The 459,806-nt window shown below is 70.7% G+C and carries 407 protein-coding genes, 7 tRNA genes, 3 rRNA genes, 15 pseudogenes and 3 riboswitches (2 of these 435 cut by a window edge); of the genes and pseudogenes, 264 read left to right on the top strand and 168 right to left on the bottom strand.

The window, feature by feature from the left end; genetic code table 11:
* The 4 genes in view from atzF to QF027_RS10165 are tightly spaced (at most 43 nt apart) and all read right to left on the bottom strand, a layout consistent with a single transcriptional unit that may run on beyond the window.
* Positions 1-754: the 5' end (the start) of an allophanate hydrolase gene (gene atzF, locus QF027_RS10180; RefSeq protein ID WP_306983973.1), read on the bottom strand. The gene continues 893 nt to the left of window position 1, outside the view; the window shows 754 of its 1,647 coding nt (coding positions 1-754); it begins with the start codon at positions 752-754; its stop codon lies beyond the left edge, outside the window.
* Positions 755-797: 43 nt separating this feature from the next.
* On the bottom strand, positions 798-4,394 hold the full coding sequence (locus QF027_RS10175) for a 5-oxoprolinase/urea amidolyase family protein (RefSeq protein WP_307074046.1): 3,597 nt from the start codon (positions 4,392-4,394) through the stop codon (positions 798-800).
* Positions 4,391-5,029 carry an urea amidolyase associated protein UAAP2 gene (locus QF027_RS10170; RefSeq protein WP_306983977.1) on the bottom strand — a complete coding sequence of 213 codons (639 nt, stop codon included), beginning with the start codon at positions 5,027-5,029 and terminating at the stop codon, positions 4,391-4,393. Before QF027_RS10170 ends, QF027_RS10175 begins: the two co-directional genes overlap by 4 nt.
* Complete coding sequence (locus QF027_RS10165; RefSeq protein WP_307074044.1) at positions 5,026-5,850, bottom strand: urea amidolyase associated protein UAAP1; 825 nt, start codon at positions 5,848-5,850, stop codon at positions 5,026-5,028. Before QF027_RS10165 ends, QF027_RS10170 begins: the two co-directional genes overlap by 4 nt.
* A gap of 587 nt (positions 5,851-6,437) precedes the next feature.
* On the opposite strand from QF027_RS10165, the gene QF027_RS10160 reads away from it, so the two are divergent.
* The 6 genes from QF027_RS10160 to QF027_RS10135 all read left to right on the top strand — a co-directional run bounded on the left by QF027_RS10160 (position 6,438) and on the right by QF027_RS10135 (position 11,989).
* Positions 6,438-7,079: a TetR/AcrR family transcriptional regulator gene (locus QF027_RS10160; protein WP_307074042.1), complete on the top strand. Its 642-nt coding sequence runs from the start codon at positions 6,438-6,440 to the stop codon at positions 7,077-7,079.
* A gap of 273 nt (positions 7,080-7,352) precedes the next feature.
* Positions 7,353-8,942 (top strand): ATP-binding protein, encoded by a 1,590-nt coding sequence (locus QF027_RS10155; protein WP_307074040.1) that lies wholly within the window; start codon positions 7,353-7,355, stop codon positions 8,940-8,942.
* On the top strand, positions 8,939-9,346 hold the full coding sequence (locus QF027_RS10150; protein ID WP_306983983.1) for a roadblock/LC7 domain-containing protein: 408 nt from the start codon (positions 8,939-8,941) through the stop codon (positions 9,344-9,346). The genes QF027_RS10155 and QF027_RS10150 overlap by 4 nt, the downstream gene beginning before the upstream one ends.
* Positions 9,343-9,765, top strand: coding sequence for a DUF742 domain-containing protein (locus tag QF027_RS10145; RefSeq protein WP_266526280.1), 423 nt, complete (start codon positions 9,343-9,345; stop codon positions 9,763-9,765). Before QF027_RS10150 ends, QF027_RS10145 begins: the two co-directional genes overlap by 4 nt.
* Positions 9,746-10,366: a GTP-binding protein gene (locus QF027_RS10140; protein WP_306983987.1), complete on the top strand. Its 621-nt coding sequence runs from the start codon at positions 9,746-9,748 to the stop codon at positions 10,364-10,366. The genes QF027_RS10145 and QF027_RS10140 overlap by 20 nt, the downstream gene beginning before the upstream one ends.
* Positions 10,367-10,495: 129 nt before the next feature.
* Positions 10,496-11,989 (top strand): cytochrome P450, encoded by a 1,494-nt coding sequence (locus QF027_RS10135; RefSeq protein ID WP_307074038.1) that lies wholly within the window; start codon positions 10,496-10,498, stop codon positions 11,987-11,989.
* Positions 11,990-12,007: 18 nt separating this feature from the next.
* On the opposite strand, the gene QF027_RS10130 is transcribed toward QF027_RS10135, so the two are convergent.
* Together QF027_RS10130 and QF027_RS10125 are read right to left on the bottom strand one after the other, a co-directional pair.
* Entirely contained in the window at positions 12,008-12,952 is a 945-nt protein-coding gene (locus QF027_RS10130) for an RluA family pseudouridine synthase (protein WP_306983991.1), read from the bottom strand.
* A gap of 143 nt (positions 12,953-13,095) precedes the next feature.
* A complete protein-coding gene (locus QF027_RS10125) occupies positions 13,096-14,121 on the bottom strand; it encodes a terpene synthase family protein (protein ID WP_306983993.1) in 1,026 nt (341 codons plus the stop codon).
* A 1,305-nt stretch (positions 14,122-15,426) separates the two neighbouring features.
* Here QF027_RS10125 and QF027_RS10120 point away from each other — a divergent pair.
* Positions 15,427-16,008 carry a GNAT family N-acetyltransferase gene (locus tag QF027_RS10120; protein ID WP_307074036.1) on the top strand — a complete coding sequence of 194 codons (582 nt, stop codon included), beginning with the start codon at positions 15,427-15,429 and terminating at the stop codon, positions 16,006-16,008.
* 45 nt (positions 16,009-16,053) lie between these two features.
* Here QF027_RS10120 and QF027_RS10115 read toward each other — a convergent pair whose 3' ends face one another.
* Complete coding sequence (locus QF027_RS10115) at positions 16,054-17,580, bottom strand: amino acid permease (RefSeq protein WP_306983997.1); 1,527 nt, start codon at positions 17,578-17,580, stop codon at positions 16,054-16,056.
* A 256-nt stretch (positions 17,581-17,836) separates the two neighbouring features.
* Between QF027_RS10115 and QF027_RS10110 the strand changes: the two genes are divergently transcribed.
* The 3 genes from QF027_RS10110 to QF027_RS10100 all read left to right on the top strand — a co-directional run bounded on the left by QF027_RS10110 (position 17,837) and on the right by QF027_RS10100 (position 20,376).
* Positions 17,837-18,427: a PadR family transcriptional regulator gene (locus QF027_RS10110; RefSeq protein ID WP_306983999.1), complete on the top strand. Its 591-nt coding sequence runs from the start codon at positions 17,837-17,839 to the stop codon at positions 18,425-18,427.
* A 186-nt stretch (positions 18,428-18,613) separates the two neighbouring features.
* The gene (locus tag QF027_RS10105) at positions 18,614-19,603 is read left to right on the top strand and encodes an ATP-binding cassette domain-containing protein (RefSeq protein WP_306984000.1); all 990 of its coding nucleotides are present in this window, start codon (positions 18,614-18,616) and stop codon (positions 19,601-19,603) included.
* Positions 19,600-20,376 carry an ABC transporter permease gene (locus QF027_RS10100; RefSeq protein WP_307074034.1) on the top strand — a complete coding sequence of 259 codons (777 nt, stop codon included), beginning with the start codon at positions 19,600-19,602 and terminating at the stop codon, positions 20,374-20,376. Before QF027_RS10105 ends, QF027_RS10100 begins: the two co-directional genes overlap by 4 nt.
* Before the next feature lie 181 nt (positions 20,377-20,557).
* On the opposite strand, the gene QF027_RS10095 is transcribed toward QF027_RS10100, so the two are convergent.
* Both QF027_RS10095 and QF027_RS10090 read right to left on the bottom strand, forming a co-directional pair.
* Positions 20,558-21,403 carry a siderophore-interacting protein gene (locus tag QF027_RS10095; RefSeq protein WP_306984005.1) on the bottom strand — a complete coding sequence of 282 codons (846 nt, stop codon included), beginning with the start codon at positions 21,401-21,403 and terminating at the stop codon, positions 20,558-20,560.
* A gap of 93 nt (positions 21,404-21,496) precedes the next feature.
* The gene (locus QF027_RS10090; protein WP_307082338.1) at positions 21,497-22,426 is read right to left on the bottom strand and encodes a 5'-3' exonuclease; all 930 of its coding nucleotides are present in this window, start codon (positions 22,424-22,426) and stop codon (positions 21,497-21,499) included.
* Between the two features lie 194 nt (positions 22,427-22,620).
* Here QF027_RS10090 and QF027_RS10085 point away from each other — a divergent pair, with 194 nt between their 5' ends.
* From QF027_RS10085 to QF027_RS10070, 4 genes are all read left to right on the top strand, one after another.
* Positions 22,621-23,670 carry a quaternary amine ABC transporter ATP-binding protein gene (locus tag QF027_RS10085; protein WP_306984007.1) on the top strand — a complete coding sequence of 350 codons (1,050 nt, stop codon included), beginning with the start codon at positions 22,621-22,623 and terminating at the stop codon, positions 23,668-23,670.
* Positions 23,663-26,275: an ABC transporter permease/substrate binding protein gene (locus tag QF027_RS10080; RefSeq protein WP_306984009.1), complete on the top strand. Its 2,613-nt coding sequence runs from the start codon at positions 23,663-23,665 to the stop codon at positions 26,273-26,275. The genes QF027_RS10085 and QF027_RS10080 overlap by 8 nt, the downstream gene beginning before the upstream one ends.
* 294 nt (positions 26,276-26,569) lie before the next feature.
* On the top strand, positions 26,570-27,139 hold the full coding sequence (locus QF027_RS10075) for a helix-turn-helix domain-containing protein (RefSeq protein WP_306984011.1): 570 nt from the start codon (positions 26,570-26,572) through the stop codon (positions 27,137-27,139).
* Positions 27,136-27,852: a helical backbone metal receptor gene (locus QF027_RS10070; protein WP_307074032.1), complete on the top strand. Its 717-nt coding sequence runs from the start codon at positions 27,136-27,138 to the stop codon at positions 27,850-27,852. The genes QF027_RS10075 and QF027_RS10070 overlap by 4 nt, the downstream gene beginning before the upstream one ends.
* Here QF027_RS10070 and QF027_RS10065 read toward each other — a convergent pair.
* On the bottom strand, positions 27,764-28,888 hold the full coding sequence (locus QF027_RS10065) for a TDT family transporter (protein ID WP_307074030.1): 1,125 nt from the start codon (positions 28,886-28,888) through the stop codon (positions 27,764-27,766). The two genes, QF027_RS10070 and QF027_RS10065, sit on opposite strands and share 89 nt — an antisense overlap.
* 70 nt (positions 28,889-28,958) lie before the next feature.
* Between QF027_RS10065 and QF027_RS10060 the strand changes: the two genes are divergently transcribed.
* Together QF027_RS10060 and QF027_RS10055 are read left to right on the top strand one after the other, a co-directional pair.
* Entirely contained in the window at positions 28,959-29,885 is a 927-nt protein-coding gene (locus QF027_RS10060; protein ID WP_306984018.1) for a LysR family transcriptional regulator, read from the top strand.
* 65 nt (positions 29,886-29,950) lie between these two features.
* On the top strand, positions 29,951-30,913 hold the full coding sequence (locus tag QF027_RS10055) for an aminoglycoside phosphotransferase family protein (protein WP_306984021.1): 963 nt from the start codon (positions 29,951-29,953) through the stop codon (positions 30,911-30,913).
* Here QF027_RS10055 and QF027_RS10050 read toward each other — a convergent pair.
* On the bottom strand, positions 30,900-31,589 hold the full coding sequence (locus QF027_RS10050; protein WP_306984023.1) for a gamma-glutamyl-gamma-aminobutyrate hydrolase family protein: 690 nt from the start codon (positions 31,587-31,589) through the stop codon (positions 30,900-30,902). The genes QF027_RS10055 and QF027_RS10050 overlap by 14 nt on opposite strands.
* A 67-nt stretch (positions 31,590-31,656) precedes the next feature.
* The gene (locus QF027_RS10045) at positions 31,657-32,394 is read right to left on the bottom strand and encodes a FadR/GntR family transcriptional regulator (protein ID WP_266526248.1); all 738 of its coding nucleotides are present in this window, start codon (positions 32,392-32,394) and stop codon (positions 31,657-31,659) included.
* A 95-nt stretch (positions 32,395-32,489) separates the two neighbouring features.
* Between QF027_RS10045 and QF027_RS10040 the strand changes: the two genes are divergently transcribed.
* The 4 genes from QF027_RS10040 (at position 32,490) to QF027_RS10025 (ending at position 36,274) form a co-directional block, all read left to right on the top strand.
* The gene (locus QF027_RS10040; protein ID WP_307074028.1) at positions 32,490-33,848 is read left to right on the top strand and encodes a glutamine synthetase family protein; all 1,359 of its coding nucleotides are present in this window, start codon (positions 32,490-32,492) and stop codon (positions 33,846-33,848) included.
* Positions 33,849-33,859: 11 nt separating this feature from the next.
* On the top strand, positions 33,860-35,242 hold the full coding sequence (locus tag QF027_RS10035; protein ID WP_307074026.1) for an aldehyde dehydrogenase family protein: 1,383 nt from the start codon (positions 33,860-33,862) through the stop codon (positions 35,240-35,242).
* Positions 35,239-36,021 (top strand): 3-oxoacyl-ACP reductase, encoded by a 783-nt coding sequence (locus QF027_RS10030; RefSeq protein ID WP_306984029.1) that lies wholly within the window; start codon positions 35,239-35,241, stop codon positions 36,019-36,021. Before QF027_RS10035 ends, QF027_RS10030 begins: the two co-directional genes overlap by 4 nt.
* A 73-nt stretch (positions 36,022-36,094) precedes the next feature.
* Positions 36,095-36,274, top strand: a complete 180-nt coding sequence (locus QF027_RS10025; RefSeq protein ID WP_307082336.1) for a DUF2510 domain-containing protein — start codon at positions 36,095-36,097, stop codon at positions 36,272-36,274.
* A gap of 1 nt (position 36,275) precedes the next feature.
* On the opposite strand, the gene QF027_RS10020 is transcribed toward QF027_RS10025, so the two are convergent.
* Both QF027_RS10020 and QF027_RS10015 read right to left on the bottom strand, forming a co-directional pair.
* On the bottom strand, positions 36,276-37,478 hold the full coding sequence (locus QF027_RS10020) for an amino acid deaminase/aldolase (protein ID WP_306984032.1): 1,203 nt from the start codon (positions 37,476-37,478) through the stop codon (positions 36,276-36,278).
* Between the two features lie 1,070 nt (positions 37,479-38,548).
* Positions 38,549-38,707 (bottom strand): hypothetical protein, encoded by a 159-nt coding sequence (locus QF027_RS10015; protein WP_307074024.1) that lies wholly within the window; start codon positions 38,705-38,707, stop codon positions 38,549-38,551.
* A 412-nt stretch (positions 38,708-39,119) separates the two neighbouring features.
* On the opposite strand from QF027_RS10015, the gene QF027_RS10010 reads away from it, so the two are divergent.
* Positions 39,120-39,923, top strand: coding sequence for a hypothetical protein (locus QF027_RS10010; protein WP_373432111.1), 804 nt, complete (start codon positions 39,120-39,122; stop codon positions 39,921-39,923).
* Complete coding sequence (mycP, locus tag QF027_RS10005; RefSeq protein ID WP_306984037.1) at positions 39,920-41,104, top strand: type VII secretion-associated serine protease mycosin; 1,185 nt, start codon at positions 39,920-39,922, stop codon at positions 41,102-41,104. Before QF027_RS10010 ends, mycP begins: the two co-directional genes overlap by 4 nt.
* Before the next feature lie 13 nt (positions 41,105-41,117).
* Here mycP and QF027_RS10000 read toward each other — a convergent pair whose 3' ends face one another.
* Complete coding sequence (locus QF027_RS10000) at positions 41,118-42,116, bottom strand: serine hydrolase (RefSeq protein WP_307074019.1); 999 nt, start codon at positions 42,114-42,116, stop codon at positions 41,118-41,120.
* 150 nt (positions 42,117-42,266) lie between these two features.
* On the opposite strand from QF027_RS10000, the gene QF027_RS09995 reads away from it, so the two are divergent.
* Positions 42,267-42,998, top strand: a complete 732-nt coding sequence (locus QF027_RS09995; RefSeq protein ID WP_306984040.1) for an SseB family protein — start codon at positions 42,267-42,269, stop codon at positions 42,996-42,998.
* Between the two features lie 15 nt (positions 42,999-43,013).
* Here QF027_RS09995 and QF027_RS09990 read toward each other — a convergent pair whose 3' ends face one another.
* Complete coding sequence (locus tag QF027_RS09990; protein WP_307074017.1) at positions 43,014-43,379, bottom strand: DUF1844 domain-containing protein; 366 nt, start codon at positions 43,377-43,379, stop codon at positions 43,014-43,016.
* Between the two features lie 333 nt (positions 43,380-43,712).
* On the opposite strand from QF027_RS09990, the pseudogene infC reads away from it, so the two are divergent.
* The 10 genes and pseudogenes from infC (at position 43,713) to QF027_RS09940 (ending at position 54,481) form a co-directional block, all read left to right on the top strand.
* Positions 43,713-44,409 (top strand): annotated as a pseudogene (gene infC / locus QF027_RS09985) (translation initiation factor IF-3).
* A gap of 110 nt (positions 44,410-44,519) precedes the next feature.
* Positions 44,520-44,714 carry a 50S ribosomal protein L35 gene (gene rpmI, locus QF027_RS09980; RefSeq protein ID WP_057614273.1) on the top strand — a complete coding sequence of 65 codons (195 nt, stop codon included), beginning with the start codon at positions 44,520-44,522 and terminating at the stop codon, positions 44,712-44,714.
* Positions 44,715-44,815: 101 nt separating this feature from the next.
* Positions 44,816-45,199 (top strand): 50S ribosomal protein L20, encoded by a 384-nt coding sequence (gene rplT / locus QF027_RS09975; RefSeq protein WP_020132316.1) that lies wholly within the window; start codon positions 44,816-44,818, stop codon positions 45,197-45,199.
* Positions 45,200-45,296: 97 nt separating this feature from the next.
* Positions 45,297-46,142 (top strand): TrmH family RNA methyltransferase, encoded by an 846-nt coding sequence (locus QF027_RS09970; RefSeq protein WP_307074015.1) that lies wholly within the window; start codon positions 45,297-45,299, stop codon positions 46,140-46,142.
* Between the two features lie 48 nt (positions 46,143-46,190).
* Complete coding sequence (locus QF027_RS09965) at positions 46,191-47,309, top strand: sensor histidine kinase (RefSeq protein WP_306984048.1); 1,119 nt, start codon at positions 46,191-46,193, stop codon at positions 47,307-47,309.
* A 151-nt stretch (positions 47,310-47,460) separates the two neighbouring features.
* Entirely contained in the window at positions 47,461-48,582 is a 1,122-nt protein-coding gene (pheS, locus tag QF027_RS09960) for a phenylalanine--tRNA ligase subunit alpha (protein WP_307074013.1), read from the top strand.
* A complete protein-coding gene (gene pheT / locus QF027_RS09955; RefSeq protein WP_307074011.1) occupies positions 48,582-51,092 on the top strand; it encodes a phenylalanine--tRNA ligase subunit beta in 2,511 nt (836 codons plus the stop codon). The genes pheS and pheT overlap by 1 nt, the downstream gene beginning before the upstream one ends.
* A gap of 146 nt (positions 51,093-51,238) precedes the next feature.
* Positions 51,239-52,321, top strand: a complete 1,083-nt coding sequence (locus QF027_RS09950) for a PP2C family protein-serine/threonine phosphatase (protein WP_373432411.1) — start codon at positions 51,239-51,241, stop codon at positions 52,319-52,321.
* A gap of 205 nt (positions 52,322-52,526) precedes the next feature.
* The gene (locus QF027_RS09945; RefSeq protein ID WP_306984057.1) at positions 52,527-53,867 is read left to right on the top strand and encodes a transcriptional regulator; all 1,341 of its coding nucleotides are present in this window, start codon (positions 52,527-52,529) and stop codon (positions 53,865-53,867) included.
* A 74-nt stretch (positions 53,868-53,941) separates the two neighbouring features.
* Positions 53,942-54,481: an NUDIX hydrolase gene (locus tag QF027_RS09940; RefSeq protein ID WP_306984059.1), complete on the top strand. Its 540-nt coding sequence runs from the start codon at positions 53,942-53,944 to the stop codon at positions 54,479-54,481.
* A 122-nt stretch (positions 54,482-54,603) separates the two neighbouring features.
* On the opposite strand, the gene QF027_RS09935 is transcribed toward QF027_RS09940, so the two are convergent.
* Entirely contained in the window at positions 54,604-54,861 is a 258-nt protein-coding gene (locus QF027_RS09935) for a hypothetical protein (protein ID WP_057614266.1), read from the bottom strand.
* Positions 54,862-55,071: 210 nt separating this feature from the next.
* On the bottom strand, positions 55,072-55,971 hold the full coding sequence (locus tag QF027_RS09930; protein WP_306984062.1) for a 3-hydroxybutyryl-CoA dehydrogenase: 900 nt from the start codon (positions 55,969-55,971) through the stop codon (positions 55,072-55,074).
* Between the two features lie 158 nt (positions 55,972-56,129).
* On the opposite strand from QF027_RS09930, the gene QF027_RS09925 reads away from it, so the two are divergent.
* Positions 56,130-57,395, top strand: a complete 1,266-nt coding sequence (locus QF027_RS09925; protein ID WP_307074007.1) for a glycoside hydrolase family 10 protein — start codon at positions 56,130-56,132, stop codon at positions 57,393-57,395.
* Here the strand turns inward: QF027_RS09925 and QF027_RS09920 are convergent.
* Both QF027_RS09920 and QF027_RS09915 read right to left on the bottom strand, forming a co-directional pair.
* Complete coding sequence (locus QF027_RS09920; RefSeq protein WP_307074004.1) at positions 57,364-57,564, bottom strand: DUF1918 domain-containing protein; 201 nt, start codon at positions 57,562-57,564, stop codon at positions 57,364-57,366. The two genes, QF027_RS09925 and QF027_RS09920, sit on opposite strands and share 32 nt — an antisense overlap.
* 93 nt (positions 57,565-57,657) lie before the next feature.
* Complete coding sequence (locus QF027_RS09915; protein ID WP_307074003.1) at positions 57,658-58,569, bottom strand: DMT family transporter; 912 nt, start codon at positions 58,567-58,569, stop codon at positions 57,658-57,660.
* Here QF027_RS09915 and QF027_RS09910 point away from each other — a divergent pair.
* The 3 genes from QF027_RS09910 (at position 58,568) to QF027_RS09900 (ending at position 61,156) form a co-directional block, all read left to right on the top strand.
* A complete protein-coding gene (locus QF027_RS09910; protein WP_306984068.1) occupies positions 58,568-60,031 on the top strand; it encodes an aminotransferase-like domain-containing protein in 1,464 nt (487 codons plus the stop codon). The two genes, QF027_RS09915 and QF027_RS09910, sit on opposite strands and share 2 nt — an antisense overlap.
* Before the next feature lie 17 nt (positions 60,032-60,048).
* Positions 60,049-60,489, top strand: a complete 441-nt coding sequence (locus tag QF027_RS09905; RefSeq protein WP_307074000.1) for a GNAT family N-acetyltransferase — start codon at positions 60,049-60,051, stop codon at positions 60,487-60,489.
* 73 nt (positions 60,490-60,562) lie between these two features.
* A complete protein-coding gene (locus tag QF027_RS09900) occupies positions 60,563-61,156 on the top strand; it encodes a histidine phosphatase family protein (RefSeq protein WP_306984073.1) in 594 nt (197 codons plus the stop codon).
* On the opposite strand, the gene QF027_RS09895 is transcribed toward QF027_RS09900, so the two are convergent.
* Entirely contained in the window at positions 61,138-61,581 is a 444-nt protein-coding gene (locus tag QF027_RS09895; protein WP_307073998.1) for a DUF6314 family protein, read from the bottom strand. The genes QF027_RS09900 and QF027_RS09895 overlap by 19 nt on opposite strands.
* Before the next feature lie 138 nt (positions 61,582-61,719).
* Here QF027_RS09895 and QF027_RS09890 point away from each other — a divergent pair, with 138 nt between their 5' ends.
* Complete coding sequence (locus tag QF027_RS09890) at positions 61,720-64,197, top strand: alpha-L-arabinofuranosidase C-terminal domain-containing protein (RefSeq protein ID WP_307073996.1); 2,478 nt, start codon at positions 61,720-61,722, stop codon at positions 64,195-64,197.
* Here QF027_RS09890 and QF027_RS09885 read toward each other — a convergent pair.
* Positions 64,184-64,621, bottom strand: coding sequence for a carboxymuconolactone decarboxylase family protein (locus QF027_RS09885; RefSeq protein WP_031056191.1), 438 nt, complete (start codon positions 64,619-64,621; stop codon positions 64,184-64,186). The genes QF027_RS09890 and QF027_RS09885 overlap by 14 nt on opposite strands.
* Positions 64,622-64,804: 183 nt before the next feature.
* Between QF027_RS09885 and QF027_RS09880 the strand changes: the two genes are divergently transcribed.
* From QF027_RS09880 to QF027_RS09855, 6 genes are all read left to right on the top strand, one after another.
* Positions 64,805-67,387: a YfhO family protein gene (locus QF027_RS09880; RefSeq protein ID WP_307073994.1), complete on the top strand. Its 2,583-nt coding sequence runs from the start codon at positions 64,805-64,807 to the stop codon at positions 67,385-67,387.
* Between the two features lie 65 nt (positions 67,388-67,452).
* A complete protein-coding gene (argC, locus tag QF027_RS09875; protein WP_306984082.1) occupies positions 67,453-68,481 on the top strand; it encodes an N-acetyl-gamma-glutamyl-phosphate reductase in 1,029 nt (342 codons plus the stop codon).
* Positions 68,478-69,629: a bifunctional glutamate N-acetyltransferase/amino-acid acetyltransferase ArgJ gene (gene argJ / locus QF027_RS09870; protein ID WP_307073992.1), complete on the top strand. Its 1,152-nt coding sequence runs from the start codon at positions 68,478-68,480 to the stop codon at positions 69,627-69,629. Before argC ends, argJ begins: the two co-directional genes overlap by 4 nt.
* A complete protein-coding gene (gene argB, locus QF027_RS09865) occupies positions 69,626-70,534 on the top strand; it encodes an acetylglutamate kinase (RefSeq protein ID WP_306984086.1) in 909 nt (302 codons plus the stop codon). The genes argJ and argB overlap by 4 nt, the downstream gene beginning before the upstream one ends.
* Positions 70,531-71,718, top strand: a complete 1,188-nt coding sequence (locus tag QF027_RS09860) for an acetylornithine transaminase (protein WP_307073990.1) — start codon at positions 70,531-70,533, stop codon at positions 71,716-71,718. Before argB ends, QF027_RS09860 begins: the two co-directional genes overlap by 4 nt.
* Positions 71,719-71,737: 19 nt before the next feature.
* Complete coding sequence (locus QF027_RS09855; protein WP_306984089.1) at positions 71,738-72,283, top strand: arginine repressor; 546 nt, start codon at positions 71,738-71,740, stop codon at positions 72,281-72,283.
* A gap of 90 nt (positions 72,284-72,373) precedes the next feature.
* On the opposite strand, the gene QF027_RS09850 is transcribed toward QF027_RS09855, so the two are convergent.
* From QF027_RS09850 to QF027_RS09830, 5 genes are all read right to left on the bottom strand, one after another.
* Positions 72,374-73,174, bottom strand: a complete 801-nt coding sequence (locus tag QF027_RS09850; protein WP_373432410.1) for an FAD:protein FMN transferase — start codon at positions 73,172-73,174, stop codon at positions 72,374-72,376.
* Entirely contained in the window at positions 73,167-73,958 is a 792-nt protein-coding gene (locus QF027_RS09845) for an FMN-binding protein (protein ID WP_307073987.1), read from the bottom strand. The genes QF027_RS09850 and QF027_RS09845 overlap by 8 nt, the downstream gene beginning before the upstream one ends.
* A 28-nt stretch (positions 73,959-73,986) precedes the next feature.
* Entirely contained in the window at positions 73,987-75,369 is a 1,383-nt protein-coding gene (locus QF027_RS09840; RefSeq protein WP_307073985.1) for a ferredoxin reductase family protein, read from the bottom strand.
* A gap of 77 nt (positions 75,370-75,446) precedes the next feature.
* Positions 75,447-75,902: an FMN-binding protein gene (locus tag QF027_RS09835; protein WP_307073983.1), complete on the bottom strand. Its 456-nt coding sequence runs from the start codon at positions 75,900-75,902 to the stop codon at positions 75,447-75,449.
* 19 nt (positions 75,903-75,921) lie between these two features.
* Entirely contained in the window at positions 75,922-77,274 is a 1,353-nt protein-coding gene (locus QF027_RS09830) for a ferredoxin reductase family protein (RefSeq protein ID WP_307073981.1), read from the bottom strand.
* 150 nt (positions 77,275-77,424) lie between these two features.
* Here QF027_RS09830 and QF027_RS09825 point away from each other — a divergent pair, with 150 nt between their 5' ends.
* Both QF027_RS09825 and QF027_RS09820 read left to right on the top strand, forming a co-directional pair.
* The gene (locus QF027_RS09825; RefSeq protein ID WP_307073979.1) at positions 77,425-78,165 is read left to right on the top strand and encodes a response regulator transcription factor; all 741 of its coding nucleotides are present in this window, start codon (positions 77,425-77,427) and stop codon (positions 78,163-78,165) included.
* The gene (locus QF027_RS09820) at positions 78,162-79,604 is read left to right on the top strand and encodes a sensor histidine kinase (RefSeq protein ID WP_306984101.1); all 1,443 of its coding nucleotides are present in this window, start codon (positions 78,162-78,164) and stop codon (positions 79,602-79,604) included. Before QF027_RS09825 ends, QF027_RS09820 begins: the two co-directional genes overlap by 4 nt.
* Before the next feature lies 1 nt (position 79,605).
* Here the strand turns inward: QF027_RS09820 and QF027_RS09815 are convergent, their stop codons facing one another.
* Together QF027_RS09815 and QF027_RS09810 are read right to left on the bottom strand one after the other, a co-directional pair.
* Positions 79,606-80,193 (bottom strand): pyridoxamine 5'-phosphate oxidase family protein, encoded by a 588-nt coding sequence (locus QF027_RS09815; protein ID WP_306984103.1) that lies wholly within the window; start codon positions 80,191-80,193, stop codon positions 79,606-79,608.
* A 120-nt stretch (positions 80,194-80,313) separates the two neighbouring features.
* Positions 80,314-81,213: a hypothetical protein gene (locus QF027_RS09810; protein ID WP_307073977.1), complete on the bottom strand. Its 900-nt coding sequence runs from the start codon at positions 81,211-81,213 to the stop codon at positions 80,314-80,316.
* Between the two features lie 198 nt (positions 81,214-81,411).
* Between QF027_RS09810 and argH the strand changes: the two genes are divergently transcribed.
* The 4 genes from argH to QF027_RS09790 all read left to right on the top strand — a co-directional run bounded on the left by argH (position 81,412) and on the right by QF027_RS09790 (position 86,164).
* Positions 81,412-82,842, top strand: a complete 1,431-nt coding sequence (argH, locus tag QF027_RS09805) for an argininosuccinate lyase (RefSeq protein ID WP_306984107.1) — start codon at positions 81,412-81,414, stop codon at positions 82,840-82,842.
* A gap of 174 nt (positions 82,843-83,016) precedes the next feature.
* The gene (locus QF027_RS09800) at positions 83,017-83,994 is read left to right on the top strand and encodes an aldo/keto reductase (protein ID WP_307073975.1); all 978 of its coding nucleotides are present in this window, start codon (positions 83,017-83,019) and stop codon (positions 83,992-83,994) included.
* A gap of 83 nt (positions 83,995-84,077) precedes the next feature.
* Positions 84,078-84,644 carry a TetR/AcrR family transcriptional regulator gene (locus QF027_RS09795; protein WP_306984111.1) on the top strand — a complete coding sequence of 189 codons (567 nt, stop codon included), beginning with the start codon at positions 84,078-84,080 and terminating at the stop codon, positions 84,642-84,644.
* The gene (locus QF027_RS09790) at positions 84,641-86,164 is read left to right on the top strand and encodes an MFS transporter (RefSeq protein WP_307073973.1); all 1,524 of its coding nucleotides are present in this window, start codon (positions 84,641-84,643) and stop codon (positions 86,162-86,164) included. Before QF027_RS09795 ends, QF027_RS09790 begins: the two co-directional genes overlap by 4 nt.
* 37 nt (positions 86,165-86,201) lie before the next feature.
* Here QF027_RS09790 and QF027_RS09785 read toward each other — a convergent pair whose 3' ends face one another.
* Entirely contained in the window at positions 86,202-86,873 is a 672-nt protein-coding gene (locus QF027_RS09785) for a lysophospholipid acyltransferase family protein (RefSeq protein ID WP_306984115.1), read from the bottom strand.
* A 371-nt stretch (positions 86,874-87,244) separates the two neighbouring features.
* Between QF027_RS09785 and QF027_RS09780 the strand changes: the two genes are divergently transcribed.
* From QF027_RS09780 to QF027_RS09770, 3 genes are all read left to right on the top strand, one after another.
* Entirely contained in the window at positions 87,245-88,411 is a 1,167-nt protein-coding gene (locus QF027_RS09780) for a glycerophosphodiester phosphodiesterase (protein ID WP_307073971.1), read from the top strand.
* 75 nt (positions 88,412-88,486) lie between these two features.
* Complete coding sequence (locus QF027_RS09775) at positions 88,487-88,993, top strand: sigma-70 family RNA polymerase sigma factor (RefSeq protein WP_307073969.1); 507 nt, start codon at positions 88,487-88,489, stop codon at positions 88,991-88,993.
* A 45-nt stretch (positions 88,994-89,038) separates the two neighbouring features.
* Positions 89,039-89,536: a GNAT family N-acetyltransferase gene (locus tag QF027_RS09770; protein WP_306984122.1), complete on the top strand. Its 498-nt coding sequence runs from the start codon at positions 89,039-89,041 to the stop codon at positions 89,534-89,536.
* Between the two features lie 87 nt (positions 89,537-89,623).
* Here QF027_RS09770 and QF027_RS09765 read toward each other — a convergent pair whose 3' ends face one another.
* Both QF027_RS09765 and QF027_RS09760 read right to left on the bottom strand, forming a co-directional pair.
* A complete protein-coding gene (locus QF027_RS09765) occupies positions 89,624-90,058 on the bottom strand; it encodes a hypothetical protein (protein WP_306984127.1) in 435 nt (144 codons plus the stop codon).
* Positions 90,039-90,398 carry a hypothetical protein gene (locus QF027_RS09760; protein WP_306984128.1) on the bottom strand — a complete coding sequence of 120 codons (360 nt, stop codon included), beginning with the start codon at positions 90,396-90,398 and terminating at the stop codon, positions 90,039-90,041. The genes QF027_RS09765 and QF027_RS09760 overlap by 20 nt, the downstream gene beginning before the upstream one ends.
* A 69-nt stretch (positions 90,399-90,467) precedes the next feature.
* On the opposite strand from QF027_RS09760, the gene QF027_RS09755 reads away from it, so the two are divergent.
* The 9 genes from QF027_RS09755 to QF027_RS09715 all read left to right on the top strand — a co-directional run bounded on the left by QF027_RS09755 (position 90,468) and on the right by QF027_RS09715 (position 102,829).
* The gene (locus QF027_RS09755) at positions 90,468-91,118 is read left to right on the top strand and encodes an HAD family hydrolase (RefSeq protein WP_307073967.1); all 651 of its coding nucleotides are present in this window, start codon (positions 90,468-90,470) and stop codon (positions 91,116-91,118) included.
* Positions 91,119-91,437: 319 nt separating this feature from the next.
* Complete coding sequence (locus QF027_RS09750; RefSeq protein WP_306984130.1) at positions 91,438-92,469, top strand: methionine ABC transporter ATP-binding protein; 1,032 nt, start codon at positions 91,438-91,440, stop codon at positions 92,467-92,469.
* A complete protein-coding gene (locus QF027_RS09745; protein WP_306984133.1) occupies positions 92,466-93,191 on the top strand; it encodes a methionine ABC transporter permease in 726 nt (241 codons plus the stop codon). Before QF027_RS09750 ends, QF027_RS09745 begins: the two co-directional genes overlap by 4 nt.
* 68 nt (positions 93,192-93,259) lie before the next feature.
* Entirely contained in the window at positions 93,260-94,090 is an 831-nt protein-coding gene (locus QF027_RS09740; RefSeq protein WP_306984135.1) for a MetQ/NlpA family ABC transporter substrate-binding protein, read from the top strand.
* 156 nt (positions 94,091-94,246) lie between these two features.
* Positions 94,247-94,885, top strand: coding sequence for a GNAT family N-acetyltransferase (locus tag QF027_RS09735; RefSeq protein ID WP_306984137.1), 639 nt, complete (start codon positions 94,247-94,249; stop codon positions 94,883-94,885).
* Positions 94,886-95,004: 119 nt separating this feature from the next.
* The gene (gene cbiE, locus QF027_RS09730) at positions 95,005-96,216 is read left to right on the top strand and encodes a precorrin-6y C5,15-methyltransferase (decarboxylating) subunit CbiE (protein WP_306984139.1); all 1,212 of its coding nucleotides are present in this window, start codon (positions 95,005-95,007) and stop codon (positions 96,214-96,216) included.
* 377 nt (positions 96,217-96,593) lie between these two features.
* Positions 96,594-100,538: a nicotinate-nucleotide--dimethylbenzimidazole phosphoribosyltransferase gene (cobT, locus tag QF027_RS09725; RefSeq protein ID WP_307073966.1), complete on the top strand. Its 3,945-nt coding sequence runs from the start codon at positions 96,594-96,596 to the stop codon at positions 100,536-100,538.
* Positions 100,539-100,704: 166 nt separating this feature from the next.
* A complete protein-coding gene (cobA, locus tag QF027_RS09720) occupies positions 100,705-101,946 on the top strand; it encodes a uroporphyrinogen-III C-methyltransferase (protein ID WP_307073964.1) in 1,242 nt (413 codons plus the stop codon).
* A gap of 64 nt (positions 101,947-102,010) precedes the next feature.
* Positions 102,011-102,829, top strand: coding sequence for a TrmH family RNA methyltransferase (locus QF027_RS09715; RefSeq protein WP_307073962.1), 819 nt, complete (start codon positions 102,011-102,013; stop codon positions 102,827-102,829).
* A 62-nt stretch (positions 102,830-102,891) separates the two neighbouring features.
* On the opposite strand, the gene QF027_RS09710 is transcribed toward QF027_RS09715, so the two are convergent.
* Positions 102,892-104,304: a serine/threonine-protein kinase gene (locus QF027_RS09710; protein WP_306986758.1), complete on the bottom strand. Its 1,413-nt coding sequence runs from the start codon at positions 104,302-104,304 to the stop codon at positions 102,892-102,894.
* A 196-nt stretch (positions 104,305-104,500) separates the two neighbouring features.
* On the opposite strand from QF027_RS09710, the gene QF027_RS09705 reads away from it, so the two are divergent.
* The 4 genes from QF027_RS09705 to QF027_RS09690 all read left to right on the top strand — a co-directional run bounded on the left by QF027_RS09705 (position 104,501) and on the right by QF027_RS09690 (position 107,282).
* Positions 104,501-104,776, top strand: coding sequence for a hypothetical protein (locus QF027_RS09705; protein ID WP_307073959.1), 276 nt, complete (start codon positions 104,501-104,503; stop codon positions 104,774-104,776).
* A 196-nt stretch (positions 104,777-104,972) separates the two neighbouring features.
* Complete coding sequence (locus QF027_RS09700) at positions 104,973-105,155, top strand: hypothetical protein (RefSeq protein WP_069761409.1); 183 nt, start codon at positions 104,973-104,975, stop codon at positions 105,153-105,155.
* Between the two features lie 796 nt (positions 105,156-105,951).
* Positions 105,952-106,890, top strand: coding sequence for an aminoglycoside phosphotransferase family protein (locus QF027_RS09695; protein ID WP_307073957.1), 939 nt, complete (start codon positions 105,952-105,954; stop codon positions 106,888-106,890).
* Positions 106,891-106,970: 80 nt separating this feature from the next.
* Positions 106,971-107,282, top strand: a complete 312-nt coding sequence (locus QF027_RS09690; protein ID WP_306984152.1) for a TFIIB-type zinc ribbon-containing protein — start codon at positions 106,971-106,973, stop codon at positions 107,280-107,282.
* Positions 107,283-107,330: 48 nt separating this feature from the next.
* On the opposite strand, the gene QF027_RS09685 is transcribed toward QF027_RS09690, so the two are convergent.
* The 5 genes from QF027_RS09685 to QF027_RS09665 form a co-directional block, all read right to left on the bottom strand.
* Positions 107,331-107,402: transfer RNA gene (locus QF027_RS09685), tRNA-Val, on the bottom strand.
* Positions 107,403-107,433: 31 nt separating this feature from the next.
* Positions 107,434-107,505, bottom strand: a tRNA-Val gene (locus tag QF027_RS09680).
* A gap of 34 nt (positions 107,506-107,539) precedes the next feature.
* Positions 107,540-107,611, bottom strand: a tRNA-Val gene (locus QF027_RS09675).
* A gap of 1 nt (position 107,612) precedes the next feature.
* Positions 107,613-107,686, bottom strand: a tRNA-Cys gene (locus QF027_RS09670).
* 39 nt (positions 107,687-107,725) lie between these two features.
* Positions 107,726-107,798: transfer RNA gene (locus tag QF027_RS09665), tRNA-Gly, on the bottom strand.
* A gap of 178 nt (positions 107,799-107,976) precedes the next feature.
* On the opposite strand from QF027_RS09665, the gene QF027_RS09660 reads away from it, so the two are divergent.
* Genes QF027_RS09660 through QF027_RS09650 form a run of 3 tightly spaced genes read left to right on the top strand, consistent with a single transcriptional unit; the run spans position 107,977 to position 110,715 of the window.
* Positions 107,977-109,020, top strand: coding sequence for a chorismate-binding protein (locus tag QF027_RS09660; protein WP_307073954.1), 1,044 nt, complete (start codon positions 107,977-107,979; stop codon positions 109,018-109,020).
* Positions 109,017-109,838: an aminotransferase class IV gene (locus QF027_RS09655; protein WP_307073952.1), complete on the top strand. Its 822-nt coding sequence runs from the start codon at positions 109,017-109,019 to the stop codon at positions 109,836-109,838. The genes QF027_RS09660 and QF027_RS09655 overlap by 4 nt, the downstream gene beginning before the upstream one ends.
* A gap of 49 nt (positions 109,839-109,887) precedes the next feature.
* Positions 109,888-110,715, top strand: a complete 828-nt coding sequence (locus QF027_RS09650) for a GNAT family N-acetyltransferase (RefSeq protein WP_307073950.1) — start codon at positions 109,888-109,890, stop codon at positions 110,713-110,715.
* 7 nt (positions 110,716-110,722) lie between these two features.
* Here QF027_RS09650 and QF027_RS09645 read toward each other — a convergent pair whose 3' ends face one another.
* A complete protein-coding gene (locus QF027_RS09645) occupies positions 110,723-111,244 on the bottom strand; it encodes a DsbA family protein (RefSeq protein WP_307073948.1) in 522 nt (173 codons plus the stop codon).
* Between the two features lie 224 nt (positions 111,245-111,468).
* Between QF027_RS09645 and QF027_RS09640 the strand changes: the two genes are divergently transcribed.
* The gene (locus QF027_RS09640) at positions 111,469-111,918 is read left to right on the top strand and encodes a hypothetical protein (RefSeq protein ID WP_306986759.1); all 450 of its coding nucleotides are present in this window, start codon (positions 111,469-111,471) and stop codon (positions 111,916-111,918) included.
* A gap of 157 nt (positions 111,919-112,075) precedes the next feature.
* Complete coding sequence (locus tag QF027_RS09635; RefSeq protein ID WP_306984164.1) at positions 112,076-112,228, top strand: hypothetical protein; 153 nt, start codon at positions 112,076-112,078, stop codon at positions 112,226-112,228.
* Between the two features lie 80 nt (positions 112,229-112,308).
* Here the strand turns inward: QF027_RS09635 and QF027_RS09630 are convergent, their stop codons facing one another.
* Together QF027_RS09630 and QF027_RS09625 are read right to left on the bottom strand one after the other, a co-directional pair.
* Positions 112,309-112,869, bottom strand: a complete 561-nt coding sequence (locus QF027_RS09630) for a CGNR zinc finger domain-containing protein (protein WP_307073946.1) — start codon at positions 112,867-112,869, stop codon at positions 112,309-112,311.
* A 210-nt stretch (positions 112,870-113,079) separates the two neighbouring features.
* The gene (locus tag QF027_RS09625) at positions 113,080-113,493 is read right to left on the bottom strand and encodes an SsgA family sporulation/cell division regulator (protein ID WP_004002642.1); all 414 of its coding nucleotides are present in this window, start codon (positions 113,491-113,493) and stop codon (positions 113,080-113,082) included.
* A 191-nt stretch (positions 113,494-113,684) separates the two neighbouring features.
* On the opposite strand from QF027_RS09625, the gene QF027_RS09620 reads away from it, so the two are divergent.
* From QF027_RS09620 to QF027_RS09590, 7 genes are all read left to right on the top strand, one after another.
* Positions 113,685-114,146 (top strand): TIGR02611 family protein, encoded by a 462-nt coding sequence (locus tag QF027_RS09620; RefSeq protein ID WP_306984168.1) that lies wholly within the window; start codon positions 113,685-113,687, stop codon positions 114,144-114,146.
* A gap of 74 nt (positions 114,147-114,220) precedes the next feature.
* A tRNA-Val gene (locus QF027_RS09615) sits at positions 114,221-114,292 on the top strand.
* A gap of 363 nt (positions 114,293-114,655) precedes the next feature.
* Positions 114,656-115,945, top strand: coding sequence for an extracellular solute-binding protein (locus QF027_RS09610; RefSeq protein WP_307073944.1), 1,290 nt, complete (start codon positions 114,656-114,658; stop codon positions 115,943-115,945).
* A 14-nt stretch (positions 115,946-115,959) separates the two neighbouring features.
* Complete coding sequence (locus tag QF027_RS09605; RefSeq protein WP_306984172.1) at positions 115,960-116,916, top strand: carbohydrate ABC transporter permease; 957 nt, start codon at positions 115,960-115,962, stop codon at positions 116,914-116,916.
* A complete protein-coding gene (locus QF027_RS09600; protein WP_307073942.1) occupies positions 116,913-117,785 on the top strand; it encodes a carbohydrate ABC transporter permease in 873 nt (290 codons plus the stop codon). The genes QF027_RS09605 and QF027_RS09600 overlap by 4 nt, the downstream gene beginning before the upstream one ends.
* 10 nt (positions 117,786-117,795) lie before the next feature.
* Positions 117,796-118,392 (top strand): hypothetical protein, encoded by a 597-nt coding sequence (locus QF027_RS09595; protein WP_307073940.1) that lies wholly within the window; start codon positions 117,796-117,798, stop codon positions 118,390-118,392.
* 89 nt (positions 118,393-118,481) lie between these two features.
* Positions 118,482-121,217: an exo-rhamnogalacturonan lyase family protein gene (locus QF027_RS09590; protein WP_307073938.1), complete on the top strand. Its 2,736-nt coding sequence runs from the start codon at positions 118,482-118,484 to the stop codon at positions 121,215-121,217.
* A gap of 95 nt (positions 121,218-121,312) precedes the next feature.
* Here the strand turns inward: QF027_RS09590 and QF027_RS09585 are convergent, their stop codons facing one another.
* A complete protein-coding gene (locus tag QF027_RS09585) occupies positions 121,313-123,793 on the bottom strand; it encodes an SCO7613 C-terminal domain-containing membrane protein (protein ID WP_444876087.1) in 2,481 nt (826 codons plus the stop codon).
* A gap of 48 nt (positions 123,794-123,841) precedes the next feature.
* On the opposite strand from QF027_RS09585, the gene QF027_RS09580 reads away from it, so the two are divergent.
* Together QF027_RS09580 and QF027_RS09575 are read left to right on the top strand one after the other, a co-directional pair.
* The gene (locus QF027_RS09580; RefSeq protein WP_306984183.1) at positions 123,842-124,288 is read left to right on the top strand and encodes an SRPBCC family protein; all 447 of its coding nucleotides are present in this window, start codon (positions 123,842-123,844) and stop codon (positions 124,286-124,288) included.
* 39 nt (positions 124,289-124,327) lie between these two features.
* Positions 124,328-124,399, top strand: a tRNA-Val gene (locus tag QF027_RS09575).
* A gap of 289 nt (positions 124,400-124,688) precedes the next feature.
* Here the strand turns inward: QF027_RS09575 and QF027_RS09570 are convergent.
* Positions 124,689-125,414: a 3'-5' exonuclease gene (locus QF027_RS09570; protein ID WP_306984184.1), complete on the bottom strand. Its 726-nt coding sequence runs from the start codon at positions 125,412-125,414 to the stop codon at positions 124,689-124,691.
* Between the two features lie 191 nt (positions 125,415-125,605).
* On the opposite strand from QF027_RS09570, the gene QF027_RS09565 reads away from it, so the two are divergent.
* From QF027_RS09565 to thrS, 3 genes are all read left to right on the top strand, one after another.
* Positions 125,606-126,172, top strand: a complete 567-nt coding sequence (locus tag QF027_RS09565) for a DUF4365 domain-containing protein (RefSeq protein WP_306984185.1) — start codon at positions 125,606-125,608, stop codon at positions 126,170-126,172.
* Positions 126,169-127,383, top strand: a complete 1,215-nt coding sequence (locus tag QF027_RS09560; RefSeq protein ID WP_307073933.1) for a hypothetical protein — start codon at positions 126,169-126,171, stop codon at positions 127,381-127,383. Before QF027_RS09565 ends, QF027_RS09560 begins: the two co-directional genes overlap by 4 nt.
* A gap of 102 nt (positions 127,384-127,485) precedes the next feature.
* Positions 127,486-129,462, top strand: a complete 1,977-nt coding sequence (gene thrS / locus QF027_RS09555; protein ID WP_306984189.1) for a threonine--tRNA ligase — start codon at positions 127,486-127,488, stop codon at positions 129,460-129,462.
* A 30-nt stretch (positions 129,463-129,492) separates the two neighbouring features.
* On the opposite strand, the gene QF027_RS09550 is transcribed toward thrS, so the two are convergent.
* The gene (locus QF027_RS09550; protein ID WP_306986760.1) at positions 129,493-130,080 is read right to left on the bottom strand and encodes a potassium channel family protein; all 588 of its coding nucleotides are present in this window, start codon (positions 130,078-130,080) and stop codon (positions 129,493-129,495) included.
* Positions 130,081-130,453: 373 nt separating this feature from the next.
* Here QF027_RS09550 and QF027_RS09545 point away from each other — a divergent pair, with 373 nt between their 5' ends.
* Complete coding sequence (locus QF027_RS09545; protein ID WP_306984191.1) at positions 130,454-131,014, top strand: HIT family protein; 561 nt, start codon at positions 130,454-130,456, stop codon at positions 131,012-131,014.
* Between the two features lie 39 nt (positions 131,015-131,053).
* On the opposite strand, the gene QF027_RS09540 is transcribed toward QF027_RS09545, so the two are convergent.
* Positions 131,054-132,715, bottom strand: coding sequence for a hypothetical protein (locus QF027_RS09540; protein ID WP_306984193.1), 1,662 nt, complete (start codon positions 132,713-132,715; stop codon positions 131,054-131,056).
* A gap of 440 nt (positions 132,716-133,155) precedes the next feature.
* Positions 133,156-135,354 (bottom strand): elongation factor G-like protein EF-G2, encoded by a 2,199-nt coding sequence (locus tag QF027_RS09535; protein WP_306984195.1) that lies wholly within the window; start codon positions 135,352-135,354, stop codon positions 133,156-133,158.
* Positions 135,355-135,626: 272 nt separating this feature from the next.
* Here QF027_RS09535 and pgsA point away from each other — a divergent pair, with 272 nt between their 5' ends.
* The 15 genes from pgsA (at position 135,627) to QF027_RS09460 (ending at position 151,904) form a co-directional block, all read left to right on the top strand.
* Positions 135,627-136,430, top strand: coding sequence for a phosphatidylinositol phosphate synthase (pgsA, locus tag QF027_RS09530; protein ID WP_306984197.1), 804 nt, complete (start codon positions 135,627-135,629; stop codon positions 136,428-136,430).
* Entirely contained in the window at positions 136,427-137,344 is a 918-nt protein-coding gene (locus QF027_RS09525) for a phosphatidylinositol mannoside acyltransferase (RefSeq protein WP_307073931.1), read from the top strand. The genes pgsA and QF027_RS09525 overlap by 4 nt, the downstream gene beginning before the upstream one ends.
* Positions 137,341-138,510 carry a glycosyltransferase family 4 protein gene (locus QF027_RS09520; RefSeq protein WP_306984201.1) on the top strand — a complete coding sequence of 390 codons (1,170 nt, stop codon included), beginning with the start codon at positions 137,341-137,343 and terminating at the stop codon, positions 138,508-138,510. The genes QF027_RS09525 and QF027_RS09520 overlap by 4 nt, the downstream gene beginning before the upstream one ends.
* A gap of 659 nt (positions 138,511-139,169) precedes the next feature.
* Positions 139,170-139,712 (top strand): hypothetical protein, encoded by a 543-nt coding sequence (locus QF027_RS09515; RefSeq protein WP_306984202.1) that lies wholly within the window; start codon positions 139,170-139,172, stop codon positions 139,710-139,712.
* 179 nt (positions 139,713-139,891) lie between these two features.
* Entirely contained in the window at positions 139,892-140,797 is a 906-nt protein-coding gene (pdxS, locus tag QF027_RS09510; RefSeq protein WP_306984204.1) for a pyridoxal 5'-phosphate synthase lyase subunit PdxS, read from the top strand.
* A 6-nt stretch (positions 140,798-140,803) separates the two neighbouring features.
* Positions 140,804-141,406: a pyridoxal 5'-phosphate synthase glutaminase subunit PdxT gene (pdxT, locus tag QF027_RS09505; protein WP_306984206.1), complete on the top strand. Its 603-nt coding sequence runs from the start codon at positions 140,804-140,806 to the stop codon at positions 141,404-141,406.
* Positions 141,407-141,457: 51 nt separating this feature from the next.
* Positions 141,458-142,210, top strand: a complete 753-nt coding sequence (locus QF027_RS09500) for a YebC/PmpR family DNA-binding transcriptional regulator (RefSeq protein WP_306984208.1) — start codon at positions 141,458-141,460, stop codon at positions 142,208-142,210.
* Positions 142,211-142,341: 131 nt separating this feature from the next.
* Positions 142,342-142,881 carry a crossover junction endodeoxyribonuclease RuvC gene (ruvC, locus tag QF027_RS09495; protein ID WP_306984211.1) on the top strand — a complete coding sequence of 180 codons (540 nt, stop codon included), beginning with the start codon at positions 142,342-142,344 and terminating at the stop codon, positions 142,879-142,881.
* A complete protein-coding gene (gene ruvA, locus QF027_RS09490) occupies positions 142,878-143,483 on the top strand; it encodes a Holliday junction branch migration protein RuvA (protein WP_306984213.1) in 606 nt (201 codons plus the stop codon). Before ruvC ends, ruvA begins: the two co-directional genes overlap by 4 nt.
* A gap of 25 nt (positions 143,484-143,508) precedes the next feature.
* On the top strand, positions 143,509-144,579 hold the full coding sequence (ruvB, locus tag QF027_RS09485; protein ID WP_306984216.1) for a Holliday junction branch migration DNA helicase RuvB: 1,071 nt from the start codon (positions 143,509-143,511) through the stop codon (positions 144,577-144,579).
* Between the two features lie 174 nt (positions 144,580-144,753).
* Positions 144,754-145,287, top strand: a complete 534-nt coding sequence (yajC, locus tag QF027_RS09480; RefSeq protein ID WP_306984218.1) for a preprotein translocase subunit YajC — start codon at positions 144,754-144,756, stop codon at positions 145,285-145,287.
* A 131-nt stretch (positions 145,288-145,418) separates the two neighbouring features.
* A complete protein-coding gene (gene secD, locus QF027_RS09475) occupies positions 145,419-147,182 on the top strand; it encodes a protein translocase subunit SecD (protein WP_307073929.1) in 1,764 nt (587 codons plus the stop codon).
* 2 nt (positions 147,183-147,184) lie between these two features.
* Positions 147,185-148,291: a protein translocase subunit SecF gene (gene secF, locus QF027_RS09470; RefSeq protein WP_306984222.1), complete on the top strand. Its 1,107-nt coding sequence runs from the start codon at positions 147,185-147,187 to the stop codon at positions 148,289-148,291.
* Positions 148,288-148,836, top strand: coding sequence for an adenine phosphoribosyltransferase (locus QF027_RS09465; RefSeq protein ID WP_306984224.1), 549 nt, complete (start codon positions 148,288-148,290; stop codon positions 148,834-148,836). The genes secF and QF027_RS09465 overlap by 4 nt, the downstream gene beginning before the upstream one ends.
* A gap of 503 nt (positions 148,837-149,339) precedes the next feature.
* A complete protein-coding gene (locus QF027_RS09460) occupies positions 149,340-151,904 on the top strand; it encodes a RelA/SpoT family protein (RefSeq protein WP_373431017.1) in 2,565 nt (854 codons plus the stop codon).
* 54 nt (positions 151,905-151,958) lie between these two features.
* Here QF027_RS09460 and QF027_RS09455 read toward each other — a convergent pair whose 3' ends face one another.
* Entirely contained in the window at positions 151,959-153,188 is a 1,230-nt protein-coding gene (locus QF027_RS09455; protein ID WP_062045071.1) for a DUF349 domain-containing protein, read from the bottom strand.
* A 132-nt stretch (positions 153,189-153,320) separates the two neighbouring features.
* The gene (locus QF027_RS09450) at positions 153,321-154,139 is read right to left on the bottom strand and encodes a peptidylprolyl isomerase (protein ID WP_306984227.1); all 819 of its coding nucleotides are present in this window, start codon (positions 154,137-154,139) and stop codon (positions 153,321-153,323) included.
* 180 nt (positions 154,140-154,319) lie between these two features.
* Here QF027_RS09450 and QF027_RS09445 point away from each other — a divergent pair, with 180 nt between their 5' ends.
* Positions 154,320-155,033 carry an MBL fold metallo-hydrolase gene (locus tag QF027_RS09445; protein WP_306984229.1) on the top strand — a complete coding sequence of 238 codons (714 nt, stop codon included), beginning with the start codon at positions 154,320-154,322 and terminating at the stop codon, positions 155,031-155,033.
* Between the two features lie 12 nt (positions 155,034-155,045).
* The gene (gene hisS / locus QF027_RS09440; protein ID WP_306984232.1) at positions 155,046-156,308 is read left to right on the top strand and encodes a histidine--tRNA ligase; all 1,263 of its coding nucleotides are present in this window, start codon (positions 155,046-155,048) and stop codon (positions 156,306-156,308) included.
* 47 nt (positions 156,309-156,355) lie between these two features.
* Here the strand turns inward: hisS and QF027_RS09435 are convergent, their stop codons facing one another.
* The 4 genes from QF027_RS09435 to QF027_RS09420 are packed head-to-tail and all read right to left on the bottom strand — an operon-like array spanning position 156,356 to position 159,883.
* A complete protein-coding gene (locus tag QF027_RS09435; RefSeq protein WP_306984235.1) occupies positions 156,356-156,982 on the bottom strand; it encodes a response regulator in 627 nt (208 codons plus the stop codon).
* Positions 156,979-158,178 carry a sensor histidine kinase gene (locus tag QF027_RS09430; protein WP_307073927.1) on the bottom strand — a complete coding sequence of 400 codons (1,200 nt, stop codon included), beginning with the start codon at positions 158,176-158,178 and terminating at the stop codon, positions 156,979-156,981. Before QF027_RS09430 ends, QF027_RS09435 begins: the two co-directional genes overlap by 4 nt.
* The gene (locus tag QF027_RS09425; RefSeq protein ID WP_307073925.1) at positions 158,175-159,020 is read right to left on the bottom strand and encodes an ABC transporter permease; all 846 of its coding nucleotides are present in this window, start codon (positions 159,018-159,020) and stop codon (positions 158,175-158,177) included. The genes QF027_RS09430 and QF027_RS09425 overlap by 4 nt, the downstream gene beginning before the upstream one ends.
* On the bottom strand, positions 159,017-159,883 hold the full coding sequence (locus tag QF027_RS09420; RefSeq protein ID WP_306984241.1) for an ABC transporter ATP-binding protein: 867 nt from the start codon (positions 159,881-159,883) through the stop codon (positions 159,017-159,019). The genes QF027_RS09425 and QF027_RS09420 overlap by 4 nt, the downstream gene beginning before the upstream one ends.
* A 144-nt stretch (positions 159,884-160,027) precedes the next feature.
* On the opposite strand from QF027_RS09420, the gene QF027_RS09415 reads away from it, so the two are divergent.
* From QF027_RS09415 to rpsD, 3 genes are all read left to right on the top strand, one after another.
* Positions 160,028-160,690: a vitamin K epoxide reductase family protein gene (locus QF027_RS09415; RefSeq protein WP_306984243.1), complete on the top strand. Its 663-nt coding sequence runs from the start codon at positions 160,028-160,030 to the stop codon at positions 160,688-160,690.
* A 46-nt stretch (positions 160,691-160,736) separates the two neighbouring features.
* Entirely contained in the window at positions 160,737-162,092 is a 1,356-nt protein-coding gene (locus tag QF027_RS09410; RefSeq protein WP_306984245.1) for a replication-associated recombination protein A, read from the top strand.
* 282 nt (positions 162,093-162,374) lie between these two features.
* Positions 162,375-162,989, top strand: a complete 615-nt coding sequence (gene rpsD, locus QF027_RS09405; protein ID WP_037714931.1) for a 30S ribosomal protein S4 — start codon at positions 162,375-162,377, stop codon at positions 162,987-162,989.
* A 30-nt stretch (positions 162,990-163,019) separates the two neighbouring features.
* Here the strand turns inward: rpsD and QF027_RS49575 are convergent.
* Positions 163,020-163,375 (bottom strand): annotated as a pseudogene (locus QF027_RS49575) (regulator); the annotation flags it as partial.
* A gap of 345 nt (positions 163,376-163,720) precedes the next feature.
* Between QF027_RS49575 and QF027_RS09400 the strand changes: the two are divergent.
* The 13 genes from QF027_RS09400 to nusB all read left to right on the top strand — a co-directional run bounded on the left by QF027_RS09400 (position 163,721) and on the right by nusB (position 176,773).
* Positions 163,721-164,146 carry a DUF948 domain-containing protein gene (locus tag QF027_RS09400; protein ID WP_307073923.1) on the top strand — a complete coding sequence of 142 codons (426 nt, stop codon included), beginning with the start codon at positions 163,721-163,723 and terminating at the stop codon, positions 164,144-164,146.
* Between the two features lie 10 nt (positions 164,147-164,156).
* Entirely contained in the window at positions 164,157-164,483 is a 327-nt protein-coding gene (locus tag QF027_RS09395) for a hypothetical protein (RefSeq protein ID WP_306984249.1), read from the top strand.
* Positions 164,483-167,155 (top strand): alanine--tRNA ligase, encoded by a 2,673-nt coding sequence (gene alaS / locus QF027_RS09390; RefSeq protein ID WP_307073921.1) that lies wholly within the window; start codon positions 164,483-164,485, stop codon positions 167,153-167,155. Before QF027_RS09395 ends, alaS begins: the two co-directional genes overlap by 1 nt.
* On the top strand, positions 167,155-167,619 hold the full coding sequence (ruvX, locus tag QF027_RS09385) for a Holliday junction resolvase RuvX (RefSeq protein ID WP_306984253.1): 465 nt from the start codon (positions 167,155-167,157) through the stop codon (positions 167,617-167,619). The genes alaS and ruvX overlap by 1 nt, the downstream gene beginning before the upstream one ends.
* 122 nt (positions 167,620-167,741) lie before the next feature.
* Positions 167,742-169,466: an endolytic transglycosylase MltG gene (gene mltG, locus QF027_RS09380; RefSeq protein ID WP_307073919.1), complete on the top strand. Its 1,725-nt coding sequence runs from the start codon at positions 167,742-167,744 to the stop codon at positions 169,464-169,466.
* Complete coding sequence (locus QF027_RS09375) at positions 169,447-170,286, top strand: shikimate dehydrogenase (RefSeq protein WP_307073917.1); 840 nt, start codon at positions 169,447-169,449, stop codon at positions 170,284-170,286. Before mltG ends, QF027_RS09375 begins: the two co-directional genes overlap by 20 nt.
* 242 nt (positions 170,287-170,528) lie before the next feature.
* On the top strand, positions 170,529-171,713 hold the full coding sequence (gene aroC / locus QF027_RS09370; protein ID WP_306984261.1) for a chorismate synthase: 1,185 nt from the start codon (positions 170,529-170,531) through the stop codon (positions 171,711-171,713).
* Positions 171,710-172,225: a shikimate kinase gene (locus QF027_RS09365; protein WP_306984263.1), complete on the top strand. Its 516-nt coding sequence runs from the start codon at positions 171,710-171,712 to the stop codon at positions 172,223-172,225. The genes aroC and QF027_RS09365 overlap by 4 nt, the downstream gene beginning before the upstream one ends.
* Positions 172,222-173,313: a 3-dehydroquinate synthase gene (gene aroB, locus QF027_RS09360; RefSeq protein WP_306984265.1), complete on the top strand. Its 1,092-nt coding sequence runs from the start codon at positions 172,222-172,224 to the stop codon at positions 173,311-173,313. The genes QF027_RS09365 and aroB overlap by 4 nt, the downstream gene beginning before the upstream one ends.
* Positions 173,314-173,603: 290 nt before the next feature.
* On the top strand, positions 173,604-174,482 hold the full coding sequence (locus QF027_RS09355) for a Pro-rich N-terminal domain-containing protein (RefSeq protein WP_306984267.1): 879 nt from the start codon (positions 173,604-173,606) through the stop codon (positions 174,480-174,482).
* Positions 174,483-174,615: 133 nt separating this feature from the next.
* Positions 174,616-175,719: an aminopeptidase P family protein gene (locus tag QF027_RS09350; RefSeq protein WP_306984269.1), complete on the top strand. Its 1,104-nt coding sequence runs from the start codon at positions 174,616-174,618 to the stop codon at positions 175,717-175,719.
* Positions 175,720-175,769: 50 nt separating this feature from the next.
* The gene (gene efp, locus QF027_RS09345) at positions 175,770-176,336 is read left to right on the top strand and encodes an elongation factor P (protein WP_057614159.1); all 567 of its coding nucleotides are present in this window, start codon (positions 175,770-175,772) and stop codon (positions 176,334-176,336) included.
* Positions 176,337-176,338: 2 nt separating this feature from the next.
* Complete coding sequence (gene nusB / locus QF027_RS09340; RefSeq protein WP_306984273.1) at positions 176,339-176,773, top strand: transcription antitermination factor NusB; 435 nt, start codon at positions 176,339-176,341, stop codon at positions 176,771-176,773.
* 185 nt (positions 176,774-176,958) lie between these two features.
* Here nusB and bldD read toward each other — a convergent pair whose 3' ends face one another.
* The gene (gene bldD / locus QF027_RS09335) at positions 176,959-177,459 is read right to left on the bottom strand and encodes a transcriptional regulator BldD (RefSeq protein WP_003956405.1); all 501 of its coding nucleotides are present in this window, start codon (positions 177,457-177,459) and stop codon (positions 176,959-176,961) included.
* Positions 177,460-177,712: 253 nt separating this feature from the next.
* Here bldD and pyrR point away from each other — a divergent pair, with 253 nt between their 5' ends.
* The 14 genes from pyrR to QF027_RS09265 all read left to right on the top strand — a co-directional run bounded on the left by pyrR (position 177,713) and on the right by QF027_RS09265 (position 194,377).
* Positions 177,713-178,285, top strand: coding sequence for a bifunctional pyr operon transcriptional regulator/uracil phosphoribosyltransferase PyrR (gene pyrR / locus QF027_RS09330; protein WP_057614157.1), 573 nt, complete (start codon positions 177,713-177,715; stop codon positions 178,283-178,285).
* 87 nt (positions 178,286-178,372) lie between these two features.
* Positions 178,373-179,350, top strand: coding sequence for an aspartate carbamoyltransferase catalytic subunit (locus tag QF027_RS09325; protein ID WP_307073915.1), 978 nt, complete (start codon positions 178,373-178,375; stop codon positions 179,348-179,350).
* Positions 179,351-179,355: 5 nt separating this feature from the next.
* Positions 179,356-180,651 carry a dihydroorotase gene (locus QF027_RS09320; protein ID WP_307073913.1) on the top strand — a complete coding sequence of 432 codons (1,296 nt, stop codon included), beginning with the start codon at positions 179,356-179,358 and terminating at the stop codon, positions 180,649-180,651.
* Positions 180,648-181,238, top strand: a complete 591-nt coding sequence (locus tag QF027_RS09315; protein WP_306984285.1) for a PH-like domain-containing protein — start codon at positions 180,648-180,650, stop codon at positions 181,236-181,238. Before QF027_RS09320 ends, QF027_RS09315 begins: the two co-directional genes overlap by 4 nt.
* On the top strand, positions 181,235-182,377 hold the full coding sequence (gene carA, locus QF027_RS09310) for a glutamine-hydrolyzing carbamoyl-phosphate synthase small subunit (RefSeq protein WP_307073911.1): 1,143 nt from the start codon (positions 181,235-181,237) through the stop codon (positions 182,375-182,377). The genes QF027_RS09315 and carA overlap by 4 nt, the downstream gene beginning before the upstream one ends.
* Positions 182,370-185,678, top strand: coding sequence for a carbamoyl-phosphate synthase large subunit (gene carB / locus QF027_RS09305; protein ID WP_306984288.1), 3,309 nt, complete (start codon positions 182,370-182,372; stop codon positions 185,676-185,678). Before carA ends, carB begins: the two co-directional genes overlap by 8 nt.
* 51 nt (positions 185,679-185,729) lie before the next feature.
* Complete coding sequence (locus QF027_RS09300; protein WP_306984290.1) at positions 185,730-186,836, top strand: quinone-dependent dihydroorotate dehydrogenase; 1,107 nt, start codon at positions 185,730-185,732, stop codon at positions 186,834-186,836.
* Positions 186,833-187,672 (top strand): orotidine-5'-phosphate decarboxylase, encoded by an 840-nt coding sequence (pyrF, locus tag QF027_RS09295; RefSeq protein WP_306984292.1) that lies wholly within the window; start codon positions 186,833-186,835, stop codon positions 187,670-187,672. Before QF027_RS09300 ends, pyrF begins: the two co-directional genes overlap by 4 nt.
* A gap of 324 nt (positions 187,673-187,996) precedes the next feature.
* Entirely contained in the window at positions 187,997-188,320 is a 324-nt protein-coding gene (locus tag QF027_RS09290) for an integration host factor (protein WP_003977346.1), read from the top strand.
* 59 nt (positions 188,321-188,379) lie between these two features.
* Positions 188,380-188,937 (top strand): guanylate kinase, encoded by a 558-nt coding sequence (gene gmk / locus QF027_RS09285; protein WP_057614149.1) that lies wholly within the window; start codon positions 188,380-188,382, stop codon positions 188,935-188,937.
* A 65-nt stretch (positions 188,938-189,002) separates the two neighbouring features.
* Positions 189,003-189,275 carry a DNA-directed RNA polymerase subunit omega gene (rpoZ, locus tag QF027_RS09280; RefSeq protein WP_003988945.1) on the top strand — a complete coding sequence of 91 codons (273 nt, stop codon included), beginning with the start codon at positions 189,003-189,005 and terminating at the stop codon, positions 189,273-189,275.
* 116 nt (positions 189,276-189,391) lie between these two features.
* Positions 189,392-190,594 (top strand): bifunctional phosphopantothenoylcysteine decarboxylase/phosphopantothenate--cysteine ligase CoaBC, encoded by a 1,203-nt coding sequence (gene coaBC / locus QF027_RS09275; protein WP_307073909.1) that lies wholly within the window; start codon positions 189,392-189,394, stop codon positions 190,592-190,594.
* Positions 190,595-190,834: 240 nt separating this feature from the next.
* Positions 190,835-192,043 (top strand): methionine adenosyltransferase, encoded by a 1,209-nt coding sequence (gene metK, locus QF027_RS09270; protein ID WP_306984297.1) that lies wholly within the window; start codon positions 190,835-190,837, stop codon positions 192,041-192,043.
* Positions 192,044-192,217: 174 nt separating this feature from the next.
* Complete coding sequence (locus tag QF027_RS09265) at positions 192,218-194,377, top strand: primosomal protein N' (protein WP_306984299.1); 2,160 nt, start codon at positions 192,218-192,220, stop codon at positions 194,375-194,377.
* Positions 194,378-194,598: 221 nt separating this feature from the next.
* Here QF027_RS09265 and QF027_RS09260 read toward each other — a convergent pair whose 3' ends face one another.
* The gene (locus QF027_RS09260; protein ID WP_306984300.1) at positions 194,599-195,150 is read right to left on the bottom strand and encodes a hypothetical protein; all 552 of its coding nucleotides are present in this window, start codon (positions 195,148-195,150) and stop codon (positions 194,599-194,601) included.
* A 281-nt stretch (positions 195,151-195,431) separates the two neighbouring features.
* On the opposite strand from QF027_RS09260, the gene fmt reads away from it, so the two are divergent.
* Together fmt and QF027_RS09250 are read left to right on the top strand one after the other, a co-directional pair.
* Positions 195,432-196,364: a methionyl-tRNA formyltransferase gene (gene fmt, locus QF027_RS09255; protein WP_307073907.1), complete on the top strand. Its 933-nt coding sequence runs from the start codon at positions 195,432-195,434 to the stop codon at positions 196,362-196,364.
* A 658-nt stretch (positions 196,365-197,022) separates the two neighbouring features.
* Positions 197,023-198,441, top strand: coding sequence for an RsmB/NOP family class I SAM-dependent RNA methyltransferase (locus tag QF027_RS09250; protein WP_306984304.1), 1,419 nt, complete (start codon positions 197,023-197,025; stop codon positions 198,439-198,441).
* Position 198,442: 1 nt separating this feature from the next.
* Here QF027_RS09250 and QF027_RS09245 read toward each other — a convergent pair whose 3' ends face one another.
* Entirely contained in the window at positions 198,443-200,599 is a 2,157-nt protein-coding gene (locus QF027_RS09245; RefSeq protein WP_307073904.1) for an MMPL family transporter, read from the bottom strand.
* A gap of 134 nt (positions 200,600-200,733) precedes the next feature.
* Between QF027_RS09245 and rpe the strand changes: the two genes are divergently transcribed.
* From rpe to QF027_RS09200, 9 genes are all read left to right on the top strand, one after another.
* Entirely contained in the window at positions 200,734-201,420 is a 687-nt protein-coding gene (rpe, locus tag QF027_RS09240; protein WP_062045012.1) for a ribulose-phosphate 3-epimerase, read from the top strand.
* Between the two features lie 78 nt (positions 201,421-201,498).
* The gene (locus tag QF027_RS09235) at positions 201,499-202,542 is read left to right on the top strand and encodes a sugar-binding transcriptional regulator (protein ID WP_306984308.1); all 1,044 of its coding nucleotides are present in this window, start codon (positions 201,499-201,501) and stop codon (positions 202,540-202,542) included.
* A gap of 39 nt (positions 202,543-202,581) precedes the next feature.
* Complete coding sequence (locus QF027_RS09230) at positions 202,582-202,947, top strand: ribonuclease domain-containing protein (RefSeq protein WP_307082332.1); 366 nt, start codon at positions 202,582-202,584, stop codon at positions 202,945-202,947.
* A complete protein-coding gene (locus QF027_RS09225; RefSeq protein ID WP_307073902.1) occupies positions 202,944-203,258 on the top strand; it encodes a barstar family protein in 315 nt (104 codons plus the stop codon). The genes QF027_RS09230 and QF027_RS09225 overlap by 4 nt, the downstream gene beginning before the upstream one ends.
* Positions 203,259-203,389: 131 nt before the next feature.
* Positions 203,390-204,832, top strand: a complete 1,443-nt coding sequence (locus tag QF027_RS09220) for a GuaB1 family IMP dehydrogenase-related protein (protein WP_306986764.1) — start codon at positions 203,390-203,392, stop codon at positions 204,830-204,832.
* 71 nt (positions 204,833-204,903) lie between these two features.
* Positions 204,904-205,419, top strand: coding sequence for a GNAT family N-acetyltransferase (locus tag QF027_RS09215; protein WP_307073900.1), 516 nt, complete (start codon positions 204,904-204,906; stop codon positions 205,417-205,419).
* Between the two features lie 15 nt (positions 205,420-205,434).
* On the top strand, positions 205,435-205,815 hold the full coding sequence (locus tag QF027_RS09210) for a hypothetical protein (protein ID WP_306984313.1): 381 nt from the start codon (positions 205,435-205,437) through the stop codon (positions 205,813-205,815).
* Positions 205,816-205,982: 167 nt separating this feature from the next.
* Entirely contained in the window at positions 205,983-207,449 is a 1,467-nt protein-coding gene (locus QF027_RS09205) for an amino acid permease (protein WP_307073899.1), read from the top strand.
* A 10-nt stretch (positions 207,450-207,459) separates the two neighbouring features.
* Entirely contained in the window at positions 207,460-207,912 is a 453-nt protein-coding gene (locus QF027_RS09200; protein ID WP_007380661.1) for an Lrp/AsnC family transcriptional regulator, read from the top strand.
* On the opposite strand, the gene QF027_RS09195 is transcribed toward QF027_RS09200, so the two are convergent.
* Together QF027_RS09195 and QF027_RS09190 are read right to left on the bottom strand one after the other, a co-directional pair.
* Positions 207,905-208,363 (bottom strand): hypothetical protein, encoded by a 459-nt coding sequence (locus QF027_RS09195; protein ID WP_307073897.1) that lies wholly within the window; start codon positions 208,361-208,363, stop codon positions 207,905-207,907. The two genes, QF027_RS09200 and QF027_RS09195, sit on opposite strands and share 8 nt — an antisense overlap.
* Positions 208,364-208,373: 10 nt before the next feature.
* On the bottom strand, positions 208,374-209,156 hold the full coding sequence (locus QF027_RS09190) for a GntR family transcriptional regulator (RefSeq protein ID WP_306984322.1): 783 nt from the start codon (positions 209,154-209,156) through the stop codon (positions 208,374-208,376).
* Between the two features lie 214 nt (positions 209,157-209,370).
* Here QF027_RS09190 and QF027_RS09185 point away from each other — a divergent pair, with 214 nt between their 5' ends.
* The 8 genes from QF027_RS09185 to QF027_RS09150 all read left to right on the top strand — a co-directional run bounded on the left by QF027_RS09185 (position 209,371) and on the right by QF027_RS09150 (position 218,684).
* Positions 209,371-210,516: an ABC transporter substrate-binding protein gene (locus tag QF027_RS09185; RefSeq protein ID WP_307073895.1), complete on the top strand. Its 1,146-nt coding sequence runs from the start codon at positions 209,371-209,373 to the stop codon at positions 210,514-210,516.
* The gene (locus QF027_RS09180; RefSeq protein ID WP_307073893.1) at positions 210,513-211,409 is read left to right on the top strand and encodes an ABC transporter permease; all 897 of its coding nucleotides are present in this window, start codon (positions 210,513-210,515) and stop codon (positions 211,407-211,409) included. Before QF027_RS09185 ends, QF027_RS09180 begins: the two co-directional genes overlap by 4 nt.
* Positions 211,397-212,209 carry an ABC transporter permease gene (locus QF027_RS09175; protein ID WP_306984328.1) on the top strand — a complete coding sequence of 271 codons (813 nt, stop codon included), beginning with the start codon at positions 211,397-211,399 and terminating at the stop codon, positions 212,207-212,209. Before QF027_RS09180 ends, QF027_RS09175 begins: the two co-directional genes overlap by 13 nt.
* 3 nt (positions 212,210-212,212) lie before the next feature.
* Positions 212,213-213,262 (top strand): ABC transporter ATP-binding protein, encoded by a 1,050-nt coding sequence (locus tag QF027_RS09170; RefSeq protein WP_306984330.1) that lies wholly within the window; start codon positions 212,213-212,215, stop codon positions 213,260-213,262.
* A gap of 20 nt (positions 213,263-213,282) precedes the next feature.
* Entirely contained in the window at positions 213,283-214,689 is a 1,407-nt protein-coding gene (locus QF027_RS09165; RefSeq protein WP_307073891.1) for an HAD-IA family hydrolase, read from the top strand.
* A gap of 105 nt (positions 214,690-214,794) precedes the next feature.
* The gene (locus QF027_RS09160; RefSeq protein ID WP_307073889.1) at positions 214,795-216,015 is read left to right on the top strand and encodes an MFS transporter; all 1,221 of its coding nucleotides are present in this window, start codon (positions 214,795-214,797) and stop codon (positions 216,013-216,015) included.
* Positions 216,016-216,132: 117 nt separating this feature from the next.
* Positions 216,133-216,921, top strand: a complete 789-nt coding sequence (locus tag QF027_RS09155) for a carbon-nitrogen hydrolase family protein (protein WP_306984336.1) — start codon at positions 216,133-216,135, stop codon at positions 216,919-216,921.
* 47 nt (positions 216,922-216,968) lie between these two features.
* Entirely contained in the window at positions 216,969-218,684 is a 1,716-nt protein-coding gene (locus QF027_RS09150; RefSeq protein WP_307073887.1) for a flavin monoamine oxidase family protein, read from the top strand.
* A 184-nt stretch (positions 218,685-218,868) separates the two neighbouring features.
* Here QF027_RS09150 and QF027_RS09145 read toward each other — a convergent pair.
* A pseudogene (locus QF027_RS09145) lies at positions 218,869-219,733 on the bottom strand (TIGR03619 family F420-dependent LLM class oxidoreductase).
* Between the two features lie 45 nt (positions 219,734-219,778).
* A complete protein-coding gene (locus QF027_RS09140; RefSeq protein ID WP_307073885.1) occupies positions 219,779-220,465 on the bottom strand; it encodes a DUF5995 family protein in 687 nt (228 codons plus the stop codon).
* 172 nt (positions 220,466-220,637) lie between these two features.
* Between QF027_RS09140 and QF027_RS09135 the strand changes: the two genes are divergently transcribed.
* Positions 220,638-221,768 (top strand): glycoside hydrolase family 6 protein, encoded by a 1,131-nt coding sequence (locus QF027_RS09135; protein ID WP_307082330.1) that lies wholly within the window; start codon positions 220,638-220,640, stop codon positions 221,766-221,768.
* Between the two features lie 44 nt (positions 221,769-221,812).
* Here QF027_RS09135 and QF027_RS09130 read toward each other — a convergent pair whose 3' ends face one another.
* A complete protein-coding gene (locus tag QF027_RS09130) occupies positions 221,813-223,024 on the bottom strand; it encodes an MFS transporter (protein WP_307073883.1) in 1,212 nt (403 codons plus the stop codon).
* A gap of 114 nt (positions 223,025-223,138) precedes the next feature.
* On the opposite strand from QF027_RS09130, the gene QF027_RS09125 reads away from it, so the two are divergent.
* From QF027_RS09125 to QF027_RS09080, 10 genes and pseudogenes are all read left to right on the top strand, one after another.
* On the top strand, positions 223,139-224,311 hold the full coding sequence (locus QF027_RS09125) for an ROK family transcriptional regulator (RefSeq protein WP_306984344.1): 1,173 nt from the start codon (positions 223,139-223,141) through the stop codon (positions 224,309-224,311).
* A gap of 394 nt (positions 224,312-224,705) precedes the next feature.
* Positions 224,706-224,836: riboswitch (FMN riboswitch) on the top strand.
* A gap of 145 nt (positions 224,837-224,981) precedes the next feature.
* Positions 224,982-225,587 (top strand): riboflavin synthase, encoded by a 606-nt coding sequence (locus QF027_RS09120; protein ID WP_307073881.1) that lies wholly within the window; start codon positions 224,982-224,984, stop codon positions 225,585-225,587.
* Entirely contained in the window at positions 225,584-226,225 is a 642-nt protein-coding gene (locus QF027_RS09115) for a nicotinamide mononucleotide transporter family protein (RefSeq protein ID WP_307073879.1), read from the top strand. The genes QF027_RS09120 and QF027_RS09115 overlap by 4 nt, the downstream gene beginning before the upstream one ends.
* Positions 226,222-227,512, top strand: a pseudogene (locus QF027_RS09110) (bifunctional 3,4-dihydroxy-2-butanone-4-phosphate synthase/GTP cyclohydrolase II). Before QF027_RS09115 ends, QF027_RS09110 begins: the two are co-directional and overlap by 4 nt.
* A gap of 28 nt (positions 227,513-227,540) precedes the next feature.
* Complete coding sequence (gene ribH / locus QF027_RS09105; protein ID WP_306984350.1) at positions 227,541-228,026, top strand: 6,7-dimethyl-8-ribityllumazine synthase; 486 nt, start codon at positions 227,541-227,543, stop codon at positions 228,024-228,026.
* A 34-nt stretch (positions 228,027-228,060) separates the two neighbouring features.
* Positions 228,061-228,333, top strand: coding sequence for a phosphoribosyl-ATP diphosphatase (locus tag QF027_RS09100; protein WP_020117406.1), 273 nt, complete (start codon positions 228,061-228,063; stop codon positions 228,331-228,333).
* A 44-nt stretch (positions 228,334-228,377) separates the two neighbouring features.
* Complete coding sequence (hisG, locus tag QF027_RS09095) at positions 228,378-229,235, top strand: ATP phosphoribosyltransferase (RefSeq protein WP_280856368.1); 858 nt, start codon at positions 228,378-228,380, stop codon at positions 229,233-229,235.
* A 14-nt stretch (positions 229,236-229,249) separates the two neighbouring features.
* Positions 229,250-229,708, top strand: a complete 459-nt coding sequence (locus QF027_RS09090; protein WP_307073878.1) for a PH domain-containing protein — start codon at positions 229,250-229,252, stop codon at positions 229,706-229,708.
* Between the two features lie 179 nt (positions 229,709-229,887).
* Positions 229,888-231,222, top strand: coding sequence for a hemolysin family protein (locus QF027_RS09085; RefSeq protein WP_307073876.1), 1,335 nt, complete (start codon positions 229,888-229,890; stop codon positions 231,220-231,222).
* Positions 231,219-232,295, top strand: coding sequence for a hemolysin family protein (locus tag QF027_RS09080; protein ID WP_307073875.1), 1,077 nt, complete (start codon positions 231,219-231,221; stop codon positions 232,293-232,295). The genes QF027_RS09085 and QF027_RS09080 overlap by 4 nt, the downstream gene beginning before the upstream one ends.
* A gap of 69 nt (positions 232,296-232,364) precedes the next feature.
* On the opposite strand, the gene QF027_RS09075 is transcribed toward QF027_RS09080, so the two are convergent.
* Together QF027_RS09075 and QF027_RS09070 are read right to left on the bottom strand one after the other, a co-directional pair.
* On the bottom strand, positions 232,365-234,227 hold the full coding sequence (locus QF027_RS09075) for an AAA family ATPase (RefSeq protein ID WP_306984360.1): 1,863 nt from the start codon (positions 234,225-234,227) through the stop codon (positions 232,365-232,367).
* Between the two features lie 432 nt (positions 234,228-234,659).
* Positions 234,660-235,280 (bottom strand): uridine kinase family protein, encoded by a 621-nt coding sequence (locus tag QF027_RS09070; protein WP_307082328.1) that lies wholly within the window; start codon positions 235,278-235,280, stop codon positions 234,660-234,662.
* A gap of 233 nt (positions 235,281-235,513) precedes the next feature.
* Between QF027_RS09070 and QF027_RS09065 the strand changes: the two genes are divergently transcribed.
* From QF027_RS09065 to QF027_RS09055, 3 genes are all read left to right on the top strand, one after another.
* A complete protein-coding gene (locus QF027_RS09065) occupies positions 235,514-236,875 on the top strand; it encodes a peptidase C39 family protein (protein WP_307073873.1) in 1,362 nt (453 codons plus the stop codon).
* 140 nt (positions 236,876-237,015) lie between these two features.
* Entirely contained in the window at positions 237,016-237,156 is a 141-nt protein-coding gene (locus QF027_RS09060; RefSeq protein WP_307073871.1) for an SCO1431 family membrane protein, read from the top strand.
* Between the two features lie 64 nt (positions 237,157-237,220).
* Positions 237,221-237,880: a TetR/AcrR family transcriptional regulator gene (locus QF027_RS09055; protein ID WP_306984367.1), complete on the top strand. Its 660-nt coding sequence runs from the start codon at positions 237,221-237,223 to the stop codon at positions 237,878-237,880.
* Positions 237,881-237,936: 56 nt separating this feature from the next.
* Here QF027_RS09055 and QF027_RS09050 read toward each other — a convergent pair whose 3' ends face one another.
* The gene (locus QF027_RS09050) at positions 237,937-239,169 is read right to left on the bottom strand and encodes a glycoside hydrolase family 18 protein (RefSeq protein ID WP_307073869.1); all 1,233 of its coding nucleotides are present in this window, start codon (positions 239,167-239,169) and stop codon (positions 237,937-237,939) included.
* Positions 239,170-239,512: 343 nt separating this feature from the next.
* Between QF027_RS09050 and QF027_RS09045 the strand changes: the two genes are divergently transcribed.
* The 3 genes and pseudogenes from QF027_RS09045 to QF027_RS49570 all read left to right on the top strand — a co-directional run.
* Positions 239,513-240,685 (top strand): acyl-CoA dehydrogenase, encoded by a 1,173-nt coding sequence (locus QF027_RS09045; RefSeq protein ID WP_306984372.1) that lies wholly within the window; start codon positions 239,513-239,515, stop codon positions 240,683-240,685.
* A 337-nt stretch (positions 240,686-241,022) separates the two neighbouring features.
* Positions 241,023-242,156, top strand: a pseudogene (locus tag QF027_RS09030) (hypothetical protein).
* Positions 242,157-242,186: 30 nt separating this feature from the next.
* Positions 242,187-242,887 (top strand): annotated as a pseudogene (locus QF027_RS49570) (phosphotransferase family protein); the annotation flags it as partial.
* Here the strand turns inward: QF027_RS49570 and QF027_RS49565 are convergent.
* A pseudogene (locus tag QF027_RS49565) lies at positions 242,887-243,018 on the bottom strand (FAD-binding protein); the annotation flags it as partial. The pseudogenes QF027_RS49570 and QF027_RS49565 overlap by 1 nt on opposite strands.
* Positions 243,019-243,030: 12 nt before the next feature.
* Between QF027_RS49565 and QF027_RS09020 the strand changes: the two are divergent.
* Entirely contained in the window at positions 243,031-243,198 is a 168-nt protein-coding gene (locus QF027_RS09020) for a hypothetical protein (protein WP_306984380.1), read from the top strand.
* A 10-nt stretch (positions 243,199-243,208) separates the two neighbouring features.
* Here the strand turns inward: QF027_RS09020 and QF027_RS09015 are convergent, their stop codons facing one another.
* A complete protein-coding gene (locus QF027_RS09015; protein WP_306984381.1) occupies positions 243,209-243,643 on the bottom strand; it encodes a hypothetical protein in 435 nt (144 codons plus the stop codon).
* A 269-nt stretch (positions 243,644-243,912) separates the two neighbouring features.
* Between QF027_RS09015 and QF027_RS09010 the strand changes: the two genes are divergently transcribed.
* The 4 genes from QF027_RS09010 to fxsA all read left to right on the top strand — a co-directional run bounded on the left by QF027_RS09010 (position 243,913) and on the right by fxsA (position 248,069).
* Positions 243,913-244,353, top strand: a complete 441-nt coding sequence (locus QF027_RS09010; RefSeq protein WP_004002750.1) for an Lrp/AsnC family transcriptional regulator — start codon at positions 243,913-243,915, stop codon at positions 244,351-244,353.
* 145 nt (positions 244,354-244,498) lie between these two features.
* Entirely contained in the window at positions 244,499-246,085 is a 1,587-nt protein-coding gene (locus tag QF027_RS09005; protein WP_307073865.1) for an amidohydrolase, read from the top strand.
* 550 nt (positions 246,086-246,635) lie between these two features.
* On the top strand, positions 246,636-247,430 hold the full coding sequence (locus QF027_RS09000; protein WP_306984386.1) for a polyprenol monophosphomannose synthase: 795 nt from the start codon (positions 246,636-246,638) through the stop codon (positions 247,428-247,430).
* Positions 247,431-247,502: 72 nt separating this feature from the next.
* Positions 247,503-248,069, top strand: coding sequence for an FxsA family membrane protein (gene fxsA, locus QF027_RS08995; RefSeq protein WP_307073864.1), 567 nt, complete (start codon positions 247,503-247,505; stop codon positions 248,067-248,069).
* A gap of 95 nt (positions 248,070-248,164) precedes the next feature.
* Here fxsA and QF027_RS08990 read toward each other — a convergent pair whose 3' ends face one another.
* The 4 genes from QF027_RS08990 to yczE all read right to left on the bottom strand — a co-directional run bounded on the left by QF027_RS08990 (position 248,165) and on the right by yczE (position 251,670).
* Positions 248,165-248,539, bottom strand: a complete 375-nt coding sequence (locus QF027_RS08990) for an RNA polymerase-binding protein RbpA (RefSeq protein ID WP_003977404.1) — start codon at positions 248,537-248,539, stop codon at positions 248,165-248,167.
* A 267-nt stretch (positions 248,540-248,806) separates the two neighbouring features.
* Positions 248,807-250,162: an MFS transporter gene (locus tag QF027_RS08985; RefSeq protein WP_307073862.1), complete on the bottom strand. Its 1,356-nt coding sequence runs from the start codon at positions 250,160-250,162 to the stop codon at positions 248,807-248,809.
* A 54-nt stretch (positions 250,163-250,216) separates the two neighbouring features.
* Positions 250,217-250,984 (bottom strand): glycerophosphodiester phosphodiesterase, encoded by a 768-nt coding sequence (locus tag QF027_RS08980; protein ID WP_307073860.1) that lies wholly within the window; start codon positions 250,982-250,984, stop codon positions 250,217-250,219.
* Positions 250,981-251,670 carry a membrane protein YczE gene (gene yczE, locus QF027_RS08975; protein WP_306984394.1) on the bottom strand — a complete coding sequence of 230 codons (690 nt, stop codon included), beginning with the start codon at positions 251,668-251,670 and terminating at the stop codon, positions 250,981-250,983. Before yczE ends, QF027_RS08980 begins: the two co-directional genes overlap by 4 nt.
* A 64-nt stretch (positions 251,671-251,734) precedes the next feature.
* Here yczE and QF027_RS08970 point away from each other — a divergent pair, with 64 nt between their 5' ends.
* Complete coding sequence (locus tag QF027_RS08970) at positions 251,735-253,234, top strand: SCO1417 family MocR-like transcription factor (protein WP_307073858.1); 1,500 nt, start codon at positions 251,735-251,737, stop codon at positions 253,232-253,234.
* Between the two features lie 103 nt (positions 253,235-253,337).
* Here the strand turns inward: QF027_RS08970 and QF027_RS08965 are convergent, their stop codons facing one another.
* Entirely contained in the window at positions 253,338-255,014 is a 1,677-nt protein-coding gene (locus tag QF027_RS08965) for an ATP-binding cassette domain-containing protein (RefSeq protein ID WP_307073856.1), read from the bottom strand.
* 40 nt (positions 255,015-255,054) lie between these two features.
* On the bottom strand, positions 255,055-255,249 hold the full coding sequence (locus tag QF027_RS08960) for a hypothetical protein (protein ID WP_067025805.1): 195 nt from the start codon (positions 255,247-255,249) through the stop codon (positions 255,055-255,057).
* 215 nt (positions 255,250-255,464) lie between these two features.
* On the opposite strand from QF027_RS08960, the gene QF027_RS08955 reads away from it, so the two are divergent.
* From QF027_RS08955 to QF027_RS08945, 3 genes and pseudogenes are all read left to right on the top strand, one after another.
* Positions 255,465-255,857, top strand: coding sequence for an ankyrin repeat domain-containing protein (locus tag QF027_RS08955; protein WP_306984400.1), 393 nt, complete (start codon positions 255,465-255,467; stop codon positions 255,855-255,857).
* Between the two features lie 301 nt (positions 255,858-256,158).
* Positions 256,159-257,577 (top strand): HEAT repeat domain-containing protein, encoded by a 1,419-nt coding sequence (locus QF027_RS08950; protein ID WP_307073854.1) that lies wholly within the window; start codon positions 256,159-256,161, stop codon positions 257,575-257,577.
* A gap of 188 nt (positions 257,578-257,765) precedes the next feature.
* Positions 257,766-258,538, top strand: a pseudogene (locus tag QF027_RS08945) (glycosyltransferase).
* On the opposite strand, the gene QF027_RS08940 reads toward QF027_RS08945, so the two are convergent.
* The 5 genes from QF027_RS08940 to QF027_RS08920 are packed head-to-tail and all read right to left on the bottom strand — an operon-like array spanning position 258,430 to position 262,805.
* On the bottom strand, positions 258,430-259,308 hold the full coding sequence (locus QF027_RS08940) for a 5-oxoprolinase subunit C family protein (RefSeq protein ID WP_307073852.1): 879 nt from the start codon (positions 259,306-259,308) through the stop codon (positions 258,430-258,432). The pseudogene QF027_RS08945 and the gene QF027_RS08940 overlap by 109 nt on opposite strands.
* On the bottom strand, positions 259,305-259,916 hold the full coding sequence (gene pxpB, locus QF027_RS08935; RefSeq protein ID WP_307073849.1) for a 5-oxoprolinase subunit PxpB: 612 nt from the start codon (positions 259,914-259,916) through the stop codon (positions 259,305-259,307). The genes QF027_RS08940 and pxpB overlap by 4 nt, the downstream gene beginning before the upstream one ends.
* Entirely contained in the window at positions 259,913-260,671 is a 759-nt protein-coding gene (locus tag QF027_RS08930; RefSeq protein WP_307073848.1) for a LamB/YcsF family protein, read from the bottom strand. Before QF027_RS08930 ends, pxpB begins: the two co-directional genes overlap by 4 nt.
* A 20-nt stretch (positions 260,672-260,691) precedes the next feature.
* Positions 260,692-261,513, bottom strand: a complete 822-nt coding sequence (locus QF027_RS08925; protein ID WP_307073845.1) for a putative hydro-lyase — start codon at positions 261,511-261,513, stop codon at positions 260,692-260,694.
* Positions 261,510-262,805 carry an MFS transporter gene (locus QF027_RS08920; RefSeq protein ID WP_307073844.1) on the bottom strand — a complete coding sequence of 432 codons (1,296 nt, stop codon included), beginning with the start codon at positions 262,803-262,805 and terminating at the stop codon, positions 261,510-261,512. Before QF027_RS08920 ends, QF027_RS08925 begins: the two co-directional genes overlap by 4 nt.
* Before the next feature lie 130 nt (positions 262,806-262,935).
* On the opposite strand from QF027_RS08920, the gene QF027_RS08915 reads away from it, so the two are divergent.
* The 4 genes from QF027_RS08915 to QF027_RS08900 all read left to right on the top strand — a co-directional run bounded on the left by QF027_RS08915 (position 262,936) and on the right by QF027_RS08900 (position 270,934).
* Positions 262,936-263,631, top strand: coding sequence for a GntR family transcriptional regulator (locus tag QF027_RS08915; RefSeq protein ID WP_307073842.1), 696 nt, complete (start codon positions 262,936-262,938; stop codon positions 263,629-263,631).
* Positions 263,632-263,762: 131 nt separating this feature from the next.
* On the top strand, positions 263,763-265,292 hold the full coding sequence (locus tag QF027_RS08910) for a hypothetical protein (protein ID WP_306984414.1): 1,530 nt from the start codon (positions 263,763-263,765) through the stop codon (positions 265,290-265,292).
* 31 nt (positions 265,293-265,323) lie between these two features.
* Positions 265,324-266,202, top strand: coding sequence for a hypothetical protein (locus QF027_RS08905; protein WP_306984416.1), 879 nt, complete (start codon positions 265,324-265,326; stop codon positions 266,200-266,202).
* Between the two features lie 37 nt (positions 266,203-266,239).
* A complete protein-coding gene (locus QF027_RS08900) occupies positions 266,240-270,934 on the top strand; it encodes a hypothetical protein (RefSeq protein WP_307073840.1) in 4,695 nt (1,564 codons plus the stop codon).
* Between the two features lie 14 nt (positions 270,935-270,948).
* On the opposite strand, the gene QF027_RS08895 is transcribed toward QF027_RS08900, so the two are convergent.
* Positions 270,949-271,485, bottom strand: a complete 537-nt coding sequence (locus QF027_RS08895; protein WP_306986767.1) for a hypothetical protein — start codon at positions 271,483-271,485, stop codon at positions 270,949-270,951.
* Positions 271,486-271,915: 430 nt separating this feature from the next.
* Between QF027_RS08895 and QF027_RS08890 the strand changes: the two genes are divergently transcribed.
* The 5 genes from QF027_RS08890 (at position 271,916) to QF027_RS08870 (ending at position 280,267) form a co-directional block, all read left to right on the top strand.
* Positions 271,916-274,945: a nitrate- and nitrite sensing domain-containing protein gene (locus QF027_RS08890; RefSeq protein ID WP_307073838.1), complete on the top strand. Its 3,030-nt coding sequence runs from the start codon at positions 271,916-271,918 to the stop codon at positions 274,943-274,945.
* A complete protein-coding gene (locus tag QF027_RS08885) occupies positions 274,942-275,364 on the top strand; it encodes a roadblock/LC7 domain-containing protein (RefSeq protein ID WP_057614086.1) in 423 nt (140 codons plus the stop codon). Before QF027_RS08890 ends, QF027_RS08885 begins: the two co-directional genes overlap by 4 nt.
* A gap of 9 nt (positions 275,365-275,373) precedes the next feature.
* Positions 275,374-275,769 (top strand): DUF742 domain-containing protein, encoded by a 396-nt coding sequence (locus QF027_RS08880; protein ID WP_266567445.1) that lies wholly within the window; start codon positions 275,374-275,376, stop codon positions 275,767-275,769.
* 276 nt (positions 275,770-276,045) lie between these two features.
* Positions 276,046-279,681, top strand: a complete 3,636-nt coding sequence (locus QF027_RS08875) for a hydantoinase B/oxoprolinase family protein (protein WP_307073835.1) — start codon at positions 276,046-276,048, stop codon at positions 279,679-279,681.
* Positions 279,662-280,267, top strand: coding sequence for a GTP-binding protein (locus tag QF027_RS08870; protein ID WP_266525905.1), 606 nt, complete (start codon positions 279,662-279,664; stop codon positions 280,265-280,267). The genes QF027_RS08875 and QF027_RS08870 overlap by 20 nt, the downstream gene beginning before the upstream one ends.
* A gap of 71 nt (positions 280,268-280,338) precedes the next feature.
* Here the strand turns inward: QF027_RS08870 and glpK are convergent, their stop codons facing one another.
* The 5 genes and pseudogenes from glpK to QF027_RS08845 form a co-directional block, all read right to left on the bottom strand.
* Positions 280,339-281,850, bottom strand: coding sequence for a glycerol kinase GlpK (glpK, locus tag QF027_RS08865; RefSeq protein WP_307073833.1), 1,512 nt, complete (start codon positions 281,848-281,850; stop codon positions 280,339-280,341).
* A gap of 67 nt (positions 281,851-281,917) precedes the next feature.
* Positions 281,918-282,643, bottom strand: a complete 726-nt coding sequence (locus QF027_RS08860) for an MIP/aquaporin family protein (protein ID WP_306984428.1) — start codon at positions 282,641-282,643, stop codon at positions 281,918-281,920.
* A gap of 372 nt (positions 282,644-283,015) precedes the next feature.
* A pseudogene (locus QF027_RS08855) lies at positions 283,016-284,617 on the bottom strand (EAL domain-containing protein).
* Positions 284,618-284,723: 106 nt separating this feature from the next.
* On the bottom strand, positions 284,724-285,914 hold the full coding sequence (locus QF027_RS08850) for a lipid-transfer protein (RefSeq protein WP_307082327.1): 1,191 nt from the start codon (positions 285,912-285,914) through the stop codon (positions 284,724-284,726).
* Positions 285,911-286,336 carry a Zn-ribbon domain-containing OB-fold protein gene (locus QF027_RS08845; protein WP_306986768.1) on the bottom strand — a complete coding sequence of 142 codons (426 nt, stop codon included), beginning with the start codon at positions 286,334-286,336 and terminating at the stop codon, positions 285,911-285,913. The genes QF027_RS08850 and QF027_RS08845 overlap by 4 nt, the downstream gene beginning before the upstream one ends.
* Positions 286,337-286,470: 134 nt before the next feature.
* Between QF027_RS08845 and QF027_RS08840 the strand changes: the two genes are divergently transcribed.
* On the top strand, positions 286,471-287,007 hold the full coding sequence (locus tag QF027_RS08840) for an NUDIX domain-containing protein (protein WP_307073831.1): 537 nt from the start codon (positions 286,471-286,473) through the stop codon (positions 287,005-287,007).
* 3 nt (positions 287,008-287,010) lie between these two features.
* On the opposite strand, the gene QF027_RS08835 is transcribed toward QF027_RS08840, so the two are convergent.
* Positions 287,011-289,377, bottom strand: a complete 2,367-nt coding sequence (locus tag QF027_RS08835; RefSeq protein WP_307073829.1) for a glycoside hydrolase family 31 protein — start codon at positions 289,375-289,377, stop codon at positions 287,011-287,013.
* Between the two features lie 212 nt (positions 289,378-289,589).
* Here QF027_RS08835 and QF027_RS08830 point away from each other — a divergent pair, with 212 nt between their 5' ends.
* Positions 289,590-291,557 (top strand): acetoacetate--CoA ligase, encoded by a 1,968-nt coding sequence (locus QF027_RS08830; protein ID WP_307073827.1) that lies wholly within the window; start codon positions 289,590-289,592, stop codon positions 291,555-291,557.
* A gap of 9 nt (positions 291,558-291,566) precedes the next feature.
* On the opposite strand, the gene QF027_RS08825 is transcribed toward QF027_RS08830, so the two are convergent.
* On the bottom strand, positions 291,567-292,886 hold the full coding sequence (locus QF027_RS08825) for an aminotransferase class I/II-fold pyridoxal phosphate-dependent enzyme (RefSeq protein ID WP_307073824.1): 1,320 nt from the start codon (positions 292,884-292,886) through the stop codon (positions 291,567-291,569).
* A gap of 120 nt (positions 292,887-293,006) precedes the next feature.
* Here QF027_RS08825 and QF027_RS08820 point away from each other — a divergent pair, with 120 nt between their 5' ends.
* Together QF027_RS08820 and QF027_RS08815 are read left to right on the top strand one after the other, a co-directional pair.
* Complete coding sequence (locus QF027_RS08820) at positions 293,007-294,206, top strand: MFS transporter (protein WP_307073822.1); 1,200 nt, start codon at positions 293,007-293,009, stop codon at positions 294,204-294,206.
* A 33-nt stretch (positions 294,207-294,239) separates the two neighbouring features.
* Positions 294,240-295,133, top strand: a complete 894-nt coding sequence (locus tag QF027_RS08815; RefSeq protein WP_307073820.1) for a hypothetical protein — start codon at positions 294,240-294,242, stop codon at positions 295,131-295,133.
* 70 nt (positions 295,134-295,203) lie between these two features.
* Here QF027_RS08815 and ptsP read toward each other — a convergent pair whose 3' ends face one another.
* Both ptsP and QF027_RS08805 read right to left on the bottom strand, forming a co-directional pair.
* On the bottom strand, positions 295,204-296,874 hold the full coding sequence (gene ptsP / locus QF027_RS08810) for a phosphoenolpyruvate--protein phosphotransferase (protein ID WP_306984445.1): 1,671 nt from the start codon (positions 296,872-296,874) through the stop codon (positions 295,204-295,206).
* 82 nt (positions 296,875-296,956) lie between these two features.
* Entirely contained in the window at positions 296,957-297,406 is a 450-nt protein-coding gene (locus QF027_RS08805) for a PTS sugar transporter subunit IIA (protein ID WP_306984446.1), read from the bottom strand.
* A 557-nt stretch (positions 297,407-297,963) separates the two neighbouring features.
* On the opposite strand from QF027_RS08805, the gene QF027_RS08800 reads away from it, so the two are divergent.
* From QF027_RS08800 to QF027_RS08740, 13 genes are all read left to right on the top strand, one after another.
* Positions 297,964-299,489, top strand: a 16S ribosomal RNA gene (locus QF027_RS08800).
* Between the two features lie 313 nt (positions 299,490-299,802).
* Positions 299,803-302,923, top strand: a 23S ribosomal RNA gene (locus QF027_RS08795).
* Between the two features lie 70 nt (positions 302,924-302,993).
* Positions 302,994-303,110, top strand: a 5S ribosomal RNA gene (gene rrf / locus QF027_RS08790).
* Together the 16S, 23S and 5S rRNA genes form the textbook arrangement of a ribosomal RNA operon.
* Positions 303,111-303,219: 109 nt before the next feature.
* On the top strand, positions 303,220-303,828 hold the full coding sequence (locus QF027_RS08785) for a CDP-alcohol phosphatidyltransferase family protein (protein ID WP_266567473.1): 609 nt from the start codon (positions 303,220-303,222) through the stop codon (positions 303,826-303,828).
* 115 nt (positions 303,829-303,943) lie between these two features.
* Entirely contained in the window at positions 303,944-306,439 is a 2,496-nt protein-coding gene (locus QF027_RS08780; RefSeq protein WP_306984450.1) for a mannose-1-phosphate guanyltransferase, read from the top strand.
* A 95-nt stretch (positions 306,440-306,534) separates the two neighbouring features.
* Positions 306,535-307,431 (top strand): DUF881 domain-containing protein, encoded by an 897-nt coding sequence (locus tag QF027_RS08775; protein WP_307073818.1) that lies wholly within the window; start codon positions 306,535-306,537, stop codon positions 307,429-307,431.
* On the top strand, positions 307,428-307,760 hold the full coding sequence (locus QF027_RS08770; RefSeq protein WP_003988855.1) for a small basic family protein: 333 nt from the start codon (positions 307,428-307,430) through the stop codon (positions 307,758-307,760). The genes QF027_RS08775 and QF027_RS08770 overlap by 4 nt, the downstream gene beginning before the upstream one ends.
* Before the next feature lie 5 nt (positions 307,761-307,765).
* Entirely contained in the window at positions 307,766-308,596 is an 831-nt protein-coding gene (locus QF027_RS08765) for a DUF881 domain-containing protein (protein WP_306984454.1), read from the top strand.
* Positions 308,597-308,657: 61 nt separating this feature from the next.
* A complete protein-coding gene (locus QF027_RS08760; protein WP_307073816.1) occupies positions 308,658-309,563 on the top strand; it encodes an FHA domain-containing protein in 906 nt (301 codons plus the stop codon).
* Positions 309,564-309,581: 18 nt separating this feature from the next.
* Positions 309,582-310,319, top strand: a complete 738-nt coding sequence (gene ftsR / locus QF027_RS08755) for a transcriptional regulator FtsR (RefSeq protein WP_307073814.1) — start codon at positions 309,582-309,584, stop codon at positions 310,317-310,319.
* A 77-nt stretch (positions 310,320-310,396) separates the two neighbouring features.
* Positions 310,397-310,870 carry a bifunctional nuclease family protein gene (locus tag QF027_RS08750; RefSeq protein ID WP_004002801.1) on the top strand — a complete coding sequence of 158 codons (474 nt, stop codon included), beginning with the start codon at positions 310,397-310,399 and terminating at the stop codon, positions 310,868-310,870.
* Positions 310,871-311,133: 263 nt separating this feature from the next.
* The gene (locus QF027_RS08745; protein WP_306984475.1) at positions 311,134-311,832 is read left to right on the top strand and encodes a MerR family transcriptional regulator; all 699 of its coding nucleotides are present in this window, start codon (positions 311,134-311,136) and stop codon (positions 311,830-311,832) included.
* Positions 311,833-311,889: 57 nt separating this feature from the next.
* The gene (locus tag QF027_RS08740) at positions 311,890-313,353 is read left to right on the top strand and encodes a DNA polymerase IV (protein ID WP_307073812.1); all 1,464 of its coding nucleotides are present in this window, start codon (positions 311,890-311,892) and stop codon (positions 313,351-313,353) included.
* Here QF027_RS08740 and QF027_RS08735 read toward each other — a convergent pair.
* Entirely contained in the window at positions 313,269-313,646 is a 378-nt protein-coding gene (locus QF027_RS08735; protein ID WP_307073809.1) for a PRC-barrel domain-containing protein, read from the bottom strand. The two genes, QF027_RS08740 and QF027_RS08735, sit on opposite strands and share 85 nt — an antisense overlap.
* 123 nt (positions 313,647-313,769) lie before the next feature.
* A riboswitch (glycine riboswitch) is annotated at positions 313,770-313,865 on the top strand.
* Positions 313,866-314,041: 176 nt separating this feature from the next.
* Between QF027_RS08735 and gcvP the strand changes: the two genes are divergently transcribed.
* Entirely contained in the window at positions 314,042-316,927 is a 2,886-nt protein-coding gene (gene gcvP / locus QF027_RS08730; protein WP_307073807.1) for an aminomethyl-transferring glycine dehydrogenase, read from the top strand.
* 42 nt (positions 316,928-316,969) lie between these two features.
* Here gcvP and QF027_RS08725 read toward each other — a convergent pair whose 3' ends face one another.
* Together QF027_RS08725 and QF027_RS08720 are read right to left on the bottom strand one after the other, a co-directional pair.
* The gene (locus tag QF027_RS08725) at positions 316,970-317,389 is read right to left on the bottom strand and encodes a TOBE domain-containing protein (protein ID WP_306984483.1); all 420 of its coding nucleotides are present in this window, start codon (positions 317,387-317,389) and stop codon (positions 316,970-316,972) included.
* A 92-nt stretch (positions 317,390-317,481) separates the two neighbouring features.
* Positions 317,482-319,434 carry an amino acid transporter gene (locus tag QF027_RS08720; RefSeq protein WP_307073806.1) on the bottom strand — a complete coding sequence of 651 codons (1,953 nt, stop codon included), beginning with the start codon at positions 319,432-319,434 and terminating at the stop codon, positions 317,482-317,484.
* Positions 319,435-319,727: 293 nt separating this feature from the next.
* Between QF027_RS08720 and QF027_RS08715 the strand changes: the two are divergent.
* From QF027_RS08715 to QF027_RS08695, 5 genes and pseudogenes are all read left to right on the top strand, one after another.
* Positions 319,728-319,868 (top strand): annotated as a pseudogene (locus tag QF027_RS08715) (potassium-transporting ATPase subunit C); the annotation flags it as partial.
* Between the two features lie 904 nt (positions 319,869-320,772).
* The gene (locus QF027_RS08710; RefSeq protein ID WP_307073804.1) at positions 320,773-322,068 is read left to right on the top strand and encodes an extracellular solute-binding protein; all 1,296 of its coding nucleotides are present in this window, start codon (positions 320,773-320,775) and stop codon (positions 322,066-322,068) included.
* Positions 322,069-322,074: 6 nt separating this feature from the next.
* Positions 322,075-323,073 (top strand): carbohydrate ABC transporter permease, encoded by a 999-nt coding sequence (locus QF027_RS08705; RefSeq protein ID WP_307073802.1) that lies wholly within the window; start codon positions 322,075-322,077, stop codon positions 323,071-323,073.
* Positions 323,074-323,138: 65 nt separating this feature from the next.
* Positions 323,139-323,903 carry a carbohydrate ABC transporter permease gene (locus QF027_RS08700; RefSeq protein ID WP_280858945.1) on the top strand — a complete coding sequence of 255 codons (765 nt, stop codon included), beginning with the start codon at positions 323,139-323,141 and terminating at the stop codon, positions 323,901-323,903.
* 54 nt (positions 323,904-323,957) lie between these two features.
* The gene (locus tag QF027_RS08695; protein ID WP_307073798.1) at positions 323,958-324,992 is read left to right on the top strand and encodes an endo-1,4-beta-xylanase; all 1,035 of its coding nucleotides are present in this window, start codon (positions 323,958-323,960) and stop codon (positions 324,990-324,992) included.
* Between the two features lie 366 nt (positions 324,993-325,358).
* Here the strand turns inward: QF027_RS08695 and QF027_RS08690 are convergent, their stop codons facing one another.
* From QF027_RS08690 to QF027_RS08680, 3 genes are all read right to left on the bottom strand, one after another.
* Complete coding sequence (locus tag QF027_RS08690) at positions 325,359-326,396, bottom strand: LacI family DNA-binding transcriptional regulator (protein WP_307073796.1); 1,038 nt, start codon at positions 326,394-326,396, stop codon at positions 325,359-325,361.
* Between the two features lie 178 nt (positions 326,397-326,574).
* The gene (locus QF027_RS08685; protein WP_057610513.1) at positions 326,575-326,769 is read right to left on the bottom strand and encodes a DUF5999 family protein; all 195 of its coding nucleotides are present in this window, start codon (positions 326,767-326,769) and stop codon (positions 326,575-326,577) included.
* A 389-nt stretch (positions 326,770-327,158) separates the two neighbouring features.
* Complete coding sequence (locus QF027_RS08680; RefSeq protein ID WP_306984499.1) at positions 327,159-327,725, bottom strand: hypothetical protein; 567 nt, start codon at positions 327,723-327,725, stop codon at positions 327,159-327,161.
* A gap of 519 nt (positions 327,726-328,244) precedes the next feature.
* Here QF027_RS08680 and QF027_RS08675 point away from each other — a divergent pair.
* Positions 328,245-329,762 carry a glutamate-cysteine ligase family protein gene (locus QF027_RS08675; RefSeq protein WP_307073794.1) on the top strand — a complete coding sequence of 506 codons (1,518 nt, stop codon included), beginning with the start codon at positions 328,245-328,247 and terminating at the stop codon, positions 329,760-329,762.
* A 21-nt stretch (positions 329,763-329,783) separates the two neighbouring features.
* Here the strand turns inward: QF027_RS08675 and QF027_RS08670 are convergent, their stop codons facing one another.
* Positions 329,784-331,565 (bottom strand): substrate-binding and VWA domain-containing protein, encoded by a 1,782-nt coding sequence (locus QF027_RS08670; protein WP_307073792.1) that lies wholly within the window; start codon positions 331,563-331,565, stop codon positions 329,784-329,786.
* 187 nt (positions 331,566-331,752) lie between these two features.
* Between QF027_RS08670 and QF027_RS08665 the strand changes: the two genes are divergently transcribed.
* On the top strand, positions 331,753-332,553 hold the full coding sequence (locus QF027_RS08665) for a CPBP family intramembrane glutamic endopeptidase (protein ID WP_306984506.1): 801 nt from the start codon (positions 331,753-331,755) through the stop codon (positions 332,551-332,553).
* Here the strand turns inward: QF027_RS08665 and QF027_RS08660 are convergent, their stop codons facing one another.
* Positions 332,554-333,366, bottom strand: a complete 813-nt coding sequence (locus QF027_RS08660; RefSeq protein ID WP_307073790.1) for a PhzF family phenazine biosynthesis protein — start codon at positions 333,364-333,366, stop codon at positions 332,554-332,556.
* Between the two features lie 579 nt (positions 333,367-333,945).
* Here QF027_RS08660 and QF027_RS08655 point away from each other — a divergent pair.
* Complete coding sequence (locus tag QF027_RS08655; RefSeq protein WP_306984510.1) at positions 333,946-334,836, top strand: alpha/beta hydrolase; 891 nt, start codon at positions 333,946-333,948, stop codon at positions 334,834-334,836.
* Between the two features lie 14 nt (positions 334,837-334,850).
* Here the strand turns inward: QF027_RS08655 and QF027_RS08650 are convergent, their stop codons facing one another.
* Positions 334,851-335,276: a nuclear transport factor 2 family protein gene (locus tag QF027_RS08650; RefSeq protein WP_306984512.1), complete on the bottom strand. Its 426-nt coding sequence runs from the start codon at positions 335,274-335,276 to the stop codon at positions 334,851-334,853.
* A gap of 193 nt (positions 335,277-335,469) precedes the next feature.
* On the opposite strand from QF027_RS08650, the gene QF027_RS08645 reads away from it, so the two are divergent.
* Positions 335,470-335,841: a TetR/AcrR family transcriptional regulator gene (locus QF027_RS08645; protein ID WP_307073787.1), complete on the top strand. Its 372-nt coding sequence runs from the start codon at positions 335,470-335,472 to the stop codon at positions 335,839-335,841.
* A 226-nt stretch (positions 335,842-336,067) separates the two neighbouring features.
* A complete protein-coding gene (locus QF027_RS08640) occupies positions 336,068-336,691 on the top strand; it encodes a PadR family transcriptional regulator (RefSeq protein ID WP_306984516.1) in 624 nt (207 codons plus the stop codon).
* A 104-nt stretch (positions 336,692-336,795) separates the two neighbouring features.
* Here the strand turns inward: QF027_RS08640 and QF027_RS08635 are convergent, their stop codons facing one another.
* Both QF027_RS08635 and QF027_RS08630 read right to left on the bottom strand, forming a co-directional pair.
* Entirely contained in the window at positions 336,796-337,224 is a 429-nt protein-coding gene (locus QF027_RS08635; protein WP_306984518.1) for a type II toxin-antitoxin system Rv0910 family toxin, read from the bottom strand.
* Positions 337,225-337,323: 99 nt separating this feature from the next.
* Positions 337,324-337,512, bottom strand: a complete 189-nt coding sequence (locus QF027_RS08630) for a hypothetical protein (protein ID WP_307073784.1) — start codon at positions 337,510-337,512, stop codon at positions 337,324-337,326.
* Positions 337,513-337,635: 123 nt separating this feature from the next.
* Between QF027_RS08630 and QF027_RS08625 the strand changes: the two genes are divergently transcribed.
* From QF027_RS08625 to QF027_RS08615, 3 genes are all read left to right on the top strand, one after another.
* A complete protein-coding gene (locus QF027_RS08625; protein WP_306984521.1) occupies positions 337,636-338,202 on the top strand; it encodes a Clp protease N-terminal domain-containing protein in 567 nt (188 codons plus the stop codon).
* 52 nt (positions 338,203-338,254) lie between these two features.
* Positions 338,255-339,250, top strand: coding sequence for an EamA family transporter (locus QF027_RS08620; protein ID WP_306984523.1), 996 nt, complete (start codon positions 338,255-338,257; stop codon positions 339,248-339,250).
* Positions 339,251-339,441: 191 nt separating this feature from the next.
* The gene (locus QF027_RS08615; protein WP_306984525.1) at positions 339,442-340,353 is read left to right on the top strand and encodes a DMT family transporter; all 912 of its coding nucleotides are present in this window, start codon (positions 339,442-339,444) and stop codon (positions 340,351-340,353) included.
* 39 nt (positions 340,354-340,392) lie between these two features.
* Here QF027_RS08615 and QF027_RS08610 read toward each other — a convergent pair whose 3' ends face one another.
* On the bottom strand, positions 340,393-341,025 hold the full coding sequence (locus QF027_RS08610; RefSeq protein ID WP_306984527.1) for an FMN-binding negative transcriptional regulator: 633 nt from the start codon (positions 341,023-341,025) through the stop codon (positions 340,393-340,395).
* Positions 341,025-341,708, bottom strand: coding sequence for a pyridoxamine 5'-phosphate oxidase family protein (locus tag QF027_RS08605; RefSeq protein ID WP_306984530.1), 684 nt, complete (start codon positions 341,706-341,708; stop codon positions 341,025-341,027). Before QF027_RS08605 ends, QF027_RS08610 begins: the two co-directional genes overlap by 1 nt.
* 35 nt (positions 341,709-341,743) lie before the next feature.
* On the opposite strand from QF027_RS08605, the gene QF027_RS08600 reads away from it, so the two are divergent.
* Positions 341,744-343,075, top strand: coding sequence for an aminotransferase class I/II-fold pyridoxal phosphate-dependent enzyme (locus tag QF027_RS08600; RefSeq protein WP_307073782.1), 1,332 nt, complete (start codon positions 341,744-341,746; stop codon positions 343,073-343,075).
* 94 nt (positions 343,076-343,169) lie between these two features.
* On the opposite strand, the gene QF027_RS08595 is transcribed toward QF027_RS08600, so the two are convergent.
* Positions 343,170-344,093: a DMT family transporter gene (locus QF027_RS08595; RefSeq protein WP_306984537.1), complete on the bottom strand. Its 924-nt coding sequence runs from the start codon at positions 344,091-344,093 to the stop codon at positions 343,170-343,172.
* A gap of 74 nt (positions 344,094-344,167) precedes the next feature.
* On the opposite strand from QF027_RS08595, the gene QF027_RS08590 reads away from it, so the two are divergent.
* Complete coding sequence (locus QF027_RS08590) at positions 344,168-345,070, top strand: LysR family transcriptional regulator (protein WP_306984539.1); 903 nt, start codon at positions 344,168-344,170, stop codon at positions 345,068-345,070.
* A 101-nt stretch (positions 345,071-345,171) separates the two neighbouring features.
* Here the strand turns inward: QF027_RS08590 and QF027_RS08585 are convergent, their stop codons facing one another.
* A complete protein-coding gene (locus QF027_RS08585; RefSeq protein ID WP_306984541.1) occupies positions 345,172-345,639 on the bottom strand; it encodes a pyridoxamine 5'-phosphate oxidase family protein in 468 nt (155 codons plus the stop codon).
* 136 nt (positions 345,640-345,775) lie between these two features.
* On the opposite strand from QF027_RS08585, the gene QF027_RS08580 reads away from it, so the two are divergent.
* On the top strand, positions 345,776-346,426 hold the full coding sequence (locus tag QF027_RS08580; RefSeq protein WP_307073780.1) for a cysteine hydrolase family protein: 651 nt from the start codon (positions 345,776-345,778) through the stop codon (positions 346,424-346,426).
* A gap of 4 nt (positions 346,427-346,430) precedes the next feature.
* Here the strand turns inward: QF027_RS08580 and QF027_RS08575 are convergent, their stop codons facing one another.
* Entirely contained in the window at positions 346,431-346,862 is a 432-nt protein-coding gene (locus QF027_RS08575) for a Rieske (2Fe-2S) protein (protein WP_306984547.1), read from the bottom strand.
* 91 nt (positions 346,863-346,953) lie between these two features.
* Between QF027_RS08575 and QF027_RS08570 the strand changes: the two genes are divergently transcribed.
* The 7 genes from QF027_RS08570 to QF027_RS08540 all read left to right on the top strand — a co-directional run bounded on the left by QF027_RS08570 (position 346,954) and on the right by QF027_RS08540 (position 353,004).
* A complete protein-coding gene (locus tag QF027_RS08570; RefSeq protein ID WP_306984549.1) occupies positions 346,954-347,709 on the top strand; it encodes a HipA family kinase in 756 nt (251 codons plus the stop codon).
* A complete protein-coding gene (locus tag QF027_RS08565; RefSeq protein WP_306984551.1) occupies positions 347,706-348,122 on the top strand; it encodes a DUF3037 domain-containing protein in 417 nt (138 codons plus the stop codon). The genes QF027_RS08570 and QF027_RS08565 overlap by 4 nt, the downstream gene beginning before the upstream one ends.
* Before the next feature lie 154 nt (positions 348,123-348,276).
* Positions 348,277-349,038 (top strand): 3-oxoacyl-ACP reductase FabG, encoded by a 762-nt coding sequence (fabG, locus tag QF027_RS08560; RefSeq protein ID WP_306984553.1) that lies wholly within the window; start codon positions 348,277-348,279, stop codon positions 349,036-349,038.
* A gap of 12 nt (positions 349,039-349,050) precedes the next feature.
* On the top strand, positions 349,051-349,815 hold the full coding sequence (locus QF027_RS08555) for an SDR family oxidoreductase (RefSeq protein ID WP_306984555.1): 765 nt from the start codon (positions 349,051-349,053) through the stop codon (positions 349,813-349,815).
* Positions 349,816-350,005: 190 nt separating this feature from the next.
* Entirely contained in the window at positions 350,006-351,586 is a 1,581-nt protein-coding gene (locus QF027_RS08550) for an ABC transporter substrate-binding protein (protein WP_306984557.1), read from the top strand.
* Between the two features lie 90 nt (positions 351,587-351,676).
* Positions 351,677-352,360 carry a uracil-DNA glycosylase gene (gene ung / locus QF027_RS08545; RefSeq protein ID WP_306984559.1) on the top strand — a complete coding sequence of 228 codons (684 nt, stop codon included), beginning with the start codon at positions 351,677-351,679 and terminating at the stop codon, positions 352,358-352,360.
* A 122-nt stretch (positions 352,361-352,482) separates the two neighbouring features.
* The gene (locus QF027_RS08540) at positions 352,483-353,004 is read left to right on the top strand and encodes a hypothetical protein (protein ID WP_306984562.1); all 522 of its coding nucleotides are present in this window, start codon (positions 352,483-352,485) and stop codon (positions 353,002-353,004) included.
* A gap of 12 nt (positions 353,005-353,016) precedes the next feature.
* On the opposite strand, the gene QF027_RS08535 is transcribed toward QF027_RS08540, so the two are convergent.
* On the bottom strand, positions 353,017-353,559 hold the full coding sequence (locus tag QF027_RS08535; RefSeq protein WP_307073778.1) for a hypothetical protein: 543 nt from the start codon (positions 353,557-353,559) through the stop codon (positions 353,017-353,019).
* Positions 353,560-353,671: 112 nt separating this feature from the next.
* Positions 353,672-354,184: a DinB family protein gene (locus QF027_RS08530; RefSeq protein WP_307073776.1), complete on the bottom strand. Its 513-nt coding sequence runs from the start codon at positions 354,182-354,184 to the stop codon at positions 353,672-353,674.
* A gap of 121 nt (positions 354,185-354,305) precedes the next feature.
* On the opposite strand from QF027_RS08530, the gene QF027_RS08525 reads away from it, so the two are divergent.
* A complete protein-coding gene (locus QF027_RS08525; protein WP_307073774.1) occupies positions 354,306-355,211 on the top strand; it encodes a Gfo/Idh/MocA family protein in 906 nt (301 codons plus the stop codon).
* Here the strand turns inward: QF027_RS08525 and lnt are convergent.
* From lnt to QF027_RS08490, 7 genes are all read right to left on the bottom strand, one after another.
* Positions 355,135-356,694, bottom strand: a complete 1,560-nt coding sequence (lnt, locus tag QF027_RS08520) for an apolipoprotein N-acyltransferase (protein ID WP_307073772.1) — start codon at positions 356,692-356,694, stop codon at positions 355,135-355,137. The two genes, QF027_RS08525 and lnt, sit on opposite strands and share 77 nt — an antisense overlap.
* A 65-nt stretch (positions 356,695-356,759) precedes the next feature.
* The gene (locus QF027_RS08515; RefSeq protein WP_307073770.1) at positions 356,760-357,245 is read right to left on the bottom strand and encodes a nuclear transport factor 2 family protein; all 486 of its coding nucleotides are present in this window, start codon (positions 357,243-357,245) and stop codon (positions 356,760-356,762) included.
* Between the two features lie 108 nt (positions 357,246-357,353).
* The gene (locus QF027_RS08510) at positions 357,354-358,526 is read right to left on the bottom strand and encodes an FAD-dependent monooxygenase (protein ID WP_307073768.1); all 1,173 of its coding nucleotides are present in this window, start codon (positions 358,524-358,526) and stop codon (positions 357,354-357,356) included.
* A gap of 50 nt (positions 358,527-358,576) precedes the next feature.
* Positions 358,577-358,756, bottom strand: coding sequence for a hypothetical protein (locus tag QF027_RS08505; protein ID WP_307073767.1), 180 nt, complete (start codon positions 358,754-358,756; stop codon positions 358,577-358,579).
* Between the two features lie 109 nt (positions 358,757-358,865).
* A complete protein-coding gene (locus QF027_RS08500; protein ID WP_307073765.1) occupies positions 358,866-359,249 on the bottom strand; it encodes a DUF1877 domain-containing protein in 384 nt (127 codons plus the stop codon).
* A gap of 140 nt (positions 359,250-359,389) precedes the next feature.
* The gene (locus QF027_RS08495; RefSeq protein WP_307073763.1) at positions 359,390-360,265 is read right to left on the bottom strand and encodes an undecaprenyl-diphosphate phosphatase; all 876 of its coding nucleotides are present in this window, start codon (positions 360,263-360,265) and stop codon (positions 359,390-359,392) included.
* A gap of 166 nt (positions 360,266-360,431) precedes the next feature.
* Positions 360,432-360,902, bottom strand: a complete 471-nt coding sequence (locus QF027_RS08490; RefSeq protein ID WP_306984585.1) for a winged helix-turn-helix transcriptional regulator — start codon at positions 360,900-360,902, stop codon at positions 360,432-360,434.
* A gap of 125 nt (positions 360,903-361,027) precedes the next feature.
* Between QF027_RS08490 and QF027_RS08485 the strand changes: the two genes are divergently transcribed.
* Positions 361,028-362,197, top strand: a complete 1,170-nt coding sequence (locus tag QF027_RS08485) for a thiolase family protein (protein ID WP_306984587.1) — start codon at positions 361,028-361,030, stop codon at positions 362,195-362,197.
* A 44-nt stretch (positions 362,198-362,241) separates the two neighbouring features.
* Here the strand turns inward: QF027_RS08485 and QF027_RS08480 are convergent, their stop codons facing one another.
* Positions 362,242-363,009 (bottom strand): TVP38/TMEM64 family protein, encoded by a 768-nt coding sequence (locus QF027_RS08480; RefSeq protein WP_306984589.1) that lies wholly within the window; start codon positions 363,007-363,009, stop codon positions 362,242-362,244.
* Positions 363,010-363,324: 315 nt separating this feature from the next.
* On the opposite strand from QF027_RS08480, the gene tuf reads away from it, so the two are divergent.
* Together tuf and QF027_RS08470 are read left to right on the top strand one after the other, a co-directional pair.
* Positions 363,325-364,494 (top strand): elongation factor Tu, encoded by a 1,170-nt coding sequence (tuf, locus tag QF027_RS08475; RefSeq protein WP_059207667.1) that lies wholly within the window; start codon positions 363,325-363,327, stop codon positions 364,492-364,494.
* A 98-nt stretch (positions 364,495-364,592) separates the two neighbouring features.
* On the top strand, positions 364,593-365,438 hold the full coding sequence (locus QF027_RS08470) for a spermidine synthase (RefSeq protein ID WP_307073761.1): 846 nt from the start codon (positions 364,593-364,595) through the stop codon (positions 365,436-365,438).
* On the opposite strand, the gene QF027_RS08465 is transcribed toward QF027_RS08470, so the two are convergent.
* On the bottom strand, positions 365,400-366,701 hold the full coding sequence (locus tag QF027_RS08465; protein WP_307073758.1) for an MFS transporter: 1,302 nt from the start codon (positions 366,699-366,701) through the stop codon (positions 365,400-365,402). The genes QF027_RS08470 and QF027_RS08465 overlap by 39 nt on opposite strands.
* Before the next feature lie 200 nt (positions 366,702-366,901).
* Here QF027_RS08465 and QF027_RS08460 point away from each other — a divergent pair, with 200 nt between their 5' ends.
* Complete coding sequence (locus QF027_RS08460) at positions 366,902-367,339, top strand: DUF4442 domain-containing protein (RefSeq protein ID WP_307082325.1); 438 nt, start codon at positions 366,902-366,904, stop codon at positions 367,337-367,339.
* A 64-nt stretch (positions 367,340-367,403) separates the two neighbouring features.
* On the opposite strand, the gene galU is transcribed toward QF027_RS08460, so the two are convergent.
* On the bottom strand, positions 367,404-368,354 hold the full coding sequence (gene galU / locus QF027_RS08455) for a UTP--glucose-1-phosphate uridylyltransferase GalU (RefSeq protein ID WP_306986771.1): 951 nt from the start codon (positions 368,352-368,354) through the stop codon (positions 367,404-367,406).
* 469 nt (positions 368,355-368,823) lie between these two features.
* Between galU and QF027_RS08450 the strand changes: the two genes are divergently transcribed.
* Positions 368,824-370,599 (top strand): RICIN domain-containing protein, encoded by a 1,776-nt coding sequence (locus QF027_RS08450; RefSeq protein ID WP_373432409.1) that lies wholly within the window; start codon positions 368,824-368,826, stop codon positions 370,597-370,599.
* A 104-nt stretch (positions 370,600-370,703) separates the two neighbouring features.
* The gene (locus QF027_RS08445) at positions 370,704-371,354 is read left to right on the top strand and encodes a DedA family protein (protein ID WP_059207663.1); all 651 of its coding nucleotides are present in this window, start codon (positions 370,704-370,706) and stop codon (positions 371,352-371,354) included.
* A 3-nt stretch (positions 371,355-371,357) separates the two neighbouring features.
* On the opposite strand, the gene QF027_RS08440 is transcribed toward QF027_RS08445, so the two are convergent.
* Positions 371,358-371,891 (bottom strand): gamma carbonic anhydrase family protein, encoded by a 534-nt coding sequence (locus tag QF027_RS08440; protein ID WP_057610556.1) that lies wholly within the window; start codon positions 371,889-371,891, stop codon positions 371,358-371,360.
* A 105-nt stretch (positions 371,892-371,996) separates the two neighbouring features.
* Here QF027_RS08440 and QF027_RS08435 point away from each other — a divergent pair, with 105 nt between their 5' ends.
* Positions 371,997-372,785, top strand: a complete 789-nt coding sequence (locus tag QF027_RS08435) for an acyltransferase (RefSeq protein WP_306984599.1) — start codon at positions 371,997-371,999, stop codon at positions 372,783-372,785.
* A 503-nt stretch (positions 372,786-373,288) separates the two neighbouring features.
* Here QF027_RS08435 and QF027_RS08430 read toward each other — a convergent pair.
* Positions 373,289-374,146 (bottom strand): EamA family transporter, encoded by an 858-nt coding sequence (locus tag QF027_RS08430; RefSeq protein WP_306984601.1) that lies wholly within the window; start codon positions 374,144-374,146, stop codon positions 373,289-373,291.
* 93 nt (positions 374,147-374,239) lie between these two features.
* Here QF027_RS08430 and QF027_RS08425 point away from each other — a divergent pair, with 93 nt between their 5' ends.
* Positions 374,240-374,812 (top strand): helix-turn-helix domain-containing protein, encoded by a 573-nt coding sequence (locus QF027_RS08425; protein ID WP_306984603.1) that lies wholly within the window; start codon positions 374,240-374,242, stop codon positions 374,810-374,812.
* A 20-nt stretch (positions 374,813-374,832) separates the two neighbouring features.
* On the top strand, positions 374,833-375,390 hold the full coding sequence (locus tag QF027_RS08420) for a YbaK/EbsC family protein (RefSeq protein WP_057610559.1): 558 nt from the start codon (positions 374,833-374,835) through the stop codon (positions 375,388-375,390).
* Positions 375,391-375,963: 573 nt separating this feature from the next.
* On the opposite strand, the gene QF027_RS08415 is transcribed toward QF027_RS08420, so the two are convergent.
* Complete coding sequence (locus QF027_RS08415; protein WP_373432408.1) at positions 375,964-377,085, bottom strand: cation diffusion facilitator family transporter; 1,122 nt, start codon at positions 377,083-377,085, stop codon at positions 375,964-375,966.
* A gap of 17 nt (positions 377,086-377,102) precedes the next feature.
* Here QF027_RS08415 and QF027_RS08410 point away from each other — a divergent pair, with 17 nt between their 5' ends.
* Positions 377,103-377,462, top strand: a complete 360-nt coding sequence (locus QF027_RS08410) for an ArsR/SmtB family transcription factor (RefSeq protein WP_057610561.1) — start codon at positions 377,103-377,105, stop codon at positions 377,460-377,462.
* A 4-nt stretch (positions 377,463-377,466) separates the two neighbouring features.
* Here QF027_RS08410 and QF027_RS08405 read toward each other — a convergent pair whose 3' ends face one another.
* From QF027_RS08405 to QF027_RS08395, 3 genes are all read right to left on the bottom strand, one after another.
* On the bottom strand, positions 377,467-378,684 hold the full coding sequence (locus QF027_RS08405; protein WP_307073752.1) for a 4-hydroxybenzoate 3-monooxygenase: 1,218 nt from the start codon (positions 378,682-378,684) through the stop codon (positions 377,467-377,469).
* 87 nt (positions 378,685-378,771) lie between these two features.
* Positions 378,772-380,409 (bottom strand): APC family permease, encoded by a 1,638-nt coding sequence (locus QF027_RS08400; RefSeq protein ID WP_307073749.1) that lies wholly within the window; start codon positions 380,407-380,409, stop codon positions 378,772-378,774.
* Positions 380,410-380,560: 151 nt separating this feature from the next.
* Positions 380,561-380,968, bottom strand: coding sequence for a CoA-binding protein (locus tag QF027_RS08395; protein ID WP_307082321.1), 408 nt, complete (start codon positions 380,966-380,968; stop codon positions 380,561-380,563).
* A gap of 308 nt (positions 380,969-381,276) precedes the next feature.
* On the opposite strand from QF027_RS08395, the gene QF027_RS08390 reads away from it, so the two are divergent.
* From QF027_RS08390 to QF027_RS08380, 3 genes are read left to right on the top strand one after another with little or no spacing between them, the layout of a single operon-like run.
* The gene (locus QF027_RS08390) at positions 381,277-381,993 is read left to right on the top strand and encodes a hypothetical protein (protein WP_306984616.1); all 717 of its coding nucleotides are present in this window, start codon (positions 381,277-381,279) and stop codon (positions 381,991-381,993) included.
* Positions 381,990-382,532, top strand: coding sequence for a SixA phosphatase family protein (locus QF027_RS08385; protein WP_306984619.1), 543 nt, complete (start codon positions 381,990-381,992; stop codon positions 382,530-382,532). The genes QF027_RS08390 and QF027_RS08385 overlap by 4 nt, the downstream gene beginning before the upstream one ends.
* Positions 382,533-382,576: 44 nt before the next feature.
* Positions 382,577-383,203, top strand: a complete 627-nt coding sequence (locus QF027_RS08380) for a YigZ family protein (RefSeq protein ID WP_307073747.1) — start codon at positions 382,577-382,579, stop codon at positions 383,201-383,203.
* Position 383,204: 1 nt separating this feature from the next.
* Here the strand turns inward: QF027_RS08380 and QF027_RS08375 are convergent, their stop codons facing one another.
* The 8 genes from QF027_RS08375 to QF027_RS08340 all read right to left on the bottom strand — a co-directional run bounded on the left by QF027_RS08375 (position 383,205) and on the right by QF027_RS08340 (position 392,757).
* Entirely contained in the window at positions 383,205-384,374 is a 1,170-nt protein-coding gene (locus tag QF027_RS08375; RefSeq protein ID WP_307073745.1) for a hypothetical protein, read from the bottom strand.
* 84 nt (positions 384,375-384,458) lie between these two features.
* Positions 384,459-384,935 carry a hypothetical protein gene (locus tag QF027_RS08370; RefSeq protein ID WP_307073742.1) on the bottom strand — a complete coding sequence of 159 codons (477 nt, stop codon included), beginning with the start codon at positions 384,933-384,935 and terminating at the stop codon, positions 384,459-384,461.
* Positions 384,935-385,639, bottom strand: a complete 705-nt coding sequence (locus tag QF027_RS08365) for a vWA domain-containing protein (protein WP_307073740.1) — start codon at positions 385,637-385,639, stop codon at positions 384,935-384,937. Before QF027_RS08365 ends, QF027_RS08370 begins: the two co-directional genes overlap by 1 nt.
* Positions 385,640-385,694: 55 nt before the next feature.
* Positions 385,695-386,909 (bottom strand): protein kinase domain-containing protein, encoded by a 1,215-nt coding sequence (locus QF027_RS08360; RefSeq protein WP_307073738.1) that lies wholly within the window; start codon positions 386,907-386,909, stop codon positions 385,695-385,697.
* Positions 386,906-388,183 carry a PP2C family protein-serine/threonine phosphatase gene (locus tag QF027_RS08355; RefSeq protein WP_307073737.1) on the bottom strand — a complete coding sequence of 426 codons (1,278 nt, stop codon included), beginning with the start codon at positions 388,181-388,183 and terminating at the stop codon, positions 386,906-386,908. Before QF027_RS08355 ends, QF027_RS08360 begins: the two co-directional genes overlap by 4 nt.
* Complete coding sequence (locus QF027_RS08350) at positions 388,180-389,784, bottom strand: hypothetical protein (protein ID WP_307073735.1); 1,605 nt, start codon at positions 389,782-389,784, stop codon at positions 388,180-388,182. The genes QF027_RS08355 and QF027_RS08350 overlap by 4 nt, the downstream gene beginning before the upstream one ends.
* 52 nt (positions 389,785-389,836) lie before the next feature.
* Entirely contained in the window at positions 389,837-392,191 is a 2,355-nt protein-coding gene (locus QF027_RS08345) for a hypothetical protein (RefSeq protein WP_307073733.1), read from the bottom strand.
* Positions 392,192-392,358: 167 nt separating this feature from the next.
* A complete protein-coding gene (locus QF027_RS08340; RefSeq protein ID WP_306984637.1) occupies positions 392,359-392,757 on the bottom strand; it encodes a hypothetical protein in 399 nt (132 codons plus the stop codon).
* A gap of 256 nt (positions 392,758-393,013) precedes the next feature.
* On the opposite strand from QF027_RS08340, the gene QF027_RS08335 reads away from it, so the two are divergent.
* Positions 393,014-394,177 carry an exonuclease SbcCD subunit D gene (locus tag QF027_RS08335; RefSeq protein WP_307073731.1) on the top strand — a complete coding sequence of 388 codons (1,164 nt, stop codon included), beginning with the start codon at positions 393,014-393,016 and terminating at the stop codon, positions 394,175-394,177.
* Positions 394,174-397,167, top strand: coding sequence for an AAA family ATPase (locus QF027_RS08330; protein ID WP_307073729.1), 2,994 nt, complete (start codon positions 394,174-394,176; stop codon positions 397,165-397,167). Before QF027_RS08335 ends, QF027_RS08330 begins: the two co-directional genes overlap by 4 nt.
* Positions 397,168-397,169: 2 nt before the next feature.
* Here the strand turns inward: QF027_RS08330 and QF027_RS08325 are convergent, their stop codons facing one another.
* Positions 397,170-397,616 carry an Lrp/AsnC family transcriptional regulator gene (locus tag QF027_RS08325; protein WP_306984643.1) on the bottom strand — a complete coding sequence of 149 codons (447 nt, stop codon included), beginning with the start codon at positions 397,614-397,616 and terminating at the stop codon, positions 397,170-397,172.
* Between the two features lie 94 nt (positions 397,617-397,710).
* On the opposite strand from QF027_RS08325, the gene QF027_RS08320 reads away from it, so the two are divergent.
* Positions 397,711-398,196 carry a rhodanese-like domain-containing protein gene (locus QF027_RS08320; protein WP_306984645.1) on the top strand — a complete coding sequence of 162 codons (486 nt, stop codon included), beginning with the start codon at positions 397,711-397,713 and terminating at the stop codon, positions 398,194-398,196.
* A gap of 474 nt (positions 398,197-398,670) precedes the next feature.
* The gene (locus QF027_RS08315; protein ID WP_307073726.1) at positions 398,671-399,186 is read left to right on the top strand and encodes an immunity 21 family protein; all 516 of its coding nucleotides are present in this window, start codon (positions 398,671-398,673) and stop codon (positions 399,184-399,186) included.
* 93 nt (positions 399,187-399,279) lie between these two features.
* Here the strand turns inward: QF027_RS08315 and QF027_RS08310 are convergent, their stop codons facing one another.
* Both QF027_RS08310 and QF027_RS08305 read right to left on the bottom strand, forming a co-directional pair.
* Positions 399,280-400,971, bottom strand: coding sequence for a DUF885 domain-containing protein (locus QF027_RS08310; RefSeq protein ID WP_307073724.1), 1,692 nt, complete (start codon positions 400,969-400,971; stop codon positions 399,280-399,282).
* Positions 400,972-401,004: 33 nt separating this feature from the next.
* Positions 401,005-401,499, bottom strand: coding sequence for an Lrp/AsnC family transcriptional regulator (locus tag QF027_RS08305; RefSeq protein WP_057610572.1), 495 nt, complete (start codon positions 401,497-401,499; stop codon positions 401,005-401,007).
* A gap of 60 nt (positions 401,500-401,559) precedes the next feature.
* Between QF027_RS08305 and QF027_RS08300 the strand changes: the two genes are divergently transcribed.
* Positions 401,560-402,738: a trans-sulfuration enzyme family protein gene (locus tag QF027_RS08300; protein WP_307073721.1), complete on the top strand. Its 1,179-nt coding sequence runs from the start codon at positions 401,560-401,562 to the stop codon at positions 402,736-402,738.
* Here the strand turns inward: QF027_RS08300 and QF027_RS08295 are convergent.
* The 3 genes from QF027_RS08295 to pdxR all read right to left on the bottom strand — a co-directional run bounded on the left by QF027_RS08295 (position 402,716) and on the right by pdxR (position 407,458).
* Positions 402,716-404,146 (bottom strand): GNAT family N-acetyltransferase, encoded by a 1,431-nt coding sequence (locus tag QF027_RS08295; protein ID WP_307073718.1) that lies wholly within the window; start codon positions 404,144-404,146, stop codon positions 402,716-402,718. The genes QF027_RS08300 and QF027_RS08295 overlap by 23 nt on opposite strands.
* A gap of 135 nt (positions 404,147-404,281) precedes the next feature.
* Positions 404,282-405,868 (bottom strand): alkaline phosphatase D family protein, encoded by a 1,587-nt coding sequence (locus tag QF027_RS08290; protein WP_307073717.1) that lies wholly within the window; start codon positions 405,866-405,868, stop codon positions 404,282-404,284.
* Positions 405,869-406,000: 132 nt separating this feature from the next.
* Positions 406,001-407,458, bottom strand: coding sequence for a MocR-like pyridoxine biosynthesis transcription factor PdxR (gene pdxR / locus QF027_RS08285; protein ID WP_307073715.1), 1,458 nt, complete (start codon positions 407,456-407,458; stop codon positions 406,001-406,003).
* Here pdxR and QF027_RS50020 point away from each other — a divergent pair.
* A pseudogene (locus QF027_RS50020) lies at positions 407,449-407,859 on the top strand (EamA family transporter); the annotation flags it as partial. The gene pdxR and the pseudogene QF027_RS50020 sit on opposite strands and share 10 nt — an antisense overlap.
* A 525-nt stretch (positions 407,860-408,384) precedes the next feature.
* On the opposite strand, the gene QF027_RS08275 reads toward QF027_RS50020, so the two are convergent.
* Entirely contained in the window at positions 408,385-409,215 is an 831-nt protein-coding gene (locus QF027_RS08275; RefSeq protein ID WP_306984661.1) for an alpha/beta fold hydrolase, read from the bottom strand.
* Positions 409,216-409,381: 166 nt separating this feature from the next.
* On the opposite strand from QF027_RS08275, the gene QF027_RS08270 reads away from it, so the two are divergent.
* Together QF027_RS08270 and QF027_RS08265 are read left to right on the top strand one after the other, a co-directional pair.
* A complete protein-coding gene (locus QF027_RS08270; protein WP_306984663.1) occupies positions 409,382-410,266 on the top strand; it encodes an RNA polymerase sigma-70 factor in 885 nt (294 codons plus the stop codon).
* A gap of 167 nt (positions 410,267-410,433) precedes the next feature.
* Positions 410,434-411,195 (top strand): GntR family transcriptional regulator, encoded by a 762-nt coding sequence (locus tag QF027_RS08265; protein WP_306984665.1) that lies wholly within the window; start codon positions 410,434-410,436, stop codon positions 411,193-411,195.
* Positions 411,196-411,271: 76 nt separating this feature from the next.
* Here QF027_RS08265 and QF027_RS08260 read toward each other — a convergent pair whose 3' ends face one another.
* The 3 genes from QF027_RS08260 to QF027_RS08250 form a co-directional block, all read right to left on the bottom strand.
* Positions 411,272-412,429, bottom strand: a complete 1,158-nt coding sequence (locus QF027_RS08260) for an ROK family transcriptional regulator (protein ID WP_306984669.1) — start codon at positions 412,427-412,429, stop codon at positions 411,272-411,274.
* Positions 412,430-412,514: 85 nt separating this feature from the next.
* Entirely contained in the window at positions 412,515-413,177 is a 663-nt protein-coding gene (locus tag QF027_RS08255) for a response regulator (RefSeq protein ID WP_062046925.1), read from the bottom strand.
* Between the two features lie 14 nt (positions 413,178-413,191).
* Positions 413,192-414,361 (bottom strand): sensor histidine kinase, encoded by a 1,170-nt coding sequence (locus QF027_RS08250; RefSeq protein ID WP_306984675.1) that lies wholly within the window; start codon positions 414,359-414,361, stop codon positions 413,192-413,194.
* A 108-nt stretch (positions 414,362-414,469) separates the two neighbouring features.
* Between QF027_RS08250 and QF027_RS08245 the strand changes: the two genes are divergently transcribed.
* The 3 genes from QF027_RS08245 to QF027_RS08235 all read left to right on the top strand — a co-directional run bounded on the left by QF027_RS08245 (position 414,470) and on the right by QF027_RS08235 (position 417,018).
* Positions 414,470-415,390 carry an ABC transporter ATP-binding protein gene (locus QF027_RS08245; RefSeq protein WP_307073713.1) on the top strand — a complete coding sequence of 307 codons (921 nt, stop codon included), beginning with the start codon at positions 414,470-414,472 and terminating at the stop codon, positions 415,388-415,390.
* A gap of 1 nt (position 415,391) precedes the next feature.
* A complete protein-coding gene (locus tag QF027_RS08240; protein ID WP_307073711.1) occupies positions 415,392-416,141 on the top strand; it encodes an ABC transporter permease in 750 nt (249 codons plus the stop codon).
* Between the two features lie 430 nt (positions 416,142-416,571).
* Complete coding sequence (locus QF027_RS08235) at positions 416,572-417,018, top strand: hypothetical protein (protein WP_306984680.1); 447 nt, start codon at positions 416,572-416,574, stop codon at positions 417,016-417,018.
* A 4-nt stretch (positions 417,019-417,022) separates the two neighbouring features.
* On the opposite strand, the gene mug is transcribed toward QF027_RS08235, so the two are convergent.
* The 11 genes and pseudogenes from mug to QF027_RS08180 all read right to left on the bottom strand — a co-directional run bounded on the left by mug (position 417,023) and on the right by QF027_RS08180 (position 427,923).
* Complete coding sequence (gene mug, locus QF027_RS08230) at positions 417,023-417,568, bottom strand: G/U mismatch-specific DNA glycosylase (RefSeq protein ID WP_307073709.1); 546 nt, start codon at positions 417,566-417,568, stop codon at positions 417,023-417,025.
* A gap of 13 nt (positions 417,569-417,581) precedes the next feature.
* Positions 417,582-419,025 (bottom strand): annotated as a pseudogene (gene purB, locus QF027_RS08225) (adenylosuccinate lyase).
* A 59-nt stretch (positions 419,026-419,084) separates the two neighbouring features.
* The gene (locus QF027_RS08220) at positions 419,085-419,225 is read right to left on the bottom strand and encodes a DUF4326 domain-containing protein (RefSeq protein WP_307082319.1); all 141 of its coding nucleotides are present in this window, start codon (positions 419,223-419,225) and stop codon (positions 419,085-419,087) included.
* Positions 419,226-419,263: 38 nt separating this feature from the next.
* On the bottom strand, positions 419,264-420,037 hold the full coding sequence (locus QF027_RS08215; RefSeq protein WP_307073707.1) for an SGNH/GDSL hydrolase family protein: 774 nt from the start codon (positions 420,035-420,037) through the stop codon (positions 419,264-419,266).
* A gap of 94 nt (positions 420,038-420,131) precedes the next feature.
* Positions 420,132-421,145, bottom strand: coding sequence for a hemolysin family protein (locus QF027_RS08210; RefSeq protein ID WP_307073705.1), 1,014 nt, complete (start codon positions 421,143-421,145; stop codon positions 420,132-420,134).
* Positions 421,142-421,744, bottom strand: coding sequence for a hypothetical protein (locus tag QF027_RS08205; RefSeq protein WP_307073703.1), 603 nt, complete (start codon positions 421,742-421,744; stop codon positions 421,142-421,144). Before QF027_RS08205 ends, QF027_RS08210 begins: the two co-directional genes overlap by 4 nt.
* Positions 421,741-423,066, bottom strand: a complete 1,326-nt coding sequence (locus QF027_RS08200; RefSeq protein ID WP_306984689.1) for a hemolysin family protein — start codon at positions 423,064-423,066, stop codon at positions 421,741-421,743. Before QF027_RS08200 ends, QF027_RS08205 begins: the two co-directional genes overlap by 4 nt.
* Positions 423,067-423,115: 49 nt before the next feature.
* Positions 423,116-423,541 (bottom strand): GNAT family N-acetyltransferase, encoded by a 426-nt coding sequence (locus tag QF027_RS08195; protein WP_307073701.1) that lies wholly within the window; start codon positions 423,539-423,541, stop codon positions 423,116-423,118.
* Between the two features lie 57 nt (positions 423,542-423,598).
* Complete coding sequence (locus QF027_RS08190) at positions 423,599-424,489, bottom strand: LLM class F420-dependent oxidoreductase (RefSeq protein ID WP_307073699.1); 891 nt, start codon at positions 424,487-424,489, stop codon at positions 423,599-423,601.
* A 49-nt stretch (positions 424,490-424,538) separates the two neighbouring features.
* Positions 424,539-427,106 (bottom strand): ABC transporter permease, encoded by a 2,568-nt coding sequence (locus QF027_RS08185; RefSeq protein WP_307073697.1) that lies wholly within the window; start codon positions 427,104-427,106, stop codon positions 424,539-424,541.
* A 4-nt stretch (positions 427,107-427,110) separates the two neighbouring features.
* Positions 427,111-427,923, bottom strand: a complete 813-nt coding sequence (locus QF027_RS08180) for an ABC transporter ATP-binding protein (RefSeq protein WP_307073695.1) — start codon at positions 427,921-427,923, stop codon at positions 427,111-427,113.
* Positions 427,924-428,132: 209 nt separating this feature from the next.
* Here QF027_RS08180 and QF027_RS08175 point away from each other — a divergent pair, with 209 nt between their 5' ends.
* Both QF027_RS08175 and QF027_RS08170 read left to right on the top strand, forming a co-directional pair.
* On the top strand, positions 428,133-428,357 hold the full coding sequence (locus QF027_RS08175; protein ID WP_007380443.1) for a hypothetical protein: 225 nt from the start codon (positions 428,133-428,135) through the stop codon (positions 428,355-428,357).
* The gene (locus QF027_RS08170; RefSeq protein WP_057610595.1) at positions 428,354-428,728 is read left to right on the top strand and encodes a hypothetical protein; all 375 of its coding nucleotides are present in this window, start codon (positions 428,354-428,356) and stop codon (positions 428,726-428,728) included. Before QF027_RS08175 ends, QF027_RS08170 begins: the two co-directional genes overlap by 4 nt.
* Here the strand turns inward: QF027_RS08170 and QF027_RS08165 are convergent, their stop codons facing one another.
* The 4 genes from QF027_RS08165 to bioB all read right to left on the bottom strand — a co-directional run bounded on the left by QF027_RS08165 (position 428,729) and on the right by bioB (position 432,755).
* Positions 428,729-429,418, bottom strand: coding sequence for a class I SAM-dependent methyltransferase (locus QF027_RS08165; protein WP_307073693.1), 690 nt, complete (start codon positions 429,416-429,418; stop codon positions 428,729-428,731).
* Positions 429,419-429,594: 176 nt separating this feature from the next.
* A complete protein-coding gene (gene bioD, locus QF027_RS08160) occupies positions 429,595-430,311 on the bottom strand; it encodes a dethiobiotin synthase (RefSeq protein WP_307073691.1) in 717 nt (238 codons plus the stop codon).
* A 1-nt stretch (position 430,312) separates the two neighbouring features.
* Positions 430,313-431,599 (bottom strand): adenosylmethionine--8-amino-7-oxononanoate transaminase, encoded by a 1,287-nt coding sequence (locus QF027_RS08155; RefSeq protein ID WP_307073688.1) that lies wholly within the window; start codon positions 431,597-431,599, stop codon positions 430,313-430,315.
* Positions 431,592-432,755 (bottom strand): biotin synthase BioB, encoded by a 1,164-nt coding sequence (bioB, locus tag QF027_RS08150; RefSeq protein ID WP_306984708.1) that lies wholly within the window; start codon positions 432,753-432,755, stop codon positions 431,592-431,594. Before bioB ends, QF027_RS08155 begins: the two co-directional genes overlap by 8 nt.
* Positions 432,756-432,903: 148 nt before the next feature.
* Here bioB and QF027_RS08145 point away from each other — a divergent pair, with 148 nt between their 5' ends.
* Positions 432,904-434,031 (top strand): 8-amino-7-oxononanoate synthase, encoded by a 1,128-nt coding sequence (locus QF027_RS08145; RefSeq protein WP_307073685.1) that lies wholly within the window; start codon positions 432,904-432,906, stop codon positions 434,029-434,031.
* A 38-nt stretch (positions 434,032-434,069) separates the two neighbouring features.
* Here the strand turns inward: QF027_RS08145 and QF027_RS08140 are convergent, their stop codons facing one another.
* Together QF027_RS08140 and QF027_RS08135 are read right to left on the bottom strand one after the other, a co-directional pair.
* Complete coding sequence (locus QF027_RS08140; protein ID WP_059207621.1) at positions 434,070-434,291, bottom strand: DUF397 domain-containing protein; 222 nt, start codon at positions 434,289-434,291, stop codon at positions 434,070-434,072.
* A 9-nt stretch (positions 434,292-434,300) separates the two neighbouring features.
* Positions 434,301-435,161, bottom strand: a complete 861-nt coding sequence (locus QF027_RS08135) for a helix-turn-helix domain-containing protein (RefSeq protein WP_307073683.1) — start codon at positions 435,159-435,161, stop codon at positions 434,301-434,303.
* A gap of 214 nt (positions 435,162-435,375) precedes the next feature.
* On the opposite strand from QF027_RS08135, the gene QF027_RS08130 reads away from it, so the two are divergent.
* On the top strand, positions 435,376-435,834 hold the full coding sequence (locus tag QF027_RS08130) for an ATP-binding protein (RefSeq protein WP_306984717.1): 459 nt from the start codon (positions 435,376-435,378) through the stop codon (positions 435,832-435,834).
* Positions 435,835-435,840: 6 nt separating this feature from the next.
* On the opposite strand, the gene QF027_RS08125 is transcribed toward QF027_RS08130, so the two are convergent.
* On the bottom strand, positions 435,841-436,755 hold the full coding sequence (locus QF027_RS08125) for a LysR family transcriptional regulator (protein ID WP_306984719.1): 915 nt from the start codon (positions 436,753-436,755) through the stop codon (positions 435,841-435,843).
* An 87-nt stretch (positions 436,756-436,842) separates the two neighbouring features.
* Here QF027_RS08125 and QF027_RS08120 point away from each other — a divergent pair, with 87 nt between their 5' ends.
* Positions 436,843-437,463, top strand: a complete 621-nt coding sequence (locus tag QF027_RS08120) for a LysE family translocator (protein WP_307073681.1) — start codon at positions 436,843-436,845, stop codon at positions 437,461-437,463.
* Here the strand turns inward: QF027_RS08120 and QF027_RS08115 are convergent.
* The 4 genes from QF027_RS08115 to QF027_RS08100 all read right to left on the bottom strand — a co-directional run bounded on the left by QF027_RS08115 (position 437,399) and on the right by QF027_RS08100 (position 440,069).
* Positions 437,399-438,001: a DUF6328 family protein gene (locus tag QF027_RS08115; RefSeq protein WP_307073679.1), complete on the bottom strand. Its 603-nt coding sequence runs from the start codon at positions 437,999-438,001 to the stop codon at positions 437,399-437,401. The two genes, QF027_RS08120 and QF027_RS08115, sit on opposite strands and share 65 nt — an antisense overlap.
* Positions 438,002-438,095: 94 nt before the next feature.
* Positions 438,096-438,569 (bottom strand): C40 family peptidase, encoded by a 474-nt coding sequence (locus QF027_RS08110; RefSeq protein WP_306984724.1) that lies wholly within the window; start codon positions 438,567-438,569, stop codon positions 438,096-438,098.
* Positions 438,570-438,572: 3 nt separating this feature from the next.
* Positions 438,573-438,706, bottom strand: a riboswitch (cyclic di-AMP (ydaO/yuaA leader).
* A 414-nt stretch (positions 438,707-439,120) separates the two neighbouring features.
* Positions 439,121-439,426 (bottom strand): hypothetical protein, encoded by a 306-nt coding sequence (locus tag QF027_RS08105; RefSeq protein WP_306984726.1) that lies wholly within the window; start codon positions 439,424-439,426, stop codon positions 439,121-439,123.
* Between the two features lie 7 nt (positions 439,427-439,433).
* On the bottom strand, positions 439,434-440,069 hold the full coding sequence (locus QF027_RS08100) for an ATP-dependent Clp protease proteolytic subunit (protein WP_307073677.1): 636 nt from the start codon (positions 440,067-440,069) through the stop codon (positions 439,434-439,436).
* 599 nt (positions 440,070-440,668) lie between these two features.
* On the opposite strand from QF027_RS08100, the gene QF027_RS08095 reads away from it, so the two are divergent.
* Positions 440,669-441,040 (top strand): hypothetical protein, encoded by a 372-nt coding sequence (locus QF027_RS08095; RefSeq protein WP_307073675.1) that lies wholly within the window; start codon positions 440,669-440,671, stop codon positions 441,038-441,040.
* 31 nt (positions 441,041-441,071) lie between these two features.
* On the top strand, positions 441,072-441,278 hold the full coding sequence (locus QF027_RS08090; RefSeq protein ID WP_306984730.1) for a hypothetical protein: 207 nt from the start codon (positions 441,072-441,074) through the stop codon (positions 441,276-441,278).
* 144 nt (positions 441,279-441,422) lie between these two features.
* Here QF027_RS08090 and QF027_RS08085 read toward each other — a convergent pair whose 3' ends face one another.
* The 4 genes and pseudogenes from QF027_RS08085 to QF027_RS08070 form a co-directional block, all read right to left on the bottom strand.
* On the bottom strand, positions 441,423-441,842 hold the full coding sequence (locus QF027_RS08085; protein WP_307073673.1) for a hypothetical protein: 420 nt from the start codon (positions 441,840-441,842) through the stop codon (positions 441,423-441,425).
* A 906-nt stretch (positions 441,843-442,748) separates the two neighbouring features.
* Positions 442,749-443,414: pseudogene (locus QF027_RS08080) on the bottom strand (response regulator).
* Positions 443,411-444,607, bottom strand: a complete 1,197-nt coding sequence (locus QF027_RS08075; protein WP_307073671.1) for a sensor histidine kinase — start codon at positions 444,605-444,607, stop codon at positions 443,411-443,413. Before QF027_RS08075 ends, QF027_RS08080 begins: the two are co-directional and overlap by 4 nt.
* 112 nt (positions 444,608-444,719) lie before the next feature.
* Complete coding sequence (locus QF027_RS08070) at positions 444,720-445,865, bottom strand: ABC transporter substrate-binding protein (protein ID WP_307073670.1); 1,146 nt, start codon at positions 445,863-445,865, stop codon at positions 444,720-444,722.
* A 218-nt stretch (positions 445,866-446,083) separates the two neighbouring features.
* Here QF027_RS08070 and QF027_RS50015 point away from each other — a divergent pair.
* The 3 genes and pseudogenes from QF027_RS50015 to QF027_RS49560 form a co-directional block, all read left to right on the top strand.
* Positions 446,084-446,223 (top strand): annotated as a pseudogene (locus QF027_RS50015) (IS256 family transposase); the annotation flags it as partial.
* 68 nt (positions 446,224-446,291) lie between these two features.
* Complete coding sequence (locus tag QF027_RS08065; RefSeq protein WP_307073668.1) at positions 446,292-446,600, top strand: acyl carrier protein; 309 nt, start codon at positions 446,292-446,294, stop codon at positions 446,598-446,600.
* A 94-nt stretch (positions 446,601-446,694) separates the two neighbouring features.
* A pseudogene (locus QF027_RS49560) lies at positions 446,695-446,865 on the top strand (FAD-dependent oxidoreductase); the annotation flags it as partial.
* A 363-nt stretch (positions 446,866-447,228) separates the two neighbouring features.
* On the opposite strand, the gene QF027_RS08055 reads toward QF027_RS49560, so the two are convergent.
* Entirely contained in the window at positions 447,229-448,719 is a 1,491-nt protein-coding gene (locus QF027_RS08055) for an MFS transporter (RefSeq protein WP_307073666.1), read from the bottom strand.
* 158 nt (positions 448,720-448,877) lie between these two features.
* Between QF027_RS08055 and QF027_RS08050 the strand changes: the two genes are divergently transcribed.
* Positions 448,878-449,447 (top strand): TetR/AcrR family transcriptional regulator, encoded by a 570-nt coding sequence (locus tag QF027_RS08050; protein WP_306984746.1) that lies wholly within the window; start codon positions 448,878-448,880, stop codon positions 449,445-449,447.
* 914 nt (positions 449,448-450,361) lie between these two features.
* On the opposite strand, the gene QF027_RS08045 is transcribed toward QF027_RS08050, so the two are convergent.
* Positions 450,362-450,727, bottom strand: a complete 366-nt coding sequence (locus QF027_RS08045) for a VOC family protein (RefSeq protein ID WP_306984748.1) — start codon at positions 450,725-450,727, stop codon at positions 450,362-450,364.
* 323 nt (positions 450,728-451,050) lie between these two features.
* On the opposite strand from QF027_RS08045, the gene QF027_RS08040 reads away from it, so the two are divergent.
* Together QF027_RS08040 and QF027_RS08035 are read left to right on the top strand one after the other, a co-directional pair.
* Positions 451,051-458,085 (top strand): non-ribosomal peptide synthetase, encoded by a 7,035-nt coding sequence (locus QF027_RS08040; RefSeq protein ID WP_307073664.1) that lies wholly within the window; start codon positions 451,051-451,053, stop codon positions 458,083-458,085.
* Positions 458,082-458,996 (top strand): polyketide synthase dehydratase domain-containing protein, encoded by a 915-nt coding sequence (locus QF027_RS08035; RefSeq protein WP_306984752.1) that lies wholly within the window; start codon positions 458,082-458,084, stop codon positions 458,994-458,996. Before QF027_RS08040 ends, QF027_RS08035 begins: the two co-directional genes overlap by 4 nt.
* Positions 458,997-459,007: 11 nt before the next feature.
* Here the strand turns inward: QF027_RS08035 and QF027_RS08030 are convergent, their stop codons facing one another.
* Positions 459,008-459,806, bottom strand: partial view of an MFS transporter gene (locus QF027_RS08030; protein WP_306984754.1) — the 3' portion only. Its footprint extends 716 nt past the window's final position; 799 of the gene's 1,515 nt are visible here — the last part of the coding sequence; the start codon falls outside the window, past its right edge; it ends in the stop codon at positions 459,008-459,010.

Genomic DNA, 459,806 nt, shown 5'->3' with positions numbered 1-459,806 from the left:
CCACCGCTGCCTCGTACGCCTGAGCCCAGCCCTCGTCGAGTTCACCGAGCTGCTCGCGCGCGGGAACAGCGATCCGCCAGGGGCCGGGGCGGCGTCCGGGGAGGGGCGGGGCCGTGCCGGTCGCCATGTGGGACAAGGCCTGCTCGGCCTCGGGCAGGGTGCGGGCGAACACCGTCACGCAGTCGATCGAGGCGCAGGCCGGGACGACTCCGGCCGTGGGGACCAGACCGCGGGTGGGTTTGAGGCCGACGATGCCGTTGAAGGCGGCCGGGACCCGGCCCGAGCCCGCTGTGTCGGTGCCGAGGGCGAAGTCGACGATGCCCAGGGCCACCGCGACGGCCGAGCCGGAGCTGGAGCCGCCGCTCACCCTGGCCGGGTCGTACGCGTTGCGGACCGCGCCGTGCGGGGAACGGGTGCCCACCAGGCCCGTCGCGAACTGGTCCAGATTCGTGGTGCCGAGCACGATCGCGCCCGCCGCCCGGAGACCGGCGACGACCGGGGCATCGGCCTCCGGATGGTAGGCGTACGACGGACAGCCCGCCGTGGTGGGCAGGCCCGCCACGTCGATGTTGCCCTTGGCTGCGAACAGGCGTCCCGCGAGGGGGAGCCGTTCGCCCTTCGCGAGCCGTTCGTCGATCGTCAGGGCTTCCCGCTCGACCTCCTCCCGGGGGCGCAGGTCGATCCAGATCTCGGGGCGGTCCACGGCCTCGACGCGGTCGTAGGCGGCACGGACCCGGGTGACGGTGGTGGACATGGCTCGCTCCTCTTTCACTGTGCGGCCGGGGCCAGGACGAGTTTCACCGTGCGGGCGGGGCCAGGACGAGCAGTGCCGTCCCCGCCTCCACCTGGTCGCCCGGCCTGGCCAGGATCTGCGCGACCACGCCGTCCGTCGGCGCGTGCACCCTGGACTCCATCTTCATCGCCTCCAGGGCGAGGAGCGGCTGACCGGCAGCCACCTCGTCGCCCGGCTCGACGTTCAACTGCCATACGGAGGCGGCGAATTCGGCCTCGATGAGATGTCCGCCCGGGGGGACCGCCACCTCGGCGGAGGGGAGGGCCGGTACGGACGTCTCCGCCGCCCGCGCGAACTCGCCCGCCGCCTCCCACGCGTCCCGCTCCGCGGAGAAGGCCGTCTGCTGATGTGACCTGAACTCCGCTATGGACTCGGCGTGTTCGGCGAGGAAGGACTGGTACGCGGCGAGCGAGAAGGTGCCCTCCTCGATGCGGGGAACGAAGCGGCCTGACGTGATGTCGGCCCGCAGCTCCAGGAGTTCGTCCGCGTCCACCGGATACCACCTGATGCGGTCGAAGAAGCGCAGCAGCCAGGGCGAGCCCGGCTCGAACGCGCCGCGCTGCTGCCAGGGAGACCACACCTGGGTCGTACGGCCCACGAACTGGTAGCCGCCGGGGCCCTCCATGCCGTAGATGCAGAGATACGCTCCGCCGATCCCGACCGAGTTCTCGGCCGTCCAGGTGCGCGCCGGGTTGTACTTCGTGGTCACCAGGCGGTGGCGCGGGTCGAGCGGGGTGGCGACCGGGGCGCCCAGGTAGACGTCGCCCAGGCCCAGGACGAGGTACTCCGCGTCGAAGACGGTGCGGTAGACGTCGTCCACCGACTCCAGGCCGTTGACGCGGCGGATGAACTCGATGTTCCAGGGGCACCAGGGCGCGTCGTCCCGAACGCCCGCCATGTAGCGGGCGATCGCCTCGCGGGTGGCGGGGTCGTCCCAGGAAAGGGGTAGGTGGACCGTGCGGGAGCGGACGACCAGCTGGTCGGACGGGGGGAGGGATGCGGTGATCTCCCGTACGGCGGCCAGGAGTTCGCGCTGAGGGAGGCGGCCGGGGTCCGTCTGGATCTGGAGGGAGCGGATGCCGGGGGTGAGGTCGGTGACGCCGTCGAGGCCCTGCTCGGCCACCGCGTCCATCAGCGCGTGAACACGCATGCGGAGCGCCAGGTCCAGTTGCATGGGCCCGAATTCGACCAGCAGGTTGTCGTCGCCGCTGCGGCGGTACGTCACATCACCGTCGCGGGCGAGGACTCCGCCGTCCACGATCGCCGGACGGGGCTCGCCCGAGGCGTCCACCGGCATGAAGCGCACGGTGTCGCCAGGGCGCAGCTGGCCCAGCTTCCAGCGCTCGGTGCTGATGACGGTCGCCGGGCACACGAACCCGCCGAGGGAGGGTCCGTCCGGGCCCAGCAGCACCGGCATGTCGCCCGTGTAGTCGACCGCACCGACCGAGTAGGGGGTGTCGTGGATGTTGGAGGGGTGCAGGCCGGCCTCGCCGCCGTCGCTGCGGGCCCAGCGGGGTTTGGGGCCGACCAGGCGGACACCGGTGCGGGCCGAGTTGAAGTGGACCTTCCAGTCGGCGGCGTAGAAGTCGCGGATGTCGTCCTCGGTGAAGAACTCCGGGGCGGCGTGCGGGCCTTCCACGGCGGCGATGTGCCAGGTGGAGGTGTAGGAGGGACGGTCCTCGACCGGTGTTCCTTCGGCCGGTGTCTCTCCCACCGGCGTCGCCTGGGCCGGAGTCTCTGCGAGCGGCATCCCCACGGCCGGAGTCTCCGCGCCCGGGGTCCCTTCGGCCCGGCGGCCTCCGTGCAGTACGTCACCCGTCCGCAGGGCCCGGCCGCCGTGTCCGCCGAAGCGGCCCAGCGTGAAGGTGCTCGCACTGCCGAGGAAGGCCGGGACGTCGAGGCCGCCCGCGAAGAGGACGTACGTCCGCAGACCGTGCTCGGCGGGTGTGCCGACCTCCAGGACACCGCCCGCGGGCACGGTCACCGGCTCCCACTGGGCGACCGGTTTGCCGTCGACGGCGACCGGGGCCGGGGCGCCCGTCACACAGACGGTCGTGGCGTGCGTGAACCTCAACGACGGGCCCTGCAAGGTGCATTCGAGGCCGGGAGCACTTTGCGGGTTGCCCAGCGCCGTGTTGCCGAGCCGGAAGGAACGGTCGTCCATCGGGCCGCACGGGGGTACGCCGACCTGCCAGTAGCCGGTACGGCCCGGCCAGTCCTGCACGGTGGTGAGGGTGCCGGCGGCCATGACCTCGATGCGCGGGGTCGGGTCCTGAACCTGGGAGAGCGTCGCCGTCGAGTGGGTCGCCCTGGCGAGGCGCTGGTCCGCGAGCGCCGCCCGGACCAGGCCCAGGTTGGTCTCGATGCCGTCGACGCGGGTGCGCTCCAGGGCTTCGTCCAGCCGTCGCAGGGCGTGGGCGCGGTCGGGGCCGTACGCGATGACCTTCGCGAGCATCGGATCGTACGACGTCGTCACCTCGGTGCCGGTCTCCACCCAGCCGTCGACCCGGACCCCGGTGGGGAACTCGACCCGCGTCAACAGCCCGGCGCTGGGCCGGTGTTCACGCGAGGGGTCCTCGGCGTAGATGCGTGCCTCGACGGCGTGGCCGTGCGGCGGGTCCGGTTCGCGGACGACGTCCCGCTCGCCGCGGGCCAGTCGGAGCATCCAGGCGACCAGGTCGACGCCGTAGATCTCCTCGGTGACCGGATGCTCCACCTGGAGGCGGGTGTTGACCTCCAGGAAGTACGCCTCCTCGCGGGCGGCGTCGTAGACGAACTCGACGGTTCCCGCGGAGCGGTAGCCGACCGCGGCGCACAACTCGCGGGCGCTGTCGGCGAGCCGGGTGCGGACATGTGAGGGGAGACCCGGTGCCGGAGCCTCCTCCAGGACTTTCTGGTTGCGGCGCTGGAGGGAGCAGTCGCGGTCGCCGAAGGTGACGACCCTGCCCTCGCCGTCGCCGAAGACCTGCACCTCGACATGGCGGGCGTGCTCCACGAGCCGCTCCAGGAAGACGCCGGCGGAGGAGAAGGAGGCGGCGGCGACGCGCTGCACCCGGTCCCAGGCGTCGGTCAGTTCGTCGGCGGAGTGGCAGGCCGACATGCCGATGCCGCCGCCACCGCCGGTGGCCTTGAGCATGACGGGATAGCCGACGGCCGCCGCGGATTCGAGGGCGTCTTCGAGAGAGGGAAGCAGTCCCGTGCCCGGTGCCAGCGGCACCCCGGCCGCCTCCGCCGCCGCCCGTGCCGTGTGCTTCGCGCCGAAGAGCTCCAACTGCTCGGGCGTGGGACCCACGAACACGATCCCCGCGTCCTCGCAGCGGCGGGCGAAGGCGGCGTCCTCGGACAGGAAGCCGTAACCGGGATGGATCGCGCCCGCGCCCGAGTCCTTGGCCGCCTTCAGTACCAGGTCGGTGTCGAGGTACGACTCCTTCGCGGGTGCGGGGCCGAGGCGTACGGCCTGGTCGGCGAGGCGGACGTGAGGTGCGGCTCGGTCGGCGTCGGAGTACACCGCCACCGTCCGCAGGCCCAACTCACGGGCCGTGCGGATGATCCGGACCGCTATCTCGCCCCGGTTGGCGACGAGGAGGGTGTCGAAGGTCATCGTGCGGCCCCGATCGTCGTCTCAGCGGTTCCGATCGTCGTCTCCGCGGCCCCGATCGTCATCTCCACGGGAGTCGGGTCGAAGCCGTTGCAGGGGTTGTTGATCTGGGGGCAGTTGGAGACCAGGACGAGGACATCGCGCTCGGCGCGCAGGGTGAGCGAGAGGCCGGGGGCGGAGATGCCGTCGACGATGCCGAGGGTGCCGTCCTTCTCGACCGGCACGTTCATGTACCAGTTGATGTTGGACACGAGGTCACGCTTGCCGAGACCGTGCTTCGCGCCCTCGGCGAGGAAGTTGTCCACGCAGGCGTGCTGCGACCAGGTGTGATGGCCGTAGCGCAGGGTGTTCGACTCCTTGGAGCAGGCGCCGCCGACGGTGTCGTGGCGGCCCACGTCGTCGGCGGTGACCGTCATCAGCGGGGTGTGCTCGCTGGACATCAGCACGCTGCCCGTGGTGAGGAAGATGCCGCCCTGTGCCTGGATGGTGTCGGGGGCGCTGTAGCGGACCGCCGTGTCGTGGGCGTCGTAGACGAGGAAGTCGACGGCCTGGTTGCCGTGCAGGTCGGTGATGGTGAGCGTCTCGCCCTCGCGGATGACGCGGGACCAGGCGGCGCGGGCCGGAACCACGGTCTTCATGCGCTTCCCTTCGAGGCCAGGAATTCGGCGGTGTTGAGGAAGGCGCGGCGGCCTTCGGGGGTGGCGTCCCAGAGGGCGCCCCCGGCGCGGGTGGGTTCGGCGCGCCAGGCGAGGACTTCCAGGGGGGTGCTGACGTAGTCGGGCCGTGGGTCGGCGGGGTGCGGGACGTTCGCGATCAGTACCGTCACGTCCTGTTCGGCGCGAAGGGTGACGCTGCCGCCGGGGCCCGCCGAGCCGGTGAAGTCGACGGTGCCGTCCTCGCGGATCCGGACGCCCTGGAAGAAGGAGAGGGACGGGGGGAGATCGCGGGGTTCGAGGCCGTTCTTCGCGGCTGCCAGCTTGAAGAGCTCACGACCGGCGGGGGAGGGGCTCTGGGCGGTGCCGTCGCCGTAGCGCTCGGTGTTGCTGACCAGGGTGGAGGTTCCGCACAGAGCGTCATGGCGGCCGGAGGTGTCGGCGACGACGCTCGCGAGGACACGGCCCTGGTCGGACAGGAGCAGTTGGCCCTCGCCGAGGTAGGCGTTCCACTGGACCTTGACCGTGTCGGCGACGTTCAGACGCTCCCAGGGGCGGCCCTCCGCGTACAGGAGGAGATGGGCGCAGGCGTCTCCGTGCGGGTCGGTGAGGCGCAGTTCGGTGCCACGGGCGAGGACGCGGTGGGTGTAGTTGCCGCCCGCGACGGTCTCCGCCCACACCAGGTGGCCCGCCTCGCAGGGTGGGTCCGGCCAGTCGCCGGCCGGGACGACGGGCATGGCCTCGGCGCGGGTGCCCTCCTGGGCACGGGCGTGGTCTCGGGCTCCGTACGTGGTCTGCGTGGCCATGGCGGGACCTCCGGCTCCGGGGGTGATTTCTGTCGCTCGACAGAAATTAGGGGCGATGCGGGTCGGAGGGATTGCTCGGGCGTTGCCAGGGGGTTACCGGGGGCTCACAGGGGGGCGTCGGGGGCGGGCGGTGAGGGTTGGGTGCGTCGTCGGGGGCTGGTGATGGGGGTTGGGTGCGTCGTCGGATGTGGGGTGGTGGGGGTTGGGTGTGTCGTCGGATGTGGGCCGGCGGGGGTTGGCCGCGGCCGCGTGGCGGAGCCGCGAGTCGATACAGCGCTGCGCACCCGGGGAGGTTGGGGCGTGCGGCTGTCGGCGGCCGGTCGGTGTCTGTGGGTCATTGGGGGGGGGATCTCGGCGCGCCTGGGAGGTTGGAGCGTGTGCGGGTGTCGGCGGCCGGTCGGTGTCTGTGGGTCATGGTGAGACCCCCCGCGCTCCTGGGGGGGAGCGTGCCGGGGTGTCGGTGTCTGTGGGTGACGGGGAGATCCCAGCGCTCCTGGGGACGCTGGAGCGCGCCGGGTGTCTGCGGCCGCCTGGCGCCTGTGGATCACCCGCAGATCCCCGCGCCCCCGTGTGCGAGGATCGAACGCATGGGTACGACAGGCGGTGCGGCGGAGTCCGGGCGACGGGTCGGCAGGCCGCGGGCCGCTCGGCGGCCGGACAGTGGGCTGGCGCCTCGTGACGAACTCCTCGTCGCCGCCGCCGAGTTGTTCACCTCCCTTGGCTACGCCGCCACCAGCACCCGGGCGGTCGCCGAGCGCGCGGGCATGCGGCAGGCGTCCATGTACCACTACGTCTCCGGCAAGGAGGAGCTCCTCGCCGAACTCCTGGAGTCCACCGTCACGCCCTCGTTGGCGTACGCCCGCGAGCTCCTCGCCGACGACACGGTCCCGGCCGAGAACCGGCTGTGGGAGCTGTGCCGCGCGGACACCGAGGTGCTGTGCGAGGGGCCGCACAATCTCGGCGGCCTCTATCTGCTGCCTGAGGTGCGCGCCGAGAGGTTCGCAGGTTTCCATGCCGTGCGCGCCGAACTGAAGGACGCCTACCGGCAGTTGCTCGCCGCCACACAAGCGGGCGGTGCCCTCGCCAAGAGTGAGCTCGATCTCCGCACGGACCTGTTGTTCGGCCTGATCGAGAGCGTGATCCTCATCCACCGCTCCGACCCCGAGCGCCCCGTCTCGGTCTTCGCGGAGGCCACTGCGGACGCGGCCCTGCGCATCGCCGGGATCTGAGTCCGGCACCCGACCGCAAGTCGATCTTCACCCGTCGCGGTGAGTGGGTCTCGTACGGCTGTACGCCCTAACTGGTCGTGTTCGAATGATGTCAGAGCGTGTAAATGGGCCGAGGGTACTCCAGTCGCAATGCCCGTTTCAGTTGCTTGCTGAATATGACATGGCGATGATCCGGTCGGACTAAGCTCGCCCGCAGCGCACCGAGTTGATGTGTATTCGTGCGCTTGTTCCCCATATGTGCGACTCCCCGCCGATACGTCTCAGAGGGCCCACATGGTGAGTGTTCAATCCCCCCCAGGACGCCGTGAACTGCCGTATGCGCGCGTGCTGTTGCTCCCCGCCATAGTCATGGCCGCGGCGACCGGGGCCGCCGTCGCGGCAGTGCAGCAGCCCGCCCGGGCCGCTGTCGGCTGGTGCGGTGCCATCGCCACGCTGCTGGTGATCGCGGTGGCGGCCGAAGCCGTCCGGCGCGGTCGTGAACTGCGGGACCAGCGTCTCGAGCACGTCCGTCACACCGCGGATCTGAAGCGGCGCATCGCCGACCAGGACCAGGACCTGAACCGGTTCGCGAAGGAGATCGCGCCCACCGCGCTGGACTGGCTGCGCCGCGGAAGTTCACCCGGAGAGGTGATTCGCCAACTCGGCGACGTCGACCCCGCGTGGGCAGACCTTCCCGAGGCGCAGATCCGCCTGCTCAAGACGGTGCTCAACATCGTCGACACCGAGGAGATCATGCGTGACGCCGCGCAGCGCTCCTTCGTGAACATCGCGCGTCGCGTCCAGGCCATCGTCCACCAACAGGCCAACGAACTGCGGGAGATGGAGGAGGACCACGGCCGCAACCCCGAGGTCTTCGACGACCTCCTGCGCATCGACCACGGCACCGCGCTGATCGGCCGTCTCGCCGACTCCATCTCCGTCCTCGGCGGCGGCCGCCCCGGACGCCAGTGGCCGGAGCCCGTCGCGCTGTACAGCGTGCTGCGCGGCGCCATGTCCCGGATCCTGGAGTACCGGCGCATCGACCTGTCCTCGATCGCCAAGGTCAACGTCAAGGGCACCGCCGTCGAGCCGGTCATCCACGCCGCGGCCGAACTCCTCGACAACGCCACGCGGTACTCCCCGCCGCAGAGCAAGGTGCACGTCACCGCCACCGAGGTGCAGACCGGCGTCTGCATCGAGATCGAGGACGCCGGCGTCAGCCTCAGCGAGGAGGCCCGCCTGAGGGCCGAGGGCATGCTGGAGCGGGCCAAGGCCGGTGTGGACTTCCAGGATCTGGGCGAGTCGCCGCGTCTCGGCCTCGCTGTCGTGGGCCGGCTCTGCCAGGCGTACGACATGCAGGTCTCCCTGCGTGCCTCCGCGTACGGCGGCGTGCGCGCCATCCTCGTCGTGCCCAGCGACATGCTCACCGACGAGCCCGGCGTCGGACTCGCCCACGGCATCGGCGCCACCGCCGTGCCCAAGGCCGAACTGGGTGCCCTGCCCGGTCCCAAGCGCACGATCAAGAAGCGCCGCCCCACCAGTCCCAAGTTCACGACACCGGTCTCCATGGAGGACGTCGTCCCGGAGGTCACCGAGTGGACGGCCAACGGGCTGCCGCAGCGCCGCAGCCGGGTCAAGACCTCGCTCACCCAGCGCTACGCCGAGCAGGCCGAGATCGAACGGGCTGAGCGGGAAGGCCGGCCGACGATCTGGTCGACGGCCCAGCGCGAGCCGGAGCCGGAGCACAAGCCGGACGACACCCCGCCCGGCCTGTGGGTCCAGGCGTTCATGGACGGCCTCAAGCGGCCCACCTCTTCCACAGTCACCCAGCCGACCGACGAACCGGCCCGTACCGAGGCCGAAGACGAGGGGAACCTCAAGTGATCCAGCAGCGAGGCAACTTCGACTGGATGCTCCAGGACCTCGCCAAAGGCGTACCGGGCATCCAGATGATCGTGGTGCTCTCCGCCGACGGCCTGCGCATCGCCCGGCACGGCGGAGACCCGGACACCGCCGACCGCGTCGCCGCCGCCTGTGCGGGCCTGCAGAGCCTGGCGGGCGCCGTCGCCCAGGAGATCCCCGGCAGCGACGGCAAGATGAAGATGGTCCTGATCGAGATCCACGGGGGCTACTTCTATCTGATGGCCGCCGGCCCCAACGCCTATCTCGCGGTGCTCTCCGACATCATCACCGAACCCGGCCACATGAGCGCCCGCATGAGCGACCTGGTCGTCCGCATCGGCGCGCACCTCACGAGTCCGCCCCGGCGCAACGGGCAGACCGTATGACTCCTCCACAACGCCGACGGCGATTCCCCAAGGCCGGTCCGGAACCGACGCCGCAACCCCCGCAGGAGGGCCAGGACCCACCCGAGGGACCGAAGAAGAACCCCGAACGGCTGTACGTCATCACCGGCCCCGACGGAGCCGAGCGCTCGGAACTCGACCTGGTCACCTTAATCGTGGCGCACGCCGACCCGCCGCCCTCCGCCACGCCTGAGCAGGCGGCGCTGCTCAGGCTCTGCACGGCCCCCCTGTCCGTGGCCGAGCTGTCCGCCTATCTCAGCCTGCCGTTCAGCGTGGTGACCGTCCTGCTCACCGAGCTGCTGACGGCCGAACTGGTGACGGCCCGCGCCCCGGTCATCCGCCAGGCGCTGGCCGACCGTTCCCTCCTCGAAGCGGTGATGCATGGACTTCAAAGGCTCTGACACCATCCCCGGTCCGCGCACAGAGGACCACCTTCCCCAAACCGCCGAAACCGCGGTGAAGATCGTCATCGTGGGCGGCTTCGGCGTGGGCAAGACGACCATGGTCGGCTCGGTCAGTGAGATCAAACCGCTGACCACCGAGGAGACCATGACCCAGGCGGGCATCGGGGTCGACGACAACTACGGCTCCGAGACCAAGACGGCCACCACCGTGGCCATGGACTTCGGCCGCATCAGCATCACCGACCAGCTGGTCCTCTACCTCTTCGGTACCCCGGGCCAGGAGCGCTTCTGGTTCCTGTGGAACGGCCTGTTCGAAGGCGCACTCGGCGCGGTGGTCCTGGTGGACACCCGACGCCTCGAAGTCAGCTTCGACGTCATGGACCGCCTGGAGGAGCGCGGCGTGCCCTTCGTCGTCGCCGTCAACACCTTCCCCGACGGCCCTCGCCACCCGCTCGACGACCTCCGCGCCGCGCTCGACCTCAGCGAGGACATCCCCATCGTCGAGTGCGACGCGCGACGGCGGGCGTCCAGCCGGGACGTGCTGATGACGTTGTTGCGGTTCCTGCATTCGCTGGCTCTGGAGAAGGCTCCTGTGTGAGGGACGGCGCGGCAGCGCCGTACCGCAGCCGGCCCGCTCCCACGCTCCCGGCTTCGCTCGAACCACTCGGACCGGGGCAGCCCATCACTTCCTGTACACCAGATCGATCTCAGCTTCGGAGTGACCATCGTGACGCCTGAATCCCTTTCCCCGGCCGGTACGGACGTCCCCCCGGCCGCCCCTCCCCCCGGCTGCCCCGCGCACGGCATCGGCGTCGGCGTCGGCGGACTGCGTCGGCTGTACGGCCCTGGGGCGGAGGACCTGGAGGACGTGTACGAGAAGCTCCGCGCCGAGTACGGAACTGTGGCTCCTGCGTTGCTTCACGATGACGTGCCGATCTGGGTGGTGCTCGGTCACTCCGAGAACCTGCACATGGTGCGCAACCCCTCGCAGTTCTGCCGAAACACTCGATTGTGGTCAGCCCTGCAGGACGGTACGGTCAAGCCCGATCACCCGCTCATGCCGCACTTCGCCTGGCAACCCATCTGCAGTCACGCCGAGGGCGACGAGCATCTGCGGTTGCGCGGTGCGGTCACCGGTGCCATGTCGACCATCGATCACCGAGGCATCCGCCGTTACATCAACCGAGCGACCCAGCAACTCGTCAACAAGTTCTGCCGGGAGGGCAGGGCCGACCTGGTCGGCCAGTTCGCCGAGCACCTGCCGATGGTGGTGATGTGCGAGATCCTCGGTATGCCCGAGGAGTACAACGACCAGATCGTGCAGGCCGCTCGTGACATGCCCAAGGGCAGCGAGACCGCGATCGCCAGCAACGCATACCTCATGGACGTCCTGATGCGGCTCACCGCCCGCCGCCGGGCCGAACCCAGGGACGACTTCACCAGCCACCTGATCAACCACCCGGCGAATCTCACCGACGACGAGGTCGGCCAGCACCTGCGCATCATCCTGGTCGCAGCCTACGAGGCCACCGCCAACCTCATCGCCAACGTGATGCGTGTGGTGCTGACCGACCCGCGGTTCCGTGCGCAACTCAACGGCGGCCAGATGACGGTGCCCCAAGCGGTCGAGCAGTCCCTGTGGGACGAGCCGCCGTTCAGCACCGTCCTTCCCTACATCGCCAAGCAGGACACGGAGCTGGGTGGCCAGCGCATTCGTAAGGGTGACGCCCTGATCCTCGGCATCGCGCCGGGCAATGTAGACCCACGAGTCCGGCCCGACCCCAAGGCCCACATGCAGGGCAACCGCTCCCACCTGGCCTTCGGTGGCGGCCCTCATGAGTGCCCGGGTCAGGACATCGGCCGTGTGATTGCCGAGGTCGGCGTGGACGCGCTGCTGACCCGCCTGCCTGACGTCCAACTCGCCTGCGACGAGGACGAGCTGGGCTGGTGGGCGTCCATCTCGAACCGGCACTTGGTGGAACTGCCGGTGAAGTTCGAGGCCAAGCCCCAGCAGGACGTCATGGCGCGGCCCGCGCACCCGCTGGCGTTGCAGCGTTCCAGCAACTGGCTGGTCAGCACGCCCCCGTCGAAGACGGCGCCTTTGGAAGCTACCTCTCCGACCACCTCTCCGACCACCGCTCCGACGCCGCCGCCGACGCCCGAACCAGCTGGCCGGCCTGGTGTGTTCCGGCGCCTCCTGCGCTGGTGGCGCGGCGAGTGAGCTAAACCGGCCCTGGGACTATCCCGCAGCCCATTCGTCGTACGACGACCACGCCCGCAGCACGCGAGGGCTGACGAACCGGTGCTCGCGTCCCGTGACCGGATCCGTGAACTCCAGCACCCGTGCCAGCAGTTGGAGCGGACGCCGGAAGTCGCCGAATGCAATGGGGTCGGTGACCATCGGATAGAGGGGGTCGCCGAGGATCGGCACGCCCAGAGCGCTCATGTGCACCCGCAACTGGTGCGTCTGCCCGGTACTCGGCGTCAGCCGGTACCGGGCGCGCTCGCCCCGGTGCTCCAGCAACTCGACCCGGCTGATGGCGTTGGGCTCGCCCTCGATCTCCCGGGCCGCCAGGACTCCGCGTTCCTTGAGGATCCGGCTGCGCACGGTGCGCGGCAGGGCCAGCGTCGGGTCGTACGGGGCCACGGCTTCGTACTCCTTCGCCACCCGTTTGTCCCGGAACAGCGACTGATAGGCGCCGCGCTCATCGGGCCGCACGGTGCACATCACCAGGCCGGCCGTCAGTCGGTCCAGCCGGTGTGCGGCGCTCAGCGTGGGGATGTCCAGCTGCCGGCGCAGCCGTGCCAGGGCCGTCTCGGCGACATGGCTGCCGCGCGGGGTGGTGGCCAGGAAGTGCGGCTTGTCGGCCACCACCACGTGTTCGTCCCGGTAGAGGACGTCGATCGGGAAGGGGACCCGCTCCTCGTCGGGCAGCTCCCGGTGGAACCACACGAACATCCCCGGCACGTACGCCATGTCGCGGGTCACCGGATGCCCGGCGGCATCCACGATCCGCCCCGCCTCCAGCAGCCCGTCGATCACCTCGGCCCCGGCCGCGAGCCGCGCCACGAGATGATCCCGCACGGTCGGCCAAACGTCACCGATCGGCAAACGCACCCGCACCGGATCGACCCCGTCGCGCTGCGGCAGGGGAGAGGGCGGGGGCGGAGTACGGCGTCTCATCAGGACCAAGCCTACGAGGGGCCGCCGTCGGCACCCTCGCCCAGCATCCGCAACGGCCGAGGGCAGGGCGTACCCGATCCGCACGTGTCCGACGGGCGCTGCTTCGAAGATCGCCGGGAACCGCGATTGCGGGTAATGGGAAGTTATCGAGACACCGTTGTGAGGTTTGCGGGGTGAAGCTGGCCGGTCATATTCGGGCTCAAAGCGCTGGCCGTGCGTTGGGAATAACGGCCATTGCTGCGGCTCCAGTCGTAGCTGCCGCGTATCCATGTGAGCAAGGCGGTCGCATAACGTTGGACCCTCTCGGCATCCGAGCTCTTGAGCCCGAGTCGGGCGCATAACAAAGGGACCAATTTTATCTGCTCAAGGAGCTGACTGACTGTTTTCTGGGCGAGGGTGATGGCCAGCTTGATGGCTTCCTCCCGGGAGCAATTGTGTTGCCGCATGAGGCAGCGCACCAGGTTGGGATCGCCTCGTGCGTCGTCGTTCTCGAGGGACATCACCTCGTTGATGAGTTTGACGGCATCGACAGATGCTCGTCGCATCGACTCCAGATGACTGCTATGCCAAATGATCTGTGAGATCTCGAAGTGGCCCACCCTTTCGGCCAGGTCGAGCGAGGGAATGAGCCCCAGGGTGCGGTGCCCGACTCTCATCCGGGTGGCGAAGTCCTCGGGGATCCATGTGCGACGATCGACTTCCTCGGTAAGATTTCCTGTCAGGTAATCCATCCAATTATGAGCGGCCCGTTGCTGCCATTCCTCGGACATCCCCATCCTGGCTCGACGCCAGAGGTCCGCGAAGGCGCTCACCAGAGGCTCTTCATGGTTGATTTCCCGCTGCGAGGGGTGGGTGACGAGTGTGATGAGTTGCTGGCACACGTCGACGGCCGCATCGGCTTTGCACCCTTCGGGCACATCAAACAGATCATCGAAAAGGAAGAACCAGCCCATAGTGTCAAAGGCCAGGTCGAGGTCATCACCTTCGGCATCCGGGTAGCTGTAGGCGGCCAAGTCTGCTACTGCCGAGAATATGTAGCGATGAGTGGCCCTACGTCCCAACACTAGTTTTTGCTGACGCATCCACTCCAGATTGCGTTCTCTGGCCGCTGCCAAGCCGATGTTCAGGCGGGGCGGAATGGGCAATTTAATGGTTACGTTCTGGGGCATTATTCTCTCCCAGTTTCTGCCTCGGCATGCTTATCGGTACGGACGATCGGGTGGTCGTCGACGCCTGGTACCTGCGGGCGTCGCTGCCTCAGGATCCTTGTCCAGAGCCAACCGAATTGATGTATCCGGCGAGCCGGACGAGGCGAAGGGCCTTAGGCGAGTCCAGTAGGGGCCCCGCGACCTCCGGCGCAGTCAGGGGGGCTGCCACGGCCCTGAGGGCCCCTTCTCCCGGTCGATCTCGCTGCTGGATCGATGCGGGTCGGCAGGTGGCGCCTTCGATCGGGCTGACCCGGTGGCTGCGAGCACGCCATGGTCCTGGTCGGGATCCGCCAGTGGGCGGATATGCCGGGCAGGGGCACGCGTACCACCTGAGGCGTGTACTCGATCGAGGGGGCGGACCGAGACGACTGGGCACGAGCGGAGTCCTTCATGATGCCCTCCGGGTGGCGGAGTCGACCAAGTTCATGAACTGTGCGTTGGGCTTCAGACGCTGCGATTGTGGCGTTGCTGACGTGCGCGGCCCGGGACTGCCGTCCGAATCGATCGAGCGGGGCCTCGTCAATCGCATGCCGGGCAGTTCGCTGACGTGACCTTCGAGGCGGCCGCGCGACGGCGCAGACAGTCTGTGGCCCCCACCACCGCCACGACAGCGTTGTCGCAGGCGAGGTCGTGGATCATCCCTACCTTCCAGTGCCGCCCGGGGTTTCGTCAACGGTGCGGGGCGAGTTGACGCTGGTGTGAGGCACCGTGGCGGGCCGCTGCGGGGGGCGTGTCGGGTGGAAGCCGGTTCGCTGTTCTCGGCGACATTCCGGACAGCGCGGTCGGCGGGAGGCAGGGGCTCGCCCCGGTTGGATTCGCACGAGTGTACGGCCGTGTCGACCGCGTCGGTGCGTCGCGCGGAGCACGCACCCGAGCCGCACCGCCGACCCTCGCAGGCATCCGGCCACCATCCTCACGGGCCCGGGTGCGACGCCGCTCATGCCGGCAATTCACCTGACAGCCCACCACTTCGCACCATGCGACGATTTCCGGCCGTGAGAAAGGGGGCGCAGCCCCGGCGCACGGAGCGGATCCCCCGGCCGCCGGATGCACGGCCGCGCATTCCAGCCTGCCGATGCGCCGCGGGTACCACCCTTGTTTGCGGCCGTTGGGAAGCAAGTTCGTCCGGGGAGGGGCCCTCCGACTCGAGCGCCCAGGACGGGACAACGGCTCCGCGCGAGGGTGGGACGGCGGGGCCGCATCCCCTCACAGTCAAGGGTAAAAACTCGTTGGGACGGATTCCCTGGGGTTGGCAGGATGCGGCTCATGCCCTACCTCACCCGCTCGGTCCTCGCACCAGGCACCCTCACCGGCACCGCCCAACCCACCCTCCCCACCGACGACGGCCTGCTCCTGCGCCCCTGGCGGGCCGAGGACGCGCCCGCGGTCCACGCCGCGTTCCAGGACCCGGTGATGCATCAGTGGCACGCCCGTGCCGCCGACTCCGTGGAGGAGGTCGGCGGCTGGATCGAGGAGTGGCGGGAGGCTTGGGCCCAGGAGAAGACCGCTCAGTGGGCCGTGGTGGACGCGGACACCGATCTGCTGCTCGGCCGGGTGGCGCTGCGAGAGATCAATCTCAACGACGGGCAGGCCGAGATGGCGTACTGGACGACCGCGGGGGCGCGTGGGCGGGGTGTCGCGGCGCGTGCCACGGTCGTCCTGTCTCGCTGGGCCCTCGACGACATCGGGTTCCACCGTCTTGAGCTCATGCACGCCGTCCGTAATGAGGCCTCGTGTCGTGTCGCGACCAAGACGGGCTTCGTTCTTGAAGGGACCAAGCGAAGCGCGGTCCTGCATCCGGACGGTTGGCATGACATGCATCTGCACGCGCGTGTCCGGGGCGACTGAGGGGCTGCCAAGGGGGTGCCACGGGGCCGCTGAGAGGCTGCGGCCCTATCCCCTCGGCGTACGCCCGCGAACTGCCCGCCACGCCACGCCCACTGCCAGCGTCGCGGCCAGGAACAGCACCGTGAACCACTGGAAGTACCAGTGCCCGCCCGCCGGGTCGTACACCTCTGCTCGGGGCCAGGCCAGGTTGACGGTCATCAGGAGGCCGTAGAGGAGGGCCAGGGCGTTGACCGGTACGCCCCAGCGGCCCAGGGAGAACAGGCGGGCGCCCGTCTCGTCCGTGCCTTCCGAGGTGAACTGCCCTCGCACGCGCCGGATCAGCAGCGGGCCCGTGACCATCGCGTACGCCAGGTAGAGCATCACGATGCAGGTCGTGCCGATCGCCAGGAACGCCTCCGGGGAAGCGAAGTTGAGGAGGAGAAGCGCGGCGGCCAGGACGCCGACGACCAGAGCGGGGGCGGTGGGCATGCCTGTGCGGGGGTTCACCCGCGCGAGGCGGCCCGCGAACGGCAGTTGGCCGTCGCGGGCCATGGAGAAGAGCATGCGGCAGGCCGCTGTCTGGATGGCGAGGGTGGCCACAGCGATCGCGACCACCACGTCGGCCAGCAGAGCCTTGCCGACGCCGTCGCCCAGGCTGCTGGTGAGGACGTAGCTGAGGCCGTCGACCGACAGGTGCCCGTCGGTGAGGCTGGGGGCGGCGAGCAGGCCGCCCAGGACGAGCAGGCCGCCGAGGACGCCGGCCGCGCCGAGCGCCGTGAGGATCGTGCGGGGCGCGGTGCGGCGCGGGGCATGTGTCTCCTCGCTCATCTCGCCCGCGCTGTCGAAGCCGATCATCACGTACGCCGCCGCGAACGAGCCCACCAACAGGGCCCCGAACAGGCCGCTCTGCGCGGCGCCCGTGGTGTGGAAGGTGATGCTCGGCGTGCGCTCGGAGTGGGTCAGCAGGAGCACGATGATCAGGACCGCGCCGATGATCTCGGCGGTCACGCCCACTCGGTTGATCAGGGACATCACACGGTTGTCGAGGACGTTCACGACGGTCGTCAGGACCAGCAGGATCACGCCGAGGAGTGCTGCGTTGGCCGCCCCGTCCGCTGACGTCGGCGCCGGGTCGGTGCCGACCAGCTGGAAGCCGGACCAGATCGCCGGGAGCACCATCTGCAGGGCGAGTGCCGCCGCCGCGACCACGACGATCTGCCCGATCACCATGATCCACCCGGCGAACCAGCCGAAGGCCGGGGTGGAGAGCCGGGACGACCACTGGTAGATCGCGCCGGACAGCGGGTAGCGCGCCGCCAGTTCCGCGAAGCAGGCCGCCACCAGCAGCTGCCCGATCAGTACCACCGGCCAGGCCCAGAAGAAGACGGGGCCGCCGAACGCGTACCCGAAGGCGAAGAACTGGAAGACGGTCGTCAGGACCGAGATGAAGGAGAACCCGGCCGCGAAGGACGCATACCGGCCCAGGCTCCGGTGCAGTTCCTGGTGGTAGCCGAACTCGGTGAGGGAGCGGTCGTCGGGGGCGGGGGAGTGCGGGGGATCGGGACGGACGTCGGAGGGGCTGGCTGTCGTCACGGCGGCACCTGCCTTCGGCGGCATGAGGGCGGAGAGCGGAACAGCGGTGCGGGAGCTGAATTCCTGTCGGGTGACAGAAATTAAGGAGGCGCTGTTTCGGGTGCGTGACGCAGGCGTGTCGAAGTGGCACCCAAGTGCTCACGCCCTTGTGTCGGACACTCAAACGCGATACATCGTGTCTATTGACCGTCCTCATGAGTCACGATATGTTCGGTCACGAATATTCGGGCACGAGGTGCGGATGGGAGGTGGAGTCATGGGGCGTCGCAAACTCCGCAACCCCCTGGCGCTCGCCGTGCTGGCGACGCTGTGGCAGAAGCCGATGCATCCCTACGAGATCGCCCAGACCCTGCGCCGCCAGGGCAAGGATGCCAGCACGAAGATCAACTACGGCTCGCTCTACACCGTCGTCCAGAGCCTTGAGAAACACGGGTTCGTCGAGGTCACGGACGTGGAGCGGCTGGGCAACAGGCCCGAACGGACCGTCTACGGCATCACCGCGGCCGGGCGCCAGGAGATGACCGAGTGGATGTCGGACCTGGTCGCCCTCCCGGCCAAGGAGTACCCGATCTTCGAGACCGCGCTCTCGCTGCTGGGCGTGCTGCACCCCGACGAGGTGGTGCCGCTGCTGGAGCAACGGCTCGACGCCCTGGAGGTGCAGATCGCGAGCGGCCGAGGCGCTCTGGAGAAGCTCTACGAGACGCTGCCCCGGCTCTTCCTCGTGGAGAACGAGTACCAGCTCCACATGGTCGAGGCGGAGGCGGCGTGGGTCCGCGGCTTCCTCGACGAACTCAGAAGGGGCACGCTGCCCGGCATCGACGAGTGGAAGGCGTTCCACGCACCATGACCTGACGAAAGCAGGCCCCGGCACGGCTGTTGCAGCAGCCCGCCGGGGCCTCGAACCCCGAACTGAATCCGCCCTGAGGCACATCCAGGCGATCGAGGTGCGGCATGCCCAGGATAGCCCGGTACTCCTCACGCGGATCAGTTGTCATCCCTTCACCGGATCCGCTCACGCAGGAGGACACCTGCCATGAACACCCGTGCGCCCGCGATCGAGGCGCGTCAACTGATCAAGACCTACGGCGGTGAGGTCACCGCCCTCGACGGCATCGACGTGGTCGTCGAGCGGGGCAGCGTCTTCGGCCTGCTCGGCCCGAACGGCGCCGGCAAGTCCACCACCGTCAAGATCCTCACCACCCTGGCCCGCCCCGACTCCGGCTCGGCCACCGTCGCGGGCCACGACGTGCTGCGCCACCCTGAACGGGTCCGCCGGGCCATCGGCGTGGTCGCCCAGGGCTCCGGCGCCGACCCGGTCGCCACCGGCCACGAGAACCTCCGACTCCAGGGCAGGCTCTACGGCTTGAGGGGCACCGCGCTCGAACGCCGGGTGGAGGAGCTCCTCGACCGCTTCACGCTCACCGACGCCGCCCGGCGCCCGGTCAAGGGCTACTCCGGTGGTATGCGACGCCGACTCGACGTCGCCCTCGGCCTGGTGCACCGCCCCGAGGTGCTCTTCCTCGACGAGCCGACCACCGGACTCGACCCCGAGGCCCGCAGCGCGATGTGGGACGAGATCGGCCGGCTCGCCGGTGAGGAGGGGCTGACGATCCTGCTCACCACGCACTACCTCGAAGAGGCGGACCGGCTCGCCGAGCGCGTCGCCGTCGTCGACCGGGGCCGGATCGTCGTCGAGGGCACTCCGGACGCGCTGAAGGGCGAACTGCGCGGTGACGCGGTGCACTTGGAGCTGCGCGAGCGGCTCGGCGACGCGGGCCGCACACTGCTGACCGGCGCCCTGCACGGGGTGCCGGGCGTGCACGAGGTGCTGGCCGACGGGCACCGCGTCAGCGTCCGCGCCGACGACGGGGCCGCCGCCGTACCCGCCCTGCTCGCCGCCCTGGAGCGGGCCGGGATCAAGGTGGCCACCGCGACCGTCGCCCGTCCCTCACTCGACGACGTCTATCTGCGCTACGCGGGCCGCCGTTACTCGGAGGTCGAAGACCTGGTGGGCGCCCGATGAGCATGACCGTCTCCCAGACCTGGTACATGACGCAGCGTCAACTCATGGTGTTCGTACGGCAGCCCGCGTACGCGATCATCACCCTGGTCCAGCCGGTGATCTGGCTGTTCCTGTTCGGCAGCCTCTTCAGGAAGGTCGTCGAGCTCGGCGGATTCGGCACCACGTCCTACCTGGACTATCTGGTCCCCGGTGTGGTCGTGATGAGCGCGCTCGGCTCCAACATGTGGGCGGGGATGACCACCCTGGACGAGATCCAGCGCGGCACCCTCAACCGCTTCCTGACCACTCCGGTCAGCCGGGCCGCGCTGATGAACGGCAACGTCGTCAACAACGGCCTGGTCACCGCCTTCCAGTCGGTGGTCATCGTGCTGCTCGGGCTGTTGGGCGGCGCCGACTACCCGGGCGGAATCGCCGGGATCGCCGTCCTGGTCCTCGCGTCGGTCCTGTTGGGCACCGTCTTCGGGGCGCTGTCCAACGCGCTCGGCATGCTGGTGCGGGAACGGGAGTCGATCATCGGGATCAACACCTTCCTGCTGCTCCCGCTCACCTTCCTGTCCAGCGCCTTCATGGCGCCCTCGCAGATGCCCTCCTGGATGCGGCACATCGCCGACTTCAACCCGTTGAACTGGGCGATGGTGGCGGGCCGTTCGGCCCTGTCCGCGGACCCCGACTGGGACGTGGTGCTGGGCCGCGGGGGAGCGCTGCTCGGGCTGGCGGTCGTGGCGGTGTGGCTGTCGATCCGGACGTTCCGGTCGTACCAGCGGTCGGTGTGAACGCGCGAAAGGGGCGGCACCTTCGAAGGTGCCGCCCCTTTCGCGGCCGAGCCCGAGCGGCCGTATGCCTCAGCGGGCCTGCCCTGAAGCAGCCGTACGGGAGAGCAGCCGAACGCCTGAAGCAGCCGCACGGGAGAGCAGCCGAACACCTGAGCAGTCGTACGGGAGAGCAGCCGTGCGCCTAAGCGGCCGACGCCGCCCCCTCCTGCTCCGCCTCGATGCGCGCGTTCCAGTCCCGCTTGGAGGCCTGCCAGCCGTCCTCGTTGTGGCCCAGGCGCCAGTAGCCGGAGATCGACAGGTCCTCGCGCGGGACGCCGCGCTCGACGCGCAGCAGATGGCGCAGCTGCTTCACGAAGTGCGCCTCGCCGTGCACGAACGCGCACAGCCGGCCCTCCGGGAACTCCAGCGCGCGCACGGCCTCGACCAGCGACTCCCCGACCGGGCGGGAGCCGCGGTGCAGCCACACGACCTCCACGTCGGAGTCGATCTTCTGCTCCTCCTCGGGCCCGGAAACCTCGATGAAGGCGTGTGCCCGGGCGCCGTCGGGCAGCGACTCCAGGGAACGGGCGATCGCGGGCAGCGCGCTCTCGTCACCGACGAGGAGATGCCAGTCGGCGTCCGGGTCGGGGGCGTAGGCGCCGCCCGGGCCCATGAAGCGCACGGTCTCGCCGGGCTGGACGCGCACCGCCCAGGGGCCGGCGAGGCCCTCGTCGCCGTGGATCACGAAGTCCAGGGTGAGTTCGCGGTGTTCGGCGTCCCAGTGGCGCACGGTGTAGGTGCGGGTCACGGGCCACTGCTCGCGCGGGAACTCCTCGCGGATCCGCTGCATGTCGAAGGGCTCGGGGTAGGTCGCGCCCTCGGCCGGAAAAAGGATCTTGACGTAGTGGTCGGTGCAGGTCTCCGCCGCGAAGTCGGCGAGTCCGTCGCCGCCGAGCACCACGCGCTGCATGTGCGGGGTGAGGCGTTCGGTGCGGACGACCTGTGCGGAGTGAGGTTTCCGCGGCTTGCGTCCCGGTCCTTCTGCCATGGCAGCCTCCCAGTTCCCTACGCTTAGGCTTACCTAAGTTAGCATCAAGCCTGCTGGTGATGGCATGCCACTCGTGGAAAGCGCGGGCAATATTTATGCGCTGAGCGTCGCCATCAGCCGCTGCAGTGATCCACCCAGCCCCCACCGGTCTGCCAGCCTCTCCAGTGCCGCGGGATCGCGCGGTGTGCGCGGAACCGCGGTCTCCACCTGCGGCAGCGGGACGTCACCGGCCACCAGCACCACCTTCGGTGCCACAGCGACGTACGGCCGCGACTCGTCCAACCGCCTGCGCTGCGACGGTGTGAGCTTCGCCTTCGGGTCGTCGACCGCGGCCATGATGCCGGCCAGGTCGCCGAACTCGGCCAGCAGCTTGGCAGCCGTCTTCTCGCCGATACCGGGGACGCCCGGCAGGCCGTCGCTCGGGTCGCCACGCAGCGTTGCCAGATCCGCGTACCCACGGCCGTCGACGCCATACTTCTCGCGCAGCCAGGCCTCGTCGGTCAGCTGGAGCGTGCCGACGCCCTTGAGGGGATACAGCACACGCACCTCGCGCTCGTCGTCCACCAGCTGGTACAGGTCGCGGTCGCCGGTGACGATGTCGACCGGGCCCGTCGCCCGCGCGGTGAACGTGCCGATCACGTCGTCCGCCTCATAACCGGCCACGCCCACGCGCGCGATGCCGAGCGCGTCCAGGACGGCCTCGATGACCGGCACCTGCGGGGAGAGCGTGTCCGGCACCTCCTCCTCGTCCGGGCCGCTCTCGTGCTCCTGCGCGACGCGGTGCGCCTTGTAGGAGGGGATGAGGTCGACCCGCCACTGGGGACGCCAGTCCGCGTCCATGCAGGCCACCAGCAGATCGGGACGGTGGTCCTTGACCAGGCGGTCGATGAATTCGAGGAGGCCGCGCACGGCGTTCACCGGCGTGCCGTCCGGTGCCTTCACCGACTCCGGCACGCCGAAGTAGGCACGGAAGTAGAGAGAGGCGGTGTCGAGGAGCATCAGTCGTCCGGTCACGCTTCGCATCATGCCGTACGGCACCGACACCGACCGTCGTCCTTTGCCTCGCCCGGCGGGTGTGAGCGTCCTGTGAACTGGACCACCGGTGCGTTTGGCCGAAAGGCATCGGGGCAGGCGCCGCCTCGGAGCGAGGCAGGTTGCACCTTCAACTGTCGCGGCCCTTCGTCTCCCCCCAGTGGTCGAAGAGACGAGAGGCACGCGTGTCATCAAGGCTTGAGGCAGAGCAGCTGTACAAGGTGTTCGGAAGACGGCCGGGCGAGGCCGTCGAGCGGCTCCGCGAGGGCGCCGACCGGGAGGGACTGCGCGCCGAGGGCACCACCGCCGCGGTGATCGACGCCTCCTTCACCGTGGAACCGGGCCAGATCTTCGTCGTCATGGGTCTGTCAGGATCCGGCAAGTCCACGCTGCTGCGGATGCTCAACGGCCTCCTGGAGCCGACCGCGGGCCATGTCCGCTTCGACGGCCAGGACCTCACCGCGCTCACCGACCGCGAACTGCGCGCCGTACGCGCGAAGAAGATCAGCATGGTCTTCCAGCACTTCGCGCTCTTCCCGCACCGCAGCGTCCTGGAGAACGCCGCCTACGGTCTCGCCGTCCAGGGCGTCCCCAAGGCCGAGCGCGTCGAGCGGGCCACCGAGGCCCTGGAGCTGTGCGGCCTCAAGGGCTGGGAGAAGTCCTGGCCCGACGAGCTGTCCGGCGGCATGCAGCAGCGCGTGGGCCTGGCCCGCGCCCTCGCCACCGACGCCGACCTGCTCCTCATGGACGAGTCCTTCAGCGCGCTCGACCCGCTGATCCGCCGGGACATGCAGGACCAGCTCCTGCAGCTCCAGCAGACCCTGAAGAAGACGATCGTCTTCATCACCCACGACCTCAACGAGGCCATGCGCCTGGGCGACCGGATCGCCGTCATGCGCGACGGCCGGATCGTCCAGATCGGCAGCGCGGAGGACATCCTCGTGCGGCCCGCCGACGACTACGTCGCCTCCTTCACCAAGGACGTCGACCGTTCCCGCGTCCTGACCGCGTCCGCCGTCATGGACACGGACGTGCGCGGCGACGAGGCCGACTGCGGCTGCGCGGGCGACTGTGAGACCGCGACGCCCGACACGCCCTTCACGGAGCTCTGCGCGATGAGCGCCCGGTCGACGCATCCGGTGGCCGTCCTCGACGAGCACCGCAAACTCGTCGGCGTGGTCCCGCAGCAGCGGCTGCTCGGCTTCCTCGGCGACGCGGAGGTGGCCCATGCCTAGGATCCCGCTCGGCGACTGGGTCAACGACACCGTCGACTGGCTGCTCGACCACGTGTCCTGGCTCTTCGACTTCCTCAAGACCGTCTTCACCGGCACCTACGACGGTATCGACGCCGTCCTCCAGGCGCCCCAGCCCCTGCTGCTCGCGGGCATCTTCGCCGTGATCGCGTTCTGGCTGCGCGGCACCCTGGCCGGCGTCCTCACCTTCGCGGGATTCGCCTTCATCGACTCCCTCGAACTGTGGGAGGACGCGATGACGACCCTCTCACTGGTCCTCGTCGCCACGATCATCGCGCTGGTCATAGCCGTGCCCGTGGGTATCTGGGCGGCCCGCTCGAACCGGGTCAGCGGACTCGTCCGCCCCGTCCTGGACTTCATGCAGACGCTGCCCGCGATGATCTACCTCATCCCGGCGATCCTGTTCTTCGGCACCGGCGCCTCCGCGGGCATCGTCGCCACCCTGATCTTCGCGCTCGCCCCCGGTGTCCGCATGACCGAGCTCGGCATCCGCCAGGTCGACAAGGAGCTCGTCGAGGCCGCCGAGGCGTTCGGCACCAGCCCCCGCGACACCCTCCTGCGCGTCCAGCTGCCGCTCGCGCTGCCCACCGTGATGGCGGGCGTCAACCAGGTCATCATGCTCGGCCTGTCGATGGCCGCGATCGCCGGCATGGTCGGCACCGGCGGCCTCGGCGGCGACGTCAACGAGGCGATCGGCCAGCTCAACGTGGGCCTCGGCTCCGAGGCCGGTGTCGCCATCGTGATCCTCGCGATCTACCTCGACCGCATGACCAGCGCGCTGGGCACCCAGGTCTCCCCGCTGGGCCGCCGCGCCGCCGCCAAGGCCCGCACCACCCAGGGGCTCAGGATCTGGTCCTACCGCCCCCGTCCGCAGATCGCCGTGATCGGCGTCGTCGTCCTCGCCCTCGTCGCGGGCGGCATGGGGATCTTCGGCGGCACCTCGGGCGAGGCCACGGCCGTCTCCGGCGGCAAGGACGTCGGCCAGGGCAAGAAGATCAGCATCGGTTACGTCCCCTGGGACGACGGCGTCGCCTCCACCTTCCTCTGGAAGGAGATCCTGGAGGAACGCGGCTACCAGGTGGACGCCAAGCAGTTCGACGCCGGGCCGCTCTACACCTCCCTCGCCTCCGGCAACGCCGACTTCATGACCGGCGCCTGGCTGCCGACGACCCACGAGCAGTACTGGAAGAAGTACGGCGACAAGCTCGACGACCTCGGCGCCTGGTACGACAAGACCTCCCTCGAGCTGAGCGTGCCGTCGTACATGAAGGACATCAACTCCCTGGCCGACCTCAAGGGCAAGGCCTCTCGGTTCGGCGGGAACATCACCGGCATCGAGTCGAGCGCCGGTGAGACGGCCCTGCTGAAGAGCAAGGTCCTGAAGGCGTACGGCCTCGACAAGGAGTACAAGGTCGTCGACAGCTCCACGCCCGCCATGCTGGCCGAGCTGAAGCGGGCGTACGCGCAGAAGGACCCGATCGTCGTCACGCTCTGGTCGCCGCACTGGGCGTACAACGACTACGACCTGAAGAAGCTCAAGGACCCCAAGGGTGCCTGGGGCTCGGGCGACGGCATCCACACGGTGGCCCGCAAGGGCTTCGCCGAGGAGAATCCGGTCGTCGGACAGTGGCTGAAGGGCTTCAAGCTGGACGAGAAGCAGCTCACCAGCCTGGAGGCCGAGATCAACAAGGCGGGCAAGGGCAAGCAGCAGGACGCCGTGCGCACCTGGCTGAAGCAGCACCCCGGCCTGGTCGACAAGCTGGCCCCCGTCAAGAACACCGGAACTCCCGCCGAGGCCGGGCGCCCGATCGACGTGGCCTGGTTCCCCTGGGACGAGGACATCGCCGTCACGTATCTCTGGAAGAACGTCCTGGAGGCCCGCGGCTACCGGCTCAACCTCAAGCAGATGGACGTGGGACCGGTCTACACGGGCCTGGCCTCCGGAGACCTGGACCTCAACTTCGACGCCTGGCTGCCGTACGCCCAGAAGAACTACTGGGACAAGAGCAAGGACCGACTCGCCGACCTCGGCACCTGGTACGAGCCGACCTCGCTGGAGGTCGCTGTGCCCTCGTACGTCAAGGGTGTGAAGTCCTACGAGGACCTGAAGGGCAAGGCCGCCCAGTTCGACGGGAAGATCATCGGCATCGAGCCCGGCACCGGCGAGATGAACCTCCTCAAGAACAAGGTCCTGCCCGGCTACGGCCTCGACAAGGAGTACGACGTCGTCGACGGCTCCACGCCCGCGATGCTGGCCGAGCTCAAGCGCGCCTACGCCAGGAAGCAGCCCGTCGCCGTCGTCCTGTGGTCCCCGCACTGGGCCTACAGCCAGTACCGCCTCACCAAGCTGAAGGACGACAAGAAGCTCTTCGGCGAGGGCAACACGATCCGCACCATCGCCAACGAGAAGTTCCCCTCGCAGTATCCGCAGCTCACCAAGTGGATCAAGGGCTTCCACATGAGCGAGAAAGAGCTCGGTACCCTGGAGAGCGAGATCAACAGGTACGGCCAGGGTCACGAGGAGCAGGCGGTCGCCGCCTGGCTGAAGGAGCATCCGGGGATGGTCGGGCGGATGACACCGTCATAACCGCTCCCGGAGCACGGTAAGGATCCGGCCAACCACATAGAGCTACGCCATTGCCTGAACTTCGCCGCCGACAAGGGGACTTGAGCAGCGGACGACGGGTCAGGGCCCGGCTTCCGGCCCCCTGGTGATCCACCGGGGGGCCGTTCGGCTGGCGTGAAGTGTGAGGTACGGTCGCACGCCGTGTGACATCGATGTGACGGCCGCATGAAACGGTTTGCCGAACATGCGTAGGGTGCAGACAACTCATCAGGGGACGTGTCACAGGACCGACGAGCGGAGGAGGGAGCCGGAGCCATGGGCGACCACAAAGAACAGCCCCTTCGGGTCGGCGCGGCCGTGCGCCGCAGGCGCCGCGCGCTGGAGCTCACTCTCGCCGTCGTGGCCGAGCGCAGCGGCCTGTCGGTCCCCTTCCTGAGCCAGATCGAGAACGAACGCGCCCGCCCCAGCCGCGGCTCCCTGGAGAAGGTCGCCGACGCCCTGCGCACCACGGCCGTCGAACTCCTCGCCGCCGCCGACCCGGCGTGCAGCGTCGACGTCGTGCACGCCGAGGGCCCGGAGGCGGACTACGAACCCCGGATGCGTTCCCTGGTGCGCGGTCACCACCAGATGCACGCCCAGGAGTTCACCGGCGATCATGACGCGGGGCGTGAATTCCAGTACCGCAACGACCAGTTGATGTACGTCGCGGACGGCGCGGTGGACGTCGAGGCGGAGGGGCGCGCCTACCGGCTGGGCCGCGGCGACACCCTGTACCTCACCGGCGGGGTGCGGCACCGCTGGCGGGCGACCGTGGCGGACACCCGCGTGGTCGTCGTCGCCGTGGCCGAACACATCGAGGCGGTCCGGGACCGGCCCCGGCGGTGAGAGTCGTCTCCCTGGTCCCCTCGCTCACCGAGGCGATCGCCCGCTCGGCACCGGGCGCCCTGGTCGGCGCCACCGACTGGTGCACGCATCCGGCGGACCTCGACGTCACCCGCGTCGGCGGCACCAAGAACCCGAAGCTCGACCGGATCACCGCCCTCGCCCCCGACCTGGTGATCGCGAACGAGGAGGAGAACCGGGAGCCCGATCTGGCCGCTCTGCGGGAGGCGGGCCTGGAGGTCCTGGTCACCGAGGTCCGGGACGTCCCGCAGGCCTTCCGGGAACTGGCCCGGGTGGTCGAGGCGTGTGGCGTCGTACGGCCGCGCTGGCTGGACGAGGCCGAGGAGTCCTGGTCGGCGCTCACGCCTCCTGTGCGGCGCAGGACGGCCGTCGTACCGATCTGGCGGAGGCCCTGGATGGTGCTGGGCCGGGACACGTTCGCGGGCGATGTGCTGTCCCGCCTGGGCGTGGACCACGTGTACGCCGGCCACGAGGACCGCTATCCCCGTGTGCCGCTGGAGGAGCTGCGGGCGGCGGCACCGGACCTGGTCGTCCTCCCCGACGAGCCGTACCGCTTCACCTCCGAGGACGGCCCGGAGGCCTTCCCCGGCCTGCCCTGCGCCCTCGTCAGCGGACGGCACCTGACGTGGTACGGACCCTCACTGGCAGAGGCGCCACGGGCGCTGGGCGAGGCCCTGCGAGCAGCGCGCCGCTGACGACTCCGCGCGCGGTGTGCAGGGCGGCGCCGGCCCACGCGGCGACGAGGGCGACGAAGAGACCTGTGGCGAGCCAGTCGTAGACGACGAGTCCCGTGTGCCGGGCCAGCGACTCGGCCCCCGTGACACAGGTGCCGACCGGGAAGGTGAAGGCCCACCAGGTCATCGCGAACCCCATCCCGTGCCGGCGCGCACGGACGACGTGCGCGGTGGCGAGCCCCAGCCACAGCAGCGCGAACCCCATGACGGGAACGCCGTACAGCACCGCGAGGGCGCCGAAACCCTGGCTGTAGGGGGCCGCCACGACACTGGGAGCCACGTCCGCGAACGTGCCGACGGCCGTGGTGGACTGGCCGAGCGGGCCGAGGACCAGGAAGAGGGTCGGGGTGAGGGCGAGGGGGAGCGGCCCGCCGGCGACGACCCGGGCGAAGACGAGCGGCAGCATGGCCAGGGTCGCGAGGAGGCTGAGCCCGAACATCGCGAAGCAGGCGAGGAGCAGGGTCTCGCGCGGCTGACCGGCCGGGAGATGCGGCACGAGGAGCGGCCCGAGCGCGGCGGACACCATGGGCGCGACGAGGGGGAGCAGCCACACGGGCGTGGCGTGCCGCAGCTCGGCTTTCTGCCGTACGGCCATGAGGTACGGCACGGTGATCGCGGCGGCGAGTCCCACGGCCGTACCGGCGGTGAACAGCACGGCGTCGAGGGCGACCGCGGCTGTCGTCCCGATCCGGTACCGGCCGACGGTGACGGCGCCGCCGCCGACGGCCAGCAGGGCCATGGCGAGGCAGCCGTAGAAGGGGGCCATGGCGGGGTCGAGAAGGTGGGCGCGGGCCTGGTCGCCGTGGTGGCGCCAGTGCAGGGCGCGGGCGCAGAGGAGGGCGAGCAGCAGGGCGAGGGACAGGAGCCATACGGCCGCGCAGATCGTGCGCAGGCCGGGGAGGTGCACGGGGAGCCCGGTGCCGGCGGTGGCGACGATCGCGGTGCCCATGACGGAGGCGTACCAGTTCGGCCCGAGGTGACGGACGGCGGTGACCATGCCTCCACGGTGTCGTTACGGACCGGCCGCGACCAGGGAGTATGGCTCTATGAGGGCATAAGCTGTCTTTATGAGCGGTGTGGATCAGCAAGGGGCAGCGGTGGGCGGTGGGCTGGCCCACCGGGTACCGGATCTCGGGGCGCTGGAGCTGCTGCTGGCCGTGGCGCGGCTCGGGAGCCTCGGCGGGGCGGCGCGGGAGGTCGGCATCACCCAGCCGGCGGCGAGCAGCCGGATCCGCTCGATGGAACGGCAGCTGGGAGTGGCCCTGGTCGACCGCTCGCCCCGCGGCTCCCGGCTCACGGACGCCGGGGCGCTGGTGACGGACTGGGCCCGGCGGATCGTGGCGGCGGCGGAGGCCTTCGACGTGGGGGCGCAGGCGCTGCGGGTCCGGCGCGACTCCCGGCTGCGGGTGGCGGCGAGCATGACGATTGCGGAGTATCTGCTGCCGGGGTGGCTGCTGGCGCTGCGTGCCGGGCGGCCGGACACGGCGGTGTCCCTGCACGCGGGGAACTCGGCCACGGTGGCGGAGCGGTTGCTGTCGGACGAGGCGGACCTTGGCTTCGTGGAGGGGCTGACGGTCCCTCCCGGCCTCGACTCGGTGGTGATAGCCCACGACCACCTCATCGTGGTGACCGCCCCGGGACACGCGTGGGCCCGCCGCCGACGCCCTTTGGCCGCCACCGAACTGGCGACGACACCGTTGATCCTCCGCGAGAAGGGCTCGGGCACGCGACAGGTGCTGGACGCGGCCCTGGGCGGCCTGGCCCGCCCGCTGATCGAACTCTCCTCCACCACGGCGGTGAAGGCGGCGGTGGTGAGCGGAGCGGGTCCGGCGGTCCTGAGCGAGCTGGCGGTGGGGGAGGAACTGGCGACGCGCCGCCTGGTGCGGGTGCCGGTCGAGGGGGTGTCGCTGGCACGGGACCTGCGGGCGGTGTGGCCCACGGGGCACCGCCCGGTGGGCCCGGCGAGGGACCTGCTGTCGCTGACGCGGGCGTAGGACGTCTCCTCACCGGGGCGAAAACCCTTGGCGAGCCGGCCCGGCGGACCCGCACCATGAACCGCATGACGGCCACCGCCCCACCCGCCACCGGCGTCCGCACCCCCTGGGAAGACCTCCCCAGGGCCCTACGAGACGCCGTCGCGGACGTGCTCGGCGGACGGGTCACCCACGCCACCACCCAACCCGGCGGATTCTCCCCGGGCGCCGCCACCCGCGTCCGCTCCGCCACCGGCCACCGGGCCTTCGTCAAGGCCGTCAGCGGCGACAACAACCCCGACAGCCCGCAACTGCACCGCACCGAGGCACGGAACGCCGCCGCGCTCCCCGTCACGGTCCCGGCGCCCCGCCTGCTCGGCACCTACGACGACGGCACCTGGGTGGCCCTCGTGTACGAGGACGTCCCCGGCCGCCAACCCCACATCCCGTGGCAGAAGGCCGAGTTGGCACGCGTCCTGGACGCGGTGGCGGAACTGAGCCACACCCTCACCCCGTCCCCGCTCGACGCCCCGCCCGCCGCCACGGCCCTCGCCCGCACCTTCGACGGCTGGCAGCGACTCCTGGACGGTGAGCACGAGGGCCTCGCGGAACACCTCGGCCCCTGGACCGCCGGCCATCTGTCCCGCCTCGCGGAACTGGCCGCCCCCTGGCCCGAGGCCGTCACCGGCGACACCCTCGCCCACGGGGACCTGCGGGCGGACAACATCCTGCTCACCGGCGCCGGCCGTACCGTGTTCGTCGACTGGCCGCACGCCCTGCGTGCCACCGCCTGGTTCGACCTGCTGGTGATGCTGCCGTGCGTCCGGGCCCAGGGCGGCCCGGACCCGGAGGAGCTGTTCACGGCACACCCGCTGGGCGCGGCCGCCGACCCGGACGCCGTCACCACCGCCCTCGCGGCCGTGACCGGCTACTTCCTGTACCACTCCCTGCTGCCCCCGCCGCCCGGCATTCCCACCGTCCGGGCCTTCCAGCGGGCACAGGGCGACACGGCCCTGGCCTGGCTCCGGCGCCGGCTCACCGGGCGCTAGCGGCCGCCACCAGCCCCCGCATCACCCGCAGGTCCGTGTCCATCTCCGGATGCCACTGCACACCCAGCACCCAGGGCGGGCCGGGGAGTTCGACGGCCTCCACCGTGCCGTCCGGCGCGTGCGCCGACGCCAGGAGGCCCGCCCCGAGGCGGTCCACCGCCTGGTGGTGGTAGGTCGGTACGGAGGTCTCCTCCGGGGCGAGGTCGCCGTACACCGTGCCCGGTACGGGCTTGACCGGGTGGTGGCCGAAGACTCCCGGCACCTGAGCGTGCCCGTCGATGTGCTGGACGAGGGTGCCGCCGAGAGCGACGTTCAGCAGTTGCATGCCGCGGCAGATGCCCAGGAGGGGAACGCCGGCCGCCAGCGCCGCCCTGATCAGGGCCAGCTCCCAGGTGTCCCGGGCGCGAGCGGGCGGGCCCGTGCGGGGGTCGGGGGCGGCGCCGTAATGGACCGGCTCGACGTCCGGGCCGCCCGCGACGACCAGACCGTCGAGACGGGCCACCGTCGCGGCCGCGTGCTCCGGTGCGTCCGGCGGGAGCATCGCGGCGAGACCGCCCGCGCGTTGGACGAGTCGCGGATACCCTGCCGGCAGCAGTACCGCCTCCAGCTCCCAGACGCCCCAGCGCGCGCCGGCCTCCAGATACGTGCTGACACCGATCAGCGGTCGTACGGTCACACGGCCCTCCCAGGCTTGCAATGGCCCACGCCCATACCTTTGCGCCTGGCGGTGTCAAGAATCAAGGTCACGCCAGGAAACCGCGCAGCAGCGCCGCCGTCCCCGCGCAGTGCTCCCGCATCATCTCCCGGGCCCCGTCGGCGTCCCCGTCCAGCACCGCCTCGACCAGTGCCGCGTGCTGCCGCTGGGAGTGCTCCAGGTTGCGCACCAGGAGCGGGATGCAGTCCAGGAGGTCGTTCACCGAGGCCCTTACCGCCGCGTACTGGGCGGTCAGCGTCGGCGAGCCGCACAGTTCCGCCAGCGTGAGGTGCAGCAGCGTGTCCAGGCGCCGGTAGTCCGCCAGCGGGGCCTCCTGGGTGGCGGCCAGGGCCTCGCGCAGCCGCTGCGCCTGCTGGTCCGTGAGGCCGTGCGTCGCGCACAGACCCGCCGCACCCACCTCGAGGACCTCCCGGAAGCGCAGCACGTCCTCGATGTCCGCCTCCGCGATCCGGCGCCGCAGCTCCTCCTCGCCGACCGCGTCCTGCGCACGGGGCAGGACGAACGTGCCGCCGTACCGCCCGCGCCGCGACTCCACCAGCCCCTGGTCCTGGAGCACCTTCAGCACCTCGCGCAGCGTCACGCGGCTGATCCCGAGCCGCTCCGCGAGCTCCCGCTCGGCCGGCAGCCGTCCGCCCCCCGGTACCAGGCCGAGCCGCACGACCTGGAGGATCTGCTCCAGCGCCTCCTCGAAGCCGTTGCCCGCCCTGACCGGCCGCAGCACCGGCGTCAACCGGTCGTCCGGGCCGCCGTCAGCGTCCACCGACATATGGCCGAGCCCCCTTCCCAAGCAATGGTTCAGAGCAATACCTTATGGCTCCCGGCCCGGTCGGAAAAACGCGCAGCAGCCGAAGGAGCTCTCCCGTGGCAGACCGCACACCCCCGCTCGGCGTCGAGGAGCTGCATGCCCTCGTCGCGAGCGGTGAGATCGACACCGTCGTCCTGGCCTTCCCCGACATGCAGGGCCGGCTCCAGGGCAAGCGGTTCGCCGCCCGCTTCTTCCTCGACGAGGTACTCCACCACGGCACCGAGGGCTGCAACTACCTCCTCGCCGTCGACACCGAGATGAACACCGTCGACGGCTACGCGATGTCGTCCTGGGACCGGGGGTACGGCGACTTCGCCATGCGCCCCGACCTGAGCACCCTGCGCCGCGTGCCGTGGAACGCCGGTACGGCCCTGCTGGTCGCCGATCTCGCCTGGGAGGACGGCTCCCCGGTCGTCGCCGCGCCCCGCCAGATCCTGCGCCGCCAGCTGGAGCGGCTCGCCGAGCTCGGCTACACCGCCCAGGTCGGCACCGAGCTGGAGTTCATCGTCTTCAAGGACACCTACGAGCAGGCCTGGGACGCGAACTACCGAGGCCTGACCCCGGCGAACCAGTACAACATCGACTACTCGGTGCTGGGCACGGGACGCATCGAGCCCCTGCTCCGCCGTATCCGCAACGAAATGGCGGCCGCCGGGCTCACCGTCGAGTCCGCCAAGGGCGAGTGCAACCCCGGCCAGCACGAGATCGCCTTCCGCTACGACGAGGCCGTGGTCACCTGCGACCAGCACGCCATCTACAAGACCGGCGCCAAGGAGATCGCCGCACAGGAGGGCGTGTCGCTCACCTTCATGGCCAAGTACAACGAGCGCGAGGGCAACTCCTGCCACATCCACCTCTCGCTCGCCGACGCCGCCGGCAACAACGCGATGGCCGGCCCGGACGGGATGTCGGACGTGATGCGGTACTTCCTCGCGGGGCAGCTGGCGGCCCTCAGGGACTTCTCGCTCCTCTACGCCCCCAACATCAACTCCTACAAGCGGTTCCAGCCGGGGTCCTTCGCCCCCACGGCCGCGGCGTGGGGCCACGACAACCGCACCTGCGCCCTCCGTGTCGTGGGCCACGGCCGCTCCCTGCGCTTCGAGAACCGGCTGCCCGGCGGTGACGTCAACCCGTACCTCGCGGTCGCCGGGCTGGTCGCGGCGGGGCTGTACGGCATCGAGCAGAAGCTGGAGCTGCCGGAGGCCTGTACCGGCAACGCCTACACCGCCGAGTACGCGCACGTCCCCACCACCCTGCGCGAGGCCGCCGAGCTCTGGGAGAACAGCCCCATCGCCAAGGCGGCCTTCGGCGACGAGGTCGTCGCGCACTACCGCAACATGGCCCGCGTCGAGCTCGAAGCCTTCGACGCGGCGGTCACCGACTGGGAGCTGCGCCGCTCCTTCGAACGTCTGTGAGAGGTACTTCGTTGTCCCCGTCGTCTTTCGAGCATGAGCTGACCGTCCTCAACCCGGCCACCGAGGAGGTCGTCGCCACCGTCCCCGCCGCCACCGCGGCCGACGTGGACGCGGCCGTCACCAGGGCCGCCAAGGCGCAGGCGAAGTGGGCCGCGCTCGCACCCGCCGACCGGGCCCGGCTGCTGCGCCGGTTCGCCGACGTCGTCGACCAACACATCGAGGAACTGGCCCGGTTGGAGGTCCGCGAGGCCGGTCACCTCCTCGGCAACGCCCGCTGGGAGGCGGGCAACGTCCGTGATCTGCTGGGTTATGCGGCCGGGGGAGTGGAGCGGTTGAACGGCCGCCAGATCCCGGTCCCCGGCGGACTCGACGTCACCATCCTCGAACCGCTCGGTGTCGTCGGGGTCATCGCGCCCTGGAACTTCCCCATGCCCATCGCGGCCTGGGGTACGGCCCCCGCGCTCGCCGCCGGCAACGCCGTCGTCCTCAAGCCCGCCGAAACGACCCCGCTCACCGCCCTGCGGCTCGCCGAACTCGCCCTGGAGGCAGGCCTCCCGGACGGCCTGTTCCAGGTGCTGCCGGGCCACGGCCCGGTCGCCGGCACCGCCCTCGTCGAACACCCCGGCGTCGCGAAGATCGTGTTCACCGGCTCCACCGCCACCGGCCGTGCCGTCATGGAGCGCTGCGCCCGCCAGGTCAAGCCGGTCACCCTCGAACTCGGCGGCAAGAGCCCCAACATCGTCTTCGCGGACGCGGACCTGCGCACGGCCGTCGACCCCTTCTCCTTCCTCGACAACTCCGGCCAGGACTGCTGCGCCCGCACCCGGATCCTGGTCCAGGAGTCGGTCTACGACGAGGTCCGCGAACTGCTCGCCGACGCGGTGCACGCCGTGGTCGTCGGCGACCCCGCCGACGAGAAGACCCAGATGGGCCCGCTGATCTCCCGCCGGCAGCTGGACCGCGTACGGGCACTGGTCCCCGCCGACGCCCCCGGCCTGCGCGGCAGCGCGCCCGACGGGCCCGGCTTCTGGTTCGCGCCCACCGTCCTCACCGGCGAGGCGCCCGACTCCGAGGCCGCCCGCGAGGAGATCTTCGGCCCGGTGGCGGTCCTGCTGCCCTTCACCGACGAGGAGGACGCGATCCGGCTCGCCAACGACACCCCGTACGGCCTCTCCGGTTCCCTCTGGACCCGGGACCTGGGCCGCGCGCTGCGCGTCTCCCGGGCGGTCAAGGCGGGCAACCTGTCCGTCAACTCCCACTCCAGCGTCCGCTACTGGACCCCCTTCGGCGGCTACAAGCAGTCCGGACTCGGCCGTGAGCTCGGCCCGGACGCCCTGACCGCCTTCACCGAAACCAAGAACGTCTTCATCAGCACGGAGGGCCCCGCACAGTGACCGATCAGATCGTGTGCCGTCGTCTCGTCGGCCGCACCGCCGTCATCACCGGAGCCGGCAGCGGCATCGGTCTCGCCACCGCCCGCCGACTCGCCTCCGAGGGCGCCCACGTCGTCTGCGCCGACGTCGACGAAACCCGCGGCAAGGCCGCCGCCGACGAGGTCGGCGGGCTCTTCGTCAAGGTCGACGTGACCGACCCGGAGCAGGTCGAGGCCCTGTTCAAGACGGCGTACGACACCTACGGCAGCGTCGACGTCGCGTTCAACAACGCGGGCATCTCCCCGCCCGACGACGACTCCATCCTGGAGACCGGTCTCGAGGCCTGGAAGCGCGTCCAGGAGGTCAACCTGACCTCCGTCTACCTGTGCTGCAAGGCCGCGATCCCCTACATGCGGCGCCAGGGCAAGGGCTCCATCATCAACACGGCGTCCTTCGTGGCCCGGATGGGCGCGGCGACCTCGCAGATCTCGTACACCGCCTCCAAGGGCGGCGTGCTCGCCATGTCCCGCGAACTGGGCGTGCAGTTCGCGAGGGAGGGCATCCGCGTGAACGCCCTCTGCCCGGGCCCGGTCAACACCCCGCTGCTCCAGGAGCTGTTCGCCAAGGACCCCGAGCGGGCCGCGCGCCGGCTCGTGCACATTCCGGTCGGCCGGTTCGCCGAGGCCGAGGAGATCGCCGCCGCCGTCGCCTTCCTGGCCAGCGACGACTCCTCCTTCGTCAACGCCAGCGACTTCCTCGTGGACGGCGGCATCTCGGGGGCGTACGTCACACCGCTGTAGGTCTCGTCCTGGAGCGCCTCAATGAGCAGTTCGCTTCCCGCCCGGCCGGTACCCGGACCCCAACGCTCCGCACCTGGAGCGCTGGTGGGACGGGACCGCCTGGACGGACAACCCTGACATGCCGCAGGTAGCCGACAGTTCCTGTGCCGGCCACCTGGTGCGCCGGCGGGTGAGGACGGCCCAGGGGCCCGGCGGTCACGTCCAGTCGCCGGCCTTCACTCCCGTCCGCGGCGGACCCCTGGACCCCCGTTGACCTAAAGGAAGGTGTGGCCTTCCCCGCGGTACGTCGGGACGGTTGCCGTGACGGCGTCCCCCTCGATCAGGTGCAGCCTCTCGAACCGCTCGCACAGCTCACCGGCCTTGGCGTGCCGGAACCACACCTTGTCGCCGAGCAGCAGATCGTCCGCGGGCGTGCCGAGCAGCGGGGTCTGCACCTCGCCGGGCCCCTCCTGCGGGTCGTACGTCAGCCCCTCCGGCAGATACGGCACCGGCAGCCGGTCGGGTCCCGCCGCGCCGGAGGCCGGGTAGCCACCGCCGAGGACGGTCACGACGCCGACCCCCGGCCTGCGCACGACGGGCTGGGCGAAGAGCGCGGCCGGACGTCCGCTGAACGACGTGTAGTTGTCGAACAGCCTCGGGACGTACAGCCCCGACCCGGCGCCGATCTCCGTGACGGCGTCCTCCGCGGCGGTGTGCTGCACACTGCCCGTGCCGCCGCCGTTGACGAACTCCAGGTCCGGCACGACGGCCCGTACCGCGCGCACCACCGCGGCGCGCCGCTCGGCGAGCTCCCGGCGGGCGGTGGCCTGCATCAGCCGGACGGCCCGGGAACGCAACGGCCGTCCGGCCACCGAGTCCCCGACACCGGCGATGTGCCCCTCGTAGGCCATGATTCCCACGACCTGGAACCCGGGCCGCCGGGCCACCGCGCGTGCCATGTCGGCGACCTCGGCGGGGGAGTGCAGGGGCGAACGCCGGGCACCGACCCGCACCCTGCCGCCGAGCAGCTTCAGTGAGGTGTCCAACTCCAGGCAGACCCGGATGACTTCGGTGCCGCCCGCACGCGCCCCGTCGATGAAGGCGAGCTGCGCCGGGTCGTCGACCATCACTGTCACCGCGGCGGCGAGCTTGGGATCGGCGGCGAGTTCGGCGTATCCGGCGCGGTCGGCGGAGGGGTAGGCGAGCAGGATGTCGTCGAAGCCGCCCCGGGCCAGCCACAGGGACTCCGCGAGCGTGAAGGACATGATGCCCGCGAATCCGTCCTTCGCCAGGACGCGTTCGAGCAGCGCCCGGCACCGCACGGACTTGCTGGCGACGCGGATGGGTTTCCCCGCCGCCCGGCGGACGAGATCGTCCGCGTTGGCGTCGAAGGCGTCCAGGTCCACGATCGCGAGGGGGGCGTCGAGATGGGCGGTGGCCCGGTCGTAACGGGCCCGGTCGGCGGCGCGCGCAGTCATGAACGAAGACTGCCAGACAGGATTACCGCAGGGTAGGGGGACGTTCCGGGCAGATGCCCCCGGCCTGGCGGACTGGTTCCCGTTCGCCCAGGAACAACCCGTAGAGTGACGCGCACGCACGCAGGGCTGTCCGCCCCCCGTCGCCGCCGCGCCGGGATGCCGGCCCTTCCGTGCGGGTATGCGTGCCCGGACGGCCGTCTTCTCTGCCGGCGACTCCGACGAGGGCCCGCGCACGACCGAACGGCCCGGACATGAGGAAACGGGGGGTGCATGAGCACCGAAGCACGTCGCGCCTCGATTCCTCCACGCCCGACGACCCCACCGAGGCCGGCCCAGCCGCCGGCGGTGGGCGAGGACGGGCCAGGTGCGGAGCCGTCCGAAGAGTCGGGGCGCAGGGAAGCCGTCGAGCCGGGCGGGCGGGAGATCGTCGAGCCGGGCGGGCGGATGAGCGAGGACACCGACTGGCAGGCGTTCGGCGAGCGGAGCCGACGAAGCCCGGGAGCGCGGGGCCGGGCGACGTTCGGCGGATTCGACTGGCAGGGGCCCGAGGAGGGCGGCGCACGGGTGTCCGGCGGTCCGGACACATCGGCTCGCCAGGCATCCGGTGACGCGGGCCGACAGGACACCGCCACTACGGCGCCCCGCGCGTTCGGCGACATGAACGCGCGGCGGGAGACCGGTGTGCCGGGTGGGGAGCGGTCCCAGGCATCGGGTGCCACCGGTCGGCCGCCGATACGAACGACCAACGACTCGGGAGCCGGCTCCACACCACGCAACGGTGAGGCATGGTCTGCGTCGGACGGCCGCGGGACCGAGGGCGCACCACTCCCCGCCGCCACCGCACCCCCGAACCCTCGTACGGGCACGGGGCGGCCCCAGGTCCCCTCCGACACCGACGCCCGATCCGGCCCCCGGAACTCGAGCACCCCGTTCCCCGGCAGCACCCCGCCTCCGCCTCCGGCCTCGGCCCGCTTCCCGGACACCCCTCCGGCGCCGGACCCGAACACCCCGGGGGTTCCCGCGCAGGGTTCGCCGTCGGCGTCCGGTGCCGTACCGCCCCCGCCCGGCTCTCAGCCCTCCGTGCCCCCGCGTCGTGCCGACGCCCCCGCCGAGAGCGCGTCCGAGACGACCTTCCGGATGCGGCCGGTGCCGGCGGGGCCGGCGGTGGGTGACGGGCGTACCGGCTCGGCGTCCGCGCCCTCCGCGTCGCGGGGGCCTTCGGGCGGCACCGTTGTACCGCCCGTGCCCGACGCCCGCCCGGGCTCCGGTTCCGGTCGCCCTGGAGCCGATCCACACCGTCCGGGTGCTGCCGCAGGGCCGCAGGCCGGTGCACGGCCGGGTGCGCCCGCCCGCCCCGGATTCCCGCCGCGCCCCACGCGTGAGGCGTCGGGCGCCGGTGCCCTGCGCACGCCCTCGGCGCCCGCGGGTCCGCCGACCATGCCACCGGCGCCCGCGGGCCCGCCGGCAACGCCCCCGGTGCCCACCGGCCGGCCTTCCACGCCCCCAGCACCTCCCGGCCGGCCCTCCACGCCTCCGACCCCCGCGGAATCGTCGGCCGCCTCCCTCGCACCCGACCCCGCCCTCTCCTGGAGCGCCCCCATGCCCCCGCATGCCGGAACGCCCGGCAACGGGCGGCCCGTTGTGTCGTTCGGGGAGCCCGAGGTCGGCTACAAGGGGCGGTCGTGGGGGGTGCGGATCCCTCCCCGGATCGCCGCCGTGGCCGCGTGCGCCGTGCTCGGGCTCGGGCTCATCGGCGGTGCCGTGACCGGGAGTTGGCTGATCGGGGACTCCGGGGACGAAGGCGGCGGCGACAGGTTCGCCCAGGCCGGTGAGCTGTGGCACAGCGTGCCCGTCGACCAGCTGTTCCCGCCGATCGTGGACGGCCAGGGTGCCGGGCCCGGCGGAGCCGACCGCACATGGACGCGGATCGCCGTCGCCCCCGACAGCGGCTGCACGAACGCCTTCGATCCGCTGCTGCGCAAGGCCCTCGCCCCCGTCGGCTGCGAACGCCTCCTGCGCGCCACCTACACGGACGCCACCCAGAGCTACGTCACCACTGTCGGCCTCCTCTTCACCGACGCCGACGCCACCGCCATGCGCGAGCTCGACACCCGCTTCACCCGCGAGGGCCTGGCCGACCGCACCGACCTGATGCCCCTCCCGTACGCCGCGAAGAACACCCTCGCCGCGGACTTCGGCGCGGCGCAGCGGGCCTCGTGGACGGTCTCCGTCCTCACCGACGCCCCCGTGGTCGCGTTCGCCGTCTCCGGCTGGGCGGACGGCCGTACGGTCGACACCCCGGAGCCCGCCGAGAAGGCGATGGAGTCCGGCGACACCACCCCCGCCGCCCAGGCAGGTCTCGGCAACGAGGCCCAGGGGCTGGCCGACCGTGTCGAACGCGCCCTGCGCAAGACCGTCACCTCGCCCCCGGAGCAGTCCTCATGAGCGTCACGACCCGCCGGGCAGGACTCCTGAGCGTCCTCCTGGCCGCCTCCGTCGCCCTCGTCCCGCCCACCGCCGCGCACGCCGACGGCATCCGCGCCAAACAGTGGGCCCTGGACGCCATGCACACCCAGGAGGCCTGGCAGACCACCAAGGGCGCGGGCGTCACCGTCGCCGTCCTGGACACCGGCGTCGAGAACGACCACCCCGACCTCGTCGGCAACGTCCTCACCGGCAAGGACATGATCGGATTCGGGGCCGTGCGAGGGCAGCGGCCCTGGGCGCGGCACGGCACCGCCATGGCCGGCATCATCGCCGGTCACGGACACGGCGTGGGCAACGGCGACGGTGTCATGGGCATCGCCCCCGAGGCCAAGATCCTCCCCGTTCGCGTGATCCTGGAGGACCGCGACCCGGCCCGCGCCAGGGCCCGCAACACCCGCGGCAACGCCCTGGCCGAGGGCATCCGCTGGGCCGCCGACCACGGCGCCGACGTCATCAACCTCTCCCTCGGCGACGACTCCGCCTCCGCGCACCCCGAGGCCGGTGAGGACGACGCCGTCCAGTACGCGCTCAAGAAGGGCGCCGTCGTCGTCGCCTCGGCGGGCAACGGCGGCGAGAAGGGCGACCACATCTCCTACCCGGCCGCCTACCCGGGCGTCATCGCCGCCACCGCCGTCGACAAGTTCGGCACCCGCGCCTCCTTCTCCACCCGCCGCTGGTACGCCACGGTCGCGGCCCCCGGTGACGACGTCGTCATCGCCGACCCCGACCACAAGTACTACGAGGGCTGGGGAACCAGCGCCGCCTCCGCGTTCGTCTCGGGCGCGGTCGCCCTCGTCAAGGCCGCCCACCCGAACCTGACGCCCGCACAGATCAAGAAGCTCCTGGAGGACACGGCCCGCAACGCCCCCTCAGGCGGCCGCGACGACTCCCGCGGCTTCGGCTTCGTCGACCCCGCGGCAGCCCTGAAGGCCGCGGCCCGCCTGAAGCCGCAGGGACTGCAGCCGGCGTCCTACGGCGAGAAGTATTTCGGCTCCGGCCCCGATGCCGCCAAGTCGGACAGCGACACGGCCAGTTGGGCGGCCCCGCTCGCGGGCGGCCTGGGCGTGGCCCTGCTGATCACCGGGGTGGTCCTGTGGCGCGGCCGCCGGGGCCCCCGCCGGTCCTACGAGGGCTTCTGAGGCGGGCGAAGCCTCAGCGGGCCGCTGCGCTCGTGGCGTTCGCCGACGAGGATGCCGACGCATCCCCTCCCGTGAACACCGACACCGCCGCCTTCGCCGCCGCCTCCACCAGCGAAATCCCCTTCGCCTGTGTGGAGCTCCCCTTCGAGAGCACGGCCACCAGATACGCGTGGCCGTCCACCGTCACCCGCCCGATGCTGTTGACGTCCCACAGCCCGGTCGTGCTGCGCGGCAGCCAGCCGTTCTTCAGCGCCCACCCGGAGTCGTCGGCCGCGGCCGACACCCCCCACTGCTGGTCGGCCTCTATCCGGCCCATGAGCCCCTGAAGGTACGACCGCGAGGCCTCGCTCAGCTCCGAGTCGTCCCCGAACACCTGCTGAAGCAGGGTGAGCTGGTCGGCCGCCGTGGTCTGGGTCAGCCCCCACAGCGCCCCGTCGCCGCCCTCCGTGCCGGTCAGCCCGAACCTCTTGTTGGCGGCGTCGAGCCCGGAGGCCTTCCCGATGACGTCCCACAGCGCCGACGCCGAGGTGTTGTCGCTGTTCTCGATCATCGTGGTGGCGTACGCCTTCTCCCGTGCGCCGAGCTGTGTGCCCGCCTGCTGGTGCCGGAGCAGCAGCGCCGCCAGGATGTCGACCTTCACGATGCTCGCCGTGTCGAAGGCACTGTCGCCGTAGACGGCGCTGTCGCCCGATTGCAGGTCGAGCACCGCCGCCGAGACCTTCTCGTCGCCCGTCAGGCTCACCGCCTTCATGGCGTCGGACAGCAGCTCGTCGAGATCCACCACCGGCTCGGTCACCGCCGTCGCCTCCTCAGTCGTGGCCGCCGGGGAGGACGAGAACGACGGCGTCGGCGCCGACGATACGGTGCCGCCCCCGGAGTGCGCCTGCGCCTTCACGTACACGGTCCCCCCGGCCGTGCCGCCGGCGATGGCGACACAGGCGAGCACGGCGTACATCAAAGGCCGCAGGGGGAACCTGCGGACGTGGCGTCTGGCGGCTCTGGAGGACTCCATGCCGCCGATCGTCGGGGCGCCGACTGTGCGGGCCGTTAGACGGACGTTAGAGCTGTGTCAGCGAACTCTGAGAAACCCGTGAAAGCGGTCACGGGCGGGTTTCCGGGCCCGCACAACCGCAGCAGCAAGCCCCCTATAGGGTCGGTGACCGTGGCGAACAAGAACATTCCCGACCCCGGCTTCTCCGACGACGACGGCTCCGCCGACCCCCGGCTGAGCGCGGCGCTCGCGGCCTGGGCCGAGGACCGCGCCGCCGTGGGCCCGGTCCTGGACGCCCTCAAGGGCGCCCGGCTGCTCGTCCCCGTGGTGGCGGTGCTCGGCGAGGTCGAGGAGGACGAGAACGGGCTGCGCCGCGAGAAGACCAGCGACATGGCCGTCCCCACCCTCAAGGCCGGATCCCGCACCGCCCTGCCGGCCTTCACCTCCACCGCGTCGCTGGCCCGCTGGGACCCCGAGGCCCGTCCCGTCGCCGTACCCCTGCACCAGGCGCTGCAGGCTGCCGCGCACGAGAGGGCCGACACGGTCGTACTGGACCTGGCGGGGCCGGTGCCCTTCGAGCTGACCGGCTCCGCGTTGCTCGCCCTTGCCGAGGGACGGACCACCACGGATCCGCTCGCCGACCCTGCGGTCGTGGACGCGGTGCGTGCCGTGGTCGCCGACGTGGGTGCGGTGCTGCGTGCCTATCTCGGTCCGGGCCGGGCCGACGGCACCCTCGCCCTGGTCTTCGAGCCGGCCGTGCCGCACGACGCCGGCGTCCACGCGGTCGCGCGGCGCCTGGCCGCCGACGAAACACTGAGGGCCCGCCTGGTACGGGGCCTCGACCTGGCAGTTCTGCCGGCCGGGGCCACACCTCCGGGCGAGCCCTTGTACGTACGAGGGTGAGCTAGTGCCCCGGCATCAGCCGTAGACCGGGCCCGTGTACTTCTCGCCCGGGCCCTGACCCGGCTCGTCCGGGACGAGGGAAGCCTCGCGGAAGGCCAGCTGGAGGGACTTCAGGCCGTCGCGGAGCGGGGCCGCGTGGAAGGAGCTGATCTCGGTCGCGCTCGCGTCCAGAAGGCCGGCCAGGGCCGCCACCAGCTTGCGGGCCTCGTCCAGGTCCTTGTACTTGTCGCCCTCCTCGGTCAAGCCGAGCTTCACCGCGGCGGCGCTCATCAGGTTGACGGCGACCGTCACGATCACCTCGACGGCGGGGACCTCGGCGATGTCGCGGGTCATGTCGTCGAAGTCGGGAGAGCCGGCAGACGCGGGAGGGGTGTCACTCATGGCCCCCACGATAGAGCCCGGCGCACGGCGGTTCGCACCACCCCCGGGTTGCTGCTAACCTTGTGTAACGACCGGCTGGACATTCGCGTGTCCGGCCCACAAGTGGAGGCTCCGATCTCCCACCCGGCCGTCCCCTGGGACGGCGGGTCACCCCGGTCAGGCGGCCACCATCGTTCCGTACGGACGATGGAGTCGCCCGAAAGTGCGCCCCGCGTCATCGCGGCGGTGCTCCGGCAGTGTTGGAGCCCCGTCTGTGATCCGCCGGGGCATTTTTTGTTCCTCGGTGCGGTTAGGTCTGACAAAAAGACATACGCGGCTGTCCGCCAGACCGCCGTGTGGTGCTAACCGAGGAGGATCCATCAGCGCCGAGCCCCGCATCAACGACCGGATTCGCGTTCCCGAGGTGCGACTTGTCGGTCCCAGTGGCGAGCAGGTGGGCATCGTCCCCCTGGCCAAGGCACTGGAGCTTGCGCAGGAGTACGACCTGGACCTGGTCGAGGTCGCGGCGAACGCCCGTCCGCCCGTGTGCAAGCTCATGGACTACGGGAAGTTCAAGTACGAGTCGGCCATGAAGGCCCGTGAGGCGCGCAAGAACCAGGCGCACACGGTCATCAAGGAGATGAAGCTCCGGCCGAAGATCGACCCGCACGACTATGACACCAAGAAGGGTCACGTCGTCCGGTTCCTCAAGCAGGGCGACAAGGTCAAGATCACGATCATGTTCCGTGGTCGCGAGCAGTCCCGGCCCGAGCTGGGCTACCGACTGCTGCAGCGTCTCGCGGAGGACGTCCAGGACCTCGGCTTCATCGAGTCGAACCCGAAGCAGGACGGCCGAAACATGATCATGGTTCTCGGTCCGCACAAGAAGAAGACCGAGGCGATGGCCGAGGCCCGCCAGGCGCAGGAAGCCCGCAAGGCAGACGCGAAGGCCAACCCCGGCAAGTCGCAGAACGCCGCGGAGGGCGACCACGTCGAGGACGAGGCCGAGGTCGAGGCCGAGGCCCCGGCAGAGGCTTCCGCCGAGGCGTGACCCCGGGGGACGCGAGTCCCCAGGACACAAACCGATACAAGAGCGACGCTCACCGTGCCCGGTTTCAGGACCGGGCACCGGAGCGCCACCGACGAGGAGAGAACGGCGCTATGCCGAAGAACAAGACGCACAGCGGTTCCAGCAAGCGCTTCAAGATCACCGGCTCCGGCAAGGTGCTCCGCGAGCGCGCCGGCAAGCGCCACTACCTCGAGCACAAGACGTCGCGCCTGACGCGTCGCCTCACCGGCAACGCCGAGATGGCCCCGGGCGACGCCAAGAAGATCAAGAAGCTTCTCGGCAAGTGACGTACGCGGCGCCTTCACCGAGCGCCGTACGTCTGGACCGGGACCCCATCGATACCGGGCCGTGTGAGTCCAACCACGGCCCCGCTACAAGGAGTTAACAAGTGGCACGCGTCAAGCGGGCAGTCAACGCCCACAAGAAGCGCCGGGCGATCCTCGAGGCGGCCTCCGGCTACCGCGGTCAGCGTTCGCGCCTGTACCGCAAGGCCAAGGAGCAGGTCACCCACTCGCTGGTCTACAACTACAACGACCGCAAGAAGCGCAAGGGCGACTTCCGGCGGCTGTGGATCCAGCGCATCAACGCCGCTGCCCGCGCCAACGGCATCACGTACAACCGCTTCATCCAGGGTCTGAACGCGGCGAACATCGAGGTCGACCGCAAGATCCTGGCCGAGCTGGCCGTCAACGACGCGACGGCGTTCGCCGCGCTCGTCGAGGTCGCGCAGAAGGCTCTGCCGGCGGACGTGAACGCGCCGAAGGCCGCGTGACGCTGCGCCGGCCCTAGGCCGACGTGACTGTGTGGACCCGCAGGCAGTGATGCCTGCGGGTCCGCTGTTTCCCGGAACACATCCAAAGGTGAAGAGCATGCCCCCCGTCACCCCCGAGCTGATCTCCCCCCGTTCCCCCCGGGTCTCCGCCGCGCGGCGGCTGGCCAAGCGGAACTTCCGGGGGAAGGAGCGGCTGTTCCTGGCCGAGGGGCCGCAGGCGGTGCGGGAGGCCTCCGGGCATGGACTGGTGGAGCTGTTCGCCACCGTGGAGGCGGCGGAACGGTACGCCGACATCATCGCAGCGGCCCGGGCCGTCGGAGCCCGTGTGCACCTCGCCGCCGAGGACGTCATCGCCGACATCTCGACGACCGTCACCCCGCAGGGCCTCGTCGGGATCTGCCGGTTCCTCGACACCCCCTTCGAGGAGATCCTCGCCGCCCGGCCCCGACTCGTCGCGGTGCTCGCGAACGTGCGGGACCCCGGGAACGCCGGCACCGTGCTGCGGTGCGCCGACGCGGCCGGTGCCGAGGCCGTCGTACTGACCGACGCGTCCGTCGATCTCTACAACCCCAAGGCCGTACGGGCCTCCGTGGGCTCCCTCTTCCACCTGCCCGTCGCCGTCGGTGTGCCCGTGGAGGAGGCCGTCGAGGGTCTCCGGCGGGCCGGTGTGCGGATCCTCGCCGCCGACGGGGCCGGGACGGACGACCTCGACGCCGAGCTCGACCAGGGCACCATGGGCGGGCCGACCGCCTGGGTGTTCGGCAACGAGGCCTGGGGGCTTCCGGAGGAGACCCGCGCACTCGCGGACGCCGTGGTGCGCGTTCCGATCCACGGGAAGGCCGAGAGCCTGAACCTCGCCACCGCGGCCGCCGTATGTCTCTATGCGTCAGCCCGTGCACAGCGCGCCCCCGGAGGGTGCCGCTCCGTCACCGAGAACCAGTAGGGTGACCAGCTCGGGGGCCCTGCGCCGTCGGAGAGGTGGGGTACGGGGATGAGTGTCGGCACGAGGAGCGCCCAGGACGTGTCCGGAGCCTGTGCCGGTGGTGCCGCCGAGCTCGGCATCGATCCCGACCAGCTGCCCGACGGTCTCGTCGTCGCGGACGAGCAGGGCCGCGTGATCTGCTTCAACGCAGCCGCGGCCCGGATCACCGCCCTCCCCGCCGAGGACGCCCTCGGACAGCGGCTGGAGAAGGCCCTCCCGTTAGAGGACCTCGAGGGACGGCGCTGGTGGCAGCTGACCGATCCGTACGGCGGCCTCGCCATCCGCAGGCGGCAGCCCGAACGGAATCTGCTGCTGCCGGGCGGCCGTGAGGTCCTCGTCTCCGCGCAGTACGTGCGCACCCGGCCGACCGGGCCCGTCCACCGTGTCGTCGTCGCCCTCCGGGACACCGAGGCCCGCCGCCGCACCGAGCGCAGCCACGCCGAGCTGATCGCCACCGTGGCCCACGAACTCAGGTCCCCGCTCACCTCCGTCAAGGGCTTCACCGCGACCCTCCTCGCCAAGTGGGAGAGGTTCACCGACGACCAGAAACGGCTGATGCTGGAGACCGTCGACGCCGACGCCGACCGGGTCACCCGGCTCATCGCCGAGCTCCTCGACATCTCCCGCATCGACTCCGGGCGCCTGGAGGTCAGGCGCCAGCCCGTCGACATCGGCGCCGCCGTCGGACGCCACATCCAGGCCTACGTCGCCGCGGGCCTCGCCGCCGACCGGTTCCTGCTCCGCCTCGAGCAGCCGCTGCCCGCCCTGTGGGCCGACCCCGACAAGATCGACCAGGTGCTCAGCAACCTGCTGGAAAATGCGGTGCGCCACGGCGAGGGAACCGTCACGATTGACATCACGCCCACGGAGTCGCCCCGCGAAGGGGAGGACACCGGCACGTCGGTCACGGTGAGCGACGAGGGTCCCGGCATCCCGGAGGAGTCCATGAACCGCGTCTTCACCCGCTTCTGGCGGGGCAGCAAGCGCGGTGGCACCGGCCTCGGGCTCTACATCGTCAAGGGCATCGTCGAAGCCCACGGCGGCACCATCACGGTCGGCCGCGCCCCCCAGGGCGGCGCCGAGTTCCGATTTACGTTGCCCGTGAGCGCTCCGGCCTACCTGACCTGAGACCGGCCTGAGCAGCCCGCGGGCGTATCCGTACACCTCCACCCCGTTAGACTCGGCCCTTGGCACCCATGTGTCCCATGGACGGCCCTCTGACCTCTGAGTGAGTCGGTGACGGGGACCTTCAGCCAGCCAATCGGAAGCACGGGAAGAGATGTCGGCACCGAACAAGTCGTACGACCCTGTAGAGGTCGAGGCCCTGAAACCGGAAGAGATCGAGCGCATGCGGGACGAGGCGCTCGCCGCCTTCGCCGCAGCGAGCTCCCTCGACGCGCTCCAGGAGGCCAAGGTCGCCCACACCGGGGGCACCTCCCCGCTGGCCCTCGCCAACCGCGAGATCGGCGCCCTGCCCCCGCACGCCAAGGCCGCCGCAGGCAAGCTCGTCGGCCAGGCCCGGGGCGCGGTGAACAAGGCCCTCGCCGGCCGTCAGGCCGAGCTGGAGGCCGAGCGCGACCAGCGCGTGCTGGTCGAGGAGGCGGTGGACGTCACGCTGCCGTACGACCGCGTACCGGCCGGCGCCCGCCACCCGCTCACCACGCTCTCCGAGCGCATCGAGGACGTCTTCGTGGCCATGGGCTACGAGGTCGCCGAGGGCCCGCAGGTCGAGGCCGAGTGGTTCAACTTCGACGCGCTCAACATCGGCCCGGACCACCCGGCCCGCGGCGAGCAGGACACCTTCTTCGTCGAGGGCCCCCAGGGCGGCACCGAGTCCGGTGTCGTGCTGCGCACCCACACCTCGCCCGTGCAGATCCGCTCGCTGCTCAGCCGTGAGCTGCCGGTGTACGTGATCTGCCCCGGTGTCGTCTACCGCACCGACGAGCTGGACGCCACGCACACCCCCGTCTTCCGCCAGGTCGAACTGCTGGCCGTCGACGAGGGCCTGACCATGGCCGACCTCAAGGGCACCATGGACCACATGGTCCAGGCCCTGTTCGGCGAGGGCATGAAGACCCGGCTGCGCCCGAACTTCTTCCCCTTCACCGAGCCGTCCGCCGAGATGGACATGGTGTGCTACGTCTGCCGCGGCGAGTCCGTCGGCAACCCCGACCGCCCCTGCCGCACCTGCTCCTCGGAGGGCTGGATCGAGCTGGGCGGCTGCGGAATGGTCAACCCCAAGGTGCTGACCGCCTGTGGCGTCGACCCGCAGAAGTACAGCGGCTTCGCCTTCGGGTTCGGCATCGAGCGGATGCTGATGTTCCGCCACAACGTCGAGGACATGCGAGACATGGTCGAGGGTGACGTCCGGTTCACCCGGCCGTTCGGGATGGAGATCTGATGCGGGTCCCGCTTTCTTGGCTGCGGGAGTACGTCGACCTGCCGGCGACCGAAACCGGCCGTGACGTCCAGGCCAAGCTCGTTTCCGCAGGGCTCGAGGTCGAGACCGTCGAGCACCTCGGCGCCGACCTCAAGGGCCCCCTGGTCGTCGGCCAGGTGCTGACCATCGAGGAGCTGGAGGGCTTCAAGAAGCCGATCCGCTTCTGCACGGTCGACGTCGGTCAGGCCAACGGCACGGGCGAGCCGCAGGAGATCGTCTGCGGCGCCCGGAACTTCGTCGTCGGCGACAAGGTCGTGGTCGTGCTCCCGGGTGCCACGCTGCCCGGCGGTTTCTCGATCTCGGCCCGCAAGACCTACGGCAAGACCTCCCACGGCATGATCTGCTCCGGCGACGAGCTGGGCATGGGCGACGACGGCAGCCACGGCATCATCGTGCTGCCGCCGGAGACCGAGGTCGGCAAGGACGCCATCGAGCTCCTGGAGCTGGTCGACGAGGTCCTGGACATCGCCGTCACCGCCAACCGCGGCGACTGCCTGTCCATCCGGGGCGTGGCCCGCGAGGCCGCGATCGCCTACGGTCTGCCGCTGCGCGACCCGGCCCTGCTCGACGTCCCGGGCCCGAACGCCTTCGGCTACCCGGTGCAGGTCTCCGACCCGTTCGGCTGCGACCGCTTCACGGCCCGTACGGTGACCGGTCTCAGCCCCGAGGCGCGCTCCCCGCTCTGGCTCCAGCGCCGTCTGCAGAAGGTCGGCATGCGCCCGATCTCGCTCGCCGTCGACGTCACCAACTACGTGATGATGGAGCTCGGCCAGCCGCTGCACGCCTACGACCGCACGCTGGTCCAGGGCACCATCGGCGTCCGCCGGGCCGCGGAGGGCGAGCAGATCAAGACCCTCGACGGCGTCGAGCGGAAGCTGCACGCCGAGGACCTGGTGATCACCGACGACCGTGGCCCCATCGGCCTCGCCGGCGTCATGGGCGGCGCCAACACGGAGATCGCGGACCACGCCGAGGGCGAAGGCACCACCGACGTGGTCATCGAGGCTGCCCACTTCGACGCGGTCTCCATCGCGCGTACGGCCCGGCGCCACAAGCTGTCCTCCGAGGCGTCCCGGCGCTTCGAGCGCGGCGTCGACCCGCAGGCCGCCGCCGCTGCCGCGCAGCGCACGGTCGACCTGCTGGTGCTGCTCGCGGGCGGCACCGCCGAGGCCGGTGTCACCGAGGTCGTCGCCCCGTCGGCCCCGCACACGATCAGCGTCCCGGCGAACCACCCGGACAAGGTCGCGGGTGTCTCCTACGGCCGCGAGACCGTCGTACGCCGTCTCCAGGAGGTCGGCTGCGACGTGTACGGGCAGGACGAGCTGATCGTCACGGTGCCGTCCTGGCGTCCCGACCTCCAGGAGATCAACGACCTGGCCGAAGAGGTCATCCGGCTGGAGGGCTACGAGAACCTGCCCTCCACGCTGCCCAGGCCGCCGGCCGGCCGTGGCCTGACCCACCGCCAGCGGCTGCACCGCCGGGCCGGGCGGGCGCTGGCGGGTGCCGGGTACGTCGAGGCGCCGAACTACCCCTTCGTCTCCGAGCAGGTCTTCGACCAGCTGGGCCTGGAGGCCGGCGACCCGGCTCGCCGTGTCGTCAGGCTGACCAACCCGCTGAACGACGAGGAGCCCGCACTGCGTACGTCGCTGCTGCCGGGGCTGCTCGGTGCCCTGCGGCGCAACGACGGGCGGGGTTCGCACGATCTGGCGCTGTTCGAGACCGGGCTGGTCTTCCTGCCGCGCTCGGAGCAGCGCGTCGCCGCGGTGCTGCCGGTGGACCGGCGTCCCACGGACGCGGAGATCGCCGAACTGGACGCCGCGCTGCCGGAACAGCCGCGGCACGTGGCCGTGGTGCTCGCCGGTGCGCGGGAGCAGGCCGGCTGGTGGGGCAAGGGCCGTCCGGCCGACTGGGCCGACGCGGTCGAGGCCGGGCGCCTGGTCGCGCGTGAGGCAGGCGCCGAGCTGGTCGTGCGGGGCGGTCAGTACGGGCCGTGGCACCCGGGCCGCTGTGCCGAGTTCGTGGTCGTCGTGGACGGGGCCGAGACGGTCGTCGGTCACGCCGGTGAGCTGCATCCGCGGGTGGTGAAGGCGTTCGGGCTGCCGACGCGCACCTCCGCGATGGAGCTGGACCTGGATGTCCTCGAGGCGGTCGGCGACGACACCCCGCAGGCGCCGGCCATCTCCACGTTCCCGGTGGCCACCCAGGATGTCGCCCTGGTCGTCGACAAGTTCGTGCCGCACGCCGAGGTCGAGACCGCGCTGCGTGAGGGCGCGGGTGAACTCCTCGAAGGGATCCGGCTGTTCGACGTGTACGAGAACGAGGAGCAGCTGGGGGACGGCAAGAAGTCCCTGGCCTATGCGCTGCGATTCCGTGCGGGGGATCGGACCCTGACCGTGGACGAGGCTTCCGCGGCCCGGGACGCGGCGGTCGCCCTCGCCGGGGAGCGTACGGGGGCTGTGCTCCGAGGTTGAGCGTGCGGGGAGTGCGGTCACCTCACTCGATAGGGTGAGTCCCCCCAGTGATCTGGCCCTTTTGGCCCATGTGGTCGACAGAATCGGACCGGCCTTTCGAGGTCGGTCCGATTGCGTGTGCAGGGCCTAGTTGGGGGGCCATCGGCATGAAGTGCTTGAGGGCTGCGGTGCCTCGTGTCGGGCGTGCCGTTCGCCTCGCCGTCCGCAGAGGTCACCGGAAGTCGCGCCGTGTGCTGACGTTCGGGCTGCCCACGGTGTGGGGCGCCGCCGCGATCACGTACAAGCTGACCTGCCCGCTCGCGCAGCAGAACGGCCTGGGCGCGCGGGTCGCCAGCAGCGCCGTGTTCTTCGCGGTGGGCACCGGACTGATCGTCCATGTCCGGCGCGCCCTGCTGCGGGAGCTCAGACAGGCCCGCCAGGTCGCGGGCGCCGCCCAGAGAGCGCTGCTGCGCCCGTTGCCCCCGCGCATCGGCGGGCTCACCGTGGCCGCGGCCCAGATGTCCGCCGACCGGGGCGCCACCATCGGCGGCGACCTGTACGAGGCCGTCGCCACGGAACACGGTGTACGGGTCGTCATGGGCGATGTCCGCGGCCACGGCCTCGCCGCCATCGGTACGGCCGCCGCGGTCCTCGGCAGCTTTCGTGAGGCCGTCCACGACGAGCCCGAACTCGCCGGGGTGCTGCGCAGACTGGACCGTGCGTTCGCCCGGCACCTGAGGGAGCGCACCGAACGTGACGGTACGGCCGCCGAGGAGTTCGTCACCGTACTGCTGCTCGAGATCGGTGGGGACGGTGAGCTGCGCGCACTGAACTGCGGTCATCCTTGGCCGTACTTGCTCAGTGGATCAAGGGTCGAATCACTTTCCTCTGCGGACCCCCTGCCACCCCTCGGCCCGTTCCCGCTGCCCTGCGACTTGTCGGGACTCCACCGCGGCCATCTGCTGCCGGACGAAACCCTGGTCCTGCACACGGACGGTGCCGAGGACGCCAGGGATGCTCATGGCCGGTTCTTTTCTTTGCCGGAGGTACTTCGTGAAGCATCGCGGAGCGCACCCAACGGTGTACTAGGTGCTGTTTTCGACTCCCTACGGCACCACACGGGCGGTACCCCAACGGACGACGTCGCCCTACTGGTGCTGAGAAACGAACGGCAACACCCGTCTACCTCAGGGGCGCGGGGAACCGCGCCACCAGCCACGATGCACCCGCAGCCGACAACGCACCTCTAGCGGCACGGTTCAGCCCACGGCCGGGCCACCGCACTGTACGAGGGGGAGCAGGCGGCCCGGCCGGCCTCTTACGAGGTATTTCAGTCAACCGGGTGGAAACTCTCCGCGACAGTGCGCACACCCTGCGGATTCGAGCACTCCGTTCACACCCCGTGTGAAGACGAACCCACTAATCTGTCGGCACCGAGCCACCCGGGGGGCACAGATGCAGCCCAACACTCTGCTCGACGCGATCCTCGACGAAGCCGGGATCTCGCACGCCGGGCTTGCCGCACATGTGAATCAGGCCGGGAGGGCACGCGGCCTCGCGCTCAGGTACGAACACACCGCCGTGGCGCGGTGGTTGAAGGGCCAGCGCCCGCGCGGTCAGGTGCCCGACCTGATCTGCGAGGTGCTCGCGGGCCGGCTCCAACGTCCCGTCACCCTCGACGACATCGGCCTCGGCGTGCCCGGCGAACCCTCGGCCCCGCACGGCACCTCGCTGTCCGGTTTCGTCGAGCGGGCCACCGCGCTGTGGCGCTCCGACGAACAGCAGCGCCCGCACATCCTGGGCGCCCCCGCGGTCACCGGCACGCCGGCCGTCATGCCCGTGTGGGAGTGGGAGAACCCGCCCGAGGACGTCGACGTCTCCCGAGGCGGCCGGCACCGGGTCACCCACTCCGACATCGCGATGCTCCGCGCGGCCCGCACCCACTACGAGCAGATGTACCGCAAGGCCGGCGGCATAGCGACCCGCACCCGGATCGTCGGCTTCCTCAACGCCGAGGCCGCCCCGCTGCTGCGCGGCAGCTACACCGACGAGACGGGCCGCCAACTGCACCGCGCCACCGGCGGGTTGGTCGCCGTCGCCGGGATCTGCGCCTACGACTCCGATGCCCACGGCCTCGCCCAGCGCTACTTCCACCAGGCCCTCAGGCTCGCCAAGGCCAGCGGCGACCGCGGACTCGGCGCGTATGTCATCGCGCTGCTGGTCAACCAGGCCCTGTTCATGCGGGAGTACCGCCAGGCCGTCGCCTTCGCGGAGGCCGCGCTGCGGGCCGCCGGCAAGCACATCACCCCGGCGCTCGCCTGTGATCTCTACGCGATGCAGGCCAAGGCGTACGCCCACCTCGGCGACGGTACGACCGCGCTGTCCTGCATCCGGCGGGCCGAGCAGGCCGCCGAACGCATCCGGCGGGGTTACGAGCCCGATGAGACCGGCTATGTCCAGCCGGGCCTCGTCAACGTCCAGGTGGCGGAGGCGCTCCTCAGCCTCGGCGAGCTCGCGGCGGCGGCCGCTCACGCCGCGGCCGCCGTCGACAACCCGGCCCATGACCGGGGCCGGGTGCACCGCCTCGCCATGCTCAGCACGATCGAACTGCGTCAGGGCAACGCCGACAAGGCGGTGGCCACCGCCGTACAGATGGCGGAACAGGCGCGGGGAATGGAGTCCCAGCGGCTGCGCGACAGACTCAGAGCGGTCCGCGAGCACCTGGTCCGCAGCGGCTGCGCGGGCACCGCCGAGGCAGCCGAACTGATCGACGGCGCACTGCGCGTACCGCTGTAGGAGGGCACGCGTACGCCGACAGCCACAGTCCCTGCTGCGATATTGCCACTTACTCGACGGAAGGTGGCAGAACTGTGCAGTGGACGAAACAGAACGAACAAACTGTGTATGAAAATCGCTGGTTCAGCGTCAATCTGGCCGATGTCGAGTTGCCGGACGGTCGGCATCTCGACCACTTCCTGATACGACTGCGGCCCGTCGCCGTCGCCACGGTGGTGAACGAGGCCAACGAGGTCCTCCTGCTGTGGCGTCACCGTTTCATCACCGACAGCTGGGGTTGGGAACTCGCCGCGGGTGTGGTCGAGGACGGCGAGGACATCGCCGTCGCGGCCGCCAGGGAACTCGAGGAAGAGACCGGCTGGCGACCGGGCCCGCTCCAGCACCTCATGAGCGTGGAGCCCTCCAACGGGCTCACCGACGCCCGGCACCACATCTACTGGGCCGACGAGGGCGAGTACGTCGGGCACCCCGTGGACGACTTCGAGTCGGACCGCCGGGAATGGGTCCCCCTGAAGCTCGTTCCCGACATGGTCGCCCGTGGGGAGGTCCCGGCCGCCAACATGGCGGCCGCGTTACTCCTGTTGCACCATCTGAGGCTCGGTCAGGACACTTAGGGCCTGTCCGGCGGATCATCCCGGCGTCGCGGGCTCGGCTCGGCCGGTCCGCACTGCTTTCAGCCGGCCTGATCCGCCGGACAGACCCTGGCCCTGATCCCCCACCCGAGCGTCCCGAAGCCTCAGTGACCGAGGGCCTGCCAGATCGCCACGACGAGCGCGCCCACGGCGGTGATCGCCGCAACCGCGGGAAGCGGCCAGCGGGCGTGCTCCAGGGCGATGATCCGTGCGCTCAGATCGTCGATCTCCTTGTCCGTCTCCTCCGTACGGTGACTGAGCAGTGCGAGGCCTCCCTCGACGCGGGCGTACGCGACATCGAGGCGGCGTCGTAACTCTGCGAGTTCTCCATGGATCACGGGATGCTCCGGTTCGGCGGTCACTGGTCCGCTCCTTTCCGTAGTCGTCACATCCCTTGCATGCGCATGAAGAGTCAACTCGCCTGGTGGGCGCGTGGGGAGAGTGTGCGACGGGCATATGCGGGCCCGGCGCGCACACGGTGTGTGAATGCCACGGGCCCGGCACTCGGAAGAGTGCCGGGCCCGCGTTCGTAGCACTGTGTCATCAGCACCCTGGAACGGACAGGGTGCGGGTCAGTCGTAGGTGTAGAAGCCGGAGCCGGACTTCCGGCCGAGCCGGCCGGCGTCGACCATGCGCTGGAGCAGCGGGGGAGCGGCGTACAGCGGCTCCTTGTACTCCTCGTACATCGAGAAGGCCACCGAGGCGACGGTGTCCAGGCCGATCAGGTCGGACAGCTTCAGCGGGCCCATCGGGTGGGCGCAGCCCAGCTCCATGCCGTTGTCGATGTCCTCGCGGCTCGCGATGCCCGACTCGAACATCCGGATCGCGGACAGGAGATACGGGATCAGCAGCGCGTTGACCACGAAGCCGGAGCGGTCCTGGGCGCGGATCGCGTGCTTGCCGAGCAGCTTCTCGGCGAACTGCTGGGCGCGGGCCAGCGTGCCCTCCGACGTCGTGAGCGCCGGGATCAGCTCGACGAGCTTCTGCACCGGGGCCGGGTTGAAGAAGTGGATGCCGACGACCTGGTCGGGCCGCGAGGTGGCGACCGCCAGCCTCACCAGCGGGATGGACGAGGTGTTGGAGGCCAGGATCGCGTCCGGGCGGGTCACCACCTGGTCGAGCACCTGGAAGATCTCGGTCTTGACCTGCTCGTTCTCCACGACGGCCTCGATGACCAGGTCGCGGTCGGCGAACTCGCCGAGGTCGGTGGTGAAGCTCAGACGTGCCTGCGTCGCCGCCAGCTCGTCTTCCGTGATCTTGCCCCGTTCGGCGGCCTTGGTCAGGGAGTTGAACAGCCGGGTGCGGCCGATCTCCAGGGCCTCGCCGGTGGTCTCGGCGACCTTCACGTCCAGGCCGGCGCGGGCGCACACCTCGGCGATGCCCGCCCCCATCTGGCCGCAGCCCACCACTCCGACGCGCGCGATGTCTCCCGCCGGGAAGTCCGTCACTTCGTCCCTTTCGCTGATCTTCACCTGGTGGCAGGTCGGCCGTTGTCCGGTTCCTGCTCCGTTCGTGCACGTTACTCTCAAGTATCGATGATCGATCGCCGGGGTCCGTCATCCGTCGGGCATTCTGGGGCGCGGAGACGATCCGTGACCGAGCGGATCCATGGTGTTGGGGGAGTGTGCACATGGGGCGTCTGTCGCGCCGGGCCTTCGCGTTGGCTGCGCTGTCGACCATGACCTCGGCCTCGGCCTCGGGAGCGGCGGCGGCACCGCGGCATCCGAGGCGGGCGGCGACCGGGATGCGGGGCGTGTGGCTCGCCACCGTGTCCAACCGGGACTGGCCGTCCAAGCCGGGGCTGACCGCCGCACAGCAGCGCGCGGAGCTGATCGCCCACCTCGACCGGGCGGCGGCGGACCGCCTGAACGCGGTGATGTTCCAGGTACGGCCCACCGCCGACGCCCTGTGGCCCTCGCCGTACGAGCCCTGGTCGCAGTACCTCACCGGGACCCAGGGCGAGAACCCCGGCTGGGACCCGCTCGGCACGGCCGTGGCCGAGGCGCACCGGCGGGGCCTGCAACTGCACGCCTGGTTCAACCCGTACCGCATCGCCAACCACGCGGACCCGACCCGGCTGGTCGCCTCCCACCCCGCCCGCCGGCACCCGGACTGGGTGGTGACGTACGGCGGGAAGCTCTACTACAACCCCGGGCTGCCCGAGGTCCGCGCCTTCGTCCAGGACGCGATCCTCGACGCGCTGCACAGGTACCCGGTGGACGCGGTCCACTTCGACGACTACTTCTACCCGTACCCGGTGGCCGGCCAGACCTTCGACGACGACGCGGCCTACGACGCGTACGGCGGCGCCTTCCCGAACCGGGCCGACTGGCGGCGGGACAACATCGACAAGCTGGTCCTGGAGACCGCGGCCCGCATCAAACGGATCCGGCCCACCGCACAGTTCGGCATCAGCCCCTTCGGGGTGTGGCGCAACGCCGCCACCGACCCGCTCGGCTCGGACACACGCGCGGGGGTGCAGTCGTACGACGACAACTTCGCGGACACCCGCAAGTGGGTGCGCGAGGGCTGGATCGACTACCTCGTGCCGCAGCTCTACTGGAACATCGGCTTCGCCGCCGCCGACTACGCGAAACTGGTGCCCTGGTGGGCGAAGCAGGCGCAGGGGAGCAGGACCAAGCTGTACCTGGGCGAGGCCCTCTACAAGGCGGGGGACCCGGCGCAGCCCGCGGCCTGGCAGGACCCCGCGGAACTGTCCCGGCACCTCACGCTCGCGCGCGACTGCAAGCAGGTGCGCGGGCATGTCTTCTTCGCCGCGCGGGAGCTCGCCTCGGACCCGATCGGGGCGATGGCGCGGGTGGTCGCCGACCACTACCAGGCGCCGGCGGCTCCCCCGCGCCGTGTCACCGGCCGGTCTGCTGGAACCGGTGCCTGATCTCGGTGTCGGGGCCGGGTGAGCACACGCCCTCGTGCCCGTCCTCGAAGCGGACGCGGTACGGGGGGTTGCCCTCCTGACCCAGCACTTCGACGATCTCGCCGACCTTGTCCTGCTGTCCGACCACCCTGCCGTGCTGGACAAGCTGGTCGCCCACGGTTGCACGCATCGTCTGGGTCTCCTCACCAAGTGCGGGAGCAGCGGTCCGTGGCCCCGATTTTACGGCGCGGGAGCCCGATTGAGACCGGCGCGTGCGCGCCGCTCAGCCCCGCGCCCGCTGGGTGACGGCGATGCACACGAGCACCGCCGCGGCCGTCAGCGGGGCGGCCACCGTCAGGTGCTCGCCGAGCAGCAGCACCGACCACACCAGTGTGAGCAGGGGCTGGGCCAACTGCAACTGGCTGGCCTTGGGGATCCCGATCGCCGCCATGCCCCGGTACCAGACGACCAGGCCGAGGAACTGCGAGCCCGCCGCCACCCACAGCAGCCCGGCGACGCTGTGCACGGTGAGGTGCACCGGTTCGTACGACAGCGCGAGCGCCGCCGCCGGCACGCCGATCGGCAGGCACAGCACCAGCGCCCAGGCGATGACCTGCCAGCCGGGCATCACCCGGGCCAGCCGGCCGCCCTCGGTGTAGCCGGCGGCGCACACCAGGAGCGCGGCGAAGAGATACAGGTCGGCGGTGGTCAGGGCGCCCCCGCTCTGCTGCACCGTGAAGGCGACCACCGCGGCCGCGCCCGCGAGGGCGGCCGTCCAGAAGGTGCGCGAGGGGCGGGTGCCCATGCGCAGGGCCGACAGCAGCGCGGTCGTCAGGGGCAGCAGACCCACCACGACGGCGGCGTGCGCGGTGGTGGACGTCTGCAGGGCGAGCGTGGTCAGCAGCGGGAAGCCGACCACCACCCCGAGGGCGACGACCGCGAGTCCCGGCCGGTCACGGCGGCTCGGCATCGGGACCCGCAGCGCCGACAGACAGCCCGCGGCGATGAGGGCCGCGAGGACGCTGCGCACGGCGACGAGGGACCAGGGCCCGAAGCCCTCAAGACCCCACGCCGTGGCGGGGAAGGTGAGGGAGAAGGCGGCGACGCCGAGGGCGGCCTGGAGGGTGCCGAAGCTCTTGGTGGGAGCGGGGACCGCTATCCCGGTCGATGCGATAGCGCTACTCTGTACTCTCATGCAAGAGCGTAGCAGCGTCACCGACCTCGCAAAACAGCTGCGGCAAGAGCTTGACCGATACTCTCCTGGTGGAAAGCTCCCATCGAGCCGGGCCCTGGTCGACCGGTTCAGAGTCAGCCCGGTGACCGTCTCGCGTGCCCTCGCCCAGCTCGCCGCCGAGGGGCTTGTGGTCACCCGGCCGGGCGCGGGTGCCTACCGGGCGGCGGCGCGTACTTCCGCCGCTCCGGCCGGGGACACCTCCTGGCAGGAGGTCGCGCTCAGCGCGGACGGCGCCGCAGACCTCGTACCGCGCTCGGTGGACGCGTCCGGTGTCCTGGTCTCGCTGGCCGCCCCGCCGCCCGGAGTGGTCGAGTTCAACGGCGGCTATCTGCACCCCTCCCTGCAGCCGGAGCGCGCCATGTCCGCGGCCCTGGCGCGCGCCGGCCGCCGACCCGGAGCCTGGGGCCGACCGCCGACGGAGGGTCTGCCGGAACTGCGCGAGTGGTTCGCGCGGAACATCGGCGGTGCCGTCACGGCAGCGGAGGTGCTGATCACCGCGGGCGGCCAGTCGGCGCTCACGACGGCGTTGCGCGCGCTGGCCCCGCCCGGCGCACCCGTGCTCGTCGAGTCGCCCACCTATCCCGGCATGCTGGCGATCGCGCGCTCCGCCGGCCTTCGCCCCGTCCCCGTCCCGGTGGACGCGGACGGTGTGAAACCGGCCCTGCTCGCCGACGCCTTCCGGGCGACCGGCGCCCGGGTGTTCGTCTGCCAGCCGCTGTTCCAGAACCCGACCGGCGCTGTGCTGGCCCCCGAGCGCCGGGGCGAGGTGCTGCGCATCGCCCGCGAGGCCGGGGCCTTCGTCGTCGAGGACGATTTCGTACGACGGCTCGTGCACGAGGACGCCGGCCCGCTGCCGCGACCGCTGGCCGCCGACGATCCCGACGGGGTCGTCGTCCATGTCGGCTCCCTGACCAAGGCGACCTCGCCCAGCTTCCGGGTGAGCGCGCTCGCCGCTCGCGGCCCGGTGCTGGAGCGGCTCCGCGCGATCCAGATCGTCGACACCTTCTTCGTCCCCCGCCCGCTCCAGGAAGCGGCCCTGGAACTCGTCGGCTCCCCGGCCTGGCCCCGTCATCTGCGCACGATCTCGGCGGAGTTGAAGGCCCGCCGGGACGCCATGACCGCCACCCTCCGCCTCGAACTGCCCGAACTCGCCCTGCCGCACATCCCGTCGGGCGGCTACCACCTCTGGCTGCGCCTCCCGGACGGCACGGACGAGGCCGCCCTGACCACCGCGGCCCTGCGCGCGGGCGTCGCGATCACCCCCGGCCGCCCGTACTTCAGCGCGGAACCCCCGGCGGGCCATGTGAGGCTGAGCTTCGCGGCCGTGGCCGGGGTGGGGGAGATCGCGGAAGGGGTACGGCGCCTCCGCACGGCCTGTGACGAGGTGCTCCCGGCGAAAAACGCTCGACTCCGCCGTCCGTGACTGCCAACGTCACGTCCATGACCGACACCCCACCCCTCGCCGAGGGCTACGAGATCTCCACCGACCCCGACCGCATCGACGCCGGGCGGGTGCACCACTGGCTGTCGACCGACGCGTACTGGGCGATCGGCCGGCCGCGGGAGAAGCAGGACCGGGCGATCGCCGGGTCGCTCAACTTCGGCGTGTACGCGATGGAATCGGGGGATCAGGTGGCTTATGCCCGCGTGATCACCGACCTGGCCAGTTTCGCCTGGCTGTGCGACGTGTACGTGGACCGGTCCGTGCGGGGCGAGGGGATCGGTACGGCGTTGGTCGGTGCCGTGCGCGAGCACCTGCGGCCCTACGGCCTCAAACGCATTCTGCTCGCCACCCACGACGCCCACGGGGTGTACGAGAAGCTCGGCTTCGCGCCGCTCGCGAAGCCGGATCACTGGATGGCGCTCGTCTTCGGGCAGTGAGCCCCGGCGCACCCTGGATAACTCCCCGGTAACGCCTCTTGACCTGCGCACTTTCACAGCTCACGATCGCCGCATGCAACTACGGGTCACGTTCGTCGCCGCCGCGCGCAGCTCCTCACTGCTCGCGGAGCGGTTCGAGGACGACCGTCCGCTCGACCAGGCCGGCTGGGACGAGGTGCTGGGCGTGGCGCACGACCTGCTGCCGCTCGCGGCGGCCGAGTTGCGGTACTGCTCGCCCACTCCGCGCAGCCGTGCCACCGGGGACGCCCTCGGTTACTCCCCGCTGGTCCAACTCGCTCTGCGCGACTGCGACATGGGGCGCTGGCGCGGGCTGACCCTCGGCGAGGCGATGGCCCGCGAGCCGGAGTCCGTGGACGCCTGGCTCGCCGACCCGCGGGCGACCCCGCACGGCGGCGAGTCACTGCTCGACTTCATCACCCGCGTCGGCGGCTGGCTCGACACCCGGCCCGTCGGCGACGGCGGCCGTATCGTCGCCGTCGCCGAACCGGCCGTGATCCGCGCAGCCCTGGTCTACGCGCTGAAGGCCCCGCCGTCGACCTACTGGAACATCGACGTACGTCCGCTGTCGGCGACCACCGTGACCGGCAGGGCCGGCCGGTGGAATCTCCGTTTCGAGGGCGCCCCGGCTCAGCCCTCGCGCGTGTAGTCGGTCGTCAGGACCAGGTCCTTCGCCGGGCCGCCGACCCGCCACACCGTGCGCCAGTGGTCCACGTCCAGGACGCTGAAGTCGCCGCGGTAGAGGTCCGCCGCGCAGGGGTGGTCGGCGACATGGTGGCCGGACGTCAGGTCCAGGTCGTGGAAGGGGCGCCCGTCGGAGAAGCGGACGTCGGCCGTGCCCGGAGTCCTGCCCGGCAGGAAGCGGAGTGTGCGTTCCGCGGGGCGCGGGACGCCCTGCCAGACGAAGATGCCCGACTCCTGGGACACCAGTCCACCGGCTTCCACTCGGCCGAAAGCGGTCGTACCGGAGAACTCCCCTTCGTCTCCGTCGGCCAGATCCCGCACGGTTCGCTCGGTCCGCCAGTCCCCGGCCAGATACGTCAGCACATCCGTCACTGGCCAGAACTCGCTCATCCGTCCCTCACTTCCGACACTTTCGGTCTCGCGCGACCCGTTGACGCTCTCTTACACCCTCCCTATCTTGCCGTTCGAAGTGCTGATCATCGTTTGGTATTTCGAACGTCACTTTCGACAGAGAGCCGCGGAGTATTCATGTCACGCACCCGCTGGAGACTCGGTCTCGGCGCCACCGCCTTCCTGGTGGCCGCCGGTCTGGTCCCCGCCCCCGCCCATGCCGAGGACGTCACCGACTACGCGATCACCGTCGACCCGGCCGCCCGGGGCGCGAAGATCGACGACACGATGTACGGCGTCTTCTTCGAGGACATCAACCGGGCCGCCGACGGCGGTCTGTACGCCGAACTCGTGCAGAACCGGTCCTTCGAGTACTCCACCGCCGACAACTCCTCGTACACCCCGCTGACCTCGTGGACGGTCTCCGGCGCCGGCCAGGTGGTGAACGACGACGGACGGCTGGGCGAGCGCAACCGCAACTACCTCTTGCTGGGCGCCGGTTCGTCCGTCACCAACGCCGGATACAACACCGGCATCCACGTGGACGAGGGCAAGAAGTACGACTTCTCGGTGTGGGCCCGCGCAGAGGCCGGTACGGCTCTCGCGGTCTCCTTGCAGGACGCCGACGGGGCACTCGCCACCGCGCGCCAGGTGGCCGTGACGAAGAGCGGCTGGGCCCAGTACAAGGCAACCTTCACCGCGACCCGGACCAGCTCCGACGGCCGCCTCACCGTGGCCTCCTCCGCCGCGGCCGCCCTCGACATGGTGTCCCTCTTCCCGCGCGACACCTACCGCGGTGAACCCAACGGGCTGCGCAAGGACCTCGCCGAGAAGATCGCCGCCCTGCACCCGGGCTTCGTGCGCTTCCCCGGCGGCTGCCTGGTGAACACGGGGTCCATGGAGGACTACAGCACGGCCTCCGGCTGGCAGCGCAAGCGCTCGTACCAGTGGAAGGACACCATCGGCCCGGTCGAGCAGCGCGCGACCAACGCCAACTTCTGGGGCTACAACCAGAGTTACGGCCTCGGCTACTACGAGTACTTCCGCCTCTCCGAGGACATCGGCGCCATGCCGCTGCCCGTGGTCCCCGCGCTGGTGACCGGCTGCGGTCAGAACAAGGCCGTCGTCGACGAGGCACTGCTCAAGCGGCACATCCAGGACACCCTCGACCTCATCGAGTTCGCCAACGGCCCGGCGAGCTCCACGTGGGGCAAGGCGCGGGCGAAGATGGGCCACGCCAAGCCCTTCCACCTCACCCACATCGAGGTCGGCAACGAGGAGAACCTGCCGAACGAGTTCTTCGCCCGGTTCAAGGAGTTCCGCGCCGCCATCCAGGCGAAGTACCCGGACATCCAGGTGATCTCCAACTCCGGCCCGGACGACTCCGGTACGACCTTCGACACGGCCTGGCAGCTCAACAAGGACGCCAAGGTCGACATGGTCGACGAGCACTACTACAACAGCCCGCAGTGGTTCCTGCAGAACAACGACCGCTACGACTCCTACGACCACAGCGGCCCGAAGGTCTTCCTCGGCGAGTACGCCTCCCAGGGCAACACCTTCATGAACGCCCTGACCGAGGCGGCGTTCATGACGGGCCTGGAGCGCAACGCCGACGTCGTCAAACTCGCCTCCTACGCCCCGCTGTTCGCCAACGAGGACTACGTCCAGTGGCGCCCGGACCTGATCTGGTTCAACAACCACGCCTCCTGGAACTCCGCCAACTACGAGGTCCAGAAGCTGTTCATGACCAACGTCGGCGACCGCGTGGTGCCCTCGACGGCCACCGGAACGCCCTCACTGCTCGCCCCGATCACCGGAGCCGTGGGCCTTTCGACGTGGGCGACGACGGCGGCGTACGACGATGTGCGGGTCACCGGTGCCGACGGGAGCACCCTGCTCACCGACGACTTCAGCGGGGATGCCTCGCAGTGGACCCACACCGGTGGCGGCAGCTGGAGCGTCCAGGACGGGCAGTACGTACAGACGGACGTGAACGCAGAGAACACCATGGTCTCGGCCGGTGACCCGTCCTGGCACGACTACGACCTGAAGGCGAAGGCCACCAAGAAGGCCGGCAAGGAGGGCTTCCTCGTCGCCTTCGGCGTCAAGGACACCGGCAACTACTACTGGTGGAACATCGGCGGCTGGAACAACACCCAGAGCGCCGTCGAACAGGCCGTGGACGGCGGCAAGTCGACGCTGATCTCCAAGGCCGGATCGGTCGAGACCGGCCGTACCTACGACATCGACGTCAAGGTGCGCGGCCGTCAGGTGACCCTCTACCTCGACGGACAGGAGTGGGGCAGCTTCACCGACGACAAGCCGGCCGAGCCGTTCCGTCAGGTCGTCACCCACGACAAGAAGACCGGTGACCTGATCGTCAAGGTCGTCAACGCCCAGAACGCGGCCGCGCGTACGGCCATCGACCTGGGCGGCGCCAAGGTGGCCTCCAAGGCCCGGGTGACCACGCTCGCGGCCGGCCCGGACGCCGTGAACAGTGAGACGTCGACCGCGGTCGCCCCGGTGAAGTCCACCTTCGACGGGGTCGCCGGGAAGTTCTCGTACACCTTCCCGGCGAACTCGGTCACCTTCCTGAGGATCAGGCAGAGGTAGCCGACGGGTCGGCGGGCTGCTGTCCGACGGGCAGCAGCCCCCGCTCGCCGAACACCTTCTTCGCCACGGCCGTGGCGTTCAGGGCCCTGGGGAACCCGCAGTAGCCGGCCGACTGCAACAGTGCCTCGACGATCTGCTCGGGGGTGAGGCCCACGTTGAGGGCCGTGTTGATGTGCACCTCCAGCTGGGTCTCGCAGCCACCGAGCGCGGTGAGCATGCCCAGCGTGACCAACTGGCGGTCACGGGGCGCGAGTTGTGGTCGAGAGTAGATCTCGCCGAATCCCCAGGCGATGACCTGGTGGCCCATCTCCGGGCTGATGTCGGCGAGTGAGTCGACGACCAGCTGTCCCACCTCGGGATTGACGCTCCCCAGCATCTCCAGGCCGCGCGCGAAACGCTCCTCGCGGGTGGTGCTCTCGCTCATGTCGGCTCCCTCCGCCCGTACGTCCCCCTCGGCCGCCGTTGGCTTCCGGGTCGTACGGAGTTCACTTCACCGCCATCGGCGGTCGGACAACCAACCGTATGCACCCCTGGTCTAAATCGGCGTAGCAACAACGCACGGGGTGAACGCCCCGGACGGGGGCCTGAATTGACCAGTCAACAGGGTGTGCGACCGACCGTCCCGCCCGAACCGAAGACAGCGAACGACCGCACGGGGGAGCGGCCGCCGCCCGGACCGGGGCAGGCCGCTCTGCTGGCGGCGACCATCACCGCCGTCGTGCTCTGCGCGGCCGACGCCGTCGCGCGCAGCTACCCCTTCGGACCGCGCACCCGGAACGTCAACGACCTGGGAAACCAGTACGTGCCGTTCCACGCCCACCTGTGGGACCTGCTGCACGGGCGGGGCACCGGCGGGCTCCTGGTCAACTGGCAGTCGGGATTCGGCACCAGCTTCCTGCCCGACCTCGGCACCTACCTCACCAGCCCGTTCGCCCTGCTCGTGGCGGTGTTCCCGAGGGACGAGATCGATCTCGCGGTGTACGTGATCACCGTGCTGAAGATCGCGTGCGCCGGTGCCGCCATGGCCTGGCTGCTGCTGAGGCTGCGTCCCGGGCGCTGGTGGGCGGCCGGCCTGCTGGGCGCGTCCTACGCCCTGTGCGGATGGACCGTGGCGACCGCCTCGTACAACCTCATGTGGCTCGACGGGCTGATCGCCCTGCCGCTGCTGTGCCTGGTCGGCGAGTGGATCCTGAGCGGCAGGCGCCCGCTGGTCGGGGTGCTGGTCGTGACGGCCGCCTGGATCGCCAACTTCTACACCGCGTACATGGCCACCCTCGCCGCCGCTCTCGTGTTCCTGGTCCGGCTGTGGCTGGCCGACCTGCCCCGCCGACGCAGGCTCACCGCCGCGGGCCGGGCCGCCCTGACCTCCGCGCTGGGCATGGGCCTGGCCGCACCCCTGGTGACGGTCGTGTACTTCGGGAGCGCGCACGCCTCCGAGGGCCGGTTCACCCGGTTCGCTCCGGTGGGCGCGGACGACCTGCTGGCCCGGCTGCTGCCGACGACGTACAGCTTCGGCTCCCCGGCCCTCTTCGTCGGCACCACGGCCCTCCTGCTCGCCCTGGCCCTGCCCTTCCACCGCGCGGCACCCCGCCGGGTGCGCGCGGGGTGGACGCTGCTGGTGCTCGTCGTGACCCTGTCGATGCAGTGGGGCCCGACCCATCTGCTCTGGCACGCCTTCGCCGCGCCGCAGGGCAGTTCGTACCGGCAGACCTTCGTGGTGTGCGCGCTGCTGGTGATCGCCGCCTGGCACACGCTCTCCTACGGCCCCCTCGACCGGCGGGCCCTGGGCGCGGCGGCCGGACTGCTCGCGCTGATCGCGGTCGTCGCGAGCGGCAGTCAGCTGGTCCGTTCCTTCGCCTGGCCGGTTTTCGTGACGGCGTCGCTGGTCGCGCTGGCCGGGCTGATCCTGCTCGGCCGTGAGCGACCGGTACTGCGCATGGCCCCGGCGGCGCTCGCCGCCGTACTGCTCGTCGGAGCGCAGCTGGGCGAGGCCACCGCCACCGACGCCGTGGCCACCCGGATGCGGTTCGGGCACATGGACGACTACGCCCCCTGGGGCGCCCGGCAGCAGGACCAGGCCGACGCGGTCGCGCAGGCCGACGGCTGGCCCCGCTACCGCACCGACCCGGGCCGGGAACAGACCGTCGGCAACGACCCGCTGGAGGTCGGCGGGCAGGGCGCCCAGTACTACAGCAGCCACACCTCCGCCGTGCTCAGCAGCACGCTCACCGCCCTCGGCGGCGGCTGGACCTCCGGCGGCCGCAGCCTCCAGAGCCTGGACAACGCGGTGACGGACGTCCTCTTCTCCGTCGGCGCCCGGGTGCACTCCCCGCCGGACCCGCATCAGAACTGGTTCCCCCAGGACGGCACCGGGGAGACCGTGACCCGCGAGGACGTCCCGCCCCTGGTGACGGTACGGCCGTCCGCCGCGACCGGTGCCTTCGGGCCGTCGCCGTACCGCAACCAGGAGCTGCTGCTGGGCGCCCGCGTCTACACCCTGCCCCGCATCACCGTCCTCAACGGTGCCGGGAAGCGGCCGGACCGCAGTACCGACCGGCGGCAGGGGGTGCGCACAGGAGGGAAGGCGACGATCACCGCCAGGTGCGCCGCGGGGGACGAGGTCTACCTCTGGGCGCCGTACTTCGCGGGCACCGCACGGCTCGTCGGACCCTCGGCCCAGGGGCTGACCGGCCGGTTCCGGGCCGACTGGCGGCCCCTCACCAAGATCGCCGCCATGCAGCGGCTCGGCACGGTCCCGGACTCCGGGCGTCTCACGATCGAGCTGTCGCCGAACCGGATGGGCGTCGTGCCGGACCAGGCGGTCGGCTGCCTGGACACCGGCCGCCTGCACACCGCCGTACGACAGCTCAAGGCCACCGGCGCCACCGAGGTGACCGTCTCCGGCTCCGGCGGCACGATCCGGGCCCGGCTCCCTGCGGGCAGCAAGGGCGTCGCCGTCGTGGCCGCGCCCCGGATCGCCGGCTGGCGCTGCGCCGCCGGTGACGCGGCCGCCGTACCCGCGAAGGCGTACCACGGGCTGATCGCCGTGCCGCTCGACGGCACCTCGTCCAGTGTCACCTGCGGCTTCCGTCCGCCCGGTCTGCGGCTGGGGGCGGCGGTCGGAGGCGGTGCGCTGGTCGCTCTCGTCGGGTTCGGCGCGTTCGGGGCCCTGCGTCGGCGGAGGGCGTGAGTATGCATTCGGTTGCATAAACGTGCAGCGAAACGTATAGTCATGCCATCCAGGAGGAGGATGACATGGCGGTACGTGCGGCGGTGGCCGGAGCGAGCGGATACGCGGGCGGTGAGGTCCTGCGGCTGCTCCTGGCGCACCCCGAGGTCGAGATCGGCGCCCTGACCGGCAACTCCAACGCCGGACAGCGGCTCGGCACGCTGCAGCCGCATCTGCTGCCGCTGGCCGACCGGGTACTCCAGGAGACCACGGCCGACGTCCTCGCCGGACATGACGTCGTCTTCCTCGCCCTGCCCCACGGGCAGTCCGCCGCCGTCGCCGACCAGCTCGGCCCGGACGTCCTCGTCGTGGACATGGGCGCCGACTTCCGGCTCGAGGACGCGGCCGACTGGGAGAAGTTCTACGGCTCCGCGCACGCCGGCACCTGGCCCTACGGCCTTCCCGAACTGCCGGGTGCCCGCGCCCGGCTCACCGGGACCAGGCGCATCGCGGTGCCCGGTTGCTACCCGACCGCCGTCACGCTCGCCCTCTTCCCGGCCTACGCCGCCAAAATCGCCGAGGACGAGGCCGTGATCGTCGCCGCCTCCGGCACCTCCGGCGCGGGCAAGGCGCCCAAGCCGAACCTGCTGGGCAGCGAGGTCATGGGCTCCATGTCGCCGTACGGCGTCGGCGGCGGCCACCGGCACACGCCCGAGATCGTCCAGAACCTCAGCGCGGCGGCCGGTTCCAGGGTGAGTGTCTCCTTCACGCCGACCCTGGCGCCGATGCCTCGCGGCATCCTCGCCACGTGCAGCGCCAAGGCGAAGCCCGGCGTCACCGCCGAGTCCGTCCGCGCCGCGTACGAGAAGGCTTTCGCCGACGAGCCCTTCGTCCATCTGCTCCCCGAGGGCCAGTGGCCCGCCACGGCGTCCGTCTACGGTTCGAACGGCGTTCAGGTGCAGGTCGCCCTCGACGAGTCCGTGGGCCGCATCATCGCGATCAGCGCCATCGACAACCTGGCCAAGGGCACCGCGGGCGGTGCCGTCCAGAGCATGAACATCGCCCTCGGTCTCCCCGAGGAGCTCGGTCTTTCCACGATCGGAGTCGCACCGTGAGCGTCACGGCAGCCAAGGGATTCCAGGCGGCGGGCATCGCCGCCGGAATCAAGGAGAACGGCAACCCGGACCTGGCCCTCGTGGTCAACACCGGGCCCCGCCGCGCCGCCGCCGGCGTCTTCACCTCCAACCGTGTGAAGGCCGCGCCGGTGCTGTGGTCCGAGCAGGTCCTCAAGAGCGGCCAGCTGTCGGCCGTGGTCCTCAACTCCGGTGGCGCCAACGCCTGTACGGGCCCCAAGGGCTTCCAGGACACGCACGCCACCGCCGAGAAGGTCGCCGAGGTGCTGGACATCGGCGCGGGTGAGGTGGCCGTCGCCTCCACCGGGCTCATCGGCCTGCTGCTCCCGATGGACAAGCTCCTGCCGGGAGTCGAGGCCGCCGCGGCTCAACTGTCCGAGCACGGCGGTGAGAAGGCCGCCATCGCCATCAAGACCACCGACACCGTCCACAAGACGTCCGTCGTGACCAAGGACGGCTGGACCGTCGGCGGCATGGCCAAGGGCGCGGGCATGCTCGCCCCCGGCCTCGCCACCATGCTGGTCGTCCTCACCACCGACGCGGACCTGGAGAGCGAGGCCCTGGACAGGGCCCTGCGGGCCGCCACCCGGACCACCTTCGACCGTGTCGACTCCGACGGCTGCATGTCCACCAACGACACCGTGCTGCTGCTCGCCTCCGGCGCCTCCGACGTCACCCCGGAATACGCGGAGTTCGCCGAGGCGGTACGGACCGTCTGCGACGACCTAGGCCAGCAGCTGATCCGGGACGCCGAGGGCGCCAGCAAGGACATCAAGGTCGAGGTGGTGGGCGCCGCCAGCGAGGACGACGCGGTCGAGGTCGGCCGTTCCATCGCCCGCAACAACCTCCTCAAGTGCGCGATCCACGGCGAGGACCCCAACTGGGGCCGCGTCCTGAGTGCCATCGGCACCACGAAGGCCGCTTTCGAGCCCGACCGGCTCAACGTCGCCATCAACGGCGTCTGGGTCTGCAAGAACGGCGGCGTCGGGGAGGACCGCGACAAGGTCGACATGCGCTACCGCGAGGTGCACATCGTCGCCGACCTCGCGGCCGGCTCCGAGACCGCCACCATCTGGACCAACGACCTCACCGCCGACTACGTCCACGAGAACAGCGCCTACTCCTCATGAGCACCACGCGAAAGCACACCGCGCTCCCCAAGGCCCAGATCCTCATCGAGGCGCTGCCCTGGCTGGTCCGCCACAACGGCAAGACCGTCGTCATCAAGTTCGGCGGCAACGCCATGATCGACGAGGACCTGAAGGCCGCCTTCGCCCAGGACGTCGTCTTCCTGCACCACGCGGGGCTCAAGCCGGTCGTCGTGCACGGCGGCGGCCCGCAGATCAGCGCGGCCCTCGACAAGCACGGCATCGTCAGCGAGTTCAAGGCCGGCCTGCGGGTCACCACCGAGGATGCCATGGACGTCGTACGGATGGTGCTGGCCGGGCAGGTGCAGCGCGAGCTGGTCAATCTGCTCAACGAACACGGGCCGCTCGCCGTCGGACTGACCGGCGAGGACGCGCACACCATCACCGCCATCAAGCACCAGCCCGAGATCGACGGCGAGTTGGTCGACATCGGGCGGGTGGGCGAGATCACCGAGATCGACACGGGCGCGATCGAGGCACTGCTCGCCGACGGCCGGATCCCGGTCGTCTCGTCGATCGCCCGGAGCCAGGACGACCACCATGTCTACAACGTCAATGCTGATACGGCGGCTGCGGCACTCGCTGCTGCTCTTGACGCCGAAACCCTCATGGTCCTCACGGACGTCGAGGGCCTCTACGAGGACTGGCCGCACAGCGACGAGGTGATCAGCCGCCTCACGGCTTCCCAACTGGAGAAGCTGCTGCCGGAGTTGAGCTCCGGCATGGTCCCGAAGATGGAGGGCTGTCTGCATGCCGTGCGCAACGGCGTGACCACGGCCCGGGTCATCGACGGGCGGGTCCAGCACTCGATCCTGCTGGAGATCTTCACCGACGAGGGGATCGGCACGATGGTCGTGCCGGACGCGCAAGAGGGGGATGACGTATGACCGACAATCAGGAGCTGACCCAGCGGTGGCAGGGCTCGCTCATGAACAACTACGGCACCCCTCGCCTCCCGCTCGTCCGCGGTGCGGGACTCAAGGTCTGGGACGCCGAGGGCAAGGAGTACCTCGACTTCGTCGGCGGCATCGCCACCAACGCGCTCGGCCATGCCCACCCGGCGATCGTCGAGGCCGTCAGCAAGCAGATCGCCTCCCTCGGCCACATCTCCAACTTCTTCATGGCCGAGCCGACCGTCACCCTCGCCGAACGGCTGCTCCAGCTCTTCGGCCGGGACGGCAAGGTCTTCTTCTGCAACTCCGGCGCCGAGTCGGTCGAGGCGGCCTTCAAGATCGGCCGGCTGACCGGGCGCACCCACATGGTCGCGACCGAGGGCGGCTTCCACGGCCGGACCATGGGCGCCCTCGCGCTCACCGGCCAGCCCGCCAAGCGGGACCCCTTCCTGCCGCTGCCGGGTGACGTCACGCATGTGCCGTACGGCGACGCGCAGGCGCTGGCCGCCGCCGTCACTGAGGACACCGCTCTCGTCGTCATCGAGCCGATCCAGGGCGAGAACGGCGTCGTGGTACCGCCGGCCGGCTACCTCAAGGCGGCCCGGGCGATCACGGCGGCCAAGGGCGCGCTGCTGGTCCTCGACGAGGTGCAGACCGGCATCGGGCGTACCGGACACTGGTTCGAGTACCAGGCCCACGAGGGCGTCCTCCCGGACGTGGTCACCCTCGCCAAGCAGCTCGGCGGCGGACTGCCGCTCGGCGCGACCGTCGCCTTCGGGCGGGCCGCGGACCTGCTGCAGCCGGGGCAGCACGGGACGACGTTCGGCGGGAACCCGGTCGCGTGCGCCGCCGGTCTCGCCGTCCTCGACACCATCGCGAACGACGGGTTGCTGGAGAACGTCAAGCAGCAGAGCGAGAGGCTGCGGGACGGAATCGAGTCACTCGGACACCCCTTGATCTCCCAGGTCCGGGGTGCGGGGCTCCTGCTGGGTATCGTGCTCACCGAGCCGCTCGCGCCGAAGGTGCAGCAGGCGGCTCAGGAGGCCGGATTCCTGGTGAACGCGCCCGCCCCCGATGTCGTACGGCTGATGCCGCCGCTGAACCTCGGCGACAACGAAGTGGACGCGCTTGTTCAGGCTCTCCCCGGCATCCTGGGTGTCGCCGAGGGAGACGGATGATCCGGAGAATGAGACGACGATGAGTCATGCGCAGGATCACGAGCACAACGGGGCCGCGGGGCCTGCCGTGCCGCAGACGCGTACCGCGCGCCACCGCCGGATCGTGGACATCCTCAACCGGCAACCGGTGCGGTCACAGAGCCAGTTGGCCAAGCTGCTGTCCGACGACGGGCTGAGCGTCACACAGGCGACGCTCTCCCGGGACCTCGACGAGCTGAACGCGGTGAAGATCCGTAACACCGACGGGGATCTCATCTACGCGGTGCCCAGTGAGGGGGGTTTTCGGACCCCTCGGGCGCCGTTGGGGGAGTCCGCCAAGGAGGAGCGGATGCGGCGGCTCTCTCAGGAGCTGCTGATTTCTGCGGAGGCCTCGGCGAATCTCGTGGTGCTCCGGACCCCTCCGGGGGCTGCGCAGTTCCTCGCGTCGGCCATTGATCAGGCCGAGCTGCACGACATCCTGGGGACCATCGCCGGTGACGACACGCTGATGCTGATCAGCCGGAACCCTACGGGGGGTCAGGCGCTGGCCGAGCATCTGCTGCGGTTGGCTCAGAACGGGCACTAGTGGTCGTCTGTCGGGTGCGGCTTGGTGGGGGCTGGTCGCGCCCACGCGGCGGAGCGGCACATCGACACAGCCCCGCGCCCCTAAAAGCGCTTACCCGAGCCGGGCTGCCAAGCCCCCGGTACACCTGACCTCGTCGCCCGCCGTGATCAGCAGCGCCTCCACGTCCGGCAGGCTCTCCAGCCACGCCAGGCCCTCCCGCGACCCCATCGCGAACGCTGCCGTCGCCCAGCAGTCCGCCCAGGTCACCGTGGGGGCCACGACCGTCACCGCGACGAGGTCCGTGACCGCGGAGCGGCCGGTGCGGGGGTCGATGATGTGGGCGCCGCGTTCCGCCGTGCCGGACGTCGCCACGGCCAGCTCGGCCGCACCCGCCGCCGAGACCACCGCCGCCAGGCCGCCCGGGCGCAGGGGGTCCGAGACCCCTACCCGCCACGGGCGTTCCGGGCCCGGTACGCCCAGCAGCTGCACGTCGCCGCCGCCGTTGACGCTCACCCCGGTCGCCCCCGCGAGAGCCATCCGACGGGCCGCTCGTTCCACCGCCCAGCCCTTGACGATGCCGGTGGGGTCGAGACGGCCCCCGTAGCGCAGACTGAACCAGCCGTCGCTCAACCGCTCGGCCTCGGCGCCGAGTTCGAGTATCTCGGCCACCTCCGGGTCGCACTCGGCGACCGTCAGCTCGCCGCGGGCCAGGCGGGAGACCTGGCTGTCGTCGCGGTAGGTGCTGAACACCTCGTTAACACAGTGCAGTTGGGCCACCGCCTCCCGCAGTGCCGTCTGTACGGCAAGGGGTTCCCCGCCGCGGACGTCGAAGGAGAAGACCGTCCCCATGACCTCCTCTGCGTGACGCACCGCGGCGGGAGCTTGTGCCGGCTCGGCCACCGTGTCAGCCACCGGCCTGGTCCAGCGCCGACTGCAGCGACTTCTTGTAGCCCTCGCTGGTGTAGGTGGCTCCGGAGACCGAGTCGATGTCCGCGCTGCCGGCCGCCACGGCCTCCTGGTTGAGCTTCGGGATGGACTGCGCCGTCTTCTGGTCGCTCGTCCCGCCCTTCGGCGCCTGCACCGCCTCGGCGTTGGTGATCTTGCCGCCGCTGACCGTGATCCGGACCTGCACCGGGCCGTACTGGGTCTGCGACACGGCACCGGTCACCGTCTTGGCGGCCGTACCGGCGCTGCCGCCCGCCGTCTGGGACGGCTGAGCCGACGGCTGCGCCTGGGAGGCCGCCTCGTTCGCCTTGTCGATCGCCGACTGGAGCGCCTTCTTGTAGCCCTCGCTCGTGTAGGTCGCCCCGGAGACCGTGTCGACCTGCGAGGTCTGCTTGGCGAGCGTGTCCTGGGTGAGCTTCGGAATGGACAGAGCGGTCTTCGCGTCGCTCTCCCCGCCCTTGGGCGCCTGGACCGCCTCGGCCTTGGTGATCTTGTTGCCGCTGACGGTGATACGGACCTGGACGGGACCGTACTGGGTCTGGACCACGTCCCCGGTGACCGCGCCGCCGGCGGCCGCCCCGGTGCCGCCCTGGGCGGACTCCTGCGCCGCCGCCGTCTGCTGCGGGATCGTTCCGCCTGCCTGGGCGGACGCCGGGTCCGAGGACGGCTTCAGCGACAGCATCAGCACGACACCGGAGACGGTGGCGGCGGTCGCGAGCACGACTCGACGGACGGGGTGACTCTTCCTCATCGCTTCAACAGCTCCTGAATTCCCGTCGTCACATCTCGAACGACTCGTGATGGATGCGGCGGGCGGGCACACCCGCGCCGCGCAGTGCTTCGTACACGGACTGCGCGAAACCGTTCGGCCCGCACATGAACACGTCGTGCTTGTCGATGTCGGGGAGCTTGCGCTGGAGGGACTCCGCGGAGATGTCCGGGCGCTCCCCGTCCGGACTGTTGACCGCGTACATCAGCCGGGCGCCGCGCTCGTCCGCGATGGCGGCGAGCTCGTCCCACAGGGCCAGGTCCTGGGTGGTGTTGGCCCGGTACAGCAGGGTGATGTCACCGGCTGCGCCCGGCAGCGTCTCGAACAGGGCCCGCATCGGCGTGATGCCGACACCGCCGGCCACCAGCAGCACCTTGCCGCGGCTGCGGCGCTGGGCGGTCAGGGCGCCGTACGGCCCCTCGGCCCACACCTTGGTGCCGGGCACCAGCTCGCGCAGCCGCTCGCTGTGGTCGCCGATCGCCTTCACCGTGATCCGCAGCATGCCCGGTCGGGGCGCCGCGGACAGCGAGTACGGGTGGGAGCTGAACCGCATGCCCGGCGCGAGGAAGCGCCAGCGGAAGAACTGGCCCGCCTCCGCGCCCATCCGGTGCAGCTTGCGCCCGCCGATGAGCACCGACACGACGCCCGGCGTCTCCTCGACGACCGCCTCGACGTACATCCGGTGCCGCAGGTTCAGCCGGATCGGGGTGAGGATCCGGTACCAGAGCACCAGCGCGGTGACCGAGCCGTACAGCGCGTACCAGACGGTCTTGGCGACCGGCTCGACCGCGAAGTCGTTGCCGGTGGTCAGCTGGTGCCAGAAGGTCAGGAAGACCGCCGCGTACGTCAGCAGGTGCACGTGGTACCAGGTGTCGTACGGGATCCGGCGGCGCACCCCGCCGATCGACATCAGCCCGATGAGGAACAGCAGACCCGTGCCGATGGCCGCCTTGCCCATGTCCGGCAGCTGGTTGATGGAGTCCATCGTCTGCTGGACGATGTCGCCGAGCCCCTTGCCGGCCTGCAGGGCGTAACCCCACATGATCAGGAAGACGTGGGCGACGACCAGGCAGAGGGTGTAGCGGCCGGTCATCGCGTGCCAGCGGGCGACCCGGTCGGAGCCCACCCGGCGTTCCAGCGCGGGTACCCGGGCCATTTGCAGCACCACGAGCGCCATCAGATATCCGGCCAGCAGACCGGTGATCCGGCCCGCGTTGAGGATCTTGCTGTTGTCGTCGGCGACGGACGGTGTGTTGTGCCACCACAGCCACAGCACACCGGCCGCGCCCGCCCATACGGCGAGCAGCAGAACGGTCGCCGGGGAACGGCGCGGGCGGATGCGGCGCATCGTCTGGCGGCGGGCGGCGCGGCCGCCTGCGAGCGTCGTGGTCACGTTTCCTCCGGGGACGGGGGCAAGGGGGGTGGGCGTGGTCCCTTGGTCCTCAGATACGTGCCGTGACGCCGGTGTGTTCAGCTGCCCGCGGAGTCCAGTGCGGACTGGAGTGACTGGCGGTAACCGTCGCTCGTGTAGGTGGCTCCCGAGACCGTGTCGATCTCCGCGCTCTGGGCCTGGAGGGCCTCGCTCCGCAGCCGGGGGATCGCGTAGCTGTTGATCTCCTGGTCCCGGGGGTTGTCCGTCGGGTAGGTGACCGCCGTGACCTCGGTGAGCTTGCCGTCCTTGATGGTGATGCGGACCTGGACCGGGCCCCACCGCGTCTGCACGGTGTCGCCGGTGACGGTCTTCGTGCCGGTGGCGGCCGATCCGGTGCCGCCCGACGCGCTCGCGCTGCTGGAGGGCGCGGGCAGCGCCAGGGCGGCCTGCGACGCGTGCGGCTTCAGCGACAGCAGCATCACCATCCCGGAGACGGTGGCAGCGCTCGCCAGCACGATGCGGCGCAGCGGACGGTTCTTCTTCAACGCGTGCACGTGTGCGGCCTCACAGTTCTCAGAGCTCGAAGGATTCGTGGTGGATACGGCGGTCCGGTACCCCGGCGGCGCGCAGCTCCTCGTACAGCTCCCGGGCGAAGCCGTGAGGGCCGCAGAGGTAGACGTCGTGGCCGGCCAGGTCGGGGAAGGCCGACCGCAGCGACGCCGCGGTGATCCGCGGCCGTTGCCCCTGGGGCCCGTTGAGCAGGTAGTGCACCTTCGCTCCGCGCCACCGCGCGACGGCCTCCAACTCCCCGCCCAGCGCGAGGTCTTCGACCGTGCGCGCCCGGTAGAGGAGGGTGACCTCGCCCGGCAGGGTCTCGAACAGCGCCCGCAGCGGGGTGATACCGACTCCGCCCCCGATCAGCAGCGACTTGGACGAGGTCTGCCGGTCGCCGGTCAGCGATCCGTACGGCCCCTCAGCCCACACGCGCGTGCCGGGCCGCAGCAGCGCCACGGCCGCGCTGTGGCCGCCGAGCGCCTTGACCGTGATCCGCATGCGGTCGGGACGGGGCGGCGCCGACAGGGAGTACGGCGTCGAGGTCCACCGCAGGCCCTCGGCCAGGAACCGCCAGCGGAAGAACTGCCCCGCCCGCGCGCCCAGCCGATCCAGATCCCGTCCGCGCACGACGACGGACCACACGCCCGGCGCCTCCTGGTGCACCGACTCCACCCGCAGCCGGTGCCGCAGGTTCAGCCGCACCGGCGCGAGGATCCGGAACCACAGCACCAGGGCCGCCACGCCCAGGTACAGCGCGTACCAGGCGGCCGTGGCCCCCGCGTTTCCGCTCAGGTCGTTGCCGAGGGCGAGCTGGTGGCCGAAGGCGAGGAACACGGCCGCGTACGTGAGGAGATGGACGTAGTACCAGAACTCGTGGCCGGTGCGGCGGCGTACCGCGCGCGCCGAGGTGACGCCGACGGCGAGGAGGATCACCGTCCCCGCGGTCGCCTTGAGCATCTCCGGATAGTCCAGGACCACGGTGACGGTCTCGTGCCACAGCGAGGCACCGTCCTGGGCGGCGTACCCGGCGAGGATCAGCCCGATGTGCGCGAGCAGCAGGCAGACGGTGTAGCGGCCGGCCATCGCGTGCCAGCGCGCCACCCGGTCCGAGCCGACCCGTCGCTCCAGCAGCGGCACCCTCGCCATCAGCCCCACCAGCACCGCGCAGGCGTACCCGCACAGCAGCCCGGCGATCCGCCCGGCGCCGGTCAGCCACCCGGCCGTACCGACCACGGAACCGGTGTCCGCCCACCACAGGGCGATCACGGCCGCCGCCCCGGCCCACAGCAGGGCCAGCACGGCACCCGCGGGGGAGCGTCGCGCGGGCGGCGCCACGGCCGGTGCGGCCCGCTGCTCGTACACGGTGGTCATGGATGCGTCCTTTCGCCTGTCCGGGCCACCACTGTGCGAGGGGAACCTCTCAGGACCCTCTGAACGGCCACCCCGCAGAGCGCACTCAGAGGAAACTCAGAGCTTCCCGGGGCCCCCGCCGCCCCGGCCAGGGGTGATCCTGGAGAGGTCATGAACACCGCACGCTCCGGCCGCCCCGCCCTCACCCGCCCCGACGGCACCCCGCTGCGGGTCCTCGTCGTCGACGACGACCCGGACCTCGCCGAGGTCCTCTCCGGCGCCCTGCGCTACGAGGGCTGGCAGATCCGCACGGCCGGCGACGGCGCCTCGGCGGTGGCCGCGGCCCGGGAGCTGCTGCCCGACGCCGTCGTCCTGGACGTGATGCTCCCGGACACCGACGGCTTCGCCGTGCTGCGCGCCCTGCACACCGTGAAGTCGGACGTGTGCGTCCTCTTCCTGACCGCCCGGGACGCGGTCGAGGACCGCATCAAGGGCATCACGGCGGGCGGCGACGACTACGTCACCAAGCCCTTCAGCCTGGAGGAGGTCGTCGCCCGGCTGCGCGGACTGCTCCGCCGCGCGGGCATGGCCCGGCAGCTCGACGAGGGCCCCCGGCTGACCGTCGGCGACCTGGTCATGGACGAGGAGGCCCGCGAGGTCGCCCGTGGCGGCGAGCTGATCGAACTCTCCCCGACCGAGTTCGAGCTGCTGCGCTTCCTCATGCGCAACCCGCGCCGCGTGCTCAGCAAGGCGCAGATCCTCGACCGGGTGTGGTCCTACGACTTCGGCGGCCGCGCCCATGTCGTCGAGCTGTACATCTCCTACCTGCGCAAGAAGGTGGACGCGGGCCGCGAGCCGATGATCCACACCGTGCGCGGGGCCGGGTACGTGATCAAACCGGTGACGCCATGAGAAGCCTGCGGCCCCACACGCTGCGGGCCCGGCTCACCCTCGGCCTCCTGGTGCTCCTCGCGGTGAGCTGTGCCGCCGTCGGGCTGGCCGCCGTGGTGGAGCTGAACGGCTTTCTCACCAGCCGGCTCGACGAGCAGCTGACCGAGGCCGGGAACAGGTTCGCGGTGAGCCTGGAGCACAAGGGAGAGCCGCAGAAGGACGACCACGACGGTGACGAGCGCGCCGACACCCGCAGGCAGGCCACCGGCACCTTCGGAGCCCGGCTCATGAACGGCACGGTGACCAACGCCGCGGTGGTCCGCTCAGCCGGCACCCTGAACGTCGGCCTCACCGCGGACGACCGCAAGCGGCTCGCCGCGGTCCCGGCCGACGGCAGGGGCCACAGCATCGGCCTCTCCGCCCTGGACGACTACCGGGTGATCGCCACCCGGGGGCTGGACCGCGACGTCCTGATCACGGGGATGCCCCTGGAGCCCGTCGAAGCCGCCGTTCACCGCCTGGAGCTGGTCTCGGCGATCGTCTTCGGCGCCGCCCTCACCGCCGCCGGTGTCGCGGGCGCCCTGTGGGTGCGCTGGTCCCTGCGCCCGCTCAGCCGGGTCGCCGCCACCGCCACCCGGGTCAGCGAACTCCCGCTGGCCAGCGGCGAGGTGGCCCTTCCGCCCCGCGCCCCCGAGTCCGACCCGCGCGGTGAGGTGGGCCGGGTCGCCGGCGCCTTCAACCGCATGCTCGGCCATGTCGAGGACGCCCTGACCAAACGCCATGCCAGCGAGGAACGGCTGCGCAGCTTCGCCGCCGACGCCAGCCACGAACTGCGCACCCCGGTCGCCTCGGTACGCGGCCACGCCGAACTCGCCCTGCTGCACCCCGGCCCGCTGCCGCCGGAGATCACCCGGGCCCTGCAACGCATCGCCGCCGAGTCGACCCGCATGGGCGCGATGGTCGACGACCTGCTCCTGCTGGCCCGCCTGGACGCGGGCCGGCCCCTGGAAGCGGCTCCCGTCGACCTCACCCGCCTGGTCCTCGACGCCCTCACGGACGCGCGGGCCACGGGGTCCGGTCATCGCTGGGAACTGGACCTCCCCGAGGACCCGGTCACGGTGACGGGCGACGCACACCGCCTCCAGCAGGTCCTGGCCAACCTGCTGTCCAACGCCAGGCTGCACACCCCCGCCGGCACCAAGGTGACGGTGACCCTGGAGACCGACGGCAGCACAGCGTCGTTGAAGGTCCACGACGACGGCCCCGGCATCCCCGAGGACATCCAGCCGGGCGTCTTCGAACGCTTCACCCGCGCCGACCGCAGCACCAAGGCGGAGACCGGCGGCGCGGGCCTGGGACTGTCGATCGTGGCGGCGGTGGTGGAGGCGCACGGGGGCAGCGTGACGGTGGAGAGCGAGCCGGGTTCGACGACCTTCACCGTCCGGATCGGCAAGGCGTGAATCAGACCGCGGACGGCGGCAACGGCAACGGCAGCCCCGGCAGGCCGTCCAGGCTCGTGGCGATGTGCTCCTTCTTGGTGAAGTACGCGCTGAGCGAGGCGTCGTCCTCGCGCGCGAACCGCTTGCCGTGCAGCTCGCGGTCGCCCTCGTACGCCATGTACGGCACCGCGTAACCGCAGGAGTCGCGGACCAGTTCGGCCGTCACGACGACGATCGCCCGCAGTCCGTGCGCGGTCGGGTCGATGTCCGGGAAGCGGGCGAGCAGTTCCTTGAAGCGCGGGTCGTCCCGGAAGACCGGCTCACCGCGCCCGTGCACGCGGACGATGTTGGGCGGCCCCTGGAACGCGCACCACATGAGGGTGATCCGGCCGTTCTCCCGCAGATGCGCGACCGTCTCGGCGGTGGAACCGGCGAAGTCGAGGTAGGCCACGGTGAGTTCGTCGAGGACCGCGAAGGAGCCGCGCAGACCCTTGGGGGAGAGGTTGACCGTGCCGTCGCCTGACAGGGGCGCGGTCGCGGTGAAGAAGAGGGGCTGCGCCTCGATGAAGGAGCGGAGCCGGCCGTCTATGCGCTCAAAAGTCTTTCCCATGTCCACGCATTATGGGCGCAGATATTTCGTTCGTCTAACGAATACGGACATCCCTCGTGCCACGACGTCCGTGGCCGCCCCGGCCGGCGCTCACACGGGGCGGCCACAGCGCCTGTCACGTCACTTGGTGAGCGTGCAGGCGGCCAGGGAGTCGAGGCCCTGCGGCTTCTCCGCAGTACGGCCGATGGAGATGGCGATGCGGTCGATGGTCGACTTCCGCTTGTCGGCCAGCGGGCCGAGGATGGCGTTCTGGACGAAGTTGGGACCGCCCTGGCCGACGGTGTCGACGAGCCGCTTGTTGGCCTCGTCGATCTGGGTCTGGAGCAGGGTCAGGTTGCGGTCGACCTCGGCCTGCGCGGTGGCGGGGATCGCCGGCAGCTGCGAGGCCACGTCCGGGCAGGAGATGGCGCCGGTTCCGGCTGCCTCACCCGTGTCGCCCGCGCCCTCCGCGTTCCCGGTGTCCTCGGCGCCGCCGGCCGGCTCCGAGGCCGCCTCGCTCGGTGTCGCCCCCGCATCCGCGCCGGCTCCGGCCTCCGCACCCGCGCCCGCCTCCTCGCCCGTGCCGGCGGCACCGCCGGCGTTGAGGGTGCAGGGAGCCAGGGCGTCGAGGCCCTGCGGCTTGTCGGCCGTACGGCCGATGGCGGTGGCGATGCGGTTGACCGTGGCGATCCGCTTGTCCTCCAGCGGGCCGAGGATGGCGTTCTGGACGAAGTTGGGACCGCCCTGGCCGACGGTGTCGACGAGCCGCTTGTTGGCCTCGTCGATCTGGGTCTGGAGCAGGGTCAGGTTGCGGTCGACCTCGGCCTGCGCGGTGGCCGGGATCTCCGGCAGCTGGGAGGCCACGTCCGGGCACGTGATGCTGCCGACGTCGGCCAGTGTGCGGGCGGTGGGGGTGCCGCTCTTGGAGGTCTCCCCGGCGAGGGCGGTGCCGGCGACGATCGCCCCGGTCAGTGCCACGGCGGCGGCGCCGCCGATGATCGCCACGCGGCGCTTGTTGTACTTAGGAAGAGCCCTGGACATGCGGATGCCTCACTCGGGGTCGGGAGTGGTCTTCGTTGACAAACGCGGCGCCTGCGTTCGGCGGGAAGTACGGGCAAGCGGTTTCCCGTGTTCAAAGGGAGCGCAAATTCCTTGCCGCCCGGACCCCAGATTGACGAATCATGCAGGACTCTGCATAATCATGCATAACGTTGAGTGCAGCCGTGAGGAGCAACGCAAGTGAGCAGCAACAGCGGTGACGTCCGGCTCTGGGGCGGCCGTTTCGCCGACGGTCCCGCCGAGGCCCTGGCCAAGCTGTCCGCGTCCGTCCACTTCGACTGGCGGCTCGCGCCGTACGACATCGCCGGTTCGCGTGCCCACGCGCGCGTGCTGCACAACGCGGGACTGCTGACCGAGGACGAGCTCCAGCGCATGCACGCGGGGCTCGACCAGCTCGAAGCCGACGTGGCCGACGGTTCCTTCGTGGGCACGATCGCCGACGAGGACTGCCACACGGCCCTGGAGCGGGGCCTGCTGGAGCGGGTCGGCCCCGACCTCGGCGGCAAGCTGCGCGCCGGCCGCTCGCGCAACGACCAGATCGCGACCCTCTTCCGCATGTACCTGCGGGACCACGCCCGCATCATCGGCGGCCTGATCGCCGAACTCCAGGACGCGCTGATCGGCCTGGCCGAGGCCCACCCGGACGTGGCGATGCCCGGCCGCACCCACCTCCAGCACGCCCAGCCGGTCCTGTTCGCCCACCACGTCCTGGCCCACGTCCAGTCCCTGTCCCGGGACGCCGAGCGGCTGCGCCAGTGGGACGAGCGCACGGCCGTCTCGCCGTACGGCTCGGGCGCCCTGGCCGGTTCCTCCCTGGGTCTGGACCCGGAGGCGGTCGCGAAGGACCTCGGCTTCGAACACGGCAGCGTCGGCAACTCCATCGACGGCACGGCCTCCCGTGACTTCGTCGCCGAGTTCGCCTTCATCACCGCGATGATCGGCGTCAACCTCTCCCGGATCGCCGAGGAGATCATCATCTGGAACACGAAGGAGTTCTCCTTCGTGACCCTGCACGACGCGTTCTCCACCGGCTCGTCGATCATGCCGCAGAAGAAGAACCCGGACATCGCGGAGCTGGCGCGCGGCAAGTCCGGCCGCCTCATCGGCAACCTGACGGGTCTGATGGCCACGCTCAAGGCCCTGCCCCTCGCCTACAACCGCGACCTCCAGGAGGACAAGGAGCCGGTCTTCGACTCCTGCGACCAGCTGGAGGTCCTGCTCCCCGCCTTCACCGGCATGATGGCGACCCTCACGGTCAACCGTGAGCGCATGGAGGAACTGGCCCCGGCCGGCTTCTCCCTCGCCACCGACATCGCCGAGTGGCTGGTCAAGCAGGGCGTCCCCTTCCGTGTGGCCCACGAGGTGGCCGGCGAGTGCGTCAAGGCGGCGGAGGCCGAGGGCAAGGAACTGAGCGACCTGACGGACGACCAGTTCGCCAAGATCTCCGCCCACCTGACCCCGGAGGTCCGCACGGTCCTCAACGTCCCGGGCGCGCTCGCTTCCCGCAATGCCAGGGGCGGCACGGCTCCGAGCGCGGTGGCGGTCCAGCTGGCGGAAGTGAAGGCGGACGTGGCAGCACAGCACACGTGGGCCGAGGCGAAGCGCCGCTAGGGGAGCGGGGGTGTACTGATCTGCGGGTCCGCCGAGCGCGACAGGCCACGACGGCCCCGCACCCGCCGACAAGCCGGTACCCACCGAGCTCTTGGGCGCGCGGCTCTGTCACCGAAGGTCATCGCGGGTACGTTGGTCGGAAGCCGTACCGGACCCGACCGAACGGAGCCCGCGATGCCCTTCGCCCGACTGGCCGCAGCGACAACCCCCACCTGCCACATCGGACTCGGCCTCGCCGCCGTCGGACGCCCCGGCTACATCAACCTCGGCCGGGACCACGACCTGGGCCTCGCGGAGAACCGCAGCGTGGAAGCGCTCCGCGCCCGTACGCACGAACTCCTCGACGCCGCCTACTTCCAGGGCGTCCGTTACTTCGACGTGGCCCGCTCCTACGGCCGCTCCGAGGAGTTCCTCGCGGGCTGGCTCGACAAGAACCCCGGCATCGACGACGTGGTCGTCGGCAGCAAGTGGGGCTACACCTACACCGCCGACTGGACCACCGACGCCGAACACCACGAGGTCAAGGACCACAGCGTCCGGACGTACGACCGTCAGCGCGCCGAAACCGCCGAACTGCTGGGCGACCGCCTCGACCTCTACCAGATCCACTCGGTGACCCCGGACAGCCCCGCCCTCACCGACAAGGAACTCCACGCCAGGCTCGCCGAGGCGGCCGCCCAGGGCACCTCGATCGGCTTCTCCACCAGCGGCCCCGCCCAGGTGGACACCATCCGCGCCGCCCTCGCCGTGACGGTGGACGGCGAGCCGCTCTTCCGTACCGTCCAGTCGACGTACAACGCCCTGGAGACCTCGGCCGCCCCCGCCCTCGCCGAGGCCCACGACGCGGGCCTCACGGTGATCGTCAAGGAGGGCATGGCCAACGGCAGGCTCGCCGAGCCGCACGCCCCGGACGCCCTGAAGGCCGTAGCGGCGGAAACCTCCCTGGGCTGTGACGCCGTGGCCCTCGCGCTCGTCCTCCGTCAGCCCTGGGCCGGAGTCGTCCTCTCGGGGGCGGCCACCACCGTCCAGCTCGCGTCCAACCTGCACGCGGCGGTCGTGGACCTCGACGACGGGCAGCTGTCCCGGCTGGCAGGACTGGCGGAGGAGCCGGGCGCGTACTGGGAGCGCCGCCGCCGGTTGCCCTGGCACTGACGAGACCTCTGTTCAGCGGTCGCACATGAGACAGCTATGCCCGCTGTGAGACATTCATGTCTCATGTGGTCTATGGTTGTCTCATGGCTGTCGACCGTGACCACGTGCTGCGCAGTGCCGCGGCCCTGCTGACCCGCCGATCCACCGCGACCATGGACGAGGTCGCCAAGTCCGCCGGGATCAGCCGGGCCACGCTGCACCGCCAATTCGCCGGACGCGACGCGCTCGTACGGGCACTGGAGTCGCTGGGCATCGAGGAGTGCGAGAAGGCGCTCGACGCCGCCCGCCTGGACGAGGGGCCGGCGAGCGAAGCCGTGCGGCGCCTGGTCCGCGAGGCCGAACCCGCGGCCGGACTCCTCGCCTTCCTCTACACGGAGAACCAGCTCTTCGAGGGCGAGGAGCAGAACGACGGCTGGGCCCGGATCGACGCCCGCATCTCCGCACTGTTCCGGCGCGGCCAGCAGAGCGGCGAGTTCCGCATCGACCTCACGCCCGTCTGGCTCACCGAGGCCTTGTTCGGCCTGCTCGCCTCCGCCGTCTGGCTGCTCCAGAGCGGCAAGGGCGCCCCCAAGGACTTCCACCACATGACCGTCGAGCTGTTGCTCGGTGGCGCACTACGTCATTCCGTACGACCGATAGAGGAATCATGACCAGCACCCTGCAGCCGGCGACCGCGACCGAGGCGGTGAAGCGTTCCGGCCGTTGGCTCGCGCTGTCCGTCCTGGTGCTCGCCGTGCTGCTGGTGGCCGTCGACGCGACCGTCCTCGGCCTCGCGACCCCGTACATCAGCGAGGACCTCAAGCCGACCGGCACGCAGCTCCTGTGGATCGGTGACGTCTACTCGTTCGTCATCGCGGGCCTGCTGGTGTCGATGGGCAGCCTCGGCGACCGCATCGGCCGCAAGCGGATCCTGCTGCTGGGCGCGACGGCGTTCGGCGCGATATCGATCCTCAACGCCTATGCGACGACACCGGAGTTGTTGATCCTGGCGCGGGCGCTGCTCGGCGTCGCCGGCGCGACCCTGATGCCCGCCACCCTGGCCCTGATCCGCAACCTCTTCCACGAGCCGCGCGAACGCAGCCTCGCCGTCGGTATCTGGGGCGCGGCCGCCTCCGCCGGTACGGCGATCGGACCCATCGTCGGCGGCTTCCTGCTCGAACACTTCTGGTGGGGCTCGGTCTTCCTGATCAATCTGCCCGTGATGGCGGTCCTGGTCCTCGTCGGCATCAGGTTCCTGCCCGAGTCCCGCAACCCGAACCCGGGCCCCTGGGACATGAGCAGCGTCGCGCTGTCCCTGGTCGGCATGATCGGCGTGGTCTACGCCGTCAAGGAGACCGCCGCGCACGGCATCACATGGGAGCCGGTCGCCGCGGGAGTCCTCGGAGCGGCAGCCCTCTACGCCTTCGTCCGCCGCCAACTCACCCTCCCCGCGCCCCTGCTGGACATGCGCCTCTTCCGCAACGCCGGCTTCAGCGGGGCCGTCCTGGCCGACCTTCTGACCATCCTCGGCCTCTCCGGGCTGGTCTTCTTCCTCTCCCAGTACCTGCAACTCGTCCAGGGCAGAGGCCCGTTGGAGGCGGGCCTGGCCGAACTCCCGGCGGCGGTGGGCGCGGTGGCGGCGGGCCTCGTCGCGGGCACGGTGGCCCGCCGTTGCTCGGTGCGCGTGGTCGTCTCCGGGGGCCTGGCGGCCATCGGTGTGGCCCTGGCGGCCCTGACCCTGCTCGACCAGTCCACGGGCTACCCCCTGCTGGGCGCCGCCCTGCTGGTGGTCGGCGTGGGCGCGGGCTTCTCGTTCACGGTGACGGCGGACGTGATCCTTTCGAGCGTCCCGAAGGAACAGGCGGGTGCGGCGTCGGCGGTCTCGGAGACGGCGTACGAACTGGGCGCGGCCCTGGGTATCGCGGTACTGGGCTCGATCGTGACAGGCGTCTACCGGGACTTCGCGGCCCCCGCGGGCACGCCGGAAGGGGCGCACGAGTCCCTGGGTGGCGCGGTGGAGGCAGCGTCCGGTCTGCCGACGAACACGGCTCAGGACCTGCTGTCGTCAGCTCGAGAGGCTTTCGTGGACGGCCTCACCATCGCCGCGGGCGCGGGAGCGGCGGTCCTGCTCGCGACAGCGGCAGCGGCCTGGTTCATGCTGAGGAACCAGCGGCTCGACAGGGGTTTTTAGGGGCACGGACTGTGTCGGTGTGCGGCTCCGCCGTCCCCTACGCAGCCTTCGCCTTGGTGGCGTACATGTCCACGTACTCCTGCCCGGACAGCCGCATGACCTCGGTCATCACGGAGTCCGTGACGGCCCGCAGCACGTACCGGTCCCGGTCCATGCCCTCGTACCGCGAGAACTCCATCGCCTCACCGAAGCGAACCGTGACCCGACCCGGGCGGGGCATCCCCGCACCCCCCGGCTGCAACTTGTCCGTGCCGATCATCGCGAAGGGAACCACCGGCGCCCCCGTCATGAGCGTCAGACGGGCGATACCGGTGCGCCCCCGGTAGAGCCGGCCGTCGGGCGACCGCGTCCCCTCGGGGTAGATCCCGAAGACCTTGCCCTCTTCCAGCACCCGCCGGCCGGTCATCAGCGCGGCGACCCCGCCGCGCCCGCCGTCGCGGTCCACCGGGATCATGCCGACGCCGGTGAAGAACCAGGCCATGAGCCGGCCCTTGAGGGTCTTGCCGGTGACGTACTCGTCCTTGCCGATGAAGAACACCTGCCGGTCACACACCAGCGGAAGGATCATCGAGTCGATGAAGGTGAGGTGGTTGCCGGCCAGGATGACGGGACCGTCGCCCGGGATGTGCTCCACGCCCTCCACCTGTGGGCGGAACATCAGGCGCATGATCGGTCCGAGCACTGCCTTGATGAGCGCGAAGCGGGACAACGGGCCCTCCGGTGTCAAGAGAACGGCCAGGGAAACTGTATGAGTCTGTGCAGGTGAGGACATTACTCGCGGCTCGGGGGATCGTGCACATCGAGCGCCCGCGGTTCACCGAGGTCTTACGCACTGTTGACACTCGTTTACCTGCTGGTGGACCGCGTTGCCTCCCGGAAACCCGGGCGGAACGATGTGACGGAGGTCGCCCCGATCGACGCGTACCCCGGCCTCCGGTCCCGAAGCCGACGAGTCGTCAGACATCTGTTCCCATGCGACATCCCACGTCACCCGCGTGTTCCGCCGGAGGTCTCCCGTCCGTCATGGACGCGCACCTACGATCGGCCCGCATCGAAGAGGCGACGGCAGGAGGGGTCCACATGGGATCGCAGGACGAGCACACGGACGGCACCGGACGGCGGGCACTTCTCGGGGCCGCGATGTTCGGCGCCGGGGGAGCGGTCCTGGGGCTGTCCGGTACGGCGAGAGCCGCCGACGCCGGGTCCGCCGGGCACGGTGGCGGGTTGAAGAGCCTGCCCGTGCCGACGGTCATCGGCCACCGGGGCGCCAGCGGCTACCGCCCCGAGCACACCTTCGGCTCCTACCAGCTCGCCCTCGACCTGGGCGCCGACATCGTCGAGGCGGGCGACCTCGTCCCCACCAGGGACGGTCACCTGGTCTGCCGCCACGAGCCGGAGATCGGCGGCACCACGAACGTCGCCGACCACCCCGAGTTCGCCGGCCGCAGGACCACCAAGATCCTCGACGGCGTCACCACGACCGGCTGGTTCACCGAGGACTTCACGCTCGCCGAGCTCAAGACGCTCCGCGCGATCGAGCGCATCCCGGCCAACCGCCCGCACAACACGCTCTACAACGGCCGCTGGGACATCCCCACCTTCGAGGAAGTCCTGAAGTGGCAGGACGAGCAGACCCGCAAGCGCGGCAAGCAGGTCTGGATCTACCCCGAGACCAAGCACCCCACCTACTTCCGGGGGCTCGGCCTGGGCCTGGAGGAGCGGGTCGCGAAGCTCCTGCGCAAGCACGGCAAGGACAGGCGCAACTCCCCGATCATCCTCCAGTCCTTCGAGCCGACCAGCATCCAGCGTCTGAACAAGCTGGTCGACAACCCCCTCGTGGTGCTCCTGTCCGCGGCGAACACCCGGCCCTGGGACTTCGTCGAGAAGGGCGACCCGCGGACCGTCGCCGACCTGATCACGCCCAAGGGCCTCAGGGAGATCGCGGGCTACGCCCAGGGCATCGGCCCGACCCTCGACCTGGTCATCACGAAGAAGGCGGACGGCAGTCTCGACAAGGAGACGACCCTCGTCGCCGACGCCCACAAGGTCGGGCTGGTCCTGCACCCCTACACCATGCGCAACGAGAACCCCTTCCTGCCGGCGGAGTACCGCAGGGGCACGGACGCGGACGCCTACGGAGACGCCTTCGGCGCCTTCAAGAGGTACTTCGCCACCGGCATCGACGGCGTCTTCACCGACAACGCAGACACGGGCGTCCTCGCCCGCGCGGACTTCGTCAACGGCTGAGCCGCCGTGCCCCGTTCGGGGTGACTTGCCGCCGCCCGGGCAACCCAGAGCCCGGGCGGCCGTGTCGTACCGCATATGACGCACGACTTGGTCGCCACCCTGCGCCCGCTGCTGACCGCCGAGGCCTCCGCGGAGGCACATGCCACCGGTACCGAACCGGCCGACCTGGAGCAGGCGGTGTGGCTCCGCCTCCTGGAGCATCTCGAGACCCAGGGCCCGCCCCTCGACCCGCCCGGCTGGCTCCGCCGCGCCGTCCGTTCCGAGTCCCGCCGCAGCCGTCGTACGACCCGCCTGGAACGGCCGTACGACACCGAACCCGCGGCCGACGACGACCGCACCCCCGAACAGCTGACCCTCGCGGCGGCCCGCCATCGGGCCCTGCACGACGCGGTGCGCCGACTGCCCGGCCGCTGCCCCTCGCTCATGGCGGCCCTCCTCTCCCCGCGGGACCTGACCTATCGCGAGATCGCGGGGGAGTTGGGTATCTCACAGGGCAGTCTCGGTCCGGAACGTTCCAGATGCCTGGGATGTCTTCGCAGATTGCTCACACCGGAGGTTGCGACACGCCGGGGGCGGGGATAGGAGTGGGGGACAACAGGCGATCAGGTGAGCGGGAGGCGTGCGCACATGGGCATGAGCGTGACCATCTCTGCGGCGGCCGAGCAGGACGCGGAGCAGATCTTCAGGCTGCAGTACCTGTGCTTCCAGAGTGAGGCGGCGCTGTACGGCAACTACCGCATCGATCCGCTCGTCCAGAGCCTGGACTCGGTCCGCGCGGAGGTGGCCTCGGACTGCGTCTTCGTGGCCCGCCTGGGCGACGAGGTGGTCGGCTCGGTCCGCGGCCGCGTCACCGAGGACGGTTCGGCCGCCATCGGCAAACTCTGCGTCCACCCCCGCCTCCAGGGCCACGGCATCGGCGCCCGCCTTCTCCGGGCGGCCGAAGCCGCCCTGGCGGAGGAGCGCGGCGCCACCAGCTTCCGCCTCTTCACAGGCCACCGCAGCGAGGGCAACCTCCGCCTCTACCGCAAGGTCGGCTACCAGACGGTGGGCACGTCGGAGGGCGCGGACGGAGTACCGATGATCGTCCTGGAGAAGCCGGCGGGCACATACGCGGCCACGGCCTGATTTTTCAGGGGCGCGGGGCTGTGTTGATCTGCGGCTTCGCCGCGTGGGCGCGACCAGCTACAACGGACCGGATGCCGCCACACAACCTCAGGCGGCATCCCCGTCCGGCGCACCCTTCCGCAGCCAATAGATCGCCGACAACGGAAGCAACACGGGGATAAAGAGGTACCCGATCCCGAAGTCCGACCACACGGTCGCATCCGGAAACGCGGACGGTTCGACCAACGTCCACGTCCCCACCGTCAACACGCCCAGCAGCTCAACCACACAGCACACCAGCGCCGCCTTACGGGCCGTCTCACCACCCCGCACCAGCGAGTACGTGATGAAGCCGTACACGACACCCGCAACGGCAGACAGCGAATAGGCCAGCGGCGCCCGGTCGAACTCGGTGGAGATCTGCACGGCCGACCGCGACACCGCCCCGACCACCATCACGCCGTACAGCCACACCAGCAGCGTCCCCGGGCCGCTGGTCAGCCGCCGCCGGCTCGCGCTCACTTCAGCCTCCCCAGATGTCATAGAGCCGCACCTCCAGAACGGCCAGCACCACACCGCCGGCGGCAACCGTCACCGATCCCCACCGCGTCCGCTCCGTGAGCGACATGAGCCCCGCAGCCGGCACACACGCGAACGCCCCCAGCAGATAGGCGACGAAGATCGTCGTCCCCTGCTCCGGCTTCTCGCCCCGCGCGAGCTGCACGATCCCGATCACCAGCTGGACCAGCGCCAGCACCGACACCACGGCCATCCCGATGAAGTGCCAGTCCTTGGTCGGCTGATCACGGTACGCGGCCCAGCCGCACCAGGCGGCCAGCAGCAGCGCGGCGACGCCGGTCACCAGCGTCAGGGCATCAAACATGCGGCGAGCCTATTACGGTCCAAAAGGCCTGATGCGGCCACCCCCGCACGGCACCGTAGGGTCGACAGCATGAAGATCCCTGCCGAAGCCCTCCTGTTCGACAACGACGGAACCCTCGTCTCCTCTCTCGAATCCGTCCAACGCTGCTGGACGCGCTGGGCCGAGGAGTTCGGCATCACCGCCGAGGAGTTCGCCCGCGTCGAACTGCACGGGCGACCGGCCGTGGAGATAGCCGCCGACCTGCTCCCCGCCGACGTCGTGCCGCAGGCTCTCGCGCGGATCGAACAGCTGGAGGTGGAGGACGTACCCAACGGCGGTGTCCATCTGCTCCCCGGCACCAGGGCCTTCCTCGACGCCCTGCCCGCCGACCGCTGGGCCGTCGTCACCTCCGCCACCCGCCGGCTCGCCGAGGCCCGACTCGAAGCGGTCGGCATCCTCCCCAAGACGCTGGTCGCCGCCGACGACGTCACCCGCGGCAAGCCGGACCCCGAGCCCTACCTGCTCGCCGCTCGCGAACTCGGCGTCGACCCGGCCCGTTGTGTCGTCTTCGAGGACGCCCCCGCGGGACTGCGCGCCGGCCGGGCCGCCGGAATGACCACCGTGGCCTTGACCACAACTCATCAGGCCCACGAGCTCGACGCCGACTTGGTGGTCGAGAACCTGTCGGCATTGTCGGCACTGGTCACCGGCGGGAACGTGGAGATCTCCGTCCGGTCCTGAAACGTGTCCACCGTTGTCCGTCATTCGGACAACGGGTTCTTGGTCGCTCCCATACGTCTGCTTTACTGATCGCATGACCACGACGAGCTGCCGCACCCTTGCGACCGAGGCGACCATGACGCCCGGTGCTCGTTGTATGTGTCGAATGTGCGCCTGTTAGAGGGCCCCCGCACCACCCCCTGAGCCTCGCGCCCCGAAGCGAGCCGCCCCGGCACGTCCGTACGCCGTGAACGCCGTACGTGACCCATGTGCCCGCGCACGACTTCTCCCGTACCAGGGCACACCCACGCCCGCGTACTCGACAGTGACGGAAACCCCAGTGATCACGACAACAGGCCTCACCAAGGTCTACCGCTCACGCGGGCGAGAGATCACCGCCCTCGACGGCGTCGATCTCCACGTCCGCGAAGGCGAGGTGTACGGCGTCATCGGCCAGTCCGGCGCCGGCAAGTCCTCGCTCATCCGCTGCGTCAACCTGCTGGAGCGCCCCACCGCCGGCACGGTGACCGTCGCCGGACAGGACCTCACCGCCCTCGCGGGCCGCGGGCCCCGCGCCGGCAAGGAGCTGCGGCAGGCGCGCAGCCGTATCGGCATGGTCTTCCAGCACTTCAACCTGCTGTCCACACGGACGGTCCAGGACAACGTCGAGCTGCCGCTCGAGATCCTCGGCAAGTCGGGAAAGGAGCGCTCCCGCAAGGCACTTGAGCTGCTGGACCTCGTCGGACTCGCCGACAGGGCGGGCGCCTACCCGGCCCAGCTCTCCGGCGGCCAGAAGCAGCGCGTCGGCATCGCCCGTGCCCTGGCCGGCGACCCCAAGGTGCTCCTGTCCGACGAGGCCACCAGCGCCCTCGACCCGGAGACCACCCGCTCGATCCTCCAGCTGCTGCGCGACCTGAACCGGCAGCTGGGCCTCACCGTCCTGCTCATCACCCACGAGATGGACGTCGTGAAGTCGGTCTGCGACTCGGCCGCCCTGATGGAGAACGGTCGCATCGTCGAGTCCGGCACGGTCGGCGAGTTGCTCGCGACCCCCGGCTCCGAGCTGGCCGCCGCGCTCTTCCCCGTCGGGGGCGAGGCCACCGGCGAGGACCGGACCGTCATCGACGTCACCTTCCATGGCGAGGCCGCCACCCAGCCGGTCATCTCCCAGCTCTCCCGCACCTACAACATCGACATATCGATCCTCGGCGCCGCCATCGACACCGTCGGCGGCCTCCAGATCGGCCGGATGCGGATCGAACTGCCCGGCCGCTACGAGGACAACGTCGTGCCGGTCGGTTTCCTGCGCGAACAGGGTCTTCAGATCGACATCGTCGGTGCGCCCCAGCTGGTGAAGGAAGGTGCCAAGTGACCTGGTCCGAGATGCGGCCCCTGCTGGAGCAGGCGTGTTGGGACACCCTCTACATGGTCGGCTGGTCCACGCTCATCGCCGTCGTGGGCGGCCTTCCGCTCGGTGTCCTCCTGGTCCTCACCGACCGCGGCGGACTCCTCCAGAACGTCGTCGCGAACAAGGTCATCGGGCAGGTCGTGAACATCGCCCGCTCGATGCCGTTCATCATCCTGATGGTCGCTCTGATGGGCTTCACCCGCTCGATCACCGGGACGACCATCGGCCGCGAGGCCGCCATCGTGCCGCTCGCCATCGGCGCCATCCCCTTCTTCGCGCGCCTCGTCGAGACGGCTGTCCGCGAAGTGGACGGCGGGCTCGTGGAGGCCGTGCAGTCGATGGGCGGCAACACCTGGACGATCGTCCGCAAGGTTCTCGTCCCCGAGTCCCTGCCCTCGCTGATCGCCAGCACCACGACCACGATCGTCGCCCTCATCGGCTACTCCGCGATGGCCGGCACGGTCGGCGCCGGCGGCCTCGGCGACATCGCCATCCGCTACGGCTACCAGCGCTTCGAGACCCAGCTCATGTGGATCACCGTCGCGATCCTCGCCGTCGTCATCTCGGTCATCCAGTTCGCCGGCGACTACGCGGCCCGTTCGCTGCACCGCCGGGGCGGACGCTCCGGCCCGGCACCGAAACTGCGGCTGCTGAAGGCATCCACGGCGGACACCAAGACCGTCTGAGACACCCCCGATTTTCCCCGTGCACCCGTACGCGGGGTTCGCTGCACCCAAAAGGAAAGGCACTTTTCGTGCGTAACACCGCAAAGCTCACCACTGCCGTCCTCGCCGCCGGAGCCCTCACCTTCGGGCTCGGCGCCTGCGGGTCGTCCGGTTCGGACTCCGCCTCCGACACCAGCGGACCGCTGGTCGTCGCCGCGAGCCCCACCCCGCACGCCGAGATCCTGAACTACGTCAAGGAGAACCTGGCGAAGAAGGCGGGCCTCGACCTGGAGGTCAAGGAGTTCCAGGACTACATCGTGCCGAACACGGCGACCGAGGACGGCTCGGTGGACGCCAACTACTTCCAGAACCAGCCCTACCTCGACGACTTCAACAAGAAGCGCGGCACGCACATCGTGCCCGTCGTCACGGTGCATCTGGAACCGCTCGGCCTCTACTCCCACAAGGTGAAGAGCGCCGACGCCCTGAAGAGCGGCGCGACCGTCGCCGTCCCGAACGACGCCGTCAACGAGGCCCGCTCCCTCAAGCTGCTCGCCGCCAACGGGCTGATCACGCTCAAGGACGGCGCCGGCAGCGAAGCGACTCCGCAGGACATCGCCAAGAACCCGAAGAACCTCAAGTTCAAGGAGGTCGAGGCGGCCCAGACCGTGCGCTCCCTCGACGACGTGGACGCGGCGGTCGTCAACGGCAACTACGCCATCTCCGCCGACCTCAAGCCGGCCAAGGACGCCCTCGTCCTGGAGTCCGCGAAGAACAGCCCCTACGGCAACTTCCTCGCGGTCAAGGAGGGCAACGAGGACGACCCGCGCGTGAAGAAGCTCGCCAAGCTGCTCACCTCCGCCGAGGTCAAGAAGTTCATCCAGGACAAGTACGCCGGTTCCGTCATCGCGTCCTTCTGATCGGCGCAGGGCTACCGGCGCGTATACGACGTATCGCCACGCACGGGGTCCACTCCGTCACCAGGTGTGGGCCCCGTGATGCGGTTCGCTGCGTTCATGCTGCATGCTGGGCAGTTCAGCAGCCCTGCAGGTTTTCCGACGGTTACGGAGTGGCGCATGACTGGCACCTTCCCCAACATCTCCATCAGCACGGAGCGGTTGGTGCTGCGCCCTCTCGACGAGGACGACGTGCCCGCGCTGGCCGAGATGATGAACGACGAGCAGGTCGGGGCCTGGACCGACGTGCCCCAGCCCTACAGCGAGGAACAGGCGCGCGACTGGATCACGCAGTACGCGCCGACCGAACGGGAGACCGGCCGCGGGATCAACTTCGCCGTCACGGAGTTCCTCACCCAGCGCCTGGTCGGCATCGTCCAGCTCGCCAAGACCAACTGGCACGTGCGCTCCACGGAGTTGTCGTACATCATCGCTCCCTGGGCCCGCGGCGAGGGCTACGCCTCCGAGGCCGCGCTCGCCACCGCCCAGTGGCTGTTCACCGACCAGAAGTTCGAGCGGATCGAGCTACGCACGGCGGCCGACAACACCGCCTCCCAGCAGGTCGCCCAGAAGATCGGCTGTATCAGCGAGGGCGTCCTGAGAAACGCCTGCATAGCGCACGTCCGCGCCGAGGACGGCACCTGGAGCGACGTCCGCACCGACTTCATCGTGTGGAGCCTGCTGCCCGAGGACCTCGACGGAGCGGGCGACCAGCTGGCCGACACGGACGGCTTCACGACGTACTCCGACTGGAACTGACCGGATTCGAATCCAGGTCGGCGAAAGCGCTTCCGGGGCGCAGCGGGTACCCTCACGGAGCCGCCCGCGGGCCGCCCACCGACGACGCCTGCGCACACCCCCCTGGAGACTGAGAGACGATGGCCGACCGCGTCACGGTGATCGGCTGGGACGGCTCGCCGCTGACCGCCGCGGCACGCTCCGCCCTCAACGCCGCCACGCTGGTCGCGGGCGCCGCCCACCATCTGGCACTCCCCGAGGTGCCACCCGCCGCCGAACGCATCCGCCTCGGCAGCGTCGCCCTCGCCGCCCGCCGCATCACCGGCCACCGCGGCACCGCGGTCGTGCTCGCCGACGGCGATCCCGGATTCTTCGGAGTCGTACGCACCTTGCGCGCACCCGAGTTCGGCCTGGAGGTCGAGGTCGTCCCCGGCGTCTCCTCGGTCGCCGCCGCCTTCGCGCGCGCCGGTATGCCCTGGGACGACGCCCAGGTGGTCGTCGCCCACCGGCGCACCCTGCGACGCGCGGTGAACGTGTGCCGAGCCCACACCAAGGTCGCCGTCCTCACCTCGCCCGGCGCCGGCCCCGCCGAACTCGGCCTGCTGATGGAGGGCGTCCACCGCACCTTCGTCATCTGCGAGGAACTGGGCACCGACCGCGAACAGGTCACCGTCGTCACCTCCGACAAGGCCGCCGACCACACCTGGCGCGACCCGAACCTCGTCATCGTCATCGGCGGCACGGCCGCCGTGACGGAAGGCGGCGGATGGATCGCCGGCCGCGACCCGGCCGCCGCGCCGCGCGGCTGGACCCTGCCCGCCGAGGCCTACGGCGGCCTCATGGGCGAAGGCGAACTGGAACCGCTCCGCGCGGCCCAACTCGCCCGGCTGGGACCGCGCGTCGGCGACCTCGTGTGGGACATCGGCTGCGGCAGCGGCGCCTTCGCCATCGAGTCGGCCCGGGCCGGGGCGGCCGTCATCGCCGTCGACCGCGATCTCAGGGCCTGCGAGCGCACCGAGGCCAACGCGCGCGCCTTCGGACTCCAGGTCCAGATCGTCCCCGGCACCGCCCCGCACGTCCTGGAGAACCTGCCCGAACCGGACGTCGTCCGCGTCGGCGGCGGGGGAGTGGCCGTGGTCTCCGCCGTCGCCGACCGGCGTCCGCAGCGCATCGTCGCCCACGCGGCCACCCGCGACGAGGCCGAACTCGTCGGCCGGGACCTCACCGAACACGGCTACCGCGTCGAGTGTGCCCTCCTCCAGTCCGTCGAACTCGACACCCGGGCCTGGACGGAGACGGAACGCAGTGTCGCCTTCCTGCTCAGTGGGGTTCTCCCGGACCGTACGGTCTGACGCCGCCGGTCGCTGTTCCGCCGTCCCCGTGATCCTGTTGTCGTACTGCGCGCGGTAGGCTGGCCGACTGTTGTACCGCTCCTGGCTGCCCGGCATTCGTTCGTCAATGTCCGGAAAGCGCGCCCGTTTTGGGGTGGGTGTGGTACGGCAGAACCGGAGGACGCGCAACGTGGCGCAGTCCACAGCGGGCTGTCGCGGATCAACCTGTCGCGACGGGGAAACGGCCGGGACAATGCCAGTTAATGGCTTTGTCGTCTTTCTCGGCGGGCCGTTCGTGCCGCTGGGCACGCACGCTCGTTCTTCACTGCGGGGGCGGTCGGTGCGCCGTCCCCGGCGAGCTGGTCGTAGAAGCACTAACCGATGGGCGAGGGGTACGCATGACCGACACCGGCCAGGTCCCGGGCGAGGGGCTGCCGGAGAACGCAGGCATGGTGGAACAGCCGGGCGTCCCTGGTGCGTACACCTACCTCTCCGAGACCACCGCCGAGGACGAAGACCTGTTGCTGCTGCCGGGCGCCCAGAGCCCGTGGGGCAACGAGGTTGCCCCGCCCGCCCCGGAGCCCGTCGTCGAGACCGTCCACGAGCCGGGCCCGCACGAGATGTCCGGGCGCGACAGCGGAGCGCATGATCTGAGCGCCGTCCGCACGCCCCGGCCGCAGGCTCCCTCGATGCCGATCCCGCCCATCACGCCCCGTCGGCCGCTGCACCTCGGTCCGCCGATCCCCGACGCCTCCGCGAGCCCGGTCCGCTCCCTCGCCGACCGCGGCCCCGCGGGCGCACCGGTACGGCAGCCGGCCGCGGCCACGCCCGGCCCCGAGTACTTCGACGCGCCGCAGCCGCAGGGCGCGGTCCCGTGGGACGCCCCTGCCCAGGCCGCCGTCCAGACGCCGGTGAGCACGGTGGCCCCGGCTGCTGAAACGGTTGTTCCGGCCCAGGAGCCGGTGGGCGCCGCCCAGACCGCGGTGACCCCCCTCGCTTCCGAGTCGGAATCCGCGGGGCACGAAGCTCCCGAGGCCCCGGCGCCGGATGCCGTACCGGGCCCGGAGGCCGGGTACGTGCCGGAGCCGGCGCAGACTCCCGTCACCGAGACGGGTCAGATCCTGGCCGACGGTCCCGAGGCTGACGGAGTTCAGCCCGGGGGAGACGAGCCCGCATCCGTCGTACACGCCGACCTGGGCGGGGGGCAGATGCCGGGAGACGGCTCCCTGCCTGACGGTGTTGAGTTCGCTCCGGCTGCCGGTGCGGAGGTGCCCGCGGACCAGCTCCTGGCTGACGGGCCGGTGGCCGAGGCGGTCCCGGATTCCGGTGCCGCCGCCGAGCAGGCGCCGGACAGTGGCCCCGTCGTCGGTGCTCCGGAGGACGCGGTCGCCGTGCCGGACCCGGTCGACACCGCTGAGGCCGAGCCGACGCCTGCGCCCGAGGCCGTGCCTGCCGTGGAGACTTCCGCCGCGGCGGTTGCCGCCGACGCCACCACGCCGGTCGCCGGGGCCGAGTCCGGCACGGACGGACAGGACGCGGCAACCGCCGCCGCGCCGGAGGCCGTTGCCGTCCAGGAAGCGGTCGCTTCGGAAACGGTGACTGCCGAGGACGCCGAAACCGGCACGTCTCAGGAAACGGACGCGTCTCAGGAAACGGACGCCTCGCACGAAGCTGCCGTGGCTCCGGAAGCCGAAGCCGCCCTGGAGGAAGTCGCACCCCTCGTCGATGAAGCCGCCTCCGCGGCAACCCCGGAGACCGCCGAAGCCGTAACGCCCGAGGCACCCGTGGAGGCCGAGCAGGCCCCGCAGCCGGCGGATGCCGTCACCGCACCCGCCGAAGTCCTCTCCGCACCCGCGGCCGAGGCTCCCGAGCCAGTCGCCGTCGAGGAGGCAGTACCGGCGCCGGAGCGGATCCAGGAGCCCACCCCCGCTGCTCTGCCCGCCGAGACCCCGCAGGATCCCCACCTCGTCCCGCCGGCCCCGGACCTCGCCCAGTCCGCCCCACAGGGCCCCGTCGGAGGGCCGGCCGACGCCACCGCCCAGGAAGCGCCGGAGCCCCTCGTGGCGGACGTGGCCCACATCGACGTACAGACGATGGCCCCGGCGGCTCCGGCGGACGAGGTCCAGCCGTCGGACCCGGTCGCGCAGGAGGCGTTCCCGGCCGCCCCGGACCAGGCGCCGCAGGGCCCGCAGACGTCGGCGGCTCAGCCGCTCGCGGCGGAACTCGACGGTGCGCAGCCCCAGTTCGCGTACCCCAGCGCCGCAGAGGCCCCCGTCGTGCTGCCCGCCGGGGTCCCCTTGGAGCCCCGACCGGGCGAGCCCTTGGGCGAGTTCGTGCCGGTGGACGGCTCGGTGCCGACCACCCCGCACCTCGCGCCGACCCCGCCGCACCCGCTGTCGCTCCCCACGGACGACGCACAGCACCCCGTGGTCCCGGCCCCGCGTGAGGCGGGCGGAGACCCCGTACTCGCACAGCAGGCGGACGACCTGGACACCCGGGCGGCCGATCAGGAAGACCAAGAAGTCCAGCAAGTCCAGCAAACCCAGCAAGCCCAGCAAGCCCAGGAAGAAGTGAGCACGGCCGCCGTGGAAGAAGTACGACAGTCCACGGGCCCCGCCGCGCCCGCCTACGACGACGCCGAGCGCGAGGCCGTCCTCAAGGTCATGCGTGAGCGCCGCGACATCCGCAACGGCTTCCGCAGCGACCCGATCCCGCACGAGGTGCTGCTCCGTGTCCTGGAGGCCGCCCACACCGCGCCCTCCGTCGGCCACTCGCAGCCCTGGGACTTCGTCGTCATCCGCTCCGCCGAGACGCGCGCCGCGATGCAGGACCTGGCCCAGCGCCAGCGCGAGGCGTATGCCAAGTCGCTGCCCAAGGGCCGGGCCAAGCAGTTCAAGGAACTGAAGATCGAGGCCATCCTCGAGACCCCGGTGAACATCGTCGTCACCGCGGACCCGACCCGCGGCGGCCGCCACACCCTCGGCCGGCACACCCAGCCGCAGATGGCCCCGTACTCCGCGGCGCTCGCCGTGGAGAACCTGTGGCTCGCGGCCCGCGCCGAGGGGCTCGGCGTCGGCTGGGTCAGCTTCTTCGACGAGCGCGAGATGGTCCGCGTGCTCGGGCTCCCCGAGCACCTGGAGGTCATCGCCTACCTGTGCGTCGGGTACGTCGACGAGTTCCCGGACGAGCCCGAGCTGATGCAGGCCGGCTGGTCCAAGCGCCGCCCGCTGTCGTGGGTCGTGCACGAGGAGACGTACGGCCGCCGTGCCCTGCCCGGCGAGGAGCCGCACGACCTGCTCGGCGAGACCGTCGCCCAGATCCGCCCGCTGGACGCCAAGGCACTCGGCGAGGCCTGGGAGCGGCAGAAGCGGATGACCAAGCCGGCCGGCGCGCTCGGCATGCTGGAGATCATCTCCGCCCAGCTGGCCGGGCTTTCGCGGCAGTGCCCGCCGCCCATCCCGGAGCCCGCGGCTGTCGCGATCTTCGCCGGTGACCACGGCGTGCACGCCCAGGGCGTCACCCCCTGGCCGCAGGAGGTGACGGCCCAGATGGTCGCCAACTTCCTCGGCGGCGGCGCGGTCTGCAACGCCTTCGCCGCTCAGGTGGGCGCCGAGGTGTGTGTGGTGGACGTCGGCGTGGCGTCCGAACTCCCGGCCACTCCCGGCCTGTTGCCCCGCAAGGTCCGTGCCGGTACATCCGACATGACCACCGGTCCCGCGATGACCCGCGAGGAGGCCAAGCAGGCCATCGAAGTCGGCATCGAGACCGCGCGTGACCTGGTGGCCGCCGGCAACAAGGCGCTGCTCACGGGCGAGATGGGCATCGCGAACACCACCGCGTCCGCCGCCCTGATCTCGGTCTTCACGGGAACCGATCCCGCCGACGTGACCGGCCGCGGCACGGGCATCAACGACGAGACCCTGGCCCGCAAGACCGAGGTCGTGCGCCGCGCGATCGACCTCCACCAGCCGGACCCCGCGGACCCGATCGGCGTCCTGGCGGCGATCGGCGGCTTCGAACACGCGGCGATGGTGGGCCTGCTGCTGGGCGGCGCATCGCTCCGCACGCCGGTCATCCTGGACGGCGTCAGTGCGGGCGCCGCCGCCCTGGTGGCGCGCGCGATCGCCCCGGAGGTCCTCGCGGCCTGCATCGCGGGCCATCGCAGCGCGGAACCCGGCCACGTGGCCGCCCTGAACAAGCTCGGCCTGCGCCCCCTGGTCGACCTGGACCTCCGCCTCGGCGAGGGCACGGGCGCCCTGCTGGCCCTCCCGCTGGTCCAGAGCACGGCGCGGGCGATGCATGAGGTGGCGACCTTCGATTCCGCAGGGGTGACCGAGAAGTAGGCGCTGCGAGGGGGATCCGGGACGTGCTCCCCGGGTCCCCCTCGCACGTGGATCCGTGCCCGGCAACGACGCCCAGCCAACGGACACCTGAGCCGCCCACCCCGTCCACCCCGTAAAATCCGCACGTCAGGGCCACCGCACTGCCGTAAAGAGGAGCCGCACCCTCATGGCCGAAAACCCCGCCTACCCCGTAGGCCTCCGCCTCACCGGCCGCAAGGTCGTCGTCCTCGGCGGCGGCCAGGTGGCCCAGCGCCGTCTCCCGGCCCTGATCGCAGCGGGCGCGGACATCGTCCTGGTGTCCCCCTCGGCGACCCCCTCCGTGGAGGCGATGGCGGACACGGGCGAGATCACCTGGGCCCGGCGGCCTTACCAGGAAGGCGACCTGGAGGACGCCTGGTACGCCCTGATCGCCACCGGCGACACGGAGGCGAACACCCGTGCCTCGGCCGAAGCGGAGCGCCACCGCGTCTGGTGCGTCCGTTCCGACGACGCCGACGCCGCCACCGCCTGGACCCCGGCGACGGGCCACAGCGAGGGCGTCACGGTCGCCGTGCTCACGACGAACGCGAAGGGCCGGGACCCCCGGCACACGGCGGCCATCCGGGACGCGGTCGTCGAGGGCCTCCGCGACGGCACCCTCGTCGCCCCCCACCACCGCACCCGCACCCCCGGCGTCGCTCTCGTCGGCGGCGGTCCCGGCGACCCCGACCTGATCACGGTCCGCGGCCGCCGCCTCCTCGCCGAGGCCGACGTCGTCATCGCCGACCGCCTCGGCCCCCGCGACCTCCTCGCCGAGCTCCCGCCGCACGTCGAGGTCATCGACGCGGCGAAGATCCCGTACGGCCGTTTCATGGCCCAGGAGGCCATCAACAACGCCCTGATCGAGCACGCCAAGCAGGGCAGGTCGGTCGTACGGCTGAAGGGCGGGGACCCCTATGTCTTCGGCCGGGGCATGGAGGAGCTGCACGCCCTCGCCGAGGCCGGCATCCCCTGCACCGTCGTCCCCGGCATCTCCAGCTCGATCTCGGTCCCGGGCGCGGCCGGCATCCCGGTCACCCACCGGGGCGTGGCTCACGAATTCACGGTGGTCAGCGGCCATGTCGCCCCTGACGACGAGCGTTCCCTGGTCGACTGGCCCTCGCTCGCCAAGCTCACCGGCACCCTCGTGATCCTCATGGGCGTCGACAAGATCGGCCGGATCGCCGAGACCCTGGTGGCCCACGGCAAGTCGCCCGACACCCCGGTCGCCCTGGTCCAGGAGGGCACGACGGCCGCCCAGCGCCGGGTCGACGCCACTCTGGCAACGGTCGGTGAGGTGGTCGTCGCCGAGGAGGTGAAGCCTCCGGCCGTCATCGTCGTCGGCGAGGTCGTCACCGTAGGACCGCGGACGGCGGAGCCCTCGGAGTAACCCGGGGTAACACAACCTGTTCCCAGCCGTTGGCACCGCTCCCCGGACAAGGCAGTATCACCCTGTGGCCGATCTCATCACCGTCGAGGACCCCGACGACCCGCGCCTGCACGACTACACGGGCCTGACCGACGTCGAACTGCGGCGCAAACGCGAGCCGGCCGAGGGCCTGTTCATCGCCGAGGGCGAGAAGGTCATCCGCCGGGCGAAGGACGCGGGCTACGAGATGCGCTCCATGCTGCTCTCCGCGAAGTGGGTCGACGTCATGCGTGACGTCATCGACGAACTCCCGGCCCCGGTCTACGCCGTCAGCCCGGAGCTCGCCGAACAGGTCACCGGCTACCACGTGCACCGCGGCGCGCTCGCCTCCATGCAGCGCAAACCCCTGCCCACGGCGGCCGAGTTGCTCCAGACCGCCCGCCGCGTGGTGGTGATGGAGTCGGTCAACGACCACACCAACATCGGCGCGATCTTCCGCTCGGCGGCGGCGCTGGGCATGGACGCGGTGCTGCTGTCGCCCGACTGCGCCGACCCCCTGTACCGCCGCAGCGTCAAGGTCTCGATGGGCGCGGTCTTCTCCGTCCCCTACGCCCGCCTCGAGTCCTGGCCCAAGGGCCTGGACTCGGTCCGCGAGGCCGGCTTCACCCTCCTCGCCCTCACCCCCGACGCCAAGGCCAAGACCCTCGACGAGGCCGCCCCGCACAAGATGGACCGGGTCGCGCTGATGCTCGGCGCCGAGGGCGACGGCCTGACCACCCAGGCCCTGGTCGCCGCCGACGAATGGGTCCGCATCCCGATGGCCCACGGCGTCGATTCCCTCAACGTGGGCGCGGCGGCCGCGGTCGCCTTCTACGCGGTGGCCACGGGGCGCCCACAGGGCTGAGCCGCGGGTCGGGCCAGATCCGCCCAGGGCGCTTACCCCTGACGGCGATCCCGGCGAAGCACTCAGTCCGTCCCGCCGCCGACCAACTGCGGCGGTTCCTGGGGCGGCGGCGCGTGCACCTGTCCCTGCCGCTGTTCCCGTACGACACCGCTGTCGCCGCCGAGTCCGCGCGGCGGCCCCTGGCAGCCCTGGGCCGCGGCGATGCCCAGGGCCACGAGCAGCGTCACCACGACGAACACGAACAGTCGTTGACGCAGGAGACGGGGGTTGGCGGGCCGCAGTCCCGTCTTGGTGTTCCTGGGGGAGGGTCGACCGGTACCGCTGCGCTGACCGGGGCGGTTTCCGCTGCCGGACCGGGTCGTGTTCCGCGAGGAGGCCGGGGTGGACCGGGGGCCGGGGCGGGAGGAGGGCACGCCGTTGCCACGCGGGGTGCTGCCGCCGCGTGACGGAGTCCCGCCGCGCGCGGGAGCCTGGCCCCGGACCTGCCCGGAACCGCGGGCCGGAGGGGTTCCCTGAGAGCTGGGATTGCTCGGCGGACCCTGGGGGCGTCGTTGGGCGGCCCGCTCGGGGTAGGTGTCGGCGATGCGCCCGGTGGGCCGGTCCGCCTCGCCGGCGCGCGGGGCGGGCGGCCGTAGATCCGGCAGGCCCTGTGCCTCGCGGGCCGCGATCTCCTTGAGCCGCAGCGACAGTTGGAGCGTGCTCGGCCGCTCCTCGGGGTCCTTCGCCAGACAGGCGCGGATGAGGGGGGCCACCGCGTCGGGCACGCCGTGCAGCTGCGCCTCCTCGTGGACCACGCGGTACAGCATCACCTCGGAACTGCCGTGTCCGAAGGGCGAGTCACCCATCGAGGCGTACGCCAGGGTCGCGCCCAGGGAGAACACGTCGGTGGCCGGCGTCACCGCGGCGCCGCGCACCTGCTCGGGCGCGAGGAAGCCGGGGGAGCCGACGGCGGTGCCGACATGGGTGAGGGTGGAGGCTCCGGTCGCCCAGGCGATACCGAAGTCGATGATCCGCGGGCCCTTGGGCGACAGAAGGATGTTCGACGGCTTGAGGTCGCGGTGCACCACCCCCGCCTCGTGCACGGCGACGAGCCCCTCCGAGAGGGCGGCTCCGATGGCGGCGACCTCGGCCGCGCCCAGGGAACCCTCGTCGGCGACCTTGTCGTGGAGGGAGGGGCCGGGGACGTACTGGGTGGCGAACCACGGACGGTCTGCTTCCAGGTCCGCCGCCACGAGCCGGGCGGTGCAGCCGCCGCGGATCCGTCGCGCGGCGGAGACCTCGCGCGCGAAACGCGACCGGAACTCCTGATCCTCCGCGAGATCGGGCCGGATGACCTTCAGCGCGACCCGCTGCCCCTTGCGGTCGGAGCCCAGGTAGACGACGCCCATTCCGCCCGCGCCGAGCCGTCTGTGAAGTTTGAACGAGCCGACGACGCGCGGGTCCTCGCGCCTCAGGCGCATCATCGCCATGTTCATCCCCGCTGCCCGGTCCGTGTGACGAGCCACAGCTTACGTTTCCGCGGGCCGCCGCGCGCAGAGGCCGCGCCCTCTCGTCCCGATGGATTGTCAGTGCCGGGTGGGAGACTTGAGGAGTGGTCAGGGAGCCGGAGGGCGGGCGGACTTCGGCGCGGATGTGATCCCAACCACCCGTCGCAGAAGGGGGATTGAATCCGTGAAGGGTGATCGCGTGGAGATAGTCGTGGACGCAGGGGACACGACGCGCACATACGAGGTGGTGGCGAGCAGGGCGGGCCGCCGGGTGGAGACGGCGGTACGGCGAGGTGTCGTGGAAGTGAGCGAAGTCACGCGGAACGGATCGGTGGTGCGGACGGCCCGGTTCATGGCGACCCGGGTGCTCGCTCTGGTGGAGCAGCCGGTGCCGCGTGAGGACGGCTCGGAGAAAGCCGGACAGACCGGACGACCCCTCGGGGAAGACCCGGAGACCTAGGTCCCCGTCTCCACCCACGGGAGTACTCCGCTGGTCATGGCTCATCCTCGGGGAGGCCCGGCAATCGGTACGAGGGCATGACGTGCGGAGAGCCCCTGACGCCTAGATTTGAGGTCAAGCGGCGGGTGCAGCACTCGTCCCCCGAGGTCAGACACCCGCCGCTGCCAACCACAACAGAACGGTCAGGAGAGGGACCATGGCTCTTACGGCACCGCGGACACTGTCCCGCACATCCAAAACCCGCCGTACGGGCCGCCGTCACCCGCTGGTGGCGACGCTCATGGCCCTTCCTCTGGCGGTCCTGCTCCTCGTCGTCTTCGACGGCTGGGAGACAGTGACCACACAGGCGTCGTCCGTGGGAGTGATGCTGGGGCGCTGAGCGGCGACCCCAGGCCCGGAAGAGCGGTCCGGGCGGGGACATCAACCCATGAAACCCCGTGGGGACGGGGGTGCGGCGGACGGCAAAATGCCGGCGCAGCTGGGGAGCTGCGCCGGCATTGCTTTGCCCTCGGCGGTTGAACGGAATGCCTGTACGGGCTCGCGTACCGCCTGCGGCCGCGGGCGTATCCGTCCTCAGTCCGGCGGCTGTCCCTCCAGCGGACACCGACCACTGAGGGCGGACACCCTCACCCCGTTCCCCTTCACGCCGCACGGCCCGTCGTTGCGCGGGGCGCGATCCGTCCGACGCACGGGGCGGCGAACGGTCCGTCCTGGAGCGTGAGGTGGGGATGGGCCCATCGTGGCGCTGAGGTGGGGACCGGTCCGTCGTCGCGCGGTGCGGCGAACGGCCCGTCGTGGCGCGGGTGACTGCAACTCCCCAGGGGCGCGGGGAACTGCGCGACCAGCCCCCACCGGCCTGCAGACGCGCAAGGACCGGCGTGGCAATCCCGTAGCCGCCCGGTCCAGTTCCAGCGCAGCTGCCCGCGGGGAACTGTGCGACCAGCCACAACGCACCCGCACCCGCACCCGTCCAAGGCCCCATCGAGGCACCCCCACAGGCGCCCGGTCCAGGCCCAGCGCAGCTGCCCGCGGGGAACTGTGCGACCAGCCACAACGCACCCGCACCCGCACCCGTCCAAGGCCCCATCGAGGCACCCCCACAGGCGCCCGGCTCAAGCCCAGCGCAGCGGCCGCGTACGCTCGCGAACAGACCAGCCCGCCGCCCAGGGAGCCCCGTGACCACCCACCCCCTGCTCACCGAGCTCACCCTCAGAGCCAGAAACGAGGCCCACTCCCGCGAGCGGTCGGCGTGCCCCTGCGGAGCGACAACCCTCGCCGACCGCCCAGACGCCACAGTCGTCCGGCACGCGGACACCGTCGCGAAGGCCCACGCCCCCGACACCGCCCCCGCCGACCTGACCCCCCGCCTCGCCACAGCCGCCCACCTCCCCGGCATCCTCCTGCCCCCACTCGGCAGGACCCCCGTCGACCTGCACGGCAGACTCGTCACCTTCTGGCCGTACGGCGAACCCGTGGACCCGGAGAGCCCCGACGCCGCCCCCTGGGAAGCCGCCGCCACCCTCCTCGCCCGCCTCCACCGCACCCCCGCCCCACCCGGCCTGCCCTCCATGCGCGGCCCCGTCAAAGCAGCCCTCGCCGTGGCCCGCCTCCTCGCCTCCACCCGCCAAAGGCACGCCGTCCCCGTCCTCCGCGCCTGGCGCACCCTCCCCGCCTGGGCCCGCGCCGAGACCCCCATGTCCGACACGACGACCCTCTGCCACGGTGACCTCCACCTCGGTCAACTCGTCCGCCACCCCGCCCCCGACGGCCCCTGGCACCTCATCGACGTCGACGATCTCGGCGTAGGGGAACCCGCCTGGGACCTCGCCCGCCCCGCCGCCTGGTACGCCTGCGGCCTGCTGTCGCCCGACGACTGGTCCCGTTTCCTCGGCGCCTACCGAGCGGCAGGCGGCCCCGCGGTCCCCCCCGACGGCGACCCCTGGCCGGCCCTGGACGTCGCCGCCCGCGCGCTCACCGTGCAGACGGCGGCCCGGGCGATCGCCAAGGCGACCGAGGCGGACCGTGCGCTGGACGACGTGGAGCAGGCGGTCGTCGACGCCTGTGAGCGAATGGGTTCTGCCCCGCCGCAGTTGGCGGGCGGTTTCGCGAAGTAGGGTGCAACCGACCAGGGCCGGACGGAGTCTGTCCTGGCGTAACGCGAAGCAGGACCAACGGGCGAGGAGTTGAGCCGACGATGCAGTGTCCGAAGTGTCACGCACCGATGCACACCTACAACCGCAACGGTGTCCAGATCGAGCAGTGCAGCGGCTGCCGCGGGATCTTTCTCGACTACGGCGAGCTGGAGGCGCTGACCCGTATGGAGTCCCAGTGGGGCGGCGGCCCCGCCGTTCCACCGCCCCCGGCTGCTCCGCAGTACCCTGCCGCTCCCGGCGCTCCGGCCTGGGGCGCGCCGCAGCACGGAGGCGGTCACTACGGCGGCCACGGTGGTCAGCACGGCGGTCACCACCGCAACCGCGGCTTCGGCCACATGCTGTTCTCCAGCTGACCGGGCAACGAGGAAGCCCCCGGCCGCAGGGCCGGGGGCTTCGGTGTGTGCGCGATACTGGGATTGAACCAGTGACCTCTTCCGTGTCAGGGAAGCGCTCTCCCGCTGAGCTAATCGCGCGGGAACCACGATCAAGATCGTGAATACTGCGTGCGCGATACTGGGATTGAACCAGTGACCTCTTCCGTGTCAGGGAAGCGCTCTCCCGCTGAGCTAATCGCGCGGGTCAGACCTTCGATGATCTTCCGAAGATCCAGTGGACGATACTGGGATTGAACCAGTGACCTCTTCCGTGTCAGGGAAGCGCTCTCCCGCTGAGCTAATCGTCCTTGGAGGTGGAGACGGGATTTGAACCCGTGTAGACGGCTTTGCAGGCCGTTGCCTCGCCTCTCGGCCACTCCACCAGGAGTGCAGGGGCTCGGGAAGATCCCCTGTTTCCATCGAGCGGACGACGAGGCTCGAACTCGCGACCTCAACCTTGGCAAGGTTGCGCTCTACCAACTGAGCTACGTCCGCTTGTCGTTTCGTTCCGCTCGCGCGGCCCGGCGACGAGTTGAACTCTAGCGGATTCCGGGGCCAGTACAAAAACGCGTTTGCGCAGCGTGCTGCGGTGCGCATGTCGACGTACGTGGTCAGGGCGGCCTGAGGGACATGGCCAGGTCACCCGCAGGACACCCGCCATAGACTCGACAGCGTGCTCGACCTCGCTCCTCTCGCCCGTTTCGGCGACCGCGTCGCCACCGGTCTCCTCGATGTCACCAGCGATCCCGCGGCTCTGGACTCCACCGGCTTCTGGGCTGTCGCCGCGGACTTCGAGGGCGGTCTGACCTGCGCCCGCTTCGCCGACGTTCGCCAGGAGCCGGTGCCCGAGCCGCGGCCGGGAGCGTGGCGAGGGCCCCTGGGTGGTGACTGGACGTCATCGCTGGATCGCGCTGCGTACATGGAGGGTGTACGGCGGATACGTGCGCACATCGCCACCGGCGAGGTCTACCAGGCCAACCTCTGCCGTGTGCTCACCGCGCCCCTCGCACCCGGTGCCGACGTGGACGCGCTGACCGCGCTGCTGGCCCGCGGCAACCCGGCGCCCTATGCAGGAACGATCCGGCTGCCCGGACACGGGGTCGAGATCGCCACCGCCTCCCCCGAACTGTTCCTGCGTCGGGAGGGCCGGATCGTGGAGTCGGGGCCGATCAAGGGGACCGGGCGGACCGAGGACGATCTGCTGGCCAAGGACTACGCCGAGAACGTGATGATCGTGGACCTGGTCCGCAATGACCTCGGGCGGGTGTGTGCCACGGGCAGCGTCACCGTTCCCGATCTGTGCGCCGTGGAGAAGCACCCCGGTCTCGTCCACCTCGTGTCGACCGTGCGGGGCGAGCTGCGCGAGGGCGCCGGCTGGGCCGAGCTGCTCGACGCCGCCTTCCCGCCCGGCTCGGTCACCGGCGCGCCCAAGTCCAGCGCCCTGCGGATCATCGACGCCCTCGAGACCGCGCCCAGGGGGCCGTACTGCGGAGGCGTCGGCTGGGTCGACGCCGACCGGGGTACCGGGGAGCTGGCCGTCGGCATCCGCACCTTCTGGATCGACCGCGCCGAGGGAGTGCTGCGCTTCGGCACCGGCGCCGGCATCACCTGGGGGTCCGACCCCGAGGGGGAGTGGCGGGAGACCGAGCTGAAGGCGTCCCGGCTGCTCGCGGTAGCGTCGGGGACGTACGAGGTGACTGGAGGGACCCTTACGTGAAGATCTGGCTCGACGGCGGGCTGCAGGACACCGCGACCGCCCGCGTCTCCGTCTTCGATCACGGGCTGACCGTGGGCGACGGCATCTTCGAGACGCTGAAAGCGGTGGACGGCCGCCCCTTCGCCCTCACCCGGCATCTCGACCGGCTGACCCTGTCGGCGCGGGGCCTGGGGCTGCCCGACCCCGATCACGACGAGATCCGCCGCGCCTGTGCCGCCGTACTCGAAGCGAACCCCGTGCCGCTCGGGCGGCTGCGCATCACGTACACCGGTGGCCATGGTCCTCTTGGCTCCGACCGGGGAGAGCACGGGCCGACCCTGGTGGTCGCCCTCGGCGAGTCCGCCCCGCGACCCGACTCCACGGCCGTGATCACCGTCCCGTGGACCCGCAACGAGCGCGGCGCTCTCACCGGGCTCAAGACCACCTCGTACGCCGAGAACGTCGTCGCACTCGCACGCGCGCGTGCGGACGGCGCTTCCGAGGCGCTGTTCGCCAACACGGTCGGGCAGCTGTGCGAGGGCACCGGGTCGAACGTCTTCGTCGTGCTCGACGGTGAGATCCACACACCGCCGCTCGCCTCCGGCTGCCTCGCGGGCATCACGCGCGCGTTGACCGTGCAATGGACCGGAGCCAAGGAGACCGACCTGCCGCTCGACGTCCTGGAACGGGCTGACGAGGTCTTCCTCACCTCGACTCTGCGGGACGTCCAGGCCGTCCATCGCGTCGATGCGCGCGAACTGCCGGGCGCGCCCGGCCCGGTGACCGCGAAGGCCATGCGCATCTTCGAGGAGCGGGCCGGGCACGACCTCGATCCGTAAAGCCCCGGATATTGGGCTGACCGGGCGCGCGGCAGCGGGTAGAACTCCGGTGATGACCACCACCCTGCGGCCGACCGAGCCGCTTCAGCGCGGCTCCGACGGGGCGCTGTCCCGCCACTACACGGTGTGCGTGAACAGCCGTCCCGTCGGGGCGATACACCTCGCGACCCATCCGAGCTTCGGGCCGGCCGTGGCCCAGATCCGCGATCTGCGCATCGAGGAACCCGACCGCAGGCGCGGCCGGGGCACGGTCGCCGCGCTCGCCGCCGAGGAGGTGGCGCGGGGCTGGGGCTGCGGGCAGCTGGAGATCAGGGTCCCCGCCGACGCCGAGCCCGCGCTGCGGCTCGCCACCATGCTCGGATACGTCCATCGCAACCGCGGTATGGAAAAGCGGCTCGGCGCCGCCGCGCCCGAACTGCCCGCGGGCAGTCGCGGCAGACCCATGACGGAGGCCGAGTTCGGGTCGTGGGCGGAGCGCGGCGTCGCGGAGTACACCCGGGACTGGGCCGACCGCGGGGTGCCCGAGACCGAGGCGAGGGCGAGGTCGGAGAGGGACAACGAACAGTTGACGGAGCGCGGCCTCGCGACCGAGAACGCGCTGTTCAGCGTGCTGGAGCACGACGGGATCCGGGTCGGCGTCCTGTGGGTGGAGTTCATCGGCGACAAGGCGTTCGTCTACGACGTCGCGACCGAGGAGGCCTTCCGGGGCCGTGGGCACGGCCGTTCTCTGATGCTGCTGGCCGAGGCCCAGGTGATCGCCTCCGGCAGACGGGTCCTGGGCCTCAACGTCTTCGCGGGCAACGCACCGGCGGAGCGGCTGTACGAGTCGCTGGGCTACGAGACGGTGGGTTACTCGATGTACAAGAGCCTGTTCTGAGGCCGGCTCACTCCTGCCCGGCGAGCAGCCGGTCCGCGATCTGTTCGATCCGCTCGCGCAGCCCTTCCTGGCTCTTGCCGCCGTCGAGACGCTCGCCGTCGATGACATACGTCGGGGTCCCGCTCACGCCGATCGCCTTGCCCTCGGCCTGGTCGGCGTCCACGATCAGGATGTGCCGGCCGTCGATCAGCGCGGTGTCGAACTCCTCGGCGTCGAGCCCCAGTTCACGGGCGACCTCGACCAGGAAGGGTTCTCCCGCACGGTCCAGCTGCTCCACCCGCCCCAGCACGACCTCGACGAACTCCCAGCCGCTGCCCTGCTCCAGTGCCTCCTCGGCGGCCTGCGCGGCGGCGAAGGAGTGCTTGTTCTTCTCCAGCGGGAAGTGCCGCAGCCGCAGCTCCAGACGGTCGCCGTAACGGGCACGCAGGGCCCGGACATCGTCCAGCGCGGCACGGCAGTCCGGGCACTGCAGGTCGCACCAGACATCGAGAACGGGCACGGCCGGACGGACGGGGGAGGGGTCGCTCATGGGCCCAGTCTCCCAGCTCCGGGCCACCCGTCCGAATCGACCCCGGTCGTCCACGACGGCATCCGCCTGCTTCGTCGGTACGACCCCGACCGGCACCTCGGGAGGAGGTGACCCGGAGATGTCCCTGATGTCCTGCCGGGGCATGGCCCGGCGGGGGTCGGCAGGTGCAGGATGGATAGGGACGAAGCGGCACGTTGCCGATCGAGCACCGCCTGGAGGACCGGATGATTGCCGAGACCGTCTGTTCCGCCGTCGCCGCGGCCGGCCTGGGCATCGCGGCGGTCACCGCGTACCGGAAGCGTTTCCTCGCGGCCACCCGTATCGCCGCCTACTCCCTTGTCCCGCTCGGCCTGGTGATGACCGGCGTCGTCGACTGGATCGCGGACACCGCCTTCAGCCCGACGGCCTGGGCGGGCTTCTGTGTGCTCGGTCTGTCGTGGGTGCTGTTCTCGACCACGCGCGCGGTGGAGCGCCGCCGCGGCGGCACCCGCAAGGAGCGCAAGGCGGCCCGCGGCGCCCAGCAGGAGGCCGTGGCTCCCGCGGCCTCGGCACCCTCGCTCGGCCCGGCCGTCCGCACCCCGGCAGCCCGCCCCGCGGGCAAGCCCCGGGCCACCGAGTCCGCCACGGACGACTTCAGTGACATCGAGGCCATCCTGAAGAAGCACGGCATATGACGGTCGCGTGGGTGAACTGAAACGTTCGCAGGAGGATCCGCACCCGTCCAGAAGCGATCACGACTCGAAACGGACATCACGGAATCCGGCGAACTCCCGCGCATTCCGGGCGTGTTGATCGCGCCGGGGATGTCGACTGCGCCATCATCGCCGCGAGATGCTGGACACCGAACAGAGCGACCCCGCGCCGCCGCAGGACGAGCCGCGTGGATGCCTTTTCGCCCTTTCCCAGCCACCGCTGATGATCTTCCTTGCGGTGATCGGGTGTCTGCTGCTCATGGCTGCGCTGCACGACCTGCTGCTGCTCTGAGCCGTACCCGTGGGTCCCCGGCGCCACCCGCCGGGGACCACGTCGACCGCCCTGCCAGGGCCCAGCCCGGCCGCCCGGCCTCAGCCCGCGGCCTCCTTGCGCCGCGCCCGGTACGCGGCCACATGCAGACGGTTTCCGCAGGTCCGGCTGTCGCAGTAGCGCCGTGAGCGGTTGCGGGACAGGTCGACGAAGGCCCGTCGGCAGTCGGGCGCCTCACAGCGCCGCAGTCGCTCCTGTTCTCCGGCCACCACGAAGAACGCCAGCGCCATCCCGCAGTCGGCCGCCAGGTGGTCGGCGACGGAGGCGCCCGGCGCGAAGTAGTGCACATGCCAGTCGTAGCCGTCGTGATCCGTGAGCTGGGGAGTGGTGCCCGCGGCGGCGACCAGATCGTTGATCAGCGCGGCGGCGGTCCGGGCGTCCGGGGCGGCGAAGACCGAGGCGAACCGGCCGCGGATCTTGCGCACGGCGGACAGATCGAACTCCGAGAGCACCCCGACACCACTGATCTCGTGGTTTCGTACGAAATCCTCGAGCGCCGCGACGTCCGGCAGTCCCTCCGGCGCCGCGTCGTCCTCCGGTGCGGTGTTCACCAGATCGACCACGGTGTCGAGGGCGCACCGGGTGTCGTGGGTGATCAGCACGATTCGCTCCCTGGCCTGGGGGTCGGGCGAATGCCCGCCGATGCTGGCCGATGGTAGTGGCTCGCCGGGCCCCGGTGACGGGTAGCACGACAGGCGCCGTGGCTGCGGAGCGCTCCGCAGCCACGGCGCCAGTCGTTCCCTATCCGGTTGTACCTGCCCGAGCCGTCTCCCCGAGTGGACGGCGCCGGGCGGCTCTGTGGGACCTCGCCCCTAGCTTTCCGCCAGGATGTGCGAGAGCTCCTGATCCAGATCGAAGTGCCGGTGCTCCGTGCCCGGGGGCACGGCGGCGTCCGTCCGCTTCAGGAACGATTCCAGGGCCCGCGCCGGGGCCTCGAGCAGTGCCTCGCCTTCAGGGGAGCTCAGGGCGATGCAGACGACGCCCTGACCGTGACTGCGCGACGGCCAGACTCGGACGTCGCCGGTTCCGGTGGGCCGGTGGAGGCCCTCCGCGAGGAGGTCGCGGGCGAACACCCACTCGACGGTTTCCTCGGCTCCGGTGTGGAAGGTGGCGTGCACGGCGTAGGGGTCGGCCGTGTCGTACCGCAGGCCTGCGGGGACAGGCAGGGAGGACTCGCTCGACACAACGAGGCGCAGGTGCAGCTCGCAGCTGACCGTGGTGTTCATAAGCGCCAGGGCCTTTCGCTCAGTGTGCGCTCGGGGATTCGCACGTCGGCGAAATCGACATGCCACCTACGGTGCCGTTGTAAACCCCTCTGAGTGTTTTGCGTGCCTTTATGTAACTCTTCCGGCCGAGCGCGTCTTCGAGAGGTACGACCATTCCGGTGACTGGTTTCTCTCGGGTAGGGTTTGGCTGTATGAATACGGGGAGTGACGAGCCGGGCGAGGTCGCCGTGTCAGCGGACGAGGGGACCGGCGAGAAGACGGACGAGACGAAGGACGGGCAGGGGCTCGGCTCACGGGCGCCGGAGTTCGTCAAGGCGCGTCGCCTGTTGCATCTGAGCTGGCAGGTCCTCATCTTTGTCATCGGCCTGGCGGTCGTGGTGGCGGGCATCATCATGCTGCCGCTGCCCGGACCCGGGTGGGTCGTGATCTTCGGCGGCATGGCGATCTGGGCGACCGAGTTCGTCTGGGCCCAGCTCGTGCTCCGCTGGACCAAGCGCAAGGTGACCGAGGCGGCCCAGCGCGCCCTCGATCCCAAGGTGCGGCGGCGCAACATCATCCTGACGGCGATCGGCCTGGTGATCGTGGCCGCGATCCTGGCGGTCTACCTCTGGAAGTTCGGCTTCGAGATGCCCTGGAACATCAAGAACCAGTGAGCCGCCCGGGTGCCCAGGCTGTCACCGCTGGTCACGGGCACCCTCTGACATGGGGTAATCTTCTTCCTGCGTCCGGGCGATTAGCTCAGTGGGAGAGCGCTTCGTTCACACCGAAGAGGTCACTGGTTCGAACCCAGTATCGCCCACCCGGATCGACGGCCCGTCTGCGAGAACGCGGACGGGCCGTCGGCGCGTCCGGGGGCTGCCGGCTCCGCCCGCGTGACCGTCCGCAGCGACGCCTTCCCGCCGCCCTACTTTTTCGGCCGCCCGCCGATCTCGTACGGCGGCGTGCGCCCCGTTCGACAGGTCGATCCCATGTCTCTCACCTGGGCAGTCGTCAGTTCCCGGACGCCGCCCGACTGTTGGAGGCGCGCCGACCTCTCACCACAGTCAGAAGAAATTCCTGTCCGAATCATTGACGCACCCCCGGGCCCTCCGTAGCTTGTGCCAGCAAGCGCTTACTTGAAACGATTCATGCAGGCGGCGACGCTGCGGGGAGGGGCTCGACTGTGGGAACCGGCAGGAATGTTGAGAGGCGAACGATCCTGAAGGCGGCCGGGGCTACAGCGGCGACGCTGGGGCTGGCCGCGACGACGGGGTGCGGAGGTGACAGCGACAGTTCCGGAGACGGGACTGTGACACTCCGTTACGCGTGGTGGGGTGGCGAGCCGCGCACCATCGCCATCAAGAAGACGATCGCGCTCTTCGAGAAGAAGTACCCGAAGATCAAGATCAAGCCTGAATTCACCGACTACGAAGCGTTCTGGGAGAAGTTCCAGACCCAGGCCTCCGGCGGGAATCCGCCGGACGTTTTCCAGAACGCGGTCGGTTTCCTGCGCAAGTACGACAAGCGCGGTGTTCTGCTGGATCTCAAGTCGCAGGCGGACGCCGGGAATCTGAGCCTGGACAACTTCCGCAACGGCGTTCTGGCGAACGGTCAGGTCGACGGCAAGCAGATCGCCATTCCGGTCGGCGCCAACACCATGGCGCTCGTCATCGACCTCAAGGCATTCAAGAAGGCGGGCGTCGAAGCGAAGTTCGGCTGGACCTGGGATGAGTACTTCGCCGCGCTCCAGACGATCCAGGACAAGCTGAAGATCGCCGGTGACACCGGGTACTTCAGCATCATGTACCTCTACGACCTGTATCTGCGTCAGAACGGGAAGGCCTTCTTCACCGACTCCGATCTCGGTTTCACCGAGGACGACCTGACGCAGTGGTGGACGGACGGCTACAAGCGCGTGAAGTCCGGGCTCGTCGCCGACCCGAAGAAGATCGAGCAGGTCAAGCCCAAGTCCGGTCTCTCGGCGGGCCTCGCCGCGTCCGAGTTCACCTGGGACAACTTCTCCATCCGCTACGAGGGCGAGGGCGAGTCGGACTACGGGCTCGCGCCGATCCCCACCACGGACGGCAAGCAGACCGGCCAGTACCTCGGCTCGCTGATGCTCAGCGGCTTCTCCGGGACCAAGCACCCCAAGGAGGTCGCCCAGTTCATCAGCTTCATGGTCCACGACCCCGAGGTCGGCAAGATCATGGGCTACGACCGCGGCATCCTCGCCACCACCGAGCAGTACGACGCCTTCAAGCCGGCCGACGCCCAGAACAAGGGTGTCGCGGCCTACGAGGACGAGGTCGCCAAGGCGGGCGTGCTCGGAAAGATCACCCCGCACCCGTCCGGCGCCGACGTCATCGAGGCGGCGTTCCTGCGCCTCGGCGGTGAGGTCGCCCAGGGCAAGTCCAAGCCGGCCGACGCCGCCAAGGCGCTGTTCAGCGAGGCGAAGGCCGCGTTCGCGGGCTGAGGGGACGTACCACCATGACGCTCGTCAAGGAAGCGCCCGTGCGCCCGGCCGGGAAGCGGCCCGCCGCTCCCGCCGCCGGGCGGCGCGGGCGGCGCCGCGAGAACCTCGCCGGCTATCTCTTCATGTCGCCGTGGATCGCGGGTTTCCTGCTGCTCACGGCGGGGCCGATGATCGCGTCGCTGTACTACGCGTTCACCCGGTACAACCTGTTCACGCCGCCCGAGTGGGTGGGCTTCGACAACTTCACGACGATGTTCCACGACCCGCGCTGGCAGAAGTCGGTGGAGGTCACGCTCAAGTACGTGGTCGTTGCCACTCCGCTGAAGCTGCTGCTCGCGCTCGGCGTCGCGCTGCTGCTCGCGCAGAGCCGGCGCGGGCAGGGCCTGTACCGGGCCGCGTTCTACATGCCCTCCCTCATCGGCGCCAGCGTCTCGGTCGGCTTCGTGTGGCGGGCGCTGTTCTCCGACGACGCGATCGTGGACCGCACCCAGAAGATCTTCGGCGTCGACGTGGGCGGCTGGATCGGCAACCCCGACTACGTCCTCTACTCCCTGGTGGCCCTGAGCATCTGGCAGTTCGGTGCGCCGATGGTCATCTTCCTGGCCGGTCTCAAGCAGGTTCCGCGGGAGCTGTACGAGGCCGCCGAGGTGGACGGGGCCGGCCCCTTCCGCAGGTTCTGGAACATCACGCTGCCGATGATCTCCCCGGTGCTGTTCTTCAACGTGCTGCTGGAGTCCATCCACGCGTTCCAGGTGTTCGGCTCCGCCTACGTCGTCTCCGACACCCGGTGCGGGCCCGCCGACGCCACCCTCGTCTACACCTGTTACCTCTACCAGAAGGGCTTCAAGGAGGCCCAGATGGGCTTCGCCGCCGCGATGGCCTGGTCGCTGGTGGTCGCGGTGGCGCTGGTCACGGCGGTCCTGTTCTGGTCGCAGAAGAAGTGGGTGCACTACGAGGAGGCCGCCAAGTGACCACTGTCAGCACCCCTGTGGTGCGCACCACGAGTGAGCGGCGGCGCACCGGATCGATCGCCTGGCACGTGGGCGCGCTCGCCGTCCTCGCGGTCGTCCTGTACCCGGTGATCTGGGTCCTCGGTGCCTCGTTCAAGCCGAGCAAGGACATCATCGCCAGCATCGACCTGCTGCCGTCCAAGCCGGTCTGGGCGAACTTCTCCGGCCTCGCCGACGGCATCTCCGGCATCTCCATCGGCAGCTTCTTCACGAACTCGCTGATGTACGCGGGCCTCGCCGTGGCCGGTGTCGTGATCTCCAGCTCGCTGACCGCCTACGCCTTCGCCAAGATCCGCTTCGCCGGGCGGAACCTGCTGTTCACGCTGATGATCGGCACGCTGCTGCTGCCGTATCACGTGCTGCTCATCCCGCAGTACGTGATGTTCCGCAAGCTGGAACTCGTCGACACGCTGGTGCCACTCGTGGCCGGCAAGTTCCTGGCGACGGAGGCGTTCTTCGTCTTCCTGATGGTGCAGTTCATGCGCGGACTGCCGCGCGAGCTGGACGAGGCCGCCAAGCTCGACGGCTGCGGGCACCTGAGGACCTACTGGTCGATCGTGCTGCCGCTGTGCCGCCCCGCCCTCATCACCAGCGCCATCTTCACCTTCATCAACGCGTGGAACGACTTCATGGGGCCCTTGATCTACCTCAACACCCCCTCCAAGTACACCGTCTCGCTGGGCCTGATGATGTTCCGCGACCAGGAGGGCATCTCCAACTACGGCAGCATGATCGCGATGTCGCTGGTGGCGCTGGTGCCGGTCATCGCCTTCTTCATGGCCTTCCAGCGCTACCTCATCGACGGCATGGCGACGTCCGGACTGAAGTGAGGCGGTCAGCATGGCGCAAGCGCGTGTGAAGGCCCGTCGCAGGGCCTCCGTGTTCGGCGGCGAACGCTTCGCTCTCTTCGCCGAGACCCTGCTCACCGGCGTGTGGATCGCCGTGGCCTGTCTCGGACTCGTCACCTACCCGGCGGCCTTCGCCGCCGGGGCACGGCATCTGCGGCGTCGTACGGGCCATGAGGGCGGCGGCTGGCGGGAGTTCGTCGCGGACTTCCGTGCGGCCGCACGCCGCGGGTGGCTCGTCGGAATCGCCGGGTGGGTCGCGGCGGCCGCGGTCTGGGTGGACGTCCAGGCCGCGCGGGCCGGGATCCCCGGTGGCCCTCTCGTCGGGGCCGTCGGACTGTTCGCGCTGATCGGTCTCGCGGTGGCCGGGCTGCGCGCGACGGCGGTCTGGACTCCGGGCGCCTCCTGGCGGGCGCTGCTCGCGGACGCCGTACGCCGGACCCTGCGCGACCCCGCCGGGTCCTTCCTGATCGTCGCCGGACTGGCCGTCGTGGCCCTGTCCGCAGGGTTCATCGCACCGCTGGCGGTCCCGGTCCTCGGGGCCGTCGCGGCGGCGGCCGTAGCCGTGGAGGAGCGCTACCGGCGCCGCTGACGGGCGGCGCCCCCGATCCAGGTCGGCGCCCCGGGCGCCGTACCTCTCTCTGTCATGCCCCTGACCAGCCGCACATGGAAGGAATGGCCATGTCCCCCATCCCCCGCAGGTCCATCCTCAAAGCCGCCGCCGTCGCCGGTGCCGCCGCGCAGTTCAGCTGGGCGCTGGGAGCCAAGGAGGCGCAGGCCGCGCCGAGAGCCGCCGAGGCCCACGACTCTCCCGTGACCCTGGACTGGCTGGAGGACGGCGGCCTCGGTGCCGCGCCCGGCACCACCGTCGGTGTCCCCTGGCCGAAGGGCGTTTATCAGGAGGACCAGAAGTTCGCGGTCACGGACGCCGACGGCAAGGCCGTGCCGGTTCAGTCCTGGCCGATCGCCTACTGGCCCGACGGCTCGCTCAAGTGGACTGCCCACGCGGTCAGTTCGGGCAACGGCAAGCTGTCGTTGGGCGCCGGTGACGCCGCCGTACCCGACAAGAAGGTCACCGTCGACAAGAGCGGCGGCACGATCACGGTCTCCACCGGGGTCATCACCGCCAAGATCGGCAAGTCGGGCGCCACGCTCATCAAGTCGGTCACCCGCGGGTCGACGGAGATCGCCAGGAACGGGCGGCTCGTGCTGATCCGCCAGCCCGAGATCGAGGACGAGGACCAGGGCACGGTCAGGACCGAGCGCTTCGAGGGGGCCATCTCCGAGGTCACCGTCGAGCAGTCGGGCCCGGTCCGCGCCGTCGTCAAGATCGACGGCAAGCACCGCAAGGGCAGCCGGAGTTGGCTGCCGTTCTCGATCCGGCTCTACTTCTACGCGGGCGCCGACTCCTTCCGCATGGTGCACACCATCACCTACGACGGCACCCAGGAACCCGGCAAGGCGAGCGGCGACTTCATCCGCGGCCTCGGCGTCCGCTTCAGCGTGCCGATGCGCGACCAGCCCTACGACCGTCACATCCGCATCGGCGGGGAGGGGACCGGCCTGCTGCGCGAGGCCGTCAAGGGCATCACCGGTCTGCGCCGCGACCCCGGCGCCGCCGTCCAGGCCGCCCAGTACGCGGGCCAGAAGCTGCCCGACCCCGCCACCTGGGACCAGCGGGTCACCACCCGGCTCCAGTACATCCCGGAGTGGGGCGACTACACCCTCTCCCAGCTCTCGGCCGACGGCTTCACCCTGCGCAAGCGCACCAAGAAGGGACACGGCTGGGTCGGTGCCGGCGGTGGCAGGCGGGCCTCCGGCTTCGGTTACGTCGGTGGCGCGAGCGGCGGTTTCTCCTTCGGCCTCAGGGACTTCTGGGAGAAGCACCCCTCCCAGCTCGACATCCGTGACGCCCAGACCGACGAGGCCGAGGTCACCCTCTGGCTCTGGTCGCCCGAGGCCCAGCCCATGGACCTGCGCTTCTACCACGACGGCATGGGCCAGGACACCTTCGCGGAGCAGCTCGAAGGCCTCAACATCACCTACGAGGACTACGAACCGGAGTTCGGCACGCCCTACGGCATCGCCCGTACGTCGGAACTGCTGTTCTGGGCCAACGAGTCGACGCCGTCACCGGAGGCCCTGGCCCAACAGGTCGAGGCCGTCAGGGTGCTGCCACAGCTCGCCGCACCGCCCAAGCAGCTCATCAAGGCGAAGGTCTTCGGGCCGGGCCTCTACTCCGAGCCCGACCGCTCGACGCCGGCCAAGGCGAAGATCGAGGACCACCTCGACTTCCTCTTCACCTACTACAAGGACCAGGTGGAGCAGCGTCGTTGGTACGGCTTCTGGGACTACGGCGACATCATGCACACCTATGACACCGTCAGGCATCAGTGGCGGTACGACATCGGTGGCTATGCCTGGGACAACTCCGAGCTGTCGCCGGACCTCTGGCTCTGGTTCGCGTACATCAGGTCGGGTCGCGCGGACATCTTCCGGTTCGCCGAGGCCATGACGCGGCACACCGGTGAAGTGGACGTGTACCACCTGGGCCAGTGGGCCGGACTCGGTACCCGGCACGGTGTGCAGCACTACGCCGACAGCGCCAAGCAGCAGCGCATCGCCAACACGACGTACCGGCGCTACTACTACTTCCTCACCGCAGACGAGCGCGTCGGCGACCTCATGCACGCCAACGTCGACTCCGACGAGACGTTCCTCGTGCTCGACCCGCTGCGCAAGGTCCGCACCGACCCCTACACCCCCGACCGGCACGCCCTGTCCATCGGGTTCGGCACGGACTGGAGCGGGCTGGTCTCGGCCTGGCTGACCGAGTGGGAGCGCAAGGGCCCCAAGTGGGAGAAGGCCAAGGCCCGCGTGCTGTCGACGATGGAGGGCATCGCCGCCCAGCCCAACGGATTTGTGCAGGGAAGCGGACTGTACGACCTCGACACGGGCAAGTTCGCGGTGGCCTCGGCGCCCGTCGTCGGGGTCTCGCACCTCTCCGCCGTGTTCGGGCTCAACGAACTGTGCGCCGAGCTCATCGACCTCGTCGACATGCCGAAGTTCAACGAGGCGTACTTCGACTACTGCCGCTACTTCAACGCGACCAAGGCGGAGCAGGCGGCGCGTTACGGGTCCAACTTCGGGTCACTGCTGCTGTTCCAGGGGCACTCGCGGCTGGACGCCTACGCGGCCGTGCAGACCGGGGACGCGAAGCTGGCCACGCGCGCGTGGGAGAAGTTCTACAACTCCGACGGGTACAAGGAGTCCGCGCCCTGGAAGACGGAGGCGTTGAGCGGGCCGGTCTCGCTGGTGGCGGGTAGTGAGGCGGCCTGGGTGTCGACCAACGACACCGCGTTGTACGGGCTCGCCGCCATCGAGAACCTGGCGTTGCTCGGGGACAAGATGCCGTAGGGGCTTGTGCCTGGGGGACTGCGGGGCTGTTGTGGCTGGTCGCGCCCGCGCGGCGGAGCCGCATATTCGATACGGCCCCGCGCCCCTGGGCGGGTTCAGTGCATGGTGGTCAAGAAGTGGCGCATCCTTTTGGCGTCCCTGAGGCGGTGTTCGTAGGTGGCGCCCAGTGCGAGCAGGAGGAGGCCGGCCAGGGCCGGCGGCACCCAGCGGGGGAGGGCGTCGGTCACCTGGACGATGTACGGGGCCAGTTCGTGCAGGGCGTCCAGGAGCAGTACCGAACCGCCCAGCAGGAGCGGGGCCTGGAGGCGGTGGCGGGCGCCTGCCAGGGTGACCGACAGGGCCGCCACACCGAGCAGCAGGGGACGCGTCCAGTGAGGGTCGCCCCAGGCCGCGAACAGGCTCGGTACGAGAGTGGCGGCCAGGCCGGGGGCGTACGACGTCCAGGACGAGGTCTGCGGGTCGCGGCGGTGGCGCAGGGCACCGACCAGCAGCGCGGGGATCGTGACCGGGAGCGTGTAGGCCTCCGGGGTGTCCACCTCCCAGCCCGCCAGACGGACCCAGGTGGCCGCGAGGAACAGGGCCGCGGCCGCGTAGCCGACGGGGCGGCGGTCCGTACGGATCGCCGTGCCCGCGGTGATCACTCCGCACAGGGCCAGGACCGTGGCGAGCAGGGGCAGGTCGGTGGCTGCCAGCGCGATGGCGAGCAGCCCGGCCGCCGCTCCGGCCGCCTCCACCGGCACGGTGGCCCTCGAGTCGCCGAGTCGTCCGGCGAGCAGAGCCGCGGTCGCGGGGACCACCAGGACCAGCAGGGCGGTGTGCGCCGGTGACCAGTGCGCGGCGGCGCCGGTCGCGCAGGCCAGTGCGGCGCCGTGGACGAGGGCGGCCGGGGCCGTGAAGGAGGCGAGACGCCAGGAGGCCGCCGTGAAGAGGGCGATCAGGCCGGAGAGCACCACCAGGGTCGCGGTCTGGGAGGCGAGGGCGAGGAAGGCCAGACTCGCGGAGGTGACCAGTGCGAGGACGAGGGCCGTGACGTGCTGCCGTAGGTACATCGCTGCAGTCAGGGCCCCGGCGGTCGCGGCGCTCTGGATCAACAGGCCTGCGGAATAGGGGAGTTCCAGCACTGCCGGGAGGGTGAGTGCCGTGGCCCAGGCCAGGCCCGATGCCCCTGTCAGGGCCCTGGCGCGCCAGGCCGTGTCCCGTACCGCCAGGGCGAGCACGGCCGCGACGGCCGCCAGGACGAGCGGTGCCGCCTCCGCGTGCGGCGGCCAGGTCACGTCGACGGTCACCGCGGTACGGGAGTTCGACGGGGCGCCGTTCCACGCCCGCGAGGCCCAGGCGAGCGGGCCCAGCACGACGACGCCGACGACGGGCAGGGCCCACAGCAGGGACAGCGCCTGTACGGCTGCGGCGGCCCAGGCCAGACCCCGCCGTACCGCGTCCGGCAGCCGGTGGAGCCTGAGGGCCGCCAACAGGGCGATCCCGAAGGCCAGATGAGCCGGAACGGTCCACAACTCGGGCAGCAGGGACCGAGCCGTGCCGCCGAGCGCGACCACCGCGAGCAGTCCGGAGGCGACAGCGAGCCCGAGGGCCTGCCCGTTCGCCCGCGCCGTATGTCCGGTGCCGTCCGACGACTCGCCTGCCCGCGTGTCTTCCGCGGTGTCGGCCGCGTGCGCCGCCCTACGACCGCCCTGCCACGCGGCGGCCAGCGTGATCGCGCTCGCCAGGAGAAGGAGCGCCGCCGCACGGGCGGCGGCGCTCGGGCCGGAGGCTGTCCAGGTCAGCAAGCCGGCCGCCAGTGCGCCCCAGGCACCCCCTCCGTACGCGCCGATCGCGGCGACCACGCGTACGGACCCGGGCGTCGTCCGGAGCGCCACAACCGTGTCGAAACCGGCCGTCACCAGGAGCGCGGCCGTGAGACCGTAGGAACCCGCGTCGGCCGCGATCGCCCAGAAGAGCAGCGGGAGTTGGGCCGCGACCAGGGCGGCCGGGCGGGGCAGGCGCAGGCCGGTGGCGCCCGGCAGGAGGCCGTACGCCGTCCAGAGCGCCGCGAGGAGGGCCGAGGCGACCGCCGTGTACGGCGCCCCGGGTGTCTCAAGGAAGACGGCCCCGTGCAGCGCGACCGCGTCCAGGACCGTCAGTGCCAGCCCCAGTCCCGCCACGGACTCGGCCGTCGAGCGCAGCCCGCGCTTCAGCAGCGGGAGCGGTGCGGCGAGGGCGGCCACCGTGACCGCGCCGAGCACCAGGGTCCGGCCGGTGATGCCCAGGTGACCCCAGCTGACCAGGGTGAACACCATCGCCGCGATCGTGAGCAGGACACCGCCGAGCACCAGGAGCACGTTCTGCACGCTCGGTGCGCTCGCCTCGGGGCGAGGGGATGCGGCGGGCCTCGGCCCTGTCGGCTGCGGCGCCTGCCACTTCGGCTGGAGCGCCGCGACCAGCCAGGCGCGGCGGGCCAGCAACTGGGCCCGGCGAGCGTCCAGTTGCCACAGCTCGGCGTCGAGGAGGCGGAGCTCCTCGGCAGGGGGCGGGATGTGCGTCATGCCCTGAAGTGTGGGCTGGGTCACGCGGCGCGACATGAGTACGCGTACTCACAACCTACTCGGATCCGATGCCAGACTCTGTCCATGGACTGGACCCGATACCGCTTCCGCAGCCTGTGGTCCCTGCCCGCGAAGCCCGCCGTCGTCTACGACGTGCTGGAGCGCGCCGAGGAGTATCCGCGCTGGTGGCCCCAGGTGCGCGAGGTGCGACGGCTGGACGACACCAGCGGCGTGATCACGATCCGCGCCGTGCTGCCGTACGACCTGGTCTTCACCGCGCACGCGGTGCGGCGCGATCCGGAGGCCGGGGTGCTGGAGATCGCGATGGACGGCGATCTCGACGGCTGGGCGCGCTGGACGATCACCGCGGACGGGAACGGCAGCCTTGCCCGCTACGACCAGGTCACCGAGGTGAAAAAACCGCTGCTCCGGCGCTTCGCCGTGCCCGGACGCCCGGTCTTCCTGGCCAACCACCGATGGATGATGAGTGCCGGACGGCGGGGGCTCGTCGCCTACTTGAAAGCGGTTTGAAGGAAACCCGCGGGGACCTGTATTGTTCAGTGCGTTCCCGGGCGATTAGCTCAGTGGGAGAGCGCTTCGTTCACACCGAAGAGGTCACTGGTTCGAACCCAGTATCGCCCACCCGGAAAAAGACCGGTCTGCAGCCGCAGGCCGGTTTTTTGTGTCCAGTTGCCGTCATGGCCGTGACAGTGCTCGGCTTCGCCCTGGCGATCACCGGCGCACCCCGCGCGGCACCGCCCTGTGGCCGCCTGGGCGGTGGCTCTGGGCGTCGAGTCCGCCGGGGAGCAGGCCATCCGGCGCCGCCCCCTGTCCGCGGCCGGGGGTGAGGCTCGGGGAAGCCCGGAGCGGGACCCTGCCGCGTCGCGCAGGGTCCCGTGCCGCTCCCCCTCCTGTCCCGCCGCCGCTTCCGTCACGCCGCTGCCGGCAGATCCGGGCGCAGCGGCCACGCCGGGTCCACCGACTCCTCCGACCCGCTGCGCGCGAACCACGCCTGCAGGCCCCGCGCCTGGGCCGCGTGCCAGACCGCCTGCAGGTCGTGCAGCTCCGGCGGTGCCAGCCGCTCCAGCCGGGCGGCGAAACGGCGCCCCAGGGCCCGTACGAGATCCAGCGAGGCCTGCGCGTCGGCCGCCGCGTCGTGCGCGCCCGTCAGTTCGACGCCGTAGTGCGCGCACAGGTCGGTGAGGGTGCGGCGGCCCTTGCGGTAGCGGTCCAGATGCCTGTCGAGAACCCGCGGATCCAGCACCAGCAGCGGTGCGGAATCGAACCAGCGGTCCAGGGACGAGGCGCGGTGGCGGCGCAACTCACGGTCCAGCAGCGTCAGATCGAACGGAGCGTTCATCACGACCAGCGGACGGCCCGCCGCCGCCTGCTCGGCCAGCGTCTCGGCTATCTCGAACATCACCGGCGCCGGCCAGCGGCCGTTGAGCTGGAGATGTTCGTCCGTCAGCCCGTGCACCGCCGTCGCCCCTGCGGGCACCGGCACACCCGGATTGACCAGCCATCGGCTCACCCGTGGCCGGGTGCCCGCCGCGTCCTGGACGACGACGGCGGCCGACACGATCCGGTCGGTCTCGACGTCCACGCCCGTGGTCTCGGTGTCGAAAGCGGCCAGGGGCCCTTCGTACCAGCACGTCATAGCTACACAACCCCTCGTTCACCTACGGCAGCTGACGCCCCGTCTTCTGCCCGTTTGGTGATACCCGGGCTGTTTGCGCCGTACGCCGGAAGGACACAACAGGAGTACGGGTCTTTGCAGTTCAGCGACACGGCGCGAGATTCATGTGGCCCATGTGTGGGCATGTCACTTGGCTTGGAAGGCTGTTGGTCATGGCGATAGCGCAGCCCGAGCGGGGCGGGCTGCTGCCCGAACGCACGGGCCCTCTTCGCGGCACGCTCGCCACCACCGCCTGCATGGAGACACTGCAGGTGGGCTATCTGCACGCTGTCGCGGCGGCGGCCGGCTGCTCGTTGTCCCAACCCTTTCCGGACAACGGCATCGACTGGCACGTCAGTCACGGCTCGCCCGGACACACCGTCGACGACGAGGTCACCATCAAGGTGCAGCTCAAGTGCACCTACCAAGTCGCCCCCGACCCACCGGGCCGCTCCTTCTCCTTCACGCTCGACAACGACCATCTGCGCAAACTCGCCCGCACCCCGGTGTCGGTCCACAAGATCCTGGTGGTCATGCTCGTGCCGCGAACCCAGGACGACTGGCTGCGCGCCGGCCACGACCGCCTGGACCTCAGACACTGCTGCTACTGGGTCAACCTGGCCGGGCACGCGATCACCGGCCGGACCCGGACCACCGTGCGGATCCCCACCAACCGCATCTTCGACGACCGGGCGCTGTGCGAGATCATGACGCGGGTCGGGACGGGAGGCAGACCATGACCCACCGCCCGCTGGAGGAGCCACTGCGTGCGGTACGGCCCCACCCCGAGGCCCACTGGGACCGTTCGCCGACTCCCGAAGAGGTCGACCCGGCCGTCCTGAGCGCCCTGCTGCACCGGCACGGCTGGCAGCGGCGCGGCGGTGCCCCCGGCCGCTACGGCCGCTGGACGCCACCAGGGCCGGGTGCGAGCGGCACCAGCCTGCTCGTGCCCGAGAGCCGTGCCTTCCCCGACAGCGAGGACCTCCTCGGCGAGGCCCTCGTCGCCCTCTCCCGCAGCGGCACGCCCTCCGCGCGCGAGGTGCTCGTCGGCCTCGTCGTGCCCAGCGACGAGATCCGCTGGTGGCGGGACGTCCCGACCGGCCCCGCCGACGCCACGTCCTGGACCGTCGAGGAGCAGCTGCGCGCCGCCGCCCGCCAGACCCTGCTGGCCGGCGCGCTCGCCACACACGCGCGTGCCGGCTACTACGGCGCCCGTTATCGCCGTACGGCAGCCGCGTCCCTGGAAAACGTCCTGGTCGGCTCGGCCGCCGGTGGCCGCCGGCTCACCGCTTTCGTGCCCGTCGGCACCACCCGCCCCCTCGCCGTCCGCCTCCATCAGGCCCTCTACGCCACCCGCGAGGCCATCGACTACCAGCGGGCCACCGGTGGCATGGACGCCTTCGACGGCGCCGTCGAGGCAGGCGTCAGCCGTGAGCTCACCGAGGCGCTGATCGCCCTGGTACGCGGCACGGAGGGCGCGCGGATCGCCGTCGAGTGGGCGCCCGCGGCCGGGGTCCCCGAAGGATGCGCGGCGTCCTCCGAGGCCGTGGAGTTCTCGCCCGGCGACCTGCCCGCGCTGCGCGAGGCCGGGGCCCGCTTCCTGCGCGAGGAGCCCTCCGTCCCGGTGCGGATCACCGGCACGGTGGTGCGGATGCGCAGGTCGGGGCCGCGCGGGGACGGATCGGTACGGCTGCGGGTGATCGCCGGCGCCGAGATCCCGCACCTCCGGCTGACCCTGGACGAGGAGGCGTACCGGATCGCCGGGCACGCCCACCTCGTCGGGCTGCCGGTCCGGGTGCACGGCAGGCTGGAGAGCCGCGGCGGCTTCCGCCGGCTCACCGGGGCCACCGGGGTCGTGCCCGTACAGGTGGACGAGGCCGAGCGGGACCGGCTGATGAAGTCCCTCCAGGAGAATCTCGACTTCTTCGAGGAAGCCTGCGGAGGGGACTGAGACCGGGACTGATTTCGCGGAGGTGGGGGCGGGGTCGGTACGATCCCCTATTGCGCGCGCTCCCGGTATGGCGCCGCACCCACCTTCAGTCAGGAGAGACCGGTGTCAGACGTCCGTGTGATCATCCAACGCGATTCCGAGCGGGAAGAGCGCGTGGTGACGACGGGCACTACGGCCGCCGAGCTCTTCGCCGGCGAGCGCTCGATCATCGCCGCGCGCGTGGGCGGCGAGCTGAAGGACCTGTCGTACGTCCTGTCCGAGGGCGAGGAGGTCGAGGGCGTCGAGATCTCCTCCGAGGACGGGCTCAACATCCTGCGCCACTCCACCGCGCACGTCATGGCGCAGGCCGTGCAGGAGCTCTTCCCCGAGGCCAAGCTGGGCATCGGCCCGCCGGTCAAGGACGGCTTCTACTACGACTTCGACGTCGAGAAGCCGTTCACGCCCGAGGATCTCAAGGCCATCGAGAAGAAGATGCAGGAGATCCAGAAGCGGGGACAGAAGTTCTCCCGCCGGGTGGTGACCGACGAGTCCGCTCGCGAGGAACTGGCCGACGAGCCCTACAAGCTGGAGCTGATCGGCCTCAAGGGCTCCGCGTCCTCCGACGACGGCGCCGACGTCGAGGTCGGTGCCGGTGAGCTGACGATCTACGACAACCTGGACGCCAAGACCGGCGACCTGTGCTGGAAGGACCTCTGCCGTGGTCCCCACCTGCCCTCCACCCGGAACATCCCGGCGTTCAAGCTGATGCGCAACGCGGCCGCCTACTGGCGCGGCAGCGAGAAGAACCCGATGCTCCAGCGCATCTACGGCACCGCGTGGCCGACCAAGGACGAGCTGAAGGCGCACCTCGACTTCCTCGCCGAGGCCGAGAAGCGCGACCACCGCAAGCTGGGCTCCGAGCTCGACCTGTTCTCCATCCCGGAGCAGATCGGATCCGGCCTCGCCGTGTTCCACCCCAAGGGCGGCATCATCCGCCGCGTGATGGAGGACTACTCGCGCCGCCGCCACGAGGAGGAGGGCTACGAGTTCGTCTACACCCCGCACGCGACGAAGGGGAAGCTCTTCGAGCAGTCCGGGCACCTGGACTGGTACGCCGACGGCATGTACCCGCCCATGCAGCTCGACGAGGGCGTGGACTACTACCTCAAGCCCATGAACTGCCCGATGCACAACCTGATCTTCGACGCGCGCGGCCGCTCGTACCGCGAACTGCCGCTGCGCCTCTTCGAGTTCGGGACCGTGTACCGGTACGAGAAGTCGGGCGTCGTGCACGGCCTCACGCGCGCACGCGGTTTCACGCAGGACGACGCGCACATCTACTGCACCCGTGAGCAGATGTCGGAGGAGCTCGACAAGACGCTCACCTTCGTCCTCGGCCTGCTGCGCGACTACGGCCTGACCGACTTCTACCTGGAGCTGTCCACCAAGGATCCGGAGAAGTTCGTCGGCTCGGACGAGGTCTGGGAAGAGGCCACGGAGACGCTGCGCCAGGTCGCCGAGAAGCAGGGGCTGCCCCTGGTCCCGGACCCGGGTGGCGCCGCCTTCTACGGCCCGAAGATCTCCGTCCAGACCAAGGACGCCATCGGCCGCACCTGGCAGATGTCGACCATCCAGCTGGACTTCAACCTGCCGGAGCGCTTCGAGCTGGAGTACACCTCGCCGGACGGCTCCAAGCAGCGTCCGGTCATGATCCACCGCGCGCTGTTCGGCTCCATCGAGCGGTTCTTCGCCGTGCTCCTGGAGCACTACGCGGGCGCCTTCCCGGCGTGGCTGGCCCCGGTCCAGGCGGTCGGCATCCCGATCGGCGACGCGCACGTGGAGTACCTGGAGAAGTTCGCCGCGGCCGCCAAGAAGCAGGGTCTGCGGGTCGAGGTCGACTCCTCCTCGGACCGGATGCAGAAGAAGATCCGCAACGCCCAGAAGCAGAAGGTGCCCTTCATGGTCATCGCGGGCGACGAGGACATGTCGGGCGGCTCGGTGTCCTTCCGCTACCGCGACGGCTCGCAGGAGAACGGCATCCCGTTCGACGAGGCCATCGCGAAGATCGTCAAGGTCGTGGAGGAGCGGGCGCAGGTCTGACGCCAGTTGCACGCGACGCCCCCGGGAGGCTCAGCTTCCCGGGGGCCTTTCGTCGTCCTCCCGCGCGAACACCTGGAGCAGCCAGGAGGCGAAGGTTCCCGTCACCGCGCCGAGCAGGGCCAGCCCGATGGCCATCACACCGACCGCGATCAGGCGTCCGCGCGAGGTGACCGGAACCACGTCGCCGTAGCCGACGGTGGCGAGGGTGGCGCAGGTCCACCAGACGGCGTCCCCGAAGGTGCGGATGGTCGCACCGGGCGCGTCATGTTCCTGCTGGTAGACGGCGAGGGCACCGGTGAAGCCCAGCAGAAGGGCCGCCAGACCGGCGTACACGATCACGCGCGCGTGCAGGGCGAGCCGGGGCCGTCCGTGCCGGCGCTGCACGGTCTCGTACAGCTTCACGACCCTGAGCGGGCGCAGCAGCGGCAGGAACAGCACCACGGTGTCCAGCATGTGCGTCCGTACGAAGCGCAGGCGCTGCCCGCTCAGGTGCCAACGCACCGCGTAGTCGACGGCGAACAGCGCCCAGGCGGCCAGTGTCACCGCCAGGCAGAGATCGAGCGCGGCCTTGTGGAGAGGGGCCAGGACCTGGAGTGCGTACGCCGTGAGAAAGGCCAGGGAGGCGAGGGCGAGGGGGAACTCGGTGCGGGCTTCCCAGCGGGCCTGGCGGCTGTCGGGGTCGTGGAGGACGGGGGCGTGGGGCGTGTGGGTGTGGGCGCTGCCGGTCCTGTGGGCGTCGGTGGTGTTGGTTCTGTTGGGGCCGGCGTCGGCCTCGTGAGCGTCGGTGGTGGGAGGCACGCGAGGGGGCCTGTGAGCGTCGGTCGTGCGAGGCTCGCGGATGTCGGCGCCGTCCGTCTCGTAAGCCTCGGTGCCTTCGGTCCCGCCGGTGTCCGCGCTGTCGGCTCCGCAGCTTTCGTCGTCCACCCGTCCAGCTTGGCGCGGGCCGCTTTTCCCACAACCCCACCGACACGGCGCGAACGGGCGAAGCCATATGCTGCACTGCATGACGAGTGAGCCGGAGCAGCAGTTGGGAGTGGGGACGCAGGACGCGTTCCAGCGTCTGTGGACCCCCCACCGGATGGCCTACATCCAGGGCGAGAACAAGCCGACCGGCCCGGGTGCCGACGACGGCTGTCCCTTCTGCTCGATTCCGGCCAAATCCGACGAGGACGGCCTGGTCGTCCGGCGCGGCCGGCTGGTGTACGCGGTGCTCAACCTCTACCCCTACACCGGCGGCCATCTGATGGTCGTGCCCTACCGTCATGTGGCCGACTACACCGACCTCACCGATCCGGAGACCGCTGAGCTGGCCGGGCTGACCAAGCAGGCGATGACTGCCCTGCGGACGGCCTCCGGGGCGCACGGCTTCAACATCGGCATGAACCAGGGGACGGTCGCCGGGGCGGGCATCGCCGCCCACCTCCACCAGCACATCGTCCCGCGCTGGGGTGGCGACACGAACTTCATGCCGGTCGTCGGCCACACGAAGGTGCTGCCGCAGCTGCTGGGCGACACCCGCAAGATGCTGGCGGAGGCCTGGCCCAGCGAGTGACGCAAGGGGGCCGGCGAATGCGCGGCCCCCTCCTCGCACCTACGCGTCGTACACGTCCGCCTTTCGCGGTGACACGTCCTGGACCTGCGTGCTCAGGAAGCCCGCCCGCGTGCCGAACTGCTCCGTGTCCACGCCGTTGTCCGCCAGGACCCGGATCGCCGCGGAGTGCACGACCCGCAGTACCGGGGTCGCCGCGCGCAGCGCGTCGTCGGCCATGAAGCGGTGCCGCCACGGCCGGTCCGCCCAGGCGTGCCGCAGACCGAAGGGCTCGGGAAGGGTGAGCGAGCCGCCGAGCCAGTTGAGCAGCGGGGGGTAGCGGGTCAGGGGCGCCCGGGCGGTGAGGCGGACCACCTCGTCCGCGTCGACCAGCGGGAGCTTGATCTTCTTGGTCTCCCAGAACCTGAGCTGCTTGGCGACTTCCTTCTCCTTGGCCGCCGGCTTCGAGGTGAACAGCCCGTGCACGGGCCCCAGGGCGTGTCCGGTGACCTCGATGCGCAGCGTCTCGTGCAGCACGGTCACCGTGATGAGCATGGTGAGGACCAGCTGCCCCTCCCAGAGCGTCCACTGGACGCCCAGGTAGTGCCGGTCGCCGCCGCCGAACTGCTGTTTGTTGCAGATGTCCTGTATCGCGTGAGTCTTGACCTGGTACGCGTCCACGTCCGTGCCCTCGGGCCGTGACACCTCCTTCGCGCCCTCCGCGATGGGAGTGACGACCCAGTGGCGTACGGAGGCTTTCGGGAAGCCGCCGGTGTTGATCGTGTTGCGTTCCAGCATGCGCAGCTGATCGTGGATGGCGCGGATGACGTCCCAGCTGCGGAAGGGGTGGATCTCCCGGGTGGGGTCGGCGGACACCAGGTTCTCGGCCAGCTGCCAGCTGCCCCAGCGGGTGCCCATGCCGAGTATCCCCTTGGGACCGGCGTAGAAGACCGAGTTGGACTGCTGCTCGGCGCTGAGCTTCGCCAGGGACTGGCGCAGCTGCTCGGCCGCGGTCTCGCCGGGGCTGCTCGGCACCGCCTCGGGCACCTTGGCGCCGACGCTGCCGCCCGACAGCAGACTGTCCCAGCGGCCCCGCAGATCCTGCGCCGTGCGCTCGCAGATCTGCTTGGCCCAGAACCAGCCGACGACGGGGAGGGCCACGCACGCGCGTGCGTACCAGCCCCAGAACCCTCCGAACGGCATTTTGATCAGGAAGAGCACGGCGAGCGCGCCCATCGCGACGAGCAGCGCGGTGGCCAGCGCTCCGGCCTGCTTGTCCTCGCGCCTGGCGATGTTGGTGCGCAGCGTGAAGACCAGCAGCCAGACGAGCAGCCCCGGCAGGAAGAGCACCCCGCACAGCACCATCACGGCGGTCAGCCAGTTGTCCCGGTCCCGGCGGATGTTGTTCGCCGCGAGGCAGTGCTCGACCACGACCTGCGGCTCGGCGCCGAAGGACTGGATGAGGGGCTTGCGGCCCTTGCCGAGCATGCGGGTGATCACCGCCGTGGAGAAGGCCTCGCCCAGGTTGGGGCGGAAGATCTTCGCCCAGCTGCGGCCGCCCTTGACGGCCGACGCGTGCCACTCATTGTTGGCCTTGAGGATCTCCTCCACCGGATTGTCCCGATAGGCCGCCGAGGCCAGGGCGAACGTCGCCGTCTGCGCCTCGTCGCCCGTGCGCGGCACCTGCGGACCGAAGAAGTCCGCGTAACCGCTGTCAACGGTCATTCCCGCCCCCGATCGCCGCTGGTGTCACCCACTGCGGCCTTCCCGACTTCCTTGCTTCGCACACCTGTTGATCAGGTCATCAGCGTATCCGTAGGTGCTGACATTCGTCGGCGGACGACCGAAGCCGCCCGCCGATGCGGAGGAGAGCGCTCCACAAACGTCACTTGTGGGGCGCAGAACGCCATGTGCGCGGCCCCGGAGGCCACTTGTGCGGCGCCGGCGACCGCGTGTGCGGCGTGGACGGCCACTTGTCCGTGACCCGGTGCCAACCAGTGCATCCGCAGGCGACGTTCACCCCGTCGCGACGCCCGGCACGCCCCCTCACCGCACCGGCCGAAAGCCCAAGTACCTCCAGTACGAGGACTTCCGGCCGGCATGCCGGGATCACGCTCCCCCACGAGGTCGCTCCTCAACGGGCGAAAACGTTGCCTGCCGAGGCACTACGAGGCGTCGCGCGCCTCTTCACGGATCCTCTCTGCGATCTGCGGCGGCATGGGCTCGTGCCGCGCGTAGGACCGACTGAAGCGCGCGGTGCCGTGCGACAGGGACCTGAGGTCCACCGCATACCGCCCGATCTCGATCTCGGGCACCTCGGCCTTGACCAGCGTGCGCCCGCCGTTGGTCTGCTCGGTGCCGAGCACGCGGCCGCGCCGCCCCGACAGGTCGCTCATCACGGCACCCACGTAGTCGTCGCCGACCAGCACGGACACCTCGGCCACCGGCTCCAGCAGATGGATCCTCGCGTCGGCCGCGGCCTCCCTGAGGGCCAGTGCCCCGGCCGTCTGGAACGCGGCGTCCGAGGAGTCCACGGAGTGCGCCTTGCCGTCCAGCAGCGTCACCCGCACGTCGATGAGCTGATGGCCGGTGGCGACCCCCTTGGCCGCCTGTGCCCGTACGCCCTTCTCCACGGACGGGATGAACTGCCGTGGCACCGCGCCACCGACGACCTTGTCCACGAACTCGATACCCGAGCCGCCGGGCAGCGGCTCCACCTCGATCTCGCAGATGGCGAACTGCCCGTGCCCTCCGGACTGCTTCACATGGCGCCCGCGCCCGCTCGACTTGTCGGCGAACGTCTCGCGCAGGGAGACCCGGTGCGGTACGACGTCCACCTGCACGCCGTAGCGGCTGCGCAGTCGCTCCAGTGCCACGTCGGCGTGCGCCTCGCCCAGGCACCACAGGACGACCTGGTGGGTGTCCTGGTTCTGTTCGAGGCGCATGGTCGGGTCCTCGGCGACCAGCCGGGCGAGGCCCTGCGAGAGCTTGTCCTCGTCCGCCTTGCTGTGCGCCTGGATGGCGAGCGGCAACAGCGGGTCAGGCATCTCCCACGGCTCCATGAGCAGCGGGTCGTCCTTGGCCGAGAGGGTGTCGCCGGTCTCCGCGCGGCTCAGCTTCGCCACGCACGCGAGGTCGCCCGCGATGCAGTGCGTGAGGGAGCGCTGCTGTTTGCCGAAGGGGGCGGACAGCGCGCCGATGCGTTCGTCGACGTCGTGGTCCTCGTGACCGCGGTCGGCGAGCCCGTGACCGGAGACATGGACCGTCGCGTCCGGGCGCAGGGTGCCGGAGAAGACCCGCACCAGCGAGATCCGGCCGACGTACGGATCGGAGGCGGTCTTCACGACCTCCGCGACCAGCGGCCCCTCGGTGTCGCACGCCTTGATCTCGCGCGGCTTGCCGTCGATCGTCGTGACACCCGGCGTGGGATGCTCGAACGGCGTCGGGAAACCGCCGGTGACCAGCTCGAGGAGTTCGACCGTGCCGAGCCCCTGCCTGGCGCCCTCGGCCGCGGGGGCGGCGGCCAGGACAGGGTGGAACACCCCGCGTGCGACGGCCCGCTCCAGGTCCTCCACGAGCGTCTTGAAGTCGATCTCCTCGCCGCCGAGATAGCGGTCCATGAGGGTCTCGTCCTCGCTCTCCGAGATGATCCCCTCGATCAGCCGGTTGCGGGCCTCCTCGATGCCCGGCAGCAGGTCCTCGCCCGGCTCTGCCTCCTTGCGCTCCCCGGACGAGTAGTCGAACAGCTTCTGCGACAGCAGACCGGTCAGCCCGGTCACGGGCGCGTGCCCGTCGGGCCCCTGCGGGCCGTGCAGCGGCAGATAGAGCGGGAGTACGGCGTCGGGGTCGTCGCCGCCGAAGGCCTCCGCGCAGATCCGCGTCATCTCCTCGAAGTCCGCCCGGGCGGCCTCCAGATGCGTGACGACGATCGCCCGGGGCATGCCGACAGCCGCGCACTCCTCCCACACCATGCGTGTGGAACCGTCCACCCCGTCCGAGGCCGAGACGACGAAAAGGGCCGCGTCCGCCGCTCGCAGACCGGCCCTGAGTTCCCCGACGAAGTCGGCGTATCCGGGGGTGTCCAGAAGATTGATCTTGTACCCGTCCCATTCGACGGGCACCAGGGAGAGCTGCACCGAGCGTTGCTGCCGGTGCTCGATCTCGTCGTAGTCGGAGACGGTGCCGCCGTCCTCCACGCGGCCCGCCCGGTTCACTGCCCCCGCTGTCAGCGCGAGAGCTTCCACCAATGTCGTCTTGCCCGAACCGGAGTGGCCGACCAGCACCACATTCCGTACGGACGCGGGGTGGTCGGCCGCTGTTGCCCTGCCGGCGGCTCCGGGGTGTGCGTTCGCCTTGTCGCCCATGGCCTTGCCTCCCGTGCACGGTGAGGTCTCTGTGGGCGCGGACATGCGGACCCGCGTGCGGTGCGGCTCCGGTGACGCCCGCGGTCCTTCGAGCTTTCCACTCCCGTCACGGTGCGTCCATACGAAGGACGTGATCGCGCCGTGACCCGGATGGCACGGCCCGTGACACGGGCTCCGGGTGCCCGGCCGTCGCCCACGCGCGCGCGTGGCTACGATGGGCCAGCCGGTGGCCAGCAGGGGCCGAGCCGGCCACACCGACCGTCGGGAAGGCCATGCTGAACAAGTACGCGCGTGCATTCTTCACGCGTGTTCTCACGCCGTTCGCCACATTTCTGATCAGAAGGGGCGTCAGCCCCGACACGGTCACGCTCCTCGGCACCGCCGGAGTGGTCGCGGGCGCGCTGGTCTTCTACCCCGTGGGCGAGTTCTTCTGGGGCACGGTCGTGATCACGCTCTTCGTGTTCTCCGACCTCGTCGACGGCAACATGGCCCGCCAGCTCGGCCGTTCCAGCCGCTGGGGCGCCTTCCTCGACTCCACCCTCGACCGCGTCGCCGACGGCGCGATCTTCGGCGGCTTCGCCCTCTGGTACGCCGGGGGCGGCGACGACATCGCGCTGTGCGCGGTCTCCATCTTCTGCCTGGCCAGCGGCCAGGTGGTGTCGTACACGAAGGCCCGTGGCGAGTCGATCGGGCTGCCGGTCGCCGTCAACGGCCTCGTCGAGCGCGCCGAGCGGCTGGTCATCTCACTGGTCGCGGCCGGCTTGGCGGGCCTGCACAAGTTCGGTGTGCCGGGTATCCAGTACCTGCTGCCGATCGCGCTGTGGATCGTCGCCGTCGGCAGCCTGGTCACGCTGATCCAGCGGGTCGTCACGGTCCGCCGGGAGTCGGCGGAGGCGGAGGCCGAGGCCGAGGCCGACGCCGCTGAGCCTGGTGCTGCCTCGTCGGAAGCGGCGGAGTCGGACGCCGTCGGGCGGGATGGCGTGGGTTCGGACGGAGCCCGTGCGGGGGGCGCCGAGTCGGCCGCCGCCGAGGAGAGGCAGAAGTCGCAGGAACAGGGGAGCGAGGCCGCGAAGTGAGCGCCCAGGAGCGGCTGACGGACTCGCTGTACGGTCTCGGCTGGGGCGTGGTCAAGAAACTCCCCGAGCCGGTCGCCGTGCGCCTCGGCCGGAGCATCGCCGACCTGGCCTGGAAACGGCGTGGCAAGGGCGTGCTCCGACTGGAGAGCAACTACGCGCGCGTGGTGCCCGACGCGAGCCCCGAGCGCCTCGCCGAGCTCTCGCGCGCGGGCATGCGTTCGTATCTGCGCTACTGGATGGAATCCTTCCGGCTGCCCGCCTGGAGCAAGGAACGCATAAAGGGCGGCTTCGACCCGAAGGATCTCCATTATCTGACCGAGGGGCTCGCGGCCGGCAAAGGCGTCATTCTCGCGCTGCCGCACATGGCCAACTGGGACCTCGCCGGCGCCTGGGTCACCACCGAGCTGGAGACGCCGTTCACGACGGTCGCCGAGCGGCTCAAGCCGGAGACGCTGTACGACCGTTTCGTCGCCTACCGCCAGGGCCTCGGGATGGAGGTGCTCCCGCACAGCGGCGGCACCGCCTTCGGCACGCTGGCCCGGCGGCTCCGGGACGGCGGCCTGGTCTGTCTGGTCGCCGAGCGCGACCTGTCGTCGTCCGGGGTCGAGGTGCGGTTCTTCGGCGAGGCGACCCGCATCCCCGCGGGCCCGGCCCTGCTCGCCCAGCAGACGGGCGCGCTGCTGCTGCCGGTGACACTCTGGTACGACGACTCGCCGGTCATGCAGGGAAGGGTGCATCCCCCGGTCGAGGTGCCCGAGACAGGTACGCGGGCCGAAAAGACGTCTGTCATGGCACAGGCGCTGGCCGATGCCTTCGCCACAGGGATCGCCGACCACCCGGAGGACTGGCACATGCTGCAGCGCTTGTGGCTGAAGGACCTCGAGCCCCGCCCGTCGGACGGGGCCCGCCCGTGAGAATCGGCATCGTCTGCCCGTACTCCTGGGATGTGCCGGGTGGCGTCCAGTTCCACATCCGTGATCTGGCCGAGTACTTCATCCGCCTCGGCCACGAGGTGTCCGTCCTCGCCCCGGCCGACGACGACACCCCGCTGCCGCCGTACGTCGTCTCGGCCGGCCGCGCGGTTCCGGTTCCGTACAACGGCTCGGTGGCCAGGCTGAGCTTCGGCTTCCTGTCGGCGGCACGGGTGCGCCGCTGGTTGCACGACGGCGAGTTCGACGTGGTCCACATCCATGAGCCGTCCTCGCCGTCGCTCGGCCTGCTGACCTGCTGGGCCGCGCAGGGCCCGATCGTCGCCACCTTCCACACCTCGAACCCGCGCTCCCGGGTCATGGTCGCCGCGTACTCGATCCTCCAGGCCGCCCTGGAGAAGATCAGCGCCCGGATCGCCGTCAGCGAGTACGCCCGCCGCACGCTCGTCGAGCACCTCGGCGGCGACGCGGTGGTGATCCCGAACGGCGTGGACGTCGACTTCTTCGCCAAGGCCGAGCCGAAGCCCGAGTGGCAGGGCGACACGATCGGCTTCATGGGGCGCATCGACGAGCCACGCAAGGGCCTGCCGGTGCTGATGAAGGCCCTGCCGAAGATCCTCGCCGAGCGCCCCCGGACCCGGCTGCTGGTGGCTGGACGCGGCGACGAGGAGGAGGCGGTGGAGTCGCTCCCCGAGGAGCTGCGCGCGCGTGTGGAGTTCCTCGGCATGGTCAGCGACGTGGACAAGGCCCGCTTCCTGCGCAGCGTCGACCTGTACGTCGCCCCCAACACCGGCGGCGAGAGCTTTGGGATCATCCTCGTCGAGGCCATGTCGGCGGGCGCTCCGGTGCTCGCCTCCGACCTCGACGCCTTCGCCCAGGTGCTCGACCACGGCGCGGCGGGCGAACTCTTCGCCAACGAGGACGCGGACGCACTGGCGGCCGCGGCGCTGCGGCTCCTCGGTGACCCGGCGAGGCTGACCGAACTGCGAGAGCGCGGCAGCGCGCACGTCCGGCGGTTCGACTGGTCGACCGTCGGGGCGGACATCCTGTCGGTCTACGAGACGGTGACGGCGGGCGCCGCGGCGGTGGCCGCGGCGGATGTCGACCGGGGCCCGGGATTGCGCGCCCGACTCGGACTCGCCCGCGACTGACCGCCGCGCGGGCGCCGCTGGGGTTGGCGGGGCACTGACGGGCGACGGTACGACGGACACGCCGCGGCTGCCCGAGACCGGCGCCTCGCCCGCGGTGGAGCGGTGGGGCACGGTGTCGCGGTTTGCCTGCGGTGGACCGGCAGGGCGTACGATCGCGGGTTCGCCTGCGGTCGGCCGGTAGGGCTGCCGGCGTGGGCGGGGCCGGTGTGCGGGAGTGCCTGGTTCACCGACGGCCGGGCAGGGGATTGCGGGCTCGGCCGGGGCCGTGGTGCGGGGCCGGAAGGACGATCACCGGCTGAGGACTGGGGCTGTGCTGGGGTGCTGGCCCGGGGTCCCGCCAGGGGCGGTTCGTGCGGCATCGGGGCCCATTTCGCCGAGACCGACTCCTCCCCGTGTCGGGTCTCGTCCCGCCGTGGACAACTTCGTGCCGTGCGGGGTCTCCTCTCTCCGGCCACGACCTCGTCCCGCGTCCCGGGCCGGGCTCGCCGGCGACGGGTTCCGCCCCGCGCCTGGCCCGCCTCGAGCTTCTGTCGCGCCGGGCGGCCCCACTCACCGCCGACCGATCTCGCGTCGGTGAGGCACACCCTCGGGCGGGCCGCCCGCATCCGTCCCGTGCCTGCCCCGCCCCGCTCGAACCCACCCCGATAGCCTTGCTGCCCGTGACTCCCACCCTCATCTGGATTCTCGTCGCGCTCGTCGCGGTCGGCCTTTATCTGAGCTGGACCGCGGGCCGTCTCGACCGGCTGCACGCCAGGATCGACGCCACGCGCGCGGGCCTGGACGCGCAGTTGCTCCGCCGTGCCTCCGTGGCCCAGGAGCTGGCCACCTCGGGCGTGCTCGACCCGGCCGCGTCGATCGTCCTGTACGAGGCCGCGCACGCCGCCCGGCAGGCCGAGGAGGAACAGCGGGAGGTCGCCGAGAGCGAGCTGAGCCAGGCGTTGCGGGCCGTGTTCGCGGAGCCGGCCCAGGTGGAGGCGGTCCGTGAGGCGCCCGGGGGAGAGGCGGCGGCCCACGAACTCACCGAGGCCGTACGACGGGTCCCGATGGCTCGCCGCTTCCACAACGACGCGGTCGGCGCCGCCCGCCGCCTGCGTCAGCACCGCAAGGTCCGCTGGTTCCGCCTGGCCGGTCACGCCCCCTTCCCGATGGCCTTCGAGATGGACGACGAGCCGCCCGCGGCCTTGGTCGACCGGGCAGCGTAGGTCCAGCGGCACCGGCCGGCCTCGTCCACGAGGCGCAGCCCTGCCACCACGGCGGCGTCCCCCGGCACCCTTGAGCAGCAAAACGATCCACCGCCTCTCCATTGGCCCTTGCTGTGGCCTGGTCCGGTGACGTTTCCTCGGTGCTGCAGCAGTCCCTTTCACTTCAGCGAGGTCAACCCGTGCCCAGCACCGAGAACCAGGCTCCCGAGACCGGCACCGCGCGCGTGAAGCGCGGTATGGCGGAGCAGCTCAAGGGCGGCGTGATCATGGACGTCGTCACGCCGGAGCAGGCGAAGATCGCGGAGGACGCGGGCGCCGTCGCCGTCATGGCCCTGGAGCGGGTCCCCGCCGACATCCGCAAGGACGGCGGCGTGGCCCGGATGTCCGACCCGGACATGATCGAGGGCATCATCGAGGCCGTCTCGATCCCGGTCATGGCCAAGTCCCGCATCGGCCACTTCGTCGAGGCCCAGGTCCTGCAGTCCCTCGGCGTCGACTACATCGACGAGTCCGAGGTCCTCACCCCGGCCGACGAGGTCAACCACTCCGACAAGTGGTCCTTCACGACGCCCTTCGTCTGCGGCGCCACCAACCTGGGCGAGGCCCTGCGCCGCATCGCCGAGGGCGCGGCCATGATCCGCTCCAAGGGCGAGGCCGGCACCGGCAACGTCGTCGAGGCCGTCCGTCACCTGCGTCAGATCAAGAACGAGATCGCCAGGCTGCGTGGCTACGACAACCACGAGCTGTACGCCGCCGCCAAGGAGCTGCGCGCCCCCTACGAGCTCGTCAGGGAAGTCGCCGAACTCGGCAAGCTCCCGGTCGTGCTGTTCTCCGCCGGTGGCGTGGCCACCCCGGCCGACGCCGCCCTGATGCGCCAGCTCGGCGCCGAGGGCGTCTTCGTCGGCTCCGGCATCTTCAAGTCCGGCGACCCGGCCAAGCGCGCCGCCGCCATCGTGAAGGCCACCACCTTCTACGACGACCCGAAGATCATCGCGGACGCGTCCCGCAACCTCGGCGAGGCCATGGTCGGCATCAACTGCGACACCCTCCCCGAGACCGAGCGCTACGCCAACCGCGGCTGGTAACCACTCATGAGCACTCCTGTCATAGGCGTCCTGGCCCTCCAGGGCGACGTCCGGGAGCACCTCGTGGCCCTGGCCGCGGCCGACGCCGTGGCCAGGCCGGTGCGGCGCCCCGACGAACTCGCCGAGGTGGACGGCCTCGTCATTCCAGGCGGCGAGTCCACCACCATCTCCAAGCTGGCGGTCCTGTTCGGCGTGATGGAGCCGCTACGCGCGCGTGTACGTGCCGGAATGCCTGTCTACGGCACCTGCGCGGGCCTGATCATGCTGGCCGACAAGATCCTCGACCCGCGCTCCGGCCAGGAGACGATCGGCGGCATCGACATGATCGTGCGACGCAACGCCTTCGGACGGCAGAACGAGTCCTTCGAAGCGGCGGTCGACGTGAAGGGCGTCGAGGGCGATCCTGTGGAGGGCGTTTTCATCCGCGCCCCCTGGGTCGAGTCCGTGGGCGCTGAGACCGAAGTGCTCGCCGAGCACGAGGGTCACATTGTCGCGGTCCGCCAGGGCAACGCTCTCGCCACGTCGTTCCACCCGGAACTGACCGGCGACCACCGCGTGCACTCCCTGTTCGTCGACATGGTGCGCGCGAACCGGGCGCCGGGGTCCTAGTAGGATCTCTGGCGTTCGTAAAGAGTTGGGTTACGCGAAGGAGACAGGCAGATGTCCGGCCACTCTAAATGGGCTACGACGAAGCACAAGAAGGCCGTGATCGACGCCAAGCGCGGCAAGCTCTTCGCGAAGATGATCAAGAACATCGAGGTCGCGGCCCGTACCGGTGGCGCCGATGTGTCCGGTAACCCGACGCTGTTCGACGCCATCCAGAAGGCCAAGAAGAGCTCGGTACCGAACAAGAACATCGACTCCGCGGTCAAGCGCGGTGCCGGTCTCGAGGCCGGTGGCGCCGACTACGAGACGATCATGTACGAAGGTTACGGCCCGAACGGCGTCGCAGTGCTCATCGAGTGCCTCACCGACAACCGCAACCGCGCCGCCTCCGACGTGCGCGTCGCCATGACCCGCAACGGCGGCTCGATGGCCGACCCGGGCTCGGTCTCGTACCTCTTCAACCGCAAGGGCGTCGTGATCGTCCCCAAGGGCGAGCTGGGCGAGGACGATGTCCTCGGTGCCGTCCTGGACGCGGGTGCCGAGGAGGTCAACGACCTCGGTGAGTCCTTCGAGGTCATCTCCGAGGCCACCGACCTGGTCGCGGTCCGCACCGCCCTCCAGGACGCCGGGATCGACTACGACTCCGCCGACGCCAACTTCGTCCCGACCATGCAGGTCGAGCTCGACGAGGAAGGTGCCCGGAAGATCTTCAAGCTGATCGACGCCCTCGAGGACAGCGACGACGTGCAGAACGTGTTCGCCAACTTCGATGTCAGCGACGAGGTCATGGAGAAGGTAGACGCCTGAGCCCACGCTCAGCTTCGAACGGGCCGACGGGACACCCCCGTCGGCCCGTCGCTTTGCCGGGCGTTGATGCAAGTCGTTGTCAGTGGCACCCGATAGCCTGCACAAACAGGCGATCGAAGGAGGGGGGCGCGGTGCGCGTACTCGGGGTGGACCCCGGACTGACGCGGTGCGGTGTCGGTGTGGTCGAAGGCGTCGCCGGCCGGCCGCTCACGATGATCGGCGTCGGGGTCGTACGCACGCCCGCGGACGCCGAGTTGGGGCAGCGGCTCGTCGCCGTCGAGCAGGGCATCGAGCAGTGGCTGGACGAGCACCGGCCCGAATGCGTCGCCGTGGAGCGGGTGTTCAGCCAGCACAACGTCCGTACGGTGATGGGCACCGCCCAGGCCAGCGCCGTCGCGATGCTGTGCGCCGCCCGCCGCGGCATCCCCGTCGCCCTGCACACCCCGAGCGAGGTCAAGGCCGCCGTCACCGGCAGCGGACGCGCCGACAAGGCCCAGGTCGGCGCCATGGTCACCCGTCTGCTGCGGCTCGACGCCCCGCCCAGGCCGGCCGACGCCGCCGACGCCCTCGCGCTCGCCATCTGCCACATCTGGCGCGCGCCCGCCCAGAACCGACTCCAGCAGGCCGTCGCCCTGCAGGCAGCAACAGCACGGAAAGGCCGTACGGCATGATCGCCTTTGTGAGCGGCACGGTCGCCGCACTCGCTCCCGACGCCGCCGTGGTCGAGGTCGGCGGTGTCGGCATGGCGGTGCAATGCACGCCGAACACGCTGTCTACGCTCCGCCTCGGCAAACCCGCCAAGCTCGCCACCTCCCTCGTCGTACGGGAGGACTCCCTCACCCTCTACGGCTTCGTCGACGACGACGAGCGCCAGGTCTTCGAACTGCTGCAGACCGCGAGCGGAGTCGGCCCGCGGCTGGCCCAGTCCATGCTGGCCGTGCACGCGCCCGACGCGCTGCGCCGAGCGGTGGCCACGGGCGACGAGAAGGCGCTCATCGCCGTGCCCGGCATCGGCAAGAAGGGCGCCCAGAAGCTGCTCCTGGAGCTGAAGGACCGGCTGGGCGAGCCGATCGGCGCGCCCGCGATCGGCGCTCCGGTCACCCAGGGCTGGCGCGACCAGCTGCACGCCGCCCTGATCGGCCTCGGATACGCCACACGCGAGGCCGACGAGGCCGTCACCGCCGTCACCCCGCAGGCGGAGGCGGCCGAGGGCACCCCCCAGGTCGGCCAACTGCTGAAGGCGGCCCTCCAGACCCTGAACCGCGCCCGCTGACCCACCCGACACAGAGGCACACCACATGAACTGGGACGACACCACCGACGCGACCGCCTCCGAGCGGCTTGTCGGTGCGTCCGCCGACCGTGAGGACCAGGCGGTGGAGGCCGCCCTGCGCCCCAAGGACCTGGACGAGTTCATCGGCCAGGAGAAGGTGCGCGAACAGCTCGACCTGGTGCTCAGGGCGGCACGCGCGCGGGAGGCCACCGCCGACCACGTGCTGCTCTCCGGCGCCCCCGGCCTCGGCAAGACCACCCTGTCGATGATCATCGCGGCCGAGATGAACGCCCCGATCCGGATCACCAGCGGCCCCGCCATCCAGCACGCCGGCGACCTCGCCGCGATCCTCTCCTCCCTCCAGGAGGGCGAGGTCCTCTTCCTCGACGAGATCCACCGCATGTCGCGGCCCGCCGAGGAGATGCTCTACATGGCGATGGAGGACTTCCGCGTCGACGTCATCGTCGGAAAGGGCCCCGGCGCCACCGCCATCCCGCTGGAGCTGCCCCCGTTCACGCTGGTCGGCGCCACCACGCGCGCGGGCCTGCTGCCGCCTCCGCTGCGCGACCGCTTCGGCTTCACCGCGCACATGGAGTTCTACGAACCCGCCGAGCTGGAGCGCGTCATCCACCGCTCGGCCAACCTGCTCGACGTCGAGATCGGTTCCGACGGTGCCGCCGAGATCGCAGGCCGCTCCCGCGGCACGCCCCGTATCGCCAACCGTCTGCTGCGCCGGGTCCGGGACTACGCCCAGGTCAGGGCCGACGGAGTCATCACGCGCGACATCGCGGCGGCAGCGCTCAAGGTCTACGAAGTCGACGCCCGCGGCCTCGACCGCCTCGACCGGGGAGTCCTGGAGGCCCTGCTCAAGCTCTTCGGCGGCGGCCCCGTCGGCCTGTCCACCCTCGCGGTCGCGGTGGGGGAGGAGCGCGAGACCGTCGAGGAGGTCGCCGAACCCTTCCTCGTGCGCGAGGGTCTCCTCGCCCGCACGCCGCGCGGACGGGTCGCCACTCCCGCCGCATGGGCGCATCTCGGCCTCACCCCGCCCCGCTCGGCGTCCACAGGAAACGGACAACAAGACCTGTTCGGGGCGTGACGCGATCGTGACGGCGCGGGCATTGGCCCGGTCAGGAACCCTGGTGCCATGCTGAGCGTTGTTCACTGCGCGCGGACTCGCTTAGACTCCGCCGATGCCGCCTTTGTCGGCGGCAGACATACCCCCAACCATCAGGCCGCTCACCTCGCGGTCGCGTGAAGGAAGTACCGACCCGTGAGTCTCGTGACCCTCCTCCCGTTCATCGTGCTCATCGGGGCCATGTTCCTGATGACCCGCTCGGCCAAGAAGAAGCAGCAGCAGGCCGCGAGCATGCGGAACGACATGCAGCCCGGCAGTGGCGTCCGCACCATCGGGGGCATGTACGCCACGGTCAAGGAGGTCAACGAGGACACGGTCCTCCTCGACGCCGGTCCCGGCATCGATCTTCTCTTCGCGAAGAACGCCATCGGTGCCGTCCTGTCCGACGACGAGTACAACCGCATCGTCCACGGCATCGAGCACGACCTGAAGTCCGACTCCGACGTCGTCCCGGACGACGCCTCCTCCCTCACCGACACCGAGACCGACGAGTCCGCCGACGAAGCTGCCGCCGCCTCCGACGAGAAGTCCGTCGACCTCGGTAAGAAGGACACGGCCGAGGAGCCCGCCGACGACGCGCCCGCCAAGGCCGACGCCGAGACCGAGGCAGCCGAGGCGAAGTCGGACGACGAGCCGAAGAAGACCGACGGCGAGTCCGGCGCGAAGTAGTCGCACTCCGGGGCGCGCGGACCAGCTCCGCGCGCCCCGGATCTGCGCGGCTCGCACGGGATCCCGACACCAGTCATGGCCGCCCGCCCGCCGACCCGGCGCGAGAGCGGCCCGAGAGGGAGTACGAGAAGGTGGCAGCACCTAAAAGGGGCCGGAGCGCGAGTGCCCAGAGCAAGCCAGGGCGCACGCTGGCCCTGATCCTGATCGCCATCGTGGCGCTCACCGGTGGAATGTTCCTCTCCGGACACACCACCCCGCGCCTCGGCATCGACCTTGCCGGAGGCACCAGCATCACGCTGGAGGCCAAGGCCGACCAGGGGTCCGCGATCAACAAGGCCAACATGGACACCGCGGTCGACATCATGAACCGCCGTGTCAACGGCCTGGGCGTCTCCGAGGCGGAGGTGCAGACCCAAGGTGATCGCAACATCATCGTGAACATCCCCAAGGGCACCAACTCCAAGGAGGCCCGCGACCAGGTCGGCACCACCGCGAAGCTGTACTTCCGTCCGGTCCTGGCCCAGGAGGCCACCGGCAGCGCCGCGGCCACCTCGCCGAGCCCGTCCGCCAGCGGCTCCTCGACCGCCTCGCCGAGCCCTTCCGCGAGCAAGTCCGGCTCCACCGGTGAGAAGGCGACCTCGTCGTCCTCCCCGTCGGCCTCCGCCACCTCGCAGGGCCGCGCCGTCACCGACGCGCTGAAAGTGGACTCCACGCCGTCGGCGTCCGCGAGCGCGTCGAGCTCCGCGTCCCCGTCGGCCCCCGCGACCGGCGGCACCGACACCTCCTCCTCCGAGGCCAAGCTCCAGGCCCAGTACGCCGCTCTGGACTGCTCCAAGAAGGCGCAGCGCACCACCGCGGGCGAGGGGGCCAAGCCGGCCGACACCACTCTGGGCTGCGGCGAGATCTCCGGCGTCTGGTACAAGTACCTGCTCGGCCCGGCCGCCGTCGACGGCACCGAGGTCAAGAAGGCCCAGGCGGTCTTCGACACCCAGACCGCCGCCGGCTGGCAGGTCACCATGACCTTCAACGGCAAGGGCTCCAAGAAGTTCGCGGACATCACGGCCCAGCTCGCGAAGAACACCCAGCCGCAGAACGAGTTCGGCATCGTCCTCGACGGCGAGGTCGTCTCCAGCCCCTACGTCAGCTCCTCGATCACCGGCGGCAACGCCCAGATCTCCGGCAGCTTCACGCAGGACGAGGCCCAGAACCTCGCCAACATGCTGTCGTACGGCGCCCTCCCGCTCTCCTTCCAGGAGCAGAGCGTGACCACGGTGACCGCGGCGCTCGGCGGTGACCAGCTGCACGCCGGTCTCCTCGCCGGTGCCATCGGCCTCCTCCTGGTCGTCATCTACCTGGTGGCCTACTACCGGGGCCTGTCCCTCGTCGCGATGGCCTCGCTGCTCGTCTCCGGCATCCTCACCTACGTGCTCATGGCGCTGCTCGGCCCGGCCATCGGCTTCGCGCTGAACCTGCCGGCCGTGTGCGGTGCCATCGTCGCCATCGGTATCACCGCGGACTCGTTCATCGTGTACTTCGAACGTATAAGGGACGAGATCCGAGAGGGACGCTCGCTGCGCCCCGCCGTCGAGCGGGCCTGGCCGCGTGCCCGGCGCACCATCCTGGTCTCCGACTTCGTGTCGTTCCTCGCCGCCGCGGTGCTGTTCACCGTGACGGTCGGCAAGGTCCAGGGCTTCGCGTTCACGCTCGGTCTGACCACCGTGCTCGACGTCGTCGTGGTCTTCTTCTTCACCAAGCCGCTGATGACGCTGCTGGCCCGTCGGAAGTTCTTCGCGAGCGGCAGCAAGTGGTCCGGCCTCGACCCGAAGAGTCTGGGTGCCAAGCCGCCGCTGCGCCGCACCCGCCGTTCCGGCCCCGTTGAGACGAAGGAGGCGTGAGCATGTCGAAACTCGGCAACCTCGGCGCCCGACTGCACCGTGGCGAGATCAGCTACGACTTCATCGGTCACCGCAAGCTCTGGTACGGCATCTCGATCCTGATCACCATCACGGCGATCCTGGGCCTCGCGGTACGCGGCCTCAACATGGGCATCGACTTCCAGGGCGGCGCGGTCTTCACCACCGAGAAGACCAGCGTCTCGGTCTCCCAGGCCGAGGACTACGCGAAGGAAGCCTCCGGCCACGACGCCGTCGTGCAGAAGCTCGGCAACGGCACGCTGCGCATCCAGATCGCCGGCATGGACACCAAGCAGTCCGACGAGATCAAGAACGACCTCGCGAAGGACTTCAAGGTCGACCCGGAGACCATCGCCGCCGACCTGGTCGGACCCAGCTGGGGCGATCAGATCGCCAACAAGGCCTGGCAGGGTCTGGCGATCTTCATGGTCCTCGTCGTGATCTATCTGGCGATCGCCTTCGAATGGCGCATGGCCATCGCGGCGCTCGTCGCCCTGATCCACGACATCACCATCACTGTCGGCATCTACGCCCTCGTCGGCTTCGAGGTCACGCCGGGCACGGTGATCGGTCTGCTGACCATCCTCGGTTATTCGCTCTACGACACGGTGGTCGTCTTCGACTCCCTCAAGGAGCAGACGAAGGACATCACCAAGCAGAACCGCTGGACCTACAGCGACATCGCCAACCGCTCGATCAACAGCACCCTGGTCCGCTCGATCAACACCACGGTGGTCGCGCTGCTGCCGGTGGCGGGCCTGCTGTTCATCGGTGGCGGCTTCCTCGGCGCGGGCACGCTCAACGACATCTCGCTGTCGCTGTTCGTCGGTCTCGCCGCCGGTGCGTACTCCTCGATCTTCATCGCCACGCCGCTCGTCGCCGACCTCAAGGAGCGCGAGCCGGCGATGAAGGCCCTCAGGAAGCGGGTCCTGGCCAAGCGTGCCCAGGCGTCCGTCGAGGAGGAGACGGCCGACGCGCGCCCCGTCTCCGACGAGCCGGACGACGACGCCACCCCCGCGGTCGTCGGTCCGCGCACCCAGCCCGCGTCCCGGGGCCGGGGCCGGGGCCGTCCTTCGGGGAAGCGCCGATGACCGAACTCACCGACGTCACAGCGCTCTTGCTCAGCCGTATCCGTGACGTGGCCGACTACCCGGAGCCGGGGGTGATGTTCAAGGACATCACCCCGCTCCTGGCGGACCCGGCGGCGTTCTCGGCGCTCACCGACGCGCTGGCGGCGGTCGCGGCGAACACCGGCGCCACGAAGGTCGTCGGTCTGGAGGCCCGGGGCTTCATCCTCGGCGCCCCGGTCGCGATCCGCGCGGGCCTCGGCTTCATCCCCGTGCGGAAGGCGGGCAAGCTCCCCGGGGCAACCCTCAGCCAGGCGTACGACCTGGAGTACGGCTCGGCGGAGATCGAGGTGCACGCGGAGGACCTGTCCGCCGACGACCGCATCCTGATCGTCGACGACGTTCTGGCCACCGGCGGCACCGCCGAGGCCTCGATCGAGCTGATCCGCCGAGCGGGCGCCGAAGTCGTCGGCCTCGCGGTCCTGATGGAACTGGGCTTCCTGGGCGGCCGGGCCCGCCTGGAGCCGGCCCTGGCCGGAGCCCCGCTGGAGTCACTCCTCAAGGTCTGACCCACAGCAAGCCCCGCACGAACGGCCGTCCCTCTTCGGGGACGGCCGTTCGCATGTGAACCAGGCACGGGTGGTGGAGCCACGTGGCCTCGGCGCGAGCCGCGCAGCACATGCGGGTGAGCCGGGCGCTGTGCGCCGCGGCACTCGTACCTGTGCGAGGGACCGCGGCCTCCCGCGCCGGCCACACCTCATTCAGAAACTCTCACGTCGGTGAAATTCTCGCCGGCCGCCACCGCCCAGGACCGCCCGCCCCCACCGCCCACGTGCCCGCCCCGTCCCGGCGCATCCACTCGCTTCGGCCCGGCCTCCCCGCCGTCCCAGGCCACCCACAGGCCCCGCACCGCACATCCCCGGGTCACCCTCAGGAATCACGCGGGAGCCCCTCTTGTTGCACGTGTAGACGTCCCTCACATCGGGCTGAAGGCGATCCCCGGGCGCAGGATCGCTACCATGGGGTCTCCGGAGCCTGACCGGGGGACCCGGATCGCGCACGAGGAGTCCTCTTGCCAGACGAGGCCCAGCCACTCGCCCCCAGTGCTGAACGCCTGGGGGGACCCCCAGCCGCCAAGCCCGAGCCCGCCTCGGCGCCCGCGGCCAAGCCCGCGCCGGACGCGAAGAGCGCGACGAGCGACGCCCGCGGGCCGGTCGAGCACGCCCAGTCGGCGCCCGTCGACAAGCCGGCCGAACCGCCCCGGCCCAAGCCCGCCGCTGCCGAGCCCTCCACGTCGGCGACACCCGCGGCCCGTCCGAGCGCGGGCCAGCCCGCCCGTACCGGCTCCTCCAACCGCGTCCGTGCCCGTCTCGCCCGTCTCGGCGTCCAGCGCTCCAACCCGTACAACCCGGTCCTGGAGCCACTGCTGCGGATAGTGCGCAGCAACGACCCGAAGATCGAGACCGCGACACTGCGCCAGATCGAGCGCGCCTACCAGGTCGCCGAGCGCTGGCACCGCGGCCAGAAGCGCAAGAGCGGCGACCCGTACATCACCCACCCCCTCGCCGTGACCACGATCCTCGCCGAGCTCGGCATGGACCCGGCGACGCTGATGGCCGGCCTGCTGCACGACACCGTCGAGGACACCGAGTACGGCCTCGACCAGCTCCGCCGCGACTTCGGTGACTCCGTGGCCCTGCTCGTCGACGGCGTCACCAAGCTGGACAAGGTCAAGTTCGGCGAGGCCGCGCAGGCCGAGACCGTGCGCAAGATGGTCGTAGCCATGGCCAAGGACCCCCGCGTCCTGGTCATCAAGCTCGCCGACCGCCTGCACAACATGCGCACCATGCGCTACCTGAAGCGGGAGAAGCAGGAGAAGAAGGCGCGCGAGACGCTGGAGATCTACGCTCCGCTTGCCCACCGCCTCGGCATGAACACCATCAAGTGGGAGCTGGAGGACCTCGCCTTCGCGATCCTCTACCCCAAGATGTACGACGAGATCGTACGGCTGGTGGCCGAGCGGGCGCCCAAGCGCGACGAGTACCTGGCCATAGTGACCGACGAGGTGCAGTCCGACCTGCGCGCCGCCCGGATCAAGGCCACCGTCACCGGGCGACCGAAGCACTACTACAGCGTGTACCAGAAGATGATCGTCCGCGGCCGCGACTTCGCGGAGATCTACGACCTGGTCGGAATCCGAGTCCTCGTCGACACCGTCCGCGACTGCTACGCCGCCCTCGGCACCGTGCACGCGCGATGGAACCCGGTCCCCGGCCGGTTCAAGGACTACATCGCGATGCCCAAGTTCAACATGTACCAGTCGCTGCACACCACGGTCATCGGCCCCAACGGCAAGCCGGTCGAACTCCAGATCCGTACGTTCGACATGCACCGCCGCGCCGAGTACGGCATCGCCGCGCACTGGAAGTACAAGCAGGAGGCCGTCGCCGGTACCTCCAAGGTGCGCTCGGACCAGCCGCGGACCACCGGCAAGGACGACCACCTCAACGACATGGCGTGGCTGCGCCAGCTCCTGGACTGGCAGAAGGAGACGGAGGACCCCGGCGAGTTCCTGGAGTCCCTGCGCTTCGACCTCTCCCGCAACGAGGTCTTCGTCTTCACCCCCAAGGGCGACGTCATAGCGCTGCCGGCCGGCGCCACTCCGGTGGACTTCTCGTACGCGGTGCACACAGAGGTGGGCCACCGCACCATAGGAGCCCGCGTCAACGGCCGTCTCGTACCGCTGGAGTCCACCCTGGACAACGGCGACCTCGTCGAGGTTTTCACGTCCAAGGCACCCGGGGCCGGACCGTCCCGGGACTGGCTCAACTTCGTGAAGTCGCCGCGGGCCCGCAACAAGATCCGCGCCTGGTTCTCCAAGGAGCGCCGGGACGAGGCGATCGAGCAGGGCAAGGACGCCATCGTCCGGGCGATGCGGAAACAGAACCTGCCGATCCAGCGCATCCTCACCGGCGACTCGCTCGTCACGCTCGCGCACGAGATGCGGTACTCCGACATCTCCGCCCTGTACGCGGCGATCGGCGAGGGACATGTCTCCGCGCAGAACATCGTGCAGAAACTCGTCTCCGCGCTCGGCGGCGAGGAGGCGGCCACCGAGGAGATCGACGAGGCGGTCCCGCCGAGCCGCGGGCGTCGCAAGCGGCGCTCCAACACCGACCCGGGCGTCGTCGTCAAGGGCGTCGACGACGTGTGGGTCAAACTGGCCCGCTGTTGCACACCCGTCCCGGGCGACCCGATCATCGGCTTCGTCACCCGCGGTAGCGGCGTATCGGTTCACCGCAGCGACTGCGTCAACGTGGAGTCACTGTCCCGCGAGCCCGAGCGCATCCTCGAGGTCGAGTGGGCGCCCACGCAGTCCTCGGTCTTCCTGGTCGCCATCCAGGTCGAGGCCCTGGACCGCTCCCGGCTCCTCTCGGACGTCACCCGCGTCCTGTCCGACCAGCACGTCAACATCCTCTCCGCGGCCGTCCAGACCTCCCGCGACCGCGTCGCCACATCCCGCTTCACCTTCGAGATGGGCGACCCGAAGCACCTCGGTCACGTCCTGAAGGCGGTCAGGGGGGTCGAGGGCGTGTACGACGTGTACCGCGTGACCTCGGCGCGGAACCGGTCGTAGAAGACATGGGAAAGGGCCCCGCACCCAAGGTGCGGGGCCCTTTCCCATGCGGCCTCAGCCGCCGAACTCCTGGAGACCCTTGAGCGCCTGGTCCAGGAGCGCCTGGCGGCCCTCCAGCTCACGCTCCAACTTGTCGGCCCTGGCGTTGTTGCCCTGGGCGCGCGCCTGGTCGATCTGGCCCCTGAGCTTGTCCACGGCGGCCTGGAGCTGGCCGGTCAGACCCGCGGCACGCGCGCGTGCCTCCGGGTTGGTCCGGCGCCACTCGGTCTCCTCGGCCTCCTGGAGGGCGCGCTCGACGGCGTGCATCCGGCCCTCGACCTTCGGACGGGCGTCCCGCGGGACGTGACCGATGGCCTCCCAGCGCTCGTTGATCGCGCGGAAGGCGGCTCGGGCGCTCTTCAGGTCGCCGATCGGCAGGAGCTTCTCGGCCTCCTCGGCGAGCTCCTCCTTCAGCTTGAGGTTCTCGGTCTGCTCGGCGTCCCGCTCGGCGAACACCGAGCTGCGGGCGGCGAAGAACACGTCCTGGGCGCCACGGAAGCGGTTCCACAGGTCGTCCTCGTGCTCGCGCTGGGCGCGGCCGGCTGCCTTCCACTCGGCCATCAGCTCACGGTAGCGAGCGGCCGTCGGACCCCAGTCCGTCGACCCGGACAGCGCCTCGGCCTCGCCGACCAGGCGTTCCTTGGTCCGGCGGGCGTCCTCCCGCTGCGCGTCCAACGACGCGAAGTGGGCCTTGCGGCGCTTGGAGAACGCCGAGCGCGCGTGCGAGAAGCGGTGCCACAACTCGTCGTCCGACTTGCGGTCCAGGCGCGGCAGACCCTTCCAGGTGTCCACCAGTGCGCGCAGCCGCTCACCGGCGGCCCGCCACTGGTCGGACTGGGCCAGCTCCTCCGCCTCGACGACCAGCGCCTCCTTGGCGTGCCGGGCCTCGTCGGACTGCTTCGCGCGCTGCTGCTTGCGCTCCTCGCGGCGCTTGTCGACGGTCTCCACGAGCTTGTCCAACCGCACCTTGAGCGCGTCCAGGTCGCCGACCGCGTGATGCGCGTCGACCTGCTCGCGGATGTGGTCGATGGCTGCCTGAGCGTCCTTCGCCGACAGGTCGGTGGTCTTGACTCGCTTCTCGAGGAGGCCGATCTCGACAACCAGGCCCTCGTACTTGCGCTCGAAGTAGGCCAGGGCTTCCTCGGGGGAGCCGGCCTGCCAGGAACCGACGACCTGTTCGCCGTCGGCCGTACGCACGTACACGGTCCCCGTCTCGTCGACGCGGCCCCACGGGTCGCTGCTCACAGCGCCTCCTCCACATGATGCCGAGAGGCGTCAGCGCCCCCGGGCATCGTCCACAGTTTCGTCACGGCCAACATAGGCGACCGGCGGGTTGCCTGTCCGCATCCCGCGCGACCGAAATTTCGCACTTGGCGGTCAGGATTTGGTGACCGTCGCCTTGTTGATCACGACGGTCGCGTTCGGCGCGCCGTCGCCCGCGCCGGTGCTCTCACCGGCCGCGGCGATCTTCTTCAGCACCTTCATACCGGATTCCGAGATGGTGCCGAACGGGGTGTAGCTCGGAGGGAGCTGGCTGTCCTGGTAGACGAGGAAGAACTGGCTTCCGCCGGTGTGCGCCTGCCCGGTGTTCGCCATCGCGACGGTGCCCGCCGGGTAGACGTTGCTCTTGAGGCTCTTGTCCTTCAGGTTCTCGTCCGGGATGGTGTAGCCCGGTCCGCCGCTGCCGGAGCCCGTCGGGTCGCCGCACTGCAGGACGTAGATGCCGTTGGTGGTGAGCCGGTGGCACTTGGTGTGGTCGAAGAAGCCCTTGTTCGCCAGGAAGTCGAACGAGTTCACGGTGTGCGGGGCCGCCGACGCCTTCAGCGCGATGTCGATCTCACCGCACGTCGTGGCGAGGCCAAGGGTGTATTTCGCCGACTTGTCGATGGACATCGCCGGCTCCTTCTTCCAGGTCTCCGTCTTGACCTTGCCGGCGGCGGCCTTGTCGCACGGGTCCGGCGCCTTGCTGGTCGCCGCCGCGCTGGGAGTGGTCTGCGCGCTCGCGCTGGCCTTGTCGTCGTCCTTCATGACCCCGGACGTGTAGAGCGCCAGGCTGCCCACCAGGACCACGCCGAGCACCGACGCGATCACAGAGTTGCGTACACGGGCCTTGCGGCGCGCGGCCGTGCGCCGCTGCTGCTGCCGCAAGAACTTCTCCCGCGCGAGCTGCCGCTTCCGCTGTTCCTGGGTGACCACGGGGTTCTCTCCTCATGCGTCTCGTACGCCGACCGGTACGCATGCGTCCTATGAACCGACCGCCTGCGTGTGCCCCGTACCGTATATGGGTTCGCTGAGAAATCGGCAGCGCCGGTAGGCTCTGACCACTGGGGCAGCCGCCCGGAAGACCGCCCGTACCTAGACAAACCGAGGACGATCGTGCTCATTGCCGGGTTCCCCGCCGGGGCCTGGGGGACGAACTGTTATCTCGTCGCCCCCGCCGCCGGTGAGGAGTGCGTGATCATCGACCCGGGCCACCAGGCCGCCGAGGGAGTCGAGGAGACGCTGAAGAAGCATCGGCTCAAGCCCGTCGCCGTCGTCCTCACCCACGGCCACATCGACCACGTGGCCTCGGTCGTCCCCGTGTGCGGCGCGCACGGAGTACCCGCGTGGATCCACCCCGAGGACCGCTACATGATGAAGGACCCGTCGATGGGTCTGGGGCGTTCCATCGGGATGCCGCTCATGGGCGAGATCACCGTGGGGGAGCCGGACGACGTCAAGGAGCTGACCGACGGTGTGCGGCTGGAGCTCGCGGGCCTGGACCTGTCCGTCGCGCACGCGCCGGGCCATACCAAGGGGTCGGTGACCTTCCGGATGCCCGAGACGGCCGAGATTCCCTCGGTCTTCTTCTCGGGGGATCTGCTCTTCGCCGGCTCCATCGGACGCACCGACCTGCCCGGCGGTGACATGGCCGAGATGCTCGACTCGCTGGCCCGCGTGTGCCTGCCGCTCGACGACTCGACCGTGGTGCTGTCCGGCCACGGCCCCCAGACGACCATCGGCCAGGAGCGCGCCACCAACCCGTATCTGCGGGAAGTGGCCGCCGGCCAGGGAGAGGGTGCGAACACCCCTCCCCGACGAGGAATGTGACGAGAGACTTCCGTGAGCACCTTTCAGGCCCCCAAGGGCACGTACGACCTGATCCCGCCAGACAGCGCCAAGTTCCTGGCGGTCCGTGAGGCGATCGCCGCGCCCCTGCGCGCCTCCGGCTACGGCTACATCGAGACGCCCGGCTTCGAGAGCGTCGAGCTGTTCGCGCGCGGCGTCGGAGAGTCCACCGACATCGTGACCAAGGAGATGTACGCCTTCGAGACCAAGGGCGGCGACAAGCTGGCCCTGCGCCCCGAGGGCACGGCCTCCGTCCTGCGCGCGGCGCTGGAGGCCAACCTGCACAAGACGGGCAACCTGCCGGTCAAGCTCTGGTACTCCGGCTCGTACTACCGCTACGAGCGTCCGCAGAAGGGCCGTTACCGGCACTTCTCGCAGGTGGGCGCCGAGGCGATCGGTGCGGAGGACCCGGCGCTCGACGCCGAGCTGATCATCCTGGCCGACCAGGCGTACCGCTCGCTGGGGCTGCGCAACTTCCGCATCCTGCTCAACAGCCTGGGCGACAAGGAGTGCCGTCCGGTGTACCGGGCCGCGCTCCAGGACTTCCTGCGCGGCCTGGACCTCGACGAGGACACGCTCCGCCGCGCCGAGATCAACCCCCTGCGCGTCCTCGACGACAAGCGGGAGTCGGTCCAGAAGCAGCTCGGGGACGCCCCGCTGCTGCGCGACTACCTCTGCGACGCCTGCAAGGCGTACCACGAGGAGGTCCGCGAGCTGATCACCGCGGCGGGCGTGGCCTTCGAGGACGACCCGAAGCTGGTGCGCGGCCTGGACTACTACACCCGTACGACCTTCGAGTTCGTCCACGACGGTCTGGGCTCCCAGTCGGCTGTGGGCGGCGGCGGACGCTACGACGGCCTGTCGGAGATGATCGGCGGCCCGGCCCTTCCGTCCGTGGGCTGGGCGTTGGGCGTCGACCGCACGGTCCTCGCCCTGGAGGCGGAGGGCGTCGAGCTCGAACTCCCCTCGACGACCAGTGTGTTCGCGGTCCCGCTGGGAGAGGAGGCCCGCCGGATCCTCTTCGCCAAGGTCACCGAACTCCGCAAGGTGGGTATCGCGGCGGACTTCTCCTACGGCGCCAAGGGCCTCAAGGGCGCCATGAAGAACGCCAACCGCAGCGGCGCCCGCTACACGATCGTCGCCGGTGAACGCGACCTCGCCGAGGGCGTCGTACAGCTCAAGGACATGGAGTCCGGGGAGCAGTCGGCGATCGGGGTCAACGAGATCGTGGCGGAGCTGGAGTCCAGGCTCGGTTAGCAGTACTCCAGGAGAAGGGCGCCGGTCACGTGGCCGGCGCCCTTCTTTCACTGGTCGAGGAGGCCGTGGCGCATCGCGCAGGTCACCGCGGCGGTGCGGTCGTCGACTCCCAACTTGCCGAAGACGCGCAGGAGATGGGTCTTGACCGTCGACTCGCCGATGAACAGCCTGCGCCCGATCTCCGCGTTCGTGCAGCCCTCCGCCACCAGACGCAGCACCGCTGTCTCGCGCTCCGAGAGCCGGGGCCGCTCCGGCCTGGTGCGCAACTGGTCGACCAGGCGGGCCGCGACGGTCGGCGCCAGGACGGTCTCGCCCCGGGCGGCGGCCCGTACGGACTCCGCCAGTTCGCCCCGGGGCAGGTCCTTGAGCAGATAGCCGGCGGCCCCCGCCTCCACGGCCCGCAGGATGTCCCGGTCCGTCTCGTACGTCGTCAGGACGATCACCCGGCAGGGCAGTCCCGCCTCCGTCATCCGTACGATCGAATCCACGCCCGAGCCGCCCGGCATCCGCAGGTCCATCAGCACGATGTCGGGCCGGAGTTCAGCCGCCAGCGCCTCCGCCTGCGGCCCGCTCGTCGCGTCCGCGATCACCTCCAGGTCCGGTTCCGCGCTCAGCATCGCTCGCAGGCCCTCCCGTACGACCGGGTGGTCGTCGGCCAGGATGATCCGGATCATGAACAGCTCCTCGGGGGCGGCACGGGCAGACGAACGGTGACCGTGGTGCCGCCGCCGGGCGCGCTGTGCACCCGCACCGTCCCGCCGACCTCGGTGGCGCGGGCGCGGAGCCCCGCCAGACCGTAGCCGTCACGGGCGGCCCCCGGGTCGAAGCCGTGACCGTCGTCCCGTACGGACAGGGTGAGGCTCTCGTCGGCGTAGTCGAGGTCGATGGTCACGGTCGCCGAACTTCCCGCGTGTTTACGGCAGTTCGTGAGTGCCTCCTGGCAGGAGCGCAGGGCGACGACCTCGGCGCCCGCGGGCAGCGGACGGACCTGGCCGGTCACGGCGAGCTTCGCGGAGTGCCGGGCCGTCAGCCGGAACAGGGCGTCCGGCAGCGTCGCGCCGTCCAGGTCGGCGGGGGTGCCGTCGGCGACCAGGGCCCGCGCCTCGGCGAGGTTCAGCCGGGCCGTCTCGTCCATCAGGGCCAGATGACGGCGGGCCTGCGGCATGTCGTGGTCGAGCTCGGCCTCGACGGCCTGGATCAGCATCAGCAGGCTGGTGAAGCCCTGTGCGAGGGTGTCGTGGATCTCCCGGGCCATCCGCTGTCGCTCGGTCAGTGCCCCGTGCGCCGCGGACAGCCGCGAGACCTCGTGCCGGCTCGTGGCCAACTCGGCGATCAGAGCCGCCCGTTCCTGGCTCTGCTCGATGATCCGGATGACATAGCTGCCGACGGCCACCGAGAAGACCAGGGTGACGACGGCGAACAGGCCGTTGAAGAAGACGTCCTGCTCGCTCGGCCGCCACAGCAGCGCCCAGCCCGCCACGGGAGCGAGATTGATCACCGCCACGGCGGTCGGAGCCCACCGCATCCGCAGCGTCATGAAGCACTGGGGGACGAGAGCGAAGGTCATCAGCCGGGTCTCGCCGACCAGGATCGCCGAGGGAAGGAACAGCGCCATCATCGCGCCGAGGTAGGCCAGGGCCTTGCGCGCGTCGGGCGGATCCTGCCGGAGCAGGGGGCGCCCGACCCGTACGAAGAGCGGAACCAGCGGGACCAGCAGCGTCGCCGCCGTGACGCGGACCGGCCACCCGGGGTGTCCCGCACCCAGCACGAACACCAGGGTGGCCAGCCAGATCAGCGCGAAGTAGGTGTCCCAGAGCCGGAAGGAACGGTCCCACGAGTACGCGCCCACGGCGTCCGCCGGACCGCTCATCCGTCGCGCCGGTTCTTCCACCGGAAGGTCAGCAGACACAGCAGCAATCCTCCGACGCACCACGCCCCCAGCACCAGGGCGGTGCGTCCGAACTCCCAGCCGCCGGCCTGCTCCAGGACCTGCGCCGAGTCCGGCAGGAACACCCCGCGCAGCCCCTGGCACATCCACTTCAGGGGGAACAGCGCGCCGATGTTCAGCATCCAGTCGGGGATCGTGTCGATCGCGATGTACACCCCGGAGATGAACTGGAGGACCAGGAAGGGCAGGACGACCACGGAGCTCGCGCTCTTGCTGGACTTGGGCACCGAACTGATCGCGATGCCGAGCAGCGCGCACCCCGTGAGACCGAGCACGAAGATCCAGGCGAACGCGAACCATTTGCCGGCGTCCGACGGCAGATCGACGTCGTACAGCGTCGTGCCGACGAGCAAAAGGATCGCCGTCTCCAGGATGCCGGTGACCAGAACCAGCCAGATCTTGCCGAGGAAGTACGCCGCCGGCGGCATCGGGGTCCCGCGCAGCCTGCGCAGCACCTTCTCGTCCCGCTCGACGGCGATCGAGATGCCGAGCGACTGGAAGCTCGTCGACATGATGCCGGCGGCCATCATCGCCGGCACGTACAGCTGCGAGGCCTTGATGCCCGCACCCTCCACGTCGTCACTGAAGATGGACGCGAACAGGAACAGGAAGACCACCGGGAAGGCGAAGGTGAACACCACCTGGTCGCGCTGGCGGAAGAACTGCCTGATCTCCAGGGCACCCCGCCGAAGCCCGAGCCCCCAGACTCCGGGCAGCCTTGCGGCACCAGCATCGGTCCGGAACCGTACGGCGGTCGTGGTCATCGCGCGTCCTCCTGTCCGGTGAGCCGGAGGTAGACGTCCTCCAGCGTGGGGCGGCTGACCTGGAGCCCCGGGATCTCGCCGTCGAAGCGGCGCATCAGCGCGGCGACCGTCCTGGTCGGGGTGTCGGTGTGCTCCGTACGCGGGGCGCCGTCCGGCTCGGTCCACTCGACGGTGGCGCCTCTGCCGTACCGCTCCCGCAGAGCAGCGGGCTCGTCCTCGGCGACGACCTTGCCCCGGGAGATCACGGCCAGCCGGTCGGCGAGCGCCTCGGCCTCCTCCAGGTAGTGCGTGGTGAGCAGGATCGTCGTGCCCTCGTCGGACAGATTGCGGATCAGGTCCCAGAACTGGCGCCGGGCCGCCGGGTCGAATCCGGTCGTCGGCTCGTCCAGGAGCAGCAGTTCGGGGCCGCCGATCACACCGAGCGCCACGTCGAGCCGCCGCCGCTGCCCCCCCGACAGGGCCTTGATCCGGCTGCCCGCCTTGCCCTCCAGGCCCACCAGCCCGATGACCTCCTCGGGGTCCCGTGGCCGCGGGTAGTAGCGGGCGAAATGCCGGACGGTCTCCGCGACCGTCAACTCGGCGGGCGCGGATTCGTCCTGCCAGACGATTCCGACCTTTGCACGCCACGCGCGCGTGCCGTGCGCCGGGTCCGCGCCGAGCACGGACACCTCACCCGCGTCCCGGTCCCGGTTGCCCTGGAGGATCTCCACCGTGGTGCTCTTGCCCGCGCCATTGGGCCCGAGCAGGCCGAACACCTCGCCCCTGCGGATACCGAGATCGATCCCGTCGACCGCGGTCACGTCGCCGTACTGCTTGCGCAGCCCCCGAACGTCCACCGCGAGTTCGTTCGCGTGTGTGGTCATGCCTGTGAGCATCAGCCGGAACCGAACGTTCAGGGACGACCGTGCGTACTTCCTTATGTCCACCGAACGGTGGACAAGCCTCGGGTGCGGCACAATGGCCCGTGCCCGAAGAAGGTCCAACTCTCCAGCAGACGGATCGGCGTGATGAGCAAGACCACAGTGAAACACGTCTCCACGGAGCCCGAGCCCTCGTCGGCGAGCGACGACGCCGCGCCCCGGACGGTGGGCGGCAGCCGTGCCTTCGCGCTGCTGCTGGTGATCACCGGCGCCGCCGGACTGCTCGCCGCGTGGGTCATCACGATCGACAAGTTCAAGATCCTCGAGGGCAAGGTCAGCGGCAAGACGTTCACGCCGAGCTGCTCCCTCAACCCGATCGTCTCCTGCGGCAGCGTCATGGAGAGCAAGCAGGCCGCCGCCTTCGGGTTCCCCAACCCGATGCTCGGCCTCGTCTGCTACGGCATCGTCATCTGCGTCGGCATGACCCTGCTGGCCCGCGCCACCTTCCCGCGCTGGTACTGGCTCACCTTCAACTTCGGCACGCTCTTCGGAGTGGCCTTCTGCACCTGGCTCCAGTTCCAGTCGCTGTACCGGATCAACGCGCTGTGCCTGTGGTGCTCGCTGGCCTGGGTCGCCACGATCACGATGTTCTGGTACGTGACCTCGTTCAACATCCGCAACGACCTGCTGCCGTCCCCGGGCTGGCTCAAGCGCTTCCTCTCCGAGTTCACCTGGGTCCTGCCGGTCACCCACTGCGGCATCATCGTCATGCTGATCCTGACCCGCTGGGGCGACAAGCTCTGGGCCTGACCGACGGCCGACGGCGTTGTCAGTGGCGTGACATAGGGTTTTGAACGTGGAGCCCGATCTGTTCACCGCCGCGGCAGAAGAACGCCAGGAGAAGGACCCGGCCGGCAGCCCCTTGGCGGTCCGGATGCGCCCGCGCACCCTCGACGAGGTGATGGGCCAGCAGCACCTGCTCAAGCCGGGTTCGCCGCTGCGTCGACTGGTCGGCGAGGGCAGCGGAGGTCCCGCCGGACCGTCCTCGGTGATCCTCTGGGGTCCGCCCGGCACCGGCAAGACGACCTTGGCGTACGTCGTCTCCAAGGCAACCAACAAGCGCTTCGTGGAGCTGTCCGCGATCACCGCCGGCGTCAAGGAGGTCCGCGCGGTCATCGACGGCGCCCGCCGCGCCACCGGCGGCTTCGGCAAGGAGACCGTCCTCTTCCTCGACGAGATCCACCGCTTCAGCAAGGCCCAGCAGGACTCCCTGCTCCCCGCGGTCGAGAACCGCTGGGTGACCCTGATCGCGGCGACCACCGAGAACCCGTACTTCTCGATCATCTCCCCGCTGCTGTCCCGGTCCCTGCTGCTGACCCTCGAACCCCTCACCGACGACGACGTCAGAGGACTGCTGAAGCGGGCGCTGAGCGACGAGCGGGGCCTGAAGGACGCCGTCGCCCTCCCCGAGGACACCGAGGACCACCTCCTGCGGATCGCCGGCGGCGACGCCCGCCGTGCCCTGACCGCCCTGGAGGCGGCCGCCGGGGCCGCCCTCGACAAGGGCGAGCCGGAGATCACCCTCACCACGCTGGAGGAGACGGTCGACCGCGCGGCCGTGACGTACGACCGCGACGGCGACCAGCACTACGACGTGGCCAGCGCCCTCATCAAGTCCATCAGGGGCTCCGACGTCGACGCGGCCCTGCACTACCTGGCCCGCATGATCGAGGCCGGTGAGGACCCCCGCTTCATCGCCCGCCGGCTGATGATCTCCGCCAGCGAGGACATCGGCCTCGCCGACCCGAACGCCCTGCCCATCGCGGTCGCCGCCGCCCAGGCCGTGGCCATGATCGGCTTCCCCGAGGCCGCGCTGACATTGAGCCACGCCACCATCGCCCTCGCGCTGGCCCCGAAGTCCAACGCCGCGACGACGGCGATCGGCGCCGCCATGGAGGACGTGCGCAAGGGGCTGGCCGGGCCGGTGCCGCCGCATCTGCGTGACGGGCACTACAAGGGTGCCGCCAAGCTCGGGCACGCGCAGGGGTACGTCTACCCGCACGACCTGCCCGAGGGGATCGCCGAGCAGCAGTACGCCCCGGACGCCATCAAGGACCGCGAGTACTACGAACCCACCCGGCACGGCGCCGAGGCCCGGTACGCGGACGCCGTGGAGTGGACCCGCAAACACCTCGGTCGCAAGCGGTCCTGAGCACCCTGTAGAATCCTCGAAGCGCTGTGTCCCGTGCAGTCAGAACGGGACGGTCAGCCGGAACCCCCCAGTGGGGTTCCAGGAGCGTCGCGCACCGTTCGAATGGTGTCGCGGGCAGCCCACCACCGCCAGCGGTAGGTGGGCCACTCGCGTGCTGCACATATGTGCCCAGACCAGGGGAGCGGCTGCCCACCAGGTTCCTCGAGGACCCGGCGGGTTTCCCCGGCTGCGGATGCGACCTCCCATAACTCTGACGAGCCGAACACCAAGAGATGAGAGATTGTGGCGAACCAGCCCCGCCCCAAGGTCAAGAAGTCGCGTGCCCTCGGCATCGCGCTGACCCCGAAGGCCGTCAAGTACTTCGAGGCCCGTCCCTACCCCCCGGGTGAGCACGGCCGTGGCCGCAAGCAGAACTCGGACTACAAGGTCCGTCTGCTCGAGAAGCAGCGTCTGCGCGCGCAGTACGACGTGTCCGAGCGTCAGCTCGTCCGCGCCTACGAGCGTGCCGCCAAGACCCAGGGCAAGACCGGTGAGGCCCTGGTCATCGAGCTCGAGCGCCGTCTCGACGCGCTGGTCCTGCGTTCGGGCATCGCCCGCACGATCTACCAGGCCCGCCAGATGGTCGTCCACGGCCACATCGAGGTCAACGGTCAGAAGGTCGACAAGCCGTCCTTCCGCGTCCGCCCCGACGATGTCGTGATGGTCCGCGAGCGCAGCCGCGAGAAGACCCTCTTCTCGATCGCCCGTGAGGGCGGCTTCGCCCCCGACGGCGAGACCCCGCGCTACCTCCAGGTGAACCTCCGCGCCCTGGCCTTCCGCCTGGACCGCGAGCCGAACCGCAAGGAGATCCCGGTGATCTGCGACGAGCAGCTCGTCGTCGAGTACTACGCCCGCTGATCACCGGCAGGCCGTAGCACCCGCACCACTTCAGCCCGCCGTCTCCCCGCCCTTCCGGGTGGGCGAGGCGGCGGGTTGCCGCATGTCGAGGGTCACTCGCGCGAGCCGCACGGAACCCCGCGGCGCCGGCAGTCCCTCGATCGGGCGGGCGCGGCCCGGGCGCCCGGGACACCGCGGCGTCCCGCCCAGCGCCCAGCTCCGGGCCGTCGCCTCGCACAGCTCGTGCGGGGCGTTGTAGTAGGCCGAACCGAACAGGGGCAGGCCGGCAAGGCCGTTCTGCGTGGCTGCAGCACGGCGGCCTCGGCCGGATCGCCCACGGTCACGGTGACCAGAGCGAGCAACGCGATGGACAGGACCGAGCCGAGCAGGTCGTGGAAGGCGTGCGCGGGTGCACGAGGAGCCTCTCGCGCGGCAGCCGCGTGCGGGTCCGCGCCACCCCCCGTCGGCCGGCGCGCACCGCCCGCTCGCAGCCCGCGCCGCGAGCCGGGACTTGCCGATAGCTCCGCGGCCTGTCACCAGCCGTGAGGTGGCGAGCGCCCGTGCCGGCCCCGGAAGTTCCGCGCGCCGACCGGTAACACGGAGCGTACTGAAGTGTGTTCGCTCCGTACGACCGCCGTGGGCGGCCCGCGTGCGGGTGAGGGGTTGTCCGGTGCGGAGCGCCGTCCCCGGCGCGATAGGCTCGGCGGAGACTTTTTTCATAGACAGCACGTTTCAGGGAGCGGGTGCACACAGTGTCCGGTGGAGAGGTTGCCGGGATCCTGGTGGCCGTCTTCTGGGCGATCCTGGTCTCCTTCCTCGCCGTCGCGCTGGCGAGGCTGGCCCAGACGCTCAAGGCGACCACCAAGCTCGTGGCGGACGTGACCGACCAGGCCGTCCCGCTGCTGGCCGATGCCTCCACCGCGGTGCGTTCCGCGCAGACCCAGATCGAGCGGGTCGACGCGATCGCCTCGGACGTCCAGGAGGTCACGTCGAACGCCTCCGCGCTGTCCACCACCGTCGCCTCCACCTTCGGCGGCCCCCTGGTCAAGGTCGCGGCCTTCGGCTACGGCGTGCGCCGCGCGATCAGCGGCCGCAAGGACGACGTGCCCGCAAAGACGCCCCGGCGTACCGTGATCGTGGGCCGGGCGGTTTCCCGGGGCCGCGGGAAGAAGGACTGAGGCTCAAGAGATGTTCCGCCGTACTTTCTGGTTCTCCACGGGCGTGGCCGCGGGTGTCTGGGCCACCACCAAGGTGAATCGCAAGCTGAAGCAGCTGACCCCCGAGAACCTCGCCGTGACCGCGGCCAACAAAGCGATCGAGACGGGTGCCCGTCTCAAGGACCGCGCCGTCGGCTTCGCGCTCGACGTCCGGGACAACATGGCCCAGCGGGAGGCCGAGTTGACGGATGCCCTCGGTATCCACGACAGCCCCGAACTCCCCGCACCCAGGCGCATCGCCGCCATCGAGAACTCGACGTACACAACGCATTCGTACAACCGGAATGAGGACCACTGATGGAGTCGGCCGAGATTCGCCGCCGCTGGCTGAGCTTCTACGAGGAGCGCGGGCACACCGTCGTCCCTTCGGCGTCGCTCATCGCGGACGACCCGACTCTGCTCCTGGTCCCCGCCGGCATGGTGCCCTTCAAGCCGTACTTCCTCGGTGAGGTCAAGCCCCCGTGGTCGCGCGCCACCAGCGTGCAGAAGTGCGTGCGCACGCCCGACATCGAAGAGGTCGGCAAGACCACCCGGCACGGCACCTTCTTCCAGATGTGCGGCAACTTCTCCTTCGGCGACTACTTCAAGGAAGGCGCCATCAAGTACGCCTGGGAGCTGCTCACCAGCCCCCAGGACAAGGGTGGTTACGGCCTGGAGCCGGAGAAGCTCTGGATCACCGTCTACAAGGACGACGACGAGGCCGAGCGTATCTGGCACGAGATCATCGGCGTGCCCAAGGAGCGCATCCAGCGCCTCGGTATGAAGGACAACTACTGGTCCATGGGCGTCCCCGGACCCTGTGGCCCCTGTTCCGAGATCAACTACGACCGCGGCCCCGAGTTCGGCGTCGAGGGCGGCCCCGCCGTCAACGACGAGCGGTACGTGGAGATCTGGAACCTCGTCTTCATGCAGTACGAGCGCGGCGAGGGCATCGGCAAGGACAACTTCGAGATCCTCGGCGAGCTCCCCAGCAAGAACATCGACACCGGCCTCGGACTTGAGCGCCTCGCGATGATTCTGCAGGGCGTGCAGAACATGTACGAGATCGACACCTCCATGGCCGTCATCAAGAAGGCCACCGAGCTGACCGGCGTGGCCTACGGCGACGCCCACGACTCGGACGTCTCGCTGCGCGTGGTCACCGACCACATGCGCACGTCCGTGATGCTCATCGGTGACGGTGTCACCCCCGGCAACGAGGGCCGCGGTTACGTCCTGCGCCGCATCATGCGCCGTGCCATCCGCAACATGCGCCTGCTCGGTGCCACCGGCCCGGTCGTGCTCGACCTGATCGACACCGTGATCGCCATGATGGGCCAGCAGTACCCCGAGCTCGTCACCGACCGCGAGCGGATCGAAAAGGTCGCCGTCGCCGAGGAGAACGCCTTCCTCAAGACGCTGAAGGCCGGCACCAACATCCTCGACACCGCCGTCACCGAGACCAAGCAGTCCGGTGGCACGGTCCTCGCCGGCGACAAGGCGTTCCTGCTCCACGACACCTGGGGCTTCCCGATCGACCTCACCCTGGAGATGGCCGCCGAGCAGGGCCTGTCCGTGGACGAGGAGGGCTTCCGCCGCCTGATGAAGGAGCAGCGGGAGCGCGCCAAGGCCGACGCCCAGGCCAAGAAGACCGGTCACGCCGGCGCGGGCGCCTACCGCGAGATCGCGGACAAGGTCGGTGAGACCGACTTCATCGGCTACAGCGACACCGAGGGCGAGTCCACCATCGTCGGCATCCTCGTCGACGGCGCCTCCTCCCCGGCCGCCACCGAGGGCGACGAGGTCGAGATCGTCCTGGACCGCACCCCGTTCTACGCCGAGGGCGGCGGCCAGATCGGCGACACCGGCAAGATCAAGGTCGACTCCGGTGCCGTCATCGAGATCCGCGACTGCCAGAAGCCGGTTCCCGGCGTCTATGTCCACAAGGGCGTCGTGCAGTTCGGTGAGGTGACCGTCGGGGCCAAGGCCCACGCCTCGATCGACAGCCGCCGCCGTACGGCCATCGCCCGCGCCCACTCGGCCACCCACCTCACCCACCAGGCCCTGCGTGACGCGCTCGGCCCGACGGCCGCCCAGGCCGGTTCCGAGAACCAGCCCGGCCGCTTCCGCTTCGACTTCGGTTCCCCGTCCGCCGTTCCGACGGCCGTGATGACCGACGTCGAGCAGAAGATCAACGAGGTGCTCGCCCGCGAACTCGACGTCCGCGCCGACGTCATGGGCATCGACGAGGCCAAGAAGCAGGGTGCCATCGCCGAGTTCGGCGAGAAGTACGGCGAGCGGGTCCGTGTCGTGACCATCGGCGACTTCTCCAAGGAGCTGTGCGGCGGTACCCACGTGCACAACACCGCCCAGCTGGGCCTGGTGAAGCTGCTCGGCGAGTCGTCCATCGGCTCCGGGGTCCGCCGTATCGAGGCGCTCGTCGGTGTCGACGCGTACAACTTCCTCGCCCGTGAACACACCGTCGTCGCCCAGCTCCAGGAGCTGGTCAAGGGCCGTCCGGAGGAGCTTCCGGAGAAGGTCTCCGCCATGCTCGGCAAGCTGAAGGACGCCGAGAAGGAGATCGAGAAGTTCCGCGCGGAGAAGGTCCTGCAGGCCGCCGCCGGTCTTGCCGAGTCCGCCAAGGACGTCCGCGGGATCGCGGTCGTCACCGGGCAGGTCCCGGACGGCACGACCCCCGACGACCTGCGCAAGCTGGTCCTCGACGTGCGCGGCCGCATCCAAGGCGGACGCGCCGCCGTGGTCGCCCTCTTCACCGTGAACAACGGCAAGCCGCTCACGGTCATCGCCACCAACGAGGCCGCCCGTGGGCGCGGGCTCAAGGCCGGTGACCTGGTCCGGGCCGCCGCCAAGACCCTCGGCGGCGGCGGTGGCGGCAAGCCGGACGTCGCGCAGGGCGGTGGCCAGAACCCGGCCGCGATCGGTGAGGCCGTGGACGCCGTGGAGCGCATGGTCGGGGAGACGGCCAAGTAATGCGCACAGGCCGCAGGCTCGCGATCGACGTCGGGGACGCCCGCATCGGTGTCGCCTCGTGCGACCCCGACGGGATTCTCGCCACTCCGGTGGAGACGGTCCCGGGCCGGGACGTCCCGGCAGCTCATCGTCGGCTGAAGCAGCTGGTCGAGGAGTACGAACCGATTGAGGTCGTCGTCGGCCTCCCTCGCTCCCTCAAGGGGGGCGAGGGCCCGGCCGCGGCCAAGGTCCGCGGCTTCGTCCAGGAGCTCGCCCGGGGGATCGCGCCCGTCCCGGTCCGGCTCGTCGACGAGCGGATGACCACCGTGACGGCCAGTCAGGGACTGCGCGCATCCGGAGTGAAATCCAAAAAGGGCAGATCGGTCATCGACCAGGCAGCCGCCGTGATCATTCTTCAGCAGGCGCTGGAATCCGAACGGGTGTCAGGTAAAGCACCCGGCGAGGGCGTCGAAGTGGTCATCTGATCGCGGTACGGTAGCGTTCCGCGCGATGCGGCGACATTCGAACAGTCACCGCACAGAAAGAGGCGAAACGGTAGCCGGATGGTGAGTGAAGGAGACCGCCGCCTCGCGGCTCTAGGGGATCGATGACTGAGTATGGCCGGGGCGAAGGCTCCGAACCGTGGCATCCCGAGGACCCGTTGTACGGGGACGGCGGATGGGAAGGGCAGCAGGCCCACGCGGGTCAGCAGTCCCCTTACGGCGGCCAGCCGCAGCACTATCCGCAGCAGCAGCCGCAGTACGACAACGGTGGCTGGGGCGACGGCCGGCAGGACGCCTATGGTCAGGCGCAGCAGCAGTACCCGCAGCACGACGGCCAGTACGACCAGCAGGAGCAGTACAACCAGCAGCAGTACGACCAGCATCAGCAGCAGTACGACCAGCAGGCGTACCACGGCCAGCAGCAGTCGTACGACCAGAACGGCAACGGCTGGGCGACAGGCACGCAGGCGCAGGTGCCGTACCCCGCCGATCCCTCGGACCCGTACGGACAGCAGGCGGCCGCGTACGGCGCTGAGCAGCAGGACCACTACGGCAGCCCGGACGCGTACCCGCCGCCGGAGCCGCCGAGCCGTCGACGGGCCGATCCTGAGCCGCAGATCGACTGGGATCCGGGCCCGGACCAGGGAGAGCACGCCTTCTTCGCGGGCGGCGACGACAGCGAGGACGACTCCGACGACCCGAAAGGCGGCCGCGGCGACCGGCGCGGGCGCGGCGACAAGGGCGGCAAGAAGCGCAAGAGCGGATGCGCCTGTCTGGTGGTCCTGCTGGTGTTCGGCGGTGGCACCGCAGGCGTCGGCTACTTCGGGTACCAGTTCTACCAAAATCGTTTCGGCGCGGCCCCGGACTATGCCGGGGACGGGACGAGCGAGATGGTCACCGTCCAGGTCCCCAAGGGTGCGGGCGGGTACGCGATCGGCCGACTGCTGAAGGACGCGGGTGTCGTGAAGAGCGTCGACGCCTTTGTGTCCGCCCAGGAGCAGAACCCCAAGGGGAAGGCGATCCAGGCCGGCGCCTATCTGCTGAAGAAGGAGATGTCCGCCGAAAGCGCCGTCGTGATGATGCTCGACCGGAAGAGCCAGAACAACGTGCTGGTCGCTCCGGGACTGCGGAACCTCATCGTCTACAAGAGGATCGACGAGAAACTCGATCTTGCTTCCGGCACCACGAAGAAGATCGCCGAAAAGAAATACAAGAGCCTCGGGCTGCCGAGCTGGGCGAACGACAACGAGGACATCAAGGACCCGCTGGAGGGCTTCCTCTATCCGGGTACCTATCCCGCGGCGAAGGGCATGAAGCCCGAGACGGTGCTGAAGGAAATGGTCACCCAGGCCGCCGAGACCTACGGCAAGTACGACCTGGAGGCGAAGGCCAAGGCGCTCAAGCTGGACAGCCCGCTGCAGGTCATCACGGTCGCCAGCCTCGTCGAGGCCGAGGGGAAAACCGAGGACGACTACCGCAAGATGGCGGAGGTGGTCTACAACCGGCTCAACCTCGCCAACCCCGAGACCTACGGCCTGCTCCAGTTCGACTCGACCTTCAATTACCTGAAGAACGAGAGCGACATCCGCATCTCCGAGTCGGAGATCAAGAGCAACAAGGACCCGTACAACACGTACACGAACAAGGGTCTGCCGCCCGGCCCGATCGACAATCCGGGCGACGTCGCGCTGAAGGCCGCGCTGGATCCGACCGACGACGGCTGGTACTACTTCGTCGCGACCGACGGCTTGAAGACCACCGAATTCGCCAAGACCCACGCTGAATTCCTGAGGCTCAAGGACAAGTTCGATGCAAGCACGGGCAGCTGACGCCCGCCGGGCCGCCGTCCTCGGAAAGCCCATCGCCCACTCCCTCTCCCCGGTCCTGCACCGGGCCGCCTACGAGGAGTTGGGGCTCACGGGCTGGTCGTACGACCGGTTCGAGCTCGACGAGGCCGCACTGCCCGGGTTTGTCGGGCAACTCGGGCCGGAGTGGGCCGGGCTGTCGGTGACCATGCCGCTCAAGCGGGCGGTCATTCCGCTGCTCGACGAGATCAGCGACACGGCCGCCTCGGTGGAGGCGGTCAACACCGTCGTGTTCACCGAGGACGGCCGCCGCCTCGGCGACAACACCGACATCCCGGGCATGGTCGCCGCCCTCAGGGAGCGGGGCATCGAACAGGTCGGCTCGGCGGCGATCCTCGGCGCCGGCGCCACCGCCTCCTCCGCGCTCGCCGCGCTGGCCCGGATCTGCACCGGCGAGGTCGTCGCCTATGTGCGCAGCGAGGCCCGGGCCGCCGAGATGCGGCAGTGGGGCGAGCGTCTCGGCGTCGAGGTGCGCACGGCGGACTGGGCGGACGCGGCCGAGGCCCTGGACGCCCCTCTGGTGATCGCGACCACCCCGGCCGGGGCGACGGACGCTCTCGCCCACGCCGTACCGGAGCGCCCCGCGGCCCTCTTCGACGTGCTCTACGACCCGTGGCCGACCGAGCTGGCGGCCCGCTGGTCGATGATCGGCGGGGCCGTGGTCAGCGGCCTCGACCTGCTGGTGCACCAGGCGGTGCTCCAGGTCGAGCAGATGACGGGTCTCAGGCCCGCGCCGGTGGAGACCATGCGCAAGGCGGGCGAGCATGCGTTGGCGGCTCGCTGAGCCTCTTCGGTGAAGCGTGGCAGTGGTCCTTTGACAGCGTCGTACTGAGCGCGGCCGAGCGGATGGCCTGAGGGCTGTACACATGCCCACGTCCGTCTGCTGGACCTGTGACCGGCTCCCGGCGCCGAACGTGGGAGGATCGGAGGTGGCGGGCCGGGGCCGCGCACCTGGTCGCGCCGTTGCCGTACGCGAGGACGCGCGTAAGCAGGGCAGTACCAGGGCGCGAGCATCGAGGAGCATCGTTGAGCAGGTTGCGCTGGCTGACCGCGGGGGAGTCCCATGGTCCCGCACTCGTCGCGACGCTGGAGGGCCTTCCCGCCGGCGTGCCGATCACCACGGAGATGGTGGCGGACCACCTGGCGAGGCGTCGGCTGGGCTATGGCCGCGGTGCCCGGATGAAGTTCGAGCAGGACGAGGTCACCTTCCTGGGCGGTGTCCGGCACGGCCTCAGCCTGGGTTCCCCGGTCGCCATCATGGTGGGCAACACCGAGTGGCCCAAGTGGGAGCAGGTCATGTCGGCCGACCCCATCGATCCGGAGATCCTGGCGGGCCTGGCGCGCAACGCGCCGCTGACCCGGCCGCGGCCCGGTCACGCCGATCTCGCGGGCATGCAGAAGTACGGCTTCGACGAGGCCCGGCCGATCCTGGAGCGCGCTTCCGCGCGGGAGACGGCGGCCCGGGTGGCGCTGGGCGCGGTGGCCCGCTCGTACCTGAAGGAGACGGCCGGCATCGAGATCGTCTCGCACGTCGTCGAGCTGTGTTCGGTGAAGGCCCCGCAGGGTGTGTATCCGACCCCGGCCGACGTCGAGAGGCTGGACGCCGACCCCCTGCGCTGCCTGGACGCGGACACGTCGAAGGCGATGGTGGCCGAGGTCGACCAGGCCCACAAGGACGGCGACACCCTGGGCGGTGTGGTGGAGATCCTGGCTTACGGGGTGCCGGTGGGCCTGGGCTCGCATGTGCACTGGGACCGCAAGCTGGATGCCCGTCTGGCGGGTGCGCTGATGGGCATCCAGGCGATCAAGGGTGTCGAGCTCGGCGACGGCTTCGAGCTGGCGCGGGTGCCCGGGTCGAAGGCGCACGACGAGATCGTGAACTCGCCCGAGGGCATCCGGCGCACGTCGGGCCGCTCGGGCGGCACCGAGGGCGGGCTGTCCACGGGTGAGCTGCTGCGGGTGCGGGCGGCGATGAAGCCGATCGCGACCGTGCCGCGCGCGTTGCAGACCGTCGACGTGACCACCGGCGAGGCCGCGCAGGCCCACCACCAGCGCTCGGATGTGTCCGCGGTCCCGGCCGCCGGTATCGTCGCCGAGGCCATGGTCGCCCTGGTCCTGGCGGACGCGGTGGCGGAGAAGTTCGGTGGCGACAGCGTGCCCGAGACCCGCCGCAATGTGCGGTCCTACCTCGAGAACCTGGCCATCCGATGACCGGTCCCCAGGTGGTACTGGTCGGTCCGATGGGCGTGGGCAAGTCCACCGTCGGGCAGCTGCTGGCCGAGCGGCTCGGTGTCGGCTACCGGGACACCGACGACGACATCGTCGCCGAGCAGGGCCGCACGATCGCGGAGATCTTCGTCGACGAGGGCGAGCCGGTCTTCCGGGCGATCGAGAAGGCAGCCGTCGCGCGGGCGCTCGCCGAGCACGACGGTGTCCTCGCGCTGGGCGGCGGCTCGATCCTGGACGCGGACACGCGCGCGCTGCTGGCCGGGCAGCAGGTGGTGTATCTCTCGATGGACGTCGAGGAGGCGGTCAAGCGCACCGGCCTGAACGCCGCGCGTCCGCTGCTCGCGGTCAACCCGCGCAAGCAGTGGCGCGAGCTGATGGAGGCCCGCCGCCACCTGTACGAATCGATCGCCACGACGGTGGTCGCCACGGACGGCCGTACACCCGAAGAAGTCACCCGAATCGCGCTGGACGCACTGGAGTTGAAGGAAGCATGAGCGAGGCAGTGACGCGCATCCAGGTCGGCGGCACCGCGGGCAGCGAGCCGTACGAGGTCCTGGTGGGACGTCAACTCCTGGGTGAGCTCGGCGCTTTGATCGGGGAGAAGGCGCAGCGGGTCGCGATCATCCACCCCGAGGCGCTCGCCGACACCGGTGACGCGCTGCGCGCCGACCTCGCCGGACAGGGGTACGAGGCCGTCGCCATCCAGGTCCCGAACGCGGAGGAGGCCAAGACCGCCGAGGTCGCCGCCTACTGCTGGAAGGCGCTCGGACAGTCCGGATTCACCCGCACCGACGTCGTCGTCGGCGTCGGCGGCGGCGCCACCACCGACCTCGCCGGGTTCGTGGCCGCGACCTGGCTGCGCGGGGTGCGCTGGATCGCCATCCCGACCACGGTGCTCGCCATGGTCGACGCGGCCGTCGGCGGCAAGACCGGCATCAACACCGCCGAGGGCAAGAACCTCGTCGGCGCCTTCCACCCGCCCGCCGGCGTCCTGTGCGACCTGGCCGCGCTGGACTCCCTGCCCGTCAACGACTACGTCTCCGGACTCGCCGAGATCATCAAGGCGGGCTTCATCGCCGACCCGGTGATCCTGGAACTCATCGAGTCCGACCCGCAGGCCGCGCGCACCCCGGCGGGGCCGCACACCGCCGAGCTCATCGAGCGCTCGATCCGGGTCAAGGCCGAGGTCGTCTCCTCCGACCTCAAGGAGTCGGGCCTCAGGGAGATCCTCAACTACGGTCACACGCTCGCCCACGCCATCGAGAAGAACGAGCGGTACAAGTGGCGGCACGGTGCCGCGGTCGCCGTAGGCATGCACTTCGCCGCCGAACTGGGCCGTCTGGCGGGCCGGTTGGACGACGCGACGGCCGACCGCCACCGCACCGTCCTCGAATCGGTCGGCCTGCCGCTGCACTACCGCTACGACCAGTGGCCCAAGTTGCTGGAAACCATGAAGGTCGACAAGAAGTCCCGCGGCAATCTGCTGCGGTTCATCGTCCTCGACGGACTGGGCAAGCCCACGGTCCTGGAGGGCCCGGACCCCGCGGTCCTGCTCGCCGCGTACGGCGAGGTCGGCCAGTAAGTCCCGCGACGGGCGTTCCGCCTGATTCGCCTTGCGACAGGGGCACTTCGGGGCGCTCCCGGCCGTTTCACCAAAGGAAGGCCGGGGGCGGTACCGTTCGGTGACGAGCGGGGTATGCACCACCCCGTAACCAGCGCCGATCAGCCTGCCGCGAGTGAGCCGGAGGGGCGCGTCGGAGACGAGAGGACGAGCGAGCACAGGCCTTCGGGCCGAGCACGCTCGGGCTCCCGGCACCGACGCGAGCGCCCCGGAGGCGAGCAAGCCGAAAAGACGAGACGGAGTGGCACCGGATGCAGCACGCAGTGGGTTCTCCGCTGCCGCCGCCCCACCAGCCGGGGCACGGACCCGCCGCCGGCTGGTCGCCGGCCGCACACCACCCGGGACCGCATCACCCGGGTGCGCACCAGGGTTCCGCCCCGGTGCCCCCACCGCCTCCGGCACCCGGTTTCACCCCGGCCCCGGTTCCGCCGACGCCGCCGCACTCTCCGGTCCCGCCCGCACCGCAGCACTCACCCGCGCCGGTGCCGGACACCACCGGCCATGTGCCGCTGCCGCCCGGGGCCCCCGTGGGCGCCCCCAGCAACCCGCCCGCCGCCGTGCCCGATCCGGCGGGCACCACCCTCGCCGTGCTGCTCATCGGCCCGGCGGGCGCCGGCAAGACGAGCGTCGCCAAATACTGGGCCGACCACCGCAGGGTCCCCACCGCCCACATCAGCCTCGACGACGTGCGGGAGTGGGTCCGCTCGGGCTTCGCCGACCCCCAGTCCGGCTGGAACGACCACTCCGAGGCCCAGTACCGCCTCGCCCGCCGCACCTGCGGCTTCGCCGCCCGCAACTTCCTGGCCAACGGCATCTCCTGCATCCTCGACGACGCCGTCTTCCCCGACCGTCCGGTGGTCGGCCTCGGCGGCTGGAAGCGGCACGTCGGTCCGGGACTGCTGCCGGTGGTCCTGCTGCCCGGCCTGGAGATCGTCCTGGAGCGCAACGCCGAACGCTCGGGCAACCGCCGCCTGACCGACGAAGAGGTCGCCCGGATCCATGGCCGGATGGCCGGGTGGTACGGCTCGGGCCTGCCGATCATCGACAACAGTCAGATGGACGTGGCCCAGACGGCGAGGGTGCTGGACGAGGTGCTGGCACGGTCGATCGCGAGCCCACCGAGCTGGTGATCGCAGGGGATCCGCACCTGCCCAGGGGCGCGGGGACTGCGCGACAGGCTCCCACCGACCCGCAGCGGACCACGAACCCCCACTCGGCCTCTCCCGAACGGCGCCGCACTCGTATCACTCCTACGCTCGTGTCATGTCAGAGGTGTACGTCACCCGCCGAACGAAGCTCAGGGCCCGCTGTCAAGCCAGCGGCAGCGCCACCGCGCTGATCTCCCGCCCCGCCAACGTCCGCTACCTCGCGGGCACCGCCCCCCGCGGCGCCGTCCTCCTGCTCGGTGCCAGTGAGGACGTCCTACTCTGTCCCGGTCCGCTGGACGACCGCATGGACGGCCGTCCCGACGAGGCCCTGCGGATCCACACCCTCCCCGGCACCGCCGGCGACCCGGCCGTCGCCGCGGCCGACCTCGCGGCGGGACAGCACGCCGGCTCCCTCGCCGTCGAGGAACACCACCTCACCGTCGACCGCCACAGAGCCATCCGCTCGGTCGTCCCGCGGCTGCGCCTCGCAGACCTCGCGGGCGCGGTCGAACAGCTCCGCGTGATCAAGGACGAGGAGGAGATCTCCTGCCTGCGCATCGGCGCCGAGATCGCCGATCAGGCACTGGGAGAACTCCTGGAGTCCATCCTCGTCGGCCGCACCGAGCGACATCTCGCCCTCGAACTGGAGCGCCGTCTCGTCGATCACGGCGCCGACGGCCCGGCCTTCGCCACGTCCGTGGGTACCGGTCCGAACGCCGGCCGCCCCGGCCACCGTCCCACCGACCGCCGTGTCGAGGAGGGCGATTTCCTCTCCGTCTGCCTGGGCGCGAGTTACCGCGGTTACCGCTGCGAGATCGGCCGTACCTTCGTCATCGGTACGTCCCCCGCCGATTGGCAGATCGAGCTGTACGACCTCGTCTTCGCCGCTCAGCGGGCCGGACGCGAGTCGCTGACACCCGGTGCTGCCTACCGTGACGTGGACCGTGCGGCCCGTCAGGTACTGCAGTCCGCGGGCCACCACGAGGGCCTCCCGATCCTCACCGGACACGGTGTGGGACTGGAAATCGACGAGGACCCGCAGCTGGCCCCCGCGGCCATGGGTAAACTGGACGCTTGCGTGCCGGTCACCGTCGAACCGGGGGTCCACCTCCCGGGACGGGGCGGCGTCCGGATCGATGACACGCTCGTCGTACGCCCCGAGGCGGACGGCGGACCCGAGCTACTCACCATCACGACCAAGGAGCTGCTCGCGCTGTAGGAAGTGCGTGCGCCGGGGTCGTCCACGTCAGTCCAGGAGATTCCGCAACCGTGGCTTCCACGAACGACCTCAAGAACGGCCTGGTGCTCAAGCTCGAAGGCGGCCAGCTCTGGTCCGTCGTCGAGTTCCAGCACGTCAAGCCCGGCAAGGGCCCTGCATTCGTGCGCACCAAGCTCAAGAACGTGCTGTCCGGCAAGGTCGTCGACAAGACGTTCAACGCCGGCGTCAAGGTCGAGACGGCCACTGTCGACAAGCGCGACATGCAGTTCTCGTACATGGACGGCGAGTACTTCGTCTTCATGGACATGGAGACCTACGACCAGCTGATGATCGACCGCAAGGCCGTCGGCGACGCCGCCAACTTCCTGATCGAGGGCTTCACCGCCACCGTGGCGCAGCACGAGGGCGAGGTGCTCTTCGTCGAGCTGCCGGCCGCCGTCGAGCTCGTCGTGCAGGAGACCGAACCCGGCCTGCAGGGCGACCGCTCCACCGGCGGCACCAAGCCCGCCACCCTGGAGACCGGTCACCAGATCCAGGTCCCGCTCTTCATCACCACCGGTGAGAAGATCAAGGTCGACACCCGCACGAGCGACTACCTCGGCCGGGTGAACAGCTAACCGTGGCTGCCCGCAACACGGCCCGCAAGCGCGCCTTCCAGATCCTCTTCGAGGGCGACCAGCGCGGAGTCGACGTCCTGACGGTCCTGGCGGACTGGATCCGGCTTTCCCGGGAAGACACCCGGCAGCCGCCGGTGAGCGAGTACACGATGCAGTTGGTCGAGGGCTACGCGGAGCACGCGAAGCGCATCGACGAGCTGATCGCGCAGTACTCGGTCGGCTGGACGCTGGACCGGATGCCGGTCGTCGACCGCAACATCCTGCGTCTGGGCGCCCATGAGCTGATCTGGGCCGACGAGACCCCGGACGCGGTGGTGCTCGACGAGATGGTGCAGCTGGCGAAGGAGTTCTCCACGGACGAGTCGCCCTCGTTCGTGAACGGCCTGCTGGGCCGGCTCAAGGAACTGAAGCCGTCGCTGCGCCGGGACGAGGCGTAGAGGACCGCGTCGGCACGACGCGCAAGAGCGCGAAACGCCTGAGGGCCCGCAGCGAGACCGCTGCGGGCCCTCAGGCGTCTGCGTACGCGCAGGCCCCACAAGGCGCGCAGAAAGCCGCCGGGGTGGCCGGAACCGTGAAGTTCCGGCCACCCCGGCGGCACGTTTCTGCTGAGGCTGGGAGCGGCTCAGCTCTCCTCGTGGGACACCGCGCGACGCGCGTCCGCGTCCAGCACACCCCAGCTGATCAGCTGCTCGGTGAGCACCGACGGGGACTGGTCGTAGATGACGGCGAGTGTGCGCAGGTCGTCCTGTCGGATCGAGAGCACCTTGCCGTTGTAGTCACCACGCTGGGACTGGATGGTCGCCGCATACCGCTGGAGCGGGCCGGCCTTCTCGGCCGGGACGTGGGCCAGCCGCTCCAGGTCCAGGACCAGCTTCGGCGGCGGCTCGGCGGCACCGCCCGGAGTGGTGCCGGGCAGCAGCTCCTGCACCGGAACGCCGTAGAAATCCGCCAACTCGGCAAGACGCTGCACCGTCACCGCGCGGTCGCCGCGCTCGTACGAACCGACCACGACCGCCTTCCAGCGTCCCTGGGACTTCTCCTCGACACCGTGGAGGGAAAGGCCCTGCTGGGTGCGGATGGCCCGAAGCTTGGCCCCGAGCTGTTTGGCGTATTCGCTGGACATATAGCTCCCCGGACACTGGATCGACGCGGCCGCAGTGGTTTCGAGCCGCGCGTCTGGTAACTCACTGTGAGGTTACGCAGCGTGACTCTTCCGCGTCAAGCCGAATGGTCCACACCGACTCTTCCGCGAGAGTGGTGGCTGATTGGGCCAAGGGGGTGATCGGGGACGTCCTTCCGGCCTGCTACCGTGGATGGCGCAAATCCGACGTCCTTTAAGGTCCGTCCCGTGAGGCGGAGAAGGAGGTCCGTTTCGTATGGACAAGCAGGACACTTCCGACCACCAGGCGTCCGATGCCCGGCCCGTTCTCGAAGGCCCCGACATCGCGCGCGTACTGACCCGTATCGCCCACGAGATCGTCGAACGCGCCAAGGGTGCCGACGACGTGGTGCTCCTCGGCATCCCCACCCGAGGCGTCTTCCTCGCCCAGCGGCTCGCCGTCAAGCTCGAGGAGATCACCGACCGCAGGATTCCGGTCGGTTCGCTCGACATCACCATGTACCGCGACGATCTGCGCATGCACCCGCCGCGTGCGCTGGCCCGCACCGAAATTCCCGGTGACGGCATCGACGGCCGTCTGGTCGTCCTCGTCGACGACGTGCTCTTCTCCGGCCGCACCATCCGCGCCGCCCTGGACGCCCTGAACGACATCGGGCGCCCCCGCGCGGTGCAGCTCGCGGTCCTCGTCGACAGAGGCCACCGCGAACTGCCCATCCGCGCCGACTACGTCGGCAAGAACCTCCCCACGTCGCTGCGGGAGACGGTCAAGGTCCAGCTCGCCGAGGAGGACGGTCGCGACACCGTGCTGCTCGGTGTGAAGCAGACCTAGCAGCAGACGGACCGGGTACGCCCCTTCCGGCGTGCCCTCGCCTGCCCGGAATCTCCCGATCCTGAACTGCCTTACGGAGCCTGAAAGATGCAGCGTCATCTCATCTCGGCCGCCGACCTCACCCGCGACGACGCCGTCCTGATCCTCGACACCGCCGAGGAGATGGCCCGGGTCGCCGACCGGCCGATCAAGAAGCTGCCGACCCTGCGCGGCCGCACGATCGTCAATCTCTTCTTCGAGGACTCCACGCGCACGCGTATCTCCTTCGAAGCCGCCGAGAAGCGTCTCTCGGCGGACGTCATCAACTTCACCGCCAAGGGCTCCAGCGTGTCCAAGGGCGAGTCCCTCAAGGACACCGCCCAGACCCTGGAGGCCATGGGCGTCGACGCCGTCGTCATCCGCCACGGCGCCTCGGGGGCGCCGTATCGCCTCGCCACCTCCGGCTGGATCGACGCGGCCGTCATCAACGCCGGTGACGGCACCCACCAGCACCCCACCCAGGCCCTGCTGGACGCGTTCACCATGCGCCGCCGGCTCGTCGGCCGGGACGCGGGGATCGGCCGGGACCTCTCCGGCAAGCGCATCACGATCGTCGGTGACATCCTGCACAGCCGGGTCGCTCGCTCCAACGTCGACCTGCTGCACACCCTCGGCGCCGAGGTCACCCTCGTCGCCCCGCCCACCCTGGTGCCGGTCGGCGTCGAGACCTGGCCCTGCGAGGTGGCGTACGACCTCGACAGCACCCTCGCCAAGTCCGACGCGGTGATGATGCTGCGCGTGCAGCGCGAGCGGATGAACGCCGCCTTCTTTCCGACCGAGCGCGAGTACTCGCGGCGCTACGGCCTGGACGGCGACCGCATGGCGCGGATGCCGGAGCACGCCATCGTGATGCACCCCGGCCCGATGGTCCGCGGCATGGAGATCACCGCCGAGGTCGCCGACTCCGACCGCTGCACCGTCGTCGAGCAGGTCGCAAACGGAGTCTCCATCCGGATGGCCGTTCTGTATCTGCTGCTCGGTGGCAACGAGCCCGCCGTCTCCCACACCCGTATCGAGGAGAAGTAAGTCACATGAGCAAGATCCTGATCCGTGGTGCGAAGGTCCTCGGCGGCGAGCCGCAGAACGTGCTGATCGACGGCTCGGTCATCGAGGCGGTCGGAACGGAGATTTCGGACGAGGCCGCCGAGGGCGCCGAGGTCGTCGACGCGGCCGGAAAGGTGCTCCTCCCGGGTCTCGTCGACCTCCACACCCATCTGCGTGAACCGGGCCGTGAGGACTCCGAGACGGTGCTGACGGGCACGCGCGCGGCGGCTTCCGGCGGCTACACCGCCGTGTTCGCCATGGCCAACACCTTCCCGGTCGCCGACACCGCCGGTGTGGTCGAGCAGGTCTACCGGCTCGGCCAGCAGCACGGCTACTGCGACGTGCAGCCCATCGGAGCGGTCACCGTCGGCCTGGAGGGCCGCAAGCTCGCCGAACTCGGTGCCATGCACGAGTCGGCCGCCGGTGTGACCGTCTTCTCCGACGACGGCAAGTGCGTCGACGACGCCGTGATCATGCGGCGCGCACTGGAGTACGTGAAGGCCTTCGGCGGGGTCGTCGCCCAGCACGCGCAGGAGCCGCGGCTGACCGAGGGCGCCCAGATGAACGAGGGCGTCGTCTCCGCCGAGCTGGGGCTCGGCGGCTGGCCCGCGGTGGCCGAAGAATCGATCATCGCCCGGGATGTCCTGCTCGCCGAGCACGTCGGCTCCCGCGTCCACATCTGCCACCTCTCGACCGCCGGATCCGTCGAGATCGTCCGCTGGGCCAAGTCCCGCGGCATCGACGTCACCGCCGAGGTCACCCCGCACCACCTGCTGCTCACCGACGAGCTGGTCCGGTCGTACAACCCGGTCTACAAGGTGAACCCGCCGCTGCGCACCCAGCGGGATGTGCTCGCCCTGCGCGAGGCCCTGGCCGACGGCACCATCGACATCGTCGCCACCGACCACGCCCCGCACCCGCACGAGGACAAGGACTGCGAGTGGGCCGCGGCCGCCATGGGCATGGTCGGCCTGGAGACCGCGTTGTCAGTGGTGCAGGAGACCATGGTGGACACCGGGCTCCTCGACTGGGCCGGGGTCGCCGAGCGCATGTCCTTCAAGCCCGCCGAGATCGGGCAGGCGAAGGGGCACGGGCGTCCCGTCTCGGCTGGTGAGCCCGCCAACCTCATGCTCGTCGACACGGAATACCGTGGGTCCGTGGACCCCGCGGGCTTCGCCTCGCGCAGCCGCAACACTCCGTACGAGGGGCGTGAGCTGCCGGGCCGTGTCACGCACACGTGGCTCCGGGGCAAGGCCACGCTCGTCGACGGGAAGCTCACGTGACACCTGCAACTCTGCTCGCCAACGGACTCGCCACCGGCCTTGCCGCCGAGAAGAAGTCGGCCGAGGTCACCGACTGGGCCGCCCGCGTCGGCTGGCTCGTCGGCCTCGCCCTCTTCGTCGCGCTCGTCTACTGGCTGATGCGCGAGGGCTGGAAGTGGCGCGGCACGCTCCAGGGCGACCTGCCCGAGCTGCCCACCGCGCCGGACGCCCCCGGCCCCGCGAGACTGGGCATGAGCGGCCGCTACCACGGCTCCACCACCGCGGGGCAGTGGCTCGACCGGATCGTGGCGCACGGCCTGGGCGCCCGCAGCCGGGTCGAGCTCACGCTGACGGACGCGGGACTGGACGTCGTACGCCCCGGCGCGACCGACTTCTTCATCCCGCGCGAGGCCCTGCGGGAGGCGGTGCTCGGCAAGGGCATCGCCGGCAAGGTCCTGACCGAGGGCGGGCTCCTCGTGGTGACCTGGGCCCACGGTGAGCGTCTGATCGACTCAGGGTTCCGCTCCGACCACGCGGCCGAGCACACCGACTGGGTCGACGCCATTAACTCCATGATCAACAAGACGGAAACGGAAGGCGCACGATGACCACCTCCACAAGGGGGGCCTCGAAGGCTCCTGCGGTACTCGTCCTGGAGGACGGCCGGATCTTCCGCGGCCGTTCCTACGGGGCCGTGGGGGAGACCTTCGGCGAGGCCGTCTTCTCCACCGGCATGACCGGCTACCAGGAGACCCTGACCGACCCGTCGTACGACCGCCAGATCGTCGTCGCGACCGCCCCGCAGATCGGCAACACCGGGTGGAACGACGAGGACGACGAGTCGAGCCGCATCTGGGTCTCCGGCTACGTCGTGCGCGACCCCGCGCGCGTGCCGTCCAACTGGCGCTCCAAGCGCTCCCTGGACGACGAGCTGGTCGCGCAGGACATCGTCGGGATCTCCGGCATCGACACCCGCGCGCTCACCCGGCACCTGCGCGAGGGCGGCTCCATGCGCGCCGGGATCTTCTCCGGCGAGGCGATCGCCGCCGAGTCCGAGCTCGTCGCACGCGTGCAGGCCCAGCCGCACATGAAGGGCGCCTCGCTCTACGAGGAGGTCGCCACCAAGGAGGCGTACGTCGTCCCCGCGGTCGGTGAGAAGAAGTTCACGGTCGCCGCGATCGACCTCGGCATCAAGGGCATGACCCCGCACCGCATGGCCGAGCGCGGCATCGAGGTGCACGTACTGCCGGCCACGGCCACCGCGGAGGACGTCTACGCCGTCGCCCCCGACGGAGTCTTCTTCTCCAACGGGCCCGGCGACCCGGCCACCGCCGACGGCCCGGTCGCGCTGATGACCGCCGTCCTGGAGCGCAGGACGCCCCTGTTCGGCATCTGCTTCGGCAACCAGATCCTCGGCCGCGCGCTCGGCTTCGGCACCTACAAGCTGAAGTACGGCCACCGGGGCATCAACCAGCCCGTGCAGGACCGGACCACCGGCAAGGTCGAGGTCACCGCGCACAACCACGGATTCGCCGTGGACGCGCCGCTCGACAAGGTCAGCGAGACCGAGTTCGGCCGTGCCGAGGTCTCCCACGTCTGCCTGAACGACGACGTCGTGGAGGGGCTCCAGCTGCTCGACCAGCCGGCCTTCTCCGTCCAGTACCACCCCGAAGCGGCAGCGGGTCCGCACGACGCCGCCTACCTGTTCGACCGCTTCGTATCTCTGATGGAGGGCCAGCGTGCCTAAGCGCACCGATATCCAGTCCGTCCTGGTCATCGGCTCCGGCCCGATCGTCATCGGCCAGGCCGCCGAGTTCGACTACTCCGGCACACAGGCGTGCCGGGTCCTGAAGGCCGAGGGCCTCAGGGTGATCCTGGTCAACTCCAACCCGGCGACGATCATGACCGACCCGGAGATCGCCGACGCCACCTACGTCGAGCCGATCACCCCGGAGTTCGTCGAGAAGATCATCGCCAAGGAGCGCCCCGACGCCCTGCTGCCCACCCTGGGCGGCCAGACGGCCCTCAACACGGCGATCTCGCTGCATGACGCCGGGACCCTCGACAAGTACGGCGTCGAGCTGATCGGCGCCAACGTCGAGGCGATCAACAAGGGCGAGGACCGCGACCTGTTCAAGGACGTCGTGGAGGAGGTCCGCAAGAAGATCGGGCACGGCGAGTCCGCCCGCTCGGTCATCTGCCACTCCATGGACGACGTCCTGCAGGGCGTCGAGACGCTCGGCGGCTACCCCGTCGTCGTCCGCCCGTCCTTCACCATGGGCGGCGCCGGCTCCGGCTTCGCGCACAACGAGGAGGAACTGCGCCGCATCGCCGGACAGGGCCTCACGCTCTCGCCGACCACCGAGGTGCTCCTGGAGGAGTCCATCCTCGGCTGGAAGGAGTACGAACTGGAGCTGATGCGCGACAAGCACGACAACGTCGTGGTCGTCTGCTCCATCGAGAACTTCGACCCCATGGGCGTGCACACCGGCGACTCGATCACCGTCGCCCCCGCGATGACGCTGACCGACCGCGAGTACCAGGTGCTGCGCGACGTCGGCATCGCGATCATCCGCGAGGTCGGCGTCGACACCGGCGGCTGCAACATCCAGTTCGCGGTGGACCCCGAGGACGGCCGTGTCATCGTCATCGAGATGAACCCGCGCGTGTCCCGCTCCTCGGCGCTCGCGTCCAAGGCGACCGGCTTCCCGATCGCCAAGATCGCCGCGAAGCTCGCCGTCGGCTACACGCTGGACGAGATCCCGAACGACATCACCGAGCAGACCCCGGCCTCTTTCGAGCCGACGCTCGACTACGTGGTGGTCAAGGCCCCCCGGTTCGCCTTCGAGAAGTTCCCGTCCGCGGATTCGACGCTGACGACCACCATGAAGTCGGTCGGCGAGGCCATGGCGATCGGCCGCAACTTCACCGAGGCCTTCCAGAAGGCACTGCGCTCGCTGGAGAAGAAGGGCAGTCAGTTCACCTTCGTGGGCGAGCCCGGCGACAAGACCGCCCTCCTGGAGGAGTCCGTACGGCCCACCGACGGCCGCGTCAACACCGTCATGCAGGCCATCCGCGCGGGCGCCACGCCGGAGGAGGTCTTCGAGTACACGAAGATCGACCCCTGGTTCGTCGACCAGCTCTTCCTGATCAAGGAGACCGCGGACGAGCTGGCCGCCGCCGAGCGACTGGACGCCGACCTGCTGGCCGAGGCCAAGCGGCACGGCTTCTCCGACCAGCAGATCGGCGAGATCCGCGGCCTGCGCGAGGACGTGGTGCGCGAGGTGCGGCACGCACTCGGCGTACGCCCCGTCTACAAGACCGTCGACACCTGCGCGGCCGAGTTCGCCGCGAAGACGCCGTACTTCTACTCCTCCTACGACGAGGAGAGCGAGGTCGCGCCCCGGACCAAGCCCGCCGTGATCATCCTGGGCTCGGGTCCGAACCGCATCGGCCAGGGCATCGAGTTCGACTACTCCTGCGTGCACGCCTCCTTCGCGCTGTCCGACGCCGGGTACGAGACGGTGATGGTCAACTGCAACCCCGAGACCGTCTCCACCGACTACGACACCTCCGACCGGCTGTACTTCGAGCCGCTCACGCTCGAGGACGTCCTGGAGATCGTCCACGCCGAGCAGCAGGCCGGTCCGGTCGCGGGCGTGATCGTGCAGCTGGGCGGGCAGACCCCGCTGGGTCTGGCGCAGGCGCTCAAGGACAACGGCGTTCCGATCGTCGGCACGCCTCCCGAGGCGATCCACGCCGCCGAGGACCGTGGTGCCTTCGGCCGTGTCCTCGCCGAGGCGGGCCTGCCGGCCCCCAAGCACGGCACCGCCACCACCTTCACCGGCGCCAAGGCGATCGCGGACGAGATCGGCTACCCGGTCCTCGTTCGGCCCTCCTACGTCCTCGGCGGCCGCGGCATGGAGATCGTCTACGACGAGACCCGCCTGGAGTCCTACATCGCCGAGTCGACCGAGATCAGCCCCTCCCGGCCGGTCCTGGTCGACCGCTTCCTGGACGACGCCATCGAGATCGACGTCGACGCCCTCTACGACGGCCAGGAGCTCTACCTGGGCGGCGTGATGGAGCACATCGAGGAGGCCGGCATCCACTCCGGCGACTCGGCGTGCGCGCTGCCGCCGATCACGCTGGGCGGGTTCGACATCAAGCGCCTGCGGGCCTCCACGGAGGCCATCGCGCGCGGGGTGGGCGTCCGGGGCCTGATCAACATCCAGTTCGCCATGGCCGGTGACATCCTCTACGTCCTGGAGGCCAACCCGCGCGCGTCCCGCACCGTCCCCTTCACCTCGAAGGCGACCGCGGTGCCGCTCGCCAAGGCCGCCGCCCGGATCTCGCTGGGCGCGACCGTCGCCGAACTGCGCGCCGAGGGCCTGCTTCCGGCCAACGGCGACGGCGGCGAACTCCCGCTGGACGCGCCGATCTCCGTGAAGGAGGCCGTCATGCCGTGGTCGCGCTTCCGCGACATCCACGGCCGCGGCGTCGACACGGTCCTCGGCCCGGAGATGCGCTCGACCGGCGAGGTCATGGGCATCGACTCCGTCTTCGGCACGGCGTACGCCAAGTCGCAGGCGGGTGCCTACGGTCCGCTGCCGACCAAGGGGCGTGCGTTCATCTCGGTCGCCAACCGCGACAAGCGCTCGATGATCTTCCCGGCGCGCGAGCTGGTCGCCCACGGCTTCGAACTGCTCGCCACCTCCGGCACCGCCGAGGTCCTCAAGCGCAACGGCATCAACGCCACCGTCGTGCGCAAGCAGTCCGAGGGCACCGGCCCGAACGGCGAGAAGACCATCGTCCAGCTCATCCACGACGGCGAGGTAGACCTGATCGTCAACACCCCGTACGGCACCGGCGGCCGCCTCGACGGCTACGAGATCCGTACGGCGGCCGTGGCGCGGTCGGTCCCGTGCCTCACGACGGTCCAGGCGCTCGCCGCCGCCGTCCAGGGCATCGACGCCCTCAACCACGGTGATGTGGGCGTCCGTTCGCTCCAGGAACACGCGCAACACCTGACCGCGGCCCGCGACTAGCAGCCCTGAGGGGGACACCGGAAACGGTGTCCCCCTCTTGGTGAGGACACCATGTACAAGATCTTTTTCAACCTCGTCTTCAAACGCCTGGACCCCGAGAAGGCCCATCACCTGGCTTTCCGGTGGATCCGCCTGGCTGCCCGTCTTCCCGTGCTGCGCACGTTCGTCGCGGCCGCTCTCGCACCCCGCTACAAGGAGCTGCGCACCGAGGCCTTCGGGCTGCGCATGCACGGCCCCTTCGGACTCGCCGCCGGCTTCGACAAGAACGCGGTCGCGATCGACGGCATGACGATGCTGGGCTTCGATCACGTCGAGATCGGCACGGTGACCGGGGAGGCCCAGCCCGGTAACCCCAGGAAGCGGCTGTTCCGCCTGGTCCAGGACCGCGCGCTCATCAACCGCATGGGCTTCAACAACGAGGGCTCGCTGGCCGTGGCGGCCCGCCTGGCCTCCCGCGAGCCGGTTTTCAAGACCGTTGTGGGCGTCAACATCGGCAAGACCAAGGCCGTCCCGGAGACCGAGGCGATCGGCGACTACGTGAAGTCGGCGGAGCGGCTGGCGCCGTACGCCGACTACCTGGTCGTGAACGTGTCGTCGCCCAACACGCCCGGCCTGCGCAACCTCCAGGCGGTCGACCATCTGCGTCCGCTCCTGACCGCCGTCCGCGAGGCCGCCGACCGCAGGGTGGCCTCCCGTCGCGTCCCGCTCCTGGTGAAGATCGCGCCCGACCTCGCCGACGAGGACGTCGACGCGGTCGCCGACCTGGCCGTCGAGCTAGGCCTGGACGGCATCATCGCCACCAACACGACCATCGCGCGCGAGGGACTCGGACTGACATCCGGACCCGCCCTGGTGAAGGAGTCGGGCGGCCTCTCCGGAGCACCCCTCAAGGAACGCTCCCTGGAGGTCCTGAGGCGCCTGTACGCGCGCGTGGGCGACCGGATCACCCTGGTGGGCGTCGGTGGCGTCCAGGACGCCGAGGACGCCTGGCAGCGCATCCTGGCGGGTGCCACGCTGGTCCAGGGCTACAGCGCGTTCATCTACGAGGGTCCCTTCTGGGCCCGCGCCATCCACAAGGGGCTCGCCGCGCGCCTGCGCACGAGCCCGTACGCCACCCTCGCCGACGCGGTCGGCGCAGACGTGAGGAAGACGGCATGACCGAGCCCTTCGGCGCACGCCTGCGCCGAGCCATGGACGAGCGCGGCCCGCTGTGCGTGGGGATCGACCCGCACGCCTCACTGCTCACCGAGTGGGGCCTGAACGACGACGTGGCCGGTCTGGAGCGGTTCAGCCGCACGGTCGTGGAGGCGCTGTCCGACCGGGTCGCCGTGTTCAAGCCCCAGAGCGCGTTCTTCGAGCGCTTCGGCTCGCGCGGTGTCGCCGTACTGGAGAAGACCGTCCATGAGGCCCGCGCGGCCGGCGCACTGGTCCTCATGGACGCCAAGCGCGGTGACATCGGCTCGACCATGGCCGCGTACGCCGAGGCCTTCCTGCGCAAGGACTCCCCGCTGTTCTCGGACGCGCTGACCGTGTCGCCGTACCTCGGCTACGGCTCGCTCTCGCCGGCCATCGTGCTGGCGCGCGAGAGCGGCGCGGGGCTGTTCGTGCTCGCGCTGACGTCCAACCCGGAGGGCGGCGAGGTCCAGCACGCCGTCCGCGCGGACGGCCGGAACGTCGGCGCGACCATGCTGGCCCATCTGGCCGCCGAGAACACGGGGGAGGAGCCCCTGGGGTCCTTCGGTGCCGTCGTCGGGGCAACGCTCGGCGATCTGTCGTCGTACGACCTGGACATCAACGGTCCGCTCCTCGCGCCCGGCGTCGGGGCCCAGGGGGCCACTCCGGCCGATCTTCCCGGGGTCTTCGGAGCGGCGATCCGCAATGTCGTCCCGAACGTCAGCCGGGGCCTGCTGCGGCACGGTCCCGACGTCGGTGCGCTGCGCGCGTCCGCTGATCGGTTCGCGGACGAGATCAGGTCCGCGTTGCCGACGGGGTGAGGCGTCCGTCGAGGACCGGATGAGGCGTGCGCGACGGTCGTCGCGGATGTTCGGCACCCCCGTTCGAGTCCTCCGACGCGTGGCTCGAGGCCCGCTTGAGTCTGAATACATCCTCAAATCCGGGGCAATATGTCAGGAATGTCCGACCTGACGGAGGCTGACCAGGACTTTTCCGCTGTTCTCGCTGACTCTGGCGGACTTGCCCGCTAGTCTCCGACGCAGAGTGAACGGGCAAGCGTGTTGCTCGTGGCTCCCCAGGTGTGGGGCGACTAGGTTCCTCACCGGTCCGTATCCGACAAGTTCGACATCCGAGGTGACGTAGGCGTGGCTCTTCCGCCCCTTACCCCTGAACAGCGCGCAGCCGCGCTCGAAAAGGCCGCCGCGGCTCGCCGGGAGCGGGCCGAGGTCAAGAATCGACTCAAGCACTCCGGCGCCTCCCTTCACGAGGTCATCAAGCAGGGCCAGGAGAACGACGTCATCGGCAAGATGAAGGTCTCCGCCCTGCTCGAGTCCCTGCCGGGCGTGGGCAAGGTCCGCGCCAAGCAGATCATGGAGCGACTCGGCATCTCCGAGAGCCGTCGTGTACGCGGCCTCGGCTCCAACCAGATCGCTTCGCTGGAGCGTGAGTTCGGCAGCACCGGTTCCTGAACCGGGTCACTCCGGGAAGGGAGTCCCGGGCACTCCGGGATTGCTGGAATAATCGCTGCATGAGTGAACGTCCGCGGCTGACCGTGCTCTCCGGCCCCTCAGGGGTCGGCAAGAGCACGGTCGTCGCCCATATGCGCAAGGAACACCCCGAGGTCTGGCTCTCGGTGTCGGCGACGACCCGTAAGCCCCGCCCCGGCGAGAAGCACGGCGTCCAGTACTTCTTCGTCACCGACGAGGAAATGGACAAGCTGATCGCCAACGGTGAGCTGCTGGAGTGGGCGGAATTCGCCGGCAACCGTTACGGCACGCCGCGTGCGGCCGTGCTGGAGCGGCTGGAGGCGGGTGAGCCCGTCCTGCTGGAGATCGACCTCCAGGGTGCCCGACAGGTCCGTGAGTCCATGACGGACGCCCAGTTGGTGTTCCTGGCTCCTCCCTCCTGGGAGGAGCTCGTGCGCAGACTCACCGGACGTGGCACCGAGCCGCCCGAAGTGATCGAACGCCGCCTGGAGGCGGCGAAGGTCGAACTGGCGGCTGAACCCGAGTTCGATGTGACCTTGGTCAACACCTCCGTCGAGGACGTGGCGCGCGAGCTGCTAGCCTTGATGGATGTGGTGTGATCTCGCCTGCTCATCGAGGCTTGATCAATCGCACTGAATCTTTCCCATCCATCGGAAGGTAGAGCGTGTCCTCTTCCATCTCCGCGCCCGAGGGCATCATCAACCCGCCGATCGACGAGCTCCTCGAGGCCACGGACTCGAAGTACAGCCTCGTGATCTACGCGGCCAAGCGGGCCCGCCAGATCAACGCGTACTACTCGCAGCTCGGTGAGGGCCTGCTTGAGTACGTCGGTCCGCTGGTGGACACCCATGTCCACGAGAAGCCGCTCTCGATCGCCCTGCGCGAGATCAACGCGGGTCTGCTGACGTCCGAGGCCGTCGAGGGCCCGGCGCAGTAGTAGTACTTTCAGCTTTTCGCTGACTTATCCACAGGCCCGGCAGCGCGACTGTCGGGCCTGTGGTGTGTGATGGACCCGTACGTCGCAGTCGTACGTTGCCGAGCCGGGGAGAGACGGTGGACAAGCCGAAGGTCGTGCTGGGGGTCAGTGGCGGCATCGCCGCGTACAAGGCCTGTGAGCTGCTCAGAAGGCTCACGGAGTCCGGTCACGACGTCCGCGTCGTCCCCACCGCCTCCGCACTGCACTTCGTGGGCGCCGCCACCTGGTCCGCCCTGTCCGGCAAGCCGGTCTCGACCGAGGTCTGGGACGACGTCCACGAGGTCCCGCACGTCCGTATCGGGCAGCACGCCGACCTGGTGGTCGTGGCCCCGGCTACCGCGGACACCCTCGCCAAGGCGGCGCACGGCCTGGCGGACGACCTCCTCACCAACACCCTCCTGACGGCCCGCTGCCCGGTCGTCTTCGCGCCCGCCATGCACACCGAGATGTGGGAGCACCCGGCCACCCAGGAGAACGTGCAGACACTGCGCCGACGCGGTGCGATCGTGATCGAGCCGGCCGTCGGCCGGCTGACCGGCGTCGACACCGGCAAGGGCCGGCTGCCGGAACCCGCCGAGATCTTCGAGGTCTGTCGCCGGGTGCTGGCCCGGGGCGTCACCGAGCCCGACCTCAAGGGCCGGCACGTGGTCGTGAGTGCCGGCGGCACCCGCGAGCCGCTCGACCCCGTCCGGTTCCTCGGCAACCGCTCCTCCGGCAAGCAGGGCTACGCCCTCGCCCGCACCGCGGCCGCGCGCGGTGCCCGGGTCACCCTGGTCGCGGCGAACACCGGTATGCCGGACCCGGCGGGCGTGGATGTCGTCCCCGTGGAGACGGCCGTGCAGCTGCGCGAGGCGGTCCTGAAGGCGGCGGCCGACGCCGACGCGGTCGTCATGGCGGCGGCGGTCGCGGACTTCCGCCCGCAGACCTACGCGGCCGGAAAGATCAAGAAGAAGGTCGGTCAGGACCCCGAGCCGGTCGTCCTGGTGCGGAATCCGGACATCCTCGCCGAGATCTCGGCCGAACGTGCCCGCCCCGGCCAGGTGATAGTCGGCTTCGCCGCCGAGACCGACGACGTCCTGGCCAACGGTCGTACGAAACTGCGCCGCAAGGGCTGCGACCTCCTCGTCGTCAACGAGGTGGGGGAGCGCAAGACCTTCGGGTCGGAGGAGAACGAGGCGGTGGTACTGGGCGCCGACGGCAGCGAGACCCCGGTACCGCACGGCCCGAAGGAGTTCCTGGCCGAAACCGTGTGGGATCTGGTGGCACAGCGCCTCACGTGAATGTTTCATTCGCTTCTCGGTCCCCTCAAACCTCTGCCACAGAGGCGTGGCGCCCCTGGCCAAGCCCGCTCGTCATTGGGCACAATGCCCGTGCCGCAGGTCACAGCACTCCCGAGAGGCGAGACGGGGGAGCCGGTGGCCGAGCACGACCGATAAACTGTTCTCGGACGATGTCGGGCGCAGCCCCCGAGCCCGTCCGCCAATGATCAGCCAGCAGCCGCTGCAACCCCAGGGAGCGTTGTGTCCCGTCGTCTGTTCACCTCGGAGTCCGTGACCGAGGGCCACCCCGACAAGATCGCTGACCAGATCAGTGACACCATCCTCGACGCGCTCCTCAAGGAGGACCCGACGTCCCGGGTCGCGGTCGAGACCCTGATCACGACCGGCCTGGTGCATGTCGCCGGTGAGGTCACCACCAAGACCTACGCGCCGATCGCCCAGCTGGTGCGCGACAAGATCCTGGAGATCGGTTACGACTCCTCGAAGAAGGGCTTCGACGGCGCCTCCTGCGGTGTCTCGGTGTCGATCGGCGCGCAGTCCCCGGACATCGCGCAGGGCGTCGACACGGCGTACGAGAACCGGGTCGAGGGCGACGAGGACGAGCTCGACCGCCAGGGTGCGGGCGACCAGGGTCTGATGTTCGGTTACGCGACGGACGAGACCCCCACCCTGATGCCGCTGCCGATCTTCCTGGCGCACCGCCTGGCGAAGCGCCTCTCCGAGGTCCGCAAGAACGGCACCATCCCCTACCTGCGCCCCGACGGCAAGACGCAGGTCACCATCGAGTACGACGGCGACAAGGCCGTCCGTCTCGACACGGTCGTCGTCTCCTCGCAGCACGCGTCCGACATCGACCTGGACTCCCTGCTCGCTCCGGACATCCGCGAGTTCGTCGTCGAGCCGGAGCTCAAGGCGCTCCTGGACGACGGCATCAAGCTGGACACGGAGAACTACCGCCTCCTGGTCAACCCCACCGGCCGCTTCGAGATCGGCGGCCCGATGGGTGACGCCGGCCTGACCGGCCGCAAGATCATCATCGACACGTACGGCGGCATGGCCCGCCACGGCGGCGGCGCCTTCTCCGGCAAGGACCCGTCCAAGGTCGACCGCTCGGCCGCGTACGCCATGCGCTGGGTCGCCAAGAACGTCGTCGCCGCGGGTCTCGCCTCCCGCTGCGAGGTCCAGGTCGCCTACGCCATCGGCAAGGCCGAGCCCGTGGGCCTGTTCGTGGAGACCTTCGGCACCGCGAAGATCGACACCGAGAAGATCGAGAAGGCCATCGACGAGGTCTTCGACCTCCGCCCGGCCGCCATCATCCGCGATCTGGACCTGCTGCGCCCGATCTACTCCCTGACGGCGGCGTACGGCCACTTCGGCCGCGAGCTGCCCGAGTTCACGTGGGAGAAGACGGACCGCGTGGAGGAGCTGCGGAAGGCCGCGGGCCTGTAAGTCCTTGAAGTAAGCCCCTGCGGTTTGCCGCGAGGCCCGGTGCCCCCTTGGGGCGCCGGGCCTCGGCGCGTCAGCGGCCGGACGAGCGCCGGCTCGCGCTGGACGGGCCCGGAGAGGGGCACCTGCGGGTTCGGGCGGCGTCAGTTGTCGGTGGGGTTTGGTAAGAATGCAAGCGTGAGCAGCGAGAACGGGTCCGTGGACGGTGGCGCCGATGGAGCGCGGCCCGAGCAGCTTGCCCTGATTCGGGAGAGTGTGCGCAAGGCCAAGGTGCCGCGGGCCAAGCCGCGGACCTGGCGGGGGGCCGCGCTGGCCAGGGAGCTGCCGGTCGCGCGGGTGCTGGTGGACAAGGGGGTACTGCATCTTGACCGGTACTTCGACTACGCCGTGCCCGAGGAGCTCGACGCGGATGCGCAGCCGGGGGTGCGGGTGCGGGTACGGTTCGGGGCCGGGCGTGGGCGGGTCCGGGAAGGGCGGCGTGAGGGCGGGGGGCTGATCGACGGGTTCCTGGTCGAGCGGCTTGCCGAGTCGGACTACTCCGGGCCGCTGGCGGCGCTCGCTCAGGTCGTCTCGCCGGAGCCGGTGCTCAGTGAGGAGCTTCTGGGGCTCGCTCGGGCCGTAGCCGACCGGTATGCGGGGAGTCTGGCGGATGTGTTGCAGCTCGCCGTCCCGCCGCGTAGCGCTCGGGCCGAGCAGCGGCCTTCGCCCGAGCCGTTGCCGCCGCCCGCGGCGCCCGAGGTGGGGTCCTGGGGGCGGTACGAGCGGGGGGACGCGTTTCTGGAGTCGCTGGCCTCGGGGGGTGCACCGCGCGCGGTGTGGAACGCCCTGCCCGGGCCGGAGTGGAGTGAGGAGCTGGCGCGGGCCGTGGCCGCGACCTTGGCCTCGGGGCGGGGGGCGCTGGTCGTCGTGCCGGACGGGCGGGCCGTCGCGCGGGTCGACGCCGCGCTGACCTCGGTACTGGGGGAGGGGCGGCATGCGGTCCTGACCGCCGACGCCGGGCCTGAGAAGCGGTATCGGGAGTGGCTGGCCGTGCGGCGGGGGGCCGTGCGGGCGGTTGTCGGGACGCGAGCCGCCATGTTCGCCCCGGTGCGGGATCTGGGGCTCGTCGCTCTCTGGGACGACGGCGACGACAGCCACAGCGAGCCGCACGCCCCGCAGCCGCATGCGCGTGAGGTGCTGCTGTTGCGGGCGGCACAGGACAAGTGCGGCTTCCTGCTGGGGAGTTGGAGCTGCACGGTGGAGGCCGCGCAGCTTGTGGAGAGCGGGTGGGCGCGGCCGCTCGTCGCCTCGCGGGAGCAGGTGCGGGCCGTCGCTCCGCTGGTGCGGACGGTGGGGGACCAGGATCTCGCGCGGGACGAGGCGGCTCGGGCGGCCCGGCTGCCGACGCTCGCCTGGCAGGCCGTCAGGGAGGGGTTGCGGCACGGACCGGTGCTCGTGCAGGTGCCGCGGCGGGGGTATGTGCCGCGGATGGCCTGCGCCAACTGCAGGGCGCCCGCGCGGTGTCGGCACTGTGCCGGGCCGTTGGAGGGGCAGGAATCCGGGGCGGCGCTGCGGTGCGGGTGGTGTGGGCGCGAGGAGGCGGCCTGGCACTGCCCGGAGTGCGGGGGCTTCCGGCTCCGGGCGCAGGTGGTGGGGGCACGGCGTACCGCGGAGGAGTTGGGGCGGGCGTTCCCGGCTGTTCCGGTGCGGACGTCCGGGCGTGAACATGTGCTGGACACCGTGCCGGGGGCGCCGGCGCTGGTGGTGAGCACGCCGGGGGCGGAGCCCGTCGCCGAGGGCGGGTATGCCGCCGCGCTGTTGCTGGACGGGTGGGCCATGCTCGGGCGGCCGGATCTGCGGGCCGGGGAGGATGCGCTACGGCGGTGGATCGGGGCGTCGGCGCTGGTGCGGGCGCAGGAGGCCGGGGGCACGGTGGTGGTGGTTGCCGAGCCCACGCTGCGGCCTGTGCAGGCGCTGGTGCGGTGGGACCCCGTGGGGCATGCGGTCCGGGAGTTGGCGGAGCGGGCCGAGTTGGGCTTTCCGCCGGTGTCGCGGATGGCCGCGGTGTCCGGGACGGGGGAGGCGCTTGCCGAGTTTCTGGCGGCCGTGGAACTGCCCCGTGAGGCTGAGTTGTTGGGGCCTGTGCCGTTGCCGGTGACGGTGGCGGGGGGGCCTCGGAGGGTGGGGGCGCCTCCGGTCGGGGAGCGGTGGGAGCGGGTGCTTGTGCGGGTGCCGCCGGGAAGGGGCGCGGCGTTGGCGTCTTCACTCAAGTCGGCGCAGGCTACGCGGATGGCTCGGGGCGGCAGTGGTGGTGAGGGGGCGGTTTGGGTGCGGATTGATCCGCCTGACATCGGGTGACGGTCGGGGAGCGGGCGCGAGAGACGGGCCGGACGATCTGGACGCGGGGGCGGGGGGCCCACGCGATCGTGTGGTCGCAGCCGGTCGCCACCGGTTCCGATGCAGCCGTAAGGCCGCGGCGATCTGCGGTGGCCGCGGGACGCGCGTGGGTCGGGGCTGTGTGAGGACATGCGTCTGCCCTCCCGGTCGTGGGGTGGGAGGGCAGAGAGGGGGGAAGTGGGTCAGCCGTTGCGCGGACCGGGGAAGGCGTTGGGGCGAGCCTCGTCGCGGAGGGTGGGGCTGCCCGCGGTGGGCTGGGTCGGCATGGAGCGGGCCGCGGGAACGGTCGGAACCGCAGGCACCGTGGGGATGCCGGTGTTGACACTGACCGTGCGGGCTCCCGACGGCTCCGTGGCCCGCTCGGCGTCGGCTGTCGCCTGGGCCGCGGCGCGGCGGGCGCCGTAACGACGGTGGACCGCCTGCTTGGTGACGCCGAGGGCGGAGCCCACCGCGTCCCACGAGAAGCCGAGCGAGCGGTCGAAGTCGACCGCGGCCGTCACCAGGGTCTCGACACTGTCCCGCAGTTCCTGCGCGAGACGGACCGTGGGGGCTGGGGCGCGTCCGTAGACGACGAAGCCCGTGGAGGGGCCGGAGCGGCGCGGGCGGTAGACGTTGCCCAACTGGGCGGTCAGGGTGCGCAGTGCGTCCACCTGCCGGCGGACCCGCTCGATGTCCCGCACCAGCAAGTGCAGGCTGGCCCGAGCCTGGGCGTCGTGGGTTGCGTGGTCGGCCATGAACAAGCCTCTCGAACCGGCGTTGAAAAGGACGGGGCCGCGATCGCGGCCCGTTGTGGTCAACTCTTTCTTGACCAACGCGTTTACGCTCCGCTGGTCACGCATTGGGGGCGTACCGGCATATGCGTGCGCCGGGGGTGAGGGGTTCGCGCCTTGGCCCGGACCACGGGCCCCGCCCGTGGGTCCCTCTCCGGCCGTGCGGCTGTCGAAGCTCGCCATAGACTTGTGTGTTGCTCGCCGTCACCCGTCCGAGTCACCCGTCCGAGAGGCCCTGCCCACCCATGAAGCTCGTCTTCGCCGGTACCCCCGAGGTCGCCGTTCCCGCTCTGGACGCTCTCATCGCCTCCGGGCGGCATGAGGTCGCCGCCGTCGTCACACGGCCGGACGCGCTGGCCGGGCGGGGGCGCAGGCTGGTCGCGAGCCCGGTCGCTGAGCGGGCCGAGGAGGCGGGGATCGAGGTGCTGAAGCCCGTCAAGCCGCGGGATCCGGAGTTCCTCGAGCGGCTTCGTGAGATCGCCCCGGACTGCTGCCCCGTGGTCGCCTACGGCGCCCTTCTGCCCCGAGTCGCCCTCGACATCCCCGCCCACGGCTGGGTCAACCTGCACTTCTCGCTGCTGCCTGCCTGGCGTGGGGCCGCTCCTGTGCAGCACTCCATCATGGCGGGGGACGAGATCACGGGCGCTTCGACCTTCCTCATCGAGGAGGGGCTCGACTCCGGGCCCGTCTACGGCACCGTCACCGAGGAGATCCGGCACACCGACACGAGTGGTGACCTGCTGACCCGGCTCGCCTTCGCCGGTGCCGGCCTGCTCGCCGCGACCATGGACGGCATCGCCGACGGCACGCTGAAGGCGGTACCGCAGCCGTCGGAAGGCATCACCGTCGCCCCGAAGATCACCGTCGAGGACGCGCGGGTCGACTGGGCCGCGCCTGCCCTGCGGGTGGACCGGGTCGTGCGGGGGTGTCACCCCTCGCCCGGTGCCTGGACGACCTTCCGCGGCGAGCGGCTCAAGCTCATCCAGGTCCAGCCGGTTCCCGACCGGACGGATCTCGCCCCCGGCGCCCTCTCCGTCGGCAAGAACAGCGTCCACGTCGGCACCGGGTCGTACGGCGTCGAGTTGCTGTGGGTGCAGGCACAGGGGAAGAAGCCGATGAAGGCCGCGGACTGGGCGCGGGGCGTCAGGATCTCGGACGGGGAGACCGTCGGCGGGTGACGCCTCGGTGACGGCGTGGGCGGGTTGCTGATCGTGGCCGGTCAGCCTGTTGGTCGTCAACGGCGAGCCGCAGAGCGCCGTTCTCCGGCACGGGCCGGTGGCGCCGGACCAGGCTGCCGACGCTGGTCCGGACGGCGAGCGTGAGGGCGGGAAGCCGGAAGGCGCGCCACGGGTCGGGTCGCGTCGGTCGTCGGAGTGCCGGGGGCCGGGTTCCCGTCGTGCGGCGGTGGTCGGTGGGTCGGGGGCGGTGGTCGCGTCGGCGGTCTGGGTCCTTGGGGTGCCTGTGTCTTTGTCAGGTCGTGTGGGCAGGAGGCAGGAGTCGCGGTCGGCGGCGTCCGTCGTCGGAGTACCGGGGGCCGGGTTCCCGTCGTGCGGCGGTGGTCGGTGGGTCGGGTGGGTGGTTGCGTCGGCGGTCGGCGGCCTGGGTCCTTGGGGTGCCTGTGTCTTTGTCGGGTCGTGTGGGCAGGAGGCGGGAGTCGCGGTTGGCGGCGTCGGTCGTCGAGGCTCCGTCGCGGCGGTGGTCGGTGGGATCGGGCGCGAGCCCGGCTCCGGCATGTGACGCCTTGCCTCGGCATCACCCGGCCCTCGAAGGGTGACGTCGCTCCCGCGGACGTACGCTTGGGGCGTCACCAGACCTTGAATCCGGAGCACCTTTTTCGTGAGCGACCAGCCCCGTCGGCCCCACAAAACCGGCAAGCCCTACCGTCGGCCCCAGAAGGACCCCGTCCGCATCCTCGCCTTCGAGGCGCTGCGGGCCGTGGACGAGCGGGACGCGTACGCCAACCTCGTCCTGCCGCCGCTGTTGCGGAAGGCGCGGGAGAAGGGCGGCTTCGAGGCGCGGGACGCGGCGCTCGCCACCGAGCTCGTGTACGGGACACTGCGCCGGCAGGGGACGTACGACGCGATCATCGCCGAGTGTGTCGACCGGCCGCTCCGCGAGGTCGATCCGCCGGTGCTCGACGTGCTGAGCCTCGGGGCGCATCAGCTGCTCGGGACGCGCATCCCGACGCACGCCGCCGTGTCCGCCTCCGTCGAGCTCGCGCGCGTCGTACTCGGGGACGGACGCGCCAAGTTCGTCAACGCCGTGCTGCGGAAGGTCGCGCAGGACGACCTCGACGGGTGGATCGCCAAGGTGGCGCCGCCCTACGAGGACGATCCCGAGGACCATCTCGCCGTCGTCCACTCCCACCCCCGCTGGGTCGTCTCCGCGCTGTGGGACTCCCTCGGCGGCGGGCGGGCCGGCATCGAGCGGCTGCTGGAAGCCGACAACGAGCGGCCCGAGGTGACCCTCGTCGCCCGGCCGGGGCGGTCCACCGCCGAGGAACTGCTCCGCGAGGAGTCCGCCGTGGCAGGGCGTTGGTCGCCGTATGCCGTACGGCTGTCCGAGGGCGGTGAGCCCGGTGCCGTCGACGCCGTACGGGAAGGCCGGGCCGGGGTGCAGGACGAGGGGAGTCAGCTCGTCGCGCTGGCCCTCGCGAACGCGCCTGTCGAGGGCCGGGACGAGAAGTGGCTCGACGGGTGTGCGGGTCCCGGTGGCAAGGCCGCGCTGCTCGCCGCACTGGCCGCCGAGCGTGGGGCCATGCTGCTCGCCTCCGAGAAGCAGCCGCACCGGGCCGGGCTCGTCGCCAAGGCGCTCGCCGGGAATCCCGGGCCGTACCAGGTCATCGCCGCGGACGGGACCCGGCCGCCGTGGCAGCCGGGGAGTTTCGACCGGGTGCTGATGGATGTGCCGTGCACGGGGCTCGGGGCCTTGCGGCGGCGGCCGGAGGCTCGGTGGCGGCGGCGGCCCGAGGATCTGGAGGGGTTCGGGCCGTTGCAGCGGGGGTTGTTGAGCACGGCGCTGGACTCCGTCAGGGTCGGCGGGGTTGTCGGGTACGCCACGTGTTCGCCCCACCTTGCGGAGACCCGGGCGGTGGTGGAGGACGTGCTCAAGCAGTGGCCGTCCGCCGAGCTTGTCGATGCGAGGTCGTTGTTCCCCGGTGTGCCGGAGCTGGGGGAGGGCCCGGACGTTCAGTTGTGGCCGCATGTGCACGGGACCGATGCGATGTATCTGGCGGTCATCCGTAGGACGGGGTGATCTAGTCGCGTGTCGGCGGCGCCGTTGTGGCCGGTCGCTGGGTTCCCCGCGTGCCCGGGTCGGCCGGCTCCTCCTTGGCCATGCTGTGCGGCCACCACACCTTTGCTCCCACGTCCAGGAACAACGACGTCACCAGCACCGACCGCACGATGAAGGTGTCCAGCAGGACACCCAGCGCCACCGTGAAGCCGATCTCCGCGAAGGCGACCATCGGGAGGGTGCCGAGAGCGGCGAAGGTGCCGGCCAGGACCAGACCGGCGGAGGTGATGACGGCGCCGGTCGCGGCCAGACCCGTGATCACTCCCGCGCGGGTGCCTCCGTGGGCCGCCTCCTCGCGGATGCGGGTGGTCAGGAAGATGTTGTAGTCGATGCCGAGGGCCACCAGGAAGACGAAGACGAACAGCGGGAAGTCCGTGGACTCGCCCGCGTAGTCGAACACGTGGCGGAAGGCCAGGGCGCTGAGGCCCAGGGCCGCCGCGAAGGACAGGATCACCGTCCCGATCAGCAGCAGCGGGGCGATCAGGGCGCGCAGCAGGGCGCACAGGATCAGCAGGACGACCGCGAGCACCAGTGGGATGATCAGGATGTTGTCGTGCGTGGTCGCCTTGTCCATGTCCAGCAGGGCGGCCGTACCGCCGCCGACCTGGGCGTCGGCTTCCGGGACCGCGTGGACGGCGTCCCGGACCCGTTCCACCGTCTGTTTCGCGGCCTCGCTGTCGGCCGGGGCGGTCATCGTCGCCTCGAAGAGGACCTTGCCTTCGTGGGACGGTTTCGTGCCCGGTGGCAGGCCGAGGGACGTGGGCACGACTCCCCGCGTTCCCGCGACCGCCTCGCCGACCTGTCGTGCCTGGGCCTGGTTGCTGACGACGACCAGGGGATCGCCGCTGCCCGCCGGGAAGTATGCCGCGGACACCTCCTGGCCGACGATCGAGTCCGGTTTCCCGGTGAACGCGTCGGCGTTGCTGATGCCTTCGGCACGCAGCTGGATCAGGCCGAGCGAGCAGATCACGAGGGCCGCGGCCGTGGCGCTCCAGACCATCCGGGGGCGGAGGGCCATACGTCGTCCGGCGCGGGCCCAGAGGCCGGTCTCGATGCGGTCGGGGGCGCCGAAGTGCGGGATGGCCGGCCAGAAGATCCAGCGTCCGAAGATCACCAGCAGGGCCGGGAACAGGGTCGTCATCGCCAGCAGGGCGACCGCGACACCGATCGCGGCGACCGGGCCGAGGCCGCGGGTCGAGTTCATCTCGGCGGTCAGCAGGACCAGCATGCTCAGGACGACGGTCGCGCCGGAGGCGAGCACGGCCGGGCCCGCGCGGTGCAGGGCGCGGACCATCGCCTCGTGGCGGTCCTCGAGGTGGTGCAGTTCCTCCCGGTAGCGGGCGACCAGCAACAGGGCATAGTCGGTCCCCGCGCCGAAGACGAGCACGGTCAGAATGCCCGCGCTCTGGCCGTTGACCGTCAGTCCCGCGTGCGCGGCGAGCAGGTAGATGAAGGCCTGCGCGGTGAACAGCGCGGCGACCACGGAGAGCAGCGGGACCAGGAGCAGGGTGGGGCTGCGGAAGGTGATGAGCAGCATGACGATGACGACGGCCATCGCCGACAGCAGCAGAGTCGAGTCGATGCCCTCGAAGGCCTCGGAGAAGTCCGCGGACGTGCCGCCGGGGCCGGTGATGTGCACGGCGAGGCCGTCGCCGCCCTTGCCCACGACGTCACGGATGGAGTCGACGGCGGGCGAGATCTCCTCCCAGCCCTTCTCGTCCATGGTGATCGGGACGAGGATCTGGGCCGCGCGCGGGTCGCTTCGCCGGTCGTAGATCGGGCCCCGGGTCTCCGAGCCGCGGACGCCGTGTGCCGTGAGCTGCTTGATCTCGGCCGTGTCCTTGGCGATCGCGGCGCGCTCCTGCGGCGTGAGACCGCTCTCGCGCGCGTAGACGACGACCGCGGGGATCTGTTCCGGCCTGAAGTCCTCGGAGAGCTGGAGGACCTGGGTCGACTCCGCGGAGCCGGGCAGCCAGGAGGCCGCGTCGTTGTCCTGGGCGTCGGTGAGCTTGGAGGCCAGGGGCGCCGTCAGGAACAGCACCGCCAACCACAGCGCCAGCACGACCCACTTGGCACGCCGTCCGCAGACGAAGTGCGCGATGCCCCGATTCCCGGTCATGGCCACCCCCGGCGCCACCAGTCGAGCCGATCAGCCGCCCAGCATGGCACGCACAGGCCGTCCACAACATCCGATGAACGGCTTAGGTCTGGACCGGCGCGCCCCTTCGCGCCCCGGCATGGGAGGCTTGGGGCATGGCCGCGCAGATCAATCCCAGCATCCTGTCCGCCGACTTCGCCCGCCTCGCGGACGAGGCGAAGGCGGTTGAGGGAGCCGACTGGCTCCACGTAGACGTCATGGACAACCATTTCGTCCCGAACCTCACGCTCGGTGTGCCGGTCGTAGAGTCTCTGGCCCGTGCGACGGACACCCCGCTGGACTGCCATCTGATGATCGAGGCCCCCGATCGCTGGGCGCCCCAGTACGTAGAGGCGGGGGCTTCCTCCGTCACCTTCCATGTGGAGGCGGCCGCCGCTCCGGTCCGGCTCGCCCGGGAGATCCGGGCCAAGGGTGCACGGGCCTCCATGGCGCTGAAGCCCGCGACGCCCATCGAGCCGTACGAGGACCTGCTCCCCGAACTCGACATGCTGCTGATCATGACGGTCGAGCCCGGTTTCGGGGGACAGGCCTTCCTCGACATCATGCTCCCCAAGATTCGCCGGACCCGCGAGTTGATCAGCAAGCACGGGCTTGAGCTGTGGCTCCAGGTCGACGGTGGCGTCTCGGCCTCCACCATCGAGCGCTGCGCGGACGCGGGCGCCGATGTCTTCGTCGCCGGGTCCGCGGTGTACGGGGCGTCCGACCCGGCCGAGGCGGTACGTGTATTGCGCAATCAGGCGGAGGGGGCGACTGCCAAGGCTTCGTGGGCTTGCGACCACTGAGCCAAGGGAACATGAACGGCTTCGATCAGGGCTGATCAAGCGCGCCGGATCTGCAAGGATGAACGGCGAATCCAGAATGTGAACAGCAGTGAGGAGATCGCCGTGTCGGGTATGTCGGCTGGCCGGTCAGCCATGCGGATGGGACCCGCTGAGCTGGTGCAGGCGGCGGCCATGGCCCGCCGCTTCTACCTCGAGGGCAAGTCCAAGATCCAGATCGCGGAGGAGTTCGGCGTCAGCCGCTTCAAGGTGGCCCGGGTCCTGGAGACCGCCCTCGAACGGGATCTCGTACGCATCGAGATCCGCGTGCCGGCCGAGCTGGACGCCGAGCGCTCCGACGCGCTCCGCGCCCGCTACGGCCTCAGGCACGCCGTCGTGGTGGAGTCCCCGGCCGAGGCCCAGGACTCGCCGGACCCCGAGAACCTGGGAGAAGTGGCCGCCGACCTGCTCGGCGAACTGGTCGACGAGGGCGACATCCTGGGCCTGGCCTGGGGTCGTTCCACCATCCACATGGCGGCCGCCCTCAACCGGCTGCCACCGTGCACGGTGGTGCAGTTGACGGGGGTGTACGACGCCGGGACCGCCGAGCGCGGTTCGGTGGAGGCGGTGCGTCGGGCCGCCCAGGTGTCCGGCGGGGACGCCCACCCCATCTACGCGCCGATGCTGCTGCCGGACGCGGCCACCGCGGCCGCGTTGCGCAACCAGCCCGGGATCGCCCGGGCCTTCGAGTACTTCGACAAGGTCACGGTCGCCTGTGTCTCCATCGGTTCCTGGGAGCCGGGCATCTCGACGGTGCACGACATGCTCAGCGACGAGGAGCGCGGTCACTACGCCTCGCTCGGGGTCGCCGCCGAGATGTCCGCGCACCTCTTCGACTCCGAAGGGCGCCGGGTCGGGCGGGACCTGGGCGAGCGGTGCATCACCGTCAAGGCCGACCAGCTCCGCCGTATCCCCGAGGTCGTCGCGATCGCGGGCGGACAGCGCAAGGCGGCCGCGATCGACGCGGTGCTGCGGTCCGGACTCGTCACCAGCCTGGTGACGGACACCTCCGCCGCGGACTACCTGATGACGGCGGGGACGACGCCGAAGCCGGCGCTCAACAGGGCGGACCCGGACGGGCCCTGACGGAAGGTCATGAGGGGACGCCGTGGCAGCATCGAGCGCATGCTGCTGCGGTTCGTCTCCCGAGTGCTTCTGTGCGTACTGGTCCTGACGGGGTGTTCGGCCACCGACAGCGATCCCGCGCGGGGCGGCCTGGCCACCGTCCAGGAGTCGAAGCTCCCCGCCGAGGCCCGGCAGACACTCGAACTCGTCGACAGAGGCGGTCCGTTCCCGTACGCCAAGGACGGCTCGGTCTTCGGGAACTTCGAGCGGCTGCTGCCCGCGCACCAGCGCGGTTACTACCACGAATACACCGTCCCCACGCCGGGCTCGCGCGATCGCGGGGCCCGGCGCATCGTCACCGGACAGGGTGGGGAGATCTACTACACCGATGATCACTACGACTCGTTCAGGGCGGTACTGAGATGACGGCACGCGTGGTCACGCTGGACCTCGACGGGGTCGCGGACAAGGCGGGCCTGATGGACCGCTGCGTCCGGGACCTGCGGCTGCCGGACTGGTTCGGCCGCAACTGGGACGCGCTGGCCGACGTCCTCTCCGACCCGGGCCTGTGGTCCGAGGACGGCTCCGAGGACGCTGTCGAAGCGGAGACCGTCGTCGTCGTACGGAACTGGGACCGGTACGCCGGGGCGCGGCCGGAGGAGTGGGCGACCGCGCGCGAGGTGTTCGCGCAGGCGTCCGCGCTCACCGTGGCGCTCGCCCTTGGAGGTTCGTCCTAAGGCCCCTCCGGCCGGTCTGGACGATTCGCCCGTGGGTGCCAATCCGCCGGCATGGGAGAATGAAGTACGTGCTCTTTCCCCCTGGCTGACCTGTCCGGGGGCCACCTCTGATCGACTGGGATGTGCAGCACGTGCGTTTCCTCAACGACATCCAGCCCCCGTACGACCTGACGTACGACGACGTCTTCATGGTCCCGAGTCGCAGCGCCGTCGGCTCGCGGCAGGGCGTGGACCTCAGCTCCCCGGACGGCACGGGCACCACGATCCCGCTGGTCGTCGCCAACATGACCGCCATCGCCGGGCGTCGCATGGCGGAGACCATGGCCCGCCGCGGTGGCCTCGCGGTCATCCCGCAGGACATCCCGATCGAGGTCGTCACCGAGGTCGTCTCCTGGGTGAAGAGCCGCCACCACGTCCTGGACACCCCGATCGTGCTGGCCCCGCACCAGACCGTCGCCGACGCGCTGGCGCTGCTGCCGAAGCGTGCGCACAACGCCGGCGTGGTCGTCGACGAGGAGCAGCGGCCGGTCGGTGTCGTCACCGACCAGGACCTGACCGGGGTCGACCGTTTCACGCAGCTCACCGAAGTCATGTCGCGCGATCTGCTGCTCCTCGACGCGGACATCGACCCCCGTGAGGCCTTCAACCGCCTCGACGCGGCCAACCGCCGCTACGCCCCCGCGGTCGACCAGGACGGCCGCCTCGCCGGCATCCTCACCCGCAAGGGCGCCCTGCGGGCCACGCTGTACACCCCGGCCGTGGACGCCCGCGGCAGGCTGCGCATCGCCGCCGCCGTGGGCATCAACGGCGACTTCGCGGAGAAGGCCAAGCAGCTGCTCGACGCGGGCATCGACACACTCGTCATCGACACCGCGCACGGCCACCAGGAGTCGATGATCACCGCGATCAGGACGGTCCGGGCGCTCGACCCGCAGGTCCCGATCGTGGCCGGCAACATCGTGGCCGCCGAGGGTGTGCGGGACCTGGTCGAGGCGGGCGCGGACATCGTCAAGGTCGGTGTGGGGCCCGGCGCCATGTGCACCACCCGCATGATGACCGGCGTCGGCCGGCCGCAGTTCTCGGCGGTCCTGGAGTGCGCGGCCGAGGCGAGGAAGCACGGCAAGCACGTCTGGGCCGACGGCGGTGTCCGGCACCCGCGCGACGTCGCCATGGCGCTGGCAGCCGGCGCGTCCAACGTGATGGTCGGGTCCTGGTTCGCGGGCACCTACGAGTCGCCGGGCGACCTTCAGCAGGACGCCGGCGGACGGCTCTACAAGGAGTCCTTCGGCATGGCGTCCGCGCGGGCGGTGCTCAACCGTACGTCGGACGAGTCGGCGTACGACCGGGCCCGCAAGGCGCTGTTCGAGGAGGGCATCTCCACCTCCCGGATGTTCCTCGACCCGGCCCGCCCGGGCGTGGAGGACCTGATCGACTCGATCATCGCGGGCGTCCGCTCCTCCTGCACCTACGCCGGTGCCGGCTCCCTGGAGGAGTTCGCCGAGAAGGCGGTCGTCGGTATCCAGAGCGCGGCCGGCTACGCCGAGGGCAAGCCGCTGCACGCCAGCTGGAGCTGAGTCCGTCCGCTGTGCGGGGCCCCCGCTGAAAATCGGGGGCCGTTCGCCTTCCCGGTCCGTACGGTCGTCGTATGGAGATCAGCGTCTGCCGGAGCGGCGATGTCGCACTGCTCGACCGGTACATGGGATCGCCCGGAGCCACGTCCTTCCACGCCCGGCGGTTCGCGCGGCAGGAGGCGGGGGAGTGCACGTATCTCGTCGCCTGGCTGGAGGGGCGGCCCGTGGGGCACGCGGAGATGCGCTGGATCGGGTGTGCCGCCCCGGAGGTCACCCTGGACTGCCCCGAGATCGGCGGCCTCGCGGTCCGGCCCCGGGAACTGCGCTCCCAGGGGATCGGCACCGAGCTCATCCGGGCCGCCGAGGAACTGGCCCGCAAGCGGGGTCTGACGACCGTGGGCATCGGGGTCGGGCAGGACAACCCGCGCGCGGCGGCACTGTACGCACGGCTCGGCTACCGGCCGGTGACCGACTACCTGGACCGCTACTCGTACCGGGACCACGACGGCACGACCCGTGAGTGTGTCGACGCCTGCACGTTCCTCGTCCGAGCACTTTCGTCAGGCCACCTTGACGTCAAGCCTGCTTGACGGAAATCTGGGAGCATGACGACACCCGAGAGCATCGAGCCGCAGTACACCCTGCTGACCGCCGTCTCCCGGCTCGACGAGCTGCGCATGCGGGAGGCGATGGCCACGGACACCCCCGACCGGGCCGAACTGCTCGAACTCCTCGCACTGAGCGAGGTCGTGGCCCGCAAGGCGTCCTACGGCCGTCAGCTGACCGTGCGCGCGGCCCGCGAGGCCGGCGCCTCCTGGTCGCAGATCGGGGCCGCGATGGGAACCAGCAAACAGGCCGCGTGGGAGGCCCACACACGCTGGATCGACGCCCAGCGGGAGGCGTACGGCAAGCCCGGCCAGATGGGGTTCGACGAGTCGGACGTGGCTGAGGCGCGGGCCGTGGCGGGGGAGCCGGAGGACCGCTGACGAGGGCTGATCGGCACCCGGCAGGGGCACGCGCAACGAACGCCCGCCCATCGGCTCGGAACGCAACGATCTTGCGAGTGCGTGCAAGGTTGCTGCATTACGACTGTGACGTCCGGGCTCGTAGGGTGCTGCGCTGTACTCATCTGCAGCGACGAAGGAGTCAGCGCGTGCTCGACCAAGGTGCACCCACGCACCACCGCACCCAAGAAGCCCCCACGTCCCCGGGGCTCGGCGCGCGCCTCATGCGGCGCAAACCCGTGGAACGCCTGGTCGCGGAGGGCGGCCAGGGCGAGGGAGGGGCCCTGAGGCGCTCCCTCGGACTGTGGCAGCTGACGATGATCAGCATCGGCGCCACCCTGGGCACCGGCATTTTCGTCGTGCTGGGCGAGGCCGTGCCGAAGGCAGGTCCCGCCGTCACCCTCTCCTTCGTGATCGCCGGCCTCACCGCCCTCTTCTCGGCCCTCTCCTACGCCGAGCTCGCGGGCACCATCCCGGTCGCCGGGTCCTCGTACTCGTACGCGTACGCAACGATGGGCGAACTGATCGCCTGGATCTGCGGCTGGTGCCTGGTCCTGGAGTACGGCGTCTCGGTCGCGGCCGTGGCCGTCGGCTGGGGCGAATACCTGAACGAGCTCCTCGATGGGACCATCGGCGTCACCATCCCGGACGCGCTGTCCGCCCCGCCCGGCGACGGCGGCGTCTTCAACCTCCCGGCGCTGATCGTCGTCCTCCTCGCCATGGCCTTCCTGCTGGGCGGGGCCCGCGAGTCCGCCCGCGCCAACACCGTCATGGTCGTCGTGAAGATCGCCGCGCTGGTGCTGTTCTGCGCGATCGGAATCCAGGGCTTCCGCTCCGGCAACTACGAGCACTTCATGCCGCTCGGCATGGCGGGGGTCAGCGCGGCCGGTGCCACGCTCTTCTTCTCGTACATCGGCTTCGACGCCGCCTCCACGGCCGGTGAGGAGGCGAAGAACGCCCAGCGCGACCTGCCCCGCGCGATCATGCTGTCGCTGGTCATCGTGACCGCGCTGTACGTGCTGGTCGCCGCCGTCGCGGTCGGCGCGAAGCCCTGGCAGCACTTCAACGACTCCGAGGCCGCCCTCGCCCAGATCATGCGCGAGGTCACCGGGCAGAGCTTCTGGGGCACCCTGCTGGCGTTCTGCGCGGTCATCGCCATCGCGAGCGTCGTCCTGACCGTGCTCTACGGCCAGACCCGCATTCTCTTCGCGATGTCCCGGGACGGACTCGCGCCGAAGGTGTTCGCCCGGGTCCACCCGAAGACCGGCGCGCCCCGGGCGAACACGGTGATCGTGTCCCTGTTCTGCGGGGTGCTTGCGGCCGTCATCCCCCTCGGCCAGCTCGCGGACGCCACCAGCATCGGCACGCTCTTCGCCTTCGCCCTGGTCAACATCGCCGTCGTGGTGCTGCGCCGGACCCGCCCCGACATGCCCCGCACCTTCCGCGTCCCGCTCTCGCCGGTCTTCCCGGCCCTGGGCTTCGCCTTCTGCGTCTGGATGATGGGCAGCCTGTCCACCGTCACCTGGGTGGTCTTCGGGGTCTGGATGGCCGTCGGGCTCGTGTTCTACTTCCTGTACGGCCATCGCCGTTCCCGACTCGCAACACCCGAAGGCTGATCCACCCACCGTGCTGAACGATCTCGACGAACGCATCGTGCACGCCCTCGCCGAGGACGCCCGCCGCTCCTACGCGGACATCGGGCAGATCGTCGGTCTGTCCGCGCCCGCCGTGAAGCGCCGCGTGGACCGGCTGCGCGCCACCGGGGCCATCACCGGATTCACCGTACGGGTGGACCCGGCGGCCCTCGGCTGGGAGACCGAGGGGTTCGTCGAGATCTACTGCCGGCGCAACACCTCCCCGGAGACCATCCAGCGGGGTCTGGAGCGCTACCAGGAGGTGGTGGCGGCCTCCACCGTCACCGGAGAGGCCGACGCGGTCGTCCAGGTCTTCGCCTCCGACATGCGGCACTTCGAACGGGTCCTGGAGCGGATCGCGGGGGAGCCGTTCGTGGAGCGCACCAAGTCGGTCCTGGTCCTCTCCCCGTTGCTGCGCCGCTTCTCCTCGGGCTCGCCTACCTGACCTGCTCGGCACGACGCCGGACCGCCGCCAGCAGCCGCCCGGTGAGCAGGGCGTGTGCGCCCGTGCCGATGACCAGCAGCCGGTAGAGGGCACCGCCGGGCCCGGGGAACCGTGCCCGGGTCTCGGCCCGCAGCCGGGTGCGTCCTGGGGTGGCCTCCTCCAGGCGGAAGACCAGGGCGTACGTCGAGAAGTGGTGCCGTCCGACGAGGACCAGCTCCCGTCCCGGGACCGCGCCGGCCACCCGGAACCCGGGAAAGGCCGACCCCGCGGCGAGGGGCCGGGGTCCGGACGCCGTGCGGTCGGCGACGCCGACGAGGCGGGCGTAGCCGGTGGAGCGGGGTCGGCCGAAGGACTGTTCCAGGGTCTCGCCGAGCGCGTGCCAGACGGCACCGCCTTCGGCCGCGACCACGGTCATGTGCTCGTCGATCCGGGGCAACGCGGCGATGTTCACCGGAACCTCCCTAGGGGGTGGTGGTGCGGCTTCTGAGGCCGCGTTCCACGCTCTGATCCGCCGTCTTCCGCGCCAGCGTGTTGTTGCCGATCGAGTTGTGCACGCTGAAGCTCACCGCATCCGAACGATAGCGGTCGTCCGACCACTCGACCGGGCGTCCTTCACGGGTGGTGGTCACCCGGCGGACCCTCAGGAGCGGGCTCGTGCGGCGGACTTCCAGCAGGTCCGCGTCCTGCGCCCCCGCCGCCACCGCGTCGATGACGTGTTCCCCGTAAGCGAAGACCAACCCCGTGTCGTCGTACAGGCGTTGGGTGACCGAGGGGCACTCGGGCTCGATGGACTCGACGGTCGGGGAGATCCAGTCGGCGTACACCGTCCGCTCCAGCAACACCGGTTCGCCGTCCAGCCCGCGCACCCGCAGGACATGCAACACCGGTGTGCCCGTGGCCAGTTGGAGACGCACCGAGTCCTCCTTCGTGGCCGGCCTGTACTCCTGTGCCACCACCCGGCCGGTCGCCGCACGGCCCATCGCCCGGGCCCATTCGGCGAAGCTCCTGAGCTCCGCGAAGCTCTGGCTGCGGCGGCTGGCCAGGACCACGCGACGGGCCCCCTGTCGGGAGCCGATCAGACCCTCGGTGGTCAGCGTCGCGACCGCCTGGCGGACCGTCCCGCGTGAGACGCCGTAGTGCGCCGCGAGCTCCGTCTCGGCGGGCAGCAGACTGCCGACGGTGTACTCCTCGCGGTCGATCGCCCGACGCAGTTCGTCGGCGATCTCCTCGTGTCGCGCCCCCATGCTTCCCCTCTGAGTCGGTCTCTGTGCACAGAGTGACCAGGGTAGTCGACATCCCGAGGGCGATGGAGAGGGCTCAGATTGTGCGGGAACTCGGGGTCAGCGTTTCGCCAGTGTTTACCGGCGCGACACCAGCGGCAGCCTTACTGAGGCCAACTTGTTCAGACAAGTGATTCCCCTTTGGCTCCTGCACCCTCGCGCGTCCCCTGGAGAAGCCGTGACCGTGTCCCTGCCGAGAACAGCCGCCCTCGGTGTCCTCGCCGCCCTCGCTCTGAGCGCGTGCGGCGCCGCCCCCGACACCGCGTCGACCACCGCCGACGGCAAGAACGCCGCCACCGCCACCTCAGCCGCCGACTTCGGCGGTATGGACAAGCTGGTCGCCGCGGCGAAGAAGGAGGGCACGCTCAACGCCATCGCACTGCCCCGCGACTGGGCCAACTACGGTGCCCTCATCGACGGCTTCCAGAAGAAGTACGGCATCAAGATCTCCGTCGAGAACCCCGACGGCACCAGCCAGGACGAGATCAACGCCGTGACCTCGCGCAAGGGGCAGACCCGGGCGCCCGACGTCCTCGACCTCGGCAGCTCCTTCGCCCTCAGCGCCGCCCAGCAGGGCCTGCTCGCGCCGTACAAGGTGGCGTCGTACGGCGACATCCCCACCGGGCAGAAGGACCCGCAGGCCCGCTGGTACAACGACTACGGCGGCTACATCTCCATCGGCTGCGACGCCAAGCGGGTCAAGACCTGCCCCACCACCTTCGCCGACCTGCTCAAGCCGCAGTACAAGGGCCAGGTCGCCCTCAACGGCAACCCCACCAAGTCCGGTTCGGCCTTCGGCGGCGTCTACGCGGCCTCGCTCGCGAGCGGCGGCTCCTTCGACGACATCCAGCCCGGCCTCGACTTCTTCGCCAAGATCAAGAAGAACGGCAACTACACACCCGTCGAGTCGACCCCGGCCACCGTCGAGAAGGGCGAGACGCCGATCAGCATCGACTGGGACTACCTGAACGCCGGGTACGCCGACGAGTTCAAGTCCAAGGGCGTCGACTGGAAGGTGTCGGTGCCGAGCGACGGCCAGTTCTCGCAGTACTACTCCCAGGCCGTCAACAAGGACGCCCCGCACCCCGCGGCCGCCCGCCTGTGGCAGGAGTACCTCTACAGCACCGAGGGCCAGAACCTGTGGCTCAAGGGATACGCCCGCCCGGCCCTGATGACCGCCATGGAGAAGGCCGGCACCCTCGACAAGACGGCCGCCGCCAAGCTGCCCCAGGTCACCGGCACCCCGTCCTTCCCGACCGAGGCCCAGCAGGACAAGGCCAAGACGGTCCTCGGACAGGGCTGGGCGAAGGCCGTCTCCGGATGACGGCCACCGCCGTACGGGTGGACACGGCGCCCGCCGCTCAGGTGAAGCGGCGGCGCCCGTCCCTCGGCTGGATCGCCGTCGTCCCGCTGCTCGCGTTCGTCGCGGTCGCCTTCGGGCTGCCCGCGATCGCCATGCTGGACGGCGCGTTCACCGCCAAGGACCCTGCCACCGGGGCGACTTCGTACACTGTCGACAACCTGACGGCCTCCCTCAAGGGCGCGTATCTCACCGCGCTGCTCGGCAGCGTGAAGCTGTCGGCCGTGTCCGCCGCCCTGGCCACTCTCTTCGGTCTGCCGCTGGCCCAGGCCGTGGTGTCCTCCCGCTTCCGTGCGCTGCGCGAGGCCGTGCTCACCGCGTCCGGAGTCCTCGCCAACTTCGGCGGAGTCCCGCTGGCCTTCGCCTTCGTCGCCACGCTCGGCAACGCCGGCGTACTGACCCGGGATCTGGACCTCACGGACAAGGGCTGGGACCTCTACAGCTTCTGGGGCCTCGTCATCGTCTACCTGTACTTCCTGATCCCTCTCATGGTGCTCACGATCACGCCCGCCCTGGACGGACTGCGCACCCAGTGGCGCGAGGCGGCGCAGAACAACGGGGCGACGGGCGTGCAGTACTGGCGTTTTGTCGCCCTGCCCGTCCTGCTGCCCACACTTCTCGGCGGGTTCGTGCTGCTCTTCGGCAGCGCCTTCGCCGCCTACGCCACCGCCGCCGCGATGGTGGGCAGCTCCATCCCTCTGGTCACCCTCCAGATCGCCGACGCGATCTCCGGCAACGTGCTCGTCGGCCAGGAGAACGTGGCGCTCGCCCTCAGCCTCGACATGGTCCTGGTCGCAGGCCTGGTCATGGCCGTGTACCTGCCCCTGCAGCGGAGGAGCGCGCGATGGCTCGCCTGAACCTGTGGCGGTGGGGCGTGCTCGGCCTCGCCGGGCTGTACTTCCTGGTGCCGCTCGCCGCGTCCGTCGTCTTCACCGTCGACGTACCCGGCCAGGGCATCACCTTCGACGCGTACACACAGATCCTCTCCACCGACGGGTTCGTCTCCAGCCTGCTGCTCTCGCTGGAGCTGGCCCTCGCCACCATCGCCGTCGTCCTGCTGCTGATGGTGCCCGCGATGGTCGCGCTGCGGCTCGGCGCCCCCCGGCTCAGGCCGCTCGTCGAGGTGGTGTGCTCGCTGCCGCTCGTCGTCCCGCCGATCGCGTTCGTCGCCGGCCTCGGCACGGTCCTCAAGTGGGGGCCCGACCACCTCTCCCGCACCCCGCTCTTCGAGACCTTCGTAGCGATCCAGAACCCCGACTTCCCCTTCGTCCTGGTCCTGGCCTACGTCGTGATGGCCCTGCCGTTCGTCTACCGGGCACTGGACGCCGGGCTCCGCGCCGTCGACGTCCGCACCCTTGTGGAGGCCGCCCGCAGCTGCGGGGCCGGCTGGCCGCAGGCCCTCGTCCAGGCCGTACTGCCCAATCTGCGCGGCGCCCTGCTCAACGCCTCCTTCCTCACGCTGGCCCTGGTGCTCGGCGAGTTCACCGTGGCCCGGCTCCTGGGCTTCACGCCCTTCGCCGTGTGGATCGTCAACGTCAGCGGCTCGCAGGCCCAGTTGTCCGTCGCCGTGTCCGTGCTCAGCCTGCTCGTGACGTGGGTGCTGCTCCTCGTCCTGGCCGGCTTCGGCGGCCGTACCCGTACTACTTCCCGGGGATGATCCATGCTTGAAACAGCGGCAACCGTCGAATTCCGGGGGATCAGGCGGGAGTTCGGCCCGACCCTCGCCCTCGACGGCCTTGACCTGACCGTCCGGCCCGGTGAGCTCGTCGCCCTGCTCGGCCCGTCCGGCTGCGGCAAGACCACCGCGCTCAGAATGCTCGCCGGCTTCGAACACCCCGACTCAGGGGAAGTGCTGGTGGACGGCGAGGACGTGACCCGGGTCCCGGCCCACCGCCGGGACGCCGGGATGGTCTTCCAGTCGTACAGCCTCTTCCCGCATCTCCACGCGCTCGACAACGTGGCCTTCGGACTGCGGATGCGCAAGGTCCGGACGGCCGAACGACGGTCCAGGGCCGCCGAGTTGCTGGAACTGGTCGGGCTCGCCGAGAAGGGCGGGCGGTTCCCGCACCAGCTCTCCGGCGGTCAGCAGCAGCGCGTCGCGCTCGCCCGGGCGCTCGCCCTGCGCCCGCGCGTGCTGCTGCTCGACGAGCCGTTGTCGGCGCTGGACGCCAAGGTGCGGCTCACCCTGCGCGAGGAGATCCGGCGGCTCCAGCAGGAGCTGGGCATCACCACCCTGTTCGTCACCCACGACCAGGAGGAGGCCCTGTCCATGGCGGACCGGGTCGCCGTGATGCACGCCGGGAAGCTCGAACAGTGCGCGGCGCCGAGCGAGTTGTACGCCCGCCCCGCCACCGCCTTCGTCGCCGAGTTCGTCGGCACGATGAGCCGGATCCCGGGACGCCTCGCCGACGGCACGGTCGACGTGCTCGGGCAGCGGCTGCCGGTCGACGGCCCGGTACCGTCCGCGACCGAGATCGACGTGCTGGTGCGGCCGGAGGCCGTGCGGGTACGGGCCGAGCCCGACGGGAAGTCCCGCGTGGTCGCCACGTCCTTCCTGGGCGCGGCCGTCCGTGTCACCGTCCGGCTCGCCGACGGCACCGCCGTGAAGGCCGATCTGCCCGCGCACGTGGCCGCCGAGCTCACAGCGGGTGCCGCGGTGAGTGTGTCGCTGCCGGAACGGCCGGTGCTCGTGGCCGAACGTACCTCCTGATCTTCCAGAAAGAGGCACTTGTGAACCGACTCCCGCTCCAGGCCGTCCTGTTCGACATGGACGGCACGCTCGTCGACACCGAGCGGCTGTGGTGGGAGGCGGTGGAGCAGGTCGCCGGACGGTCCCTGACCGAGGCCGACCGGCCCGAGGTGCTCGGCCGCCCGGTCGAGTACACGGCCGCCTGGCTGGCCGCGATCACGGGCACGGTGGCCGCGGACCTCGCCGACACCCTCCACCGGGAGTTCGCGGACCGCGTCCGCACCGGCATCGTGCCCCGCCCCGGCGCCCTCGCCCTGCTCGACGCCCTGGCCCGCGAGGGCGTCCCCACGGCTCTGGTGACCGCGTCCCCCCGGGCCGTCGCCGACACCGTGCTCGACGCGCTGGGCACCGATCGCTTCGCGGTCTCCGTCACCGCCGACGACACGCCACACACCAAGCCGGCCCCCGACCCCTACCTCGCCGCGTGCCGGGCGCTCGGCGTCGATCCGGCGGTCTGCGTGGCGGTGGAGGACACGGAGACCGGCGTCGCCTCGGCGGAAGCGGCCGGCTGCGCGGTGCTCGCGGTGCCCTCGCTCGCCCCCATAGAGGCCGCACCCGGCCGGACCGTACTGGCCAGCCTGGAGGGCGTCACCGTCGACAGGCTGCGCGCCCTGCTGCCGTACCGGCTCCGCGTGATGACCTGGAACCTCTGGTACGGCGGCACCAAGGTCCGCGACCACCGGGCCAAGCAGCTCAAGGTCATCGCGGAGACCGACGTGGACGTGGTCGGGCTCCAGGAGACGTACGGCGCCGCCGCCGAGGAGCTCGCCGAGGCGCTCGGCTGGCACCACCACAGCGCGGGACCGAACCTCGGCATCATCAGCCGGCTCCCGATCACGGCCGTGCTGGGCGACCCGGACGTCGGTTTCTACGGGGCCGCCGGGGCCCGGATCGCCGTAGGGGATCAGGAGGTCGAGGTCTGGACGGCCCACCTCGACGCCGAGCACTACGGGCCCTATCAGTCCGAGCCGCTCGCCCATGAGGAGGTGCGGACCGGGCAGATGCGGGACACTCTGCGCCGGATCTCGGGCGCGGCGCCCGTCGTCCTCGCCGGCGACTTCAACAGCCCCTCGCACCTGGACCGGCCGGGCGTCGAGTGGCCGGTGACCAAGGCGGCGGAGGAGGCGGGATTCGGGGACTCCTTCCGGCAGGCCCGTCCCGATGCCGTACGCGACCCGGGCCACACCTGGTCGCCGGTGCACGCGCACCCGGAGCCGCAGGACCGGATCGACTTCGTCCTCCACCGCGGTCTGCGGGTTCTGCACTCCCGGACGTACGTCAGCGGCACCCCGCGGACCTGGCCGGACGTCGAGGACAACGACTGGCCGTCCGACCACGCCGCGGTGATCAGCACATTTTCGCTGGGCAGCGGGCCCGGGACTGTCTAACATCGGTGCCATGACCTGGCGACATTGATCCACCAGCCGTGCCTCCCGAGGGCCGCCTCGGACGCCGTACCGACGACGTCCGAACCGCCCTTCCGGGAAGGCCTCATGACACTCTCACCCGCACGTGTGCCCGCGACCGGCGTCCGCCGGCTGACGACCACGCTGTACGGCTACGCGTTCCTCGACGACCTCGTCCTGCTCTACCCGGTGTACGCGCTGCTGTTCGCCGACACCGGCCTGCCGCTCTGGCAGATCTCCTCGCTGTTCGCCCTGTGGTCGGTCACGGCCCTCGTCCTCGAGGTGCCCTCCGGCGCCTGGGCCGACACCGTCTCGCGACGCAGGCTGCTGTGGATCGGCCCGCTGCTCACGGCCGTCGGCTTCACGCTGTGGGTGAGCGTCCCGTCGTACGGGGCCTTCGCGGTGGGCTTCATGCTGTGGGGTGCCGGAGGCGCGCTCGGGTCCGGAGCGCTGGAAGCCCTCGTGTACGACGAGCTGGAGCGGCTCGGGGCCGCCGAGCGGTACGCGCGTGTGATGGGGCGGACCCGGGCGGCCCGGTTGCTGGCCACGGTCGTGGCGATGGGTCTCGCCGGACCGGTCCTCGCGCTGGGCGGTTACGAGGCCGTGGGCGCGGCCAGTGTCCTGGCCTGTCTGCTGGCCGCGGTGACGGCGACGCGGCTGCCGGAACACCGGGTACCGGCCGGGAAGGGGAGCACGCGCTGGGCGGCGACCCTGCGGGCCGGGGTCGCCGACGCCCGTGGGGACCGGACCGTCCGGGCCGCCCTGCTGCTCGTCCCGGCCGTCGCCGCGGTGTGGGGCGCGCTCGACGAGTACGTCTCGCTGCTGATCCGCGACCTCGGTGTGGCCGACGCGACCGTGCCCTGGCTGGTCCTGCTGGTCTGGGCGATCGTCACCGTCGGCAGCCTGTTCGCCGGGCCGGCCGAGCGCCTCGGCACCCGGGGCCTCGCCGCCCTGATCGCGGGCGCCGCACTCGCCCTGGCCGTGGGCGCCGGGGCCCGCACCCCCGCCGGCATCGTCCTCGTGGGCCTCGCCTTCGCGGGCTTCCAGCTGGCCGAGGTGCTCGCCGACGTCCGGCTCCAGCACCGCATCGACGACGCCCGCCGGGCCACGCTGACCTCGGTGGCGAGCCTGGGCACGGAACTGGTCACGGTCGCCGTGTTCGGTGTGTACACCCTGCTCGGGGCGTCCCTGGCGCACAGCACGGTGTTCGTGATCCTCTCGGTGCCGTACCTCGTGACGGCGCTGGTGCTGGGCCGGGGCGGCGGCGCGCGCAACGAATCGCCGGGGGACCGCCCGCGCACGCAATGAAACGCTTACCGGCGCGCAACGGCTCCTCCTTGTCCGCCCTGGTGAGCCGCCCGTACCGTCTAGGTGGCCCCTCTCTGTGGCCCCCACAACCACCTTCCGCCCCGGTGAGGATCACGCATGCGCACCGCCCTGCTCCAGAGCTCCGGCCGCCCCGGCTCCGTCGAGGGGAACCTCAAGGTCCTCGACGAGGCCGCGGGGCGGGCCGCCGCCGCGGGCGCCGCGCTGCTGGCCGCGCCGGAGATGTTCCTCACCGGGTACGCGATCGGCGACGACATCGCCCGCCTCGCCGAACCGGCCGACGGCGATTCGGCGGACACGGTCGCGGAGATCGCCGAGCGGTACGGGATCGCGATCGCGTACGGCTATCCCGAACGCGTCTCCCACGCGGTCCACAACTCCGCCCAGCTGATCTCCGCCGACGGTGTCCGTCTCGCGAACTACCGCAAGACCCACCTCTTCGGCTGCTTCGAACGCGACCACTTCGAGCCCGGTGAACAGCCGGTGATCCAGGCGGAGCTGGGCGGTCTCACCGTCGGCCTCATGATCTGCTACGACGTCGAGTTCCCGGAGAACGTCCGCGCCCACGCCCTCGCCGGCACCGACCTCCTCCTGGTGCCGACGGCCCAGATGCACCCGTTCCAGTTCGTCGCCGAGTCCCTCGTGCCGGTGCGCGCCTGGGAGAGCCAGATGTACGTCGCCTACGTCAACCGGGTCGGCCAGGAGGGGGAGTTCGAGTTCGTCGGGCTCTCCACGCTGGCCGGCCCCGACGGGGTGGCCCGGGCCCGCGCCGGACACGGCGAGGAGCTGGTGTTCGCCGATGCCGACCCCGTCCTGCTGGCCGCCTCCCGTGCGGCGAACCCGTATCTGACGGACCGCCGGCCCGGCCTGTACGGGTCCCTCGTCTGACGCCTGACGTCTGAACCACCCCCATCGCTTCAAGGAGTCCGTACCCCATGACGTCCACCGTGCCCAACGCCGTCGAGCACGCAGACGAGCAGCAGCCACCGATCACCATGTTCGGGCCGGACTTCCCGTACGCCTACGACGACTTCCTCGCCCACCCGGCGGGCCTCGGTCAGATACCGGCGACCGAGCACGGCACCGAGGTCGCGGTGATCGGCGGCGGTCTTTCCGGCGTCGTGGCCGCGTACGAGCTGATGAAGATGGGCCTCAGGCCGGTGGTGTACGAGGCCGACCGGATCGGCGGACGGCTGCGGACCGTGGGCTTCGAGGGCCAAGGCACCCAGGGACTCACCGCCGAGATGGGCGCGATGCGCTTCCCGCCCTCGTCGACGGCGCTCCAGCACTACATCGACCTCGTCGGCCTGGAGACCCGCCCCTTCCCCAACCCCCTTGCGGAGGCGACCCCTTCGACGGTCGTCGACCTCAAGGGTGAGTCCCACTACGCCGAGACGATCGCCGATCTCCCGCAGGTCTACCGCGATGTCGCCGAGGCCTGGAACAGGTGCCTCGAAGAGGGCGCCGACTTCACCGACATGAACCGGGCCCTGCGCGAGCGGGACGTACCGCGCATCCGCGAGATCTGGGCACGGCTCGTCGAGAAGCTCGACAACCAGACCTTCTACGGCTTCCTCTGCGACTCCGAGGCGTTCAGGTCCTTCCGCCACCGCGAGATCTTCGGCCAGGTCGGCTTCGGCACCGGCGGCTGGGACACCGACTTCCCCAACTCCATCCTGGAGATCCTGCGCGTCGTCTACACCGAGGCCGACGACCACCACCGGGGGATCGTGGGGGGTTCGCAGCAGCTGCCGCTCAGGCTGTGGGAGCGCGAGCCGGAGAAGATCGTGCACTGGGCCCAGGGCACCTCGCTCGCGACACTGCACCAAGGCGGCGAGCCCCGCCCGGCGGTCACCCGTCTGCACCGCACGGCCGGCAACCGGATCACCGTGACGGACGCGCGAGGTGACATCCGCACCTATGCGGCGGCGATCTTCACCGCCCAGTCCTGGATGCTGCTCTCCAAGATCGCCTGCGACGACTCGCTCTTCCCGATCGACCACTGGACGGCGATCGAGCGCACCCACTACATGGAGAGCTCGAAGCTCTTCGTCCCTGTCGACCGGCCGTTCTGGCTGGACAAGGCCGTCGACGACAGAGGAAATCCGACCGGCCGGGACGTCATGTCGATGACCCTCACCGACCGTATGACGCGCGGGACCTACCTCCTCGACGACGGCCCGGACCGGCCCGCCGTCATCTGCCTCTCCTACACCTGGTGCGACGACAGCCTGAAGTGGCTCCCGCTGTCCGCGAACGAGCGGATGGAGGTCATGCTGAAGTCGCTCGGCGAGATCTATCCCAAGGTCGACATCAGGAAGCACATCATCGGCAGCCCGGTGACCGTCTCCTGGGAGAACGAGCCCTACTTCATGGGCGCGTTCAAGGCCAACCTGCCCGGCCACTACCGCTACCAGCGGCGCCTGTTCACCCACTTCATGCAGGACGGCCTGCCCGAGGACAAGCGGGGCATCTTCCTCGCCGGCGACGACATCTCCTGGACGGCCGGCTGGGCCGAGGGCGCGATCCAGACCGCGCTGAACGCGGTCTGGGGCGTCATGCACCACTTCGGCGGCGAGACCGACGCGACCAACCCGGGCCCGGGGGACGTCTACGACGAGATCGCGCCGGTCGAACTCCCCGAGGACTAGCGCCTCGGCAGGCAACGTTCGCACCGTCGCGACGCCCGGCACGCCCTCTCGCCGCACCGGCCGAAAGCGCAAGTGCGTCCGGTACGAGGACTTCCAGCCGGCATGCGAGAGCACGCTCGGCTGCGCTGGCGCGGGGGACCCCCACGACGCCGCTCCTCAACGGGCAAACCTGCCTGCCGAGGCACTAGACCCCGGCGGCGCGCGCCTTCTCGTACAGCTCGGCGGCGATGTCCTCGAGTTCCCGGGCGTCCCGCATCCCGCCCTGGAGGTCGAAGAAGAACTCCTCGAGACCCATCCCGGCATGCGCGACCAGGTCCTCCACGATCTGGTCGACGCTGCCCTGGAAAGCGGGCCCGGTCGGAGCCGTCGTACGCCTTCGGGGTGTACCGCGCGTTCACCCGGACCGACGTCCGGATCGGTCGGGTACGGCCGCGCTCGGCGGCGAGGTCGCGCAACTGGCGCCACGCCTCGGCGAGTTGACGGAGTCCGGCCATGGCGATGGGCATCCAGCCGTCGGCCCGGTCGACCAGCCGGAGCATCGCCTTCCTGCTGGAGGAGGGCAGCAGGACCGGGATGGGACGGGCGCGGTTGGGCCTCACCGCGGCCGAGGCGATCCGCGTGTGGCGGCCCTCGTACCGCACCGGTTCCGGGCCCCACACGGGCCGGCAGACGTCGATGATCTCGTCCAGGCCCCGGCCGCGCTCGGCGAAGGGGCCCACGCCAGCGGCCGCGTACTCGTCGGTCGACCAGCCCCTGCCGAGGCCCGCCACGACCCGGCCACCGCTCGCCGCGTCCAACGTGGCGAGGGATTTGGCCAGTTGGAACGGGCCGTGCAGCGGGGCCACCAGGACGCTGGTGCCGAGTTCGGCCCGCTCGGTCCCCGCGACGACCGGCGCCAGCGTGACCAGGGCAGCCTCCGGGACACCGCGGTACTGGCCGGGCCAGGGGACTTCCTCCATCCCGCCGAGGCCCTGCGTCGGGGGGGCAGGGAACAGGGCGCCTTCGTAGACCCAGAGACTCTGTGCACGCTCCTTTGTGTCGGGTCGCATCGAGCGGTTCACCGGCCAACGTAACCCGGTCACAGGTGAGTTGGTTCAGTCCGGCAGCGGAGTGAGCAGCATGCGTCCCGCGAATCCCACGGCCGTGTCCAGGCGCTCGGTGAACTCCTCGGCCACGTCGGGCAGTCCGCGCAGCGCCCACAAGGCCCGTGCCGCGGTCCAGGTGGCCTGGCGGGCGCGCTCCAGGCTCCAGGAGCCGAGCAGATGGGTGAGCGGATCGGCGATCTGCAGGAGGTCGGGGCCCGGCATCAGATCTTCGCGGATGCGCTCCTCCAGCGAGACGAGGAGATCACCCACGCGGTCGAACTCGTCCTCCACGTCGGCGGGTTCGCAGTCGAGGCTACGACAGGTGTCCACGACGGCGAGCGCCAGGTCGTGGCCGATGTGCGCGTTGATGCCCGCGAGCGCGAACTGCAGTGGTCGTACGCCGGGATGACGGCGGAACTGGAACAGGGGGCGCCAGCAGGCCGGTGGACGGCGGTCGCGGGCGACCGCGTCGACCGCCGCGAGATAACGCTCGGCGAACCGCACGTCCAGCGTGATCGCGGCCCGGGTGTCCGCGAACCGGCCTCCGTCGACGCACCGGTCGACCGCCTCGGTGACGGTGAGGTAGACGCGGTTGAAGACCGCTACGCCGTCCCGGTCGGGCAGGTCCTCCTCCAGGGCGCGCATACGGGAGACGACCGCGTCGAGGGGAGTGGTGAACTGTTCCAATTGCGCCATAGCGGCAGGGTCCCAGTCCTAGGCTGGCCGGGGTACCGGCGGGCCCGACGCTTCCCCAGAACGGGGGAACGTTCCCGCCGTGCGAGGGGGGGGCGACAGGGTGTCAGGCCTACGTGCCCAGCGGCTGGCCGCGCGCCGGGCCGCACGCAGGCGCGCCATGGGCCGCGGCGCGATGGTCGCGGCGGCCTCCGTGGTGGTCGCCGTCGGCACCGCGACCGGGATGCTCTCCGCACTCGACGCCCGCGGCGGCTCCGACGAGGCGCGGCCGGGGCTCGTCAGCGGCTCCCCGAGCCCGGACTCGCTGCCCGTCGTACCGTCGGCGTCCGAGCCGGCCGCGCCCTCCGCCTCCGCCTCTGCCCCGCCCTCGGCGAAGGTGAGCGCGTCCCCGTCCCCCAAGAAGGCGAGCCCCGGCTCCACGAAGGCCCGGACCACCACCGCCACCCGCCTCTACCGCTATCCCTCCTCCCAGGTGCTCGACTGGGTGCAGGACAACCCGCGCGACCGGCGTGCCGAGGTCATAGAGTCCCGGATCGCCGACCGGCCGGCCGCGGTCTGGTTCGCCGACTACGCCCCGGCGACCATCACGTCCAGGGTCCGCGCGGTCACGTCGGGCGGTGCCGCGCAGGACCGGGTCCCGGTGGTCGTGGCGTACGCGATCCCGGACCGTGACTGCGGCGGCGCCTCCCAGGGCGGGGCGCCGGACCTCGGGGCGTACGACGCCTGGATCGACAGGTTCGCCGCGGGGCTCGGCTCCGGCGAGGTCGTCGTGGTCCTGGAGCCCGACTCGATCGCCCAGTCGGAGTGCCTCTCGGCCGCTCGGAGGGCTGACCGCTTCGCCTCGCTGGCCCGCGCGGGCCGCGTCCTGAAGGCCGCGAACCCCAAGGCGCGCGTCTACTACGACGCCGGTCACTCCGGCTGGCGTCCGGCGGCCGAGCAGGCGGCCCTGCTGAAGCAGGCGGGGGCCGCCTCGGCCGCCTCCTCCGACGGGATCTTCAGCAATGTCTCCAACTTCCACACCACGGCTGCCGAGATCGCCTACGACCGTCGGATCCTCGACGCCCTGGACGGACCGCCCGGCCTGGGCGCCGTCATCGACACCAGCCGCAACGGCAACGGTGCCCCGCCCGACGGCGAGTGGTGCGACCCGGCCGGCCGGAAGATCGGTCGGGCACCGACCCTGAACACCGGCGAGCCGAGGATCGACGCCTATCTGTGGGTGAAGCTCCCGGGGGAATCGGACGGCTGCAAGGGGGCACCGGGCACGTTCAGCCCGTCGTACGCCTATGACCTGGCCTCGCCCTAGAGCGCCGGGACCCGGTGGGGGCCCCGCGCCCTGGAGCGACGGCTTCAGGACTGCCGGTCGGGCACTGCCGCGGCCGTGGGGCTCAGCTTCGGGCGGTCGCGGTCTCCGGCGCGCAGCACGCCCGCGAAGGCGACGAGGCCGCCGGCCAGGACGGTCACCAGGACGAAGGAGACCATCAGGTTGGTGGCCTGGGCCACCCCGCCCAGCAGGCTCGGCGCGATGAGCCCCGAGGTGTAGGTGATGGTGGCCACGCCCGCGATGGCCTGGCTCGGATTGGGCCCGCTGCGTCCCGCCGCCGCGAAGCACAGCGGCACGACCACCGCGATGCCGAGACCCATCAGGGCGAAGCCGGTCATCGCCACCGCCGGATGGTCCGCGACGACGATGAGCAGCCCGCCGCCGGCGGCCAGGACACCGCCCAGGCGGACCGTGCGGACCGACCCGAAGCGGTTGACCACGGCGTCGCCCGCGATCCGGGCCACCGCCATGGTGAGCATGAAGCCGGTCGTGCAGGCGGCGGCGAGTCCCGCCGAGGAGTCCAGCCGGTCCTTGAGATAGACCGCCGACCAGTCCAGGCTCGCCCCCTCGGCGAACACCGCGCAGAAACCGACCGTACCGATCAGCAGGGCCGACTTCGGGGGCAGCGCGAACCGGGGCGGCGGTTCCTCGTCCGCACCGGCCTGCACGTCGAGGACCCACCGGCAGGCCAGCACACCGAGAACGGTGAGGCAGGCGGTCGCCAGCGCGAAGTGCACACGCGCGTCCGCGTCCAGATGCGCGGCGAGCGTGCCGCCCGCCGAGCCGACAAGCGCACCCGCGCTCCACATGCCGTGCAACCCGGACATGATCGACTTGCCCAGCAGGTTCTCCACCTCGACGCCCAGCGCGTTCATGACCACGTCGGCCATACCGGCGCTCGCGCCGTACACGAACATCGCCAGGCACAACGTGTAGAGGTTGGGTGCGAGCGCGGGCAGAACCAGGGACAGCGTCCACAGCACGATCAGCCCGCGCAGGGCCGACCGGCTGCCGAAACGGTGGCTGACCCGGGCGGCCAACGGCATCGAGCAGGACGCGCCGAACGCCGTGAAGGCCAGGGCGAAGCCCAGTTGACCCGCGCCCACCGAGGCGTGGTCCTGGATCCACGGCACCCGCGTCGCGAACGAACCGGTCACGGCCCCGTGCACGGCGAACACGGCGGCCACGGCGTACCGGGCCCGCCGTACCTCTGCCGACGCGCGCACCACATCGCTCATTGTCGGGCCCCTCCCCGGATCCTCGTCGTCCCGCTGCTGCCGCAGTAAACTATCAGGAACCCTGCCTGATAGATAGCGCACTTTCGGCACTGCGGATCTGAGAGGATTCCCGGCATGCCCGCATCCCCGAGCACCGCCCGGGCCATCAACGACCGGCTCGCCCTGCGTCTGCTCCAGCAGGAAGGCCCGCTGACGGCCGGGCAGTTGAAGCAGCTCACCGGACTGTCCCGGCCGAGCGTCGCCGACCTCGTCGAGCGCCTCGCCGCCGCCGGACTGATCGACGTGGTCGGGGAGTCGGGGGAGCAGCGCCGCGGCCCCAACGCCAGGCTGTACGGCATCGTCGCCGACCAGGCCCACCTCGCGGCTCTCGACGTCCGCACCGAGGGTGTCTCCGTCGTCGTCTCCGACCTGCTGGGCCGGGTGCTGGCCGAGGCGTCGGTGCCCATCGGAGGGGACACGGGGACCGGGCCCGCGGTCGAGCGGGCGGTCGCGCTGGTCGAACGCGCGGCGAAGGAGGCGGGGGTGCCGGAGCTCCACACCGTCGGCATCGGCGCCCCCGGCCTCATCGACCCGGCCACCGGCGAACTCCGCGACTCCGGCGGCCTGCCCGAATGGCACCGGCGACTGGTGCTGGCGTTGCAGGAGCGGCTCCCGAAGACGCGCATCCACGTCGAGAACGAGACCAACCTCGCGGCGCTGGCGGAACAGCGCGACGGGGCGGCCCAGGACCGGGACACCTTCGTCCTGCTGTGGCTGGGCCACGGCACGGGCGCGGCGGTCGTCCTGGACGGCACCCTGCGCCGGGGCGCGTCGGGTGGCACCGGGGAGATCGGGTTCCTGCCGGTACCGGGGACGGTGGGACTGCCGTCCGCGGTGGACTGTGAGGGGGGCTTCCACTCCCTCGCGGGGTCGGCGGCGATCGTGAGGCTGGCGGAGCAGCACGGGCCGGCGGTCGAGGCGGACGGGCACGAGCCGCCGGCCGCGCGCGTGGTGCGGGAGGCGGTGGCCGGGGGCTCGGCGGACTTCCTCGACGCCCTCGCGGACCGCCTGGCCATAGGAGTCGCGTCGGTCGTGGCCATTCTCGACCCGGGCTGCCTGGTCCTGGGCGGCGAGGTGGGCCGGGCCGGCGGGGCGGACCTCGCGGCACGCGTGGAGAGCCGCGTCCGCCGTATGTCACCTCTGGCCACGGAGGTGAGAGCGAGCACGCTGGGCGGGGAAGCGGTCCTGCGAGGAGCCCTGCTCACGGCGAGAGACAGAGCTCAGGACGACTTGTTCGCACCCCGCTAGGGTCACGGGGCCCGCAGCTGGTCCTCGAAGGCCCGCTTCTCCACCGCCTGTTCAGGCGCGAGATGCTCGTCGGCTCACCATGACCGCCGTGCCGCCCGCCGGTGCAGTCCCGGCAGCCGTGGGCGAAGGCCTCGGCGGAACCGAGCATCCGCCACGTCAGGGAAGGAGACCCGGCGGCGGGCAAGGGCCGTCGTCACCGCCGCCGGGCCCGTCTCTACGGGTGTCCACGCAGGGCGACCCTAAAAAGGACTAGACCAATAGTCAATGGATCTGCGCCATCCGGCACTTGGGAGTGCGGGCCGGAAATGTCCATCGGTACTGTCTGTGAGCCACCCCACACCCTGCGCCCCCATGGACATCGATCAGGCGTGGCACACTGGCTCTATACCAGAAGCAGCGCACTCCGGGGTCGGTGAAAGTCCGAACCGGCGGTTACAGTCCGCGACCCGACCGCTTCCAGCGGTCGGTTGACCAGGTGAAATTCCTGGACCGACGGTTAAAGTCCGGATGGGAGGCAGTGCGCGGCGGGCGGGCATTCGTGCGCGCCGCCGTATCGGTCCGTCCTTCGGGACGGGTGCGTCCGGCGTCGCCCCGGTGTCTTCGCTCGTCCATCCTGTCGTCATCGACAGCCCCGGAGTCCGTGCCCAATGAGGCAGGGAGGACCCGGGAAGTGTTCACCGGAATCGTCGAAGAGCTGGGCGAGATCACCGCCGTCGAGAACCTCGGCGACGCCTGTCGCTTCCGACTGCGTGGCTCCGTCGTCACCGAGGGCGCAAAACACGGAGACTCCATCGCCGTCAACGGCGTCTGCCTCACCGTCGTCGACCACGAGGGCGACGAGTTCACCGCCGACGTCATGGCCGAGACCCTCGACCGATCGAGCCTCGGCGCCCTGGGTGTCGGCTCCCGCGTCAACCTTGAGCGCCCCACCGCCGTGGGCGCGCGCCTCGGCGGGCACATCGTGCAGGGGCACGTGGACGGCACCGGCGAGGTCCTGGAGCGCAAGCCCTCCGAGAACTGGGAGATCATCAAGATCTCGCTGCCCGCGGACCTCGCGCGCTATGTCGTGGAGAAGGGCTCCATCACGGTCGACGGCATCAGCCTCACCGTCGTGGACGCCGGTCCGGACTACTTCACCGTCAGCCTCATCCCCACCACCCTCGCCCTGACCACGCTCGGCCTCAAGCAGCCCGGCGCCCCGGTCAACCTCGAGGTCGACGTCGTCGCCAAGTACGTCGAGCGCCTGCTCGCCGGCAGTCAGGGGGCGGGGAAGTGAACTCCCTCAACACCGAGGCGTTCACCCTGTTCGGCCAGCACATCCTCTGGTCGGACATGATCGGCAACATCCTCGGTCTCATCGCCCTCGCCCTCGGCTGGCGGCGCAACCTGTGGAGCTGGCCGGTGCAGTTCGTCTCCGGCCTCATCCTCTTCGGTGCCTTCTTCGGGCACCTCACCGGCAGCGCCGGCAAGCAGGCCGTCGTCATGGTCGTCGCCCTGTACGGCTGGTGGCAGTGGAACCGCGACAAGAGCAAGTCCGGGGACGGTCACATCGCCCCGCGCTTCGCCACCTGGCGCGAGCGGGCCGCCCTCGTCGGCGCCGCCGCCGTCGGCACCGTCGCGGTCGCCCTGCTCTTCAAGGCCTACCCGACCCTGTCCTGGGACCCCTGGCCGGACGCCTACATCTTCGTCGGCACCGTCGTCGCCATGTACGCCCAGGCCCGCGGCATGGTCGAGTTCTGGTTCGCCTGGCTCCTCGTCGACCTCGTCGGCGTCCCGCTGAACTTCGCCAACGGCTACGCCTTCTCCGGCTTCGTCTACGTCATCTACGGCGCGCTCGTCCTGTGGGGCATGCGCGACTGGTGGCTGCGCTCCCGTGAATCCGCGCGGCCCGCCCTGGAAGGAGCGCCGGCATGAGTGCCGCACCGATTCTGTACAGCACCGACGGGTTCGAGGACTTCGCGCTGGACCCGGTCGAGCAGGCCATCGCCGACATCGCGGCCGGCCGCCCCATCGTGGTCGTCGACGACGAGGACCGCGAGAACGAGGGCGACCTGGTCGTCGCCGCCGAGAAGGTCACCCCGGAGATCGTCCGCCTTCATGATGAGCGAGTGCCGCGGCCTGATCTGCGCCCCCATGGAGGGCGACGAACTGGACCGGCTCAAGCTGCCGCAGATGGTCGACGACAACACCGAGTCGATGAAAACCGCGTTCACCGTCTCCGTGGACGCATCCGGTGCTCACGGTGTGACCACGGGGATCTCGGCATCCGACCGCGCGACCACGCTCCAGCTCCTCGCGAGCGGCGCCGCCGAGCCCACCGACTTCGTCCGGCCCGGCCACATCTTCCCGCTGCGCGCCAAGGACGGAGGCGTCCTCACCCGCAACGGCCACACCGAGGCCGCCGTCGACCTCGCCCGGCTCGCGGGACTGCGCCCGGCCGGCGCGATCGTCGAGATCGCCGGCGAGGACGGCCGGATGCTCCGGCTGCCGGAGCTGATCCCCTTCGCCCGCAAGCACGGCCTGACGATCATCTCCATCGAGGACCTGATCGCCTACCGCCGGACCAGCGAGCCCACGGTCCGCCGCGAGGCCGAGACCCGGCTGCCCACCGCCCACGGCACCTTCAGGGCGTACGGCTACCGCTCCACCGTCGACGGCGTCGAGCACGTCGCCCTGGTGCACGGCGAGATCGGCGACGGCGAGGACGTCCTGGTCCGCGTCCACTCCGAGTGCCTCACCGGTGACATCTTCGGCTCCCTGCGCTGCGACTGCGGCCCCCAGCTCGACGCCTCCCTGGAGCGCATCCAGGCCGAGGGCAGGGGAGTGGTGGTCTACCTGCGCGGCCACGAGGGGCGCGGCATCGGCCTGCTCTCCAAGCTGCGGGCGTACGAACTCCAGGAACAGGGCCACGACACCCTCGACGCCAACCTGGAACTCGGCCTGCCCGCCGACGCCCGCGACTACGGCGCCGGCGCGCAGATCCTGGAGGACCTCGGCGTCCACAGCCTGCGCCTGATGACCAACAACCCTGACAAGTCCGACGCCCTCCTGCGGCACGGACTCAAGGTCACGGGACGTGAGCCGATGCCCGTACAGGCGGGCGAGCACAACCTCCGCTACCTGCGCACCAAGCGGGACCGGATGGGCCACGACCTGCCCTGGCTGGACACGAGCCCCGTGTCCACCTGCAGCAACCAGTAGCACAAGCACTTCGAGGAGACTTGAGAACGTGAGCGGCAAGGGTGCACCGGAGCTGTCCGTACGCAACGTGGGTGACCTGCGGGTCGCCGTCATCGCGGCGCAGTGGCACGAGAAGGTGATGGACGGACTGGTGGACGGCGCCCTGCGCGCTCTGCACGACCTGGGCATCGACGAGCCGACCCTGCTCCGGGTCCCCGGCAGCTGGGAGCTCCCGGTCGTCGCCAAGGTCCTCGCGGGCCGGGGCTACGACGCGATCGTCGCCCTCGGTGTCGTCATCCGCGGCGGCACCCCGCACTTCGAGTACGTGTGCCAGGGCGTCACCCAGGGCCTCACCCAGGTCTCGGTGGACACCGGCGTCCCCGTCGGCATGGGCGTCCTCACCTGCGACACCGAGGAGCAGGCCCTGGACCGCGCGGGCATCGAAGGCTCCCACGAGGACAAGGGGCACGAGGCGGTGACCGCCGCGGTGGCCACGGCGGCCACCCTCCGCTCAGTATCTGAACCGTGGCGTTAGGTGGTGCGGGCTTACGCGTAAAGTGGGCGCCACCATGTCCAATAAGACGTTCGAGGAGCTCTTCACCGAGCTCCAGCACAAGGCCGCCAACGGCGATCCCGCCACTTCCCGCACCGCAGAGCTGGTCGGCAAGGGCGTCCATGCCATCGGCAAGAAGGTCGTCGAAGAGGCCGCCGAGGTCTGGATGGCCGCCGAGTACGAGGGCAAGGAGGCGGCCGCCGAGGAGATCTCGCAGCTGCTGTACCACGTCCAGGTGATGATGGTCGCGCGCGGGATCTCCCTCGACGACGTCTACGCCCACCTGTAAGCCAGTCGCCGAAACCACCCCTGAGAGCAAAGGAAGCCGACCTCATGCTGCGCATCGCCGTCCCCAACAAGGGTTCCCTGTCAGGCCCCGCGGGGGAGATGCTGCATGAGGCCGGCTATCAGCAGCGCCGCGAGTCCAAGGAACTGCGGATCGTCGACCCGGTCAACGACGTGGAGTTCTTCTACCTCCGCCCCCGGGACATCGCGATCTATGTCTCCTCCGGCCAGCTCGACATCGGCATCACCGGCCGCGACCTGCTGATCGACTCGGGAGCCGACGCCGAGGAGATCCTCCCGCTCGGCTTCGCCCGCTCCACCTTCCGCTTCGCGTCCAAGCCCGGTGAGGCGAACGGCGTCGAGGACCTGAAGGGCAAGACGGTCGCCACCTCGTACGAGGGGATCGTCGCGGGGCACCTGGCCGACAACGGCATCGACGCCTCCGTCGTCCACCTCGACGGTGCCGTCGAGACCGCCATCGAGTTGGGGGTCGCCGAGGTCATCGCCGACGTCGTCGAGACCGGCACCAGCCTGCGCAACGCGGGCCTGGAGGTCTTCGGCGAGCCCATCATGAAGTCCGAGGCCGTCGTCATCCGCCGCACCGGCGCGGACGGCGAGGAGGCTGCCGAGTCGAAGGTCCAGCAGTTCCTGCGCCGCCTTCAGGGCGTCCTCGTGGCCCGGACGTACGTGATGATGGACTACGACTGCCGCGTCGAGCAGCTCGAGAAGGCCGTCGCGCTCACGCCGGGCCTCGAGTCCCCGACCGTCTCCCCGCTGCACAACGAGGGCTGGGTCGCCGTCCGCGCGATGGTCCCCGCCAAGGAGGCGCAGCGGATCATGGACGACCTGTACGACATCGGCGCGCGGGCCATCCTGACGACGGCCATCCACGCCTGCCGTCTCTGAGGGGCGCACCGCAGATGTCCTCCGAACTGCCCACTCTTCCCGTCACGTTCCGGCCGAGTCGCACGCGCGCGGTGCTGCTCACCGCGGGCGTCGCGATCTTCGTGACGATCACGGTGATCGCGCTGCTGCTCGAGCAGTTGGGACCCGGCGAGCGCCTGAGCTTCATCTTCACGGCTGCCCTGCTCGCCGGTGTGCTGTTCCTGCTGGCCAGGGTGAAGGTCGTCGCCGACGAGTCGGGTGTCACCGTCCAGAACATCGCCGGCAGGCGGCATCTGGAATGGGCCGAGATCATCCAGGTGAACCTCCGACCGGGCGATCCGTGGGTGTTTCTCAACCTCAGCGACGGCACCAGCCTGCCCGCCCTCGGCATCCAGCCGGGTATCGCGAAGCAGCAGGCCATCGCCGACGCGAAGGCCCTGCGGGCGCTCGCCGAGGCCCGCTCCACAGCCCGCTCCGACGAAGATCAGGGCTGACTCGGGGGCTGCCACCCTGCCGCAGTCGGCCATGTCTTGATTAATCTGTTGGCGGAGGCGTTTTCCTTGCGCCTCCGCCTCTCGTTGTTCCTGCTACCCGAGGAGTGACTCCCTCCAGCGATGGACGGATCGTCCTGTAGTACCTGCGCCGCCCCCTCCCGGCATATCGAGGCGGCGGCATGACCATCCCCCTGCTGCTCCTGGGAACGGCGTTTCTGCTGATTCTCGCCAACGGCTTCTTCGTGGCGGCCGAGTTCGGCCTCGTCACCGTCGAGGCCACGGAGGCCGAAAGGGCCGCCGCGGAAGGTGACCGACGGGCCCGTCGGGTCGCCGACTCGCTCAAGGAGCTGTCCTTCCAGCTCTCCGGCACCCAGCTCGGCATCACCATCACGTCCCTCGTCGTCGGCATGCTCGCCGAACCCGCGCTCGCGGAACTGCTGCACGGCCCGTTCACGGCCATCGGCATCCCTAAGGGCGCAGTCTCCGGCGTGGCCGTCGTCGTCGGCATGCTGCTGGCCTCCGCCGTGCAGATGGTGATCGGCGAACTCGTGCCCAAGAACTGGGCGGTGTCCAAGCCGATGCAGGTCGCCCGCTTCGTCGCCGGCCCGCAGCATGCCTTCGCCCGGCTGTTCCGGCCGGTGATCGCCGCCCTGAACGCGGTCGCCAACCGCCTCGTCCGCGCGCTCGGCATCGAGCCCGCCGACGAACTGGCTTCCGCCCGCACCCCCGGCGAGCTCGTCTCCCTGGCCCGGCACTCGGCCCAGGCCGGCACCCTGGAACAGGACACCGCGGACCTCTTCGTCCGCACCCTGTCGCTCGCCGAGCTGACCGCCCAGCACGTCATGACCCCGCGCGTGAAGGTCAGCTCGCTCCAGGCCTCGGCCACCGCCGAGGACGTCGTCAACCTCACCCGTGCCACCGGCCTGTCCCGCTTCCCGGTCTACCGCGAGAAGATCGACGAGATCGTCGGCATGGCCCACCTCAAGGACGCCCTGGCGGTCCCCGTCCAGGACCGTCTGCGCACCCCCGTCTCCCGCATCGCCCGCCCGGCGCTGCTGGTGCCCGAGACACTCCCGGTCCAGCCCCTCCTCGCCCAGCTCCGCAGTGAGCAGCCCATCGCCGTCGTCGTCGACGAGTACGGCGGCACGGCGGGCGTGGTCACCCTGGAGGACATCGTCGAGGAGATCGTCGGCGAGGTCCGCGACGAGCACGACGGACAGGACGTCCCCGAACTCGCCGCCGCCCCGTCGGAGGACGGCCGCCTCACCTGGGACGCCGACGGCAGCTGCCGGGTCGACATCCTCCAGCGCATAGGCCTCGACGTGCCCGAGGGGCCGTACGAGACCGTCGCCGGACTCGTCGCCGACCTGCTCGGTCGCATCCCCGCCGTCGGCGACCGGGCCGAGCTGCCCGGCTGGCGGCTCACCGTCCGCCAGGTCGGGCACTACCGCGCCGAGCGGGTCCGCCTGGTCCGCCTGGTCCCCGCGGTGAACGTCATGGAGGCCGCCCGATGAGCGTGCTCCAACTCCTCTTCGCGGCGCTGCTCGTGCTCGCCAACGGGTTCTTCGTCGGCGCCGAGTTCGCCCTCGTCTCCGTGCGCCGCAGCCAGATCGAACCGCTCGGCACGGCGCGGGCCCGGCAGGTGCTGTACGGCCTTGAGCGGCTCCCGCAGATGATGGCGGCGGCCCAGTTCGGCATCACGGTGTGCTCGCTGACGCTCGGCGCGGTCGCCGAACCGACGGTCGCGCAGCTGCTGGAGCCGGTCTTCGAGTGGCTCCACGTTCCGCACGGCGTGATCCACCCGCTGGGGTACGCCATCGCCCTGGCCGCGGTGGTCTTCTTCCACCTCGTCATCGGCGAGATGGTCCCGAAGAACCTCGCGATGGCGGCCCCGGAGAAGGTCGCGCTGTGGCTCAGCCCCGGCCTGGTCTACTTCGCCCGCCTGTGCCGGCCGATCACCATCGCCCTCGGCGCCTGCGCCCGGGCCATCCTGCGGCTCTTCCACGTCGAGCCCAAGGACGAGGTCGAGGCCGTCTTCACGAGCGAACAGCTGAACCGGCTGGTCGAGGACTCCGGCCAGGCGGGCCTGCTGGACCCCGAGGAACAGGAACGCCTGGAGGACGCGCTGGAACTGGGCTCGCGCCCGGTGACGGATGTCCTGCTGAAGCGGGAATCCCTGGTCACGGTGCGTCCCTCGGTGACCCCGGGCCAGATCATCGAACTCACCGGCCGTACCGGGTACTCACGCTTCCCGGTCGCCGCGGAGAACGGCGCGTTCATGGGGTATCTGCACGTGAAGGACGTACTGGATCTGGAGGACTCCCAGCGGGCGGTGCCCCAGCAGATCTGGCGGCCGATGACGAAACTCCGCTCCGACCTGCCGTTGGACGACGCGCTCACGGTGATGCGGCGCGCGGCGACGCACTTGGCCCAGGTGGCGGACGGGTCCGGGAAGGTGCTGGGTCTGGTGGCCCTGGAGGACGTACTGGAACTGCTGGTCGGTGAGGTACGAGACCCTGCGCACCGGGAGCTGCCGGAGGTGCGGGTCACCGAGCCTCGGAACAGCGAGGAGGCGCTGGCGTCGTAGTCTCGGCTGCGGGCCGGTGGGAGCGCGGCGAACTGCGCGCTCAGCCACGACGAGCCCGCAGCCGAACGGCTACATCGCCGACGGATCCTGCGGCCCCCGTCCCGACAAGACCTCCCCGTACGCCTGCATCAGGTCCGGCAACCGCAACGTCGACAAGTCGTCCCGGCTCAGCATCCCGGGATACGTCGACAACCGAAGATCCCGATACGCGCAGCTCTTCTCGTACAGCGTGCGCAGGAACCGCCCGTTGCCCAGTTCGTCGATCCATCCCTGGTCCACCACGTGCCCGGCGATGGAGCGCAGCTCGTCCAGCGCCTCCTCGTCCCAGACGTCGCCGTTCTCGGCCGCCAGCACCTCACCGATGGAGGTGAGTTCGAGCGGGCGGTACGACGGGAAGTCGACGCGGGTCGTGAAGCGGGACGACAGTCCGGGGTTCGCGGCCAGCAGGCGGTCCATGCCCTCCGGGTAGCCCGCCAGGATCACGACCAGGTGGTCCCGGTTGTCCTCGGCCCGCTTCAGCAGCACCTGGAGCGCCTCGTCGCCGTACGCGTCCCCCTTGCCGTAACCGGAGTTGGAGAGCGAGTACGCCTCGTCGACGAAGAGCACTCCGCCGAGGGCCGAGTCGATGAGTTCGTTGGCCTTCACCGCCGTCTGGCCGAGGTACTCCCCGACCAGATCCGCCCGCTGCGCCTCGACGAGATGGTCACCGCCGAGCAGTCCGAGGGCGTAGAAGACGCGGCCCAGGATGCGGGCCACCGTGGTCTTGCCGGTGCCGGAGGGGCCGGAGAAGACGAAGTGACGCTTGGGCGGCTGGACGGGCAGGCCCTGCCCGGTGCGCAGCCGGGCCATGTTCAATTGGGCGGAGAGCGCTTTGACTTGGCGCTTGACCGGTTCGAGCCCCACCATGCGCTCGAGTTCGGCGAGCGCCTCCTCCAGTAAGACGGGATCGGTGGGCCCGGCGGGCAGCGGCCCCACGGGTGGGCCGGACCTCTCGCGTCCTGCCGGGTCGGTCATCGAGGGCAGGGGACCGGTCGGCGGCTCCGGATCGGAGAGCTTCAGCTCCCGCCCCTCGATGCCGAACAGCGGATCCATCCCGTCGGGCCCCTCCAGCATGTCCTGCCCGAACCCGGTGAGCGTGATCGCGGCGAGGTCGGCGGAGTCGTCGTACCCGTCGCCCTCGGCGATCGCGGCGAGCCGGGCGGAGGTGTCCATGAAGGCGGGGTCGACGCGGTGCACGGCCCGGTACAGGGGGAGGGCGGCCGCGGATCGGCCCGTGCCCTCGTGCGCCCTGGCCAGCCAGTACCGCAGTTCCTTGCGCTGGGGCTGTTCGCTGCGGCAGCGCATCAGGGCCGCCGACAGCAGCGGTTCGGCCTGGCCGTACATCTCCAGGCGGACCCGGGCCATGCCGCCGAACAGTCCGGCCTCGATGCCGAGCATGGCGTCGTCGATCAGCGGGTCGGTGTGCCGGACCAGTTGTTCCCAGTCCTTGACGAGATAGGCACGGCAGGCGTGCAGGAAGCGGACCTGGTGGTCGGTGTCCACCGGGGGCAGGCCGGCGAGGGCCCGGTCCAGTTCGGGGACGTGGCGGCCGTCCAGCCAGTGCGAGGCGTGCGCGAGCAGCAGGTCACGCGGGCTCTCCAGCACCGGTTGCACCCACCAGCCCAGCCAGTACCAGGAGTTGAGGGTGCGCCGGTGCCGGGCGCGCTGTTCGCCGAAGCGCTCGCGGTGCCGGAACATCCGCAGCAGCGCGGTCGTCGTCTCGACGCGCAGCGCGTGCAGTCCGAGCCAGCCGTCGGCCATCCCGGGATCGATCCGCACCGCGGCCCGGAACTCCTCCTCGGCCTGCGGATAGGCGCCCATCGTGTAGGCGTCGACACCTCGCAGCCAGGCGAGGTCGGCCGGGGCCTCGGGGCCCTGCGTGCCGAAATCCATCACGTCCCCCACAAACCGTGCCCCCGTGGTTTCACCACCGGGCCGACGCCCGGTGGCCGCCTTCGTCCAAACGCTGTGCCGCGGACCGGAGTTGCAACAGTGCGCAGAGCAGTCGTCCGTAGGTCGCACCGAGGGCATCGTACCTGCGGTGGTGTCGCCCGCCGTAGGGTGCCGCACAGGCCGTTTGACGAGGTGGGAGCAGATGAGGCGCACCACCGATGGTGACCGAGCGTGAGCGAATCGCACCTCACGGCATCCGGGAATCCGTGTGAGGGCAGAACGAAGCCCCCGATCACGGGGGAACAACCGGGGGCTTCGCGACTGCGGGCGGCCTCGAACGGCCGCACATTCAGAACGTAAGACCTGTACGGCCCCTCGGTCAAGCGGAGTTGGGCGACTCAGGCAAGTTCCTACTCAGGGGTCTTCACGGGTTCAACACATCGCCGTTGGGTCGTCACCGTGGGTGACCTCGCGGTCTGGTCCAACGGTCCCTGCAGGCCCTTTGGTGATCACGTACCCCGTCCGGCACTGCCGTACCAGGAGATCGGCGAAGGGCCGGGAGGGGTCTTCGGCGAAATGCCGCTGTTCCGCTGCGACCCATCCCTCCCAGAACTCCCGCAGCTCCGCCCCGTCCCGGGAGCGGCCGCGTGCCCAGGACTCCTCAGGGGGCAGCTCCATCCACAGCAGCCGCGCCAGGTACGGCCGCAGCGCGCGGCGGCCTGCGCCGACCCCCTCCAGAAGGATCACCGGCGCGGGCGGCAGGGCGCGGGGCGGTCCGAAGCGGCGGGTGTGCCAGTCGTAGACGGCGTAGTGCGCGGTCTCGCCGTGGCCGAGCGGAGTGATCACCTCGCTCAGCAGCCGCCCGGTCCACTCGAACAGTTCGTCGTGGCTGGCGATGTCGTCGAGGCGCAGCACCGGCGCGCCGCCGAGGGCGTCGGCCAGGTGTCCGGCGAACGTGGACTTTCCGGAGCCGGCGTGCCCGTCGACGCCGATCAGACGGACCGGACCGCAGGACGGGGGCAGTCGGCGGAGCCGGGAGGCGAGGTCGTGGATGACGGTTCCTGGGGACGGGCGAAGAGGCGGACGGGGGGCGCGACCAGTCTAGTGACGGCCCGCCCCCGGCGGCGGAACCACAGGTTCCCAGGTCATGCCAGTGGACGAGACCAATATTCGTGGGCGTGGCATGGGCCGAAGTGCTGGCAGGAGCATGCCGCCTGATCCATAGTTGGCGCACAACCGTGCATTGGACCCGCCCCGACTCGGACACCCTGGGGGTCTTCCCACCCATGAGCAGAGCCGAACAGCCGTCCCGCAGAACCGTTCTGGCCGTCGCGGTCGCCGCCGCGGTGACCGGCAGCGCCGGCCCCGCGGCCGCTGCCGGCAGCGCGGCCGACGCGGCACCCGACGAGACTGCCGCCCGCCTGGTCGACAACCACGCCTGGACCACGTACAGCGACTGGCGCAGTGGCACCGCGAAGGGCACCCGTGCCGTCGCCGGCAGCCGCCCCGGCGTCGTGATCGGCGCCCCCGCGGGCACCACCGAGTACACCGACCCGCACACCGGGACCACCGCCACCTGGGAGTACGCGACCTGGACCTCCCCGGTCCACGAGCTCGCCGTGCCCTCGACCGAGGTGATCGCCTCCTGGAACGCCCGCACCCCGGCCGGCAGCTGGATCCAGATCGAGCTCCAGGGGACGTACTCCGACGGCACGGCCACCCCCTGGTACGTGATGGGGCGCTGGGCGGCCGGCGACGGGGACATCAAGCGCACCTCGGTCGACGACCAGACCGACGACAAGAGCACGATCTGGACGGACACCTTCGCCATCGACGACCCGTCGACCGGACTGCGCCTGGTGTCGTACCGGCTGCGGCTGACCCTGTACCGCAAGCCCGGCGCGAAGACCACACCGACCGTCTGGCGATTGGGCGCGATGGGCTCGGACGTCCCCGACCGCTTCACCGTCCCGGCCTCCGCGCCCGGCCTCGCCCGGGAGCTGATCGTCCCGCGCTACTCGCAGGAGATCCACGCGGGTCAGTACCCGGAGTACGACAACGGCGGCGAGGCCTGGTGCAGCCCCACCTCCTCGCAGATGATCATCGAGTACTGGGGCGGCCGGCTCACCGATGAGCAACTGGCCTGGGTCGACCCGTCGTACGCGGACCCGCAGGTCTGCCACGCGGCCCGGTACACCTACGACTACCAGTACGCGGGCTGCGGCAACTGGCCGTTCAACGCGGCCTACGCGGCCACCTTCAAGGACCTGCAGGGCGTGGTGACCCGGCTCGGCTCGCTCACCGACCTGGAGACGCTGATCGCGGCCGGTATCCCGGCCATAACGTCCCAGTCGTTCCTCAAGGAGGAGCTCACCGGGGCGGGTTACGGCACCTCCGGTCATCTGATGACCGTCATCGGCTTCACCGCCGAGGGCGATGTGATCGCCAACGACCCGGCCTCGCCCAGCGACGCGGCGGTGCGGCGCGTCTACAAGCGGCGCGAGTGGGAGAGCATCTGGCTGCGCACCAAGCGGTACAACGCCAGTGGCAAGGTCGTCTCCGGTACCGGAGGCGTCTGTTACCTCTACTTCCCCGCCCGTCCGACCGCGCGCCAGCGCAAGGCGCTCGCGGCGGTGGGTGTGCGCTGAACCGCCTCGGTACGGCCCCCGGCGTCTGCCGGGGGCCGTTCGCTGTGACCAAGGTCTCGGCCGCAAAAGCGACCGGGAGTGGCAAGGTGGACGAATCGGCGGGGGACTCCGCCCAGCACACCCGAGATCAGCGAGACGCCATGACCGCACACTCAGCCACAGCCGCCCGCGCCCGTACCGGCGGCCCCCAGGACGACGGTCCGAAGATCCTCGAACATGTCGCGGGCTGGACCCTCGTCGCCGTGATCGCGATGCTGGTCACGCAGCTCGGTCTGCTGTGACCTGATCGGCGTTGACTGACATACTGCGGATGTCCCGCCGCCAGCCCGAGACCAGGGTCGAAATGTGAATATCAGTGATCAGCGTGAAGCCCGGCCGCGGGTGCGCGGCACCGAGCGCTCGGTCGCTCGTCGCGCCGAACTCATCGCCATCGGGCGCAAGTTGTTCGCGGACACGTCCTACGACGCGCTCTCCATGGATGACATCGCCCGCCAGGCGCATGTCGCCAAGGGGCTGATCTACTACTACTTCCAGTCCAAGCGGGGCTACTACCTGGCGATCATCCAGGACTCCGTCGCCGACCTGGTCACCTACGCGGCGAGCGGCCTCGAAATGGAGCAGGTGGACCGCGTCCACCGCACTCTGGACAGCTATCTGCGCTACGCCGAGCACAACCAGGCGGCCTACCGCACCGTCGTCAGCGGCGGTGTCGGTTTCGACTCCGAGGTGCACGCCATCCGGGACGGGGTGCGCGACGCGATCGTCGCGACGATCGCCGAAGGGGCGTACGGCCGTACCGACATCTCTCCGCTGGCCCGCATGGGCCTGCTCGCCTGGGTGTGCAGCGTCGAGGGCGCCACCCTCGACTGGATCGACGGGCCGCCCCAGCTCTCCCGCGACACCATGCGCGAACTCCTGGTGAAGACGCTCGGAGCCTCGATGCGCGCCATCGAGGAGATGGATCCGACCCATCCGGCTCCGGCACCGGCCCGCCGGGACGGCTGACGACCGGTTGGGGCGGAGGCTCGTGGTCCCCCGCCCCAAGTCCTGCTCGGGTCCGGCTAGTTGATCGCCCTGATCAGCTCTCCGCCCGAGGTGTCGCCGCTCAGCTCCCAGAAGAACGTGCCGCCCAGGCCCTGCTGGTTCTTGTACGTCATCTTCGTCGCGATGGTCGCGGGGGTGTCGTAACTCCACCAGTCGTTCCCGCACTTGGCGTACGCCGTGCCGCCCACCGTTCCCGTCGCCGGGCACTTGGACTTCAGCACCTTGTAGTCGTCGATGCCCTGTTCGTAGGTGCCTGCCGCCGGGCCCGTCGCGCTGCCGCCGGGCGCCGCCTGGGTCACGCCGGTCCACCCGCGGCCGTAGAAGCCGATGCCGAGCAGCAGCTTCGACGCCGGGATGCCGAGCCCCTTGAGCTTGGCGATGGTGGCCGAGGTGTGGTAACCCGCCCTCGGGATGCCGGAGTAGGAGTTCAGCGGGGAGTGCGGGGCCGTCGGGCCGGACGCGTCCCAGGCGCCGAAGTAGTCGTACGTCATCGGGTTGTACCAGTCGACGTACTGTGCCGCGCCCGCGTAGTTCGCCGCGTCGATCTTGCCGCCGGCCGTGGCGTCCGCGGTGATCGCGGCGGTGACCAGCGATCCGCTCCCGAACTTCGAACGCAGCGCCGCCATCAGGTTCTTGAACGCCTCCCTGCCGCTGGTGTCACAGGTGTTGCCGCAGGCGTTCGGGTACTCCCAGTCGATGTCGATGCCGTCGAAGACGTCCGCCCACTTGGAGTTCTCGACCAGGTCGTAGCAGGACTGCGCGAACGCGGCCGGGTTGCGGGCGGCCTCGCCGAAGCCGCTCGACCAGGTCCAACCGCCGAACGACCAGAGGACCTTGAGGCCGGGGTGCTTCTTCTTCAGCTCGCGCAGCTGGTTGAAGTTGCCCCGCAGCGGCTGGTCCCAGGTGTCGGCCACGCCGTCCACGGACTCGGCCGCGGTGTACGTCCGGTCGGTCGCCGCGTAGGCGTCGCCCATCGCGCACTTGCCGCCGGTGACGTTGCCGAAGGCGTAGTTGATGTGGGTCAGCTTCGCCGCCGAGCCGGAGGTCTCGATGTTCTTGACGAAGTACTTGCGGTCGTAGGTGCCCCATTCGGTGAAGTAGCCGACGACCTTGGAGCCGGCGGCCTTCGGGCTTGCCTGAGGCGCGGCGGCGGTGGCGCTGCTCGCGCCCGCCAGCAGGCCCGCGCCGAGGACCGCGCAACACGCGGCGGAGATCAGCGCCCGGAAACGGGCGCGGTGGGGAAAGTGCATCGGTGTCTCCTCGTGGGGGAGAGGGGAACGCCAGCCGATTGGCATGAACGCGGAAAAGCGTTGCCGGAACAGTAGGAGGACTAGACCACCACGTCAATGGTTCGGACCAATTCGGGGTCGATTCCTCGGCGACTGTCAGTGCCCTGGGATATCTTGAAGTGAGCGGTCGTTAACCAGTGACCGGATGTCTCCGATCGGGCATACTCACAGGACGCAGCCGCTGGTCAGCAGCTTCCGTGACCCGGGAGACGCGAGCAGCGAACGGCGTCCAGTGATACCGGCGGAGCCGTCCCACCCCACGGCGTGCGTCCGTCAGCGCCCCTACAGGGAGGAGAGCGTCGCCATGCCCGACCGCGCCCCGCAGCCGGTGGACCGGCAACTGCCCACGGACGAGGCCCGGGATCTGATCTCGCTCGTCCGCGACATCGCGCAGCACGAGATCGCCCCGAAGGCGGCCGAGGAGGAAGGCGCCGGGCACTTCCCGCGCGAGGTCTTCACCCTGCTCTCCCGGACCGGCCTGCTCGGTCTGCCCTACGCCTCCGAACACGGCGGCGCGGACCAGCCGTACGAGGTCTACCTCCAGGTCCTCGAGGAACTCGCCGCCGCCCGCCTCACCGTCGGCCTCGGTGTCAGCGTGCACACCCTCGCCTCCTACGCGCTCGCCACCTACGGCACCAAGGAACAGCAGGTCGAGCACCTGCCCGCGATGCTCGGCGGCGGACTGCTCGGCGCCTACTGCCTCTCCGAGCCCTCGTCCGGTTCGGACGCGGCCTCGCTGCGCACCAGAGCGGTCCGGGACGGCGACGACTGGGTGATCACCGGCACCAAGGCCTGGATCACGCACGGCGGCGTCGCCGACTTCTACACCGTCATGGCGCGCACCGGCGAGGAGGGGCCACGCGGGATCACCGCGTTCCTGGTGCCCGCCGACGCGGAGGGCGTGAGCGCCGCGGCGCCGGAGAAGAAGATGGGCATGAAGGGCTCGCCCACCGCCCAGGTCCACTTCGACGGTGTGCGGGTCCCGGACGGCCGGCGCATCGGCGACGAGGGGCAGGGCTTCGCGATCGCCCTGTCCGCGCTCGACTCAGGGCGGCTCGGCATCGCGGCCTGTGCGATCGGAGTGGCGCAGGCGGCCCTCGACGAGGCGGTGGGCTATGCCACCGGGCGGCAGCAGTTCGGGCGGCCGATCGCCGACTTCCAGGGGCTGCGCTTCATGCTCGCCGACATGGCGACCCAGATCGAGGCGGGCCGGGCGCTGTACCTCGCGGCGGCGCGGCTGCGCGACGCAGGACGGCCCTTCGCCAAACAAGCGGCCATGGCCAAACTGCACTGCACCGACACCGCCATGAAGGTCACCATCGACGCCGTCCAGGTCCTCGGCGGCTATGGCTACACCACGGACTTCCCGGCCGAGCGGTACATGCGCGAGGCCAAGGTCCTGCAGATCGTCGAGGGCACCAACCAGATCCAGCGGATGGTCATCGCCCGTCACCTAGCGGGTCCGGAGACCCGCTGAACTGACCCGGTCTGACCTGCGGCGCCGCGAGCCGGACCCACTCCGGATCGTGGCGTCCCGGAAGGGTCCGGCCGCGGTTGGCCCAGGTGCGCAACAGGTCGCGGTAGATGGGCGGGTCCTGGGGTGGCGGCGGAGCCGGGCGGAAGGGGGACGGAGCCGACGGAACCGATTCTGCGACCGGTGCATACGTACGGGTCATACCGGGGCAACGCGGAAGCCGGTGGCCGGGTCACCGCTCCTCGCAATCGAGAGTGAGTTCGCGGACGTCCGGCCGGACATCTGGCCACTCACAGCGGTCTGGCATACCGTCAGCCAACTGTCGGCAGGGAGGTTGGCCATGACCGACGACCGCCCCGTACCGCTCGACGAGTACCCCGTGCACCAGGCGCCCCTGCCCATGAAGTACGTCGCGACGGGGGACCGCAACGCTACAACCGCTGCATCTTCCACGTCCTCGACCACGACGGACGCGCCCTGTTGATCCTCGGGCTCGGTGTGTACCCGAACCTCGGGGTGATCGACGACGAGGATGCGCAGCGGGCCGAGCCAGGTTCGTCCGTGAGTCGTCCCGCAGGGCGTCCGAGGCGCGCACCGCGTGCAGGATCTCGCCGAGGCGCAGGGTCGCGTAGGCGGACTTCGCGTTGAGCTGCGAGGCGGCCCCCGACGACCCGGACGGGCTGTCGTACGAGATCAACTGGAGTGCCGACTTCCCGGCGCTCTGGGAACCGCACCACCTCCAGCGGCGGGGCGGCCGGCTCACCCTGGAGGGAAGGCGGTTCGCGCAGGCCGGTCACTGTGACGGCTGGATCCGGGTGGGCGGGCGCGAGCTGCGTGTGCGGGGCTGGACCGGGACCCGGGACCGCAGCTGGGGTGTGCGGCCGATGCCGGGGGAGGAGGGCGGCCGGCTCGCCGAGGAGCATCCGACCGCGGGCTTTCACTGGATCTGGTGCCCGGTCGGTTTCGAGGACCGCTTCCTCATGGTGATCGTCCAGGAGGACGCCGACGGCCACTGCTCGCTCAAGGACGCGACTCTGGTCCGCCCCGGCCACCGTGACCGCCAACTCGGCTGGCCCCAGCCCGAGATCACCTACCGCTCCGGCACCCTCCCCCACGCTCGAAACGAGCGCGCGCGGGGGCACCCCCATCCCGGAACGCGCCCTGATCCACCTCGGTGACATCCGCAAGCCCATGGAGCTGGAGGTGGAGGTCCTCACCTCCTCACCGCTCGCGCTCGGCACCGGTTACCCGCCTGCCGACGACTGGCGGCACGGCACCTGGCAGGGCCGCGACTGGACCGACCGCCGGGACCTACGATCTCGCCGAGCCGCACCCCCTGGCCGCGTTCGGCGTCACCGACCACGCGGCCCGCTTCCGGCTGGACGGCCGGATCGGCCACGGCATCATCGAGCACGGATCATTCGGACGGCACGACCCGAGCGGCTTCACCGGCTTCGACTCGGTGGCTCCGTGAGGCAGTCCCGGAGACAAGGGAGTTGACGACGTGGCCACGGCACCCCGCCCCCGCACCATCACCCGCGACCCCGAGGAGCTCGCCCACCGTCTCACCGCCTGGCTCGGCGCCCGCCTGTCCGGCGCGAAGGCCGTCGGCGTGACGGTCCCCGCCTCGAACGGCCTGTCCAGCGAGACCCTGCTCTTCGACATCCAAAACCCCGAACCGCCCCTGCGGTCCTGCGCGTTGCGGCTCCCAGCGGATCCGTCGGCGTACACGGTCTTCCCGGTCTACGACATGGTCCGCCAGTTCCGCACGATGGAAGTGGTGGGCCGCCTTTCGGACCTTCCCGTCCCGAAGGCGCAATGGCTGGAGGAGGACCCGGCCCGCTCGGGGCACCGTTCTTCGTCATGGAGCGCGTGCGGGGGCGCGTACCGCCGGATGTCATGCCCTCCACCTACGAGGGCAACTGGCTGCACGCCGCGAGCGACACCGAACGCGAACACCTCGAGACCGCCACGGTCGGGCTGTTGGCACGCCTTCACGACCAAGTCCCGGTGCGAGAAGCGGAGTTCCTGGAGCTGCCCGGCGAGGACCACGCGCTGCGCCGCCATGTCACCGCCCAACGCGCGTACTACGACTGGGTGGTGGACGGACTCGACCGCTCACCCCTCATCGAGCAGGCCTTCGACCGGTTGGAGCAGCTCTGGCCGCCCGACCCGGGGCCACCCGTCCTCAACTGGGGCGACGCGTCCGCGCCGTGCTCGGCGGCGGTCAGGGCGGCCATGGTGCCGGCGGTGCCGCCGCCGATGACAAGGACGTCGCAGGTGAGTTCCTCGGCGTCGGTCGGGTCGAGGCCTGCTATGCCCAGCTCACCGGCCACACACCGCGCGACATGGACTTCTTCACGCTGTACGCCGCGTTGCGGCACGCGATCGTCATGCTGCGCATCGCCCACCGCCAGGCGTTCTTCGGCGAGGTGGACCTCCCGGCGGACCCGGACACACTGATCCTGCACCACGGCAGCCTGCGAGCCATGGCGCAGGGCAGCTACTGGGACTGAGCGAGACGGATCAGGCGGCCTGACGGCGCATCACCGGCACGCGCATGGGGCGCGAACCCGGGCCACCGACGTGCGAGAACGGCTGGGTCCGCCAGTCGAGTCCCTGAGGGAGCGTCAACAGGAGCGCGGTGTCCTGCTCCTGGGGCTCCGCCGTCTCGTCCGCCGACCGGGCCTCGGAGGCCTTGCGGCCCGTACCGGCGCAGACCGTGAGGCCGAAGGGGTTCCACGGCGAGGCGCACAACGCGTGCTCCGGCAGCACCTCCTCGTCCGCCAGCAGGGCGATGGGCTGCGCGCAGTCCGGGCAGATCACCCGGTACATCTCGAAGGTGTCGTACGCGTCGAAGTCGTCGTCGAGAGCGTCGGGTTCGACGCCCTCCGGCTCGGACTGGACAACCGCCTGGAGGCGCTTGGGCGCGGTACGACCAGGACGCTGAAGACTCTGCATTGGGTTCTCCCCCTCGGGCTGGGCCGTGAAGGCGCTGCGGCCTCGACCACAGCAAGCACTTCCCGTCCCGTCATCGCGGTAATCACGAGAACATCACGGAGGCCGTTCGGCGGGTGTGGCCTTCGTCACATGCCGCTCGCAGATGCCCGTGGCGGTCGCTTTGTCCCCTCAGGCGGCTCACAGGCATCTCTCGGTCACATCACGAACCGGGCATGACCTGGGGCGCTCAGCTATCCGAGGAGATCAGGCGCACTGTAGGTTCTTGCGTCATGGAGGAGCTGGACCGACAAATCGTGCAGCTGCTCGTCAAGGACGGGCGAATGAGTTACACGGACCTGGGCAAGGCCACGGGCCTGTCCACCTCGGCCGTGCACCAGCGGGTGCGACGGCTGGAGCAGCGTGGTGTCATCCGCGGGTACGCCGCGGTGGTCGACCCCGAGGCGGTGGGCCTGCCCATGACCGCCTTCATCTCGGTGAAACCGTTCGACCCCAGCGCCCCCGACGACATCGCGGACCGCCTGGCCGGCGTCCCCGAGATCGAGGCGTGCCACAGCGTGGCGGGCGACGAGAACTACATCCTGAAGGTTCGCGTGGCGACCCCGCACGAACTGGAGGAGCTGCTGGCGCGGCTCAGGAGCCTGGCGGGGGTCTCGACGCGTACGACGGTGGTCCTGTCGACCCCGTACGAGGCAAGGCCACCGCGCATCTGAACCGACGAGGACTGCGCCGACTCAGGGGCGCGGGGCTGTGTCGATATGCGGCTCCGCCGCGTGGGCGCGACCGGCCGCAACGAACCGGTACAAGCGATACCACCCGCAGCCCCACGGCGGGATGCCCCCTGAAACACTGTCCCCCATGAGTCAACAGCAGACCGTCCTCCTCCGCCGAGGCGAAGTCCACAGCCCCGCCGACCCTTTCGCCACCGCGATGGTCGTCGAGCGTGGACAGGTGGCCTGGGTCGGTTCTGAAGGCGCCGCCGACGCCTTCGCGGACGGCGTCGACGAGGTGGTGGACCTGGACGGCGCTCTGGTCACCCCTGCGTTCACCGACGCACATGTGCACACAACCGCCACGGGCCTGGCCCTCACCGGCCTGGACCTGTCCGCCGCACCTGATCTGCCCACCGCCCTGGCCCGCGTACGAGACTTCGCCGCCGCCCGCCCCGACGACCACGTCCTCCTGGGCCACGGCTGGGACGCCTCCCGCTGGCCCGACAACCGTCCTCCCGCACGCGCGGAACTCGACGAGGCCACAGGCGGTCGCCCCCTCTATCTGAGCCGCATCGACGTCCACTCGGCGGTGGCGACGACGGCACTGCTCGACATGGCGTCCCTCGGAGCGGTGGACGGTCCTCTGACGGCCGACGCCCACCACGCGGTCCGCTCCAAGGCGCTCGCCTCCGTCTCCCCGGCCCAGCGCGCGGAAGCGCAGCGCGCCGCCCTCGCCCACGCCGCCTCCCTCGGCATCGGCACGCTTCACGAATGCGCAGGCCCCGAGATCTCCTCCGAGGACGACTTCACCGGGCTGCTGAGGCTCGCGGGCCAGGAGCCGGGCCCGAGGGTGGTGGGCTACTGGGCCGAGCAGGACGTCGACAAGGCACGGCAACTCGGTGCGCTCGGCGCCGCCGGAGACCTCTTCGTCGACGGCGCCCTCGGTTCCCACACGGCGTGCCTGCACGAGCCGTACGCCGACGCCGACCACACCGGGATCGCCTACCTGGACGCCGCCGCCGTGGCCGACCATGTCACCGCCTGCACCGAGGCGGGCCTGCAGGCCGGCTTCCACGCGATCGGCGACGCGGCGGTGGGCGCGGTGGTCGAGGGCGTCCGCGCCGCCGCGGAGAAGCTCGGCCTCGCCCGGGTCCGTGCCGCCCGGCACCGCGTCGAGCACGTCGAGATGCTCACCCCCGAGGCCGTCGCCGCCTTCGCCGAACTCGGTCTGACCGCCTCCGTCCAGCCCGCCTTCGACGCCCTGTGGGGCGGCGAGGAAGGCATGTACGCCCGGCGCCTGGGCCGGGAGCGGGCGAGCCGCCTGAACCCCTTCGCGGCCCTCCTGCGCGCCGGTGTCCCGCTCGCCTTCGGCTCCGACAGCCCCGTCACCCCCCTCGATCCGTGGGGCACGCTCCGCGCGGCCGCCTTCCACCACACCCCCGGGCACCGCGTCTCCGTACGCGCCGCCTTCACCGCGCACACCCGCGGCGGCTGGCGGGCGATCGGCCGGGACGACGCGGGAGTCCTGGTGCCCGGTGCCCCCGCGGACTACGCCGTGTGGCGCACCGACGAACTGGTCGTGCAGGCCCCCGACGACCGGGTCGCCCGCTGGTCCACCGACCCTCGCTCCGGCACCCCCGGTCTGCCCGACCTGACGCCGGGCCGTGACCTCCCCGTCTGCCTGCGGACCGTGGTCGGCGGACGGACGGTCTTCGTACGGCCGGGCGAGTGATCTCCGGGGTGGCGGGGCCCGGATCGCCCGCCGCCGGGCTCTCGTGCGACCTGCGCATCCTCCGCTCTGACCAGGGCGTTGGCGACAGACGTGCAGGTCAAACGACTGTTGACAGCCGACGGCAGGGGGCCGGTAGGTTCGGCCGGGTCCACCACCGGACGCCCGACCGGGGAATCTCCGCCCAGTCGCCGCAGCGCCGCTGGGTCAGGGACGGTGTGCCGCACCGGAACACCGTCACTGGGAGCCAGGCCCAGCGCTCGCGCCACGGCGAGGGGACGTTCCGTCCGGCCGGGGAGGTGTGACCCGGGTGGGGCCCGGGAGCTCAGTAGACAACGGCTTTCGGTCGACCCGCAGCCAGCGGGCCCCAGGTCGGCCCGAAGGGCGCCGGGCCCCCATCCGCAGCGAGGGCGGCGATTCCGCCACGGTGGCCGAAATTATGAGTCTTACCCCACTCTTGAGAAAACGACACCAGCATACGAACGCCTGGTCACGTCACCGCAGGCCGTGCGCACTATGGTGGACGCCTGCGCAATGACTCGAAGGGGCAGCAGTGAACGACGGCGACGGGACCCTCACGGGCCAGGAGAGGCGATTCGGCCCGCTCGGCACGGCGTTGGTGATCATTCCGACCTTCAACGAGGCGGAGAACATCAAGGCCATCGTCGGCCGGGTGCGCAAGGCCGTCCCGGAGGCCCACGTCCTCGTGGCCGACGACAACAGCCCCGACGGCACCGGCAAGCTCGCCGACGAACTGGCCGTCGAGGACGATCACGTCCAGGTGCTGCACCGCAAGGGCAAGGAGGGCCTCGGCGCGGCCTATCTCGCGGGCTTCCACTGGGGCCTGGAGCACGGCTACGGCGTCCTGGTCGAGATGGACGCCGACGGCTCCCACCAGCCCGAGGAACTGCCCCGCCTGCTGACCGCCCTCAAGAACGCCGACCTGGTCCTCGGCTCCCGCTGGGTGCCCGGCGGCCGGGTCGTGAACTGGCCCAAGTCCCGCGAGTACATCTCCCGCGGCGGCAGCCTCTATTCACGCGTGGCCCTCGACCTTCCGCTGCGTGACATCACCGGCGGCTACCGCGCCTTCCGCCGCGAGACCCTCGAAGGCCTCGGCCTCGACGACGTCGCCTCCCAGGGCTACTGCTTCCAGGTCGACCTCGCCCGCCGCGCGGTCAAGGCCGGTTACCACGTCGTCGAGGTGCCGATCACCTTCGTGGAGCGCGAACTCGGCGACTCCAAGATGAGTCGCGACATCCTCGTGGAGGCCCTGTGGCGGGTCACCACCTGGGGTGTGGGGGAGCGGGTCGGCAGGCTCACAGCGCGGGGAAAGCGCGCACAGCCGTAGTCCTACGGCCTCACAGCCGCGGCTGATCGTCCCCTTATCCCGTGCTGAGCCGCACCCAGGCACACTGGACGTATGACGACAGGCGCTCCGACTCCCACGTACCCCGCCCGGCCCCGCCGCTCCCGTACGCGCACCTTCCTGCCGCTGGGCCTCGCCGCCTGGCTGGTGCTGGAGATCTGGCTGCTGACCGTGGTCGCGGGCGCGACGAGCGGATTCGCGGTGTTCTTGCTGCTGGTCGCGGGCTTCGTGCTCGGCTCGGTGGTCATCAAGCGGGCCGGCCGCCGCGCCTTCCGGAACCTGAACGAAGCGCTCCAGCAGGGCGGGGCCCCCTCGAGCTCCAACAGCAGTGGCAACGGCCTGATGATGCTGGGCGGCCTGCTCCTGATGATCCCCGGACTGATCTCCGACGCCGTGGGCCTGCTCCTGCTGATCCCGCCGGTCCAGAAGGCCATCGGCCGGTACGCCGAGCGCACCTTCGACCGCAAACTGCGCCAGGCCGCTCCGGGCACCCTGGGCGATGCCTTCCAGCAGGCCCGTATGCAGTGCCCCGACGGCAAGGTGGTCCAGGGCGAGGTCATCGTCCGGGACGAGCCGGGCGACGACACCCCGCAGGAGTCACGACCGCCGCTCACGCGCTGAGGCGGTCGCGGGCAACCGTGGGCAGCACAAACCGCGGGCGCGGTACGTGAATCACGTACCGCGCCCGCGGTTACTTGTATGCGCTGTGTTCCAGCTCAGGCCGACTTGCGGCTGTCCCGGGGATGAACAGCGATGTTCATCGCGCCGGAACGCAGAACCGCCAGACGCTCCTCGAGGACCTCTTCGAGTTCCTCTCGGGTGCGTCGCTCCATCAGCATGTCCCAATGCGTACGCGCGGGCTTGGCCTTCTTCTCTTCAGGGCCGTCACCGTCCACGAGGAGTGCCTGGGCCCCGCAGACCTTGCACTCCCACTCCGGCGGGATCTCCGCCTCGACCGAGAAGGGCATCTCAAAGCGATGTCCCTTCTCGCATGCGTACTCCACGGCCTGGCGCGGGGCCAGGTCGATGCCGCGGTCCGTCTCGTAGCTGGTCACCACGAGGCGCGTGCCGCGAAGAGCTCGCTCACTCATGAATCGTGCCTCCCGGGCTTGTCGCCCACAGGACAGGTGTCGCTGTCGTCGTCATCCGGTCAACGTCCGGTCGGCGGTAAAGATTCCCGTTCCGGGTCCCGTCCCGGGCAATGCGTCGCCGTCGTAGCCGCCCCTTGTTGTACCCACCAGTGCCCGGTTTGTCACATCTGCTAACAGAAGTCACCCAGCGTTTCGGCATCTTTGACGAGCAGTAACGGTACGCCTGGCAGGCCAAACGCGTACACTACAGCGCTTTGGTGTTGAACGCTAAATCCTTTCGGGTACGGGATTGCCCGCGTCGCTGATCGCCCGCCGCACCGGAACCCGTGCGAGCAGGGCGAATCCGATGACGAAGAAGGCCACCAGCGAGATGATCGCGTCCCGATAACTTCCGGTTACCTGGTACGTGATCCCGAACAGGAGCGGGCCCAGCCAGCTCATGCCGCGGTCGCTCATCTCGTACGCCGAGAAGTATTCGGCCTCCTTGCCGGGCGGGACGAGATGCGAGAACAGGGAGCGGGACAGGGCCTGGCTGCCGCCGAGGACGAGTCCGATGCCGGAAGCCAGGACGAAGAACCACACAGGTGCGCCGGCGGGCAGGAAGTATCCCGCGCCCAGGACCACCGCCCAGGCGACCAGGGATCCGAGGATCGTGCGCTTGACCCCGTACACCCGGGCGATCCTGCCGAGCGCCAGCGCCCCCGCCACCGCGAGCACCTGGACCAGGAGCACGGCCGCGATGAGCGTCGACTGCCCGAGACCCAGCTCTTCCGAGCCGTAGATCGACGCCTGGGAGATCACGGTCTGGATGCCGTCGTTGTAGACGAGGTAGGCGAGCAGGAAGGCGAGGGTGAGCGGGTGGCGGCGCATGCCGCGGACGGTGGCCGCGAGCTGCCGGAAGCCGGGTGCCGTCGCTTCCGTCGGTCCTTCTTGGAGGGAGCGGCGATCCCGCAGCCGTCGTAGCGGAATCAACGCGAAGGCGCCCCACCACAGCCCGGCCGAGGCCAGACAGATGCGGACCGCGGCACTCTCGGAGAGGCCGAAGGAGTCGTGGGCCGTGTAGAGAACGAGGTTCGCGACCAGGACCAGGGCGCCCGCCGCGTAGCCGAAGGCCCAGCCCTTGGAGGAGACGGCGTCGCGTTCCTCGGGCGGGGCGATCTGCGGGAGGTAGGAGTTGTAGAGCATGCTGCCGACGGCCGCCGCGGCGTTCGCGACGACCAGCAGGACTCCGCCGAGGAGATACCGGTCGCCGCCGAGGAAGAACATGCCGGTCGTCGCGGCGGCCCCGGTGTAGGCAGCGGCCGCCAGGAGGGGCTTCTTGCGGCCGCTGCGATCGGCGGCGGCCCCCACCAGAGGCATCACCAGCACGGCCACGATCACCGACAGGGACACCGAGTAGGCGAAGAAGGAGCCGGCCCGCACCGGGACGCCCAGTGGATGGACGTAGCCGTCCGGGTCCGCCGCGTTCTTGGCGACCGACGTCAGATAGGGGCCGAGGAACACGGTGAGCACGCTCGTCGAGTAGACGGAGCACGCCCAGTCGTAGAAGTACCAGCCGCGCTGCTCGCGCCGCCGGTCGGCGGCCTCGTCCGCCGAGCCCGCCCGCACGGTGTCCATGCCCACCCGTGCCCTCGCTTCCCCGTGAAGGTGCCGTGCGCGGCCCGGGGACGGGACGGGTCAGACCCAGACGCCCCGCTCCTCCATGACCTTGCGCAGTGTGTCGATGTGATCGGTCATGATGCCATCGACGCCCAGGTCCAGAAGCCGGTGCATGCGATCGGGTTCGTTGATGGTCCACACGTGCACCTGCAGCCCGCGCGCGTGGGCGGCGCGCACGAAGCGGTGGTCGACCACCTGGATGCCGGACTGGGCCTCGGGCACCTGTGCGGCGACGGCCGAGCGGCGCAGTGCCGCCGGGACTCCCCACGAGCGCAGCCGCAGGTTCAGCACACCCCGGGTGCCGTACGACGTCGCCAGGCGCGGCCCGGCCAGCCGCTGGGCGCGCATCACCCGGGCCTCGGAGAACGAGCCGACGCAGACGCGGTCCCAGGCGTCGGTGCTCTCGATGAGGTCCAGGAGCGGCTGGAGGGTGGGCCCGGCCTTGATGTCGACGTTCCAGCGGGCCTTGGGAAAGGTCTCCAGGAGCTCCTCGAACAGCGGTACCGGTTCCTTGCCCGCCACACGCGCGTGCCGTACGTCCGCCCAGGGCAGGTCGGCTATCCGGCCCGCCCCGTCGGTCACCCGGTCCAGGGTCGCGTCGTGGAAGGCGACCAGCTTGCCGTCCGCGGTGGCGTGGACGTCGGTCTCCAGGTACCGGTAGCCCGCCTCGACCGCCCGCTGGAACTGGAACGCGGTGTTCTCCAGGCCGTCCGCCGCTCCGCCCCGGTGGGCGAAGGGGATGGGGCCGGGATGGTCGAGGTAGGGGTGGCGTATCCGCGAGGTCACGGACGCAGTATTGCTCCCCGCGGTTGCCCGGTGGCAACGACCGTGCTGCCGTCGGATGCCGGAAGGACGGCGAACACGCGCAGGAAGAGCTGGGCGAGGGGGCCGATGGAGACCGCGTAGAGGACGGTTCCGATGCCGATGGTGCCGCCGAGGGCGAATCCCGTGACCACGACCGCCACTTCGACCGCGGTCCGCATCAGCCGGATCGAGCGTCCCGTCCGCCGGTGCAGCCCGGTCATGAGACCGTCCCTGGGGCCCGGCCCGAAGTGGGCGGCGATGTAGAGGCCGGTGGCCACTCCGTTCAGGACGATGGCGGCCAGCAGGAGAGGGATCCGTACCGCGAGACCATGCGCGTCGGGGACCGCGGCGAGGGTGGCGTCCATGGCGATGCCGACCACGAAGACGTTGGAGACCGTGCCGAGGCCCGGCCGCTGGCGCAGCGGGATCCACAGGAGCAGTACCGCCGCGCCCACGATGATCGACACGACACCGATGGACAGGCCCGTCAGCTCGGCGAGGCCCTGGTGCAGCACGCCCCAGGGCTCAAGTCCCAGGCCCGCCTCGACGAGCAGCGCCGAGCTGGCCCCGTAGAGGGCGAGTCCGGCGTACAGCTGGATCAACCGTCGTCCGAGACGGCTCTGCGTGGACAAGGCGGGTCCCCCTGTGGTGGTAGTGGCCTGACGCATGACACCCTGTGGCTTGGGATGACACGCCATCCATGGCCAATTCGGGGAAGGTGGACTGATTTCAGTGGCGCAGTGGACCTCGGCGGTGGGTGCGGCGCAGCTCGCCCGGCTGCTCAACTCCCAGCAGGACCGTCCGGCGGGCCCCGGCACGCGCCGCCCGCCGGCCTACCGTGCGCTCGCCGACGGCATCCGCCTGCTGGTCCTGGAGGGCCGTGTGCCGGTGGCAGCCCGCCTGCCCGCGGAACGCGAACTGGCCCTCTCCCTGTCCGTCAGCCGTACGACCGTGGCGGCGGCCTACGAGGCGCTGCGGGCCGAGGGTTTCCTGGAATCCCGGCGCGGCGCGGGCAGCTGGACGGCGGTCCCGGCCGGCAACCCCCTCCCGGCGCGCGGCCTGGAACCCCTCCCTCCCGAGGCCCTCGGCTCGATGATCGACCTGGGCTGCGCGGCACTGCCCGCGCCGGAGCCGTGGCTGACGCGGGCGGTGCAGGGGGCCCTGGAGGAACTGCCGCCGTACGCCCACACGCACGGCGACTACCCGGCTGGTCTTCCGGCCCTGCGGACGATGATCGCCGAGCGGTACACCGCGCGCGGAATTCCGACGATGCCCGAGCAGATCATGGTCACGACCGGGGCGATGGGCGCGATCGACGCGATCTGCCATCTGTTCGGTGGCCGGGGCGAGCGCATCGCGGTGGAGTCCCCGTCGTACGCGAACATCCTTCAGCTGATGCGGGAGGCGGGCGCCCGGCTCGTGCCCGTCGCGATGGCGGAGGGGCTGACCGGCTGGGACGTGGACCGCTGGCGGCAGGTGCTGCGGGACGCGGCACCGCGGATCGCCTACGTCGTCGCCGACTTCCACAATCCGACCGGTGCGCTGGCCGACGAGGACCAGCGGCGGCGGCTGGTGGAAGCGGCAAGGTCCGCGGGGACCGTGCTGGTGGCCGACGAGACGATGACCGAGCTGTGGCTGGACGAGGACGTCTCGATGCCGCGGCAGGTCTGCGCGTTCGACCCGGCCGGCTCGACCGTGGTCACCGTCGGCTCGGCCAGCAAGGCGTTCTGGGCGGGGATGCGGATCGGGTGGGTGCGGGCGGCGCCGGACGTGATCCGCAGCCTGGTCGCCGCGCGCGCCTATGCCGACCTGGGCACGCCCGTGCTGGAGCAGCTGGCCGTGAACTGGCTGTTCAGCACCGGGGGGTGGGAGCAGGCCGTGGAACTGCGGCGCGGACAGGCCCGGGAGAACCGGGACGCGCTGGTGGCGGCGATGCGCAAGGAACTGCCGTCGTGGGAGTTCGAGGTGCCGCAAGGTGGCCTGACGCTGTGGGTGCGGGCCGGCGGGCTGTCCGGCTCACGACTGGCTGAAGTGGGCGAGCGGGTGGGCGTACGGGTGCCGTCGGGGCCGCGGTTCGGGGTCGACGGGGCCTTCGAGGGTTATGTGCGACTGCCGTTCACCGTCGGGGGAGCGGTGGCCGATGAGGCCGCGGCGCGGCTGGCCGCGGCGGCGCGGGTGGTGGAGAGCGGCGGGTCCGGGGGCGGGGAGGCGCCGCGTACATTCGTCGCGTGAACGGAGCGGGCGGCTGGTCGGGGTGGTCGCGGCCTCGGCGCTGTGCGACTGACGGCAACTGCACCTGCCCAGGGGCGCGGGAAACTGCGCGATCAGCTGCTGGTCACGGCGCTTCCGCGGCCAACGCCTTCGGCTCCGCTCCCGAGGGAACCGCCTTCGGCTCCGCTCCCGAGGGAACCGCCTTCGGCTCCACTCCCGAGGGGACCGACTCCCGTTCGGCTTCCGAGGGGACCGGCTCCGCTTCCGAGGGGACCGTCTCCGCGTCGGCCGGAGTCGTCCGCGCCGGCAACAGCGCCAGCACCGCCTGCCGGTCCGCCTCGCTCGTCGCGTCGTCGTACGGGTCCGGAGTCGTCGGCACCTGGAGACGATGGACCGGCCCCGTCCCCAGACGGGCGTACCCGCGGCCGGGCGGGAACTGCGCCGTCGGGGTCGTGTGCGGGGGCGCCCCCAGGAACGCCTCCAGCTGGTCCGGCGTCGCCGGGCCCAGCACGACACGCGCGCGCGTGTGCTGCCGTACGGGATCGCTCAACGCCTCCGCGCTGTCGAACTGCTCGGCCACCACCACCGTGACATTCGCCGCACGACCGTGCCGAAGGGGGACCTGGAGCAGGGACTGCGGATCCTTGCGGCCGTCCGCGGCGGCCAGGTGGGTGAAGGCGCTCGGGCGGTCGAGGAGGATCCACAGCGGACGCTTGGTGTCGTCCGGCGAGGGCCGGCCGGCCTGACGGGCCCGGTTGGTCGCGATGAGACGGCGTTCCGTCTCGGTCGCCGCCCACTCCAGGCTCGCCAGTGCTCCCGCCAGTCCGGACTCGACCGCGAGGACCCCGTCCCGCCCGGTCAGGCACGCGTACTCGCCGGTGCCGCCGCCCTCGACGATGACGACATCGCCGTACTGAAGGGCCTGGAGCGCGATCGAGCGCAGCAGGGTCGAGGTGCCGCTGCCCGGCTGGCCCATGACCAGCAGGTGCGGTTCGGTGGAGCGGATGCCGGTGCGCCAGACGACCGGCGGGATGTCGCGCTGTCCGTCGCCGTAGCCGAGCGGCAGGGTGCGCTGGACCTGGGTGGGGTCGGTGAAGCCGAGGACCGTCTCGCCCGGGGCGGTGACGAAACGCTGGGCGGCGATGTCGGTGGGCAGCGGGGCGAGGACGGTGACCGTGAGCTGGTTGCCCTCCTCGTCCCAGGCGAAGTGGTACTCGCGGCCGCGGCCCGACTTCGTGTGCAGCAGCTGCTCGACGCGGGCCCGGGCCTCGGCCTCGCCGTCGGCGAAGTACGCCGGGTAGCGGATCAGCAGGTGGGTGATGCGACCGGTGCCGTCGAAGTCGTACGCGGGGAAGGCCTTCTCCCACTCGCCGCCGTGCGCGTACAGCGGGGCCGGGTCCTCGGCCACCGAGAAGTACGGGACGAGCGCTTCGTACAGAGACTGGAGGCGCTGTGTCTGCGACTCGTCGGGTCCTTCCGGCTCCGGCGGCTTGCGGTCCCGGCCCTGCCAGGCCGCCGCCGCCATCAGGCTGATGACGGCGAGCAGCGGACCGTACGGAACGAGCGCCACGACCAGGACCACCGAGGCCACCAGGAACAGCAGCGGCCCGCGCTTGTCCTTGGGGGCCTCGGTCCACGTGCGCCGCCCGGCCGAGGCCAGCCGGCGCAGACCGCGTGTCATCGTGATCAGCGGGTGGAGGACGTCGGTGGCGCTGTCCGCCGCCGTCCGGGCCAGCTCCCGGCTCCGGGCGATCTGCGCGCTGCCTGTGCTCAGGATGCGGGGGAGGGGGCGGCGGGCCACTGCTGTCTCCTGGAGGTGCGTACGGACGGGAGGGGCGGCGTCAGAACTTGATGCCGCCGAGGAGGCTCGCCAGGCTCTCGCCGCCGGCCTTGATGCTCGGGGCGATGGCGGTGCTGGCCAGATAGAAGCCGAACAGCACCGAGATCAGGGCGTGCGAGGCCTTGAGCCCGTCCTTGCGGAAGAAGATGAAGACGACGATGCCGAGCAGTACGACGCCCGAGATGGAGAGGATCATTTGGTGCTCCTGGTTCGTGGGGACAGTCACCATGAGTACTTCCAGGATCACAGCATGTATCCATACGACAAAAGGTGCAAATGGATGAATTTCTTGTGATTTCACTTGGTTGGCAGCGTCGTGGTGTTCTTACGTCCGGCACTTCGGGTCATGTGCCGCGGGAGCCAGTACCCTTGCGATTCACCTGAACGGTTGTATGAGAGGCGGATCGGCCGATGACTGAAGCCCCCGACCCCGAGGTCGTGGAGCTGGCGACCAAGATCTTCGATCTGGCCCGACAGGGACAGACCGAGGCGCTCGTGGCGTACGTCGACGCGGGTGTTCCCGCAGGCCTCACCAACGACCGCGGGGACTCACTCGTGATGCTCGCCGCCTATCACGGTCACGCTGACGCGGTGCGTGCGCTCGTCGCCCGCGGGGCGGCGGCCGGCGGCGTCAACGACCGGGGGCAGACGCCCCTCGCCGGGGCTGTCTTCAAGGGCTCCGCGGACGTCATCAAGGCCCTGTTGGAGGGTGGCGCCGATCCGGCCGAGGGCACCCCCTCGGCCCTCGACACGGCCCGGATGTTCGGCAGGGCGGAACTGCTCGAATTGTTCGGCGCACACTGACACGTATGTTCTGACCAGCGAAAACACTGATAACGGGGGAGGCGGTACAGGGCCGCCGAAATTTCGGTCGCGGCAGACGGAAGTGCCGAGTCATCATGACGTCGTGGTTCACGGACGTGATGGCAGGGCAGGTGATGCCGCACCGCGCGGACCGTGATGCGGGTCCGCATGGGCCACCGACGAGAGGCAGAGGAAGATGGCTTACAGCAAGCAGGAAACGGCGGGCGCCCCGACGTGTTGTCACGCGGCCAGGTAATGCACGTCCCCGGTTGCGTCGACGCTTGATGTGAGGCTGTTTCCCATGTTCGATCCGGTCATAGCGCCCAGCGGTACGCTGCTCGGCCTGCTCCAGCGGGGCCGCGGCGACGGCACACTGCACGCACTCACCGCCCCGCGCGCCGAGGCGCTCGCGGCCCTGAATCACTGCGTGCTGCGCGATCCCCGCCACGACTGGCAGGTGGAGAACCGCTCGCTGTACTACGCCCGCCTTTTCCTCGATCTCAATGGCGAGCTGGACGAGATCGAGGCGCATCTCTTCGAGGTGGACGACGTCTTCGACACCGAGGAGTCGCGCACGGGTCTCGCCCTGGCCGTCCTCGGCCACCTCGCCTCCTACGGCAGGCGCGACGCGCTCGAACTGCTGCGCAGGTACGCCGCCTCGGGCTCCAACTGGGCCTGGGCACTGGACGAACTGGCACTGCGGGACGACGACGCCGGTCTGCGTGCCCTCGCCGCGCCCGTGCTCGCGCGCTTCGCCACCGATCCCGAGGGCGAGGCCGAGCTGGCCGCAGTCGTCCGCGACGCCTTCGAACCGAGGCCGTGGCGGCTGTGGGCCGACGATCCCCGCGAATCCGTCTCCACGCGTGTGCGTGCCGCTCAGGAGGCCGGCTGTTTCGACCGCTGGCAACGCCAGATGAGACCCGCCGGGCCCCGCCCCGGGTGGAGTGTTCAGGCCGTCTTCGAGTGGGCCCAGCAGGGGATCGAGCGGGGCGCCGCGTTGTATGTGCCTGCTGCCCGTTGTCTGTCCGCCGTCGCGGGCCCCGAGGACCGGCCCGAGATTCTCGCGGCAGCCAAGGACGGCACCGACGGGGCCCGGTCCACCGCTCTGCGCCATCTCGCCGACAGCAACGATCCCGACGCCTTCGATCTGATCGAGCTGGCCGTTGTCACCGGCTCACCGGTCGTCGTGGAGGCCGCCCTCGACTCGTTCGAACGCATGCGCAGTATCGCCGCCGTCGACCGCGCGCGTGGCTGGGCCCGACGGCCCGATCCGCTGGGCGCCTCCGCCGGACGCATGCTCGCCTGCCTGGGTGGCGCCCAGGACCGGGACCTGGTGCTCGCGGCCCTGCGGGAGGCTGTACGGGGCGAGGGCCCCGACGCACCCACCCTGTGGACCCTCGTCGACGGCACCGGACGCCTCGGCATCGCCTGCGCCGCGCCCGTGCTGCGCCACATCTACCGGGAGACGGCCTCCTCCCATCTCCGTGGCCGCGCCGCCCGCGCGCTCGCCGCCACCGACCCCTCCTTCGCCACCGGCTTCGCCGTCGAATGCCTCTGGGACTGCGAGGAGACCACCCGCGAGATCGCCGCCCGGCACGCCGAGACCGGAGACGCCCGGGTCGTCGAGCGACTGCGCCGGCTGGCCGCCGATCCGGCCGAGGAGGCCGAGGTCCAGACGGCCGTCCGCAGCCGTATCGGACCGGACACCGCGGCCATGTGAAACCACCCTCGGGTGTGCAGCTCGGGGCCCTGTCACACCCGCCCGGTGAACTCGGGGTGACTCGCGGGTCAGGTCGGCATGGACACGGCCTGACCTGCTCGGGTGTACAGCGGAACACTCACGGGACGCTCATCGCTCGCAAAGATCCACGTTGACGCGGCCACGTCCAGTGCGGCGAGAACACCCGTATGCGTGTTGTCATAGTGACCGAATCCTTTCCCCCTGATGTGAACGGCGTGGCCCCCTGCGCGCTCCAGACCGCCCGGCACCTCGTAGATCGCGGCCACCTTCCGCCCGTCGTCGCGCCGGCCACCGCATCCGGCCCCGGGCACGGCGTGGACGCCCTGGCGCCGTGCCCCGTCGTCCGTGGCCCCTCCCTCCCCCTCCCGGGCTACCCCCAGGTCCGCGTCGCCCTCCCCAGCAGGCGCGCAGCCGCGGCGATCGCCGAGCACCTGGCCGACGCGTGCCGTCTGGAGGGCGTCAAGGTCGTCGTGGTCGGCGACGGGCCGAGCCGACCGAACCTGGAGCAGGCCCTGCCCGGCGCGGTCTTCCTGGGCCGTCGCGTGAGCGACGAACTGGCCAAGGTCTTCGCCTCTTTCGACGTCTTCGCACACCGGCCCCTTCGAGACCTTCTGCCAGACCGTGCAGGAGTCCATGGCGAGCGGTGTGCCCGTCGTCGAGCCCGCCGCCGGCGGTCCGCTGGGCCTCGTCGCCCACGGGCGCACCGGATTCCTCGTCCCTCCGCGCGACCCCGCCGTACGGGACGCGGTGTGGTCCCTGGCCGCCGACTCCCGAGATGCGCGCCTCGTTCGGGGTCGCCGCCGGCCGCGCAGCTCGCCGCGCCCCTGCGGGTCAGTTCATCCAGCGCCTACGTATCTCCAGGAAGCGCACCGGAGTCCCCGGTACCGCCTGGGCTGCCGCCGGGAGGTCTGTCTCGCGGACCACTCCGATCACCGGGTAGCCGCCCGTGGTCGGGTGGTCGGCCAGGAAGACCACCGGTCTGCCGTCGGGGGGGACCTGGACGGCGCCCAGGACCATGCCCTCGCTGGGGAGTTCGCCTGTGAGTCTCCGCTCCAGGGCGGGCCCCTCCGTGCGCAGGCCGATGCGGTTGCTCGCCGAGGACACCTGGAATGTGCGGGAGGTGAAGGCCCGTACCGCTTCCGGGGTGAACCAGTCGTCCCGTGGGCCCAGCGTGACGCGCAGGACCAGTTCTGCGGGGGGTGCCGGCTGCGGCGCCGTGTCCACGCGTGTGTGGAGGGAGTTCGGGGTGCCCAGGGGCAGTACCGCGCCGTCCGTGAGGGGTGCCGGCCCCAGGCCCGACAGGAGGTCCGTGGAGCGGCTGCCCAGGACGGGCTCCACGGTGATTCCACCGGAGACGGCCACATAGCTGCGCAGTCCCGAGACGGCCGTGCCGACGGTCAGCAGTGCTCCGGCCGGCACGCGTACGGGTGCGCTCCAGGCTGCCGGGCGGCCGTCCACCGATACCTGGCAGGGGGCGCCCGTGACGGCCACGTCGACCGTCGAACGGGGGCGTACCGCACAGCCGTTGAGGGTGGTCTCCAGGACGGCTGCCTCGGGGCGGTTGCCGACCAGACGGTTGGCGAGCGCCGCGGCGGGGCCGTCGAGGGCGCCCGAGCGGGGCACGCCGAGGTGGGCGTGGCCCGGGCGGCCCAGGTCCTGGACCGTGGTCAGCGCTCCGGACCGGACGACGGAGAGGGCGCGGTCCGTCATGCCGCACCCACGAAGCGCACCCGGGTACCCGGCGACAGCAGCGCGGCCGGCACGCGCGCGTGGTCCCACAGCACGGCGTCCGTGGTCCCGATGAGCTGCCAGCCGCCCGGTGACGAACGCGGGTAGACACCGGTGTACGGGCCGGCGAGCGCCACCGAGCCCGCCGGGACGGCCGTACGAGGGGTGGCCCGGCGTGGGACGTCGTAGCGGGCGGGCAGGCCGGTGAGGTAGCCGAAGCCGGGGGCGAATCCGCAGAAGGCGACGGTGAATTCGGTGCCGGCATGGATTCGGGCCACCTCCTCGGGGGAGACACCCCACTGCGCGGCCACGTCGGCCAGGTCGGGGCCGTCGTAGCGCACGGGGAGTTCGATGACCGCACGCGCGCGTGGGCGAGCGGGCGGTATCTCGGAGGCGGTGAGTTCGGCGGCCAGGCGGGCCGGGTCGGCGAGGCCGTCGAGGAGGACCGTGCGGGCCGCGGGGACGATCTCGCGGACGGACAGCGAGCCCTCCGCGCGGCGTCGCACCAGCTCCGCGTGCAGCGTCCGGGCCTCGTCGCCCGAGGACACCTCGATGAGCAGGGCGGCGTCTCCGACCGGCAGTGCCCTCATACGAAGGCCTCCACCAGGACGCCCGACGTCTCCAGCCGCTGCCGGACCCTGCGGGCCAGCTCCACCGCGCCCGGCGTGTCCCCGTGCAGGCACAGGGAACGTGCTTCGACCTCGATGCGGCCGCCGGAGCGGGTGGTGACCACGCGGTCCCGGGCCAGGCCGACCGAGCGGGTCACGACCGCCTCCGGATCGGTGATCACCGCGCCCTCCTGGCCGCGTGGGACCAGCGTGCCCTCCTCGGTGTACGCGCGGTCCGCGAAGGCCTCCATGACGCCCTCCAGGCCCGCCTTGCCGGCTGCCTCCAGGAGGCGTGAGCCGGGCAGGCCGAGCACGGGCAGCGTGGCGTCCGCGAGGAGCACGCCGTCGACGACCGCGGCGGCCTGCTCCTCGTCGTGGACGACCCGGTTGTAGAGCGCGCCGTGCGGCTTGACGTACGACACGCGCGTGCCCGCCGCCCGGGCGAAGACCTCCAGGGCGCCGATCTGGTAGGCCACCTCGGCCGTCAGTTCGGCGGACGGCACGTCCATCGCGCGCCGCCCGAATCCCGCCAGGTCCCGATAGGAGACCTGGGCGCCGATCCGGACTCCCCGCGCGGCCGCCAGCTCGCACACCCGCCGCATGGTGGACGCGTCCCCGGCGTGGAACCCGCAGGCCACGTTGGCGCTGGTGACGACGGACAGCAATTGCTCGTCGTCGGTCAGCCGCCAGCGGCCGAAGCCCTCGCCGAGGTCGGCGTTGAGATCGATCGTCGTCATGGAAGCTTCGCGTCTCCTTCTCAGACCACTCGGTACTGCTCGTCGCGGGCGTCCGTCAGGAACATCTGGCCGGGTGCGTGGGTGAGGGCGAACGGCGGGCGCGAGGCCATCACCGCGGCCTGAGGGGTCACTCCGCAGGCCCAGAACACCGGGATGTCTTCGGGTTCGGCGTCCACCGGATCGCCGAAGTCGGGGCGGTCGAGGTCGTCGATGCCGAGCGCCGAGGGATCGCCGCAGTGCACGGGGCTTCCGTGCACCGCCGGGAGCAGACTGCTCTCCCTCAGCGCGGCCGCCAGGTGCTGCGGCGGCACCGGACGCATCGACACCACCATGGGGCCGTGCAGCCGCCCCGCGGGACGGCACTGTCGACTGGTCACGTACATGGGAACGTTCCGGCCCTGCTCAATGTGCCGGATCGGGACGCCCGCCTCGGAAAGTGCCCACTCGAAGGTGAAACTGCACCCGATCAGGAACGAAACGAGGTCGTCGCGCCAGTGCGCGCGCACGTCCGTCGGTTCGTCCACCAACTCGCCGTTCTCCCACACCCGGTAGCGCGGGAGATCGGTGCGCAGATCGGCGCCCTCCGCGAGGACGGTGGTCCAGTCACCGGCGTCCGTGACGTCGAGGACCGGGCAGGGCTTGGGGTTGCGCTGGCAGAACAGCAGCATGTCGTACGCCCAGTCGGCGGGCACCGAGATCAGGTTGACCTGGGTGTGGCCGGCCGCGACTCCGGCGGTGGGGCCTGTCAGGCCCGCGCGGAAGCGGGTACGCGCCTGGGCCGGGCTCCACGCGTGCGCGTGCTCGTCCACAAGGGTCAGGGGGCGGTCTTCCGTACGGTTCACGCGAGTTCCTTCCCACGGGTCTCCGGCAGCCCGAGCAGGGCCAGCGCGGCGATGCCGTAGCCGATGGCGCCGAACACCAGCGCCCCGCCCACGCCCCAGCTGTCGGCGAGGAAGCCGACGGTGGTGGGGAAGACCGCACCGATCGCGCGGCCCGCGTTGTACGTGAAGCCCTGTCCCGAACCGCGCACCGCCGTCGGGTACAGCTCGCTCAGATAGGACCCGAAGCCGCTGAAGATCGCCGACATGCAGAACCCGAGGGGGAACCCGAGGACCAGGAGCCAGGTGTCGGCTCCGCTGGGGATGTTGCCGTACGCCACGATGCAGACGGCCGACAGCAGGGCGAAGAGCCAGATGTTGCGCCGCCGGCCCAGGCGGTCGGTGAGGTAGCCGCCGGTCAGATAGCCGAGGAAGGCGCCGGAGATCAGGAACGTCAGATAGCCGCCGGTGCCGACGACCGACAGTCCGCGGTCGCTCTTGAGGTACGTCGGTACCCAGGTGGCGAGCGTGTAGTAGCCGCCCTGGACTCCGGTGGACAGCAGGCCCGCGAAGATCGTCGTACGCAGCAGGTCCGGCTTGAAGATCGCTGCGAACGAGCCCTTCCCGGCACTCTTCTCGCGCACCGCGATCGCCTCGGGGGCGTCCTGGACCTGGCGCCGCATCCAGACGACCAGCAGCGCGGGCAGCGCGCCGGTCCAGAACATCACGCGCCAGGCCGTGTCGGCGTCGAAGACCGAGAAGACCAGCGTGTACACGATCGCGGCCAGTGCCCAGCCCACGGCCCAGGAGCTCTGGATCGCGCCCAGGGTGCGGCCGCGGTGCTTGGCGCTCGCGTATTCGGCGACCAGGATCGCGCCCACCGCCCATTCGCCGCCGAACCCGAGGCCCTGGAGGGCGCGGAAGACCAGCAGTGACTCGAAGTTGGGCGCGAAGCCGCAGGCCACGGTGAAGATCGCGTACGTGACCACTGTGATCATCAGCGCCCGGACCCGGCCGGCCCGGTCGGCCAGCACCCCGGCCAGGGCTCCGCCGATGCCGGAGGCCAGCAGGGTGACGGTGGTGAAGAGACCGGTCTGGCCACTGTCCAGGCCGAAGTAGGCGGCCAGCGCGACCATGCTCAGCGGGAGCGTGAAGTAGTCGTAGGAGTCGAGGGCGTAGCCGCCGAACGCGCCGGCGAAGGCGCGGCGGCCGCGCGGACCGAGAGCGCGGAACCAGCCCAATGCCCCGTCTTCGGCAGGGCGTTCGGTCGCTGTGGGGTGATCGGTCAGGGCCTGTGGGGGCGGGGTCGTGCTCATGGGCACCTCGCAGGAGGGAGGACGGAGGATGCGGAGCTGAGCCGTGCGGTGAGAGCAACGTAGAGGATCGTTCAACGATCCTTCAATACCCGTGTTGTTTCGTTCTCGTGTCTGCGGTTGAATTCCGGGCATGGCAGAGCAGCTGAGCGGACTGGCCGACGACCGTGCCCTCCTGGGCCGCACGAGCACGGCCGAGCGGGTCTCGGACATCCTCAGAAGTCGCATCGCCGAGGGCTATTTCCCGCCAGGGACCCGACTGTCGGAGGACAGCATCGGAGGGGCGCTGGGTGTGTCCCGCAACACATTGCGCGAGGCGTTCCGCCTGCTCACCCATGAGCGCCTGCTCGTCCACGAGTTGAACCGAGGCGTGTTCGTCCGGGTCCTGGCGGTCGAGGACGTGGAGGACATCTACCGGACCCGCGCCCTCGTGGAGTGCGCCGTCGTCCGGGGGCTGGGCGAGCCTCCGTACGCCCTGGACGCGCTTGCCGAGGCTGTCGTGGAGGGGCAGCGGGCGGTACGCGAAGGTGACTGGAAAACGCTGGGCACGGCCAATATCCACTTCCACCGGGAACTGGTCGCCCTGGCGGGCAGCGACCGCACCGACGAACTGATGCGCAGCGTCTTCGCCGAACTGCGGCTCGCCTTCCATGTCGCGGACGACCCCAAGGCCCTCCACGAGCCGTACCTGGCCCGCAACCAGCAGATCCTCGGGGCGCTTCAGGCGGGCGACCGCGAAGAGGCCGAGCGGCTGCTCGCCGTGTACCTCAAGGACTCGTTGGAGCGAGTGGTCGAGGTGTACAGGCGAAGGGTCGGCGAGGGCATTTAGGGGCGCGAGGAACTGCGCGACCAGCCCCACCGGCGGGCACACGACGAACAACCGGTGGTGACCCGTCCAACCGCCGGAGGTGATCCGCGCGGTTTGGGGAGTTGTCAGACCGAGGACCTAGTCTGTGCACCGTGACTTCGCCTGCGACGACGGACAGCGTTCCGCCCCAGTTCAGCGCGGGGCCGCGCCCCGCACCGGGCCCGGCCGCCGACGAGGGACTGGCGCGGCGGCTGCGCGCGCTCGCCTGCACCGCACCCCTGCACGACCTCGACACCCGCAAGGCCAACCTCGCGGGCGAGTACTCGGTGTACGGCATGGCGGAGGTGGCCCTCTCCGCCATCGACCTGGTCACCCTGAACATGGACTTCGACACCGGCGCCGACCACGACCAGATCGTCGCCCGCCTCATCCCGCGCATCGCCGCCCAGGCCCCGCAGCGGCCCGTGGCCGAGCATGAACGCGTGGCCCGCTGGGTCCTGGAGAACCTGATCAACGTCGGCAGCGTCGACCGCGGTTTTCGCGCCGTCTACGGCACTTTCGCACCGGACGGGACCTATGTCCGGCGTGACTACGACTTCAAGCTGATCGAGGAAGTGCCCGGGCCCGGCGGCTCGGTGTACCTCCGGACCACGGACGAAGCGGTCAACGTCCTTGTCGGTGCTCTCGACACCGACGTCACCAGCGCTCAGATCGCCGCCGAGGTCAAGCTGGAGGTGCTGATCAGCCGCGGCCGTCTCGCCGACGCCCAGCTCGCCGCCGAGCAGGCCCGGTACCGGACCGTGCAGTACTCCGAGACCCTGCGCAGGGCACTGGACGCCACCCGCCGCAATGTCCGGGCCGTCGACTGGCTCAACTCCGTGCCCGACATGATCGCCGAGGCCCTCGACCACGTCGCCGACCGGTACCGCCACGAGAACGCGATTCTGACCAACATCCGCAAGGCGCGGGACGAGTCCGAGGACGCCGAGCAGAAGCGGCGGGCCGCCGAACTCGTGGACATCGTCAAGGACTGCATCCGGCGCCACACCCAGCTCCAGTCCCGGCTCCTCGAAGCGGGGCCGCTGTTCCGCGCCGAACAGGACCGGCAGGCCTTCGCCACGCCGATGACGACGTCGGGAATCGATCTGTACGGCCATCTCGTCGCGCCCGTGCTGCCGCTGCCGCTGGAGCAGGCCACCCGGGTCACCGACGCGTTCTTCGCGCGCGGGACCGGCCTGCGCACGCCGGTGTCGGTCCGGGTCGGCGATCTCGTCGACATACTGCTGACGCCACCCATGGAGCGGGAGCACCTGGGCGCGGAGATGCCGGAGCCGGACCTCATCGCCACGCCGGACGACAGCCGGTTCAGCGAGGAGCAACTGGCGTCCGCGAAGGAGCTGCTGGACCTGCCGGCCGACGCCCCGCGACGACTCTCGGGACTGCTCGCGGAGGCCCGCCGGACCGGCGGCTTCGATCTGGCCTACCTGGTCGCCCTGTTGGCGATCCACGCGGCGAGCCCCGCCGTCGGCACCGCCTACCGCCAGGGCGAGCAGAAGCTGCTCTTCGCGGTGGACGACGGGACGGAACTGGACGATCCGGACTTCGGTGGCGCCGACCTCATCGTCGGCACCGCCCTGCTGGACGCCGTGGGGATGGCGGCGGACCGGACGGAAGCAGCATGAGTGAGCAAGAGCGTGACAAGGAGCCCAAGCCGTGAGTGAGCATGTCGAGTGGAGTGACACGGAGGCCCCGACCCCGTCGGCGCCCGCCGCCGTCACCCCCGCCGACGCCGCCGACGCCGCTCGGCTCGTCGCCTTCGGGCTGCAGCCCAAACTGCAGCCCGCGCGGGACCAGGAGTACGCCGAACTGCTGCGGCGCTACCGCGAGGACCCACCGTTCGCGCGGCTCGCCGACGCCGTCGCCGCCGGACTCGGACTGGTCGTCCTCGAAGTGTCCCCACGCGCGGGCATGGCCGTGACCGCCGCCGAGGACTCCGTGTTCGCCGTCCGCATGGGGGACTACGCGCGTCGTACCTCCGCCGACGGCGGCGACCGGTTCCTGCACGGCCTGGCCCATCTCGCCGTGGCCGCCATGGCGTTCCCCCGGCCCGAGGACCTCGCCGACGACGGATACATCGGGCGCGTCTCGGTCAACGGCGTCGACGCCTTCGTACGACAGGCCTGCCGACGGCTGGAGGAGCGGGCCGAGGAGATCGGCGAGAACACCGACCCGGCCACGGACGCGCCGGGCCTCGAGGCGGCCTGGCGGATCTGGGCCAGACGCAGCGCGGCCGGCGCGACCAAGGACGCGCGCCGACTCGCCGGGTCCACCACCGGCATCGTGGGCAAGGCCGCCGCCTTCCTCACCGACTCCGGGTTCCTGCAGCGGACCGGGGACGACAACGGCGGTACCTACCGGACCACGGCTCGTTACCAGCTCCAGGTGCGGGACATGGCCGGAAGTGCCGCCATGGCCGAGCTCCTCGAACTGGGGGTCGTCCCGGTGACCGATGGCACGCCGACCCTGCTGCCCGCCGAGGACCGCGACGACCTGGAGCTGGCGGCCGATGCCGGGCTGCCGTTCCACTCCTGAACTTCCCTGATCTGCCGAAGACTTACGAGAGTCCGCCATGTACGAGCTGTCCCGGGTCCGCCTCTACTCCATCGGTCCTGCCGGTGCGCGCTACGCCGACACCGTGCTTGACCTGCGCGGCGTCGGCGCGGAAGTGCCCGACCCCGCGCCCACCCAGGCGGAGTTCTTCGAGGAGGAGCCCGTCGGGCCCCCGCGCCGGCCGGCTCCGGCCGGAGTGCTCTTCCTGGAGAACGGCGGCGGCAAGTCGGTGCTGCTCAAGCTGATCTTCTCGGTCATGCTGCCGGGCCACCGGAACACGCTCGGCGGTGCCAGCTCGGGTGTGCTGCGGAAGTTCCTGCTGGCGGACGACTGCGGGCATGTGGCCCTGGAGTGGCAGCACACCCTCACCGGCGAGTGCGTCGTCGTCGGAAAGGTGAGCGAGTGGCGGGGACGCCAGGTCTCCAACGACCCGCGGAAGTTCGCCGAGGCCTGGTACTCGTTCCGGCCCGGGCCGGGGCTCAGCCTGGACAACCTGCCCGTCGCCGAGTCCACCGCCGTACGGCCGCCCGCCGAGGGCCAGTCGGCCGCACAGGGCCGTCGCCGGACCATGAAGGGCTTCCGGGACGCCATCACCGAGGCGGGCAAGGCGTATCCGCATCTGGAGGTGCACTGGGAGGAGATCCACGACCGGTGGATCGAGCACCTGGGCGACCTCGGCCTGGACCCCGAACTCTTCCGCTACCAGAGGGAGATGAACGCCGACGAGGGCGAGGCCGCCGGCCTCTTCGCGGTGAAGAAGGACTCCGACTTCACCGACCTGCTGCTGCGTGCCGTGACCGACACCCGCGACACCGACGGGCTCGCCGACCTGGTCGGCGGATTCGGCAACAAGCTGGGGCGACGCGCCGAACTGATCGCCGAACGGGACTTCACCGCGGGCTCCGTGGACCTGCTGGGCCGGATTGTCGAGGCCGCCGAGGCGCGCTCACGCGCACGTGACATCCACGCGGGCGCCGAACGTCGTACGCGGACACTGGCCCGACGGCTGTCCGCGCGGGGCGTCCAGGAGCGGGTGCGGGCCGCCGACCTCGCTCAGCGGGTCACCGCCGCCGCCTACGCCGTCACACACACCGAGGCGGGCCGGGAGCGCAGTGCGCTGATCTCCGCCGAACTCGCCTACCGGCACGCCTCCCTGGCGCTCGCCGCCGCCGAGAAGTCGGCCGCCGCCCAGAAGCGCGAACTCGCCGAAGCGCGCACGCTGCACTCCGCCTGGCAGGCCGCCGAGGCCGTCCTGCGCCACCGTGCCGCAGCCGACCGGATCGCGCGCGTGGCCGCCGCCATCCAGGAGGCCGAGCGGGACGCGGCGCCCGCGCTCGCCGCCCGGGCCAAGGCCGCCGTCGATCTCGTCCGGGCCCTGCACGCGGCCGCCGAGAGCGCCGAGGCCCTCGCCAACGAGGAGGAGGAGCGGTCCGCAGCCCTCCAGGAGGTCGGCGAGTCCGCGTACCGGGACTCCACCTCGGCCGCGACCGAGGCGCAGCGCGCCCGCAGTGAGATCGGGCATCTGCGCCAGCGGCTGAGCGAGGTCGAGCAGGAGACCGCCGAGGCGGTCCGCGCCGGCTGGCTCGACGACAGCGCGCCCGACGCCGACCCCGCGCGCGCGGCCCTCGCCGCGAGCGACGCCGAGAAGACCGCCGTCGCCGCCTGGGACACCGCCCGCGAGGCCGCACACCGAGCCGCCGAGCACGCGCGCGAGGCAGCCTCCGCCGAATCCCGCGCGGAACTCACGGCCGCCCGCGCGGAGGACGCGGCCACCGCGGCCGCGCGGTCCTACGAGGCCGAGCGGCGGCTGGCCGAGGGGCTGGCCCGCGAGGAGCGGCTGGCGGAGATCCTGAGCCTGACCGGGGCCTTCGGGGGAGTGCCCGGCCCACGGACGGCGGCCGAGGGCACCAAGACCAACGGCGCGGCCGGGCGCGAGGGTGCCCGTGCCGGACATGGCACCGACCCGCACGCCGGCTCCAAAGGTGCTTTCGCCGACGACGGTCTGAACCCCGAGGACCTCGACCGTTTCGCCGACGAACTGCGTGAACTGCTCGACGACTCCGTCTCCTCCGCCGAACGCCAGCTCTTCGAGCTGCGTACGGCCGCCGCCGACGATGCACGGATCCTCGGCGCGCTCGGAGACGGCGGGCTGCTGCCGCCGGGACCGGACGTGCTGGCCACGGTCGAGTTCCTCGGTGAGAACGGCATCCCCGCCCTGCCCGGCTGGCGTTATCTCGCCCAGGCCGTCGACCCCGCCGACCACGCGCGCGTGCTGGCCGCCAGGCCGGAACTGGTCGACGGTGTGATCATCACCGACCCCGACACGCACGCGCGCGCCCGTGAGGTCCTGAACGACGCGGCACTGCTTCCCCGGTCCGCCGTCGCCGTGGGTACGGCGGCTGCCCTTCTCGCACCCACTCCGGCCCCCGAGTCGGACAGCGGGGCCGTCTTCCTCGTACCGCCGAACCCGGCCATGCACGACGAGCATGCCGCCGACGAGGAGCGCCAGGCGCTGCGCGCGCGGGCAGGCGAGCGGGACGAGGAGATCCGGTCGCTCGCGGCCCGCCTCGCCAAGGACCGTGAACTGTCCGCCCGGCTCGCCTCCTGGCGTACCGGCTGTCCGGCCGGCCGCCTCGTCGAACTGGCGCAGGCCGCCCGGGACACGCGCGCGTTCGCCGAGGAGGCGGAGGCCGAACTGGCCGAGGCGCGCACCGTGCGGGCCGAGGCCGACGAAGCCGCCGCCGAGGCCGCGCAGACGCGCGACGAGCGGCAGGAGGCCGCACAGAAGGCCCGGCGCGCCGCCGACGCCCTCGCCGGACTGGCCTACAGACTGCGCGAACGGGCCGGCTGGCAGGTCAAACTGCGCGAACTGGCCGACGAGGCCACCGAGTCGGAGGCCCGCGCCCAGACCTGTCTGGAGCGGGCCCGCGCCGCCGACGAGGACCGGCGCGGTGCCCAGCGGGCCGCCGACGACGCCCGTCGCACCGCCCGTGCGCTGCGCGCCGAGCGCGCCGAGATCGCGGGCGCCCCCGACGACGTACCGGACAGTGACTCGGATGCCTCCAAGGCGTCCCTGCCGGCGCTCCGCGAGGCCTATCGGGCCGCCTCCCAGCTGTACGAGAAAGTGGGTGTCGGTGCCGACCTGCGGGCCGAACAGGCTCGGGCGGAGAGCGACGAGAGCGCGGCCCTGGCCGAACTGGACCGGCTGAGCAACAAGGTCCGCACGCGCGCGGCGCAGTTGCTCCAGTCGCCCGACGGGTCCGACGGGCCCTCCCGGCAGGCCGCGGCTGCCCGTGCGGAGGAGCTGGTGCAGCTGCTGGAGACCCGTGTGTCGACCGCGAGCGAGCAGCTCGGGCGGTTGCGCGGCGAGGCCGAGCGGCACGCCCCCGAGGACGGTGAGGCGCACACCGAGCTGTCGCCGGAGCTGGAGCCGCGCGACGCCGAGCACGCACAGGCGCTGTTGCGCACGGCCACCGCCGAACTCGCCTCCCGCACGGAGGCGTTGGCGCAGGCCCGGGAGGCACACGCGGAGCTGCTCGGCTCCCACCGGGCCGCCGAGGACGCGGCGGGCGGCTTCGACGAGATCGCCGCGATGCTCCGCGACCTGCTGCGCGAGCACCCCACGGAGGACGAGCAGGAGGAACCGGAGCCGTATCCCGGCAGCCCCGAGGAGGCCCGTCAGGCCGCGGCCGAGGCCCGCCGGTCGCTGCGTGGCTGCGCCGCCGACCTCTCCGCCGCCGAGGCCGCGGTGCGCGAGGCAAGCGACGTACTCGTCCGGCACGCCAACTCCACGCGCTACGAGCAGGTCCGCACCCCCGCACGGCAGCAGATCCGCGAGCTGCCCGCGTCCGCGCTGCCCGAGCACGCACAGAAGTGGGCGGACGCCTTCGCGCCCCGACTCCGGGTGCTGACCGACGAGTTGGCCCAGCTGGAGCGGAACCGGGACTCGATCGTGGACCGGCTGCGGGGGCTCGTGGAGTCCGCCCTGGCCACGCTCAGGTCGGCCCAGCGGCTGTCCCGGTTGCCCGAGGGGCTCGGCGAGTGGTCAGGTCAGGAGTTCCTGCGGATCCGCTTCGAGGAGCCCGACCAGGCGACCCTGACCGAGCGGCTCGGTGACGTCATCGACGAGGCGACCCGGGCCGCGGTGAAGAAGAACTCCGACCTGAGGCGGGACGGAATGTCCCTGCTGCTGCGGGGAGTCGCGGCAGCGCTGCAGCCCAAGGGCGTGGCCGTGGAGATCCTCAAACCGGATGCCGTGCTGCGCGCCGAGCGCGTGCCCGTCGGGCAGATGGGCGATGTGTTCTCCGGCGGGCAGCTCCTCACTGCGGCCATCGCGCTGTACTGCACGATGGCGGCCCTGCGCTCCAACGACCGGGGCCGGGACAAGCACCGGCACGCCGGCACGCTGTTCCTGGACAACCCGATCGGCCGCGCCAACGCGACGTACCTGCTGGAGCTCCAGCGAGCGGTGTCGGACGCGCTGGGTGTCCAACTCCTGTACACCACAGGTCTGTTCGATACGACGGCACTCGCCGAGTTCCCGCTGGTCATCCGTCTGCGCAACGACGCGGACCTCAGGGCCGGCCTGAAGTACATCAGCGTGGAGGAACATCTCCGCCCGGGCCTGCCTCAGCAGCCTCAGGCGGGCGAGGCGGTACGCAGCGAGATCACAGCGACTCGGATGTTCAAGCGTCCGGCGCCGGTCACTCCGTAAGGAGACTCAGCCGCTCAGGAGTGGGACAGCTGCCCTGTGCCACCCTGTCGCCGTATCCGCTCCTGCGTCCGCTCGGCGACCCGCGCCTGCCGCCGGGCCTTGCGCCGCTCACGCCGCAGTGCGCGCGCCGTGCTGCTCGGGGTCGACACCACGCCGTGGCGCTGGTTCCACACCTGGCGGGTCACCCAGACGTCCAGGGCGCCCCAGGTGGCCACCACGGTGCTGGCCACACTGCTCAGCACCATCGGGAACGCCAGCCAGGAACCGGCCAGGGTGCACAGGAAGGCCACCATCGCCTGAAGCAGGGTCACGGCGATGATGAGCACCGCCCGCACCGCGGAGTTCCGCACCGGATCCGGCAGCCGTCGCCTGCGCGCGGGTTCCTCGACCCACAATGGCCGGTACGGCTCCTCCCGGGCGGCGCCGCGCCCGCTCGGCGCGTCCGACCCCGCCGGTATGTCGAGAGCCCGCGCTTCGGGGCGCCGTGACGCCGTCGGACTCCCCGTCTTCACGCCGATTCCCGGCGCCTCCTGCCGTTCCGCCGTGCCCATCACCGTGTCACTCCCCACCGCCGGCAGACCTTTGGTCCCGGTGTCTGTGGACCGGGCTTCAAGGTGACTGCCCGGCTTGCGCTGCTTTACGCCGCCCAGTTGCAGATGCGGCTCCTGTGGCCGAATCCACCGCCATTTCCCGAAGAGAAGGACGAACAAGACCTCTTCAAGATTCCCGCACGACGTCAAAGAAACGAAAAAATCCAGCCAACCACCCGCTCTGGCCGATCGGTTCCGGTCGGACGCGGAGCACCTGATCGCAGGAGGCAATCTCCCGCAATGGGAGGACAACTCCCCATGTCGCGACAGCGGAGCGGAAGTTCGGGTTCCGGACGCAACTTCGAGTTACGTGTGCGTCGGTAGTAGGCTCGCGCCGTTTGTTGACGTACATGTGTACCCCCGGCCGGCGGGGGTCGAGCTGGGGGAGGCCATGCGCTTTCGCGGGAAGTCGATCCGCCGGAAGATCGTGGCGCTGCTTCTCGTGCCGCTGGTGTCCCTGATCGCGGTGTGGGGCTTCGCCACGGTACTGACGGGACGTGAGGTCGCCCAGCTGTTCCAGGTGTCGACCGTCACGGAGAAACTCGGTTATCCCATCGAGGACACCGTGCGCATGCTCCAGCAGGAACGCCGCCAGACGCTTGTCTATCTGGCTGATCCGCGCGCGTCGGACGCCCTGTCCGCGCTGCGCAGCACGAGGAACGCCTCCGACGACGCCATCGCCAAGTTCCGGAAGAACACACGCGATCCCGATGTCCGCGACGGACTGGACCAGGACGACGACGAACGCCTCACGGCCATCCTGGACGCGTTCGACGGCATCGACTCACTGCGCCGCAGCGTCGAGGAGGGCACGGTCACCCGCCTCCAGGCCTTCTACCAATACAACCGCCTCGTCGACCCCGCCTACGACCTGCTCGCCACCCTCGACGGCGTCGACAGCGTCGAGTTGGACAAGCAGGCACGGTCTCTGGTCAACATCACCCGGGCCCGCGAACTGCTCTCCCGCGAGGACGCCCTGCTCGGCTCCGCCCTCGTGGTGGGCAAGCTCACGCGCGACGAGATCCGTGACGTCTCCGACCTCGTCGCCCAGCGGACCCTGCTGTACGACATCAACCTGGGAGTGCTGCCGACGTCGGAACGCGAGCGGTACGAGCGTTTCTGGAAGAACGCCGGCACCGCCCCGCTGCGCTCCGCAGAGCAGTCCGTCGCCGGCGCTGATCCCGGCACCTACGGCAACGTCAGTGCCAAGAGCTGGGACGCCGCCGCGGGCAGTGTGCTCGACGAACTCGCCAAGCTCGACGACCAGGCCGGCGACCGCCTCCAGGACCGCGTCCGGCCGGATGCGATGGGCGTGATCATCAAGGCGGCCGTCGTCGGCGTCCTCGGCCTGGTCGCCCTGCTCTTCTCGCTCGTGCTGTCCGTGCGCGTCGGCCGCACCCTCATCCGCGACCTGAGGCAACTGCGCCTGGAGGCCCACGAGGCCTCCGGCGTACGGCTGCCCAGCGTGATGCGCCGACTCTCCGTGGGCGAACAGGTGGACGTCGAGACCGAGGTCCCGCGCCTGGAGTACGACAAGAACGAGATGGGTGAGGTCGGCCAGGCCCTCAACACCCTCCAGCGTGCGGCCGTCGAAGCCGCCGTCAAGCAGGCAGAGTTGCGCGCCGGGGTCTCCGAGGTCTTCGTCAACCTCGCCCGCCGCAGCCAGGTCCTGCTGCACAAGCAGCTCACGCTGCTCGACACCATGGAGCGCCGCACCGAGGACACCGACGAACTCGCCGACCTCTTCCGCCTCGACCACCTGACCACCCGTATGCGCCGACATGCCGAGGGCCTGGTGATCCTCTCCGGCGCGGCCCCCTCCCGGCAGTGGCGCAAACCCGTCCAGCTCATGGACGTCGTCCGCGCCGCCGTCGCCGAGGTCGAGGACTATGAGCGCATCGAGGTCCGCAGGCTGCCCAGGGTGGCCGTGACCGGCCCGGCCGTCGCGGACCTCACGCATCTCGTGGCCGAACTCCTGGAGAACGCCACGGTGTTCTCGCCGCCGCACACCGCCGTCCAGGTCCTGGGCGAGCGCGTCGCCAACGGTTTCACCCTGGAGATCCACGACCGCGGACTCGGTATGGCCGCCGACGCGCTGCTGGACGCCAACCTCCGGCTCGCCGAGACACCGGAGTTCGAGCTCTCCGACACCGACCGGCTGGGTCTGTTCGTGGTCAGCCGGCTCGCCCAGCGGCAGAACGTCAGGGTCTCGCTGCAGCCTTCGCCGTACGGCGGCACGACGGCCGTCGTCTTCATTCCCGACGCGCTGCTGACCGACGACGTCCCGGACACCAACGGCATCGGCTTCCGTCTCGACCGCCCCCGGCCGTCGAAGGAGGCCGAACTGGAGGATGCCCAGCGCATCTCGCTCACCCGGGTACCGGCCCAGCTGGCGGGCAGGCCGCCCGCGATCCTGGACGGCCCGGTCGAACTGGAGGCTCCTGTCGACCTGGACGCCCTGAACGACTTCCCTGGTGTGCTCGACTCCGAGGACAGCGAGCGTGGTGGACTGTTCCGCCCGCGCCGCTCCCTGGCCCAGGTCGACGACGAAGCCCCGGGAACCGACGGGACGGACATCGACGACGGCGGCCCGGACGCCCCGGTGTCACTGTCCCGCCGCCGCAGTCCCAAGCTGGTCACCTCCCACGGACGCCCGGTCACCGACGAGCGGACGGGACGCGAGGCGACGGACGAGCCACCGGCGATCGGCCCGGGTACGTCCCGGCCGCAGACGACCCCCTCGGCGGGGCAGAGGCCGGCGCGCTCCGAACCTCCCACGCTGCCGAGTCGCCGCCGCGCCGCGGCCCTGCGCCGGGGCACCGGCGTGGCCGACCGCCCCGACGAGTTGACGGAATCACCGACCTCCTCGGCATCCCCGAACCGTGAACCCGGCGGGCCGTCCGGCGCTCCGGTCCTGCCCCGACGCACACGGCGTGCCGAAATCGCGTCCAGCGGTACGGGCCCGGACTCGGGCGACTCCGCCACCGGTGCCACCGGCAGGCCGGACGCGCCCGCTCTCGGCCCCGTCGCGTCCGCTCCGGGCGCCCTCGGCAGGGGCGGCCCGGCCGACTCCGCCCCGGACGGCGCCGTACGTCCTGGCTGGGGCGAGTCCGCCCGCGGCGCCTCCGGCTCGGGCAGGCCGCCCCTCGGCGCCGCACGCGGGTCCCAGGACGCCGCCTCCGGCACCGCCCCGCTGCCCCGCCGCGTACGGCAGGCCAACCTGGCCCCCCAGCTCAAGCAGGCTCCGGAGCGGCGCCCCCAGAACCAGGCGGAGCCCGCCGAACGGGACGCCGACGAGGTACGCAGCCGAATGGCCTCGCTCCAGCGCGGCTGGCAGCGTGGCCGTGAGGAGAACGCCGTGGGCGATGACACGCCAGGCGGCACAGCACCACAACGAACGACTAAGGGGGACGGTCGATGACCGCACCGAAGGCGACCGACAAGTCCGGCGAGCTGAACTGGCTCCTCGATGACCTGGTGGACCGCGTCGCGAGCATCCGCAAGGCCCTGGTGCTCTCCAGCGACGGCCTCCCGACCGGCGTGTCCAAGGACCTGACCCGCGAGGACAGCGAGCACCTCGCCGCCGTGGCGTCCGGGTTCCACAGCCTCGCCAAGGGGGTGGGCCGGCACTTCGAGGCGGGCAACGTCCGGCAGACGGTCGTGGAACTGGACGACGCCTTCCTGTTCGTGACGGCCGCCGGCGACGGCAGCTGCCTTGCCGTCCTCTCGGACGCCGACTCGGACGTGGGCCTCGTCGCGTACGAGATGACGCTCCTGGTCAAGCGGGTCGGTGTGCATCTCGGTGCCGCCCCGCGCACCGATCTGCCTCAGGGCGGGTAGTGAGATGGCATGAGCACAGACGGTCAGGGAAGAAGCCACTGGTTCGACGACGAGGCCGGACCGGTGGTCCGTCCGTACGCCATGACACGCGGCCGCACGACGAGTGCCGGGCAGCACCGTCTCGACCTCATCGCGGTCGTCGTGGCCGAATCCCATACGGACGATCCCGAAGGGGACCACTCGCTGTCCCCCGAGCACGTGGACATCGTCGACCTGTGCCGGGACACCCCCCAGTCGGTCGCCGAGCTGTCCTCCGAGCTGGACCTGCCCATCGGGGTCGTGAGGGTCCTCATAGGCGATCTCGTGGCCTCGGACTGGGTCCACGTGAACCGGCCGGTGCCGCCCGCCGAGCTCCCGGACGAGAGTATCCTGCGCGACGTGATCAACGGCCTCAGAGCCCTGTGACCGACTGGCCCGCCCGCCCAGGGGCCGCTCCGTCAGTGCCGCGAGATGCGCACGCACGGCGTCGGGGCACGGCGCCGCCAGGCGCGCCCACCGCGCGCGCCTGGCCTCGGTGAACGAGGACGTGCCACGGATCCACGCCCGGGGTCCCCACCGGTCCGCGGCGGGCGCCGGCACACCCCTGCCGATATGATCTGACTGATCGTCGACGACCATCCGCGGACGGCCGCCCACCAGCCCGCGGACACGGTTGCGAGCAGTGCGATCGGGGAGACGGACGTGACGACAGGCTGGCAGTTCTGGGTCGACCGAGGCGGCACTTTCACCGATATCGTCGCGCGACGCCCGGACGGCCGCCTGCTCACCCACAAGCTGCTGTCGGAGAACCCCGCTCGCTACGCCGACGCCGCGGTCGCCGGGGTCCGCGCGCTCCTGGACGGCTCCGGGGAACCCGTCGACGCCGTTCGCATGGGCACCACCGTCGCCACCAATGCCCTGCTGGAACGGAAGGGGGAGCGGACCCTCCTCGTCATCACCCGCGGTTTCCGCGACGCCCTGCGCATCGCCTACCAGAACCGCCCCCGTATCTTCGCCCGTCGCATCGACCTCCCCGATCTCCTCCACGAGCGGGTCGTGGAGGCCGACGAGCGCATCGCCGCCGACGGGACGGTGCTGCGCGCCCCCGACCTGGACGCCCTCGCCGGTCCCCTCCAGGAGGCGTACGACGACGGAATCCGGGCCGTCGCCGTGGTCTGCATGCACAGCTACCTCCACCCCGCCCACGAGCAGGCGATCGGACAGCTGGCCGCCCGCATCGGCTTTCCGCAGATCTCGCTCTCCAGCGAGGTCAGCCCGCTGATGAAGCTCGTCCCGCGCGGGGACACCGCCGTCGTCGACGCCTACCTGTCGCCGGTGCTGCGCCGATACGTCCGGCACGTCGCGGACGAACTCGAGGGCGTGCGGCTGATGTTCATGCAGTCGAACGGCGGCCTCGCCGAAGCCCGGCAGTTCCGCGGCAAGGACGCCATCCTGTCCGGCCCCGCAGGCGGCATCGTCGGGATGGCCCGCATGTCCCAACTGGCCGGTTTCCACCGGGTCATCGGCTTCGACATGGGCGGCACCTCCACCGACGTCTCGCACTTCGCGGGCGAGTACGAACGCGTCTTCACCACCCAGATCGCCGGTGTCCGGCTGCGCGCCCCCATGCTGGACATCCACACCGTCGCGGCCGGCGGCGGCTCGGTCCTGCACTTCGACGGCTCCCGCTACCGCGTAGGGCCGGACTCGGCGGGCGCGGACCCGGGCCCCGCCTGCTACCGGGGCGGCGGCCCGCTCGCCGTCACCGACGCCAACGTGATGCTCGGCCGCATCCAACCCGCCCACTTCCCCAGGGTGTTCGGTCCGGACGGCGACCAGCCCCTCGACGCCGAACTCGTCCGCGACCGCTTCACCGCCCTCGCACGCGAGATCCGTGAACGGACCGGTGACGACCGCACTCCCGAACAGGTCGCCGAGGGATACCTCCACATCGCCGTCGCCAACATCGCCAACGCCGTCAAGCGGATCTCCGTCCAGAAGGGCCATGACGTCACCCGCTACGCCCTCACCACCTTCGGCGGGGCGGGTGGCCAGCACGCGTGCATGGTCGCCGACTCGCTCGGCATGCGCACGGTCCTGGTGCCGCCCATGGCCGGTGTCCTCTCCGCCCTCGGTATCGGACTCGCCGACACCACGGCCATGCGCGAACAGGCCGTCGAGGCCCCGTTGGACCCCGCTGCCATGTCCGGCGTCCTCAAGACCGCCGACGACCTGGAGAGCGCCGCCCGTGCCGAACTCCGCGCCGAGGACGTCCCCGAGAACCGTATCCAGGTCACCCGCCGCGTCCAGCTCCGCTACGACGGCACCGACACCCCCCTCACCGTCGAGCTGACCGAGCCGACCGCGATGAGGCACGCCTTCGAGGAACGTCATCGCGCCACGTACTCCTTCACCCTCGACCGCCCGCTCGTCGTCGAAGCCCTCTCCGTCGAAGCCACCGGCATCACCGAACCCCCCGATCTCTCCGCCCTGGCCGTCTACCAGGGCAATCCCACCGCCCCCGAAACCGTCCGCCTCCACACGTCCGGCGCCTGGCGCGATGTCCCCCTCCACCGCCGCGAGAACCTGGCTCCCGGCGAGACCGTCACCGGCCCCGCGATCATCACCGAGACCAGTGCGACGACCGTCGTCGACGACGGCTGGCGGGCCGCGACGACCGATGACGGGCATCTGGTCATGGAACGCGTGACGATTACGGAGAGTTCCGATCTCGACACAAAAGCCGACCCGGTTCTGCTCGAGGTCTTCAACAACCTCTTCATGTCCATCGCCGAACAGATGGGCGCCCGGCTGGAGTCCACGGCCCAGTCCGTCAACATCAAGGAGCGACTGGACTTCTCCTGCGCCCTCTTCGACCCGGACGGAAACCTGGTGGCCAACGCCCCACACATCCCCGTCCACCTCGGCTCCATGGGCACCAGCGTCCAGGAGGTCATCCGCAGGCGCGGGTCGTCCATGAACCCCGGGGACACCTACGCGGTCAACGACCCGTACCACGGCGGCACCCACCTGCCCGACGTCACCGTGATCACCCCGGTGTTCGACGCGAAGACCACGGAGAGTGAGCAGAAGATCCTCTTCTACGTCGCCTCCCGCGGCCATCACGCCGAGATCGGCGGCATCGCCCCCGGCTCCATGCCCGCCGACAGCAGCACCATCGAGGAGGAGGGCGTCCTTTTCGACAACTGGCTGCTCGCGGAGAACGGCCGCCTGCGCGAGGAGGAGACCCTCCGTCTGCTCACCGAGGCGCCGTACCCCTCCCGCAATCCGAGGACCAACCTCGCCGACCTCCGCGCACAGATCGCCGCCAACCGCAAGGGCGTCGACGAAGTCGGCCGCATGATCGAGAACTTCGGTCTCGATGTCGTGCAGGCGTACATGAAGCACGTCCAGGACAACGCCGAAGAGGCCGTGCGCCGGGTGATCGACGCCCTGGACGACGGCGAGTACGCCTACGAGACCGACTCGGGCGCCGTCATCCACGTCCACGTGCGCGTGGACCGCGAAAACCGCTCCGCCACCATCGACTTCACCGGTACGTCCGCCCAGCTGACCACCAACTTCAACGCGCCCTTCGCGGTGGTCAACGCGGCTGTCCTGTACGTGTTCCGGACACTGGTCGACGACGACATCCCGCTCAACGACGGCTGTCTGCGCCCGCTGGACATCGTCGTACCGCCCGGGTCCATGCTGGCGCCCGAGCCGCCGGCCGCCGTCGTCGCGGGCAACGTGGAGACCTCACAGGCCATCACGGGCGCCCTGTATGCGGCGCTCGGTGTTCAGGCCGAGGGCTCCGGCACCATGAACAACGTCACCTTCGGCAACGAACGCCACCAGTACTACGAGACCGTGGCCTCCGGGTCCGGCGCGGGCGAAGGCTTCCCCGGCGCGCCCGCGGTGCAGACTCACATGACCAACTCGCGGCTCACGGACCCCGAGGTCCTGGAGTGGCGACTGCCCGTGCAGCTCGACGAGTTCGCGCTGCGGCCCGGCAGCGGCGGCGCAGGAAAGTGGCACGGCGGAGACGGTGCCGTACGCCGCATCCGGTTCCACGAGCCCATGAAGGTCTCCACCCTGTCCCAGCATCGTAGGGTGCCCCCGTACGGCATGGCGGGCGGCGAGCCCGGTGCGCTGGGCGCCAACCGCGTGGAGCGTGCGGACGGTACGGTCACCGAACTCGCCGGTCGTGACTCGGCGGACGTCGGCCCCGGCGACGTACTCGTCATCGAGACCCCTGGCGGCGGAGGCTATGGCCCGCCGTCTACCCAACACCCCCAGCAAGCAGGAGAAGAGACCAATGATCTTCGGGCGTTCTGAGCGCGGCAAGCCCCCGGTCGAGCCCGTCACGCTCAAGATCCTGGTGGCCGGTGGCTTCGGCGTGGGCAAGACCACGTTCGTGGGCGCGGTCAGCGAGATCAGGCCGCTGCGCACCGAGGAACTGCTGACCGAGGCAGGACGCCCGGTCGACGACACGAGCGGTGTCGAGGGCAAGCGCACCACCACCGTCGCCATGGACTTCGGGCGCATCACCCTGCGCGAAGACCTGGTGCTGTACCTGTTCGGCACACCCGGGCAGGAACGGTTCTGGTTCATGTGGGACGAGCTTTCCGAAGGTGCTCTCGGAGCCGTCGTGCTTGCCGACACCCGCCGCCTGGAGGACTGCTTCGCGGCCGTCGACTACTTCGAGCGGCGCTCCATACCCTTCCTGGTCGGCGTCAACTGCTTCGAGGGAGCGATCCGTTACCCGGAGGAGGATGTACGCCAGGCCCTCGACCTCGACGAGGACGTACCGATCGTGCTGTGCGACGCCCGGCACAAGCAGTCGGTCAAGGACGTCCTGGTGGGCGTCGTCCAGCACGCCATGGCGTACTCGGCGCGGCGCCGTCAGACCGTCACCACCTGAGACACGGGTGCGGTCCGTACCCCCGCCGACAGGGGTACGGACCGCGGCTTTTCGGCACCACGCGCGCGTGCCTAGTTCTCGCCGTCCTCTTCCCAGCCGAAGCTCTTCTCCACGGCCTTGCGCCAGTTGTGGTACTGACGGTCCCGGACGGACGCCTCCATGCTCGGCGTCCACTCCACGTCCTTCTGCCAGTGGGACTTCAACTCGTCGAGGTCGTTCCACACGCCTGTGGCGAGCCCGGCAGCGTACGCGGCACCCAGGCACGTGGTCTCGGAGACCTTCGGCCGGACCACCGGCACGTCGAGCACATCCGCCTGGTGCTGCATGAGCAGGTTGTTCTTGGTCATGCCGCCGTCCACCTTCAGGGTGGTGATCTGCACCCCGGAGTCCTGGTACATGGCGTCCACGACCTCGCGCGTCTGCCAGCTCGTCGCTTCGAGCACCGCGCGCGCGAGGTGCGCCTTGGTGACGTACCGGGTGAGACCCGTGACGACACCGCGCGCGTCGGAGCGCCAGTAGGGAGCGAACAGGCCGGAGAAGGCGGGCACGATGTACGCGCCGCCGTTGTCCTCGACACTCGCCGCCAGCGGTTCGATCTCGTCGGCGCTACGGATGATGCCGAGTTGATCGCGGAACCACTGGACCAAGGCGCCCGTTATGGCAATCGACCCCTCCAGGCAGTACACCGGCGCCTCACTGCCGATCTTGTAGCCCATCGTCGTCAGCAGACCGTTCTTCGAAGGGACCGGCCGATTGCCCGTGTTGAGCAACAGGAAGGAGCCCGTGCCGTACGTGTTCTTCGCCGTGCCCACGTCGTAGCAGGCCTGCCCGAACACGGCGGCCTGCTGGTCGCCGAGCGCGGACGCCACGGGCACGCCCGCCAGTTGGCCGACCGCGGTGCCGTAGACCTCGGCGGACGACTTGATCTCGGGCAGCACGGCGTCGGGCACGTTCATCGCGGACAGGATGGACTGATCCCACTGGAGGGTCTCCAGGTTCATCAGCATGGTGCGTCCGGCGTTCGTCACGTCGGTGACGTGCTGCCCGCCGTCCGTGCCGCCGGTGAGGTTCCAGATCAGCCAGGAGTCGATGGTGCCGAAGGCGATCTCACCGTTCTCGGCGCGTGCACGCAGCCCCGGCACGTTGTCCAGCAGCCAGGCCGCCTTCGGTCCCGAGAAATAGGTGGCCAGCGGCAGTCCGGTCTGCTCGCGGAAACGGTCCTGCCCGTCGGAGCCGCCGAGTTGCCTGGTCAGCGCCGCGGTGCGGGTGTCCTGCCACACGATCGCGTTGTGCACGGGCTTGCCCGTCGCGCGGTCCCACAGGACCGTCGTCTCGCGCTGGTTGGTGATGCCGAGCGCGCTGAGCTGGTCGGCGCGCAGCCCGGCCTTGGCGATCGCCCCGGCGACGACGGCCTGCACCTTGGACCAGATCTCGGTGGCGTCGTGCTCCACCCAGCCGGGCTTGGGGAAGATCTGGCGGTGCTCGCGCTGGTCGACGGCCACGATCGCGCCGTCCTGGTTGAAGATGATGCAGCGGCTGGAGGTGGTGCCCTGGTCGATAGCGGCGACGAACCTGTCCGTCATGACGTCCCCTTCGTCGGTTCCTGCACGAGGCTGCGTTTCTCGAGGCTGCGTTTCACAAGGGCTGTGTTCAGAAGGCTGCGTTGAAGATCACCCCGGACAGCGCCCCGCCGATCAGCGGTCCCACCACCGGGATCCACGCGTAACTCCAGTCCGAGGTGCCCTTGTTGGGAATCGGCAGCAGGGCGTGGATGATGCGCGGGCCCAGGTCACGGGCCGGGTTGATGGCGTATCCGGTGGGTCCGCCGAGCGACAGACCGATGCCGACGACCAGGAAGGCGACGACGAGGACCGCGGTGCCGGACTCGCCGAGTCCCTTGGTGAGGCCGAAGGCCAGGATCGGCAGGACCAGACCGATCGTCGCGATGATCTCCGTGATCAGGTTCGCCACGGGATTGCGGATCGCGGGCGCGGTGGAGAAGATCCCGAGCGTCGGCTGGGCGATCTCCTCCTCGGCGTTGGCCTGGAACTGCGCGAAGTAGACCAGCCAGCACAGAACCGCCCCGAGCATCGCGCCGACCATCTGACCGGCGATGTAGAGGGGAACCTGGTCCCAGTCCCCGGTGTCGACGGCGATCCCGAGGGTCACGGCGGGGTTGAGATGCCCGCCGGACAGCGGTGCGGCGGTGTACGCCCCGGCGAGCACGCCGAAGCCCCAGCCGAACGCGATGACGACCCAGCCGGAGTCCTTCGCCTTGGAATAGTTGAGTACGACGGCAGCGACCACGCCGGCGCCGAAGAGGATCAGAATCGCCGTACCGATGACTTCGCCGAGGAATACGTCTGAGTTGCTCATGGCGGCTCCTAGGCCCTGGCCCGGGACGTTCCCGCCCCGGTCCTCCGTGCAGGGTTGCGGTTCCCTTGGCGAACTGCCGAGGGCAGGGAGAGTCCCGCGCCCCGCCCGGCGTCCGCGACGAGCGTGCCTCGCAGCCGAATCGCCCGTGGGAGGAATGGGCCTGAGCTCGTGGGGGCCCGCGCGGCGTGGTGCCTGGATACGCCGAGAATGTACGGCGATGTCGACTGACACCGGAAGTGTTCACCGGGCCCCGGGGGGCGTCAAGGTCGCCGACCGCAACGGTTGGGACGGGCGGCCGAACCGCCCCGATCGGCGGGCGCTGGGGTCGACTGAGACACGTTCGAGCCGAACGGCGCCTTCCCCGTTGTGCCCTCAGCCCCTCCCCGGCTCCGCCACCGCGTACCCCGTCGACGCGGCCTTCGCGCCCGCTGCGCGTCGGATCTCGTGCCCAGGCAGCCCTGCCCGCCCCACGCCCGACTCGCCCCGCTGAGCGCCTTCACGGCCTTCTTCAGCGGCGCGAGACACGCGGCCGGCTCCCTGTGGTCCGCCACGCTGCCGGGCACGCACTCCACGGTGGCCAGGGACAGTGTCACGGGTCGCCCGCCCGCGGCCCAGGGCGCGTCCAGCACGGCGGCGGCCAGCGGAGCCAGCTCCTCCGGGCCCGTCGGCACCAGGAAGCCGTCCCCGCCGATGTGCCCCACGCGCGCGGGTGCGGGCCGCCGTGTGCTGCAGCAACCGTCCCACCGCGCGGATGAGCTCGTCGCCCGCCGCGAACCCGGCTCCGTCGTTGACCTGCTTGAAGCGGTCGACGTCCAGCCGGCTCAGCGCGAACGTCCGCCCGGCCGCGATACGCCGGTCCACCTCAACCGTGATCGCGTCCGAACCCGGCAGCCACGTCAGCGGATTGAGCCCGGCCGCCTCCTCCACCCGGGTCTCGCTCGGCGCCCGTACGAGATCCGCGAGCAGTACGACCCCCACGCAGCGGCCGAGCCGGTCGACCACGGCCACGTCATCCGACGTACGGTCCCGGCCGTACGTCGGCGACCACGTCCAGGACCTCCCACGCGGTGGCGTCGATCCCCACCGTCCGTGGTGGATCTCCGAGATTCGCGGCGGGGCGTTCGGCGTACAGGGCGTGTCCGTGGCGGCCGACATCGGCGGCAGGAAACGCGACCGGTGCACCGAGCGGAACGGCACCCCGTTTCTGCCCACGAGCAGACCCCCGACACGTCGGCCGCCGGTCGGCAGCGCCCTCACCTGACCCGCGGAGGCGGTGGCCGGCAACAACGCGGCAGGTCGCACGAACTCCCGTACCGAAGGACCGGACCGCGGTGGCGACGTGTCAGCGGGGGAGCGGGGCGGAACGTACACCTCCGCCACGGGAAGCCGGGACGGCGGCGCGAACAGCGTGCCCTGCGCCAACTGCGCGCCGGCCGACAGCGGGGCCCCGTACTGCCGTTCCGTCGCCACTCCCTCGACGCAGAGGAGCGCCCCGAGTTCGTCGCACAGGGTCCGCATCGCCCGTACCGCCGAAGGCCGGGCCGGCAGCGACGCGTCGAGCTTCGCGAGCTCGGGCGACATGTCGACAAGCAGTCTCAGTGGTACGTCCCCGTCCCGCACGCCGTCCGCGCTGATCCGGAAGCCCTGTCCCCGCAGTTCGGTGAGCGCCTCCAGCAGCGCCTGATGCGGCACATGGGGGTAGGCGGTCCCACGTCGATCGTGACCTCCCACGGCAGCCTCGGCGAGCGTGCCCGCGAACACGTTGACGTGCAGCGGGAGCGAGGTTTCCCTGCGCACTGCCGCCCGCAGCGCCAACACGACGAGCTGATCGCCGAGTTCGGGGTCACGGCGGGCTTCCGCCAGGATGTCGCCGGTCTCCGGACGAGCGAGTATCTCCAGCCCCGCGACTCCGCGGGTGGCCAGATTGGCCACCGGTTGGAAGGCGAAGCGGAGAGTGTCCGCCCAGGAGCGCACGGGGGCAGGATGGCGTCATTCGCGCACGCCCAAGCGCAGTTCATGAGACGTTCACGCAGGATTCCGGGTCGCTCACACAGCGTATGAGAAACTGCCTTCCCTCCGATCACCTCATGGCGATCACCGCCGACCCGTGTCCGAACAGCCCCTGATTGGCGGTGATCCCCACGCGCGCGTGCTCGACCTGCCGGGCACCCGCGTCGCCCCGCAACTGCCAGGTGAGCTCGCACACCTGGGCGATCGCCTGGGCCGGGACCGCCTCGCCGAAGGAGGCGAGTCCGCCGCTCGTGTTGACGGGTATGCGTCCGCCCGGCGCCGTCGCCCCCTCGCGCAGGAGCTTCGCGCCCTCGCCCTCCCCGCACAGTCCGAGGTCCTCGTACCACTGCAACTCCAGGGCCGTGGACAGGTCGTAGACCTCGGCGAGGGAGAGATCCTCCGGCCCGACTCCGGCCTCCTCGTAGGCCGCGCGCGCGATCGACGCACGGAACGTCCCGGTGGCGGGCTCGACCGCGGCGGCGGAATCCGTCGCGATGTCGGGCAGGTCCAGCACCGTGTTCGGATACGTCGGCGTCACCGTCGACACCGCCCTGATCCGCACGGGCTCCGCCACACCCCTCCGCCGCGCGAACTCCATGCTGGAGAGCACGAGCGCCGCACCGCCGTCCGAGGTGGCGCATATGTCGAGCAGCCGCAGCGGATCCGCCACGACGGCGGAGGCCGCGACCTCTTCCGCGCTCACCGGCTTGCGGTACCGCGCATACGGATTCAGTGCCCCCAGGGCCGCGTTCTTCACTTTGACCTGAGCGAAGTCCTCCACCGTGTCCCCGTGCACGGCGATGCGACGCCGCGCGTACAGCCCGAAGTAGGTCGGGTTGGTCGCGCCGAGGATCCGGAAGCGCAGCCAGTCCGGATCCTCGGGCCGGTCGCCGCCCGCGGGGCGGAAGAACCCCTTCGGTGCGGCATCGGCACCCACCACGAGCACCACGTCGGCCAGTCCCGCGAGGATCTGTGCCCGCGCCGCGGCCACCGCCTGTGCCCCTGATGCGCACGCCGCGTACACGCTGGCGACACGGGCTCCCTGCCAGCCGAGCGCCTTGGCGAAGGTCGCCCCTGCCACATAGCCCGGATAACCGCCCCGCACGGTGTCCGCGCCGACGATCGAGCCGATGTCCCGCCACTCGAGGCCCGCATCGGCCAGCGCCGCGCGGGCGGCCGTCACGCCGTACTCGACGAACCCGCGCCCCCATTTGCCCCATGGGTGCATGCCCGCGCCGAGCACCGCCACCTCTCCCGTCATGCCGTCACCCCCGTCGGCCGCCAGTGCCATGTCGTCCAGACCGTCTCGCCGTCCTCATGGAGCACGCCGGGGACGACCTCCACCTCCGCGCCCACCGCCAGGTCGGCGACGGTGACCCCGGGAACCGCCTGCCCCAGCACCACGATCCGTTCAGCGGCCAGCTCCACGGCGATCAACGTGTGCGGCTCCCAGGGAAGTTCCGGATCGGTCACATACGGTGACGGAGGCCGGTACTGGCTGTCCGTGTACGACCAGACGCGACCGCGCCGCGACAGGGGAATCTCCACCAGATCGCCACTGTCGCATCCGGGGTTGCGACAGTGGCTGTCCTCGCGCGGGAAGAAGACCGATGCGCAGGCGGAGCAGCGGGTCCCGAGAAGCGTGAAGTCGTCTCCCTCACCGGCGAACCACCCGGTGACCACAGGTGTGCGTGTGCGCGGCAAGACCCCTCCCCGGGCCGGACCTGACGGTACGTCAGAAGTGTCGCACGGGCGGCCGCAAAGAGGCAGAGGGCCCAACGGAACCGGAGCAACGGTGATCAGATACAGTCCGCCGCGTGTCCGAAACTCAGCACTCCATCCCCAACTCCGGCCCTGGCTCCCACTGTTCGAGCTGCGGAGCGCCCTACGGAGAGGGCGTCGCGGGCTGGCCCCGTACCTGTCCCGCCTGCAACACGGTGGCCTACCGCAACCCCCTGCCGGTCGCCGTCGCGCTCCAGCCCGTGTACGACACACAGGGCACCGCCCTGGTCGTCATCACCCGAACCATCGCCCCCGCGCGCGGAGGCATCGCCCTGCCCGGCGGTTACGTCGACGACCGTGAGGACTGGCGGCACGCCCTGGTCCGCGAACTCAAGGAAGAGACCGGCATCGACGCGGCGAGCCGCGACGTACGGCTCGTCGACGTGCTCAGCTCGACCGACGGGCACCTGCTGCTGTTCGGGGTGTTGCCGGAGCGTCCCGCCGACGGCCTCCCGCACCACGCCGCCACTGACGAGACGGAGGGCTGGCACCTCCTGCGCAGGCCGGAGGAGCTTGCCTTCCCGCTGCACACGCTGGCCGTACGGGCCTGGTTCGAGGGCCGCTACGTCTGATCCTCAGCGCGCTCCCAGCCCGCGCAGCCGCACCGGGTGGGACGGCTCGCTCACGCCGTCCTCGCCCTCCCGCTGAACGACCACCTTCCGGCCCTCCCAGCGGGCGACGTAGCGTTCGATCTCCGGTTCGGCCCAACCGTCGCCCGCGTCCGCAACGACCAGTCCGCCCCCGCTCCGCCCCCGGGCGGGCGCCCAGACCTCCAGTTCGAGACCGCCGTCGTCCCCCCGCACCGGAATGACGGAACCCGCGCGCGCGAGTACCGGGATCCGCGACAGCGGGGCGTCGACGAGCACCTGTCCCGGCCCTTCGTAGACCTGTTCGGTAGCCGTGTCGTACCAGCGTCCCCGCGGCAGCTGAACCGCACGCCGGTCGCTGCCCGGATCGAGCACCGGTGCCACAAGCAGGCAGTCACCCAGCAGAAAGGCGTCCTCGCAGTCCCGCAGGGCACGGTCCTCGGGCGCGGACCACCACACGGGCCGGACATAAGGCGCACCGGTCCGCCGGGCCAACTGCGCGAGCGTCATGAAGTACGGCAGCAGCCGCCGGCGTTCCACGAGCGCCACGCGCGCGTGCTCCAGCACCTCGGCTCCGAACTCCCACGGCTCCCGGCGCCCTGCCCGCAGACTCGCGTGTGTACGGAACAACGGCAGGTAGGCGCCGAGTTGGAACCAGCGCAGATACAGCTCGGGCGAGGGGTGCCCGTCGTAGCCGCCCACGTCGGGCCCCGAGTACGGCACCCCGCACAGCCCGAGCCCCATCACGAGCGACAGCGAAGCCCGCAGGCCCGGCCAGCCGGTGGCCACGTCACCGGACCAGGTGCCCCCGTATCGCTGCATGCCGGCCCATCCCGAACGCGACAACAGGAAGGGCCGTTCGTCCGGCACCAGGTCGCGCAGAGCCTCGTAACCGGCCTGGGCCATGCACAGCGCGTAGACGTTGTGCGCCTCCTGGTGGTCACCGCCGCGCCCCTCCAGGGAGTGCCTGGCCGACCGCGGCAGGGTGGACTCACCGAACGCGTTGAAGGACGTGGGCTCGTTCATGTCGTGCCAGAAGCCCGCGAACCCCGCCGTGAGCCTCTCCTGGTAGAGGCGACCCCACCAGGCACGCACGCGTGCGTGCGTGAAGTCCGGATAGACCGCCTCACCGGGCCACACGACCCCTTCCACGAGCCGCCCCGACGCGTCCCGCACGAAGGCGTCCTCGGCCGTCCCGCTGTCATGGACCGCGTTGCCGGGCGCGGCTTTGACCGCCGGGTTGACGATCGACACCAGCCGGATCCCGTCCCGCAGCAGTTCCTCCGCCAGTTGGGGCAGCTTGGGAAACCGCTCCTGGTCGACTGTGAACACCTGGTGCTCGTCGTAGTGGTCGATGTCCAGATGGACGGCGTCGAGCGGCAGCGCCCGCTCCTGGTAGCCGGCGACGATCCGCCGCACCTCCTGCTCACTGCCGAAGCCCCAGCGGGCGTGATGATGGCCGAGCGCCCAGGACGGCGGCAGCGCGGGCGCACCGGTCAGCGAGGCCCAGGCGAGCAGCACGCGCGCGGGAGTGCCCACCATCACCCAGCAGCGCAGCGGACCGCCGGCTATCCGCAGCTCGGACATCCCCACCCGGTCGTGTCCTGAACCGGCGCCCTCCTCGCCCTCCCGCAGGGTCACGGTGCCGTCCCACGAGGTGTCGTGGAACACGAGATGGGTGGCGGCGTCGGCCACCACCAGCTGCACCGGCATCGTGACGTACAGCGGATCGTCTGCCGGTCCGAACGCCCGGCCCGGGTCGGTGTTCCACAGCCGATAGGTTCCGTCCCGCAACCGAGGCCCCGACGCCCGTCCCCCCAGCCCGAAGAACCGTGCGTCGGCGGCCACCTCCGACCGCTGCATCCAGCGCGCCTCGCCGCCGCCCACCGGCTCCCACCAGCGGGGCGGCAGATCCCGGCGCAGGGTCACCCCGCCGGGCGTACGCACCTCGACCGCTCCGTGCCGCGACACCACGACGGTCGCCCGCTCGGCCACGACCCGCCAGCCGCCGTCCTTGTCCGGCTCCAGGACCGCCCGGGGATCCGGCTCCGGGCAGCGGCCCGCCAGCGCGTACGACGGCTCCGGCCCGGCCCCGTCCCACCCCCAGAAGACCGCCCCGTTCACCGCGACGACGATCCGCAGCTCGGAGCGGCTGAACCGGACGACACCCCCACCGGGACCCGGCTCCACGTCCTGCATCTGTCCCGGCACCCGCGCCCGCTCGGCCCCCCGCGCCGGCAGCCCGACGGCGTCGATACGCCTCCTGCGCCATGCGGCGCGCACGGTACGCAACCCTTGGGGCGCCCCCGCCGAACCAACCGCCTTCACCGAACGCACCAGGTCACGACCGTTCATGCTGCTCACCCTGCCACTCACTGCTTCACCCGCGCGTGTCGTTCAACTGGCGTTCACCCGTGCCGGGGCCACATCTTCACGACACGGACTGTGTGGGGCGCACCCTGGCGTAGAAGTTGATCACATGGCATCGTCCCTGTCAGCCGCGTCACGCGCACACCCCTGGCCCGTGCGCGGGAGACGCACACGACGCGCACAGTCCAGGAGCCCCCATGTCGACCGAGAATCCCCAGCCGCTCTGGCAGCCAGATCCGCAGCGCATCGCCCGGTCCCAGGTCACCACGTTCCAGGCATGGGCGGCCGAACACCACGGCGCCCCGGCCGACGGAGGCTACGAGGCCCTCCACCGCTGGTCGGTGGACGAGCTGGAGCATTTCTGGGAAGCAGTCACCCAATGGTTCGACGTACGGTTCTCGACGCCCTACGCGCGCGTGCTGGGCGACCGCTCGATGCCCGGCGCCGAGTGGTTCCCCGGAGCCACCCTCAACTACGCCGAGCACGCCCTGCGCGCGGCCGCGACCCGCGCGGACGAACCCGCCCTCCTGTACGTCGACGAGACCCATGAGCCGTTCCCGGTGACCTGGTCCGAGCTGCGCCGCCAGGTCGGCTCCCTGGCCGCGGAGCTGCGCGCTCTCGGCCTCCGGCCCGGAGATCGCGTCAGTGGCTACCTCCCGAACATCCCGCAGGCCGTCGTCGCCCTGCTCGCCACGGCCGCGGTGGGCGCCGTCTGGACGTCCTGCGCCCCCGACTTCGGCGCCCGCAGCGTCCTGGACCGCTTCCAACAGGTGGAGCCGGTCGTCCTGTTCACCGTCGACGGTTACCGTTACGGCGGCAAGGAGCACGACCGCCGCGAGACGGTCGCCGAACTCCGCCGCGAACTGCCTTCTCTGCGCGCGGTCGTCCACATCCCGCTCCTCGGAACCGAGGCTCCTGAAGGCGCCCTGGAGTGGGATGCCCTCACGAGCGCGGACACGGAGCCGGTATTCGAACAGGTGCCCTTCGCGCACCCCCTGTGGGTGCTCTACTCCTCCGGCACGACAGGCCTGCCGAAGGCGATCGTGCAGTCCCAGGGCGGCATCCTCGTCGAGCACCTCAAGCAGCTCGGCCTGCACTGCGACCTCGGCCCCGAGGACCGCTTCTTCTGGTACACCTCCACGGGCTGGATGATGTGGAACTTCCTCGTCTCCGGCCTCCTCACGGGCACGACCGTCGTCCTGTACGACGGCAGCCCCGGCTACCCCGACACGGGCGCCCAGTGGCGGGTCGCCGAACGCACGGGCGCCACTCTCTACGGCACCTCGGCCGCGTACGTCATGGCCTGCCGAAAGGCCGACGTGCATCCAGGCCGCGACTTCGACCTTTCCAGGGTGCAATGCGTGGCCACCACCGGCTCACCGCTTCCGCCCGACGGCTTCCGCTGGCTGCACGACGAGGTCCGCGCGGACCTGTGGATCGCCTCCGTCAGCGGAGGCACGGACGTGTGCTCGTGCTTCGCGGGCGCCGTACCGACCCTGCCCGTGTACATCGGCGAGCTCCAGGCACCGAGCCTGGGCACCGACCTGCAGTCCTGGGACCCGAGCGGCAAGCCCCTGATCGACGAGGTGGGCGAGCTCGTCGTCACCAATCCCATGCCGTCGATGCCGATCCGCTTCTGGAACGACCCCGACGGAAGCCGCTATCACGACAGCTACTTCGACACCTATCCCGGAGTGTGGCGGCACGGTGACTGGATCACCGTCACCTCGCGCGGCTCGGTCGTCATCCACGGCCGCTCCGACTCGACGCTCAACCGCCAGGGCGTCCGTATGGGTTCGGCCGACATCTACGAGGCCGTGGAGCGACTCCCCGAGATCAAGGAGTCCCTGGTCATCGGTATCGAGCAGCCCGACGGCGGCTACTGGATGCCGCTGTTCGTGCAACTGGCTCCGGAAGCCGTCCTCGACCAGGCACTCCTCGACCGCATCAAGGCGACGATCCGCGAAAACCTGTCACCCCGCCACATCCCCGACGAGGTCATCGAGGTCCCCGGCATCCCGCACACCCTCACCGGGAAGCGCATCGAGGTCCCCGTCAAGCGCCTTCTCCAGGGCACCCCTCTGGAGAAGGCGGTCAACCCGGGCTCCATCGACAACCTCGAACTGCTCCATTTCTACGAGGACCTGGCCCGCAAACGCGCCTGACGGAGCGGGTCATCCACCGTAGGTGGCCTCGGACTCACCGAGCACGCCGGCGAAGTCCGAGGCCAGCCGCGCCGCATCGGCCGGCTCCAGCTCAGCGGCCGTGATCCGCACGCCCGGACCGGCCGACAGCCGGAACCGGGCCCCGGCCGCGACCCACCAGCCGTAGGACCGCAGCCCGTTCACCACGGCCGACTCGTCCCGGACGGGCACCCACACATTCATCCCGCTCGCCCCGTGCGCCTCGATGCCCCGGTCGCCGAGCTCCCGTACAAGAGCGTTCCGGCGCAGCGCATAGGTCTCCTGAGCACGAGCGACCAGCGCGCGCGTGCCTTCGTCGGTGAGAAGCCCGTACACCGTCTCCTGGAGCAGATGACTGACCCAGCCGGACGTCAGCAACAGCCGCCCGTCGTGCCGACCCAGTGTGATCGGATCACACGCGGCGGCCGCCCACCTCAGGTCCGTGCCCAGGAACTTGCTCACCGTCCGCACATGCACCCAGCGCGGCAGCCTTGCGCCGGTCAGCGTGCGCAGGGGGGCGCCGGCGACGGCGGAGGCGTGATCGTTCTCCACGACCAGCACCTCAGGGTGCTCCCGGAGCACGTCCAGCAGTGCCTTCTGACGCTCGGGGGAGAAGCGACCGCCGTACGGATTCTGCGCCCGCGGACTGCACACGAGCGCCCGCGCCCCAGCCCGCAGCGCTTCGCTTACAGCCTCGGGCAACACTCCTTCGTCGTCGACGGCGACGGGGACCATGCGCAGCCCCAACGCCGTGACCAGATCCAGCAGGTGGTGATACCCGGGATCCTCCATGGCCACGGCGTCACCGGGCCGTAGCTCCACGGACAGCAGCCGTCCGACCAGATCCAGCGCCCCGTGTGCGAAGGTCACGTGCTCCACGGGTACGCCCTCGGGCCGCAGCCACGTGCGTACGGCGTCCTCGAGTCGTGCCAGCCGGGGCGTCGAACGGTGCGAACGAGCTCCGGGGGACAGCCGGGAGGGGGGCACCAGTCCGGGGAGCAGCCGCGGATCGGGGTGGCCACCCGCCAAGTCCCGCAGGCCGTCGGGCACTTTGGGCGGCCGACGAGACGCCACCGCCGGGGCCGGTGCCACCACGGTCCCACCCCGACCCCGGGTGACCACGATCCCGCGCTGCCGCAGTTCCTTGTACGCCGTGGCGACCGTCCCCGGGCTCACGCCGAGGTCGTCCGCGAGGCGCCGCACCGGAGGCAGTGCGGCTCCGGGCGCCAAGGAGCCCTCAACCACAGCTCGTTCGGTGGACGCCGCAATTCCCTTGGCTGTCGTCCCGCTGATCCCATATTGTGTTGTCACGTTTCAAATTATGTACCAGTACATAAATAAAAAGCAAGCAGGCAAGGGGGAGCAGTGCATCCGATACGGCGCGCGGCAGCATGGTCGAGAAGCGTTCCCGGAGGTCGCGACGGGCGCAGAATGCTCACCATCGCGCTTGTCGACCGCATCGGCAGCGGACTGTGGGCTTCCGTCTCCGTTCTCTACTTCATCTACGTCTCCGAGCTCTCCCTGGCCCAGGTCGGCACGCTCGCCGCTGCCGCAGGCGCGGTCGGCATCGCAGGGGCACCGATAGGCGGCAAGCTCGCCGACCGATTCCCGATCACCCGGGTCCTGCTGACCGTCCAGCTCATACGTGCCGTGGCCTCCTGCGCACTGCTCACGACCGACAACTACGCCCTGCTCATCGCCTTCTCGTCGGTGGGCGGCCTCGGCGACCGCGCCGCGAGCATCCTCACCAAGCTCTACGCCACCCGAGTCGCCGGCCCGGACCGCGTCCGCTACCAGGCGTTCCACCGAACCGTGGCCAACGCGGGCTGGGCGCTGGGCGGCCTCGCCGCCGCTGCAGCACTGGCGCTCGGCAGCACGGCTGCCTACCAATGGCTCCTTGCCGGAGACGCCTTGTCCTTCGTGGCCTCAGCACTCCTCACCCTGCGCTGCGACGAGCCCCCGTCCTCCTCCCGCACCGTCACCACCTCGAAGCACCCGGCTCCCATGACCAGGCCGACGACCCCCTGGCGGGACCGCACCTATCTCGCCTACGTCGCCACCGAGGCCGTCCTCTTCCTCGACGACGCGGTGTTCAAGGTCGGCCTGCCCCTGTGGATCGCACACGAGAGCAGCGCACCGAACGGACTGGCACCGCTCCTGATGGTCCTCAACAACGTCATGGTCGTGGCACTCCAGGTGCCCCTCGCCCGATTCGGCACCACCACAGCGGCTGCCCGAAACCTCCTCCTCCCGCTCTCCGCCACCTTCGCCCTGGGCGGCATCGCCATGGCACTCGCGGCCACGGGCGGAGCCGTCACCGCCACAGCGCTCCTCACCGCCGCGGCAGCGGCCTTCACCATGGCCGAGATGCTGCACGCCACCATCTCCTGGGAACTCTCCGTCGCCCTCGCCCCCGACACCGCCCAGGGCACCTACCTCGGCGTCCACGGCCTGGCCCAGTCCGTGCAGCGCACCTTCGGACCACTCGCAGTCACCGCGGCCATCGCCACCGGCCCGGCAGGATGGGCCGCCTTCGGCACAGTCATAGCCCTGACCTGCACAATCCAGCACCAGCTGGTCCGGGGGGGCGCCTCACCCAGACCTCATTGTCAGTGTCGCCGGTTACTGTGAGTGAGAATTGATCGACTGTGCACAGGGGGAAACATGGCGCACACCGACCACCAGACAATGCGACGCGTCCTGCGCCGCGAAATCGCCGGAACCATCGGCCTGCTCACCGACGAACACGACTTCCGCGCCATGCGGCGCTACCGCAGCTTCATCTTCGACGACCACGCGACCTACCTGAAACAGGTCGAAGACCTCCTGAGGACCCGCGCCTCACAGGGCAGCCACACCACCGTCGCCCTCTTCGACCCCCAGGAGTACGCCGAGTTCTGCGAGGAGAGGGGCCTCGACCCGGACATCCCGTCGAGCCGAACACGCTTCACCGCAGAACTCGCCAACACCGGTTCGACGCTCCCCTACGAGGGCCAGCCCCTCACCGACCTCGTGCCCGCCCTCGTGGACGAAGCCGTCCGCCAAGCCACCTGGGAGTACGCGACCACCCTCCTCGCCCGCCTCGGCGCCTGCGGTTCCTGCGGGGAGGACATCGGCCGCGCGGCCTTCACCCGCGCCTCCGACCTCCTCGTCCGGATCCTCGACACAGCCCGGCCGGGCGAACACCACCTCGTCTGCAGCGTCACCGGCACACCGGAAACCCTCGTCGCCGTCCTCCACTCCGACGAGAACACCGAGGGGGCCGTCCAACTCGACGAGGCCGAGGCGCTCGAATTCACCACGGTCCTCGCACTCGGCATCGCCACCCAGAGCCCCGGCGGACTCGTCATGCGCACCAGCGCGCCCGGGATCACCGACCGCATCTACGGCTGGCGTCTGCGCGGCGACGGCCTCGAACCCCTCACCGCCGGAGAAGTCTTCGACGCCTACTGCACCGATATCGATTCCGGCGACCTGATCTCCCCGGAATCGGACGTCGACTACTGCGTGCCGCCCGACCTCGGACCGGAAGGACAGACGTCGCGCCACAGTCACTGAACACAACGAGGGCGCTCCACCCACGGGTGGAGCGCCCTCCAAGAACCGTCAGCCGGCCTTTCCGGTCCGACTACTCGCCCGACAGCACCGCCTGGGCCGCGTCCCGCGCGTCCTCGGCACTGTCTGCGGCCCGCGCGGCGGCGGCAGCACGCTCGCACTGCGCCAGCGTGTACTTCGCCAGCGCCGCCCGGACATAAGGAATGGACGCCGCACCCATGGAAAGCGAGGTGACCCCCAGACCGGTCAGCACACAGGCGAGCAGCGGGTCGGACGCGGCCTCACCACAGACACCACAGCTCTTGCCCTCGGCCTTCGCCGCCTCGGCGGACAGCGCGACCAGGTCGAGCAGCGCGGGCTGCCACGGATCCTGCAGCCGCGACACCGCACCCACCTGACGGTCGGCGGCGAAGGTGTACTGCGCGAGATCGTTGGTCCCGAGCGACAGGAACTCGACCTCCTGCAGGATCGACCGCGCCCGCAGAGCGGCCGAGGGAATCTCCACCATCGCGCCGAACTTCGCCTGCAGCCCTGCCGCACGGCACGCGTCGGCGAACGCCCTGGCATCGGCGCGGTCCGCCACCATCGGGGCCATGACCTCAAGGTAGACGGGCAGACCCTCGGCGGCCTTCGCGAGCGCCGTCAGCTGAGTCCGAAGCACGTCGGGGTGATCGAGCAGCGTCCGCAGTCCACGCACACCCAGCGCCGGGTTCGGCTCGTCGGACGGCGTAAGAAAGTCCAGCGGCTTGTCCGCGCCCGCGTCCAGCACACGGACGACCACACGCCCCTCGGGGAACGCCTCGAGGACCTGGCGATACGCCTCGACCTGCTTCTCCTCGGACGGAGCGTTCTTGCTGTCGTCGAGGAAGAGGAACTCGGTACGGAAGAGACCGACGCCTTCGGCTCCCGCCTCGACCGCGGCGGGCACGTCCGCCGGACCACCGACGTTGGCCAGCAGCGGCACCTTGTGGCCGTCGGCGGTGGCACCCGGGCCCGTCGACGCGGCGAGCGCGGCCCTCCGCTCGGCGGCAGCGGCCTCCAACTGGGCCTTCTTCTCATCGCTCGGGTTCACGAAGATGTCACCGGTGCTGCCGTCGACAGCGATGACCGTGCCCTCGGCCAGCTCACCGGCACCCGGCAGTGCCACAACGGCCGGCACACCGAGTGCCCGCGCCAGAATCGCGCTGTGGCTGGTCGGTCCGCCCTCCTCGGTGACGAAACCCAGAACAAGCGTCGGGTCCAGCAGAGCGGTGTCGGCAGGCGCGAGATCACGCGCCACCAGGACGTACGGCTCGTCGCTGTCCGGGACGCCCGGCATGGGCACCCCGAGCAGACGGGCGACGATACGATTCCGCACGTCGTCGAGGTCGGCGACGCGACCGGCCAGGTACTCACCCGCGCCCGCCAGCAGTTCGCGGTACGCGGCGAAGGCGTCGTACACGGCGCGCTCAGCCGTGCTGCCGACGGCGATGCGCCGGTCCACGTCTGCCATAAGTTCGGGATCCTGGGCCATCATGGCCTGCGCTTCGAGCACCGCCTGGGCTTCACCCCCCGCCAGATTGCCGCGCGCCATCAGGTCGGCCGCCACAGCCTCCACGGCCTTGCGGGCGCGCCCCTGTTCACGCTCCGCGTCCTCCGCCGGAATCTGCTTGGCAGGCGGCTCCAGCACCGCCGTTCCCATGTGCCGAACCTCGCCGATCGCCACACCGTGGCTCACGCCGACGCCTCGCAGCGTTGTGTCCATCTCACCCGTCTCCAATAGTGCGGCGGGTCCCGCCGCCGCGGTGGTTGTCGTCTCTACTTGCCGTCGTACGACGGCACTGACGTCACTTCCAGACGAAGAGACTGTCGTCGGCCTTCACGTCGCCGTCCTCACGGAGTTCGGAGAGGGCCTCGGCCGTGGCCTCCAGAGCCACGACCGGGCAGACCGCGGACCTGCCGGCGGCCTCGACGGCGGCCGGGTCCCAGCGCACGATCGCCTGACCGCGCGTGACGGTGTCGCCCTTGTTCACCAGCAGCTCGAAACCCTCGCCGTTGAGCTGCACGGTGTCGATGCCGAGATGGACGAGCACGCCGTGCCCCTGTTCGTCCACGACGACAAACGCGTGGGGGTGGAGAGAGACGATCACGCCGTCGACTGGGGCGACGGCCTCGGACGGTTCACGTACGGGATCGATCGCCGTACCCGGGCCGACCATGGCCCCGGAGAAGACCGGATCGGGCACTGCGGCCAGTCCGATGGCGCGTCCAGCAAGAGGGGACGTCACGGTGGTCATGGGAAGCCTCCCAGGGGTGGAGCTGCGTATATGCACCGTCACTGCTTGTCCCGGACGGCGCTGTCCAGCAGCGTATGGCATGTGAAGTACGGGTTCCGCAGGAAAGATACCGCTAAGTGGTCTAGACCACCAGCCCAACGGATTTGCACCCTCTTCGCGGCCCCGTGTACAGTCGTACCCCTGCTTGAGGCCGAGCGGCGCCACCGAGCGTCCCAGCCTGGCAGCACCCAACTTGTCAGATCCTAACTCGGGATCACCTTCTGCATGCTTGCAGGACGGTGGTCAGAGGGCCGGAAAAACACTGGTAGAGTTGGGAACACCGAAGGGAAGCGCCTGGAGGAAAGCCCGAGAGGGTGAGTACAAAGGAAGCGTCCGTTCCTTGAGAACTCAACAGCGTGCCAAAAATCAACGCCAGATATGTTGATACCCCGTCTCCGGCCTTCTTGGCCGGGGCGAGGTTCCTTTGAAGTAAAACACAGCGAGGACGCTGTGAACGGTCGGGCTTATTCCGCCTGGCTGTTCCGCTCTCGTGGTGTCGACCGGATTACCGGTAAACATTCACGGAGAGTTTGATCCTGGCTCAGGACGAACGCTGGCGGCGTGCTTAACACATGCAAGTCGAACGATGAACCACTTCGGTGGGGATTAGTGGCGAACGGGTGAGTAACACGTGGGCAATCTGCCCTTCACTCTGGGACAAGCCCTGGAAACGGGGTCTAATACCGGATACCACTACCGCAGGCATCTGTGGTGGTTGAAAGCTCCGGCGGTGAAGGATGAGCCCGCGGCCTATCAGCTTGTTGGTGAGGTAATGGCTCACCAAGGCGACGACGGGTAGCCGGCCTGAGAGGGCGACCGGCCACACTGGGACTGAGACACGGCCCAGACTCCTACGGGAGGCAGCAGTGGGGAATATTGCACAATGGGCGAAAGCCTGATGCAGCGACGCCGCGTGAGGGATGACGGCCTTCGGGTTGTAAACCTCTTTCAGCAGGGAAGAAGCGAAAGTGACGGTACCTGCAGAAGAAGCGCCGGCTAACTACGTGCCAGCAGCCGCGGTAATACGTAGGGCGCAAGCGTTGTCCGGAATTATTGGGCGTAAAGAGCTCGTAGGCGGCTTGTCACGTCGGGTGTGAAAGCCCGGGGCTTAACCCCGGGTCTGCATTCGATACGGGCTAGCTAGAGTGTGGTAGGGGAGATCGGAATTCCTGGTGTAGCGGTGAAATGCGCAGATATCAGGAGGAACACCGGTGGCGAAGGCGGATCTCTGGGCCATTACTGACGCTGAGGAGCGAAAGCGTGGGGAGCGAACAGGATTAGATACCCTGGTAGTCCACGCCGTAAACGGTGGGAACTAGGTGTTGGCGACATTCCACGTCGTCGGTGCCGCAGCTAACGCATTAAGTTCCCCGCCTGGGGAGTACGGCCGCAAGGCTAAAACTCAAAGGAATTGACGGGGGCCCGCACAAGCAGCGGAGCATGTGGCTTAATTCGACGCAACGCGAAGAACCTTACCAAGGCTTGACATACGCCGGAAAGCATCAGAGATGGTGCCCCCCTTGTGGTCGGTGTACAGGTGGTGCATGGCTGTCGTCAGCTCGTGTCGTGAGATGTTGGGTTAAGTCCCGCAACGAGCGCAACCCTTGTCCTGTGTTGCCAGCATGCCCTTCGGGGTGATGGGGACTCACAGGAGACCGCCGGGGTCAACTCGGAGGAAGGTGGGGACGACGTCAAGTCATCATGCCCCTTATGTCTTGGGCTGCACACGTGCTACAATGGCAGGTACAATGAGCTGCGATACCGTGAGGTGGAGCGAATCTCAAAAAGCCTGTCTCAGTTCGGATTGGGGTCTGCAACTCGACCCCATGAAGTCGGAGTTGCTAGTAATCGCAGATCAGCATTGCTGCGGTGAATACGTTCCCGGGCCTTGTACACACCGCCCGTCACGTCACGAAAGTCGGTAACACCCGAAGCCGGTGGCCCAACCCCTTGTGGGAGGGAGCTGTCGAAGGTGGGACTGGCGATTGGGACGAAGTCGTAACAAGGTAGCCGTACCGGAAGGTGCGGCTGGATCACCTCCTTTCTAAGGAGCATCTAGGCCGCCAAGCTTGCTTGGTGGTCCAGGGCCATTACGTCGGCACACGTTCGACGGTGGTTGCTCATGGGTGGAACGTTGATTATTCGGCACACTTGATCGTCTTCTCCTTCTAGTACTGCTCTTCGGAGCGTGGAACGTTGAGGGGAGCGGGGAGTGGGCCGGGCACGCTGTTGGGTGTCTGAGGGTGCGAGCGTTGCTCGTCCTTCGGATGCCGGCCCCAGTGAACTCGGAGTGAAGCTCCGGGGTGATGGGTGGCTGGTCGTTGTTTGAGAACTGCACAGTGGACGCGAGCATCTGTGGCCAAGTTTTTAAGGGCGCACGGTGGATGCCTTGGCACCAGGAACCGATGAAGGACGTGGGAGGCCACGATAGTCCCCGGGGAGTCGTCAACCAGGCTTTGATCCGGGGGTTTCCGAATGGGGAAACCCGGCAGTCGTCATGGGCTGTCACCCATACCTGAACACATAGGGTATGTGGAGGGAACGCGGGGAAGTGAAACATCTCAGTACCCGCAGGAAGAGAAAACAACCGTGATTCCGGGAGTAGTGGCGAGCGAAACCGGATGAGGCCAAACCTACGACGTGTGAGACCCGGCAGGGGTTGCGTCGTGGGGGTTGTGGGATCTCTCTTTCACAGTCTGCCGGCTGTGAGACGAGTCAGAAACCGTTGATGTAGGCGAAGGACATGCGAAAGGTCCGGCGTAGAGGGTAAGACCCCCGTAGTCGAAACATCAGCGGCTCGTTTGAGAGACACCCAAGTAGCACGGGGCCCGAGAAATCCCGTGTGAATCTGGCGGGACCACCCGCTAAGCCTAAATATTCCCTGGTGACCGATAGCGGATAGTACCGTGAGGGAATGGTGAAAAGTACCGCGGGAGCGGAGTGAAATAGTACCTGAAACCGTGTGCCTACAAGCCGTGGGAGCGTCGGGCAAGCACTTGTGCTTGCCTCGTGACTGCGTGCCTTTTGAAGAATGAGCCTGCGAGTTTGCGGTGTGTTGCGAGGTTAACCCGGGTGGGGTAGCCGTAGCGAAAGCGAGTCCTAATAGGGCGTTTGAGTAGCACGCTCAAGACCCGAAGCGGAGTGATCTAGCCATGGGCAGGTTGAAGCGGAGGTAAGACTTCGTGGAGGACCGAACCCACCAGGGTTGAAAACCTGGGGGATGACCTGTGGTTAGGGGTGAAAGGCCAATCAAACTCCGTGATAGCTGGTTCTCCCCGAAATGCATTTAGGTGCAGCGTCGTGTGTTTCTTGCCGGAGGTAGAGCACTGGATAGGCGATGGGCCCTACCGGGTTACTGACCTTAGCCAAACTCCGAATGCCGGTAAGTGAGAGCGCGGCAGTGAGACTGTGGGGGATAAGCTCCATGGTCGAGAGGGAAACAGCCCAGAGCATCGACTAAGGCCCCTAAGCGTACGCTAAGTGGGAAAGGATGTGGAGTCGCAGAGACAACCAGGAGGTTGGCTTAGAAGCAGCCACCCTTGAAAGAGTGCGTAATAGCTCACTGGTCTAGTGATTCCGCGCCGACAATGTAGCGGGGCTCAAGCGTACCGCCGAAGTCGTGTCATTGCAGCAATACGCCCAACGGCGGCTGTGATGGGTAGGGGAGCGTCGTGTGCCGGGTGAAGCCGCGCCGGAAGGCAGTGGTGGACGGTTCACGAGTGAGAATGCAGGCATGAGTAGCGATACACACGTGGGAAACGTGTGCGCCGATTGACTAAGGGTTCCTGGGTCAAGCTGATCTGCCCAGGGTAAGTCGGGACCTAAGGCGAGGCCGACAGGCGTAGTCGATGGATAACCGGTTGATATTCCGGTACCCGCTGTGAAGCGTCAAACACCGAACCTATTGATGCTAAGGCCGTGAAGCCGTTCCGGACCCTTCGGGGAATGGAAAGTGGTGGAGCCGCCGAACCAAGGTGGTAGTAGGTGAGTGATGGGGTGACGCAGGAAGGTAGTCCAGCCCGGGCGGTGGTTGTCCCGGGGTAAGGGTGTAGGCCGTGCGGTAGGTAAATCCGTCGCACACAAGGCTGAGACCTGATGCCGAGCCGATTGTGGTGAAGTGGATGATCCTATGCTGTCGAGAAAAGCCTCTAGCGAGTTTCATGGCGGCCCGTACCCTAAACCGACTCAGGTGGTCAGGTAGAGAATACCGAGGCGTTCGGGTGAACTATGGTTAAGGAACTCGGCAAAATGCCCCCGTAACTTCGGGAGAAGGGGGGCCATCACTGGTGAGAGGACTTGCTCCTCGAGCTGGGGGTGGCCGCAGAGACCAGCGAGAAGCGACTGTTTACTAAAAACACAGGTCCGTGCGAAGCCGTAAGGCGATGTATACGGACTGACGCCTGCCCGGTGCTGGAACGTTAAGGGGACCGGTTAGTCCGACTTCGGTCGGGCGAAGCTGAGAACTTAAGCGCCAGTAAACGGCGGTGGTAACTATAACCATCCTAAGGTAGCGAAATTCCTTGTCGGGTAAGTTCCGACCTGCACGAATGGCGTAACGACTTCTCGACTGTCTCAACCATAGGCCCGGTGAAATTGCACTACGAGTAAAGATGCTCGTTTCGCGCAGCAGGACGGAAAGACCCCGGGACCTTTACTACAGTTTGATATTGGTGTTCGGTTCGGCTTGTGTAGGATAGCTGGGAGACTGTGAACTCCGGACGCCAGTTCGGGGGGAGTCGTCGTTGAAATACCAGTCTGGTCGTGCTGGATGTCTAACCTGGGTCCGTGATCCGGATCAGGGACAGTGTCTGATGGGTAGTTTAACTGGGGCGGTTGCCTCCTAAAGAGTAACGGAGGCGCCCAAAGGTTCCCTCAGCCTGGTTGGCAATCAGGTGTTGAGTGTAAGTGCACAAGGGAGCTTGACTGTGAGACCGACGGGTCGAGCAGGGACGAAAGTCGGGACTAGTGATCCGGCGGTGGCTTGTGGAAGCGCCGTCGCTCAACGGATAAAAGGTACCCCGGGGATAACAGGCTGATCTTCCCCAAGAGTCCATATCGACGGGATGGTTTGGCACCTCGATGTCGGCTCGTCGCATCCTGGGGCTGGAGTCGGTCCCAAGGGTTGGGCTGTTCGCCCATTAAAGCGGTACGCGAGCTGGGTTTAGAACGTCGTGAGACAGTTCGGTCCCTATCCGCTGCGCGCGCAGGAATATTGAGAAGGGCTGTCCCTAGTACGAGAGGACCGGGACGGACGAACCTCTGGTGTGCCAGTTGTTCTGCCAAGGGCATGGCTGGTTGGCTACGTTCGGGAGGGATAACCGCTGAAAGCATCTAAGCGGGAAGCCTGCTTCGAGATGAGTATTCCCACCCCCTTTGAGGGGTTAAGGCTCCCAGTAGACGACTGGGTTGATAGGCCGGATCTGGAAGCCCAGTAATGGGTGGAGGTGACCGGTACTAATAGGCCGAGGGCTTGTCCATATTTGCTCGCGTCCACTGTGTTAGTTCTGAGGCAACGACTGTGTGTTTTCCGGTCTGTGTTTCATAGTGTTTCGGTGGTCATAGCGTGAGGGAAACGCCCGGTTACATTCCGAACCCGGAAGCTAAGCCTTACAGCGCCGATGGTACTGCAGGGGGGACCCTGTGGGAGAGTAGGACACCGCCGAACTCCTTTTAGAGCTCTGGCTCTTGGGCATACAGCCCAAGAGCCAGAGCTTTTTTGCGTTGAGGTAGGGTCAGGGGGCATCGTTGGCACGTTTCCCACAGGAGGCCCCCGGGTGGAGGTCCAGGAGACCCGCGTCCAGACGGACCGGGTCCTCACCATCCCCAACATCCTCAGCATGGCGAGGCTCGTTGGGGTGCCGCTCTTCCTGTGGCTGATCCTCAGGCCCGAGTTCGGAGGGCCGAAGAGTGACACCTGGGCGTTGCTGGTACTTGCTCTGAGCGGGATCAGCGACTACCTGGACGGCAAGCTCGCCCGACGGTGGAACCAGATCAGCAGTCTTGGCCGGCTGCTCGACCCCGCGGCCGACCGGCTCTACATTCTCTCGACTCTGGTCGGTCTCACCTGGCGCGAGATCCTGCCAATCTGGTTGACGGCTGCACTGCTCCTGCGAGAGCTGGTTCTCCTGGTGATGGTGGGCATCCTCAGGCGCCACGGTTATCCCCCGCCGCAGGTGAACTTCCTTGGCAAAGCTGCAACCTTCAACCTGATGTACGCCTTCCCGCTGCTCCTGCTCAGTGACGGAACTGGTTGGATCTCGTCACTCGCTGCTATTTTCGGATGGGCGTTCGCCGGATGGGGTACAACGCTGTACTGGTGGGCAGGAGTGCTCTACGTGGTACAAGTCCGCCGCTTGGTCCGTGCGGACGCCAAGGCCGACTGAACCCCGCCCATTGGCACGGCCGTGGCGGCTCGATGGCCCCCGGCAGAAAAGTGCGGGACAATCTGGACGGGTGAAGTCGGCTAGACCGTCGTCTCTTAAGGAGGACGCTTCCGACATGAAGGCCGTCGTGATGGCCGGAGGCGAAGGCACACGCCTTCGTCCCATGACCTCGAGCATGCCCAAGCCGCTCCTGCCGGTGGTAAACCGGCCGATCATGGAGCACGTGCTGCGGCTGCTCAAAAGGCATGGGCTCAACGAGACCGTCGTCACCGTCCAGTTCCTGGCCTCACTGGTCAAGAACTACTTCGGTGACGGTGAAGAGCTCGGAATGGAGCTCTCCTATGCCAATGAGGAGAAGCCACTCGGTACCGCCGGAAGCGTCAAGAACGCCGAAGAGGCGTTGAAGGACGACGCTTTCCTCGTCATCTCCGGTGATGCTCTGACCGACTTCGACCTCACCGAGCTCATCAACTTCCACAAGGAAAAGGGTGCGCTGGTCACGGTCTGTCTGACCCGAGTCCCCAATCCGCTCGAATTCGGCATCACCATCGTCGACGAGGAAGGCAAGGTCGAGCGCTTCCTGGAGAAGCCCACCTGGGGGCAGGTCTTCTCGGACACCGTGAACACGGGCATCTATGTCATGGAGCCCGAGGTCTTCGACTACGTCGAGGCCGATGTTCCCGTGGACTGGTCCGGTGATGTCTTCCCGCAGCTGATGAAGGAAGGCAAGCCGATCTACGGCTATATCGCGGAGGGCTACTGGGAGGACGTCGGCACGCACGAGAGCTATGTGAAGGCACAGGCAGACGTCCTGGAGGGCAAGGTTGACGTCGAGATCGACGGCTTCGAGCTCTCCCCGGGCGTCTGGGTGGCCGAGGGCGCTGAGGTGCATCCCGATGCCGTTCTCCGTGGTCCGCTGTACATCGGGGACTACGCGAAGGTCGAGGCCGGCGCCGAGATCCGCGAGCACACCGTCGTGGGCTCGAACGTCGTCGTGAAGAGCGGCGCGTTTCTGCACAAGGCCGTGGTGCACGACAACGTGTATGTCGGGCAGCAGAGCAACCTTCGTGGCTGTGTCGTCGGGAAGAACACCGACATCATGCGTGCGGCCCGTATCGAGGACGGCGCGGTCATCGGTGACGAGTGCCTCGTCGGCGAGGAATCGATTATTCAGGGGAATGTGCGGGTCTACCCGTTCAAGACCATCGAGGCCGGCGCCTTCGTCAACACCTCGGTCATCTGGGAGTCCAGGGGCCAGGCGCATCTCTTCGGAGCCCGGGGAGTCTCGGGCATCCTGAACGTCGAGATCACCCCTGAGCTCGCGGTGCGGCTCGCTGGTGCCTACGCGACGACCCTCAAGAAGGGGTCGACCGTCACCACTGCCCGTGACCACTCCCGTGGCGCGCGGGCACTGAAGCGGGCGGTCATCTCCGCTCTGCAGGCCAGCGCCATCGACGTACGCGACCTGGAAAACGTACCGCTGCCCGTGGCGCGGCAGCAGACCGCTCGGGGGAGCGCCGGCGGAATCATGATCCGGACCACGCCCGGGGTGCCGGACTCCGTGGACATCATGTTCTTCGACGGGCGGGGCGCGGACCTTTCTCAGGGCAGTCAGCGAAAACTGGACCGGGTGTTCGCGCGGCAGGAGTACCGGCGCGCGTTCCCGGGTGAGATCGGAGACCTGCACTTCCCGGCGAGTGTCTTCGATTCGTACACCGGTTCGCTGTTGCGGAACGTCGACATCACCGGGATTTCCGAGTCCGGGCTGAAGGTCGTCGTGGACGCGTCGAACGGCAGTGCGGGCCTGGTGCTGCCCAGTCTGCTCGGGAAACTCGGCGTGGACTCGCTGACCATCAACCCTGGGCTCGACGAGTCCAGGCCGACGGAGACGGCGGACGCTCGGCGGTCGGGTCTGATCCGGCTGGGTGAGATCGTGGCGTCTGCGCGGGCCGCGTTCGGGGTGCGGTTCGACCCCGTGGGTGAGCGGCTGTCCCTCGTGGACGAGAAGGGGCGGATCATCGAGGACGACCGGGCCCTGCTCGTCATGCTCGATCTCGTCGCCGCGGAGCGGCGCAGCGGCCGTGTGGCGCTGCCGGTGACCACCACGCGGATCGCCGAGCAGGTGGCGGCGTACCACGGCACACAGGTGGAGTGGACGACCACCTCGCCCGACGACCTCACCCGGGTCGGACGCGACGACCAGACGATCTTCGGTGGTGACGGCAAGGGCGCCTTCATCATCCCGGAGTTCAGCAGTGTCTTCGACGGTGCGGCGGCCTTCGTACGGCTGATCGGGCTGGTGGCGCGGACGCAGCTCACGCTCAGCCAGATCGACGCACGGATTCCGCGGGCCCATGTCCTCAAGCGGGATCTGGCGACCCCGTGGGCGGTCAAGGGACTGGTGATGCGCAGGGTCGTGGAGGCGGCGGGCGATCGGTTTGTCGACACGACCGACGGTGTCCGGGTCGTGGAGACCGACGGACGTTGGGTGATGGTGCTGCCGGACCCGGCGGAGGCGGTCACCCATCTGTGGGCCGAGGGGCCCGATGACGCGTCCGCGCAGGCCCTGCTGGACGAATGGGCGGCGGTCGTGGACAGCGCCGGCCGCTGAGACACGCACGCGTGCGTGCCGGACAGGTGTCCCCAAGGGGGCCTGTCCGGCACGCCGATGGGGCCATTCGGAGGTAGGGGCCGCGACGTGCGACGATGTGCGGCATGCCGCAGCAGCCCCCCATTCGGAGCACCCCCACGCGCCCGGACGCCTCCATGTCGCTGCTCACCAACGTCATGGACCACAGCCTCGACGACGGGTACGCCGAGGCTGCGGCCCGCAAGAAGGCCGCCGGTGACGGCGGGCTGCCCAAGACCTTGCGGGCGAAGCTGGGGCTGGCTGTCGGCCTGGTCCTCGCCGCTCTCGTGGTCACCGTGGGGGCGGCGCAGGCGCGGGTGGCGGCTCCGGTCGTGGCCAAGGAGCGCGAGGAGCTCATCGACCGTATCGACCGTGAGACCGAGACGGCGGACAAGCTCGAGGAGAGTGTCGACCAGCTGCGCGACGACGTGAGCACGCGGCAGCGCGAGGCGCTCAAGCAGAGTGGCGACAGCGGCCGGACCGACCTCGTGGGCATCCTGTCGGGCGCAGTGGAGGTGCACGGCCCGGGCGTCAAACTGGTCGTGAACGACGCCAAGGAAGCCAGCACGGGCGGCGACGGGAACCCGCGTGAGACGTCGGGCTTCTCCGACACCGGGCGGGTGCGCGACCGTGACATGCAGCGGGTGGTGAACGGGCTGTGGGAGTCGGGCGCCGAGGCCGTCTCCATCAACGGACAGCGCTTGACCGCGCTGTCGGCGATCAGGGCCGCGGGTGACGCGATACTGGTCGACAACAAGCCGCTGGTTCCGCCGTATACGGTGCTTGCGGTGGGGGACGGGCAGCGGCTGAGCACCAGATTCCAGGACAGTGCCGACGGGCTGTACCTGCACGCCCTGCAGGAGAACTACGGCATCCGGACCGCCATCTCCGTGGAGGACGACCTCCGGCTGCCGGCCGCACCGAGTGTGATCGTACGTACAGCAGAGCCAAAAACTGAGAAGGGCACATCGTGATCGCCGTACTGGGCCTCGTCGTGGGAGTCGTGGCCGGCCTCTTGGTCCGGCCTGAGGTTCCGGCGGTCGTCGAGCCTTATCTGCCGATCGCCGTGGTGGCGGCGCTCGACGCCGTCTTCGGGGGCCTGCGGGCCATGCTCGACGGCATCTTCGACGACAAGGTCTTCGTCGTGTCGTTCCTGTCGAACGTGGTCGTGGCCGCGTTGATCGTGTTCCTGGGCGACAAGCTGGGCGTGGGTGCCCAGCTCTCGACCGGTGTCGTCGTCGTGCTCGGCATCCGGATCTTCTCGAACGCCGCGGCGATCCGTCGACACGTCTTCCGGGCGTGAGGCCGATGAGCGAGCAGGAAGAGACGCCCGGCAACAGGCTGCGCAAGGAACTGCCCGAGGAGCTCCCGGCGACCGCTCCCGAGGAGGCGGGGACCACGGCGTCGGAGGCAGGGCTGACCGGCCGTCAGCGGCTGGTGAACGGACTGTGGCCGCCGCGCGTGACCCGTGCCCAACTCATCGTCGCGGTGCTGTTGTTCGGCCTCGGATTCGGCCTCGCCGTCCAGGTGGCCTCGAACAGCGACAGCGACAGCGCGCTGCGGGGGGCGCGGCAGGAGGATCTTGTACGCATCCTCGATGAACTGGACGACCGTACACAGCGTCTTCAAGACGAGAAGCAGGGCCTCGAGAACCAGCGGGACGAGTTGGAGAACAGCTCCGACCAGGCCGAAGAGGCCCGCAAGCAGACGGTCGAGAAGGAGCGGCAACTCGGCATCCTGGCGGGCACGGTGGCCGCGCAGGGGCCGGGCATCACGATGACGATCGACGACACCAAGGGGACGGTCGAGGCGGACATGCTGCTCGACGCGATCCAGGAGCTGCGCGCGGCCGGCGCGGAGGCGATCCAGTTGAACGGCGTCCGGGTCGTCGCCAACACCTTTCTGTCGGACTCGGGCAAGAGCGTGAGTGTCGACGGGAACAAGATCACCGCACCTTTTCGTTTCAAGGTCATCGGCAATCCGCAGGACCTCGAACCGGCGCTCAACATCCCTGGAGGCGTGGTGCAGACTCTTGAGAAGGAGCAGGCCACCGTTACGGTCGAGCGGTCGGACAAGATCGTCGTGGACGCCTTGCGAGCGGCGAAGCGGCCTGACTACGCTCGGTCGTCCCCCCGGTGAACCGGGGGCGCATGGGGGGCGTTCGGCCAGGGCATGAGGTTGCGGGGGGTCGCCGCACCGAATGGGTGGTGCGTGGTGGAAACTGTCTGGTGGAAACGGACGTTGTGAGGATGTCCGGGTCGACCGGTGTGTTCAATCAGGGTTCGTCCTGCCCCACGGGCGGGTCTGTTTCGGTCAAGGGGAATCGCCCGTGAAGTTGTTTGCGAAGTTGTTCGGCAAGAGCGCGCGAGAAGGTAGCGACAACGCGACCGCTCGTCACCGCGCACAGCCCGACGCCGAGGGCCAGCGCCCGCTGTTCCGGGACCAGGTGGCCGGCCAGGATGGCGACATTTCCGGAGGTCAGGGCGTGCCGTCTGTTGACCCTGCCCAGTCCGGCGGCATAGGTTTCGGGCAGCCGTCAACCTCAAGTACGGGTGGAGGGTTTTCCCCTATGTCGGCCCTGGTGTGTACGAGGTGCGGTAACCGCAACGCGGAGAACAGCCGCTTCTGCTCCAACTGCGGTGCCCCGCTGCGGGCAGGAGCCGTGCCCGAGCGTCCCTCGGAGACGACCTCCACGATCTCCATCTCGGGACTCGAGGCGTACGACTCCGAGGTCACCGGCCAGACGCAGATGCCGGCGCTCTCCGCGGAGGCGCAGGCCGCCGTCGACGCGCTGCCGCTGGGCTCGGCGCTCCTGGTCGTGCGTCGTGGGCCCAACTCGGGCAGCCGCTTCCTGCTGGACGGCGAGCTGACCACGGCCGGCCGTCACCCGCAGAGCGACATCTTCCTCGACGACGTCACGGTCTCGCGCCGCCATGTGGAGTTCCGCCGCGGTCAGGACGGCTCGTTCACGGTGTCCGACGTGGGCAGTCTCAACGGCACGTACGTCAACCGTGAGCGGATCGACTCGGTCGCTCTGAACAACGGCGACGAGGTGCAGATCGGCAAGTACCGGCTGGTCTTCTACGCGAGCCAGCAGGGCTACTGACCCTCCCAGGGAAGGTCCATGCTTCAAACACCGAGCGGCGGTGCCGGACACGGCACCGCCGCGACGGACAGTGGGCTGATGAGCATCGGCACGGTGTTGAACGTGCTGCGCGACGAGTTCCCCGAAGTCACGATCTCCAAGATCCGTTTTCTGGAGTCCGAAGGTCTCATAGAGCCACAGCGGACTCCCTCCGGGTATCGCAAGTTCAGCGACCGGGACGTAGAGCGTCTCGGCCATGTCCTGAGGATGCAGCGGGACCACTATCTGCCGCTCAAAGTGATCAGAGAGCATCTCGACGCCATGGAGCGGGGCGAGGCCGTCGCGCTGCCCACGGTCGGCCGCCAACGGCACGGAGAAACGGTCCTGGAGGTCCCTGAAGGCCCCACAGCGGCCCGGATCGGCCGGGCCGAGCTGCTCGCCGCCGCCGAGATCGGCGAGTCGGAGCTGGCGGAGTGGGAGTCGTACGGGCTCATCACGCCTTTCCCGGACGGGGCCTACGACGCCGAGGCGGTCACCGTGGCCGCGCTTGTCGTCGAGCTCGGCCGGTTCGGGATCGAGCCGCGGCATCTGCGTGCGATGAAGGCCGCCGCCGATCGTGAGGCCGGGCTGGTGGACCAGGTCGTGGCCCCGTTGAAACGCCACCGCAACCCGCAGACCCGCGCACACGCGGAAGCGCGCGCCAAGGAGCTCGCGGGACTCACGGTGAAGCTGCACGCGACGCTCGTGCAGACCGCGCTCGGAGTACGCCTCCCCTGAGGGTGGCAGGGCGCCGGATCGTCCCCCGTTTCCTGCCCGACTACCCAAACGTCCCGGGCACGGCCTAGGGTTGCTGTGTGAACGAGCTCGATGTCGTAGGTGTCCGGGTCGAAATGCCCTCCAACCAACCGATCGTGCTCCTGCGTGAAGTGGGAGGCGACCGCTACCTCCCCATCTGGATCGGGCCGGGGGAGGCGACTGCGATCGCCTTCGCGCAGCAGGGCATGGCCCCCGCACGACCGCTGACCCACGACCTGTTCAAGGACGTGCTGGAGGCGGTCGGCCAGGAGCTCACCGAAGTGCGCATCACGGACCTGCGTGAGGGCGTCTTCTACGCGGAACTGGTGTTCGCCAGCGGGGTCGAGGTGAGCGCGCGGCCGTCCGACGCCATAGCGCTGGCTCTGCGCACCGGGACGCCGATCTACGGCAGCGACGGTGTGCTCGACGACGCCGGCATCGCGATTCCGGACGAGCAGGAGGACGAAGTGGAGAAGTTCCGCGAGTTCCTCGACCAGATCTCTCCCGAGGACTTCGGCACCAGCAGTCAGTGAGGCGGCCGCGGCCGATCCGGCGGATCAGTGGTCCGTGACGGGTCGGCCGTGTCCGGTCGTCACTGAAATGCCGGCATTTGCCACCAGCGCGTGAGAGCGTCCTGCGGCCCGCCAGGAGCGCATTCGGCTAGCCTTTCCCCGCGGTGGGGTACGGGAAACCACTCCTAGGGTGATTATCACTCGGCGTGCCGAGTGTGGCGATCGTTGACGCACCCCTGGTGACTGCCTACCGTCGAGAGGGCAGGTCAAGGACGGAGGTCGGCGTGAGAAGCAGCGGCGACGGTACGGCTGGGGGTGCCCCCGGACGGAGTCTCGGGGCGAGCGGTCCGTACCCTCCCCCAAGCTCTCAACTGCGTTCGAGTTGGGGGGACCCCCATCACGGCAGCCCTTTTCAGGGCAGCGCGGCCGATCACGCTCCGCAGCGACCGGCGGCCGTGCCGAGCAGCGGAGGGGCGACGTCCATGGCGTCCGAGCAGATCGGCTATCGCGGCCCAACGGCGTGCGCGGCGGCCGGCATCACCTACCGGCAACTCGACTACTGGGCGCGCACCGGCCTCGTCGAGCCGAGCGTGCGGCCCGCCCACGGGTCGGGGACACAGCGGCTCTACAGCTTCCGGGACGTCGTCGTCCTGAAGATCGTCAAACGGTTCCTCGACACGGGCGTGTCGCTGCAGAACATCCGCACCACGGTCCAGCACCTGCGTGAGCGGGGGTTCCAGGACCTGGAGCGGATGACGCTCATGAGTGACGGCGCCACGGTCTACGAGTGCACCTCGCCCGACGAGGTCCACGCGCTGCTCCAGGGCGGTCAGGGCGTCTTCGGGATCGCCGTGGGTGTCGTGTGGCGGGACGTCGAGAGCGCCCTGTCACAGCTGCACGGGGAGCGCATCGACACCGGGGAGACACTCGTCGGGCACAACCCGGCGGACGAGCTGGCGCGGCGGCGCAACCGGGCGGTCTGAAGCCTGCCCGCTCTCTCGGGCGGGGCATTGTCAGTGGCGTAGGGCAGCATCGGACATGTGAGAAAAGCGCCCACGATCCTGCATCTCGACATGGATGCCTTCTACGCCTCGGCGGAGCAGGCGTCCAAGCCGAGTCTGCGCGGGAAGGCCGTCGTCGTGGGCGGGCTGGGGCCGCGGGGTGTGGTGGCCACCGCGTCCTACGAGGCCCGGGTGTTCGGGGTGCACTCGGCGATGCCCATGGGCCAGGCGAGACGGCTCGCGCCGAACGCCGCGTATCTGGTGCCGCGCTTCGGGTTCTACAAGGCGATCAGCGAGCAGGTGATGGGGCTGCTGCGGGAGCTGTCGCCGTTGGTGGAGCCTCTGAGCCTGGACGAGGCGTTCGTGGATCTGGAGGCCGGGGGAACGGCCTGGGACGAGGGGTCGGCGCGGCTGGCCGGGGCGAAGCTGCGGGCCGACATACGGGCCGTCACGGGGCTCACGGGGTCGGTGGGGCTGGCCGCGTCCAAGATGCTCGCGAAGATCGCCTCCGAGCAGGCCAAGCCGGACGGGCTGGTGGTGATCCAGCCGGGGACCGAGCGGGCGCTTCTCGGGCCGATGTCGGTGCGGATCCTGCCGGGAGTGGGGCCGGCGACCGGCGATCACCTGAGGCGGGCCGGGATCCATACGGTCGACGAGATCGTGGAGGCGGGCGAGGACGAGCTCGTACGACTGCTGGGGAAGGCCCATGGGCACGGGCTGTACGCGATGGCGCTGGCGTATGACGAGCGGCCCGTGGTCGCTGAGCGGGAGACCAAGTCCGTGTCGGTCGAGGACACGTACGACGTGGACATCCATGACCGGGTGCGGGTGAGCCTGGAGGTGCAGCGGCTGGCGGACCGGTGTGTGCGGAGGCTGCGGGGGGCCGGGCTGTCGGGGCGGACCATCGTGCTGAAGGTGCGGCGCTACGACTTCTCGACGTTGACCCGGTCCGAGACCTTGCGGGGGCCCACCGATGACCCGGCGGTCGTGCGGGAAGCTGCCCTGCGGTTGCTGGAGGGCGTGGACTCCACGGGGGGCGTGCGGTTGCTGGGGGTGGGGGTGAGCGGGCTCGCCGACTTCACCCAGGAGGATCTGTTCGCCCAGGCCGCGGGGGAAGGAGCGGATCACGCCATGGAGGAGGTGGCGGACGACGCGCCGGTGCAGGAGCGGGAGGCGGCGGCTGTCGAGCGGCGGTGGGTCGCCGGGCACGATGTGCGGCATGCCGAGTACGGGCACGGATGGGTGCAGGGAAGCGGGCTGGGGCGGGTGACCGTGCGGTTCGAGACGCCGTATGCGGAGCCGGGGCGGGTACGGACGTTTCTCGTCGAGGATCCTGCGCTGGAGCCCGCTGATCCGTTGCCCCTGGTGGAGGCGCTGGGTTCCCACGCACCACCCGTGACAGAGGATGTGCCGGGCGCTCAGGCCTCCGCGTCCTCCGTGCCCGCCAGCTTGCCGAAGTCCCGGTCGGGGAACGGGGGCGGTGCGGCCACGTCGAGACCGTAGTGGTGGTAGAGCTGGAGCTCCTGTTCGGGGGAGAGGTGGCGGCCTACGCCGAAGTCGGGGGCGTCTTTGATGAGGGCGCGGTCGAAGGGGACGTGCAGGGTGCCGTCGACCAGTTCGCTGGGCCCCAGGGGGACGAAGGCGTCCCGGGAGAAGAGGCCGGTACGTATGGCAGCCCACTCCGGCACGCCGGTCGCGTCGTCGAGGTAGACCTCGTCGACGGTTCCGATCTTGGTGCCGTTGCGGTCGAACGCCTTGCGGCCGATCAGGTTGCGCGGATCGATGTCGGTCTGCACGGGCCCTCCACTTGGTCGCACCTCATCCGAAGCGGTCGTAAGCACTACGAAAGAGCACATCGGGGTGTGCGGCCACTCGAAGACTCGTGCGGTGGCCTCGCTGGTAGGCTTGCGAGCGGCTGCTGACCCCGCGCGGGAGAGTCCTCCAGACAACATCGGAGGCGCCGAAGGAGCAAATCCTCCCCGGAATCTCTCAGGCTCACGTACCGCGCGGACGAGGTCACTCTGGAAAGCAGAGCGGGTGTCCACAGCTTCCGCTCTCACCGACGGTGAAAGCCGGCGGCCCTCGGGCGGCCCGGTGAAGCTCTCAGGTTGAGATGACAGAGGGGGAGGCCGTCGGGGTACCCGCGCCGGGGTACCCCTCGCAGGTCGTGTCAGACCAGGAGGCCTCCGCAATGACCGCCCACCGCATTCCGCTCTCCGAGCTCGAACAGGGCATTCCCTTCGAGCAGCGTCACATCGGCCCTGATCATGAGGCGCGGGCCAAGATGCTCGCGCAGGTCGGCTACGGCTCGCTGGACGAGCTCACCGCCGCCGCGGTGCCGGATGTGATCAAGAACGCCGATGCCCTGGAGCTGCCGGACGGGCGTACCGAGGCCGAGGTGCTGGCCGAGCTGCGGTCGCTGGCCGACCGGAACCAGGTGCTCGATTCCATGATCGGGCTCGGTTACTACGGCACCTTCACGCCGCCCGTCATCCTGCGCAACGTCATGGAGAACCCGGCCTGGTACACCGCCTACACGCCGTACCAGCCGGAGATCTCGCAGGGGCGCCTCGAGGCTCTGCTCAACTTCCAGACCATGGTCGCCGACCTCACCGGGCTGCCGACCTCCGGCGCCTCGCTGCTCGACGAGGGCACCGCTGCGGCTGAGGCCTTGGCTCTGTCCCGCCGCATGGGGAAGAACAAGAAAGGGCTCTTCCTCGTCGACGCCGACACGCTGCCGCAGACCATCGCCGTGATCGAGACCCGGGCCGAGCCGACCGGCGTCGAGGTCGTGGTCGCCGACCTCAGTGACGGGATCCCGGCCGAGGTCGCCGGGCGGGAGATCAACGGGGTGCTCGTCCAGTACCCCGGTGCCTCCGGGGCCGTACGGGACATCAAGCCGCTCATCGACCAGGCTCATGAGCTCGGCGCGCTCGTGACCGTGGCCGCCGATCTGCTCGCGCTGACCCTGCTGAAGTCGCCGGGTGAGCTCGGGGCGGACATCGCGGTCGGTACCACGCAGCGGTTCGGGGTGCCGATGGGCTTCGGCGGGCCACACGCCGGCTACATGGCCGTACACGAGAAGTTCGCCAGGAGCCTGCCCGGGCGGCTCGTCGGAGTGTCCGTGGACGCCGACGGGAACAAGGCCTACCGGCTCGCGCTGCAGACACGTGAGCAGCACATCCGTCGGGAGAAGGCGACCAGCAACATCTGCACCGCTCAGGTGCTGCTCGCGGTCATGGCAGGGATGTACGCCGTCTACCACGGGCCTGAGGGGCTCAAGGGCATCGCGCGGCGGACGCACCGGTACGCCACCATCCTTGCCGCGGGCCTGACGGCCGGTGGCGTCGAGGTCGTGCACGGCTCGTACTTCGACACGCTCACCGCGCGCGTGCCCGCACGGGCCGCCGAGGTCGTCTCCGCGGCGCGGCGCAACGGCGTCAACCTGCACCTCGTCGACGCCGACCATGTGTCCGTCGCGTGCGACGAGACCACCGCGCGGGCGCAGGTGAGTGCCGTGTGGAACGCGTTCGGCGTCGAGGCCGACATCGAGGCGCTGGACGCGGCCACCGAAGAGGCGCTGCCGGACGCGCTGCTGCGTGACGACGACTTCCTCACCCACCCCGTCTTCCACCAGTACCGCTCCGAGACCGCGATGCTGCGCTACCTGCGTCGGCTCGCCGACCGCGACTACGCGCTCGACCGCGGCATGATTCCGCTGGGCTCCTGCACCATGAAGCTCAACGCGACCGCGGAGATGGAGCCGGTCACCTGGCCCGAGTTCGGGCAGATGCACCCCTTCGCGCCCGCCGAGCAGGCGCAGGGCTATCTGACGCTGATCCGGGAGCTGGAGGAGCGGCTCGCCGAGGTCACCGGGTACGACAACGTGTCGCTGCAGCCGAACGCCGGGTCGCAGGGCGAGCTGGCCGGACTGCTCGCCGTACGCGCATATCACCGGGCGAACGGTGACGAGCAGCGCACCGTGTGTCTCATCCCGTCCTCGGCGCACGGGACCAACGCCGCGAGCGCCGTCATGGCCGGGATGAAGGTCGTCGTCGTGAAGACCGCCGGGGACGGCGAGATCGACGTCGACGACCTGCGGGCGAAGATCGAGCAGCACCGCAACGAGCTGTCCGTGCTCATGATCACGTACCCCTCGACGCACGGTGTGTTCGAGGAGCACGTCGCCGACATCTGCGCGCAGGTGCACGAGGCCGGCGGGCAGGTGTACGTCGACGGGGCCAACCTCAACGCGCTGGTGGGGCTCGCCAAGCCGGGGCACTTCGGCGGTGACGTCTCCCACCTGAATCTGCACAAGACGTTCTGCATTCCGCACGGCGGCGGTGGCCCGGGTGTGGGTCCCGTCGGCGTACGGGCGCACCTGGCGCCGTATCTGCCGAACCACCCGATGCAGCCCGCGGCCGGCCCGGAGACGGGCGTCGGGCCGATCTCGGCCGCGCCCTGGGGTTCCGCGGGGATCCTGCCGATCTCGTGGGCGTACGTCCGGCTCATGGGCGGTGAGGGGCTGAAGCGGGCCACGCAGGTGGCGGTGCTCTCCGCCAACTACATCGCCAAGCGGCTCGAGCCGCACTACCCGGTGCTCTACACCGGCCCCGGAGGGCTGGTCGCGCACGAGTGCATCATCGATCTGCGGCCGGTCACCAAGGAGACCGGGGTGAGTGTCGACGACGTGGCCAAGCGGCTCATCGACTACGGCTTCCACGCCCCGACCATGTCGTTCCCGGTGGCGGGGACGCTGATGATCGAGCCGACCGAGTCCGAGGATCTGACCGAACTCGACCGGTTCTGCGAGGCGATGATCGCCATTCGCGCGGAGATCGAGAAGGTCGGTTCCGGGGAGTGGGCCGCCGAGGACAACCCGCTGCGGAACGCTCCGCACACCGCCGGTGCGCTGGGCGGTGAGTGGAAGCACGCGTACTCGCGGGAGGATGCCGTCTTCCCGGCCGGGGTGTCGGTCGCCGACAAGTACTGGCCGCCGGTGCGGCGGATCGACCAGGCCTTCGGCGACCGGAACCTGGTGTGCTCGTGCCCGCCGCTGGACGCGTACGAGGACTGACCCGAGGTGACGAGGGCCCCGTTTCGGCGGGGCCCTTTTCTTTTACGCCGTGGCCAGTGACACCTCGGTCGACTTGATCAGGGCGACGACCGGGGCGCCGGGGACGAGGGCGAGGTCGGTCGCGGCGTCCGCGGTGATCGCGGAGGTGAGGACGCCTCCCTCGACAGCGATCTTGACGGTGGCCATGGCGGCTCCGGTGGCGACGGCGGTGACCGTGCCGGGGAGCTGGTTGCGGATGGACACGTTCTGGACCGGGGCGGTGGCGAGGGAGACCTCCGTCGACTTCACCAGGGCGCGTACGGGCAAGCCCTGGGTGAGGCCGAGTTCGCCGATGGACTCGCGGGTGATCGCGGCTGTGAGGTCCTGGCCGCCGTCGAGGCGGATCCTGACGGTTGCCATGGCCTCGCCCGGGGTGACGGTGGTGACGGTGCCGGGGAGCTGGTTGCGGATGCTCAGGGTCATGGGCAGCAACGTAGGGCGTGTGGTAGGCCGTGGCGGGGAGGTGTGCGGTCGCGCCGTTTTGGGCGGATTGCGAGCCCCAGTAGGCGACGGTGTCAGCCCGTGTGGACTCGGGGGCGGCGCGGGCGGTCAGGTTCTGCTTCTCGGAGCACCTCTCGGGTGACCGGGGCCACCTCGCCCTGGCCGAAAAGGAAGAAGCGGAGGAAGTTGGCGAAGGGGTTGCCCTCGGTCCACTCGAAGTAGATGTGGGGGGTGCAGCCGGTGGTGTCGCGGACGTGGAGAAGGAGGGCGGCGAGGGCGTTGGGGATGGAGGAGGACTCCAGGGTCAGCACGCGGTAGCGGTTGTGGAGGACCTCTCCCCGGACCGTCAGGCTCGCCTCGAATTCCGAGGGGTCCAGGACCGTGACCTCCACGAACACGAAGTCCTCGCCGGGGATGTCGTTGTCCTCGCGGATCTGCTCGATCTTGTCGCGGTACTCGGCCTTGTCGCGCTGGTCGGGCTCGTTGGCGATGAAGCGCATCTTGCGGCTGGCCATGTCCCGGATGAAACGTTCCGCCATGTCGTCGAGCGTCACGTCGGTCACGCGGAGTTCGAAGGCGCGGGCCAGGCGGGACAGGAGAGAGACCAGGATGATGCCGGCGATGAAGCAGGCGCCGATCTTCACGCCGTCGGGGCGTTCGATGACGTTGACGACGGTCGTGTAGAGGAACACGGCGGAGATGACGGCGAAGCCGACGGTCCAGTTGCGCTGCCCGGCCTTGCGGGCGGCTATGGTCACCGCGATCGCCGCCGAGCTGATCAGCACCAGCACGCCGGTGGCGTACGCGCCGCCCTGGGCGTCGACGTCGGCGTCGAAGATCCAGGTGACCAGGAAGGCGATCAGGGTGAAGACGATGACCATGGGGCGCACGGCGCGGGCCCAGTGCGGGGCCATGCCGTAGCGGGGCAGGTAGCGCGGCATCAGGTTGAGCAGACCGGCCATCGCGGAGGCGCCCGCGAACCACAGGATGGCGATCGTCGAGACGTCGTAGACCGTGCCGAAGACGCCGCCCAGGTAGTGGTGCGCCAGATACGCGAGCGCGCGGCCGTTGGCCGGGCCGCCCGACTCGAAGTCCTTCTCCGGGATCAGGAGGGTGGTGATGAAGCTGGTGGCGATCAGGAAGACGCTCATCACGATGGCGGCGGTGGTGAGCAGCTTCTTGGTGTCGCGGATCCGGCCCTTGGGGTTCTCCTCGGTGTCGTCCGGCTCGCCCTTGACGTGAGGCATGACGGCGACGCCGGTCTCGAAGCCGGAGAGGCCGAGGGCGAGCTTGGGGAAGACGATCAGGGCCACGCCGATCATCACGAAGACGTTGCCGTGCTCGGCCGTCAGAGCGCTGGACCAGTCGGTGACGACATGGCCCGCGGTGATGACGTGCCACAGGCCGACGAGCACCACGACGACGTTGAGGGCGAGGTAGATGCCCACCAGGGCGACGGCGACGCCGATCGCCTCCAGGAAACCCTTGAGGAAGACCGCGCCGAGCAGTGCCACCAGGAAGAGGGTGATCAGCATCTTGTGGTCGTGCAGAGTGCTGGTCAGGTGCGGGTTCTCGATCAGGTGGGTGGAGGCGTCGGCCGCGGACAGGGTGATGGTGATCAGGAAGTCGGTGGCGGCGAAGCCGAGCAGGGTGAGGACGAAGAGCTTGCCCTGCCAGAAGGACAGCAGCCGTTCCAGCATGGAGATCGAGCCCTCGCCGCGGGGGCTCTCCTCGGCCACCCGGCGGTACACGGGCAGAGCGCCCGCGAGGGTGACGATCACGAGGACGATCGTCGCGATGGGGGAGAGCAGGCCGGCCGCGAGGGCGGCAATGCCGGGCTGGTAGCCGAGGGTGGAGAAGTAGTCGACGCCGGTCAGGCACATGACCCGCCACCAGCGTTGGCCCTGATGGGCGGGTTCCGGTGCGGCGTGGGGGCCCGTATGGCCGCCGTCCCTGCCCATGTCGGACAGGCCCTCCAGCATCCAGGAGCGCAGGCGACTGGAAGGAGGGTGTTCGGTGGTGGCCATCGGGGATGCTCCTGCGGTGCGACTCAGCGAGGTTCCGGCCGCCTGGCTGACGGCGGGACCAGCGTAAGCGGAGAGTGACGCCGGGGCCCACGGATGGCGGACGCCAGGGCGTCAAGCTTCCGTTAAGACTCGGTCCGCGAAGGTCCGTGACGGGCGACTGTGCAGTTGCGAGGCTCGTACCTGACCCGTGGGCCCGTACCGGCGGGTGGGCGGGTGGGGGGACACGCAGCGTCATGGGGAGGCGAGCGGGACTGAACTGAGTGGATCGCCGTAGCAGTTCAGGAGACGGCCGTCTGATGCTTTCCGGTGCCACCAACCGCTCCGCCGAAAACCCCGAGCTCGGCGTGTGGATGAAGGCGGCCAGGGCCAAGGTCGTCAGGGACCTCTCCCCGGCTTGCGCCGACCTCCAGGTCCACCGGGTCGCCGTGCGCAACGTCAACATAGGTCGAGCAAGCCGTTCGGCACAGGGCGGGGGGAGGTCGGTGTGGCCTTGTTCCCGCCTGAACATCCTCGTACAGTCCGTTCCGTAAGGTTCGCCGAATAGATCGAATGTTTCGGGCGAATCGGAGGGGCGGACGCGGATAGGGACGTACGACAGCCCGGTGACCGTCGGGTTCCACCCGGATCCCGGAGTCTGCCAGTGGGCGGGGGTTGTACGGGCGGCGGATCGGCAACGTCTCGATCGCCGGGGCCGCCTGGTCGCCAAGGGGACGAACGAACCCGCCCTGGCGCCCGATCCAGCTCACGGACCGCCCCGGACACCTGGCCCCGCACGCAACGGGCCCCTTCCTCCGTCGCTCCGAGCGGCGTCCCGGACTGCCGTGTCCGCAGCCCGCCCTGACGCCGCGACAGGCCGCGTGAGGGCCCGGGGCGCGACGCCGAGGTGGCTGGGGAGAGGCGAGCGTGATCGCCCGGATCGGGCCGGTGCGGCAGTTCCTCGGGCGGCATACCCGTCGAGGGGGGATGGCCCACCCTGACCGTCGAGATCCACACCGACCGCCTGCCGTTCCCAACAGGCCTGCGGAGGCTCCGCATTGGCGGCCCCGACGTGCTCGTCCCGGGCGCTGGCGATGTCCCTTCGCCTGAAGGCGACGGCCGCCGTCTCTCCATACAGGTGGCCGCGGGCTTCACCGGCCGGGCGATCGGCATGGACGTCAGCGAGGGGGCCGTGGCCCTCGACTGGTTCGACTCCTCAACATTCCCTGTGCACAAGGGGTTGCCACCGTTTGGCAGCTGTCTCTAGGGTGCGGCAGCAGCGAAGCTTTCTGGATCAACTCCGAAACTTTCGGACCGCAGGACGGACAAGGACGGCTCCGTCCCGTACCCAAGGAGCGCATCATGGGCGACCCGGCACTGTCCCGCCGTGGCTTTCTGGCGGCATCCGCCGCGGCCGGTCTGGGCATGACGACACTGACCGGCTGCGGCGGCGACTCGGGCGGAGGATCGTCCGACGGGACGACCACGGTGGAGTGGTGGAACATCTCCACCACCGAGCCGGCGAAGAGTGTCTGGGCGGCCCTCGCCAAGAAGTTCGAGGCAGCGAACCCCAAGGTCAAGATAAAGATCGTGCAGCTGGAGAACGACGCCTACAAGTCGAAGATGACGGCGCTGACCGCCTCCGGGAAGCTCCCCGACATCTTCCACACCTGGGGCGGCGGCGTCCTCAAGCAGCAGGTCGACGCGGGTCTCGTCGAGGACCTGACCGACCGGACCAAGCCGTGGGCCGACGGCCTGCTGAAGGTCACCAAGGAGCCGTACATCCTCGACGACAAGGTCTACGGCATCCCGTTCGACATGGGCATGATCGGGTTCTGGTACAACAAGGCGCTCTTCAAGCAGGCCGGCGTCAGCGAGCCGCCCACCACCTGGGGCGGGTTCCTGGAGGCCGTGAGCAAGCTGAAGGCCAAGAACATCACGCCCATCGCCCTGGCGGGCAAGGAGAAGTGGCCCGGCATGTACTACTGGGCCTACCTCGCGATGCGCACCGCCGGCATCGACGCCCTCCAGAAGGCCAGTGAGGACAAGGACTTCACCGCCGCCGGGTTCGTCGAGGCCGGTCGGCACCTCAAGGAACTCGTGGATCTCCAGCCCTTCCAGAAGGGGTTCCTCAACGCCGCCTACTCCACCCCCACCGGCCAGGCGGCCGCCGTCGGCAACGGCAAGGCGGCCATGGAACTCATGGGCCAGTGGGCCCCGTCCGTGGAGGCCGACTCCGGCAAGGGGCTCGGCAACGACCTGGGCTTCTTCCCGTTCCCCGCGGTCGAGGGCGGCAAGGGCGCCATCACCGAGGTGTTCGGCGGAGGCGGCGGACACGCCCTGCGCCGGGGTGCCCCGCAAGCGGCGGTCGACTTCCTGAAGTTCTTCGCCTCCGAGGCCACCGAGCTGGAACTGGTCAAGAAGACCAGCATCCTTCCCGTGCTCCCGAACGCGGAGAAGGCCATGACCGACCCCAACCTCAAGCTCGTCCAGGCGCAGTTGAAGGCCGCCACCGGTTTCCAGCTCTATCTCGACCAGGCGTACGCGCCCGCCGTGGGCCAGGAGGTCAACGACAGCGTCGCCGCGCTGATCGCCGGCTCCAAGTCCCCGGAACAGGTCACCCAGTCGATCACGCAGACCGCGAAGGAAGAGCAGTAGCCCGCGATGACCTCCACGTTCCTCGCAGACAAGCGGAGCGGTCCGGGCACCGAACTCCCGCCCCCGGAATCGGTCAGGGCCCGGGGGCGGGGCCGTCGGCGCGTACTGCACTGGCTGACCGCGGTCGGTTTCCAACTGCCCGCCCTGGTGCTGTTCATCGGCATGGTCCTGCTGCCGATGCTGTTCGCGCTGTACGCCGCCTTCTTCCGCTGGGGCGGCTTCGGCATGCCCTCCGACTACGTCGGCACGGACAACTTCACCCAGCTCTTCGACAACCCGGTCTTCCTGGGCGACCTGTGGCGCTGCCTGGTCCTGGTCGTGCTGTCCCTCGCGTTCCAACTGCCGTTCGCGCTCGCCATGGCGGTCCTCCTCAACCAGAAGCTGCGCGGCAGAGCCGTCTACCGGATGCTGTTCTTCGCGCCCTACGTCCTGTCCGAGGCGATCACCGGCGTGCTGTTCAGCATGGTCTTCGCCCCGGACTCCGGGCTCGCCGACCACATCCTCGGCGCGGTCGGCCTGGACGGCGTGGGTGGTCTGTGGTTCGCCGATCCCTCCTACGTCATGGCCACGCTGTTCCTCGTCATGATGTGGAAGTACTTCGGCTTCCACATGATGCTCTACCTGGCCGGACTCCAGTCCATACCACGGGAGTTGACCGAGGCGGCTCTCATCGACGGCGCCAGTGCCTGGCAGCGGTTCCGCAACGTCACCCTGCCGCTCCTCGCGCCCACCCTGCGGATCAGCATTTTCCTGTCAGTCATCGGCTCGATCCAGCTCTTCGACCTGGTGTGGGTGGTCACCCAGGGCGGCCCCGACCACCACTCCGAGACCATGGCCGTGACCATGTTCCAGTACGGCTTCAAGCGCTACCAGGTCGGCTACGCCAGCGCGATCAGCGTGGTCATGTTCGGCATCTGCCTCGTCTTCGCCCTCGCCTACCAGCGGTTCGTGCTCCGCCGCGATCTCGAAGGGGCCACCACGACGATGAGGGGGGACGGCAAGTGACCGCCCAGAAGACCACCGCTCGGACCCTGCCCCTGCACCTGATCCTCGTCGCCGTCGGCGCGGTGATGGTCGTGCCCCTGGTGTACGCCGTCCTGTCCGGATTCAAGTCCACCGACGAGCTCTCCAGCAACCCCTTCGGGCTGCCGAAGCGCTGGCTGACCAGCAACTACACCGACATCCTCGCCGGGGGCGACTTCTGGCGGCTGCTCGGCAGCAGCACGCTGATCGCGGTCGGTACGACGGTGCTGGTGGTCGCCGCGTCCGCGCTGGCCGCGTTCTCCTTCGCACGGTTCGCCTTCCGTGGCCGGGAGGCGCTGTTCACGCTCTTCACGATGGGGCTGATGTTCCCCTTCGCGGTGGCGGTGCTGCCGCTGTTCCTGCTGCTGCGCTCGCTCGGCCTGCTGGACAACCCGCTGGGCGTGATCCTGCCGCAGGCCGCCTTCGGACTGCCGATGACGATCATCATCCTGCGCGCCTTCTTCCGGGAGATCCCCGGCGAGCTGGAGGAGGCGGCCACTCTCGACGGGTGCAGCCCGTTCGGGTTCTTCTGGCGCGTCCTGCTGCCGATGGCACGGCCCGCGCTCGGCACCGTATCGGTGCTCGCCGTCGTCACGAGCTGGAACAACTTCATGCTGCCGCTGCTGGTGTTCACGGACAACACGTGGTGGACGCTCCCCATCGGTGTGCAGCAGTTCCAGGGCCAGTACTCCGCGGAGTACGCCCGCGTCTTCGCCTATCTCGTCCTGGCGATGGTCCCCGCCCTCGCCTTCTACTCGGTCGCCGAGCGCCAGCTCGTCGGCGGCCTCACCGCCGGTGCCACGAAGGGCTGACCCCGGCGCTTCGAAAAGTACGGCTCACCCCGCCCGCACCTGAGGAGTCGCACCATGCGCAAGAACCGTCTCAGACTCGCCGGAGTCCTGGCCGCAGTGGTGGTCGCGGCCGCCGCTCCCACCGCCCAGGCCCACGGCACACCGGCCACCCTCGCCGACCTCGCCCAGCGACACGGCCGCTACTTCGGCAGCGCCACCGACAACCCCGAACTCGTCGACGGGCCGTACAAGAAGATCCTCGGCAGCGAGTTCGACCAGATCACGCCGGGCAACGGCATGAAGTGGTACGCCACCGAACCCGAGCAGGGGGTCTTCGACTGGACCAACGGCGACGAGATCGTGAGCCTCGCCCGCGCCAACCACCAGAAGGTGCGCGGCCACACCCTCGTGTGGCACAGCCAGTTGCCCGACTGGATCACCTCGCGCGAGTGGACGGCGGACGAGCTGAGGCCCGTACTGAAGAAGCACATCCAGACCGAGGTACGGCACTACCGGGGCAAGGTCTTCGCCTGGGACGTCGTCAACGAGGCCTTCAACGAGGACGGCACCTACCGCGAGACCGTCTTCTACAAGACCCTCGGCCCCGGCTACATCGCCGACGCCCTGCGGTGGGCCCGCCAGGCCGACCCCAAGGTCAAGCTCTACCTCAACGACTACAACATCGAGGGTGTCGGAGCGAAGAGCGACGCCTACTACACCCTGGCCAAGGAGCTGAAGGCCCAGGGCGTCCCGCTCGACGGCATCGGTCTCCAGGCCCACCTGGCGCTCCAGTACGGCTATCCGACCACGCTGGAGGACAACCTCCGCCGCTTCTCCAAGCTGGGCCTCGACACCGCGCTCACCGAGGTCGACATCCGGATGATCCTGCCGGCGACCGAGGAGAAGCTGGCCCAACAGGCGCAGTGGTACGCCGACTTGACCGATGCCTGTCTCGCGGTGCGCCGGTGTGTCGGGATCACCATCTGGGACTACACCGACAAGTACAGCTGGATACCCGCCTTCTTCGAGGGCCAGGGGGCCGCGCTGCCCTGGGACGAGCAGCTCCAGGCCAAGCCGGCGTACTACGCGATCCGGGCGGCGCTGAAGTAGGGGGCGGCGGGGGCTACGGCGACTTCCGTCGTCTCATCGGCGAGCTTCCGCCGGGCCCTGCCCGGAGCAGCGCGCTCCGGGCCTCGGATGGGGCGCGCCCGGGGCCGACTCGGGCGTCGCCCGCCTGGGCCGCGGTGGCCGGCCACCGGGACGCCGGCCACCGCCGACGGGGGCGGCGGGCCAAGCTCCCGGCCCGTCTCCCTGGGGCCTCTCTCCGAGGCCGGGGTGGCTTTGGCAGGGTGCGGGTGGTCTTGGGTGGTGTGCCTGAGGGCGGGGCCTGCGGGTCCTGTCGGCGGCGCGGGGCCCGGCAGGCCTGCTCGCGTCTGCCGGGATGGCGGCCCGATCCACCGGACAGGCCGTGATCCGTCAGGTGATGGCCGGTGGTGCGGTGCTCGACCGCACCACCAACTCCGTGCCCAGCTCCACACGCGGTGAGTCCGGGCGTTCGCCGCGGGCCAGCTTCAGGACCGTGCGGACGGCCAGCTTGCCCATGTCGGCGAGCGGCTGGCGCACGGTGGTCAGCGGAGGCGCCGACCAGCGGACTTCCGGAAGGTCGTCGAAACCCACCAGGCTCATGTCCTCCGGCACCCTCAACCCGCGTCTCCTCAGCGCCTCCACCGCGCCGAGGGCCATCTGGTCGCTGGCCGCGAAGACGGCCGTCGGCGGCTCGGGCAGCTCGAGGAGCTTCTCGCAGCCGGCGAAGCCCGACTCGGGGTGGAAGTCGCCGGGCACGACCAGGGACTCGTCGAGGGTGAGCCCGGCGCCCTCCAGCGCGGCGCGGTAGCCGTCGTAGCGGGCCCGCGAGCACAGCAGCCGGGGCGGTCCCGCGATCAGGCCGATCCTGCGGTGGCCCAGCGACAGCAGGTGCTCGGTGGCCGCGAGCCCTCCCGACCAGTTGGCGGCACCGATGGTGGGGGCGTCCAGCGCGGGGGAGCCCGCCGGGTCGACGACCACCAGCGGGACGCCCAGGGCGCGCAGCTCGTCGTGGAGGACCGTGTCCAGCGCCGAGGTGACGAGTACGACGCCGTCGGAGGCGCGGGCGCGCAGATTGCGCATCCACTCGCGTGCGGCGCCCGAGCGGCCGTGGATCGCGGAGACGACGGTGCCGACGCCCTCCGCGTGGGCGACCTCCTCGACACCGCGGATGATCTCCACGGCCCAGGGGCTGTCGAGGTCGTTGAAGACCAGGTCGAGCAGGGCGGCGCGGGTGCCGGGGGCAGCGGGGCGTTTGCGGTAGCCGTACTGCTGGAGCAGCTCCTCGACGCGGGCGCGGGTATGCGGCGACACGTCCGACCGGCCGTTGACCACACGGGACACCGTCGGCACCGAGACTCCGGCCTGCCGGGCGATCTCCGTGATGGTGACCCTGCCCCGGGGCTCGGCGTCGGCCTTGCCTGCTGTCACGTGCCCACCTCCGCGTCAAAGCCTCGAAACTTCCAGGAGTCTTCCGGAAAAGTGGGCCCATACACAAGGCGTCACAGGGAGTGATCGCCGTGGGACATGCGTCGGGGCCGGTGCGCAGACAGTCGCTGCGAGCCGGCCCCTCAGATCTCCGGGCGGCAGGGCGGCCGCCCGGGCGTTTTCAGGCAGCCGCCACAGCGAGCGGGCGGTGCGGGGCGATGACCCGGCCGTCGGGCAGGAGCTCACCGGTGTCCTCGAAGAGCAGAACGCCGTTGCACAGCAGGCTCCAGCCCTGTTCCGGGTGGTGCGCCACGAGGCGGGCGGACTCCCGGTCGGCGGAGGCGGCGGTGGGACACGGTGGCTGGTGCTGGCACATTGGTGAGATCTTTCGCTGTGTTGTGGTCATGACGTCCCCCGTTGCGATAACTCAGTCGGAACCCAGTGTTGCCCTACGGGCGTCAATCCGCAGGTATTTCGCGTCACCACTTCTTCACAGGTTGGAGACGCGTCACCCGGCCGGGCGGTTCATCCCAACTGCACTGTCCCTTCGGATGGTTCGCAGTGGCCGGATAGGGCTAGTCCACCCGGAGTCAGACCCGAGTTCGGCTCGTCCGAGCAATTGTGCGCTCGTACGAGCAAATGGTCTTCTGTGTGATCCCTGGGGATTGTGTACGACCCTAATGGCACCGAAAACGGAGTCGTACCCCGCTACCCGGAATTCGGGGCGGGGTACGAGGGTGGTGAGCGATTCGCGCGGACGAGGATTCAGGCGGGCGAGCCCAGCAGCGGGGCCGGAGTCACCCGATGGGCCAGTACCGGGAGCAGTTCGGCTGCCCGGTGCGGGCGGTGGGCGGCGATCCCGGGTGGAGCCGGTGCCAGGGGGACGAGCAGGTCGGTGGCGGCGAGGCGGCCCGCGCCCGCGTCCGCCTCGCAGTCGCCGTGCAACCACAGCGCGAGCATGTACAGGCCCGGGATCGACAGCAGGCGCGGTTGGTACGGCTGCTGCATCACCTCCGCCTGACGCAGTGCCCGCTCGGTGGACGCGATGTAGGGGCCCTCGAAGAAGTGCGAGAACGCCCAGCCGTCCGGGGTCAGCATGGTCTCGGCCGCGGCCACCGAGCGATCGCCGCAGCGGATCAGGAAACGCCACCCGGCCAGCCGGGTGGCGGTGCCGTCCAGGACGTGCACGGGTAGGGGGAGCTCGGGTGTGACGGGTCCCTGGGCGCGGAGCAGGGAGGGAGTCCGGGCCTCGCGGACCGCGGTGGGCGAGGCGAGTGCGGTGAGGACGGAGCGAAGTGCTGGGGCGGGAGCCGGGAGGACATGCAGCGGCATGGTGGGTCGCCTCTCATTCGACAGGCACGGTGGCGCGAGGGCGGGGGCGGACGGCGCTGTCAGCTCACGAAGGTCAGAGAGGCGGGGGCCGGGGTCCGGTGACGCGGTTGCGGACTGCTGTACGTCACCTGACGGCAGGATCCAGGACCGCGGGTGCCAACCCTCTGCCTTGTTCGCGAAGTTTATACGACATGTGTTCAGACAGTGTTTCGTCTAGCCGCTTCCGTCGCGCGGGGCAAGGGGCCATTCGGTCGGCGATACGCGAGAATGATCCCGATACCGTGACTCTTCGCGGCGGTGACCTCGGGAAATGGTCAGGAAGTGGTCGGCCAATTCTCGTCGGCGTTTTTCACGAGTTCTTCGGGGCACTCGAAACTGCTGAGTGCGCCATGCCGAGTGAATGTGCCACCGGTCACTTCCGACAGGGTAGCGCGCTCGGGCCCGACGCGGGACGTTACCGATCGTTCCGGCTGGGCATCATCCCACCTGACTCATGACGCATCGAGGAGGGACCCTCCGATGGGGGAGAAGGTCGTGGCAGGCGGGTTCGACCTGTCCGATCGCCAGCGCTACCGCGACAAGCTCCGCAGGTGTCTGACGGGGCTGGAGCGGCTCCTGGCGGAGCAGCGGTTCGATCGTCCCCAGAACCTGATGGGGCTGGAGATCGAATTGAATCTGGTCGGCACCGACGGTATGCCGAGAATGTTGAATGGAGAGGTCCTCGAACGCATCGCAAGCCGAGATTTCCAAACAGAACTCGCCATGTTCAACCTGGAAGTCAACATAGCCCCCCACAGGCTGGCCGGCAGGGTATTCGACCGGCTCGCCGAGGAACTGCGGACCTCGCTGGCGTACGCCGACCGTAAAGCGGGCGAGGTCGACGCGGGAATCGTGATGATCGGCATCCTGCCCACCCTCGACCGGGACGACCTGGTCTCCTCCAACCTGTCCGACGTCGACCGCTACACCCTGCTCAACGACCAGATCGTGGCCGCCCGCGGTGAGGACTTCGTCGTCGACATCGACGGGGTGGAACGCCTCACCTGCACCTCGAAGTCGATCGCCCCGGAGGCCGCCTGCACCTCCGTGCAACTGCACCTCCAGGTCACGCCGGGACGCTTCGCCGACGTGTGGAACGCCGCGCAGGCGGTGGCCGGCGTGCAGATAGCCGTCGGTGCCAACTCGCCCTTCCTCTTCGGGCGTGAGCTGTGGTGCGAGTCCCGTCCGCCGCTCTTCCAGCAGTCCACGGACACCCGCCCGCCGGAGCTGCAGGCCCAGGGGGTGCGGCCGCGCACGTGGTTCGGGGAGCGGTGGATCTCCTCGGCGTACGACCTCTTCGAGGAGAACCTGCGCTACTTCCCGGCCCTGCTGCCGATCTGCGACGAGGAGGACCCGCTGGAGGTCCTCGACCAGGGCGGGGTGCCCTCCCTCGCCGAACTCGTCCTGCACAACGGCACGGTGTACCGCTGGAACCGGCCCGTCTACGACATCGCCGACGGCGTCCCGCACCTGCGCGTCGAGAACCGCGTGCTGCCCGCCGGTCCCACCATCACGGACGTCATCGCCAACGCGGCCTTCTACTACGGCCTCGTCCGCGCCCTCGCCGAGGAGCCGCGGCCGGTGTGGACCAGGCTGCCCTTCGAGGCGGCCACGGCCAACTTCGACGCGGCCTGCCGGTACGGCATCGACGCGCGCATGGTCTGGCCCCGGCGCGGTCGCTACGGCGGCACGGTCGAGGTCGACGCGGTGACCCTCGTACGCGACGAACTGCTGCCGCTCGCCGATGCGGGCCTCGCCGGGTGGGGCGTCGAGCCCGCCGACCGGGACCTCTACCTCGGGGTGATCGAGGAGCGGTGCCGACGCCGGGTCAACGGGGCCTCCTGGCAGACGGCGACGTTCCACCGGGCACTGGAGGCGGGACTGTCGCGGGACGCGGCACTGGCGGCCACAACACGGCGGTACGGCCAGCTGATGCACCAGGGGGAGCCGGTGCACACCTGGCCGGTGGGGCTGCCGGAGCCGGTGCCGCTGGGGTGAGGGCCTGGGCGACGCGCGGAGTCAGTCGCTGACGCTGCCGCCCTGGGCACCCGCGGCCACGATCGCCTTCAGGATCACCGTGTGGATCTGGGAGGGGTCGTTGACCTGTTGGCCGGAGCCGCCGGTGGCCTCGGCGAGCTGCTCGGCCTCCGCGCGGTCGGCGTCGGGGCCCACCGCGATCACGATCAGGGGGACCGGGCGCTCAGGGCTGGAGAGTTTCTCCAGTTCGGAGACCAACGCTCCGCGCGAGATGCTGCCGGGATCCTGGTTGACGCCGTCGGTCAGGACGACCAGCGCGTTGAACTTCCCCTCGGCGTAGGAGGAGGTCGCCGCCTTGTACGCGGCGAGCGTGGTGTCGTACAGCCCCGTCGCTCCGCCCGGCACCGGCTCCAGGCCGCCGAACGCCGCCGACAGCCGCTCTCGTTGGGTGCCGGCCCCGTCCGCGCTGTCGCCCAGACGGTCCGTCGGTACCAGGACCTTGTAGTCCTTGTCGCCGTCGAGCTTGGTGGAGAACTTCCACAGGCCGATCTCGTCCTCCTGGGTGAAGGTCGCGAGGGCCTGGAGGAGGGACGCCTTGGTGACGTCCATCCGGGAGCGGCCGGTGCCCGGCACGGCCTCCGACATGGAGGAGGACGCGTCCACGACCGTGGTGATCCGCGCACTCTGCACGGTGATCGTCCAGGTTCCGAGGGCCTCCTGGAGCGCCGCCGCAGAGGCGGGCTCGCCTGCGGGCTCCGCGTACGGCTGCGGCACCTCACCACCGGCCTTCGCGACCAGCGTCTTCGACACCTGGTCGTCGGAGGTGCGGAACCCCCGGTCCGTCAGCAGCTGTTCCTGCTCGGGCTTGCGCAGGTATGTCATGAAGCGGATCGCCGCGCGGCTCTCGTCGGTGGTCAGTCGTGTCTCGTCGACCAGCGCGTAGGGGTAGTCCAGCCGCGGTGAGCCGTCCTTGGGGTAGAAGAAGTCCAGACTGTCCCCGGACTCCGTCGAGGAGTTGTGGGCGAAGGCCGCCTGCTCGGACAGGACCAGCGCCTGATTGCGCTTCGGATTGCCCTGCTCGGTGCCCGAGGAGTCCCGCGGCAGCGTCTCCACCAGCTGGCCGTCGCTGTCGGAGATGCGCTGAGAGAGGGCCTTCATCATGGCCGCGGCCCGCGTCTCCCCGCTCGCGACCGCGCCCGCCGCACTCGTGAGCCGGGCGAGGGCGAGCAGCCCGGTCGCGCTGCGTGCGGGGTCGGCGGCGCCCAGCTTGAGGGAGTCGTCCTGCAGGGTGGCGCCCGCCAGTTCGAGCCAGTCGTACGTCTTCTTCGGCCAGCCCAGCGACTTCGCGGCGGTCGGCACCATCGCCATGCCGACCGGGCTGGAGGCCACGTTGCCGACCCGGGCCACCTCCGTCGCGTCGCCGTCCGCGGAGATCTGCTCCACCCACACGTCCGAGTCCGGCACCCACACCTGCACGCCGGGGTCCTTACCGGCCGCGAGCGTGTCCCTGACCTTGTACGACTCGCGCGCGGTCACCGTGATGTCGACGCAGCGCCCGTCGGAGGTGAGGTTCTCGTCGCGGGCCCGCTCGGCAGCGCTGCGCAGGGCGGGGGCGACGTCGGGGGAGGCGGCGAGCTTGAGCCGTACCGCCTCGTCACGGCAGGAGGGGCCGAAGGAGAGCAGACCGCCCTGGACGGCGGCGGCCGTCCCGCCGGCGACGGTCAGGACGAGGACCGTCGCGATGGCCACGGTACGGCGGCGCGCGCGTGGGCGGGGGTCGCTGCCGCCCGCCCCATACTGATCGGGCAAGCTGTGACGTCCCATGGCGGTGGTGCCCTCCCCTGTCGATTTCCGTGCCGGCACGGCCGTAAACGGCAGGAAAGAGGGAGGCACGCCCCCGTACGGCGTCCGTCCCCCCGACGGCCTTGCGCACGATCTTCGTCACTTCTTTCGAAGGACCCTAGCGGGGTGGGGAGGGGGATGAGGCTGGATTACTCAACTGGAGGCAGGTGTGCAGGCGGAGGAAGGGGCAGTGGCCGATTCGTTTCCGCAGAAGGCGCTCTCACGGAGGTTTTTCCGTGACGAGACGCTGCTCGTTCTGGGGCTTTCGCTCGGTGCGAGTGGTGTGTCCGCGCTGATCAGTTTTGTCGGATCGGTCACCAAACCAGGGGGTCTCAAGGACCAGGCGGCGACCCTCAACGCCTCGGCCGCGCCGGGCCGTCCCTGGCTGGATCTCGCCTGGCAGCTCTTCGGGATCGCGTCGGCCCTGGTGCCCGTGCTGCTCGTCGCGCACCTCCTGCTGCGCGAGGGGCAGAGCCTCAGAACTCTCGGCTTCGACCGCACCCGGCCCGGGCCCGACCTCGCCCGCGGGGCAGGGATCGCGGCCGTGATCGGCAGCACCGGCATCGCCTTCTATCTGGCCGCGCGTGGTCTGGGCTTCAACCTCACCGTGGTGCCCGAGGCGCTGCCGGACGTGTGGTGGAAGTACCCCGTGCTGATCCTCTCGGCGATGCAGAACGCGATCCTCGAAGAGGTGATCGTCGTCGGCTATCTGCTGCGCCGGCTCCACCAGTTGGGCTGGACCCCGGGCACCGCGCTGGTGGCCAGTTCCGTACTGCGCGGTAGCTACCACCTCTACCAGGGCATCGGCGGCTTCATCGGCAACATGGTGATGGGCGTGGTGTTCGTCTACCTGTACCGCCGGTGGGGGCGCGTGGGGCCCCTGGTGGTGGCGCATTCCCTGCTCGACATCGGGGCGTTCGTGGGCTACGCGCTCCTCGCCGGGAAGGTGGGCTGGCTGCCGACCGCGTGATCAGGCGAGCAGCTCGCCCTCGATGACCGTGACCGCATGGCCCGTCAGCAGCGTGCGCCCGCCGCGCAGCGCGGTGCGGACCCGGCCGGAGCGGGGCGAGGCCTGCAGTCCGGTGAGATCGGTGCGACCGAGACGCTGCGACCAGTAGGGGGCCAGAGCGGTGTGGGCGCTGCCGGTGACCGGGTCCTCGTCGATGCCGACGTTCGGGAAGAAGCAGCGGGAGACGAAGTCGTAGCCCAGGTCCGGGTTCTCGGCGCGGGCGGTGGCGATGACACCGCGCTCCGAACAGGCGGCCAGGGCCTTGAGGTCGGGGCGCAGGGCGTGGACGGTTTTCTCGTCGGCCAGTTCGAGCAGCAGGTCACCGATGTTCGGGCCGGTGTCGAAGGCGCTGAGCGGCTCGGCTCCCAGCGCCTCGGTGACCCCCTCGGGAAGTTCGACCGGGGTCAGCGGGGCCGTCGGGAAGTCCAGGGTGATCGAGCCGTCCTCGCCCGGTGTCGCGATGAGGACACCGCTGCGGGTGGCGAACCGCACCGGGCCCTCGTGGGCACCCGTGCTGTACAGGACGTGGGCCGTGGCGAGCGTCGCGTGGCCGCACATGTTCACCTCGGTGGCGGGCGTGAACCAACGCAGCGCCCAGTCGGCCTCGCCGTCCCCGGGGAGCCGGTGGGCGAAGGCCGTCTCGGCGTGGTTGACCTCCAGGGCGATGTTCTGTAGCCGGCTGTCGTCCGGGAAGGCGTCGTCCAGGAGCAGGACGCCGGCCGGATTGCCGGTGAAGGGGCGGGCGGTGAAGGCGTCGACGATTCGGATGCGCATGGCCCGACGGTACGAGGTGATCCTGCGGCCTGGACAAGGCCAATTCGGGGTCGCTGGACCGTTTTCCGTGCTGAACGCGGAGGTCCTCGTGATCGGCGGTCGGCGGCTGCGCGGGCGCCGCGGCGGCCAACCGCCTGTCGTGGCGCGACGACGTACGGTGACGCCGATCAGCCCGCGCCCGACCTTCGGCGGGCGGATCGAGCGTGTCCGGCCGGTCGTCGAGACACCGAGGTCCTCGTGATCGGCGGTCTGCGGCTGCGCGGGCCTCGCGGTGGCCAACCGCCTGACGCGCTGATCAACTGACGCACCCGGGCCTCGGCGGGCGGATCGAGCTGTCCGGCTGGTCGTCGGACACCGTGACCCGGACCGACGCGGCCGGGCGCGGTGTGACACCGGCGAGTGGCGGCACGGTCGGCTGCCGCTCGACGTGCCTGCCCCGGACGCCGTCCTGGTGAGCGACGGCGGCGTCGAGCAGGCCGCGCCGCGGGAGAGTCTCCCTCTGCCCATTGCGCTCTCGGTGGTGAGCCTCCATTATCAGGAATCCTGTTACTTTAATCTTGTAGCGATGGGTGTTCAGCCATGCCGTTCAGTCCCGGAATCCAGGCCAGAGGGGTCCAGCTCCTGCTCGGTCGCGTGATGTCACGCGTGCACAAGGACCTGCGCTTCACCGACGTCCCGGCGCGTACCGAGAACCTCCGGGTGGAGACCGGTGCCGGACCGGTGGCGTGCACCGTCTACCGTCCGCCGGTCACCACGGACACCCCCGCCCCCGTGTACGTCAACTTCCACGGCGGCGGGTTCGTGGTCGCCCGGCCCGAGCAGGACGACCACATCTGCCGTTACATAGCCGCCACGGCCGGTTGCGTCGTGATCAACGTCGACTACGCGGTCGCGCCGCAGCGGCCGTTCCCCACACCCGTCACCCAGGCCTACGACGTCACCGCGTGGGTCGCCGGGAACGGCGCCGCCGGTGGCTGGGACGGTTCGCGGCTCGCCGTGGGCGGACACAGTGCCGGGGCCAACCTGACCGCCGCGGTCTGCCGCCTGGCCAGGGAACGCGGCACCTTCTCGCCCCGGCTCCAGATCCTCGACTCGGCACCGCTGGACCAGGTCGCCGATCCGGCCACCAAGCGGTCCCTCGTCGCCAAGCCGCTGCTCACTCCCCAGCTCATGCGGATCTTCACCGCAGCCTATGTCCCCGATCCCGCCGACCGCGCCCGCCCCCTCGCCTCGCCCGCTCTCGCCGACGACCTCGCGGGTCTTCCTCCCGCCCTGGTCATCACCGCGGAGAACGACCGCCTGCGCGACGAGGGGGACGCCTACGCCAAGGCTCTGGAGGCCGCCGGCGTCCCGGTCACCCACCGCGTCTTCGAGGGCGTCGACCACTACTTCACCCACACCGGCCCGGTACCGGCCGGAAAGGAGGCCATCGACCTGATGGCCACCGCGTTGCGCGACGCCTTGAGGTGAGCTTCCCGTCCCTTTCAGGCTCTGGCGGCGGCGACTCCTGAGCCGTCCATGTAGTCACGGACTCGCGCGATCAGTCCCTTGCGGACCTGGAGTATCAGGAGGCCCGGGACGGTGAAGGTGGCGGCCTTGGCCGGCAGCGTTCCCACCACGACATGCTCGGCGATGATCACTTCCGGATCGGCGGTCTCGTAGGCCGCGATCCTCCTGACCTCCTGCACCTGGGCGGGCCCGGCGCCCCAGGCCGCCCGGTATCCCGCGCGCACGGCCTCGCGCCCCTCGAAGCGCGAGGGGAAACCGGGCGAGGTGAACGGGAACTCGTGCACCGCGTCCGTGGCGTAAAGATCAGCGAGATCGTCCGGGGACTTGTCGAGCATGGCTTGGTAATAGCAGGTCAGCACCTCGTGCGGGGTGCGGACAGCAGATGCGCCCAGATGCGACATGGCAGTTGTTCCATTCGCTCAACACTTGTTGACCCACTCACCCTAGGGTGCGGCCAGTAGTTCGGTCAACGGTTGTAGAGTGAATCGGTTTCGACTCCTCGCCAGCCCCGTGCCGACCGTCGCCGAGCGACCGAGGTGTGCATCCTCGACCGTGTAGTACTTCGGCTCGAAGCGGGAGCTGTTCAGTCAGGCCGTGCAGGTGCTCCCCGCGCCGCTGACGGCCACTGATGCCGAGGCGCCGGCGGATCAGTTGCTGGCCTCGCTCGGCCTCAAGCTCGGCGGTCTCCCTGAAGGCACGCTGGCGGTGATGCGGTCCATGCTCACCGACCAGGCGGCAGCCGATCACATCCGTCTCGCTCTCGGCCGGCAGATCGCCGGCGTCGGTGCCGCCCTGCCCGCCGGCGAGGACCCCGAACTACGTGCCGCACTGGTTGTCACCGCCTTGCTGGGTGTCACCATCGGCCATCAACTCCTCGGCCTGGCCTCGCTTCGTGAGGCCCCTGCCGATCGCATCGCCACGATGCTCCGCCCGGCCGTCAAAGCCTTGGTGGAACCGCCGGAGTGAACGCGACGCCGCTGATGTTCGGTACGTGAAGGGTGGCGTCCGTGATCCCTGAGAGCAGGCACGCCGTGTTCGGGACCGTTGCCGGGTCGTGCAGACGCCGTGGGTGCCGGTAACGAGAGAGGTCGCTGCACACCATCCCGCCTTACCGAAGGGTCTTGCCATGCGATCGGTTCCGATATATCGTTGAAGCATCGCGACAGATCAACGATGGAATGGAGTGATTGCGATGCGTTCCCACGGATTCGAGCGTGGACATGGTGGAGCCGGTCGTCGGGGCCGTGGTGGCCCCGAGAGCCTGCGAGCCGCCTTCGGGCCCTTCGGTCCTGGCGGTCCCGGTGGCCCCGGCTTCGGAGGGCCGGGCTTCGGCCCCGGGCCCTGGGGGCCGAGGGGTCGGGGCGGACCCAGGGGGAGGGCGCGGCGCGGTGACGTGCGGGCCTCGATCCTGGCCCTGCTCAAGGACCGGCCCATGCACGGTTACGAGATGATCCAGGAGATCGCCGAGCGCAGTGGCGGGGCGTGGAAGCCCAGCCCCGGCTCGGTGTACCCCACCCTCCAGCTGCTGGAGGACGAGGGGCTGATCGCCAATGAGACCGAGGGCGGCAAGAAGCTGTTCGCCCTCACCGAGGCGGGCCGTACCGCGGCCGACGAGGGCCCCGACGCGCCGTGGGAGGAAGCTTCCCGTGGCATCGACTTCGAGGCGCTCGGCGAGATCCGGCAGGCCGGCTTCGGTCTGATGGAGGCCTTCGGCCAGGTCTGGAAGACCGGCAGCAAGGAACAGCGCGAGAAGGCGCTGGCCGTCATCAACGAGGCCCGCAAGAAGCTGTACCTCATCCTCGCAGACGAGGACTGAGGCGAGGGCTGAGACGAGGCCTGCGCAGTCGTACGGCGATCAGAGGGCGCCCCGTGGAGAGATCCGCGGGGCGCCCTCCTGCGGGCGGCGCACATGTGCAGCGCTCACTCCACCAGTCCGGCCAGCTTCCGCAGCGACTCGTTCAAGGCGGCGGTCCCCGAGTCCTTCAGTTTGCCCGCCATCAGCGAGACGGCGGCGCCCGTGAACTCGCCGTCGATGCGGACCGTCGTGGCGTCGCCGTCGGGGGTCAGGGTGTAGCGCGTGGCGACGCTCACCGCCATCGGGCCCTTGCCCCGGATGGCGAACAGCCGGGCCGGCTCCACCTGGTCGATGGTCCACTCCACCTCGGCGGGGAAGCCCATCAGCTTCATGTTCTCCTGGAAGGTTCCGCCCGGTTCGAGAACCGTCGGGCCGCCCTTGGGGAAGCTGGTGTGGGTCGCGTTCCACTCCCCGTACGCGGACCAGTCGGTGAGCTGGGCCCAGACCTTCTCCGCGGGTGCCGAGATGCGTGCCTCCGCGCTGATTTCCGCCATGCGGCCACCTCTTCGTGTCGGGCTGTGGTGTCGCGGAAAGTAGCCGCAAGGGGCGCAACATTCAATACTGATGAACCGTCAGAAGGCGTGGAGGCGCGTTCAGCCCACCTGCCGTATCACCGCCGCGTCGAAGAGGCCCCACGCGCGCGAACGCGCTCTCGCCGTGGTACTGCCCCGCACTTCCCGGAACAGGTCGGCGAGCAGCGCGTCCCCCGGGGCGTACACCCGGTACCCGTACTGCTTGCCGTCCACGGCCGGCAGCGCCACCAGCCGGCTCCTGCGCTTCATGCCTGGCGGCTTGATCTCATCCGTAAGGAGGAGATTCCGGCTGCGGGATCCGCTCTCCGTGGGACGCGAAGATGCTTCCCCTCGGGGATGACCCGATGGGGTGGGGCTGATGGGATGGGGGATGTGCACCCCCGTATCCCCCGGCAGTCGGCCCGCGAACAGAGCGGCCCGCCGCCGGTCAGTCCGGACGGCGCTGTCAGGCTCAGCGCGGAACTGACAGCGGTGGTGTTCGGTGCCCGCAGGCGCGCGCTGAGGGACGGGGACCGGCAGATCGACACGGCCCATCTGCTGCACTCACTGCTGGACGCCGACGCCGAGGCGTACGCCGTCTTCGACGCGGAACCGCAGTTGCCGAGGCTCCTCGGTTATCTCGTGCAGCGCAGCATCGGCTACGGACTGCGCTGGCAGGGCACCATCGAGGACTCCGGCGCCGTCCCCGCGGTGACGACGGCCGAGGGCTTGTCGCCGCTCGCCGCGGGCGCGATGGAACACGCCTGCGCCCGGGCCGAGCACCGCGCCGACGGGCCCGCCCGCGGGATCGATCTGCTCGCGGCGATCCTGGTGGACCCCGAGTCCCGGGCCGTCGAGGTGCTGACCCGGGCGGGAATCGACGCCGGTGCCGTGTATGCGCGGATCGACGACCGTCTGCCCGGAGAGCTGCGGGGCGGCCCGCCACGGTCCAGCCGCTGAGACAGGAGTCATCGGGGGTGACGCTCATGTCCTGCCCTGTCATCATGGGCCGGTGCATACGTCTGAGAGCAGCAGGGCCAGTGAGGGCAAGGGCGTCGGACTCGGTCTCGCGCTGGTGTCTGCGCTCGCCTTCGGCGGATCCGGGGTGGCGGCCAAACCGTTGATCGAGGCGGGTCTCGATCCGCTGCACGTGGTGTGGCTGCGGGTGGCGGGCGCCGCCCTGGTGATGCTGCCGCTCGCCGTCCGCCACCGCGCGCTGCTGCGCAGCCGTCCCGCCCTGCTCGCCGGCTTCGGGCTGCTCGGCGTGGCCGGAGTGCAGGCCTTCTACTTCGCCTCGATCTCCCGCATCCCCGTCGGTGTCGCCCTGCTCGTCGAGTACCTCGCCCCTGCCCTGGTGCTCGGCTGGGTGCGGTTCGTGCAGCGACGGCCCGTCACCCGCGCCGCCGCGCTCGGCGTGGTCCTCGCGGTCGGCGGTCTCGCGTGTGTCGTCGAGGTCTGGTCGGGTCTGAGCTTCGACGCCCTCGGCCTGCTCCTCGCGCTCGGCGCCGCCTGCTGCCAGGTCGGCTACTTCGTCCTGTCCGACCAGGGAAGCGACTCCGGCGAGGTCCCCGACCCGCTCGGCGTGATCGCGTACGGCCTTCTCGTCGGGACCGCTGTCCTGACCGTCGTGGCCCGCCCCTGGACCATGGACTTCTCCGTCCTCGCGCAGCGCGCCGACATGAACGGCACTCCGGTCGCGGCCGGCCTGCTGCTCGGCTGGATCGTATTGATCGCCACCGTTCTCGCCTACGTCACCGGCGTGGTCTCGGTGCGCAGGCTCTCACCGGCGATAGCCGGGGTCGTGGCCTGTCTCGAAGCGGTCGTCGCGACCGTCCTCGCCTGGGTGCTGCTCGGCGAACACCTCTCGGCACCGCAGATCGTGGGCGGCGCGGTCGTCCTCCTCGGTGCCTTCATCGCGCAGTCCTCCACCCCGGCCAAGGGCTCCGTGGAACCGGTCGCGACCGGCGGCGCCGAAAGTCGGTTGTCCGCCCGGGAGAACGCCCCCTAGGCTCCGGCCCATGCACACGCAGACGTTCATCGTTTCTCCGCCGGCCGCCTGAGGCGGGCCCTCCGGAGACCACGCCCGGCCATGCCGCCGGGCTGAACGGTGCTGCCCGCAGACGAAGTCCGCGGACCCCGCCACCGAGCGGGCGTCCTCTTCCGAACTTCCGCGCCTCGGCGCATCTGCGGAGAGAACACGTGTCGCATGCTTCTTCAGGCCTGCCCGTCGGGCGAGGCCTCATCTACCTGATCGTCGCCGGTACCACCTGGGGCACCGCGGGAGCGGTCGCCTCGCTGACCTACCGGACCAGTGACCTGGGCCCGGTGTCCCTGTCCTTCTGGCGCTGCGCGGCCGGACTGGCGGTGCTGCTCGCCGTCCGTCTCGTAAGGCCACGCGCGCGTACGGCCGTCTCGGAACCGCTCGGCCGCAGGGCCCTGCGGGTCGGCGCGTCGGGCGTGGGTCTCGCGGTGTTCCAGACCGCCTACTTCGCGGCCGTACGGTCCACCGGGCTCGCCGTGGCCACCGTCGTCACCCTCGGCGCCGGCCCCGTGCTCATCGCGCTCGGGGCACGCCTCGCCCTGGGGGAGCGGCTCGGGCGCAGCGGAGTCGTCGCCGTCACCGGAGCCCTCGCCGGACTCGTGGTGCTGACGCTGGGCGGCGCGGAGGCTTCCGTGCGTCCCCTGGGCGTGCTGCTCGGGCTGCTCTCGGCGGCCGGCTGCTGTGTGATGACCCTGATCACGCGCGCGGCCCGGGCGGAGTCCTCCGGAACGTCCGTGGGAGTGTTCACGGTCGCCGGCCTCTGCCTGCTGCCCCTCGCGCAGGCTGAGGGCCTGGTCCCGCACACGGCCCAACCAGCCCTGCTGCTGGTCCTGCTGGTCTACTTGGCGACCGTCCCCACGGCTCTCGCCTACGCCCTCTACTTCGCGGCCGCCGCGGTCGTCCGCTCCACCACCGTCTCCGTGATCATGCTGCTCGAACCGGTGAGCGCGGCCGTGCTGGCCGTCGTGCTCTTCGGCGAGCGCCTGACTCCGACAACCATGGTCGGCACCTTGCTGATGCTGGGCGCGGTCGCGGGGCTCGCGGTGACGGAGGCGCGTGTGCCCGCCTGACGAACCGAGGGGGCCCTTCTGTCCGAAGGGCCCCCTCGCTCAGGCCCGCTGCCGCCGCAGCAGATGCTCGCGCGCCGCCGCGTCCCCGGGGCCGCCCCGGTCCGCCAGCCTGTCCGCGATCCGGTCCTGCACCTGAGCCGTCCGCTTGCCGGCGTACTTGAACTTCGCCCGCACACCGGTCACTTCGAGCCGCAGCCCGCGAATCCCCGACAGCTGCCTCCCGAACGGCACCTCGTCCGCCGCCACCCGCGCGGTGCCGCCCTCCGGCTGGAAGTGACGGACCTGGTGGTTCAGGAGCACGGCCTTCTCGGCCGGGTCGTCCACCACATGGGCCCGGCACCGCAGTTGGACCGCCGCGTAGAAGCTCGTGGGCGTGCCGTGTTCGGACGGTACGTCCGGGTCGGCCTGCCACGGACCCGGGACGTACGCGTAGTCGTCGACCACGCTCAGCACGACGTCCGGGCTCGCCTCCAGTGCGCCCCACAGCGGGTTGGGCCGCGCGAGGTGTGTCAGGGCCTCGCCCCGCGAGGGGTCGTAGGCGAAATGCAGCGGCTGGACGTACGGGGGCTCGCCCGCGGGACCGTTGACGGCGAGCTGCCCGAAGTCGTGGACGGAAAGCCACTGCTGCCACTCGGCGTCGTCGCGGGCCGCGTCCCAGGGATGGATCAGCATCACAGCACTGCCAGGTAGTCCGGGACCTCGGTGCCGGGGGCCAGGCCGGCGTCGGCGACCGGGGTGCCGTAGCCCTTGCGCAGCGGGACCACACCGGCCCAGTGGGGGAGGGCGAGGTCCTCGGGCTCGTCGTTGACCCCGCCGGTGCGGAGCTTGGCGGAGACCTCGTCGAGGTCGAGGCGGATGACGGCGGTGGCGGCCAGTTCCTTCTTGTTGGCGGGGCGGGAGTCGAGGGCGCGGCCCGGCACCACATGGTCGACCAGCGCGTCGAGGGCGAGGCGCATCTCCTCGGGGTCCGTGACGTCGTACGCGAGTCCGTGCACCACCACGGACCGGTAGTTGATCGAGTGGTGAAAGGCGGAGCGGGCCAGGATCAGCGCGTCGACGTGCGTGACCGTCAAGCAGACCGGCAGTCCCGGGTCGGCCTTGCCGGTCATCCGCAGCGGGCGCGAACCCGTCGAGCCGTGGACGTAGAGCCGCTCGCCCACCCGGCCGTACAGCGTGGGCAGGACCACCGGGGCGCCGTCCCGGACGAAGCCGAGGTGGCAGACGTAGCCCTCGTCGAGTATCGAGTGCACCAGTTCCCTGTCGTACGAGGCCCGGTTGGGTGAGCGCGTCGGGACGGTGCGGTCGGTCGGCGCGTAGGCGGTCGGCTCCGGCGTGGTCGCGGTGGTCCCCTGCATTGCGATCTCCATTGCACTAGTGCATAATCTTCTTTGTGCTAGGAGAATATCGGATCGAAGGCCGACGCGCATCGGAGATTGCGGCGAGCGTCGAGAGCGCGGTGGGTGCCGGAGAGTTGGCGCCGGGACAACTGCTGCCTCCCATGCGGGAGTTGGCGGTGGAGCTGGGGGTGAATCCCAATACGGTCGCGGCCGCCTACCGCACCCTGCGCGAGCGCGGGGTCATCGAGACCGCCGGGCGACGGGGCAGCCGAGTGCGGGCGAAGCCGGCCACCACGGGACGCGACTACATCCGGGTGGAGGTCCCGGAGGGCGTGCGGGACGTGGCGAACGGCAACCCGGACCCGGCGCTGCTGCCCCCGCTGGCGCCGGCCTTCGCCGCCGCCGCCGAACAGGGCGACCGGGAGCCGGTCCTGTACGGAGAGGCGACCGTGGACCCGGAGCTGGCGCGCCTGACGCGAGAGGCGCTGGATGCGGACGGCGTTCCGCAGGGCCCTCTCGCCGTCGCCTCCGGCTCCCTGGACGTGGTCGAGCGCGTCCTGGCCGCCCATCTCAAGCCGGGCGACACGGTCGCAGTGGAGGACCCCGGCTGGGGCAGCCTCCTCGACCTGGTCCCGGCACTGGGCCTGCGCGTCGCCCCGGTGGGTGTGGACGACGAGGGCCCGCGCGCCGATGACGTACGCAAGGCGCTGGAGGCGGGCGCCCGAGCCCTGATCATCACCGACCGGGCCCAGAACCCGACCGGCGCCTCGGTGACCGCCACGCGTGCGCGTGCCCTGCGAGCCGTCCTCGAGGATCACCCGGACATCCTCCTCATCGAGGACGACCACGGCCACGGCATCGTCGACCTGCCCCTGCACCCCCTGGCCGGAGTCACCCGCCACTGGGCCTTCGTCCGCTCGGTGGCCAAGGCCTACGGCCCCGATCTGCGCCTGGCGGTCCTCACCGGCGACGAGGTCACCGTCGACCGCGTCCACGGCCGCCACCGCCTGGGTCCCGGCTGGGTCAGCCGCATCACCCAGCGGGCGGTGGTGCACCTGTGGGCCGACGGCGTACTGGACACGGCGGAGGTGGCGGCGGCGTACCGCGAGCGCCGCGACCGGCTGATCGGCGCACTCGCGCAACGCGGAGTCGAGGCACGCGGCCGTAGCGGTCTCAACGTATGGATCCCGGTCCCGGACGAGACGGGCGCGGTGTCCCGCCTTCTGCACGCGGGTTGGGCGGTCGCCCCTGGCGCCCGCTTCAGAATGAGCGCACCGCAGGGGATCCGCGTGACCGTATCGACGTTGGCCACCACGGAGGTGCCCCACTTGGCGGACGCGATCGCGAGGGCCTTGGGCCCGTCCCCGACCCGGAATCACGTGTAAGGGGAAGGTGAGCTGCTTTCAGGGGCGGGCGCGAGGAACCGCGCGACTGCCACCTGCGACCCGCACCCGCCGACAATCCACGCACCCCGCCCCATCAGGCACCTCGTCGCACCTGACTCAGTGCCGCCCCCGCGAGTACGATCACCGCGCCCACAGGCGTCGACCAGCTCAACGACTCGCCGAGCACCGCGACCCCCGCCCCCGTGGCGATGACCGGAATGAAGTACGTGACCATCTGCGCGGTGGTCGGCCCCACTTCGGCGACCAGCCCGTACTGAACGAGCAGGGCCAGCCCCGTCCCCAGTGCGCCCAGCGCCGCGATCGCAAGCAGCGGCAGCACGTCGACATGGGTAGGTATCCCGGAGAACAGCGAAGTGACGGCCGCCAGTTGAATCGTGGCCAACAGCAACTGCGCCCCCATCAGGGATGTGTGGGAGTACCCCACACCGGCCAGAGTCCGGCGAACGTAGATCCACCCGATCGGATAGCTGAACGAGGCCAGCAGGGCCATCGCCGTCCCCCTGCCGTCCAGCCCGCTGAACCCCTGCCAGGCCCCGAGAACCGTCAGCACCCCCAGAAAACCGAGCCCGAGCCCGGCGACCCGCACGCGCGTGGGCCGGTCCTCGGACAGCGCGACGACGGACAGAACCATCCCCCACAGCGGCGAGGTCGCGTTGCAGATCCCCGCCAGCGTGGACGGGATCGTCAACTCCGCGTACGCGAAGAGCGAGAACGGCAGTGCGTTGAGCAGGAAGCCCGCGACCGCCAGATGGCCCCACGTCCGCACCCCGCGAGGGAGCCGCTCCCGCCGCACCGTCATCGCCACCGCGAGCACCAGCGTCCCGAACACCAGTCGCCCGAGCGTGACCTGGAAGGGCGCGTACCCCTCGGTGCCCACCTTGATGAGCAGAAAGCTGAATCCCCAGATCAGCGAGAGCACGCCGAAGCGCAGCCGCCAGTCGAGGGCGGGGCGGCGGGTGGTCCGCGGCGGGGCTTCGGGGACGGTCGCGGTGGTCATGCCGACCACGATCCGCCACATGATCTCTTAGCACAAGCGACTTTTTGAGCGAGATATCTCGTAGCATTGCTTACATGTTGAACCTGGAACGCCTGCGCACCCTCGACGCCCTCGCCCGGCACGGCTCGGTGAGCGGCGCCGCCGAGGGCCTGCACATCACGACCTCGGCCGTCTCGCAGCAGATGTCCAAGCTGGAGCGTGAGGTCGGCCAGCAGCTCCTCGCCAAGAACGGCCGGGGGGTGCGGCTCACCGACGCCGGTCGGCTCCTCGCCGACCACGCGGCACGCATCCTGTCCCAGGTGGAACTCGCCCAGGCCGACCTGGAGGCCCAACGCGGCCAGGTGGTGGGGGAGTTGAGGCTCGCGGCGTTCCCAACCGCCGCACGCGGGCTGTTCCCGGCCGCGATCGCGGGCCTGCACTCGGCGCATCCGGGCCTGCGGATCAGCTCGCGCGAGATGGAGCCGGAACCCGCGATCCTCGCTGTGATCCGCGGTGACTACGACCTCGCGGTCGTCTTGGACTGGTACAACAAGCCGCTGCCCGTGCCCGACGGGCTGGTGAAGGCCTCGATCGTCGACGACACGGCCGACGTGGCGATGCCCGCCACCCACCGACACGCGCACCGGAGCGAGGTCGACCTGGAGGACTTCGCCGACGACGACTGGGTCACCTGGGGCGAGAGCGAGTTCTGTCACGAGTGGCTGCTGCACACCCTCCGCTCCAAGGGCATCGAACCCCGCGTCGCGCACTGCGCGGAGGAGCATCCGACCCAACTCGCCCTGGTCGGCGCCGGACTCGGCGTGTGCGTGGCGCCCCGGCTCGGGCGCGGGCCGATCCCGGAGGGCGTGCGGACCGTGCCCGTACGGCAGTCGGTCAGCCGGCACATCTACGCCGTGTGGCGCGCGGACGCCGACCGCCGCCCGTCGATCCGGGCGGCGGTCGAGGCGCTGAAGTCGGCGGCAGGGAAGGCCGTTTGAGGCAGGCCGTTCGAGGCCGGCCCGGGGTGGTGGACCGGGCCGGTGTCAAGGCGTCCGGTGAGGCTTTGGCCGTCGAAGTCGGTCTCGTCCGCCGGACACGCCTACGCCGGGCCCAGCTTGCGGAAGTCCCAGGAGACGATCTTCTCGGGGGTCAGCCGTATCCAGGCGTGCCGACCGTCGTGCGGCATCTCCTCCAGGCGGAAGTTCTTGCGGGCGAACAGCGTCTCCGGGACGTCGAGTTCCGCGCACAGCTCTCCGGTGCGCGGAGCCTCGCCCACGAAGTCCACCGTCCCGGACAACTCCACGCCCTGCAGCTCGTCGTACTCCTCACCCGTGTCGACCACGATCGCGACCCGTGGATCGCGGCGCAGATCGGTCCAGCGCTTGCTGCGCACGACGGAGTACAGCCACACCGAGGTGCCGTCCCAGGCGAACCAGAGCGTGCTCACATGCGGAGCGCCGTCGGCGGAGACGGTGGCGACCCGGCAGGTGCGCTGGCTGGTCAGGAACTCGTCCAGCTCGCCCGGCGTCATCATGATCTTCCGGCCACGGCGCTGAGTGACGGTCATGCATCCCCCTCTTTCTCTCACGTCGTGTCAGAGGAGATCCTCTGACATCACGTCAGAAAAGGATGGGTCGTCTTCCGTCCCGACGCAATGGTGGCTACTGTCACCCGCTCCGGGCCGTCGGCGACGAGGGGGAACCGTGGCGTCGTACGAACAACTCAGCGAACTCCTCGCTCCCGAGACCACTGTCCTGCTCACGGTCGAGTGCCAGCAGGGCGTCGTCGGACCGGAGAGCGCGCTGCCCGAACTCGCCCGTGACGCAAGGGCCTCGGGTGCCCTCGCCAACGTCGCCCGGCTGGTCGCCGCCGCGCACGCGAACGGGGTCCAGGTGATCCACGCGATCGCCGAACGCCGTCCGGACGGGCGTGGCGCCAACCGCAACGCCCGCCTCTTCCGTGCCGCCGAACGCCTGCCCGTCCAGCAGCTGTCCGGGACCACCGCGGTGCGGGTGGCGGCCCCGATCGAGGTGAGCGAGGAGGACCTCGTCATACGACGGCTGCACGGTCTGTCGCCGATCCAGGGCACCGAGGTCGACGCGCTCCTGCGCAACCTCGGCTGCCGCACGCTGGTGGTGACCGGAGTCTCCGCCAACGTGGCTGTCCCCAACGCCGTGTTCGACGCCGTGAACCGCGGCTACACCGCCGTGGTGGTGACGGACGCCATCGCCGGGGTGCCCTCCGACTACACCCCGGCGATGATCCGTCACACGCTCGCCCTCGTGGCCACCCTCGCCACCACGGACGAAATGCTGTCCTGTCTGGCTCGACCCCGCCGCCCCGGGCGCGTCTGACATCTCATGCGAGCGAGATCGAGTCGCCGCTGACGGTGATCTTCTCCTCGGGCAGCGGCTGGGTCGCCGGCCCCTTCTTCACGCTGCCGTCGGTCACCGAGAACTCGCTCTTGTGGCACGGACAGGTGATGACCCCGTTGGTGATGCCCGTCACCGCACACCCCTGGTGGGTGCACTTCGACGAGAACGCCTTGAACTCGCCCGCCGTGGGCTGGGTGACCACCACGCCCGAGTCCTTGAAGATCTTGCCGCCGCCCTCGGGGATGTCCGAGGTCTTCGCGAGGACGCTGCCGGCGGCGGCAGCGTCCGACGACGAGGAGGAGTCGTCCTCCGACCCGCACGCGTTCAGGGTGAGAGCGAGTCCTGCCGCGCCGACCGCCGCCACGACGACCCGGCGACTGGGGGCCGATGCGGGATGAATCGATTCGCTGGCCATGCTGACGTCCCCTTCCACGGAATCCTTGAACTGCCCTGAGGTACGGCCCTGGAGTGCGCGTTGTTCAGATGCCCCCCAGTAACCTGGGGCGATGCTCAAGGAAGCCATCGTGACCCGCTACATCACGCCCCTGCGTGAGGGCGGCTCGCTGCCGGGGCTCGTCGAGGCCGACGACCGCGGGACGTACGTCATCAAGTTCACCGGCGCAGGTCAGGGCCGTAAGACGCTGGTCGCCGAGGTGGTGGCCGGGGAGCTCGCCCGCAGGCTCGGCTTCCGGGTGCCGCGGCTCGTGACGCTCGACCTCGACCCGGACCTGGGGCTCGGTGAGCCCGACGAGCGGGTGCAGGAACTGCTGAAGTCCAGCGGCGGCACCAACCTCGGCATGGACTTCCTCTCCGGAGCGCTCGGCTTCGACCCGCTGGCCTTCCCGGTCGGCCCGGAGGAGGCCGGCCGGATCATCTGGTTCGACGCGCTGGTCAACAACGTCGACCGCTCCTGGCGGAACCCCAACCTGCTGTGGTGGCGGGGCGAGGTGTGGCTCATCGACCACGGCGCGACCATGATCTGGCAGCACAACTGGCCCGGCGCCGAGAAGTCCGCCGCCCGTCCCTACGACGCCTCGGACCACGTCCTGAAGCCCTTCGCACCGGATGTCGCCGCGGCCGCGGCCGAACTGGGCCCCCGGGTCACCGAGGACCTCCTCGCCGAGGTCACCGCCGAGATCCCCGACGCCTGGCTGGCCGGCGAGCCCGGCTTCGAGTCGCCGGACGAACTCCGGCGGACCTACGCACGGCCGCTGCTCGCGCGCAAGGCCGTCGTCCACGAGCGGATCGAGGGGATCCAGTGACCGAGCGCCACATCATCAGGGGCGGCCGCACCGACGACCGCGAGGTCTTCGAGTACGCCCTGCTGCGGGTCGTACCCCGCGTCGAGCGGGGCGAGTGCATCAACGCGGGGGTGCTCGTCTACTGCCGCGCCAAGGCCTACGTCGGCGTGCGCACCCACCTCGACGAGGCCCGGCTGCGGGCGCTCGACCCGGACGCGGACGTGGCCGGTGTCCGGGCGGCGCTCCGCGCCGTCGAGGGGGTCTGTGCCGGCGGTGAGGGGGCCGGGCAGGCCGCCCGCGACGACGCCGGACGGCGCTTCCGCTGGCTGATCGCGCCCCGCTCCACCGTCGTCCAGCCGGGCCCCGTGCACACCGGGCTCACCACCGATCCGGCCGCCGAACCGGAGCGTCTGCTCGATCTGCTGGTCAGGTAATGGATCACACCCGGCTCGTGTGACGTTGACACCGCGTGCCATGGCTTCTAGCGTCACGTCTGCTGAAGGTACTAAGCGGTCGCTCACCGAATGGGCCGTACATTCTCAGGTCGATTTCCCCAGGTCGATTTCTCAAGGGCGAGGAGAACCAGCAATGTCCACCACAGAGCAGCGGGTAGCCGTGGTCACGGGTGCCGCGCGCGGCATCGGCGCCGCCACCGCCGTACGACTGGCGGCCGAGGGTCGCGCGGTCGCCGTGGTCGATCTCGACGAGGCCGCCTGCAAGGACACCGTGGAGAAGATCACCGCGGCCGGCGGTCGGGCGATCGCGGTCGGCGCGGACGTCTCCGACGAGGCCCAGGTGCAGGCCGCCATCGCGCGCGTGGCCGAGGAGCTCGGGGCGCCGACGATCCTCGTGAACAACGCGGGCGTGCTGCGCGACAACCTGCTCTTCAAGATGAGCGTCTCCGACTGGGACACCGTCCTGAACGTGCACCTCAAGGGCTCGTTCCTGGTCACCAAGGCCATCCAGAAGCACATGGTGGACGCGGGCTTCGGCCGGATCGTCAACCTGTCCTCGTCCTCCGCCCTCGGCAACCGCGGCCAGGCCAACTACTCCGCCGCCAAGGCCGGTCTCCAGGGCTTCACCAAGACGCTCGCCATCGAGCTCGGCAAGTTCGGCATCACCGCCAACGCCGTCGCCCCCGGCTTCATCGCCACCGACATGACCGCCGCGACCGCCGAGCGCGTCGGCATGGGCTTCGAGGAGTTCAAGGCCGCGGCCGCCACCCAGATCCCGGTCGCGCGCGTGGGCGAGCCCGACGACATCGCCAACGCCATCGCCTTCTTCACGGGCGAGGCGGCCGGATTCGTCTCCGGCCAGGTGCTGTACGTCGCCGGCGGACCGCTCGACTAGGGAAACGGGACCATGACTTCGCAACTCCCCGAGCTTTCGGGCAAGGTCGCGCTCATCACGGGCGCCAGCCGCGGCATCGGCTACGGCGTCGCCGAGGCGCTCGTCGCACGCGGTGACCGGGTGGTCATCACCGGCCGCACCGAGGACACCCTCAAGGAGGCCGTCGAGCAGCTCGGCGCCGAGCGTGCCGTCTACGTGGCGGGCAAGGCGCACGACGAGGCGCACCAGGCCGCCGCCGTCGAGCGCGCCATGGAGGCCTTCGGGCGCGTCGACTACCTGGTCAACAACGCCGGCACCAATCCGGTGTTCGGGCCGATCGCCGACCTCGACCTGAATGTGGCGCGCAAGGTCTTCGAGACCAATGTGATCTCCGCGCTCGGCTTCGCCCAGAAGACCTGGCACGCCTGGCAGAAGGACAACGGCGGCGCGATCGTCAACATCGCCTCCGTCGCGGGCCTCGCGCCCTCGCCCTTCATCGCCGCGTACGGCGTCAGCAAGGCCGCGCTGATCAACCTCACCCAGCAGCTCGCGCACGAGTTCGCGCCCGGGGTGCGGGTCAACGCGATCGCCCCCGCCGTCGTGAAGACCAAGTTCGCGTCGGCGCTGTACGAGGGCCGGGAGGCGGAGGCCGCCGCGTCCTACCCGCTGGCCCGGCTCGGCGTGCCCTCCGACATCGGCGGCGCCGCGGCCTTCCTCACCTCGGCGCAGTCCGACTGGGTCACCGGCCAGACGCTCGTCGTCGACGGCGGCATCTTCCTCAACGCCGGAGTGGGCTGACCCCCGTCGCCTCGGCACGGGCGCCCGTTGACACCGACGGCGCCCGTGTCGACACACAAAAGCCTCACAGGGGATTTACAGGGTCATCACGCCGCGATGGCCAAGCTGCCTGTGACCGAACCGGTTGAGTGTGCGTGGCGCTGCGGTATGTTTTGCCGACTCTCGGCACGGCATTTCGAGGAGCAAGCGCGTGTTCATGCGGAACCGATACCTGCCGCCCCTCGCGGCCCTCGTGTCCATATCCACGGTGGCCGGATGTGGGGTGTTCTCCTCGGACTCCTCCGACGGCGGGAAGGCGATCGTCGTGGGGACCACCAGCGCCCCGGCCACGCTGGACCCCGCGGCCTCCTGGGACAACTCCTGGGAACTGTTCCGCAACGTCTATCAGACGCTCCTGAACTACTCCCCCGGTGGATCCGACCCCGAACCCGACGCGGCCGAGAGCTGTGAGTTCACGGACACGTCGAGCACCGTGTACAGCTGCACACTGCGCGAGGGGCTGAAGTTCTCCGACGGGCACCCGCTGGACGCCAAGGCCGTCAAGTACAGCATCGACCGGATCAAGAAGATCAACCTCAACGGCGGCCCCGCGGGCCTGCTGGGAACGCTCTCCCGGGTGCAGGTGAAGGGCGACCGTGAGGTCGTCTTCCACCTCAGCCAGCCCGACGCCACCTTCCCCCTGGTGCTCACCACGCCGGCCATGTCGATCGTGGACCCCGAGGAGTACTCCGCGACCGCGATCCGCAAGGACGGGAAGATCAGCGGCTCGGGGCCCTACAGCCTCGACTCCTTCACGGAGGGCGAGAAGGCCGAGCTCGTCCGCAACGACAACTACAAGGGCATAGCGGACCTCAAGAACGACGCCGTCACCATCCGCTACTTCCAGCGGTCGGACGAGATGGTCAAGGCCCTCAAGGACAAGGAGATCTCGGTCGTCTACCGCGGTCTCGGGGCCTCCGACACCGTGGACATCGAGGTCAACCAGCAGAAGGAGGGGCTCCAACTCGTGGAGAACCCCACCACTGAGATCAGTTACCTGGTGTTCAACCCCAGTGACCCGTGGTCCGCGAAGCCCGCGGTCCGCAAGGCCGTCGCCCAGATCGTCGACCGTCCGGCACTCGTGCACTTCGTCTACAAGGACACCGTCGAGCCGCTGTACTCGATGGTCCCGGCGGGCCTCACCGGCCACACCACGGGATTCTTCGACGACTTCGGAGACCCCAGCGTGGCCAAGGCCAAGCGGTTCCTCACGGACGCGGGGATCACCGAGCGCGTCCCGCTGACCCTCTGGTACACCAGCGACCGCTACGGCTCGACGACCAAGCCCGCCTTCCAGGAGCTGAAGCGGCAGCTGGAGGCCTCCGGACTCTTCAAGATCACCCTCAAGAGCCGCCCGTGGAAGACCTACGTCGAGGGCTACCAGAACGGCGAGTACCCGGTGTTCGGGCGCGGCTGGTTCCCCGACTTCCACGACGCCGACAACTTCATCGCGCCCTTCGTGGGCCGGCAGAACGCGCTCGGTACCCCGTACGACGCCCCCGAGATCACCGGCAAGCTGCTGCCCGAGTCGCGCGCGGAGAGCGACCGCGGGGCCGTGGGGCCGCAGATCGAGGAAGCCCAGCAGGTCTTCGTGGACGACACCCGGCTGGTGCCGCTGTGGCAGGGCAAGCAGTACGTGGCCGCGAACGACGAGATCGCCGGTCTCGAGAAGGTCATCGACCCGGCGACCATGATGACGATGTGGGAGCTGTACTGGAAGACCAGCTGGTAGGACTCGGGCCCGGCCCTCACGGCACGGACTGTCAGTGGTCGCCTGTAGGTTCTGAGGCCTGAAGTGACCGCACATCGTGAGGACGTTGACGTGACCGACACCGCCATGCTGCCCGAGTCCTGGCGCGGGGTTCTGGGCGACGAACTGCAGCAGCCGTACTTCAAGGAGCTGACGGAGTTCGTCGAGGACGAGCGGGCGAAGGGTCCCGTCTACCCGCCCCGCGAGGAGGTCTTCGCCGCCCTCGACGCGACGCCGTACGACCAGGTGAAGGTCCTGATCCTCGGTCAGGACCCGTACCACGGCGAAGGCCAGGGCCACGGCCTGTGCTTCTCGGTCCGCCCGGGCGTCAGGACCCCGCCCTCCCTCCGCAACATCTACAGGGAGATGAAGGACGAGCTGGGCCTGGAGATCCCGGACAACGGCTACCTCATGCCGTGGGCCCAGCAGGGCGTCCTGCTGCTCAACGCGGTCCTCACGGTCCGCGCCGGCGAGGCCAACTCGCACAAGGGCAAGGGCTGGGAGAAGTTCACCGACGCGGTGATCCGCGCGGTGGCCGAGCGGCCCGACCCGGCCGTCTTCGTGCTGTGGGGCAACTACGCGCAGAAGAAGCTCCCCCTGATCGACGAGAGCCGGCACGTCGTGGTCAAGGGCGCGCACCCCTCCCCGCTGTCGGCGAAGAAGTTCTTCGGTTCCCGCCCGTTCACGCAGATCGACGAGGCGGTAGCCCGGCAGGGCCACGAGCCCATCGACTGGACGATCCCGAACCTCGGCTGACCCGTCCGCCGGGCCGGTGCCGCACGGCCCCGGCCCGGTCCCGCCTGACCTCGATTGTGAGTGGCGGCGGCTAGCGTCGGCAGGGACAGGGGACGACAGCCGACGAGGGCCCGGAGGACGCTTTGACGGAGCGACAGGAGCAGGCGGCGCCGGATACCGTGATGACCCGGATCGGGCAGGTCGTCATGCTGTGTCACGCGGGGGACCGCGAGGAGGCCCGCCACCGCTTCCTGGCCCTGTGGGCGGAGATCGGCGACGACGGCGACCCGTTGCACCGCTGCACCCTGGCGCACTACATGGCCGACGCCCAGGACGACCCCTGCGACGAACTCGCCTGGGACCTCAGGGCGTTGACGGCCGCGGAGGAACTCACCGAGGACCGGCTGGGCCGGCACGAGGGCGCGCTCGCCGTGCGCGCCCTGTATCCCTCGCTGCACCTCAACCTGGCCGCCGACTATCTGCGGCTCGCCCGCACGGACGCCGCCCGCACCCATCTGCGCCGGGCCCGCAGGGCGGCGGACGCCCTGGGGGAGGACAGCTACAGCGACGGTGTGCGGGCGGCGATCAGCCGGCTGGAGCTACGGCTCGGCGAGGGCGGATCCGCCGCTGACGGACGCTGGGGGCCGCCGAGGCAGCGGCCCTGAGACCGCGGTGCCTCAACGCCCGTACGCCTGGTCGCAGATGACCGACTGGGGGCTGCCCTCCTGCCGGCCGCCGTATTTTCTGCCGAGCGCGCAGACGCCCTTCGGGCCCTTGAGCACCGACTCGGGGATCGCCCTGGCCATGTCCGGGATCTCGACCCGGGGCGGCCGGTGGTGCCGGGCGTCCGGGTGCCGAGCCTCGGGATGTGCCGGGTGCGCGGGATGCCGTGGATGTCCCGGACGCGCCTGTGCCGGCTGTCGGGGCTGCGATTGCGCGGAGGCCGCCGCGGTCCCCGGAGCGCCGGCGCGCGGCGCGGCTTGCTCCGGCTTCGAGGACCGGGACGGGTCGATCATGGACAGCGCCTCCTGGGCCGGGGCCTGCACGATCTGCGGCTGCGCCTGACCGTCCGGGCGGGCCTCACCCGGTACCGGCAGCCGTGACGGTGCCGCAGTCGCCGGCGGCCCGGACAGAGGTGGACGCTGGACCGTCACACAGCCGGTGAGGGCCGAGGCAGCCACGGTGACCAGGAGCGTTGCGGTAGTCGTGGTTCGATGCACCCGCGCCACTCTGCTGGTTCGGGCGACCTCGGCGACAGCGGACGAGCGGAGGTTGCCCCGCACGGGTGATCTCCGTGCCCGTACGGTGCGCTCGGGCCTCCCGGTGCTGACGTCAATCGCCGGTGACGCCGTCGATGCGCTCGCGGATCAGGTCGGCATGGCCGTTGTGGCGGGCGTACTCCTCGATCATGTGGGTGTAGAGCCAGCGCAGGTTGAACCGCTCCCCGGTCCGGCGGTGCTTGCCCACGGTGATGTCGTCCAGGCCGAAGCGGGCCGCGTTCTGCCGGCTCTTGTCGATCTCGGCCTGCCAGGTGCCGTGCGCCTCCTGCCAGGTGTCGGCCTCGGTGAGACGGAACTCGCCGTCCGGGTCGGCCTCGCTGTAGTAGATCGGCCCCGCGTCCTCGTCGGCCAGGACCCGGCGGAACCAGTTGCGCTCCACCTCTGCCATGTGCCGCACCAGGCCCATCAGGGAGAGCGTGGACGGCTCCACCGAGGCGGTCCTGAGCTGGGCGTCGGTCAGGCCTTCGCACTTCCAGGCGAGGGTCTGCCGGTGGTAGTCCAGCCAGCCCTCCAGCATGCTGCGTTCGTCGGCGGTGGTCGCGGGTTCGGGGCGCTGAGTCGTCATCCTGGCATCCTGACTCAGCTCACCCCTCACCACCAGCGAATTCCCGGTCGTCGGCCGGGGCCCGCCGCGGCCGCCGTATGCTTCCGGAAAGGCTTTGGCCGGACAAACTGGAGGAGTCCACGTGAAGGTCGGCTGCATCGGACTCGGTGACATCGCGCAGAAGGCGTATCTGCCGGTGCTCGGCGGTCGGCCCGGCGTCGAACTGCACGTGCAGACGCGGACGCCGGCGACGCTGGCCCGGGTCGCCGACGGTCTCCACCTTCCCGAGGGGCAACGGCACCGGGACCTCGACTCGTTGCTCGCCCAGGACCTCGACGCCGCGTTCGTGCACGCGCCGACGAGCGTGCACCCCGACATCGTCGCGCGCCTGCTGGAGGCGGGCGTACCGACGTTCGTGGACAAGCCGCTCGCCTACGAACTCGCCGACTCCGAACGGCTGGTGGCGCTCGCCGAACAGCGGGACGTGAGTCTGGCCGTCGGGTTCAACCGGCGTTTCGCCCCTGGGTACGCGCAGTGCGCCGAGCATCCGCGCGAGCTGATCCTCATGCAGAAGAACCGGATCGGGCTCCCGGAGGAGCCGCGCACGATGATCCTCGACGACTTCATCCACGTCGTCGACACCCTGCGGTTCCTGGTGCCGGGGCCGGTCGACGACGTGACGGTACGCGCGCGCGTGGAGGACGGGCTGCTGCACCACGTCGTGCTCCAGCTGGCCGGGGACGGCTTCACCGCGCTCGGGGTGATGAACCGGCTCAGCGGCTCGGCCGAGGAGATCCTGGAGGTGTCCGGACAGGACACCAAGCGGCAGGTGCTCAATCTCGCCGAGGTGATCGACCACAAGGGCCAGCCGACTGTGCGGCGGCGCGGCGACTGGGTGCCGGTGGCCCGGCAGCGCGGCATCGAGCAGGCGGTGCTCGCCTTCCTCGACGCCGTGCGCGCGGGAAAGGTGCTCAGCGCCCGGGACGCGCTGGCGACCCATGAGCTGTGCGAGCGGGTGGTACACGCGGTTCAGGAGCGGTCCGCCTGAACCGCCGGCCCAGCTGGGCGGCGCACCACACGGCGAGGATCAGCAGGGCCACGTGCACCGGCCAGTCGCCGAAGCGGACGTACGGCGTCGTCCCGGTCGCCAGCGGTACGTCGTACACGCGCGAGGTGCTGGAGTCGGTGCCGATCCACCGGCCGACGCGCTGCCCGCTCGCGTCGTAGACCGCGGAGATGCCGGTCAGGGTCGAGTGCACCATCGGGCGGCCTGTCTCGGCGGCGCGCAGGGCGGCGAGCGAGGCGTGCTGCTCGGGGGCCCAGCTCTGCTGGAAGGACGAGGTCGACGACTGGGCGATCAGCAACTGGGCGCCGTCCTCGGCGAGATGGCGGCTCATGTCGGGAAACGCCGACTCGAAGCACACCATCGGCCCGACCTTCAGCCCGTGACCGACGTCCATCACGACCTGCTCGGAACCGTGCCTGCGGTTCTCGCCCGCCGCTTTGCCGACCGAGGTGACCCAGCCGAGCAGGGAGCGGGCCGGGATGTACTCGCCGAAGGGGACGAGCCGCATCTTGTCGTAGCGGTCGCCGGTGAGCCCGCCGGCTCCCACGAGCACCGAACTCTTGTAGATGCCGGGCTTGTCGGAGCGGCGGGCGTCCACGTTGACGAGGATGTCGGCACCGGTCTCCTCGGACAGCGCCGCGATCCGCTTCGCCAGGTCGGGGCGGTCCCCGAGGTCGAAGCCGACACTGCTCTCGCCCCACACGATCAGGTCGACGTCCTGCCCGGCGAGTTCGCGGGTCAGCTGTTCCTCGCGTGCGAAGCGCCGGTCGGGGCCGTCGATGACACCGGGCTGGACGACCGCGATCCGTGTCGTCCCCCCGGTGTCGGGGCGCGGTGACCACATCCAGGCCGCCGAGGTCACGGCGGCCGTGGCGACCAGACCCGCCACCGCGGGGACCCTGGACTCACGCACCGTCACCAACACGGCGACCGCCACATTGACGGCCACGATCAGGAAGCTGAGCAGCCACACCCCGCCCACCGAGGCCAGCCGCAGCGCCGGTTCCACCTCCCACTGGCTGGAGCCGAGTACGCCCCACGGGCCGCCGAGCCCCTGCCAGGAGCGGACGAGTTCGATACCGAGCCAGCCCGACGGCAGCACGGCAAGCGCCGCCGCGATCCGGCCGCGCGAGGGCGTCCCGGCCAGGAAGTGCCGCACCAGCGCTCCCCACGGCGCCCACAGCGCGCCGAGCAGGGCGCCGATGACGAAGATGAACACACTCAGGGTCGGCAGCAGCCAGTGGTGCATCCCCACCATGAACCCGAAACCGCCGGCCCAGCCGTCGTACGCCGCCCGTTTCGCCGTGGGAGCCGAGCGGATCAGCGCGATCCAGGGGACGAGGGCGACGTAGGCGAACCACCACAGGGACGGTGCCGGGAACGCGAGGACGGGGAGAGCGCCTGCCACAGCGGCGACGATCGAGCGCCGCCACGGGGAGGCGAGCCAGTGGCCGAACGTGTTCATACGGCGCCTCCTACCCCGTGGGTGACTCCAGTGTGCGTGTGGTCGATCACCCCGAGGGCGTCGGCTCAGTTGATCACAGGTGTGGACCGAGGGTCCGGCAGACGCCGCCACTTCTCCTGTACGACGACCTCGCGCAGCCGCCAGCCGTCGTCCGTGCGCAGCAGAGCGAAGGCGTAGCGGCCGCCGCAGACGAAGTCGGGGGCGGTGGAGGCGGTGCCGTCGTCGGCGAGCCGCATCGGGTTGATGTAGTCGGCCTGGACGCGGGCCGTGTCGCCGGTGTCCTGGTCCAGGGTGCCGAACCGGACGCGGCGGTTGACGATCAGATGCTGGCGCATCGAGAACAGCCGCAGGCTCTCCGCGAGCCATGCGGCGACCTTGCGCGCGTCTCCCTCGACCCCGCCCGCCGAGCGGTAGTCGGCCCGCCCGTCGGAGGTGAACAGGCCTCGGTACGCCTCCCAGTCGCCGTCGTCCACGGCCACGGCGTAGTCGGTGACGAGTGCGTCCACGGTCAGCCGGTCCATCACGGTCGCGAGCTCCACACGCTGCGTCATCGGCTCAGTGTTGGGCATGGGGCTGGCCGCGCCAAGGGGCGTGCGGTGACATTCGGAGGGCGGGTCGGGGGTGCTCGTCGGGGGACGGGGTGGTCGACGGGTGGGCGGTCAGCCGTCGGCCAGGACGTCCACCGGCCAGGCGGCCGAGTGCGGACCGAACCTGTTCTCGGCCGCGAGGGCGACCATGCGGGCGTTGCGCGCCTCGGCCTCGGGGCCGTCGGGCAGGTGGTAGTCGTGGCCCGCGCGGGCGGAACTGGCCTGCACGGATGTGGCGGCCGGGACCCGCCTGCGGACGTACCGGTCGAGCGCTTCGGGCACCTCGTCGGGTGCTGCGCCGGTGAGGCAGTCGCCGAGCACGGCCGCGTCCATGACGGCCTGGGCCGCGCCCTGGGCCTGGAAGGGCACCATCGCGTGCGCGCTGTCGCCGAGCAGAGTGACTCGGCCGACGTGCCAGCGGGTGAGGGGGGCGCGTGTGTAGATGCCGTAGCGCAGGACCTGGCCCGCGCGGTCGAGGACGGTCAGCAGCCGGGGGTCCCAGCCGGAGAACGTGCGCAGCTGCTCGCCGGGTTCGGCCCGCGCGGTCCACGACTCCTGGGCCGCCTGGTCCGTCACGAACACGGCGACGACGTTGAGCAGTTCGCCGCGGCGCAGCCAGTAGTGGACGACGTGGCGGCCCGGGCCGAGCCAGCCGGCGTACTCCGGGAGGTCCAGGTCGGCGACCTCGGCGGCGGGGAGCAGGGCCCGGTATGCGACGGTGTGCGAGAACACCGCCTCGTCCGCGCCGAAGAGCCACTGGCGGGCGGCTGAGCGGATGCCGTCGGCGGCCACGACGAGGTCGGCGACCAGACGTTCACCGCTCGCCGTGGTCACGTGGGCCGCGGTGTCGTCCTGGTCGATCCCCACGACGGCGGTGGCCAGGCGCAGCGACTCGGGCGGTACGGCGGCGGCCAGGGCCTGTTGGAGATCGGCCCGGTGGACCTGGAGGTACGGCGCCCCGAACTCCTCCTCGGCCTCGCGGCCGATGACGTAGCGGCAGATCTCGCGGCCGTCGGACCAGGTGCGGAAGCTCATGTGGGCCGGGCGCGTGGACTGTTCCGCGACGGCGTCGAGCAGGTCCAAGCGGCGCAGTACGCGCGTGGCGTTGGGGGCGAGCTGGATGCCGGCGCCGATCTCGGTGAGCTGCCGCGACTGCTCGACGAGCGTCACCTCATGGCCGGCCCGGCGCAGGCTCAGCGTCGCGGTCAGTCCACCGATGCCCGCGCCCACGACGATCGCTCTCATGGCATGACCTCACTTCGACGGTCGTACCGGTTGTGTCGGCGGACGTGGGCTCAGGCCGCCTCGATGACGTCAGTGCGGATCGCTGCCGCCCACTCGACCACCAACAGCTCGTACTCCGCGCGCTCCTGGGACGACAGCGTGCCGCCGGCGCGCATCCAGAGCGCCCGGATCTGCTCGTTCACCTCGGCAGCAGACCGCGCGGAACCACGGGTCAGGGAATCGGGGGACATGCGCACAAGCCTAGGCGCAAGCACTGACAGTCCGCTACCGGACGGCTACGCAGAACGTATGCGATTGGTCACGGGTTTCGGGGCGCGCGCCACGGTGCCGGTGCCCGGGTCAGTCGACCCAGATGACCACACACCATCCGCGATGGGCGGCCTCGCGGTAGAACTGCCGCATCGCAGCGCAGTGTTCGACCAGGTGGGCGCGGACGTCGCCGACGAACCCCGGGCCGAAGCCGCACACGGCCGCCGCCTCGGCAGGGGTGGCCGGCAGGTCCGCGAGCAGGGTGCCCACGTCGATGGCGTCGAGCCCGTGCGCGATGTCGGCGACGGCAGTGGGCCCGAGCAGGCGCGGTGGGTCCGCGAAACCGTCGTACACCTCGTCGTGGTCGAGAAAGCCGACATCGCCGTCCGGGTCGCCGGAGACCGCGCGTTCGAGCAGGGCCGCCGTGGCCGGGGCGGCTCCCGACGCGCGGCAGTGGCGGATGAGTCCCCACACCGCCCAGCCCGCGTCCAGAAGGTCCTCGGCCGGTGGGCCCCAGTTCGGTACCGCGCCCGGTGAGTCCAGGGCCGAGGCGCGACAGCGTTCCAGGTACTCCGGTGTGACGCGCGCGAACCGCTGGGTCAGGGCAATGCGTGTCAGCCTGCGGACTCCGCCGCGTGCGGGCTCAGGGCGCCCATCGTGACCAGGGCGATGATGACGATGCCGAGGGCGATGCGGTACCAGACGAAGGGCATGAAGCTCTTGGTCGAGATGAACTTCATGAACCAGGCGATGACCGCGTATCCGACGACGAAGGCGATCACCGTGGCGAAGATCGTGGGGCCCCAGGAGACGTGGTCGCTCTCCATCGCGTCCTTCAACTCGAAGAGGCCGGAGGCCAGTACTGCGGGGATGGCGAGAAGGAAGGAGTAGCGCGCGGCGGACTCGCGCTTGTACCCCATGAACAGGCCGCCACTGATCGTCGCGCCGGAGCGGGAGACGCCGGGGACGAGGGCCATGGACTGGCAGAGGCCGAAGATCAGGCCGTCCTTGACGCCGAGGTCCTCGAGTCCCTTGCGCTGCTTGGGCGCGCGATGCCGCCCGCCGCTCTCGTCGCGTGCCGCCAGCCGGTCCGCGACGCCTATGACGATGCCGACGACGATCAACATCGTGGCGGTGATGCGCAGATCGCGGAACGGCCCCTCGATCTGGTCCTTGAACAGCAGTCCCAGCACACCGATGGGGATGGAGCCGACGATCACCAGCCAGCCCATCTGGGCGTCGTGGTCGCCGCGCAGCTCCTTCTTGACCAGGGAACGGCTCCACGTCGAGATGATCCGCCCGATGTCCTTGCGGAAGTAGATCAGTACGGCCGCCTCGGTGCCGATCTGGGTGATCGCGGTGAAGGCCGCCCCTGGGTCCTCCCAGCCCGAGAAGGCCGCGGTCAGGCGCAGATGCGCACTGGAGGAGACGGGAAGGAACTCGGTCAGCCCCTGGACGAGTCCGAGGACGAGTGATTCAAACCAAGACATGAAGTTACGGCGTCCAAGTGCTGGTCGTGTGAGGGGAGTCGGGCGTGCCACATCACCGGGCGCGGTGATCGGGGTGCGAGGGCAGCGTAGCGTCCCCCGGTGACAGGCCGGCCACAGGGGCGAGCCAGGGGCGGGCGGGGCATGTCCGGGCGCGGCCGGTGAGCGCTTACGCGGCCGTCGGGCCCGTCAGCGTCCAGCCGGGGGTCTGCGGGTGGGACGTCAGGTCCTCGTGCACCACCGTGCCGCCGCAGGCCGCGCAGGCGACGACGGGCGTCAGTTCATGGCCGCAGCTGTGTTCCAGGACCATGGGCCGGTCGTCGTCCTCGCGCAGGTGCCGGTCACCCCACGCCATGAGCGTCAGCAGCACCGGCTCCAGTTCGAGCCCTGCCTGCGTGGGCCGGTACTCGAAGCGCTGCGGTCGCTCGCTGTAGACCCGCTTGGTCAGGATCCCGGCGTCGACGAGCCGGCGCAGCCGGGCGGCCAGGATGTCCCGCGGGGCCCCGATGTTGCGCACGAGCTGGTCGAAGCGGCCGTTGCCCAGGCAGACCTCCCGCAGCACGAGCAGCGAGTACTTCTCGCCGACGAGCGCCAGGGCGTCGGCGATCGAACAGGGGCGCGGGTCTCGGGTGGCGGCCATGGCACCCAGTCTAGGGGAGGGTTTGGTTCTCCAACTCAAGGGTTTGATTTTCCAACCTACAAGGTTATGGTGAGTTTGGATTCCCTACTCACCGGTAATCGCCCTCATTGATGGAGGCCCGCACCATGCGTGACGCAGTCATCGTCGAAGCCGTACGCACCCCCATAGGCAAGGGCAAGCCCAACGGCTCCCTCGCGCACGTGCACCCCGTCGAACTCCTCGCCCACACCCTGCGCACCCTCGTCGAGCGCTCCGGCGTCGACCCGGCGCTCATCGACGACGTCATCGGCGGCACCGTCGACCAGGTCGGCGAGCAGGCCATGAACACCACCCGCTACGCGGCCCTGTCGGCCGGCTTCCCGGAGACGGTCCCGGCGACCACCGTGGACCGCCAGTGCGGCTCCTCCCAGCAGGCCGTGCACTTCGCCGCGCAGGGCGTGATCGCGGGCGCGTACGACCTCGTCGTCGCCTGCGGGGTCGAGTCGATGAGCCGGGTGCCGATGTGGTCGAACGTTCCCGAGGGCAAGGACCCCTTCGGTCCCGGGGTCGCCGAGCGCTACAAGGAAGGCCTCGTCCCGCAGGGCATCAGTGCCGAGCTCATCGCCGCCAAGTGGTCGATCACGCGCGAGCGGATGGACGCGTTCGCCGTCTCCTCGCACCAGAAGGCGGCTGCAGCCTGGGAGAAGGGTCTGTTCGACGCCGAGGTCGCGCCGCTGGACGGTGTCTCGCGCGACGAGTGCGTACGCCCGGGCAGCACTCCGGAGATCCTCGCCGGCCTGAGGCCCGCCTACTACGACCCGAACTTCGCCGAACGCTTCCCACAGATCGAGTGGAACGTGACCGCGGGCAACGCGAGCCCGATCAACGACGGTGCCTCGGCCGTCCTCATCACGTCGAGCGAGACAGCCGAACGGCTGGGCCTGCGCCCGCTGGCCCGCCTCCACAGCTTCGCCGTCACCGGCTCCGACCCGATCCTCATGCTCACCGGAGTCATCCCCGCCACGGAGCAGGTCCTGCGCCGAGCCCACCTCACCCTCGACGACATCGACCTCTTCGAGGTCAACGAGGCGTTCTCCAGCGTGGTCCTCGCCTGGCAGCAGGAGACGGGTGCGGATCTGTCCAAGGTCAACGTCCACGGTGGCGCGATAGCGATAGGCCACCCCCTGGGCGCGAGCGGCACCCGTCTGACGACGACGCTGGTGCACGCGATGCGGGAGCGCGGGGCCCGTTACGCCCTGCAGACGATGTGCGAGGCGGGCGGACTGGCCAACGCGATGATCTTGGAGGGGGTGTGACGAGGGCCCTTTAGAGGCGCCCTCCGCCCCACCCCGTCAAGCGCTCAACGGCGTCGCAGATGATGCCGCTTGCGCCACGCCACGATCGCCCCCGCCAATCCCGGCAGGGCAATCGCCGCCATGGCGATCAGAAAAGCGGGCGAAGTCGGCGCCGAAGCCCGCGCCCCGGCGACCACGTACGCGGCGGTGTTCGGAATCGACCCGAGCGCCGTCGCGACGAGGAACGGGACGTACCCCATCCGGGAGACCGCGGCACAGTAGTTCGCCGCCCAGAACGGCACTCCGGGAAACAGCCGGGCCGCCAGCATCGACCGGAACCCGTGCCGACTGAGCTGCCCGTCCGCCGCCTTCAGCCACCGCCCCCGCAGCAGCGGCCGCAGGGCGTCCTGCCCGAGCACCCGGCCCAGACCAAAGGCGATCCCCGCCCCGAGCACGGTGCCGGCGAGGGCCGACGCGAGCCCGATCTGCGAACCGAAGAGGGCGCCGGCGGCGAGATTCAGCAGGGGCCGAGGCACGAACGCCACAGTGCACAGCCCGTACGCCACCCCGAACACGACAGCGGCCGCGACCCCGCCGAGCTGGGGCGGCCAGCCGTCGGAGAGCAGTCTCTGCGGCTCGAAGAGCAGGACCGTGGACGCGGCGCCCGCGAGCAGCACGACGAGCAGGGACAACCGGGACCACGGCGACAGCAGCACTCTCGTGCAACGGGAGGTGAGACCCACCGGAGCGGGGACGGGGAGAGCGAACTCCGTGGCGATGGCCGGGGGAGGGGCCGTGGCGGTGCCCCCAGAGCGGGTGGTGGCATCGAGCATTCAGTGACGGTAACCGACATGGATGTGTGATCGCCGTACGGATGCCGCCGGTTGCGCGGACGGGCGGCGCAAAAACCGTTCGACGTGGGACGACACGTGGGACATGATCTGCGTCATGTTCCGGTACGCCTTCGCTCTCGCAGCATCCGCAGTCGCGGATGCGCCGAAGGCTGCCGTTCCCGTGTTCCTGGCCGCCGCAGACGGCGCCCGAAGCTGACCCTTCCCGGACAGTCCGGCGGACCCCGCAGGGGGAGGGTCGGCGAGTCCTTGGGGTCCCGTTCCTCCACGAACACGAAGAGGCTTCGAGGTACAGCCATGTCCAAGACCGCTTACGTGCGCACCAAGCCGCACCTGAACATCGGCACGATGGGTCACGTCGACCACGGCAAGACCACACTGACCGCCGCCATCACCAAGGTCCTGTCCGAGCGGGGCAGCGGCACCTTCGTGCCGTTCGACCGCATCGACCGGGCCCCGGAGGAGGCCGCGCGCGGGATCACCATCAACATCGCGCACGTCGAGTACGAGACCGACACCCGGCACTACGCCCACGTGGACATGCCGGGCCACGCCGACTACGTCAAGAACATGGTCACCGGAGCCGCGCAGCTCGACGGGGCGATCCTCGTCGTCTCCGCGCTCGACGGGATCATGCCGCAGACCGCCGAACACGTGCTGCTGGCGCGGCAGGTGGGTGTCGACCACGTCGTGGTCGCCCTCAACAAGGCGGACGCGGCCGACGAGGAACTGGTCGAGCTCGTCGAACTGGAGGTCCGTGAGCTGCTCACCGCGCACGGCTACGGCGGCGACGCCGTGCCCGTCGTACGGGTCTCGGGGCTGAAGGCCCTGGAGGGGGACCCGCGTTGGACGGCGTCGATCGAGGCGCTGCTCGACGCGGTGGACACGTACGTGCCCATCCCCGAGCGGTATCTGGACGCGCCGTTCCTGATGCCCGTCGAGAACGTGCTGACCATCACCGGCCGGGGGACCGTGGTGACCGGCGCGGTCGAGCGGGGCACCGTGCGGGTGGGTGACCGGGTCGACGTGCTCGGGGCCGCGGTGGAGACGGTGGTGACCGGGGTCGAGACCTTCGGCAAGCCGATGGAGGAGGCGCAGGCCGGGGACAACGTGGCGTTGCTGCTGCGGGGCGTTCCCCGGGACGCGGTCCGGCGGGGGCATGTCGTGGCCGCGCCCGGCAGTGTGGTGCCGAGCCGTCGCTTCACCGCGCAGGTGTATGTGCTGTCGGCGCGGGAGGGCGGGCGTACGACGCCTGTCTCCACCGGGTACCGGCCGCAGTTCTACATCCGTACGGCGGATGTGGTGGGGGATGTCGATCTCGGTGAGGTCGCTGTCGCCCGGCCTGGAGAGAAGGTCGTCATGACCGTGGAGCTGGGGCGGGACGTGCCGCTTGAGCCAGGTCTCGGATTCGCCATCCGTGAGGGTGGTCGGACCGTCGGGGCGGGGACCGTCACTGCCCTTGTCTGAGGGTGGTTTCGGTTCGTGGGGGACTGCGGGGCCGTTGTGGCTGGTCGCGCAGTCCCCGGCGCCCCTTTTGGGGCGCTCGGCACAGGCACAATGAACAGATGACCGAGTCCCTGCCCGTCGCCCGTGCCGTTGATCACGGGTTCGCCAAGTTGATGCCTGACGTGGATCGGGAGCGGGCCTGGTTGCTGACGGTCGACGGGGCTCCGCAGTCGTACGTCGATCTCGACGAGCCGACGCATCTGGAGTTCGAGTACGCGCAGCGGCTCGGGCATGTGCTGGACGGCATCGGGGAGGCGGGGCGGCCGCTGGACGTCGTGCATCTCGGTGGGGGCGCTCTGACGTTGCCGCGGTATCTGGCGGCCACCCGGCCGGGCTCCCGGCAGGACGTGGTCGAGGCCGACCGGGCTCTGCTGGAACTGGTCGTCGAGCATCTGCCGCTTCCGGAGGGGGCGGGGATCGCGTTGCACGCGGCCGATGCGCGGGGTTGGCTGGAAACCGCCCCGGCGGGCTCTGCCGATGTGCTGGTCGCCGACGTCTTCGGTGGGTCGCGGGTTCCCGCCCATCTGACGTCCTTGGAGTACGCCCATGAGGCGGCGCGTGTGCTCAGGAGCGGCGGGGTCTATCTCGCGAATCTCGCCGACGCCGCGCCCTTCGCGTTTCTGCGGTCCCAACTCGCCAACTTCTCCGAGGTGTTCGAAGAGCTCGTGCTGATCGCCGAGCCTGCGGTACTGCGCGGGCGGCGGTTCGGGAACGCGGTGCTGGTCGCCGCGCAGCTGCCCCTGGACACGCCGGCCCTGGCCCGGCGGACGGCGGCCGACGCCTTTCCCGCGCGGGTCGAACACGGCGCCGGGCTGCGGAGGTTCATCGGGGTGGCGCGGCCGGTGCGGGACGAGGAGGCGGTGCCGTCACCCGAGCCCCCCGACGGGGCGTTCGGCATCGGCTGAGTCGTTCGTGGTGACCTGGGTGACCTGCCTGGTGTTCCGGCGCAGGTTACGGACGTCCGGTACGCACAGGACGGCCGCCGTGACCGCCGCGATCAGGCCCGAGCAGCCCCACAGGGCCGCGGTGCGTCCGAACGCCGACTCCGCCGGGCCCGCCAGCGCCGCCGCGAGCGGCATGAGGGCGACCGAGCCGAACCAGTCGTAGGCCGAGACCCGGGAGAGCTTGTCCTCCGGTATCTCCTGGTGCAGGGCGGTCATCCAGGAGACGCCGAACACCTCGACGGTCGCGCCGGCCACGAACATCGCCGTGCACAGGAGGGGTACCGACACCGGTACGGCCAGCGCGGCGGACGGCAGCGTCATCGGGAACACGCAGAGGATGCCCACGAAGAGCAGCCGGTGCGGCTTCCAGCGGGTCATGAGGAGGGCACCGACGACCGTGCCCGCGCCGAAGAATCCGAGGGCCACACCCCAGGGGCCGGCCCCGCCCAGGTCGTCCCGGGCGACGAGCGGGCCGTAGACCGCGTCGGCGGCGCCCAGTACCGCGTTGGCCACGGAGAACTGGACGACGATGCCCCACAGCCACGGCCGCCCCGCGACCTCCCGCCAGCCGTCGCGCAGGTCGGCGAGCATGCCGGAGCCCGGTGCGCGCTCCGGGATGTGACTGACGTCGAGGAAGGAGCGCAGCGAACCGGCGAGCGCGAAGGCCACCGCGTCCCCCGCGAGCACCCAGCCGGGGCCGACCGCGGCGACCATCGCACCGCCGAGCGCGGCACCGCCCAGCGCCGCGCCCTGCATCGCCATCCGGAACACCGCGAAGGCGCGGCCGGCCTGTTCGCCGCTCACCGAGGACAGCAGCATGCCCTCGGCCGCCGGACTGAAGAACGCGTGACCTGTGCCGCCGAGCGCGGTCAGCAGCATCATCTGCCAGAGCCGGGGCTCGCCTGCCAGGACGAGGACGGCGAACGCGCCCTGGGAGAGGCAGTTGAGGGTGTTGGCCGCGACCATCACCCGGTGCCGGGGCAGTCGGTCCGCCACCGCGCCGCCGATCAGCAGGAACACCACCAGCGGGAGGGTGCGCGCGGCGGCCACCAGGCCCACGTCGCCGCTGTCGCCGCCTGCCTCCAGTACGGCGAACGCGGCGGCGATCAGGGCGCCGTTGCTGCCGAGGTTGGTCACGAACGCGGCGGTGGTCAGCAGGCCGTAATTGCGGCTCGCCCAGGCGGGTCTGCGGGCGCGGCGGGAGGACTCGGCGGAGGGGGTCACCGGCCGACTATGGCCGCCGGGGTGCTGCCTTGCCAAACGCTTTCAGGACAGATCGGGATGCGGCGACGCCCCCGATGGTCGACCACGTGCAGCGGTGGTTCTGCCGGGGGCATCCGGCGCAAGGAGACGCCGATCACTGGTGCCAGGCCTGGTCAGCGCGATTTACTCGTGGGTAACATCCTGGCATGAGCGCAGACCAGATGTCCGTCGGCGAGATGCTCGCCGCCACCGTGCCCATGGTGCGGACCCTGAACCTCGAGTTCCTGGAGACCGGCCCGGAGAAGGTCGTGGTCGCCCTGCCCGACCAGGGCGAGTTCCACAACCACGTGGGCGGACCGCACGCCGGGGCGATGTTCACGCTCGCCGAGTCGGCCAGCGGGGCGGTCGTCCTGGCCGCGTTCGGCGACCAGCTCTCGCGCGCGGTACCGCTCGCCGTCAACGCGGAGATCGCCTACCGCAAGCTCGCGATGGGCCCGGTGACCGCCACGGCGACCCTGGGCCGCCCGGCCGCCGAGGTCGTCGCCCAACTCGATGCCGGGGAACGCCCCGAGTTCCCGGTCACGATCGAGATCCGCCGCGCGGACGGGGCGGTCACGGGCGAGATGACGGTGGTGTGGACACTGCGGCCGAACGGCTGAGCGGCCCGGCCCACGCCCATCACGCCTTTCGTGGCCCGGATACGCACGCCGCCGCCTCGGCCGCTCAGGCCGCCCACCGCCTCCGCCCGACCCCCTCTCCGCTCTCCCACTCCGCCACGAACCCCTTGAGCCAGTCGATGAACTCGGGGCCCAGGTCGTCGCGGTCGCAGGCCAGGCGTACCACCGTGCGAAGGTAGTCCGCCTTGTCGCCGGTGTCGTAGCGGAGGCCGTCGAAGACGACGCCGTGGACCGTGCCGTCGGTCGCGAGGTTCTGGAGGGCGTCGGTGAGCTGGATCTCGCCGCCGCGACCCGGTGGGGTGCGGTCCAGGACGTCGAAGACCTCGGGGTCGAGCACGTAGCGGCCGATGACCGCGTAGGCGCTCGGCGCGTTCTCGTGGGAGGGCTTCTCGACCAGGCCGGTCACGCGGACCAGGCCCTTTTCCTCCGTGGGCGCCACGGCCGCGCAGCCGTAGAGATGGATCTGCTCGCGCGGTACCTCCATGAGGGCGACCACACTCCCGGCGTACCGGTCGCGGACGTCGAGCATCGTGCTGAGCAGGGTCTCGCGCGGGTCGATCAGATCGTCGCCCAGGAGGACGGCGAAGGGCTCGTCGCCGACGTGGCGGCGGGCGCAGAGCACCGCGTGGCCGAGGCCGAGCGGCTCGCCCTGGCGGATGTGATGGATGTTGGCCAGGCGCGCGGGGTCGCGCACGGCGTCGAGGCGTACCGCGTCGCCCTTGGCCGCGAGGACCTGCTCCAGCTCGAAGGCGTTGTCGAAGTGGTCCTCGATGGCCCGCTTGTGGCGGCCGGTGACCATCAGGACGTCGTCGAGCCCGGCCGCTGCGGCCTCCTCGACGACGTACTGGATGGCCGGCTTGTCGACGACCGGGAGCATCTCCTTCGGCGTCGCCTTGGTCGCCGGCAGGAATCGGGTGCCGAGCCCGGCGGCCGGGACGACTGCCTTGCGGACCGTGCGGGTGGGGACGATGGTGTCTGTCGTGTGGGGGACGATCATGCGGATCATGCTGCGTCACCCGGATGAGAGCCCGCCGGGAGACGCCTGGGAGCATGCTGTGGACCCCCGCCCGGAGTAGGAGATTTCGTGTGCCAAGCATCCGGCCGCGTACACAACTTGAGTCCCGCGCCCCACGCCACTTCGAATACGGGTACGGATACCGGCGGTAACATTTCTGAACCCTCCTTTTTTTGAACATGGGTCACTCCACCTTCTTGTTTGCTGTACATCAATTGTGCGAAGGTGAGCGCCCCCCCGGGATGACCGGGTCGCATCTGATGCGGCATAGGTATGCACCAATCAGGCGCCTGCTTTCCGAGGACGCGCATATTCCATGCCGTCCTGCGGCTTGGAAGGAATTGGTCCCGTGCAATCCGCTTACCCCCCACGACCCCCTTACCCCCCACGCCCAGGATCGAGTCCGGCGGAGTCCGACCGCAATCTTCTGGCCCGGCTGGGAGAGAACAGCGTGGACGGTCATGCCGTCGCGCTGTTGATGACGCGACACTGGCAGGCGACCTACGAATACTCGGTCATCTGTCTTGCCTCCTGGTCGGGTTCGGCATCGATGGCGGCCGCGGCGGCATTTCACCGAGTGCTCGGCCGGGCGGGTGACGGCGCGCTGCGCCCTCAACTTCTTGTTGCAGTGAGGGAGTTCGTCAAGGAGTGGGCCGCGGACGACGAAATCTCCGCCGTACTGCCGGAACTTCGCAAGACGATCGGCGGCCGTGGTCTACGCGCGGCGAGGTCCGCCACCTCTGAAAGAAGACAGCTCGCCGAGCGCGCATTCAGGGCCCTTCCCGGCGCCTCTCAATGCCTGCTGTGGCACAGTGAGGTCGAGGCCGAACCCATATCCGTACCGGCCGGTCTGCTGGGTGTGGATGCGGCCCGTGCGGCGGCCGCCCTCGAGCAGGCACGCGAGCAATTCCGCACCGGCTGTGTCCGTGCTCACCGGGAACTCGCACCCACCAGTGAATGCCGTTTCTACAATCGTCTGCTGGATGTCCCGATTCGCCGGGGCGGGGACCTTCTGCCCGATGTCCGTAAGCATCTGACGGATTGCCGGTATTGCCGTCACGCCGCCGAACAGCTCAGCCATTTCGAGGGCGGTCTGGAGGTGCTGCTCGCCGAGACGGTGCTCGGCTGGGGCGCTCACCGCTATCTCGACTCGCGGCCCGCGCGTTCCGTCCAGCGTCCGGCGCCGACCCCGCCCGGCGCGGCCCGCGCAAAGCCCGGCGGCCGCCACCGCCCCGTTCCCGCGGGCCTCCTCGCCCAGCCGCGCAAAAGCGCCCGTGCCGTTCTCGTCGGCGCCGGTCTGACCTCCCTGGCCCTGCTCGCCACGGTGCTCGTGGCCAAGGGCTGGTCGGTCGACGGCGGTGTTCCCACGCCCGGCGCCACCTGGGGCGCGGTGAGCGGGAACACCGTACGGCCGAGTCCGTCGACGGTCTCCCAGGACGCCGGGTCCCCGTCCACGGCCTCGATGGGCAACCCCGTGGAGGTCGGCCACGGCAGGCTCCGCAACGCCGACGCCGACCTGTGCCTCGACACCCATGACGCCCACCACGCCCGGACCACGCCCGGCATGAAGGCCGTACTGGCGGAGTGCTCCTCCGCCGGATCCCAGCAGTGGTCGTACCAGGAGGACGGACTGCTGCGCAGCGCGGCCGATCCCAGGCTCTGCCTCGACTCGGACACCGAGAAGCGGTCGGTCGTGATCGCCGACTGCCTGACGCACGCGGGAGAGGTCCGCTACGACCTCACCGTGCGCGGCGAACTGCTGCTGCGGCGCGGGAAGGGACTCCTGGTCGCGCCCGGCAAGGGGGAGGCCGTCGTCGTCACCGAGCGGAACGGCTCGCAGGGGCAGAGGTGGCTGCTGGAGTTCGCCGACGAGAGCGCGCCGGCACCCCAGGACACGCAGTCGCCCGAGGACGCGGAGACGGGCCGGCCCTCCGGGGGACCGGACGAGGACCCGGTCGCACCCCACCTCGCCCCCGCCCCGCCGTCGGGCTCAGCCGACCGCCCCGACAGCCGCCGCGAAGAGAGCCCCGGTCAGCCCTCGGACCGGAACGGATCCCCGCCGCCGCAGTACGAGACACGGGTCGCCCAGGTCGACGACAGCGACTCCGAGCCGACCGCTCCGAGCGCTCCGGTCGAGGGGGCCGGGGCGGTGGTGGGTGCGGTCGTGGACACCACGACCTCGGTGACGGCGCCCCTCGCCTCGACGCTCCAGACCGCACTGCCGTAGGAGACGTTGTTGCTCCGGACGCCGGTTCTCGTGAACCGGTAGGCTGCCACGGCGTGCGCCGGTGCTTGGCGCACGCCGGGAACGCGACTCAGGAGGAACCGGCGTTGCACGTCCAGGAATGGCTCGACACCGTGCCCCCGGCCGCCGTCTACGCCCTGGTGGGCCTGGTCATCGGCCTGGAGAGCCTGGGCATTCCGCTGCCCGGCGAGATCATCCTGGTCTCCGCCGCACTGTTGTCCTCGCAGCACGCGGGGATCAATCCCGTGGTGCTCGGTGCGTGCGCCAGCGTCGGGGCGGTCGTCGGTGACTCCATCGGCTACGCGATCGGGCGCAAGGGCGGACGGCCGCTGCTCACCTGGCTCGGCAACAAGTTCCCGAGGCACTTCAGTGAGGGCCATGTCGCCACCGCGGAGCGGTCCTTCGAGAAGTGGGGCATGTGGGCGGTGTTCTTCGGCCGTTTCGTCGCGCTGCTGAGGATCTTCGCCGGGCCGCTCGCCGGTGTGCTGCGGATGCCGTACTGGAAGTTCCTGATCGCCAACGTGCTGGGCGGGATCATCTGGGCGGGCGGGACGACCGCGGTCATCTACTACGTGGGGATCGTCGCCGAGTCGTGGCTGAAGCGGTTCTCGTGGCTCGGACTCGTGCTCGCCGTGCTGATCGGGCTCACCTCGATGCTCGTGCTCAAGCGCCGGGCGGCGAAGGCGACGGCCCAGATGCAGGCGGCCGAACCGGAGACCGTCCCGGCCGCCGACTGAGGCTCACGGCTTGTCGTGCACCTCACTGTGGGCCTGGGCCAGGTCCGCGTAGAGCGTTCCGTTCAGGGTGACTCCCTGACGCTCCTCCTCCGTCAGCTCCCGCCGCACCTTCGCCGGCACGCCGGCCACCAGTGAACCGGGCGGTACCCGCATGCCCTGCGGTACCAGTGCCTGGGCCGCCACGAGGGAACCCGCCCCGATCACCGCGCCGTTCAGCACCGTCGCGCCCATGCCGATCAGGCAGTCGTCCTCGACCGTCGCTCCGTGGACCACCGCGTTGTGGCCCACCGAGACGCGCTCGCCGATCGTCACCGGGAAGCCGGGGTCGGCGTGCAGGGTGCAGTTGTCCTGGATGTTGCTCTGGGCGCCGACTGAGATGCGTTCTACATCGCCACGGGCCACCGCGCCGTACCAGAGGCTCGCCCCCGCCTGAAGGGTCACGTCACCGATCACCGACGCGGTGGGCGCCACGAAGGCCTCCCCGTCGATCTTCGGTTCCTTTCCGCCGATGCCCGTGATCAACGCCTTGTGCGCCATTTCGCCTCCTGGTTCGCGATATCCCGAACCGTACGCCAACCGGTGGGGCGAAGATCACAAGCCCTCCATCTCATCTGTGCGCCGTGCGCTCAGTACGGTGAGCTCGTGCCGAAGAGCAAGAACACGTTCTCATCCTGGCGGGGCCGTCTCGTCCAGCGTGCCGTCCACGCGGGCTGGGCCTGGGTGCAGCGCACGGGCTCCGTCACCGCCGAGCGCCCGGGGCGCTTCCGCTTCGGCGCGCTGGGTGCGCACACCCGGCTGGCCTTTCCGCTCGGCACGGTCTTCGGTGAACCGTGGATCCATGTCGGGTCCCACTGCATCGTCGGCGAACAGGTCACGCTGACCGCCGGCCTGATGCCCGACCTGGACCTCGGTCCGGAGCCGATCCTGCGCATCGGCGACGGGGTCGTGCTGGGCCGCGGCAGCCATGTCATCGCCGACACCACGGTCACCATCGGCAGCGACTGCTACTTCGGGCCGTACGTCTACGTCACGTCTACTAATCACTCCTACGACAATCCCCACGAGCCCATCGGCAAGCAGTGGCCGCGGATGGAGCCGGTGGAGATCGGGCCGGGGTGCTGGATCGGGACCGGGTCGGTGATCCTGCCCGGTGCGCGGATCGGGCGGAACGTCGTCGTGGCCGCCGGTGCCGTCGTGCGGGGTGTGGTGCCGGACCACGCGGTGGTGGCGGGGGCTCCCGCCCGGGTCGTACGGCGCTGGACGGCCGAGGACGGCTGGCAGCCGCCGCTCAGGACACCGGCGCCGGTTCCGATACCCGAGGGAGCGACGGCGGAACAACTCAACGCGCTGGCCGGGCTGGACGAGGAGACGGCGGCGAAACTCGCCGAGCTGGACGAGGATGCGGCGGGGCGACTTGCCGGACTGGACTGAGGGACGGGACGGCGGGGGACGCGTTCGAAGTGGGCTGGGCTGAGGGTGTGCCGGGTTCGCTTGTGGTGGGGAGCGGCGGGCCGGCTGGGCCATGGGCGCGGGGTCTGTGTGTGGTGTGTGGAGCGGTGAGTTGGTTTGGAGCGGGGCGTCGCGGGGGCTTGGTGGACGAGCTGGGCTGAGGGTGTGCCGGGTCGCCAGTGGAAGTCGGCCGGCCCGATGGGCGGGGGAGCTCGCTGGGGCCGAGCCGGCGTCGGGTCGGGTTGTCGCGAGGAGTGGGGTGTCGGTCAGGGGCAGGTCCTTGGTTGCTGTTGGGGGGGTGCGGGGGTGGTGGGGGGTCGTGCCCGGTGTGGGGTGTGACCACTGGGTTGTTGGGTCGGGGTCGGGTTGTCGCGAGGAGTGGGGTGTCGGTCAGGGGCAGGCCCTTGGTCGCTGCTTGGGGGGTGCGGGGGTGGTGGGGGGTCGTGCCCGGTGTGGCGTGTGACCACTGGGTAGTTGGGCAGGGGTCAGGTCGTCGCGAGGAGCAGGGTGCCGATCAGGGCCAGGCCCGCGCCCGTCGCCTGGAGGGCGCGGAGGCGTTCGCTGAGGAAGCCGCGGGCGGCCAGGGCCGTGACCACCGGGTAGAGCGAGGCGAGGACGGCGGCCACCGTGACCGGGCCGTGCTGGGCGGCCACCGAGTACGTGCCGTTCGCCGCCACGTCCGCGAGGCCGATGAAGGCCAGCGCGGGGAGAGAAGACCAGGGGAAGCCGGTCGTCGGGAGCGTGGGCGTGCCCCGTTTCACCGAGACGTACAAGGCCGCGCCGCCCACCGCCACGTTGACCAGACGCTGCACGAACAGGGCGAGGAACAGGCCGGTGACGCTCGTGGACGCCTCTGCGATCAGGGCGAACACCGTACCGAAGCCGAGGGCCGCGATCAGGGTGAGGACAATCGCCCGGCGTTGCACCGGGGCGCCGCGCAACTGGGGGCCACCCGCCAGGATCACTCCGGTGACGGCCACCGCGATGCCCGCGGCTTGCGTGAGTCCGGGACGCTCGCCGAGGAAGAGGCCCACGCCGACCGGGACCGCCACGCTCAGCGTGCCCAGCGGGGAGACGACACCCATCGGGCCCAGCGCGAGCGCCTTGTAGAAGCAGATCAGGGCGACCGGCCCGGCCAGACCCGCGGCGAACGCGAACCACAGCCGGGGCCCCGCCTCACTCCAGCCGCCGGTCGCCACCACGATCGCGCCGAGCACGGCCGCGGCGATCACCTGCGAGACCACCACCACCGTGAGCGCCGGGAGCCGCCGGGTCAGCACCCCGCCGCCGAAGTCGGCCAGGCCCCACAACAGGCTGGTGGCCAGGGCGAAGAATGCTGTCACGGGTCGCCTCGCAGTACAGTTCGGTGAACGATCGGGTGCACCCCACCGTAGTTCATTCAGTTGTACTGTGTCATACAGAATATTGGACGTGAAGTGTCGGACCTCGACCTGCTGACCCAGTCCCTGGCGCGCAACGTCAAGCGCTGGCGGACCGAGCGCGGCTTCACCCTGGACGCGCTGGCCGCCCGAGCCGGGGTCAGCCGCGGCATGCTGATCCAGATCGAGCAGGCCCGGACCAACCCCAGCCTCGGCACGGTCGTGAAGATCGGCGACGCGCTCGGCATCAGCATCACCACGCTGCTCGACTACGAGCAGGGGCCGAAGGTGCGGATCGTCCCGCCGGAGCAGGTGGTGCGGCTGTGGAGCACGGACGCGGGCAGTTGGAGCCGGCTGCTCGCGGGCGCGGAGGCCCCCGGCCCGCTGGAGATGTGGGAGTGGCGGATGATGCCGGGCGAGAGCAGCCGGTCGGATCCGCACCCCGCCGGGACGGTCGAGATCCTGCATGTCACGGAGGGCGAGATGACCCTGACCGTCGACGGCGTCGAGCACCGGGTCGCCGCCGGGGCGAGCGTCACCTTCGAGGCCAACGCCGAGCATGTGTACGCCAATCAGGGCCAGGTTCCCGCGCAGTGGATGCTGGCCGTCTCGGTGCCGGCCGTGCCGTGAGCGGCTGTTAGCGTGCCGCCATGGACGCACCCATCGGACACTTCGACCACGCCACCCCCGCCCCGGCCGCCCTCGACGAGCTGACCCGCCCGGTCGCCGACGCCGTACGCCACTGGAGCGGCAGCGTCCCCGCCGAGCAGATCGTGTACGTCGACACCGACCCGCAGTGGGCCGACACCGCGGTCTTCGTCGAGCACTACGGCCGGGAGCTTCTCGAGCGGTCGGCGAACTGTGTGGTCGTCGCGGGCAAGCGCGGTGGCGAGAGCACCCTCGCCGCGTGCGTGGTGCTCTCCACCACCCGGGTCGACGTCAACGGTGTCGTCCGCCGCCAACTCGGCGCCCGCAAGGCCTCGTTCGCCTCGATGGACACGGCTACGGGGGAGACCGGCATGGAGTACGGCGGCATCACCCCGATCGGACTCCCCGGCGACTGGCCGCTGTTGGTCGACTCGGCCGTGGTCGACCTCCCGTACGTCCTGGTCGGCAGCGGGCGGCGACGGGGAAAGCTGCTGGTACCGGGAAAGGCCTTCGCGGAACTGCCGGGTGCGGTGGTACTGGAGGGACTCGGCATCGCCTGACCAGGCCGGAGGGTCCTGGCCTCGGGCTGGTGGGGTCCAGATCCCGGGGTGGAGGGTGCTGGCCGCGGGTGGTGGGGTCCTGATCCCGGGGTGGAGGGTGCTGGTCTCGGACCGGTGGGGTGCTGGTCTCGGGCTGGCGGGTTCTGATCTCGGGCCGAGGAGCGCTGGCCTTGGGCTGGTGGGGTGCTGGTCTCGGGGTGGAGGGTGCTGGTCTCGGGTTGGGGAGTCCTGGCATTGGGCGCCTGTGCGAGGTGCGCGCCGCGCGTCGCGACGGAGTGCTCGGCGGCGGCCCGCGCTGGGGTGCTGGTCTCGGGCTGGGGAGTCCTGGCATCGGGTGCCTGTGCGAGGTGCGCGCTCCGCGCCGCGAGGGAGTGCTCGGCGGCCGCCACGCCGGAGGGGTCCTGACCATGACGGAGGATCCTGGCCCCGCGCCCGAAGGGTCTGGCCCGGCGCCCGAAGGGTCTGGCCCCGTGCCCGAAAGGTCTGGCCCGGCGCCCGAAGGGTCTGGCTCCGGGCCGGAGGCGTCCTGATCTCGGGCCGGAGAGTCCTGCTCTCGGACCGGGGGTCCCGCCCTCAGGCCGGTGCGTGGTGGGCGAGGGTGTGGTGGGGATCCGCCTCGCCCGGGACCGGGGCCGGGTCGGCGTGCACCAGGGCTGCCGTGAGACGGGGAACCGCGTGCAGCAGGGCGTGCTCGGCCTCGACGGCGACCGCGTGCGACTGGCGCACCGTCATCTCCCCGTCCACCACGACCGCCACCTCCGCCCGCAGCCGGTGCCCGATCCAGCGCAGCCTCAACTCGCCCACCTCGCGCACCCCTTCGACCTCGCGCAACGCGCCCTCGGCCCGGTCCACCAGTTCCGGGTCGACGGCGTCCAGCACGCGCCGGAACACCTCGCGTGCCGCGTCCCGCAGCACCAGCGTGATCGCGGCCGTGATCGCCAACCCCACGATCGGGTCGGCTAGTTGCCAGCCCAGGGCCGAGCCGCCGGCCCCGATGAGCACGGCCAGTGAGGTGAACCCGTCGGTGCGGGCGTGCAGTCCGTCCGCCACCAGTGCGGCCGATCCGATGTCCCGGCCCACCCGGATGCGGTAGCGGGCGACCCACTCGTTGCCCGCGAAGCCCACCAGCGCGGCCGCGGCGACCGCCGGGACGTGTGCCACGGGACGCGGATCGAGCAGCCGGTCGATCGCCGCCCACCCCGCGAAGGCCGCGCTCGCGGCGATCGTCAGCACGATCACGATCCCCGCGAGATCCTCGGCACGGCCGTAGCCGTACGTGAACCGCCGGGTGGCCGCGCGCCGGCCCAGCACGAAGGCGATGCCCAGCGGTACGGCGGTCAGCGCGTCCGCCGCGTTGTGCACCGTGTCGCCGAGCAGCGCGACGGACCCGGAAACGGCCACGACGACCGCCTGCATCAGGGCCGTGACACCCAGCACCGCCAGCGAGACCCACAGGGCGCGCATGCCGCGGGCGGAGGACTCCAGCGCGGAGTCGAGTTTGTCGGCGGTCTCGTGGGAGTGGGGGGTGAGGACGTGCGCCAGGCGATGGCGGAAGCCGTGGCGTCCGTGCTCGTGCCCCTGCGGATGATCGTGGTCATGGTCATGGTCATGGTCATGGCCATGACCGTGACCGTGCTCGTGGTTGCTCACGTGGACCCCTTCCGGTGCGCGCGGTGGTGGACGTACCGCGCCCATGGAGCCATTATGTGCGTATGAGCGCACGCATGCACCTATCAACTGCACACGATGCGCACCCGCGCACTCCCGGCGAGGAACAGTTCGCCCTGGCCGCCGAGATCCTCGCCCTGCTCGGCGACCGCACCCGCCTCACTCTCCTCCACGCCCTGACCGGGGGAGAGGCCGACGTCACGACCCTCACGGAGGCGTGCGGGGCGGCCCGGCCGGCCGTCAGCCAGCACCTGGCACGGCTCAGGCTGGCGGGGCTGGTGAACACGCGCAAGGAGGGGCGCCGGGTGATCTACGCACTGCGTGACGGACACCTGCGCCGCCTCGTCGACGAGGCCCTGAACGTGGCCGACCACCGGCTCAGCGACCGGCCGGTGCACGACTGAGACGTCAGTACGTGGACGCCGTACCGAGATACTGCTCCGCGAAGGCCGCCGCGGCGGCAGGTGAGGTGAACAGGCGGCGGAGGCGGGCGAAGGTGGTACCCGCGCGGTACTCGTCGCCCGACGACGTGCCGTGGTAGACCTCGGAGAGCCACTGCGAGAACTCCTGGTAGTCCCACACGCGCCGCAGACAGGCTTCCGAGTATCCGTCCAGGCCGCTGCCGTCGCCCTTGTCGAGGTAGGCGACGAGCGCGTCGCCGAGCAGGAAGGCGTCGTGCAGGGCGAGGTTCATGCCCTTCGCCGCTATGGGCGCGGTGAGGTGGGCGGAGTCCCCGGCGAGGAAGAGCCTGCCGAACGTCATGGGCTCGACCACGTAGTTGTGCATGTCCAGGACACGCTTCTCGATCAGCCGGCCCTCGGTGAGCGGAGGGGTGCCGTCCGCGCCCAGCCGCTGCTGGAGTTCGGCCCAGACGCGGTCGTGGGACCAGTTCTCGGGGTCGTCGCCGGGCGGGCACTGCAGGTAGTAGCGGGTGACCTCGGGGCTGCGGGCCATGTGCCCGGCGAAGCCGCTCGGGTGGATGCCGAACAGGACGCAGTCGGAGGACGGCGGTGCCTCGGCGAGCGGCGCCAGCCAGCCGATGCCGTAGTCGTGCCGGGCGATGTTCGTGGTCTCGGGGAGGACGGTGCGGGTCACCCCGCGGGCCCCGTCGCAGCCCGCAACGAACTCGCAACCGACCAGCTGTCGTTCGCCCGTGCCGGCATCGGTGTACGACACCGACGGCCGGGGCGTCTCCAGGTCGTGCAGCTGGACGTCCTGCACGCCGAAGCGGATCTCACCGGCCCGTACGTCGGCGTACTCGCGCACCAGGTCCGTCACCAACAGCGGCTGCGGATACACGAAATGGTGCTGTCCCGTCAGCTCGCCGTAGGCGAAGCGGAAGCGGTCGCCGGCGAAGCGGAACTCGCACTCGGTGTGCAACTGGGCGCGCTCCAGAAGGTTGTCGGCCAGGCCGTGCCGCTGCAGAGCGCGTACGGCCCACTCCTCGATGACGCCCGCACGCGGCCGCTGCTCGATGAACTCACGGGTCTCCACCTCCAGCACGAGGCAGTCCACGCCCGCGGCTCGCAGGATGTTGCCGATGGTGAGTCCGGCGGGTCCGGCGCCGACGACGAGGACCGGAAAACGCTGTGGGGCACCGGAGTTGGAGGGGGACGCGGAGGTCACCCGGACATTATGTCGGTGCCCTGCGGAGGGCGGGAGCGGTGCCGGGGTGCCTCCACACGCGCAGGCGCCCCGTCCGGACTGTTGTCCTCAGTGCGCGGGCGCCTCGGTGACGACGACCTCGTCGATGCTCCGCTCGATGTCCTCGGGCCGGGAGGCGGTCGCCTTCGCCCAGTAGTAGATCACCAGGGAGAAGGCGATGACGACCAGCATGTCCCACCACAGGCCGAGGTGTCCCTGGCCGCCGAAGCCGCCCTGCCAGGAGATCAGGCCGAGACCCAGCAGGTAGACCGGCAGCCACTGTGCGGCCTTCCAGTCGAGCCGGGGCGCGTCGGGCAGTCCGGCGGCCACCGCATACCAGGCGTACACGCCGAGCAGCAGGTAGCCGAGGACGATGGCCACCCCGAGCCGCCACAGGGTGTCCCACCCCGCCCAGTAGATGATCAGGTTGGCCACCGCGAAGGACAGCGGGGCGATCGCCTTGCCGGCGGGGAGCCGGTACGGGCGCTCCAGGTGTGGCAGCCGCTCGGCGAACACGCCGTACGCGAGCGGCGCGCCGGCGTACATGAGGACGCTCGCCGAGGTGATGAAGCCGACCAGTTCCTGCCAGCTGGGGAAGGGCAGGAAGCAGACCACGCCGGTCACGAAGGACATGATCAGGCCGAACCAGGGCACGCCCCGCCGGTCGGTGCGGGCGAACACCTTCGGTGCGTAGCCGTTCTTGGCCAGACCGAAGGAGACGCGGGAGGTCGCGGTCGTGTAGATCAAGCCGGTGCCGCCGGGGGAGATCACCGCGTCGAGGTACAGCACCCAGCTCAGCCAGCCGAGGCCCACGAGGGTCGCGAGGCCGGCCCAGGGCCCGCTGATGCCCTCGAAGTTCAGCTTCGCCCAGCCGTGGGCGAAGGCGGAGTGCGGGAGGGCCACGATGAACACCAGCTGGAGCAGGACGTAGATGACGGCGCCGATCGCGACCGAGCCGAGGGTCGCCCGGGGCAGGTCCCGCTTCGGGTCACGGCTCTCGCCGGCGAGCTGGATCGCCTGCTCGAACCCCAGCAGCGCGAAGATGATGCCGCTGGAACTGATCGCGCTCAGCACGCCCTTGGCGCCGAACGGCGCGAAGCCCTCCGAAGTGAAGTTGCCCGGGTGGAAGTTGCCGAACGCGATGACGAAGATGGCGACGAGCGGCACCCCGATCTTCCACCAGGTGGCCGCGCTGTTGGTGAACGCGAGTACCCGGACGCCGAAGAAGTTGACGGCCACGAACACGGCCATGAGGAACACGGCGACCGCGAGACCACTGGCGGTGAGTGTGCCGTCGGAGTGCTGGAAGCCCTTCGCCCAGCTCCAGTGCCCGGCGTACCCGATCATGGCCTCGACCTCGATCGGCGCCACGGTCGCCGCCTGGAGCCAGGAGAACCAGCCGAAGGACATTCCGGCCAGACCGCCGAACGCGTAGTGCGGATAGCGCGCGGTACCGCCCGCCACCGGGAACATGCCGCCCAGTTCTGCGTGCACCAGGGCCAGCAGGACAATGGCGACCGCGCCGATGATCCACGAGATGATCGCCGCGGGGCCGGCCACGACGACCGCCTTTTCGGCGCCGTAGAGCCAGCCGGAGCCGATGATGGACCCCACCGAGGCCCACATGAGCCCGATCAGCCCCACGTCCCGCCGCAGGCCGCCGCCCGGCTTCCCCTTTGTCTCAGGTGCTGAATCGACGCTTACCATAAATTAAGGGGCCTCTCACGAATTACATACATTTGCTGTGTGAGCGGCCCCAGATTACGAATCAACCGCCTTTGAGTTAAAGGCGGTTGTCGCATATTTGACTTCTTTGCGGGGAATTCCTTGCGAGTGGTTCAGGAATTCGGGAAAGACATCAGCCGAGGCGGGGGATCTCGATCGCCGGGCACCGGTCCATGACTATGTCGAGGCCGGCGGCGCGGGTACGGTCGTAGGCCGCCTCGTCGATGACGTCCAGCTGGAACCAGACCGCCTTCGCGCCCTTGGCCACGGCCTCGTCGGCGACCGCTCCCGCGAGGTCGCCGTTCACGAACACGTCGACCACGTCCACGTCGAAGGGGATCTCCGCGAGCGAGGCGTACCCCTGTTCGCCGTGCACGGTCTCCGCCTTGGGGTGCACCGGCACGATCCGCTTGCCGTGGCGCTGGAGCACCTCGGCGACCCCGTAGGCCGCGCGCCGCTGGTTCGACGACAGGCCCACGATCGCCCAGGTGTCGCCGAGCTCGGTGAGGATCCTGCGGACAATTGCTGAGTCGCCGTACACGCTCGGCTCCTTGCTCTGGATGCGAGGACTGATGTGATCGGAAACAGCCGGCGGGCGCGGTTGATTCCGGGCCGACGCCGTGGCGACGGCGCGATGCAGGGCGGTGGACAGGGCGAGCAGCAGGGACATGAACCGCAACGGACTCATGGGCGGCGAACTCCCTGTCGTGGAAGCCCTCGCAGGCTCCGGGCGAGCCGTCCCCGGTGACTCAGCCGAATGAGCGGGCGCGGGTGGTTGAATCCCGTACCCGTGTCCGGAATACCGGTCAGTCACCTGCGAAGAGCCCTCCGTCCGCCTACGCTCGCCCCGTGCTGCGCATCACCGACGCCCGAACCGGCCGGCCCGTAGACGCCGTCCCCGCCCGCAGGGGCCTGACCCGAGTCGAAGCCCATGTACGGGGCTACGACCTCTCCGCCCTGCGAGTCCTGCTCGTCGCCGATCTCCTCGCCAGGGCCCTGGAGATCGGCGGCACGCCCGTGTGGGCGCTCCTCACCGGCGACCGCGAACAGGCGGAGCTGCACGCGGCGGCCGCCGCCCTGGGCATCCGGCCCTTCGAGGACCGCCGGGACGTCGGCCCCGGGTGGGGCGAGTCCCAGGTCGTCCACGTGGTGGGAGAGGGAGGCGCGGCCCCGGACGGCGTACGGGTCGCCGTCGCGCCCGTCGGGACGCCGGACCTTCCGGAGGGCGCCGACCCCGCCGCGGTCCGCCTCGCCCTGCTCGTCCCGCCCCGGAGCACGCCCGCACGGCTCGACGAGGCAGTCCTGGGCGAGGCCCACGACACCCTCGTACGCTGGCGCCGGGCCGTCGCCGCCTGGGCACGGCATCCGTCACGGCCCGTCCCCGACCAGGTGCGCGGACGGCTCCGTACCGCCTGGGAGGACGACCTGGACGTACCCGAGGTGCTGAGGGTGCTGCGGTGGGTCGAGGAGTCGGACCTGCCGGAGGGCGCCCGCTTTGAGACGTACGCCCACGCGGACCGGCTGCTCGGCCTCGATCTCACCCGCGACCTGGGCTCCCCGGCATGACGGCGGCCACCGGAGCGGGCCCGCTGCGCCGGTTGGTCGTGCTGAGACACGCCAAGTCCGCCTGGCCCGAGGGCGTCGCCGACCACGACCGCCCCCTGGGACCCCGCGGCCGCCGGGACGCGCCCGAGGCGGGCCGCGCTCTCGCCGCCTCCGACCTGCTCCCCGACCTCGCCCTGTGCTCCACCGCCGTACGCGCCCGACAGACCTGGGAACTGGCGTCCGCCCAGTGGGGCACCCCACCGCCGGTACGCCTGGACCCGGAGCTGTACGGGGCCGACGTACCGGAGCTGCTGACGGCCGTGCACGAGGCACCTCCCCAGGTCGTGACGCTGCTCCTCGTGGGGCACAACCCCGGTCTGGAGGAACTCGTCCTCACGCTGGCCGGGGACAGCCTCGACGACGCGCTGGACGAGGTCCGGGTGAAGTTCCCGACCTCGGCGATCGCGGTGCTGGCCTGGCACGGCACGTCCTGGCGGACCCTGGAGCCGGGGACCGCGCTGCTCACGTCCGTGATGGTGCCGCGGGGCAGGATGCGATGAGCCGGCCCGTCGGGACGCCCTCACCGACGGATTAGGCTGACCGGATGCAGGACGAGTACCGCACCGTGGCCCACGCGGGCGTGCACGAGACCGAGGTCAACCGCTCCCGCTTCCTGTGCGCCCTCGCCCCGGCGGCCACCGAGAAGGAGGCCCAGGACTTCGTCGCGTCCGTCCGCAAGGAGCACGCCGACGCCACCCACAACTGCTACGCGTACGTCATCGGCGCCGACGCCGTGATCCAGAAGGCGAGCGACGACGGCGAACCCGGCGGCACCGCAGGCGTCCCCATGCTCCAGATGCTGCTGCGCCGCGACATGCGGTATGTCGTCGCCGTCGTCACCCGCTACTACGGCGGCGTCAAGCTCGGAGCGGGCGGACTCATCAGGGCGTACGGCGGCGCGGTCGGCGAGGCACTGGACGCGGTGGGCACCCTCACCCGCCGCCGGTTCCGCCTCGCCACGGTGACCGTCGACCACCAGCGCGCCGGCAAGGTGCAGAACGACCTGCGCTCGACCGGACGCGAGGTGCGGGACGTGCGGTACGGCGAGGCCGTCACCATCGAGATCGGGCTGCCGGATGCCGACGTGGACGCCTTCCGGGGGTGGCTCGCCGATGCCACCGCGGGGACGGCCGGGTTCGAGCTGGGCGGGGAGGCCTACGGGGACGCGTGAATCAGGTGGGCGAGGGCTCCGGCGTCAGTTCCTCCTCGCCGATCTGCGTGCCCGACTGGTAGATGGTCACGACATTTCCGTGTATCTCGTACCGGTAGGGGCCGTTGCGGGCCTCGTAGCCCTCGCTCGTCTGCTCCGCCTCCATGGCGATTCCCGCCTCGCGCCGGTCGCTGAACTCGCCGTAGTAGTACAGCGTTCCGGACGTCGTACGGCACAAAGTGATCTGCTTGTTCGACGTGCGGAACGCCTCGACCAGCCCGGCGCCGTCGCCGCCGGGGAGTTGGTCGGCGATGCGGGTCGGGCAGGTCGAGGCCACGGTGGTGTCGTTCGTGCCGCCCGAGTCCGAGGAGTCGAAGGCGCCGTCACAGCCCTTCGTGAACAGGCCCAGCAGGAAGAGCAGTACGACGAAGCCGACGCAGCCGCCCGCGCAGCCGCTGCTCTTCGACTTGCGCGGCGGGGTGTGGACGGGTCGGGGAGGCGGCGCGTAGACCGGCGCAGGGCGCGGCGGCGGGACGGGCGTGGTGGGCGGGGTGGTCGGCCGGTACCCCGTGCTGGGGGAGGACGGGAAGAACACGCCTTCCTCGGTACGTGGCCGGGTGCCGCTCGACGCGGCACTGGGGCGCCGGGTCGACGTACCGGACGTGCCGGGGCGCGGGGACGCCGGCCTCGGCCGGGACGTCGAGGAGGCCCCCGTGCTCCCGGCGCCGGTACGGGGCGGCGATTTCTTGGCCGGTGGCTTGCGGGGCGCCGTCTTCTTCGCGGTGGTGTCCCCGGAGGGCGACGGCTTGGGGGACTTCGGGGACTTGGGGGTGCCCTTCTTCGCCGCCGCCTTCCAGGAGGTGCCGCAGGTGAGGCAGGACACGTCCGTGCGCGCGTTGTACGTGTCGCACTCCGAACAACGCCAGTCGGAGGTCGGACGCCCGGCACTCCCGGGCCGCTTCGCCGGGGGCCGGGGCGCGCCCGCCTTCTTCGCGGCGGGCTTGGACGCCGTGGGCGCCTTGGCGGTTTCGGGAGCCCTGGGCGTCCTGGGTGTCTTTGGTGTCCTGGGTGTCTTTGGTGCCGCACTCGCATCGGAGCCCCGCCGGGCCTCGCCGCAGACCGTGCAGGACGCCTCCGCGGGCCCGTTGAACGTGTCGCAGTCCGCGCAGCGCCAGTTGGCCGATGCCACCACCTCCCGCCGCCCTCCTCACTCGTCGCTCGTCACTCGTCTGCGTCGCGGTCCTGGGATCCTGGGCCCCAGGTCAGTCCCGTGCTGTCATCCCGTGTCGGCGTCGATGCGGGCCGAGACGGCCGTGAACAACTCCTCCGACGCCGCACCCGCGGGTGCGGCGATCCAATCCGGCGAGTCCACCGGCACCCGCTGCCACCCGGCCTCCTCGGCGGCGTCGGGCGGCTGCTCCGGGATGCCGAAGCGCCGGCGCAGCAGGTCGGTGTACTGCTCCGCCTCCTGCAGCCGGTCCGCCGCGACATCCACCCGGACCACCAGGAGCCCGGGCGTCGGGCCCTCGGCGAAGCGCAGATGGAAGACCCACTGGGACAGCCCGTCCGGGCCCTGCGGAAGCAGCCGTACGTGGGAGCAGCGCCGCACGTTCGACGTGATGGAGCCGTAGCGGTGCCAGTCGAAGGTCAGATAGCCGTCGCTGTGGCACGCCAGCCGGAACTCCGGCCAGTCGAGCGTCACGGGCTGGTCGGGGTTCATGGGCCGGTCGGGCTTCACGGACCGGTCAGGCATCACAGGCTGTTCGCGATCGTCTCGATGATCTCGTCCATCTCGAACTCCTCCAGTCCCTGACCGGCCTTGGAGGCGAAGTGCAGGGTGAGGTCCCACTCCTCGGCGATCGGGTCGGACCAGGGCGCCTGGTCCGGCGCGAACAGCACGAGCCGCTTCGCTGACTGCTCCATCACCGCGGTCTGGCTGCGGGCGTACCCCCACTGCTCGAACAGGTCGTCGAGGCTGCTGGGAATGGCAGCCGGGTACGAAGGAACGGAGGCGTGCGTGCCCAGCGGGTGGGCCGGGGCGTCGGTGAACATCACGATGACATGGCGCCTGCGGTCCAGGCCTGTCTCCCAGGGCGAGTTGATCGCCAGGGCGAGCGCCTCCAGACCGGACTCGGGGTAGTCGCCGCCGCCGCCGGCGTCGATGCCCCGGACGAAGTCCTCGAAGTCCCCGGACTGGGAGGGCAGTCGCAGGAAGCCGGTCTGCTCGATGGCGTTGGAGGGATCGTCGCCGAAGTCCCGGAAGGCGATGACTTTCAGCCGCAATTGGCTGATCGCCTTGCCCTTCTTGGCCATCACGTCGTTGAGCCGGTCGTGGAACTGGAGCGCGCTCGACTTCACGTTGTCGAGGACCGGGTACATGCTGCCCGTCGCGTCGATGCACAGCACGATGTCGACGGCGTACTGCAGATTCCCCTGGTACTGCTCGTTGGTGCTCATACGGATACTCCTGGGTGGTACGGGCGGGGTGCGTCGGTCGCCGGTGGGCGGGGGGTCATGACGAGCCAGGGCGCGGACGCCGGTCGCCGAGGTTGATGCGGACGCGGGAAGGGCGCTCCGCGGAGGTGTCCGGGGCCGACGGCGCCGGGGCCGTCGGGGGAGCGGCGGGCGGGGCGGCGGGCTTGGTGTCGCCGGTGGTCGGCCGGGTCGGCTCGGACGGGGGCGCTGCGGTGCGTGGGCGCGGGGTCGACGCGAGGTTGGTCTTGATCCGGCTGGTGCGCGGCCCGGACGGCTTCGCGGTGCCCGGCGCCGAAGCGGGCTCGGCCGAGGGTGACTTGGCCGAGGGGGACTTGGGTCTGGCGGTGCTGGGGCGCCGGTGCTGCAGGGCGCACACCTTCGGGTCGGACAGCGCTTTGAGGAATCCGTCCATCCGCGGCCGGCTGCCCGGCGCGCGGGCGGTCATCCCGCGCAGCAGGCCGAGCATGTCGTCCGACAGCCGTGTGTCCAGGTCGAGTTGCTCGCCCGCGTTGACGGCGTCCGCCGGTGAGCCGTACCGCTTGTCGTAGTGGGGCAGTTCGCCCGTCAGGTACACGTGGGTCATCAGCCCGAGCGCGAAGACGTCGACCGCGCAGGTCAGATGCTCCGGTCCGGCCGAACCGTCGCGCTGCATGTAGCGGCGCCACTCCGGCGCCCCGTACACCGAGTCGCCGGCGATGTCGTCGGGCTCGGGCGGCCTGCCGGAGACATAGGAGTCGTCGAAGTCGATCAGCTTCGCCGTGTGGAAGGCAGCGCCGTCCCGCTTCTGCACCAGCACGTTCAGCGGCTTGAGGTCGCCGTGCACGATCTCGATGTCGTGCAGCTGCTTGAGGCTGTTGCCGAGCGTCTTGAGCAGCACCATCTTGTGGCGGGGCTCCAGGGCCTGCGGCTTCTCCAGGCTGGAGGTGTCAATCCGCTCGGTGACCTTGTAGTAGGTGCTGCCCTCGTGGAAGAAGTCGGTGGCCAGCACCAGGTTGCCGCCGCCCCGCGCGTCCGGCCGCAGCCGCTTCATGATGGTCCGGTGCCGGTCCTCGAACTCCTGGGACAGCTGGCGCCGGATGCGCACACTCGGTGAGTCGGCCGCGTCGTCGCGGGGGCGCTTGGGCTCCAGGAACCGCTTGATGAAGTACTGGTCGCCGTCCTTCTCGGCGAACGCCCACATGCATTTGCCGCCGTTGGCGTTGGTGGGCTCGCTGATCAGGCGGTAGCCCCCGATGACATCGCCCTTCTTCATGCGCGCTCCTCGGGTGCCAGGGGCAGATGGGCCTCGTAGCCGGCGCGATAGGAGTGCCAGGTGGCGTCCTGCCAGGCGCGAACCCTGGCGGGCAGCTCGGTGGCATCCTCCGGAGTGGACGCCGGGCCGGATCCCGCCTCGCCCGGGGCGGGGGAGAGCCGGTCCAGACCGCGAGGCCGGGTGCGGATGTAACGGTCCGTCAAGTCCTCCAGACGGGCCGCGAACTGGGCCCGCAGATCAGCGAATCCGCGGTAGCCGAGGGCCACGACGGCGAGGGAGGCGTCGTCCGCCGTGCAGGCCTGCACCTCGCGCCGGATCCGGTCGGCCCACTCGTCGGCGGTGCCGGCCTCCCTCAGGGTGCGCAGCAGCAGCGCCTCGAAGTCGGCCGGGGTGTGTACATAGCCGAAGAACCCGTCGGTCGCGGTCACCAGGACACAGGGCAGCGGATACGTCAGCCGTCGGCCGTCGATCTCGAACTCCCGGTCCGCGCACACCAGGTTGGTCATGGGCGGATCCGTGCGCAGCAGCTCCAGCGCGTCGCTCTCCCGGGTGTGGTCGCGGGTGAGCACCTGGAGACCGGACCCGGGCCGCAGCACGTAGGCACGCGAGTCACCGGCCCACAACGGACGCAGCTCCAGCTCCACTTCGTCCTGGACGCGCACCAACCGGTAGTGCAGCGCGGCGAGTGTGGTGGGCAGTTGACGGCGCATGGTGCCGCTGATCTTGCTGCGGCGCTGCGGAGCATGGTCCAGGAAGTAGCGGAGATAGTCGCGCAGGGTCTCCGGTTCGGCCGGTTCGTCCTCCGCCGACACGTCGTGGAACCAGACGTCCGTGGCCAGCCGCGCCACCCGCGCGCCCACCCAGGCGCCGGTGCGGGACTCGCCGTCGGACGCCTGCCACACGGGTGCCGCCCCTGAGCCGCCCGATCCGTCGAAGACGGCGAGCATGCCCTGCTCGCTGTCCCAATGGTAGGCGACGAACGGATCCGCGTCCTCGCCGCGACCGGGCACGCGCTCGGTCCACACGGACATCGCCAGCAGTCCCATGCGGTCATGGTCGACACACCAGATCCGCTGCGGCACGGGCGGCCTGGGCGCGGCGACCTCGTGGTCCGCGGGGCGCGGCCGGGCCGGCGCGGCAGGCGACGCGAGCGAGGCCGGCGGCGGGGGCCGCCGGGAGGGGGCGGGCCACGGGGTCGCCGGGGCCGAGGAACGGCCCGGTGGCTGCCCGGCGGGGGCCGCGTGCCGTGCCGAGTGGTCGTGGTGGTCGGTCATCGCCGCTCCCCGTCGTGTGCTCCGCCGCCCGATCCGTCGGTGCGGGACCGCTTGGCCGTCCCACGCACCCGGCTCACCCTCGGGACAGCGGGATCCGTACGACTGCCGTCGCCACCGGTGCCGCCGTCGCCACGGCGGTCCGCGGTGCCGCGGTCGTCGTCCGGGCGGCGGAGGGTGCGGTCGCGCGCCGTGTCTTCTGCGGTGCCGCGGTTCTCGGCCGGGCGCCTGAACGTGCGGTCGCCCGCGCCGCCTTCTGCGGTGCCGCGTTCCCCTGCCGGGCGGCCGAACCTGCGGTCGCTCCTGGCGCCTTCCCCGGTGTCGTGGTCATCGTCCCGTCGGCCGAAGCCCTTGGGCCTCGGGGCGCCTTCCGCCCGTCCGGTGTCGTCCCCGGCCGCGCCGGAACCCCGCTCCCGCCAGGGCCGTGCCGTGCCGCCGCGCTCCTCCGTCCCGCCCGAGCGGCGCGGCCCGTCCCAGGGGCGACCGTCGGAGTCGGCCGGCAGCGGTTCGTCCTCGGGCGGACCGGCGGAAGGAGAGGAACCCGTGCGGCGGCCGCCGCTGCCCGACAGACGCGAGCGCGGTGTGCCGCCCTCGTCCCGGACGGACCCCGCGCCCCGGCCACGCCGTTCGGAGTCGTCGTACGACTCCCTGAGCACCTCGCCCTTGAGCGGCTCGCGCTCCGCACCGCGCCCGCCTCGGTCGTCGTCGTCACGGGCGTCGGCGCCGGGTTCCAGCGCGCGGCTGAGGCTGCCGCGCAGCCGTCCGCGCCGGGTCGCGGTCTCGAACAGACCGTCACCGTCGCGGAGTACCTCGTCCAGGACGGCGCGTTCCAGCTCGGCCTGCTCGAAGGGCTCCCGGTCGGCGTCACCGCGCTCCAGCACCATACGCATGACCTCGCGGCGGACCTCCCGCTTCTCCGCCTCGCCCTTCTCGATCCAGGCGAGCGCGGCCCGCGGACCCTCCTTCTCCATGATCTCCGCGATCAGGCCGTCGACGCCCTCGTCGCGGATCATGTCCAGGTGCCGCCTGCGCCGCATGCCGTCCAGCCGGGTCTCGCGCACCACGTCCCGGAACTCCCGGCCGCTGGCGGCGATCTCGTCCTCGTCGACGAGGAGTTCGACCTGGATGTTGCGCAGCCGTATCGCGTCGTCGCCGCTGAACCCGGCCAGCGCGGCGTTGAGCGCCATCTCGGCCTCGTGGAACTCGGCGATGTCGTAGTCCCGGGCCACCGAGCGCAGCGTCCTGCGGAGATGGCCGTAGAGCGCTCCGCTCATGTCGCGGATCCCGCGCGAGACGACCTCGGCGGGATCGGCGACCCGGCACACGAGGTCCACCCGGCTGCGGAAGGAGAACGTGGCGTCACGGCTGAGCAGCGGGATGTCCAGGATCAGCCGGTGCTCCGTCATGTCGACGGTGAACACACTGCGGTACGCCCCGAACCGCGACGAACGGATCTCCTCGCCACTGCGGATCGTCAGCGAGGGGCCGCTCTCCCGGACGAGGACCAGGGCCCGGCCGGGAGCCGGCGGCCGCAGCGGGTTCACCAGCCGCCACTTGGGGACGTCGTCCTCGCTCAGGACCGGGTCGTAGGTCTGTTCCTCCATGTCTCCCCCTCTCCTTCCAGTGCTGTCGGGGGTGTGGGTGGTGCGATGCGGTTCACCGCGCGCGCTCGAGCGTGCGCAGCAGCCGGCCGGCGCCGGCCGACGGCTTCTCGCGGTCGCGCGCCCATTTCTCCAGCCACCACGTCAGCCGCTCGCGGTGCCGTCCGGGCCGGCGTGCGACGGCCACCAGCAGCGTGCCGATGGCGTCGAGGGAACCGGGGCTCTTGTCGGCGTAGTCGTCGATCCATTCGTGCAGCGCGTCCAGCGCCGAGTCCTGCACGGGCTTGCGTGCCAGGGCGCGCGCCCACAGCTCCGTGAGCCGGTCGCGATGCAGCGGCAGTTCGCTCAGCAGCACGGGAACGCCCGGTACGCGCGCGTGGCCACGCTCGTCGGCGGAGTCGAGGACCGGCTCCTGGTACGGCTGGGACACCGCGAACACGAAGGCCGACAGCGCCTTGACGACCATCGGGGACAGGTCCTGCGGCGCGGACCACTCGAGGTAGGCGTCGAGCACCGCCCTGGTCTGCCCCTGGTGGACGAGATGGACCCCGCCCCACGCCACCGACGGCAGCGTGCCCCAGTCGTCCTCCCGGTCCAGCGCACTGCGCAGCACGGCCACGGCCTTTTCGGGCGCCGTACGGCCGAGCAGTCCGCCCACCGCGTTCGCCGCCGTGCCGGCCAGGCGGCGCTGGTAGGCGGAGGCGTCGCCCCCCGCCCACCGGTGCAGCAGCTCCCACACCGCCTCCGCCGTCTCCGGACGGCTGCCCGCCACGCCGAGCGCGGTGGCGGCGGCCTGCCGCAGCGGCCAGGACGTGCTGCCGGCCCACGCGGTCAGGAAGCGGTGCACGGCGTAGTGCGGGTCGGCCAGCGCCAGCACCCCGGCCGCGACCGAGGCCCGGGCGCGCACCTCCAGGTCCCGGTGGCTCAACAGGCGGCGCAGCCAGTCGAGTACGGCGTCCCGGCGGCCGTCGAGGAGGTTCCAGGCGTAGGCGAGGATGACCTGGCCCAGCAGTGCGTTGCGGAACCGGACCCGGGGCGCGCCGAAGCCGCCCTCCGCCGGTACGTCGAGCCGGATCCACTGCTGCTCGTACCCGAGCCGGTCCCCGAAGCGCAGGTCGGGCGGGGCGATTTCGGGCTCGGTGAGGGCGGCGCGCAGTGCCACCGCGGCGTCCGCGACGGTGAGATAGCCGCACTCCTCCAGGACGGCCGAGGCGAGCGCGAAGGCCACCGCGTCCGGCGCGCGGTAGCGGTTGAACCACGCGCGCACCTGCTCGCTGGGATCCCGCAGCTGGGCCACCGCGGCCGCCACGTCGCCGTCCGCGCGGATCACCGAGGCCAGCCGGGCCGCGTTGCGGGCCGCGGGCTGTTCCCGCAGTGCCGTCGCGGCCCCGGTCCGCTCCAGCAGCGCGTGCAGATCGGCGTACGCGTCCGCGCTGCCGCCGTGGCCGAGGACCCGGCGCTCGACGACGGCCAGCGGGTCGACGGGGGCGAGGGGATGCCGGGCCACCTGGTCACCGCCGGGTCCGGCCGCGAGGACCTCCAGGTCGTGTCCACCGGTCAGCACGAGGTAGCAGCCGGAGGCCCGCAGGGTGGCGACGAGCGCGGCCCACTGGGCCGTTCCGTGCGAGTGCCCGCTGAGAAGGGCGGACGTGAACTTCTCGACGACGGGCGACCCGTCGTCGAGTGCCGCGACATAGCCCGAGTGCTTCACCGGCGGTTCCCAGCCCGCCTCCAGGACGGTCGCGGGCGTCAGCAGCCGCCGGCAGCCCGCCCCGTCACCGCCCATGGCCAGGGCCTCCTCGAGCAGGTTCACGGCCACGGCCTCCCGGCCGCTGCCCGGCGCTCCGGTGAGCACCAGCACCCGCCGCTCGGACAGGGCGTCCAGGGCCTCGCCATAGTCCTCGGGAGCGACGAACAGCTCGGTGTGATCGGTGATCTCGGCTGCGTCCATGGTCAGCACGGAGACCCCGCCGGGCCGCGGCCCGCCGGTACGGGTGCCGCCGGTGTGGAAACCACCGCCGAAGCTGACGGTCTCGTTGAACAGCGCGAGGGTGCCGATACGGGTGCCCGAGGCGTCGGCGTTCAGCCGCCGGGCGATCTCGTCGGCGAGGGCGCCCGCACGTAACGCCTCGGTCCGCTCGGCGTCAGCGTGTCCGCCGCCCTCCACCAGGGACCGCAGGGCGTCCTTCTCGCTGACGGGCCCGTCGTGCTGCTCGGCGTCCGTGCGCGGCTCGGGCTCGGCCGGCCTGTCGTCCTTCTTCGGCTCGGGCGCGGCCTTGTCGTCACCGGAGTCCCGGCCGGCCTCCCCGGCATCCGCCTTCTCTCGGCGGGGGTCCTTGGCGGTTTCCTCCCTGGGCTCCGCGGCCCGTGTTCCGGCCCGCGAGCTGTCGGCAGAGGTGTCCTCGCTCATGGTGTTTTTTCGGCTTTCGGCTGGTCGCTGCTGGGCTCGTTCGGCGCGCCCGCCGGGCACGGCCGCGGCGCGGTACGCGCGCGGACGCGCGGGAGAGGACGGGGCAGAGGTGGCCACCGGACAGGGCATGACGGCAGAGACCGATGCGCCCCGCTTGTCCTCCTGCGTTACGACGTCGTCCAGTCGCCCTGTACTTCGACCTTGCCGTTGAACACCTGGGCGGTCTTGATCAACGTGGCGGTGATCTGCGCGCCGGAGCTGCCCTGGGCGGCGACGGCCTCGTCGACCAGCCGACGGATCTCCGTCTCGAACCCGGAGTCGAGCAGCATGTGCGCGGCGAGCTGCCGCTCCAGCTCCTGCTGTGCGTTCTCGTCGTCCGGAGCGCCGGTGACACGGTCGAGCGCGTCCTCGGCGTCCGCGTTGCCCCGGAATCGCGCGCGGATCCGCTCCATCAGGCGCGCACCGCCGGCCCAGCCGGACCTGCCCGCCTCCTGCCCCGCCGTCTCCAGCGCTCCCTTCACCACGAGAGCCACACCCGCAGCCGCGACGGCCGTCACCGGATCCATTGCATATCCCCCGAATTTCCGCTGAACAGGCATGTCAATGTAGGGGAGCAGCGAGGGGCCGGTGGTGCTTCTTTTCACATTGGCCGAAAGTCGCTGAACCCTTTCCCGGTCCGGCACGTGAAGCCCGTTCCATCAAGGATTCGCCCAGGCATGCGAGTTGGCCTGAATGCGATGGGCGGGTACAAAGAGCGCGGTGGCGGACGATTACGGGAGTAACCGCCCGTGATGTCAGACCCGGCCGTTAGTCTCGGGGATCATGAGGCTGCTGCACACTTCCGACTGGCATCTCGGCCGGGCGTTCCACCGGGTCAACATGCTCGGAGCCCAGGCCGAGTTCATCGGGCACCTCGTCACGACCGTGCGGGAGCACGGGGTGGACGCGGTGGTCGTGTCGGGAGACGTGTACGACCGCGCGGTGCCGCCGCTCGCCGCGGTCGAGCTGTTCGACGCCGCCCTGCACCGGCTCGCCGACCTCGGCGTGCCGACGGTGATGATCTCCGGGAATCACGACTCCGCCCGCCGCCTGGGCGTCGGCGCGGGGCTGATCGGACGCGCCGGCATCCATCTGCGGACCGACCCGGCGGCGTGCGGGACGCCCGTGGTCCTCTCCGATGGTCATGGTGACGTGGCCTTCTACGGGCTGCCGTATCTGGAACCCGCCCTGGTGAAGGACGAGTTCGGCGTGGAGAAGGCGGGCCACGAGGCTGTGCTCGCCGCCGCCATGGACCGTGTCCGCGCCGACCTCGCGACGCGCGCGCGGGGGACGCGGTCCGTCGTCCTCGCCCATGCCTTCGTCACCGGCGGCGAGGCCAGCGACAGCGAGCGGGACATCACCGTCGGCGGGGTGGCCGCCGTGCCCTCCGGGGTCTTCGACGGGGTCGACTACGCGGCCCTCGGGCATCTGCACGGCAGCCAGGCCATCACCGAGCGCGTGCGCTACTCCGGCTCCCCGCTGCCGTACTCCTTCTCGGAGACCGACCACCGCAAGAGCATGTGGCTGGTCGACCTGGACGCGGAGGGCGCGGTCACCGCCGAGCGCGTCGACTGCCCGGTGCCGCGGGCGCTGGCCCGGATCCGGGGGACGCTGGAGGAGCTCCTCGCCGACCCGCGGCTCCTGCCCCAGGAGGAGGCTTGGGTCGAGGCGACCCTCACCGACCCGGTCCGCCCGGCGGAGCCCATGGCCCGGCTCTGTGAGCGCTTCCCGCACACGCTCAGCCTCGTGTTCGACCCCGAGCGGACCCCGGGCGACCCCGATGTGTCGTACGCCCGGCGGCTGGCCGGCCGCAGCGACCAGCAGATCGCCGAGGACTTCGTGGCACATGTGCGCGGCGCCGGGCCCGACGAGCGTGAACAGACCGTGCTGCGGGACGCGTTCGACGCGGTCCGCGCGGACGAGACCGTGCGGGAGGTGGCGCGGTGAGGCTGCACCGGCTGGACATCACGGCCTTCGGGCCGTTCGGCGGCTCCCAGTCGGTCGACTTCGACGAGCTGTCGGCGGCGGGGCTGTTCCTGCTGCACGGGCCGACGGGGGCGGGCAAGACGTCGGTGCTGGACGCCGTGTGCTACGCGCTGTACGGCGCCGTTCCGGGGGCCCGCCAGAGCGGACAGGGCATGACCCTGCGAAGCGATCATGCCGCTGCGACCACCCGCACGGAGGTCCGCCTCGAACTCACCGTCGACGGGCGCCGGTTGGAGATCACCCGGCAACCGCCGTGGGAGCGCCCCAAGAAGCGCGGTTCCGGTACGACGCTCGACAAGGCGCAGAGCTGGCTGCGCGAGTACGACGGGGCCGCCGGGGCGTGGAAGGACCTGAGCCGGTCCCACCAGGAGATCGGTGAGGAGATCACCCAGCTGCTCGGCATGAGCCGCGAGCAGTTCTGCCAGGTCGTGCTGCTGCCCCAGGGAGACTTCGCGCGCTTCCTGCGGGCCGACGCCGAAGCGCGCGGCAAGCTGCTGGGACGGCTCTTCGACACCCATCGGTTCGCCGAGGTCGAGAAGCGGCTGGCCGAGCGGCGCCGTGCCGCCGAGGCGCAGGTGCGTGAGGGGGATGCCGCGCTGCTGGCCGACGCGCACCGCATGCAGCAGGCGGCCGGTGACGCGATGGTCCTGCCCGAGCTGGCGCCGGGTGAGCCGGGGCTGGCCGAGGCCGTCCTGAGCGCGGCCGCCGTGGCCCGCAGCACTGCCCGTGAGCAGCTGACGATCGCCCATTGCGGGCTCGGTGCCGCGGAGTCCGCCCAGGCCGCCGCCGAGCGGGCCCTGGCCGACGCACGCGAACTCGACCGGCTGCAACGCCGGTTCGCCCAGGCGCACGAGCGGGCCGCGCTGCTCGAGGAGCGCGCCGACGGCTACCACCAGGCGCAGGCCAGGATGGAGCGGTCCCGCAAGGCGGAGGCGGTGGCGCCCGCGCTGGAGCTGCGGGAGGCGGCGGAGGCGGAGCACCGCCGGGCGGCCGTGGCCGAGGCACGCGCGCGTGGGCAGCTGCCGGACACCTTCGCGGGAGCGGGCGCCGCCGGACTCGCCGCCGCCGCGCGCCGCGCGGCCGAGGAGCTGGGCGGCCTGGACTCGGCCCGGCGTGCCGAGCAGCGCCTGGCCGAACTCGTCGCGGAGCGCGCCGACCTGGACCGCCAGGAGCGCTCCGACGAGGAGGTTCTCCAGGAGGCCGAGGCATGGCTGGCCGGGTGGGAGGAGGCCCGTGCGGATCTTCGGCACGGCGTCGAGTCCGCCCAGGAGGCGGCCACCCGCGCCGAACAGCTGGCCGTGCAGCGGGAGCCCGCCCGCAAGCGGCTCGCCGCCGCACGCCGGCGCGACCAGTTCGCCCGGGACACCGACGACGCCCAGCAGCAGGTCATCGAGGCGACGGACCGCGCGCAGAAGGCCCGCGCCGACTGGCTGGACGTCAAGGAGCAGCGGCTGACCGGCATCGCCGCCGAGCTGGCCGCACAGCTCACCGCCGGCGAGCCCTGCGCGGTCTGCGGCGCCACCGAGCACCCCGCCCCCGCTCGCAAGGACGCCGGACATGTCGACCGGGAGACCGAGGAGCGCGCGCTCGCCACCTCGCAGCACGCCGACGAACAGCGCGCCGAGGCCGAGCGACGCCTCGCCTTCGTCCAGCGGGCCCTGGCTGCCGCCCAGGGTGAGGCCGGCGACACGTCCACCGAGGAACTCACCGTCCAGGCCGATGAGTTGGAGCGCGAGTACGCCCAGGCCCGCAGCGCCGCCTCGGCGCTGCACACCGCGACGGAACAGCTGCGGCAGGCCGAGCGGGAGCGCGAACAGCGTCTGTCGGCCCAGCAGGACGCCGCCGTGCGCACCGCGTCCCGCGGCACCCTCCGGGACGCCCTGGACCGGGAACGCGCAACCCTCGAAGCGGAGTTGACCGAAGCGCGCGGCGCCGCCGACAGCGTGGCCGCCCGCGCCGCCCAGCTGGAGCGGCAGGCCGCACTGCTCACCGACGCCGCCGACACCGCGCGCGTCGCCGAGGACACCGCCCAGCGGCTCAAGGACGCCGACGCCCGGCTCGCCGACGCCGCCTTCCGGGCCGGCTTCGACACCCCGCAGGCCGCGGCCGCCGCCCTCCTCGACGAGGCGGCCCACCGCGACCTGCAGCACCGGCTGGACGCCTGGCAGGCCGAGGAGGCCGCCGTACGAGCCGTACTCGCCGAGACCGACACCGCCGACGCCGCTCAGCAGCCGCCCGCCGACGTGGCGCGCGCGGAGCGGGCCGCCGCCGACGCGGGCCGCCGGGTCCGAGAGGCCGCCTCCGCGCGCGACGCGGCCGCCCGGCGCTGCGCCGAACTCGACCGGCTCTCCGCCCGCTCGGCCGCCGGCCTCAGGCGGCTGGCGCCGCTGCGTGAGGAGTACGACCGGGTGGCCCGGCTGTCCGCGCTCGCCGCGGGTACCTCCGCGGACAACGAACGCAAGATGCGGCTGGAGGCCTATGTGCTCGCGGCCCGCCTGGAGCAGGTGGCGGCCGCCGCGACGGCGCGCCTGCAACGCATGTCCTCCGGTCGCTACACCCTCGTCCACTCCGACGACCGCACCGGACGCGGCCGCAGCGGACTCGGACTGCACGTCGTCGACGCCTGGACCGGACGCGAGCGGGACACCGCGACCTTGTCGGGCGGGGAGACCTTCTTCGCTTCCCTCGCGCTGGCGCTCGGCCTCGCGGACGTCGTCACCGACGAGGCCGGTGGGGTCCGGCTCGACACCCTCTTCATCGACGAGGGCTTCGGCAGCCTCGACGACCAGACCCTGGACGAGGTCCTCGACGTCCTGGACTCACTGCGGGAGCGCGACCGCAGCGTGGGCATCGTGAGCCATGTGGCCGACCTGCGCCGGCGGATCCATGCCCAGCTGGAGGTCGTGAAGGGGCGCTCGGGGTCGGTGCTGAAACAGCGGGGCGGAGGCTGAGGTCAACGCCCCAGGGGCCGCCGGGGGAGCGGGGAGGAGTAGACGACGCTCGTGGTCACGGAGCCCAGCGTGCCGATCTTGCCCGACACCTCCTCCAGGTGACGCATCGAGCGGGCGGCCACCTTGATGACGAAGCAGTCGTCGCCGGTCACGTGGTGTGCCTCCAGGATCTCGGGCGTCACGGCGACCAGGTCGTGGAAGGGCTTGTAGTTGCCGTTGGGGTACCGCAGTCGGACGAACGCCAGGATCGGCAGGCCCAGCCGGTCGGGGTCGACCACGGCGGCGTACCCCTGGATGACCCCCGCCTCCTCCAGACGGCGCACCCGCTCGGTGACCGCGCTCGCGGACATCGATACGGCACGGGCGAGCTCGGCGAAAGTGGCCCGGCCCTCCCGCTGGAGGACGTCGAGGATGCGCCAGTCGGTGGCGTCCGGGGAATACGCGCTCATGTCCGAGGAATAGCAGGGGAATCCCCGGCCGAGCAAGGTCCACGCCGTGGAATCCCCCTTCAGGTTGGTGATCGCCAACCGTAGATTTCTGGCCATGACGACAACCGACTCGCTCACCCTGAACCCCGTTCTGCGCGTCGCTCCCGCCGCCCCGGCCGAGGCCGCCGCCTACTTCCGCGCAAGCCTCGCCTTCCACGCCGACGTGTCCGACGTCGCCGCCGCGCTCGCCGCCGACGGCGACCCCGGCTTCGTCGTCCTCGACTCCCGCTCCACCGCCGCCTGGGACCAGGGCCATGTCCCGGGCGCGGTCCACCTGCCCACCGCCCTCATTCCCGACCAGGCCGGTCAACTCCTCGACAAGTCCGTGCCCGTCGTGACGTACTGCTGGGGCCCGGGCTGCAACGGCGCCACCCGCGCCGCGCTCGCCCTCGCCGAACTCGGCTATCAGGTCAAGGAGATGCTCGGCGGCTTCGAGTACTGGGTGCGCGAGGGCTTCGAGTTCGAGACCTGGAAGGGCCGCGAGCGCCGCACCGCGGACCCGTTGACCGCCCCGGCCGGCTCGGCCGACTGCGGCTGCTGAACCCTGGCGATTCTGGTGGGGTTGTAGCTGCTCGCCGGAGAGTGTGCACGAGGTCGAGTTAGCTCGATCGAGTGATGGTCCGGTCGCGGACTTGCGGCGCCCTGGGCCGATCGGGTTAACGTGGCCGTTTGACCTGGGGCACCGGGTACGGCGTCTGGGGGCACCCCCTCTGGGGGAGTGCGGGGCCCCTGCTCCACCAGAGGATGGTCCAGGGCCTTCCCGCCGCCTCTGGCCGTATCTATGTGGCCAGGTCGCGCAGGGCGGTGTCCATCAGCGGCCTCCGGCCGCGGGGGCCTCCCGGGCCCGGACCATGCACGGGATGCGTGTCGCCGCCCCGGGGCCGAGTACGCCGGGGACCAGCTCGCCCGAGACCGTTCGGGGCGGGCGGCTGAACGGACTCACGTCCACTCGGTCCACAGGACGGTTCCTGTGCAGGTGCAACCCTGAGGTTCCTGTGCGTGTAGGTTCTGGCGCATGGTGCGATACGCGGAGCTGGGCGCGGTGGAGTGGGTGGAGTCGGGCGGCGGCCCGCTGATAGCGGTGCCGGAGACGGTGCTGCCGTTCTGGGCGGGCGCCGACGGCGACGAGACGGCCTCCGACTACGACCGGGCCTGTGAAGTGGACGGCTGCGTGGGCCTGTTGCCGGTCGGGGACGCCGCAGCTCTGGTCCTCGGAGACGAGCCCGCCTCGACCTCCTACCTCCCCGACCACGGCACTTTCGTACGGTGGTGCGCCGCCGACTCCGAGGACGAACTCCTCGCCGAAGTCCCCGCCGCCCTCGCCACGGCCGTCTGGGAGGACGAGGTGAACTGGTCGGTACCCGGCCCGGTCGTCCTCTTCGACGCGGCCTGGCCCGGCAACGACTCCGTGAACACCGACCACTTGAAGGTCTCGCTCGCTCCCGGCCGGTACGCGGTACGCGCCGCCAACGTTCGGCCCGGGCCGGAGACCTGGCTGGGTCTCGTCCAACTGCGCCGGCTCCCGGACTGAGAGCCGTTCACGTGCGCGGCGCCGGCGTGTGAACGGCCGCGGCCGGTGACCGACTCGGACCGTGGGTCCGAGTCGGCCACCTGATCCCGAGCGTCAGAGCCGCGCCAGTTCGTCCACCAGGTCGTCCAGGCCCAAAGAGCCCTGCGACAGCGCCGCCATGTGCCAGGCCTTCAGGTCGAAGGCGTCGCCGTGCCGTTCGCGCGCCTTCTCCCGGCCCAGCAGCCAGGCCCGCTCGCCCAGCTTGTAGCCGATCGCCTGGCCGGGGATCGTGAGATAGCGGGTCAGTTCGCTCTCCACGAAGTCCGCCGGACGGCTGCTGTGCGCGCCGAAGAACTCCTGCGCCAGCTCGGGGGTCCAGCGCTCGCCCGGGTGGAAGGGGGAGTCCGCCGGGATCTCCAGCTCCAGATGCATGCCGATGTCGACGATGACGCGGGCGGCCCGCATCATCTGCGCGTCGAGATAGCCGAGCCGCTGCTCCGGGTCCGTGAGGAAGCCCAGTTCGTCCATCAGCCGCTCCGCGTACAGTGCCCAGCCCTCGGCGTTGGCGCTGACCCCGCCCACCGCCGCCTGGTAGCGGGAGAGGTTCTCCGCGACATGGGCCCACTGGGCGAGCTGGAGGTGATGGCCGGGGACGCCCTCGTGGTACCAGGTGGAGACGAGGTCGTAGACCGGGAAACGGGTCTGGCCCATGGTCGGCAGCCAGGTGCGGCCGGGACGCGAGAAGTCCTCCGACGGGGGCGTGTAGTACGGCGCCGCCGCACCACCGGGCGGGGCGATGCAGGACTCCACCTTCCGCACCCGCTCGGCGAGTTCGAAGTGGGTGCCGTCGAGCGCGTCGATCGCCTGGTCCATCAGGCCCTGGAGCCAGTCGCGGACCTCGTCGACTCCCTCGATGTGCTTGCCGTGCTCGTCGAGGTGGGCGAGCGCCACCCAGGGCGTCCCGGCGTCGGGCAGGATCTTCTCGGCCTCCCGCTTCATCTCGGCGAGCAGCCGGTGGTACTCCGACCAGCCGTACGCGTACGCCTCGTCCAGGTCGAGGTCCGTGCCGTTGAAGTAGCGCGCCCAGCGGGCGTACCGCTCCCGGCCCACCGTGTTCGACGCGCCCTCGATCGTCGGCGCGTACACGTCCCGCATCCAGTCCCGCAGCTCCACCACGGAGGCGGTCGCCGCGCGGGCGGCCTCGTCCAGCTCCGCGCGCAGCGCCTCGGGGCCCGCCGAGACGAAGTCCTCGAACCAGCCACGGCCGTTGCCGTCGGTGTCCGCCCACTCGGTGAGCTGCTCGACGAACGTGGCGGTCGGACGCGGCGCTGCGTACAGCTTGCGCTCCAGACCGAGCGCGAGGGACTCGCGGTAGCCCGCGTACGCGGTCGGTACCGCCCGCAGCCGCTCCGCGATCGCCGCCCAGTCCTCCTGCGTCTCCGTCGGGGTGACGGTGAAGACCTCGCGGATCGAGTGGGCGGGCGTGGCCATGTTGCCGACCGAGCGCAGACCCTCGTCGGCCTCGTGCACGGCGAGTTCGGCCGTCAGGCGCTCCCGCAGCAGCCGCCCGCACCGGCGCTCGATGTCACTGTCCGCGCCGGGCCGCCGCTCGGCCTCGTCGAGCTTCGCGAGCGTGGCCCGCTGAAGCTCCGCGAGTGCCTCCTGGCCCGCCGGCGAGGTATCGGGAAGCTTGCTCGAACTCTCCTTCACACCCAGGTAGGTGCCGGTGATCGGATCGAGGGCGATGAGCTCGTCGACGTAGGCGTCGGCGACCTGACGGGGCAGCGGGCTCTGAGTCTCAGACATGCGGTCCATCCTCATACGGGGACCTCGTGGGAGTCACCCCGATTCCGCTGTCGGCGTGGCAGGCGGCAGGAGGGGTCCGCACTCCCACTGCTGGAAGATCAACCGGGTCTCCACCCGGGCCACCTCACGCCGGGACGTGAACTCGTCCAGCACCAGCCGCTGCAGATCCGTCATGTCCGCCACGGCCACATGCACGAGATAGTCGTCGGGGCCGGTCAGATGGAAGACGGTCCGCGACTCCGGCAGCGCCCTGATGCGCTCCACGAACGGTCCCACCAGTTCCCGCCGATGCGGCCTGACCTGCACCGAAAGCAGCGCTTCGAGGCCCCGGCCCAGCTTTCCCGGATCCAGCCGCAGCTGATGACCGAGGATGACGCCCGAGCGGCGCAGCCGGGTCACCCGGTCCAGACAGGTCGACGGCGCGACACCGACCTGCGCGGCGAGGTCGCGGTAGGTGGTCCGGGCGTCGTTCTGCAACAGCCGCAGCAGATGCAGGTCCACCGGGTCCAGTACGACAGATTCGGCCATCGGCCGAACGTAGCACGGGGTTCACCCCAGGAACGCCGGTCGGTGTTCACTCTTGCGGGCATGGACTCAGCGCGCACCGCCACCGCCTCTCGTACGCCGCTCAGAGCACTGGCCACCGAGGCCGTCCACGCCGGCCGCGACGATCTCGCCCGGCAGGGACTGCACGCCCCGCCCATCGACCTGTCGACGACCTACCCGTCCTACGACAGCCGCGGCGAGGCCGCCCGCATCGACGCCTTCGCGGCTTCCGGCGCCGAGCCGGACGGCCCGCCCGTGTACGGACGCCTCGGCAACCCCACCGTCGCCCGCTTCGAGACCGCCCTGGCCCGGCTGGAGAAGACCGAGTCCGCGGTCGCCTTCGCCAGCGGCATGGCCGCGCTCACGGCCGTCCTTCTCGTACGGGCCTCCCTGGGCCTGCGCCACGTCGTCGCCGTACGCCCCCTGTACGGCTGCAGCGACCATCTCCTGACCGCGGGACTTCTCGGCACGGAGGTCACCTGGACCGACCCGGCGGGGGTCGCCGACGCCCTGCGCCCGGACACGGGCCTGGTCCTGGTCGAATCCCCGGCCAACCCCACCCTCGCCGAAATCGACCTGCGGGCCCTGGCCCACTCCTGCGGCTCCGTGCCCCTTCTCGCGGACAACACCTTCGCCACGCCGGTGCTCCAGCGCCCCGCGGAACAAGGCGCCCGCCTGGTGCTGCACAGCGCCACCAAGTACCTCGGCGGCCACGGGGACGTGATGGCGGGCGTGGTGGCCTGCGACGAGGAGTTCGCCGGGCACCTGCGGCAGGTCCGCTTCGCCACGGGCGGCGTCCTGCACCCCCTCGCCGGCTACCTGCTGTTGCGAGGCCTCGCGACTCTTCCCGTACGGGTGCGGGCGGCCTCCGCGAACGCCGCCGAACTCGTCCACCGCCTGGCTGCCGACCCCCGCGTCACCCGCGTCCACTACCCGCGTATCGGCGGCGCGATGGTCGCCTTCGAGGTCGATGGCGACCCGCACGGGGTGATCGAGCGGGTTCGCCTGATCACCCCGGCGGTGAGCCTGGGCAGTGTGGACACCCTCATCCAGCACCCGGCGTCGATCAGTCACCGCATCGTGGACGCGGAGGACCGCAGGGGAGCGGGCGTGAGTGACCGGTTGCTCCGTCTCTCGGTGGGCCTGGAGGACGTGGAGGACCTGTGGACGGATCTGGACCAAGCGCTTGAGCGCCCCGTCAGGGCCGCGGGGCGGTATTGACCTGCGGCTCCGCGACTCCCACAGCAGGCTCCGGCCGGCCCTGCGGAGCGATACGCGCGGTGATCACCAGGGTCCCCTCCTCGATCTGGTAGTCGAGGGGGAGCCCCAGTCCCCGCATCGCGGCGACCATCCCCGTGTTGGAGGACTGGGTCACGGCGTACACGCTCTCGCACCCGGCCTCGACAGCCAGCGCCACCAGCCGCTCCAGCAATTCCGCGCCGATCCCACGCCGCTGCCACGCGTCCTCGACGAGCAGCGCCACCTCGGTCTCGTCGCCGTCCCACAGCAGATGCCCGAGCCCCACGATCCGCCCCGACGCGGTCTGTACGGCCAGGGTGCGGCCGAACCGCGGACTGAGCAGATGGTTGAGATAGCGGTCGGCGTCACCGACGGGCCCGTGGTATCGCATGGTCAACGTCCGCGGCGAGCACCGCTCGTGCATCGCCACCGCGGCGTCCAGGTCCCCGGTGTCGGCCCGGCGCACGGTGATGTCGTGGCCTTCCGGCAGCGTCAGTGCGTCCTGGCTGCGCGGCACCCGCGGACCGAGCCGGGCGTCCAGTTCGACCAGGGCCCTGGCCCGGGCGAACTCCGTAGGCGTGAACGGCAGATACGGCCGTTCCACGGTGATCACTCCGCCTTCCGGCGCCCGCAACCGCATCACGGTGTCCTCCAGAACTCCTTCCACGGGCACACTCTCCGAGCCGCGACCGCCGCCCACCGGAACGGCCGGCAAGGACCGGATCGTGCACCGGCCCAGCAACTGCCGCAACGCCAGCGGCAGTTCCGCCGCGTCCAGCGCGGTCCGGGTGGCGAGGCCCAGCACCCGGGTTGGGGCGTCCACCAGATCGTGGGTGTCGGCCCGCTCGATCCAGGTGTCGGTGCCGCCGGCCAGCGCGACGGCCCGGGTGATCTCGGAGCCCTCCAGCGCACCGGGCGCACGCAGCAGGAACTCGTCGACCGTGCCCTCGGCCAGTGGGTGGGTCTGCAGGCTGAGGATGTCGACCCGGTGCGCGGCGAGGCCCGTGCAGAGGGCGGCCAGCGAGCCCGGTTCGTCCTTCACCGTGGTGCGCATCCGCCACAGCGTGCTCTCCGCGGCCACCGGGTCCGAGGTGCGCGACGGCTCGTCGGACGGCCCGGCCTGCTCCCCCTGGGGCAGCGGCCGGGTGCCGGTATCGCCCGTCGGGGGCGCGTGACCGTGGCGGCGTGCCCACCATGTGTGGAATCCGGCCGTGGCGGCCAGGGTCACCGCCGAGATCACCAGCAGCGCGGTGCCGTCGGGGCCGTGCCCGATCAGGTTGGCCGCGGTGTCGGCCACCGCGACCGCCGTGAACAGGGCCGCGAGTTCGATCAGGTCGCGCCGCCAGTGGTGCACGGGGCGACCGTGTTTCGCACGGGTCACATCAGACATGTCTCGAGTCATGCAGCCACTGTGGAGGAACGGTGTTGCGTGATCACGAACGCATTGTGACTGATCGGTAAAGCGTTGTTCTGCGCTTTTTGTGCCGTTTTCAACTGTTCAGTCGTGAGTGACGTCGGCGAGAGGTCACTGGCCCACCCGGCCAGGCTGGAGCACCCGCGTGAACAGCACCGTGCCGTCCTGTTCGCGCAGACGCACCGTCAGCTCACCGCTGTGGCCGTCGATGTCGACCTCGCCGAAGAACTGGTAGCCGCCCGCGGGGGAGACGTTCGAGGCGGCCGGCGCCTTCACGAACACCCGCTCCGGTCCGAAGGTGCCGTCGAGCGCGCCGGCCGGGAAGGCACCCGCGTTCAGCGGACCCGAGACGAACTCCCAGAACGGCTCGAAGTCGGTGAACGCGGCCCGCGACGGCTGGTAGTGCTGGGCCGAGGTGTGGTGCACGTCGGCGGTCAGCCACACCGTGCCGGTGATCCGCCGGTGCTTGATGTACCGCAGCAACTCGGCGATCTGCAGCTCACGTCCGAGCGGGGCGCCCGGGTCGCCCTGCGCCACCGCCTCGATGTCGGCCCTGCCCTCCGTGGTGTCGGGCACGACCAGGCCGAGCGGCATGTCGGAGGCGATCACCTTCCACACTGCCCGCGAGCGCGACAGCTCCCGCTTGAGCCACTCCAACTGCTCCCGGCCGAGGATGCCCTGCGGATCCACGGTCTGGTCGTCGGGCGAGTTGGCGTTGCGGTAGGTCCGCATGTCCAGCACGAACACGTCGAGCAGCGGACCCTGGCGCAGCACCCGGTACACCCGGCCCTCCCGCGCACCCGGCCGCAGCGTGGAGACCGGGAAGTACTCGCTGAACGCGCGCCGGGCCCGGCCCGCGAGGACGTCGACGCTCTTCTCGGTGTAGCGGGCGTCGGAGTCGAGGATCGTCTGGCCCGGGTACCAGTTGTTGCGCACCTCGTGGTCGTCCCACTGGATGACGGACGGCACCTGGGCGTTGAAGGCCCGGAGGTTGTGGTCGAGCAGGTTGTAGCGGAAGTTGCCGCGGAACTCGGCCAGGGTCTCGGCGACCTTGGACTTCTCCTCGGTGGTGATGTTCCGCCAGGTGCTGCCGTCGGGCAGGGCGGCGGTCTCCGCGATCGGGCCGTCGGCGTAGATGTTGTCGCCGCTGCACAGGAAGAAGTCCGGGTCGAGCCGGGCCATCGCCCGGTAGATCGTGTAGCCGCCGAAGTCCGGGTTGATGCCCCAGCCCTGCCCGGCGAGGTCGCCGGACCACAGGAACCGCACCCCGTCACGGCGTTTGGAGGACACCGTGCGGAAGGTGCCGGCGACCGGCTCGCCGGTGCGGCGCGGGTCGTTCGGGTCGGCCAGCAGCACGCGGTAGTGGATCTGCTCGCCCGACGGCAGACCGCGCAGCCGGGTCGTACCGGTGAAGTCGGTGTCCGCGCCGAGCAGTGGGCCGTGCCATCTGCGGGGGGTGCGGAACGACTCGGTCGCGGACGTCTCCACGATCATCCGGGCCGGACGGTCGGAACGTACCCACACCAGGCCGGAGTCGGAGGTCACGTCTCCCGTCTGCACCCCCCAGCCCGCCCCGGGGCGCCCGGAGAGGGCGAAGGCCGGTGCGGTTCCGGACACCGCGGGCAGGGTGAGGGCGGCCGACGCGGCCAGGGAGCCGCGCAGAATACCGCGGCGGCCGGGGAACGGACGGTGTGACATGGATGCGCCTCCAAGGACGGGATCCGGCCGGTGTGCGATGCCAGAACTACTGGGGCACCGCAGCGCACACGCAAACCCCACGTGAACAACTGGCCGCGGAAACCAGGGAACTCGTGTGTGAAATGGCGCTGGTCAGTCGCGGGCGGCCTCGGCCATCAGGCGTACACCGTCCCGGATCCGCGTCTCAGGCAGGTGTGCGTAGCCGAGGACCAGCCGCACACCCCGCTTCTCGTCGGGCTCGGCACGCGCGTGTGCGTAGTCCGTCAGCGGGCGGACGGTCACACCGGCCGTCGCCAGGCGCGCGAGGAACCTCTCCTGGGGACCGTACCGGGGCGGCAGCGTGGCGATGACGTGCAGCCCGGCGGCGATCCCGGACACCTGCGTGCCGGGGAGGTGCTCGTCGAGCGCGGAGACCAGCGCGTCGCGCCGCTCCCGGTAGGCGCGCTGGCAGCGGCGCAGTTGGCGGTCGTAGTCGCCGCGCTCCACGAACCGGGCGAACAGCGCCTGGTCGAGCGTGGGATGACCGAGGTCCATGGTCCGCTTCCGCTCGACGACCTCGTCGGCCAGCGCTTCCGGCACCAGCAGCCAGCCCAGCCGCAGTCCGGGAGCGAGGGACTTGCTGACGGATCCCGCGTAGGCCACACGATCCGGGTCGAGCCCCTGGAGCGCGCCGACGGGGGCCCGGTCGTAGCGGAAGTCGCCGTCGTAGTCGTCCTCCAGGACGAAGCCGTCGACGGAACGCGCCCAGTCGAGCAGTTCCGCGCGGCGCCGCGCGGAGTAGGCGATGCCGGTCGGGAACTGGTGGGAGGGCGTCGTGACCACGGCACGCACGCCCGACTCGTGCAGGGGACCGAGGCAGATTCCGTCCTCGTCCAGCGGTACGGGAACGGTGGTGACTCCTGCCGCCGTGTACAGGGCGTCGTGCTGCGGGCTCCCGGGGTCCTCCACGCCGACTGTCGGCAAGCCGCGCGCGTGGAGCGCGAATCCGAGCAGCGTCGTCGCCTGAGCCACGCCGGAGACGACCACGATCCGCTCCGGATCCGCGACCACGCCCCTGCGGCGGGCCAGCAGCTCGGCCAGGGCGGCGCGCAGCCGGGGCAGCCCACGCGGGTCGGGATAACCGAGGTCCTGGTGCGGCAGTTCCGCCAGCACACCGCGGTGTGCCGTGGCCCAGGCGGTGCGGGGGAACAACGACAGGTCGGGCGTCCCGGCCACGAAGTCGGCGCGGCTGCCCGTAGTGCGCGGGGCCAGGTCACGCGCGCGTGGGTGGGCGGCCCGCACGGCGCCGCCGACCCAGGTGCCCGCGCCCCGGCCGCTGCGCAGATAGCCCTCCGCCGTCAGCTGCTCGTACGCCTCGGTGACCAGCCCACGCGACACACCCAGGTCGGCCGCCAGATCCCGGCTCGACGGCAGCCGCGTCCCCGGCACGAGCCGTCCGGACCGGACCGCCTCCCGCAGCGCCGCCTGCAGGGAACGGCCACGCGTGCGTGCCGGCGCGGAGACGGCGGGCAGGAGCAGCTCCCAGGCGGGCGACCCGGCGGATTCCGATACGCCCGGCTTCCCTTCCGGATTGGTCCGCGATGACGTCATGGGAATGGACCTTAAACCGGACCGCCACCCCTCCTAGCGTCACGGTCATGAACACCACCACGCGCGGTTTTCTCCCCGCCACGCTCGCCTGCGTCCTCGTCGGAGCGTCCTTCACCGCCAACAGCCTGCTCGGCGACTACCCGTACGCGGGCGGCCAGTTCCTGCGCTACGGCCTCGCCGCGCTGTTGCTCGTTCCGCCGGCCGCGAGGGGCGCCGTGTCACGGTTGCGGGCACTCGGGCCCCGCCAATGGACCCGTCTCGCGCTTCTCGCCGCCGTGGGGATGGTCGGTTTCAACCTCGCCGTCATCGCCGCCGAACGCACCGCGGAACCGGCCGTCCCGGGCGTCTTCGTGGGCTGCGCCCCCGTGCTGGTGGCCGTTCTCGTGCCGTTGCTCGACGGACGCCGACCCCAACCCCGCGTCCTGCGGGGCGCGTTGCTCGTCGCCCTGGGCGCCTTCGCCGTGCAGGGCTGGGGCCGTACGGACGGCACGGGCATCGCCTTCTCCGTGTGCGCGCTGGCCGGTGAGGTCGGTTTCGCGGTGCTCGCCGTACCTGTGCTGCGGCCACTGGGGCCACGGCTGTTGTCCGCCACCGTCTGCGCGGTCGCCGCCGTCGAGGCCGCGGTGGTCGGACTGTTCCTGGACGGCACCGCGTGGCTGCGCCGCCCCGACACGGCCGAGGCCGCCGCGCTGCTGTGGCAGGCGGCGGTCGTCACCGTCGTCGGGTTCGTGTGCTGGTACATGGGCATGCAGCGGATCGGCCCGGAGCGCGCCACGCTGTTCTCCGGGCTCATCCCGGTCGCGGCCGCCTCCACCGCGCCCCTGGTCGGAACGGGTTCCTACGGCGCCGCCCAGGCCGTGGGCAGTGCCCTGGTCGGCGCCGGAGTCGCCCTCGGGTCAGGGGCGTTGAGCCGGCGGCGGAAGGTCTCAGCGGCTGCCGTCGAGGATGACGCGCGCGACCAGAGCGGGGTCGTCGTTCATCGGGCAGTGGCCGCAGCCGGGCAGCCGCACGAGCCGGGCCCGGGGAATGATCTGCTTGGCCCGCACCCCCTGCCGGCGCACGAGCAGCATGTCCCTGGTGCCCCAGGCCACCGTGACCGGCAGCCCCGGGATGTCGTCGCCGAACTGGACGGCGGTACCGGCCCGGAGCGTTGCGTCGAAACCCGTGGCCTGCGCCAGGGCGAGCGTCTCGGCGACCACGGCCTCGGGTGAACGCAGCCCCGGGCGCGCATAGATGGTGCTCGTGAGCATCGTGCGGCCGGCCGCGCTGCGCGACAGCCGCTCGACCAGCGGCAGCGGCAGCCGCCGGGAGATGTGCCGCATCGCGAGCAGTACCCCGAACGCGTAGCGCCGCTCGGCGCGCGACCAGAACCCGGCGGGAGACAGCGCGGTGACGGACCGTACGAGCTGCTCGCGGCCGAGTTCCAGGGCCAGCAGACCGCCGAGGGAGTTGCCCGCCACGTGCGGGCGGTCCAGCTCCAGGGCCTCGCAGAACGCCCCGAAGACGGACGTCGTGGTGGCCAGGTCGTACGACAGCCCCTCGGGCAGCCCCGGCGACGCGCCGAACCCGGGCAGGTCCACGGCGATCACGTCGCGCTCGGTCGCCAGGATGTCCACCACCGGGTCCCAGGCCTGCCGATGGTGACCTATGCCGTGCAGCAGGAGCAGCGGCTCACCGCGGCCCACGCGCGCGTAGGAGACGGTCACGGGCTGCGGCCCGTCGGCGGAGGGGACTTTGAAGGAGACGGTGGTGGACATGAGGGCTCCTTGACGGCGACTCACGGGCTGAGGCAGGCGCACGGCGGACGCGCTGTAGACAGCTTGTCAGCAATTACTACTGGCGGGTAGACCCTCAGATCCCTCGGGACCCGCCGCCCGCCGATATCGCCTGGACACGAACCGGCGTCTGGGTTGGGATGAACCCGTGGCCACTGACACCGAGACCGATGTCTTCGAAGAACACCGCCCCGTCCTCATGGGCGTCGCCTACCGCATGCTCGGGCGCGTCGCCGACGCCGAGGACTTGGTGCAGGAAGCCTGGCTGCGCTGGTCGGCGGCCGACCGGAGCGAGGTGCGCGAACCGCGCGCCTATCTGGTCCGCGTCACCACCCGGCTGGCGATCGACCGGCTGCGCCAGGTCAAGGCGCGCGGTGAGACGTACGTCGGCCCCTGGCTGCCCGAGCCGTACGTGACCGACTTCGGGGACACCGTGCCCGACACCGCCGAGCAGGCCGTCCTCGCCGACTCGGTTTCCCTCGCGGTCCTGGTCGTCATGGAGTCGCTGTCACCGCTGGAGCGGGCGGTGTTCGTCCTCAGGGAGGCCTTCGGCTACCCGTACGCCGACATCGCCGCCATGCTCGACCGCGGCGAACCGGCCGTACGGCAGCTCGCGGGGCGGGCCCGCAGGCACGTCGAGGAACGACGGCCGCGGTACGAGGTCGACCCGGTCCGGCGCCGCGATCTGACGGAGCGTTTCCTCGCCGCTGCGGGCGGAGGCGACCTGGAGGGGCTGATGTCGCTGCTCGCCCCGGACGTCCGGCTCGTCGGGGACAGCGGCGGCAAGAGCAAGGCGCCGCTGCGGGTCCTGGAGTCGGCCGACCACGTGGGCCGTTTCCTCGTCGGCGTCGCCGGAAAGGGCGTCCCGGACATCACGTGGCGCTTCCTGGAGCTCAACGGCGGACCGGCGGTGCTCTTCCTGTCGGGCGGAAAGCCCGACTCCGTCTTCCAGCTGGACATCCTGGACGGCCTCATCCAGTCCGTCTACGTCATCCGCAACCCCGACAAGCTGCGCGCCCTGCCGGCTGCCTGAATGCCTCATTAACGCTGTGTGGCATCACGCCCGCGCGCCCCAGAGGGGATCGAGGATTGGTCTTGACCAAGGGTGGGGGCCGCCCTATGGTCGCAGAGAAGTGCAACAACCTTTAATAAACAAGGGCGCTAAAACGCCGCCGGACCACGGCGATTGCGGAGGACAGGGTGGGGACCACGCAGCTCGAAACGGTGCCGGAACCGAAGTACTGGCATCTCAAGACGGTGCTCAGTGAGGCACTGGACTCCGAATTCACCGTGGGCGAGATCCTGCCGAACGAGCGCGATCTCGCCGCCCGTTTCGGCGTCGCCCGCGCCACGCTCCGCCAGGCTCTGGAGCAACTGGAGCTGGAAGGCAGGCTGCAGCGCCGCCGCGGCGTCGGTACGACCGTCGCGCCGCCGCGCGTGGGCGTGGCCGTCGGTACCGAGCAGCACGCCTGGCCCGGTGCGGCCGGGGACGACTGGCAGGCCGTCGACTGCGCCTCCGCGGTGCCGCCCGCGGCCGTCGCTGACGCCCTCGGGACCGACCGCGAGCAGCCGGTGCACACCGTGCGCCGCTCCCGGATGACCCACGGCCAGCCCGTCGCCGCCGAGCTGCTGTACATCCCCGAGGCGTCGGTGCCGGAGCTCTCCGCCATAGACACGCCGTCCGGGGCGGCACGCGCGCGTGCCGTGCTGCGCGAACTGCAGCGCCTGGAGCTGGAGAGCCGGGAGAACGCCGTCGAACTCGGCTCGGCCCGCGCGGACGACGCGAAGGAGCTGGACCGCCTGCCCGGGGCTCCGGTCCTCGTCGTCACCACCCGCTACCTGGCGGGGGGCCGCACCGCGGCCGTCTCGGTGGCCACCTACCGTGCGGACACCTGCCGGCTGACCTTCGGGGACTCCGGCGCGGTGGAGATCCACGAGGGCCCGGAACGCCGGGCCTCCTGAGCGCTGCGGCGGTGCCCCGGACCTCGGTCCGGGGCACCGCCGTATGTCATCGGTCCGCAGCGCGGGACCGGTCTGCTCATCGCCGCGCCGTGACCGTGCCCTCCACCGCGAACAGCTGCTCCTCCACATGGTCGAGAGCCAGTCGCAGCGCACCCGTCGCCACGGCCGCCTCGCCCAGGAGCGACAGGGTGACCTTCGGCGGCCGCAGACAGTAGCGGTCCAACTCGCGCCGCAGCGGCTCCAGTACGCCGTCCAGGCCGGCCGCCCAGCCGCCGACCACGACGAGTTCCGGGTCGAGGGCCAGGACGAGCGCCGCCACGTCGTGGACGAGCCGCTGGATGAACCGGTCCACGGCCGCCCGGGCCCGTTGGTCGCCCTCACGGGCCTGTGCGAAGACCGCGGCGACCGCCTGCTCGTCGAGCGGGTGCAAAGGCTCGTCCGTGGTGGACAGCAGCGTCTCGGGGGTGACCTCGCGGCCCAGCAGATGCAACGCGCCGATCTCCCCGGCCGCCCCGCCGTACCCCCGGTGCAACCGCCCGCCGATCAGCGAACCTGCCCCTGGACTCAGTCCGGCCAGCACGAACACCACGTCGTCGGACTCGGTGGCGGAGCCCTTCCAGTGCTCGGCGACCGCGGCCGCGTTGGCGTCGTTCTCCACCAGTACCGGGCACTTGAAGGAACGGCTCAGCCGCTCGCCGAGACGCAGCCCCGTCCACTCGGGCAGCGCCGCGCACAGCCGTATGGTCCCGTCCGCCTCCACGATGCCCGGCGAGGCGACCCCCACGGCCCACAGGGAGTCGCGCGCGACCCCGGCCCGGCGCAGCAGTTCGGCGACCGCGGTGCGCAGCCGCTCCAGACGGTCGTCGGCGGACGCCGTCTCGTCGACGTCCTTGGCGACGGCGCCGAGCACCCGGCCGTCGAGGTCGGACAGGAGCGCGGCGACCCGGTGGGGCCCGATGTCCAGGCCCAGCAGGTGCCCGGCCTCGGCCCGGAACCGGAATCGCCGCGCGGGCCGTCCCTGCCGCCGGGCGACGCTCTCGTCCGCCGCCTTCTCGACCACCAGGCCGCTCTCGATGAGCCCCTCGACGACCCCCTCGACCGTCGGCCGGGACAGACCCGTCACCCGGGTGACCTCGGTCAGCGTCGCGCAGTCCGTGGCGCGCAGCGCGTGCAGTACCACCGCGGAATTGATTCTTCGCAGGAGTGAGGGATCCCCGCCGGTCAGTCGCCCCAACGTCCGTCCTCCCAGCTCGTGCGCGTGTGGGGCGGATGGTACAGGTCGCTCCGCCACCCTGCCGCCCTGCCGGCCGATTCACTTTTCACCCCGGCGCGACGAACCCCGATTCGTACGCCGCGATCACTGCCTGCGTTCGGTCCCGCGCTCCCAGCTTGGCCAGGACGGCGCTGACGTGTGACTTCACGGTCTCCGTGCCGACGATCAACCGCGCGGCGATCTCCGCGTTGGACAGTCCGCGCGCCATCAGCCGCAGCACCTCGGCCTCCCGCTCGGTCAGCTGGGCCCGCTCCATCGCGGCCCGGGCGGCACGGTTGCCGCCCTCCTCGCCGTACTGGGCGGCCAGCTGTCGTACCGAGGCCGGGAACAGCAGTGACTCACCCTCGGCGACCAGCCGCACCGCGTGCACGATCTCGGCCGGCCGGGCCCGCTTCAGCAGAAACCCGTCGGCACCGGCCCGCAGCGCCTCGTACACGTACTCGTCGTTCTCGAACGTCGTCACCACGAGGATCTTCGGCGGCTCCTCGACCGTCCGCAGCACCGCGCGCGTGGCCTCGATGCCGTCCAGCAGAGGCATCCGTACGTCCATGGCGACCACGTCGGGCCGCAGCTGCCGTACGAGGGGGATCACCGCCGCCCCGTCGGCCGCCTCGCCGACGACCTCGATGTCGGGCTGCGCCTCGAGCACCGCCCGCAGACCGGCGCGTACGAGGGGTTCGTCGTCGACGAGGAGAACGGTGACCGGCATCCCGTCAGCGTAGATCAGCGAAGCGGCAGCTCGGCATGCACCTGCCAGTCACCCCGGTCGGGCCCGGTGTGCGCGCGGCCGCCGAGCAGGGCCGCCCGCTCGCGTATCCCGCGCAGCCCGCTGCCCCGCCCGGGGCCGGGTATGTCGGCCGTCAGCGGATTGCGGACCTCCAGGGCGAGGGCCTCGTCCGTGACCTCGATACGGATCCGGACCGGGACGGCCCCCGCGTGCCGCAGCACATTGGTCAGCGACTCCTGGAGGATCCGGTAGCCCTCGCGGGAGACCGGCCCGGGCACGGTGTCCACCGGCCCGGTCAGTTCGGCGTCCACCTTGGCGCCGGACGCGCGCGCGGACTCCAGGAGCCGGTCGGCGTCCGTCAGCGTCGGGCGGCTGCTCACCGGCCGGTCGGACTCCCGCAGGATGCCGAGGACACGCTCCAGGTCCTCCAGCGCGGCCCGGCCCGTCTCCTCGATGGCGTCCAGGGCACGGTCCGTGAAGGCCGGATCGCCGGCCGTCCGCGCGGCACCCGCCTGGACGACGGCGACCGTCAGGGCGTGCCCGATGGAGTCGTGCAGCTCGCGCGCGATACGGGTGCGCTCCAGGAGCCGCTCGGTGCGCTCCTCCATGGCGGCCAGGCGCTCGGCGGGGGAGGGGCCGAGCAGCCGGAGCGCGAGCGCGGTGATCAGACGGCCGGAGCCGACCACCGTCGCCGCCAGCGCGGCCAGCGACAGGGGCGCGAGCAGGACGTGCCACCACCGGTGGCCGTCGAGGAGGATCAGCACGCCCTCGTCGATGTCACGGCCGAAGGCCGACGCCACCAGGTCCACCGAGCTGATCAGCAGTTGCATGCTGAGCATCGCCGTCGCGTAGCCGAGCAGCAGACGCGCCTCCAGCCACACGACGAGCCGTCCCCGGTCGCTCCAGGACGCCGACGGCGCGACGACGATGTCGATGCTCTCGCTGTTGTGCCGGTGCCCCGTCAGCAGCAGCCTCGCCTGGAGCCCCTCCACGGTGCGCATCGCGGGTACCAGCCCCGCGGGCGCGAGCGTCACGGCCGCCACCAGCCAGGTCCACCAGGCTTCCTCGACGAAGATCCACATGGCCGGCCACACGACGGCGATGAACAGATGCAGCCATCGTGTGTACGTCACCGCCCGACCGAACGGGCGCAGCAAGCGGACCATTTGGTCATCGTGCCAGCCGCCACCGACAACGAGCCTCCCCCGCAGGGGGGAGACGATCTCCACACGCGGGGGAGGCCCCACCCCTGCGGCACCGGTCAGGCTGCTGCCATGACCAGCATCGAAGTCCAAGCACTCACCAAGGAGTTCGGCCCCCGACGAGCCGTGGACGACGTCACCTTCAGGGTCCTGCCCGGCCGTGTCACCGGCTTCCTCGGGCCCAACGGCGCCGGAAAGTCCACCACCATGAGGCTCGTCCTCGGCCTCGACCGTCCGACCTCCGGGACGGCCACGATCGGCGGCCGCGCCTACGTCACACTCGACGAACCCCTGCGGCATGTGGGCGCCCTGCTCGACGCCCAGGCCGCGCACGGCTCCCGCTCCGGCCGCGACCACCTGCGCACGCTGGCGGCGAGCAACCGCATCCCCGACCGCCGGGTCGAGGAGGTGCTGGAGCAGACGGGGCTGGCCTCGGTCGCAAGGCGCCGTGTGAAGACGTACTCCCTGGGCATGCGGCAGCGGCTCGGCATCGCGGCCGCGCTGCTCGGCGACCCCGGCGTGGTCATGCTCGACGAGCCCTCGAACGGCCTCGACCCCGAAGGCATCATCTGGATCCGCGAGTTGCTGCGCCGGCTGGCCGGAGAGGGCCGCACGGTGTTGGTCTCCAGCCACCTCATGAACGAGACCGCGTCCTTCGCCGACCACCTCGTCGTCCTGGGCCGGGGGCGGCTGCTCGCCGACACACCGATGCGGGAGTTCATCCACGCACGCGTGCGGCCCGGCGTCCGCATCCGCACGACGGACCCCACCGCCCTCAAGAGCGCCCTCGCCCGGCACGGTCACGACGCCGTGGAGCACGAGGACGGGCACTGGGCCGTGCAGCACGCGCGCGTGGACGAGATCGGCGCCATCGTCTCCGCCGCGCGCGTGCCGCTCCTCGAACTAGCCACGCAGGAAGCCACTTTGGAACAGGCCTACCTGGATCTGACCGCGACCGAGACAGAGTTCACCGCACAGCCGCAGGAGGCCTGACATGTCGTCCTCACCCGTCCCCCGCTCCTTCGCCCCGGTCCTCCGCTCCGAGTGGCTGAAGATCCGTACGCTGCGCTCGCTCCTCGGCGCGCTGTCGGCCCTGTTCGCGGCGACCACCGCGTTCTCCGCGATCGCCGGAGTCTCCGAGACCTCGGACCCCGCATTCGATCCGCTGTTCATGGCGCTGTCCGGGGTCGCGCCGGGCCAGATCGCGGCCATCTCCTTCGGAGCCATGGCGGTGTCGTCGGAGTTCCACGGGGGTGGACTCCGGCTCTCGCTGGCCGCGGTGCCGCGGCGGGGGCGGTGGTTCGCGGCGAAACTGCTCGCGATCGGCGTGCCGACGCTGGCCGTCGGGCTGGTCACCGCGTTCGCGGCGCTCGTCGTGGCACGGGCCGGGCTCGGGGACGCGGCGAGCGGCCTCTCCACGGGAGAGCAGACGCGCGGTGTCGTCGGCTGTGCGGTCTACCTCACGCTGATGGCCTTGTTCGCGGCGGGAGTTGCGGCCCTGTTGCGCAGTGGTGTGGGCGCGCTCTCCCTGATCATCCCGTTCATTCTCGTCGTCTCGTTCGTGATCGGAGACGCGGCTGGGGGAAGTGTCGCCGACTTCCTGCCCGACAGGGCCGGACAGGCCGTCCTGTACGAGACCCCCGACCGGACTCTCGGACCATGGGCCGGACTCGGCGTGACCACGCTGTGGACGGCGGCCGCCGTCGCGGCGGGCGCGTGGAGCCTGCGTCGCCGGGACGCCTGACCCCTGGGCGGGTCCGTGGCCGGGATGCTTGACCCTACGGTGGTCCGTGGCCGGGACGCGCGACTCGCCGGCGGTTCGTGGCCGGGGTGCCTGACGCCACGACCGGTCCGTGGTCGGGGTGTCCGGCTCCATGACTGGTCCGTGGCCGGGGCGCGCGACTCCGGCGGTTCGTGGTCGGGGGCCTGCCCGCCGGTGGGTTCGTGGCCGGGGTGCCTGACTCCACGACCGGTCCGTGGTCGGGGTGTCCGGCTCCATGACTGGTCCGTGGCCGGGGCGCGCGACTACGGCGGTTCGTGGTCGGGGGGCCTGCCCGCCGGTGGGTTCGTGGCCGGGACGTCCGACCCCACGACCGGTCCGTCGCCGGGGCGGGCGACCTCCGAGTCACTTGACGCCCCGCCAAATGTCAGTGGGGGCCGGTTTACTGGATCACATGGACAGTGCGAAGTACCTCGCCGCGATCGACTCGCTGTGCGCCCGCGACCTGACCGCGGCGGACGGCGAGCCGGTGCCCTACGGGGCGGGACCCGGGTACCGCATCGAGTCGTTAGTGGTGAGCCACGGGACGCGGACCGGTGACGCGGCGCGCCGCATGGCGACCGTGGCGGACTTCTACGCCCTGAAGAGCTACATAGCGCAGCAGTTGGACGACCGCTGGGGCAGGCAGCAGCCGCTCTGGGGCATGGGCACGCTCCGGGTGCACAGCGAGCGGGGCGAGGAGATACCCGAACCCTGGGCCACGACGAGCTCCGTGGCGGACGACCTGGACCTGTGGCAACCCCCGGGCTCGGACCGCTGGATCGCCCTCGGCGTGGGCTACCGGGACACCACCGACGAGGTCCACGTCCTGGCCGTGGCCTCGGACATCGACCCGGTCTGACCCGCTAGCCGTCCGCCGCCACCCGGAGCCGGGCGAACTCCTCGGCCATCGGCGCCGCCGTCCAGTGCGCGTTGAGGCCACTCGGATTCGGCAGCACCCACACGCGCGTCTTCCCGATCCTCCGCCCCTGCGGCCCGACCTTCGCCTTCCTGTCGTCGAAGGCCGCGCGATAGGCGGTGACCCCCACCACGGCCAGCCAGCGGGGCCTGAGCCGCGCGACCTTCTCGGCCAGCAGCCGCCCGCCCTCGCGATACTCCTCGGCGCTCAGCTCGTCCGCCCGCGCGGACGCCCGCGCCACGACATTGGTGATCCCGAGCCCGTACGACAGCAACTCCTGCTGCTCCGACGGCTTCAGGAGCCTCGGGGTGAAGCCGGACAGATGAAGCACCGGCCAGAACCGGTTGCCGGGCCGAGCGAAGTGATGGCCTGTCGCGGCCGTCATCAGACCGGGGTTGATGCCGCAGAACAGTACACGGAGACCGTCCGCGACCACGTCCGGTACAAGACGGTCGCGGGCGGCCTCCAACTCCTCGGGGGTGAAGCGCGTCATCGCGTGAGGAGTGTCAGAGGATCGCCCCGGGTGTGTAGCCCGCGGCGGCCGGATGCTGCTTGACGATCTCCTCGATCCGGCCGACGACGACGGCGACCTGGTCGGCCGCGGCGCCCGTGAAGGACAGCTTGTCGGCCATCAGCGAGTCCAGCCCGGCCCGGTCGAGCGGAATGCGCTCGTCCGCGGCCAGCTTGTCGAGGAGTTCGTTGCGCTCGGCGCCCTGCTCGCGCATCGCGAGGGCGGAGGCGACGGCGTTCTCCTTGATCGCCTCGTGCGCGACCTCACGGCCGACACCCGCGCGCACCGCGCCCATCAGCACCTTGGTGGTGGCGAGGAAGGGCAGGTAGCGGTCCAGCTCGCGCGCGACGACGGCCGGGAAGGCGCCGAACTCGTCGAGGACAGTCAGGAAGGTCTCCAGGAGACCGTCGAGAGCGAAGAACGCGTCCGGCAGCGCGACGCGGCGCACCACCGAGCAGGACACGTCGCCCTCGTTCCACTGGTCGCCCGCCAGCTCGCCGGTCATCGAGGCGTAGCCGCGCAGGATGACCATCAGGCCGTTGACGCGCTCGCAGGACCGGGTGTTCATCTTGTGCGGCATCGCGGAGGAGCCGACCTGGCCCGGCTTGAACCCCTCGGTCACCAGCTCGTGCCCGGCCATCAGCCGGATCGTCTTCGCCAGCGACGACGGGGCCGCCGCCACCTGCACCAGCGCGGTGACGACCTCGTAGTCCAGGGAGCGCGGGTAGACCTGGCCGACCGAGGTGAACGCCTGCGAGAAGCCCAGGTGACCGGCGATCCGCTGTTCCAGATCCGCCAGCTTCGAGGCGTCCCCGCCCCAGCAGGTCCAGCATGTCCTGCGCGGTGCCGACCGGGCCCTTGATGCCGCGCAGCGGGTAGCGGGCGAGGAGCTCCTCGACCCGGCCGTAGGCCACGAGCAGCTCGTCCGCCGCGGTCGCGAAACGCTTGCCGAGAGTGGTGGCCTGCGCGGCCACGTTGTGGGAGCGGCCGGCCATGACCAGCTCGCCGTACTCGCCGGCCAGCTTGCCGAGGCGCGCCAGGACGGCCACGCTGCGGTCGCGGATCAGTTCCAGCGAGAGCCGGATCTGGAGCTGCTCGACGTTCTCCGTGAGGTCCCGGGAGGTCATGCCCTTGTGGACCTGCTCGTGCCCGGCGAGGTCGTTGAACTCCTCGATCCGCGCCTTCACGTCGTGCCGCGTGACCTTCTCGCGCTCGGCGATGGAGGCCAGGTCGACGGTGTCCAGGACCCGCTCGTAGTCGGCGAGCGCCTCCTCGGGCACCTCGATCCCGAGGTCCTTCTGGGCCCGCAGCACGGCGAGCCAGAGCTGACGCTCGAGCTTCACCTTCTGCTCGGGTGACCAGAGCGTGGCGAGCTCGGCGGAGGCGTAGCGTCCGGCGAGGACGTTGGGGATGCGGGGCTTGGCGGGAGCGGAAGTCACGTGTACGGATTCTACTGGCGATTCGTGCAGGCCAGCGCCCGGGCCCCGTTCGTCGGAACCTACGAGAGGTAACCCGCGAGCTCCGCCAGCACATCGGCGTGACACGGTTCGGGCGCGCACCAGCAGGCCAGGGCCCTGCTGCGGCCGACCTGGACGAGGTCGGCGGACGCGTGTTCGAGGCGGGGGTCGTACTCGTGGATACGCCCCTGACGTTGACCACGCGCGTGTGCACGACGTCCTAGGGCTCGTAAGGCCGCAGGTCGGGCCGCTTCGGCGGCAGGCCGTCACCCGACGACCGCCCCGTCAGCCGCCGGCCGATCCACGGCAGCAGGTGTTGCCGGGCGAAGCGGGCGTCCGCGACGCGCCGCGCGACCCACCTCGGTGGGACCGTCGCCGGGATCGGCGTACGCCACTCCGTGTCCTCGGGGTCGTAGCCGAGGGTCTGCCACACGGCCTCGGCGACGCGGCGGTGGCCCTCGGCCGTCAGATGCAGGCGGTCCACGTCCCACAGGCGCGGGTCGGAGAGCGAGGGGGCGCCGTACAGGTCGACGACCACCGCGCCGTGCCGAGCGGCGAGCTCGTCGACGACCGTGAACAGTTCCTCCATGCGGGGCCGGAATCGCTCAAGGACCGGGCCCTGACGGCCGGGGCTGCGCATCAGCACCAGTTGCTTGCAGGACGGGGCCAGCCGCTCCACGGCCTCCGTCAGCAGGTCGCGGACCCGGACCATGTCGCACTTGGGCCGCAGGGTGTCGTTGAGCCCGCCCACAAGTGTGATCACATCCGTCTGCATCGCCGCCGCCACGTCGACCTGCTCGTCGACGATCTGCTGGATCAGCTTGCCGCGCACCGCGAGGTTGGCGTACCGGAAGCCGGGTGTCACGGCGGCCATCCGGCCGGCGAGAAGGTCGGCCCAGCCCCGGTAGGAGCCGTCCGGCAGCAGGTCCGACATGCCCTCGGTGAAGGAGTCGCCGACCGCGACCAGGCTGGAGTAAGTGGGATGAGTCTGCATGGCGGAAGAAATGGTAACCGCTGCACATACCCGGCGGTCGGTCACCCTGGGGCCCCGAACGGCAACTCACGCCCGCCGCTCGACCGAACCTCCCTCACGCCTGCCGTCCGAACAGTTCCCGCAGCACGTCCTCCATCGTCACCAGCCCCGCCAGCCGCCCGTCCTCGCCGAGCACCGCCGCCAGATGGGTACGGCTGCGCCGCATCGCCGTCAGTACGTCGTCCAGCGGTGTGCTCTCCCGGATCCGCGCGATCGGCCGCATGTCCCGCACCGGGAACGGCAGATCCCGCGGCGAGGCGTCCAGAGCGTCCTTGACGTGGAGGTAGCCGACGATCCGCCGCACCTCGTCCACCACCGGGAACCGTGAGAACCCGGACTCGTTCGAGAGCGTCTCCAGCTGTTCCGGTGTGACGCCCACGCGCGCGTAGACGACCCTTTCCAGTGGCAGCACCACGTCCCGCACGGGCCGTCGCCCCAGTTCCAGCGCGTCGTGCAGCCGCTCCCGCGCCCGCTCGTCGATCAGGCCCGCCTCGCCGGAGTCCCGCACGATCCGGGCCAGCTCGGCGTCCGAGAAGGTCGCCGTGACCTCGTCCCTGGTCTCCACGCGCAGCAGCTTCAGCAGGGCGTTCGCGAAGGCGTTGATCGCGAAGATCACCGGGCGCAGCCCGCGCGCCAGCGTGACCAGCGGCGGCCCGAGCAGCAGCGCGCTGCGCACCGGCTCCGCGAGGGCGATGTTCTTCGGGACCATCTCGCCGAGCAGCATGTGCAGATAGGTCGCCACGGTCAGCGCGATCACGAAGGACACCGCGTGCCCCGCGCCCTTCGGCACACCCACCGCGTGGAACACCGGCTCCAGCAGATGCGCGATCGCCGGCTCCGCGACCACACCCAGGACCAGCGTGCACAACGTGATCCCGAGCTGCGCGGCCGCCATCAGCGCGGAGACGTGCTCCAGCCCCCACAGCACGCTCTTCGCACGCCGGTCGCCCTGGTCGGCGTAGGGCTCGATCTGGCTGCGCCGCACCGAGATCAGCGCGAACTCGGCGCCCACGAAGAACGCGTTGACGACGAGAGTCGCCAGACCGATCAACAACTGGACGACGGTCATCCCTCGGCCCTCCGCTCGGGCGACTGGGGGGCGGCAGTGGCGCGGGTTGCCCCGGGCGGTGGCTGGGCGGGGGGCGTGGTGCGGGTTCCCTCTTCGGGTCGTCGGGGGCCGGTCGTGGTGCGGGGCCCCTGCGGCGGTGACTGGACGGCGGTCCTGGTGCGGGTCCCCTGCTTGGGCGGCCGGACGGCGGTCGTGGCGCGGGCCCCCTCCAGCGACTGGGGGGCGGTCGTGGCTCGGGCGCCCTTCGGTGACTGGGCGATGGTCATCGCGCGGGCCCCCTCCTCCGGTGATGGGGCGGCGGTTGTGATCCGGTTGCCTTCGCCGGTCAGGGGCGGGTGCGGCAGTACCCGCGTCTTGGGTGGCCGGGGAGTGGTCGTGGCTCGGGCGCCCTTCGGTGACTGGGCGGTGGTCATCGCGCGGGCCCCCTCCTCCGGTGATGGGGCGGCGGTTGTGATCCGGTTGCCTTCGCCGGTCAGGGGCGGGTGCGGCAGTACCCGCGTCTTGGGTGGCCGGGGAGTGGTCGTGGCTCGGGCGCCCTTCGGTGACTGGGCGGTGGTCATCGCGCGGGCCCCCTCCTCCCGCGACTGGGCGGCGGTCATGACTCGGTCGCCTCCCCGGTCAGGGGCGCGTGCAGCAGTACCCGCGAGGCCCGGCGGCCCTGGGCGTCCACCACGTCGAGCCGCCAGTCGGCGACCTCCACCGAGTCGCCGACGGCCGGAATCCGGCCGAGCTCCGTCGCCAGCAGCCCGGCCAGCGTCTCGTACGGCCCCTCGGGCGCCCGCAGGCCGACGCGCGCGAGCTGGTCCATGCGTGCCGAACCGTCGGCCCGGAAGAGCTCCCTGCCCTCCTCGTCGGTGCCCGCGGGGGCCAGGTCGGACGTCTCGTGGGGATCGTGCTCGTCCCGTACCTCGCCGACGACCTCCTCGACGATGTCCTCCAGCGTGGCCACGCCCGCCGTGCCGCCGTACTCGTCGATGACGACCGCCATCGTGCGCTTGCCGGACAGCCGGTCCAGGAGCCGGTCCACGGTGAGCGACTCGGGCACCAGCAGCGGCTCGCGCAGCAGCTCGGCGACCGAGGCGCGGGGCCGGAGTTCGGCCGGTACCGCCAGGACGTCCTTGATGTGCGCGATGCCGACGACCGAGTCGAGGCCGCCGCGGTAGACGGGGAACCGGGACAGGCCGGTCGCGCGCGTCGCGTTCGCCACGTCCTCGCAGGTCGCCTGGACGTCCAGGGCGATCACCTGTACCCGCGGGGTCATCACGTTCTCCGCGGTCAGGTCGGCGAGATTGAGCGTCCGCACGAACAGCTCGGCGGTGTCCGCCTCCAGCGCGCCCGCCCGTGCGGAGTGCCGGGCCAGCGCGGCCAGCTCCTGCGGCCCGCGCGCCGAGGCCAGCTCCTCGGCGGGTTCGAGTCCGAAGCGGCGCACCACCCGGTTGGCCATGTTGTTGAGGTGCGTGATGAAGGGGCGGAAGGCCGCGCTGAACCAGCTCTGCGCGGTGCCCACCCGCTTGGCCATGGCCAACGGCGAGGAGATCGCCCAGTTCTTGGGCACCAGCTCGCCGACCACCATCAGGAAGACCGTCGACAGCGCGGTGCCCAGCACCAGCGCCAGCGACCGGGAGGTGGACGGCGAGACCCCGAGCGACTCCAGCGGCCCCGCGATCAGTGCCGCGATCGACGGTTCGGCGAGCATGCCGACGACCAGGTTGGTGACGGTGATCCCGAGTTGCGCCCCGGACAGCTGGAAGGTCAGATGCCGTACGGCCTTCAGGGCGCCGGACGCCCCCCGCTCGCCGCGCTCCGCCGCCCGCTCCAGTTGCCCGCGCTCCACCGTGGTCAGCGAGAACTCCGCCGCCACGAAGGCACCGCAGGCCAGCGAGAGCAGGATCGCCACCAGCAGGAGGAGCACTTCGGTCATCGGGTCACCTCCGTCCCATGATCGGACAGGGTCCCCAGGATCGCCCGTCCTACCCTGCGAAGGGTTTCACCCATCGCCCCCACTGTTCCTCGGGCGCATACCCCGCCGCGCGCCACGCGTGCTGTGCCGTTTCGTTGCGCACCAGCACCATCGCGTCCCCGCGCCGCCCGCCGAGCCGTACGAACCGCTCCTCCGCGGCCGTGAGCAGCGCCGCCCCGATGCCCCGCCGCCGGCGCTCCGGGTGCACCGCGAGCCGGTACAGATGACACCGCCAGCCGTCGAAGCCCGCGATCACCGTGCCGACCAGTTCGCCGTCGAGTTCGGCGAGGATCAGCGCCTCGGGGTCCCGGGTGACGAGCCGCTCCACGCCGTCCCGGTCGTCGCTGATGCTCGTCCCCTCGGCGGCCTGCTTCCAGAAGGCCAGCACGGTGTCGAGGTCGTCGGGCGTCGCGGCCCGTATCCGCAGGTCGGTCATGCGGCGATCCCATCACGTCGGCCCCGCCCGGGACGGGAAATTCCAGGATCCGGACGGTTACCGACCGCGCAGTTGGGCCATCACCGGTGCGAACGCCTCCATGGAGGCCTCCAGCACCGTCAGATAGGTGAAGCCGTACCGCTCGCGCTGGGCCAGCACCTGAGCGACGATCTCCTCGACCGTGCCGATCAGCATGATGGGCAGATCCAGCGCCTGTTGCAGGGTCAGGTCCGGCACCCGGTGCAGGAAGGGCGTGGCCACCGCCTCGCGGTCGTCGGTGACCACCACCATCTGGATGAGCAGGTTCAGTTCGGCCGGTTCCTTGCGTCCCTCGGCCAGTTGCAGATAGCGCCCGACGCGTTCGTCGAGTTGCTCGGCGGTGGTCGGGGTCAGCTTGCCGGTCGTGTTCCCCGGCACCAGGGTCGCGCCGGTGAAGGCCGCGATGTCGGCGTGCTCGGCGGACAGTTTCAGCATCCGGTTGCCTATGCCGCCGATCAGCAGGGGCACCCGGGGCCGCTGCACCGGCTGCGGCACATGGTCCTCGGAGGACAACAGCCGCTCCAACTCCTCGACCGTGCGCCGGAGATGGTCCACCCGCTCGCCCGCCGAACCGAAGGGCAGCCCCGCCTGATCGTGCTCGGACTGCACATAGCCGGTGCCGAGGCCGAGTTCGAGGCGGCCGCCGGTGAGGGCGTCCACCGTGGCGACCTCGCGGGCGAGCAGCGTGGGGTTCCAGAAGCCCGCGTTGAGGACGAACGTGCCGAGGCGCGGTCGCTCGGTGACCTGCGCCGCCGCGACCAGCGCGGGGAAGGGCGCGACCTTGCCGAGATGGTCGGGGACCAGGATCACGTCGTAACCGAGTGCCTCGGCCTGTCGGCACTTGGTGCGCCAGTCCTCGTCGGTGGCGGCGGCGGTCAGGTTGACGGCGAAGCGGAACGGGCGGGGCATGAACTCTCCTCAGCGGTCTGCGACTTGAGTTGTCTGCCCCGCGATTCCATCACTCGTGCGCGATCGCCGCCAGTACGTTCATGCGCGATGCACGCAAGGCCGGCAGCAGTGCCGCCACGATGCCCACCACCGCCGAGCCGACGACGACCGCGACGATGGTGCCCCAGGGGATGGCCAGCGCGTTCATGCCCTGAAGCGCCAGCACCTGCTGGGTGCACACACCCCACACCAGCCCGAGCGCGAGCCCGAGGACCGCTCCGAACACGGCGATCACCACCGACTCCAGCCGGATCATCCGGCGTAGCTGACGCCGGGCGAGCCCGATGGCGCGCAGCAGCCCGATCTCCCGGGTGCGCTCCACGACCGACAGGGCGAGGGTGTTGACCACACCGAGCACGGCGATGACGATCGCGAGCCCGAGCAGCGCGTACACGAGATAGAGCAGGACGGCGATCTGGTCGTGGACCAGGTCCTTGTAGTCGGCGAGGTCGCGCACCTGGACCTGCGGATACGGGTCGAGTGTCTTTTCCAGGGCCGTGCGCAGCCGGTCGGCGCCGGCGCCGGAGGCGGCGTTCACATACAGCGCGGAGTCCCGGCCGCCCGGCGCGAACCGCTCCAGGGTGGACAGGCCGAAATAGATGCCGCCCTGCGTCCCGAACCCGTCCGCGGAGTCCTGGTCGGTGAGGGCGCCCACGGTCAGTTCGGTCCGGCGGCCGCCCTGGAACTCGACCGGGACCCTGCTGCCGACCTTGACGTCGTGGTCGCGCGCGAAGTCCAGGTCCATGGCCAGGTGCCCGGACGCGAGCGCGGCCGCGGTGTCGCCCTGCGCGTAGGTGATGTGGGCGACCTCGTCGAGCTGCGGGTCGTACCCCGCGGCGGTGGTCTCGACGCGCTTGCCGTCCGGCAGCCGTACGGCGACGGGTGCGAACCTCGACCGTACGACGAGCCCGGCACCCTCGGTCCTGCGCACCGCCTCCGTGACCTCCTGCGGGAACGGCAGGAAGTTGCCGTTCTGCACGACGAAGTCGGCGCCCAGCGTCTTGTCGATCTGATCGTCGAAGGACTTGGACATCGAGGCGCTGGCCACGGACATGCCGCCGACCAGGGCGAGGCCGACCATCAGGGCGGCCGCGGTGGCGCCGGTGCGGCGGGGATTGCGCAGGGCGTTGCGCTGGCTCATCCGCCCGACCGAGCCGTAGAGGGCGGGGAAGGCTCCGCCCAGTACCCGGATCACCGGCCGCACCAGCAGCGGGCCCGCGATGACGGTGGCGAGGAGCGTCAGGACGACACCGAGGCCCAGCAGGGAGGCCGCGGACGCCGTCCTCGACGCGGTGACACAGCCCACCAGCGCGGCCGCGCCCGCCGCGCCGACGACCCCGCCCACGATCGCCCGCATGCGCAGCGGCTTTCCGATCCCGGCGATCTCGGCGTCCGCGAGGGCCGCCATGGGGGAGACGCCGGCCGCGCGCCGGGCCGGGAGATAGGCCGCGACGAAGGTGACGCCCACCCCGACGACGTACGCCGCCACGGGTGTTCCCCAGCCGATGACCATCTCGCTCGTCCGGATGTTCATGCCGAAGGCGTTCATCAGCGAGATGAGCCCGACGGCCAGCCCGATACCCGTGCCGAGCCCGACCGTGGAGCCGACGAGTCCGAGCAGGGTCGCCTCGGTGAGCACCGAGCGGCGGACCTGGCGCCGGTCGGCACCCAGTGCGCGCAACAGGCCCAGCTCACGGGTGCGTTGGGCGATCAGCATCGAGAAGGTGTTGACGATCAGGAACACACCGACGAGGACGGCGATCCCGGCGAATCCCAACATGACGTACTTGATGACGTCGAGGAATCCGCCCAGTTGGTCGACATCCGACTTCGCCTGCTCGTCGGCGGTCCGGTACTCGTAGGTGCCCGTCCCGAGCGCGGCGGCCACGCGCTGCTTGAGCTGGTCGTTGCCGACGCCCTCCGCCGCGTCGATCGAGATGCTGGTGGCGGACTTCGAGGAACCGAGCAGCTTGGCCTGCGCGGTCGGTGGATCGAGGAACAGCAGCGTGGCACCGGGGTTGGTGGTGGTGAACGTGACGATGCCGACGATCCGGACCTTGAAGGAGCCCGGCGCCGCGATCACGGTGAGCGGGTCGCCGATGTGCAGGTTTTTACGGTCGGCGGTCTCCGAGTCGAGCAACGCCTCGGACGGGCCGTGCGGGGCGTGGCCCGAGGTGAGTTTCACGGGGCTGCGCGAGGTCGGGTTCCAGTCGGTGCCGATGGTGGGGGCGCCGGTGGTCGAGCCCACGGACTCGTTCTCGGAGTCGGCGACGGTGATCCCGTCGTCCTGGGCGTCGAAGCGCGCGGTGGCGACTCCCTCGATCCGGGACACGCGGTCCGCGAGCGCGGCGGGCAGGGTGGCCGTCGTCCCGGACGGGATGGCCTCGCTCAGATCCTCTTTGGGACTGATCGTGAGGTCCGGTGCGGTCGAGGCGAAGAGCCGGTCGAAGGTGCGGCTCAGCGTGTCGGAGAAGATCAGGCTGCCCGAGACGAACGCCACGGACAGCACCACGGCCAGCGCGGAGAGCACCAGCCGTCCCTTGTGCGCGAGGAAACTGCGGAGCGTAGCCTTCAGCACGACTTCAGGCCTCCCCGGCCCCGGGTGCCTCCTGGGACTGACTCCGGATCACGTCGAACCGCTTCATGCGTTCCAGTACGGCCTCCGCGGTGGGCCGCTCCATGCGGTCCACGACCCGCCCGTCCGCCAGGAACAGCACTACGTCCGAGTGGGCCGCGGCGCCCGGGTCGTGGGTGACCATGACGACCGTCTGACCGAGCTGGTCGACGGCCTCGCGCAGGAACCCGAGGACCTCCAGTCCCGCCCGTGAGTCGAGGTTGCCGGTCGGCTCGTCCGCGAAGATCAGCTCGGGCCGGGAGGCGAGCGCGCGGGCACAGGCGACGCGCTGTTGCTGACCGCCCGAGAGCTGCGACGGCCGGTGCCCCAGCCGGTCCCGCAGCCCCAGGGTGTCGATGACCTGGTCCAGCCACTTCTCGTCGGGCTTCTTGCCCGCGATGTCCATGGGCAGGGTGATGTTCTCCGCCGCGTTCAGTGTCGGGATCAGGTTGAACGACTGGAACATGAACCCGATCCGGTCCCGGCGCAGCCTGGTCAGCTCGCGCTCCTTGAGCCCCGTGATCTCGGTGTCGCCGAGCCACACCTGACCGGCCGACACGGTGTCGAGCCCCGCCAGACAGTGCATCAACGTGGACTTGCCTGAGCCCGAGGGCCCCATGACCGCGGTGAAGCGGCCACGCGCGATGTCCACGTCCACCGAGTCCAGGGCGAGCACGGCCGTCTCGCCCGAGCCGTACGCCTTGGTCAGACCGCGGGCGCGGGCCGCGAACCCGTCGGCCGGAACGGCACCGGGAGCGTGCTCGGCAGCAGCTGTGGACAAGGCTCTCTCCTCGCTCGTGGATGGCGCTCGCGGACCGGCTGGTCCCATCCGGCCGAGCGTAATGTGATCCACCCCACACCCGGTATCCCCCGTGCGGTCGAGACGGTCTCCACCCCAGGTCGCGCCCCCGATACCGATGTAAGGGACACATTCCACCCGAGGGTGGACCCCCCTTGCGGGTGCTAGCGTTTCGGCGCTAGCTTCAAACCATGGCGAAGACTCAGTTGAACGTGCGGGTGGACGAGGGCACCGCCCGCGCCGCCCGTGAACGTGCCCTCGCCCGTGGCGTGAGCGTCAACCGCTACATCGAGGAGCTGGTCATGAAGGACACCGGTGAAGCGGGCCAGGCCTTCGTGGAGGCCGCGGCCGACTTCATGAAGCAGTACGAATCCGTCTTCGCGGAGGAGTTCGGCAAGGATCACGAGACTCGTTGAGCGATCTGCACATCGATCTCGCCTGGCTTCTGATGCTCGCCGAGCAGAAGACCCCGGGTGACCCCCAGGTCATCGACTGGGGCGCCCTGGTCGCCGCCGTGGCACGGCACCAGGCCGAGATATTCGACATCCCCGTCTACGACAGCCCGCATCTGCGCGCCGCCGCGCTGCTGCAACTGCTCATCCATGTCCCGGCGCTGGAGCGCACCAACGCGCTCTTCGCGTGCGCGGTCGGGTACGCCTATCTCGTCGCGAGCGGACTCAGGGTCGTCACCTCGCCCGAGCTCGTCCGTGACCTCGCCAAGGTGGCCAAGAAGGGCGACGCCTCGTTGCACGACATCGCGCGCGAGCTGCAGAGGTGGACCCTGTGATCAGCGCTGAGCCGACGGTGGCCGCCAGGCGGTGCCCAGCACGCAGAAGGACGTAGGCAGCGTGGGCCCCTTCTCCGGCATCAGCACGCTTCGGTAGGGGCCGAGTTCGAACCCCGCGTCGCGCAGCGCGGCGACCGGCTCGCGGGCCAGATGGCAGCCGCCGTTCAGCGCGGGCCACACCGTGCGGTCCAGGGCGCGCTGGGTGAAGCGCATCGCCGGGCCGCCGCCCCTGCCGTGCTCGAAGAACCGCACGGCCCCGCCGGGCCGCAGCACCCGGCGCACCTCGCCGAGTGCGCGCGGCACATCGCGCACACTGCACAGCACCAGAGAGATCACCACGGCGTCGAAGGCCTCGCTCTTGACGGGCAGCGCCTCCGCGGCGCCGGGCACCACGTCGACCGGCACCTCGCAGCGCAGGGCGGCCTCCACCGCCAGCTGCCTGAGCCGGCGCTCCGGTTCGATCGCCACGACCTCGGAGACGGTGCCGGGATAGTGCGAGAAGTTCAGGCCGTTGCCCGCGCCGATCTCGATCACCCGCCCGGACAGCCCGGTGAGCAGCCGTTCACGCACCCCGGCCATGCCCCACCTGCTCTCGGCGGTGACACTGACCCGGGCGTAGTACCGGGCGAACAGCGGATGGTGAACGGGGTCCCGCGACACCTTGCCGGAACCTGCGGACCGCGGCGCCATGGCAGTCTCCCTCACCGGACAGGACTGACCTCACCGCAATTGTCCCCCGCGGAACCCCGTCGCATCCCTGCGGACGCTCACCGCACGAAGTAGCGCACCGGATCGTAGACGCCGTAGTCGTTGTTCATGCCGGTGTGCGGGACGCAGCCGACGTCGTAGAGCTCACCGGGGGTGGTTCAGGGAGCCTCACGCATCCCGAACGCCTCCGCGTCCCACGTTCCGTCCAGTCGCGGTGCCAGCCACCCCGGCGCCGCGGCACGGAAGTCGGCCGGGGCCAGCCGGCCGGCGCCGGCCGGCAGGGCGCCGAGCAGCGGAGCCCCGGACACGTCCGGCAGGTCCGCGAGGTTGCAACGCGAGGCGAGATCGGGGGAGCCGGGCCAGCTGCCGATCACCACACCCGCCAGGTCCAGCTTGCGGTGGCGGAGTTCACGGGCCGTCAGCTCCGTGGTGTTCAGCGTGCCCAGGCCCGCCGACGCCACGACCAGGACCGGCGCCCGCAGCAGCTCCGCCGCGTGGGCCAGTGTCCCGCCCTCATGGTCGAAGCGGACGAGCAGCCCGCCGGCCCCCTCCACGAGCACCAGGTCGTGCTCGGTGGCCAGTTCGGCGGCGGCCTCGGCGACCTCATGAGGGCGCACCGGCTTCAGACCGGCCCGCCGAGCGGCCGTGGCCGGGGCCAACGGCTCGGGATAGCGGGCGACTTCGGCCTTCGTCACGGCACCCGCGAGCCGCGCCACCTCGTCGGCGTCCCCGGGCTCGTCCGGCCGTACGCCGGTCTGCGCGGCCTTGAGGACGGCGACCGTCCGTCCGGCGGCGAGCGCCGCGGCGGCGACAGCGGCCGTGGCGACGGTCTTGCCGACCTCCGTGCCCGTCCCCGTGATCACCAGTACCGGCATGTCATCCCTCCAGAGCGGCGGCGCACACCGCACGCGCGATCCGTGCCACGTCCTCGTCTCCCGTGACGTACGGCGGCATCGTGTAGACGAGGTCGCGGAACGGCCGCAGCCACACGCCCTCGCGTACGGCGGCCTCGGTCGCGGCCTTCATGTCGACGTCGTGGTCCAGCTGGACGACCCCGATGGCGCCCAGCACCCGTACGTCCCGCACGCCAGGCAGCTCACGAGCCGGCTCCAGCCCCTCCCGCAGTCCGGCCTCGATCCGCTTGACCTCCGCGAGCCAGTCCTGCCCGAGCAGCAGTCCGATCGAGGCGCAGGCCACCGACGCGGCGAGCGGGTTGCCCATGAAGGTGGGGCCGTGGGCCAGTACCGGCACCTCGCCCCGTGAGATGCCGTCGGCCACGCGAGGCGTGCACAGGGTCGCCGCCATCGTCATATAGCCGCCGGTCAGCGCCTTGCCCACACACATCACGTCCGGCGTGACCGCGGCGTGCTCCGCGGCGAACAGGGCGCCCGTGCGCCCGAATCCGGTCGCGATCTCGTCGAACACCAACAGCACGTCGTGCGCGTCGCACGCCTCGCGCAGCACCCGCAGATACGCGGGGGAGTGGAACCGCATCCCGCCCGCACCCTGCACCACCGGCTCCACGATCACCGCGGCCAACTCGTCGGCGTGCCGCCCGATCGCCGCACGCAGCCGATCGGCGTACGACTCCTCGTACTCGGCAGGAGGAGCGTCCACGAACACCTGGCGGGGCAGGACCCCGGACCACAGCTCGTGCATCCCGCCCTCGGGGTCGCACACCGACATGGGCTGCCAGGTGTCACCGTGGTAGCCGCCGCGCCAGGTCAGCAGGCGCTGCTTGCGCGTACGGCCCAGCGAGCGCCAGTACTGCAGGCACATCTTCACCGCGACCTCGACCGACACCGACCCCGAGTCGGCGAGGAAGACATGCTCAAGGCCGTCCGGAGACATGTCGACAAGGAGCTTCGCGAGCCGGACGGCGGGCTCGTGGGTGAGCCCGCCGAACATCACATGGCTCATCCGCCCGAGCTGCTCCCGAGCCGCCTCGTTCAGCACCGGGTGGTTGTAGCCGTGGATCGCCGACCACCAGGAGGACATGCCGTCCACCAGCTCGGGGCCCTCGGTGAGCCGCAACCGCACCCCGCTCGCCGACTCCACGACGAGCGGGTCGGCCCGGCCGGGCATCGGACCGTAGGGATGCCACACGTGCCGCCGGTCGAGCGCCAGCAACTCCGTCACCGGCAGGCCGGGCAGATCAGGCATTGGGCGCGAGATCCGTTCCGGCGCCTCGGCGGCGTACGGCGACCAGATCCGTACGGGGCTCGCTCACCGTCGGCGCGGCCGAGGCGGCCGTACCGCATACCCCGCCGCCCGCGTGCGACCCGCAGTCCGCGCTCTCGTGACAACCGCCGGTCACCCGGTGCTCCGGCAGCGTCACCTCGCCCGCGCCCTCCACCTCGAAGCCGGCGTCGGCGATCATCTCCAGGTCGGCCTTGCCGGCCTGGCCCTCGGTGGTGAGGTAGTCGCCGAGGAAGATTGAGTTGGCGAGGTTGAGAGCGAGGGGCTGCATGGTGCGCAGATGTACCTCGCGGCCGCCCGCGATGCGTACCTCGACGTCCGGGCAGACGAAGCGGACCATCGCCAGAATGCGCAGGCAGCGCTGCGGGGTGAGGTTCCACTCCTTGGCCAGCGGGGTGCCCTCGACCGGGATCAGGAAGTTGACCGGAACGGAGTCGGGGTCCAGCTCGCGCAGCGAGTAGACGACGTCGACCAGGTCCTCGTCGCTCTCGCCCATGCCGGCGATCAGGCCCGAGCAGGCGGACAGCCCGGCCGCGTGCGCCTTGTTCACGGTGTCGACCCGGTCGGCGTAGGTGTGCGTGGTCGTGATGTCGCCGTAGGTCGACTCGGACGTGTTGAGGTTGTGGTTGTAGGCGTCCGCGCCCGCCTCGCGTAGCCGCTCGGCCTGGCCGTCGGAGAGCAGACCGAGACAGGCGCACACCTCGACGCCCTCGTTCTGGTCCTTGATCGCCTTGATGGTGCCCGCGACCCGGTCCACGTCACGGTCGGTCGGGCCGCGCCCGGAGGCCACCAGACAGACCCGCTTGGCGCCGCCCGCGAGGCCGGCCGCCGCGGCCTTGGAGGCCTCGTCCGGCTTGAGCCAGGTGTACTTCAGGATGCCGGTCGAGGAGCCGAGCCGCTGGGAGCAGTAGGAGCAGTCCTCGGGGCACAGTCCGGACTTCAGGTTGACGAGATAGTTGAGTTTCACCCGCCGTCCGAACCAGTGCCGGCGCACCTTCCCGGCCGCGGCCACCACATCGAGCAGTTCGTCGTCGGACGTGGCCAGCACGGCCAGCGCCTCCTCGCGGGTCGGCAGCTCGCGCCGAAGCCCCTTGTCCACCAGCGTGTTCAGCAGGTCCATGAGAGCCGATCCTGTCGTACGGACCCGCCCCGGGCCAAGGTAGGGATCGCACAACACACCCGCTGTGACGTGTGGGTATTGCCACACCGTGGGTAGCGTTTGCTGCCGCTAGGGTCTGTCCGTTGTCTACAAAAGTCCCGGAGGACCCATGGCGTTCGGCTGGATCGACGAGCAGGCGGCGGCGCGCCGGCAGGCCGGACTCGTACGGACCCTGCGGCCGCGTCCGGCCGACTCGCCGCTGCTCGATCTCGCGAGCAACGACTACCTGGGCCTGGCCCGCCATCCCGAGGTCGTCGAGGGCGCCGCGGCGGCCGCGCGGACCTGGGGCGGCGGTGCGACCGGGTCCCGGCTCGTCACCGGCACCACCGAGCTGCACGGCGAACTCGAACGCGAGCTGGCCGACTTCTGCGGCTTCGAGGCGGCGCTCGTCTTCTCCTCCGGATACGCGGCGAACCTGGCCGCCGTCACCGCGCTCGCGCCGCACGGCTCGCTGATCGTCTCCGACGCGGGCAACCACGCCTCACTCATCGACGGCTGCCGGCTGGCCCGCGGTACGACCCAGGTCGTCGCGCACGCCGATCCGGACGCGGTGCGCAAGGCACTCGGTACGCACGACGGGCCCGCCGTCGCCGTGTCCGACACGGTCTTCTCGGTCGACGGCGACGCGGCACCCCTGGCCGGCCTCGCCGGGGCGTGCCGGGAGCACGGCGCGGGCCTGGTCGTCGACGACGCCCACGGCCTGGGTGTGCTCGGCGCCGGCGGCCGCGGGGCCCCGCACGCCGCGGGACTCGCGGGCGCCGACGACGTGGTCGTCACGGTCACGCTGTCCAAGTCGCTCGGCAGTCAGGGCGGAGCCGTCCTTGGCCCCGCACGGGTCGTCGAGCACCTGGTCAACGCGGCGCGGACGTTCATCTTCGACACCGGCCTGGCCCCCGCGTCGGCGGGAGCCGCCCTCGCGGCCCTGCGGCTGCTCGGCCGTGAGCCCGAGCGGGCCGCACGCGCGCGCGAGGTGGCGACCGGACTGCACGCACGCCTGACCGCCGCGGGTCTGGAAGCGGTACGTCCGGACGCCGCGGTGGTCTCGGTGCGCGCGCCCTCCGCGGAGGAGGCCGTTCAATGGGCGGCCGACTGCCGTGCCGCCGGGCTCTTCGTGGGCTGTTTCCGGCCCCCTTCCGTGCCCGACGGCATCTCACGGCTCAGGCTGACCGCCCGCGCGGACCTCTCCGAGGAGCAGATCGAACGCGCTGTGCGTGTGATCGGCGAAACACGACCATGAGTCGGCGTGACACGGCCGTGCTTCTGGTGGACTGACGGTCAGAACGCGGCCGTGAAGCCCGCCCAGCTCTCGGGGGAGAAGAGCAGCGCGGGTCCGTCCGGATTCTTGGAGTCGCGTACGGCGAGCAGCCCGGCACATGGCCCGGCCGACGGCCTCGCCGTCTCGACACAGTTGTTCGCTCCGGTGCTGTAGCTGCTGCGCAGCCAGCGCACCTCGGGTAGTTCGGTACTGGAGATGACGTTCCGAGGCAGTGCGGACATGGTGCCTCCTTACGCGCGGCCACCTATCACGGCGAGGTAATCCAACGAGTCCTCGGGCGAAAGGGCGTGGATCTGAAGGGTGTTGAAGGCCTCGGTGTAGGCCTGGAGGTCTTCTTTCCGCTCGAGATAGAGGCTACTCGTCAAGTGGTCGAGAACAACCACATCCAGATCAGAAGTGCGCGAAAATGACAAGATTACGAAAGGCCCGGTGATGCCCACATGCGCCCCGGCCGTGAACGGCAGTACCTGCAGCCGCACTTGAGGCAGCCGCGCCGCCTCCAGGAGCCTCTTCAGCTGCCGGGCCATCACCTCGGGACCGCCGACCTCCCGCCGCAGCACCGCCTCGTCGAGCACGGCGCTCAACTCCAGTGGCGGCTGCGCTCGGAGGATGTCCTGCCGGGCCAGCCGGACCTCGACCAGCGCGTCGAGACGTTCCTCGTCGAGGCCGTCCACCGCGGCCCGGGTCACCGCGCGGGCGTACTCGGGCGTCTGCAACAGCCCGGGCACGACCGAGGTCTCCAGCGTGCGCATCGCGCTCGCCTGGGACTCCAGACTGATGAAGTCCCGGTACGTCGGCGGCAGGACACCGCGGTACGCGTGCCACCAGTGGTGCCGGCCACCGCTCTCGTCGGAACCCGCCAATACCAGCAACAGCTCCCGCAGGTTCGCGTCCGCCACGCGGTAGGCGTCGAGGAGTAGCCGCACATCGGCCGGCTTCACCCCGCTGGCACCGGTCTCGATGCGGCTCACCTTCGACTGGTGCCAGCCCACGAGCCGGGCCGCCTCACCGCTGGTGAGCTCCGCACTCGTGCGCAGCGCGCGCAGTTCGGCGCCCAGCTTCCGGCGGCGCACCGCGGGACCGTGCTGCATGGGGCTACTCCTTACTCCTTACGAGCCGCCCAAATACGGTCTCGCGTCGCAGAGTTCACCGCTTTGAGCGACAGATATATGCACATCTTGGTGGATCGGCACTCGTCACGGCCCCGGTAATGGCACTCTGACGAAGAACCACCAGTCCGGGACCGTACTCGAACCATCCGCACCGTGTCGGGCTTCGGTCCCGTCGGAAAGGGACGACGTCGCCATGGCAGACCACCTGGAAGCATCCGTCACCCTGCCGAGCGAACCCGCTTCGGTCTCCGCGGCCCGCACCTACGTCCTGAGCACACTGGCGGAGTGGGGGCTGCCGTCCACCACGGACGCCGCCGAGACCGTCCGGCTCATCGTCTCCGAACTCACCACCAACGCCGTACAGCACACCTTCGGGCAGTCACCCACCTTCACGGTGGACATCGAGCTGGACCGAGACGAACAACTGCGCATCGGGGTGACCGACAGCCACCCCCGCTTCCCCAAGCGCCTCCCGGCCGCGGTCCAGCAGGACAACGGACGGGGGATGGTGATCATCCGCTGGCTCGCCGCCGAGTACGGCGGCAAGCTGAGAGTCAGGCCCACCCGGGAAGGCGGCAAGACCGTCTCCATCGAACTCCCGTGGACGGTTCCGGTGCAGCCGGTCACGGCGGCGGGGCAGCAGGAGCCGTAGGAGAGCTCATACCGGCCGTGCGCGGCCGAACGCCCCCCGCAGCAGCGCCCGGAAGGCGTCCGCCGCGGGTGCCGCCTCGCCGGCCCGGTGGACAACCGAGATCGTACGGCCCAACGCGCCGGCCTCCAGCAGCCGCGTGCCCACCGGAGTGGCCGCCGTCCGCGCCACCATCTCCGGCACCACCCCGACCCCCAGCCCCGCGCTGGCCAGCGCGCACACGAGGGCGTATCCCGGGGTCGCCACCAGCACCGACGGCGTGGCCCCTGATCGGGCCAGCACCGCCTCCACCTCCCGCCGGGCAGGGTGATCCGGCGCCATGCTGATCAGCGGCTCACCGGCGAGCTCCGCCAGCGGCAGCCGCGTCGAGCCGTCCGCGAGGGCGTGCCCGGGAGCCGTCACGAGGACCAGCTCCTCGGTCAGCAGCGGCTCCGCGCTCAGGGTGGCCGGGAGGGAGGGGGCCTCGCCCGGCTCGTAGGCGTGCGTCAGCGCCAGGTCGATCTCGCCGGCCGCCACCGCGGTGATCCCGTCCGGGGGGTCGTGGAAGGCGACCGACAGCTCCACGTCCGGGTACGCCCGGCGGAACGCGCTCAGCACCGGCGGCAGCAGCTGAATGCCCGCCGTCTGGAAGGTGCCCAGCCTGAGCGTGCCGCCCGCCAGGCCGGTCAGCCGGGCGAGTTCATGCCGGGCCCGGTCCAGCTCGTCCAGCACCCGGCGGGCCCGCGCCACCAGCAACTCACCCGCACCGGTGAGCCGCGCGCCGCGGTGATGACGTACGAGAAGAGCGGTACCCGCCTCCCGCTCCAGCTTGGCCAGCTGCTGGGAGAGGGCGGGCGGGGTATAGCCGAGGCGCTCGGCGGCCCGGGTGATCGAGCCCGCCTCCGCGACGGCGACCAGGGCGGCGAGCCGGACCGGGTCGTACATACCGAGGCCTGCCTAAAGGAGTGCTTAAGGGAAACCCAGATTATCCGACATACCTGCTGAAGGCTCGCCCGCGGCAGGCTGGTCCGCATGGACGGACAGATCATCGCCTTCACCGGGGTCGCCGCCGGCATGGTCGCCATGCCGGGCGCCGACTTCACCGTTGTCGTACGCAACGCCCTGGTCTCCCGCCGGGCCGGGGTCGCCTGCGCGCTCGGCGTCGTGGGCGGGCTACTGGTCCACACGGCGCTCGCGGTGGCCGGGGTCGCCGCGGTGCTCACGGCCGTGCCCGCGCTGTTCCGGGCGCTTCAACTGCTGGGTGGGGGTTATGTGTTGTACCTGGGTGTACGGACCTTGCTGGAGCTGCGGCGGACACGCACGGAGACCGTCGTCGAGGCCGGCGCGGCGCTGCGCCCCCTGCGGCAGGGGTTCGTCACCAACGCGCTCAACCCCAAGGTCCCCATCACCTTCCTCAGCCTGCTGCCGCAGTTCGTGCCCCAGGGGAGCTCCACGCTGCCCAGGACGCTGCTGCTCGCCCTGATCGTGGTCGTTCTCGCGCTGGTGTGGTTCTCGGCGGTGGCCGTGCTCGTGGACCGGCTGGGGCGGTGGCTGCGCCGGCCGCGGGCGGCCCGGGCGGTCACCGGGGTCACCGCGGGCGCGTTGACGGCTCTCGGGGTGATGCTCCTGGCCGAGCCGCTGCTCGCGGCCTGACCACCTCACGCGTCGCCGACGGAGGCGCCGGATGCGGCTGTGCCGTCCTGCGTTCCTCGGTGAGCCCCGCCCGCCGGACCAGCCGGGGGAGCAGCCCCCACAGGCCCAGGCACACCAGCAGGGTCGCCGCGCCCGCGGCCACTCCGCCGGCCCGGCCCGTCGTCACGTCCACCACGAGCAGCACCGACCCGGTGAAGGCGAGCACCAGAACCCCCATGCCGACCGTGGCGAGCCGGGACGAGACCTGCACGATGCGGGCCTTGGCGCCGCGCTGGAAGAGCGAGCGGTGCAGGGCGGCCGGCGCGGTGAACAGGGCCGCCGCGAGTACCGCGAAGAGCAGTGTGGTGACGTACGTGGCGCGCTGGAAGGTGTCGAGGGACGGGAAGCGCTGGGTGAAGGCCAGGGTCAGCAGAAAGGCGAAGAGGATCTGCACCCCGGTCTGGGTGACGCGCAGTTCCTGGAGCAGCTCGCCGAAGTTGCGGTCGGCGCGCTCCAGCGGCGTCTCGTTGCGGGCGGTGCACGGGCGGTGGTCGGCCATGCCGCCACGGGTAACCACCTGAGCCCGTGTCACGCGTGCCGGGAGACCCGAGGGGGCGGCGGGAGGTCAGGTCGCCGCCACCCCCTCGGGGGCGTCACTTGACCCGGCCGTACCAGACGCTCTTCGTCCAGATCTTCTGCAGCCTCACCACGTCCCCGGTCTTCGGGGCGTGCCAGATCTTTCCCTTCCCGGCGTAGATGCCGACGTGGTAGACGTTCGAACCCGAATGGAAGAACACCAGGTCGCCGGCCTTGCGGCTGCCTGAGGAGATATGGCGGGTCTTGTTGTACTGCTGGGCCGCCGTACGAGGCAGCTTCTTGCCCGCCTTCTTGAACGAGTACAGCGTGAGCCCTGAGCAGTCGAAGCGGTGGGGCCCCGTGGCGCCGTACCTGTACGGCGAGCCCTTCTTGGAAGCCGCGACCTTGAGTGCCTTCGTCGCCGGCGTCGCGGCGGCGGCGTCGGCTGCGACACCCGGGACCACGACGGAGCCGCCCACGGCGGCGATGGCGAAGGCCGAGGCCGTACCGGCCCGGACCATCAGCGACGGGACACGATTGAGCGCAGTCATGCGCAACCCTTCGTCAGCCGCCTGTGAAGGATGACCTGTCGGATTCGGGCTGGCGAAGTTGCCCGGCCGCTGACGCGGCTTCACCCCAAGGGCTGCTCGACCCGGTCATGGCGTGACCGTCCCGGCGACCCGTCGTGCCTGGGTCCTCCACTCCTGCCGATCCACTTCTGTCGACCGGTCATCCGGGCGGCGGCAGGACTCGGCGTCCGCCCGGACCGCCCCGCCGCTGCGGCGGGGGCTTGTCGTCAGACGGGATCTTGGCGCACGGATGTCCCAAAAACCCAACGGAACCGGGGGTTTGTGTTGTTACTCACCACTCACCCGTTCGGGTGGACACCTCTTCGAACGGAGGGGTGTCGAGGGCCTCGCAGGCCCCCGGACCAGCACAGAAACTCCTCATTCCGCTCCCGTGCTACGCGTGTTGCGCAACTTGGGGGGTCGTGAAAAAGGAGCCGCGCCTCCTGCAAATGGTGGTACGTCGTTTGGTCCGTTTCAAAGGCCCCCCGGACGCCCCGTCGGACCGCGGGACGCCCGGGAACACTGTCGGTGCGTCAATTGCCTGGTTCGGGCGGGACGGTGACCCGGGACGTGCGCCGCTCGCCGTCCAGCACCCGAAGCGCTCGTGCCAGCGTCGCGGCGTGCAGTTCGCGCTCACCGCGGCCGTGCATCACCACGAGCGCGTCGCGCAGCTCGGCCGCCCTGCTCACCAGCGCCTGCGCCGCGCGCAGTCCGCCATAGGTGTCCTCGCGCCGGGCCGGGTTGATCCGGCCCAGCAGGTCGACCACGTCGAGATAACGGTCGATCAGCTCGCCCTCGGCGCGCGTGAGCGCGGGCAGCGGTGGAAGGTCCGGCACCATGTACGGCTCACCTCGCGTCCGGCGTGGTGCGCGAGGACTTGCGGCTCGGGACGATCGCGTCCGCGAGGCCGTAGTCCAGGGCGCCCTGCGCGTCCAGGATCTTGTCCCGCTCGATGTCCACGCTCACCTGCTCGGGGCTGCGCCCGGTGTGCCGGACGAGCATCTCCTCCAGGCGGGCTCGCACCCGGATCAGCTCGTCGGCCTGGATGGCCAGATCGCTGGCCTGCCCCTGGACCGGCTCGCTCAGTGCGGGCTGGTGGATCACCACCCGGGCACCCGGCAGCACGGAACGCTTGCCCGGGGTGCCGGCGGCCAGCAGCACGGCCGCGGAGGAGCCGGCCTGCCCCAGGCAAGTCGTCTCCACGTCACAGCTGACGTACCGCATCGTGTCGTAGATCGCCGCCATCGCGCTGAACGAGCCGCCGGGGGAGTTGATGTACAGCGAGATGTCCCGGTCCGGGTCCTGGTACTCGAGGTACATGAACTGCGCCATCACATCGTTCGCCGAGACGTCGTCGATCCGGGTCCCGAGGAAGACGATCCGCTCCTCCAGCAGCTTCGAGTACGGATCCATCGTCTGGTGCCCGGAGCTCGTGCGCTCGTGGAACTCGGGCAGGACGTAACGGGCGGTGGGTCGGGCCATGGCGTACCCCTCCTCGCAGCAGGCTGTCCGTAAAAAATGTACAGGACGTACGTGACGTTATGATGGGGGTAGATTCTGGTGATCAAGTCAAATGCCCAGGTCGGAGGGTCTTTATTGCTTCCTGTGGGGGCTCGTGTCTCACGTTCCTGTCACCGTGACGGCTCTATGGCGGGAGCGTTGCCGCCGTGGCAGTCGGCAACCAGCCAGTGGTCCTCCCCATGGCCACCCTGATCTGCGAGCCTGTCGCGACTCGCCGTGGTAGGAGCGTCCGTCAATGGGTGTGGGCGGCCCGGCTGGAATGCCTGAGCCTTAACAGGCCCGTTGCTGCACGGCGGTCGTCGGCGATCGGGTGGGTATCCCCGATCATGAGAGCCCTACCGTGCCCCCGGTGGCAGTACGACGAGCGCCGGCACACGACGCTGCAGCCACGGTGTTGGGACTGCTGCAGTGTTGGGTGACACCTGACGGCGACGGCACCGCTGAGGCACGGGCGGCACCGCGGTCCACGCGACGAAGGCGCCTGCGGAACGATCTGTTCCCGCCAGGCGCCTTCGACTTGCCCGGCACGGCGGTCTGGACGGCAGGGGCAGGTGGCCGGGATGAGCGGGCGGCGGGTGACGATCCTGGTGACGTCGGGCGTGGTGGCGGTGCTGGCGGCCGTGTTCGCCGTGCTCCGCTGGGACGACGCCGACAAGATCGCTTCTGCGGTGTCCGCGCTAGCCGGAGTGGCCGCCGTCGGGATCGGCGTGTGGGCGGGTCTCGCAGCGGGCGGGTCGGACTCCGTGCGACCGCGTCCGGCGGTGCTGCGGGTGTCGGGCACCGGACGGGCCGTCGCCGGACCCGGCGGGCGCGCGAACACCGGAGTCGTGGCGCAGGGCGGCTCGCTGCCGTCGGAGGTCCGGGTGGAGGACTCCGGCGAAGCCGACGCGTCCGGCGGCGGTGACGCCGATACCGGGGCCAGGCTCGAGTGAGGGCGCGGACACGTCTGACGGGCAGGGGGAAGTGACGGACTCCCGACTCGTGAAGGCCCAGGTCCGCAACTCCGGGGACGCTCACGCGGAACCCGGCGGCCTTGCCGTCACCGGAGTGCTGGTCGGCGATGTGTACCTGAGTCGGCCCGCCGCGACCGCGCGCTCGTCCTACCGGTACCAGGTGGAGCAGGTGTTCCCCTGGACCTCGTGGGCCGCGAGGACGAGCTGGCTGAACTAGCCCGTTTCTGCAAGGCGGCGGAGGGTCCCGCGTACCAGTGGTGGCAGGGCCCCGCGGGGGCCGGGAAGTCCGCGCTCATGGCGTGGTTCGTCCGGCATCCGGCGTCAGGCTCGTCTCCTTTTTCGTCACGGCCCGCTGGTTCGGTCAGAGCGACTGGACGGCGTTTCTGCGCGTGGTCGTCGAGGCGGCCGGGCAGCCGATGCCCGACCTGTCGGCCGAGGCGGCCCCCGCCGGTGTCTTCCACCGGCTGCTGGAGGCTGCCGCCGCGTCCTGCGCCCAGGCGGGCGAGCGGCTGGCGCTCGTCGTGGACGGGCTGGACGAGGATCGGGGTGTGACGGCGGGCCCCGGCGAGCACAGCATCGCGGCGCTGCTCCCCGCGAACCCGCCGCCCGGCGTGCGCGTCCTGGTCTCGGGCCGGCCCGACCGGCCCGTGCCACGGGACGTCCCGTCGTCGCACCCGTTGCGCTCGCCCGAAGTCGTACGACCGCTCGCAGTCTCGGCGCAGGAGGCGTGTGTCCGGGGCCGGGTGCGGTCGAGCGCGACGAGAATGTTCTCGCGGACCATCAACTGCCCGAACAGGCGCAGGTTCTGGAAGGTGCGGGTACCGCGATATCAGCGCCAAGTGCTACCACGACTGGGGCAACTTCTCCCCGGCCACCGACGACGACCGAGTGCTCCTCCACACCCGGACCGCAGGCCCCCGCCACGCGAACCTTGGCGCCGCACTCGGCACCGGACTCAACCCCCTCCGCTCGCCGACCCCAACGTCGTTACAGAACGCTCTCGTAAAGATGGGCGCGAAGAATGGCTTCACCGCCGACTGGACGGAAGGCGTCACCCAACTCTCCACACCCGCACGGCCCTTCTGGTACAACGCGGTCTCCCTCGCGCGGGTCACGGCCGACACCTGGCAGCGCCTCGCCCCGATAGCCGGCCCCGCCCCGAAGCACGGCGGCACCCGGGCCGCGTCCACGTCGTCCAGGACGGCACCGCCCACCAGACCAGGCGCTCCTCCTGACCGATGCCGAAGCCGCCGACTGGGCTCACCGCCACGGCGGACGGAGAGACCTGACCGCGAGCGGCGAGTGTGAGCGGGGATGTGAGGGCGACTCGGCAGGGGAGGGGTTGGGGGAGACAGCCTCTCGGGCTCTTCGCCGTCCATGGTCGGCGAAGAGCCCCTCCCGACACCCCACGTGATCTTCGCGCCGTCCTGAGGGTGTCTTGCTGTTCCAGTCGGGGGCAGGCGTACCGGAAAGCCTGCCCCTATACGGAGAACCCGTCATGACGACCGGCTCCTTCGGTGGGCCTGCCGCGGCGGTCGCCGCCCACCTCACCGCCGCCGACCACGGCCGCCCGTGCCGTTTCGCTGCGCGTGCCGGCTCACTACTGCGGGATGTACGGACTGGGGCCGACTCACGACTCGTTCCGTCCGGCGGTTGAGGGTCCGCTGAGGACGGTGCCAGGTCAGGCTCAGCTGAGTTCGATCAGGCCGAGTCGGACCGCTTCTGTGACGGTGCCGGCGCGGTTTCCCGTGCCGAGCTTGCGGTAGATGCGGACCAGATGGGTCTTGACCGTGGCCTCAGCCAGATACAGGGTGCCGGCGATCGTCCGGTTGCTGTGTCCATGAGCCAGGAGCCGGACGACCTCGATCTCGCGCTCGCTCAGCAGTGGGCCCGGCGCGGTCGGATCGCCGACGAACTGTGCCGCGGCCTCCGGTGCCAGCGCCATGCCTCCGGCCGCCGCGGCGCGTACGGCGCGGAACAATTCCTCGGGCGGCCCCGCCTTGAGGACGTATCCGCGCGCTCCGGCCTCCACAGCTCGCAGGACGTCGGCCTGGTGGCCATGGCTTGTGAGTATGACGACTCGGGGAGGGGTGGGGGTGGCCAGGATCCGGCGGGTCGCCTCGATGCCGTCGATGACGCTGCCTGCCGCGCCGGTGTCCGACAGCCGGAGGTCCATCAGCACCACATCGGGGCCGAGTCGTTCCACCTGCTGCACAGCGTCGGTACCGTCGCCGGTCTCGCCGACGACGGTGAAGCCGGGTTCGCTCTAGAGGAGGGCGCGCAGGCCGGCCCGTACGACCGTGTGGTCGTCCACGATCACGATCCGCAGCGACGGGCTGGAGGTCTCGCTCATCGCGTGCCCACCGGGACTCGGTCCTCGGCTCGCAGGGCCGCCCGTACGCGGGTGCCGTGTCCGGGCGTGCTGTCGATGCGGAAGGTGCCGCCGAACACACCCAGTCGGTCACGCGCCGCGGCCAGTCCGAATCCGCGACCGTTGCCGGTGGGCTGTAGCGCCATCGAGTCGAATCCCACTCCGTCGTCCAGGACCTCGACGGCCGCGGTCGCCGCGTCGCCGTAGGCCAGAGTGACGCGTACGTGTTGGGCCCGCGCGTGTTCGCACGCGTTGGCCAGAACGCTCTGTGTCACCCGCAGCAGGGCCACGGCCTGATCTGTCCGCAGGGAGCAGGGCTCGTGTTCGGTACGGAAGGTGATCGTGGGCGTGCCGACGGCGGAGCCGGTGCGGGTGCACAGGTCGCGCAGCGCCGCCTCCAGGCCGTCTCGCGCGAGCAGGGGTGGGGTGAGGTCGTCGATGATGCCGCGGGTCTGCGCGAGATGCTCGCCGAGAGCTCCGGTCACGGCCCGCACCTGCCGTCGGGCGACGTCGGGGCGACGGTCCCAGTCCCGGTCGGCGGCCTGGAGCAGCATGCGGCTGCCCGAGAGTTCCTGGGCGAGTGTGTCATGCAGGTCCCGCGCGATGCGGGCTCGTTCGCCGAGCCGCCCGGCCTCTCGCTGCTGTCGCGCCAACTCGCCTCGTGTGGTGGCGAGTTCGCGGGTCAGCCGCTGCTGGGCGCGGTAGAGGAGTACGGTCGCCCACAGGGCGGTGACCGGCGGAGCCAGCACATCGGGGTCGAAGCCGCCGCCGGCTCGCTGAAGGGCCGAGACCAGCAGTGCGGTGAGGACACCGAGCGCCGTGGCCCGTGCCGCGCGAGTGGGCATGCGCAGTGCCAGGACGGCGAGCGGTACGGCCAGCCACGCGTACCCGAAGGTGAGCTGTGCCGGGAGGCTCCAGGCCACCCAGGACCACAGCAGCAGGAGGAGACCGAGCCAGGCCGGTCGCGCCCAGCGCTCCAGCCGGTCCCACCAGGCCAGCCCGGCCGCGTACAGCAGGGCCAGCGCGGCCGTGGGCGGCGCGATGTGCCAGCACAGCTCGTGGTTCAGCTCGAAGAGCCGCACGAGGGTGCCGACCACGGCGACCAGGAACACCAGGTGTGGGAGATTCCGTGCGGAGCCGGATGGCCGGCGTACGGCGAGCGCGGTGACGGGCACGGCTGCGGCTCCCTGGGGCGGGCCGGGCGAAGGTGACAACAGGTCAAGAAGTCTAAGCCGTGACCTGTTTGATCGCTGTAAACGCCCCGGTGGTGCCGTGCCCGCGCTGACGTCAGCTCCCCGGGTGCAGACCGGGCCAGCCCGGCGACGGGTCGCCCTTGACCTCGCCGAAGTAGAGGGAGAACGTCTGCCGCAGCCGCTCGGCCGCGGCGCGGTCCTCCATGAACCTGGGGAAGCCGTCGACGTGGGCGTTCGGGAACTCCCACACCGGCTTCAGGCCGGCGTACGGCGTGACGTCCGTCCGCACCGACCAGCCGTTGCGGCTGGCCGCCTGGCGCTCCTCGGAGAGCTGCCAGTTCACGTACAGCTTGGCGGCGGCAGGGTGCGCCGCCTTCTTCAGGATCGCGGCCCGTTGCCCCCAGGCCATGAAGGGATGGTCGCCGGTCGGTAGGACCCACTTCACCGTTGTCGACGTGGAGACCGCGCTGCCCCCCGCGCCCACTCCGATGGTCTTCGTCTTGCCGTTGACCGCGGCGCCCGGGGTGTTCGTGCCCCGGGCGAACTGGGGCTGCTGCGCGGCGAACCTCGCCACCCAGTCCCAGCCGTACTTCTGCTGGTAAAGGGAGTAGAGGTACAGCACCGCGTCGTCGTCGTTCGGGTAGGAGGAGGCGATGGCGCCCTTCCAGCGCTCGTCGAGCAGGTCCAGTGGCGTCCTGGGCGCGTTCGCCCCGGCCGCCTGGATGTCGTACATGAAGCTGAAGGCGATGACGAACAGCGCCGTCCACGCGCCGTCCGGGTCCTTGAAGCCCTTGTGGATCTGTGAGAAGCCTGCGGGCTTGTAGCGCAGCAGTTTGCCCTCGCGCTTCCAGCGGGTGAAGTCCTGGAGCGTCTGCAACTGGACGACGTCGGGGACCAGGGTGTCGGTCGCGAGCTGGTTGTCCACGCGGACGTCGTGGTACTTGCTGTAGTCCACGGAGACCGTCAGCGGGATCTTCGGGAAGCGGGCGGCCCAGTCGGTCCGTAGCCCGGCTGCCTGGGCGTCGACGTCCCCGCCCTGGTAAAGGACGAGCTTGCCGCCTTCGGCGATGGCCGCCTCGTAGAGCTCGTCGAGGGAGCGAGTCTCCTCGCGGACACCCGCCAGCGGGGCGCCGACGGGGTCAGCCGCCTGAGCGTTGGTCGCGACGGCCGCGGCGGCACCGCCGAGAGCGACACCGGCTCCGGTGGTGAGCAGCCGCCGCCTGCTGAAGTTACTGGGCATCGTGGGGGTCCTCCTGGTGGTTCCGCCGCCAGATTCCGTACGAGGCGGCGCACCAATCCTGCCGATGAACCGCGTTGTTCCGCGTCATCCGAAGGCTGTCTCCGGGTTCAATCGTTCGGTTGAACGGTCACGGTGGGTGCCGTCGGAAGGGCGCGAGCAGTTTCGTTGACCCGCTGGATGTTTCGGTACCAGTTGAAGGCTCCGCTGAACGCCTGCACGCGGTGCTGGCCGAACTCCACGACGAATGGCAGGTCTTCGACCGCCGCTACCTGTCCGAGCCTCCATGGCCGAGCTCTTCACCACCACGCCAACCGAACCCGAACCCGAGATCACCCCACAACCGGAACCGAAACAGCTGGAGGCCGGAATCATCCGCTGCTGCGCGACCTGTTCGACCCGGCATCGGGGGACCACGGTGTCGGCACCGTGGACGGCAACAACCGGCTCACCACGCATATGACCGGACTGCCGGCAGAGGCACGCCGGAGCGCGCTGCTGTCGCTGGTGCGCAGGAGCACGGCGTTCGCGCTCGGGCACAGCACCATCGACGCGGTGCCCGAGGACGTGGCCTTCGTGGAGCTGGGGCTCACTTCGTTCACGGCCTTCGAACTACGCAGCAGCCTCGTCGAGGTCACGGGCATCGAGCTGCCGCTCTCGGAGATCTTCGAGCACCCCAGTCCGTCGGTGCTCGCGGGCTACCTGCATGCGGCGTTCGAGCGCTTGACCGCCGCCTGAAGGGCATCGGCCGAAGGGATGCGGCGGGTCCGAGGACATCAAGGACGCGAGGACAGTCAGGAAGGGAGTGAGGGGCATCGTGGATGCCGCTGCCATGAAGGTCGACGTCGATGTGGTGGTCGTCGGAGGAGGGCCCGTCGGATTGTTCCTGGCAGCCGAACTCGGGCTGGCCGGAGCCTCCGTGATGGTCGTCGAGAAGCTCGACCGGCTCAGCCGCGCCGACAGTCCCGCACTGCGTGGAGTCACCACGCGCACGATGCGCACCCTCGTCCTGCGCGAGCTGGACAGGCCGGTCGTCCAGGCCGCCGAGCAGGCCCTGCACGGGTTGATCAGCCGGGCGACCGGCGTGGACGCGCAGCAGGCGCCGCACCGGGCGGTGGGCGGCCAGGTCACCTCCACGACCCTGGGCAGCGGCGGGGTCACCAAGGGGCACATCGGCATGGTCCCGCTGACCGATCCGGCCGGTGAGTTCACTGAGGTGGCTCTGCTGCCGGTGCCGTACGCCGCTCTGCGGGAGGTGTTCGCGCCGCCCTTAAAGTCGGTCGACCGCGCACGGTTCCGAAAACGCCGGCTGGGGCGCCCCTGTCACAGGGACGCCCCAGCGGTGCGGAGCACCGGGGGAGAGTGCTCACGCCTTGGCGGCGGGCTTGGGTACGCGGATCACCAGCAAGGCGACGGCCAGAGCACAGCCGACGAAGACGATGCTGCCGGTGAAGGCGCTGCGGACCCCTGCCGTCACCACCTGGTGCACCGCGTCGACGCCCGTGCCGGCGTGTTCGGCGGCGTCGTCGGCGGACGTGCCGTACACGGTGACCAGGATGGCCAGCCCCAGCGCACCGCCCAGCTGCATCATCGTCTGAAGCACGCCGGAGGCCGCCCCGGCGAGTTGCTGGGGAATGCCGCTGAGCACCGTCACATTCGTGGGCATCAGGCAACAGCCCGCCCCGATGCCGAAGAGCAGCATCGGACCGAGCACGCCTGTGAGGTAGCTGTCGGAGACCGAGATGGTGCTGAGCCAGATCGCCGTGACGGTCATCAGCAGGGCTCCGGCCACCATGAACCGCTTCGCGCCGTGCTTGGGCAGCATCTTCGGCACCGCTCGGGCCACGATGAACATGCCCAGCGTCATCGGCAGGAAGGCGAGGCCGGCCTGGATCGGGGAGAACTCCAGGACGTTCTGGATGAATTGGCTGAGGAAGTAGAACAGGCTGAGGATGGTCGCCGTGAACATCAGCATGTTGGTGTAGGCGGCCGTGCGGGTGCGCTCCGAGAACAGCTGGAACGGGACGATGGGCTGGGCGGCTCGGCGCTCGGCCACCAGGAACGAAACGAGCAGGACCACGGCGGCGGCGAAGCAGGTCAATGACACCGCGTTGCCCCAGCCCTCGGAGGGCACCCGGATGAGCCCGTACACCAGGGCCGTGACACCGGCGGTACCGGTGATCGTCCCGACGAAGTCGAAGCGGCCCGAGTGCGAGGGGGTTTCCCGGATGCACATGGGGGCGAGCACTGCCACCGCGAGACCGATGGGCACGTCGACGAACTGGATCCACCGCCACGACGCCAGGGAGGTGAGGATGCCGCCCAGGATCAGACCGAGCGAGGTTCCGGTGGCCGCGGTGGCGGAGTAGATGCTCAGCGCCCGGTTGCGGGGCGCGCCCTCCTCGAAGTTGCTGGCGATCAGGGCGAGAGTGCCCGGCGCAGCCATCGCCGCGCCCACTCCCTGCAACGCCCGGGCCGTGACCAGCAGCCACGGCGCGTCGGCGATGCCGCCGAGCAGTGACGAGGCAGTGAAGATCACGGTGCCCACGACCAGCACCCGGCGTCGGCCGAACATGTCGCCCATGCGGCCGCCAAGCAGCAGAAGGCCGCCGAAGGCCAGCAGATAGGCGTTGATCACCCACGACAGGCCGACGGGGGAGAAGCCCAACGCTTCCTGGATGCTGGGCAACGCGATGTTCACGATCGTGGAGTCGATGGCCACCATGAGGTAGCAGGTCACGATGACCGTGAGGGCGAGAGCGGGGCGGTTCGGCTGTGACGGCGCGGTCGCCGACTGCCCCGATGCACTCGGCTCGTCCTTCGCGGGCGGCGAGCCGATGGTGTTCTGGTTGGACATGCTGCTCCTTGGAGGACAGGGGCGATGGGGCTGCGCACTGTCGCCGACGCCGACAGGCCGGAGCGGGAGACTGCCGGCCGGGCGTTCACTCAACGAGCGTAGAGTCAAGCGCCGCTCAGGGTCAACTTGTGTTGAGCGAAGCGGTTAGAATCGATGGTGTGAGTACCGAAGAGCCCCCGCTCTCGCGAGCTGAGCGACGCCGCTTGACCGAACAGCGCATCCTGGACTGCGCACGTCAGTCGTTCGGCGAGCTCGGTTACGACCGTGCGACGATCCGAGTCATCGCCAGAGCGGCCAAGGTCGACCCCGCGCTGGTGATGCAGTACTTCGGCAACAAGGAGAACCTCTTCAGGCAGGTGGTCCGGCTCGACGCCGCGGGGTCCGCCCCTGAGTCCGCAGACCCGCTCATCGCGCAGCTCATGGCAGGCCTCGGCGTGAAACTTGCGGGCATGCCCGCCCCCTCGCTGGCCATGCTCCGTTCCATGCTCACGCATCCGGACATGGCGGCCGAGATGCGCGAGACGTTCGACCGCCAGATCAAGCAGGTGTCCGCGGTCGTGGAAGGGGAGGACGCCGAGCTGCGGGCCGCCTTGCTGATCATGGCCAACCTGGGCGTCGTCGTCGGCAAGCACCTGCTCGAGCTGGGACCGCTGCGCGACACTCGGCCGGAGCGGATCATCGAGCTGCTCGACCCCTGTTTCAGGGCCTTGGTGGACCCCGCGCCCTGATGGCACACGGCCGCCCGTCCAACCGGTGGATCAGACAAAGCGGTCCACGTGGAGCGCCCGGGCCGAGTCGTCCGCGTCACGGGTGAGGCGTGGGCCCCCGCGCTGCCGGGCGTCGTTGCCGGAGGGCACTGACTACTACATCGCGGCCCGACGTGGAGCGAATCGCCGAGCAGATCAGGCGCTTCCTCCAAGCAGAGCCGGAGGAAGTCCCGGCGTGAGGCACCTGGCGCTGTTGGGTGTGCCGCGAACGGCTTACTCCCTGCGCGAAGCGGTGGTTCAGGCCCGGTTACGGGGCTTCGACGGAGTGCTGGTCGAGCCTGGCTGGTGCGCGGAGAGTGCGGACAACAACAGGCCGGTCAGAGCGGTGAGTTGCTCGCCGTCTAGTACAGGCTCAGGTTTTTGTCCGATGACGCCCAGGCGCGTTTGCCGGCGGCCTCCAGTAGTCGTGCCCCTTGTCGGTGATGTGGAGTTCCGCGGTGTGGCCGCGGCCGGGGAAGCTTCTGCGTTCGACGGCCCCGCGCCGGCACTCCGGCGCCGCGCGCTGCCGCCCCTCCGGTTTCGGGGCTGTGCTCACGACGACGTCGGCGTGGAATGAGGCCGGCCTGCTCGCGGAGCAGCACTGGTCGGTGCACTGGCCAACACGGTGGTCAGCTCCTCCGACGTCATCATCCGGGCCGCTGCCCGCGTCCTGGCCGACCGGCTCCACGCCTCTGAGCTGGTGTGCACCGGCGAAGCACGGCATCACCACCACGGCACGACAGAACCGTGAGGTCGCCGCCGCCGTCGCGTGCCCGTCAGGACGGGTAACCGCACCGCCGTCGACGCAGCCCCCGGAGTGCTGGATGATGGTGGACTGCGCCTTCGGCCAGGTGCTAGACGCCTCTCAGCCCCGTCGGCTTCGCCGGGGCCGGCTCTCAGCTACGAGGGCAGATGCAGAACAGGTGCCCCGCCGGGTCGGCCATGACGCGCCATTTGCCGTCACCCGGCTGGAACGAGACCTTCGTGGCGCCCGCGGCGACCGCTGAGGCCTCGCCCGTGTCCAGGTCGTCCACGTAGAAGTCCAGGTGGAACTGTTTCGAGGGTTCTCCGTCGGGCCATGACGCCGGGCTGTGGTTCTCCTTGCGCTGGAACAGCATGGTGGGCCCGCCCTCCACGGACATGGCGGCTCCCTCCGGCGCACTGTATGTGACCTTGCCGCCCGTGAGCGTGGCGTAGAACTCGGCGAGGGCAGGGGGGTCCGGACAGTCGAGGTTGATCCCGATGAATTCCGCGACAGTCATACACGCTCCTTCAGTTGGGTTGGCGACGGTCCGACCATGATCGGCCCGGAGCCGAAGACCAAGAGTTTAGGGGCTGATCGCGGCTGTCGTAGGAATACCGGGCGTATTCACGCACCTGTTCGCAATCGTTCGAGCAAACGGTTCCCCAGGGACCGCCCGGCTCTACCGACGCTGCTCAAAAGTGGGCGGTGATCCGCCGTGCGCGGTGGCGTACTGAGGGCTGACCAGCCATCCCCGTGGAGGGCAGTCCAGGCCCAGCCGGTGGGCGGGGCCGGAAACCGGGTGTGGCACGTCCCGCCCGTTTCGCGTCGTGGGGAGAGACCGTGGAGTCCGACAGTTGGGACGAGGAGACCTCGCAGGCCGGGCACGGATCGGGCGCGCCGGATGCGGGGGGCCCGCCGCGGACCGACAGTCAGCCGGTTGCCCCGGAACTGAGGGGGCTGCTCGCCGAGGTACGCCCGGACCAGGCGCCCGAACTGCCCGAGGGCAGCTTGCGGGCCTGGGGGCTCTCGTCTCTGGCTCTCACCCGCCTGCTGCTGGGGATGCGGCGCGCGTTCGGCGTCGACGACCTCGACATCGTGACGCTTGCCGAAGCGGACCTGAAGGACCTTCAGGAGCTGGTCGGTCAGGTAGAGAGACGCGAGGATTCCCGAGAGCCTCAGTCGGTGCCTCGACTCGGCGATGACGAGGCCGACTTCAGCCTGACATCCCTGCAAGAGGCATACGTCGTGGCCAAGCAGGAAGGCGCGGCCGATCCTGCCGGCTGCCACCTCTACCGCGAGTTCCGGGTCGCCGGTCCAGACCCCGCCCGGCTGGAGAAGGCATGGCTCGCGGTGGTGCGGCGTCACGCCATGCTGCGTACCGTCGTCGGACAGGACGGCACGCAGCGCACACTGGCCGATCCGCCGCCCTGGCAGTTCCCGGTCCACGACCTCACGGAACTCGACGAGGCGACGGCGGCCCGGTCCGTCGCGGACGTACGGGAGCGGTTGTCGCACCGCTGCTACCGGCCCGATGCCTGGCCGCTGTTCGCCGTCGAGGTGTCCCTGCTGCCCGGCGGAGTCGGCATCATCCACCTCAGCCTGGACACCGTGGTCACCGACGCGCACGGATTCGCCCTCGTCCTTCAGCAATGGAAGGCGGAGTACGAAGGCCGAGGGGTGGTCGATGTCAGGGACGAGCGGGCGGACGACGCCGTGACGGTCGCGTCCTGTGTCCGATCGCTCCTCGCCGAACGGACAGGGCCACGGCACGCGGAGGACCTGGACTACTGGGTGCGGCTGGGCGAAGTGGCCTCTGGCCCTCCTGACATCGTTCTGGAGCCCGCGGCCGCTTCGGGCGCCGGCGACACTCACGAGCAGATGCCGCGAACGCGCCGTCCCCTCGACGGCATGCTGGACGCGGCAGCGTGGCGGCAACTGACGCGGCTGGCTGACGAGTGGGACGTGTCGCCCACGGCCCTGGTACTCACTTGCTTCGCCGAGTCGCTGGTGAGGGCCGGGGCCAAGGCCCCCTTCACCCTTCTGCTCACGAGTAGTGACCGGCCGCGGCTGCCGCGCGCCGCGGACGAACTGGTCGGGCCCTTCACCTCGACGCTCGTTCATGACGTCACCTACATGGATCAGCCCTCGCCGGCCGAGGCCGCGCGCGCGGCCAACCGCCTGCTGGGCGAACAGTTGCGGCACGGCGGCGTGTCCGGTGTGGAGGCGGCGCGGGCCGTACGCGCTGCCACCGGACGCCAACCCGCCGCCCTGCCCGTTGTGTTCACCAGCCTGATCGGCGTCGGGCCGGGGGAGGGTGTGGCGGGCGGCTTCGGCGCCGACACGGTCTACGGGGTCAGCCAGACCAGCGGGGTCGCCCTCGACCATCAGATGTGGGAGCAGGACGGCGGTCTGCGCTTCCGCTGGGACGTGGATGACACACGATTCGCCACCGGGACCGCCGACATCGCCTTCGCGGCGTTCCATACGGCCCTGTCCGCGCTCGGCCCGGCCGCGACGGACGAGCGGAAGGGCACGGAAGGCAGTGGCCAGTGGAGCGAGCTGCCGCCGCGCGATCTCCAACAGGCGTACATGGTCGGCCGGACGGTCACGGAAGACGCGGCGGAGGCCGAGGGCTGTCAGTGCTACCAGTCGTACGAGGTTGAGGCGCTCGACCTCGTACGACTCGACAGAGCCCTGCGACGGCTCGTCGAGCGCCACGACGCTCTGCGGACGCAGACGGACGGGGCGCGGCTGCGCGTCCGCCCCCGGGGAGCGGGCACGCTGCACATCCCCGTCATCGACCTCGACGCCGACGCCGACGCGAACGAGGCGGACCTCGCCCGTATCCGCACCGAGATGACCTCCCGCCCCTTCCCTCTCGGCCGCTGGCCGCTCATCGACGTACGGGTGACCCGCGACCCCACGGGGAAGCACACCGTGCACTGCGCGATGGACCTGCTCGTCGGTGACGGCCGCTCCATCCACCTCCTGTTTCGCGAACTGTGGCGGTTGTACGCCGAAGGGGACGGCCCGGCCGTGCCCGCACTCGCCACCGCCCCACCGGACACGGCCCGGTACGTACGCGGTGGTCGACGCGGCAGAGCGGCCGCGCACTGGCGTGAACGGCTGGCGACCGTGCCGCCGGGTCCTGTGCTGCCACGCACGGAAGTCGTCGGACGCAGTGGCCGGCGCCGGCTGTCCGGCACGTTCACCGGATACCGGGAGTTTGCCAGGCGCGCCGCCGTGCGCGGTGTGACGGTCGACGACATCGTGTTCGCTGCCCTCACCGCCGCGCTCTCGGAGGAGATCACGGACCCGTACGCGTTGTCGGTCGTCCTGTGGCCGGAACAGTCGGAACGCCACCGTCCCGCGGAGGAGTCCTTCCTCGACTGGCTGTCCGCCCCGCCCCGGGGAACACCGCTCCAAGAGGCAGCCCGGTCAGCCCGTCTGCAGATCACCGCCGACCTGGCTCACCGGAGCGCCTCCGGGCTCGCCGAACTGAGCCGCAGGGCGCTGCGGGACCGTTCGGTCACCCTCTCCTATCCGGTGGTGCTGACGGCACTCGTGGACCTGACCCGCCACCCGCTGCCGGAAGGGGTGACTCAGGGCAAGTGGCTGACCAGTACGCCCGGTTGCGATCTCGACGTCGTCTGCGTTGCCGAGGCCGACACCCTCTCCTACGCGTGGGACCTGGCACCCGGCGTGCTCGGGGGCGGGCTCGACGAGAAGCTGTTCGCCCTCTTCGAGGCAAGCGTGCGCGCCTGGTCGGCCGAGGCAGCCGAGGAGGAGGAGCGGGCGAACGCGGACGCGGCGGTCGTTGTGGCCACGGGCGCGGAGCGCGAGGCCGTCCTGTACGGCTGGAACGTCACCGAGGCTTCCCCCGCCCCGGCCCTCGAAGGACCCATACATCTGCCGCTCGAACACTGGGCGCGGGTCTCGCCCGCGGCCGTGGCCGTGCGGGGCCGTTCGGGGAGCACGGTCGGTTACGGGGAGCTGAACCGCCGCGCCAACACCGTGGCATGGCGACTGCGCGCGGAAGGGGTCGAAGCGGGGGACGTGGTCGCCGTCCGCATGGACCGCGGTCCGGACCTCGTGGCCGCGCTGTACGGCGTGTTGAAGGCGGGCGCGGCCTACCTGCCCGTCGACACCGCGCTGCCCGCCGCCCGGGTGTCGGCGATGCTCGGTGCGGCGGGCGTACGCACCCTGCTGACCGCGCCGGGCACCGTCCCGCTGGACCCGCCCATGGCGCACCCCGTCCGCCGCATCGTCGTCGTCGACCCGGGACCCGACGCCGAAACCCATCCCCGGGCGGACGAGAATCCCGCGGCGGTGGCCTGCGCGGACGACACGGCATACGTTCTGTTCACCTCGGGCAGCACAGGGACGCCCAAGGGCGTGGAGGTCGCCCACCGGTCGGTGCACAACCTGATCGCCTTCTGTGCCCGGGACTTCGACCTCGTACCGCACGACACCGGGCTGGCCCTCACCTCGTTCGGCTTCGATCTGTCAGTGTTCGACCTGTTCGGGCTCCTCGGGCACGGTGCCTCGATCTACCTTGCCGACGAGGAGGAACAGCGCGACCCCCAATTGCTCGCCGACGTGCTGATGACCGAACCGGTGACGATCTGGAACTCCGCCCCCACCACACTGCACCAGCTCACCCCGTTCCTCCCGGACGCCGACGCCGGGCGGCTGCGACTGGTGATGCTGAGCGGTGACTTCATCCCGCTGTCGTTGCCGGGGCGGCTGACGGCCGCCTTCCCCGGCGTGCGGACGATCGCGCTGGGCGGACCGACCGAGACCACCGTCTGGTCCAACGTCTTCCCTGTGCGGGACATCGACCCCGAATGGCGTGCCATTCCCTACGGACGTCCCATCGATCGCTGCCGTCACTACGTCCTCGACTCCCGGCTGCGACCGTGCCCGCCGGGGACCGAGGGGGACCTGTACACCGCCGGCCGCTGTCTGGCACTCGGCTATGCGGGAGACCCCGAACTCACCATGGCGTCCTTCCCGCCCGATCCGTACACCGACGAACCCGGCGCCCGGATGTTCCGTACCGGGGACCGGGCTCTGTGGGACGCGGACGGCTGCCTGCACATCCGGGGGCGGACCGACGGCCAGGTCAAGATCCGGGGCCAGCGAGTGGAACTCGCCGAGGTCGAACACGTACTGCGCGCGGACAGCTCGGTCCGGGACGTGGTGGTGTCGGTGCGCGAACAGGGGGGAGACCAACTCCTGGTGGCGCACGTCATCCCCGCCGACGAGGAGAGCGGCGACGAGGGCGCGCTGCGTGAGCGTGCCGCGAAGGCGCTCCCGTCCTACATGGTGCCCAACTTCGTGGTGTTCGTACCGTCCTTCCCGGCCACCGCACACGGCAAGCTCGATCGCTCGGCCCTGCCCCTGCCGGTTCCGGAGCGGACGACTGAACCGCCGGAGCCCGAGGAGGGTCCGCCCGTAGAGCCGCCGTTGGTGGAGGAGATCGCCGCGGTCTTCGCGGAGGTCCTCGGTGTGCCGGCGATCGACACCGCCGAGGACCTGTGGGACCAAGGGGTCACCTCCTTCACCCTGGTGCAGGTCTCCGCCCGGCTGCTGCGCCGATACGGACAGCGAGTTCCCGTGGCGGCCCTGGTGGCCGATCCGACGGTGGCCGGGATCGCCCGCGTGGTCGGGCAACGCATCGGACGGGCGGATCCTGCAAAGACGTCGACGGCTACGGGACCGGGCACCGACAGGGCACCTGCAACCGGCCCGGCGAGCGGTACGCGGGGCGCGGCGCCGCGCCCCGGACCTGCACCGGAGCAAGTCGATCTGTTCTCGCCCGAGGAGCGGGACGCGTTCAAGGCCGCCAGGTGGAACCTGCGCCCGGCCGACGTGCGTGAGCCGGCCGTCGAACTGCCGGGACACGACGTGGACCCCGTTTGGTACACGTGGCGGGGCAGCAGGCGGGACTTCCTCGACGAGCCATTGCCCTCCGAGTCCCTGGCCCGGCTGTTGGCCCTGCTGAGCGACTCCGGGGGAAGCGGTGCGCACCGGCGACTGCACGCCTCCGCGGGGGACACCTACGCCGTCCAGACCTATCTCCACATTCGGGAGGGGGGCGTCGAGGGAATACCCGAGGGGATCTACTACCACCACCCCGTGGACCGCCGGCTGCACCTGGTGAACGCGGCGCCCCGGATCACCAGGAACGTCCACTTCCCCTACAACCGGCCGGTTTTCGACCGCTCCGGATTCGGGATCTATCTCATCGGCCAGACGAAGGGCATCACCCCGCTGTACGGGGAGGCCGCCGAGAACTTCCTGCTTCTGGAGGCCGGTTACATCGGACAGCTCCTCATGACGGGACAGGCCGGCTGCCGGGTCGGGCTATGCCCCGTCGGTACGATGACGTTCGACACCGTCAGGGACCAGTTCGCGCTGGACGACGGCCATGTGTTCCTGCACGCCTTGATGGGCGGACCCGTCGCGCACCAGCGGGCCGACCGGGCCCCCTTCACCGCCGGGTGGACGGGCGAAGCGGCTGTCGTGCCGACGGGGAAGCGGGTAGCCGTACTCGGCCCGGCCCCGGTCGGACGGCGCAAGGACGACACCGCCCAGGTCGTCGTCTCCGGAATGGCGGGAAGGTTCCCCGGCGCGGAGAACACCCGCGCCTACTGGCGCCGGCTCAGCTCGGGGCACTGCGCCACCGGGCTCGTACCCGAGGACCGCAGGGAGGCACTGGCAGCCGCGGAGCCCGGCCTACCGGGCGTGACCTCGGGGGGCTTCCTGCAGCGGCCCGACCGGTTCGACGCCCGTCGGTTCCGCCTGTCGCCGGCCGAGGCCGCGACCCTCGACCCGCAGGCACGCCTGTTGCTGGAGACCGTCTGGAACTGCCTGGAGGACAGCGGCCACACGCCCGCCTCACTGGCCGCAGAAGCTCCGCGCGTCGGCGTGTTCACGGCCACCATGTGGCACGACCAGCAGCTCGTGGGCGCGGACGCGTGGGCCGGCGGGGCACAGGCCAGCAGCGCCGCGCTCGCCTCCGACCTGCCCGCCAGGATCTCGCACTTCTTCGGGTTCGAAGGACCGAGCCTCGCGGTCGACACCTCCTGCTCCTCCTCCCTCACGGCCCTCCACCTCGCGGCGGAGAGCCTGCGGCGCGGCGAGTGCGACGCCGCCGTGGTCGGGGCCGCCAACCTGATCCTGCACCCGTACCACCTGGCCGCGCTGTCCGCGGCCGGACTGCTCACCGACTCCGCCGCCCCGGTGCGCGCATACGCCGCGGACAGCGGCGGCTGGTGCCCGGGGGAGGGGGTCGCGGCCGTTCTGCTGCGCCCGGCCGAACCGGCCCGGCGAGCGGGGGACGTCGTGCACGGCGTCTTGGAGGCGACCTGGGTCGGGCACTACGGCGGCCGCGGCCGCTACGGCAGCCCCGCGCCGAACGCCCTCGCGGCGTCCCTGCGCACCGTGCTCGACCGCGCCGGGGCCACGCCCGCAGACATCGGTTACGTCGAGTGCGCGGCCGCCGGTGCCGCCCTCGCCGACGTGGCCGAACTGGAGGCGCTGGCCGACGTGTTCGCCTCGTCCCCGACCCTCATCGGCACCGTCAAACCCAACATCGGCCACCTCGAAGGGGCGTCCGCCCTCTCCCAACTTCTCAAGGTGCTGCTCCAGTTGCGTCATCGGTCGATCGCGCCCACTCTCGTCGCCGAGCACCGCACCCCCCTTGTCGACTGGGACGGGCTGCCGCTGCGGATCGCTGACCGGCTCACCAACTGGCGGGCGAGAGGCGGCGACCCGGGGGTCCGGCGCGCCCTCGTCAACGCCGTCGGCGCCGCCGGATCGTACGCCCACGTGGTGCTGCGCGGCCCCGGCGCGGAAGAAGAGCGGTGACCGTGGCGGGCCACCCGGCGGCCGGACTCCCCGAGCAGTGCCGTCTCCTACTGCGGGACACCGACTTCATCCCCCGCGCCCACAGGGTGCACGGCGTCTCGGTCCTGCCGGGCGTCACTTTCCTCGACATGGTGCTGCGGGTCCTGCGCGCACGAGGCATCCCCCCTGCCTCAGCCGAACTGCGCAACATCGTCTTCGCCGAGGCGATCGCCACGGCTGAGGGCTTCGACCGCGACATCAGGCTCAGGTTCGGCCCATCGCAGGTCGTGGGGGAGAGCCGCTGGCTGGACGGACCGGAGCCCTTCGGGCCGTGGCGGGAGAACTTCCGCGCCGAGCTGCACCTCACGCCGCAGCCGGGAGGGGAGGAGTTCCCCCCGTGTCCCGAGGCGGTGTGCGCGACCGTCGGACACGGCGCGCCACGCGTCGGCACGATGGCCGAGATGTACGCCCACACCCGGGCCCGCAATATCCGGCACGGCCCCGCGATGACCTGCACCGGCACGCTCACCACCGGACAGGGAGAGCTACTGGCGGAACTCGCCCTGGCCGAGCCCGATCCGTATAGCGAGCGGTGGTTCCAGATGCACCCTGCCAAGCTCGACGCGGCGACCATCGTGGCCTACGCGCAGACGCGCACCTCGATCGCCGAGCCCTTCATCCCGATGTTCATCGAGCGGTTCCGCGCCCCGCGCCCCCTGCCGGGCCCCTTCACGGTCCACGTGCCGCGACGGGAGACGTTGACGCCGTCCGGTGAACTGTTCGACTCGGACCTGCTGCTCTACGACGAGAAGCGCCGCCCCGCCGCCCGGTTCGACCGGCTCACCTGCAAGCGCATCCGCGAAGCCGGTCTGATCGACCGGCTTTTGGAGGAGACCGTGGTGCGCAGGACCGGGGCCCGACCGGTCGGGTAGCCGTCAGAGCGTCAGGTGGCGTCCTTCGACGCGGCGACCTCGGACTCCACCGCCGGGCGCGGCTTCGCCGGTGCGCCACGCAGAGGAATCTCCTTGAGGAACAAGGTGATGACCAGCCCGATCGCCGCGAGCACCGCGCCGACCATGAACACGTCGCTCAGGCCGTCGGCCAGCCGCTCGGGGGAGGGGCCGCTGCCGCCGCCCGATCCCAGGCCGCCGGCGCGCGTGCTCAGCAGGGTGCCGAGGACGGCGATCGACACGGGCGAGGCGAAGGTCCGCCAGAACTGGATCTGACTCGTACCGACGCCGAGGAGCTCCAGCGGCACCGCGCTCTGCACCACCGTGGTGGTGAGGGGGAAGATGATGCCGACGCCGATACCGACGATCACCATGGCGAGCAGCGGCATCCAGTCCCCGCTGCCGGGCCGCACCCGGGACAGCATCACCAGACCCACGACGAGCAGGGCGAACGCCGCTGCTCCCAGATAGCGGTAGTGCGGCACGGACGGCAGGTACTTACCGGTGAGGGGCGGCACCACCATCATGGCGACGGCGAGCGGGATCAGCAGGCTTCCCGAGTAGGTGGCACTGACTCCGAGGACACCCTGGTAGAGCAGCGGTACGTAGAAGGTCGTGCCCATCATCGCGACGGCCGAGAGGAAGGAGACGACCACGAGGACGGCCACCTGGTTGACCTTGAACAGCTCGAAGGGGACGAGCGGTTGGCGGGCGTACCGGGACTCCACCAGGCAGAACACACCCAGCACCATCAGACCGCCGAGGACGGGGCCCAGCACCTCCGGGGACCCC

This window comes from Streptomyces canus, assembly GCF_030816965.1.
Taxonomy (GTDB): domain Bacteria; phylum Actinomycetota; class Actinomycetes; order Streptomycetales; family Streptomycetaceae; genus Streptomyces; species Streptomyces canus_E.
This window is presented reverse-complemented; position numbering and strand designations above follow the sequence as displayed.

Excerpts from the sequence above, each read along its gene's own strand:
- galU (WP_306986771.1), bottom strand. The coding sequence starts at position 368,354 with ATGATCGTCCCCCACACGACAGACACCATCGTCCCCACCCGCACGGTC.
- QF027_RS08915 (WP_307073842.1), top strand. The coding sequence starts at position 262,936 with ATGGCAGAGCAGCTGAGCGGACTGGCCGACGACCGTGCCCTCCTGGGC.
- QF027_RS09325 (WP_307073915.1), top strand. The coding sequence starts at position 178,373 with ATGCAGCGTCATCTCATCTCGGCCGCCGACCTCACCCGCGACGACGCC.
- QF027_RS09350 (WP_306984269.1), top strand. The coding sequence starts at position 174,616 with ATGTCAGAGGTGTACGTCACCCGCCGAACGAAGCTCAGGGCCCGCTGT.
- argC (WP_306984082.1), top strand. The coding sequence starts at position 67,453 with ATGGCGGTACGTGCGGCGGTGGCCGGAGCGAGCGGATACGCGGGCGGT.
- QF027_RS08570 (WP_306984549.1), top strand. The coding sequence starts at position 346,954 with ATGCTCAAGGAAGCCATCGTGACCCGCTACATCACGCCCCTGCGTGAG.
- QF027_RS08295 (WP_307073718.1), bottom strand. The coding sequence starts at position 404,146 with ATGTCTGATGTGACCCGTGCGAAACACGGTCGCCCCGTGCACCACTGG.
- QF027_RS08045 (WP_306984748.1), bottom strand. The coding sequence starts at position 450,727 with ATGACTGTCGCGGAATTCATCGGGATCAACCTCGACTGTCCGGACCCC.
- QF027_RS08705 (WP_307073802.1), top strand. The coding sequence starts at position 322,075 with ATGACCTCCACGTTCCTCGCAGACAAGCGGAGCGGTCCGGGCACCGAA.
- QF027_RS09970 (WP_307074015.1), top strand. The coding sequence starts at position 45,297 with ATGCCCCCCGTCACCCCCGAGCTGATCTCCCCCCGTTCCCCCCGGGTC.
- carA (WP_307073911.1), top strand. The coding sequence starts at position 181,235 with ATGACCACCTCCACAAGGGGGGCCTCGAAGGCTCCTGCGGTACTCGTC.
- QF027_RS09300 (WP_306984290.1), top strand. The coding sequence starts at position 185,730 with ATGTACAAGATCTTTTTCAACCTCGTCTTCAAACGCCTGGACCCCGAG.
- QF027_RS09075 (WP_306984360.1), bottom strand. The coding sequence starts at position 234,227 with ATGGATTTCGGCACGCAGGGCCCCGAGGCCCCGGCCGACCTCGCCTGG.
- QF027_RS09355 (WP_306984267.1), top strand. The coding sequence starts at position 173,604 with ATGCAGCACGCAGTGGGTTCTCCGCTGCCGCCGCCCCACCAGCCGGGG.
- QF027_RS09215 (WP_307073900.1), top strand. The coding sequence starts at position 204,904 with ATGGAGATCAGCGTCTGCCGGAGCGGCGATGTCGCACTGCTCGACCGG.
- QF027_RS09920 (WP_307074004.1), bottom strand. The coding sequence starts at position 57,564 with ATGCGTGCAACCGTGGGCGACCAGCTTGTCCAGCACGGCAGGGTGGTC.
- QF027_RS09910 (WP_306984068.1), top strand. The coding sequence starts at position 58,568 with ATGCAAGAGCGTAGCAGCGTCACCGACCTCGCAAAACAGCTGCGGCAA.
- QF027_RS08235 (WP_306984680.1), top strand. The coding sequence starts at position 416,572 with ATGGACAGTGCGAAGTACCTCGCCGCGATCGACTCGCTGTGCGCCCGC.
- QF027_RS08175 (WP_007380443.1), top strand. The coding sequence starts at position 428,133 with ATGGCGAAGACTCAGTTGAACGTGCGGGTGGACGAGGGCACCGCCCGC.
- pgsA (WP_306984197.1), top strand. The coding sequence starts at position 135,627 with ATGCTGAACAAGTACGCGCGTGCATTCTTCACGCGTGTTCTCACGCCG.
- QF027_RS08820 (WP_307073822.1), top strand. The coding sequence starts at position 293,007 with ATGCTCACCATCGCGCTTGTCGACCGCATCGGCAGCGGACTGTGGGCT.
- QF027_RS08305 (WP_057610572.1), bottom strand. The coding sequence starts at position 401,499 with ATGGCCGAATCTGTCGTACTGGACCCGGTGGACCTGCATCTGCTGCGG.
- QF027_RS08200 (WP_306984689.1), bottom strand. The coding sequence starts at position 423,066 with ATGACCGAAGTGCTCCTCCTGCTGGTGGCGATCCTGCTCTCGCTGGCC.
- ruvB (WP_306984216.1), top strand. The coding sequence starts at position 143,509 with ATGAACTGGGACGACACCACCGACGCGACCGCCTCCGAGCGGCTTGTC.
- cobA (WP_307073964.1), top strand. The coding sequence starts at position 100,705 with ATGGCCGAAAACCCCGCCTACCCCGTAGGCCTCCGCCTCACCGGCCGC.
- QF027_RS09790 (WP_307073973.1), top strand. The coding sequence starts at position 84,641 with ATGACCAGCACCCTGCAGCCGGCGACCGCGACCGAGGCGGTGAAGCGT.
- QF027_RS10120 (WP_307074036.1), top strand. The coding sequence starts at position 15,427 with ATGCCCTACCTCACCCGCTCGGTCCTCGCACCAGGCACCCTCACCGGC.
- QF027_RS09810 (WP_307073977.1), bottom strand. The coding sequence starts at position 81,213 with ATGTCCAGGGCTCTTCCTAAGTACAACAAGCGCCGCGTGGCGATCATC.
- QF027_RS09800 (WP_307073975.1), top strand. The coding sequence starts at position 83,017 with ATGCCCTTCGCCCGACTGGCCGCAGCGACAACCCCCACCTGCCACATC.
- QF027_RS08830 (WP_307073827.1), top strand. The coding sequence starts at position 289,590 with ATGTCGACCGAGAATCCCCAGCCGCTCTGGCAGCCAGATCCGCAGCGC.
- QF027_RS09180 (WP_307073893.1), top strand. The coding sequence starts at position 210,513 with ATGACGGCCACCGCCGTACGGGTGGACACGGCGCCCGCCGCTCAGGTG.
- QF027_RS08990 (WP_003977404.1), bottom strand. The coding sequence starts at position 248,539 with ATGAGTGAGCGAGCTCTTCGCGGCACGCGCCTCGTGGTGACCAGCTAC.
- QF027_RS09690 (WP_306984152.1), top strand. The coding sequence starts at position 106,971 with ATGCAGTGTCCGAAGTGTCACGCACCGATGCACACCTACAACCGCAAC.
- QF027_RS09605 (WP_306984172.1), top strand. The coding sequence starts at position 115,960 with ATGACGCTCGTCAAGGAAGCGCCCGTGCGCCCGGCCGGGAAGCGGCCC.
- QF027_RS09580 (WP_306984183.1), top strand. The coding sequence starts at position 123,842 with ATGGACTGGACCCGATACCGCTTCCGCAGCCTGTGGTCCCTGCCCGCG.
- QF027_RS09420 (WP_306984241.1), bottom strand. The coding sequence starts at position 159,883 with ATGACCACACACGCGAACGAACTCGCGGTGGACGTTCGGGGGCTGCGC.
- QF027_RS08920 (WP_307073844.1), bottom strand. The coding sequence starts at position 262,805 with ATGAGCACGACCCCGCCCCCACAGGCCCTGACCGATCACCCCACAGCG.
- fxsA (WP_307073864.1), top strand. The coding sequence starts at position 247,503 with ATGACGACAGGCGCTCCGACTCCCACGTACCCCGCCCGGCCCCGCCGC.
- QF027_RS10020 (WP_306984032.1), bottom strand. The coding sequence starts at position 37,478 with ATGACTGCGCGCGCCGCCGACCGGGCCCGTTACGACCGGGCCACCGCC.
- QF027_RS08895 (WP_306986767.1), bottom strand. The coding sequence starts at position 271,485 with ATGGGCACGGCGGAACGGCAGGAGGCGCCGGGAATCGGCGTGAAGACG.
- QF027_RS09595 (WP_307073940.1), top strand. The coding sequence starts at position 117,796 with ATGGCGCAAGCGCGTGTGAAGGCCCGTCGCAGGGCCTCCGTGTTCGGC.
- QF027_RS08940 (WP_307073852.1), bottom strand. The coding sequence starts at position 259,308 with ATGACGGACCGCGCCCTCTCCGTCGTCCGGTCCGGAGCGCTGACCACG.
- secF (WP_306984222.1), top strand. The coding sequence starts at position 147,185 with ATGTCGAAACTCGGCAACCTCGGCGCCCGACTGCACCGTGGCGAGATC.
- QF027_RS08680 (WP_306984499.1), bottom strand. The coding sequence starts at position 327,725 with ATGCCGCTGCATGTCCTCCCGGCTCCCGCCCCAGCACTTCGCTCCGTC.
- cobT (WP_307073966.1), top strand. The coding sequence starts at position 96,594 with ATGACCGACACCGGCCAGGTCCCGGGCGAGGGGCTGCCGGAGAACGCA.
- QF027_RS09625 (WP_004002642.1), bottom strand. The coding sequence starts at position 113,493 with ATGAACACCACGGTCAGCTGCGAGCTGCACCTGCGCCTCGTTGTGTCG.
- QF027_RS09950 (WP_373432411.1), top strand. The coding sequence starts at position 51,239 with ATGAAGTGCTTGAGGGCTGCGGTGCCTCGTGTCGGGCGTGCCGTTCGC.
- QF027_RS09735 (WP_306984137.1), top strand. The coding sequence starts at position 94,247 with ATGACTGGCACCTTCCCCAACATCTCCATCAGCACGGAGCGGTTGGTG.
- QF027_RS09085 (WP_307073876.1), top strand. The coding sequence starts at position 229,888 with ATGACCATCCCCCTGCTGCTCCTGGGAACGGCGTTTCTGCTGATTCTC.
- QF027_RS08640 (WP_306984516.1), top strand. The coding sequence starts at position 336,068 with ATGCGTTCCCACGGATTCGAGCGTGGACATGGTGGAGCCGGTCGTCGG.
- QF027_RS08860 (WP_306984428.1), bottom strand. The coding sequence starts at position 282,643 with ATGAGCAACTCAGACGTATTCCTCGGCGAAGTCATCGGTACGGCGATT.
- QF027_RS09160 (WP_307073889.1), top strand. The coding sequence starts at position 214,795 with ATGACACTCTCACCCGCACGTGTGCCCGCGACCGGCGTCCGCCGGCTG.
- QF027_RS08815 (WP_307073820.1), top strand. The coding sequence starts at position 294,240 with ATGGCGCACACCGACCACCAGACAATGCGACGCGTCCTGCGCCGCGAA.
- QF027_RS09005 (WP_307073865.1), top strand. The coding sequence starts at position 244,499 with ATGAGTCAACAGCAGACCGTCCTCCTCCGCCGAGGCGAAGTCCACAGC.
- QF027_RS09830 (WP_307073981.1), bottom strand. The coding sequence starts at position 77,274 with ATGACCACCGTGTACGAGCAGCGGGCCGCACCGGCCGTGGCGCCGCCC.
- QF027_RS08650 (WP_306984512.1), bottom strand. The coding sequence starts at position 335,276 with ATGTCGCATCTGGGCGCATCTGCTGTCCGCACCCCGCACGAGGTGCTG.
- QF027_RS09065 (WP_307073873.1), top strand. The coding sequence starts at position 235,514 with ATGAGCAGAGCCGAACAGCCGTCCCGCAGAACCGTTCTGGCCGTCGCG.
- QF027_RS10105 (WP_306984000.1), top strand. The coding sequence starts at position 18,614 with ATGAACACCCGTGCGCCCGCGATCGAGGCGCGTCAACTGATCAAGACC.
- tuf (WP_059207667.1), top strand. The coding sequence starts at position 363,325 with ATGTCCAAGACCGCTTACGTGCGCACCAAGCCGCACCTGAACATCGGC.
- QF027_RS09890 (WP_307073996.1), top strand. The coding sequence starts at position 61,720 with ATGTCACGCACCCGCTGGAGACTCGGTCTCGGCGCCACCGCCTTCCTG.
- QF027_RS08660 (WP_307073790.1), bottom strand. The coding sequence starts at position 333,366 with ATGCGCATCCGAATCGTCGACGCCTTCACCGCCCGCCCCTTCACCGGC.
- QF027_RS08355 (WP_307073737.1), bottom strand. The coding sequence starts at position 388,183 with ATGACCGACCACCACGACCACTCGGCACGGCACGCGGCCCCCGCCGGG.
- QF027_RS09990 (WP_307074017.1), bottom strand. The coding sequence starts at position 43,379 with ATGAGTGACACCCCTCCCGCGTCTGCCGGCTCTCCCGACTTCGACGAC.
- QF027_RS08725 (WP_306984483.1), bottom strand. The coding sequence starts at position 317,389 with ATGACCCTGAGCATCCGCAACCAGCTCCCCGGCACCGTCACCACCGTC.
- QF027_RS09795 (WP_306984111.1), top strand. The coding sequence starts at position 84,078 with ATGGCTGTCGACCGTGACCACGTGCTGCGCAGTGCCGCGGCCCTGCTG.
- cbiE (WP_306984139.1), top strand. The coding sequence starts at position 95,005 with ATGGCCGACCGCGTCACGGTGATCGGCTGGGACGGCTCGCCGCTGACC.
- pdxR (WP_307073715.1), bottom strand. The coding sequence starts at position 407,458 with ATGACGTCATCGCGGACCAATCCGGAAGGGAAGCCGGGCGTATCGGAA.
- QF027_RS09500 (WP_306984208.1), top strand. The coding sequence starts at position 141,458 with ATGTCCGGCCACTCTAAATGGGCTACGACGAAGCACAAGAAGGCCGTG.
- QF027_RS08385 (WP_306984619.1), top strand. The coding sequence starts at position 381,990 with ATGACGGCGGCCACCGGAGCGGGCCCGCTGCGCCGGTTGGTCGTGCTG.
- QF027_RS08255 (WP_062046925.1), bottom strand. The coding sequence starts at position 413,177 with ATGCCGGTCACCGTTCTCCTCGTCGACGACGAACCCCTCGTACGCGCC.
- QF027_RS08165 (WP_307073693.1), bottom strand. The coding sequence starts at position 429,418 with ATGGCGCCGCGGTCCGCAGGTTCCGGCAAGGTGTCGCGGGACCCCGTT.
- glpK (WP_307073833.1), bottom strand. The coding sequence starts at position 281,850 with ATGACGGACAGGTTCGTCGCCGCTATCGACCAGGGCACCACCTCCAGC.
- QF027_RS08345 (WP_307073733.1), bottom strand. The coding sequence starts at position 392,191 with ATGAGCGAGGACACCTCTGCCGACAGCTCGCGGGCCGGAACACGGGCC.
- QF027_RS08215 (WP_307073707.1), bottom strand. The coding sequence starts at position 420,037 with ATGCAGACTCATCCCACTTACTCCAGCCTGGTCGCGGTCGGCGACTCC.
- QF027_RS08510 (WP_307073768.1), bottom strand. The coding sequence starts at position 358,526 with ATGAGAGCGATCGTCGTGGGCGCGGGCATCGGTGGACTGACCGCGACG.
- QF027_RS08250 (WP_306984675.1), bottom strand. The coding sequence starts at position 414,361 with ATGGTCCGCTTGCTGCGCCCGTTCGGTCGGGCGGTGACGTACACACGA.
- QF027_RS08930 (WP_307073848.1), bottom strand. The coding sequence starts at position 260,671 with ATGACGACGATCGATCTCAACGCCGACCTCGGCGAGGGCTTCGGCCGC.
- QF027_RS08190 (WP_307073699.1), bottom strand. The coding sequence starts at position 424,489 with ATGCCCCGCCCGTTCCGCTTCGCCGTCAACCTGACCGCCGCCGCCACC.
- QF027_RS09845 (WP_307073987.1), bottom strand. The coding sequence starts at position 73,958 with ATGAGGAAGAGTCACCCCGTCCGTCGAGTCGTGCTCGCGACCGCCGCC.
- QF027_RS08950 (WP_307073854.1), top strand. The coding sequence starts at position 256,159 with ATGTTCGATCCGGTCATAGCGCCCAGCGGTACGCTGCTCGGCCTGCTC.
- QF027_RS09770 (WP_306984122.1), top strand. The coding sequence starts at position 89,039 with ATGGGCATGAGCGTGACCATCTCTGCGGCGGCCGAGCAGGACGCGGAG.
- QF027_RS08870 (WP_266525905.1), top strand. The coding sequence starts at position 279,662 with ATGATCTTCGGGCGTTCTGAGCGCGGCAAGCCCCCGGTCGAGCCCGTC.
- QF027_RS09945 (WP_306984057.1), top strand. The coding sequence starts at position 52,527 with ATGCAGCCCAACACTCTGCTCGACGCGATCCTCGACGAAGCCGGGATC.
- mltG (WP_307073919.1), top strand. The coding sequence starts at position 167,742 with ATGACTGAGTATGGCCGGGGCGAAGGCTCCGAACCGTGGCATCCCGAG.
- QF027_RS08695 (WP_307073798.1), top strand. The coding sequence starts at position 323,958 with ATGCGCAAGAACCGTCTCAGACTCGCCGGAGTCCTGGCCGCAGTGGTG.
- QF027_RS08135 (WP_307073683.1), bottom strand. The coding sequence starts at position 435,161 with ATGCAGCACGGTCCCGCGGTGCGCCGCCGGAAGCTGGGCGCCGAACTG.
- fabG (WP_306984553.1), top strand. The coding sequence starts at position 348,277 with ATGTCCACCACAGAGCAGCGGGTAGCCGTGGTCACGGGTGCCGCGCGC.
- QF027_RS09590 (WP_307073938.1), top strand. The coding sequence starts at position 118,482 with ATGTCCCCCATCCCCCGCAGGTCCATCCTCAAAGCCGCCGCCGTCGCC.
- QF027_RS09125 (WP_306984344.1), top strand. The coding sequence starts at position 223,139 with ATGCCCGCATCCCCGAGCACCGCCCGGGCCATCAACGACCGGCTCGCC.
- QF027_RS09015 (WP_306984381.1), bottom strand. The coding sequence starts at position 243,643 with ATGCAGAGTCTTCAGCGTCCTGGTCGTACCGCGCCCAAGCGCCTCCAG.
- QF027_RS08495 (WP_307073763.1), bottom strand. The coding sequence starts at position 360,265 with ATGTCTTGGTTTGAATCACTCGTCCTCGGACTCGTCCAGGGGCTGACC.
- QF027_RS10140 (WP_306983987.1), top strand. The coding sequence starts at position 9,746 with ATGGACTTCAAAGGCTCTGACACCATCCCCGGTCCGCGCACAGAGGAC.
- yczE (WP_306984394.1), bottom strand. The coding sequence starts at position 251,670 with ATGCGTCAGGCCACTACCACCACAGGGGGACCCGCCTTGTCCACGCAG.
- QF027_RS09190 (WP_306984322.1), bottom strand. The coding sequence starts at position 209,156 with ATGGGGGCGCGACACGAGGAGATCGCCGACGAACTGCGTCGGGCGATC.
- QF027_RS09430 (WP_307073927.1), bottom strand. The coding sequence starts at position 158,178 with ATGAGCGGTCCGGCGGACGCCGTGGGCGCGTACTCGTGGGACCGTTCC.
- QF027_RS10165 (WP_307074044.1), bottom strand. The coding sequence starts at position 5,850 with ATGGCCACGCAGACCACGTACGGAGCCCGAGACCACGCCCGTGCCCAG.
- QF027_RS09320 (WP_307073913.1), top strand. The coding sequence starts at position 179,356 with ATGAGCAAGATCCTGATCCGTGGTGCGAAGGTCCTCGGCGGCGAGCCG.
- QF027_RS08775 (WP_307073818.1), top strand. The coding sequence starts at position 306,535 with ATGTGCGGCATGCCGCAGCAGCCCCCCATTCGGAGCACCCCCACGCGC.
- QF027_RS08590 (WP_306984539.1), top strand. The coding sequence starts at position 344,168 with ATGTTGAACCTGGAACGCCTGCGCACCCTCGACGCCCTCGCCCGGCAC.
- QF027_RS08685 (WP_057610513.1), bottom strand. The coding sequence starts at position 326,769 with ATGTGCCAGCACCAGCCACCGTGTCCCACCGCCGCCTCCGCCGACCGG.
- QF027_RS10055 (WP_306984021.1), top strand. The coding sequence starts at position 29,951 with ATGACGGCCACCGCCCCACCCGCCACCGGCGTCCGCACCCCCTGGGAA.
- QF027_RS09700 (WP_069761409.1), top strand. The coding sequence starts at position 104,973 with ATGGCTCTTACGGCACCGCGGACACTGTCCCGCACATCCAAAACCCGC.
- QF027_RS08585 (WP_306984541.1), bottom strand. The coding sequence starts at position 345,639 with ATGACCGTCACTCAGCGCCGTGGCCGGAAGATCATGATGACGCCGGGC.
- QF027_RS08120 (WP_307073681.1), top strand. The coding sequence starts at position 436,843 with ATGGACGGACAGATCATCGCCTTCACCGGGGTCGCCGCCGGCATGGTC.
- QF027_RS10045 (WP_266526248.1), bottom strand. The coding sequence starts at position 32,394 with ATGTCGGTGGACGCTGACGGCGGCCCGGACGACCGGTTGACGCCGGTG.
- QF027_RS09170 (WP_306984330.1), top strand. The coding sequence starts at position 212,213 with ATGCTTGAAACAGCGGCAACCGTCGAATTCCGGGGGATCAGGCGGGAG.
- QF027_RS08245 (WP_307073713.1), top strand. The coding sequence starts at position 414,470 with ATGACCAGCATCGAAGTCCAAGCACTCACCAAGGAGTTCGGCCCCCGA.
- QF027_RS08890 (WP_307073838.1), top strand. The coding sequence starts at position 271,916 with ATGCGCTTTCGCGGGAAGTCGATCCGCCGGAAGATCGTGGCGCTGCTT.
- pxpB (WP_307073849.1), bottom strand. The coding sequence starts at position 259,916 with ATGAGGGCACTGCCGGTCGGAGACGCCGCCCTGCTCATCGAGGTGTCC.
- QF027_RS08805 (WP_306984446.1), bottom strand. The coding sequence starts at position 297,406 with ATGACCACCGTGACGTCCCCTCTTGCTGGACGCGCCATCGGACTGGCC.
- QF027_RS09710 (WP_306986758.1), bottom strand. The coding sequence starts at position 104,304 with ATGAACATGGCGATGATGCGCCTGAGGCGCGAGGACCCGCGCGTCGTC.
- QF027_RS08670 (WP_307073792.1), bottom strand. The coding sequence starts at position 331,565 with ATGGGACGTCACAGCTTGCCCGATCAGTATGGGGCGGGCGGCAGCGAC.
- QF027_RS09565 (WP_306984185.1), top strand. The coding sequence starts at position 125,606 with ATGGCGATAGCGCAGCCCGAGCGGGGCGGGCTGCTGCCCGAACGCACG.
- QF027_RS08125 (WP_306984719.1), bottom strand. The coding sequence starts at position 436,755 with ATGTACGACCCGGTCCGGCTCGCCGCCCTGGTCGCCGTCGCGGAGGCG.
- QF027_RS10110 (WP_306983999.1), top strand. The coding sequence starts at position 17,837 with ATGGGGCGTCGCAAACTCCGCAACCCCCTGGCGCTCGCCGTGCTGGCG.
- QF027_RS08630 (WP_307073784.1), bottom strand. The coding sequence starts at position 337,512 with ATGAAGCGCAGGAGCCGGCTGGTGGCGCTGCCGGCCGTGGACGGCAAG.
- QF027_RS09775 (WP_307073969.1), top strand. The coding sequence starts at position 88,487 with ATGACGCACGACTTGGTCGCCACCCTGCGCCCGCTGCTGACCGCCGAG.
- gmk (WP_057614149.1), top strand. The coding sequence starts at position 188,380 with ATGAGTGAACGTCCGCGGCTGACCGTGCTCTCCGGCCCCTCAGGGGTC.
- QF027_RS09545 (WP_306984191.1), top strand. The coding sequence starts at position 130,454 with ATGCTGCACTGCATGACGAGTGAGCCGGAGCAGCAGTTGGGAGTGGGG.
- QF027_RS08675 (WP_307073794.1), top strand. The coding sequence starts at position 328,245 with ATGGGGGAGAAGGTCGTGGCAGGCGGGTTCGACCTGTCCGATCGCCAG.
- QF027_RS08485 (WP_306984587.1), top strand. The coding sequence starts at position 361,028 with ATGCGTGACGCAGTCATCGTCGAAGCCGTACGCACCCCCATAGGCAAG.
- QF027_RS09465 (WP_306984224.1), top strand. The coding sequence starts at position 148,288 with ATGACCGAACTCACCGACGTCACAGCGCTCTTGCTCAGCCGTATCCGT.
- QF027_RS09820 (WP_306984101.1), top strand. The coding sequence starts at position 78,162 with ATGAGAAGCCTGCGGCCCCACACGCTGCGGGCCCGGCTCACCCTCGGC.
- QF027_RS10155 (WP_307074040.1), top strand. The coding sequence starts at position 7,353 with ATGGTGAGTGTTCAATCCCCCCCAGGACGCCGTGAACTGCCGTATGCG.
- QF027_RS08315 (WP_307073726.1), top strand. The coding sequence starts at position 398,671 with ATGGTGCGATACGCGGAGCTGGGCGCGGTGGAGTGGGTGGAGTCGGGC.
- QF027_RS09415 (WP_306984243.1), top strand. The coding sequence starts at position 160,028 with ATGAGCAAGACCACAGTGAAACACGTCTCCACGGAGCCCGAGCCCTCG.
- argB (WP_306984086.1), top strand. The coding sequence starts at position 69,626 with ATGAGCACCACGCGAAAGCACACCGCGCTCCCCAAGGCCCAGATCCTC.
- QF027_RS09645 (WP_307073948.1), bottom strand. The coding sequence starts at position 111,244 with ATGAGCGACCCCTCCCCCGTCCGTCCGGCCGTGCCCGTTCTCGATGTC.
- QF027_RS10125 (WP_306983993.1), bottom strand. The coding sequence starts at position 14,121 with ATGCCCCAGAACGTAACCATTAAATTGCCCATTCCGCCCCGCCTGAAC.
- QF027_RS08880 (WP_266567445.1), top strand. The coding sequence starts at position 275,374 with ATGAGCACAGACGGTCAGGGAAGAAGCCACTGGTTCGACGACGAGGCC.
- QF027_RS09140 (WP_307073885.1), bottom strand. The coding sequence starts at position 220,465 with ATGGCGCAATTGGAACAGTTCACCACTCCCCTCGACGCGGTCGTCTCC.
- QF027_RS09365 (WP_306984263.1), top strand. The coding sequence starts at position 171,710 with ATGACCGGTCCCCAGGTGGTACTGGTCGGTCCGATGGGCGTGGGCAAG.
- ftsR (WP_307073814.1), top strand. The coding sequence starts at position 309,582 with ATGCTTCAAACACCGAGCGGCGGTGCCGGACACGGCACCGCCGCGACG.
- ruvA (WP_306984213.1), top strand. The coding sequence starts at position 142,878 with ATGATCGCCTTTGTGAGCGGCACGGTCGCCGCACTCGCTCCCGACGCC.
- QF027_RS09635 (WP_306984164.1), top strand. The coding sequence starts at position 112,076 with ATGCTGGACACCGAACAGAGCGACCCCGCGCCGCCGCAGGACGAGCCG.
- QF027_RS08885 (WP_057614086.1), top strand. The coding sequence starts at position 274,942 with ATGACCGCACCGAAGGCGACCGACAAGTCCGGCGAGCTGAACTGGCTC.
- QF027_RS08490 (WP_306984585.1), bottom strand. The coding sequence starts at position 360,902 with ATGGCCGCCACCCGAGACCCGCGCCCCTGTTCGATCGCCGACGCCCTG.
- alaS (WP_307073921.1), top strand. The coding sequence starts at position 164,483 with ATGGAGTCGGCCGAGATTCGCCGCCGCTGGCTGAGCTTCTACGAGGAG.
- QF027_RS08100 (WP_307073677.1), bottom strand. The coding sequence starts at position 440,069 with ATGGCCCGACCCACCGCCCGTTACGTCCTGCCCGAGTTCCACGAGCGC.
- QF027_RS08095 (WP_307073675.1), top strand. The coding sequence starts at position 440,669 with ATGAGCGGGCGGCGGGTGACGATCCTGGTGACGTCGGGCGTGGTGGCG.
- QF027_RS08850 (WP_307082327.1), bottom strand. The coding sequence starts at position 285,914 with ATGACGGGAGAGGTGGCGGTGCTCGGCGCGGGCATGCACCCATGGGGC.
- QF027_RS09045 (WP_306984372.1), top strand. The coding sequence starts at position 239,513 with ATGCCCGACCGCGCCCCGCAGCCGGTGGACCGGCAACTGCCCACGGAC.
- QF027_RS08335 (WP_307073731.1), top strand. The coding sequence starts at position 393,014 with ATGAGGCTGCTGCACACTTCCGACTGGCATCTCGGCCGGGCGTTCCAC.
- bioD (WP_307073691.1), bottom strand. The coding sequence starts at position 430,311 with ATGCCGGTACTGGTGATCACGGGGACGGGCACGGAGGTCGGCAAGACC.
- QF027_RS09135 (WP_307082330.1), top strand. The coding sequence starts at position 220,638 with ATGGTCGCGGCGGCCTCCGTGGTGGTCGCCGTCGGCACCGCGACCGGG.
- ruvX (WP_306984253.1), top strand. The coding sequence starts at position 167,155 with ATGCGCACAGGCCGCAGGCTCGCGATCGACGTCGGGGACGCCCGCATC.
- QF027_RS09425 (WP_307073925.1), bottom strand. The coding sequence starts at position 159,020 with ATGACCACGACCGCCGTACGGTTCCGGACCGATGCTGGTGCCGCAAGG.
- QF027_RS09780 (WP_307073971.1), top strand. The coding sequence starts at position 87,245 with ATGGGATCGCAGGACGAGCACACGGACGGCACCGGACGGCGGGCACTT.
- QF027_RS08205 (WP_307073703.1), bottom strand. The coding sequence starts at position 421,744 with ATGACCGCCGCCCAGTCGCGGGAGGAGGGGGCCCGCGCGATGACCACC.
- QF027_RS08140 (WP_059207621.1), bottom strand. The coding sequence starts at position 434,291 with ATGTCCGCACTGCCTCGGAACGTCATCTCCAGTACCGAACTACCCGAG.
- QF027_RS08400 (WP_307073749.1), bottom strand. The coding sequence starts at position 380,409 with ATGGTAAGCGTCGATTCAGCACCTGAGACAAAGGGGAAGCCGGGCGGC.
- QF027_RS08055 (WP_307073666.1), bottom strand. The coding sequence starts at position 448,719 with ATGTCCAACCAGAACACCATCGGCTCGCCGCCCGCGAAGGACGAGCCG.
- QF027_RS08555 (WP_306984555.1), top strand. The coding sequence starts at position 349,051 with ATGACTTCGCAACTCCCCGAGCTTTCGGGCAAGGTCGCGCTCATCACG.
- QF027_RS09560 (WP_307073933.1), top strand. The coding sequence starts at position 126,169 with ATGACCCACCGCCCGCTGGAGGAGCCACTGCGTGCGGTACGGCCCCAC.
- QF027_RS10130 (WP_306983991.1), bottom strand. The coding sequence starts at position 12,952 with ATGAGACGCCGTACTCCGCCCCCGCCCTCTCCCCTGCCGCAGCGCGAC.
- QF027_RS10080 (WP_306984009.1), top strand. The coding sequence starts at position 23,663 with ATGCCTAGGATCCCGCTCGGCGACTGGGTCAACGACACCGTCGACTGG.
- mug (WP_307073709.1), bottom strand. The coding sequence starts at position 417,568 with ATGACGCGCTTCACCCCCGAGGAGTTGGAGGCCGCCCGCGACCGTCTT.
- QF027_RS09585 (WP_444876087.1), bottom strand. The coding sequence starts at position 123,793 with ATGTCGCGCCGCGTGACCCAGCCCACACTTCAGGGCATGACGCACATC.
- QF027_RS08515 (WP_307073770.1), bottom strand. The coding sequence starts at position 357,245 with ATGACGCAGCGTGTGGAGCTCGCGACCGTGATGGACCGGCTGACCGTG.
- QF027_RS09965 (WP_306984048.1), top strand. The coding sequence starts at position 46,191 with ATGAGTGTCGGCACGAGGAGCGCCCAGGACGTGTCCGGAGCCTGTGCC.
- hisG (WP_280856368.1), top strand. The coding sequence starts at position 228,378 with ATGCTGCGCATCGCCGTCCCCAACAAGGGTTCCCTGTCAGGCCCCGCG.
- QF027_RS09010 (WP_004002750.1), top strand. The coding sequence starts at position 243,913 with ATGGAGGAGCTGGACCGACAAATCGTGCAGCTGCTCGTCAAGGACGGG.
- QF027_RS08195 (WP_307073701.1), bottom strand. The coding sequence starts at position 423,541 with ATGACCGACCTGCGGATACGGGCCGCGACGCCCGACGACCTCGACACC.
- QF027_RS08155 (WP_307073688.1), bottom strand. The coding sequence starts at position 431,599 with ATGCCTGATCTGCCCGGCCTGCCGGTGACGGAGTTGCTGGCGCTCGAC.
- fmt (WP_307073907.1), top strand. The coding sequence starts at position 195,432 with ATGAAGCTCGTCTTCGCCGGTACCCCCGAGGTCGCCGTTCCCGCTCTG.
- QF027_RS09155 (WP_306984336.1), top strand. The coding sequence starts at position 216,133 with ATGCGCACCGCCCTGCTCCAGAGCTCCGGCCGCCCCGGCTCCGTCGAG.
- QF027_RS08505 (WP_307073767.1), bottom strand. The coding sequence starts at position 358,756 with ATGTCCCCCGATTCCCTGACCCGTGGTTCCGCGCGGTCTGCTGCCGAG.
- QF027_RS08440 (WP_057610556.1), bottom strand. The coding sequence starts at position 371,891 with ATGGCGCACAAGGCGTTGATCACGGGCATCGGCGGAAAGGAACCGAAG.
- QF027_RS09210 (WP_306984313.1), top strand. The coding sequence starts at position 205,435 with ATGACGACACCCGAGAGCATCGAGCCGCAGTACACCCTGCTGACCGCC.
- QF027_RS10175 (WP_307074046.1), bottom strand. The coding sequence starts at position 4,394 with ATGACCTTCGACACCCTCCTCGTCGCCAACCGGGGCGAGATAGCGGTC.
- QF027_RS09540 (WP_306984193.1), bottom strand. The coding sequence starts at position 132,715 with ATGACCGTTGACAGCGGTTACGCGGACTTCTTCGGTCCGCAGGTGCCG.
- QF027_RS08415 (WP_373432408.1), bottom strand. The coding sequence starts at position 377,085 with ATGGGCGCGGTACGTCCACCACCGCGCGCACCGGAAGGGGTCCACGTG.
- QF027_RS10065 (WP_307074030.1), bottom strand. The coding sequence starts at position 28,888 with ATGGTCACCGCCGTCCGTCACCTCGGGCCGAACTGGTACGCCTCCGTC.
- QF027_RS09760 (WP_306984128.1), bottom strand. The coding sequence starts at position 90,398 with ATGTTTGATGCCCTGACGCTGGTGACCGGCGTCGCCGCGCTGCTGCTG.
- pheS (WP_307074013.1), top strand. The coding sequence starts at position 47,461 with ATGTCGGCACCGAACAAGTCGTACGACCCTGTAGAGGTCGAGGCCCTG.
- QF027_RS09050 (WP_307073869.1), bottom strand. The coding sequence starts at position 239,169 with ATGCACTTTCCCCACCGCGCCCGTTTCCGGGCGCTGATCTCCGCCGCG.
- QF027_RS08365 (WP_307073740.1), bottom strand. The coding sequence starts at position 385,639 with ATGAGCACCAACGAGCAGTACCAGGGGAATCTGCAGTACGCCGTCGAC.
- aroB (WP_306984265.1), top strand. The coding sequence starts at position 172,222 with ATGAGCGAGGCAGTGACGCGCATCCAGGTCGGCGGCACCGCGGGCAGC.
- QF027_RS08575 (WP_306984547.1), bottom strand. The coding sequence starts at position 346,862 with ATGGCCAGCGAATCGATTCATCCCGCATCGGCCCCCAGTCGCCGGGTC.
- QF027_RS09260 (WP_306984300.1), bottom strand. The coding sequence starts at position 195,150 with ATGGCCGACCACGCAACCCACGACGCCCAGGCTCGGGCCAGCCTGCAC.
- QF027_RS08130 (WP_306984717.1), top strand. The coding sequence starts at position 435,376 with ATGGCAGACCACCTGGAAGCATCCGTCACCCTGCCGAGCGAACCCGCT.
- gcvP (WP_307073807.1), top strand. The coding sequence starts at position 314,042 with ATGACCGCCCACCGCATTCCGCTCTCCGAGCTCGAACAGGGCATTCCC.
- QF027_RS09900 (WP_306984073.1), top strand. The coding sequence starts at position 60,563 with ATGCAACTACGGGTCACGTTCGTCGCCGCCGCGCGCAGCTCCTCACTG.
- QF027_RS08350 (WP_307073735.1), bottom strand. The coding sequence starts at position 389,784 with ATGGAGGAACAGACCTACGACCCGGTCCTGAGCGAGGACGACGTCCCC.
- QF027_RS08530 (WP_307073776.1), bottom strand. The coding sequence starts at position 354,184 with ATGACGACTCAGCGCCCCGAACCCGCGACCACCGCCGACGAACGCAGC.
- QF027_RS10090 (WP_307082338.1), bottom strand. The coding sequence starts at position 22,426 with ATGCGAAGCGTGACCGGACGACTGATGCTCCTCGACACCGCCTCTCTC.
- QF027_RS08700 (WP_280858945.1), top strand. The coding sequence starts at position 323,139 with ATGGTCGTGCCCCTGGTGTACGCCGTCCTGTCCGGATTCAAGTCCACC.
- QF027_RS08115 (WP_307073679.1), bottom strand. The coding sequence starts at position 438,001 with ATGGCCGACCACCGCCCGTGCACCGCCCGCAACGAGACGCCGCTGGAG.
- QF027_RS09755 (WP_307073967.1), top strand. The coding sequence starts at position 90,468 with ATGAAGATCCCTGCCGAAGCCCTCCTGTTCGACAACGACGGAACCCTC.
- QF027_RS10100 (WP_307074034.1), top strand. The coding sequence starts at position 19,600 with ATGAGCATGACCGTCTCCCAGACCTGGTACATGACGCAGCGTCAACTC.
- QF027_RS10095 (WP_306984005.1), bottom strand. The coding sequence starts at position 21,403 with ATGGCAGAAGGACCGGGACGCAAGCCGCGGAAACCTCACTCCGCACAG.
- QF027_RS09640 (WP_306986759.1), top strand. The coding sequence starts at position 111,469 with ATGATTGCCGAGACCGTCTGTTCCGCCGTCGCCGCGGCCGGCCTGGGC.
- QF027_RS09535 (WP_306984195.1), bottom strand. The coding sequence starts at position 135,354 with ATGGGCGACAAGGCGAACGCACACCCCGGAGCCGCCGGCAGGGCAACA.
- QF027_RS08720 (WP_307073806.1), bottom strand. The coding sequence starts at position 319,434 with ATGGCCACCACCGAACACCCTCCTTCCAGTCGCCTGCGCTCCTGGATG.
- QF027_RS10160 (WP_307074042.1), top strand. The coding sequence starts at position 6,438 with ATGGGTACGACAGGCGGTGCGGCGGAGTCCGGGCGACGGGTCGGCAGG.
- QF027_RS08760 (WP_307073816.1), top strand. The coding sequence starts at position 308,658 with ATGGGTGGTGCGTGGTGGAAACTGTCTGGTGGAAACGGACGTTGTGAG.
- QF027_RS09895 (WP_307073998.1), bottom strand. The coding sequence starts at position 61,581 with ATGAGCGAGTTCTGGCCAGTGACGGATGTGCTGACGTATCTGGCCGGG.
- QF027_RS08325 (WP_306984643.1), bottom strand. The coding sequence starts at position 397,616 with ATGAGCGCGTATTCCCCGGACGCCACCGACTGGCGCATCCTCGACGTC.
- QF027_RS09905 (WP_307074000.1), top strand. The coding sequence starts at position 60,049 with ATGACCGACACCCCACCCCTCGCCGAGGGCTACGAGATCTCCACCGAC.
- QF027_RS10145 (WP_266526280.1), top strand. The coding sequence starts at position 9,343 with ATGACTCCTCCACAACGCCGACGGCGATTCCCCAAGGCCGGTCCGGAA.
- QF027_RS09395 (WP_306984249.1), top strand. The coding sequence starts at position 164,157 with ATGTTCCGCCGTACTTTCTGGTTCTCCACGGGCGTGGCCGCGGGTGTC.
- QF027_RS09815 (WP_306984103.1), bottom strand. The coding sequence starts at position 80,193 with ATGGGAAAGACTTTTGAGCGCATAGACGGCCGGCTCCGCTCCTTCATC.
- QF027_RS08145 (WP_307073685.1), top strand. The coding sequence starts at position 432,904 with ATGGCGTTCGGCTGGATCGACGAGCAGGCGGCGGCGCGCCGGCAGGCC.
- QF027_RS08300 (WP_307073721.1), top strand. The coding sequence starts at position 401,560 with ATGGACTCAGCGCGCACCGCCACCGCCTCTCGTACGCCGCTCAGAGCA.
- QF027_RS09860 (WP_307073990.1), top strand. The coding sequence starts at position 70,531 with ATGACCGACAATCAGGAGCTGACCCAGCGGTGGCAGGGCTCGCTCATG.
- QF027_RS09060 (WP_307073871.1), top strand. The coding sequence starts at position 237,016 with ATGACCGCACACTCAGCCACAGCCGCCCGCGCCCGTACCGGCGGCCCC.
- bioB (WP_306984708.1), bottom strand. The coding sequence starts at position 432,755 with ATGGACCTGCTGAACACGCTGGTGGACAAGGGGCTTCGGCGCGAGCTG.
- QF027_RS08290 (WP_307073717.1), bottom strand. The coding sequence starts at position 405,868 with ATGTCACACCGTCCGTTCCCCGGCCGCCGCGGTATTCTGCGCGGCTCC.
- QF027_RS08275 (WP_306984661.1), bottom strand. The coding sequence starts at position 409,215 with ATGTCCACCACCGTCTCCTTCAAAGTCCCCTCCGCCGACGGGCCGCAG.
- QF027_RS09080 (WP_307073875.1), top strand. The coding sequence starts at position 231,219 with ATGAGCGTGCTCCAACTCCTCTTCGCGGCGCTGCTCGTGCTCGCCAAC.
- QF027_RS10075 (WP_306984011.1), top strand. The coding sequence starts at position 26,570 with ATGGGCGACCACAAAGAACAGCCCCTTCGGGTCGGCGCGGCCGTGCGC.
- QF027_RS08765 (WP_306984454.1), top strand. The coding sequence starts at position 307,766 with ATGAGCGAGCAGGAAGAGACGCCCGGCAACAGGCTGCGCAAGGAACTG.
- pheT (WP_307074011.1), top strand. The coding sequence starts at position 48,582 with ATGCGGGTCCCGCTTTCTTGGCTGCGGGAGTACGTCGACCTGCCGGCG.
- QF027_RS09915 (WP_307074003.1), bottom strand. The coding sequence starts at position 58,569 with ATGAGAGTACAGAGTAGCGCTATCGCATCGACCGGGATAGCGGTCCCC.
- QF027_RS09435 (WP_306984235.1), bottom strand. The coding sequence starts at position 156,982 with ATGATCCGGATCATCCTGGCCGACGACCACCCGGTCGTACGGGAGGGC.
- QF027_RS08610 (WP_306984527.1), bottom strand. The coding sequence starts at position 341,025 with ATGCTGATCCATCCCTGGGACGCGGCCCGCGACGACGCCGAGTGGCAG.
- QF027_RS08635 (WP_306984518.1), bottom strand. The coding sequence starts at position 337,224 with ATGGCGGAAATCAGCGCGGAGGCACGCATCTCGGCACCCGCGGAGAAG.
- QF027_RS08370 (WP_307073742.1), bottom strand. The coding sequence starts at position 384,935 with ATGCCTGACCGGTCCGTGAAGCCCGACCGGCCCATGAACCCCGACCAG.
- QF027_RS08210 (WP_307073705.1), bottom strand. The coding sequence starts at position 421,145 with ATGACCGTCGTCCAGTTGTTGATCGGTCTGGCGACTCTCGTCGTCAAC.
- ptsP (WP_306984445.1), bottom strand. The coding sequence starts at position 296,874 with ATGGACACAACGCTGCGAGGCGTCGGCGTGAGCCACGGTGTGGCGATC.
- QF027_RS09150 (WP_307073887.1), top strand. The coding sequence starts at position 216,969 with ATGACGTCCACCGTGCCCAACGCCGTCGAGCACGCAGACGAGCAGCAG.
- QF027_RS09885 (WP_031056191.1), bottom strand. The coding sequence starts at position 64,621 with ATGAGCGAGAGCACCACCCGCGAGGAGCGTTTCGCGCGCGGCCTGGAG.
- QF027_RS08960 (WP_067025805.1), bottom strand. The coding sequence starts at position 255,249 with ATGATCCTCTCCATCTCGGGCGTCGTACTGCTCGGCATCGTCGTCTTC.
- QF027_RS09090 (WP_307073878.1), top strand. The coding sequence starts at position 229,250 with ATGTCCTCCGAACTGCCCACTCTTCCCGTCACGTTCCGGCCGAGTCGC.
- QF027_RS08480 (WP_306984589.1), bottom strand. The coding sequence starts at position 363,009 with ATGCTCGATGCCACCACCCGCTCTGGGGGCACCGCCACGGCCCCTCCC.
- QF027_RS08380 (WP_307073747.1), top strand. The coding sequence starts at position 382,577 with ATGCAGGACGAGTACCGCACCGTGGCCCACGCGGGCGTGCACGAGACC.
- QF027_RS10000 (WP_307074019.1), bottom strand. The coding sequence starts at position 42,116 with ATGGAGTCCTCCAGAGCCGCCAGACGCCACGTCCGCAGGTTCCCCCTG.
- pdxT (WP_306984206.1), top strand. The coding sequence starts at position 140,804 with ATGAGCACTCCTGTCATAGGCGTCCTGGCCCTCCAGGGCGACGTCCGG.
- QF027_RS09925 (WP_307074007.1), top strand. The coding sequence starts at position 56,130 with ATGGGGCGTCTGTCGCGCCGGGCCTTCGCGTTGGCTGCGCTGTCGACC.
- QF027_RS09020 (WP_306984380.1), top strand. The coding sequence starts at position 243,031 with ATGGACTTCTTCACGCTGTACGCCGCGTTGCGGCACGCGATCGTCATG.
- QF027_RS08085 (WP_307073673.1), bottom strand. The coding sequence starts at position 441,842 with ATGGTCCGCGAGAACATTCTCGTCGCGCTCGACCGCACCCGGCCCCGG.
- QF027_RS09825 (WP_307073979.1), top strand. The coding sequence starts at position 77,425 with ATGAACACCGCACGCTCCGGCCGCCCCGCCCTCACCCGCCCCGACGGC.
- QF027_RS08110 (WP_306984724.1), bottom strand. The coding sequence starts at position 438,569 with ATGACTGCGCTCAATCGTGTCCCGTCGCTGATGGTCCGGGCCGGTACG.
- QF027_RS09570 (WP_306984184.1), bottom strand. The coding sequence starts at position 125,414 with ATGACGTGCTGGTACGAAGGGCCCCTGGCCGCTTTCGACACCGAGACC.
- QF027_RS08310 (WP_307073724.1), bottom strand. The coding sequence starts at position 400,971 with ATGTCTGAGACTCAGAGCCCGCTGCCCCGTCAGGTCGCCGACGCCTAC.
- pyrR (WP_057614157.1), top strand. The coding sequence starts at position 177,713 with ATGGACAAGCAGGACACTTCCGACCACCAGGCGTCCGATGCCCGGCCC.
- QF027_RS08460 (WP_307082325.1), top strand. The coding sequence starts at position 366,902 with ATGTCCGTCGGCGAGATGCTCGCCGCCACCGTGCCCATGGTGCGGACC.
- pyrF (WP_306984292.1), top strand. The coding sequence starts at position 186,833 with ATGACCGAGCCCTTCGGCGCACGCCTGCGCCGAGCCATGGACGAGCGC.
- QF027_RS09230 (WP_307082332.1), top strand. The coding sequence starts at position 202,582 with ATGCTGCTGCGGTTCGTCTCCCGAGTGCTTCTGTGCGTACTGGTCCTG.
- QF027_RS08955 (WP_306984400.1), top strand. The coding sequence starts at position 255,465 with ATGACTGAAGCCCCCGACCCCGAGGTCGTGGAGCTGGCGACCAAGATC.
- rpe (WP_062045012.1), top strand. The coding sequence starts at position 200,734 with ATGGCCGCGCAGATCAATCCCAGCATCCTGTCCGCCGACTTCGCCCGC.
- QF027_RS08070 (WP_307073670.1), bottom strand. The coding sequence starts at position 445,865 with ATGCCCAGTAACTTCAGCAGGCGGCGGCTGCTCACCACCGGAGCCGGT.
- QF027_RS09225 (WP_307073902.1), top strand. The coding sequence starts at position 202,944 with ATGACGGCACGCGTGGTCACGCTGGACCTCGACGGGGTCGCGGACAAG.
- QF027_RS08340 (WP_306984637.1), bottom strand. The coding sequence starts at position 392,757 with ATGGATCCGGTGACGGCCGTCGCGGCTGCGGGTGTGGCTCTCGTGGTG.
- QF027_RS08470 (WP_307073761.1), top strand. The coding sequence starts at position 364,593 with ATGACCGAGTCCCTGCCCGTCGCCCGTGCCGTTGATCACGGGTTCGCC.
- QF027_RS09245 (WP_307073904.1), bottom strand. The coding sequence starts at position 200,599 with ATGACCGGGAATCGGGGCATCGCGCACTTCGTCTGCGGACGGCGTGCC.
- QF027_RS08105 (WP_306984726.1), bottom strand. The coding sequence starts at position 439,426 with ATGGTGCCGGACCTTCCACCGCTGCCCGCGCTCACGCGCGCCGAGGGC.
- QF027_RS08605 (WP_306984530.1), bottom strand. The coding sequence starts at position 341,708 with ATGCAGGGGACCACCGCGACCACGCCGGAGCCGACCGCCTACGCGCCG.
- QF027_RS09765 (WP_306984127.1), bottom strand. The coding sequence starts at position 90,058 with ATGACATCTGGGGAGGCTGAAGTGAGCGCGAGCCGGCGGCGGCTGACC.
- QF027_RS08595 (WP_306984537.1), bottom strand. The coding sequence starts at position 344,093 with ATGACCACCGCGACCGTCCCCGAAGCCCCGCCGCGGACCACCCGCCGC.
- QF027_RS08780 (WP_306984450.1), top strand. The coding sequence starts at position 303,944 with ATGAAGGCCGTCGTGATGGCCGGAGGCGAAGGCACACGCCTTCGTCCC.
- QF027_RS08320 (WP_306984645.1), top strand. The coding sequence starts at position 397,711 with ATGACGACAACCGACTCGCTCACCCTGAACCCCGTTCTGCGCGTCGCT.
- QF027_RS08360 (WP_307073738.1), bottom strand. The coding sequence starts at position 386,909 with ATGAAGAAGGGCGATGTCATCGGGGGCTACCGCCTGATCAGCGAGCCC.
- QF027_RS08655 (WP_306984510.1), top strand. The coding sequence starts at position 333,946 with ATGCCGTTCAGTCCCGGAATCCAGGCCAGAGGGGTCCAGCTCCTGCTC.
- QF027_RS09620 (WP_306984168.1), top strand. The coding sequence starts at position 113,685 with ATGAATACGGGGAGTGACGAGCCGGGCGAGGTCGCCGTGTCAGCGGAC.
- QF027_RS09130 (WP_307073883.1), bottom strand. The coding sequence starts at position 223,024 with ATGAGCGATGTGGTGCGCGCGTCGGCAGAGGTACGGCGGGCCCGGTAC.
- QF027_RS08835 (WP_307073829.1), bottom strand. The coding sequence starts at position 289,377 with ATGAACGGTCGTGACCTGGTGCGTTCGGTGAAGGCGGTTGGTTCGGCG.
- mycP (WP_306984037.1), top strand. The coding sequence starts at position 39,920 with ATGAGCGTCACGACCCGCCGGGCAGGACTCCTGAGCGTCCTCCTGGCC.
- QF027_RS09855 (WP_306984089.1), top strand. The coding sequence starts at position 71,738 with ATGAGTCATGCGCAGGATCACGAGCACAACGGGGCCGCGGGGCCTGCC.
- QF027_RS08240 (WP_307073711.1), top strand. The coding sequence starts at position 415,392 with ATGTCGTCCTCACCCGTCCCCCGCTCCTTCGCCCCGGTCCTCCGCTCC.
- QF027_RS08410 (WP_057610561.1), top strand. The coding sequence starts at position 377,103 with ATGAGCGCACGCATGCACCTATCAACTGCACACGATGCGCACCCGCGC.
- QF027_RS08420 (WP_057610559.1), top strand. The coding sequence starts at position 374,833 with ATGGACGCACCCATCGGACACTTCGACCACGCCACCCCCGCCCCGGCC.
- QF027_RS09375 (WP_307073917.1), top strand. The coding sequence starts at position 169,447 with ATGCAAGCACGGGCAGCTGACGCCCGCCGGGCCGCCGTCCTCGGAAAG.
- QF027_RS09175 (WP_306984328.1), top strand. The coding sequence starts at position 211,397 with ATGGCTCGCCTGAACCTGTGGCGGTGGGGCGTGCTCGGCCTCGCCGGG.
- QF027_RS08900 (WP_307073840.1), top strand. The coding sequence starts at position 266,240 with ATGTACGAGCTGTCCCGGGTCCGCCTCTACTCCATCGGTCCTGCCGGT.
- QF027_RS08710 (WP_307073804.1), top strand. The coding sequence starts at position 320,773 with ATGGGCGACCCGGCACTGTCCCGCCGTGGCTTTCTGGCGGCATCCGCC.
- bldD (WP_003956405.1), bottom strand. The coding sequence starts at position 177,459 with ATGTCCAGCGAATACGCCAAACAGCTCGGGGCCAAGCTTCGGGCCATC.
- QF027_RS10060 (WP_306984018.1), top strand. The coding sequence starts at position 28,959 with ATGAGCGGTGTGGATCAGCAAGGGGCAGCGGTGGGCGGTGGGCTGGCC.
- rpmI (WP_057614273.1), top strand. The coding sequence starts at position 44,520 with ATGCCGAAGAACAAGACGCACAGCGGTTCCAGCAAGCGCTTCAAGATC.
- lnt (WP_307073772.1), bottom strand. The coding sequence starts at position 356,694 with ATGAACACGTTCGGCCACTGGCTCGCCTCCCCGTGGCGGCGCTCGATC.
- QF027_RS10170 (WP_306983977.1), bottom strand. The coding sequence starts at position 5,029 with ATGAAGACCGTGGTTCCGGCCCGCGCCGCCTGGTCCCGCGTCATCCGC.
- QF027_RS09100 (WP_020117406.1), top strand. The coding sequence starts at position 228,061 with ATGTCCAATAAGACGTTCGAGGAGCTCTTCACCGAGCTCCAGCACAAG.